Origin of the sequence: Rhizobium sp. 862_C5_N1_2, from assembly GCF_051811205.1 — a bacterium.
GTDB classification, from domain to species: domain Bacteria; phylum Pseudomonadota; class Alphaproteobacteria; order Rhizobiales; family Rhizobiaceae; genus Rhizobium; species Rhizobium leguminosarum.
Genome location: NZ_JBPWPT010000005.1, coordinates 1 through 399228, shown reverse-complemented (window position 1 = coordinate 399228; position 399228 = coordinate 1). Strand labels below are relative to the sequence as shown.

Genomic DNA, 399228 nt, shown 5'->3' with positions numbered 1-399228 from the left:
CTCAAAACCCATTTCCTGCAAGTGGCGGAATTTTTCGCGAAACCGGTAAAGTTCCGCCACTAGCTATTAGAGCCGATTCTGCAATTTCAGCAAGGGCTTTTAGGTTAACGAAAGGTTAACGCGGAGAAGCCCGAAACGTAGAGCAAATGGATATTTCCGTTTAGAGCCTGAAGCTTAGCAAGGCCGCGGCACCGACGGGTTCACGGTATGTTTTACTGTGAATCCTACAAATGTGCCCGCGGCGATTTCGGCGAAAAGCAGAAGACTTCGGCAAAGGCGGTGATCTCCTTGCCGCGACTCACTCACAAAAAACCTTGTAGGATTCGACAACTGACGCCCGATTCCGATTCGTGCTGAGTTCCCGTCGCCTAACAACGACGGAGAAATCCATGCAGGTATTCGCGATCTCGACACCAAAAAATTGCTACGAAGCGCAGCTGGTTCAGGACCATCATAGGCTACGTGCGTCGGTCTTTTCCACTCGCTTGAATTGGGATGTGGAAGTGGTCGACGACTGCGAGGCAGATGGGTTTGACGCTCTCGGCCCGACTTACATCCTGGCTGTCACCGCGGCTGGACGGCTTGCAGGATGTGCGCGCCTTTTGCCTGCGATGGGACCGACCATGCTGGCAGACGTATTTCCATCGCTGCTCCCAAAAGGCCGCCTGAACGCTCATCCCCTGATGGTCGAGAGCTCTCGCTTTTGCGTCGACACCGCCCTCGAAGAGGGGAGGGGAGACGGTTCGGTTCACGAGGCAACGCGGACCATGTTCGCCGGCATCGTAGAATGGTGCCTGGCGGGCGGTCTCACCGAAGTCGTTACGGTAACGGATATCAGGTTCGAGCGAATTCTTGCTCGCGTCGAATGGCCTCTCCAGCGCCTGGGGCAGCCGGAGAAGATCGGTGCCACCACCGCCATCGCAGGCACGCTGCCAGCAAACGCTGAGACCTTCCTGAGGTTACGGCCGCCGAACTACCAATCCAACCTCACCGCCTGCAGTCATCAAGCGTAACGGAGACCACTTTGACCCAGCTTCCTTCTCATCCCCGGCTCGTGCGCAAACTTCAGGAGGCGCTTGGCGATCAACTCTGCATCGCGCTCGAGGACGCGGCGGTCGTCGATATCATGCTCAATCCCGATGGAAAGCTCTTTATCGAACGGCTGGGCCACGGTGTTGCCCCGGCCGGAGAAATGTCCTCGGCGGCCGCGGAAATGGTGATCGGAACCGTCGCTCATGCCCTTCAGTCGGAGGTGGACGACGAGCAACCAATCATCTCGGGCGAATTGCCGATCGGCGGCCACCGTTTTGAAGGGCTGCTGCCTCCAGTGGTGGCCAAGCCCGCCTTCACTATTCGGCGCCGAGCGTCGCGGCTCATCCCGCTCGACGACTACATCCGGTCCGGGGTGATGGGCGAACATCACGCATCGACGATCCGAAGCGCCATCGCCGCAAGGCTCAACATCATCATCTCGGGAGGAACAGGTTCCGGCAAGACGACGCTCGCGAACGCGGTGATCGACGAAATCGTCAAATCCGCGCCGGAAGACCGTCTGGTCATTCTCGAGGACACCGCCGAGATTCAGTGCACGGCTGAAAACGCCGTTCTCCTGCACACCAGTGATACCGTCGACATGGGGCGTCTCTTGAAGAGCACGATGCGGCTTCGGCCTGACCGCATAGTCGTTGGTGAGGTCCGCGATGGCGCTGCGCTCACATTGCTCAAGGCGTGGAACACCGGCCATCCCGGCGGCGTCGCGACAATCCACTCCAACACCGCCATGTCGGCGCTGCGACGACTGGAACAATTAACTGCCGAAGCAAGTCAGCAGCCGATGCAAGAGGTGATCGGCGAGGCGGTCGACCTGATCATCTCGATCGAGCGGACGCCGCGCGGTCGGCGCGTCCGCGACGTGATTCAAGTCGAACGGTTCGCTGGGGGGCAATACGAAACTGAGTCCGGCCAGCTCACCGAAGAAGAGGAGGCGCGCCATGTCGCGTAAAGTTTCCCTCGTCACCATCACGCTCCTTGCGGCCCCGGTCGTGCTTGCTTCATTTGGTCCGGCTCTCGCCAGCTCCTCGGGCGGTGGTCTGCCTTGGGAAGGACCGCTGCAGCAAATCCAGGAGTCGATCACCGGCCCGGTTGCGGGCGCCATTGCGCTCGCGGCAATGGCGATAGCGGGCGGCATGCTGATCTTTGGCGGCGAGCTCAACGATTTTGCGCGACGTCTCGTCTACGTCGTGCTCGTTGCCGGCATCCTTCTCGGTGCGACTCAGATTGTCGGTCTGTTCGGTTCGACCGGTGCGTCAATTGGATTGGCGAAACAACAGCTCAACCCGCCTGCGGGCGGGGAGGCGGCCGATGGCTGAGTCGCTTACCGGATTGCAACGCAATCTCATCCACCGGGCTCTTTCCCGTTCAAATCTTTTGATGGGAGCGGATCGCGAACTGGTGCTGCTCACCGGACTTGCGGCCGTGATCCTAATCTTCGTCGTCCTCACAATCTATTCGGCGATCTTCGGTGTCGCCGTCTGGATCCTGGTCGTCGGGGTTCTCAGGATCATGGCGAAGTCCGACCCACTAATGCGACAGGTCTACATCCGGCACATTTCCTACAGGCCCACCTACAAGGCGACGAGTTCGCCTTGGCGCCGATACTGAGGAGGCGCCCATGGTAGCTCTGAAACGTTTGCGGACCACAGGCCCATCCTTTGCCGATCTCGTTCCTTACGCCGGTCTTGTCGATAACGGCGTTCTGCTTCTGAAGGACGGCAGTCTCATGGCGGGTTGGTACTTTGCCGGCCCCGACTCCGAAAGCGCGACCGCTCTCGAGCGCAACGAGCTGTCGCGGCAGATCAATTCGATCCTCTCTCGGCTCGGAAGCGGCTGGATGATCCAGGTCGAGGCGATCCGCATTCCGACCATGGACTACCCATCCGACGATCGGTGCCATTTCCCCGATCCGGTAACACGGGCGATCGACGCCGAGCGCCGGGCGCATTTTGCGCGCGAACAGGGACATTTTGAGAGCAAGCACGCAATCGTTCTCACCTACCGGCCGCTGGAGTCGAAGAAGACGGCACTGAGCAAATACATCTATTCGGACGAGGAAAGCCGCAAGAAGTCTTATGCGGACACAGTGCTCTTCGAGTTCAAAAACGCCATTCGGGAAATCGAGCAGTATCTGGCGAACAACCTTTCGATCCGTCGGATGGAAACGCGCGTTGTCAGGGAACGAGGCGGGACGCGAAATGCACGGTACGATGAATTGCTGCAGTTCGTTCGCTTCTGCATCACCGGCGAGAGCCACCCGATCCGGCTTCCCGACGTTCCCATGTACCTCGACTGGATCGCGACTGCCGAGCTCGAGCATGGGCTGACGCCGAAGATCGAGAGCCAGTTTCTCGGGATCGTCGCAATCGACGGGTTGCCGGCGGAAAGCTGGCCGGGGATCCTCAACAGCCTGGATCTGATGCCGCTCACCTATCGCTGGTCGTCGCGCTTCATTTTCCTCGATGCCGAGGAGGCACGACAGAAGCTCGAACGCACCCGGAAGAAATGGCAGCAGAAGGTCCGGCCCTTCTTTGATCAATTATTCCAGACGCAAAGCCGGTCCGTTGACCAGGACGCCATGACAATGGTGGCCGAGACCGAGGACGCAATTGCACAGGCTTCGTCGCAGCGGGTCGCCTACGGCTACTACACGCCGGTGATCGTGCTGTTCGATCACGACCGCGAAGCACTCCAGGAGAAGGCGGAGGCGATCCGACGGCTGATCCAGGCCGAGGGCTTCGGAGCGCGGATCGAAACGCTTAACGCCACCGATGCCTATCTTGGTAGCCTGCCGGGCAATTGGTACTGCAATATTCGCGAGCCCTTGATCAACACCAACAATCTGGCCGATCTTATCCCGCTCAATGCGGTCTGGTCAGGTAGCCCGATCGCGCCGTGTCCATTCTATCCGCCAAATTCAGCGCCGCTTATGCAGGTGGCGAGCGGCTCCACACCGTTTCGCCTGAACCTGCATGTCGGCGACGTTGGACATACCCTCGTGTTCGGTCCGACGGGCTCCGGCAAGTCGACCCTTCTGGCGCTGATCGTCGCGCAGTTTCGACGCTACGAGAACGCCCAGGTCTTTGCCTTCGACAAAGGCAACTCACTGCTGCCGTTGACGTTGGCAGGTGGCGGCGACCACTACGAAATTGGCGGAGACACTGAAGGGGAGGGGAAGGCGCTTGCCTTCTGCCCGCTCTCCGAACTCGGAAGTAATGCGGACCGGGCCTGGGCGAGCGAATGGATCGAGATGCTGATCGCGTTGCAAGGCATCACAGTTTCGCCTGATTATCGCAATGCCATCTCCCGGCAGGTCGGCTTAATGGCAAGCGCCCCGGGCCGATCGCTCTCAGATTTTGTGTCTGGGGTCCAGATACGCGAGATCAAGGACGCGCTTCACCATTACACGGTCGACGGTCCGATGGGCCAGTTGCTCGACGCCGAGCAGGATGGCCTTTCGCTTGGCGCGCTGCAAACCTTCGAGATCGATCACCTCATGAATTTGGGAGAGCGCAATCTAGTGCCGGTGCTTACCTACTTGTTCCGGCGCATCGAAAAGCGCCTCGATGGCTCTCCAAGCCTGATCCTGTTGGACGAAGCTTGGCTGATGCTCGGTCACCCCGTTTTTCGCGCAAAGATCCGCGAGTGGCTGAAAGTGCTGCGCAAAGCGAATTGTGCCGTTGTTCTCGCCACACAATCGATCTCGGACGCGGAGCGCTCGGGGATCATCGACGTCTTGAAGGAATCTTGCCCGACGAAAATCTGCCTTCCGAACGGTGCCGCGCGCGAGCCGGGAACGCGGGAATTCTATGAGCGCATCGGCTTTAACGAGCGCCAGATCGATATCGTCGCGGGCGCAGCCCAAAAGCGCGAATATTACGTCGCCACGCCAGAGGGCCGGCGGCTGTTCGATATGACGCTTGGCCCCGTCGCGTTGAGCTTCGTCGGGGCTTCCGGCAAGGACGACCTGAAACGCATCCGGGCGCTGATTGCCGAACACGGCCGTGACTGGCCGATCCATTGGCTGAACACGAGAGGAGTTCACGATGCCGCATCGCAGCTCAATTTCGAGTAGATGGCTGACGGGCTTAAGCGCCCTCGCAATCGGAGTTGCTACCGTGGCGCAGGCCGAAGCTGGCACCGCCACCGGCGCAGCAACCGAGTGGACTCAGGTCCTCAACAACGGCGAACTGGTTTCCCTCGTCGGTCAATCCGGCGAGCAGATTCAGAATCAGCTGACACAGATCAGCCAGCTTGCGCAACAGATCGAGACCCAGCTGAACATCTATCAGAACCTTCTCCAGAACACGGCGACACTGCCGTCTTACATGTGGGGAAAGGTCGAAAGCGACCTCAATCGGCTCCGCAGCATTGTTGACCAGGGGCAAAGCATATCGTTCTCGATGGGGAATGCCGACGATGTCTTGCAGCAGCGCTTCCAGAGCTATGCCAACCTCAAGACCAACCTTCCGAATGCAGCCAGCTTCACATCCACGTATCAAACTTGGTCAGATACCAACCGTGACACGATCGCCAGCACATTGAAGGCGGCAAGTCTCACGGCCGATCAATTCGACAGCGAGGAAAACACGATGTCAACGCTGCGCGCGATGTCCGAGACCGCCGACGGGCAAATGAAGGCGCTCCAGGTCGGTCACGAAATCGCTTCGCAGCAAGTCGCGCAGATGCAGAAAATGCGCGGGCTCGTTTCACAACAGATGACCATGATGGGCACCTGGCTCCAGACCGAGCAGACTGACAAGGATCTCGCACAGGCTCGTCGGGAAAAGTTCTTTGGCGCGACTGCACCATCCACGTCCGGCGGGGAAAGGATGAAAGTCGAATGGTGAGAACCAAGTTGATCCTGACCTCTTTCCTGAACGTGGTCGGCATTCTACGCACGGCTTGGCTCATTTTCGAAAGACAGGCGGCGCATGAGCGCCGCGCCACGGTCTTTGATCCCTCGAGAGATTATCCCACCTCTGGCGGGCATAAAATGAAGGTCGAATGGTGATCATCATGGGCGCCACAACAAGCTTCCGTGTGCTGCGAGCCGCGGTGTTGGTCGCCGCACTTACGGCGGTGGCAGCTCAGCCTGCATTCGCCCAAGAAGGATCGGTGCTGACATCACTTCAAAAACAGATCACGACGGCTGCCAAAGGGTGGGAGACCACCGTCATGGATGCTGGGAAATCGTTGTTCTGGATTCTCGCGACGATCGAGATTGGCATCGCTGCCGTCTGGCTCGCAATCCAGGCCGCGTCACTTGATAGTTGGTTCGCAGAGTTGGTGCGACGGATCATGTTCGTCGGCTTCTTCGCCTTCGTGCTCGCGCAAGGGCCAGCCTTCGCCAAGGCCGTGGTCGACAGCCTATTCCAGATTGGCGCCGGCGGTGGAACTGCTTCACCTGCCGACGTCTTCAATGCCGGCCTCGCCGTCGCAACCAAAATGTCGGAGAAGATCCAGTTCGGCCTCTTCGAGGACAACGCGCTCGCAATCTCGGCAGCTTTCGCCATGGTCGTCGTCGTCATCTCGTTTTCGCTTGTTGCAGCGATTTTCGTGAGCGTGATGGTGGAGATGTATATCGGTCTGCTCGCCGGGATGATCATGCTCGGGCTTGGCGGATCATCCTACACCAAAGATTTCGCGATCCGCTATCTGGTCTACGCCTTCTCGGTGGGAATGAAGCTCATGGCGCTTGTCATGATCTCGCGTATCGGATCGGAGGTCCTGATCGGGCTCGCGAACCAACCTGATATCGGTGACCAGTTTCAGACAGCATTGGCGATAGCCGGTATAGCCGTCGTCGTCTTCATCATCGCGATCTACGTCCCCAGCATCTTGCAAGGCGTGGTGCAGGGGGCATCAGTTTCCGGAGGGATGGAGGCCATTCGCCACGGCGGACAAGCCGCGTCCTTCGCCGCCGGCGCAGGTTTTCTCGGAGCAGGGGCGGCGGGGGCCGGGTTTTCGGCGGGCCAAGCCGCTCGAGCTGCGGGCTCGTCAGTCGTGGGCGCGGCCTTCAAAGGCCTTGGCGCCGGCGTCGGTTCTGCTGGCAACGCTGCGGGATCCGCAACCAAGGAGAAGGCGATCGGCTCGCCCGGCGCCTATGCGGGGTCGATCCTCGGGCTCGCAAACGCCAAGCTTGATGAAAGCCGCAGTGGGCACAGCGCCGCCAAGCGACCACCCGAACTCAACGACTAGCAAGAAACAGAAATGGATGGATCCATGGCAGCAAACAGCGCTCCCGAAAGCCCGTATCTCGCCGCACGCCAGGAATGGTCGGAACGATATGGCTCATACGTCAAAGCCGCAGCCGCCTGGAGACTGGTCGGGATCCTCGGCATGACAATGGCTGTGATCGGCTTCACTTACGCCTTATATCTAAGCGCACAGGTCAAGCTCGTGCCCTACATTGTCGAGGTCGACAAACTTGGGACGTCGGTGATGGCCGGCTTTCCAGCGCAAATTGAATATGCCGACGAACGCGTGGTCCGCGCGACCATCGGCAACTTCGTGAGCAGCTTTCGCTCCATTACACCGGACGCCGTGGTCCAGAAGCAATATATCGACCGGACCTACGCACTCCTGAGGACTTCGGACCCGTCCACGGAGAAGATCAATGCCTGGTTCCGTGGCAACTCGCCATTCGAGAAGGGGAAGACGTCGACGGTCGCGATCGAAGTCAACAACATCGTCGCGCTCTCCAACCAGACATATCAGATCGACTGGACCGAATATGAGCGCGACCGCAAGGGAAAGGAGATGGGCACGCGCCGGTTTCGGGGCATCGCCACGGTCACGCTGACCACGCCTCAGGACGAGGCGACGATCCGGGTCAATCCGATCGGCCTTTACGTCCGTGATTTCGACTGGACGGCACAGCTTTGATGCGGGGAAATTAAATGAACAGAACAGGATTGATCATGGCCGCCGGCTGCATTGCAGGGCTCGCTCTTGCGAGCGGCACATTGGCGCAAGGCATGACCTCGAACGAGGCGAAGGGAACGAGAATTTCCAGGACGTGGCGCGGAACGGCCGGTCTCGTCACGACCGGTCCGGATGGAAAGGTCATCTTCCTGTTCGGCGAAACCCAACCCTCGGTGGTCTGCTCGCCGCTGCAGGTATGCGATATCGAGTTGCAGGGCGGCGAGATCGTCCGCGACGTGCTTGTCGGCGACACGGTGCGATGGAAGGTCGAGCCGGCGACGTCGGGCGCGACCGGGGGGCAGGCCATCCATTTGGTCGTCAAACCATCCGAAGCCGGGCTCCTTACCTCGATGGTGGTTACGACGTCGCGACGCACATACCATATCCAGCTCAAGTCGCATCCGACCCAATACATGGCCCGCATCGGTTTTGAGTATCCCGACGATGTCTCGATGAAGCTCGGCGACATCAATGCGCGGCTGGAAACCGGAGGCATTCAAGGCGCCGCGCCCGATAAGCTTAACTTCTCCTATTCGGTGAGCGGCACCGCCGCCTGGAAACCAAAACAGGTCTATTCCGATGGAGCAAAGACCTACATTCAGTTTTCAAAGGCGATCGCTGGCCAGGACGCTCCGGTCCTCTTCGTCGTCTCGGGCGGTCAGAACCGCATCGTCAATTTTCGCATGAAGAATGACATGATGATCGTCGACTACGTGGTCGACAAGGCGATCCTCCTTTCCGGCGTCGGATGGCGACAACAGAAGATCACGATCAAGCGGGGAGGGTGATCATGCGCAAGCTGCTGTTAGCCTCGATCGCCGTCGCCTTCTCTTCCGGTTGCCAGACGGCCGATGAAGCATTGACCACCGGTGTAACACAGAGGGCTGTCACCGGACCGGCCACAAGCGCCGTTGCCGGTGACATGGCCGGTCGGTTGGCCGAGCAGATCGGCTCTGCCAGAGTGACGACGATCCAGATGAACAACGACCAATCCGAGTTTGCGACCGCGCTTGAGGCGGCCCTCAAAGGATGGGGATACACCGTCGTTACAGACAACAAGATCGGCAAGGACATCAAGCCAGTCGAGCTTGCCTATGTGATCGACAGCATTGAGGGCCAGGTTCTCGCGCGGATGACCACCGCTTCCATCGCGATCAGCCGCGCCTACAAGCCGACAGCGGATGGCGCCACGCCAGCGGGTCCTCTTTCGGTCATGCGGCGCAATTGAAGAGGAGACCATGGTGCAATCGCTTCAACTTGGCGCATCCGGCCAGGCCGACGATCAAAACGGCATGCGTCGCCTCAACCGTCTACCGATCATCGTCACCATCATCTTGGTCGTGCTGTTTTGCGGCATTGTCGTGACCGGCCTGTCGTGGCGAGGACTATCCTTCAACCGCGGCAACGACATCGACAGCGCCTCCAATACCCCGGCGACAAATTTCGGCGAACAGCTCAAGCGTGGAGTTCCAGACGGCATTATCGGCGAGCCGGTTGAACGCGGATCGTTTCAGCCCACGCCCGTCATCGAGCAGAAGGTCGAGACTGAAGAGCCCGTTCCCGAGCGGCGGCCGGTGGACCGGGACCCGCGTTCCGGTATGGAGTCCGAGGAGGAATGGAAGGCGCGTCTGAAACGCGAGCAGGACGAACAATATATTCGGGAAGAGCAGCGCCAGCTGATGGCGAGGCTACAGGCGCGCGCAACTGCATTGGACTCGCCGCTAAAGGTGAATGTGTCTGACGCGGAAGAGGCTGCGGCGAACACCAACGATACTGCTCGACAGACCGACAGTACGACGAACGACGCCTCCGATCTTTATGCGGCTGCGATGAGATCGGGGTTATTGGGACAGAATGTCGATGGGAACGCCCAGGCCTCAAAGGAAGACTTTTTCAACCAGGATATCAAAGACCTCGGTTATCTGCCCAATCAGGTTGTGCCGCAGTTGTCGCCGTATGAGCTCAAGCGGGGGGCGTTCATCCCGGCCACGCTGATCACCGGCCTGAATTCCGACCTACCGGGACGCATTACCGCGCAGATCAGCCAGAATGTCTATGACAGCGCCACGGGACACCGTCTTCTCGTGCCGCAGGGCGCCAAGCTATTCGGCCGCTACGATTCGAAAATCTCCTTCGCTCAGGAGCGGGTTCTGGTCGTCTGGACCGACCTCATATTCCCGAACGGTTCGACGCTGCAGATCGGCGGCATGGCCGGCACCGATGCTGAAGGCTACGGCGGGTTCAAGGACAAGGTCGATCGCCATCTCTGGCGGACTTTTGGTTCAGCCGCTCTAATCGCGCTGATCGGAAGCGGGATCGAAATGTCGGCGCCCCAGAGTTCGACGCTCGCAAGCCAGGAATCCGCCTCTGACGCGGCAAGGAGCAATTTCGCGGAAAGCTTCGGCCGTGTGGCTGAGCAGACGATCTCGAAAAACCTGAACGTCCAACCGACCATCCGCATACGCCCCGGTTACAAGTTCAACGTTCTTGTCGATCAGGACATCGTTTTCCCGTCGGCCTATAGCGGCCCGTAACAGCCAAGACGATAGCTGCAAGCGAAGTCCGCGGCTTGGCGGCGGTAAAATCTTCCATCTTATGGTCTTGTTTTAGATCGACCAGAGCTTGAATACGCGCAGAACGTGAGTAGACATATCGGTGAGCGACTGTGGCATGCGTCCCACGGCTCTCATGAATCCGAGATTGGTTGACCTTGGGCCGGCTCTTCGCCGGCCTTGATGACAAGGGCGGCCAAGTTGCGGCGAGATCAGGGCCCTAGCGGCACGGGAGAAGGCAGGATAAAGGTCAATGGACGAAGACTTTCGCTCACTCATCGACATGGCCGAAGCCGCGCGCGATGAACGTATGATCAAGAAAGCGGTCAAGAGCTTTGCGCATGCATGTGGGTTCGACTATTTTGCGTATCTACAAACCGAAGGCGCTGAAGTGAAAACGTTCAATTCTTACCCTGAAACTTGGGAGGGGATTTACCTTGCCCGTCGCTACGCGCGGATCGACCCTGTGGTGACGGAGGCCAAGCGCCGCATGGACATGTTCGCCTGGACCTCCGACGACTGGCCGGCTCGCGGTTCTTCGGAACTCCGGCAGTTTCGCGACAAGGCAGTCGAGCACGGTATTTGTAGTGGAGTGACCATTCCCGTCGAAGGAAGCTATGGCTCGACAATGTTGCTGACATTGGCGTCATCGGAACGAAAGTCGGAAATACCGAAATTGCGTGATGCTCGAAAGGCAATGCAGGCGGTCATGGCTGTCCATTACAGCCTGAAGATCGTTGGCGCGACGACGCTCGTGGCTCCAAGACAGGCGCTTTCCCCAAGGGAGGGGAGGTGCCTGATGTGGGCGATGAAGGGGAAAAGCGCGCCGGAAACCGCCATGCTGACGGGCATCAACGCGAGGACGGTACAGCACTACTTGGACAGCGCGCGCCGAAAGTTCGAGGCCAAGACCGTTCCCCAACTCGTCGCAATTGCCAAGGACCGTGGCCTGTACTGACCGTCAGCCCTCCTCCTCTGACGAAATAAATGGAATATAGCCGAGGGCGTCGATGATCTCGGAAAGCTCTTCCTGCTGGTCCTGCGCCTTCTTCTGCCTTAAAAGATATTCGTCCTGCAAAGTCTGGAGAACATCGCTCGACACGGTGGGATCGCGGCTGGCGCTGAGCCATTCTTCGTAAACAGCCTCGTCGGCGCCAAGCATACTGCGGTGTTTCAGCAATGCTGAGACGGCCAGCGCCTCCAGTTCAGTTTTCGTGAGTGAACTATAGCGAGAAGCTCCCTCGTTTTCTTCGGGCTCTCCGGACGCATCACACTCGCTCATCCGCTTCTCCTCACACATCGTCCCCACTCTTCAAACGCTACTCACCGCAGTATATCGTTTGGGCCGCCGGTGTACGGCCCTGATCGCCATCATCCAGCTCAATCGACTCAAAGATTAACGCGCGGCGGCCACCAATAGCACGCGCCAGGCGGAATCGGAACTATACTTCCTAGAACAATAGTTCGGATTCAGGTTCCGCTCATGTCATGGATCTCAACGAGGTCATGGCGATGAACTTGCGTCGAATACGCCATGGCAAAAAACTGACGCAGGAAGAACTGGCCTACCGAACTGGTCTGAGCATGCGTCATATTGGTGCCATCGAACGTGCCGAGACGTCCGCAACCCTCACTGTCCTTGGCCAGATCTCTGACGCCCTTGGTGTCGATCCATCGGATTTTTTAGCAAGAACAAGTCCGACCTGCCGTGGCAACGCCCCCATCAGCTCCGGGTGCGCCAACCGGTCGTAAATTTCAGCACATTCCTCATCTCGAAGCTGTTGCACCGTTTCGCGGGCGCGTTCGCGCTACGATTGCTCAGCCAGTGTGAGCGAAAACGGTATCGTTGGAGCCGACCGCATCTCAAGGCCGAGGGTCCTTCGCCGTACAGCCTGTAGGCAACGATAGTGTGCTGACCTGACGCGCTTCCGCAACTGCAGAAATTCGCGCGATGACCAATTCCTGGATGCGCCGACACGCGAATCCTCCTGCGCTCCTTGGACCGTTTTACCTCTGTTCGAAGCAGGCGATCGTCCATTTGACATGATCATGCATTGGACAACAGATATAGCATTGGGGAGGCAGCCGGCGAGTGGACATGGTCCAAAGTGGCCAGCGTTCCGTTGCATGGTGGCGCCGGGACCAAGCGAGGTCGGGACGTTTACGCGATCAATCGAGATACAGAGACTTAGAGGCCTTTTTGACCGCCGATCCTCGACAGATCAATCCGCATTCCGGCTTTGCCGACTTCTTCCAACTCCTGAGGTTCCGCATCGGTCTGGGAGGGGGTGGCTTCGTCCACGAACTCAGTCTCCCCGCCGTCCTTCAGCTCGGTCTGATTAATGATAGCGCCGCCTGGATCATCCGCCTGAAACACCCCTACCCCTTCGAACACGCCGGTTTTCCAGGCGTAGACCGAGTCCTCGAAAATCTGCGGAAAAACATCGTCGCTTTTTGGATTGCCGTACCATTTGGCGACGATCCTGATGATCTTGGCGAACATAGCCGTTCCCTTGCGCAGGTTCTGGCAGGCGTCGATTAAATCTGGTTTGAGATCCGCCAGGTCCTTGACCCCCACACCGGCCGGAAACTGCGTCAGACCGACACGAACGACAGCCTTGCCGGTATATTGACGCACGATGTCCATCGCCTCGTCAGGTGATTTGGCCTTAGGCACCAGGATCAATCGGCCGCCCGATCGGACGGTCACCGCGAGAGGATCGGCAGAGCCCGCGGCAGTGACGAACTGTTCGACGATCGCGGGTGTGAGTGAAGGGTCGGCGCAGTCTTTGATTTGGGCCGCGTCGAGCATGGGACCTCCTCTGCATCAATTGTTGAAAGAGAAAACCAGCGGCTTGGCAAACAGTTTTGCCCAGGCGGCGGTACTGGCGCGCTGGATCGCGACGATGGACGTTCCCTTGGTCCACCAGCCGTTGCCGACAGCAACGATCAAGTCCGGACCTCCGAGCATCGATTGCAACACCGGCCAGACGATCAGTTGCTCGTAGCAGATCAGTACCGCCACCCGGCTGGAGCCGAGTGTCACGACGGGATTTGCGAAGATGTTCGATTTCGCGCCGGCGTTGCCTCCGAAGAGGGGCTGCCAGGGCTGCCACATCGACCCAGGGACAGGCATCCGTTCCAGGTAGAGGATCCGACTGCCACCCGCCGATATTGCGACAATCACATTATCGTATCCGGCCGCGTCGACGACTGCCGCACCCGCGAGAACGGTAGTGTCATGTCCTTCTAGCCCGGGTCTCCATAGCCGCTCTACTGTTGGCGTCCAAAAGCCCAACGCACTTTCCGGGAGGATGAGTCTTCGAGCACGGTCGGACGCTCGGTCAAGCACCGTTGCAATCAGATCACGGTGACGAACCATGCTGGTATCCCGCCCAAGCGAGGCACCCAATTCGAGATCGACGCCCCGCCATTGTTCGGGTAGCTTCGGATCGGTCCAGAAAGCGGCGGACCAGACCCAGAAGGCAGTAAGGCCTATGGCGACAGCTGGCCAGAGGCGGGAAACGAGGCCCGCCAGGCCGGCTGTCGTGACGGCCAGTCCCCACCATCCCCATCCCGGAAACACGACGCCTGCAGCCGTGATGGGATGCGCCCAGCCGGTAATGCCGAAAGGGGCACTGCCACTAGGAGCGCGGCCAGAATATAGCGAGTTGGTCGACGACCAGCATCCTTCGTCCACAGCAGCGCGTGCACTGCCACAAAGCTTGCGGAGGCAGCCAGCCACAGCAGCAGGCCCGGCCAGATATCCGCTGCATAGAAGGTGGCCACGCCTTGCGGCAGGCCGCGTGACGCCGACAGGAAATATGCGGCGGAAACCAATGTTACCGTCGATCTCGTTCTCGACAGCGACCAGAAGACGGGAAAACCGAGCGCCACCGGCAGCAACAGCATGTGGCCACTCCATGCGACCGTTCTGACCCCGAGCGAGGCGATGACAAGCAGTGTTGACCACCCCCAATTATGGCGCATAGGTCAGCACCTCGCGCGCCAGACCGACAATGGCAGATGCCGGCACAGGCCCGAAGTAGCGCGAATCGAACGAGCCGGCGAAGGCGGAATGCAGGAAGACGTCACCGGGCGGCACCACGCCGCCGGAAAACCGTGTCAGCGGCCGACCTTCTCCATCTTTTCCCGAGACCGCGGAAGCACGAACCGAGCGCCCATCGACCCTTACCTCGTTCGCGACCTCGACCCGCTGACCGCCGACCGCAGCCACCGACTTGATCATCGGGGCGAGATGGCCGGGGCAAAGGCCGGAGCGGAGGTAACCCCGAGTTCTCGCTTCGCGCATAGTGGCTGTGTCTGGCGGGCAGATGAACACCAGGTCGCCAACGCGTGGCGAACGGTTGAGGAGGACGATCTGCCAGAGGCCGAGCGGCTCGCTCGGCGTCAGGTTGACGCGATAGCCACCCAGGTAACCACCCAATGACATCAGCGCGGCGGCGCCCGCAGCAACTGACAGAGTGCTGGCGGCTCGCCTTCGCTGGGCAGAGGCTCGTGTGTGTGTTCGAACTTGAAGCGTCATTTAAGCGAGAGCCCCTGGCTCCTCGTTTGCCGCAGCGTCACAGTCTGCTTAAGTGCTTCGGTCGTGCGCTCATGCGCCGAAAGTTGCTGAAGCGTGCGCATAGCGCTCCAGGCCGTTTGCACCTCCGCCTTTTGCCCCGCAGACATGCTTGAGGTCACTGACTGGAAGGTCTGACCGCTCGTGTCCTTGGCCGCAAGCTGCAGGAAGGTGCGTTCCCCGAAACGTTCCGATACGGCTCTCGCAAAGCCTTCGAGTTCGGCCTTCACCAAGTTGTCGGCGAGCGCGTATTCGAGGCCTGCGGGAAGATCGTTGCGATCGATGGCGTCACGGACGCATTCGAGCGTTTGTTTTGCCGCCGGCGACAGCGCTGGAATGTCTAGGGAGACCTTCAGGCGGGCAGCGTGCTCCTCGGCTTCATATTTGTGTTCCGCCTCCGTGCGCTGAAGCAGATAGCGTTCCAGGTTCCGGGCAAGCGCCGGTGCATTGGTGACGGCCATTTCTCGGGCCTGCTTGTCGGCGCGGCCGGCAAGGAGCCCAGTCTTACCTTTCAAGGCACCAAAGCTCTCCGGTTCGGAACCGATCCTGGCAATAGTGGATTTCGCCGCAGCTTCGTCCTTCAGCATCGCCTCGACGTTGACGGCCTTGAACGCTTCTTCCGGCTGAGCGTAGACGAGATGGAAGCGCCCCGAGACTTCCTCCCATTGCTTCTTCAAGCCGGGGTCGGCGGCAAGCCGGTCTTCGACGGCCTGTTCCAGCGATTTTGGGAACGTGGTGATGCCCGATACCATGGGTTTTGCCTTCTTGATGCTGCGCGGTTGAGTAGTCTTGGCCGCGCCGGCGGACAGACCAAGCCTGCCGGCGATCGCCGCCAGACGTGCGCCAAGCTCGGCGAGCTTCGACTTTTGCCGGACGGTCCACGCAAGGCGGTCGCGAACGACAGTGCGTGCGACGTTAACGAGGTGAAGACCACGGGCCTCGGCGAATCGAAGGGCTTGGGCGTAGAAGCGGCCGCTGGCGTAGTCGAGCGTTGTTTCCTTGGCTTGTCTGCGCGACAGGATCGGGCTCAGTCCGCCTGCCTTGGCAAAGGATCGCCGGCCGTAATACAGGCCAAGGTCTTCGCGATGACGCGTCATGGCAACGTAGGTGAGATGGCGGTCAAGCGAGAGGGACGCCAGTACTTTCACGCGATCGACGGTGGCACCTTGGCTCTTGTGGATCGTGGTGGCATAGCCGTGATCGAGATTGGCGTAGAAGCGTTGCTCGACCGTGACCGGGCGGCGGTGCTCGCCTTCTCCGACTTCCGCGACGATGCGCCCGGGCCCTGCCTCAAGAACCTTCGCGAGCATACCGTTCTTGACGCCGAGCGAACCCTCGTTTTTCAGGAACACGATCTGGTCGCCGGCTGCAAATTTCCGGTGTCCGTCGTCGGTTCGGAAGGCAAAACCCTCCGCGACGAGACCGCGCTCGACGAGCGTTGCCCGAGCCATTTCGTTAAGCATGCGCACGTCGCGACGCAGATGGGCGAGGATTATCGCTGTTTTGGCAGGATCGTAGTCGCGGTTCCAATCGGCGATCAGTGCCTGCAGGGCATCAGCCTTCAGCTCGGCTCCGTGGACACGGCCCTGCGCGCGATAGGCTTCCACGGCTCTGCCAATATTTCCGCGGGCCAGATCGAGCGACGCGTCGCGCATCCATTGCAGGCGCTGGCGATAGATGGTTTCGAGCTCGGCATAACCGATGCGATCGACAATGGCGCGGAGGGCAGCTCCGGCTTCGATCGGCTGCAGCTGTTCCGGATCTCCGACAAGCACCAGTTTGGCGCCAGACTGGGTTGCCGCTTCGACGAACAGCGCCATCTGCCGCGACGACACCATGCCCGCTTCATCGAGAACGAATACGGTCTTGTCGTCGAGCTGACTACGGCCCTGGTTCCAGCGCAGTTCCCATGATGACAGCGTGCGGGAGACAATTCCGGCTTCCTTCTCCAAACCCTCGGCGGCCTTGCCCGCAAGCGCCCCACCGACAACGCGATAGCCGGCGGCTTCCCACGCTTCGCGCCCCGCCTTCATCGTCGTCGTCTTGCCGGCACCGGCACGTCCGATCACCGCGGCGATGCGCTCGCCGCCAGTAATATGTGCGATCGCCGTCTTCTGCTCGTCCGAGAGGCGCAAGTGACGCGCGAAGGTGGCTTCGCGCACAGCTTCCGCAATCCCGTGAGAGGAGCGTTGAGCCAACCAGATCGCGCGGTTGGCCATCTCCGCCTCGAGCCGGATGAGATCCCGCGTCGTGTAGCGCGCCGGCTCGCGTCGGCCGCTTGAAAGTTCGATGCGTTCGCGTTCGAGCCGGAGCGTCTCCGGGCTTTGCAGGATCCTTGCCAACAGATTTTGAAAGAGGCCAGCGTCGTCGATATTGCGGTGGAGGATCTTGGCGACGTCGCGTTCGTCGAAGACGCTCTTCTCCCGCGTGATCAAGTCGAGCACGAGCTCGGGGCGGAGCTGGATGCGGCGGGAGTTTTCAGCCCGGCGCTCCTCCAGCAGCTCCAGCCGCTCCAGCGAAATATCCCGCTCGGCTTCTTTCGACTTCCGTTCGATCGCCTTGGCGCCGACACCGAGGTGGACGGTCGGCGCGAGCTCGATCCCCTGCTTCTCGAAGGAGCGGCCGTCGACGCGGAGGTCTAGGCCGGCAAGCGCCAGGTGCCGGTTCTGACAGGCGAACCAGCCGTCGCGAAAGGCGTTGAAATCGTCGAGGCTGCCGGCCCAGACCTCGTAGACGATCTTGCCGGCATCGTTGCGCAGAGGATTGCCGTCAGGGCCGGTCAGTGCGACCTTCTTGGCTCCGAAACTATCTTCGGTCAGCGGCCGGAGCGTCGTCATCAAGTGCACATGCGGATTGCCGGGTGCGTCGTGATAGACCCAGTCGGCCACCATCCCCTTCGATCTGATGTACCGCTCGACGAAATCCCTCACCAGCCCGATGTTCTGCGCGGTCGAGAGTTCCACCGGCAGCGCAATGGTCACGTCCTTGGCGAGTTGGGCATCGACACGTTTCTCGAAGGTTTCGACGCTATTCCAGAAGGCCTCGGAGGCCCCGGAGACGGAGCGATCGGTAATCATCGCCCGCAGCCATTGCGGTGCATCGACCGGGACCACGAACTCTTCATGCAGCAGGCCCTGCTTGCGCGTGTAGTCAATCGCGCGGGCCTCGCGCTCGTATTCCATCTTCGCGCAATGCCGGTAGGCCGCCGACAGCACAGCGCTGCGGCCGGAGCCGCGGGCGACAATGCTGACGGAGAAATGAGGGACGGCCACAGAGGAGTTATCTCCCGATTGCGAGCAAAATCAACTTGTTCGGCAGCGAGATCGGCCCCGCCAGGCGCTATCAAAAGGACGTCGCGTCAGCGACGTATAATTGCGCCCTTCGGATGCCGCCCTTGTCGAGCGGCCGGGATCATCCAGGAAAGCATCGCCCTTGGCGATTGTAGTATTCACAGTAGTGCGTTCCGCACCGACATTCGGAAGATGGGTCCCAAAGACTAGCTTTCGCACCCAAGGAGACATCCGGACATGAAGAAACCTACCTCGAAAATCCGCGACGAAATCGCCAGGCTCCAAGAACAATTGAAGCTCGCCGAGACCCGGGAGGCCGAGCGGATCGGCCGGATCGCGCTGAAAGCCGGGCTCGGCGAAGTCGAGATCGACGAGAGTGAATTGCAGGCAGCGTTCGAGGAACTGGCGAAACGATTTCGCGGAGGCAAGGCCCGTCCGAACGGAGGGAAAGGCGCCTCCAACAATGGGGAGGGGGGCACACTCTCCGCGCAACACCCGCCTGGCGCGGCTGAGGGCAGGACTGGCGAGGCTTGAGCGAATGCGAAGATCCACGACATCCGACGCCCGCAAGAAGGACACACGCGAAAAGATTGAGCTCGGCGGCCTTATCGTCAAGGCGGGGCTGCGAGACGAGAAGCGCGCGCTACTGCTCGGGCTCCTCATTGATGCCGCCGCGCGACTGAAGGAAGACGCACAGGAGCGCTCACGGCTTGCCGTTATCGGTGCTGTGGCGTTTAGAGAGACCCATGAATAGGATCGTGCTGTTCGTTGCACCCTCAAGTTTGATGATGCTGGCGGCCATCGGAACGACAGGGATCGAACACTGGCTCGCCCCTTTCGGCAAGAGCGATGCCGCCCGGCAGATGCTCGGCCGCGCCGGTATCGCTCTGCCCTATGTCGCCGCGTCGGTCGTCGGCATCGTCTTCTTGTTTGCGAGCGCCGGCTCGGTGCGGATCAAGACGGCCGGATGGGGCGTTGTCACCGGCGCGATAGCCGCGCTCCTCATTGCTGTCATGCGCGAGGCATCGCGACTCTCCGCGTTTTTCGAACAAGTCCCGGCCGGCAGATCGATCTTCAACTATCTCGATCCCGCAACGGCGATCGGCACCACCACGGTGCTGATGTCGGCGCTGTTCGGCGTGCGGGTGGCGATTGCCGGTAATGCCGCATTCGCCAAGGCCGAGCCGAAACGCATCGTTGGAAAACGGGCTCTGCACGGCGACGCGGACTGGATGAAACTATTACTAGCCGAAAAATTGTTTCCCGAGACCGGCGGAGTCGTCATCGGCGAGTGCTATCGCGTCGACCGCGACAGCACTGCATCCCAGCCGTTTCGCGCCGGCAGTGCCGAGACCTGGGGAGCAGGTGGCAAGTCGCCGCTGCTTTGCTTCGACGGCTCGTTCGGCTCGTCTCATGGCATCGTTTTCGCCGGATCGGGCGGCTTCAAGACGACGTCAGTCACGATTCCGACGGCGCTGACATGGGGCGCTGCGCTCGTCGTCCTCGATCCGTCGAACGAGGTCGCGCCAATTGTGTCGAAACACCGTGGCAACGCCAACCGCGACGTCTTCGTCCTCGATCCGAAGCAGTCGGAGATCGGTTTCAACGCGCTCGACTGGATCGGCCGCTTCGGCGGAACGAAGGAGGAGGATATTGCCTCCGTCGCATCGTGGATTATAAGCGACAGCGGTGGCGCCCGTGGGGTTCGCGACGACTTCTTCCGCGCCTCGGCCTTGCAATTGCTCACCGCGCTGATTGCCGACGTTTGCCTCTCCGGCCACACGACGGAAAGCGACCAGACGCTCCGGCAAGTACGCAAGAACTTGTCCGAGCCCGAACCCAAACTGCGAAAGCGGTTGCAGGAAATCTACGACGATTCAAGTTCAGATTTCGTGAAGGAAAATGTCGCGGCCTTCGTCAACATGACACCGGAAACCTTCTCGGGCGTCTATGCTAACGCGGTCAAGGAAACCCACTGGCTATCCTACCCGAACTACGCCGCCTTGGTGTCGGGAACGAGTTTTACGACGGGTGATCTTGCAGACGGAAAAACGGACGTGTTCATCAATCTCGATCTCAAGACGTTGGAGACGCATTCGGGCTTGGCGCGGGTCATCATCGGTTCGTTTCTAAACGCGATCTACAACCGCAACGGCGAGATGCGGGGGAGGGCGCTCTTCCTCCTCGATGAGGTGGCGCGCCTCGGCTACATGCGCATCCTGGAGACCGCACGCGACGCCGGCCGCAAATATGGTATCATGCTGACCACGATCTACCAGTCGATCGGCCAGATGCGCGAGACCTACGGCGGTCGCGACGCTGCCAGCAAATGGTTCGAGAGCGCAAGCTGGATATCCTTTGCAGCGATCAACGATTCCGAGACCGCGGACTACATCTCGCGCCGTTGCGGCATGGCGACCGTCGAGATCGACCAGATCAGCCGCAGTGTTCAGTCGAAAGGATCGTCGCGCACGCGATCGAAGCAACTCGCCGCCAGACCCCTGATCCAGCCGCATGAGGTGCTGCGCATGCGGGCCGACGAGCAGATCGTCTTCACCGCTGGCAACCCGCCGCTCAGATGCGGACGCGCGATCTGGTTCCGCCGCGACGATATGAAGGCCTGTGTTGGGACCGAGAAAATTCTACCGGTCAATTGCACTAGAGAGTAAATTGGCGGCAGCCTCAGCTTTATGGTGCGCGAGCAGTCAAAATCTCGAAGCGAATGTGTCTGCGCTCGCTTATCCTTGCCGCGCTTCCGATTCTACAGCACCGTTGCGAAAACTGGGGCCGGGCGAGGGCAGACCGATATTTAAGCTCGATGGGCCGCACGAACTTTGCGCAGACTTTGCGGCTTGCTTGACGCGAGGATCCCCCTGAGCTGAAGAAGGCCGGCTGCAACAGCGCCGAGCATTGGCGCAAATATATAAAGCCACAGTTGAGAGAGTGCCGCCCCTCCTGCGAAAAGTGCTGGGCCGATCGATCGTGCTGGATTCACAGAAGAACCAGAAACCGTGATACCGCCAAGGTGGATCGCAACTAAGGTAAGTCCAATCGCCAATCGTGCGACAGCGCCCCCCTCTGCCGTGCATTTGAGGAATACAGTCACGAACAGGAACGTGGCGATGAACTCAAAAAGGAACGCGGCTCTCCACCCATAGACTATCCAGCCGGTTTGAGCGAAACCTTCTATGGTGATATCGTACCCGCCGACCTTTTCCATAGCGATAAGGTAGAGCGTGCCCGCCGCCGCGATAGCTCCTGCACATTGAGCAGACGCATACCCGACAAAGTCCCACGCTCTCAGTCGGCGCGACACAAGGAAACCCAGGCTGACCGCCGGATTAAGATGCGCACCCGAGACTGGGCCAATCGTGTAGGCCATAGCAACCACGGTCATTCCGAAGGCTAAAGCGACACCCAGCAGGCCCACCTCTAGACGCATATAGAGCAGTGTGCCGCAGCCGAGGAAGACAAGCGTAAAGGTTCCGAAGAATTCGCAAACATACTTTTTCATGTTTCACTCCATTAATTAGACCCCGCGAAATTTTTCGGTGTCATCCTCGTGCCGCCAAGCGTTCCACACGCACCGAACCAATCATCGTATCAGGTTCTGAAACTCCGCTCTTGATTTAAAATCAGTCCTCGTCCGACGAGGCCGGCATCAGAGCCTTTGGTCAAGCGGAGTTACCAAAACCAGCAAATTTCGTACCAAATGAAAATCGCATCACGGCGTCACTCCGATGGCTTCGGTCTTACGTTCGAAACGTGTGATGAACAGGATCTGCAGGCGCATGCCGTTTCCGAGCCGAATGGACCCAAGCTGGGCTACGAACAAAGCGCCAAGCGCCCATTCAGGCTGTCGAACGAACAGCGACGCTTTTCATGGTCTCCAAGCTCGGAAGGTGGCGCAACAGCAGGACTGGGACAAGGTTTGATAAGCGCGCGAGGGATACGTTCGCGAGAAGTCGAGCTGCCCCCGGTCAAGACAGGCACACGATCCTTGGGCCTCGCCGTAGTTCCAATCGGTTCAGCTGTCTCGTGGCCCTCGGCGATGAACCGATTATCCGGTTGCCAAGGCAGATGCCCCGTGATCGGATCGCCACACATCGTGACATTCGTGTCCCATGCCGGTTCCGCGGATGCGGATGCGGCGGTTTCTACCCAGATGACGGCCGGTGTAAAGAAGGCACTGCGCTTGCACGCAATGTCTCGCGCAAGCTGACCGTCAAGGCAAACACCAGTGCGCGGCTGACGGAGGCACTTGCGGCGAGGACCGCAACGTCACTTTCCACCCCGCAGGCTCAATACGATCCAACACAGGACGATCCTGAGCGCGATTGAATTACATGCTCATTCGCTTGTCCCCATCTCAGCTGTCCACATGTCTCGCAAATGTCGGGCACCCGACACCTATTGTCGAATTGTCGAGATTAGAACGTTTGTTCGCCGGTCTCTCCGCCAAATACCGATCAATCCGCCCATCGATAAACAAAAATCATCTTCTTGGAGCATCTGAGCAGTTGGCATGGTGTTTGCTGATCCCTGGTTACAAGCGGCAGAAAGCAGTCTGCATGATGGCGGTTCATGAAACGAACGGAACGGAGGCCACATGACGGTTCGTCATCGAACCGACGTTCTACCAAGCGGCCTGCATAGTCCGCCGGCGGAAGGGGCAATCCCGACGTCACAGCTTGCAACCAACTCAATGAGAAGGAAAACGCTATGACCAAGATTTCCGAAAGATCCTTTGAAACGATCGAAAACCCGGCGTCATCGCCGCTCAAGGTGCCAGATCAGTTCGGCGCATCCGTTGAAAAGGGGAACAAGCAGGTGACAGAGGCTTTTTTGAAATTTGCGTCCGGCGCTGAAGCGACACAGAAAATGCTGCCTCCGATCCTCGAAACGACAAGTCTGTTCGGCAACGAATTGTCGTGGAAGACGATCGCTGCACTGCAGGCCGACGCCGAGGCCAGCTTCTCGCATCTGCAAGCTTTGCTTAGCGCAAATTCGCCGTCGCAGGTCCTCGAACTGCAGTCGACCTTCCTGCGCAAGCGGGTTGAGACAAGTTTGCAGCACGCCAAGGAATTCCGGGTACTCGCAAGCAGGACGGTGGAGGAAATCTCAAAGCCGGTCAAGGATGCTTTTGACAAGGTGCTGACGGACCTCAAGGCGACGTAAAACTGAGGAGACACCTAAATCGCCTGGACGGATCGTGATCGAAGCTTCTTTTGAGGAGTTTAAGACTATCTTTGACGAGTTGGTCATTGGGAGAGGATAGCTCCGCGGCAAAGACACCAATCGCTATGGCAACGATAGCAGCAGCCGCCCTTTTTAGGGCGGCCCACTTTATCAGTCGTCCATTTCAAAGGTGCGGTATTCGCCGCTTTCGTTGTCGTAAACCTCGACCTCGACCGAGCCTCCAGAACGCTGGATGCTTTGGACATCAACGTCACGGTACTCGCCCGCTTCGTAGTCGTAAACCTCGACGGTCTGTCCCGATCTGACTAGATTGCCTTTGCCAATCTCGACCGCACCGCCAGAATCGCTATCTACACCATCCCAGGCGAAGGTGTTCGCCGGAAGCGATAGCGTCAGGACGGCGGCCACCAACAACGATTTCAATGGCAATGGTAATCTCCGGTCTTGTGATTGGTGTGGCAGCCGTTTGAATCCGTTCCGCCACTGTGAGCGGAAGCTGCCGAAACAGACAGCGAGAACGTGGACCATGCGACCAAGATTGCGATTGCGATTTTCATTTCTAACCCCGACGGCAACAGGTGGGTGCGAGTTAGCTCGCCGCGCCTCGCGGAGTTGCCCAGAGAGTTGGATGCCCCACCCAAGAACATCTAATTCAATTTACACTAATGAGTCGAGCACATTAGTACGAGGAACTACAATTTGGAGTATGGTAATTCGGTGACGTTCGATCCAACCTCGTGAACAGCCTGCGACGGAGTAACCTTTCGCAACATTGTGCACACGCCGCGCGCAGCGAGTGTCTGGTCAGGACTGGCATGGTCGCTGCGTTATCGCTTGCACCACGGCCGAGGCTCCGGCGGGAAGCTCATTCTGACAGACAAAGGCCTTGCGGTCAGAATGCCATGAAGGGGTGCGTGGGCACGAGCGCGTTGTCGAAAACAGCAAACCCCGCAGAGAATTCGTTCGATCGAGCCGGTGCGCAGTGCAACGAGCACGGCCGATCAAGGATGATGAAGAGTATCGGAGGTGGCATGAAAGAGGCCGCGCCCACCGAGAACGGATATCTGAGATGGATATGCTCTTTGGAAAGTCACGCCTTGCACCGCCTGGCTTACCTTACCTGGGTTTTCGCGAACTCAATGAAGGAGAGCAAACCATGACTGCCCCTTATCATTATCACATCGGCGTGGACTACCACAAAAGCTACAGCCACCTTGTCGTGCAGGACTCTGCCGGGAAGACATTGCGATCCGGCCGTGTGAAGAACGACCGCCAGTCTCTCGGATCGTTTCTGGAACGGTATCGGGAGAACAGCCATGCAGTGATCGAAGCGACCCGCAACTGGATGGTGATGTATGATTGGCTGGACGACATCTGCGACGATGTCGTTCTGGCGCATCCGTTGAAGGTGAAGGCGATCGCCGACGCCAAAATCAAGACGGACAAGATCGACGCGACGGTGCTGGCGCACTTGTTGCGTGCCGATCTGGTGCCGGAAGCCTGGGCACCAACGGAGAAGGCGCGGGACCTTCGCGTGGCGCTTCGTGAGCGGATGTTCTATGTACGGCTGCGCACGATGGTGAAGAACCGGGTTGTGACAGTGTTCGACCGTTACCCAGAGCAGACGGCGCAGTTGAAGAAGCTGGGCGACCTGTTCAGCAAGACCGGCCTCCAGCAGCTCGCCACGCTCAACGTATCAGCGATCGACCGAATCCAGATCGACCGCGGGCTAGAGTTCATCGGCGACATTGACGGGCGGATCAAGCAGGCCGAAGCCACGATCAAGGCGATGACGAAGACCAACGGCAATGTGAAGCTGTTGAAGACCATCCCTGGCATCGGGGAGTTCTTCGCCCGGCTGATCGATGCGGAGATCGACGACATCGATCGCTTCCGGAATCCGAAGAAGCTGGCTGCCTATGCCGGGCTTGTTCCCTCGACCTACTCGAGCGGTGGCAAGACCTATCATGGGAAGATCATCAAGCAGGGCAACAAGTGGCTGCGCTGGGCCTTCGTCGAGGCTGTTGCACCGGCCGTCGCTGCCGACTCGCAGCTTCGTGCCCAATATGAACATTTGAAGCGCAATTCAACCAACAACAAGGCGCGTGTCGCGATCGCGCGCCAGCTTTTAACGATCGCCTTCCAGATCCTGCGTGACCAGCGCCCTTACGAGCGTCGCGGCGTCGTTGGTGAGGAAGGTGCATCGGCAACGATATCCCGGCTGTCCCGATGATTTCTTAGCGAGCCCGGCAGGTCTGGGCTGAGCTCTTATCGGAGAATGGGAAACCGGGAACCGAACGCCACTATGTGACCGAAGCCGGAAGGAAACGGCATCAGGGGCACGGATTGGAGAATGGTTCAAGACCGGAGGACGGAACACGCCGTCCTTCGAACGGGGAAGATTTTTCCGACCGGCCGAAACGTCGGTCAAAGTAAAGCCAAACCCAGGGAAAGCCACGAAAACAAAGCGTTTTTTTCCTTGTGTTCTTTCATTGGAGAAATCAGCATAGCGGCCGCACGAAAGTGCGGGATTTCGGGAATTCTCGCCGTGCGAGAGCGGGAAACAGCGCAGCCGCAGGAGCCTCAACATAGTGGCCCGCAGGGGAGGCGGGACCGACTGCGCCCCGCGCCTCGCACACCGCATGGAGGCACCTTGTCCGCAAACGCAGATGAAACTGAGTCCAAGATAGGTTGAGGAAAGCAGGAGAGGAGCAGGCAAATGGCGAAATCGAATGTGGTTCCGTTCAGGAGGCCGCGGAAGTCCGGCGGCAAGATCGATCGCCGTAGCCCGCAGGGAAAACCTCGAACGGGACAGAGCGGTTCGCGCAAATCACTGATGGCAGTCATCTCAGCTATCGTCGTTGCTGCGGCAGGCTGGCTTGCCTTCGGCGGCGCCGGCAACCTCCCCGGACTGCCGGCTGTGGCCAAGACACCGGTAGCGGACTCAGCGTCGGCCGCCTTTTCAATCTGCAGCGACGGTCGTCATGTGAATTGCGTCGTCGACGGCGATACATTCTGGTTCCAAGGCGAAAAAATCCGCATTGCGGATATCGATACACCTGAGCTCAGCCCGCCTCGCTGCGAGGCGGAACGGATCAAAGGCGAGGCCGCGAAAGCACGCCTGCTGGCGCTCCTCAATGCCGGCGCGTTTTGGCTTTCGGCCGGCTGGCGCGACGAAGACAAGTATGGCCGCAAGCTCCGGACCGTAATACGATCAGGACACTCGCTCGGAGCCACTCTCGTCAACGAGGGCCTTGCCAGGCGCTGGGACGGTGCAAGACACGGATGGTGCGGCTGAGGACCCGCGAGAGGATCGTTGCCGGATGGCCGAAACCGCCCGGCGGGTTCGGGGAGCGTAAGCGAGTAGAGCCGTGCGCCGAAGGCGTCTCGCCCAAGCCCACCACTCGCGTTTCATAACAGATCTGAATCAATCAATACCGACCGATTCATAAGTGTCGTTGGACGGGATTCCCGAGATCAGCGATTCTAACCTCATGATCTCGCAACCCTACCATCTCTATGTCGAGCGCTCAGACGCGTCCAGGAACATGTCGCGCTACTACGCCATGTCGATCGAACCCAACCTGTTCGGGGACGTCTGTCTCCTGCGTAAATGGGGCCGCATTGGAGCCAAAGGCCAGATGATGGTCCATCATTTCGGACGGGAAGAAGATGCCGTCGAACTGTTTCTCGATCTGCTCCGACAAAAGCGAAAACGCGGTTACCGCCCGCGCGCCTCTGTGGCGAGTTGAGAAAGGCCCGTCGAAGCGGGCCATGTGGGCGCCTCATCGGCGCCGGTCCCAATCGGTCTCGAAGGACACCTCGATCTCGACGAAGAACGGGATCTTGATCGCAAGCTTCAGACCGAGCTTGCCCTTGCGGCAGAAGTGGCTGATCACCTTGCCGAGATTCCGGAGCCGGCGGCCGGTGGCGGCGAGGAATTGGGCGAGTTGTTGCATGGCGTTTCTCCTTTCGAAATGCGGTTATCGCAGGGGATAAGCGGCAGACCGGAAAGGCGGGACGCACCCAAAGGGCCGGAACGGACGTGGAGGACCTGCCGGCGACCGAATTTTGATCCGCGAGGAGCCGCAGCGCGGCGGGGAAAATTCTGGCGGCGGCAGGTTGCGTCGTGACGAACGGGCTGCAACATCCCCGATGACAGATGACGGCAGGTCGAAAGGAAGAGGCTCAACGGGTCGTCCTCGCCATCATTGCGATGGTCTCGTCGGCATCGCAACGAAGGGCCGCTCTCGACGCCCTCCGGCTGGTCGAGCCCGCCGCGGGATTGATTATGATCCTGTGCACCTGATGTAGCTGACACGGGAGGCGCTTACCGCGATACCGGTTTGCCACGTGATATCCTTGATGATCGGCGCAAGTGAGCCAAGTTCGTCATCGGTGAGCGCAATCAGCTCCGGATAGTCGATGTCGACGCCGGTATAGTCCGCCGTCAAAGCGCTGGACCAATCGCCGCCGTTGATGCGGTATTCATGCGTGTCGAAATCGATGTCGAGTTCATCGAGCAGGATGATGGTGAAGCGTCCGAAGATCTCGGTCTCACCTTCCAGCCGGTACGCCGCATATTCGTCGTCGCCGGCAAGAACGCTCCGCTCCAATGCCATGATGGTCCGGATACGACCGGCAGCCGCCTCAAGCCCTTCGAGCAGTCGATCATGGAGCTTTCGCGAGACGTCGGTATCGCAGCCGAAGCGGTTTGCCAGGACGACGAGCCGGAAACCGGAAAGCTTGGTGTAGAGCGCAAGGTTCTGGTCAGATGTCATTGTGTGATCTCCTTCATCTTGATGACGGAGACCGGCCACTCTGTGGCAAAGAGGGGTCAAGGACCGCGGACCGCGGCTTGCAAGCGGGGGAACCAATTTTTTCGGGAAGCGAAGTGCAACGCAGCGGCGTTAAAATTGGGGGAGACCGCGCCGTCCTTGACGCCGGATTTGCTGGAGTAAACTGGGACGTCAGAGAGAGAAGAGACCCGCGGACCCGGAGGGGACGCGACCGTATCCGGTGTGAGCCGGAGGGGAGCGTTGAGGGGTGAATCCCTGACAGCCGGAAGGCCGGTCGATCCGGCCGACCGGCTCATATTCCGGCAGAATGAGAGCCGCCTCAGAAGGGCGGCTCGGCTTCGATAGTGCCGTCCTGTTCGGCAAGCGCCACGGCCAAATCAGCCTGGGCGAGCTGAAGCTCCGCTTCGACCTGGCACCGCTCGACGGCGTCGCAGGCGTTCCTCAACTCGGCACGCAGTTCTTCGATGTGCTGTTCGATGGTCATCGTCTCATCTCCTTGAGTTCGTGAAAGACGAGACGGCGGGGCGGGACGAGATGACGGGGTCAAGGAGCGCGGAAGCGACCGGCGGAGCCGGCGAGTGGGGGTGCCGATTTTGTTGGAGCGAGGAAACCGGAGCGGAGGCAAAATTGGGGGCGACCGCTCGTCCTCGAGGCCGGCATTTCTTCCCGGCACGATAGCATCCACTGAGCAGACATATTCCGGTTCCGTATCGCACCGAAAAAGCAGGCGGCAGGCTCGATGCCTGCCGCCGGCTTGTCTTTGTGACCAGTTGGCCCCGCCTTGGTGGCGGGGCCGTCCGGGCCTCAGTCCCGGTTGGGGCGGGACCAGATCAGCTGGTAGCCGTCCTCGCCCTCGACCTCGGTGAGGGTTGCGTAGATCGGAGCGGGGAAGCTCGGGTCATCGAGCTTGACCGAGAGGTAGTCGCGGTCCTGCTCGGAGCGCTTCTGCCAGGCCGCACCCAGCTCGACATTGCCGGCGTAGATGCGGTAGTGCGGGCCCTTGTCGGAGGGGTTTTCGACGCGGGCGATGCGGGCCTTGACGTTGAGGGCGAGCGTGCGGATCGAGCCGTTGAAGCCGGTTTCGGTGGAGGTGAAGGTGCCGATGGTTGCCATTGTCGTATTCCTTTGCTGTTTCGGGCCGCGCCCATCGCGGCCTCGATGGCTGTCGCAAGGATCGGGGACGATCGGACCGCACCCGGAGGGCCGGAATGAAATGGTGGGCGCCCGGAAAAACTTTGTTGTTCCGCGAGGAATGGGCGCACCGCGCTCAGGGGAAGAAAGTTTTGGAAGGCCGTTGCGGGAGGACGATCGAGGCGAAGCCGGTTTTCGATCAGACATGCCTCATCGAGCCCACGAAGGACGTGGCCTGGCTCAGGGCCAAAGGAATATGGCGATGGCAGCTGCGCCCCGACTGCCTGCCGGGTCCCTGCAACGGTGGGGCTGCCGCCTTGCCACATGTCAAAATCAGGCGTCCGGGAACAGCCGAACAAGGGCGTTGCGTTGGCCGTTCTTCGGGCTATCGTCGTGTTCGCGAATCGTCGCCTGGAGGACCTATGCGTCAGCAGCCAAAGCCGTTTACCGTCGAAATCAAGCCGTCCCGGAAGCTCAAACCGATTGACCGGAAAACCTCGATCTGGGGCAAACTGGACCTCACGGCTGATCCCGACACGCTCTCCGCGTTGAGGCCTGAACAGGTGCCGGCCGCTGGCGAGACCAACGACCGACGCTGATGGCCTTCAGGCCGCGAGCCGCTCGCCAGCGGTTTCGGGCTGCAGGGAGTGCAGGAAACTGACGGCCCGTTGCGCATGCGCCGCCGCCTGGAATATCGCCCGTCTGTCGTCGACCAGGACCTTGAGCCAGGAGTCGAGGTACGAGGCGTGATCGGGGCGGGGCTCGAGCTCGGGAGCAATGCCGAGATCGGCGCACAGGAAGCAGCTGCCGAGTTCGGCGATCAGTTCCTCTCGCGCCCGCTCGGATTTGTCCTTGGCATAGCGGCTGAGGTCGCGGCCGAGGCGATGCGCCGGCGCCGTCCAGTGCGTGACCTCGTGACTCAAGATCGCATAATAGCTGGCCGTATCCTTGAAGCTCTCAAACGGTGGCATCTGGACGATATCGGCGGCCGGCGCAAAGAAGGCCTGGTTGCCGCCGTGGCGGATCACAGCACGGGTGTTGCGGAAGAAGCTGTCGGCACGCTCGAGGCGCTCGACCGGGTCCGGCGCGGGCCCCGGCTGGTGATAATATTGGTCGGGCAGTCCGTCGATCTGTTCGACGTTGAAGACGCTGTAGGCCTTCAGGAAAGGGATCTCCCGCTCGACCTCGCCGCCATTTCCGTCGGTTTCGGACTTGGTGAACCGGCTGGCGAAGACGACCGTCGCCCCGGTCTCGCCCTTGCGGACAGCAGCGCCCAGTTCGAGGGCCTGCTTGAACGTCATCCACGTGGATGACGTATATCCCCGGGCGCTGCCTTCCGACCAGAGAAGCAGCACGTTGACGCCCGAATATGGCTGCCCGTTATGACGCAGCGGCCGGGTAATACGGCCGACCATATTCTTGGCGTTCCATGGCTTCATCCACGGCCGCACGCCCTTCGCCAGATCTTCAACGATTCTGTCCGTGATGCGGGTATAGAGATCCACCCGTTGTCTCTCCGTACTGCTCATCTTCAAGCCTCCGTTTTGAGGCCGCGCCCGTCGCGGCCCGTTGCGGAGGGCAGAAGGCAGGAGCCGATCAGCCGGCCGATGCACCGGAACGGCCGGAACTTAAGTGGAGGACGGCGGAGCCGTTGCATCTGCCGGCAGCTCCTGCAGACCCGACAAGCGGGACGGGCCGCAACGGACGTGCCACCTGCCTGATTTCCGATTCCCTTTTGGCCGCGTCAGCGACACGAAAACAGGCCGGCTCCGTCAGGGAGCCGGCCCTTCTCGCGTTTATCGAAGTGCGGGGCCGAAGCCCCGCCGGCATGGCCTAGTCGAATGCCGAGATCTGGGCTTCGGCGGCCTTGCGGCCCAGCGAGTGACCCGGCTGCTCGACCGGCCGGTCGAATGGCTTCCAGGTCTCGCCGATCACCTGGGCATAGGCGGCAACGGCGCCTTCGGCCGCCATTCTAAGCGAATGGGCCTGTATGCCCATGTCGGCGGCGAACTCGCGCTTGCGCTGGGCGGCGCTGTCATAACCGACAGGGCCGTCGAGGTCCTCGTCGCGGGCATCGTTGGCGGCTTTGGCGGTGGCATCGCGCGCCTCGGTGACAGCGCGGCTGTAGAACTGGCCGGCGCCGTGGGCAGAGCCGACGAAGGCGCCGACGATGCGCTGCAGGTGGATCTGCATGGCCTTGTCGCCCAGGCCATCACCGAGCGCATCGGCGGTGTCGATGACGAGCCGTTCGTGCAGGTCGCGGATGCCGTCGCTGTCGATGACGGCGGTGCCGAAACTCTCGGCGATCTTCAGGGCCTGGCTGGCGTCGGGGCATGTCAGCCGGACCATTTCGATGGTGGCGCCCTTGCGCAGCTGCACGACGCGGGCGGGTTGGCGAGAGGAGGGTGCGGACTTGGCCATGATCGTTTCCTTTCGAGGTCGTCCGATCGGGCTCCGGCCCATGCCGGCTTACCCTTCGGTGCGGTCATTCCGAACCGGCGGAAGACGGGCGTTTCAGGGTCCGGCCCTGCCTGGACGAGCGGAGCCGGTTTGCGTGCGACGGGGGCAAACTGCCCTCGAAAGAGCACGCGAGCCTGCTCCGCGAAGGACGGCGGGGTCCGGCCGCCCCGCGGCGCGACAGCGACCTTGAAGCGCACGGCCGCCGGTTCAGACCGCAGCAAAACCGAAGGCAATCCGGTTTTGTGAGGCAGATGGCGTCCTCGATGAATGACAGGGGCTAACGGGCAAGTAAGCCTGTGCGCCGACGACGCTCGACCGGCTAGGCAACCAATAGTATTGCAGCCAGGCTCGCAAAACATTGCCGCCATCATCGGGCGGCCCACCCAACCAAGCATTGTTCAGGGGCTCTTCATTGAGAACCCTGCTCGTGCACGGAGTGATGAAAATGAGAGCCGAGGGACAACATGGAGTGGAACACCGGATACGGCGAAAATATTGACAATCGCACGTTATGGCATCGCAAGGCCGGCAGCTATGGCGGCGAGCATCTGCCGCTCAGGGGCGGCTTAGGGGTAACGGATAGGGAAGACCCGCGTGTTAGGAGCACCTTTGTAGATCGGGCTTCGGTCCGCTCGGCATTCATGATTGATCGCACTCCATGTCGTCGATATCCTCGGCCAAATCCGCGGCGTGCTCCGACAAAATGGCAGCGACGTTTTCGAGGAGCATAGCTAAATCGGGATCGTTTTCGAAAAACTGTTCCAGTTTGGCCTTTAGCTTTTCGATATAGAAGTTATGAATATGCAACGATCCATTCATCTCTGCGAGGCTTGGCATGTTGTGCTCCGGATATGAGAGGTAGGATTACGTCGCCTTGATACACGCGTGCGCGACCGGGCGCTATCTGTTGCGGTCTTATAGTAATGTGACGCTTGATTTGCATCGACCGCGTCAATCGTCGGCGCCTCGAGCTTTTACTTCGGCAAGTCGAGCTTCAGAGTGCGGTTTCGAGGTGAACCCGGTTGCTTTCGGTGAGAAGTCCCACGCCTGCGCATTTCAGTACTCTCGATTTCTATCTGCTGAACGGCTTCGAGGAGGTCGGCCGCCGGTGACTATTTGGCATCAGGATTGGCTTTGGAGCCACTTGGCGCGTTCTGCGAGGAGTCGGGCATGCCGCCGGCGATCAACCTCCGTTTCAGCTTCGTAGGAAACGCTTCAGTAGAATGGCATTTTCTGTGACGGGCCGTCGTTCCTCGACCTGTAGAACCTGGATCAGCGATCGCTGCTGGGCGAGCTTGTCCTCCCACGCTGCGAGTTTCTCGGGCACGACCTTGCGATCGTTGGCGCGGCGCAATTCGTTGATCTGCCGACGGTTGGTGTAGATCGCGATCCGCCGGCGTGCGCTTGGCGTGCGCGCGCCGCGGCGATCAGCCGGTGCGGTCCTGCCGGCTAGCCTGGGCTTCGATCGGCGCGTCATCTCCAGCAATTATCGAGCGGTTCGGCACCTAAGTCCTTCATGCCCCTTTCCTCCGCCGACATCGCGACCGGCCGGGTCCAGGGCCGGCTTGAACCGGGCGGAGCCTGCCTCGACGCGGCTGGGGCGCAAGCGGCACGCCTCCTTCTCTTTCCCACCCACCCTTTTCCTGTTCTCATTCCTCTGTTTCACGCGAAGCTTCAGAGCCTCGTTCCAATCCTCTCGCGGTGGGCGGAGCCGCATCCAGTCGCAGCCGGCGCCGTCGGCAAGCGCCCGTAATCGCCCAGCAAACATGTCGCCTTGAGGATTGGCGTCTGTCGCAGCGACGAGTTGGACATTGCGACGTGAAGCAAGCGCACCAAGGGCTGCGGCCGTGGTCGGAGACCAGCCGCCGCCGGTGCTGAGATAAAGCGTTCCATCACGCAATCCTTCGATGGCGGCAAGGCTCATGGCGTCAATCGCAGCTTCCGTCACAGCCAGGCGCATTGAAGCGTCCGAGCCAAAGCGGAACAGGACCTTCGCTCCCCCGGTGGCAAAGCCGCGATATTGCGGGCCGCGCGCCTCCCATCCGGTGATGTCGCCGGCATGGTTCGTATGAGCGGCCCAAAGGCTGCCGTTCGGGCCTTCTCGAAGGAGGTCGCGTTCGATCGCCGTGCGGAGCAGATATGTCGGAAGGCAGCGCTCGTTGTGCAGGTATTGCCAGGTCGATGAGCCTTGCCACGGGCGGCGACGTGCCTGCCAACGATCGGAAACGGAAAACTCGGAGTTGGCGACAGGGCTTCGAGATTGCCATCCTGGCGCGGAAATTTTGAATCCCACGAGACTCCCGACCTTTTCGACGGCTTCGAGAAAGCCGGCGCGATCGAGGTGCTCGACGAGCCCAAAGACATCGCCTTTCGCCTCGCTTAGGGGGTCGAACCATCCGCGCCCTTCATGCGTGACTATGACAATCTCACTGCTGCGCCGAAACTTCACTGCCCGACGGGAGCTCTCCTTGGCGTCAACGGCAAAACCGGCCTCTTCCAGCACCGCGGCGCAGGATACGGCCTCGCGAAGGCCCTCTATCTCTCTTCTTTTCATTTTCCTTCCGATCACGAGTGATCGCCTCCTGCTCGTCAGCGTTATCTATTAGCCGCTTCAGCGGCCGCGAAGAGCAAAGGCCGCAACGGCGCGGCTGGCAACCTAGTGAATTATACAAAGTCGGCCGCGGCGAAGCCTCCCTTGCGGCCCCGCCGCTCGCAAGCGGCACGGCCGCAGGCCATGTCGCCGCCCGCTCAATGCCAAGGCGTGTATTCATGGACGATCTCAAGATCGTCGTCTACGTCGATTTCGTCGGACGGCAGGACGCCGTATTCGCGGTCGACGGAAAAGATGGTGGCGGGGGCCATCAGGTCGGAGAGAGCTGGAAAGTGCGTCTTAGCGATCTCGATAGCTCCAGCTAACAAGCTCCCGAAAACAGATCGCGGGCACCCGGCGTGACATATCGGACGCTTTCGACTGGCGAAGAACCCAGCAACTTGGTATCTCACCGCGTAGGCGGCAGGCCGGGCAGGGAAGTTGGTAATGGATTCACGCAGGGACATAGCCGAGCGGGTCATCGCGCGTTGGAATGCACGGGGAATTCGGCTCGATGAAGACCCGGGTTTCATGGAACTGGTCGCTCTTTGGACGGCAGGGAGGATTGCGTCCGATGAAATGCGCCGCCGATATTCTGCGCTTCAGCGCGAGCGGTCGCTGTCCAGGTCAAATCCACTTGGTGTGAATCGCTGCGACGAAGGGGCGGATGTCGATCATCGGTCGATTGCGATTCCAGACGATGGACCGGATGACCGGGGAGGTCTCGGACTGCCGCCGCAAGGATAACTTTCACGAAGGGCTCAACGGAAGAGAAGCTCCTTCGCCGAGTTGCTTCGCGCGGGAATGCCGAGAATAAAATCGAACACCGGTTCCGGATTTCCTGGAATCGCGACCTAAAACAGGCGGCGTTCCCGCGGCTCCTTCCACCGTGCGCTCGAATCCGAATTTTCAAAGCCTCAAGCAGCGCGCCGAAAGATCGCCATCACTTCAAGCTGTCTTTTCGATCATACGAATGGCCGCCTCAATCGAGTCTGCGCCGAGCAGCACCAAAGCATCCTGCAGGCATCGCTCGATATCGACGACGGTTCGGTCCTCGATCCGCGCGATCTCTTCCAACGTTCTGCTCTGTTTCAGCCATCGGAGGGAGGCCAACTGGAGGGGGCAAAGCTTCGACGTATCCATTATCGAACGATCCTCTCTTGCTGGATGAGTTGCCTCGGAGTCGCATAGCGTGCTCATTTCTGGGAAACGTACGGCACGGGCGTGGACTTGCGCGCAGCCGTCGGGCGCTCCACCAGAACGATTGTTCGCGGGAGGTCGGATGCCACGCTCAGCGACTTGAGCTCATCGCCCAGGCGCTTGTCCGCTTCGTTGAGGCGGTGATGAAGGCGATGGTAATCCGTCCAGGTTGGCGTCCGAAAGGTCTCGAGCCATCGCGAAGGCTGCTGAACATCGCGCGTGAGGGTCCAATGGCGTGCGCCGGCTCGGCTTTGAACATGCCGCCGTCTGCGCATGATCTCAAGAAAGACAGCGGCGTTTTCTTCGGCAATCGCATATTCCGTCGTCACCAGAATTGGGCCGCTTCTCGGCTTCAGATCGAGTGCAGGTACTGGCGCATCGAAGGCGCCGGAGGCTTCGAGTTCAGACTCCAAGCGGTTGCTGATCGGCAGCTTGAGCCCAAGTGCGGCGACCAGCAACGAGGCGGCAGCAGAACATGCCAAGGATAAGGAGAGGGAATGGTTTTCGGCGATAATTCCCCAGAGCCAACTGCCAGCGGCGATCCCCCCATAAGTAAAAGCGCTGTAGATGGAAATCGTGCGACCCACCACCCAGCGCGGGCTTGCCAACTGCACGTTGACGCCGAACCCCGACCATCCGGTTACCCAGCCGGCGCCGCCGAAGGCGAGGCAGACTGTTGCGATGATCAGGGAAGACGTCAGCGCAAGTGAGATCGCACATACCGCGCACGCGACACATGCCAGAACAATCAGCAGTTCCTGCGTGACCGCGCGCCTGAGTGGCGGGTTCACGAGCCCCGCGATCAGCGCGCCGGCGCCGAAGCCACCCATGAGAATACCGTAGTCGATTGGGCCGCCCTGCAAGAGTTCTCTTGCGACGAGCGGCAGGAGCGCCAGCATCGAGGTTCCGGTCAGCCCAAACAGCGTACCGCGGACAATAGCTGCCTTGATTTCCGAGGATATCGCCGTGAACCGCAGTCCATCATAGATCGCCGTCATGAGCGCTTCGCGAGGGAGGGGCGACGCTTTCACGGTCCACTTGTTTCGCCACAGAGCGGTGAGGGGCGCGACGAAGCCAAGCGTGGTGAGCGCGAAAGTGACGAGCGGCCCAAAAATCGCAACGATGATGCCGCCAAGCGCGGGACCGACGCTACGGACCGTGTTGAATCCGACATTGAGAAGGGTGACGGCCGACGGCAGATAGCGGCGCTCCAGCATGTCGCCAAGCGAAGCGCGCCACGCGGGATCGCTGAGTGCGATACCGCAGCCGTCAAGGAAACTGAACGCCAGGATCATCCATGGATCGGTGATGCCGAAAGCCATCAGGATCGTCAGCATCGCCGAGGCCGCCATCATCAGGCTTCGGCCGACGATCATGACCATGCGCCGGCTGTAGTTGTCGGCAATCGCGCCAACGAAAATCGCAAGAAAAAAGGCAGGCAGGGTAGACGAGGCCTGGACCAGGGCGACCATCACATCCGAGGTGGAAACGGTGGCCATCAGCCAGCTGAGAGCCACCGTCTGCATCAGCCAACCCAGGCTGGAGAGCTGAGACGCGAAGAAAATCGAACGGAACGTCGAATTCTTCAGTGGCGCCAGTAGGCCTACGGATGCTGTCCCTTCATTTGATGGCATGTCATTCGGTCTCTTTCGGACGGGGCACTTCGGCCGTCTTTGCGGGGCGGCGGCGATGAGGGAGGGCAGTGGGAACTGGGTTGGCCTTACTTCCTCTCTCCGGCCTTGAGCCTGTGAGCAGAGGGTCGCAAGTTCCGCTTCGGCGGGCTGCGGCAAGACCACAATCAAAAACAGAGGAAAAAGCGGCTGTCGTCGACCAGGGATCGACGACAGCCGAGTGAACCTGGATGGCAGGGGTTGATGCCACTCCCAGGCCAGGAGCCGTGTCGGACTTGCGGCTATTCTCCGCAGTCCTAGTGATCGTGAGGTTTTGTTTTTGGTCGGCGCCGCCTTTTAACCGTTGCTGCTCGACGGATGGTCTCATCACTAATCACCTCACGGACGCAAAACGCGCGGGACTGGATGGCTCCGGGTTCGTCGCGCGTCCGTTGTACGTTCAATAACGAGCTCAGTTTCCGCAGGCTTTTCACTCAAATGCAAAGCGGCGAGAAGCTGGGAGACGTCCTGATCCGATAGAGAGAGGCGATGATGCAGACGCCGGAAACTCATCCAGGCCGGCGTGCGAAACGTTTCCGTCCAATGGGAGGGCTTTCGAAGATTTCGCTGGAGCGTCCAGGCGCGCGCGCCTGCGTGAGCTAAGGCGTATCTGCGAGTGCGCATGTGATCGAAGAAGCTGTCCAGGTCGCTTTCGTCTATGGAATACTCTGTCCTCGCTGCAATCGGACCGCTTTGCGGCTTCAGATCAAGCGCCACCGATGGAGCCGGAAAAACCGCGCCCTGCTGGTCTCCCTCCGCCCCCAGATGCACCTGCAAGACCAACCCTGACGCAGCAACAAGAAGCAGGGCGGCCGCGGCCAGCTCGAGAGAAGAAGCGAGCGAATATGACTGGGCAACATGGCCCCAGATCCAGCTGCCGGCTGCCATGCCGCCGGATAGGAACGCATAATAGATCGAGAGCGTGCGGCCGACGACCCAGCGCGGACTTGCCAATTGCACCCAGACGTCAAAGCCGGTCCAGGTGATGATCCAGCCGGCGCCGCCGAAAGCAAGCGCAAGTGTTGCTGAAGGCACAGAGGAGGTGAAGGCAAGTGAGATGCAACACACCGCGCAAGCAATGGAAGCAATTGCCATCAGCCATTCCTGCCTTAAGAGCCGGTTGTTCAATCCGGCCACGCAGGCGCCCGTTCCAAAACCTGCGAAAAGAACGCCGTAGGCGATGGGGTCGTCGGCCAAACGATCGCGGGCGACGAGCGGCAGAAGTGCGAGGATAGCAATAGCGGCCGGGCCGAAGAGGGTTGCGCGCATGATTGTCGCCCGGATATCGGACGAAAGCGCCGTGAACCGGATGCCATCTCGGATTGCGGTCGACATAGGCTCCGCAGGCAGAGGAGACGGGCGCGCGTGCCACTTGTTACGCAATACCGCGGCGAGAGGCGCCAGGTTGCTGCATGCGGAGAAGAGAAAGGCGGCCAATGGTCCGAGAAAGGCGAGAATAACCCCGCCCAGCGCCGGCCCAACGCTTCGCGTCATGTTATATCCAGTAGACATAAGCGTCACCGCGGCCGGGATATCCCCCACGGAGGCGTGCCAGGCGGGGTCATTCAGCGCAAATCCGCAGCCTGCGATAAATCCCAGCGCTAGAATGAGCCAGGGACTGAGGAAGTCGAAGGCGGCGGCACCTGCCAGTGCGACAGACGCTAGCGCGATCAATGACAGTCCTATGATCATCACCGATCGGCGGCTATGAGTATCGGCGATGATGGAGAGTATGAATGCCGGAAGCGTTGTCGACGCCTGTACGAGCGCGACCGTCAGATCGGAAGCGGTGATCGTCACCATCAGCCAACCAATCGCGACGGTCTGCACAAGCCATCTGAGATTTGCGACTTGCGCTGAACTCCAAATCGAACAGAATGCTGCATTGCGCAGCGGAGCAGGGGTGGTTGCCCCGGTCATGGAAACGTCTTCGATCTGCATCTGCATTTAGGTTACTCTGACGCTTCCCATCATCTCGCTGACGAAGGAGCTTATCCGTAACCACGATATGATTTCCGGCGTTATTCAGCTGCTTGGCGCAGGAACACTGCATCGAGCAGGAGAGACACCAGGCACGTAGCGCCGGTGTGAAGGCGGGCCGCCTGATATTCTCCCTCGCGAATCTTTGAACCGGCCGCCGAAATTTGTCCCTTCAGAGTTCACGCACGGCACTGCCGGTTCGGCCAACTGCCAAAGGCTTTCCCAGACCTCATGCGCCTCCCATACTCGCCGGGATTTGGCCCTAGACGGAATCGCGCGAGGCGCAACGGCCCGACATGGTAGCCGTGGCTCGCCAGACGCGCACGGGATGCGGCTGCCGACCCGGAAGTAAGCACAATCCGGAATAAAGTTAGGGTAACGGGCCGCGAATTTTCGCAGCAGCCATGACCATATCATCTATCGCTAAGGACCTCACGAGAGGCTCCCCACAAGGTCAGAAAAAGGGTGCCTAGAAGTGACTAGCGAAAACCTTGATTCACTCCGATGGCTTAAAAATCAGGCCAAACATATTGCGGATGGCACCTCGTCGCCTTAAAGGTTTTTGCAGCGGCAATCTGCTTTGCAATCGTGAAGGATTTGTTCATGGCCACCGGAACAGTTAAGTTTTTCAATGGAGACAAGGGTTTTGGCTTCATTACGCCCGACAATGGAGGCGCTGACGTGTTTGTGCATGTGTCTGCTTTGCAGGGCGCCAGCAATCTGAGCGAAGGGCAAACTGTGAGCTACGATGTCGGTCAGGATCGGAAGACTGGTAAATCGAAGGCAGAAAACGTACGCGTTCTTTGATTTGCGATCGTCTAGTTTGTCCATCGAACTTGGCCTTGCAGGCCGTTCGTTGTTGCGGGCGAAATCCTCAGATTGGAGCTCGAATCCTGTCCTTCGGGCTTCAGGTATTTCGAGGAGTTGATTCCCAAATCCCCTCCGGGAGCTGTGTGTCGGCTTCGAAATACAGCAGTTAGACATTCCTTCACTTGGACTTAAGCTCGACGTCCAGACGAAGAGGGCGCAGCGGGTACGTTGTCCAGAGTAAGCTTCTATTCCCGCATACTAGTGCATACCCGCGGATTTCCGCCGCCGCGTGGCGCGGTTGAAGGTACTGCCTTACGTGACGCAATAAATCTAATTATATGATGTCAAGCGGATCGCGATCTCACAAATGCTGGCAAAGCAGGGGTGTCCCAATATGCAATTTCCCATGTCGAACTTGAGGGAAACATCGAAACAAAAATGATCTACAACCCAGGCAAGTTGACCCTTTGCCGTGACTGAGAGCTTGTGGATCCACTCGGCGTTTGCCCGCGGTCCGCCTACGGCAATAGGCCGGATTTGTCCCTCATCTTTCTGGACTGCGTGGGCAAGGAGACGTGCGGGTGGATCGCCGGCTGGCACGCCGCTACCGAGGGTACGGTTCCACAGCTGACTGACTAGCGTCAGGCTGAATTCGCCAACCGTCTCTCTCTGGGAACCTCCCAGCGTTATGAAGAAACAAATTTCGAGTCCAGCTTTGCCAGAAAGACACGTTCAGTCTCGGGTTGCTTGATCCATACGTGGCAGCGGTAGCCTGATTGTCGGCAATTGCATCAAGCGCGCGGAGCGTGGGCGGCTCGTCCGCATAGATCCTCGTTAATTCAGCCCTCCACGCTGCACAATCGTCCATCGTAGGCCCGCGTGTCTCTTCGACAGATGCGAGCAGATCATAGTAGCGCTTTTGTAGGCGCTCATGGTGATGTGCCTTTCCACTAAAATCAAAGATGAGTTGTACAGCTCCGAGAGTAGCCGAAGCCAAACCTAACACAAACGTTCCTCGTGGGCTGTTGATAAAGACCTGCGCTGCGTAACTCGTTCCACCGAGAATGACTGCCAAATTGAGAAATCGGCTGACGCGTTCCAACCATGCACGTCGCGCAATATGGTAAAGCGCGTTGCGCAGAGTGTTGTGGCGAATGCCGTGCACCTCGTTATAGCAGTCATCCTCTACGTTGGTCATTTCTATCCCTTCCTGGGAGGTGGCGGCGGTGGTTGAGTTCCAACATGCCGTGTTCCACCTTTTTCGATATGAACGGGTGGCCGTGAAGGCGCCGGAGGACGCGGTGGCGGTGGCGAGCGTTTGTCTGACATAGTTTTCTTTCCAACTCGTTTTGGTTTAGAGGATCTATGCCGGAAGCAGCATAGACAGTGACAATTCCATCAGGCAATCAACGGTTCTCTTTCCGATAAACTAGCTATCATGCATTGAAATGAATGAACAATTCGCCGATTATGATCTTGCTACTTCCGCAGAGCGTTCTTAAGCAATGGCAGATATTTCTGGACCTGCTCGCGGTCGCTTTTCTTTTCCGTATCGGAAAGTTGCGAGAACGGCGTAGCAATCTGTCGTTCCCATTTGGCGACAAGATTTGCAGGAATGACGATAGAGCCATCAGGTTGCTTAAGGGATTGGCCGTGCACATATTTCTGCCAGTGGGCCCAACGTTCGTGTTCGATGCTGGCTAATTCGTCCACGAGGCCATCTAGGATGTCGTCAAGGGCCATTGCTTAGATCATCCCCGCTCCAACAAGCTTTCGATAGTGCTCACCTAGCACGGTCAGCTCGCAGCCCTTACTCTGCATTGCAGCGTGCCACATATGAGGTGCGTTTACCGGCCGGACCAAGTTGACCTTCACGTATCTCTGAAGGATCGCAAAAACAGAATTCTTTGCGGGATCTGGCTTTGGGATTGTTGGATCGTTCTTTTGTTCGTCATTGCGTTCGGGCTCGTATTCGGGATCAAGCGGAAATACGTAGTCCTGCGAAGGGAACAAGGTCGCCAATTGCTGCAAATCCGCAAGAGGAATGGGGGCGTCAGCCTTTTTCAAAGACACGAAAGTTTTGACGTTAGTTTTGAACAGCGGCCGTTGACCGGCCCAAGGCCCGAGCGACTGATCAATATGGGCGTAGACGCTCCCCGGCGTGACATCTCCGACAAGATTGGCGGCTGCGCCAGCCAACGCGTCTATCAAGAGGCCCGTGAAAACGCCACCCGGTGTGGGTCCGTTCATTTCAAGTGCATACTGTTCTGCGGTTGACGCGGTGAGTATGGTCATCCCGGTCACGATTTCGAAAACACCCTTCATAGTCGGGTTTTCACCAGCGATTCCGCTGTGGCAACTATCCAGGATGATGACTTTGTTGGTGGCTGGGGAGTTGGCTGCGATGGTCATGACCTCATTCAAGGCAAGACCATCGTCTCCTACCTTGCAATCTCCCGCACATAAATAGCCACCTGTATCCTCGATGTAGCCATGCCCGGCAAAATAGAACAACGCAATCTCGGACCGGTCGGCAAAAAGCGCTCGGACAGCCTCCTTAAGCTCCGCTCGCTCTACAATGTCGCCCCGTCCGGTACCGGTAATTAGCTTGGGCGTCTTGAAGTTGGTTGTACCGTCTGCGTTACGTTCGAGGGCTGCACGGACAGAGTGAGCATCGTTTACGCACCCATTCAGACATGCAATATGCTCATAATGATCGATACCTACAATCAACGCTTTACGCATGAGGCTCCTTACAGGCTATCGATCCAATTGCTGATGTTTGCCCACGTCCATTCCATTGTTTCGACGCCGGCAATTTGAGTGTGATCGTCCTTGTAGGCCCAGATTCCCCGTACAGGCACACCTACTTCATGAGCGCACGCGATTTCCCAATTTTGGCCTGTCGATGATATCGAATTTTTCGTCACGATCACGAGAACCCCAGCCGAGCGCAAGATTCGGGTCTTCACTTTGTTTTTCCAGTCGGATTCGTATGCCTCTTTCACCGACATGTCGATGTATTCGAACGGCGTGCCCGTGTTCAGCGACTGACCTTTTATCATGTCCCGAATACTCTCGTCTTCGATGGCAAAAGCCACGAAGATGACTTTCTTAGTTGCCATGTGATAATCTCCATCGCCGATCCCCGGCACTAAAATGATTTATTTGCATTGATGAGAATCAAATCGCAGCCACAACAATGGTGAAGTCCCGCAAACCGACGACAGCTGCCATGCGCATCCTGGATGCGATCTCTGATCGGCGGCCGGCCGAGCTTCCCATGGCAAAGTCCTTGATCTGCATCAAAGGATGCGAGCCGGTATCGTAGTACTTATACCGCCATATCACTGATATCGATGGTCACGACGTGTCCCCCATTGATGTGTCCTCAGCCGGACACTTTCGTCGGAGCCCTCACAACGGCAAAATACTGCCGCGCCCGAGACAATGTGCAGCGTTTAATAGGGAGTTTCTGCAGGTCCGCGGCGATTTTCGGGCGAGTCCGCAGGAATGCTGCAAGTAAACGCAGAGCGCTCCTTGACGACCCATCGACCGTAGACAGATGTTCGTATTGCCTCATTGGCGAATGCCTCAGCGCCATGCAATCACTGGCTCACGAGACTGCTCCTTTCGCCACCCGCGTAATCGGTCTAAACCCTCGGACTGAATATCTTAGCTGAAGGTTTTGATGCATTTTCTAGCCGGGAAGAAACGGGAGACAATGAAAGGTACAGTAGTTTTCGGTCACGCAGAAAGTGTAGCGTTTTAGCGTCGTATGGAGCGTCCTCAAATATTGAGGTCCAAATTGAGAGCGCCGATGACCTGCCACTGAATTTTCATCCAACGGCGATTAGAGCCCCGGCGGTTTTGAATACGCCAAGTGGCGCGGTGTGAGCAACCGGCGGAAACGCGAAGCTTTCATCTCGCGCAGCGTTGGAGCCGGTTGCGGCAATTGTATCGGCATAGCTTGCCGGGGTCTGGTATCCGAGCGATGAGTGTGGCCGGAAATGGTTGTACAACACGACGACAGAACACCCACGGGACCGAGGTTCGCGAGCTTCTGTATCCGTGGCATCCCTGGTCCGGACGGCTTGTTCACGTGCATGAGGCGGTGTCTAAAGGGACGCATATTTTCCGCTGCAGCCTTTCTGGTTCTTCTTCTGGTCGACTTCTTGAGGTCCCGTCGTGGATGTTCGACCGATCAGTGAGTGGTTGTTGGCGCAGCCTGGCGGTCCCGCACGTCGATCTCGCAAGCCTGCATTCTTTGGCAAGATTGCTGAAGGACGCTGATGCCTCATCGCAATCTTCGGTAATGGGCGCAGCATTGGTCTCTCACGAAACGAGTCGGAGAGATGTTCATGCCTCGCCAGCCCATGACATGCCAGTTCGATCTGTTCTCGGCCCCGCAGCGGGGGAAGACGGCAGGGACGCCGCAATGGCCGGAGTTGCCGGAGGAGACCCGCCAAGCGTTGACGGTGCTCATCGTGCGGCTGTTCGTCGATCACGCAAAGTGCGGACATGCCTGCCAACAGAAGGAGGCCGGTCATGATGCATGAGAAGATCGCGCCGCATCATCTGGAGCGGAAGGCCATCCTCTATGTTCGGCAGTCCTCGGCTCACCAGGTTCTGCACAATCGAGAGAGCAGCGCCCTCCAGTACGCCATGCGCGACCGTCTGGCAGCGCTTGGATGGTCACATATAGAGACGGTGGATGACGACCTTGGTCGTTCGGCCGCCGGCGGCGTGACCCGCGCTGGATTTGATCGGATGGTGGCGGAAGTCTGCCTTGGCAAGGTAGGCGCCGTGGCCGCGCGTGAGGTATCGCGCTTCGCCCGGAACAGCCGCGATTGGCAGCAACTCATCGAGATGTGCCGCGTTGTCGATACCGTCCTGGTCGACCAGGAAGCAGTTTATGCGCCCCGCCAGGGCAACGACCGCCTGCTCTTGGGTTTGAAGGGCAGCCTCAACGAGTATGAACTCGATCTCTTGCGTCAGCGTTCCCTTTCCGCCCGCTATGAGAAGGCTCGCCGCGGTGAACTCGTCGTCACTGTTCCGGCCGGCTTCGTAAAGGCCGGTGACAGGATCGAGAAGGATCCCAATCGGCGCATCCAGGAAGCCATCGCACTCGTCTTCGACAAGGTCACCGAACTCGGGAGTGCCCGGCAGGCCTTGCTATGGTTCCTTGAGCAGGGATTGGACCTGCCCGTCAGGTGCGCCAACGGTGACGTCATCTGGCGCAGGCCAAATTATGCCACCATCCACCGGATGATTGCGAACCCGATCTACGGCGGCGCTTATGCTTATGGTAAGAGTCGTTCCGTACCAGGATACGATGGCCGATCTGGAATTCGCCGCAAGGCGCGTGATGAATGGCTGGCGCTGATCCCGGATGCGCACGAAGGTTACATCAGTTGGGAACGGGCGGAGGAGATCCGCAAGATGGTCAGCGACAATGTACCGGCCAGTCGCCATCATGGAGCGCCGAAGCATGGCGACGCTCTGCTTGCCGGCCTGTTCCGCTGCAAAAGGTGCGGCCGGAAGCTGACGGTTCGTTACACAGGAGCCAACCATAACATCCCGCGCTATTCCTGTTGGCGAGGGTTGCTCGACAACGGCGAACCACGTTGCATCGCCTTCGGCGGTCTGCGGGTCGATGACGCGATCGAAGAGGCACTTCTCGGCGTGGTCGAGCCAGGAGCCATTGCCGCCGCCGTCGAGGCGGAACGCAATATGGCCAACCAACGCGATCAGGTTCAGGATGCCCTGATGCGCGACCTCGAGGCAGCACGCTATGTAGCCGACCGGGCATTCCGGCAATATGACGCGGCCGATCCAGAGAATAGGCTGGTGACGTCGGAGCTGGAAGCACGCTGGAACAAGGCGCTGACTGGCGTCGGTGAGATCGAGGCCAAGATTGCCAAACATCGGACAGTTACGCCGCATCCGTTCCCCATGTCCGCATCACAGGTAACCGCACTTGCGGGAAACCTTCGCGCCGTCTGGACGGCGCCGACAACCGATGCAAGGCTGAAGAAGCGCATCGTGCGCACGCTCATCAATGAAGTGGTCGCCGATCTCGATGATGGAACCTCTGAGATCGTCCTCGTCATTCATTGGGTTGGAGGCGTCCACACCGAACTGCGCCTGCCGAAGCGACACCGTGGCCAAAGAAATGCGACCCCTGACGACATTGTCGACGCTGTGAAACAGCTCGTCTTGATCGCCAATGATGATGTGATTGCCGGTGTCCTCAATCGCAACGGACTGACGACCGGCAATGGCAATCGCTGGACACGGGAGCGGGTCACCGCGCTGAGGTCATATCGCAAGATTCCGGTCTTCCGTCCGCAGATCGACGGGGTTGAGCCATGGCTTAATCTGGGCGGTGCGGCGAAGTTACTCGGGATATCGCCAAAGACGCTGCGTCTGGCGGCCGAGGCTGGCGATATTAAGGGGGCTCATCCGCTACCCGATGGCCCATGGATCTTCAGCCGTTCCAAACTCGCGACCCCGCAAGCACGTCAGATTCTCGATCGTGCCCGGAAGAACCCTCGCCACCCCGCGGGATCGCCTCCAGATCAGGAAAATCTATTCCTTTCAATGACATAGAAAGATGGGTGTTATGAAACAGGATTGTAATCGTCGGCCCATTCAGCAATGGCGCTTCGGGCATGGTCGAGGCCAAAGAACAGGCTTTCGTTGAGCAGTTCGTCGCGCATGCGCCCGTTGAAACTCTCAACATAGCCGTTCTGCATCGGCTTTCCCGGCGCGATGTAGTGCCACTCGACCTTATGATCCTTCGACCAGGCAAGGATGGCATTCGAAGTGAGTTCCGTGCCGTTGTCGGAGACGATCATTTTAGGTTTGCCGCGCCGTTCGATGAGGGTCGTCAGTTCGCGAGCGACGCGACGACCGGAGATCGAGGTGTCCGGGATCGCCGCCAGGCATTCGCGCGTCACGTCATCGACGATGTTGAGCACGCGAAACCTCCTTCCGCAAGCGAACTGGTCGTGCACGAAGTCCAGCGACCAGCGGGCATTGGCCTTCGCTTCGACCAGAATCGGAGCTCGCGTGCCGACAGCACGGCGTCTGGCTTTGCGCTTGCGGACAGAGAGACCCTCCTCGCGATAAAGGCGATAGATGCGATTGACCCCGGACGGTTCTCCCTCCCGCCGAAGCAGGACGAACAGCCGCCGGTAGCCGAAACGCCGCCGCTCATTGGCGAGGTCACGTAGCTTTGCCCGCAGTTCTACCTCCGGCGGTCGACTTGACCGATAACGGATCGTCTTGCGGTCGGCGGATATGATCTGGCAGGCCCGCCGTTCCGAAAGACCCATGACGGTCTTCAGATGCGTGACGGCGTCACGCTTGGCGACAGGCCCTACCATTTTTTTGAAAGAAGCTCGCGGAGTGCTGCTGCGTCCAACATCTGCTCGGCGAGCAGCTTCTTCAGCTTGGCATTCTCATCTTCAAGCGCCTTCAGCCGCTTCGCCTCAGAGATCTCCATGCCGCCGTATTTGGCTTTCCAATTGTAAAACGTGGCTTCCGAAATTCCGTGCTTGCGGCAAAGGTCGGCCGCCTTCGCACCAGCCTCCTGCTCCTTCAGCACCCCAATTATCTGCTCTTCGGTAAATCTCTGCTTCTTCATTCGTCCGTCCTTTGATGGGCCGGACTCTAATCAATTCTGGAGGAAATTCGCAGGGGCAGGTCACCGAAAGACATGACAATTATCATCGAGGCAAGGCCACGGCTGCAACGGTCATCGACGCGGTCAAGGGGTTTCAAGCTGATATCGGCAAGCCTGCTGGTCTTGCCGCGGTGATTGTGGGCAACAATCCGGCAAGCCACGCCAGTTGCTACAGGATCGCGGGAAGGCCGCCGTTAGGGGCAATGGTGACATTGCCACCATTGATGAAAAAATCGGTGAGGCTGCTGCCGCCCCCGATCCGTGGCTCAGAATGTCAGCGGCTTATTGGTTATGGAGACCCCTGTCGAGACCGCACTCGAAATGGTCGAGCGCCACTTGCTGCGCGGTGAAGTGATCATCGAGCAGCAGCGCATGCTTGTCCAGCGCCTCCGAGAGGCAGGCGCGTCGACGGTCCAGGCTGAGCATGTTTTGGACGCGCCAAATAAGATCGACACCTCGTTTGGGCGAAAGGGTTATTCCTTTGCTGCAAAGCCTAGCTCAACGCGGCTTACATCCAAGATCGCCCGAAGGACGTCGATGCCGAATTTGAGGCTTTCTACCTCGACATCCAGCGAGATGCCCTCGGTGACTGTGCCTTTTGCGTTAGCGATTACCACCTCCTCCAGGTCTTCGAACCACTGAGGATTGTTCCCTTTGTGAAGCTTCGATAGTTCCGCAATCGCGACACTAAATGCCGATTGGACCGCGATTAGAGCGGCGCCGAGCTTTCGTTCGTCCACACCCGAGATGCAAACAATGGGGCTGTTTTTCTCATCCATGGGCTGTCCCTCTGCTGGCTCGCCACGAAACCCTATTTCAACTGATAGGCGACAGAGTCCTCGATCGCCGATGAATCCAAAAAGGCCCGTAGGCTGGAGTCTCGGGTAGTTAGATCAACGAATACGCGATGCTGGGATGTGGAAATGGCCGATGCGCTTGAGGACTGTTGGTATCGGGTCCAGCTTGCGAGGTTTCCAACCGGCAGCAAGGCCTCTAGGCCATAAGCATCGCACCTTTCTGATACGCGAGAGCGGGTAATCCTTTCTACAAAGTGGCTCGCATGCAAGTTCGCCCGAAGGACACAAGTGCCGAGCCTGGGCTTCCTTGTTCGGAACTATTGCCACCACCCCCCTGCCTTCTGCCGTACATTGCGACGCTCCTTAGGTCATTGCGTCACTGCTGATGTTATTTCCGTCGCGACCTTTCCTTCCAATACCAAATTCGTATCCCGTTATGCTTCGGGGGCATGGCCAGCGGCCTTCCTCGAGCTGGACAGCGCATGATTCTTATCGCGACGTTGACCAATTCCACCATTGACATGCTGCGCGAACTCGGCCTGACAGGCATGGCCAGCGCCCATCAGAAACTCGAAACGCAAACGGAAGCGAGACACCTTCGAGCATGGCGAAAGGCTTCGACTGCTGCTCGAGGCGGCCACGCTCCGCCAGAAGCGCTTCGAGGCGAGAGGCCGCCCTACAAAGCAGCGCTATGACGCCCAGATCGAGAACGCTGATTTTTGCGCCGCCCGCGCCCTGATGGCAATTTCGTGACGCCGAGTGATAAAGGTATTTCATCCTCATCGATGGGCTATACTCCAGCTTGGTGGAGACATAAACTAGACGCATTTGGAGCCGCTTGCGGCCGATTTCGCGAGGCAACTCCATCAACTGAGGCGCAAGTTCCCGGAACAAACGCTCACGCACCATAACCTTTCCTCATTTTCGGGCAATCTCGCGGTGTCGCGTTGATTCGGTAGGTCAGCTTACGACGCCGAAGCCGTTCCGCTGTTGATCTCTACGCCTGCAGGGCCCTGACGACTTAAAGGCAACGACTGCCGGACAGCCCAGACCCAGAACCAGTTCACCTTGACATCGTGTCACTCGGGCGTCACAGGCGGCAGCCCGAGTGTCGCAATAAGCTTCATTATCGACGGCGTGGGTGGACCCGGTGTCGGCGGCGGCATGGAGACGATGGACCCGAGCCGCGGAGGCGTTGCCATAACGCCAATCATCGTGCCGATAATGGCTATCCCATCGGCGCTGATTTCGATGGCCTGGGGGCCGGTTCTGCCCGATACTACAAGGCGGATCTTGTCGGGTGTTACCTCGACGCGGCTACCCAAGGCCGCTGCGGCAGAGGACGCGGGCGCGGCGACGCCCGAGGTCAGGAGGAAGTGTCTCTTGACGTCGATGCTGTAGATATTCCCGACCTCGACGGTATGATTCTTCTGCGCCTTCAAATAGACCTCCTCACGGCCTTGCTTGTCCTCAAAGCGCAGTTCATTGTACGCATTAGCGGCGCCGCCATCGGTATGCGTCCGGAAAGTCGACCGCGTTTTGTCAGTCGGCAGGGTTTCAGGCGGCAGATTTGAGCCGTTGTATACGACGCCGGTCACCAGGGGCGTGTCGGGATTGCCGTGGATGAAATCAACGACGACCTCATGGCCGATCCGTGGGACGACCAGGTTGCCAAAACCCTTACCAGCGAAGTTTTGGGCCACCCGAATCCAGCAGGAGCTGTTCTCGTTCTTTTCGCCTTCTCGATCCCAGAAGAACTGAACCTTCACACGGCCGTACTTATCCGTCGCGATCGACTCGCCCTCGGGGCCTACGACGACGGCCGTCTGCGGTCCGTGAATCAACCGCGCCGATGTGCGGCGCCTCGGGCGGTACTGGGTGGTCGCGGGGATAATCTCTACGTTGCTGTGATAGAGGAAGCGCTCGCCCTTCCCCCCCACGGTGTCCGCAGTGAGATCGTCCCCCACCTCTCCGATGACAGTGAAGTCCTGTCCGACTGCCAGAAAGCGATCGGTGGGTTTCGGCCGGGAACCGACCTGGCCGTAGTAGAAGGGATTTGCGGCCTTGAATAATGACCCGGTCGTTATCTGGCGCGCAGTGCTTTCGATCCGCGCGCGATAAGCGTTGCAGGCGAGTTCCTCGGCACGGATGGTGGCGTAGAAATCGCCATCGCTTTTTTTTGTATAGTGGCCTGGATACTCGAAGACCTCCCGCATTGCCGTGCAGCCGCTGCTTCCCGACGAGGTCTCGCCCGTTCTGACCGCCACGCTCTCCGGCGGTCGGGTGATGGCGCTTCCCGTGAGCTTGCGGGGCGGAATGCCGCCTGTCCTCACGGGAGGAACGCGCGCGACAGACGTGAGTTCTGCCATCGGCTTCTCATGGTCATAGTCCCTGAGAACGACCTTGTTCGGCTGTAGCGAAACGACCTCGTCCCAATGCAGGATGACGTCTTCTTGGTAAAGACTTCGGGCAGGCCTGAGATTGTGGTGGGTCTCCACGATCTCAGGCGTGCAGGCCATGTGGCTCGCGGCGTTGTCGACCAGCACGAGGTCATGTTGGTCCTCAGCATGTTCAAAATAGTAGTAGATGCCGTCCTGCTCCATGAGGCGGCTGACGAAGGCCAGATCCGTTTCATCGTACTGGACGCAATATGGGCGCTCTGGGAACCGTCGGGCGGTCTGATTCTTGAAATTGCCTTTATGTTCTCGAAAAATCGTGGTGATGATCTCGATGCTGGTCTTGTTCTGAAAGACCCGACTGTTAGAGCGATGCTCGAGCAATGAAATCCACGGGCGCACCTGCGCCACGTAGTTGAGGTGCTCGGTATCGTCGAGGCCGAGATATTGGAAGCGCGTAACAACACCGTTGAAGAAGCGCGTTTGCGAGTCCTTGAGCTTAAGCCCGATTGTCAGGCTTTGACCGGGAATCGTAGCAAAGTTCTGAACTGGATTGCGGCTGGCGAGCTTCACCTCGTAGAGGAAAGGTTCCCCCAGCCGCTCGGTGCCACTGAGCCGTCGGAGAGAGATTTCATTCAACTCGGACGCGGCCGAAGTGACCGCAACAAAACGATTGTGCCTTAAGAGACTCTCGATTCTTGACAGGACCATGGTGGTGTGTGTTCCGCAGATTTGATGAGAAGGCGCGGTTGCGCCCGATAGCGTGAGTAAGATGCCGCCGAAGCCATCGGCGAAGATGCAGAAAGGCGTTTATCTCGTGCATCGAAATCGCAGACCGTTGCTCAGCCAAGATGGCTTGCTGGCCCGCATCGTCAGAGCCAAGCGGGGGGGGCGGGGCGAAGAAAGCGTGTGGGCCTCTTGGAACTCACCCACGCTAACTCCCACCCAAATCTCGCCATGCGGCCTTAGAACATCGATGAGTTGGCGGATTCCGGCGGTGCTAGCGACGACGTATCTCCTGGAATTCTCAGCCAGGCCCAGGGCGCAGCGCCCTAGCGGACAACCACGGTGGTCGAGTTTCGCCGCGATCGTCGCCTCGATCGGCCTCTCCGCTGCTGAAGCCTCAAGGGCGTCAAAATGGCGAGAACATTCCAAAGAGGCGTCACGGCGAATTTTGCAAAGGGCCTTGGCGGTCTCATTGCAGTTTGCGTTGAGCTTACTGAAGATAGTCTGGCTTCCGATGCTTGTCATAACGGGCCTTCCAAGCCGCCGCCCGCCGTGCCGCCGCACTTGGCATCGAGGGCACGTGGGCCATTCATCCGATCCAGATCGATCTCGCCAACGAGATCTTCTCCCCGCCCGAAAAGAAGGTCGAGCGGGCCCGCCGCATCATGGATGTCCGTTTCGGGAGAGTGCCATGCGGCAGCCGGTGGGCCGCGGTCAGTTGGGGTAGTTGTCAAGTCATCGGCGTGCTGGCGCCTTTTCCGCTTGCCCATCCAACTGGACCAACCGAGTCTGCCGCAGCGACCCAACTGCACTTCCGGGACCTGCTCCTGACGAAGAACGAGGTTAATCTCCCAGTCCAGTTCATCTCCAAGGTAGTTGGAGATGATCTGCGCTATCGACTTGAGGCCGGGAGTTGCGGGCAGAAGCGACTCGTAATGAGCCAGGCTGAGGGGACCCACAATGAGTCGGAACCGATGGTGCCACACTTTGATCCTCGCACCTGCAACAGCCGTGCTGTTCAGCGTACCCGTGCCCGGGTCGCGGCCCAGGAGGCAGAGCGATATGCGGGGCAGCTCGACCCATTTTGGGACAAATTCACGGATATCAACCGGCGCCTCGACGAAGCTGGCGAGGATGGCAGCGAGCCCCTCGGCGTTGCGGGTGTGTGAGGCGAGACGGCCGGTGAAGTGGAGTTTGGCCAGATCGGGCATAGCATCCCGCGCGCGCAGGGAGGTCATCCCGAAGCCGGCTAGCGCGCCGAGCTGAAGGGCAAATCGATCTTCTTGTGGCCTGTCATAGCTCACGGTCGGTTCGCCCTCCGCCCATGCGCGGAAGAAGAACGAGGCCATTCGATGATGAAAGGTATCAGCAAATCGGATCAGCGTCTCATCCGCGGCGTTGTGCTGCCGGAGAAGGGCGTACTCCGTCAGATGCAATGGGAGGGGACCGTGGGGTCCAAACAAGCCGAAGGCGTAGGTGGAGATTACGGGATCGTTCTCCTCGTGCGCAGTCACGCCCGCGATCGATCGAGTCGGAAATGCAAGGGAGGGCTGCTGGGCGATCCGCACACGATCCAGGCTGGGACCGCTCGATTCTCCCAGCCGAGGCCGATCTGAGCTGATTGCATCGATCCGCCGCAGAGCCTGGAAGAAGTCGCAGGCATGCGGCTCGGCCCCAAGCGAGCTTAGGAAGTCGCCGAGTGCCCCCGAAATCAAAGGATCGCCCGGCGGCCGGCCATCGTCGGCCATCGCATTACCTCCCCGCGCTGTAGCGTCGAGACGACCATCTCGGTGAAGCTGTTGATGGATACGTATTTTGCGAAGAACTGGTTGAGCACGGAGGCGAGCGGAAAGATGCCAACGCCTTCGAAGGCCGCTTCGTCCAGGATGATACCAACCTCAATCCCACGTGCTACGGCGGCTTGTCCACCGCTGGACAATCGCCTGACCGCAGGCCTGGACCGGATCTCCCGGATCCCGTCGATCTGCCGTGAGGCGAAGGCATTGACTGGATCGACGTAGAGGCGGAGGAGTTCACGCAGCGCTTCTGCGCCCCGGTGGTCGTTCCTATCGGAATTGCTGATCGAGAGGTAGTTCAGTGAGAGATGGCTAATTAATCGCCAGGTGATATCGCCATTGGCGAAAGAGTGGCGCGGTCGGCTCGGGGGCGATACGCACCGGGTGGCGGTAACTGGAGCGCCGATTTCCAGGGTGAAGTCTGTCTCGTCCCGGCCAATCGGCAGCAGCAGCGCCAGGTCCCGGTTCGAGCACAGGCAGTTTACAGACAAATGCCGGAGTTCCGCCGAATAGGGAGCCGCCTGGCGATCAACTAGAGAAACGAACGTCTCGCTGCCGATATAGCCAGTCCGCGCGCCATTTAGACGCTGGTGCTCCGACATGAGGCGCTGCTCCCGCCGGATCGCGTAGTATCTGGAATGCTGCTCCTCCTGACCGTGCGCGCTGATGCTATAGAACGGGTAGAACCTCACGGGAGCCGCTTCGTTTTTCGCCCCGTCTCCGCTCATCTCGAGGATCGAGTGGACCTCAAAGTCGAGCGGCCTCATCCTGTCAACAATCACATGATGTTCGGTGTTCTTGTCGCTCACGTGGACGAGATCTGCCTGGCGTTCGAACAGATTAATCGCGGGCGTTGCGAAGAGAACGATATTTTGGGGTCCGAGCTGTCGTTCCAGCCGTGGCTCGACACGTCCAAGTGCGAAGACGATCTCAAGGGTCTCGGCAGTTGACAGGGCTACTGCGTCTGCCAGCCCGCTAACCTCGACGAACAACGTCCGCTCCGCGAGGGCGAAATACTCCTGTAGGAGACGGTACCCGTCGAAAGAGCGTGGCACCTCGGGCAGGAGAGCACAGCTCGGCTCCAAACCGCGCTGCTGCAGCGCATGAACCGGAATCTTTTCCTGCCAAGGGATGGGCCGGCCGACCGGACGGGCTATGATATTGCATGCGTCACCGAGAAGCTGTTCGGCGAGTGCGGCGCCGATGCCACCGGGGCCTGTTAGGTGCAGTGTGAGAGCGTCTAGTGCGAGTCTATTGAACGGCATGCCATTGGTGGTGCGAAGGCGTAGTCGCAAAGCAGCCTTCGCATCTTGCCGGGCCGGAAGATCCAGTGCGGCGATCTGCCCCGGCGTCGAAAAATAATCGGCAGCGCTTACCACAATTGGCCAGAGATGCACATCATGGGCCGTGCGGAACTCGCAATGTGTGACGGCACCCGGAGCAAGGCGGCCCAAAAGCTTGGTTCCCCGCGGCACGACGTATCCATTCTCAAGTCGTCCGGCCTCCTGGTCGGGCTCGAAGCGCACGATCGTCATCGACGGGAGCGGCGGTAGAAAATGCGGATAGACCATCTCCAGGAGGTGCTGGGTGAATTCCGGAAAGCGAGACTGAAGCTTCAATTGCACCCGCGCCGCCATGAAAGCGAAGCCTTCCAGAAGCCGCTCGACGTAGGGGTCGGCGACCTCCACTGATTCCATCCCGAGCCGGGCGGCGACCTTCGGGAATGCGCGGGCGAACTCGGCCCCCATCTCGCGCATATAAGCAAGTTCATCGTTGTACAGTCGCAGGAGCCGGGGATCCATCAGCTTATCTCTGTACCGAGATGAAGGACGCGGGCGGATGCGAGCTCGGAGTTTACCTCCGTACGCATCACCATTCGCACCGGCAATGGCTGCGCCCACAGATCGGCTTCGATCCTAAAGCGAAAAGTGCCGCAACCCTGACCATCGTCCAGGACCGTCACCTTGAGGGTGTCCGGTAAGAGACGCGGCTCAAAGCGCTGAAGGCTCTCGATTATCGCTTCGCGCAATGCGCTCTTATCCATGCCTTCGCGAATTTGTCCGCTGAGAGGCCAGGCACCATAATTAAGTGCACTGGCCGCTACGTGAGGGTACGCTTGTAGATCTACGGTTGCACCCAATTGGTTGGTGTTCAACAACCAGGAAACATCGCGTAGAATCACCTCTTCCAGTTGGCGAACAGAGAAACTGCGCTTGTCCTGCGCTTCACACGAGCTGCGCGGCTCATCGTCCGTAAGCCGGTCCAGGAGGGATGGTTGCACGAGATCCCGCTTAACATCTCTGCCCATGTTACAATCTCCAGGTGCAATATCGAAGAGGCGATCCGCCGTTTTCGCGCGCGGCCCGGAATATTCCCGTTCCCGATGGCCCCATCAGCCGACGAGCCTATTGAAGTCGGTACTGTTCGCGATTTGGTTCCAGATGCCCTCGCCTGCTTTGGTAAGAGCGCCTTTTTCATCCTGCCTGTAATAGATGACCTTGCAGGCGCCGAACCGGAATGTGATCGTCTCCTCGGGGGCCTCTTCCGCATAGGACCACTCGACCTTCTCGACTACCAGCATATTGAAACTCCAGTGCAAGAACAGGTTCGATTCTGATGTAGCTTGTCCGCTCCCCGTCGCTTTGAAAAGTTTTAGTTCAACGTTATTGAAGTGGGCGCCGCGACCGCAGGCAACGTACAAAGAGGGCGATGACGTATCCACCTGCTTCTTGATAGTGAAGACCTCGAATTCGGCCTTGCCCGCGCCCGCCCCGGCGGTATGAGGCCCAATGTTCAGCTTGTTTTCGAGTGAAAAGCTCCATTCGTCCGCTAGCGTGATACCGTCCTTTAGAATGATAGATTCGCCCTTGGGCAAAATGCCGTCCTTGGACGCCTGCGTGAACTTTATAACCGCGTCGAACGCCATGATGGATTTTCCTTATCTCGTTGATCTGATTGGGCCTGGATTGCATCGGCCAGCCCAGGGCAGCCATTCCCGAGTTTTGGCGCCGAGAACGGAGCACAATCATCTGCGGGTTTTCTCAGCCCTTGCGGGCGGATGGCAGGCGCGAGACCAGTCTCAAAGAGATGGTTAGGCCTTCGAGCTGATAGTGTGGCCGCATGTAAAATCTCGCAACGTAATATCCGGGATTATCTTCGACCTCTTCCACCTTGACCTCGGCCGAGGAGAGCGGCTGCTGTGCCTTACTCTCTTCGCTCCCAAGCTCGGGCGAGGGGTGGACGTAGCCCTGAATCCATTGGTTGAGCCACTCCTCGACCTCGTGGCGCTCCTTGAACGTGCCAATCTTGTCCCGGACCATACACTTCAAATAATGTGCGAAGCGGCAGGTTGCGAAGATGTAGGGTAGCCGGGCACTGAGTTCGGCGTTCGCTGACGCGTCGGGGTCTTCGTATTTGACCGGCTTGTTAATAGTCTGAGCGCCAATAAATACGCCGAGGTCCGTGTTCTTGCGGTGCAACAGCGGTAGAAGACCGTTTTTGGAGAGTTCGGCCTCACGGCGGTCGCTGATCGCGATCTCAGTGGGGCATTTTAGGTCGACGCCACCGTCGTCGCTGCGGAAGGTATGTACCGGCAGGCCCTCGACGAGGCCGCCGGATTCGACGCCACGAATTCTGGAGAGCCAGCCATAGAGCTTGAACGAGCGCGTGATATTTACGCCCATGGCGTAGGCTGCGTTCGTCCAAAGGTATTTCTCGCTGTCGCCGCCGTCTGTGTCCTCCTCGAAGGCGAATTCATCGACCGGGTTGGTTTTGGCCCCGTAGGGCAGCCGGCCAAGGGTGCGTGGTAAGGTCAGGGCCACGTACCGCGAGTTCTCGCTTTCGCGGAACGCTCGCCAAGGAGCATGTTCGGGAGTGAGGAAGATTTTGGTGATGTCACGCGGGTTCGCAAGCTCACGCCAAGAATCCATCTGCAGCAGATGTGGTGAGACGGCAGATATAAGCGGTGAGTGGCTCGCCGCCGCGATCTGCGCGAGTCCCGAAAGCAACTCTACGTCCGGTGGGGTATGGTCGAAATAGTAGTCGGCAATCAGGCAGCCATAGGGTTCACCGCCGATTTGGCCATATTCGTCTTCGTAGATTTTTTTGAATAGCGGACTCTGATCCCAGGTGACACCCTTATATTTCCGCAAAGTTCGGGACATCTCCACCTTTGAAACTGGGAGAACGCGAATCTTTAACGTCTCATCGGTTTCGGTGTTGAGGGCAAGGTGATGCAAGCCCCGCCAAGCTGATTCCACGCGCTGGAAATTTTCGTGATGGAGGATCTCGTTGAGTTGCGCAGAAAGCTTCTGGTCGATCGAAGCAATCATTTTTTGGATAGTCGCGACGACATCGTCGCTGATCAGCGACGTGTTTTGAAGTGCCTGCTCGGCCAGTGTTCGGACGGCACTCTCTACCAAGTCACGGGAGTGGTCCGAGCGGATCCTGAACTCGAATCGAAGCATGCGGGTGAAATCGCCGAGATCAACGGTGGCGACCTGTACATCTGTGGCATCTGCAGGCGTCACGATCAGTTCTCCTCTGTGTCTGGGGATGCCAATGGCGGAGCGGCAACCACTGCATCAGGCTTCTCAGTCTCGATGCCACTGCCGAGGGCGCTTAGCAGTGCCGAATCGGCGAGGAAGTGGGTGAGCAACTCTTCGGCACCGTTCTTCCCGTCCATGTAGGCCAGCAGATTGGAGAGCTCCGTTCGCGCTTCGAGCAGCCTGCTAAGGCTGTCGACCTTGCGCGCCACGGCCGCCGGCGAGAAATCTTCGAGCCGCTCGAAGGTCAAGTCGACAGCGAGTTGGCCTTCTCCGGTCAATAGGTTCGGCACCCGCATCACCACCCTGGGCCTCAGCGATCTGAGCCGATCATCGAAATTGTCGATATCGATCTCCATCATCTTACGCTCCGCGACAGGAGCAAGCGGCTCGGCAGCATTGCCAGCGAGATCGGACATCACGCCGACCACGAAGGGAAGCTGAACCTTCTTCTGAGAGCCATAGGTCTCCACGTCGTATTCGATCTGTACGCGAGGCGGACGAACCCGCGCGATGAACTTTTGACTACTCGCCTTTGTCATGTGTTCCACTCCTGATTAGGAAGATTACGCACGTCACGTGCCCTCATCGACCGCCAGGCCGGCAATCGAGCGGTACTGGGCAACCCCTTCTGGCGCCAACTCTTTGACAAGAGCCATGAAGTCCTTCGAGACAAGTCGCTGCGCGCGCTCCAGAAGGGCTGATAGCGGGCTCGCGGGTTCGTTCACCTGGTACCAGTGGCAAATGCGGCCAAGGATTTCGACAACGTCATCGCGGTTGCGGATCACGTCGGGGTATGGGGCCTTGCTGGAGTCTGGCAATGGAGATGCCGCGGCGGCAGGCTGGGCCCTTTTCCGATGGACGTCGACCAGATCCTTGGCCTGGGTGAGTAGCACTATCAGAGGGTCGAATCGAACGGCCTCGTCACTCGCAACGTGCCGCCGAACACTCGCGTCTAGATCGGTGGCGGCTGCTAGGCTGGCGTCGAGACCAGTGCTGATCTGCTCGAGCTGCAGTGGGTCGGTGTCGGTGAAAGCGAGCTCGATAGTCGAACGATCAACTTCCGCAGACTGCGACCGTAGCGCACCAGCCCAATCGCGGAGCGTAAATGCCCCGAATTGCCTGGAGGCGGTGAGTGGAACTTGGCGTATTTCCGCCAAGATCCCGGAGAGATCGCAGAGGCTTGCCAGAGCGTTGAGGCGAACGGTCTGATCTCCGTCATCTTCTGGATCCGGTCGCGGATGTAGCTCTGACCAGTAGAGCTCGACATAGGCCGCGAGCAGCTCAAGCCCCTGACTTAGACCAGGGAAGCCGAACTGACTGAGGGCGGATCGTGTGAGCAAGATGCCGACTCTTAGATCCTTAGTGCGGGCAGAAAGGTCGAGGCCAAGCCGCCACACCTCTGTCCAATTGGGAGCTTCCTCGGTGGCGATGGAGTCGCCTATCTGCTGGTGCGGCTTGCCATGCGACGCGATCTCGAGCTCCAGGAAGCTCAGATCGTAATCGAGAGCATCCCCGCATGCGTTGCCGTCGCTGATCGGTTTTAATAAATGATCTGCATCGAGCATGACCAAAATCCCAGTTTTCCCGACATTAAAGATCGTCGCGCCTCTGTTTCTCAACGTTTAGCAATGAGCAGACGCGATTGCTCATGCACAATCGACATTCGTATATGTCGTGAATGCTTGGGGCGTGAACGCCGCCGCTTCGGATCTTGATGCAGCTATGTGCTGAGGCGCAAAGGACACCTTGTGAACCACAAGAAGCTCTTCCGGCTCCATCGGGAGGAGAAGCTCACGATGCGCAAGCGCCATGGCCGGAAACGAGCGAAAGGCAAGCGTTGGTGTTGATCCCGCTGGCTGCCAATGATCGTTGGTCGCTGGACTTCGTGTCGGATCAACTCACCGATAGCGCGGGGGGCAGTCGGTGCAAAGGGCAACCTGCGGAATACCGTTGCAAACGTGAGCCGGAAGGCCTCCAACTACGGAGTCTTCGCGCGGCCGCCTCCGCGCCAGCACCAGGGTCCGCACCAAGGCGACGGGCTTGGTGTGATACATGTGAAGCTCAACGCCAGCTGGCCTCGAATTGACCTGATGAGGTATACGAGATTGCCGACGTGCGAGGTCCACGCCACCCGGTCAAACGCTTCAGCTTGCTAGCGCGAGAAAGCCTCGGAGCTGCAACCATTCGGCCGTCTGCCGCTCTGCCTAGTGGAGGATTCGAAGCGCAGAGTGTGCAATGGGTGCTGCATAAGGTGGATGGCGTCGTCGGCGATCGGTCTTGGGGGTGTCGGGGCGCGGCCCCACATCGAACGAGCGGCCAGCCGGCGGGTCCATCGCGCGTGCAGCGACCCGCCGTCAGTGGTAGAACGCCTCGAGCACTTCAACGGCATGTAATCTCCTGCGCTCCGCCGGACCGCCGCACGAGGCTTATAGGGCGACAATCTAGATGAGATCCGTATTGACCGCATGTAACGATGCTCCCCGAGATTCGCACGTTGCCTCATTCATTTCGCTCCCAGTTGGAGCGAAGGAGTGGGGTGCGGAGATGGCGGGGTTTCGCAGCGGCCGGCCTCCTTCGCGAGCGCCATTGCCGTTTTCGACGGAAGTCGAAGTCTAATAACCATCGTCGCGGTATATTCTATTGACAATGGGTGTGATGCGGCTTTGCGTGATCTTCTAAAAGGAATCGAATCCCGCCGCCAATCTCCCGTTCTACCGCGCACCTACCGGACCCCAACGTGACTGTCGACCCTGCTTCCATTAATCGTGCAGGGCAACCACGCGGTCTCTCGTGCAGATCCCTGCGATTTCGAATTGACGGACACCGAACCCGTTAGACGGTCGTGGAGTGCACGCACTTAGTCACCCTAGCCGCCCGGGCACTGCAACCCCGCTGTACCGATCCTTCTACCTCTATGCTAAAGAACGTTTTGGGAAAACTTGCCTCCTCGTCATCGTTCGACGGCGGCCTTGGCGCCAATCTTGCGAGGAGCAGGCCGATGGTCGCAGCGGCATGCGAGCCGACATTCTGCGATCCGCGCCGTCGAAGACGAGGTCGCTCTCGGCGTGTTAGTCAGCCGGAATGCGCCGGCCGTCGTGCCCCTAAATCTCGATCTCGAGCCAGGTATTGGCCTCCAGGCTGAAGAAAAATTCGGCGCTCTCACATGCTCATGCAATCCCGTGGTGGACAACCAACGCACATGATGGTGCAGTTCCTAGGGAATGTGGTGATGAGCCATGAGCCGTCCTATATCACCTTGAACGCTGAATTAGCCCCCGAAAGGTCCGGACATGCTCCACCACTTAGCTAAGTGGGTAGGAGTAATGTTGGTAATATGACTAGCAGCAATTTTAAGATGGAAGTCCTCGGGGGGCCGGAACGTCGGCGGCGCTGGAGCACGGCAGAGAAGCTCGCGATCATCCACGAGACCTATGAGGCGGACGCGACGGTGAGCATCGTCGCGCGTCGGCACGGCATCCAGCCGAACCAGTTGTTCGCCTGGCGCAAACTGGCGTCCCAAGGGGCTCTGACGGCGACGGCCGCCGAAGAGGAGGTTGTTCCGGCTTCCGAATACCGGGCGCTTCAGGCCCAGGTGAAGGAGTTGCAACGCCTGTTGGGCAAGAAGACGATGGAGAGCGAAATCCTGAAGGAAGCTCTCGAAATCGCCGGTGGCCCAAAAAAACATCTGTTGCGCTCGCTCTCTCTTCCGAGGGGGATTTTGGAATGAAGACCGTCTGCGAAACTCTAGGTGTCGCCCGCTCGAATATCGCCGCGCGTGCCGCAAGCTCCCCTTCCAGAGCCAGAGGACGCCCGCCACTCCCGGATCGAGAACTGGTGGAGCACATCAAGGCCATCATCGCCGACATGCCCACCTACGGCTATCGGCGTGTCCATGCCATCCTGCGTCGGAATGCCCGGAAAGATGGGCGTTCGTGGCCCAATGCCAAGCGTGTCTACCGGGTGATGAAGCTGCACAATCTGCTGCTGGTGCGTCATACCGGAGCGGTCGATGATCGCCTTCACGACGGCCAAGTCGCCGTCGAGCGTTCGAACGTCAGATGGTGCTCCGACGGCTTCGAGATCGGCTGTGACAACAAAGAGAAGGTCCGCGTCGCCTTCGCCCTCGACTGCTGCGACCGCGAGGCAATCGCCCATGTCGCCACCACCCAGGGCATCAAAAGCGAAGACGTGCAGGACCTCGTGATCACCGCTGTCGAGAACCGTTTCGGCCGCATCAACGTGCTATCCGAGCCCATCGAATGGCTCACCGACAACGGCTCCTGCTTCATCGCGAAGGACACCGCATCCTTGCTACGCGACATCGGCATGGAGCCGTGCACGACACCGGTGCGAAGCCCACAGTCGAACGGAATGGCGGAGGCGTTCGTCAAAACCTTCAAGCGCGACTACGTCTCGGTCAATCCAACCCCGGATGCTGAAACCGTCATCGCTCAACTGCCATTCTGGTTCGAGCATTACAACAATCTTCATCCACACAGTGCTTTAGGATATCAATCGCCGCGCGAGTTCATCAGCTCGCAATCTCAAACCTGAGCATGTCCGGTCTTTTGGGGGCAACTCCATATCACCTTGAACGCTGCCCTCCTGGCTATCCGTTTCTTTGAGGCACCCACAATTATGGCGGCATCGGCGGCGCTGAGATCGGGATGGGCCGCCTTCAGCGCGTCCGCCCAGGCCGCATTGCTCTGCCCCGGCAGCTGCGGTGTCTGCCTCGCGATTTCGTCCAGCCTCGCCTGGTCCTGCGCCGACACCGTCTGGAACGCCGTCCTCACGGCGATATCGCGCCTTACGGCACCCACGATTATGGCGGCATCGGCAGCGCTGAGATCGGGATGGGCCGCCTTCAGCGCGTCCGCCCACGCCCCCTTGCTCTGCCCCGGCAGCTGCGGTATCGCCGCCTTGATCTCGTCCAGCCTCGCCTGATCCTGGGCCGACACCGTCCGGAACGCCGCCCTCCTGGCGATATCGTCCTTAAAGGTGCCCACAATTATGGCGGCATCGGCGGCGCTGAGATCGGGATGGGTCGCCTTCAGCGCGTCCGCCCAGGCCGCATTGCTCCGCCCCTGCCGCGGTGTCGCCGCCGCGATTTCGTCCAGCCTCGCCTGGTCCTGGGCCGACACCGTCCGGAACGCCGCCCTTTTGGCAATATCCTGCTTTACGGCACCCACGATTATGGCGGCATCGGCAGCGCTGAGATCGGGATGGGCCGCCTTCAGCGCGTCCGCCCAGGCCGCATTGCTCTGCCCCGGCAGCTGCGGTGTCTGCCTCGCGATTTCGTCCAGCCTCGCCTGGTCCTGGGCCGACACCGTCCGGAACGCCGCCCTCCTGGCGATTTCGTCCTTTGCGGCGCCCACGATGGTGGCGGCATCGGCGGCGCTGAGATCGGGATGGGCCGCCTTCAGCGCGTCCGCCCACGCCCCCTTGCTCTGCCTCGACTGCCGCGGTGTCTGCCTGGCGATTTCGTCCAGCCTCGCCTGATCCTGGGCCGACACCGTCCGGAACGCCGCCCTCACGGCGATATCGTCCTTTAAGGCGCCCACAATTATGGCGGCATCGGCGGCGCTGAGATCGGGATGGGCCGCCTTCAGCGCGTCCGCCCACGCCCCCTTGCTCTGCCTCGACTGCCGCGGTGTCTGCCTGGCGATTTCGTCCAGCCTCGCCTGATCCTGGGCCGACACCGTCTGGAACGCCGCCCTTTTAGCAATATTATGCTTTACTGAACCCACGATGGTGGCAGTATCGGCGGCGCTGAGATCGGGATGGGCCGCCTTCAGCGCGTCCGCCCACGCCCCCTTGCTCTGCCCCGGCAGCTGCGGTGTCTGCCTGGTGATTTCGTCCAGCCTCGCCTGATCCTGGGCCGACACCGTCTGGAAAGCCGCCCTCCTGGCGATAGCCCGCTTTACGGCGCCCACGATGGCGGCGGCATCGGCGGCGCTGAGATCGGGATGGACCGCCTTCAGTGCGTCCGCCCAGGCCCCCTTGCTCTGCCTCGACTGCCGCGGTGTCTGCCTGGCGATCTCGTCCAGCCTCGCCTGGTCCTGGGCCGATACCGTTTGGAACGTTGTCCTTTTAGCAATATCCTGCTTCAGGGCACCCACGATGGTTGCGGCATCGGCGGCGCTGAGATCGGGATGGGTCGCCTTCAGCGCGTCCGCCCAGGCCGCATTGCTCCGCCCCTGCCGCGGTGTCGCCGCCGCGATTTCGTCCAGCCTCGCCTGGTCCTGGGCCGACACCGTCCGGAACGCCGCCCTTTTGGCAATATCCTGCTTTACGGCGCCCACGATTATGGCGGCATCGGCGGCGCTGAGATCGGGATGAGCCGCCTTCAGCGCGTCCGCCCACGCCCCCTTGCTCTGCCTCGACTGCCGCGGTGTCTGCCTGGCGATTTCGTCCAGCCTCGCCTGGTCCTGGGCCGACACCGTCCGGAACGCCGTCCTCCTGGCAATATCGTCCTTAAAAGTGCCCACAATTATGGCGGCATCGGCGGCACTGAGATCGGGATGGGCCGCCTTCAGCGCGTCGGCCCACGCCCCCTTGCTCTGCCCCGGCAGCTGCGGTGTCGCCGCCTTGATCTCGTCTAGCCTCGCCCGGTCCTGGGCCGACACCGTCCGGAACGCCGCCCTCCTGGCGATAACCCGCTTTACGACGCCCACGATGGCGGCGGCATCGGCGGCGCTGAGATCGGGATGGGCCGCCTTCAGCGCGTCCGCCCACGCCCCCTTGCTCTGCCTCGACTGCCGCGGTGTCTGCCTGGCGACTTCGTCCAGCCTCGCCTGATCCTGGGCCGACACCGTCTGGAACGCCGCTCGATCGACGAGATCGCCCGTTGAGGCCCCCACGATTATGCTGGCATTCGCGGCGCTGAGATCAGGCGCCAACGCCAGCGGCCTTTGAGCATATAACCTCTGCTTGCGGCTGGGCCTGGGATCTGCGCCCTTCTCAGTAGTCTGCCTCTTGCGCCCGCCACCGGTCGGATCGCCGGGCTCCGCGGGCACCTCGGACATGGCCGAATGCTCCTCTCTTTCACCTGTCACCTCGGTCGGCCTGGCAACCGCCGAAGCTTCAAAATTATAAAACTTTTGCTTGCGGCTGGGCCTGGGATCTGCGCCCTTCTCAGTAGTCTGCCTCTTGCGCCCGCCACCGGTCGGATCGCTGGGCTCCGCGGGCACCTCGGACATGGCCGAATGCTCCTCTCTTTCACCCGGCACCTCGGTCGGCCTGGCAACCGCCGAGGCTTCTAAATTCCCAAGGCCATGCAGCCCCCTGCGCTGAGGGCCAGTCTCCAGCGGCTGTCCCTCGACGAGGTGAATAATGCGATCGGCATTATTGTATTCATCTGTTGTCCTCGTGAGGTTGAACGCGGTCTCTGCCGGGACGACCGGAACTCTCATCAGTTCCGTCATGTCAGCCATCATTTGCGGGGTTAGTTCTTCAGGGCTTTGAAGCTCGGTCGGCGGGCTTGGCTGGTCGACGCTTAACGCAGCCCAAGAGGCCGTTTCAGAAGGCTCCAGCCAGAAGTCCTGCGAATTGAAGCTGCCGGCTGACAGCGGACCGGCTTGATCCGTCGCCTGCCAAAGCTCCTCTTGATCGGCAGACGCCACTGAAGGCTGCGGGCTTTGATCCGTTGGCTGCCGAGGGCTGGCTCCCGCCGCTGTCGCGCTCGCGAGGTTGAACGCGGTCTCTGCCGGGGCGACCGGAACTCTCATCAGTTCCGTCATGTCAGCCATCATTTGCGGGGTTAGTTCTTCAGGGCTTTGAAGCTCGGTCGGCGGGCTTGGCTGGTCGACGCTTAACGCAGCCCAAGAGGCCCACTCAGAAGGCTCCAGCCAGAAGTCCTGTGAATTGAAGCTGGCGGCCGACGGCGGACCGGCTTGATCCACCGCCTGCCAAAGCTCCTCTTGATCGGCAGACGCCACCAAAGGCTGCGTGCTTTGATCCATTGGCTGCCGAGGGCTGGCTCCCGCCGCTGTCGCGCTCGCGAGGTTGAACGCGGTCTCTGCCGGGGCGACGGGTACTCGGGTAAGCCCCGTTAGCCTTTCCACGTAACGCAACATCGGATTCTCTTGCCAGATGTCGTCCGAATTGAAGTTGTCGGCCACGTGATCGACACGCGCCACTGAAGACTGCGCTCTTTGATCCGCTGGGTGCCGGCCCTCCTTCGCGCGCGAAGAGCCCTGCCCTTTAGTCCGAGGGTCCCAGTCAACCATGCTCACCCCCCTGGGATATGGCCTTCAGGAAACAAGGGGTCAGCTGTCGAGCACCGACTGCTGACGGGAGGTCAGAATTTATCAGGGGCTCAAGCGACTTAACCAGATCGCAAGGGACGCGACTGCAACCATCGACCGCTCCAGGTTGCCGAGCCTCGTTCGGACGCCGCTCAATCACCGTGGGTCCCGTTTTCTGCTGTTGTGGCATGGGGCGGCTCTGCGGAATCGAGCTCAGGTGACGGGAGGCCGGCAGATCCCGAAGACATGGCCAGGCCGTTGATAGCTGGTGGCGTGAACGCATCATTGCAGCAGAACCTCGAAAACCACGGAGAAGAGCCCGCGATTCAAACTAGCGCAGTCCCGGTATTGGATTGCATGCACAGGTGATATGCTCGCATCCAGTTAGTGAGCGGCTATGGCGCAGCTCCTGCGTGAACCCGTAACGACAGCGGCGATCCTTCGAGAGATGCAGCGACGACCCGTTCTCCAGACCGGAGGTCCGTGCTTGATGTGGCGATCGGTACGGATTGCTATCAACGCTGACGGCCGCCGGTGCCGCGCAAGCCAGTTACGACGCGAACATCGACATAATCTCTTCTATGGTGGGATTGATTGGCCCACCGATACCAGGGTAGTGGCAACTGTCACCAATTGCGGCGCCAGTGAGGTCGGCCCTTCGTCTTCGAACTCTTTGCTGGCTTCCGCTAAACAACGCGGCCTTATCACAAAAGACTGGGAGATTTAACGATAATCCCGGCATCCGGACTTCTGCGCATTGCCGGCCGGTAATAGCGCGAAAGACTTGCAGCAATCGCAGCGCCGGCGGCACCCGTGACCAGTATCCGCACTGCCTGGCTCGTAACAATGCGCTGTGACCAGCGGAAGCCGATCTCGTGGCAAGACAAGGCATGCTGCGGGCTGATATGATGAAAGACGCCGGCAATGGTGCGGCGGACCCGGGACTTGAAACCTCCCACCGAGTTGACGTGGGCGGCGTCTCGAACGAATTCGCGGCTCGAATGCTTTACGTTCTCATGCGTAGCGAAGCTCTTGCCAATCGCCATGAACGCCTCACCGCCCATCAAGCAGGCATGCGGTTCGATCCCTTTTCGCCGTCGCGCGCCCTGCACGTATCGAAAGGCCTTTTCGGCCCCGTCCAGGCGGTAGACCGTCCGGATTCTTTCTCGGTCGCTCACCGAGATGAAAACGGTCAATCTCCACCGTGCCATCGAGCATGTGCTCGCGCGCCAACATGAGGCGCAGCGCATATCCCATTCGCTAGCTATTGGGCATCACCAAATGTGCAAATGCCTATCTTCGCCGCATGAATGATCCATGCCGCCAGAGCTGCTATCCCGCTAATCGCTAAACTAGTCGTCAAGGTGCTTTAGGGGCGGCGGCGCGTGAAGACGATGTTGGCGGCGGCACATGCCTTCGGCGTATTCACGAACATTTTCGACGAGGCAATGCGCATCACGTGTCACCTTGCCTGTTGCGCTGCACTTTTGGCCCCGTACTTGCGGCGCCGGCTCTCAAGGCTTCCGGGCGGTCATTTGCAAGATTCATCCCGTACGAGCGACAGGACAGGCCGAATTGGCGCGTAGTAGGTCAGTGTGAACATGAACGACCAATACGGCTCTGAGGGCAACGGGCTGCTGAGCGACAGTCTAGATGAGATCCCTTGCGTGTCGCGCTGCAAGGGGGGCTCATGACCAATCCTGATGAGCTTAGGCACTTGCATATCTGAGCTGTCTCGACACGCGATGCTCTTCTACCAGCGCATTGTTGGATATCAGATGTGCATGCAAGGGGGCAGTGAAGCTCTGCTACTTTTTACGGAGAAAGCCGTTCTGTCAGGTGGACGCGAGGCGAGTCTTGAATGTCGTGGAATAATAGGGTCGTCTGGTCGGAGGGCTTATTCCTCCGCCCCCAGCATTTTCAGCAGGCCGATCGTCACGTCGAACAGCTGGTGCGTAGCAGGACGGCGGTTTTGCATGGGTACGGGTGGGGTATCAGCGAGCTGCGGCTCAATCGAGAGCTACTTGGTCTCGGCAAGATCGCCATCGAAGCGGCTCGCGGCGTCTTGGAGGACGGCATGCCCTTCAGTATTCCTGACGAAGCCAACCAGCCAACTCCCTACGACGTTCCGCGGGATTTTCGAGATTCGCTTATTCACTTGGCGGTACCGTTTTATCAACCCGGCGCTCTTGAAACCGACGCGCAAGCGGGAATTGACGTACCTATCCGCTTCGCAGTCTCCACTGAGGATGTTGTCGACACCAACGCTGGCGAGCGGGGCAGCGCCTCCATCGACGTAGCGCGGCTGGATTTTCGACTGCTGCCGGACGCGGCAGACCGGTCTGGCTACACTTGCATCCCAATCGCCCGTATCATAGAGGTCCGGGCCGACCGACAGATCATTCTGGACGAGACGCACGTGCCGCCAACCCCCGACTGCGCCAGCTCCCGGGTCCTCTCGAACTACATCACTGAGATCACCGGCCTGCTTCACCATCGTGGTGAAGCTCTGGCTACTCGGGTCTCCCAGTCGGGCACGAACCGGGTTGCAGAGCTCGCGGACTTCCTTCTGCTGCAGGCGATCAATCGGTACGAGCCGTACTTCTGCCACCTGTCCAAGGCCGCCGTTGTAAATCCGGAATCGCTGTATGTTCTCATGCTCCAGCTGGCGGGTGAACTAGCCACGTTCGCCCGCCTCGATAAACGTGCCCCGACCCTTGGTGTTTACAAGCACGACTCTCTCGCGGAGGCGTTTTTGCCAGTGATCCAGTCGATCCGGGCTTCGCTGGGTGCGGTGATTGAGCAGACTGCGGTCTCCGTACCGCTGCAGCGGCAAAAATACGGTATCCATGTGGCTGAGGTGGCCGACCGCTCTCTCTTTACGACCTCGAGCTTCGTGCTGGCTGCTCGGGCTGATATTGAGGTCGAGCGCCTCCGGCGCGAGTTCCCGTCTCAGATTAAGATCGGCCCGGCGGAGAAAATCACGGAACTCGTCAATGTCGCACTGCCCGGCATTATCATCAATCCCCTACCGGTCGCGCCGCGTCAGATCCCGTTCCATGTTGGATTCAGCTATTTCGAGATCGATCAAAATAGCCGCTTCTGGAAGGATATGCCCCAATCCGCTGGCTTGGCGCTGCACGTTGCTGGCGACTTCCCAAATCTCGAAATGGCTCTTTGGGCCATCCGAGCCGGACAGAACCCAAATTTGAGTTAGCCCACCAATGCCCCTCACGCTACGTGTACACTGCAATAGATGCAGTTTTCCGGAATATCTCGTGCCGGGCGACGCGGCTGGTGGGCTGACTACCAGCCGAGCAGGCAACAGCCTCGTTCTGCCGGATGATCAGCAGATGGTCTCGAAATACCACTGCTCAATCGAATGCATGGCACGGCGATACGGACTGATCGACCGAGGCCGCGGCAACACATGTCTGAGTGACGAGGCTGTGCCGCTTCCGTCAGAGGCGCCGGTCGCCCGGAAAACCAGCGATGTTATTCAGATCGGCGCCTATAGGATCGATGTCGTCGTGTCGCCTTCGATATCCATTGCGGAGAGTGCCGCCGAACCGGAGGGACAACTTGCAGCGACAAGTGAGGAGTTGAGTTTTCTTGGCCCCCTCGAAATGGCCTCGTCGCTCCTGGCGGGCAATTGCACCCGGGGTGAAGAAGCGCTGCTGGACCTGAGGGACGGCGATTTCCCACCATTGCCAGTCTTAGACACTCGGTTTGACGCGCTGGCGGGCATGATGAGAAGTCCGTTGGATATCTACGCAGACAGTGTGCCGGATCGGGCCCCCATCTTGGCGCAACCCAAGGTAGATCAATCATCTCGACAAGAATCATCGGGCGGCCGTCACGGCTTTTCTTGCCGCCTGCGGCTTATCATTGGCAGATGTCCGGAATGCCGGCATCGTAAGCGTGCTGGATCGTGCAGGGAAAATGCTTCTGTATTCCGCCGCGCTGCACAGCATTCTCTCCGAGCGAGAGCTGGCGAACAATCATTCAGAAATAAGAGTCCCGACGAAAAACCCCTGAGGTTCGTTCCGGATGTCAGGGGGTTCCTCCGCGGAGACCTGGCCATTGAGCATGCCTTCGCCGACCGTGGGACGCATGACGTGTTATTCGCGGCTGTGCAGAAGGCTCTGTCCAGCGTCCGTGCACGCTTGTCCCTACCAGGGATCGAGAAGGCGATGGGGCGGACCCGTTCCCTTTTGCACTGCAACCATAAGGCGCGAAACCGGAGTGCGTACGTGCGTGTCTTCAATGACGTCGTATCGAACATCGAAACTGATTTGCTCCGGAGCTTCGGCGCCGACTTCGCGCGCCCAGTGCGAGAGCGTCGCCGACCCGCCCGCCGATCCCACGATGAGAGCGTCCGCTCCGAAGGGAAGTGGGCGGGTTGATGATGGTGATTGAGGAAACGATGCCAAAATCCCAGCCACTCGTCCTCCTCCACGCCGAGGAGCAGTTGGCTGTCCCTTCGCCGTCATCGCCAGTGCCGGACGAACTTACCTGGGAGATGCTTGCGCTCGACCGACTTAATCCACTGGTCGCCGCCGCGGCGGCGCTGCTGGGTCTCAGCGCTCAGCTCAAGAGCAGTGCTAGCCATATCGACGTTGAAGCACTGCGCCTTAGAGTGCTGCAGGAGATCGATGCTTTTGAGCGTCGGATCACGCCGCTCGGATTGCCATCGCGAGCGATCAAGGTCTGCAAATACGCCCTCTGCGCGACCATCGATGACATCGTTCTGAACACAGTCTGGGGCAGCAACAGCGTCTGGACGACGCGCAGCTTGGTGGGATCGCTGTTCAGCGATACCTGGGGCGGCGAGCGTTTCTTCGATCTACTGACGCAATTGAAATATGAACCGGCCATCAATATTGAACTGCTGGAGCTGCTCTACTACTGCATGAGGTTGGGCTTCGAAGGCCGCTACCGCGTCACTGCGGGAGGAGCCGCAGAGCTCAGTGTGCTGTGCGAAGACGTCTACCGCCTGATCCGAGCAGCCCGTGGTGACTTCGAGCGCGAACTATCCCCGCACTGGCGGAGGAACTCTAATAATCCGAAGCCACGCCGCACAATCGTTCCAATCTGGGCTGTCGTAGCGTTTGGGGCAGGGTTACTCCTCTCGATCTATACCGGACTCCTGCATGCATTAAATGCCCGCGCCGATGCTGTCTTCAACGATCTCGCGACATTGCCGCCGAACGGCGCTGTCAGATCGGTGAGAATCGTATTGCCGCCAAAGGTTGTGATGAGCAGCGGCCGACTGCGTAACTTCCTCGAGCCCGAAATCCGCGAAGGGCTTGTCACTGTGTCCGAGGACCCACAGCAGATCGTCGTTACCATTCGCGCCTCCGGGATGTTCGATTCTGCTAGTCCGGAAGTGAAGAAAATGTTCCTGCCGCTTCTTTTACGAATTGGTCGTTCTCTGAACGATGAGTCGGGAGCAATCCTCCTGACCGGGCACACCGACGCCATGCCGGTGCAATCGCTCGCCTTCCCTTCAAACGATTCCCTTTCGCTCGCGCGTGCGAGGACAGCTGCCGAGATTATTAAATCCATCATGGATGACCCAGGCCGCGTGCGAGAAGAGGGCAGAGGGAGCGGTGAACCGGTCGCTTCGAACCATACGCCCGAGGGCCGCGCGCGGAACCGTCGGATTGAAATCATCATCACAAAGACACGATGAAGGCAGGCCATGCAGTCAATCAAAAAAGCGCTTAGGTGGCAATGGCTCCGTGTCGGCGGGGCAGGGATCGTGTGTGCCTTAATCTTCACGCTCGGACCACACATCTCGGTCGGAGGATTTGCGCCGCTTGACAGCCTTCGCAGCCAGATCGCGGCATCGATGCTGATTCCGGTCGGATACACCGTGATCTACTTGATCCAGTCCCAGCTTTACAAGGTTCAGGCCTATTTTGAAGACCTCGTCCAATCACGAGTGTCGGGAGCCCTGGACGAGGTTGGGGCCGAGCAGAAGAAGGGAGACCCAAGGCCTTCCGACCGAAGTGTGGGCCAAGCCAGCACGCTTGCTGAAAGAGAGCTTGAGGCGATTCGTCATCGTTTCCGCGAGGCCCTTACCACACTCAAGGGGCGCCGCTACGCAGGAGGTATCAGCAGGCGGTGGCTCTATCAGCGGCCATGGTATGTGATGATCGGTCCGCCCGACTCGGGGAAGACCACAGCAATAGTCAATTCCGGGCTCAGCTTTCCGCTGGCGGCAAGGTCCGGTCTGAGAGCCGCCGGTGGGGTCGCGGGTACGGAAAACTGCGACTGGTGGATCACCGATGACGCGGTGTTCGTCGACACTGCTGGGCGCTACACGATACAGGAGGGTGATGCAGACCGGGACAAAGCGGTTTGGCGTGGCTTGCTTCGTATGCTCAGACGCTCCCGGCCACGGCAGCCGCTGAACGGGGTCTTAGTCACGATCGGGATCAGCGAGCTGAACTCGACATCCGAGGAAGTGCTCGCCGATCGCGCGCGCTGTATCCGTGAGCGGCTCCTCGAAATTTACAGGGAGCTTCGCCTGCAACTGCCGATTTATGTGCTTTTCACTAAGAGCGATCTGCTGGCGGGATTTGTTGAATTCTTCGACGATCTGGGTCGCGAGGGGCGGGAGGCGGTGTGGGGGTTCACCTTTGCGCAAGAGGCTTCGGAGGACGAAGACGATCCGATGGCGTTTGCCGCAGCATACGATGCGCTGGTTGGCCGCCTAAACGAAAGGCTGCTTGAACGAATGCAGCATGAAAGCAACCTCCAGCGTCGCGCGCTCATGTTCGGCTTCCCACAGCAGGTCGCTAGCCTCAAGCACCTGACGCAACAGTTCTTGAAGGAAGCCTTTGGCGGGAATTCGTTCCAGGAACCGCTTATGCTCCGCGGCGTCTACTTCTTAAGCGGCACGCAAATTGGCATGCCCTTCGATCGAGTTGCGAACGCCAGATCTCAGACCTTCGAGATCGCTCAGCCGCCCTGTACAGCGCTTCGTGGCCCGGGGCGTGGTTATTTCATCAGCCGGCTGCTGCGCGAAGTCGTTTTCGCCGAAGCTGGGCTCGTCGGTGCCAATCACCGCTTCGATCGGCGCCAGCGGCGGATCCGATATAGCGCCTACACGATGATAGCGGCGGTCATCGTTAGCGCCGGCGTCTTGTGGACGTTCAGCTATATTCGGAATGTTGAGCGGATCGAGAGCGTTCGCCTAATGGCTGGCAGCTATGCCAGAGGGGCCGAAAAGCTGAAGCTCGACCGGGTTGAGAGTGGCGATCTTCGACCCATCCTGCCACTGCTTCAGCGGCTGCGTGATTCTAACGGCGACAGCGCGGGCGGCCGCCTATCAAGTTCGGGTCTCGACCAGAGTAAGAAAATCAAGGTTCAAACGCTCGCGGCGTACCGCCGCGCCTTGAACACCGTCCTGCTGCCGCGGCTGATCTTCCGGTTGGAAACCTTACTGGCCGAGCGGCACGACGATGATCAGTTCGTCTACCAGGCGTTAAAGGTTTACCTGATGCTGGGTCAGCAGGGTCCGCTCCAGCGCGCGGTCGTCAAGAACTGGATGGCTGCCGACTGGGGAGTGATGTTTCCGGCCGAAGCCGATGCCGGCCTGCGCCGCGCGCTCGCTGATCATCTGGATGCCCTCATGGAAGGGCCGCTGCCCCATAGTGAGCTTAACGGCGAACTGATAGAGAGGAGCCGCGCGAAGCTCCAGGCCGTCTCGATGGCGCGCCGCGTCCTCGACATCATCGCGACCAGTCCCGAAGCCTCGCGGGCGCCAACCTGGCGTCTGGCCGACCATGCCGGGCCGCTGGCGCAGGGCGTCCTGGCTCGCAAATCGGGACAGCCGCTCAGCGAGGGGGTTCCTGGCATCTACACGAGGGCGGGGTTTTACGGAATTTTTCTGCGATTGCTGCCGCAGGTGGCTGACGCTGTCGCTGCAGAAGGCTGGGTTCTCGACGCACAGGTAGTCGCGCCGACCGCAGCCGATGATGTGAGCCAGAAGCTGCGGCGTTCGGCGGCGGATCTCTACGCTCAGGAGTTCGCGTTGCGCTGGGACCAGCTCATTGGCGATATGTCGATCCACCCGTTTGGGGGCATCGATGACGCGCTGCGCACCTTGAACACGCTGTCCGCGCCGACGTCACCAATGCGCCTGTTCCTTTTCGCGGCGGCGCAGGAGCTAAAGCTCAAGCAACCACCGGCTCCCGAGGACGGCTTGACGAAAGGTGACAGTGTCCCCCAGGGCGAGGTGTTGCCAAGCGAGCTCGAGGCACTGTTCCGCTCTCAACCGGCCGCGGACACGCCTGAAGCTCACGTCCGGCTCTATATGGGCGATCATTTCCAGTGGCTGCACCAGTTGGTCGAAGTGCCGTCGAACAGCCAAGCGGGCGCGCAGGCGCCGATCGACAGTGCTCTCCGCGATCTGGGCGAACTGTATCGCTCCCTCAGCCAGGCGCAGGGGCTGGCGGGTTCGAACATCTTGGAACACAACGGGCAGGCGGGCGTCGCCATCCACCAGATCGAGGCGGGAGCGACCAATCTGCCCGAACCCATCCGGCAATGGATCCTCGGCCTCAGCCGCCACAGCTCGGACCTAACCGTCAGCGGCGTGAGGCGCGAGTTGGCGAGCGGTTGGGCGGGCGGCCCCGGCGATTTGTGCCGGCGGGCTACGGAAGGACGGTATCCCTTCGCGCGCGGATCCCGCCGGGATGTCCCTTTGAGCGATTTCGCCCGACTGTTCGGCCGCAAGGCGGAGATCGACACTTTCTTCGCCGAGAACCTTTCCCCCTTCGTCGACAAATCCACAGGTTCGTGGCAGTTTCGGCCAACGAGCGGTGTCGATTTCCCTATCGGCCGCAATACCTTGGCCCAGTTCCAACGGGCAGCCACAATCCGCGACACCATGTTCGAGGATACCGGCCAGTTGTCAGTTGGATTCCTGCTCACCGTCGCCGAGACCGATCCGTTGACAGACCAGGTGGTGGTGGACATCGACGGCCAGCGCCTCGAACATCGACGAGGAACGGCCGCCGCGGCCATGCATTTCCATTGGCCCACGGCCAGCGGCGTCGGCGGCGCTTCCGTCGCTTTCATCGGTTTTCAAGGCGCCATTCTCTCCAAGAGCGGCCATTGGGCGCTATTTCGCCTCTTAAATGAGGCGGACAAGCGGCCCTTGGGAGGAGGGGACCTTATTCAGGTACGACTGGTGTCGGGTGACCATTGGGCGGTTTTTAACCTCCAGCCTGACAGCGTGATGAGCCCGTTGTCCCGCAATCTGCTGTCAGAATTCCGATGTCCAGATTTCTTATGACCGCCGGGATAGCATCCGACTTGCGCTGGGAAGGCCCTATGGGATCACGAGACGCCCACGCAGGTCCGCGGCGGGAGAGGTCGGCATTTCGGTTGCCGGCCGGATCGGAGGCGGTCACGGCTGCGACTGGCGGCGATCGTTGCTTGATCTCGGCGCGCCGCTTTCCGGCTCGACTAGACCGCTGGAGAGCGCGGTCACCTCCATCAGGCAGATCTTCGGGAAGTTGGGTGATCAGATCCTGTCCCATCCTATCAACCGACGTACACTGATCTAGAACAGGAAACTGGAGAGATATAATGGCCGGAATGAAGCACAATAGGACAAGAGCAAAGAAGTTTATGCAGTTGATCGACCAGACGAGGAACAGTGCGGATTTGGAGTTCTGCTTTGCGGTTGGCACGGTTGGCGATCTGCGGAAGCCTGCTGTCCTGGTGAGTAAGAAAAAGCTCAATGGATTGGCACAAACTTTGAAAAGCATGCCTTTTGAAGATGATGAGGATAGTGGTAAGGAGACCTTTTCGCTTCTGCGGAGAGGCACGGGCAGGATGAACGAAAACGGCGTTATCCTCGTCAAGTTGGCTGATGGTGGAAAGGCCGGGTTCCCGCAGGTCCAAAAGGTGATGAAGAAGTATTTCGTGAACTTCCGCATGAGGCTGCCTGACATGCAGGAAGCAGGAATTTTAACTGAAGAAGACATTCAGCAGTTTGAGATGAACGCCGAGGAGAACTCTCAATTTCTTCCACCCGACGACTCTGAAGAATTAAATCGGCCGATGGCGGCACTCGATAGCGCGGAAGGGAACTCCGCAGGGAGTGTTGAGGAAACTGAAGAGAGAAGCAAGCGTGAAGGCGGGGCTGAGCTCCTGGAGCAGCTTCTCCCGGAAGTGAAGGAGGGCATTGCCGCCGCGGCAGCGACCATTTCCAATCACGCAGTAAGTCTCAGCGCGCAAATTGGCGCGGGACAGACCGCAGAGTTGTCCCATCTGACCACGAAGATCGCGGATTGGCTGCAACGTGTGCTGGCTGCGACGCCTCAGGAAGAGCAGGAGGCAACGCTGCACAACTTCGCCGGCCGGCTTCTGTTGATGCTGGCCTATCCTGAGAATCTGCGAAATCTTCAATATGTGGATGACATGCCCGATGGGGCGGGGCAGGGCGAGACAAACGGCGACCGCCGCGAAGAGGTCGTGGTGAATGGGATCGATCTGAACAGAGTCCCAACGGGTGCTCTCGATCAAGACGAGGTAGTAGAGTCCTTGTTCCGTCTGATCAAGGCAAAGGCTCAGGAGCGACAGCTTTCTTATCCGCTAGAGAACGCGAATTCTGAAAGGATTGCGAAGATAGTGTCGTCGCAATGGCCGAAGGAACTAGGCGATGCAGCCCGTAGGCGCGCGGTTGTGGAGCGTCTGATCGCAGCGGTGGTCCCGCGGCTCGGTAACGATGATCAACTTCTGGTCCTTCTTGGCATCACAGACCAGCCCGAAAGGACCAAGTCCGTCGAAAACTCGGTCGAAAGTATCATAGCTGCATGGCAGGCTCATCTCGACACTGCCTTGACGCTGAGGGATGAGGTAAAGAGCAAGATCAACCAGATGGTCGATGTGGAAGCCCGCGGCGGAACGTGGAGGTATGTCGACGACATCTTCCTGCAGTTCGGTGGAGAGCTTTCGGATCAGCTCTCCGCCATCACCGAACGCAACGGTGACGCAATGTCGAGCGCGACCGAGCGTGTCAGAACCACAGTCCAGAAGAAGCTCGACTATCTCAACGGCAGCGACATTGTAGCCATGCTTGACAATCCTCCAATCGACATCGGTCCGGGCACTATAGGGCAGACGCTGCGGGAAGGGCTCGCCGCCATCACCGATGGACTGAAGCGCATCGAAACCTCGCGCGCCGCGCCCGCCGCGTAGTGATCGCCTGCCTCGATGCCGGTCGGCCCACCGGAAGGCCGGCCGAGCACGCCATCAACGGCTGCATCAGCGACGGAAGGAGTTCCGCCGCTCAGGTGGATCAGCGAAGCGGTGAAGGAGCGGCGCACCAACAGAGGCTTCTTCATCATCGGCTGCCGCTTCAACGACCAGATGCTGCGCACCTACGCCCGACAGATCACGAAGCGATCCAACGCCCCACGTTTGGCGGTGCTGGATGCGGCAGCGCTGACCAACAACGAACGCCGTTTCTTTGTACCCATCCGGCGAAGGCCGTCTGCCGCGATTTGCTGATTGGCTTTAAGTGCATGCCTTATGTCATGCGCTACAATTATTTCCCCCATTGAGGTCTTGTCCGCCGATGATCTTGGTCGCCGGCGGGATTGGTCGGACGAAGAGAAAGTTCGGATCGTCGAGGAAAGCCTGCAAGGTTTTCGTCAGGGGTCAGCGACGGCGCGACGATATGGATTGTCGCGATCTTTGTTGACGGCCTGGCGTCGACAATACCGCAGCGGCCTTCTGAGTGTTTCAGCGTCAACGGGTTTCGTGCCGCTTACGATTTCGCCACCGCCGCCGGCGGCATCTGCGGAGATGACCGCGCCGCTGCGTTCTGAAGACGACATGACGATCGAGATCGGCCTGCCGAACGGCCGACGGCTGACGATCCCGGCCTCACTTGATCCGATCGTCCTCGCCCGGCTGTTGCCGATTCTGGATATGTCATGATCGCATTTCCCGCGGGGGTGAAGGTGTGGATCGCGGGCGGCGTGACAGACATGCGTTGCGGCATGAACAGTCTGGCGCTGAGGGTGCAGGAAGGCCTCGGCCGCGATCCTCATGGCGGTGAGGTCTTCTGCTTCCGGGGTCGCAAGGGTGACCTGATCAAGGTCCTCTGGCATGACGGCGTCGGCATGTCGCTTTACCTGAAGCGGCTGGAAGCTGGAAAATTCATCTGGCCGGTCAGCCAGAATGGCTCCGCCGTGTCTGTATCGTCGGCGCAGCTCGGCTATCTCCTGGAAGGGATCGACTGGCGCAACCCGCGCTGGACGCAGCGGCCTTCGAAGGCAGGCTGATCGCCTGCATTGCTCTGTTTTTGTTGGGCTTTCGACATGCGGCATGGTAGCTTTCGGCCATGGATGATGCTGCTTCGGAGATAGCCAGACTGCGCGCCGCGCTTGCGGCATCGGAAGTGCGTGCCGCCTCTGCCGAGTCCGACCTCGCACAGGTGCGCGCCTTCGTGACGACCTCCGAGGCGATGATCCGGCACCTCAAGCTCGAGATTGCCAAAATGCGCCGCGAGCAATATGGCCAGAGTTCGGAACGGCGCGCCCGGCTGATCGACCAGATGGAACTGCAGCTCGAAGAACTCGAGGCCGATGCCACCGAGGACGAGATCGCCGCGGAACGCGTGGCGGCGAAGATCACAAATGTCTCTGCCTTCGAACGCCGTCGCCCGGCACGCAAGCCGTTCCCGGAACATTTGCCGCGCGAGCGCCTGATCATCGAAGCTCCCTCGATTTGCACCTGCTGCGGCTCGGCGCGGATCGTGAAGATGGGCGAAGACGTCACTGAGACGCTGGAGGCGATCCCGCGCCAGTGGAAGGTGATCCAGACGGTGCGCGAGAAGTTCACCTGCCGGGATTGCGAGAAGATCAGCCAGCCACCGGCCCCTTTCCATGCGACACCGCGGGGATGGGCGGGACCGAACCTGCTGGCGACGATCCTGTTCGAGAAGTTCGGCCAACATCAGCCATTGAACCGCCAGGCCGAGCGCTACGCCAGGGAAGGCGTCGATCTCAGTCTCTCCACGCTGGCCGATCAGGTCGGAGCCTGCACGACGGCGCTGCAGCCGATCCATGATCTAATCCGCGCCCATGTGCTGGCCGCCGAGCGGCTGCATAGTGACGACACCACCGTGCCGCTTCTGGCCAGGGGAGCAACAAGGCAGGCACGGTTATGGACTTATGTGCGCGATGACCGTCCCTTCGCGGGCGGCGCGCCTCCCGCCGCACTCTTCCATTTCTCTCCCGATCGCGAGAAGACCCATCCCAACACGCATCTTGCCGGATGGCATGGCACACTGCAGGCCGATGCCTATGGCGGCTACAACGACCTCTATCGTGCCGATCGCCGCCCCGCGCCGGTCAGGAGCGCGCTCTGCTGGAGCCATGCGCGACGCAAGTTCTTCGAACTCGCTGACATCGCCGGCAACGTGCGCAAGGGCAAACCTGCCCATGAGATATCGCCCGTCGCGCTTGAGGCCGTGGCCCGCATCGACGCGCTCTTCGACATCGAGCGCGGCATAAACGGAATGCCTGCCGAGGATCGGCTCACAACGCGGCAGCAACATGCTCGTCCGCTCGTCGAAGAACTGCACGATTGGCTCATGGCTCAGCGTGGGCAAATGTCGAAGCACAATCCCGTCGCCAAGGCGATCAACTACATGTTCGAGAAGGAGGGTCGCTGGGAAGCCTTCACCCGGTTCCTCGACGACGGCAGACTGTGTCTGTCAAACAATGCCGCTGAACGAGCCCTGCGCGGCGTTGCTCTCGGAAGAAAGGCATGGCTATTCGCCGGTTCCCAGCGCGGAGGCGAGCGTGCTGCCTTCATGTATTCCCTAATCGTCACGGCAAAGATGAACGATATCGATCCGCAGGCCTGGTTGGCGGACGTGCTCGCCCGCATGCCCGGCATTCCCGTATCACGGCTGCCGGAGCTGTTGCCGTGGAACTGGCCCGCCGGAAGCGCCCGGCAGATGGCGGCGTGATGGCGCGCCCGACGCATGTCTACACGATCGACTATGTCGCCATGCTGATCGGCGAGAACCTCGAACTCATCCAGGAAGTCGCCAGCAACTCCGACAACATCGACTATGGTGAGACGATCCATGCCCATGACGGCAGCGAAGAGGGCATCACGACCTTCACCGACCGGGGCATCGAAAGCTTGAAGGAGTTCCTCGCCGATATCCGCACCTGGGAAGGAGGTCTTCGCCAGTTCCTTGTCGACGAGCAATGTGATCCGGAAAAGATCGAACGCATCATGGCAGACGAGCCGAAATCATAAGTGCCGCGGCCTTCGCCGGATGGATACGTTTCTTTGCAGCAAGCCCGATCACGCTTATCGACGTGCAGACTGGCGAAGCTGCGGCTCGGCTTGTCGGCTGAAAACTAGAGTAGAGAAGGAGTATTGCGGATGCGACGATACACGAGGATTTCGTCGGTCGGTCGGTCGACACCGACGTCGGAGGCGGATTTGCCGTAAACGTTGATCATCACGGCCGCCATTTGAAAGGAAGGATGGTAGTGCCGCTCGCCTTCCTATCAATCCACCCATCCCTTTTTTGCACGCATTCCATCCAAACAAACAATTTTACTGGTCAAAACAATTGCCCTTAGAAAAAACGCTGAAGAGCGCTGTGCAGAACGATTGTGTGGAGTTCTAAAAATGGGTCCTCAGGTTCGGTAGAGACTGTGCTGGAAAACGAGTTGGAGCACTCTGTCAGTTGCCTGGCCTCGATTGTTATCACGTTGGACGTGATCGGCCAAATCTTGGCCGTTGCTTCTGCCGTTTCAGTGCTAATGGGCTCTCACAAGAAGCACTGTTGCCTGGTCGACTAAATCTGTGAGTGCATCCCTCACAATGACTAGAAGCCAGAGCAGGCGCGCTCGCAGCCGCAAGGACATGATCTGCGCCTTTTGCAGGAACACCAAACCTCGTGATGTTTTCTTGCGGCTGTCGGGCCGAAATATGAAGGACTGAGTAATGTGGATAGGTTACGTGGCAGTTCTGCTGCAAATGCTTCGGTCAGGGTTTCCGTGCGGCGTCGCAACTATAGCATCAAGAAGGTTGCGCAGCATCGATTGTCGGCAATGTCGCCGAGCCGGTCGCTATTAGTATCGGCTTCGCCTGTGAGCTCTATCTGACACGTCAAACACAAGCTTTGAACTTACGAAAGCCGGCGGTCGGGCCAGAGCGACCTACCTTTCGAAACGGACTGGAGAGCAACATGCTGTGTCTAGGGCTGAGTGGGCGTCTAAGCAGAGTCTACGAAAATTCGTTCGATCTACCGAACAGCTTTATGCACGATGGGGCTGCGGTTCGCGTTCGCGACGGCCGAGTGATAGCGGCTGTCGAAGAGGAACGGCCTAACCGAATCAAGCACTCCAACACGCTACCAATTCGTTCGATTCAATATTGCCTCGCATCTGCAGGTGTTCAGCTCAGCGACATCGACCGCATCGCGTATTATGCAACCGAGGCCTATTGCAACGCTGTGCTCGAGCGCGTGCGCCTCTCTCACCCAAGCACCCCAGTATCGGATGCGAGGCTGTTGCAACGGGCTCAGGGAGGTCGACACGGGCTCTATATTCCTGTGGGACACCCCGATGTTCCATGTGATCGCCATCGTCACACAGATCTGGCCGCCCATTGGACGCGTGATGGCACAATGCCATGGAGGTTGTCACCCACGCTCCACCGCCGAGATGAACTCGAAAACGTTGGACCCGGAATTGATTGTTGAGGAATGAACTTCATGAAACGCAATGTAGAACAAGAGGTGACGGATCAACTCGCTTATAGGCGAAAGATGTTGCAAGATTGGAGAGGAGAGCGCCTCACTGGACACCAGATAAACCTAGCATCAATAGACCTCAACCTCCTGGTGGCGCTCGAGGCTCTGCTCGAATACCGGAACGTGACGCACGCGGGCCAGCACATCGGGCGGAGTCAACCGGCGATGAGCCGCGCACTGGGAAGGCTGCGCGGCTTGTTCAATGATGATCTCCTGGTGCGGTCTTCAACGGGTTTGATCCCAACGCCGCAAGGCGAACATTTGGCTCAAAGGCTGCCGTCGGCACTGCGTACGATCCGAGAGATGGTGACAAGCCGCAGCGTAATCTCAAAAGAAGCGGGGAGGGGGGCAACGCTGGCGATCCCCGATCATCAAGCTTTGGCTGTACTACCGCGCCTCCTGCCGTGGTTACGCGAGCGTGCCCCTCATCTCGACACACTCGCCTGTTTGCCATTTGATCGTGCCGTGCGGGGGCTTGAGCAAGGTGATATTGATTTGGCCGTTGGGCATATCGACGTGCAACTGCCTGGCTATTTTCGGCGGAGTCTTTATACAGACCGCTTCGCGTGTTTGTTGCGCCACGACCATCCAGCGCTGGCGCAGGAATGGACGATCGACAACTTCGCGACCTTGCGTCACGCTGCCATCAGTACGGACTCCCCCGACCACTTCGGCCCGATCTACGACCACTTGCCCAACCTGCGAGCGGATCGTAGTCCCATACTGTTTTCCAGCGTTCTCACGGCAGCGGTGGTAGCTTCGGCAACGGATTTGGTATTGCTCGTCCCGCGCCGCGTTGCGACCCAAGTTTCCGCGATGCTGCCGCTTAGGGTTGTTGATCCACCCCTCGAGCCGGCACCGTATAAGGTCATGCTCATCTGGCACGAGCGGTGCCATCACGACCCGCAGCATAAATGGCTGCGCAAGGAGGTCGCCGCCGCGTTGGAGACGGGAGCGGACTGACACAAGAAGCGGTGATCGGGATGCTCCTGAAGCATCAAAGAGAGCAACCGGGCATTTTGCGCGGGGAGATGACCAAGGCCCCAGCGCTGCTGCGACCGAGAGTGCCAGGCATGTTGGACGAATATCGAGACTTGGCTGCCTATGTGCTCGCGGGGCCTGCTTGTGTCCGGGCTTCTGCTGAGCTGCGGCACGGCCCGGCAGTGGCGCGGATATCTTCGCGCCGACTCTCGGATCGACCATGTTGATGGTGATCGTCAAGTGATCAACATTCATGTCAGCAAGCTCGCCGACACGGTCCGGCAGTGCCAGACCGTTGGTTGAAAGACACAGCTTGATATCGGGGATCTCTGTGGCTCCACGTTCAAATGTCGCCTTTGTCTTCTTCCGGTCATAACAGGCATCGCTTGGTCCGGTGATAAAGAGCACGGAAAGCTGAGGGACTTCATTGGCGACCGCAACGACCTTTCGCAGCGCCTGGTCAGGCGTCAGCTTTTCCGAGACGACCCCAGGCCGGCTTTCGTTGGCGCAGTATTTACGATCGCAGTAGTTGCACTGGATATTGCAGGCTGGTGCGGCTACGACGTGCATGCGCGCGAAATAGTAAGCTTCTTCTGAATAGCAGGAAAGGTCCTTGATTTTCTCCCACACAGCCGGCTCGGCGTGGTGCGGCTTTGCGGACGAACCGCACAATGACGCGGCGCAAGCAGTGGACTTCGCTGTGGCCAGCAGTTGGTTCATGGTTGTCGTGCTGGTCAGGCTCTTGAGCGAAATCATTGGTGGGGACATTGAAGGCTCCGTTGCTGCTTAACATCGCGGTTCAAAAAGCAAGGGCCATGCCAATGAAAATCACTACTTTTTTTCAATATGTTAGCGTTTTTTGTCCGGTTCCCTCCATTTGCGACCCGACATAGGGTTGTCAGGCATTTGACAATAGACAGACACCGGTAAAATGGCGGCTCGCCTCGGGTGCATGAGTTGAGGAGGGCAGGTCGGGCCGTTCGACCACACCAGGCGTAGAACTTTCTTTCACCCCGATTTGAACCCGCGGATGGCATAACCAACCTAAGGTCGGGTGAGGCCGGAGGCGAGCCGCCTGGCCTGAACCCACCCAGATTTCTCCATCGCGTCGATCAGCCGTTCCCGCTCGGTCAGACGCGCACCGATTGCGAGCCAGGCAGGATCGTTCGGATCACAGGCTTTGGAGGAGGCTTCGCCGAGGCAGGCGCCAGCGCGCCCGGCGGCCGCAAACGGGGATCCAGTCGACATTCGGCTCTTTCTGGCGAACTCGTCAATCGCATTGTTGCCGAATGGACCGTTAGCTCCCTTCCACACAAGCGCAGAGAGGCACTGGCTGTTCTTGCAGGCAAAATCCAACGGAGCAATGGTCCTTGATTGCGCGAGAGTTGCTGTCTTACGCACGCGGTTTCAAGTTCACAGACGTTCCCTGGGAAGCGGCTTTGCGAGGCCAGGTCAAGCGCCGACGGCGCGAATGTCCGTTCGCAGATGCACCGAACGCCACTTTCAACTCAAGACTAGACTTGCGACGGGCCATGGACCACGAGAAAATGGTCGAATTGCATGATCGCGAAACGATCCGCGACTGTCTCTATCGGTATTGCCGCGCGATAGACGGGCGGACGAGGCGGCGCTGCGCAGCTCCTTCTGGCTCGCGCAGGACAATCACGGAGCGTATACGGGCTCCGCCGAGGCTTCATTGAGTTCGCGCTTGGTGTCTTCAAGACCGAACCGCCCAACATCCACCAGATCACGAAAGTTCTGATTGAGTTTATCAGCCCGACTGAAGCAGCTGTCAGAGCTACTTCACAGTGCAGCTTGAGGCGGGCCGTCGCAGACAGTCGCAGCAAGATTGCAGTCTCTAATCTTCGCCTGCGTCCTCGTAATAGAGGGGCGTATCAACTCGGCCGGCGGCGCAAAAGGTCATCACGATGACGGCAAACTTTTATCCGCGGTTCAAATTGAGTTGTTCGAAGTACCAAGACGGGTCATCATCGGAAGAATCTGTCTCGACACTGGCTTCACTCGAATGCCCCTCGACACCTGCTTCATCGTCGCTAAGATAGCCCACGGTTTTAGAGAGATAACTCGAAGGTTTGTCTGCGCGCTGCCATCCACCCTTGCTATTCTTTATCCACTTGTCGGGATGTTGCGTAGGGTCGAGCACCCAGCGATTTTCACCCACGTCAACGAAACCCATCTGCTCAAGACGGGTTCCCATCTCTGGCGAAGCGGGACGTGACATGATCAACGGCTGTTCGCCGTCGAGTTGAAGTTGATGTTCGAGCAGAATATCGCCAGCGTTCTCGACAAGCGGATGAGTAACGCGAAGGTCTACAATCGACGTGATTCTTTTTCGACCGGGAAATAGTTCCCGCCACGGCTCGTTTTCGATGCTAAATCCATCCTCTGTTCTTAAAAGCCCAACGCTTCGTTCTCCCAGATCATAGCTGAAATATCGCGCGCTGGGCGTATCATCGTCGGTGCCGCCGTAGAGTCGAGCGATGGTAGCCGCACGCAGGGCTTTAGAGGACACGAAGGGCGAGTACTCTTGTGGATTGACGGAAATGTGCTTGATATCATCACCGTAAAATTCCCTCACTTTTCTGGCAAATGTAGATCTGTCGAGCACCTTAATTGGAGGTTCGGAAGAGAGCGAGTATGGCCGCGTTGGCGACGAAGGCGAACGAGCATTGGGATCTGGCGTTGATCGGGACGGCATGCCCGTAAGTGTTTGTGCCCCGGTCATATTCTCGATCCACCCCGCCATGGCCCCGGTGCGATCATCTTCCTCGGAAATGTTGTAGCGCAGCGATCGTTCTGAGTTATCCATGGCGGTCTCTCCTGAGAGTGAAAGGTGTGATGAAGCGCATCCTGTTCAGTCGCTTCACATGTGGGAACGGTGCGCTCACTGTCCGGCCTATAAAGCGGATACGTGACTGCTAAGCTTCGATGAAGCGGGGGGGTACGCGTTGCATGCGCGGCTCCTGGTCTCGCCTAGAGGGGACTAAACTTCCGCGAACTGGGCGGAAAGACGACCTGCGGGGCCCATATAGCCCGATGCGATCACTGGTTCTGCCAGCGTCGTCCGGACCCGCTCGGGAAGCTGCTCACAGCCGGTTGTCGTCCGCGAGCTTCTGGAGCTCTGGCGGAACAGTGCCGGCGGCTTGGCCAGCCGCAGTGATTGTAGTTGCATTAACATCGCCAGCGTCCATCCACGTTATAGTTCGTCTTACCGCCTCCAGCCGCTCCTCGTCTCCTCCTGATTCCTTTCCTCAGCCCAAGCCCCGAGGATTCGTGAAAGCGTGGTCCCTTCGCCAAACCATCGTCGAAGTCCGTCGGAGGTGTCTGCGCCGCGGCAGGGCTAAGATTAGCTTGAATGTTAGAGGTGTCCTCGGAGGATTTACCGCCCCGCGGGCCTGTTCTGTGTTCACCGCTGTTGGTCTCCAATTGCAGATTACGCATATGCTAGTGCAACCGGACTGGCCGCCACCATGCAAAATCGATATTCCAAAATGCTTTGGAAAAGCGGATCCACGGAGTCCCCTTAGGTGGTGAAGGCTCTGAGGAGTAGGTGGGCATCAGTGGTTTTTCGGCAGGGTCGGGTGGTTCAAGCACAGCCCGATAGAAGGCCACTGATGACCAATGAGATGATGGACCTCCGCTCGGGAATACGTCATGCCAAGCTGATAGCTGCTTGGCGGCGCAAGTCCCATCCGGCCAAAGTCCCATCCGGCCAAGGTCACAGCGGCGAAGCCGGGGCGAGTCTTGCGGGCGTCGCGGTAACGGGGGGCTGAAGTGTAGACAGATACGGGTGCGGGAATGAGCCTCGAAAGTTGAATGATCACGGAAGGCCGAGTGGGTTCTGTAGAGCGACAATCTGGCTGAGTCTCACCTTGTTTGCCGCCGCGCACTGAGGCGGTGAAATCAGAAGGCCGGCGGATGGATTGGTTGGAATTGGAAATTCTGACGGCACCTTCACGCTGCATGTTCCACACATCACCCGAAACTGCTTAAATGAAGGCCAATTTTAGCGGGCTCCGCATGGCAAGCGGCAAGCTGGCGAGCCTCTCAAGCCATGTGCCGGCCTGATGGTCGAGTGCAGACGATTGTCGGCAAGCCGTCGCCATATGGTGTTCGGCCATGCCTTGAGGGCATGATTGGATCTGGCTTTAGCATGCTTGGCGGCGGTCGGCAGGCATTAGGATCGAGGTTCCAAATTTGATTTCCGGAGGACCGGCATCGATGTACCCAAGACGGAACCAGCCGCGCGATGACGATTCTCGCGAAGTAAGTGAGTGGATCGAAGGCGTGACCGGAGCTGTCGCGACGGACGCCTGGATCCGGGACTACTATTCACTGAGACGAGACATGGAACAGGATCTGAGCGACTTGCGCCTCGGGTCGCACGACAGTGACGCCGGCGATCGTGTGCCGCGTCGCAGATCCGTGGGCGGTTCGATGCGAGTGACGCCGCAGTCGCGGGCGCCAGAGAACTCGTTGAGCGGCGCCCGCCACAGCATAGACGTCTCTCGGGCGGGCTCCAGCAGCTTGCGATTCGGCGGCTCGGGGGGCAAGACATCGAGCAATATGGCGGAGGCGGGCGAAGTCGCCGCGGCGCCGCAGGGCAAAAGCCGCGGATTTAAGTCGCGCATGGCGTCAGGGTTCAAGAAGGCGTTCGGATGGAGCAGCAAGACGTCGTCGCGGGGTTCGGGGCAGCAAGACGTCGATGCCGCAACGGAGACTCACGTGGTCTCAACCACGGTTCGCGTCGATTACGCCAAGCGTGGTCGCCCCGCCGACCGGGACATGTATCCCGATGACGAGTCCCGCATCAACCAGTTCGCGGAAGCAGTCCGAGACTACGAAATTCTACCCGACGGTAGCATCGGCCGAGGGGACGGAAGGGTTCCCGAGGGTACCCTCACGAACAATTTAAAGATTCTTAGGAGGTTCGCTCGTTGGCTCAAAGCAGAGAACAGAGATTCGATGGCTTCTCGGCTTTTAAACGATCCAGATTCACTAGCCGTTGATATCGCGGATTATTGGGCAAGCGGTGGGGATGGTCAGGACCGTCTTAAGTCAGCACTGTCTCATTTCAGGAGGCTCGGGCCTGAGGGGCAAGAACTCCAAGCCGTTGGACCTGGGCCGCGCCTGATGGGGCGCCAGATACATGATCCTTATCCCGACGACGCCCTCATCATTGATAGCTTGGCCAAGGAAGAGCTGAGTAAGTTCGGACCGGTCCCGAATTCTCAGAAAAATACCAGTAACCAACGAAGGTTTAGTGCTTGGCTCCAAAGGACGGGCAGGGGGAGCATAGCCAGCCGACTCACGGGTACTGATCAGCAGCAACAGTCGTTGAAGGACGATTTTAGGGCCTTTACCAAGGATGAAGGAAAAAATATTGGCGGCGTGGGTCTCGATCGGCTGCGGCAGTATCTAGGCGCCGAGTCGCAGTTGAAACAGCATCATCCTTATCCCGACGACGCCCTCATGATTGATGGCTTCGCCAAGGAAGAGCTGAGCAAGCTCGGATCGGACTCGACTTCCAAGAGGCAAGTTGCCCGGAATGTGGCCAGCAATCAACGAAAGTTTAGTGCTTGGCTGCAAACCAGGGGTAGGGAGAGCATAGCGAGCCGGCTCAACGGCAGTGATCAGCAGCAATGGTCGTTGAAAATAGATTACCAAGACTTCAGCGAAGCCATGGGAAAAAAACTCACTATGTCTTTCAAGCGGCTTCGGCAGTACCAGCAAGTCGTTGAGGCGAACGCAGCGTCGGGGTTGTCCCCTGAGCAGGCAAGTGGCCGGGAACCGGCCGGTCTGGACGGCCGTTCGGATCCACGTGCCGAGTTCAGATCAACTTCGCCGCTGCAGCAGGTTGATCCATCGATCGAAGGCCGCAGCGGATTGTCGCTCGACCATACCGAATGGCTGGGCGACCAGCATATCCAGACGGATTATGAGCTGCTAATGCAGGACTTGCAGCGAAACGATCCGGATCTCGCAGCCAGGACGCGGCTTATCGATCCCCTGATAGCCCATTATCATCTGCGCCTGGGCGATGAGAGCACCGCGCTGAGCGCTTTCCAGCGCATCGTTAATGATCAGAATGGAAGAGATACAGCCGACTTCCTGTTCCTTCCAGTGAGCGATGCCAGTGCTTCGGATCCTGATCACCGCGGCACCCATTGGTCGCTGCTACTCGTTGACCGTCGCAACCGCGAGGGGCCGGCTGCCTATCACTATGACTCCTTCCGGGGACAGAACGACGAGTTTGCAGCAATGCTCGCACAAAGGTTGGGTACCCGTCTGGAGCCCGTCCGCATGACCCAACAGCGCAACGACTATGATTGCGGAGTCTTCGTGGTTGACGGCACGCGGGCGCTCGTTAGACGTCTGGCGCGAAGAGGCCGGCCAGCCGTGCTGCACCTCGACAACCTCGTCGCCGATCGGGAGCAACTCCAACGACGTCTGAGCCCCGCGCCCAACAGTGCTCGAGCGGGGGCTGCGGCGGCTGAACCGGAGTCCTCCACACAGAGCGCCGATCCCGCAGAGTTTTGGCATGGAGTGGGTCAACCCGGCCAGCTTCCCGATAGCTGGAATACAGCGACCTTCCGGCAGGATTTGCCGTCAGCCGCCTATTCACCGGTGCAAAGCCTCAATCCGCCAGACGCACCATGGGAGCAAAGCTTGGGGGCATCGATCTTCGGCACCCCACAGTACATGCTGCCTGTGGACGACTTGGGAGGAGCTGTCCCTTCGAGCTGGCAACACCGCAATCAACCGGCACCGGCTGGCCTTCGGCTTGCAATGTACTATTATGACTTGCTGCCGAGCGCGGACAAACCCCAGACCAGCATCACTATCCATGGTGTGCCCTACACGGCCACTCTGGGGCCATCAGGCAGGGAGAACGACATTTACCTTTTCCTGCAATATCAATAGGGTGGAGATGGATCGAGCAATAGATGCCAGTCGTTCTTGAAAAAACATCAAACCGTTGAGGGAGAATCCGTTTTTACGCGGTACGTGCAGCGCGCCAACCCAGATGAGACGATCCCCAGTGCCGGGGGCGACATCGAATGTGCACGTCGCCAGTCTTCCTTCAAAACGTTGACGTTTGGCCAGCATCCCAAGAGGCGACGGCTGTCGCATCTCTCTTATGTCGTATGCAACTTCCTTCCGGCTTTGACGACGAAAGCACCGTGTGAAGCTACTGAGCAAACGAGGGAGACAGGGCATTTTGACGACGGCTCCCTTCCCAGACCATCGTCGAAACGGCTGACAGTCCGCCGGAGGTGTCTGCGCCGCGGCCGGGCTAAGATTAGCTTGAATGTTGGAGGTGGCCTTGGAAGATTTACCGCCCGGCGGATGGATTGGTTGGAATCGGAAATCCTGACGGCGCCTTCACGCTGCATGTCCCACACATCACTCGAAACTGCTTAAATTAAGGCCAATTCTGGCGGGCTCCGCATGGCAAGCGGCAAGCTGGCGAGGCTCTGTGACGGCCTGATGGTCGAGTGCAGACGATTGTCGGCAAGCCGTCGCCATATGGTGTTCGGCCATGCCTTGAGGGCATGATCGGATCTGGCTTTTGCATGCTGGGCGGCGGTCGGCAGGCATTAGGATCGAGGTTCCAAATTTGATTTCCGGAGGACCGGCATCGATGTACCCAAGACGGAACCAGCCGCGCGATGACGATTCTCGCGAAGTAAGTGGGTGGATCGAAGGCGTGACCGGAGCTTTCGATACGGACGCCTGGATCGAGGACTACTATCCAGAGAGCCGAGACATGGAGCAGGATCCGACCGACTTGCGCCTCGGTTCGCACGATAGTGACGCCGGCGACCGTGTGCCGCGTCGCAGTTCCGTGGGCGGTTCGATGCGAGTGACGCCGCAGTCGCTGGCGCCGGAGAGGGGTTCGGGGCAGCAAGAGGTTGATGCCGCAACGGAGGTCTCAACCGAGGTTCGCGTCGGCGCCAAGCGTGGTCGCCCCGCCGACCGGGACATGCATCCCGATGACGAGTCCCGCATCAACCAGTTCGCGGAAGCAGTCCGAAACTACGAAATTCTACCCGACGGTAGCATCGGCCGAGGGGACGGAAGGGTTCCCGAGCGTACCGTCGAGAACAATTTAGGTATTCTTAGGGGTTTCGCTCGTTGGCTCCGAGCAGAGAACAGAGATTCGATGACTTCTCGGTTTTTAAACGATCCAGATTCACTAGCCGGTGATATCGCGGATTATTGGGCAAGCGGTGAGGACGATCAGAACCGTCTTAACTCAGCACTGTCTCATTTCAGGAGGCTCGCGTCTGAGGGGCAAGAACTCCAAGCCGTTGGACCTGGGCCGCGCCTGATGGGCCGCCGAATTCATGATCCCTATCCCGATGACGCCCGCGTCATTGATGACTTGGTCAACGAAGAGCTGAGTAAGCTCAGACCGGCCTCGATTTCCCGGAAAAATGCCAGTAGCCAACGAAAGTTTAGCGATTGGCTCAAAAGGGAGGGCAGGGGGAGCATAGTCAGCCGACTCACCGGTAGTGATGAGCAGCAACAGTCGTTGCAGGACGATTTTAGGGCCTTTACCAAGGCTGAAGGAAAAAAAGTGGTCGTGAGTTTCGATCGGCTGCGGCAGTATCTAGGCGCCGAGTCGCAGTTGAAACCGCATGAACCTTATCCCGACGACGCCCGCATCATTGATGACCTAGCCAACGAACATTTGAGCAAGCTCGGACCGGACTCGACTTCGCAGAGGAAAGTTGTCCGGACTATGGCCATAAATCAACGGAGGTTTAGTGGTTGGCTCCAAAAGAATGGTCGGGGGAGCATAGTCAGCCGACTCACCGGTAGTGATCAGCAGCAACAGTCGTTGAAGGACGATTTTAGGGAATTTACTACTAACGTTGAAGTAAAAATAAGCGTTGGTTTCGATCGGCTGCGGCAGTATCTAGGCGCCGAGTCGCAGTTGAAACAGCATCATCCTTATCCCGACGACGCCCTCATGATTGATGCCTTCACCAACGAAGAGCTGAGCAAGCTCGGATCGGACTCGACTTCGCAGAGGAAAGGCGTCTTGAATCTGGCCAGCAATCAACGGAGGTTTAGTAATTGGCTCCATAAGAATGGTCGGGGGAGCATAGGCAGTCGACTCACGGGAACTGATCAGCAGCAACAGTCGTTGAAGGACGATTTTAAGGCCTTTACCAAGGCTGAAGGAAAAAAAATAAACGTGAGTCTCGATCGGTTGCGGCAGTATCTAGGCGCCGAGTCGCAGTTGAAACAGCATGATCCTTATCCCGACGACGCCCGCATGATTGATGGCTTCGCCAATGAAGAGCTGAGCAAGCTCGGATCGGACTCGACTTCCAAGAGAAAAGGCGTCTCGAGGCTGGCCAGCAATCAACGAAAGTTTAGTGCTTGGCTGCAAACCAGGGGTAGGGAGAGCATAGCGAGCCGGCTCAACGGCAGTGATCAGCAGCAATGGTCGTTGAAAAAAGATTACCAAGACTTCACCGAAGCCATGGGAAAAAAACTCACTATGTCTTTCAAGCGGCTTCGGCAGTACCAGCAAGTCGTTGAGGCGAACGCAGCGTCGGGGTTGTCCCCTGAGCAGGCAAGTGGCCGGGAACCGGCCGGTCTGGACGGCCGTTCGGATCCACGTGCCGAGTTCAGATCAACTTCGCCGCTGCAGCAGGTTGATCCACCGATCGAAGGCCGCAGCGGATTGTCGCTCGACCATACCGAATGGCTGGGCGACCAGCATATCCAGACGGATTATGAGCTGCTAATGCAGGACTTGCAGCGAAACGATCCGGATCTCGCAGCCAGGACGCGGCTTATCGATCCCCTGATAGCCCATTATCATCTGCGCCTGGGCGATGAGAGCACCGCGCTGAGCGCTTTCCAGCGCATCGTTAATGATCAGAATGGAAGAGATACAGCCGACTTCCTGTTCCTTCCAGTGAGCGATGCCAGTGCTTCGGATCCTGATCACCGCGGCACCCATTGGTCGCTGCTACTCGTTGACCGTCGCAACCGCGAGGGGCCGGCTGCCTATCACTATGACTCCTTCCGGGGACAGAACGACGAGTTTGCAGCAATGCTCGCACAAAGGTTGGGTACCCGTCTGGAGCCCGTCCGCATGACCCAACAGCGCAACGACTATGATTGCGGAGTCTTCGTGGTTGACGGCACGCGGGCGCTCGTTAGACGTCTGGCGCGAAGAGGCCGGCCAGCCGTGCTGCACCTCGACAACCTCGTCGCCGATCGGGAGCAACTCCAACGACGTCTGAGCCCCGCGCCCAACAGTGCTCGAGCGGGGGCTGCGGCGGCTGAACCGGAGTCCTCCACACAGAGCGCCGATCCCGCAGAGTTTTGGCATGGAGTGGGTCAACCCGGCCAGCTTCCCGATAGCTGGAATACAGCGACCTTCCGGCAGGATTTGCCATCAGCCGCCTATTCACCGGTGCAAAGCGTCAATCCGCCAGACGCACCATGGGAGCAAAGCTTGGGGGCATCGATCTTCGGCACCCCACAGTACACGCTGCCTGTGGAAGACTTGGGAGGATTTGTCCCTCCGAGCTGGCAACACGGCAATCAACCGGTACCAGATGACCTTCTGCCTGCAATGTACTTGTATGACTTGCTGCCGAGCGCGGACAAACCCACCAACTTCAGTATCCATGGTGTGCCCTACACGGCCACTCTGGGGCCATCAGGCATGCAGAGCGACATTTACCTTTTCATGCAATAGGGTGGAGATGGATCGAGCAATAGATGCCAGTCGTTCTTGAAAAGCACCAAACCGTTGAGGGAGAATCCGTTTTTACGCGGCCACGTGCAGCGCGCCAACCAGATAAGACGATCCCCAGTGCCGGGGGCGACATCGAATGTGCACGTCGCCAGTCTTCCTTCAAAACGTTGACGTTTGGCCAGCATCCCAAGAGGCGACGACTGTCGCATCTCTCTTATGTCGTATGCAAGCTCTTTGTCATGCTTTTTCCTTCCGGCTTTGACGACGGAAGCAAAGCGTGAAACTATTGAGCAAACGAGGGAGACAGGGCATTTTGACGACGGCTGACATACTCTTATGCGCGAGCTGGGTCCCGCATTTCCGTATGTTCGTCTGGGGCTGTCTCTATCTAATGTCGCAGGGACCGTTATCGGTCATGACGCGCTCGACGGTAATGCCGAGGTTATTATAGTAGGTCAGTGCCGCCTTGAGAAAGGCGACCGCGCTGTCCTTCTTTTCGTCTGGCAATATCTGCGAGAAGGCAATGCGCGAGGCGTCATCAATGGCGACGTGAACGTACTCCCAGCCGGCGCCCCAGCCTTTGCCCCTGCGCGAACTTTGGCGGGTTCGATCACCCGTGATGCGGTGGCTAACCTGGCTGAAGCGGCCAAGTTTCTTGATGTTGATATGGATCATTTCGCCAGGCCGCTCGCGCTCATAGCGTCACACCGGTTCGGCCGGCTCGATATCCTTCAGCCGGGAAAGACCGGCGCGCTTGAGAACCCGGCTCACCGTTGCCGCCGACACGCCCGTCTGCTTGGCGATGTGCTTGCCCGTCAGCCGCTGTCGGCGCAACACTGCAATCTCGCCGGCAATGTTGGCCGCGGTGCGTCTCGGACTTGTCCTCGGCCGCGACGACCGGTCCGCCATGCCGGCGGCGCCATCCGCCAGAAATCGCGCCTTCCAACGAGCGACCACCTTCGACGGCACTCCGCGCAGCCTCGGCTTTGGGACAAGCGCCCTCAATAACGGCGCGCGCCATCTCCTCTCGACGCCGCGGTGTCAAACGGGCATTCTTGTAAATGTTCATTCGGTCCTCCTGCGTTTTCATCTCGACGGCGGGTGTCGGCATGGCTCCCGACGGGCTCGATTTTCGTCCCGATGCGGCCCGGCTGGGCGATGCTGTGATCATCCCAGACTCCATCTGTGACCACGGTGTCGCCGTGATGTCGAAGCGCGAGAACCTGGAATTCGATAGAGATATCGTCTCCGCAGCGCAACGCTGCACCAGCTCGTAGCCGTGATGGTCGCGGCGGCGGGAGGCATATCCGGTTGATGCGGATCCAACGCGCGGCGGCATCGCCGCTACCCTGAACGAAATCGCCAGCCAGTCGAAAGCCGGCTTTCGCATCGAGGAGGATGCGATCCCCTTTTCGTCAGGCCGAAGGTATCGGATACCACGACATTTTCATGATGCGTCGATGGTACAATATGGAATTCACATATAACCTTCCGGAAGCTGAACGTATCTGCGGGAAGATGATTGACGCATCATCAAATAATCCGCGAGCCCTTAGTGAGTTCTGGAGCAAGCGCGGACAATGCCATTTCGCGAGGGCAACTTCTCTGGCAACGTCAAGTCGCGAAAAGCCTTTTATCTCTTCGGGACTCTATCGTTAATCCTTTCGAAGGATGGTGGATTGCGGCGACAGCTCGAATCGATGCTTGGGAGGGCAGTTGTTGGGCAGAACGTCCTTTGCACCGCCTCGTTTCGTGGATGGGGCAGGATGTTGAGCATATATTTTTGCTGATTGAGGAGTTAGCGTAGAAGCGTCACGATATCACTCCTGGCGCAGCCCAATTACTTATCCGCTATATTAGGCAGGTACCCGCACCGGGAAATGTAAGGAAGAAAATTAAGGGGCTCAGCTCAAGGGTAAGCCAGAGTCTTGTCAAGACGCTACGAGACCTCGAGCGTTACCCAGGCTTTGCAAGTGTTTATGACGAACCGTAGAGATTCAGTCCTTGCTTTAGAAGCAAGTCAGCCCGCGGGGTGCGCGTGCCAATGGGGGCGCCACTATGACACGCGCACAACCCACAGACCTGTCCGCGGCAAAGGAGACGTCCGCTTGTTTAGAAGCGGAATGTTAGTGAGCCGTCCAACCCTATTGCCTTATTTGCACCCATAGGCCGAGATGAAATCTAAGTCACCGTGACAGCCGCCTGTGCGATGCCTTCGGCCGGCTTACTGCGACGAATGCGTCTTCACGGGAACGTGCGTCGCGGGGGAACCCGTGGACCACGCGAGCGAGTGAGGTCGCCTCATCGCGGCCATAAAGCTTGTCGTTGTCCCCACCAAGGAGGGCCGCATCCAGGTTGCGAGGCTTAAAGCGACCCATGTCGCCGTAGAAGTAGTCGTTGCCCTCGTCGCCAAAGACGTGATCATTGCCCATGCTACCGAATACGCGGTCATTATCCTCGCCGACCGAGATGGAGTCTTTTCCGGAGACCACCGTCGATCCTGAGATCTCAACAAGAGTTCTGCCTTGTGCGAGCCTTGTTCCGAATGAACCACTTGAGACGCAATTGCTCATTTCTGCGATACGTAGGGATCTGGCGGGGAATTGCGCGCAACTGGCGGGCGCTCCACCAAAATGGTCGTCCGTGGCAGGTTGCATGCTGCGCTCAACCCCTTCAGCTCATCGTCCAAGCGCTTGTCCGCTGCCGTGAGGCGGTGATTAAGGCGATGAAAATCAACCCGAGTCGGCGTCCGGAAGGTCTCGAGCCATCGCGAAGGCTGCTGAACGTCGCGCGTGAGGGTCCAATGGCGTGCGCCGGCTCGGCTTTGAACATGCCGCCGTCTGCGCATGATCTCAAGAAAGACAGCGGCATTCTCTTCGGCAATCGCATATTCCGTCGTCACCAGGATCGGGCCGCTTCTCGGCTTCAGATCGAGTGCAGGTACTGGCGCATCGAAGGCGCCGGAGGCTTCGAGTTCAGACTCCAAGCGGTTTCTGATCGGCAGCTTGAGCCCAAGTGCGGCGACCAGCAACGAGGCGGCAGCAGAACATGCCAAGGATAGGGAGAGGGAATGGTTTTCGGCGATAATTCCCCAGAGCCAACTGCCAGCGGCGATCCCCCCATAAGTAAAAGCGCTGTAGATGGAAATCGTGCGACCCACCACCCAGCGCGGGCTTGCCAACTGCACGTTGACGCCGAACCCCGACCATCCGGTTACCCAGCCGGCGCCGCCGAAGGCGAGGCAGACTGTTGCGATGATCAGGGAAGACGTCAGCGCAAGTGAGATCGCACATACCGCGCACGCGACACATGCCAGAACAATCAGCAGTTCCTGCGTGACCGCGCGCCTGAGTGGTGGGTTCACGAGCCCCGCGATCAGCGCGCCGGCGCCGAAGCCACCCATGAGAATACCGTAGTCGATTGGGCCGCCCTTCAAGAGGTCTCTTGCGACGAGCGGCAGGAGCGCCAGCATCGAGGTTCCGGTCAGCCCAAACAGCGTACCGCGGACAATAGCTGCCTTGATTTCCGAGGATATCGCCGTGAACCGCAGTCCATCATAGATCGCCGTCATAAGCGCTTCGCGAGGGAGGGGCGACGCTTTCACGGTCCACTTGTTTCGCCACAGAGCGGTGAGGGGCGCGACGAAGCCAAGCGTGGTGAGCGCGAAAGTGACGAGCGGCCCAAAAATCGCAACGATGATGCCGCCAAGCGCGGGACCGACGCTACGGACCGTGTTGAATCCGACATTGAGAAGGGTGACGGCCGACGGCAGATGGCGGCGTTCCAGCATGTCGCCAAGCGAAGCGCGCCACGCGGGATCGCTGAGTGCGATACCGCAGCCGTCAAGGAAACTGAACGCCAGGATCATCCATGGATCGGTGATGCCGAAAGCCATCAGGATCGTCAGCATCGCCGAGGCCGCCATCATCAGGCTTCGGCCGACGATCATGACCATGCGCCGGCTGTAGTTGTCGGCAATCGCGCCAACGAAAATCGCAAGAAAAAAGGCAGGCAGGGTAGACGAGGCCTGGACCAGGGCGACCATCACATCCGAGGTGGAAACGGTGGCCATCAGCCAGCTGAGAGCCACCGTCTGCATCAGCCAACCCAGGCTGGAGAGCTGCGACGCGAAGAAAATCGAACGGAACGTCGAATTCTTCAGTGGCGCTAACAGCGCCGAGGATGCTCGCTCTTCAATGGCGTCCATGTCGATCAGTCTCTTTCGGGCGGGTCGGCTTCGGTGAGACCGAGCGGCGTTTGGTCATGGTGGTGGGCGTCCGTCATGCGCGTTACCGCCAGCGTTGTAGAAGCCGCACGCAAGAAGTCGGCCAACTTCGCGTCGACGCAACGCGGCAAGACCGCGAATCGAAATCAATGACAGCAGGCCGTCGTCGAAGCAGGTTGAACGACAGCCGAATGAACCGAGCATCGAAGTCCGCCATGAACGCCGGCGCATAGGCTTTAGCCCCGTCGATCGTGTCGATGCCGCGCAGCCGCAGTTCCTTGACGATCCTGCCGATCCGGCGAACCGCAGATGCAGACGAGCGGTTCTTAACCACCAGCGGTGCAAGCCGTCGATCTGGATGAGTTCACCGAAACAGTCGCGCCAGTAATTTTTGAATGACTTCGAGGCGATGCAATTCTTTCTGCGACATGGTGATCAAACAGGACATCACGCCTCCGAACGCTCCTGGTCTCCACCAGGCTGAAGTCGGCATCCTTGCTCCCAACGTTGACCTTGACCAGCGCATCGAGAGGCGAGACTGTCGCATCTCTAACTGGCCCAACTGTCGCATTACTAAATCGCCGTGGAGAAGCTAACCCAAGTGCATCATGCCAGTTCTGCAGGATAGGGGATCACCTGTCTTCGTGCAAATGCGCCATAAACACCTCGGTCGGTGTCCTGTATCCGAGGCACTTGCGCGGTTGATCGTTGATATGGCGCGTGAGGTGGAGAAGGTCGCGTTGCGACACAACTGCCAGATCTGTGGTGCCTGGCAGGAAGCGTCGAATGCGCTTGTTGGTGTTCTCGACGGTCCCTTTTTGCCAAGGCGCACTTGGGTCGCAAAACCAACTGCACACACCGATCCCTTCTTCCAAAGCCCTGAACCCGGCGAACTCGGTACCGCGATCAAATGTGAAGCTTTGACGCGCGAAGGCCGGTAAAGGAGAAAACGCTTTGATGATCTTGTCCATGATCGGGCGCGAATGCCGGCTCGTTTTCTTGATGGGAACGGTATAGCGGCTCTTGCGCTCCACGAGGGAAGTGACTTGGCATGGCCGAGTGGACGTTCGAAGATGAGGAGGTCGCCCTCCCAATGCCCAAACTGCGATCTTTCTCCAATAAAATCAGTCCGTTGGGATATGCGGTGAGTGGCTGGAAACGCACCGTCGCGCGGCTTCCTGGAGCGCAGTGGGCGACGTTTGCGGCGCGCTTCGGGCAGATAGCGATAGAGGCCTAGCCCATAGCCTTCCTGCTGTAGATGAAGCGATAGATTGTCTCTTTGCAGACGCGAACAAGACTTAGCCCCTCCGACAGCAGGCGTCCGGCAATCTGTTCTGGAGACCAGCGAGCCTCCAACTGGTTGATGATCTCTGTGCGCAAATTCGGGTGACGCCGCAGCTTTCTCAGCCGGCGCCGCCGCTCCTTGGAAGTATCGTCAGCAACCGTGCTGTAGTAACCGTCGTAGTCCGGCAGTTCACGATCGCGAAACGTATTGCGCTTGATCTCGCGGTAAATGGTCGAGCGATGACGGCCAAGCTGACGTGCCATCTGGTCTATCGGAACTTTTGCCGCCACCAAGTGATGCAGGCGTCGGCGATCGGCGAGGGTGATCTGCGTATAGCATCAAGACACGCCAGAATCTCCAAAGTGAAGTCATTGAAAATACTGGCATGTCGCACTTGGAAATAGAATGTATCGCGTGATGTTATAACATTTCATAAGGGTTATTATGGAACTATCCTGCGCGCGTACGGCTTGTTCGACTTAGCAAACGCCTCACGCGTCAAGCGATCAACAGGAGGATAAGGGCACCGGGAATGGGCATTGCAGTGGTTTAGTGAAGGGCTGGACCACCTTGACAAGAGCGTCCGCACGTCGAACGCCGGGCGAGATTTGTCCCGCTTCAACGCCGGCGCTCGGCCCAGCGGAACCCTCACTGGATCCTGACCCGGAACCACGGCACTAGGTGTACATTCCGCCGCCAGCTGACCCATCTCATGTTCGAACAGATCATGACCAGCAAAATGATCGGGTCGATAGCTTGGACTAAATTCCATTCGCTTCACCCTTTCCTCGTCGGACCAAAAGTAGTCGACTAGCATTGATTTGGAACATTGCGCAGAGGGGTCGGCAAATATCGTCGCAGAACCGTAAGGCGCCCAACTGGCTTCCAGACCTATGGCGGCTCCTTGAATTCGTCGCTCTGGTGTGACCTTGCAGCCAATGTGTGGAACCAATCTAAAGAATCAAGCGACGGCTCTCGGCGCTTGGACCAGTGCAAGTTGGCCGGAAAGAAACAAACAATTGTCTGCAATCATTCAATGGCTTAAGAGCGTGCGCGGTATTATAGAGGACATCGCCGTGTCTCGGCCTCGAGAAACCCGACAGTTCGTTGATTGGCTCTTTCAGAGGAAACAACCGGACCTGACGCTGCTGGGGGAAGTGGATTCCACGCGCTGTTCAGTCGTTTCAGCGTCGTTCGAAGAGAGGCATTCGACATCGCGGTTTCAGAGCCATGGTTGGTGGTTCCCGTTGGCACGGTACATGCATTGACATCCGCTGATACGTCTGCGTCACCTTCAGGAGAAAGAGTCTCATGCTCAAGCTCACAGAGGATATCGTCACATTGGGTTGGGTGGTCCTGGTCCGAGAGACACAACAGCGCGCTGGCAGTCTGCCCCGCGCGGTAGGGCACGCGCAATGCAGGTGACTCTGGAAACCGCGCGACTATATTTGCGCCCGCTAACCACACCATGGGACCTGCTGCGATTTCATGCACTTCATGCCGATCCTTTCGTTGCGAATGCCATATATGACGGCAAGCCTCCGTCCTTTGCAGACACATGTGCCGAGTTCAAGAAGTCCCGTGCCGATTGGGATAGGTATGGAATCGGTCTCTTTGCAGTATTCGAACGCGACAGCGCCAGCCAGGAAGGCCGCTTCCTTGGACAACGCCGCCTAGGTTTTCTGCCGGAAAGCGACGATCTCGAGCTCAGCGCATGCTTTCACCGGGCCGCATCCGGCAATGAATATGCTCCAGAAGCGGGATGTGCCATCCTTGATTTTGCCTTCACGACCCTGGCAGCACCGCGAGTCCTGTGCTTTGTTCGGCCTGAGAACCAGCGTTCCTTGCGTTCAGTTGGAAAGATGGGATTCCGGCAGATCGGTGATAGGTGGTTTGGCGACCAACTGACGCGCTGCTTCGAGGTAAGGCAACAAGACCTGAATGGAATAATCGCAGCAAATCCAAGCTTTGCGCCGGTTCGCTACCTTATTCAAAAGCCGGCGATGACGGATTCTGTAGGCCAGGCGATTAGGCCCGACGCGCAATCGCTTCCGCGACCTCGATGCGCCCGTAGCCAACGTTGAAGCAGTAGAGACCCGCGAAGTCGTCGATCAGCTGGTTGCCGCGGGCGTCCTCGATGCGGATCATCCCCTTACCCGCTCCACGATCGTCGGCTCACCAAGTTGCCCGTTGCGAAATCTTTGAGATGCGTAAAAGGATGAGAGCCATGTTACGGTGCTGCCAGGCAGAGTGCGGGTTTCGCGCGGCTCGCTGTAAAACGGTGGCCGACCGTCATACCTACACACCCGACTGCGTCTTCAATTTGTTCTGTCCTGAAGATTAAGATGTAGCTGGAACCATTTGGCAGCATTGACCGACCCATACATGCCCCTGCAATATCTTGCGCAATGACGCCGCATTTTTCGTGACCGACCCCTGTTGGTACCCAGCTTCGGAATTTCCGCGATCATCCAAACCTCTGCCATCTGCGACAAGAATGCGGCCCTTCGATCCGTGGTGCATGGGCGATGCCGCCCGGTTTCGACAGGAGGGCTTAAGCGCACCTGCGGCGCCAATTATCGAATCGTGATCAGATCCCGATCGCTTCATAGGCATCCGCGATTTGTCGGATTGACGCGACATAGGCAGCGGTTCGATAATTTCCGAGTTCCGGTTGCTGTTCGATGAGATCGGCGATGCGACCCCAAGTGCTGCGCATGACGTCTTCCAGTCCGGAACGAACGAGATCGATTTCTGCGCCACCTTCAAGGAACTCGCCGCGGATGTCGGCTGGAAATTCCTTGCCGGTCATGCGTTCCAGCGCCGCGGCAATCGTTTGGTTACGCCGCTCGCGCCGGCGCCGTTCCATCAGCCCGAAGGGAATATGCGTCAGGTTCTTCACCCACTCGAAGTAGCTGACGACGACGCCGCCGGCATTCACGTAAAGATCGGGTAGAATAATGATCCCGCGGGTGCGCAGTGCTCTGTCGGCCTCGAAAGATACCGGTCCGTTGGCCGCTTCGACCACGAGACGCGCCTTGATGCACTCCGCGTTGCCCGCATGGATCGCATTTTCCATCGCCGCCGGAATGAGGATGTCGCATGGCTGCTCGATGCCCTTGATATCGCAGGGAAATGAGGTGGCGCCCTCGAAACCGAGGATGCTGCCGGTTTTGTTCTGATGTTGCTTCAGCGCCTCGATCGCCAGGCCGTCGGCATTGGCGACATAGCCGTCCCGTTCAGCGACGACGGTTATCCGAGCACCATTCTCTTCGGAGAGGAACCTTGCCGCATGGTAGCCGACATTGCCGAAGCCCTGAACGATGACGGCGGCACCCTTCAGATCACGCTTGCCGCTCAATCCGGCGGTGCGCGGATCCTGGAGATAGCTCTGGATGGCGAATTGGACACCTCGACCGGTTGCTTCGGTGCGACCGGCGATACCTCCCTTCGACAGCGGCTTGCCGGTCACGCAGGCGCGGGCATTGATCACATCAGTTGGATTGGCGCGGCGAAACTCGTCCATCATCCAGGCCATCTCCCGCTCGCCCGTACCAATGTCGGGAGCTGGGACGTTGACGCCGGGGCCGATCAGGCCGCGTTTGTTGAGTTCCTGCGTGAAGCGGCGGGTGATGCGCTCGAGCTCCTGCGGCGTCCATTCGCGCGGATCGATCTTCAGCGCGCCCTTCGAGCCGCCGAACGGCACATCAACCAGCGAGCATTTAAGCGTCATCAGCGCTGCCAGCGCTTCGACCTCTTCAGCGTCGGCGTTCGACGCGTAGCGGATGCCACCCTTCACCGGCTCACAGTGCTCGCTGTGGACCGATCGCCACCCGACGAAGCTGTACATGCGGCCGCGCAGGCGAACGCCGAACCGGACAGTATAGGTCGAGTTGCACTGCATGATCCGCTCCGACAGGCCTTCCGGCAGATCGAGGAAGGTCATCGCATGACGGAAGTTCTGATCAACGCTATCCAGGAAGCCCGCAGAGCTGGTCTCTCCGAGCTGTACATTGCGTTGTGGTATTGCGTTCACTTGGCGTTCCTCCTAGCTGGGAAAGTCTCGGCCGCGGCTGTTTCAACTGCACAAAATTCATCGGTCGGCATTGCGAACGAGCAGGACGTAGATCAGCGTGAACAGGCGTCGGGCGGTGTCGTTGTCGATCTTCAGTTTCGCTGACAGCCGGCTTTTCAGCAATTCCGCGGCCTCATTATGAACGCCTCGCCGGCCCATATCGATTGCCTCAAGGCGCTCAGGCCCAGAGTGGCGAACAGCGTCGTAATAACTCTCACAGATGCGGGTGTAGTCTTTCAGCAAGCGGCGAAAGGGCGTGAGCGACAAGTAGTGACTGACAACATGCTCGCCCTGATCAACAGCAACATGCAATGCCAGGCGCCCATCTACCGCTTCGATCCTGAGGCGATAAGGTCCGCCGTCGTGACCGACTGGAATGAATGTATTGGATTCTAGAAGGTCGATGACCGCGATGGCTTGCTCACGCTCCATGCTCGCGTGCTGGCCAGCGAACGAGCGGTCGATCGATACGTCGCAGAGACGGTACTTGGCGAAGGCCATAGCCTGCTCTCCCCTCACATCGCTTCCACACACATAGCGACACCCATGCCGCCGCCGATGCAAAGCGTCGCCAGGCCCTTCCTGGCGCCGCGGCGCTTCATTTCGAAGAGCAGCGTGTTGAGGACGCGGGCACCGGAAGCCCCGATCGGATGACCGATGGCGATCGCGCCGCCGTTGACGTTGACGATCGACGGATCCCAGCCGAGGTCCTTGTTGACCGCGCAAGCCTGCGCCGCGAAGGCCTCGTTGGCCTCGACCAGTTCGACATCGGCGATTGCCCAGCCGACTTTCGCCAGCGCCTTGCGCGATGCCGGGATCGGGCCGGTGCCCATGACCTGCGGATCGACGCCGGCTGTTGCCCAGGACACGATACGGGCCAACGGCTGGATGCCACGCGTGGATGCCTGTGCTTCGGTCATCAGCAGGGTCGCGGCCGCGCCGTCGTTGAGACCCGAGGCGTTACCGGCGGTGACGGTGCCCTCCTTGTCGAAGGCCGGGCGGAGCTTGGTCATCTGGTCAAGCGTTGCGCCATGGCGGATATATTCGTCCTGGTCGACTGTGACATCGCCCTTGCGGGTCTTGACGATGAACGGAATGATCTCGTCGGCAAAACGCCCTGCTTTCTGTGCCGCCTCGGCCTTGTTCTGGGATGCCAGCGAGAACTCGTCCTGTTCCTCGCGACTGAGCTGCCACTGCCGGGCGACGTTCTCGGCGGTGATGCCCATGTGGTAACCGTAGAAGGCGTCGGTCAGGCCGTCCTTGATCATGGTGTCGATCATCTTGAAGTCGCCCATCTTCACGCCGCCGCGAAGATGCGAGCAATGCGGCGCCATCGACATCGACTCCATGCCGCCGGCAACAATGATATCCGCATCACCGGTTGCAATCTGCTGCATGCCGAGAGCCACGGCGCGAAGGCCCGAGCCACAGAGCTGGTTCATGCCCCAGGCGGTCTTTTCCTGAGGGACACCCGCCTTCATCGCCGCCTGACGCGCCGGGTTCTGGCCCTCGCCTGCCTGCAGCACCTGGCCGAGGATCACCTCGTCGATCTCGCTCGCCTCGACGCCTGCGCGCTCAAGCACGCCCTTGATGACGGCAGCACCCAGTTCGTGCGCCGGCGTATTGGCGAACGCGCCGTTGAAGGATCCGACCGCGGTACGGCCGGCGCTGGCGATGACGATCGATGGGGTGCTCATGCTGGTCTCCTCTATGGTCCTCGCGAAGCCGGCAAAGACGGCTCCAGCATCTCGGCAATAAGCCGCCGGTCGGCCTAGTTGACGATGGTCGCCTCGGTGGCGCTGCGGATCTCGCCGTCGGTGACGCCCTCGGCAAGCTCGACCAGCTTCAGTCCGCCATCAACGACGTCGAGCACACCAAGATTGGTGATGATCCGATCGACGACGCTTTGTCCGGTCAGCGGCAGGGTGCAGGCCTTCAGCACCTTTGATTCGCCGGCCTTGTTGGTGTGGTCCATGACGACCACCACCCGCTTGACCCCAGCAACGAGATCCATTGCCCCGCCCATGCCCTTGACGAGCTTGCCCGGGATCATCCAGTTGGCGAGGTCACCGTTCTCTGACACCTCCATGGCGCCGAGGATCGCCATGGCGATCTTGCCGCCGCGGATCATCGCGAAGCTCTGCGCTGAATCGAAGAACGCGGAATGCGGCAAGGCCGTAACCGTCTGCTTGCCGGCGTTGATGAGATCGGCATCGATCTCACCCTCTGTCGGAAAAGGTCCGATGCCGAGCAAGCCGTTCTCCGACTGCAACGTCACATGGACACCTTCGGGGATGTAATTGGCGACCAGCGTCGGAATGCCGATGCCGAGGTTGACGTAAGTCCCGTCTTCGAGTTCGCGGGCAGCGCGCGCCGCCATCTGGTTTCTGTCCCAGGCCATGTCTCTTCCCTGCCCTTCAAGCCGCCGCACGCGTCGTGCGCTGTTCGATGCGTTTCTCGTGCTGACCCTGGATCAGGCGATGCACATAGATCCCCGGCACGTGGATGTGATCGGGATCAAGGCTGCCGACCGGCACGATCTCCTCGACTTCGGCGACGCAGATCTTGCCGCAGGTGGCCGCCGGCGGGTTGAAGTTGCGGGCCGTCTTGCGGAAGACGAGATTGCCCGTCGTGTCGGCCTTCCAAGCCTTGACGATCGACAGATCGGCGACGATGCCGGTCTCGAGAACGAAGACCTCTCCGTCAAAGACCTTGAGTTCTTTTCCCTTTGCTACCACCGTGCCGACGCCGGTCTTGGTATAGAAGCCGGCAATACCTGCGCCGCCGGCCCGCATCCGTTCGGCAAGCGTGCCCTGCGGATTGAACTCGAGCTCAAGTTCGCCGCTGAGATACTGCCGCATGAACTCGGCGTTCTCGCCGACATAGGACGAGATCATCTTCTTGATCTGCTTTGTCTTCAGCAGCACGCCGAGACCGAAGTCGTCGACCCCGCAATTGTTGGACGCGATCGTCAGGTCCTTGGTGCCGGCCTCGCGAATCGCGTCGATCAGCAGTTTCGGAATGCCACAAAGGCCGAAGCCGCCCGCGGCAATCAACATGCGGTCGAACAGCAAGCCCTCAAGCGCCGACGTCGGATTGTCGAAAATCTTGTTCATACTCCCCCCGTTAGGTTCGTCTGTTGCGGCGCCGAGGCGCCGCCTGAATTCATTCCTTGGTTCCCGAACACCCGCAGCAGTTTCCCAACCGCTGCGGGCGATCTCGTTCACCCGCGATTGATGCAAACGACCTTCGGCTGGGTCATTTCTTCATAGGCAAAGCGCACGCCCTCTCGCCCCATGGAGCCATATTTGGAACCGCCGAACGGCATGGCATCGAAGCGGTAGTCCGAGGAGTCGTTAATCATCACACCGCCAGCCTCGATCCTGCCTGCGGCGTCCAGTGCGACATTGAGGTTGCTGGTGAAGATGCCGGCGTGCAGACTGTATTCCGGTTCATTCGCGAGTTCGATCGCTTCATCGAGCGTCTGAAAAGGGGCAAGCATGACCACAGGCGCGAACACTTCCTCGTGCCACAGGCGGCAGCTGACCGGCGTGCCTTCCAGCACGGTTGGGTGATAGAGCGACCCCTCGCGTTTGTGACCGCAGAGCAGCTTCGCGCCTGCGGCGATGGCGTCATTGACAGCTGCTTCGGTGCGTTCGGCGACTTCCTTCGAGACCATCGGGCCAACATCCGTGTCTTCCTTCAGCGGATCCCCGGCCTTGAGCTTGTTGGTCGCGGCGACAAAGGCGTCGCGAAAGCGCCCATAGAGTTCAGCCTGGACAAGAACACGCTGGGCGCCGATGCAGTTCTGCCCGGCTGCCCAGAAGGCGCCCGAAACGCAGCCTTCAACCGCCTTGTCGAAGTCGCAGTCATTCATAACGATGACCGGCGCATTGCCGCCCAGTTCCATTGCAAGTTTCTTCAGTCCCGCCTTGCGACTGATGGCTTCTCCCGTAGCAAACCCACCGGTAAAGGAGACCATGCGGACGTCCCGTGCAGAGACAAGGGCCGTCACGATCTCCCTGTCGCCGTGAACGAGGGTGATGATCTCGCGCGGCAAGCCTGCTTCGACCAAGGCGTCAACAAGGTTGATAGAGGAAAACGGCGTCAGGTTCGAGGGTTTCAGCAGTACCGCGTTACCACCGGCAATCGCAGGACCAAGCTTGTGCGCGACTAGGTTCAGAGGGTCGTTATAGGGGGTGATCGCGGTGATGATGCCGAGCGGCTCTCGCGTAAACCAGCCCTGGCGCTGTTCCGACCCCACATAGGCATCGAAAGGCACGATCTCGCCGGCATTGCGTTTTGCCTCTTCGGCAGACAGCTTCAGCGTATTGACGCAACGAAGCACTTCCTTGCGCGCCTGGATGATCGTCTTGCCGGCTTCGCGCACGATGGTCTCAGCGAAAGCGTCACGACGGCTCTCGATAATCTGCGCAGCGCCTTTGAGGATGCTCGCACGCTTGTGTCTTGGCAGCTTGCTGGAAAGCTCAGAGCCGCGACGGGCGCGGGCGAGGAGTTCACCGATTTCGCTTGCATCCGTGGCCTCAACCGTCCCCAGCACAGACCCGTCATAGGGGCTATGGACGGTGATCGGCGCCAAGCTGGTGCTGATATGAAGTTCGGCGGCGGTCATAGGCCGGCTTCCTCTTTACTGGTGCGCATTGCTTTGCGACGGGTAAGTTTCTCGGTCCGGGCAAGGAGAGATCCCTGCCCCATTCTCAATTCCATGAATGCGATGGGTTGCGGTCGGAACCTGCCTACGCCTACCGTCAGATCTTCTGACCGTCGCGGACGAGGTCGTCCATGACCGAGCGCACCGCCTTCTCGGCGATCGAGACGATCTCGTCGATCTCCGCCTTGGTGGTGACGAGCGGCGGTGCAAAGCCGAGGATGTCGCCATGCGGCATGGCGCGGGCGATGAGGCCACGATCGCGGGCAGCCTTGGAGACGCGGGCACCGACCTTCAGGGACGGATCGAAGCGCTTCTTGTTCTCACGATCGCCGACAAACTCGATGGCACCCATCAGACCAACGCCACGCACTTCGCCGACGATCGGCAGCTGTGCGAACTTCTCCTTGAGCTGTGCCTGGAAATAGGCGCCAACCTCGCGGGCGTTGCCCGGCAGGTCTTCCTTCTCGACGATGTCAAGGACCGCGTTGGCAGCTGCCGCACCGATCGGGTGGCCGGAATAGGTGTAGCCGTGCGAGAAGGCGCCGACCTTGTCAGCTCCCTCTTCCATGACCTTATAGACCTTCTCACCGACGATCGACGCCGAAAGCGGGAAATAGGCCGAAGTGAGGCCCTTGGCGACGGTGATCAGGTCGGGTTCGATGCAGTAATGCTGCGAGCCGAACATCGAGCCGGTGCGGCCGAAGCCGGTGACGACTTCGTCGGCGATCAAAAGCACGTCGTGCTTCTTGAGCACCGCCTGGATCGCTTCCCAATAGCCTTCCGGCGGCGGCGTGATACCACCGGTGCCAAGCACCGGCTCGGCGATGAAGGCGCCGACATTGTCCGGCCCGAGCGTCTCGATCATCTCGTCGAGCTCGGCAGCACGGCGGGCTGAGAATTCGTGTTCGGTTTCGCCGGGGTTGGCACCCCAGTAGTGGTGCGGAACACCGGTATGGTCGATCTGCGGCAGCGGCAGATCCATGTGGTCGTGATAGAAACTCATGCCGGTCATAGAGCCGGAGACGACGCTGCAGCCGTGATAGCCGCGTTCACGCGATATAATTTTCTTCTTCGTCGGTTTGCCGCGCAGGTTGTTGTAGTACCAGACGAGCTTTGCCTGGGTCTCGTTGGCGTCCGAGCCCGACATGCCGTAGAACACCTTGCTCATTTTGCCGGGCGCCATCTTCACGAGGCGATCGGAAAGGATCGCAAGCTCTTCGGTCGTGTGTGCAGCGTAGGAATGGTAATAGGCCAGGCGGTAAGCCTGACGCGAGATTGCCTCGGCGACCTCGGTGCGACCGTAACCGACATTGACGCAGTAGAGGCCGGCAAAACCATCGATCAGCTGGTTGCCATGGGCATCCTGGACGCGGATTCCCTTACCCGTCTCGACGATCGTCGGCTCGCCAAGCTTTCCGCTGGCAAAATCCTTCAACTGCGTGAAAGGATGCAGGACCGAGTTGCGATCCTTCTCAGCTATGTTTTTGATGTTGACAGTCATTTTAATTCCTTCCACCGCCGCATCTCGGCTGCGAATTTTGTATCTGTGAACAGGGCCAGATCGAGCAGGAGCACACAACCTCAAGTTTAGGACAGCTTCGCTTGGCCGACCCGCTCCGATGATAGTGCCTTCAAGTGCGAGCTAAACCGCACCATTTCGCTCTGGGGTGGCGCAGGGTTCCTGCAAACTTTTCCGCTTAATGCAGTAGTTCGCTATTCGTGCGGGCTTTGCCGATTTGAATCGTGCCGGTGGGCTTGTGAAGCAACCGTGGTTGTCGAGACAGGAGTGAAAAGACAAAGCGGGGATCGGACCACCGAACCCCGCCTGCATTAGGTGAATCGGATTGCTATCTCCGACAACACATCCTCTTACGAGACACGAGATTTCGCAGTTCGTGGTGTCGATGACCAGCAATTTCCGCGGAACGTTGGACAGGAATTCGGCTTGTCGATCGGTGATCAGGATGCTTTCGGTGATTTCGATGCCCCAATCCCCATACCAAAGACCAGACATGAAATGGAACGTCATTCCCGGCTTCAGTTCCGTCTTGTCACCCTCCCGGAAGCTCGCCGAGCTCTCGCCCCACGCAGTCGGATAGCCCATCCCGATCGGGTAACCTGAGCGACTCGTCTTCTCAAAGCCGTATCGCGCCAACGTTCCGGAATAGGCTCTGGCGATATCCTCGCAGAGGTTACCGGCCACGGCCTTTCGAGCCCCGCCTGCATGCCATCGAGAACAGCCTTTTCCGCGTCCAGTATCTGCTGGGTAGGTCGTCCGAGATAATAGGTGCGCGACAAGGGGCAGTGATAGCGCTTGTGTACGCCGGCAAGCTCGAAGAAAACGCTCTCGTCGGCCCGTATAGGCCGGTCCGTCCAGGTCAGATGCGGGGCGGACGCGTCTGCCCCGGCGCCAAGATTCGGGACGCAGGCCGGATAATCTCCCCAGTAGGCATCGACGCCGCGGGTGCCGATATAAGTGAGTTCGGCAATCACGTCGGATTGCTTTATTCCCAGTCGCAGCAATTCGCCGACACGCTGATGCATGGCTTCGACGATCTTACCATCCGCGCATGTACTCGATTTCTCGTGGGGACTTTACCAAGCGCTGCGAGTTGATCAGTCTGTCGGCATTTTTGAATCTTGCATTCGGGAGCGACGCGGACAGCGCTTCAAAAGATCGGGCCGACAGGCAGGCGCTGTCCTTTTCGACACCGATCGTTGCCGAGCCATGACCCTCGTTTGCAATGATCTGCCCCGGGGCCGACATTGCGTGCAAGGTATCGGACTGGACATATTCGTCACCGTACCATTTGATGCGGTCTTCGCCGATATAGGCCGTCCTGCGGCAACCGTTGGCGTCCATGCGCCGGCCGAACCAGAGCGGATCCTTGTCCTTGGACACCACGACGCATTGAGGCACACAATAGGAGCAGCCATCGTAGCCCGTCAGCCAGCCCATGTTTGCAGGATCGGTTACGACCAATAAGTCGATGCCCGTCTGCTCCATTGCCCCGCGCGCCTTTTCGAGGCGAGTTTTGTATTCAGACAAATCGAACCGTAGCGTTTCGCCGTTCACGTCAGATCCTCCAATTGAAGTCGAAAATTCAAGCGCGGCAGGTTGCTGCGGCGATAGTCAGCCTGCAGAGGTCCGTGATGTCGTAGATGGGCAGCCCGGTCTTTGATCGCAGGGCATTTGCGACGGTGGGAAAGCCTGTGCACTCGAAGAGTATCATTGCGATATCGGGATGGTCCGCGCGAAGTTGCGCGATGCGGTCACCAACTTCCCGTTGAATCTGGTCAACGTCGGTACGGACGAACGGGCGAGCCAAAGCATTGCGCACGTAAACGCCACCTTCGATTCCTCCGACGACCACGCTTTTGCGATCCGCGGGATTTTCGATGCCCAGTAGGTCTTCACTGCAATGTCGAGAGTCGGCGGTCAAAACAGCAAGTTTCTTTTGAGGTGCGAGTTGCCGCAGCAGAGCCGGAATGAGGAGCAGGCTGGAAGTCACAACCGGCACATTGACCGCCGCTGAGATCGCTTGCTGGTGACGGATAAAAAAACCGCAGTCTGCGGTAATCACGCCAGCACCGCGGGCGATCAGCCGCTCGGCGGCGGCTATACAGGCACTCTCGAGCGATGCATCGCCAGGAATGATCACTTCCGCCAGAGCGCCCTCAACCATTTCTGTGATCACGGGTCGGTTGAAAGTCGCCGGGTGGAAGAGCGATCCTTCCCGCGGAGCGAAAGTCGGGCTGTCTGCCGTCAGGCCTTCATCGAGCTCAAGAATTCCGAGAGTAAGGTTGGTTTGCGAAGACATAAAATGAAGCTCCATGGTTAAAACGGCTGTTACCGCTTTGAGAAAAATTCGATTAGCAACTGGCCTCGAGAAATGAGGGGAACGACGAGCCCCTCATCCTGCTTTCTGAAACCAGCGCACCTCCCAAGCCATGCCGAATTTTCTTTCAGTTCTAGCGCCATACTGCGCATCCAGAACCTCCGGTTGATCAATCGATTGTGGTTCCGGCTTTCGCAGCAAGCGCCCTGGCAAAGGCGAAATTGGCAATGGCGGTGTTTTGAATTCCCGTCCCGGTCAGATCGGCAATGGTGATCTGGCTATTGCTGGTGCGACCGGCGATCGCACCAACAACAACCTGGCCGAGCTCGGCAAAAGATTGGTCTTCAGCGACTGCGCCGGCCGCGATAGCGTGATGCAGCTCGCCGAGCCGACGCGTTTGACAGAGGCTGTCCGCGACATAGAGATCGGCGCGGGCAATTGCCTGCGGCTCGACCTCATTCTTGTGTTCGGCATCCGAACCCATGGTCGTGATGTGTTGCCCCGGATCGAGCCATTGCGCCTCAAGGTTCGGATGATCGGCCGGTGTTGTGGTAATGATGACTTGCGCACCGGCGACAGCCTCTTTCCCGCTTTTGCAAGCGGTGACGCTGATACCCAATTGGGCGGACAGTTCTCGCGCCGTCTTTCCGGCCCTGGAGCTGCCGCGCGCCCAAATGCGGGCTTCGCGAATTGGCCGAACCAACATGAGCGCCTGCAGCTGTAGACGCGCCTGCATCCCAGCACCAAACACAGCAGCCACCGACGAGTCTTTGCGGGCGAGGCGCATTGCAGCTACCGCGCCCGCGGCGGCCGTGCGGACATCGGTGAGATAGCCGTTATCGAGCAACCATGCCTGAACCAAGCCCGTCTTGCTGGACAGTAGGATTATCAGGCCATTCGTGCTGGGCAGACCAAGTTCCGGATTGCAGAAAAAGCCGGGGCTGATTTTTATGGCGAAGCCATCTAGGCCGGGGACATAGGCGGTTTTGACGTCGACTTCGCCGCGATGCTCGACAATATCCAGACGAAAAATTGGTGGCATCACCACGCTTTTCGTCGCTAGCGTGCGAAACGCCTCTTCGACGCAACGGACGGCCTCCAGATCCAATGACACCAGCTTTCTCAGCTGGTGTTCCGTTAAGATCGTCGTCGACCTCATGAAGCCCATCCTCAGCCATTCCTCGTCATTGCTGACGATACGTTGATGCAATTTCATATCGATATTGCCGCCCGACAGTACGATCACAACCGGTCCCCGCAGATCGTTGATCTTGTTTGCTAGCAAAGCCGCAATGCCGATCGCTCCCGCACCCTCCACGACTTCGCGCACCTGCGCGTACGCATGTCGAATGCCGGCGGCGATTTCGGATTCGCTCAACAATATGACGTCGTCCAACAGGTCCCGGCACATGGCAAATGTCCATTTGTTGGCGAGCCCGATTCCGCCGCCGAGTGAATCAGCGAGACTTTCGAATTCTTCGACCTGGACAGGGCGCCCCGCATCAAGGCTGGCTTTAATCGCGGCGCCGCGATCCATCGTGAGGCCGATGATTCGCGCAGCCGGCCGAAGGCTCTTCACTGCTGCCGCCACGCCCGAAGCCAACCCTCCGCCCGATAGTGGAATAAGAACAGTAGCTACGTGTGGCAGCGCCTCGACGATTTCCAGTCCGAGGGTACCTTGACCGGCAATGACTGCCGGGTGATCAAACGGAGGAATGAGGCATCGTCCCTCGCCTGCTAATCTCTCGGCTTCTTCCTGAGCGTCATCCTGCGATCGACCGACTATCCGAACCCCAGGCCCAAGCTGCCGAATTTCGGAAACCTTGTTCTCAGGCACCAGATTGGACATGCAGATCGTTGCATTCACGCCGCAAGCGTTCGCCGCGAAGGAAAGTGCGCGCCCGTGATTGCCGGTCGAGGCGGCGACAACTCCCCGTCGCCGCTCTTCTTGAGAAAGCTGGAGAACCGCATTGAAGGCACCGCGCAGCTTGAAACTGCCGGTGGTCTGCCGGTGCTCCAGTTTGAGATAAACCGGAACTCTGGAAAAGCTCGATAACGTAGACGATTGCGTGAGCGGGGTGGTTAGTATGTGATCCTTGATGCGCTTTCGGGCATCTTCGATATCGTTGAGATCGATCATTCGGGTCAGCCTCGGCGCGAAACCAGTCATCACGCGTTTTGGAACAGCTCCCAGCAGTAGCGGATAGCCAGTTCCGTTGTCGGGATTAGCGCGTTGTCCGAGACGCCGAAGGTCGGCGTGTGCACGCCGGACTCGTTTCCGGCTTCCTTGCTGCCAAACCAGAAATAAATCGATGGCAGGCAGCTGGCATAGAAGCCGAAGTCGTCGCTGCCCGAGCTCGCCGAGCCTTCGACATACCTGTCCTCGCCGTCAGTATGCACCACGATGTGCTTAAACAGCGCAACCATTGCGCTGTCGTTAACCACAGGAGGTTCGCCGGCATGCGAGCTGAACTCCGCCCGTCCGCGGTGCATGGCAGCGACACCTTCGGCGATTTCGCCAACGCGCTGGACCAACAGCTTTCTTCTCTCGGGGCTGCTTGTCCGGATCGTTCCAGTCATGGTGACCGAGGGACAGATAATGTTCGTCGCTTCCCCACCACGGATCGTTCCAATGGTGACGATTGCGCCATCGTCTACCGGCATTTCGCGCGACACGACTTTCTGCACTTCATTGATGAAGGCGCCCGCGATCGCAATTGCGTCCACGCCGAGATGCGGTTTGGCGCCGTGTGCCATCGTCCCGGTGAATTCGAGCGAGAACTGGTCTGCAGATTTCGTAACAGCGCCCGCGCGAGCGCCGTATGAGCCGACAGGAATGTCCGTGCGGACATGAAATCCGACGGCGGCATCAAATCCTTCGAGCAACTTTTCATCGACAGCGGTCCTGCCGCCGAGCGGCTCCGCTTCCTCGGCCGGCTGAAAGAAGACCCGCAGCCTTCCTGAGAAATTTTCGCGCATGCGATGGAATGCAAGCGCCGTTCCCAAGGCGATTGAGCCGTGCATGTCATGGCCGCATGCGTGCATCACGCCAGGCACTTGTGACCTATAAGGCAGGTCCTCGCGGGCTTCATGTATGGGAAGGGCGTCAATGTCGCCACGCAGTGCGATTGACCGATTTGCGCCTGGGGCCAAGCCCTGGATATCCACATAGACACCGGTCTTGTGGAAGGTCGTCACTTCGGTCAATCCGAAGCCGGCGAGGGTTTCGATGATCCGCTTTTGCGTTTTCCATTCGTTGTTGGAAAGTTCGGGCTCGCGATGCATTGCGTGTCGCATCTCGACAACTGCATTGCGTTCGACTTCGGAGAGTAGGTTGTTCGTGGTATTGTTCATCGTCACGGTCTTTTCAGCGTTGTCTGGTGTCGAGGCTAGCAGCAGCTGAGCGGCAAAACCCGTCGATTTGAATGCACGTCACGCAGTGTTCCTGCAAAACGCGGCGGTGGCGCGCGATCTGGCTCTGCAAAGAAAATATACTGCTGCCATTGCTACGCCTCGATAGGGATCGCGAAGCTTGCCTTGAGACGATCCATCACCACCATCGTTTTGAAGCCTTTGATATCCGCATTTTCATAGAAGAACCGCCGCGTGAAATGTTCGTAGTCCTCCATGTCTTTGGCGGTAACCACGAGCATGAAGTCGGCATCCCCTGTCACGTAGAAGCCCATCATTACCTCGCGGGTATTTCGGATCGACGCCTTGAACCGATCGACGATGTCGGCTCTTTCTCGTTCAAGGGACACCATGACGACCATGGTGATATGTCGTCCGACTGCTTTCGGTGAGACGATCGAAACGTCCCCTTCAATGACACCCTCGTTGCGCAACCGCCTCAAGCGTCGCTGGCATGCCGTTGGAGAGAGGTGAACGACGCCCGCGAGTTCCTCCGATGTCAATCGATTGTTCTTTTGGACCGCCTGGAGAAGCGCGATGTCCGCACGATCGAGTTCGACCACCGCTATGCCTCCCCGAAGAAGCAATTTGGGACGCGCGTGCGGAAGCCTGCGAGGCCTATTGGGTCTCGCAAACTTCTGTCGCATTTCTGTCTCCGGCACAGATAGTCATCCGACCTGGTCACGCCATTTCGAGAGCGAAGGAGACATGTTGGAATCAGACGAGTATGCACCGAATTCAGTCTCTATTTGACGAAGAGGGTGCGCGGGGTCTTCGTCAGGGGTTCATAACCAGTGTCGGAGACCGCAAAGCTTTGTGTGATCGTGATTCCGACATTGTCGAGCCACAGGCCGGGCATCATGTGGAACACCATGCCGGGCTGGAGCACGGTTTCGTCGCCCTTGCGAATGCTCGCCGTGCGTTCGCCCGAGGCCGGAGGGAACCCGATGCCGGTCGGATAACCGATGCGAGACTCTTTCTCGATCCCGTGGCGTGCCAGGGCCTTCCGGAAGTCGCCATCGACCTCCGAGCAGGTTCGCCCGGGTCGAACTGCTTCCAGCCCAGCGTTCAAGGCTTCAACAGCAATTTCCGACAGGTTCAGGAAAGCGGGTAGAGGCTGGCCGACGACGATCGTGCGCGCCAGGTTGACCTGGTAGCGATGCCGGCATCCGTTCAGTTCCAGGTTGACAACGGTGGACTCCGGTAGGGGATCGTCGGTCCAGGCGGCATGTGGCGCGATCGAGCGCTCGCCAATGCAGAGATCCGGAGGGCAGCAAGGATAGTCGCCACCGAATTCGGGCGTGCCCGAAATCTGCTGGTGATAGATCGCAGCCGCGATATCGCACTCACGAACCCCGGCTTGCACCATATCGATGACGCGCGTCATGGCGGCGTCTGCAAGTTGGCCGGCCTGACGCATGATGGCCACTTCGGCCGGGCTCTTCACGAGTCGGATCCATCCAACAAGGAGGTCGGCGTCGACGAACTCGGCATTCGGTAGTGCGCGGGTGAGATCGGCGTGGCCGCGTGCCGGATAGTAATATCCCCCCATCTCGACGCCGATGCGCGCCTTTTCCCCTCCAAGCTCCTTCACGATATCGGCCATGAAAGTATAGGCCGAGAGCGTAGCAGATTGAACATAGGTGTCCGGATAGGCCCGGATGTTGTCCTCGGACAGATAGGTGGTCATGGAGGCTGAAACTCGGTCCATGAAACGGCCAATCCAGATCGGCTCCGCGTGGTCTTGTGCCACAACCACCATTTGAGGAGTGTAGAAGGAATAGGCATTGTAGCCGGTAAGGTAGTTCTGGTTGGGCGGTTCCGAGAGGAGGAGGATATCAATTCCTCGCTTCGCCATTTCCTTTTTGACAGCCGCCAGACGAGTCTGGAACTCGCCTAGTTCGAAGTGCAGTTCCTTTATCACGTGGTTCTCCGTGTAGGACGTTCGCCTATGGCGAAGCTTTGATCAGAGCGCTCCGGCACAATCTGCCGAGGCGCGGAGTTTTCGAAAGTCACTCAGATGCGCCGCGCTAAGCCTATTACGGGCGCAGGTACCGGTCGAGCACGTTGCGGGTTACCTGCTCGACCATGGGATCGTTTCTCAGCAATCCGGCAACCCATTCGCAACTTCCGGCATGAAACACCTCACCCTTATTGCGCTTGAAATTGATGATCATTCCATTGCCACGCTTGAGCTTTTCGATATTTTCTCTTGTTGCCTCGCCGAACAGCAATTCCGCGGTCTGGCGCATCTCGGAGTCGTCGAGCGCCAGGTCTTCACGCGCCAAATCCGCGCTCCATTCCATCTGTGCCGCCATTCCGATCGCGAGGATCTCCGTTCCTTCCGGCGCCCTGCTTGTTGCCGTAGGGTATGGCAGCCCATCGCGAATTTCATAGTCCAGGCCGTCCACCTCGTAGCCAAAGATGTGGCTCTCGGCACCGAGCACGTCACCGTAGAAAAGACCAGTGTCGGCAAAAGCCCAATGCTCAGGTCTATAGATAGGGAAGCCCCGGGCTCCGCGCGGAGCGCAGCCCAACCATCCAGCATAAATGCCCTTGGTGGAGTTGAGGCCGAACGTGTGGGCCTCGGGCCGGCCTACCTCCGGCGTCTCCCATAGGGTCGCCGTGCGACTGGCGTCGCCGGTTTTGTAGACCGGGTCCTCTGCACGGGCCCGCGCTTTGTAGCAAACCTGCCGCCGCCCTTCGTCTTCAAGCCTCGTCTGCCAACAAAAGTTGCCCGCGAAACGCGCCACCCGACCGCCTTGATCGACATAGGCGTCGACGGCGTCGCGCATCTCCCAAGTCCAATATTCGTCATGGCCGACGAAGACTACACACTCATAGTTCAACAATATCTTTGCTGTCCTTGTGGACCACAGCGACGTTCGGCCCCCAAATATATAGTGCCGGGAAATCGAATACTTCCGCTCGCGCCTTGGTCGGTATCATCTGACCCATGGCAACGTCCCAACGCCCCTGCCATTTGCCGCCTGCAATGATGTCCCACCCCGGCGTTACGAACGCAATTCCCGTGCCAAGGTATTTGGCAATGCTCCCCGCCACGTCCACATCGTATCCAATAAGTTCGTGCTTCTCGTCCAGGTGCGAGATCGGGCCCCAGTCGGTTCCAACTGCGACTGTGAGCGTCTTGTTCGAAAGCACGCGATCGAGGACTTCGCCGGCATAGCGGACGCAGAAAATGCGGCGGAGGCCAGAGCCAAGGACATGGCTGCGATATTTGCGAGTGTTTTTTCATGCGATGTTCCCCTGTTCTTTTTGATCATGAGCACGACTACTGGCACCCAAATCCATCTTCGGAACGCTGATACCCGCATTTTTAGGGCGACTTGCGTTCAATTAGTTCATGTACATGAAACTCCCGCGTATTGCAACAACTGTTTTAACACCTATTCAATGATACAAACGTATCGCGCCGATGGCCCGGGCGTTCGAAGGCTTCATGCCCTTGCGCCCGCACGCCTGAAAACTTGGCCGGAATGCGTGCTTTGCCAGCGTCCTAAAGAGGATGCTTTGCCATCTCGTCGGCAACGTCTTGGTCAATCGGTGTATCGAAGGTCATTAATATGTAACCCAGCACCGAATAGAAGCCGACCGTGGCCATAATGTCGAAGACAGCTTGCTGCCCCATGGCAGCAGAAATCCCTCGCTCAAGATGCGAAGGCAGACGCGCTCCGTCAAAAAGCGCGTCAACAGCTCCGGCAATCAATCCATCTTCGCCATCCGGAGTTCCAGCCATACCCCGGATCCGGGCATCGGAAATGCCAAGACCACGAGCGCGGCTTACATGATGGGCCCACTCATAGGCAGAACCCATCCGATGTGCCGCGCGCAGAATCACGAGCTCGGATCGAACTGCCCCCAAAGCGCTGTCCTTGACGATATGCTGCCGTAAGGGGGCCCACGCTCGGAGGAGCGCGGGATGATGAGCCATGGTGCGATAGACATTGAGCGCGGCGGCAAAACCAGTTTTCATATCCGCGATATCTGCGGGCCAGTTTTCGTCAGAGATAGGTGGGCAGGACGGTGTCGTCATTTCGCGAGAACCTCAGTCTGCCACTGCGGCGCGGATTGCATCGCCAAGCCGTTCGACGATAAGGTCAATCTGCTCGGGCTGAATAATATAGGGTGGCGCCAGCAGCACATGGTCGCCCTGCACCCCGTCAATCGTGCCGCCCATGGGGTAACACATAAGGCCTCGGCGCATCGCTTCCTTCTTGATCCGGGAATACATCTTGCGGGCTGGATCGAAAGGTTGCTTGGTGTCTTTGTCCGATACGATCTCCACGCCGCGGAAAAGACCGCGGCCACGGATGTCGCCGACATACGGCGATTGCCCGAGTGCCTCATCGAGGCCGGCCTGCAGGCGATCACCCATCCTGATCACGTTTGTCACCATCTCGGGGCGGCTGATTATCTCAACCACCTTACTGGCTGCCGCCGCTGCGATCGGATGTCCGATGTAGGTATGGCCATGCTGGAAGAGACCCGATCCGTCTGCGAACGCGCGGTAGATCTTCTCGGAAAGCAACACCGCCCCGACCGGCTGAAAGCCACCGCCCAGGCCCTTTGCAATCGTTACAAGATCCGCGACAATCCCCTCCTGTTCCAACGCGAAGATCGTGCCGGTGCGCCCCATTCCGCACATGACTTCATCGAGGATCAGCAAGATGCCATACTTGTCGCACACCTGCCGAACCCGTTTGAAATAGTCGGCAACCGGCCCCACTGCGCCAAGCGTCGCACCGACTACCGGCTCGGCGACGAAAGCAATGACCTTGTCCTCTCCAAGTTGAAGGATCTTGTCTTCCAACTCCGATGCAAGACGCTCGGCATAAGCCTCGGGCGTTTCGCCCACCTGAAGATCGCGGTAGGCATAGCAGGGAGAAACATGATGTGTTTCAGGCAGGATGGGTTTGAACTGGGCACGACGCCAAGCATTGCCGCCTGTGGCCAGAGCTCCGATCGTATTGCCGTGATAGCTCTGCCGACGTGCGATGATGTGGCGCCGCTGCGGTTGCCCGATTTCGACAAAATACTGCCGCGCCATCTTGAGCGCCGCCTCGACAGCTTCTGAACCGCCGGACACCAGGTAGACATAATCAAGGCCATCCGGCGCGAGTTCAATCAGTTGCTCTGCAAGCCGCTCGGCGACATCGGTTGTAAAGAAGGACGTATGGGTGTAGCTGATGCGGCCCATCTGCACCTTCATCGCGTCCAGAACTTCTGGATGATTGTGCCCCAGGCAACTGACCGCGGCGCCGCCCGATCCGTCTAAGTAGCTCCGTCCGTCGCTGTCCACGATGTAGATGCCTTGCCCTGCTACCGCGGTAGGCAGAGTTGTACCGATCGTTCGATGGAGAATTTTGGTCATGGTGATCTCGGGTGCTTATCCGTCCGGCTTTCGAACGTTTCCAACCATTGATTTGCAGGTTTCGCCGAAATATGCAACAAATGTTTTATGCAATAGGTTTTGACGCATTTGTTTTCACCGCCCCAGCCATGTTTCTGGAGCGGCTTTTGTTAAGGATTGGCATTCAATTATTTGACTTTTTTGTTCCCGAGAGAGATGGTCCGGGTGAATTATGACATCGTATGTGAGGCAAATGTTGCAAAAGGGTCCATTGCACGCTCTAATTATTGAGCGGTTCGACGAGATGTCTGAGCAGTTGCAACAAGCAGCTCGACACATCTTGGAGCATCCCCAAGAAGTAGCGCTTGTTTCTATGCGCGAGCTCGCGCGCAATGCTGGTGTGCAGCCGTCGACGATGACTCGGCTGGCGAAGTTTCTTGGCTTTTCAGGATATGAAGACTTTAGAGGACATCACGCTGACGTCATCCGGGTGAGCGCAGACGGCTTTGCCGCCCGCGCACTGCAAAGAGACGAAGGAGCGGCCAACGGCGAGGGCTTGGCGTATCGCATGCTCCAGGGCCTCTCAGGTCAGATCGATCGGCTCTGCGATTCCGATACAATTCTGCGGCTCAACACGATGGCCGATCACCTCGCCAAAGCTCGGCGCATCTATGTGCTCGGGTTGCGCTCCTGCCATTCTGTCGCCTGGCATTTCCATTACGTTATGACGTTGCTTGGCGAGAAAACAGTTCATCTGGATGGTCCGGCCGGCACAAGCGGAGATCCGCTCATTCGCGCCACCCAAGACGACGTGCTTTTAGCTATTTCCATAAATCCCTATTCGCTTCAGACCCTTGAATTGGCCGAGGCGGCCCGGGAAAAAGGGATGCCTATTTTGGCGATTACCGACAGCGAAGTGTCTCCTTTGGTGACGATCGCAGAGCACGTGGTGTTATTCCCGACCGAGAGCCAAACATTCTTTCATACGTTGACGCCAGCGCTAGCCGTTTCCGAGGTCTTGTGCGGCCTTCTTGCGAGCCATGATCGCTTAGCCGCTCTGGAAGAACTGAAGCGTGCCGACCGCCACCTTTCAGCGATGAATACCTATGCCACCTCCATTCCGCGGCGGAAGATCTGAGCGCGCGGATACCAGCACAGTTGTGCGTTGCCCAAATAGCCAGCCCCACAGATTCTCCGGGGCTGCCCTTTCGTTAGAAGCATCCACACTGCTTAGACGCGATATCGTCGGGAAAGCTCAGGTCGCGCCGACCGTTGCCTGCAATTTTCCTCGGCCCCGCCACAAGGTGAAGTAAAGAGCGACCAGCCAGACAACAGGGAGTAGCGTCAAAAACGATCCAACTGCAGCAATCGTTGGGTCGATTTGCTGCTTCAAGTTCTCCAGCATCTTCAAAGGGAGCGTGGGGATCGAATAGCCGCTGACAAACGACGTGATAATGACCTCGTCGAAGGACGCAAGGAACGCGAACAAAGCGCCACCGATGATACCTGAGCGGATCAACGGTAGGGTCACCCGCATGAAGGTCTGCATAGGTCCGGCACGCATGCTCATCGCAGCCTGCTCCAGCCTCCTGTCGAAGCCCGAGAGAGTCGCCAAGACGACCACCACGACATAACCAATGGCGCCGATGGTTTGGCCCAGAATAATTCCTGTGCTGGTTCCCACAAGGCCAAATCTCGCCAGTCCGAGATAGACGGCTACACCGACGACGATGATTGGAAACGTTATTGGCGTCAGGATTGCCATGGTCAGACCCGAACGGAGGCGGGGTGCGCAGCGGCTTAGACCAAAGGCGGCCAATGTACCAACGACCGTGGACACGACGGCGACGACCACACCGAATTGGAAGCTGTTCCACAAAGCTCCGATCCAGGAAGGATCCCCAAAGAACGAATAGTACCACCGCAGGGAAACTGCTCTTGGGGGAAACTCGATAAATTCTCCCGAACTGAACGATATCACGATGACGATCAAGCCCGGCGCCAGCAGATAGATCATAACGGGGGTAAGGAAGACAGCTCCGAGGATCTTCGACCAGGAGGTATCCCGTTGCGCCTTGTAGACCCCCGCAGCCCACCGACGGGCCTGATACGGTATTGCAAGTTCGTGCAGAAAGCGGACGCCCTTGCTGGCAGACGGCAACCGGATCGGGCGTGGCTTTCGCTCCGCTTGTCCTGATTGGTCATGGGCGGCTGCAAGATTGACTCCTGCTGTGGAAAGAAGCAGAAGCGCCACCGCAAGGAGAATGAAAGCCGCAGCTGCCGTCTGACCGATGTTCAAGGAGGTCGTAAGCAGCGAGTTGATGAGGGTAGACAGCATAGTGTCGCCTAGACCGCCAAGAGCCTGCGGCGTGATGTAGAACCCAAGGCACACGACAAAGACCAGGATGCAGCCACTTCGAATGCCCGGGATGCTGAGTGGAAAGAACACACGCAAAAAGGCTGTGAGAGGCTTTGCCCCCATGCTACGAGCAGCCGACATCAAGGACTTATCGATACCCATCATCACGCTGATCAATGGCAAGATCATCATCGGCAGCATAATATGCACCATGCCGACGTATACGGCGAAGCGATTATATATGAGCGATAGTGGCCTTTCGATAAGACCAGCATTGAGCAACAGGGTGTTGATCAGGCCACTGTCGCCCAAAACGACCGTCCAAGCATACGTGCGCACCAGTGCGCTCGTTAGCCAAGGTAGGAAGACCATTACCATCAAGATGGGACGTGCGCGACCGGCGTTGGCGATCAGAAATGCAGTAGGGTAGCCGATGACCAAGCACAGTGCCGTCGCGATGAAGCTGATCTCGAAGGTTTGAAACAGGATCAGGACGAAGGATCGCTGTGCAAAAAATCCTTCATAATTTGCAAGAGAAAACGCTGGCGCGTTCAAGCTCGTCAGGAACAAGAGGATCATCGGTATACCGAAAACCGCAAACAAGAGGCCGCAGGCCGGCACCGTAAGCAGGATCGGCATTGACCGTAGTTTTTGAATCGTCATTTACCTGCCCCCACGTTACGCCGCAACAAAGCGGATATCGGACCGGAGCCAGTCTAAGCGGACCTCATCCCCGGGTTGGAAGACTTCCTGGCCTGAGGCAACATGTTCGCGCGCGATTAGCATGGTGTTCCCGACACGTACCCGGTATTTCCTCAGCGGACCTGCATAGATCATATCTTCAACGGTGCCGGACACAGCCTGTCTTTGATCCGCGTCGGCGCGTCTCGCGGCCGTGCGCCCACCAATGCAAATGCGTTCGGGTCGCAACATTGAAACCATTCCGGAAGACGGCACGGCGTCCGATTCCACTTTGAATTCGGTGTTCTCGAGGATGTTGGCCTCGCCCAGGAAATTGGCGACGAAGCGCGTTTTCGGTCGATCGTAGAGTGCTTCGGGCGTATCGATCTGCTCGATTTGGCCAGCTTGCATCACGACGATGCGGTCGGACAAGGTCAGGGCCTCCTCCTGATCGTGGGTCACGCAAATGGTGGTCTTTCCAAATTCTCTATGCAGTTCTTTGATCTCGACCTGCATTTGTTCGCGCAGGTTTCGATCCAGCGCACCAAGCGGCTCGTCGAGCAGCAATATCGGCGGGTCGGCGATCAGCGCGCGCGCAACGGCGACGCGCTGCTGCTGGCCGCCACTCAGTTGTGACGGCATCCGGCTGCCAAATTCGCCGAGCCGAACGCGCTCCAGCATTCGGCTGACTCGCGTCGCCCTGTCGGCGGCCTTGATCCCACGCATCTCCAGCGGGAACTCCAAGTTGCGATGAACCGTGAGGTGCGGGAAAAGGGCATAACTCTGGAATACGATGCCTTGGTCACGTCTGTAAGACGGAACCTTGGAAACTGATTTTCCGGCAATGAGAATGTCGCCCTTTGTCGGTGCCGTGAAGCCGGCAAGGAGCATCAAAGCGGTCGTCTTTCCCGAACCGCTTGGACCGAGAATAGTCAGAAACTCACCCCGAGATACGGAAAGGGAGATATCCTTAACCGCAGCCACGGCCCCATACATCTTTGTAACATTACGGAATTCAATCTGGGTGGCGGCTGGGTCGTTCTTCAATACTTCGTCCTCGGCAGGAAGATAACTTTTCAGGTTCAGGGTCATCAGGATACTCCAGGAGGAACAGTGCGCCAGTTTGGCGTACCATGCCTAAAACTCAGTCGTCAGATAAGGTGGCACCATCCTCACGGAGCATAGTCCAGCGTCCGCGATTGGATGGCGCCACCGATCGAAGTTCGATGAACGGCTTACTGGAGAATCCACTCATTCCAGCGTTGGACCATCAGCTCTTTATTCGACTTGCCGTCCGCGCTTGTCTCGGCATACCATTTTGCGTTCAGAGCAAAACTGGAGGCCGTGTAATCGGGATACGATGCGAGCTTTCGTCCGATTTTTTCAGCTATCGTTTTGTAAGCGTTCTTGTTCGTTGGGCCCTGCCCGATCAACTCAGCGAACGCAGCTTGCCGATCGGCGCGACCGGTCAATTCGAGGAATTTCTGAGCATTTTCCGCATTTGGGCTGCCCTTTGGAATGCACCAGAAATCCGTGGTCAACTTCGCCTGATTGCGATTGATCTCGATTGGCGCCCCCTCATCGATCAGTGAAAGTGCACGACCATCATAGGACTGCACGACGTCGGCGACGTTATCGCGCATGATCTGCAGAATTTCGGAACCACTTGTCCACCATTTGCGGATGTGCGGCCTGATCTTGTTGAGGCTGGCAAAGACGCGGTCGACATCCAGTGGGTATAGCTTGTCCATAGGCACGCCATCCGCAAGCAGCGCTTCCTCCCACGGCCCGTTTCCATATTCACCGGTGAAGAGCGAGCGCACGCCCGGGAATTTTTCTACGTCCCAGAACTCCGCCCAGGTAGTCGGCCGCGGCTTGTCAGCCGGAAACTTCTTGGTGTTATACACCATGTTGGTGGAATAGACGTACGAAGCGAAGCCATTGGTGTGTTTCGCGAATTCAGATATTGCGTCCAATTCGTCTTTCTTCCACGAAGAGTAATCTACCTGTTCGAGATATCCCTTGGCGGTGAGTGGGTCGACGTTGGTCTGACCAAGATTCACGACGTCAGCCGAGACGTTCTTGGTGTCGACCATCATCGCGATCTGCGTGGATGAAAAGTCTGCGGTAACCGGGATAACCTTAACCCCGGTCTCGACCACGAACGGCTCGACATAAGCCTTCATGACTGCGTTTCCCCAGGTGCCGCCGCTCATGTTGACTTTCAACTCACCAGCGGAAGCGGCCCGTGCGCGACCCGAAACGGAAGACATCGCACCGACGGCGATCACGGAGGATGTGGCCTGCATGAAGTGCCTGCGATTTATCAAAAAGCTCATTTTCGTTCCCTCTGTTATTCCCTTGCTTATCAAGGGGCATTCATTCTGCTCGGTTTGTGGCGAACACAACTCACGGGATCAAACTCATTGCCGCAAGCGGTGTTTGGACCGCGGTGTTCGTCATTGTTGTGACGGACTTCATCCTTCCATTTCACCAACCAACGCGGCGGTTGCCGGCTGACCAGTTTCAAGCAACGGCACGCCCTCACGGACTATACCGGCTGGAGGCAATGCCTAGCGTAATACGGCGCCTATTGCAACAAATGTTTTATGCGTCCGGATATGCGTCAAGCGTATTAGATGCAGTCGGCCCGAGCTGCGATTTTGGCCAACTCGAAGAACGTTGGGGGAATATAGCCTGCGGGATTGACCTGATAAGCGCGCGCTCGCGTTGCATGTGATCGAAGGAAAGCCCTCCGAGCTGGAAATCTATAAGGAAAACGGAAAGCCGATTCTCATCGATCCTTACGAAATCGAGCTGTCCCGACTTCATTTCTACTGAACTGCACGCTCGCTAGACCGCTGGCTCTATTCTTACCTCCGCAAACGGCCGACCCCGGTCTTCCAACGCGCTTAAACTATGCCGAGTTTTCAATCCTGATTACCGGAAATCTCGGGCCTTGGGGAATGGGCTCGGCATCGTGTCCGGCTCGGGATAAGTACTCGATTTGCATATCGACACCCTCAAGGTGAAGGCCAGGAATTTTTACTGATCGGACCTAATGGCAACGGCGATCGTTTGAGTTCAATCGCATCAGGTTCAGGGATCTTTTGGTCTGCAGCCTTCTCGCTGTCCTAGTGGCAGAGTGAAACACTTGACGCATATTTTTGCATTGTGTATCAAATGACGCACGCGGCGCGCTTCGCAGGGTGCGTTTGCCGGGGTTCCGCCGAAAGGAACCTACTGCTGCATAGCCCGCCTAAATAGGACAATGAGTGAAAGGCTGAGGACTCAATGAAAAAAAATCTTATCACGTGCGTGCGCGCCAAGGGCAACGCCTTCGAGATTGGCTGTGCGCTCGGAAAAGCCAATGCCACAAGCTTCCTTGAATATCGGCTTGGCACCGAGCAATTTCGCGCCTTGGATGCTCGCTGGCGCGGATCGGAGTATTTGAAGAATTTGGAAGCCGCAGCCCGCGCGGCCTATCCCCGCTACGTGCGCGAAATCGAGGGGATCGCAGAAGGTGCCGGCAAGGATTTTGAGACCATCTTCCTGTTGAATTGCCAGGCCGACCTGCAAATTTCAGAAGCGGCCGCCACACAAAACTCTGTTGCCGGAATGGGCTGCACGACTGTCCTGATTCCAGCTGAAGGCAACGGCCCGGCAGTTATCGCCCATAATGAGGACGGCGAACCCGACTATCTTGGTGCCAATTTCTGGATAGAAATTGAGCCCGATGATGGGCTCGCGTGGAGCAGCTTTATGACGCCCGGCATGCTCCCAGGTGGGACTTTTGGCCTGAACGAGTCCGGCCTGGTCCAGACGATCAACGAGATCACGCCGAACGACCAAAAACCGGGCGTGCCCCGGCAGGTTCTCTGCCGCGCCATCCTTGATGCAAAAAGCTTGGAGGATGCGGTCGGTATTTTGAAGCGAAACGACCGCTCTTGCGGATTCCATCACACTCTCGGCGATGCGAAGACCCGCAAGGTACTCTCTGTCGAAGCGCCGGCCTCCGGCTGCGTCGCGGTAGAGGTTACTGAGCCACGCGCTCATGCCAACCATCTTCTCTCCGGCGAGTTCAGTGGATTGAAGCAGACCATCGGTGCTTCCTCCCGCGACCGACAAGAAGCGGCAGATCGGATGATCGCCGAAGGCGCGTTGGCGGGTGGAGCAGAAGCTGTGCTGTTCGATGAGACCACTCCGATTTTTAAAGAATGGAAAGACTCCCGGACGCTCGCGACGAGCATTTTCGAGCTTTTCCCAAACCGCATCGAGTGGCGCATACATGCGGCTCGTGACGAGCGAAACGCACTAAGCGGAACCATGCGCGTCGTCTAATGCAGCTCTTTGATCGCCGAGCGTAGCGCTGGCTTCGTCCTGCGATCGGCGGCCCATGGGTGCGTAGACCCGGGCGAGAAAAGTCTGGGCATCTCTTGCCGGCTTGCGACAGCCGGCACCTCGGCATCGATGGGGTTGGCCCCGCTCCACCGTCCAGTCGCTGACACTCACCGCGTATGGATTCCGCCATATAGGCCGTGATGTTCATGCCCAGACCGATCCAGCCCGCGGTGAAGGCCGAAAGGTTTATGCCGATCTGCGGGCCGCCAAAGTAAAGCAGGAAGAGCTGCACGAGAGAGGGCGTGCCGCGAAAGACGCTGACATAGCCCGTACCGATGGACCGTGGGATCTGGCTGCGCGACAGCCGCATTGCGGTCAGCACCGCAGCAAGGACAGAACGAAAGCCAGAAATGATATGACAACCGTCACTCCGGCGGCGTCAAGGAAATAGGGAAAAAAACCCTGGATCAGCGCGATGTCCAATGCCCCCTCCCGTGGAAGGCCGGGCCATCAGGCCCGGCAAATGGCGATCAGCGGATGTCGCGACCGATCCATTTCGTAGCAATGGTCTCGTAAGTGCCGTCGGCCATCATGCCATCAAGCGCTTTCTGCATCGCTGCCTTAAGTTCCGGATTACCCTTGCGGATTGCGATACCAATGCTGACGCTGGCGCCTTCGATGTTCGGAATGTCGAGCACGCGGATTGGGTCGCCGGATTGCTTGATCACGGCAAGCAGCGCGATGTAGTCAACCAAACCGCATCGATACGGCCGGCGTTCAAGCCCATCACCAGTTCGGGAAGCCCCTTGCAGGTTCGGATCGTCCAGCCACCGGTTTTGCGGGTCCACTTTTCATGGGTCTCGCCGAGGGTTACGCCGATGGCCGCCCTTGAGATCATCCAGTCCTTTCGACGTCGAGTCTTTCAGCACGAAGATGCCGCGACCATCACTATAATAAGGTCCAACGAAATCAACGACCTTCTGACGTTCCGCGGTGATGGTCATGGAACCGACGATGGAATCATACCTGTTTGCGACGAGACCCGGAATGATGCCGTCCCACGCCGTGGTCAGAACTTCGCGTTTCACGCCAAGACGGTTGGCGATTTCATTGGCAATATCGACGTCGAAACCGACGAGCCGGTTCTGCCCGTCAGTCATGCTGAAGGGCGGATGCTGGCCCGACATGGCGGCGCTGAACTTGCCCGGCTCCTTGATCGAAGCCAGTTCATCGGCAGTCGCCGGCAAGGCCACGCTGAACGCCAGGCCGAGGACAACCGTGGAGCGCATTGCGACCCGTGAGATGCATTGAAACATGGATGACTCCCCCGCTTATGATTGATATGCATCGGTGCTTTCCGAATTTCGATACTCTCCTCCTGTAAGTCATTCGTCAAATAGTTTGAATAGCGAGTATAGATCTACAGAATGCAACGCCGATGGGCTTGTGCCTGCGAGCCAACCTATGAGGCACAGCATTGATGCCAGGCTGCATTGTCACGCCATGCGATCGCTGATCGGAACCCCATCATCATCAGACCATCGGCTGCGAGCCTCCATCCCCAGACGGAAGCGGCCCTCGGCTGCGCCCGCTCTCGCATCGGCTAGAGCGTATCCGGATTTAGTTGAATCGGAAGGGATTCCGTTTTTGGCTGTTTTGTGATTCAAGATGCTGCTGGAGTGGAGGCCAGCATCGGATGACTCGACCTCTTTCAAATGATCTTCGCAAGCGTGTTGTTGATGCAATCGAAGCCGGCGAGAGCTGCCGGTCGGTGGCGGTGCGGTTCGGTATTGCCGTGTCTTCAGCGGTGAAGTGGTCTCAGCGCTACCGTTCGAGCGGATCTGTCGCGCCTGGGAAGATGGGCGGCCACCGCAAGCGGGTTCTTGAGCCGTACCGAGCGTTTATCGCCGAGCGGATCAACCAGACGCCGCATGTGTCACTGAACAGGTTGAAGGAAGAACTGGCCGCACGAGGGGTGAAGGTATCCCACGACACCGTATGGCAGTTTCTGCGGCGCGAGGGACTACGGTTCAAAAAAAACACTGTTCGCCCTTGAGCAGGCGCGCGCTGACGTCGCACGACGGCGACAGCGCTGGCGATCCTGGCAGGCTGGCCTCGATCCAAGCCGGCTGGTCTTCATCGATGAAACCTGGATCAAGACCAACATGGCGCCGCTTCGAGGCTGGGGGCCGAAGGGCAAACGGCTGCGCAGCTTCGCCCCGCACGGACATTGGCGCACCCTGACTTTCCTCGGCGCGTTGCGCTGCGATCGGCTCACCGCGCCTTGTGTCTTCGATGGACCGATCAACGGTGAGTGCTTTCGCGCTTATGTCGAACAGCAACTCGTACCAGTGCTCAAACCCGGCGATATCGTCGTGATGGATAATCTCGGCTCCCACAAGTCGGTCGCCATCCGTCAGATGATCCGCAACGCTGGTGCTCGGCTCTGGTACCTGCCGCCATACTCCCCCGACCTTAATCCGATCGAACAGGCTTTCGCCAAAATCAAGCACTGGATGCGCCTGGCTCAGAAGCGAACCATCGATGACACCTGGCGCCACATCGGACACCTCGTCACAACCATCGAGCCCAGCGAATGCAGCAACTACTTCGCCAATGCCGGATATGCTTCCGTGAAAACCTGAAACGCTCTAGTCAGCAGAAGGCCCTTGATTAAATCCCTAAAATAGACTTTTGTGATCTCAGAACTATCCATAGTGAGATCTGATCTGTGATGCCCCAGCCCCCTGCCCAACAGAAATCTTCCCTCGACGCCGCTCTCCTCGAAGCGCGGGAACGCTATAACGCGAAGCGCCCCAAGAGTGCGGCGCTGCATCGCGAGGCGATAAACGTCCTCCCCGGCGGCAACACCCGGTCCGTGCTCGCCTATGCGCCTTTTCCGACTGCCATGGCGCGCGGCGAGGGCTGCCGGCTTTGGGACATTGACGGCAACGCCTATCTCGACCTGTGCGGCGAATACACTGCCGGTTTGTTCGGCCATACCGACAGCCGCATCCATGCCGCCCTCCACGACGCGATGGCGAAAGGACTGAGCCTGGCGGCGGTGGGAGAGGCTGAGCAGCGCCTTGCCAAGATCCTCTGCAACCGCTTTCCGTCCATCGACATGATCCGCTTCACCAACAGTGGCACCGAGGCCAACCTTATTGCGCTTAGCGCCGCGCAGGTGGTGACGGAGCGCAAGCGCATCATTGCCTTCCGCGGCGGCTATCACGGCAGCCTTCTGTATTACCCCGTGACCGGCTCGAGCCTGATCACAGCCCCGTTCCCGGTGACGCTATGCGACTACAACGACACCGATGGCACAGTGGCCGCCATCCGGGCCATCGGCGACGACCTTGCTGCCGTAATTGTCGAGCCGATGATGGGCAGCGGGGGCTGCATCGCCGCGGAGCCTGCCTTTCTGGCGGCAGTCGCCGAGGCCACACGCGCTGCCGGTGCGATACTGATCTTCGACGAGGTGATGACCTCGCGCATGTCGGGAGGCGGCCTGCAGGAACGTCTCGGTATCCTGCCCGACATGACCACGCTTGGAAAATATATCGGCGGCGGCATGAGCTTCGGCGCCTTTGGCGGGCGCCACGACCTCATGGAGATCTTCGTCTCTAAGGTGCTTCATGCTGGCACCTTCAACAACAACGTGATGTCCATGGCGGCAGGCGTCACCGCCATGGAAGAGGTGTTTACCGCCGCAGCAGCTGCCGGTCTATTCGCGCTCGGGGAGGGCCTGCGCGAACGACACAACTCAATTTCCAACACGGCCGGCGCGCCGCTGCAGTTCTGTGGCCTTGGCTCGCTCGCCACGGCCCATTTCCGTCGGGGCCGCATTGACCGCCCCTATGCGGTCACCCCCAGGGAGGAGGCGCTGAAAGAGCTGTTCTTCTTCGACATGCTCGACGCCGGCATCTACATCGCCCGCCGCGGCATGACTGCGCTCAGCTTGCCGACGACGGAACGCGACCTTGCGCATTTCACCGCTGCCGTCGGGGATTTCCTCGACGCAAGGGCGGCATTGCTACGATAGGCCGGCACCAAAGGCAGATCGCTACAAGATGGACAGGAGCGACATAACTTCGTCAGCCATGGCCACGGGCGCGCTGGAGGAAGAAGCTTATCGGCTGATCCGCAACTCGCTGATCAATGGCGATTTCACACCGGACAGCAAGCTTTCCATTCGGGGCGTCTGCGCAACATTATCGCTGAGCCCCATGCCGGTTCGCGCAGCCTTACGCCGCCTGGTCAGCGAGCGAGCGCTGGATGCCAAGCCATCGGGAACGGCCGTGGTTCCGCGCATGACCCGGCGCGAGTTTTCCGAACTGACGGCGATGCGCCTGCAATTGGAGCCGCTGGCGCTGACGCTTGCCGCGCCCCATCTGAAGCCCGCACAGTTCGAGCGGCTTGACGCCTTCGTGGCGCAGCATGAAGCCGCCCGGCTCGCCAGCGATCCGACAGGAGTGCGGCAAGCCGATACCGGCTTCCTGTTCGAGCTCTACCGCTCCTCCGGTTCGACCTTGCTGCTCAGCTTCATCGAGAGCCTGTGGCTTCGCCGCAGCCCAATGTTCTGGGAGGCGCGCTGGGCGCTGCTGGGAAGCTCGCTCGGCCGGGCGCCGCACAGGCACAAGGAAATCATGGGCGCCCTGCGCCAGGACCAGCCCGATCTAGCGCGCGACTTCCTCATCGAGGAGATCCGCAATGCGGGCGAATTCTTGCTTGAGGCGATGAGGTTCCGCGAGGCGACGGACTGAGTCGTTACCGATCGGGGCAGCGCGACAACCCAGATGGTCGCCCTACAGATAGGTGCGCTCCTCCAACGAGGTCTTCGCGACCATCTCATGAATCGTCCGTACGAAGGCGGTCTCGGCTGGGTTCATGCTTCGGCGCGGGTTCACCACGAAATGGACCTCGACCGCCGGCAGATGGTCCTTCGGCGGCACCTGCCACAGGAGCCCGGCGTCGACGTCGCGACTGGCGATATGCACTGGCAGCGCTCCAATGCCCGTTCCCGTGATGATCATTCGCCGCACCTCGGGCAGATTGGCAGACAGGCCGTGGGGCTCGGGGTGCAGATTGACGCGCTCACGCAACTGGCGCACCAGATAGAGCGGCCCGTTCTCGAGTTCGGTTTGGAACGACACCGAGCGTTCGCCGGACACATCCTCGATCCCGATGTCCGATCGGCCGAACAGCCTGTGCGGCGGACCGCAGAACAGGCCGAAGAACTCCCGGAACAGGATGCGGCTGTCCAGCATGGGATCATCCTCGCACATTAGGCACAAGCCTACCGACGCCTGGTTCTGCCGCACCCGGCTTAGGACCTCGGCGCTGTCGGTGATCGAGATCGAATAGGTCACCTCGGGATAGGCTGTGTTGAAGCGGGCCATTGCCTCATCGAAATGCGGGCAGACCACATGGCTGGTCATCGCGATGGCCACATGGCCGGTGACAACGGTCTCCGCCGCCGCCATTAGACCCGGCAGTCGTGAGATCGAGCCCAAAAGCATGCAACTTTCGCGAAAAAGCGTCTCACCCGCCGGGGTCAGCGCGAAATGCCCGGGTCGGCGATCAAGCAGCCGCTTCTCTGTGGTCTCTTCCAGGCGTTTCAGCGCACTGCTGATAGTAGGCTGGCTGAGGTTCATAAATTCCGCCGCCCGCGTAATGCCGCCCTGTTCGACGACCACCGTGAAAGTGCGCAGCAGGTTCCAGTCAAGCCTCCAGAGAAAACGCTCTTCGTATGGCCGCACTATTAATCCAATCAATCATCAGGATTATGATGATCTCTTTGCGCTATGAGCGGTGATGAGTCAAGTTGGCCAACAACCTGATTCCAAATGCAAAGTGCTAGTCGAGTTTGAAGTCATCGTCGCATGCAGACGACCATTCGATAGCCGAGAAATCGCTAAGATTGCGCTGGCAACGTCCATTGCAGTGGGACGGACCGTTAAAAGTTTTGAATCGATGTTCCCAAACCTCCCGCCACGCTTGAGGCATAAGATGACAAAGGGAGTTGATCGAATGTCTCTTACCGTTTTCGCCGCCGCTATCGAAGAGGCCGGGGGAAAGTCACGGACCAGGCCTTCGACAACCTGATGGGGATCATCACTCAAGCGCTTAAACGCGAGATGCCAGTGGACGGCGTGATACTGCTAGACGGTGCGATGGTCACCGAGAGCCACGACGACGCCGAGGGCGAGATCCTCCCGGCAAGTACGGGCAATCGTCGGGTGCGAACTGCCCGTTGCCGTCACCCCGGACCTGCACGCAAACGCAACGGAAAACATGGCGTGCCTGGCCGACATCATCACCACCTACCGGACGACGCCGCATACCGAGACGTACGAGACCGCCGAGCGTGCCGCCCGCCTGCTGCAGCGAGCGATGCCGGGTGAGATCAAGCCAAGCGTCACGCTGGCGAATCGTCCAGTCATGAGGGGTGTTCCTCTTGGTCAGGGGGCGAGAATGGAGTAATCGACCAATCTATTAGACCGACCGCGTCCTGAAGTATGGCCTTGGTCTGTGCAAAGCTTGATGAAGCGGCGATCACATGTCCAATGCGGTCTCGGTAGTCACCTTTCCTGACGATCTGCGTCTTAGGTTCGACATAAAGTTTGACCTCTACAACACCCGACACGGTAGCAGCCCGACTGTCGCCACCGATCCAATTGAGAGTGCCATCGCGATCAGGCAATAGGAACCGCACGCCTGCAGTTTGGAGATACCGTCTGCGCAACTCCCAGTCCACGCCCGTGGCAAGTTTAATGTGCTCGGTTACGAGATCGACACCATAAGCCAGCTGAACCCGCCGAGGATAGGTTCCACCCGCGATACGCGGATTGACTTCTATTACGACTGGGCCACGCGTCGTCCACCGCAATTCAATGTTAGTTGGGCCCCACCCCAGACCCAGAGCTCCCAAACAGCTCAGCGCCACGTGGGAGATGCGCTTGTGCTCGTCATTAGTCAGCGAGGCCGGAAAGATGCTCTCGCGAAAGACAAAATGCGGTGGATGATCGAAGTCGGCGGCGCTAATCCCAATGACCTCATTTCCCATGGTTTCAGCTTCATAGAACGGGCCTTGTGCGAATTCTTCGACGAGTATCTTCGGTGAAGACAGCCAGAGGTGTTTCCCGCCTAGCAGATGGTTCGTGTGCTCAGTCAATTCAGCGACGTTGCGGCACAGTCGGACACCGACGCCGCCGGTACCGCCGAGCGCTGGCTTGACTACCACTGGCAGGCCGATGTCCGCGGCAGAGCTTTCAACCTCCGCCGCGTTAGTGGCCAAACGATAAAAGGGTATCGGAACGCCGGCGTCTTCAAGCAGGCGACGCTGAGTGAATTTGTCGCAGCATCGTTCGACGGACGCGGGATTCGGTCCCGGTAAATCTAAATGCTGGCAGAGCTTTCCCACCATCGCATAGACCTTATCCTCGGCGCTTGTAACGCCAGCAATCTCGTAGGTCCCACGTAGCCGAGAGCATTCGTGGATAAGCGCAGAAAGATTGTTCGTATCAACCTGGATTGCGTCAAGGCCTCCCGCTGCGAGATGGTGGTACTGAGCTGGATCGGCCAACAGAGTAATTGGATGAAGGCCAAAACTCTGGGCAGCTTGGACATATTGCTGACCAACACCGTGTGCGCCTTCAAGCAGGATGAGCGCTCTTCTTGCCATTGACTACTGACCTCCGTATCGTTATGTGCGGCGGTCCGGACGTTAACGGCATCAAGCTTGCTAGCCGCGCCCGACCCCGACCTGCAGTGAACGTACCATTCTCACCGAGTTGCGGTCGTAAAGATCTTGTAAATTTTTATTTGACGAATCTGGTGCAATATTTTGATTGGCGGTCGGTAGCATGGAGCATCCTCAAAAAGGTGCACCCTCGGAAGAGATGCTGGCGGTTTTGATGCTGATCAGTCGGCCGTTAAAATCGCGTATAGAACATGATCATCGCGAAGGGAAACCGGTCTTATCCGCTTTCGGACATTGAGAACGGCGGCCCATCAACTTGGTTTGTGCGGTTTGCAAGGGACAGAGCCGACCGTCACACCTGTGGCGACAACTGTCGCGCGCTTAATAATCGTGCTCGATTGCGGACGATTGACATTCTCAGCCCCTTCTCGCTGTTGTGCTTGAACGCTTGAACAACCCAACCCTACCGGAAAAAAGCCGATGACCACCGCTATCGAGCTACACAACTCCCTGGGACACCATCCATACGATTGGAGCTTAGGTCGATGATAATTTGGCACGCGATGATTGAGGATGCGGTAGTTAGACCCAGCATAAAGCCGCTCGGACACAAAACCGATCAACAGCAGGACACTGGGAGAGAGTCTCCTCCACCTGCAAGCAGGGAATTTATGTGATTGGGTGCCGTTTATCGGCAGGGGTCGAGAACGGTACAATAGACCAAGTAATTAGGCCTGTGGCACGCTCGAGTATCGTCTCGGTATGAGTGTGGTGGGATGAGGTAGCGATGACATGTCCGATCGCGTCTCGGTCGTCGCTCTTTCTGACAATTGGCGTCTTGGGTTTAATGTACAATTCGACCTCGGCCACTCCCTTTTCAGCCGCCGCCCTTCGATCACCGTCGACCCACTCGAGAATGCCGTCCCTGTCCGGCACTAGGAACCGTGCGCCGGCGACCTGTGACCGCGTTATGCGCAAAACCGATTCCTCGCCTACCACAAGCTTGATGTGTTCGGCCACGAGATCTACGCCATACGCCAGCTGCACTAGCCGAGGAGTCGCCAAGCCCGGAACGCGGGGATTGATTTCAATGGCGACCGGTCCGCGTTTTGTCCACCGGAATTCAATGTTCGCGGGCCCCCACCCAAGACCCAGAGCTTCCAAACAGCTCATTGCCACATCCGAGATTCGCTCATGCTCGGCGTCAGCCAGCAGGGCCGGAAAGATGTATTCACGAGCAATGAAATAGGGTGGATCGCCGAAATCAGCGGTGCCAATTGCGATAACCTCATTTCCCATAGTGTCGACGGTATAATACGGGCCTTGCGCAAATTCTTCCACCAGCATCTTCGGCGAAGACCGCCAGACGTGTTTCCCGCCTAGCAGCTGGTCCGTGTGCTCAGTCAATTCAGCCAAGTTGCGGCACAATCGAACACCCGTGCTGCCACTGCCAACAACTGGCTTAAGAATTACCGGCAGCCCGATTTCTTTAGCAGCACTTTCAATGCCAGTCGCGTCTGTTGCCAGACGGTAAGCAGGTACTGGAACCCCGGCTTGTGCGAGGACCTCCCGTTGGGCGAATTTGTCATAGCACCGTTCGATTGAAGCCGGATTCGGACCGGGCAAATCGAAGTGGCGGCAAAGCTTGCTTATTATCAAATATTCCGATTCATCGCGACCGGCAAAGCCCGTAATGCCGGCAAGGTCATACGGAGCACTTAGTCGGGAGCACTGGCGGATCATAGCGTCTAGACTATCCGTGTCGGCACGGATTGCCTCACCCCTTTCCAACTCAAGATAGCCGTACTGAGTTGGATCAGCCGCTAATGTAATTGGATAAAGTCCAAGGCGCTCAGCCGCCTTCATATACAGAGGACCATTACCTCTACTACCTTCAATTAGGATGAGCGCTCTTTTTGCCATTGGTGTTAAACTCCGACCGATGCAAGGGCAAGTAACAGGTAGCGTCTTTCTCTCAATGGATACTCGCGGCGAGCGTATCATTGTCGGTGGAATTGCGTTGCAAAGATTGTGTAAAATTTTGAAATCGGCCTCTACGGCGCTCGTTATGCGAGCGAAATTCGCAAGATCGGATGCCGACCGGATCAGGCCGTCACAGAGCTGTGGTCCTGCCATCGCTGAGCCGCAGCTAAGTGAAATGCGGCGTGAGCGACTGTCCCACCAGAATGCTAGTCCTGCGCGTGTACTAAGACTGATGGGTGCGAGCCTGTCGCGCAGGCAGCTCTCACCGCAGAGAGCGTTCGTCCGTCAACTTATATAGCTTAAGTAAGGCCGGCATAGCGGAAAGGTGATGGCCTCTGGTATGCTGCTTGTTACCGCGAGCGCGTTGATTGCATTATAGAAAACCACCTCTTTCGGCATATCCTTGTCCGCCCTCGCTAGCGCATCTAATACGCTCCGTTTTTGTGTGGAAATCGATATTGAAGGAAATTGAGGTGGATAAGCTGCGGACATGGTGGAGTGCTGCCGGCGGCATATACAGGATGTCGCCAGCATTCACCGTAACTGCAGCGGGTGCAGCTCGTTTATACTGAGGGAAGCGTTTGTAGTCCGGTTGCTCTGGGTCGACATCAAACCACCGCCAGCCGCGGCGTCCACAGTAGGCGGCTTGGCTAGGCGGCAGAATGGTGAACTTGTTTTGCACCTTAACCGATGTTGTGCCCCCACATTGCCCGCTGTCGCCTGATCTGTGATCGAGTTTCCATGGACGAGCGACAAGGAGTTTCTCCATGGATACTACACTGGAGGTTCTTACGAAGCGTACGGAGCCGACGGGAGTTTCATCGGCAATGGCCGGACGAAGTCAAGGCGCGGATCGTGTCGGAGAATTTGCGTCCGGGAGTGACGGTGAACGAAGTGGCGGAACGCCACGGGTTGAAGGCCAATCACCTGTCGTCCTGGCGAACACTGGCGCGGCAGGGCAAGCTGGTCTTGCCTGAGCCGGAAGACGCAGTCGAATTCGCGGCCATCGTTGTCGAGACTCCCGCGCCGGAGCCGCCGGCGGCCAAGCAGACCTCCCGCGCCGAGATTGTCGTCGGTTCTGTCACAATCCGTCTTGAGGAAGGGGCGTCTGCTGCCCGGATCGCCGCCATCGACCGTAGATCTGGAAAATAGTTTATGGCTAGGTAGCGTGTCAAAATGAAGGGGGTAACGACTCCCTTCGGCCCCACAAAGAACTGCGAATAGCGCCACCAGTGTTGACGATCATGCCGCAATTTTCGTATTATTGGAACGCTCTCGCTCAATGTGGCCGATCACCTTGTTGTCGCTGTGAAACGGCGAGAAGATGTCGAAGCACTCGGTGGTTGGTGGCGATGTGACGGCATTGCTGGATCGTTTTGCTCAGCTCCAGGAGAAGGTGCGATCTCGTACTGGATTCGACAGCAGTATCTTTTCCGAAACAAGTCCAAAAAAACTGGCACACGTATCCGGAGGGGCACCTTAACAAAGGGCAGAGGGCGCTAGTCGTACAGCCTCAAGAGTGGCGGTTAGTTCCGCTGCGACAAAATCTCTCGAATGCCTCACCATGAAGCCTGTAGCTCGTCTCATCGTTCGCCGGTTCGAATCCATGCCGAAGATAGAAGCGAGCCCCCGCCTGGTTGCCATGATCGACTGTCAGGCGGAGATAGTGGTAACCGTCATTGCTAGCGGATCGGGCTACGTGGCGCAGCAGCTTTTCACCAATCCGGGCGCTGCGAAATTCCTCGTGGACGAAGAGGTCCTGGATGTACAGGCCCGGCTTGCCCATCCAAGAAGAAAACATCGGGAAGTAAAGGCAGATGGCGGCGATCTTGCCGTCGACCTCGGCCAGCATCACGGTAAATTCGCGCCGAGGACCGAATCCGGCGGCTTCAATATTTTCCCTGGTGCTTTTCAAGCGCCCGGGAGTGCCGAGAGACTCAGCCAGCAACCGAAGCGCCAGCAGGATCTCTTCGCAATCCTCGCGCTTGGCCAACCGGAATGATAATCCAGACGTCATCATGATCCTTTCTGCTCCGCTCGCCAGGCGACCTCGAGAGAGGTCGATATTGCTCAGGAAGCGACCTCAAGCAGCGCTGCCGCCCCCATGCCCCAACCCACGCACATGCTCACCACGGCGAAGCGCGCGCCACGCCGGCGTCCCTCCAGCAGCGCGTGGCCGACAAGGCGCGATCCACTCATCCCGTAGGGATGACCGATGGAGATGGCGCCGCCATTGACATTCAACTTATCCGAGTCAAGTCCGAGTAGGTCGCGGCAATAGACCAGTTGCGCGGCGAAGGCTTCGTTGATCTCGAAGAGGTCGATGTCGTCGAGCGAAAGGCCGTGGCGATCGAGCAAGGACGGAATGGCCAGCGCGGGTCCGATCCCCATTTCCTCAGGAGCGCAGCCGACGGTTAGCATGCCGCGGAATACACCGAGCGGGGTGAGGTTTCGTGAGGCCGCCTCCGAGGCCGACATCAGGACGCAAGCCGAGGCGCCGTCGGAAAGCTGGGAGGAATTACCGGCAGTGACGGTCGAATCCTCGCCCATCACGGGCGCGAGCGCCGCCAAGCCTTGCAGGGTGGTGCCGGGACGATTGCATTCGTCGCGCCCCAATGTGACTGACGCAATACTTTCCTCGCCCGTTTCCCGGTTCTTTGGAGGCTGCTCGGCCAAAACCGGAACGATCTCGTCGGCGAAGCGCCCCGCTTCCTGCGCGGCGGCAGTGCGCTCCTGGCTGATCAGCGCATATTCATCCTGCGCCGCGCGGGTGACGCGATATTTGCGCGCGACCAGATCCGCCGTGGCCAGCATGGGCATATAGTATCCCCCGCGGATCGCCGGCACACGATAGTGGGTGCCGTTCCAATCGTCGTTCTGCACCAGCGAGATGCTGTCCATGCCGCCGGCCAGAGCAATATCGCAGTCGCCGGAGCGGATCTGGTTGGCTGCCGTTGCAATTGCCGATAGACCAGACGCGCATTGCCGGTCGATGGTAACGGCTGGCACGCCGTCGGGAAGGCCAGCGGCGAAGACGGTATGGCGGGCGACATTGATGCCGCTGGTGCCCTGAGTCAGGGCGCAGCCCAGCGTGAAATCCTGCACTTCTCCGCCCTCTAGCCCGGCACGAGCCAAGGCGGCGCGCACGGCATAGGCCGCCAGAAGCGGCCCTTGCGTGGCATTGAAGGCGCCGCGATAGGCCTTGCCGATCGGGGTTCGGGCGGTGGAAACAATGACGGCGTCGCGCATGGGTTATACTTCCTCCAGGCCGCACCAGTCGGCGATGAACAGGGCGGTCGATTGTGTCACGCGCCGGACTGAGTCTAGGTCGACGCGCTCGTTGAACCCGTGGATCGCCTCGGCGCGCGGGCCATAGACGAGCGCTGGGGTGTCGGCGTAGAGGCCGAAGAAACGGGCGTCCGTGGTGGCGGTGATCGCCTCGTGTTCAAGGGGCTTGCCAACGACAAGGCTGTGGGCGCGGTCGAGCGCGGCCAGCGCCGCGCGCGCCGCTGCACTTTTGTCATCCTTGAAGGAATAGCCCTCTGCGGCGAAGCCATTATAGACAACTTCGGGACCGTTCTCGGCGAGGAAGGGGTGGTTGCGGGCCGCATCGAAGATGGTCTCTTCGATCATGTGGCGCACTTCGTCGAGTCTCTGGCCAGGGAATACCCCCATGCGCACATCGAAGACGCACCAGGCGGGGACAGAACTTGCCCAGTCGCCGCCCTCGATCTTGCCGATGTTGAGGTTGAGCGCATGGCTGTGGCCGACATAGTCGTGATGGCGGCATTCCGGCGCATTCATCCGCCGCTCCAGCCGGTGCAGCGCCTCGAATAGGGGGATGGCCGCCTCGATGGCGTTGGCGCCCGAACCGGCATAGGCGACATGCGTCGGCAAGCCTTTCAGGCGCACCTGAAACCAGATCACCCCGACCTGCGAGGACACGAGCTTTTCGGCAAACGGTTCGGGAATCAGTGCTGCATCGGCGCGGTAGCCGCGGTGCAAGCAGGCTAGCGCGCCATTGCCGGTGCACTCCTCCTCCACGACAGACTGAAAGAACACGTCGGCGGCGGGACGCAGGCCGAGATGCTTCAACGCATCGATGGCAAAGAGGTTCGAGGTCAACCCGGCCTTCATGTCACCCGCGCCGCGGCCGTACATCCAGTCGCCGTCGATGTGCGGGTCGAAGGGTGCGCGATCCCACATGTCCAGCGGGCCTGTCGGCACCACGTCGATATGGCCGTTAAGGATCAGGCTGCGTCCGCTGCTGGTCCGGCTGCGTAGGCTGCCCACCACGTTCACGGCGTTCTCATAATTGCCGATCACCGGCGAGAAGCCGGGCATGTTCGCGATCTCCTTCACATCGATTTGCCAGCGGTCGACCTCAAAACCGAGTCCAGACAACTCCCTCTCCACGAAATCCTGTGCCGATTGCTCGGCCCCTCGTGTCGACGGCTGGCGCACCAGTTCGGTCAGAAATTCCAGTTCGCGATCGAAGAGTGCATCGACCGCATGAAGGATGGCAGTCCTGTCCATCTAGAACCTCGGCAAATCCTGATCGGGGATACGGAATGGGGCGCCGGTGGCCGCGCGAAGCTCGGTGAGGCCGACGCCTTCGGCGATTTCGCGCAGATGTAGGCCTTCGGCGGTGACGTCGAAGACCGCCATATCGGTATAGATCCGGCTCACACGGCCTTTGGCGGTTAAGGGCAGGGTACATTGTACGAGGATCTTCGGGTTGCCCTTGCGATCCGTGTGCATCATGATAACGCCCACCCGCCGCGCCTTTTGCGCCAGTTCGATCGCGCCGCCAATGCCCGGCGAGAATTTGCCAGGGATCTTCCAGTTCGCCAGATCGCCGTTCGCCGCGACCTCGAAGGCCCCCAACAGGGTCAGATCGAGGCGGCCGGAGCGCACGATCGCGAAGCTGACCGCGCTGTCGAAGAATGCCGTGCCGGGTATGGTGGAGACATAGGCGCCGCCAGCGTCGATCAGGTTGCGGTCGGCCATGTCGGGCGATAGAACAGGTCCGACGCCGGCGATCCCGTTTTCCGAATGCAGGCAGACCGGGATGCCGGAGACCACATATTGCAGCACCTCAGTCGGCAGCCCGATGCCCAGATTGACAGTCATGCCGGGCAGGATATCGGCAGCTGTGCGCTTCAGCATCTTCTCTTTAGCGTTGGACGACACCGTAGACCTCCGGCAATTCAGTCAGTTCAACCACCGTATCGACAAAAGCTCCGGACAAGTGGATACTCTCGGGTAGGAGCGCGCCAAGGGTCACGATCCTCTCAGCCTCAACAATGGTTTGGCGCGCGGCCATGGCCATTAGGGGATTGAAGTTGCGCGCCGAGGCCGAGAAGGAAAGATTGCCGAAAGCATCGGCCTTGTGGGCATGGATCAACGCGAAATCGGCACGCAGTGCGGTCTCGAGAAGACCCGTCCTGCCCTCTATGACAATGCTCTGCTTTCCCTCCTCGACGGGAGTGCCAAGGCCGATATCAGTTACAAAGCCCATCATTCCAGCTCCGGCCACGCGGATGCGCTCGGCCAGAATGCCTTGCGGGACGAATTCCACCTCGATGGCGCCTTCGTTCATCATGCGTATGGCGGTCGGGTTGAGACCGATATGACTGGTTACCAGCTTGGCCACCTGGCCATTTTCTAGCAACCAATCGACGCCCATTCCTGCTTCATTGGCGTCGTTCTTGATGATTATCAGATTGCGGGGGCCCTGCCTAACCAGCTCACGGATCAGGCAGAAGGGCGTTCCGGGCACGCCGAAGCCGCCGAGCATGACCGAGGCGCCGTCCCCAATGGCCGAGATGGCCTCTTCAATCGCGCCGCGCTTGTCAGGCAGTGTCATGCAAGTCATCCCACTTCTTGCCGACTCGCGCATATGCGGCGGGCCAGCGTTCGCGAATAGTTCGAACAGATCGTCTTGCGCCAAAACGTTGGTTTCGCGCTGTCGGCTTTGGAAAACAATGTCCCGGACGGCGGAATGCCGTTCCCGGTGCGGACCTCCCTGCCCAGACAGCACCCATCAAGGTCGCTTTGCGTTTGGAATCTACTTTGTTCGCGAATTTGACCACTCCCGCTACATAACGCAAACAGATAAATATAATCATGATCATTGATTGAATTTATGGCTCTCCCTTACGAGAAAAGTGTCTTCTCTGGGAGCTGGACTGGAACCGCCTGCGCAGGGGCCGTCTATTCCAACATGGGCGCAAGCGAGTCGATCAGAGTATTGCCCATAGGAGGTGGAGGCCGTCCACATAAGGATCGGTAGTGCTTGAATTGAATTATGTTAATCCGAAGGCGGATACGCGTGCCCGCCGCCCTTGAAGTCGCAGACCCTATAGCAACCTGCCTCCTCTTGCTGAATGGCATCCGGTCCGATCACCGCCTTCCCATGCCCACCCGGAATGTCGAGGATGTAGGTCGGCTGGCAAAGCCCCGAGATTCGACCGCGCAGGCCTGCCACGAGGGCGCGGCCTTCCTCAATGGAGAGGCGGAAATGCCTCGTGCCGCGGGCGAGGTCCGGGTGGTGAAGATAATAAGGTTTTACCCTCGTTTCCACGAAAGCGCGCATGAGCGCCGCCAACGTGTCGGGATCGTCGTTGACGCCCTTGAGCAGAACCGATTGGCTGATCATAACGACGCCCGAATCGACGAGACGAGCGCAGGCCTCGCGAGCCGAAGGCGCCAACTCGCGCGGATGATTGGCATGGAGGGCTACATAGGCCGTCTTGCCGCTCGCCTCTATGGCGGTAATCAAAGCCTCGTTGATCCGTTCCGGCTCGACCACGGGAACGCGGGTGTGAAAGCGGACGATCTTCACGTGATCGATGGCATCCAGCCGCTGCATGATTTCCCCGAGGCGGCGGGGTGAGAGCATGAGCGGTTCCCCACCGGTGAGGATCACCTCCCAGATTTCCGGGCGATTGGCGATATAGGCAAACGCCTCGTCCATGGCCTCGGGCGAGAGGGTGCCGAGCCCCTGCGGACCGACCATTTGGCGGCGGAAGCAGAAGCGGCAATAGACCGGGCAGACATGCACGGCCTTGAGCAGGACCCGGTCGGGATAACGATGCACGATCCCTTCGACAGGACTGTGCGTGAGATCGCCAATGGGATCCTCGCGCTCCTCGGGCGCCACATTTAGCTCGGCCGCATCCGGCACGAACTGGCGCGCGATCGGATCCTTCGGATCGTTCCGGTCGATCAGCGCGGCGATGGCGGGGCTGATCCCGACGGCATGGCGCTCGGCCACGGCGTCGATACTACTAGCAAGGTCTTCAGCCGTAACGAAGCCAGATTCGACCAGCTCTGCAGGTGTGCGGATGGGACGAGCGCTTGTCGGCTTAGGTTGATTGTGCTGCCCTGACATGTTGCTTTACTCCCTCGTTTCAGCGATCGCGCTATACTCACGCCATGAATGCCAGACGGCAATTCCTGACCGCGACAAGGGGAGCTTCAAAAGTCATGCCAACTGCGCAGAAAGAGCCTCAGATGATATGTTGGGCAGTGTATTCAATAGCTCCCATGAGACTGCGGCAGGACGCCAGGTCACATAGCATCGTGCCACACACTCGACAAACCCGACAATTGTTGGATCCCAAGCATTCTCCGAGAAATGGCGAACAGGTTCTTTCGCGGGAAAGTGGGGCTCACGCACCATCCAAGCGCGCCCCGCGTTGTCTGATGTCCAACGATGTTGGACAAGCGACATAGCAGCATGAGAGGTATCGTATTGTGTTTTAATGGTATTCTCTTTTGGAACGGTAGATGCATGGTTATCCTAAAGCGCGTCGCAGACCGACGAGGACATCTCATGAACACGCTCATCCAAAATGATGTCACTGCCATGAGGATCGCGCTTTCCCGACCTGCGGAGCAGATGGGAAGGCTTGGCAATCTAATGGCAGGCTGACCAAAAATCGGAAGTCAGACACGTCTGAGAACTGGCTCGATTTACCGTCATGTCGCCGCATCGGACACCACGAAAGGCCAACACAAATGGCAACAAGAGCCCTCATCCTGTTTGAAAGCAATACACCGGGCGATGGTCTGCTCTACGTCCAAGCGGCCTGGCGTCTCGGTTTTCATCCAAGGGCCCTGTCGGCTGATCCAGCTCAGTACACTACATTGCGAGGGACGCCACCGAGGCGATCGGTGTTGATACGCATTGTTGCACCGATGAGCGATTTAGCGGCCGGAGTGGCATGGCATAGGGAACCGCGTCCTCCTGATCTCGGATTTCCGCTATGCCCTTCAAAACTAATGCCGCTCGCCGTCACTGCATTCCGAAGCAGCAATACCGGGTGCGGAATTGGGCGGAGTATGAATCTGCCTTGCAGCAGCGCGGAAGCCTCGCCGTCTGGTTTTCTGACGAGGCGATTGCCGGCTGCCGGGCCGAACCCCGCAGGACACAAGCCGCTGACTGATCATCCCGCCACGATCAACGGCGGTGCCGAGCGATACGGCGGAGACCGCGCCGACTCAGCGCGACCGGTATCTCCAAAACTAAGCGCAGCATGGAGGTAGGGGCTGGCAGAAGCGGTCTCACCAGCCAATCCATGCAACCCGGTCGTGACGAGCCAGACGGTGCGACTGAGTTCCAGCAAGACAAAATCCGGAGCCGAAATCGAGCGAGCATAGAGCATATGGGCAAGAGCGAAGCGAGCACCGAAACCACGGCCGCGGGCGCGCTGGAGGCAGCGGCCTATCGGCTGATCCGCAACTCGCTGATCAATGGCGATTTCACACCGGACAGCAAGCTTTCCATTCGGGGAGTCTGCGCGACATTATCGCTGAGCCCCATGCCGGGGCGTGCAGCCCTACGCCGCCTAGTCAACGAGCGAGCGCTGGATGCCAAGCCATCGGGAACGGCCGTGGTTCCGCGCATGACCCGGCGCGAGTTTTCCGAACTGACGGCGGTGCGCCTGCAATTGGAGCCGCTGGCGCTGACGCTTGCCGCGCCCCATCTGAAGCCCGCACAGTTCGAGCGGCTTGACGCCTTCGTGGCGCAGCATGAAGCCGCCCGGCTCGCCAGCGATCCGACAGGAGTGCGGCAAGCCGATACCGGCTTCCTGTTCGAGCTCTACCGCTCCTCCGGTTCGACCTTGCTGCTCAGCTTCATCGAGAGCCTGTGGCTTCGCCGCAGCCCAATGTTCTGGGAGGCGCGCTGGGCGCTGCTGGGAAGCTCGCTCGGCCGGGCGCCGCACAGGCACAAGGAAATCATGGGCGCCCTGCGCCAGGACCAGCCCGATCTAGCGCGCGACTTCCTCATCGAGGAGATCCGCAATGCGAGCGAATTCTTGCTTGAGGCGATGAGGTTCCGCGAGGCGACGGACTGAGTCGTTACCGATCGGGGCAGCGCGACAACCCAGATGGTCGCCCTACAGATAGGTGCGCTCCTCCAACGAGGTCTTCGCGACCATCTCATGAATCGTCCGTACGAAGGCGGTCTCGGCTGGGTTCATGCTTCGGCGCGGGTTCACCACGAAATGGACCTCGACGTGCCTGCATTGCACGGATCACGACGACGGTCAGCCGTCGAGCCCGTCATCGGCCACATCAAGAACGAGCATCGGATGGATCGCAATTATCTCGCCGGACAACAAGGAGATGCCATCAATGCCGTTCTGGCTGCCGTTGGCTACAACTTCTCGCTCCTGCTTAACTGGTTCAGAGACTGTTTGTGCCTGCTCGCCGCATTGCTCCTGGCGGCTCTGCCGCGATCCCCGCACGTTTCCGCGTCACACGCTTCCTGAAGATCTCAACGTAAAAACTGTGGCGACGGACAATCCTGCCCGCCACAATGAAAACAGCGTTCTTCACGGTCGGCTAAATAGGTTTCTGGCTCTCGGTCAGAACTTCTGCTTTGCCCGCTTCGGCATAAAATGGGTTCCGATATTGACGAGTGCTTCGGCGACTTCAGCAGCATCGTGGCGGGTCGCTTTCCGTTTTGCCTCGCCGAGCTTGCGGATGGGCGCGATGATATCCCCAGTGACGGCATGACCTCGAAGGACGGGCTGCCAAAGCTTGGGCGCGTAACTTGTTTCCTCGCAGAAAGCAGAGATCCAATCGAATGGATCAAAGGTCTGATCATCGATCCTGGTGAACTTGGGCCGGGGGTCTTTCGGTGTTTCAGAAAGGCTCGCAGAGATGCGGTTATATTCCGCAACGATCGTCTGCACGGCCCGATGTTCAGTTGTTTCCATCGGCAGATTCAGGGCATCCGGACTGGTCAATTCCGGGATCCATTGGCGTGGGTCGATAAATCTCGGTCCGATGATGAGAGCAGTGAGATAGCCATCGAGACCGCTCATTGACCAGATTGGCGATGCCGGACGACGTGCCCTGATAAACGCCTCGAACGCCACATCATCAAGCTTCGGTCGTGCGGTCGTCGTCCCCTGGCTGTTGTGCGTCATGCCGCCCGTCGCTCCTGCTCTGTCATCGCCTCGCGCTCAGCCTTCCAGTTCCATATGTTGACGGCCCCCACTTGCAAGTGTTTTTTAACAGAAATTTTTGATCGGATCGCTTGCTTCCATCTGTGCGGCCTTTCTGTGTGGTCGCACATGACCACTTGCCAAGATGGTTTCCGCAACGCGTGCTCCTAACACGGTAACTGCCTTGAATGGCCAGTGGAACTGACGGAGTTTCACGCGTCTTGGATCGATCGATCGCACCATCTGCTTTTCTCTTGCAAGTTCACTGCATCAGCTCAACACGGTAGCATTATCATGCTCACCGTGATGGCCAATCTCCTATACTGCCTGTGTTTGCCCCTCCGTCCGCCGATAATTTTCGCCACTCACCATGAGCTTCCAGGCGATACGGGCGATCTTGTTGGCGTGCCACCGCAACCAGCTTCGATTTCTTCCTTTGCAGGAGTTCGGTGAGCCATCGGGAAGCATGTCTGCTTCGACCTGTTCTGACGTGCTGAAGAAGGGCAGTCGCGCCAACCACTAAAACGCTCCTCAGCATCGCCGGCACGTGTGATCACACCAAGCCTTACCTTGCCTGCGTCGAATGGTCTTTGGATGTAAGCCCTATCCAGGCGGCAAATTCGCGACCCGACTTGAACATTCGGGGATCTGGGGTCTTCATCTTCAAAAGCGATGCGCCGACCGGCCCGACACCCGGAATTTCGGCAAGCCGCCTGCTGCATTCATCGGAGCGATGCAGCGCGGTCAATTTTTCCTCGATGGCTTTCGTCTCGGCAAGCAATTGCCGATATTCAACACCATGCATGGCAAAGAGCTCGCGCGCCAATTCAGGCAGGGATTGATCAGCCGCTATTCGCTCCAATAGCGGTTCGATCCGGCACATGCCCTTGGCCGCGACGATGCCGAACTCCATGGCAAAACCGCGAATGGCATTGGCGAGCTGCGTTCGATTGCGAATGAGTCTCTCCCGCACGCCGACCAGCATCAACGCCGCCTGCTGATTCGCGGTCTTCACCGGCACGAACCTCATGGTGGGTCGGCTCATCGCCTCACACAAGGCTTCCGCGTCCGCCGCGTCGTTCTTGCCGCGTGCGTCTCACCCGCCCCACTCCGCCTGCAACCCGGACCAGCCGGTCAGATCGGTGGCTGACCGACGGTCCTAGTGTCGCGTTTCTAACTGGCTGAAAACGCCGCGCCTCTAGTAAGTTTTGACAACAACAACTCGAGGATGACAATTATCGTGTCAATCGAGTGTTGGAAATTCCCTCCACGACCAGGAGAAAGTGCGCGTGCTCCGGTACGCCCTTCCAGAGGAATAATCGGACAGTGTTAGTGAGCAAAATGGCCGAGACAGAAGCCGCAGATTCAGCGCCCGCCTTCTCGATATGCTGGTCACAGACGACTCGTCACTCTCTGCTGGTGAAACCAATCACGTGCGCGAAAAACGGACGGTAGAATAGCGCGACAAACGATTGACCCGGGTTCGAAACGGAAAATCTTAAACAGGCTACAAGCTTTATAATAAGCAAGCGAAATGTCAGTGGGACTCGGACTGCCGGGTGCAGTCCCGCTCAACACAGGCTTCCTGCGCCAAGGGCCCTCAATAACGGCGGAATTCGTAGCATGGTTGCGGATATCCTGCTACGTCACTGGGGTTCCAAGAAGCTCGAGGCGTCCCGCAGAATGCAGATCAAAGACGTCTCCGTGCGCGGGCCAAGCACCCTCTATCAGCTGCGGAATATCGCATTCCGTTCGATCTGGAGTTCGACGCAAGTCGCAAATCTAGGATGGCTTGTGCAAACTGTCACAATCAGTTGGCTCATGGCGATGATCTCCACTTCGGATCTGATGGTCGCACTTGTGCAGGCTTCGACCACGCTTCCAGCATTCATACTCTCTATCATCGCTGGAGCTATCGCCGATACGTATAGCCGCCGATCGGTCATGATCATCGGGCTGTCATTAATCGCGCTCGCGTCTATCGCACTGGCAGTTGCTGCCGCCTTTGGATTCGTCAGTCCCTGGCTCATTCTCGGGCTGGGATTTATGGCAGGCTGCGGATTTGCGCTGAATGACCCCGCTTGGCATGCCTCGGTGGGTGATAACTCGACAAACGAGATATTCCGGCTGCGGTGACACTCATGTCGGTTGGATACAACGTGACGCGCAGCCTCGGACCGGCTGTGGGCGGAGCCGTTCTCGCGTTCCTTGGCCCTTTGGCGGCCTTTCTTTTTGCCGCGTGCAGCAACCTCGCACCGCTCGGCGCCGTGTTGCGCAACAAGTGGCACGTTCGCTCGTCTCCTCTGCCAGCAGAGCGGATTTCAACAGCAATCCACGACGGCATGCGGTTCACGGCACTTTCCTCCGACATCCGAGCGGCGATTATCCGTGCAACCTCTTCGGTCTTGCCGCCATTGCCATTCTTGCACTTCTGCCGCTCGTCGCACGCGATCGTTTGGCCGGCGGACCTATCATCTACGGCATACTATTTGCCGGTTTTGGAACAGGCGCCTGCATCGCCGGTCTAAACAACCGGCTCTTAAGGAAATTGCTTCCTCCGGAATGGTTGATGGCGATCGCTTCGATCGCTTCCGCGGTGTGTTGCATCTCGCTTGCCTTCACCTCCTATGTACCTATGGCGACACTTGCGCTTGCCATCGGCGGCGCCGGATGGGTCATCACCTGGACCGGGTTCGACGTCTGGGTACAATTGGGCAGTCCGCGCTGGGTCGTCGGCCGTACGCTCTCAATCTACTATGCATTCCTGTCGGGTGGCATGGCAGCGGGGAGCTGGATCTGGGGGACCGTCGCCCAGACCTATTCGCTGGCTTCTTCTCTCGAATTAGCCGCGGCCGCCCTATTCCTCTTTGCGGCTTCAGGGTTCGTCTTGCCGGTGCATCTGGAGGCGGAGGGTGATCAGCAGGGCTCGGTGTATCCGGCGCCCGCTGTGGCGCTTGATCTAAAGCCCCGAAACGGTCCGATTGCAGCGAGGACGGAATATTCCATAGATGAAACCGACCTTGACATCTTCCTCGATCACATGCGCACTCGCAGATACGCCCTAGCTCGCGCAGGTGCGCGCGACTGGACGCTCCAGAGAAATCTTCGAAAGCCCTCCCGGTGGACGGAAACGTTCCGCACGCCGACCTGGATGGATTTCCTGCGTCTGCATCATCGCCTCTCTCCATCGGATCAGCAAGTCGTCCAGCTTCTCGCCGATTTCCATATGAGTGACAAGCCTCCGGAAACTGATCTTGTAATTGAGCGTACAACAGACGCGCGACGGACCCGGAGCCAACCGGCCGCGCGCGTTTCGCGTCCGTGAGGTGATTTTGCGATGAGGCCATCTATCGAGCAGCAGCAACGGTCATAGTGTCGCCGGCCAGAAACGAAGCCTCACGATCATTAGGGGTAGTGTGCGGAAGGTTCTGCAAATTTCGCTGAGAAGGGCGGCCATGGCAGGCTGGTGATGTTCAACGTCACCTGATTCCCTGGAAGGAACGCCACCATGACCAAGATTGAAGATAAGACTGCCGTTGGCGCCGTCAAAGATATTTTGCTTTCAAACCCCGATGGGCTGCACGAGGTGATCCGTGCTGTCATGCAGGAGGTACTTGAAGCCGAGATGGACGAGGCTTTGGGAGCTGCGAAAGGCGAACGCACGCCCGAGCGGCTCGGCTACCGCTCCGGCCACTACGGTCGCACGCTGATGACGCGGGTCGGCAAGTTAGAGCTCCGGGTGCCGCAGGATCGCTCCGGGCACTTCTCCACCGAACTGTTCGAGCGCTACCAGCGCTCGGAGCGGGCGCTGGTGGCGACGCTGGCGGAGATGTATGTGCAGGGAGTGTCGACGCGCAAGGTCAAGGCGATCACCGAGGAACTGTGCGGTCATTCCTTCTCGGCGTCATCGATCTCAGCAATCAACAAGCGCCTGGACGAAAGCCTGAAGGCCTTTGCCTGCCGCCCGCTTCAAGAGCCCTTTCCCTATCTCATTCTCGACGCTCGCTATGAGAAGGTCAGAGAGGCCGGCGTCGTCAGGAGCCAGGCGGTGCTGATCGCCGTCGGCATCGATTGGGATGGCCGGCGGCAGATCCTCTCCGTCGAGATGGCCGGCCGCGAGAGCCGGTCGGCCTGGAAGGACTTCCTGCTGGGGCTGAAAGCCCGCGGCCTCAAGGGTATCGAATTCGTCGTCTCTGACGATCATGCCGGCCTCGTCGCGGCGATCGGCGAAGTCATTCCGGAAGCCGCCTGGCAGCGCTGCTACGTGCACTTCCTGCGCAATGCGCTCGACCACCTGCCGCGCAAGCACGGCGACGATTGCCTGCAGGAACTGCGATGGATCTACGACCGGCGTGACATCGACGAGGCGAAGGCCGATCTTGCCGCCTGGCTGGGCAAATGGTCGGGCAAATATCCGCGCCTCACCGGCTGGGTCGAGGAGGCCATCGAGCAGACGCTCACCTTCTTCCGCCTGCCGCGCACTCACCACAAGCATCTCAAGAGCACCAACATGCTCGAGCGCCTCAACGAGGAGATCAGGCGCAGAACCTATGTCGTGCGCATCTTTCCCAACACCGACAGCTGCTTGCGCCTAGTCCGGGCGCTTGCCGTCGAAACCCACGAAAACTGGATGGAGGCCAACCGCTACATCAATATGGACGACCTCAGAGAGCACAAGAAACTCGCTCTCCGCAATGCCGCATGACCAGTCTCATGACTGCCCATTTTGCTGAACTTGACGCACACAACCTCATTAGGATGCGGAGAATAGCAGCAAACCCAACACAGCTCCTGGCCTGGGTGTGGCATCAACACCTGCCATCCAGGTTCACTCGGCTGGCGTCGATCCCTGCTCACGACAGCCGCCTTTTCCTCGTTTTTCGATTCTGGTCTTGCCGCAGCCCGCCGAAGCGGAACGTATCCCTTCGGCGTGAACCGCCTTGCGAAGTTCCGCGTCTCCCGTGAGTCTGCGCTCGTAAGAGTGGAATTAAGAGTGCATTGAAGCATGAGACATGCAGTTTTGTTGACGGGGCCGGAGCGGCGTCGGCGATGGTCGTGGGAAGATCGTGCGCAGATTGTGGCCAAGGCTTTCGCGCCAGGTCGGTGAGCGTAATCGATGATGATCTCGGCCGCTCCGGTTCAGGCAGCATGGAACGACCTAGATTCGAACGGCTTGTGGAACAGGTTTGCTCCGGCAATGTCGGAGCTGTCAATTGCATTGAAGCGTCACGCCTGGCGCGCAACGGCAGGGACTTGCATCATCTGGTCGACCTTTGCGCGCTTGCGGGTACGCTGGTCATCGATCCGGATGGCGCCTATGATCCGCAGCTCGTCAACGATCGTCTGCTGTTTGGATTGAAAGGCACGATGTCGGAGTATGAGCTTAGCTTGATGCGTCAGCGCGGCATCGCCGCACGTGATTCCAAGGCAGGACGCGGGGAACTGCGGTTCATGCTGCCGCCGGGATTTTGCTGGAGCGAGGCGGGCAAGATCGAGATTGACCCGGACGAACATGTGGCAGAAACGATCAGGCTCGTCTTCGCCAAATTCCGGGAACTGGGAAGTGGACGACAGGTCTTTTTGTGGCTGCGGTGGGCCGATATCAAGATGCCGGTCGTTCTGCGCAATGTCGACGTCTGCAAGCTTGCCTGGAAGGCGCCGGCCTACCACAGCGTCATGCAGATTCTCCACGATCCACTCTACGCGGGCGCCTATGCCTTCGGAAGACGTGCGCAGCGAACGCGGATCGTCGATGGCCGCGCTCGCAAGGTTACCGGGGTGCGCAAGCCGAGGGATGAATGGAGCGTGCTGTTGCGCGACAATCATCAAGGTTACATCAGTTGGCGGGACCAATACCAACATCGACATGCTGCGCGAGCCCAACAGGTCGTCGTTGAGCTCAGAAATTTGCGATAGGTTTGCGCGGTGTCCGCAGGACATAAGTGCCGAATTCTGCGAGATGTCCTTCGTTGGCTGCCAAAGCTTGAAGGGCGCAATTACCGCGTCTGGCGGCGACCAGGCGCAGGAGACATTCCACCGCGGCAAATGCGGGAGTCATTGTGTGGATAAACGAGGGCATTTCGGTCCGAACGCGGATCACAATTTCAGAAATCTTAGCGATCGGAGACAGGTCGCTGTCGGTCAAAGCCACTAGTTTAGCACCGCGCGAGACCGCGAAATCGGCGGCCTGCACAGTGAAGCGAGTATACGGGCTGACTGTAACCGCGACCAATGCGTCTTGTGGACCGACAGCTCGGAGCACATCGGTGGAGGAGCCACCCATTCCGTCAATCAATATCGTGGGAGAGTCGAGCAATGACCCGAGGTAGTGCATCAGATAAGCTACCGGAAAGCTTGAACGGCGGCCGATACAAAAAATTTGCCTTGCCTCCACCATGAGGTCGGCGGCTGCTGTCAGCGTGGCAATCGCTGAGGGCTGTGCAAATTCGCCTAGATGGCCATGCAAAGCTCTAATTGTATCGCCGATGAGGGCCTCATCGCCCTCGATATGCCGTCGCACCAGCAATTCCTCTGCACTCCGGATGAAGCTCTCGGGCCCTTCCCTGATGCTGTCCGCAAATACTTCCTTCAATTTCTCGAAACCATCGAAACCAAGGCGCTTTGCAAGCCGCGTAAGTGTTGCCGGAGGGACTCGTGCTCGACGTGCCTGCTCTCTCATCGAAAGCAGTGCGACCTCCGTCGGATGATCAACTAACCAACGCGCGGCGACCTTCATTTGCCGCGGGAAGCGCTCATAGCTGTCCCTTATGAGGTTTGAGACGGGGAAATCCATTCTGATTTACGTCCTCAGGTCGATCGATCAAGGTTGAGTCCAGCAGAAGCGCAAACGCAGTGCAGCGACGAGGCTCAGCCTAACGGCCACTCGTGCCCCAACTGTGGTCCTTCTTAAACACCCCAAGTAACGAGACATTGACGAGGAGCACGAACAGCACGCCCCTGGCCGCCTTGTAGAGCTGGGTGGGCAACTCGATGCGCCGCTCTTCGGGCTATCAGTCGTGAGCTCTGTCATGGTCCCGGCTAGGGCTCTATCTGTGATCTGCCGAAGCATTTTTTCAAGATGAGGGTAGCGGTTACCAAACGACCAAGCACGCTGAATGTCCTGGGGGCGCGTTCCAGATGGAATCGTTCAAGCCAGTCCTCCGCCACTCCGCACGCCGCAGTGACCAACCCCTTAATGGTGTTCCCGTCGAACACATAGCATCTCCACTCTCGGGCAAGCGAGAAAGTCGCCACCACCGCCTCACGGTGCTGCCATATAAAAAAGGCGGTGCTTCGTGCTCCACTCGCTCTCTACGGCAATCCGCATTTCCGCTTCGATCTCACGCTTCAGGCAAGTCGTCCAACCAGCAGGCGCCATCGAGGTGCGGCCGGGAAAAGACCTTTCCAATCATTTCTGCGGCTTTGTTTTGATGATATCGCATATACAAGCGGCCATCGGCTCCGAGATCCAGGATCTCAATCTTTCCTGTGTAATGCGACATGATGTATTTGAATGTCTTTTGGATGCCGCTGAGACGTTGGTTGATGCCGTGCACAATCTTTAGTCCGCGGAGCAATGAAACCTGAAAATGCGATGCACCTTTCACCGGCCTGCCTTGAAAGAGATAATATGGGCGGATACCTATTTGATGACACTTGGCGAAGGTTGCCGCTAAGATCTCGGCATCATCGTTGACTTTCCCGAGAAGCACGGATTGGTTGAGGAACTGCACGCCACACGCGCGTAACGAGCGAATGTTGCGCTCAGCATCGACCGAGATTTCACCGATGTGGTCGAAATGTGTGACGATCACTGCGGCCTTGCCCGCGTCATGGATCCGTTGGAACAAAGCCGGTAACGCAGGGTCCTCGAACCTTTCGGGCGTGTAGGCGACCATTTTTGTGCCGAATCGAATGGACTCCAAATGTGGGAAGGGCAGCAGATGGTCAAGAATTTCATCAAGTCTGGCGGTGCTGAGCATGAACGGGTCGCCTCCCGAGAGCAGCACGTTCGTCATCTCAGGATGACTTCCGATATATTGCGCAATCTGCGCGAAATCAGCTGCGATTTCATCGGAGTCCTTGCCAACAATGCGTTTGCGAAAGCAGTAGCGGCAGTATGAAGCGCAACGGTCCGTTACCAGCAACAATCCCGTCCGGGCGTATTTGTGCTGAAACCCCGGTACAACTGTGTTATCGTGCTCGCCGCTGGTATCCAAATTGCCGGGGCTCTCGAACTCTTCGAATGAGGGTTCGACGATGTATTTAAGTTGGTTATAATAGCCACTTTTGGTGATCTGTTCACGGTAGAATCTTGTGACATGATAACGCGTGATGCTGTTGGCTTGTAGTTCACCGGGGCTAACGCTGCGCGTCCCCTCAATGAAGGTCATGACTGCGGTATCGATCGGCGGATCCGAGTTGATTGGCGATGTTTGAAACGACCAATCGCGAGGCGCGCCAGAGGTCGTTCGCAGCTCACGATAGCTTGGGCTCTGATCCTTGCAGTCAACCGAACTCTCCCTCGGGTCCTGCTCCGGCTGCGCCCCAAACCGCTCGTGCGTGCGCCGGTCCTGAGGATAGGCCGCTTTCCTCGGGTTCGGCTCTGCCGGAAGACGGTGACGTTCCTCCCCCAACGGAAGTGCCGCCGACCAAACTCGCTGCCCAAGGTCGACCGCCATCTCGCTCAGCGCGTGCTGCAAATAGCTCACAAACGGCTCGACCGTGCTGCGCTCAAACAGCGACGGCGCGTAGATCAGCCTTCCACGAATCGCCTCGCCGACCTCAACAAACTCAAGCGCAAGATCATGTTGCTCCACACGTTCGTCAACGCTGACGTACTCAAGTCCCGGCAGCTCCAGAGGAGCCGCAGAATTATTTTGCCATGCAAGTATAGCCGGGAAGCTCGCGGTGTGAGACTCGTTACGGGGCGGATTGGCGAGCTCGATCACCTGTTCAAACGTCAGGTCCTGGTATGCCTGCGCCCAAAGCGCGGCATTCACCCGCTTCATTAAGTCCCCCAGAGTGGGGTCGCCTGACAGATCAATCCGCAGTGTCGGCGCGTCTACAAAGGGGCCGATCAGCCCCGCAATCTCGGAGCGCGTGCGGTTGGCGTCCGGCGTGGCAATGACTATCTCATCCTGACCCGACAACCGTGCCAACACGAGCGCCCAGCCCGCCAGCAGAGTGACGAACAATGTGGTCCCAAGAAGACTGCTTTGTGCCTTGAGCCGCGTGGCCAGCGGCTCCCGTAACACGAACTCGACGTAACTGTCCCTGCGGTCCTGCCGCGCCGGACGCGGCCGGTCTGTCGGCAGCTTCAGCGTCGTTGGCGCGCCCACCAGTATCCGGCCCCGGTATTCCGAGTGGCGCTCCAACAGCTCGCCCGCCAGCCAACGACGCTGCCAAACAGCATAGTCCGCATACTGCACCGGCAATGGCATCAGCTGATCGGCGCGGCCCTCGCAGGCCGCAGTGTAGCGCTCGTTGAACTCGCGCGCCAGGATCTTTCCTGACTGCTCATCGGAGATCATGCGGTGCATGGTGATCAGTAACACGTGGTCGTTCGCTGCCAAGCGCAAGAGCCGAGCACTGATCAGCGGCCCGGAGTCCAAGTCGAACGTCGCCTGCACTTCGTGGCTCATGAACTCCGCGAGGGTCGCCTCCACATCTGCTGCCGCCGTCAGATCGTCCCGTTTCAGTGGCAGCCGGACGTCCGACGGCCCGATCCGCTGGAACGGCCGGCCGTCGTCAACCCCGAAGGTGGTGCGCAGCATCTCATGACGCGCCACCAGCCCGTCCAAAGAAGACTGAAGGACTGCCTCGTTCAACTCGCCGCGAAGCCGAAGCTCCATCTGAACGTGACGGGCTCGGCTGCCGTCCACCGGACGCGACGAAAACCAACGCTCCTGGGACAACGACAGCGGCACCCGCTGTGGGCGAGGCAAAGCTTCAATTGGCGGAACCGCACCAAACAGTGCAGCATCTATCGCATTGATTGGGAGCGTTCGAGCAAAATTCATGTAGACCTCCTCGGCCGGAGCTTGCAAGACCCCCATGGTCGTAACGGATTATTTCACGCTGTCCCATGCAATCGGCGTGCCATTGAAGAGATTGTGTCAAAAGGCGCAAAACCAAGGGATTTGCATCGCAGCGACGGAAACTTGCGGCTGGCGTGTCAGGTTCCGAACATAAACAGGCTTATCGCAAACTCGGACTTTGGGCGCGAGAATGCCTTAAAAAGCCTGCTTTTTAGCCTGACCCTTGATTCAGAAAAAGCGCGAGCAGCTCGTTCTGCTGGCGGACGGATGGTCAGCGGTCCAATCCTTTGCTCAGGAAAGCATCGCCTCGAACATGGCACCGGCCTTTCTTGCTGAGTCGAACAATTTGCCGATCCTGGTGGTCGCTCTCGATGCGTTGGCAGGTGTTTGTGCAATTCAATGCGCCGGCTGCGCCGTCAGAGGGCGGCTTTAGGGGCTTGTACGCACAGCCTTGTCCAGAATGTCCAGACCACGTTGAAGCGTCTGCCCGTCAATAGTCAACGGAGGAAGAAATTTGACCACTTGGTCCTCCGTGCCGCATCGTTCTATCACAAGTCCGTCTTCGAAGGCCTGGCGGACAATTTTCTCGGACAGTTTGCCCGTACTGCAGTCAAGCCCCATCATCATGCCCCTTCCACGTACGGAAAGGTAAGAATCTCGGTTGCTTTGAGCGATTTGCCGAAGGCGCTCGCTCAGGATGCGTCCTGTTTCGACAACAGCTTAGACAGGTTTTCATTTGTCCAGTATTTTCGCAAAGCGGCAGTGCCCGTCACGAGTGCGAGATTGTTGCCTCTGAAAGTCCCGCTGTGCTCGCCCGGTCGCCACACGTCCAGTCGGGTTTGAACAGCAAAAGGGACAGAGGTAGTCCACAGCCACTGAGGGACTTTGACAAAAGAACGATGTCTGGAGATATATTCGCAAACTCAAAACTGAAAAAATCGCCGGTTCGGCCGCAGCCCGCCTGAATGTCATCAACAATCAGGAGGATGCCGTTCTTTTTGCAAAGCCGATCGAGCGACTGCAGCCAGTCTTTGCTGGCAGGATTTATACCCCCTTCCCTTGGATGGTTTCTAAAATGATGGCTGCCGGCATGTCAATACCACTGCTAGCATCCGCGAGCACCCTTTCCAGATATTCTGAAGTGTCTTTGTCAGCTCCCCAATACCCGTCGTAGGGCATGAACACTGCGCCGCCAGCAGGAAGACCTGCTGCATCTCGGCAGTATCGATTGCCAGTTACTGCGAGCGCGCCTAAGCTCACGCCATGATAGCCGTTGGTGAATGAAATTATACTGTGCCGTCCAGTGGCCTTGCGCGCGAGTTTCAAAGCAGCTTCGACGGCATTGGCGCCCGTAGGACCGGCAAACTGAAATTTGTATGTCAGACGACGCGGGCGCCATTTTATCTCGTCAAAATACTCCATAAACTCTCGTTTCGCTGACGTGGCCATGTCCAAGCGTGGATAATCCGATTTGATTTCAAGTATTCCACGGCATCGTCTGGAGCAAATCCTGTTCAATCCGGATCATATCCAGCAGCCTTGAAGTAATTGGCGCATTCTGCGGGGGTGAAGCGGGGTATCAAGGCGCCGACTGCGTCCCACAGGGCGTCAATCTTACGCTCCGCCCGGCCTCGCAGCATCGCCTTCAGTTTGGAGAAGGCGTTATCGATCGGATTGAAGTCTGGGCTGTAAGGAGGCAGGAACATGAGCGTGGCGCCGACACGTTCGATGGCGTCGCGTACACCGGCTGTCTTGTGAGCCGGTAGGTTGTCCATGACCACCACGTCGCCGATCTCCAGGGTAGGCACCAACACCTGTTCGACGTAAGCCAGGAAGACGTTACCGTTCATGGCGCCATCGTAGACAAACGGCGCGGTCATCCCGGTGAGGCGCAACGCTCCGGTAAAGGTCGTTGTTTTCCAATGGCCATGTGGCACGCCAGCTCGGCAACGCTCACCTCGAAGTGCACGTCCGCGTAGCCGTGCCATCTTGGTCGAAAGGCCGGGGTGAGTAGGCCGGAGGGATTTCACCTGCCGGCCTCTCGCAGAACGGTGCGTGAACCTCTCGATTACACCGCTCCCATCAGGTAAACGTGTTCGTTCCGGACGCCTGCCAGTGTACGAAGAGGTCCCGTCTATCTCGGGCAAGTTGCCGCAGGAACTGCGAAGCCCGAGTTTTGTGGAACCGAAAGCGCTTGTACTTTCGCATGATCCAGGCCTTGAGCTTCCGATTGACATAGTCAGCCAGGAAGAACAGGGCCGAACCACTGAACCGCCCATAATAGGCAATCCATCCCCGGAGGAGCGGATTGATCTGTTTGGCAATTTCAGCCAGCGTCCCGGGCGTTTGCCGCGGAATGTTCAAGCTCTTGATCGTGGCCCGCATCGATTTTAGCGCCGCCGGACTGGCCGCTGGGGTATAGCCACAGAAGAACTCATTCCGCTGTGAAGTCGCCACCTGTCGCGGCCTGAACTGGTATCCAAGGAAGTCAAATTTGAACGTCGGATACATTTCCCGGCGCCGATTATCTTTGCCGTAGACGATATGGGTCTTAGTCGGATGCATCTGAAGTCCGCATTCTGCCAGCCGCGCTTGGAGCTCGACCATGAGGGCCTCTGCTTCCTGCTCGGTCCGGCAGTGCACCAGACCATCGTCTGCATACCGACACCATGGTAGATCCGGATGCGTCCGGGTCATCCAGACGTCAAACGCGTAATGCACGAAGAGGATTCGATAGGATCGGGCTGACCACGCCCCCTTGCGGGTGAACCGCTCCCAAACGTTGGACCACCGGATGCTATAGTTTTCCGGCTTTACTCAGGGAGGCGGGCTGGTTGCGCACCCTGAATTCACCAACGAGATCGGCACCTTGTTGCCGATCGCACCATGAGGTCTTTCCTCATTGTAGTATCTACGCCAATCCTCCATCTTTTCGCGGGCATCCGCAAGGGTCAGGAACCAATGCTGGTTCAGGCATTCTGCACGGAAGCGGCCATTGAACGCTTCGATGAAAGCATTATCAGTTGGCTTGCCGGGGCGTGAGAAGTCCAACGTCACGCCCTTGGAATAGGCCCACAGGTCCAAGTCGCGCGACACGAACTCCGTCCCTTGGTCGACACGGATCGTTTTCGGATAGCCGGCTTTTTGGCACACCCGTTCAAGGGTTTGCACAACGTCTTCGCCTTTATAGCTATGACGTGGATCAAGCACCGGCACGTAGCGCGAGAAGGTGTCGACCACCGTCAGCACGCGCAGTTTCTTACCCGTTGCGAGTTGGTCGTGAACGAAGTCCATCGCCCAGACGTCGTTGGGTCCGACGGCCATGTGCCGATCCTCGCGAAGCTTGGCTTTTACCCTCCGCTTCGGTGTCTTGTTCCGCAACTGTAGCCCCAAGTCCCCGTAAATGCGGTAAGTTCACTTGATGTTGGTGCCCCAACCCTCGCGTTCCAACAGCACATGCACGCGGCGATAGCCGTACCGCACACGGATCTCGCAGATCTCGCGAATACGACGTTCCAAACCGGCCTGATCAGCACGGCGAGAGGTATAGTGGTGAGTTGATCGATCGAAGTTCAACGCTCCACAAGCACGCCGGATCGAGATCGCCCAATCGCGGCACATGCCTTTCACCATCTCCCGCTTCCGAGCAGGCCTCAGAGCTTTCGGCGGATGACATCCTGCAACATCTCGCGGTCCAGCGTTAGATCCGCGACGATCTTCTTCAGGCGCGAATTCTCTTCCTCGAGCTGCTTCAACCATTTCATCTCCGGTGGCAGCATGCCCGCGTATTTTTTCTTCCAGTTGAAATAAGTCGCCTGGCTGATCCCCGCCTTCCTGCAGATTTCAGCAACCGACACGCCTTCATCACCTTGCTTCAGAATGAACGCCTTCTGAGCGTCCGAAAACTGCGATGCTTTCATCGTCTTCTGGTCCTTTCCCAGCCAGGAAAATGCACCGGAAAACTCTAACCAAAATTGGTCCAGTTTGAAGGGTTCAGATCAATCGAAAGCGCAACCGCATGGGCGCAAATCGCTTCAATCAGAATGCTCACAAGGCGCATCGCAAGATATTGGATATACGAATGAACTTTTGAATCGGGCTCTCAGGTTCTTCGAGCAGCTCTACCGGATCGAAAGGCAGACGCGAGGCGAAAAGCCCGACGCCGGTGAAACGACAGGTGACTGCATTCGCCGATTCCGCCAACAGCACAGCTTGCCTGTCCTCAACGCCCTGAAGACGTGGCTCGACAACATCGCGCCAAAGATCGTGCCGGATACCAAGCTCGGCGATGCCGTCTCCTCACCCTGAACCAATGGGATTACCTGACACGCTACATCAGCGATGGCAGGATGCCGATCGACAACAACATTTTGGAGCGCGAGATCAGAGTTTTTGCCACCGGCAGAAAATCGTGGCTGTTCAGTGATACCTCCGACGGTGCCAAGGCCAGCGCCGTGATCTACAGTCTCATGCTGACCTGCCGTGCCTGCGGATCGACCCGCTCGCCTGGCTGCGCCACACTGCTCACAGAGTTGCCGCAACGGGGCAAAGCGGCCGAAATCGACGACCTGCTGCCGTTCAACTTCTCCAAGACTATTAAGGCCGGATAGAACCGGATCTCGCTACCAATGCGCGAACGTCATCGGTCTTGCCGCCGTCAATGCGCATCGAAAATCGCGCTTACGACTATGCCGCTGCAAGCGCTAGGTCGAATATTGACCATATTTCGGATTCGACAAACCCGACAGTAGGTGTCGGTTTCCAGCCGTTTTTGCTATCAATTGCCACGAACTCCCATGCACCGGCGATTGGAGTATCCGGCCAGGAAACGGCACCCAGGACACCTTCGAGCGGAATTCACACGCGCCATACCACCCGCGCCCCGCATTGTAGCATGTCCGGCGACGTCACAAACGCGACAACAGCACTTACGCCATATTGTTTTTAGAACGTCGGGCTACTTTGGCACGGTGCATGCATGATTGTGAGCAAACCGCATTACCGAGCGAGGAGAAGTCGTCCTGTGATAACACCCATCTACAATACTGTCCCGGCCACTCCCAGGTCGCTCATCCCGATCTGGAAGATACGATTGCTGAGCGGAATCTGCAGGTTGATCAATCCACGATCAACCGCTGCATTGTTCCCGTCTCTACTCACCTGCTGGAGCTGTTCAACGGATGCAACGGCCCCACCGGAAACTGGCATATTGACAAGAACTACATCAAAGTCCGGTCCAATCCGATTGATGCTGACTTGAAAGCATGGTGTCGGCGGCAATCAGTGCGTCGCGTAGCACACTGCTCTTCGTGGCCAAAATTCATATTCGCGACAGAACCACAAATGGAGCGGCCGGTCGAAGGCACATCTGAAGGGTCTACGATGTCGAATGACGCTACTAGTCCGGGTTTCCTGCCACCGCCAATGGTACTGATCGCTGCGGCAGACGATAGCTTTCGCACGTTTTTGGAATACACCGTAAAAAGCAATGGCCTTGTGGTTGCAGGCGTGAGCGATGGCGAGGCGCTTGCGAAGCGCCTCCGGACAACGGCGCCGGATCTGCTGCTTCTTGAATCACGTATACCCGGTGTGGAGACGCAGACGCTCTGTGAACGCCTCCGCTTGGACCGCCGGACGCAGTCAATGTCGATTATCGCGCTTGCGGCCGAAGGTCACGAAGCAAGTCGGCAAGAAATGCTTGAGTCCGGTGCCGACCAGTATCTTTGCAGACCATTCTCGCCCGAGATACTCATGACAAGTATTGGCGCGATCTGGCAGGAAGCGAATCGGGATCCCGCCCTCAGCCCAAGAGAACTCTTGACCTTTCTCGATCTCGAACTGGATGCAAGCAGTTATCGCGTGCGGCGAAATGGACGTACGATTCATCTCGCTCCAATGGAGTTTCGACTGTTGCACCATCTCATGAAGGACCCACATAAGGTGTACTCCAGGGATGAACTGCGGGGCGCGGCTTGGCAACGCGCTGTTCATGTTGGCCCCCGCACCATCGATGTCCACATTGGCCGCTTGCGAGCGGCTCTCAATAAGGCGGGCGGACAGGATCTCATACGCACCGTATGGTCCGTCGGATACGCACTTTCCGATTAGGCACGCGAGGTATTTTGGCTACAGGTAGCTTCGTCGACCTGCCTCCCCCCGCGCCCTCAATTGTACCGATGTTGGAGCTGTTCCATACCATCAAATCAGCTGTGATGTGATTACTGTTCAATGCCGGGAAAGGATGACGAGCAAGCTCAATATTTGCTCATTCCTGCTTCTTACGCGTTGCCCCATGCGCCGGGGCTCCAAGTGTCTCGAGCGACGGTCCCATCCGCTTCGGCACCCCTCGACGGCGTCATTGCGTATTTTCCGGCGCATCCGTACCGATGAGCAACGAACTGTGAGCGGAGCGCTGCTTAGCCGCTCTCGGCGCAACTGGTTCGCCGTCCGTTCCGGGATACAATCGTTCATGGATCTCACGCGCCCGGGAAATCGCCAGCTTATGATCGTCTTCCAAATGGACGCGCAACGTTGAAGAATCGAGCTCTGTCACTGCGGTTCTTGAACCAACGGAGACCGAGCGGTTGCCTGTCAGCGCGACAATCCGAAGGGCAAAATCAACGTCGCTTAAAATGCAAATGCCGATCCCGCGGTTGTCCTCCGTACAGATTGCGCTGATGTCCTCCTGATCAAGAATCGCGCGGAGCTTGTTGCGTTCCGCAAGGCTGCCGCACGATAACACGGCTGCACCGCGAGCCAGTGTCACGGAAGGGGCATTCCCATGCTCTGTGACAATCGTGCCATTAACCACTCCGTCGCTGGTGAGCGATTTGCAAGCAATGGTGACCGAGTGCTTTTCGGCATACTCCACTGCCCTGTGGTGCAGTACTTTTGCGCCATATCTCGACATCCGTGCGATTGTCTCGTAGGCAATCTTTGGAATCAATCGCGCTCCCGGCACAAGATAAGGGTCTGCTGTATAGACACCCGGAACATCCGAGTATATTTCACAAAAGCGCTCTCCCAACATGGAGGCAATTACGATAGCTGTCAGATCAGAGCTATTTCTGCCGAGAAACGTTAACCTGCCCGACTGATCAATTGCCTGTCCGCCCGTGGCAATGACAATGTCATTTCCCCGTAACGCTGCAATAATTGAACTAGGATTTACGCTTTCTATCGAAGCGCGGCCGAAGTCTGAATTCGTACATATTCCAAGGGAATAACCGTTTAAAGACATGACGGGAATCCCTTGCCGGCTCACGGCGGCCTCCAACAGGCAGGCACTGAGCATCTCTCCGGTTGCGAGTGCCGCATCGAGGTTCGATGGTTTTACTTGCTTGTTGACGTCGAGCATGACTGATTTGAGGTTGTCGGTCGTTCCCGACATTGCGCTGACCACGGCAACGATTTTGTTTTCACCGGCTGCGAGTCGCTCGGCTAAATGCCGAGCGACTCGACCGAAGTCTTCAGGATGCCGAAAACTAGAGCCTCCGAATTTTAGAACCGTTGCGTACATGGTCCACCAATCACGTTGTTGGCGATTGCAAGCTTTGCGATGGGAAGTGCGTTAAGCGCCGCTCCAACTTGAAGATTATCTGCGACGATCCAGAGCCAGAGCCCGCACGGATTCTCGGGGTTTACTCTCACGCGCCCGACGTGAACAACCGTAGGATCTTCCAGAAAGCGCGGTGTGGGGTATCCTTCGTGGGTTCCGTCTGCATAGAGCCGGACATCGGACTCTATCGCCAGCAACTCATGAACCCGCTCCAGGGGAACGGGCTCGTGTAGCTCGAGATACACCGCCTCCGAATGGCCATTTACTACGGGAACCCGAACGCAGGTGGAGGTTAACCGCAGATGAGGCAGACCCAAGATTTTTCGAGACTCCTGAACGAGCTTACGCTCTTCTAAAGTCACGCCCTCCGAGGCGATCTCACCAACTTGCGGTATTACATTGAACGCAAGGGGAAAAGGGAAATGCTCCGCGGTTGGCGGCGCTCGTCCAACCAGTGCGGCTCTGGCCCCTTCCAATAGCTCGTCGATCCCTTTCAGGCCGCCCCCCGAAGCGGCCTGAAAGGTGGTCAAAATGATCTGATGGACATCGAATTCAGTGACCAATGGTCTAAGAGCGCGGACCAGCTGAATCGTAGAACAGTTTGGGTTTGCCACTATCCCCGAACGCGGGCGAGCCGCGAGCGCATTAGGACTAACTTGTGGTATGAGGAGTGGTACGTCCGGGTTCATTCGAAAGGCGTTCGAGTTGTCGATCACGAGGGCGCCCTGGGCTGCGAACAGAGGTCCATATTTGGCGCTTACCGCGCCCCCTGCGGAGAATAACGCGATATCGGCTTGGGTATCGTCGATTTCGTCGAGTGGCTCCACGATGCAGATTTCATCTCGAAACCTTGTTTGGCGACCGACCGAGGTGCGGGACGCTAGCAACCGCAAACGAGAGACCGGAAGCTGGCTCGAATCCAGCAACTTTATCAGTTCAGCCCCGACGGCCCCCGTGGCTCCAATGATAGAAATATCCAAGGCTCTCATGATACTCGACCTCCAGAGGGCAGTTCCGGGCAGCTCGCTGCCCGCGTGGCTATGTTCACTGCTCCTATGGAGGCTGTGTCAGGTTCCTGATTGGGTATGGTGGACGATCACCGCCCACACTCTATGTGATGATGGAATCATCAAAAACTACCAGGTTCGGTAGGGGCCGTATTGAATGCACCTGCTATGCATCACATGAAAAAACATTCAGCAAACCGTACTTTTTGTTGGAGGTGCCTGTCACTCAGACCGAGGTTGGCTCTAAACTGGAGATTTCCGAGACTCGCAAGAGCATCTTCGTGGAGCAGTACCACCGCATAGCGCGTGCGCTCGCCGCAACATCGCCTGGCGTCAGCCGTTGCGAAAGGCATAGCTGTAACCGTTGATCGCCGGAACGCCCCCCAAATGCGCATAGAGGACCTTCGATCCTTCTGGAAAAAAGCCCTTCTGCACGAGATCAACCATCCCTTGCATTGATTTGCCCTCGTAGACCGGATCGATGATCATGCCCTCCAGCTGCGCGCACAAGCGGATGGCCTCCTTCGTTTCCTCTGACGGAATGCCATAACTAGGATACGCATATCCCTCGAGCAGAAGCACGTCGTCGTCGTCGATTTCCTTGTCGAGGTCAACGAGCGTTGCAGTATGCCGAGCAATTTTTAGCACCTGCGCCTTGGCTTGGGCGGGGCTTGCGGAGGCATCGATCCCGATCACGTTGCGCTGTCGCCCGTCACTGGCGAACCCGACCACCATGCCGGCTTGCGTCGAACCCGTCACCGTGCAAACCACGATATAGTCGAAGGCAAATCCAAGCTGCTTCTCCTGTGCACGGACTTCCTCCGCGAAGCCGACGTAGCCGAGACCACCAAATGTGTGAACGGATGCCCCGGCTGGTATTGCATAGGGTCTACCTCCTCTTGACTTGACCTCGTCGAGTGCCTCTTCCCAACTGCCGCGGATGCCGATGTCAAAGCCCTCATCGACCAGCCGCACCTCTGCTCCCATGATACGGCTCAAGAGAATGTTACCGACTCGGTCGTAAACGGCATCTTCATGTGGTACCCAGCTCTCTTGGACAAGCACGCATTTCATGCCGATCTTGGCGGCGACCGCCGCGACCATCCGCGTGTGGTTGGACTGCACGCCGCCGATGGAGATAAGCGTATCGGCTTTCGACGCGATCGCAGCGGGGATGATGTATTCGAGCTTGCGAAGCTTGTTTCCGCCAAACGCGAGACCGGAGTTGCAGTCCTCGCGTTTGGCGTAGATTTCCATCTTTCCCCCTAGATGCTTGCCGAGGCGGTCGAGCTTCTCGATGGGCGTAAGTCCAAAGGTGAGCGGGTATCGTTCGAACTTTTTCAGCATGTTCTCTCCAGTGACTTACCTTGATCAGACTTCGACTATTCGCCGGCTACCCAGGGTTTTGATCTGACAGGTGGGAACAGTTTCCGCCGACGTTCCAGTTCTCGGATGAAGCCTCAACCGCCGCATCGGACCCGGCGGTAGGTGGAACCAATCATCCTCCGCCCGATAGGCCTCAAGATCGATCTGTACCGATTGTGCAGCCGGTCGCTGCGCAGATCAAGGAACCAGTGATCGTCCTGATGCGCGACGGAAGCGGTGATTTCGGCCTCATGAAAGGCTTTCGTCCTGCCCAAGGGGAAATAGAAAGCTTCCGCGATCAGCGCCTCGGTGTCGGGCGCTATGAGACGCGCTACCGTGACGTCATGCGACGGCGGGCCGAAGCGGAAGGCATAGGTGGTGTCGAAGAAGGCGCCGAGAGATCGGTGCAGGCGATCTTGCACTTGGCGCGGGCTTCGATCGAGAGGCCAAGCTTACCGCTCACCACTTTTTGACGGCCATCGCGCAGGCAGCGGACCTCGGGATCGAGGTCGAGCGTCACATTGCTCTCGTTGGCCACATGCAAATCGAGACCGTTGGTGCCTTCGTCGGTGAAAAGCACTTGCACGGGCCGAAAGGGGCGGCGCAGCGCATACCATGTTGGCTTCGGTTCTCCGGTCGAATCGATACGCCCCAGCCGGGCCAGGCAATAAATCCTACAGCGTCCAGACCAGAGCGCCGTTGCAGCCCGAACCCTGCCGCCGCCACTCGGCATAACACTCTTCCGCGACTTCGCCGGTGACCGCCTGCGACAGAGCAAGATAGAGATCAGGATCCTCCCGGAGCAGCCGATCCGACTCGAAACCATAGAGCTCGCAAGATAATGATCGCGCACATCCTCAAAATCCCAGGAGGCGCCACGATCGCGCGGCACACGCTCCTTCCATAGCGGGCTTTGGACTGGAGGAACCGAGAGATGCCGCGACAGCTCCGGGCCTGTGGTAATGCGCGAAACCCAAGCTTTCCGCCGCAAAGCGGACGTCAGCGCGGCGTGAGTCATCGAGAGGGCGCATATAGGCTCCGACGCCGACGGCATGGCGCCGCCGAAGGGCGAATTGGCGACATAGGGGATATCCGGCCGAAGCGATCGGGCAACCGCCGGTATGATCTCCTCGACGATGGGGCTCGGCCAGAGTCGCTCCGGCAGGCCGAGCATCGCCGCCTGCTGGTTTCGCTGCCGCCGCAAACGACGGCGAGTGATGGCGACAGTCGCGTGGCGGAAAGGAACTGCGCCACTTCCGCCTCGACATGGGCGTTCAAAGCCTTATCGTCTTTCGGATAGTCGAAATTGGCGAACATGAAATCCCGCCAGACCAGCAGGCCGAACTCATCGCAGAGGCGGAAGAACTCCGGCGTCTCCTAGGCCATAGTGCCGCCAATGCGGATCAGGTTCATACTGGCCTCCGCCGCCAGCCGCAGCCACGGTTCGGAATCGGCGCTACCGCCAGGTAGGCGCACGATATCGGCTGTGATCCAGACCGCGCCACGGCAGAAGATGCGTTCGCCGTTTACCATCAGGCCGAAATCCTGCCATCGGGGCCGCGATCGATCGCCAGCCGACGAAAGCCGGCGCGTCCGAGCGGATGCTCGACATCATCGATGATCAGCGTGACCTCATGGAGGTGCGGTCTTCCATGCGTGCGTGGCCACCATGGCGTCACACTAGGGATCTTCAGGATCGTCGTGCAGCGGCCGTGGCTATCCCGCTCGAAGGCCTGCTTGATCTCGCCGCAGCGAAGGGTGACCTCGCTGACATACCCTTCGATCGAAAGCGAGGCATAGAGCAGTCCCTCGCCATCCTCGAGCAGATCAGACCGCAGCGAAAGGTCGCGAACGATGGGCTTATGCGGATGCAGCAGCGATACCGGCCGCCAGGGTCCGACGGCCTGTCTTTCCGGGCACCAGCCAGGCATATGGCCGAGCAGGGTCGTGCGCACCAGCCGCAATCCCTGCGGCGTGATCATTTGCGGCCGCCAGCGGGCGCGCGGGCCGGGTTCGCCAAGGCCCGGCTCCAGCGCACGGAAGCACAATGCCAGTTCGTCGCCGCCATGAAGGTGAACGGCAAGATCATGGGTTTCGAACATGCTCTCGGAGACGAGAATTTTCTGGCCGTTCAGGAAGACTTCGCAGAGCGTTGCCAGACCTTCCAGCCGCAATACGGCATCGCCGGCATTAACATCGACCAACCGGCAGAGATACCAAGCGTCACGGTCGTTCAACGGATGCGGTTGTTCTCGGTCGAAAAGCCCGGCCTTTTCCAGCGCTTCCGCCACAGTGCCCGGCACAGGTGCCGGGATGAGACCAGCCGAAGGCGATAGATCCGAAGACGAAGCGCAGGCGCCCGCATCCGTCAGAACCAGATTCCAGCCATCGCTCTGCAGCGCGTCGCCGCTGATATCAGCCAAACGCCCTTGCATTGGATCCCCCAACTCAAAACATGATCCCGATAAGTGAAAAGCGACTCTTGGAGGAGATCATGTTCAACTACAGCTTTTGTTGAAGCAGGCCCATCATGGAATCCCATGCATCCACGGCCGGCTCAAGCGCCATCTGCAACGGCTCGAATTTCTTGCGCGTCACAGCTCGGGCAAGCTGGAACTGCACCGATTTCGCCACTTCCGAAATCCGCCGTGCCTCACCAGCCGCCTCAGCGAAATCCGCCGACAGCCAATCGAGATGACTGCCCGCCAGCTCGAAATTGGCCCCGAGCTGGCGCAGCGTATTGAAGGCATATTTATGGAAAAAGCCGAAGGACCGCTCGGCCACCGCTTCCGCCTGGGCCGGGAAAACCGCTGCGAAGGCACGTATGGGGTTGGCCGTGGGGCGGCGGCAGAAATGGAAATCCAGGAGCTGCCGCGATGTTTGCCGAATGGCGGATTCTCCCGGCGCCTTTTCCGGGAATTTAGCAAATTCGGTATAGGGCAGGAACGGGGGATCCTCTTCCGTAAGCTGCAACTGCAACAGTCCGTCGAAATCCTCGCCCGAAAGGCTGAAGAAGCCGCCATTGTGAAAATAGTCGAGCGAACGGCCCGCGATATCAAGCCGATTGATCGCCATCGTCGTCTTGCCGTGCTCGCAGCGATAGCCGACGCCCTGCGTATCCGGCATAAAGAAGGGATCCATCTCCACCAGGCAAAGCCGGCCACGACCGATCTGTTCGGCAACGTGATGCTGGACCTCGTTGTAGATCGCCAGCTCCGTGCAGCGGATGCCGTAGATCGCTTCGAGATCTTCGAGCGGCACCTTGAAGAAGGGGAACTGGTCGCCCTCGAAATCCAGGGTCACAGTGAAGCCGAGCATCGCTTCCGGAGGCAGCCTAAGCGTGTTCAGCACTTCGATCCAGAGGTCGATATAGCAGTTGGTTTCCGGCCACATACGCTCGCTGGCGTGCAGCGCGTGTGACTTATGGGTAACGGGATCGAGGTCCCTGAAGACGGAAGCCATGATCAACCCCACAGTGCCTTGCGCACGCTCTCGGGCCATTCCACGGTATCGAGCCCATGATGATGGAGAAGCGCAAGCGCGATGCGCTCCAGCCCGAAGCCGACACAGGCCGTGTGCGCGACGCTGCCGTCTTCGAGGTTGAGACCCCATTTCGTGCCGAAGGCGTCCTGATGATAGTTGAAGCTCATGCAGGCGGTGGGATTGGCGGACGAGGTGATCGGGATCAGCAGTTCGAACTTCAGGTTCTGGTCGCGCTGATTGTTGGCGAGCATCTTGCCGGCGCGGCCGAAGAACGGATCGTTGGCGATGTCGATCGTCACCTCGAGGCCGACGGCTTTCATCATCTCGACGCCGCGATCCATCCAGCGTTGGCGGAAATCGGTGACATGCTCTTCGGTGCCCATGCAGACATATTCGCGCATCCGGAACAGCTGCTGGCGGGCCGGGTCTTTCGACGGCTCGTGGCGGAAGCAATAGGATTGCAGGTCGAAGAGGCCGCCCGTCTTCGGCAGATTGCCGCGCTTGGCGACCGTCGGATAGAGCGGATAGCAGGCAGCCGGCGTCAACACGATATCGGTCGCTTCCTGCCCCTTGGTCCAGTCCTCGCCGACTTCCATGCATTGCAACAGGCTGACATGGTCGAGTTCGCTGCCGCAGAAGCTGTGCACTGTGCCGGCCAGCTGCGGGAAGCTCTTCATGTAGCCGCTCTTTTCGAAAAAGGCGCGGTTCATGCCGGGCGGAAAACGCATGGCCTCCGCACCGTCGCCGCCGCCTCTTCGAACTGGCCGCTGCGGCCATAGAGCCCGTCGATACCCGTATCGATCAGCAGGCCGGATTCGAAAAGCCGGTCGAGAAACGAGGTCTGCATATCCATGACTGTTACCCCAGTAGGCTAGTGTCCTGCTTGTGGACAAGAAGCATGCTCGACGTATTGCCGAGGATGCGGTCGTTCGAAATCATCAGCTGCGCGGAATGGGCGTCGCGCAGATGGCGTCCCAGGCTGAAGGGCGTGCCGTTCTTGTAGCCCATGATGCCGCAGATCAGCATGGCGTGGTTGACGATCTCCAGGATCGTCTCGGATGAGGCGATCTTGACGTTGTTCATCGCCACGGCAAAGCCCATCGACGACAGCCTGTCGGGATCGGCCTTGGCATGTTCATAGGCCTTGAGGCCGGCAACCACGTTGGATTTCACCATCTGGAGCAGGTTCGACACCTCCGCCAGGCGCAGCGCACCCGGCGGCTGGGCATCCGGCGCCTTGCGGGCAGCGGCGCGCACGAAGGCCTGGGCGCGAGCGACGGCGTCGACCGCAATGCCGTACCAGACACCGCTCCAAAGCAGATGCGAGGAGGCGAGCATGGACTGCGCCGCGATTTCGGCAAAAGGCTTCGGCAGGATCTGCTCTGCCGGCGCTTGTCCCTTGAACAGGAAGCCGTCGGAGCAGGTGCCGCGCATGCCGAGCGTGTTCCAGACGTGCGTTTTCTCGAGCGTGTACTGGTCCTTGAGGAAGGCCGTAAGCACCTGATCGGAGGAAGCCGCCTGGGCATGCGCACGCGAGGTGATGAGAATGGCGTCGGCATGCGAGCCGTAGGAAATGACGGTGGCATCCTTTTCGAGGCGGCAGCTATCGCCATCGACCTCAACCGCACAAATACTGTTGCGCAGGTTTCCGCCGATCCCACCCTCGGTGGTGGCGGAGGCGATCAGCAGTTGCTCGGCAGCAATGCGGCGCATGAAATGGCAATGCCATTGGCTGTCGGCGCCGTGTTCGACAAGGCTCGACAGCTTAATGTGGTGCATGGCGAAGACCATGGCGCTCGCCGCGCAAGCCTGGCCGAGCATCGAGCACAATTCGGCGATCTCGGTGATCGAGGCCGATTCACCGCCGAGATGGTGCGGCACCTGAATGCCGAGCAGCCTTTCGGCGCGCATCGCATCTACAGCTTCGCGCGGGAAACGGCCTTCGGCATCGACTGCGTCAGCATATTTGCCGGCGATCGCCGCGACGCGTGCGGCGCGCACCGCCGCCGCGTCTCCGGCCCTGGCTTCAATCAGAGCGCCCGCGACGTTCATCAGACGACCTTTCGGCTATCCAGGATCATGCCAACCGTCTTTTCGATGGCGACGATGCTGGCAAAGGATTTACGGTTCAGCAGATTGTCGGGAAACTCGATATCGAAAGCCTCTTCGATGCGGAGCATGAGTTGCACCGACGCAAAGGAAGACAGCCCCGCCGCATAGAGATCGGCGTCGTCGGCAATCTGATCCATTGTGACGGGGAGCGCATCACACTTGGCCAGCAAATCGCGAATAGTCTCATTCATCCTGGAGTCCCTCTAGGCAATCGCAAACACGGTAACGGCGTCTTATCCTGAGCCGAGAGGTAATAGTGAAAGGCCACCCAAGGGAGCGCCGATACTCGGAGGGTTTGACCCGGTTGGAGCGCGTCGGAGCCTTCATTTGTCGCCCTCATGATACGCTTGCGACTGATAGCGTCCTTCCTGGCAATGATCGACCGCTTAGCCCTTTGGCGACCGCTCTGAGCGCGGCTAGACCGCCAGATGAGAAAGAGCATGCTTGCGAAATAAGCCACTTGAAGAAGGAGCCAAGCACCCATCGTTTTGACCATTACGATGCGGATGGAATGCGAGACGAAGTAGCTCGTTGGGGCGCTGGCGCCGACGACGAGCAGCAGGAGGAGACAAAAGATTCTGAAGGGCAACACTGTTCTCCTGATTTGTTCGCAAGATCACGCAGCAACCTTGTCTGCGGCAACATGAGTCTGGCAGTTCTTCGGGCAGACGCGGCCACAGGCTCCGCAGCCAATGCAACAGCCGGCATGGTCGACGACCATCAATGCGATTGAGCTCGCCATCGAAGTCGTCGTCCTGGCCGTCGCAGATGCCGAGGATTTCACCGGTGTCATCGATTCCGTGAAGGTGCATGACCTCGCGCGAGCAGACCTTAAAGCAGCGGCCGCAACCGATGCAGGTCGTGCCATCGATAGCGGTCAGATATTCCGGCATCCATCTGGAGCCATCGCGGGTAACGAAAATTGGGCCCATCATCGTGAGTTCTCCAATGCGCCGAGCTCTCGTTTCGCAGCCTCCAACTCGGCAAAAACCCCGAACGTCTTCTCGGCGACCGCCTTGATCTCGGTCCAGTTGACCGGGAGGTCCTCGGCTAGGTCGTGCAATTCCATCTTCGCATTGCCCGCCCGCGACTGCAGCTTGCGGACCTTCTTCTGTAGTTTCTCAAGGTCTGACATGATCTCCTTCCTCAAAAACCGGCTCATCACGCCCGCGCCACATTGGGACTGCGATCGCATCGTCGACCAATTTTGTGCCCACCTCGGCGAGTTTCCCAAGCATCTCAAAGCCGAACCGGTGGACATCGCGTAGGGTCTTCGACAGAACGACCAACCGTCCGGTCGTGAGAACCACGCGGCCAAAGCCCTCATGGCCGATCGTCATGATCGGCGATGCCACCAGGCCGCATCGCTCTTCGATAACAAGTCCCACGCAACTGTAAAAATTCTGGAGCCTCCACAGCACGTCCGGATCGGGATCGCCGATGATCGGGATCTCACGGCGCTGCTCCTTGGCGAGGATGAAGTCGGCCAGCAGGTCAGCGTCCGATTTGCCTTCCCACGCCCCATGGGCATCCTGAGCGCGGATGAGCCTTATGAGGCATCTGAGAAAAGGGGTGGCGAGATCCCCATCCTCGTTGATAGCAGGGCCATCCGTACTTCCTGCCAATGTACCCATGTCCTAGTCCTCCTCATCGAAAGGCTTCTTTTCGGTGGCGCCTGCTTCGGCTAGCACCTTGCGCAACCAGGGCGGTGGAGTCGTCCTGAGCATCGCCCTAGTTTGGGACAGTACGTCTTCAATCAATTGAGCATCGGGTACTTTTATCGGGTGGATTTTGGCCGAAACGACCCTTGCTGCCGAAGGCCCGCCAATCGCCAGACAGAACAAGAGGTGACAGCCTTCCAATGCCTTCACCTTGGGGGCAATGCGATCGTCGCCCTCGTTTCGATGCATTCCGCTCTCATCGGAAACGTCTTCGAAACACAGGACTTCCACGAGTTTCCAATCGTCGGGACTGACGTCAAAGACCGCGAAGCGCTTGGCCGATCCGAAATGGGCGTCCAGACATTTCATATCTTGGGTGGCGATTGCTACGCGCAAGGCGCCAGCCTTCCGCTTCGGAGCTGCCGAGTGAGCCCCGTCAGGGACGATGGAGAGGCGACGGGCGGCGGTCATCTAGCCAGTTCTCCTTTGCGGGAGGGATCAAGCGATCCAGGACACGGCGCGCGCTGATTGGCCTGGAAGATGTTGGAAACATCGAAGATCAGGTCGCGCGTTCCCTGATAGAGACTTGTGATCTTATGCTGGCTGCCGAGTCGGTCGAAAATCGGGAAGCCCACCCGCATAAGCGGAATGCCAAGGCGCTCCGCCGCTTGTCGTCCATGCGAATGCGTAACAAGAAGATCAGCGTCGACGGCAAGTTCTTCGAGATCGCCAAGATCACCCACCTGGAGCGATTCGACCGGCATTTCCTGGATTATTTTTGAAGTGCCGGTCGTGGTGACTGCCGCCGTAATCTTGGCGCCCATGCCGGTGAAGAAGGTAGCGAATTGGTAGAGCTGGTCCGGCTCCGCAGCAATTGCGATCTTCTTGCCGCCGAAATAGAAATGCCCGTCGAGCAGGGCGTCCTGCAGCTGTGCTCGGCGACGGCGAATGTTTGCTGGCACCGGCGCACCTGAAATCCTTGAAAGCAACGAGACGAACCGGTCGGCTCTTTTCAATCCTGTCAGCGACTGGAACAGTGCGTAAGGCACTCCCGTCCGGGTCCGCAGTAGCTCTGCGGGGCGGCGCATATGCTCGCCGATCGCGATACATTGTGCCGCCGTGCCAAGCTCTTGGATCTCGTCGACGGGAGTACCGCCATAGGTGGTCGGCACCCAACGATCGTCGGGCACCGTGCCGTCGAGCGAGCCGGAAATGTCCGGCAGGATTACCGGCTTCAGACCGAAGCTTTCGACCGTTTCGCGCAGAAGCTCGATGTCGGCGACTGTCACATGCCATCCTGGTAGGATCGCAATCTTCTTTTGGTCGCGGCTCTGCTCGCCTTGCGTGGTGATGCGCTCGATCATAGAGGTGACAGCCTTAGCCCATCCCTCTTCGATCGCTCCCTCGAAATCCGGTGTGCTCGCCAGCACGATCTCCGTACCCGCAAGCTCATCGGCACGATCCCGCTTGATGTTGGTGAGATCGCCTGCAAAATCTTCGCCGCGGGTTTCCACCAGGGCTGTCGTGCAGATTCCGATCAACTTTGGTTTTGCGCGCCTCTTGAGATTGAGTATCGCCTCTTCCAGATTACCTGCGCCGCCGAGGATCGTCGCCACTGCGTCCAATGCCGTTGTCTGCAAGGGAATGGCTTCCTTGAAGTGCCGGACTAAAAGTACGAGAGCCAGGCTGGTGCAGCCCTGGCTGCCGTGGAACAGCGGCACTGCACGCTCGACGCCAAGAAAGGCGAGCGCGGCGCCGAGCGGCTGTGATGATTTCAGCGGATTGACCGCAGCTGATTTGGTCTGGGGAAAGACTTGAACCATCGGCTTTCCTCAACGCTTGCCGAAGCTGCCGGCGACCGCGCCGACAAAGTTTTGCAAGGCGTACCCAGTCTCGTTCTCGCTCTTGGTATTCGTCAGTTCTTCTTCCACCGCATGCTGGCATTCCCACGGTGCCGGCTCCCGCACCTCAATCCAGATCGGATTGTGAATAGCAAGATCGATCTGGCGAACGAGCTCCACCATGCCGTCATAGCCGGCATAGGGCTGGTGGCGTTCCTGGTTGATATCGAGCCAAGGTGTCTTGGCCTTCAGCGCGATGAATTGCGTGCGCCCGCCAGACAACATGATGTCGGCTTTACCGTCGGCGAGCATGTTATAAAGCTCGCGCGGCGCCATCGACTCGAACAGGTGGTTTTCGTCTTTCAGGAGTTGCTTGATCCGTTCCTTGTCTTCAGGCGTGGATTTCTTAACCGAGGTGCCGACGATCTCGATGCCCACCTCCATCAGCGCATCGACAATCGACCAGGACTTCACGCCGCCGGTGTTGAGCAACACGCGCTTGCCTTCAAGCCTTGGTCGATATGCTGCGAGTTTCTTCCAGGCAATCGCCTCCTCCTCCGCGATCAATGCCTCGGTGCGCTCGAGGATTTCGGGATCCGCCCCCTGCGTCACGAGCAGCTTGGCGATCTGCCTGAGTGCTTCAGAGGTGTCGGTAATGCCGTAGAAGGAGCCTTCGAAGAACGGGATATCCCAGAGCTCCTCCATTTTGCGGGCAAGGTTGATGAGTGCTGTCGAGCACACCAACATGGACGCCTTGGCGCGATGCGCAGAAGCAATGTCAAGATATCGAGCGTCTCCTGGAATGCAGGCCCGCACTCTGATCCCCAGCCGGTCAAGAAGCGGCTTCACCAGCCAAAACTCGCCGGATAGGTTGAACTCACCAATGATATTGATGTCGTAGGCGGTCACGTCGTTCGGCTCTACGCTGCCGATCACATGATCGAGCAACGCTTCACCGGCGAGCTTATTGCCAAGGTTCTTGGAGCCGGCAAAGCCCGGTGCGTTGACTGGCACCACCGGAAGGCCGAATTTTTCCGCGGCCCGCTCGCAGACCGCCTCGATGTCGTCGCCAATCAATGCTGTCACACAGGTCGAATAGACGAAGACCGCCGGTGGAGCATAGGCCTCCTTGATCTCGCGGATTGCTTTAAAAAGCTTCCGCTCGCCGTGTCCCATCACCACTTCGGTTTCAGTGAGGTCGGTCGTGAAGCTCGTGCGCCAGAGCGTTGGACCTGAGGAAGCCGATCCTCGGTTGTCCCAGGAATTGCCCTCACAGCCGAGAGGCCCGTGGATCAGGTGCGCGACGTCGGTGACGGGCTGCAGCACGATCTTGGCGCCATCGAAAGCGCATCCGCCGGCTGCCGCCCCGGGGATCAGCGACTTCGAGCAGCCGTTCTTACGCGCCTTGGAATCCTTGCTGCGGTTCTTCTCGCAGGCAGGCTCGTCGAAGACGTCCTGGACTTTAGCATTGAGCGAGGGCATTGCGGTCTCCAAGTTCAGATGAAGGCGGCCGGCCTCACAAGGCCGACCGCCGCCGCTCCTAGCGGGTCAGGTCGTAAGAATAGTCTGTCACACCCGGCTCGCTCGTCTCGCGATCGAGCTTGTCGAAGATCTTGTCGAGGATCGTCGTCAGGACGCGCAGGCCGCCCTGGTAGCCCATGAGCGGGAAACGGTGGTGATGGTGCCGGTCGAATATCGGAAAGCTCAGCCGGATCAATGGGGTGCCGGTGTCGCGCTCGAGATACTTGCCATAGGAATTGCCGATCATAAGATCTACCGGCTCGGTAAAGAGCAGCGAGCGCAACGCCCAGAGGTCCTTGCCCGCCCAGACCTGGGAATCCTTGCCGAAGGGCGAGGATGCGAGCAACGCCTTCATCTCGGCTTCCCAGGCCGACGTGCCGTTGGTAGCAAGGCAGTGGGTCGGCTCACCGCCGGTTTCCAAGACGAAGCGGGCAACGGCGTAGACGAAGTCAGGATCGCCGTAGATCGCGTATTTCTTCCCGTGCAGCCAGGCCTGGCTATCTGCCATAGCGTCGACGAGACGGCCGCGCTCCAGGCCGAGTGCCGGAGGAATTTCCTTGCCGGTAATCTCCGAGACCTTCATCAGGAATTCATCGGTCGCCTGGACACCCAGCGGATAATGGAACGAGGCCGTAGCCTGACCGACCTCCTTGCAATATTCCAGCGTTTTGCGCGTGTTATAGTGCTGCAGCGACAGGGTCGCTTCGGCGTTCAACGTCGTTTTCACGTCTTCGATCTTCGTGCCGCCGTCATACATGCGGTACGTGCCGTCAGACGGCGTGTCGAACTGGTCGGAGGCATCCTGGATGAAGATGTAGGATACGCCCATCATGTCGAGCAGGCGCTTCAGTTCGCGGTTGTTGCCGACGCAGAAGCCGTCGAAGCCGGGAATGATGTTGATGGCTTGGGCAACCTCCTTCCGCTCGTTGCCTTTCCAGAAGTTCTCCAGAATGCCCTTGATCATGCCGTCATAGCCATCGACGTGGCTGCCGACGAAGGCAGGCGTGTGAGCGAAAGGAACATCGAAGTCGTGCGGGACCGACCCTTCGTTCTTTGCGTTTTCGATGAAGCTGTGGAGATCGTCTCCAATGACTTCGGCCATGCAGGTGGTCGAGACGGCGATCATCTTCGGATCGTAGAGCTTGTATGTATTGGCGAGCCCGTCGATCATGTTCTTCAACCCGCCGAACACCGCCGCGTCCTCCGTCATCGAGGACGAGACCGCCGATGAAGGCTCCTTGAAGTGACGCGACAGATGCGAACGGTAATAGGCGACGCAGCCCTGGCTGCCGTGGACGAAGGACATCGTTTGCTCAAAGCCTGCGGCTGCGAAGACGGCACCGAGCGGCTGGCAGGCTTTGGCCGGGTTCACGACCAGGGCTTTGCGGCCCAGGTTCTTTTCGCGATACTCCCAGGTCTTCGTGAAGTCGTTTTGATCGGCAACGACCTGATCCGGGTGGGGGCATTCGAAATTGGCTTTCTTCTCGGCGAGCATCTGCCTGTATTCCGGCTCGCGGAACAGGGGAGCATGATCGAGAACTTTTTCCGCCGACTGCGGCATAGTAAGCACCTTTCTTTTCATCGCGCCGCACCGGTGGCGGCAATGGGATGTCATCTGTCACGAGTGCGGATCAAGGCCGATGGAAGGGCCTGGCCTGCCCCCTCCCAAGACAGGCCAAGCTCTCATTCGGCCGCAACCGCCTCAGCTGGCGCGGCCTTTTTTTTCCAGGGGACGTCGTAGAGATCCCACACCGGATTATTGATGGCCAGATCCATGTCGCGGGCGAATATGGCAAAGCCGTCATAGCCGTGATACGGGCCCGAATAATCCCAGGAGTGCATCTGGCGGAAGGGGATGCCCATCTTCTGCACCGGATACTTCTCTTTGATGCCGGACCCAACAAGGTCGGGGCGGATGCCTTCGATGAACTTTTCCAGCTCGTAACCGGTCACGTCGTCATAGATCAACGTACCCTTGTTCACATAATGGCCGGTGCGCTGATAGTCGTCGTTGTGGGCGAACTCGTAGCCGGTGCCGACGATCCGCATGCCGAGGTCCTCATAGGCCGTGATGACGTGGCGAGGACGCAGGCCGCCGACATAGAGCATCACCGTCTTGCCTTCGAGGCGCGGCCGGTACTTGTCGACGACAGCATCGACCAGGGGCCGGTACTTGGTGATGACAGCCTCGGTCTTGTCGACGATTTCCGGACCGAAGTGCTTGGCTATTTCGCGCAGGGAGGTTTCGATCTGGGACGGACCAAAGAAATTGTATTCCATCCACGGGATGCCGTACTTTTCCTCCATGTGCCGACAGATGTAGTTCATCGAGCGGTAGCAGTGGATGAGGTTGAGCTTCGCCTTTGGCGCGCGCTCGACCTCAGCGAGCGTGGCATCACCCGACCAGTTGCCGACCACGCGCAGCCCCACCTCCTCCAATAGAATGCGCGTAGCCCACGCGTCGCCACCGATATTGTAGTCGCCGACGACGTTGACGTCATAAGGGCCGGTCTCGAACTCGACGTCGTTCTTGTCGAAAACCCAGTCACGGATGGCGTCGTTGGCGATGTGGTGGCCGAGCGATTGCGAGACGCCGCGGAAGCCCTCGCAGCGCACCGGCACGATCGTCTTTTCGTGCTCCTTGGCCTTCTTGCGCGACACCGCCTCAATGTCGTCGCCAATCAGCCCGATCGGGCATTCCGACTGCACGCTGATGCCGTTGTTGAGGGGGAAAAGCGCCTCGATCTCGTCGATGACCTGTTCAAGCTTCTTGTCGCCGCCGAACACGATGTCCTTTTCCTGGAAGTCTGAGGTGAACTGCAGCGTCACGAACGTGTCGATGCCCGTCAGGCCGACGTAGTAGTTGCGGCGTTGCGACCAGGAATAATGACCGCAACCGACCGGCCCGTGCGAGATGTGGACCATGTCCTTGACCGGCCCCCATACCACGCCTTTGGAGCCGGCATAGGCGCAGCCGCGGATCGTCATCACGCCCGGAATGGACTTGATGTTCGATTTGACGTCGCATTCGGAAAGCGCCTTCGGCTCATCGCCAGGCTCGTCGCCGCTCGTTGCGACGCTGAGGTGCTTCTTGCGGCGCTTCGCCGCCTTGTCTGGATATTGCGCTAACACTTCCGCAATGAGCTTTTCATGCAAAACGCTGTCATTCTCGTAATCAAGGCTCATGGGCCCCTGCCCCTTTCAAGGTTCGGGTTAGGTCGTCGTCGACGAAGCGTCTTTCGTGGAAGGACGCGCTGGCTCAAGGGCCAGCGCGTCCTGTCGACAGCGGCAGTTATTGAGCCGCAGCCACCGCTGACTCCTTGGCCTGTAGTTCGGCCAGCATCTGCTCGTCGCTCTTCATGATGCCGAAGTCGAGCAGCATGTCTTCGAGCTCTTCCATGGTAATCGGGGTCGGAATGGTCCCTTGGCCCGAATTGGCATGGATCTTCTCGGCTAGCGCCCGATATTCCCCGGCCTGCTTGGAGTCCGGCGCGTACTGGATCACCGTCATCTTCCTGAGCTCGGCGTGCTGGACGATGTTGTCACGCGGCACAAAGTGGATGAGCTTGGAATTGAGCCTGGCAGCCAGCGCCTCGGAGAGGTCGAGCTCGCGGTCCGTCTGGCGCTCGTTACAGATCAGGCCGCCGAGCCGCACGCCGCCGGAATGGGCATATTTCAGGATGCCCTTGGCGATGTTGTTGGCGGCATAGAGCGCCATCATCTCGCCGGACATCACGATGTAGATCTCCTGGGCCTTGTTCTCACGGATCGGCATCGCGAAGCCACCGCACACCACATCGCCGAGCACGTCATAGGAGACGTAGTCGACATCGTCATAAGCGCCGTTCTCCTCGAGGAAATTGATCGAGGTGATGACGCCGCGCCCGGCGCAGCCGACGCCCGGTTCCGGACCGCCGGACTCCACACACTTGATGCCCTTGTAGCCGGCCTTGAGCACGTCCTCGAGCTCAAGGTCTTCCACCGAACCTTCCTGGGCTGCCAGATGCAGAACCGTGTCCTGTGCTTTGGCGTTCAGGATCAGCCGGGTGGAGTCGGCTTTCGGGTCGCATCCGACGATCAGGATCTTCTGCCCGAGGTCGACAAGCGCTGCGAGCGTATTTTGGGAGGTGGTGGACTTGCCGATCCCCCCTTTGCCGTAAAATGCGATTTGACGCAAATCTGACATATCGCCTTCCTTCTTTCGTTCCATCCATCGCTGAGTAAAAGGCCGGCAGCTCGCGCCGCCTCCCAGGGCAGTCTTCAAAACCCGTGCCATGTGGGCCGATCGAGCCGAAGCAAAGGTCTTTTTGTTGGGTTTCAGGAAGTTAGCCCGAGCCAGCACAGGAAACTGGCCAACCAACCCTAATGTCGCCGACCGGACAAAGCCGACAGACGGTGTCGTAAGGGCATCACTTGCACCGCTCGGTCGACCGCGCGGCAGGGAGACCGCGACTATCAGCAGGATCAAACGAAGCTCCGAAAACTGGAGACATTCGCACATCCCTGTAGCCAAGAGAGAAATGGTGAAGCTTTCGATCCCGCAAAACGTCGAGGGCGATCAAATCGCGAACAGTATTGAATAGGCCCGTCTTTCGCCCGAGCTTCTTTCTTGAGTGGAAGACGCCTCGCGACTTGATCATCGGGCAGTTTCCGCCCCTTCCAGGTCGCCCACGAACGGTAAGCCCGCCAGGGAACGACAAACCTTCCGCAATATTGCTCGGCCCCAAACCGCTCAGGAATGGCGCGGAAGTGTTGCGCGGCTGCCCAGCCGGCGTGGACAAAAGAAACAAAGCCGGTCGCCCGGGCTACAGGGACTCGATCAACTGACTGCGAACTGCTGAATCTTTTGTTCGCATTGAGGAATCTGCGACACCCACTCTGGCGCTTGCTCGAGTCACCAGCTTGACCGACGACGGCCGCATTCGAGGACGAGTATCATTTCGTCGAACGCTCGTTGCGTGATCGCCCTTGATGAAAAACCCTTTTGCCAGTTCCAACGCCGCGGCCGGACATGGGGCAACCATTGCCCGATTGACCCCATCTCCAACTTAAGTGGCTCAGCTCTCTTCAATGAGCCCACAGCTGGCAAGGGCAGAGACGAAATCGTGAACGTCGCATTTGGTGACGTCATACCGTTCTGATTTAAGCTCGCTCAGTATCCTTGGTAGTGTATGCTCGCCGTCCAGTTTCGAAACCAAACCGGCGACCCAAGGCGGAGGAGATTGGATGATCTTTCTTGATTTCTGGGATTCCTTCCCGATCCAGATACTCCCGTCCTCGGCTACAAACACCTGATGAGAACGCTTTAATAACGGCTTAAAGTAGTGCACGAGGGACCTCACTCGGTACGAGGGGCGACATCGCAACTGAATTTGCAGCCGGGACAGACACACCGTCGCCCTTGTTGCAGTTTGGCGACTTCTTCGCCAATGGCAGAACGCGGTGGACGGTCCGAAACATAATGCCGTTCATGCTCTTTTCCTCCTCTTCGAGCCTTTCATTGGCCCAACCCATCGCTGGCGATTTTCATCCCTTAAGGCGGCTTCGGGAGGCCCATACGGTCGTATGAAGCCCACTTCACCTTACGGTCGACTCCGCGACCAATTGCTGACAAACAAAACTCCAATCCCTCGGCATGTGGGAGATCCAAAAATCGTGCCAGCTGCGAAAAGAGCCTAGGAAAAGTTTTCCTATTTGCTCGGGGCTTAAATGCAACTGCATCAACAGCGCCCGAACAATATCGTCGCGTTTCAACAAATCGGCAGCGCCGCATGCGCGCCAATCAACCGCAGACGAGGGAGAAAACTCCGAGCAGCTCCGGCGGTGTTCTGGTACTTGCGCACCTTCAGGCAGGCCCAAGCAGGACGGGCGGTTCTGGCTCCTCGCTGTTGCAATTGATCTATAACATTGGAGAAATTCACAATGAGCAGCCGCGCATGACGAATGTCGGAAATCGATTAAATGCAGTTTGGTCGGGACCATAGCGCCGGCCGGCCTGCGAATGACACAGTGTTGCAATGTGCGACCGCGGTCCGCCGCCAAACGCGAGCGGAGGTCGGCACTTCCGCATTTCTCGATTCGATTGACGCGATGTCCATCATTTCGTCTTCTCGGCGTGCCGCAACGGGAATAAGCCGAGAACGACCTTTTGGGCCCTGCCGCCATGCACGTAGGCAGCGTTCTTCTATTCATATTCTGTTTTGGCGAATCTCGCCGGAAACGGTGGACGTGTCGACCGCAGCGGGTAATCGAGAAGCCTGCCAGTGACTGCCAAGCGTGTTACGGTTGCAGCGGAAGGCCGGCCCATGAAGACCGACCAGAGGTCTCTTCGATCGGTGGGTGCCCGGGCAAGGGCCCTTGCGGTCGATGTCTTCGGGTCGAAGAGAAGGATCTCAGGGTCATCTGGCCTCGAGCAGGGATCTATTGCGGTTATCACCTTCGTAATTTGATCGCAGATTACAGCGTCCGAAAAGCGGTTATTCTGCCACGTCAGGCCGATGCCCAAGCGATTTGTTCACCTCCGGGATGATCTTGTCTCCCCAGAGCTCGATCTGCCGCAGCATCGTCTTCTGGTCGAAATCTCCCATTTGGGTCTGGATCGCGATCTGGGTTGGTTTCAAGATATCTATCTCTTCCAGTAGCCGATCGATGACGCGATTGACGCTACCAACCGGCAGGTTCTCGCGCATCGTCTCGAAGGAGAGGTCCTGGCGCGTCGGTGTTTCATGCAGCAGATAGCCATCCAGGCTTTGCTGGCGGCGCAGAAGCAATACTTCGGAAAGCCGCCGTTGGAAGCGGGCATTATCGAGATAGCTGTTGATCTCCGCCTCCTCATCGCTGGCATAGCAGCAGCGCAGCAGTGATATCTTCGCGTCCGAAACATTCTTCCCTTTAGAAATTGCGGCTTCTTCGATGCGTTCGCGCAACACGCTCAAACTGTCCAAGCCGTCGTGGAATGCTGTGATCAACAGATTGTGTCCCTCACGATAGGCCCGCCCCATGCTGTTTCCGGACGCCGTAGCGATCCAGATTGGCAGCATTGGCCTCTGGACCGAGCGGACGGAAATCGCTGTCGGGGGTATCTTTTCGAACCGTCCGTCGTGCTCAAAGATCCTCTGATTGAGACCCTTGACAAGAATGTCCAAACATTCCGAAAAAACAGCCGGCGCCTCTTCGACATTGACGCCGAAGCGCTCGAACTCAAACTGCTGGTATCCAGAGCCGACGCCGAGCTCGAGCCGGCCGTTGGAAACGATATCGGCCAATCCAATCTCGGAGAGCAGGCGAAGCGGTTGATAGAGCGGCAACACACAGACGGCGGTGCCGAGGCGAATGATGCTCGTCAGGGCGGCGCAGTGCGCCACCATCATCAAGGGCGACGGAACCAGGCTGTAATTGTTGAAGTGATGCTCGGCAAACCATGCAGTCTGGAAGCCAGCTTGCTCTGAAAGAACTACCTGTTCGATGGAGTTGCGGATGATCTCGTCGGACGATTGATGATAACCGCGCCGCGCGGCCAGGAGGAACGTTGCAAATTCCATGATGATTCCTTTGCGGCAAATTAGCGATCGGGGTTCGCCAACTAGAAGTGGCGTGTCGGTTATCCGCTCCTCACCCCGCTCGCCGACACGGCAAACTCAGAAAGCTCGAACGCGGCCGTCTGTTTTGCTTCTCGATGAATGTAGTGCCTCGATCGGGAGCGCTTTGGGAGCATCGTGCGCCGGAGCTGCTCTCCTACGACATTGTCGGCTCCGATGGAGCCGCAGCCGGCCGTTTGGTGGATAGTCGACGATCATTGTGCAGCCTCCGCTAAATGTTTTGATGAAGTTCGCCGGCAAATGCCGCATCCCCGGCCGAGGTCCACCCGCCGTCAACGTAAAGGGTAGAGCCGGTCACGTACGATGCGTCAGACGATGCAAGGAAGAACGCTGGTCAGCGACGTCTTCCGGCCGTCCCATCCTTCCCATCGGGATGCGCCGCCTGATTGCTTTCGGATCGACGTGGCCGAGCTTTTCCATCTTCGCGACGGCAGGCGTGTGTATGTAGCCAGGCGCGACGGTGGCTGTGCGAATGCCAACCGGACCAAGTTCGGCCGCCATGCGTCGCGTCAGGATTTCCATGCCCGCTCCGAAAGCATCGTAGGCGTGGCGCGGTGCAAAGGGCAGTAATGTGTTGTTTGGTCCCAGATTTAAGATAAGGTTTCCCCGACGCATTACCTTGATCGCCTCGCGCGCGCAGGTGAAGGCGCCGGTGAGTGCGGGCTCGATCTCTGTCGGCATTTGTTCGACCTCTAACACATGATAGTTGGCCGCATTATTGACGAGGACGTCTAGCCGGCCGAAGTGCCTTCGCAATTCCTCGAACAGCGCCACCACGTTTCGACGGCGATGTCCACGGACCTCGCGATATGCTTGCCACCGAGGAAATCGGCAAGCTCTGCCGCTGCAGCGCCATCTTTGTCGGCAATTACAAGCGTCGCCGTTTTCCGCAAAGCGGCGCGCAACGGCAGCGCCTATGCAGTCCGCCCCGCCGATGACAAGCGCAATTCGCGCGGTGGAGTGCTCGGCAGGAGGGAAGAGTTCGGCTCGTGGCGTCCCGGGCACTGGCGGGTGCGCCTCGCCCGGTTGATTAGACGATCTCCAGCCACCGTCGACGGTCAGCACCGACCCGGTGATGTAACTCGCTTGCGCGCTGGCGAGAAAGCGCACCGCCCGGGCAATTTCGTCTGGACGCACCACGCGACCCATTGGCACCCGGCTGCGCACCGCGGCGAGGTCTATCTTGCCCGCGCGTTCAAGTTCCGAAACCATCGGCGTGCGTACGTACCCAGGTGCTACCGCCGCAACGCGGATGCCGCACGATGCAAACTGCCATGACAGCGATTTCGTGAACGAGATCAGGCCTGCCTTCGAGGCAGCGTAGGCGTTGCGTTTGGGATTGCCGAGCACGCCTGCCAGCGAGGCGACATTGACGATGACAGCGCCTGAGCCTATCCGTCCCGCTACTTCGCGGGCCATTGCAATGGGCCCAATCAGATTTACTGCCAAGATGCGTCGGAAGCCGTCGATAGTCGTATCAACGGTCGCAGCCATAGTAGGGCCTATGGCCGCGTTGTTGACGAGCACACCGATATGCCCGAATTGTCGTTCGATCCGATCATAAAGCGCAGGGATATCCTCCTCTCGCGAGACATCGAACTCTAGCCCAAGATGGGCGGGCCCGAGACCACGGGCCAGTTCAAGCACGCCGCTGCCAGGCAGGTCCACGGCGACGACAGTATCCCCGCCTGCGGCAAGAGTGTCCACCAGGGCATGGCCTATCCCGCCTGCAGCGCCTGTGATGATGACGATACGTCCGGCTTGTTTCATGAGATAAAAGTTCCCTGACCAACGTTGACGATCTCGAGGCATGAATCCTAATCGATCAAGCCTCACTTTCATCTTCTTGAAGGAATGCAGTCTTCCTAAATGCGTAGACGGGGTCATCGGGACATGATGCTCCGATCGGCTGCCGGCGGCCGAACTGCTCAGTCTCGGATGCCGCGGCCAAGATCTGCTCCTCGACCAGATCATAGACCACCGTCCGTTCGGCAATTCTCCAATCCCCTCCCTTTTTCAGGAACAGATCGCAATAGCGGCCGCAGATCAGGGCCTGACTTAGCGTCCCGGCCTTGTCCGGTGCGCGTTGCAGTGCGGCGAAGTAACTTTCGACGGCGGCTTTTTCCGGGCTGCTGAACTCAATCAGAATGTTCGTGATTTGATGGATGTTGCGCGGTCCCGTCTTAAAGATACCGAGGGCGAACTCGATGAAGCCCTCGGCCGAACCGGAATAGGCCCCGTGATTGTCACGTGCATCGGGCCAGTAGGAACTGCGCAGCGCCCCTTCATCGGCGCGGTCTATCCCGCGGCAATACCGATAGAGGCAGTCGCGGATCGCCTCGCGGTCGAGCAATTCGGTAATTTTTTTTTTGTGTTTCATCGCTTATCGCACATCTGATATCGGGGGCGCTTACCAATCCGGTGACGCAGCCAGCTTTCAACTGCTCGGCTGACGTAAGGAAAACCCTCTCTCTGCTTGGGCATGCATGTAAACAACTGCCCTAGAAGTAGACACCACTGGGAGAGCTGCGGGTAAGGTGTTTGGACAGCGACGGCGCCGTCATGCACCAGTTACGTTGCGTTTCAACCCCCACAATGTTGGTTGAACAAAAGGCGATCAAGCAACGCATCGGAAGTGCAATCTATCTCCAGCGCACGTTCGGGGCAGGATCGAGCGCCTCGCGATGCGAACAATTCGTCCTTCTCCTCAACATCGATTGCACCGGGGAGTATGTATCCCTCGTCGTCAAGATTGAATATTTCGGGCGCTTGGGCCCAACATCTTGCATGACCTTGGCATTTGGCAGTGTGTACTATGATGCGCATGCGGTACTCCATGTCTTTCCTCCTCTCAATTATCAGGACCAGTCCAGGATCAGATTCTCCATTCCAAACACGTGGCCACCATAGGTGATGGGCGCGGTACCATCCTTGATACGGAAGTCAGGAATGCGGGACAGCCACTCCTCCAGGGCGATGACGATCTCCTGCCGGGCAAGGTGTGATCCAAGACAACGATGGGGACCGTACGCAAAAGCGGTGTGGCGATTGTCTTCTCGTGCCAAATCGATCGTGTTCGGATGCTCGAATTCCGCCGGATCACGATTGGCAATCATTGTGGCGCAGGAAACGAAGTCCCCCTTACGGATCGGCGCGCCTTCGAAATTGATATCTTTCGTTGCCACACGGATCATCTGCACGGTCGAATAGGCGCGAAGCAATTCTTCGGCTGCGAGCACGATTCGATCCGGTTTACTCCGCAGCAATTCCTGTTCTTTGGGATTGCGCGCGAGATAGGCGAGGTCAAAGCCTATCGCCGTTGCGACCGTGTCCAGTCCGGCGACGAATAGGAGCACGCCAATACCATGGATTTCCTCGTCTCTCAACGCGCGGCCATCGACCTTTGCCTGCACGACCAAGGTCATGAAATCGTCGGTCGGTTCTTTGCGGCGCATGGCTGCGAGTTCATCGATGAACGCCAGAATCGTCCGGGCGGCTGCGGTTCGTTTGATGCCGTCGCCGTGAAGCAGGTCCCTCCCCCAGCCCACAAATGTATCGAGGCGCTCATCGGATAAGCCGAGCAAACGGAGGGAGATACTAACCGCAAAAGGAAAGGCGAAGTCGGTCAAGACGTCGCAGCTTGTGCTCGACGCGGAAATCTTGGAAATCAGCGCAATCGCCCGATCACGGACAGCCGGTTCAAGCTCCATTATCCGCTTGGGCGAAAGCAGCGGATTGAGTAGCGAGCGAAACACGCTGTGAGCCGGTGGGTCGAGTTCAAGCGGGATCAACGGCCAGTTTTCGCCAAGGGCCGACGCGAAAAGGCTCCGATGGCTGGAAAAGGTTCCGGTGTCCTGCAGCAATTTGCGTTGGTCCTGGGCGCGCGTAATGACCCAAGTACCTCGTCCATCGCGCGTATTGCAGGGAGAATAAAAGATCCGCGGCCCATTATGGAGGCAAGCGACAGCTGCGTGCGGATCCCCGTTTGGCATGCGCTCCATGCCGGGCGACGTGAACAGGCTGAAGTCCTTCACCATTTCGGGAGGGACATGTTCTGGAACCCGAATGGTAACCACTGCTTTTCTCCTGCCGTCAAAGACCCTTCGCCGAAAACGAATTTTCCTCGCAGAGGAAACGAGAAAAATCGTGGAGCGCCAGACTACCAACTTCCGCAGCGTGACGCGCCGATAACATGCGATGCAGCGATCAGATCGTCGTGCGGCTCGAAACTCACGCTGGGTTTTGGCCGAAGTCGAAATTCTTAGATGTCTCGCCCGGCTTGCCGGTCGACATCCGAATTTCACGAGGTTCCTCTCTTTCGGTGGAATGCGATCTGAGCAAAACATACATTTTGATTTCATTCGCTCCATGGCGGCCACCAAAGAATGAGTACCGGCCGACAGCTCTTGCCGCCCCGCAAGAACTTCCAAGGTTCGTGCCAATTTGATTGATTTGGCCGGCAAAAAGTTTTTTTGATTGCTTTCCCAGCTATTTAGCTTGAGCCAGAACAAAGATTGGCTGCTCAGGCCCGTGTCGCGTATCTAACAAAATCCGACATCAGGTGTCGGATACCATTTATTCAAGCGCGACTAATTTTCCGGCCACCACAGCCGGCAGTCAGAGACCTGCAGCGCGATGCATAACGATGCGCTGATGTACAGCGATGCAGTGGGATAGCTTGAGGGTGTGGTAGCTTTGAATTGCGGCATCGAGCTAAGCGGCCGAATTCCGGGGAACAGCTCGACGCGTGCAACTCCTCTGTCCTAGGATATCAGTTCTACCAGCCCCGACGACGCCACCCTGAGAGGACATCGCGGCGGCAATTTGCCGATTGGGTGTTGCCCAACAGCAATGGAATGGTGGCCTTTGCCGTCAGCCGAAACGGGAGGCGATGCCGCAGAAAGCCCGCCCAGCCGGCGGGGCGAAGATGCCGTCCGAATAAAATGCACAAGCGGCCCTGCCTCGCACGGCAAGAGCGTAGGTATGAAGACTTGATCTGGATCAAATCGCAATCCCAATGAAATTGATAGGCATCAAAGACGCGCTGGAAGAAATCGGGATAGCCGAAGTCGCAACGACCGCGTAGTCGTCTCGGCATGCCCGGCATATGCGGTTTTCGAAGGGATCAGGACATGGACGTCGCACGCAGTGAGGTTCTCGAGATTGGCACTTCCGTCGCTTGCCGTTCCTGCCAGGCGCGGCACGGCGTCGTTTGCGGCGCCTTGTCGGCTGGCCAGCTTAGCGAACTCGGCCGCCACTCGCTGCGCCGCAAGGTCGATGCGGGCTGCGAGATCATCGCACAAGGGTCGGAAAACTCTTTCTATTCGAACATCATGCGCGGCGTGGTGAAGCTCTGCAAGGTGATGCCGGACGGGCGCCAGCAGATCGTTGGCCTGCAATTCGCCCCCGATTTCGTCGGCCGGCCCTTCGTGCGTGAAAGCACGCTGTCGGCCGAGGCCGCGACCGACGCGGAGATCTGCGTGTTCCCCCGCAATTTGCTCGAACGCATGATATTGGAGACCAGGGAATTGCAGCGTAGCCTGCACGCTCAGGCGCTGATCGAGCTGGATGCCGCGCGCGAATGGATGCTGACGCTCGGCCGGCGGACCGCCGAGGAGAAGGTCGCAAGCCTGCTCCACCTCATTGCCGCCCACGCCGAGACGGCGACGGCGACGAGCACCGCCTTCGACCTGTCGCTATCGCGCGCCGAAATCGCCGATTTCCTCGGGCTGACGATCGAAACCGTCAGCCGCCAGCTGACCCGGCTGCGCAAAAGCGGCGTCATCCGCATCGAGAACATCCGGCATATCACCGTGCCCGACATGGATGCGCTCGCAAAGAAAATCAGCGGGTAATTACCACCCGCATATTGGCAGGGCCGGCTTGGCGCCAGTGTAAAGAACTGGGCCGCATTGTCGGGATGCAGACGGACGTGCCGCGCGCCGCCACATCGAGCATTCCGGCACAAAACTTTTAGTCCCGGAGCCGCCGGCTTGCAACTCGGGATAGCCGCCGGGCAGGTAGATGGCATCGCCATCGGCGGCCGGCGTCGCCAGCGAGCGGTGAGAGGAGCAAAATCTCAGCCCCGCGGCGCCGCCAGCCGAGCAACATATGCTCGTAGGCCAAAGACTACATCGCGCGCCACGGCGACCCGGGTGCCGATCGGCATCAGCCGATCGATATTGGCGGCTGCGAGCTCTTCACGCCGCGCCCTGCGATATTGGCCATCGCCGTCTGCGTGACGAAATCATCGGAGCAAGTCGCGTGCCTATGCACCGTTTGCGTTTCACCATTTTCGATGCACGGTCCGAGCCTGGCGACCCCTTTTTGTCGGGCCTCAAACATTCTTGTCCAGTTTCAGACAAGAAAAGGTGCGCGGGTAGACACACGCACGAGCAGAACCTCAAACACCGTGACCCGCGCCGGCTTCGTTTCCCGCCGCGACCGGATCGGCGGGCAGCATGCTAAAGTTCTGGTAGGCGGCAGAGACCCTGATCGAGATGCGGTCGGAAGTAGCCAACACAGCGCCCTGCCGTCAGCGCGGGACAAAGGCTTCACAATTCACCTTGCCCGCATAGGCAAGCGCTCGAATACGGCGACGAAGGCTCTGTGCTGACCGCAAGTCCAGTTCCTTCAGGTCAAATGGCATGACGCTTGCTCCCCCGGCGTGTGGGCCGAGGTCGGATTTGTTAGCCGTGACCGAGAGGCCGCACATAAATCTTCCTAGAGGAGCTTCATTGATGACCATGGAAAAGCAGGTCCCTATTGTCACCTTTCGCACGCGGGTTCGCGACGAGTCTATATCCGGTCCCAACCCCTACCGCTGGGAAGACAAGACAACCGACGACTATTTCAGCGGTAAGCGGGTAATCCTTTTTTCCCTGCCAGGCGCCTTCACCCCCACCTGCTCCACTTTCCAACTGCCCGATTTCGAAAGTCTCTATGTCGAGTTTAAGAAGAAGGGCATTGACGAAATCTACTGTCTCTCCGTCAACGATGCCTTCGTCATGAATGCTTGGGGCAAGGCCCAGGGGCTGAAAAATGTCAAGCTTATCCCGGACGGCTCGGGAGAATTCACTCGCAAAATGGGTATGCTCGTCGCCAAGGACAATCTCGGATTCGGTCTGCGCTCCTGGCGCTACGCTGCCGTGATCAATAATGGCGTCGTGGAGGAGTGGTTCGAGGAGGAAGGCTTTGGCGACAACTGCGCAACCGATCCGTATGGCGTCTCTTCACCGCAAAACATTTTGAAATGCCTCAAGACCCCAGCCTTCGCATGAGCAGAGAAGCCAACGGCCAGCAGCTACCACTTGTCGCGCACACCTGCGCCGAACGATAGGAGTTTGCTCGAACCATGAAGTCCTTTACAAGCCTTCATCAGCGTCAGCAGCAATCGCTGGTTATTACGCCCCAGCTCATCGAGTCTATTCGCATGCTGCAGCTAGCGCACACCGAACTGAATCAATTCGTGGAACAGGAAATCGAGAAGAACCCATTTCTCGACCTAGCGTCGAATGACAGCGGGGCTTCTGGCGACGTATCGCCGACTGTGGCGGATAATCAAAATATCAGCGCGCGCGAAGACCACGTTGATGGGCCGGCCAGGACGGACATGCCTGAGCTGTCGAGTCCCTGGAAATCAATCCGCGACACAGGCAACCTTTCGCCGGGGGAAAGGCCTTCTCTGGATGAGTTCGCCGCCTCGACTGAGACATTGCACGAACATGTCGCCCATCAGATCGCCCTCACCGCCTTCACACCCCAGGAGCGGCTGATTGCTGGCGCGCTTGCCGATCATCTGAATGACACTGGGTATCTGCAAGTGAACCTTCTGGAGCTAGCAGAGAGGCTAAATAGCCCTGAGGCTAGAGTGAAACTGGTTCTTGAGGCTTTGCAGCTATTTGACCCACCGGGCATTTTTGCGCGAAGTCTGAGCGAATGCCTCGAGATTCAGCTGCGCCAGCGAGACCGGTTCGACCCGGCCATGGCAGCTCTGGTCGCAAATCTCGAGTTGCTTGCGCGACGCGATTTTCGAGCACTGAAGCGACGTTGCCGGGTCGATGAAGACGATCTTCTCGATATGTTGAACGAAATCCGTGCCCTTGACCCAAAGCCTGGGAACCAGTTCCAGTCCGCAGGGTCGGAATCCATCATACCCGACGTCTTCGTCCTGCCCTCGCCGGGAGGCGGATGGCAAGTCGAACTTAATCGGGAGGTTCTGCCCAAGGTACTGATCAACCAAACCTATTTTGCGCAAGTTACTCGCCTAACCGCCCAAAGTTCGAAAGATCAGTCGTTCCTCAACGAATGCTTCCAGAACGCGAGCTGGTTGGTTCGGAGTCTCGATCAGCGCGCCACGACAATCCTCAAGGTGGCAACCGAAATCGTGCGCCACCAGGATGTCTTTCTGGAAGATGGCATTGCCCATCTTCGGCCTCTCAATCTTAAGACCATCGCTGACGCGATCGACATGCACGAGTCCACTGTAAGTCGGGTGACGTCGAACAAATATATTCTCACGCCCCGCGGCGTGTTCGAACTCAAATATTTTTTCACAGTTGCGATCCCCTCCTCACAAGGCGGTGACGCGCACTCGGCCGAAGCTGTGCGCCATCAGATTAGGGCAATTATTGCCGCAGAAACGCTCGATAATGTGCTGTCCGACGATGGCATCGTTGCGAGGCTCAAGGAAACTGGCGTCGACATTGCTCGCCGCACAGTCGCCAAATATCGCGAGGCGATGAACATCCCCTCGTCCGCGCAACGCCGGCGGGAGAAACGGTTTGTACTAGCGGCCGCGGAGGGATAACGGCCTTCGTACCATGGGTCACGCCCTTCCCACAATCCGCAAACCTGAGGCACATGTGACATCATGCTCTGGTCCTTCTCCATAGATCGATTTGATATGGGCTGGCGACCGCAGCCTCGTCACGGGGAGCTTCAAAAGTTGTGCCGGCTGCTTAAGAAATTCTAGAAAAGACTAGATGTCTGTTCCATAGCTCAAGCGCTTTGGCGGCTAAGCGGTTAATCACGAAGCTCGTGTCGAATTTTGATGTCGCGCAATCGACAAATCTGAAAGTAGTTGTCGGCTCCCATTCATTTTCCGCCGAACCGCTAAAATTTCGGTGCGGCGGCAACGAGAGCCTCAACCGGAAATGACAAACGGAGAGACGCGGGCAGACGTTCTGGAGTTGACGCGTTTTCGGGATGTCCGATGTTCGACGACGCAGGAATACAACACACGGGCCGGTGGAGCTCTTGGTCTTCCTCACCGCTTGGCACGGTGCATGCACGGTAATCCGAAATGCGCCATCGAACAGAAAGGAATCATCCCATGATCAAGCTCACAGAGAATGCCGCTGCCATCATGAACGTCGCGCTTTCCCGAGCCGAGCAGGCGGAAGGCTTTCGCATCGCGGTCGAGGCAGGTGGGTGCGCCGGCTACAAATACCTGGTGGGGCTGGAGAGCGTCCAGGGCCAGGGCGACGCGGTGATCGAAACAGATGGGGTCAAGGTGTTCGTTGACGCCGGCTCCCAAGCACACATCAAGGGCATGACGATCGACTTTGTGACGGGGCCTGAATCCTCCGGTTTTGTCTTCGACAATCCCAATGCGCAACAAAAGTGCACATGCGGCAAATCTTTCGGCTGATCACCGGGAAAGGGAGAGAGCCCATGTGGAATTATAGCGAAACGGTCATGATTTCCTTGTTCAATCAGAAGAACGACGGCATGCAGGAAAATCCCGTCATTGAGACCGGGGCAGCCGATCGTAGAGGGCCTGAATTGATCATCGGAGTCGACCCAAAGGTGGAAGCGTTTTCGGTGACACCGTCGTCCTTGCGTGGCAACCCAGCGACCGCCTCCTCGTCAGCGCTGGCCGAACTCATAACCCGAAAGCCCGCTGATAGAGCGCCTCGGACCGTCCGTCAGGAGACAGCAGGCTTTTTAGACTGTTTGCTGCCGGAGAAAAACGTCTGCTCATCCACGGATTATCCTGAGGCAGCAAAATTTCGTGGCGGACATCCGGGCAAGGATTACGAAGGTGACGCCCCATCTTCAAACAGTTCCGTGCCGATGAAGGGTGAGCGAAGAAGCGTGCGTGTCAAGAAGCTCGATTTCATGACCAAGTCGCTCACTTCGCTAGGTTTGGCTGTAGCCGGACGACACTCGTCCAAGCCGTCGAAGACGTGTCAGGGGTTTATACTGTACTGGTCGTCGAAAGCCTCGTTCCGGCAGAAGAGGACCATCAGACCGCCACAACAGAAATCTGAGGCCTTGAGAAGTTGGCAGGGTCGAACTCGATGTTGTAGCCGACAATCGCGTCGGGCAGGAGCAAAAAATCGCCGCCGCCTGCAACAGTTCAGTTCTCAGCGACAAGCTAGGCTGACGACCCACCTAGTTAAGCCGCCGCGGCGAATCCAGCCATTGGAAACGGCGCGAGCGCAAAGCGTTCCTCCCTTTCTGCTGATAGCGGCGATGCGACATTATCGACGCCAACGAGATCGCGCGACGCGCCTTCCAGCCCGCGCTGGCTGCCCGAGGCCAGAAAACAACAGCATGTACAAGACGCTGAAGCATTATCACCGCGTCCCCTCAGTCGAGATTGACCCATGAGAGCGATCTATCTCGACAATAATGCAACGACCAGGGTCGATCCTGAAGTGGTTGAAGCCATGCTGCCGTTCTTTGCGGATCAGTTTGGAAACCCTTCGTCGGCACACGCTTTTGGCTCCTCCATCCGCGAGGCGGTGAGGAAGGCGCGCCGGCAATTGCAAGCGCTGATCGGCGCCGAGTTCGATTATGAGATCGTGTTCACCTCGGGGGGGACGGAAAGCGACAATACAGCGATCATTTCGGCGCTGGAGGTGATGCCTGAGCGCACAGAGATCGTGACCTCCGCAGTCGAGCATTCAGCGGTGCTGACACTCTGCGGCCATCTGGAGAAGACGCGCGGCGTGAAGGTACACAGGATCCCAGTGGATCGGCATGGACGTCTCGATCTTGACGCCTACGAGAACGCCCTCACTCATCGCGTAGCGATTGTTTCGATCATGTGGGCGAACAACGAGACGGGAACCATTTTTCCGGTCGCTAAGCTTGCCGACATGGCCAAGAGGATCGGTGCACTTTTCCACACGGACGCGGTCCAGGCGGTCGGTAAGGTTCCAATGAACCTCCAACCTACTGCAATCGACATGCTGTCGTTGTCCGGACACAAATTCCATGGACCAAAAGGAATCGGCGCACTCTATCTTAGACGGGGCGTATCTTTCTCCTCACTGGTCAAGGGAGGTCATCAGGAGCGCGACCGACGCGCAGGGACAGAAAATACGGCCGGGATTGTAGGTTTAGGCAAGGCTGCCGAACTCGCCTTGAAATCAATGGACGACGAGACGACCCGATTAAGGTCGCTCCGAGATCGATTGGAGAACGGCATCGTCCAGCGTGTTCCAGGCGCCTTCGTAACCGGCGATCGGCTTAAGAGGTTGCCAAACACGGCGAACATCGCCTTTCAACGTGTCGAAGGCGACAGTATGCTCCTTCTTCTCAATCGCTATGGCATCGCCTGCTCTTCCGGGTCTGCCTGCTCCTCCGGTTCGCTGGAGCCGAGCCATGTCTTGAGGGCAATGGACATCCCTCATGCCGTGGCGCACGGAACAATCCGCTTCTCGTTCTCGCGCGATAACTGTGAGGAGGATGTCGACCGGGTGCTCGAAGTTTTACCTGGCATCGTTGAGAAGCTGCGGAGCCAATCCCGTTCCGGCCACGTGGCCGACACGAGCAGCCGGGTTCGTTCAGGGGAGTAGTAGCAGGCACGCTCATGAAACGGCAATTCCTTCTCACCGATACGACCTGCATTACGGCGAACCTTCACCGGCATCGTATGAATGATCAGAGAAAAGCTGGGGCTCGTTCAGTCACACAGATCGCCGGTTCACCGCCAATGCGTGTTCATGAGGGCGTCCCGCGCCACATCATCTTATTGGATCTCTCGACACCATCGGTGGATCGATTTCGACCACCAGCCTATGCCGATTCCAGTAGCAACGCGACTGCCTTGCGGGAAACCGCGTCGAACCGCGCATTCCGTATGTTGCAGTTTAAGCTACGGGAGAACGGTCTCGAGATCACCGCTCACGACAAGGGGAAATCTTATGTGCCGTTGCTCCGCTGACAGCAGTCCCATCAATGTCGAGGATATCCTCAATCGGCTGAAATGTCTCTCAGCTGCGGAGGAGTTCTTCGCAGCCCTCGGGGTCCGCTATGACCCGAAGGTTCTCGATGTCTCACGACTCCATATCATGAAGCGTATGGGCCAATACCTCGCGGCAGAGGACTTCTCCCATCTCCCTGACCAGGTAATCGCTGCTCGTGCCCGTGCCATACTGGAAAGGGCCTACTGTGATTTCGCCACCTCCGCGCCGCTCACGCACCGGGTCTTCAAGGTGCTCAGGGACCACAATCCGGACAGACCTGTCACACCCGGCCGCACCATTATCCCGTTGGACTCCTTCCTGAAGCCGTTCGAAAAGGAATGAGCACGGTTGCGACACGACAATGTCGGGAAGCCTACAATTCAGTCATATGCTAGCAACGCCGGAATTAAAGCCGTTTCAAGGGGATAGCGAATGCCAAACGGTTGGCACGAATGATGCACGCAAGCATATGTACTGACAAGCCGGCCACCCATAGAGGGAGGGAGTAAGAAACCGCCATGCACATAGTTATCTGTATCAAACAGGTACCGGACTCCGCACAAATACGAGTGCATCCGGTGACGAACACAATCATGCGTCAGGGGGTGCCAACCATCATCAACCCCTATGATCTGTTCGCCCTTGAGGAGGCACTCCAGTTGCGCGACCGCCATGGAGGCGAGGTGACCGTGCTCACCATGGGGCCGCCCATGGCAGAGGACGCGTTGCGCAAGGCGCTCACTTACGGCGCCGACCGCGCCGTACTCTTGACCGACCGTCATTTTGCCGGCTCCGACACTCTGGCAACCTCGTTTGCTCTTTCGCAAGCCATCGCGAAGATCGGAGAGGCCTTCGGTACGCCCGATATCGTCTTTACGGGCAAACAGACCATCGACGGCGATACCGCCCAGGTTGGGCCTGGCATCGCCAAGCGCCTGGACCTCCTGCAGCTCACCTACGTGGCGAAAATCGTCTCTGTCGACATCAATGGGCGCGAGATTACGGTGGAGCGCCGCTCGGAAGGGGGCACGCAGACGCTGTTGAGCAAGCTCCCTTGCCTGATTACAATGCTCGAAGGCACAAACGAAATCCGCCGCGGCTCGTTCGATGACGCGCTACGGGCCGCGCGCAGCCAGATCGTGAAGTGGAATGCGGCCGACGCTGGCATAGAGGACCTCACCAAGTGCGGCCTGCGTGGCTCGCCAACCGTCGTTAAGAGGGTCTTTGCCCCTCCTGAGCGGCCGGAAAAGGCGGAGCAGATCGATACCGCGGAAAAAACGCCGCGCGATCTCGCGGAGGAGTTGATCGCTGGGATCTTTTTGCGCCAGCCGGCGCTCGAAAGCGAACTCGCCTTTGACGGCGAAGCGTAAAGGCAAGGAGCGACGATGTTGAGCACGAATCGAGAGAGCCCTCCTCCAGCCGTTGGCCGTGCCGCCATGAAAAAAGAGCTGCCCGATCAGTTTAAGGACCATCGGCACGTTTGGGTCTTCATCGAGCTGGAGCGCGACCAGGTCCATCCCGTCTCCTTCGAGCTGCTCGGCGAAGGCCGCAAACTCGCCGACAAGCTGGGCGTCCAGCTTGCCGGCGTCGTTCTCGGACCGCCGGAAGAGGCCACGTGGTTTGCCGTCGCCGAGGCTTTTGCATATGGCGCCGACCTTGCCTACCTCATCGAGGCCCCACTGCTCGCCGACTATCGAAACGAGCCCTTCACCAAAGCATTGACGGATCTGGTTACTAACTACAAACCGGAAATCCTTCTTTTAGGGGCAACGACGCTCGGGCGCGACCTTGCCGGTTCCGTGGCGACGACCTTGTTGACAGGGCTCACGGCGGATTGCACCGAACTTGATGTGGATGCGGACGGCTCGCTTGCGGCGACCCGGCCAACTTTCGGCGGCTCCTTGCTGTGCACGATCTACACGCTCAACTGCCGGCCGCAGATGGCAACGGTTCGTCCGAGGGTCATGGCCATGCCGCCGCGCGGAAATAATAAGATCGGACGCGTCATTCGACACAAAGTGTCGATGATCGAGGAAGAGATCGTCACTAAGGTCCTCGGTTTCTTGTCTGATGGTCAGTCGGAGACGGCGAATCTCGCCTATGCGGATGTCGTGGTTGCTGGAGGCCTCGGTCTCGGCGCGATGGAGAACGTGAAGCTTATGAAGAAACTCGCGCGGACGATCGGGGCCGATTATGGCTGTTCGCGCCCCCTCGTCCAAAAGGGCTGGATGCCTGCTGATCGGCAGATCGGCCAAACTGGCAAAACTATCCGGCCGAAGCTCTACATAGCGGCCGGCATTTCCGGCGCCATCCAGCATCGCGTTGGCGTCGAGGGAGCTGATCTTATTTTAGCCATTAACACCGATCCTAACGCGCCGATTTTTGATTTCGCTCACCTTGGCGTGGTCACCGATGCGATCCGTTTACTGCCGTCATTGACGGAACTATTCACCCATCGACTGTCGCCGCACAGTCGCGATAAGCTTGCAAACTGAGGGCGCCCCATGACCGAGGAAAACTTCGACGCCATAGTTATCGGGGCCGGCATGGCCGGAAACGCAGCTGCTTACACGATGTCGAGCCGCGGCATGAAGGTGCTGCAATTGGAGCGCGGCGAGTATCCGGGCTCCAAGAATGTGCAGGGCGCCATCATGTACGCGGACATGCTGGAGAAAATCCTGCCGGACTTCCGGGATGATGCGCCACTGGAGCGGCACTTGGTCGAGCAGCGCTTCTGGATGATGGACGACTCATCCCACATCGGTATGCAATACCGGTCGGACGACTTCAACGAGTCAAGACCCAATCGCTACACGGTCATTCGCGCCCAATTCGACAAATGGTTTTCACGCAAGGTGCGCGAGGCCGGAGCTACTCTTCTATGCGAGACGACCGTGACGGAACTCGTTCGAGATCCAAAGGGCAGGGTGATTGGCGTTCGCACCGACCGCGCCGGCGACGTGATCCTTGCTGACGTGGTCGTTCTCGCAGAGGGCGTCAATGGACTGCTCGGCACGCGGGCTGGATTGCGTGACACGCCAAAGCCGGAAACTGTCGCGCTCGCCGTCAAGGAAATGCATTTCCTGGCCGAAGAGGTGATTGACCAGCGGTTCGGCCTCAAGGCCAATGAAGGCTGCGTCATCGAGGCAGTTGGCACGATCTCTCGCAACATGGCCGGGCTTGCCTTCCTCTACACCAACAAAGAATCGATCTCGATCGGGATTGGCTGCCTTGTCTCCGAATTCGCGGCAACAATGGAAAGTCCTTATGACCTGCTCGAAAAATTCAAAACCCATCCCTCGGTCAAGCCGCTGATCGCAGGATCGGAAGTCAAGGAATATGCGGCTCATCTCATTCCAGAAGGTGGTTACAAGGCAATTCCGCAGCTTTTTGGTGACGGCTGGGTCGTCGTCGGCGACGCGGCACAGCTTAATAATGCGGTGCACCGCGAGGGGTCCAACCTCGCCATGACGTCGGGGCGCATCGCCGGCGAAGCAATCGTCCAGATCAAGAACCGCAAGAAGCCGATGGTCAAGGAGCACCTCTCCCTTTACAAGTCGATGCTTGAAAATTCATTCGTCATCAAAGACTTGCGGAAGTACAAGGACATGCCTGCCCTGCTGCACACCAATTCCCGCAATTTCTTCACGACTTATCCAAAATTGCTGTCGCAGGCCGCACAGAACTTTGTGCGAGTGGACGGCACCCCGAAGATCGACAAGGAACGGGCGACCACGGCCACCTTCATCAAGGCACGCTCGCGCTGGGGGCTGTTTGGTGATGCGGTCCGCTTGGCGCGCGCGTGGCGATAAAGGAAAGATGAGATGACGGTTGCAGTGACGAACATACGCGTAGAGGACAAGCTTTACCAAAATCGATATGTGGTCGATGCCGGACGTCCGCATATTAGGGTGCGTCCACACGAGTGGCCGAGCGTAAATCTGTATGCCCTGACAGGTGTCTGTCCGGCCAAGTGCTACGAATTGAATGACCAGGGCCAAGTGGAGGTTATCGCCGACGGGTGCATGGAGTGCGGCACGTGCCGCGTACTCTGTGAGGCAAGTGGAGATATCGAGTGGAACTATCCGAGAGGCGGTTTCGGCGTTCTCTTCAAGTTCGGATAAAGGTTTGCAACTCAACGACTCAGAACCAACTGGGTTTGCAGACAGGCGCATCGGAAACTTGCAGAGGTGCGCGTTGCGGATTGGCATTAGAAATTACTATAAATACATGCAAGCAAGGGTTATAAGAAAATTAGACAACCCGAGGCTATATAATGACCCACATGCCCGCGCGATCGGTCGATGGAGTGGAGCCCCTATCTGCGCTACCTGCTGGACCCATGCGCCAAGCGGGCAGCGGAATCTACGAGATATCAAAGGTCCTAACTGCCCCCGCCCGGCTAGAGATCACGCTTGCCAACGTCGTGAACGTCCTCTCTTCCTTTCTGCAGATTCGACAGGGAGCAATCGTTGTTCTGGACGCTGGAGGTCATCCCGAGATTGCCGCAACTGGCGACATCCCCCCACCCTCTCAATCAGCCGCTCGAGGCGTTATACCGAAGGCCGTAATCGACCATATCGTGACAACCGGTATGCCCTTTATTGTAAAGGATGTTGGCAAGTCCGAATTGTTTCAGGCTGATCCGCAACCGCCTTGGAGCAGCGGCACCGTCCCGATTTCTTTTGTTGGCGTTCCGGTAAAAGCCGATAACAAAATAATTGGCACAATATCGGTCGATCGCGTCAGGAACGACGCCGCCCCCTTCCCCGCCGACGAGGACGTTCGCTTTCTGACCATGGTCGCCAATCTGGTCAGCCGGACGATCCGGCTTCATCGCTTCCTGAACCTGGAGAGTCGGCGACTTATCGGCGAACAAGAGAGACCGGAGAAGCCGATCAACACGCAAAGGGGCGCCCCGGGCCGACATCCACCCGTCAAAATCGACGGGATTGTCGGGGATAGCCCGGCTCTCCAGCAGGTGGTTGAAACAGTCTCGGTGGTGGCAAGGACGAATTCCACCGTGCTTCTGCGGGGCGAAAGCGGCACCGGCAAGGAATTTTTTGCTCAGGCGATCCATGAGCTTTCCCCTCGTAGAAACAAGCCGTTCGTCAAATTGAACTGCGCCGCGCTGCCTGAAGGCGTCCTGGAATCGGAGTTGTTTGGGCATGAAAAGGGCGCTTTCACCGGGGCCATCGCGCAGCGTGCCGGACGCTTCGAACTGGCAAATGGCGGAACGCTTCTGCTTGACGAGATTGGCGAGATTTCGCCCGCCTTTCAAGCCAAGCTGCTGCGCGTCCTGCAGGAAGGCGAGCTGGAGCGAGTGGGCGGGACCAAGACGCTTGCGGTCGACGTCCGGCTCATATGCGCCACGAATAAAAACCTCGAAATGGCTGTTGCAAACGCGGAATTCAGGGCCGACCTGTATTACCGCATCAGCGTAGTTCCAATTGTCCTGCCGCCGCTTCGAGAGCGACCCGGCGATATTCCACGCCTTGCGAAAGCTCTTCTTGACCGATTCAACAAGGAGAACGAAAGCGAGCTTACGTTTTCGCCGTCGGCGATCGAGGTGATGTCGCAATGCTATTTCCCAGGCAACGTCCGGGAACTCGAAAACTGCGTGCGAAGGACTGCTACCCTTGCACGTTCAAGCTCGATCGTTTCGTCTGATTTTGCCTGCAAGAACAGTCAGTGCCTTTCGTCGCTCCTCTGGAAAGGAACCGACGGGTCGCCCAGCGGCAATACCATCGATGGGCGTGCCCGGAGCAATGTGATGCCGGCTGCATCGCCGCGCTCGAGCGGGAACGTCGGTGCGTCGGACGAGGTGTCTTCCGTCAAGGCCTGTGATCCGAACGGTTCCGGTTGTCCCGCAATGGACTCGCGCCTCACGCAACGGGACCGGCTGATCGAGGCGATGGAAAAGGCCGGGTGGGTTCAGGCCAAGGCGGCTCGTATCCTCGGCCTTACGCCACGTCAGGTCGGCTATGCTTTACGCCAGCATCGCATCGAGGTGAAAAAGCTTTAAGCGTCCAAGTGACGTTTGGACCTTCTCGCATTTTCAATGCCTGGTTTTATGGCTTCGGCCAACTCCTTTGTCGACTGTCGAAAGCTCGACAAATCTGTGTCAGAACACGGTCGGAATCGAACAACAATAAGCAAATTATTGAAGCGAAATCCAATGCTTGGGATGGCATGGCTTTTGCGTTTTGAAACGCGACGTCAACTAGCAACGGAGCATTCAATGTCCGCACCGATGATTTCGCTTGAGAGTGTGACCAGCACGACATCCTCGGATCAATTGCTGGTGACCGCGAAACCGAGTGGCTGCACATCCTCGTCATGTGGCGTGTCCACAAAGCCGGCCGACATGGACCAGGCTATCTGGGCGAAGATCAAAAACCACCCCTGCTATTCAGAAGAAGCTCACCATTATTTCGCGCGCATGCATGTCGCGGTCGCACCAGCCTGCAATATCCAGTGCAACTATTGCAACCGTAAATATGACTGCGCCAACGAAAGCCGGCCTGGGGTAGTCTCGGAAAAGTTGACGCCAGACCAAGCGCGGCGCAAGGTCATTGCCGTCGCCAACGAAGTGCCGCAGCTTTCCGTGCTGGGTGTCGCCGGACCGGGCGATGCCTGTTACGACTGGAAGAAGACAAAGGAAACGTTCGAACGAGTCGCGGGCGAGATCCACGACATCAAGCTGTGCATCTCCACCAACGGGCTTGCGCTGCCGGATCACGTCGTCGAACTTGTCGACATGAATGTCGATCATGTGACAATCACGATCAACATGGTTGACCCTGAAATCGGCGCAAAGATCTATCCCTGGATCTTTTACCACAACCGTCGTTACACCGGCATCGAAGGCGCCAGAATCCTGCACGAGCGGCAGATGTTGGGCCTGGAGATGCTGACCGCGCGCGGCATCCTCACTAAGGTCAATTCGGTGATGATCCCTGGCGTCAACGACGAACACCTGGTCGAGGTAAACAAATGGGTCAAGGAGCGGGGGGCGTTCCTGCACAACGTCATGCCGCTTATTTCCGATCCGGCCCATGGCACCTACTACGGCTTGACCGGACAGCGCGGCCCGCGGGCGCTCGAATTGAAGGCGCTCCAGGATCGTCTCGAAGGCGGCGCAAAGCTGATGCGCCATTGTCGGCAGTGCAGGGCCGACGCCGTCGGCCTGCTTGGGGATGATCGCGGCCAGGAGTTCGCACTCGACCCGATTCCAGAAGAGATCACCTATGACGCCCATAAGCGCGAGGCCTATCGGGAAGTGGTCGCGCGCGAACGCGGCGATCACGCGACCGCCAAGAGCGAGGCAATCGAGACAGTCAAAGCAGCCGGCGACGGGTCCCTCCACGTCGCGGTCGCGACAAAGGGTGGCGGTCGCATCAACGAGCACTTCGGCCATGCGAAGGAATTCCAAGTATACGAAGCTTCGTCGAGAGGCATCACCTACGTCGGGCATCGCAGGATTGAACAGTATTGCCTCGGAGGCATGGGCGAGGAAGCCACCCTCGACGCCATCATAACTGCGCTGGAGGGCATTGACGTCGTGCTATGCGCCAAGATCGGGGAGTGCCCTAAGAATCGGCTCACGGAGGCCGGGGTTCGGGCAACGGATGCTTATTGCTATGACTACATCGAGACCGCCATCGGCACCCTCTACGCCGCCAAGTTTGGCGTCGAACCACAAGCAGCGACGGCGTGAGCGCTCTTAATCCAACATCTTCAGGAGTTTTAAAATGGCCTTCAGGATCATAGCGTCCCAATGCACCCAGTGCGGTGCCTGCGAGTTCGAATGCCCCTCCGGCGCGATCAGGTTTAAAGGAGAGATCTACGTTATCGACGCGGAAAAATGCACCGAATGCAAGGGCACCTTTGAAACGCAGCAATGCGCGGAGGTTTGTCCCGTGCCGAAGACCTGCGTCGCCGCCGCACCTGCGATTTGACCTTCAGCATGGGTCGGGGCTCCTGCGGAGAAGCCGCCTGCAATGACATCCTGCAGCTCCCAGAAGGAGGAACGCCGATGGGCCTTGGACGTGAACAGGAGGTCGAAATCCACAAGCCTCCACGATTTATACCCGGCGAGCGGGTGAGGGCCAGACTTCACGTAAAGAATGACGGCACCTATGCTGGCAAAAACATCGGCGAAAATTTGGTGCGGAAGGGCGACGAAGGCTATGTGCGCGACATCGGCACCTTTCTCCAGCAGTTTTACATCTATGCCGTCGAATGGGTCGAACATGGCACTATCGTCGGCATGCGTGCGCGTGAACTGACGAGCCTAGACAACGCCGCTGCTTGCGGCGCTGCTGAAATCGCGGGGCCCCCAACGAAGGAATAGCGACATGAAGATAATGATTCGCAGAACGAGCGCCGGCTTGTCGGCTTACGTACCAAAGAAAGATCTCGAAGAGCCGATCGTAGACGTCGAGACTGATGACTTGTGGGGCGGCACGGTCACACTCAGGAACGGCTGGAGGCTCGTCCTGCCCAAGCTATCGCGGGATACGCCTCTGCCGATCACCGTCCAAGCAAGGAAGATTCCTGACGAGGACTGATGCTGCAACGACAGACAAGAGAAACCAGCATGAACACAATCTTGACCTCGGACCGTCTCCTAATCGTTCGCAACGGTGACGCGGAAAAAAGACTTAAGCTGCTTCAGGAAGCGCTCGCTGCGGATCGGATCATTCCCTATCTCGGTCCGGATCTCCTTCGGCTGCAATCCACGGAACCACCTGTACCGGACACCCCGGAAGCCGTCTCCGCGGCACTCAACAAACGCACACTTGCTCCCTCCAGGATACGCAGCAATATGTGGTCAGTCGCGCAGTTCATTGAACAGCGACGGCATCGCCGGACGCTTCAGACCTGGATGGCAGAAATATTTGGAGCACCCGTGGCGCCGACGGCCCTCCACGACTGGCTCGCGACGTTGCCGATCTCCCTTATCGTCGACGGCTGGTACGACGGGACAATGCGTGCGGCTTTCGCGAAGACCGGTCGAACGGATGTCGTCGAGATGCAAGGCGTCACGCGTGCGAACGGCGGCGGCGACATTTGGACAAAAACTTACGATCTCTCCGGGAGAGACGTCGAACGCGTCTCAGCGCCAAAGACGGTCCTCTATGCGCCGCACGGCAGTGTTATGCCAGCCTCGAACTTTCTAGTGTCCGATTCCGATTACGTGGAAGTCCTAACCGAAATTGATATCCAGACGCCAATTCCTGAAATGGTGAAAGAACGGCGTACAGATCGCGGTTTTCTTTTCATTGGCTGCCGCTTCAACGATCAAATGCTCCGGATCTACGCTCGACAGATCATCAAGCGCTCCCACGGCCCCCACTTTGCAGTACTTGATGCGGAAGGCCTTACCAAAAACGAGCGGCGTTTCCTTGCAGCGAGCGCAATCACGGTTGTCGACCTGCCGACCGGCGAAGCCGCGGCTCTGCTTGTCCCATTTGGCATTAAGACGGATGGTGAGGAAGGCCACACGGCTTCCGGTTCGAATTTCCGTAGCGGCTAGGGTGTAGCCGCAAATAGAAAGTGCTCTGTTTCTGCTAAGTTCGAATGTCATACTGCCCAGGTTTGCTGACGTGGTGGCGATGAGCGCGCGTGATCTCTGCAGCGGATCGAGGCTCTGTCGCAGGTGATCGACGGCAAGATCGGGGACGACCGCAGATTTACTGTTCGCTCAATGCCATGCGGAGGACCGATGGTTATCAAAAAAAAACCTAAACAATTCCCACTACGCGGCAGAACCGCGGCCGGAATCGCCAAAGATAAGCCCTCGCATCGGCCACCATAATCAAGTTGTACGCTGATCGGCCGAAACGAGAGACCAAGGTTTGTCTTTAAACGCTCACCCGCACCGACTTCTCCAGGATGTCCAAACCGCGTTGGGCAGTTTGACTGTCGATAGTCAAGGGAGGAAGAAGCTTGATTACCTGGTCTTCCGCGCCGCATCGCTCTACCACCAGTCCTTGTTCGAAGGCTTGGCGGACGATTTTCTCCGCTAGTTTCCCCGTACGGCAGTCGAGCCCCAACATCATGCCTCTTCCCCGCACGGCAAGTTCAGAACGTTGGTTGCTTTGAGCAACTTCCCGAAGGCGCTCCATGAGCTGGCGTCCTGTTTCGATAACGCCCTTAGATAAGTTTTCATTTGTCCAGTATTTTTGCAAAGCAGCACTTGCCGTCACGAGTGCAAGGTTATTGCCTCTGAAAGTCCCAGTGTGTTCACCTGGCTGCCAAACGTCCAATTCGGATTTGAGCAGCAGAAGCGATAGAGGTAACCCATAACCGCTGAGGGATTTGGATAAAAGCACGATGTCTGGGGATATACCCGCAGACTCAAAACTGAAAAATTCGCCAGTTCGGCCGCAGCCAGCCTGAATGTCGTCAACAATCAGTAGGACGTCGTTCTTTCTGCAGAGCCGCTCAACTGACTGCAGCCAGTCTGTGCTTGCAGGGTTGATACCTCCCTCGCCTTGAACAGTTTCCAGAATAATAGCTGCCGGCAAGTCGACTCCGCTACTACTATCAGCAAGCACCTTATCCAAGTAGTCGGACGTATCGTTGTCGGCTCCCCAGTAGCCGTCGTAGGGCATGAAAACTGCGCCGGCAGGGGTAAGACCTGCTGCATTTCGGAAATAGCGATTGCCGGTTACGGCAAGGGCCCCCAAACTCCCTCCGTGATAGCCGTTTGTGAACGAGATTACGTTGTGCCGGCCGGTTGCCTTACGTGCGAGTTTCAAAGCAGCTTCAACAGCGTTGGCACCCGTGGGGCCGGTAAACTGAAATTTGTACGCCAGCCCGCGCGGGCGCAAAATTATATGGTCAAAATTTTTGATAAATTCTCGTTTCGCTGATGTTGCCATGTCTAACGCGTGGACGATCCGATTCGATTGCAGGTATTCCACTGCAGCATTTCGGATGTAGGGGTCGTTGTGACCGTAGTTAAGGGCACTCGCGCCGGAAAGAAAATCAATGAACTCAAAACCATTCTCGTCTTCGAGGATGGCTCCTGCCGCCTTTCTGAACACCACAGGGAAGGATCGTGAATATGACCTCACATTTGACTCGAGGGTTTCAAATTCCAGTAGCGAGTTAGAACTACTCTCTTGAGGCATGATCTTCCTCCATAAGAAACTTGCAGAGTCTCATCTGGTCGTGAACTAGTCGAACCGCTCCCGGTCTGCCTTCACTAACCCTTTACAATTGTAGGCTGGCATCCTAGCCGACAACGGCGACCCATTGCACCTACCTGCAAAGGGAGTATCGTCATAGACCGTTTCTTGGTTACAGGCTCAGCGCGTGCCGGATACACGTTTGGCTGCCGTTACTGCCGGACGGCAGCGTTGTGCCCAGTCCAACATCAGCAGTTGCGATATGACCGAAGACAGGTTCCGATGGCCGCCCCGCAACGGCCGGACGCAGGACCACACCCCGAGTTGGTCCTACAATTCGATAATTCCAAGGCTTGCTGCTTTCAAAGCCGCGACCGTTCGGCTACTGACATCCAACTTCCGCGTTATATTTTTTATGTGAAAATTTACAGTATTCTCAGAAATATCAAGTATCCGCCCTATATCCCATGAAGACTTCCCCCTTGCTACCCAGAGAATACACTCTCTTTCTCTTGGAGTAAGTTCGGGGCATTTTCCCGCAACCCGCTTCGCAAAATCCGCGACACTCAGATGGAAGTGCACAGCCGCAAATTTCAGATATGTAACCATTTTATTCTCGGGCTCGCAGGACGAGGGCCGAGCAAAGCTCATAATCGCAAAACTACCTCCGGGACCGTGCAATGGAACACTGACCCCTGACCTCAAACCGAACGCTGCAGCCTCCTCGAAAAATCGCCGTTCCAGTTCCGTTTTGATCATGTCATTGTGCGCTTCACTCCAACGGAAAGCGTCCGCCTGCTTTCGGCTCTTTTTGATGATGGGATCAATTCTGTCATAGCCCATCTTGGCATAATGATCCTGCCACTCATCAGGATAGCTGACGGCAGGCGGATTGCAGCGGACCATCTTTAGGATTTCATCGCCCGATTGACGATGATAGGCGACCCATGGGAATTCGAGAATCCGAGCAAATGAACACAACAATTCGAAAAGCTTCGGGGATCGAATTAAGCCCTGAGTTTTTTCGAGGAATTGGTAAAATTCAGCTGCATGCGCTTCTTCGATTGATTTAGGGAATTGCATGAGCGGAACCAAAAGAAAGCTGAAAGGATAGGTACCTGTCGGCTCCGCGGCCTCGACAGAATGCATTCACCCAAGTTCTGTAGCTCTGCCGCCGCATCCTTTGCCTCCAAACATCGTCACCGTCGTTACAGAGTTTTCGATGCAGAAACTCCGGCGTTACTGCCGGAAGGGCTACACAACTTGCTCTGACCACGTGTGTTGCTCTTGGACTTGATTCGAGGAGTATCAAGAGCTGTGCCAATTTAGATCCCGGAGCAATTGCCGATGTTAATCAACGATTCGACCGCTTGGGTGCACGGCTGGACATACCAAGTTTTGTCGTAAGTCGATGAAACCCGACAAAAATAGCCATTGAGCGGCCCATCACTAACAACCATGTTTGACCCATCGCCTCTCCAGTCATCCACGCAAGGGGATGGTGGTGGCGTATCCCCACGTGCTCATTTCCGAGTACGCTTACGATTTTGGGATCAGAACCGCGGATGCCATCTTCGATCCTGTAAAGAGCCGCGATACGCAGCAACGCCTCGTCGACGATAGGCGAGCCCTTCTTCGGCTTTGCCTTGATCAGCTTTCTGGCGCCATGAACCCACCAGAAAGCGAGCCTCAGCGGATTACCGCGCATGCGGTCTGGCGTAACCAGGTGAGAGTAGCCCCCGTAGGCATCGACTTGGATCGCGCCGTTGAATCCGTCTTAATTTCTGCAGCATATTCGCCGTTACGCCCAGGCCGAGCACCCCGCCGGACGGCAAAGATCCGTTCCAGCCGCGGTCGCAGCCCCAGAGATAGCTATTTTCGTCCTGCCGCGCCCCATCCAAACAATGGAGCCGTGGTCTTATCTACATAGAGCCGTCCAATTGGCCATGTCGTCTGTGACCGGGTGCTCCACTCGTGCGCTAACAACACGCGTAATCAAGGGAATCGAGACTGCGCATGCCTTACTGTGTTGCGCCTATTTGTGATCTTATTGCCACGTGACAAGCAGTGAGCAATAGTTCGAACCGGCTAGCTCTGCGTCTTCATGCTTCCAGAAATGATGTCCCTGGCAGCTGAAAGGAACGCATCCATTTGGGTTCTGGTGCCGATGCTGACGCGAATATAATTTTCCAATCCGGAATCGGGAAAGACGGCTACAAGTACGTTCTGCCTAGCCAAAGACGCTTGCCACCATTTGCCATCTTGTGCGGGGGGCACCCGAGCAAGCAAAAAGTTTGTGTGGGACGGGATCACAGAAAAGCCCAATTGAGACAAGGCAGTCGTCGTTCTGTGTCTTTCATGTTTAATATATTTGTGGTTCTCGTGGTAGTCGGCGCGGTGCGAAAGGATACTAATGCCCACCGCATGGCCGATTACGTTCATATTGAAGACATTTTGGAGGTTGCGGAGCCTCTCAATAAGCTCAGGATGACCAAAGCCAAAACCAACACGTATTCCAGCGGCTGCAAAGCCTTTCGAAAATGTTCTCAATATCAGAAGGTTTGAATGGCGATCGACGAGGCGCAGGGCATCATCGGGCGCAAAGTCGACATACGCTTCGTCCACCACTATCAATTGGTCAGATTGCGCGACGAGGCGGTCGATTTCGTCCACGGGAACGAATGTTCCGGTCGGATTGTTCGGATTGGCCAGCAGTATGAATTTTGCATCTCTTGCTGGACCAAGAAGCAGCTGCTCGATCGGCAGAGAATAAGACTCGCCCCATTCGATTTCGAGAAGTCGAGCACCCTGCAACATGGCAAGTTTGCGGTTAAAGGAAAAACCTGGCGATATCATCGCCACGCTATCTCCCGGGTCTAGGAATGCTCTGTAGATGAGCCCGAGCAGCTCAGACGAGCCATTCCCGGCGATCACCTGATCCTGGGAGAGGCCATACGCATTGGCGGCTGCGTCGCGCAAACTCAGATTGTCATCTTCGGGATACAGATAATGCCGTTCGAGGGCCGCCAGCGCACTTTGCATCACCATCATCGGCAACGGAAATGGATTCTCATTCGTGTTTAGTTTAACGCAGTTTGCATCTCGCCCCGGTTGATTGGAGGGTAGCGCATTTAGCTGTCTCGCCACCGGCGAAAGAGCCGAAAGCACGCCCTGCAGCTTTGCATCAGACATATCTTTTCTCCGTTTCAGTAAGCCGGCCGTGAGCGCGTGATCGGCTGTCTCATGCTGAAGCCAACAATAGCATCGGACGTTGGCGCGGCCCGCCTGGGGCTGCAACGACCACCGCGTAGTTAATAGCCAAGGACCGCCGCGGCCGCCTCAAGCCGCCAATGCTTAAGCCTCCGCACTCTCACAATCATGCGTCACTTTGCTCCATTCGCCTTTCGAGGAACTGTTCGATCTCAAACGCCAACGCCGCAGGGTCGTGGCCAACCGTTTCGAGATGCAACTCAGGGCTCTCAGGGCTCTCAGGGATCTCGTACGGTGAGGAAACGCCGGTGAAATTGGCTATCTTGCCAGCGAACGCCTTCCGATAAAGCCCCTTCGGATCGCGCCGCGCGCATTCTTCGAGCGGCGTGTCGACGAAGATTTCGATGAACTCCCCCTCCTCCATCAGTTCGCGAGCCATCCGGCGTTCGCCGCGGAACGGCGAGATCAAGGATACGAGCACGATCAGCCCGGCATCGGCCATCAGCTTAGCGACCTCGGCGACGCGGCGGATGTTCTCGACGCGATCAGACTGGTTGAAGCCTAGGTCGCGATTGAGCCCGTGGCGCACGTTGTCGCCGTCGAGGATGTAGGTGTGCTTACCGCGGGCATGCAGCAACCGGTCGAGCGCATTGGCGATTGTGGACTTGCCGGAGCCGGAAAGTCCGGTGAACCACAGGACGGCTGGCCGCTGGCTCTTCATCGCCGCGCGTGCGCCTTTGTCAACGCCCGTCGCCTGCCAATGCACGTTGTCGGCGCGCCTTGCCCAGCTTTGGCTACCGCTGAAAAGCTTTGTATTGAAGACCCCGGTCGGCCCATAAGCTTTGCGAAAGAACTCGGGAGGATCGACATGGTCGATGATGTCCAGCTCGTTTTCCCAGCACAGCTTCCACCGCAGCTCAGAACGCATGCAAAGACCTCCTTTGGTATTTCTTGCTGCTATTTTGAAGCACGCATTGTTTGATTGAAGCAGCGGTCACCCCGCTGCATGTCGGCTCTTCGCGCTATAGCCAGTCCGGACCGTCGAAGGTTTCGCCGTCACTCGCGTCTGAGATCAAGATTCCTAATGCATCATCATGGGAGATTGGTAAAATTAATTGTGTCAATGAAATCATCGATGCTTTGGATGATGAATATACGGGTTTCTTAGGCTTTGACGTGACCTTCCTCCTTGCCGCGTAAGACGACCGCGCAACCCCTTCAGCGGCCGAGAGCAGGGATGAGTTGGACCAGTTGACCCAACATGCGCCTCCCCGTTTACCCACCTATGCCCCGCAGAGCTGTGGCGATAATTGGTCGGCAGCTAGTCCTAACCGCCTGCGCAAAGCTCGCTTCGGCAACCAGCAACGGCGCGAGCGTTTGGTCGCGGCTTCTGATAGAACTTCATCAGGGACGGACGCACGTTCTGTTTCTTGACGCGAGCGATCTACACCTTATTCGCGATCGTCTGCAGTGGCGCTGGTAGACGCGACTTTCACAGCACCATCGCCGCTATCGCTACCGGTCTCGTCTATGCGGCTTAGTAAGCTGTAAATATCTTGCAAAATCTCTTCATCGAAAGTCCGCAACTTCACGATAGTAGCCAACAGCAGAACCGCTTTGGTTTCAGTTTCGCCCCAAAGATAAGGTGCCGCCGGGGCGATAATCTCTTCCGGAGTCGCATCCAAAACCTCACACAGATGAATCAGTCGGCTCACGGTCAAGCGGGATACTCCATTTTCGTACCGGCCGTAGACCTGCTTAGTGATGCCAAGCAAGGGCGCCAGTTTCGAGCGCGGGAGTTTTCGCTTATCGCGGGCTTCGCGAAGGCTGATGCTGATCAAGTTTTCGAGTTCGGCGCTAAGTGCAATCCGTCCGTCAAAAGGTTTTCGATAGACCGGCTTGTCTATGCCTGGATCATCGACTTGTTGCAAACCGAGTTCATTAATCCATTGCTTCAATGATGGTCCTGACATTGCTCCGACTGAGGTAAATGCGCCAGAGCTCTTTACCCGGAAAGTGATGTGCTTGGAACCACCAATGTTTGAATTTCGGTCTCATTTGGCGCAATTTTGTCCACGCGAACCTCACCCGCTTGCTATCGTTCACTCAAATATATCAGTGAGCGCAAGTACATAGATCTAGCCAACACCGAAATCGCTTCACGCAAGGATTATACAATTGCGCCAAATTGGCTATGAACACCTTCCGGGACGTCGTGTGCGGGCATGGTGGTCTTTTGTCCTGCACGTGGAGACTCTCGGCTCACGGCCAACCAATCACGGCTGCGCGTGTTGGCTGCCCTAGGCGATGCCCTCATAGTACCTCTGAAGGGCGGCAGCCATGAACAGCGAGGTTTGTCTAGCTGCGTTTCCCGTCTCGGCGACTCGACCCCTTTTCGCGGAACCTGATCCGTGATGTCGAAAGGCTATTTCCGAGCCGAATGGCACAAAGGGATCGCGCGATGAAACAGAGGCGCGGAGAGGACAGGCTTCGATTTAGTAATTGAAAAAAGCATGCGCGCCGGCAGCTCGAATACCCACATGGCATTGAGCAGGAGAACCCAATGTGGGAGTTAATCACAGACCCTACTGTCGAAGCAAAGGTATCCATCCGGCGGGGTCTCCACCGAATGGATACAAGCAAAGCGCATGCAAATAGACTTGGCGTCGCTCGTCGACGAACCGCTCGAGCATCGAGCAAGATCGACGCCAACCAACGATCGAATATTGCGCAATCGGCACGTATTGTGTTCAGACGGAAATGCGAGTGAAAAGCTAAGTTGTGAGATTGTGGGTGTCTGCACACCGACGACAGCGCGTCGGCTGCGACACCCGGCTATCACCAATACTGCAACTGGTCGGGGGCGTCATAGACAAACCCAGCTCACTTCACGGTCTCCGCTACATCACTGACCCCTGTCGCTATCGTCGTCATCGGGGATCATTCGCTGCAGGAGCCGAATAAGATCGCGCGTCGTGCCGTTCGGAAGTCTCCTGAGAACCCGAGCCAGTGTGAGACAATCCTCGGCCTCCTCCGATGTACGGCCCCAAAGATGTGGCGCAGCTTCAAAGATCATATCGATAGGCATAAAGCCAAGAATCTCACACAGATGGATCATCCGGGTAACAGTCATTTTGGAAAATGCCCGCTCGTAGCGTCCGTATACAGGGATGGACAGACCAAGCATTGGAGCAACGTCCGCACGAGACAGGCCTTGCGCTTCGCGTGTCTTTTTCAGGAACGCGCTGATCAATTCCTCCATGTGTCCCAGGGATGTAATTTTGCCGTCGAAACCTGGCTTTCGACAGATCGGCTTGTCAACCTCCGGATCGGCGGTGCTGACGAGGCCTCTCGAACTTCTGTAGCTTGTTAGATCTTCCGTCACCGCACGTCCCTGTTTTCCTGCCACTCGTTGTAGGCGTGCGCCAACTGAGCGGATTTGAACCACTTGTCATCGCCACACTACAACCGTTTTAAATACCCATTTTGGGCATTTTTTGCGTTATAGCAAATATTTGAGGGTTTAGCCAAATTGCTTCAGGAATGCATGCAAAACAGGCGCTGAGACCGGTCGCCCAGTTCCGTGAAAGATCTGTTGCTATGGCCGCACCCGCCACTGAATCATCTAGGTTAGCGTCGAATTTGAGCGAAAATTCACATTCAATGCTCAACATCTTCTAAGCCGTCATCGTTGAGGACGATAAAAAATAATCTCGAAAACCGATCCATTTCCCCGTCCCAGGATATCCCATTTGGCTAGCTGGGAAAGCTCCGCCGTGCTGGAGATCACCCAGCCAAGAACCCATATCGGTTACCGCTCCCGCAAGCGTGTAGGTTCGAAATTCCGCCTCCTTCAACCAAGCTATCGAAGGAGAGCGCTGCATATCCACCTGCTCCGACCTTTTAGTCCGCTAGCAAAAGGCGGTCGGGGACCGACTTCTCGAAGCGGTTTCCTGCCGGCCGACTAGGGCTACGGCAGCGCCGAAATCCTCGCCAAGCCGGTCGAGTCTAAGGCTTCGGCAACATCGCGCCGAAGAGCAACAGGAAGGGCTCAGTCCTCTTCTCCGCTGGGTCTATCGGCAGCGTAACCTCGTGAAGCGTCAAAAGCATTGGTTCGATCGCAATTGACGCAAAGATAACAGTCGCGTGCGATCGCGCACATTGACAGGTTGGCATGATGCAAGTGCCGACGTGCATTGTGAGCTCGACCCAATTCACTCCCAATGCTGGGTCGGCCTTCGGACGGATCGCTCGCAAGGTTGACGGCGTTCACATACTAGGCGGAGTGGCACAATCTACGACTCCCGACACACGGTGAGCACCGGAAGGCGCCTTCTGCCGCCATTGAACCATTCACTAACAATGCTCTGGTGGCACATCAATTGCTTGTAAGAGCCCAGATCTCTGCCGGCAATGGTTCCGGTCCAAGCTCCAGTGGTTACTATCGACGATGACCAACACTTTTAGATGTAAGGCCCATCTTCGCCCATGTCGTACCCTACGAACGGAGCTCGTCAGCGATCATCACGCGCGGCGGCGTGCAGCCGATCCAAAGAGCTTTGTCACGAGCCACTGCTCAGCGCGGGAGCCTCTTCGGCTTTGGATCAAGACGTCGAGAGCAATGCCATTCTGGCCGACAGCGCCGCCAGAGCCAATGTTTTTCGCACGCGATCGAAATAACCGAATTCGTCCAGATGTCATGTCGCCGCGAATGGGACTGCTTCGAGGGATTCCAGCGGGAGATCGCCTTGCCGAGTTAGGGCTCCCACTGGCACGCGGGTTCATTGGTGACGCCGGTGCCGCATGTTGGCCGCCGCACCCCGCTAAACTTAACGGCGCCCTGGAACCTGAAGAGACACAGCGAAATTGGCCTTTTGTTTGGCACCGGTTGGACTAGGCCCGATGTTCGTTTTCGTCTCAAAAGTGGAGATGCGATATGATTTCGAATCACCAAGCCGACGTCGTTGGCGATAGCGACAAGCTCATCGAGCATGCGCTGCGAGCTGCCATGGATAGTGCTCTAAGTCCGGCTGCGCCGGCTCACCTGCGTGGAGCGCTAGACGCGGCAGTGTTTCCAGGTGGCTCCCGGATGCGCCCCAAGCTCTGCTTGAAAGTCTCCTATGTGTGCGGCGAAAGACATCCTGAGCTGGCGACAAGAGCCGCGGCAGCAATTGAATTGCTACACTGTGCCTCGTTGGTGCATGACGACTTGCCTTGCTTCGATAACGCCGCGCTACGCCGCGGCAGACCGACGGTGCACCGGCTTTTCGGAGAGCCTATCGCCGTTTTGGCTGGCGATGCCTTGATTGTGATGGCTTTCAAATACCTCAGCCTGCAGGCTGCGCTAACACCTGAGTTGGGCGCGCGCATGATCGAGGTGGTTGCGGAGGCGGTCGGCCCCAGTCACGGACTGATCGCCGGACAGTCGATGGAGGCAATGACGCACGTCCCAATCGACCGCTATCACCATTACAAGACCGGCTCCCTCTTTGTCGCAGCGGCCACGTGCGGTGCCCTGGCAAGTGATGTTGATCCGGCCCCATGGTCTAAGGTGGGGGAATTGCTCGGGCATGCGTATCAGATCGCCGACGACATCGCAGATACAGTCGGTCGCGCCGAAGTGCTTGGCAAATTGCCTGCCGTGGACACGCAGCTGAAGCGGCCCAGTATCGTTCGCGGCGAAGGATTGGACAGCGCAGCCGCCAGATTTTACGCGTATCTCGAACAGATAGGTGACACCGTTCCTGCCAGCCCTCACAAACGGTCCTTCGTTAACTGGCTGAATCATGCACTTTGCAAAGGCGTGGCGGGACCGGGAAAAGCCGGGCTAATTCAACAAGCGGCGCTGGATTGCGCACCTTTATGAGCTCCGAATTCCGTTACGCATAACCTAGCTAACCGGCGGCATCATTACCGCTTCATCGTCAACAGCTGCCTCATGAACACTTCGTTCCCTGTATCGAACCCGTGGGCCAGGTGGATTAGAGGTCTAGCTTTAGCGTTAACGGTTTTTGCAACCAGCTAGGCGCCGGCCGACACGAGCGAGCGACGCCGGCATCATCCAGCTGGCGGATGCGCGGAGGGCAACAAGCGCGCCTGGCGCAACGTCGCCAGATTAGGTGAGCCGGTGCAAAAGCAGGCGACGGCCAACTGGCGGATGACGACCTCGAAATGCGCGACGACCGCTTCGGTCGATACCGTAGCCGCTGGCAGCACGCCGGCTGCCTGCCCGGCGATGTCCGCGCCCAGGCGAATGGCCTTGGCCACGTCGACGCCATCGCGGATCCCGCCGGAAGCGATAAGCTTCACCGTTGGCAGCGCCCGACGTACCGCCTGCAAACTGGCCGGTGTCGGGATCCCCCAATCGGCGAACGCCATCGCCACTGCACGGCCGGCGGCATCGCGGGCGCGCTCGCCCTCCACCGCGGCCCAACTGGTGCCGCCGGCTCCGGCGACATCAATCACCGCAACACCCGCCTCGACGAGCGCGCAGGCCACCGAGGCGGACAGGCCCGACCCCACTTCTTTGGCCACGATCGGCACGCCCACGCTACGCGCGGCGCGAGCCATCTGCTCCAGGACGCCGCGCCAGTCGCGGTCGCCATCCGGCTGTAGCGCTTCCTGCAGCGGATTGAGATGGACGATCAGCCCATCAGCCTCCAGCGCATCGACAGCCCGGCGCGCCAGATCAAGGCCGTCGGCCTCACGCAGTTGCGCGGCGCCGATATTGGCCAGCAAGGGAATGTCAGGCGCCAGGCGGCGAAGCGCGCGCGTCAGTCCCTGGGAATTGCGCGATTGCAGGCTCACGCGCTGCGAACCGACGCACATGGCGATCCCCAAGGCTTGCGCCGCCTCGCTCAGATGCCGATTGATGGCCTCGGCGCGTGGCATTCCGCCGGTCATGGAACTGATCAGCAGCGGCGCACGCATGGGCTTGCCTAACAGCGAGGTGCGCAGTCCGATCTGCGTCAGGTCCAGCTCGGGTAGTGCGCAGTGTTCGAACCGGATTTGCTCCCAGCCGGCGGCGACCGTGGCTGGCGCCGTTCGCCGATTAAGCACGAGGTCCAGATGGTCGTCCTTGCGCCGGGTCAGGGCGTCGTCGCACATGCTCGCTCGATCCGCCGTATTGGGCGTTGGCGTTGCGTCGGATCGGACCGAGGGCGCTGCGCGCACGCCGCCGCCTCCCGCGCGTTCACGCCGGCGCACGCTGGCCTCTCCCCGCAGCATCGTTGCCGTAGCGGCTGATCGAGGTCTCGTAGTACTTCGCGCGAATGGCCGCCATGGCCTCGATTAACGGTCCCCATGGCGCAGGAAAGCGTTCCTCCACCATCACTCGGTGCAGCATGCGCTCATGGCCGGCCAGCTCGTCGTTGAGGAAATCCTCCACAGGCATAGCCGGATAACGCTGCAGGAGCAGGATGGCAGCGTTGTCGGCCTCTCCCGCCGACCTATCCTTGGCGCGTCCATGCAGATCGTTCTGCAGGCGCCCTATCGTGGAGATGAGCCGCAGTACCTGGCGAAACGCCGGACGCGCGCGCAGGGTCGCCATGTCCAGCCCCCAAAGCAACGACAGGCAACAGAACACGTTCGCGTAGGCGATCGAATCGATGGAATTGTGCAAGTATTCGGCGTAAGACCAGCGTTGCGCCCCCGCCGCCTGCGCGTGTCCGGCGCGAAGCGCCGCGCAGTAGCACTGGGTATCGTTAAGAAGCTGAGTATAGTCGCGCCTATCGTAGGCGAGCGCGGCCAGGGAAGCGCGCAGCACAGCGCAGCCCTCGAACCCGGGGATCGCGCATGGGCCGCCCTGCCCCAGCGCCTGCTCCACCGCGGCCAGCTGCTCTGGCGCGATCAGGCCAAGGTCGTTGCAATCGTCGAGCCAAAACAGTAGCGCCAACTCGCGATAAAACGCCACGATCAGCTTTTCGTCCTGCGGATCCCGGCCGGTGCGGGCGCTGGTATCGTGCAGGCTCGGTTGGATACGCTGCAGGATGTACTGTCCGCCCCTAACTGCTTCCACGGCATGCTCGTCGGCGAATCCGGTTAGAGAACGCCCCCACTCCAGTACTTGCTGCAGCGCGCTTTCGGTCGGGATCATTGCGCTATTCCTCCTGCTCCCTCGGCCGGGATGCGCCGCCCCCAACGAAGAGCCAGCCACAAGCCGGCGAGTTCGATCACGCGCACGACCCGGGTCGGGCAATACAATTCCTTGCCGATCCACAGCGGCGTCTGCGGCAATTCATGCGCCTCATGGCGAGCGAGCATCCACTCCAACGCGTGCGCGACCGCCAGCGCGATGCGGGCGCGCCCTGTCGGCTCTTCGCGCCCATCCATCACGTGCAAGGCGAACAGCGCATAGGCGGTTTCCTCAAATGTTGACGCGCGACCGGCGCCCCAGCCGCCGTCGTCGCACTGCGCCTGCAACAGCGCCGCCAGCGCGCGCTCGTCGCGCCACTGGGGCACGCCTTGCGCGAGCGCAGCAATTGCATGCGCGGTGGGATACAGCCACGAAACGTGCCATTTTTCATTGTCCCATAGACCGTCCGGGTTGCGATTGGCCTCAAGGTAAGCGCTGGTGCCGGCGGTGGGCTTTCCCAACAGTCTGAACGCATGCAGGGCGTGGATGTTGGTCGACACCGAGGCATTGCGCTCGCCGGGGAAGGTAACGAACAGCCCGCCGATTTCGAAATGGCGCAACGCGTCGGCAGCCGGGTTGCGTCCTGCTAGGCGCAGGATGCACAACGCAACGGCGGTGTCGTCCGCATCGGCCGCGAAGTGCAAGGCCGGACCCAGACCGCGCACGCCCAGACAGGCATCGAGCTGCGCGACGATCACGCCTACCGCCTCGGCGAGCGCGGGATGCGAAAACAACCCGGCCAGATGCAGGGTGTACAGCGACCAGCATGGCTCGAATACGTTGATCGGCCAGACGCTAGGAACGACACCTTCGATGCCGCTACGCGCCGCGCGCGATGCGGCCTGAAGATACCTGTCGGCACGCCCGACCTGTGGCGCGCTCGCCTGTGTGAGGGCGTGCGCACGCCAGGCGGCGGTTGCCGCCGGGCTGATGCCGATGCTGCCGTCGTCGTCCAGGCATGCCGTGGTCGGCGACGTGCCCCAGGCTTCCCAGGAGTGCAACAACGGATGGCCGCTCGGCAGCGGTCCCACCGTCCCCAACTTGGCCAGGCACGCCTGCCGCAACGGCAACAGCGCCGGGTAGCGCGGAAACACCACGTCGTCCACCAAGGATGCGGCCTCGCCGGAGATCTGCGGCAGGATCAGCTCCGCGCCTACCGGCGCGTCTTCCGGCACCGCATCTGCGTAGGGATCCGGCTGGCGCTCGAGGAACCGCGTTGCAGCCTGAACTGCGTCCGCAGCGCCGGGAAGAGGATCGGCACGCTGCAATGCAAGCAACGCCGCCCACGTGGGTGCATGGCGGAACAGTGGGAAGTCAGCACTTCCCCACCCGCCATCAGCCTGTTGCTGCGCCATGAGCCACGCGTATGCGTTCTGCCGACCGGTGACGTTGCCGCGGAAGTGCAAAACGCGCGCCGTGTCGTAAACGGAGGGACTGACGCTGCCGCCATCGCGCGTCTCGTTCAGCAGGTGGCGCAATTCAGAAAGGATCTGTTCGGACAGCGCATTCATGCGGGATGTTCCCTCTGCAGGCAGTTGACGAGAAGCAGGATGGGGCGGACGCCGGGCACCGCCGCGGGCCCGTCGCGGCGAAGCGCACCTATGCTGGCGGCGGTCCGCCGGACAGCGCGGCGGACCGCGGTGGGCAACCGCTGCGATCTGCGCCGTGGAATCGGACACAATGTAGCATCTAGCGCTGCCGCCGGCGGATCGCAGCGGTACGGCGGCGCCTCCGTGCCGACCGGCGCCCATGCGCACGGCGCGTGCTTGAACAGATACCCTTTTGGCCCGCTGCACGGCCTGCGCCAACCGCTCCGCACGCGGCCGCAGTGGGGTGATGGCTTCCTCGGCCTCGGGCCATAGGCCCGGCATTGACTGGCGCGCTGCATGCAGCTCCGTGATCGGCACGCCGGTTGCATTCTTCTCCGCCACATGCTTGCCGGGGGCTTGCCCAGCGTCGTGTCATCCGCTGGCGTGTCATCCTCGACCACCTACGATCCGAAACAGGCGCGATAGCGATCCAGCGCGCGGAACAGCGTAACGCGCGGCATCCTCCGCGACGGCGCATAGCGCGACCATGCGTACGGACGCGCGCACCGGCACTCCGCCGCACGCCTGCGCGCCCAATCCGCCGAACGGGGAAACGCCAGTTCGGTCGTCGTTTAGCATGGAACCCGTCTGCATGTTGTTCATCTCCTTGTACGTGACAGAGAATGCCGCGGCGAGCGGCGAGCCGCGGTGTTGCCGGCGTCGCACCGGGCGCGCGCGCCGAGTGCAGCAATGCCGCCCATCGCCGGCGCCGCTGCCTCCTGACACGGGGCAGACGATCCCAGCTCATGAGAATCCGATGCGGATTGTCATGGACGGATGTGCGGTCGGGTAATAGCGCCGGCCATTTTCGACGCCGCTCATCAACCGCGGCCGCACCCCGGCCTCCTGCATGGTCAATGCCAAGGCGATGCTGAACTGCACCAGCTCCAGCCATACTAGATGATAGCCCATGCAGACGTGTGGGCCGGCACCGAACTGCAGCATGTCCACCGGCCGGATCGGCTCCGTGCGTTGCAGCCATCGTCCCAGACGGAACTGATCAGGCGCTTCGTGCAGCAGCGCCGAGGTCGAGAAATGCAGCAGTGGGATGCACAAATGAGTGCCCGCAGGAATGTGCCGCTGGCCGAGTTGTAATTCCTGCATCGCGCGACGCGGTACGAGCGAGGAAGCCGGATGCATTCGTAGCGTCTCCCGAAACAGTGCCTCTGCGACCGGACATTGCGCCAGGTCCTCGTGCCCGGTCGGCACCGCGCCCACGCGTTGCGCCTCTTCGACCAGGGCGTCCCACAGCTCTGGCTGCTGCGCCAGCTCAATCACCATCCAGGCCATCGTTGAGGCGGAGGTCTCGTGGCCGGCAAGCAGCAGCAAGCGGATATTGGCGACCAGGACGTCATCGGAGAGTGCGCCGTCGCTGCGATCGAAGGCGCTCACCATGTCGTTGATCAACCCGGTGCGCGCGGCGCGCGCGCGCGCGTCCCGGATGAACTGGCGCGACTGCGCGTCGATCCAATCGCGGGCGGCGCGGCCGCGCCGCAATGGCATCCCCGGCAGGTCGATCGGGGGCGCGACCATCAATTGTAGCAGTTGCCGGTACTTGCGATGCCACTCCGACAGGTCTTGGGCGGGGATGCCCATGAGACTGAAGGTGAGTTTAAGCATCAGGTTGCGGGTGTCTGGCAGGATAGCGACTTCACCGCGGTCGCGCCACGCCCTGACCTGAGCCCGAATAATTGGTTCGAACAGCTCGCCAATGCCGGCCTCGGTCAGACCCCTGGGCAGAAACGCCGCATTTATCCCATCGCGCGCCTGCCGGTGCGCGCTACCGTCCAAAGTGACCAACGTTCCGCCAAGGATGTCGGGCGCCATCTCTTCGATCAGTGCCGAGGACACTTCCTTGTGCCGGAGCAATGCGAGCGCATCCGGATCCAGGCATGTCATCAGGTGTCCGGCCGGGCCGAAATCCAGCCAGAAGTGGCTGCCTAGCGTCCTTTCGGCGCGCCGCAGCAGGCGCGGCAGATCGCAGACGATGGCGGGAAGATGCCCGACCAGGGGGAAAGCGCCAGGCATGACCGGGATGTCGTCCCGTAGCCGGTGCCAGCGGTTCAGCGGGTTGAGCAGCATGTCCATCACCAGTGCGACGTTGCGGCTGCTTCGGCGGCGTCACCGGCCGGCAGAGCCGCGCTGTTGCCACCGTCGGCGTAGGTTGGAACATGCGACAACATGCCGCCGTCGATACACAACACCTGGCCGGTGATGAACGCAGCCTCGTCGGAGAGCAGGAATGCGACCAGCGCGGCTACGTCCTCGGGGCGGCCGACGTGCGGCAGGAGCTGGTGCCGGTGTAGATGCCGTTGCATGCACTCGTCCAGCTTGGCGAAGAGGCGTTCCGTCATGATAAGACCTGGCGCAACCGCGTTGCAGCGGATCTTCGCGTGTCCATACTGCGTGGCAAGCGAGGCCGACAGCATGTTCATTGCGGCCTTCGACGCGGCGTAGGACGTCAGTGCGGTGTCGCCGCTGAGCCCTTGGCACGATGACATGTTCACGATCGCGCCACCACCGCGGGTGATCATTTGTGGGATGGCCTGCCGGCAGCAGAGGAGCGTGCCGCGCAAATTGGTCGCCATGGTCTTGTCCCAGACCGCCACGTCCAGGTCGAGGATCGCGCGGTCGTGCGGGGTCAAATGCATGGCGCTCGCATTGTTCACAAGCACGTCTACCCCACCGAAGCGCCGCTTCGCCGTTTGGAAAAGCTCTGCCACCGCCTGCGCATCTGCGATGTCCATGGCCACGGCCAGCGCTTGGCCCGCTTCGGCTGCGATCTGTGCGGTGCAGGCGATGGCAGCGGGGCCATCAATGTCGGCCACCACCACTCTTCCGCCCTCGCGTGCGATGGCGAGGGCGCATGCCTTGCCGATCCCGGCGCCGGCGCCGGTCACCACGGCCACCTTGCCTTTAAATCGTTCCATCATGTTCTCCTGGATTGCGTAGGTCTTCGCTGCATGTCGCTCAGCGTCTGCCTGAGAGGGCGTAGGGCCGGGGTTGGTGCAGTGGTTATCGCCGGCTTCGCTTTCGATCACCCGAATGGCCGCGACCGGGCACTGGCTTTCTGCTTGCCGCACGGCGGCGTGCAGCGCCTGCGGGACCGTCGCCATGCACACTTCGGCCACGCCGTCCGGTTCGCGCTGACGAAAGGCGCCCGGCAGCGTCAACACGCACTGACCAGTGGTTCCGCACAGGTCCTGGTCGACCACGACGCGAACCTCAGCCGCCGCCTGCGCGTGCAGCCGCACCGGCAGCGCGCGGAACGTCCTAAGGAACGCTGAGGGCTCCCGGGTCGGCTGCTCGGCCAAGGCCAACGTGGGGAAGCGCGCCTGGATCTGCGGCAGGCTCTCGGCCAGCTGCACCCTGGCGAGTTGCGCACCTAGGCAGAAGTGGATGCCATGGCCGAAGCTCAGCATAATCTTTCCGTCGTTCGACATGCCAGGCCTGGTGCCGTAGAACCGCACCGGATCGAATCGGTCGGGATCAGCGAAAGCGTCCGGGTCGCGATTGCCGGCCGCGATCAGCACGCGCACGTCCGCGTCCTTCGGGATCACCACGCCACGCAATTCGATGTCGCGCTGGGCGATACGCGGAATGGAGCTGAACATGGCGGGCGCCTCGCAGCGCAGTACTTCTTCCACGAATGCCTCCACCCCTGCGGCGTCTCCCTGCAGCCAGTGCCGCTCCTCGGGGTAGGCCAGCATCGCCAGCACCGCATGGTCGATAGTCGCAGCAGTGGTGGCGAAGCCGCCCAGCAACATGCCCCACAGCATGCTGATCAACTCCGCGTCCGAAAGCGTGTCGGCATCGTCGCTGTGTGCGCCGACCAGTGTCGACACGATGTCGCGGCAGGGATCGGCGCGCTTGCGCAATATGAGGTCGCCGAAATAGGCCTTCACCCTGGCGCTGGCCACGTCCGCCGCGGCGAGCTGTGGATCGCTGGCGTGCGGGCTCAGGCCTTCTAGAATGGCGCTGACGATCGCTGAGAGCTCGAAAATGTCGTCTTGGGGCATGCCGAACAATTCAGCGAAGACAAGCATGGGCAAGGCCAGTGCGAATTCCCGATGCAGGTCCACCGCCTCTCCTCGCTCCAGTGCGGGCGCCATGCCATCCAGGCGGGCTGCGACGATGCGCGCGATGCTCGGCCGCAGGTTGTCGATATGGCCCACGGTGAAATCGCGCGAAATCAGCCGGCGCAGACGCGTATGCGTCGGTGGTTCCTTCATGGCTAGCGTGGACGCCAGCAGATTGAGCGACAGGCTGCTCGCCGCACGCGGGAAATAGCGCGCCAGTTCGGATGGCGCCGGTCCCCGAAACGCATCGCCCGTGGCCTTGAACGCCCAGTAGATGTCGGCGTGGCGGCTCAACAGAAAGATGCCCGACGCCGCGCGGTGCACCGGATCGTGCTCTTGCAACCACCGCATGAACGGGTACGGGTCTTGGATGCATGCTGGCGACGCCAGCTCGGCGAAGGCGTCGTGGCATGCTGCCTTGGTTCCTTGCACGTCCATCTTGGTTACCTGTCGGGTGGCTGATCTGACCGGCGCGCGCCAGGCGCCGTCAAATGAGAAAATTGCGATACCGGGCGGCGTCCGCACCAGATCACCGGCATCTCCTCGAACCCGCCGGTGATGATCTCCTTGCGCAACTTCAGTTCTTCGGGCGCCACGGCCAGGCGCAACGCGGGAAAGCGCTGGAAGATCGAACCGAATACGGCCTTCAGTTCCAGCCTGGCCAGCGCCGCCCCGATGCAATTGTGCTGCCCGTAGGAGAACGCCAGGTGGGGATTTGCGTCGCGTCCGATGTCGAAGACTTCCGGGTCTTTGAAATGGCGCGGATCAAACGAGGTCGCCGGCAGGCCGACCAGTACTTTGCTCTCCGCGGGTATATGCACGCCTGCGATGGTCACGTCGGTCCGGGGATAGCGCATGATGCCGTCCCAGCCCGCACCAGGCGAATACATGCGCAGTATCTCCTCCACCGCCTTGTCCACCAGGGACGGATCGCGGACCAGGCGTTCGCGCTGTTGCGGATGGCGAAACATGGCCAGCAGGCCGAATTCGATCTGCGCAACGGTGCTCTCGTGCCCCGCCACCAGCACGCCCGCCGCGAGGCCGATCGCCTCTTCCTCGGTCGCTTTGCCCTGGTCGACCGCGGCGAGCAGATCCGTCAGCAGGTTATCGCCCGGCTCCTGTCGCTTGCCCCGTATTTTGCCGTGAATGTAGGCGCGGAGCTCTTCCCAGGCCAGGCCCGACGCGCTGCGCGGGCCGCTTTCATGCTGGTGCGTCATCACCTCGTCGGAGAGTCCTGCGAAAAAGGCGTGTTCCTCGAAGGGCACGCCCATCAGCGCGCTGATTACCTTGGCCGGAAGCGGAAAGGAGACATGGCGTCGCAAGTCTGCGGGCTGGGGCTGAACCGCCAGCGTATCGAACAACTGCACAGTGATCGCCTCGACCTGCTGCGTAAGCAGCTTCACCCTGCTGTTGCTGAAGGCCGGCGCCACGATCGTGCGTAACCGAGCATGCTCGTCCCCTTCGTGCGAGACCAGCCATCCCGGCGAACCGAGAATGACCGAATCCGGGGTGAAATCCGTCGGAGGCATTCCCGCGGGCCGGAATGCCGCGTCAGACAGCACCGCCTTGGCCTCGTCATAGCCTGTCACCCACCAGCATTCGTGCCCGGACGGAAGGCGCACGCGGTGGATCGGACCTTTGGCACGTAGCGCCAACATCTCGGGCGAGGGCTCGATGTGATCGACCCGCCACATCGGCAGCGCCGGCAAGGATTGTTCGGACATGGTGACGCTTTACTCTCTGAGCCTGGAAGGGGCGGAAGATGATGGGCAGACTGCGGGCAGCAAATGAGCTAAGACAGCGCGTAGACGACGTCCTCTGCGGCGATTACCAGCGCCAGATCCTCCGACCGCACGAACGGCGGGGGGAAGGCACTTCCCAATTCCGGGCGCGCCAGCGCAGCGCCCAGGCACAGATACAGCCCTTAGCCGAGCGGCAGGTGCGGGTTGTGCAGCCGGTTGAAATCGAACATGTCGGTATCGCCATAGGTCGCCCGACCGTAGGAATTGGCGCAGCAGGTTCGACCGCACCCACCTACCGACCCGTCCGCAAACATAACTTCCAGACCAGTCCCACACCCCCGGCTTCCCTCCTGGCTCAAGGTCTGCCGCTTTGGCTGTACCGCCCGCGACGTGGGCGATCGTTGTGGCTCGCAAATGAAGAACTCTAGATCGCATCCAACACTCCTGAGATTTTCCCGGTCACAACGGAGCCACTATCATTGCCACAGCAAACCATCGGGACCTCACGAGACGCGAACAGCGACGCACCGCCCGAAGACCATCGCGCTGCGATTGGCGACATACCGTGACCAGAGCAAATCGCGTGCCGGGGTGAATTCGTGGGCTCAGCAGGCATTTCGTAGCAGCGCGTAGTGTCAAGCTCCCGCCATTCAGTCTCAATGCCGACAACCGCTGAGTACATGTCTGACAAAAGCCTGCTCTAACGCCGGTCTGCGTCCGATAGTCGGCGACCTGCATTGGGATGTCCCCGCGGCGGGCTTTCGTGCAACAATCCGCGCCATCTTCGACGTCGAAGTTGCCCCGCCAGTTTTCGTCCGATGGGCGGGAACGTCGTCGACTGCGCCGAGGCCGCCGCGTTAAAAGCGCCGGCCCTGGGCAAATCTCACTGGACCCGCCTCGACTCACCGTCCGGAACACTGCAATAAAGTTTGCGGAGCTTATTTCCGCCAAATGCAAGTTGCGAACTTGCAGTCATCTCGTTTTGACGTTGTTCTCAATGTTTCCACCCCCGCGCTTACCGAGACGGTCGAGCTTCTCGATCGGCGTAGGTCCAAAAGGCAAACGGGAAACGCTCAAATTTTCGAGGCATGTTCTCTTCCGGAAACATGTCATCTAATCAGAAGCGGCGGTCGGCAACAGTCGCCTTAGTCGGAGGTGCTTTCTAAACCAGACGATGCCCCCAGAAGCCTCCTGCTTGACGATTTCGATCGTCCAGTCACCATGGCCGCACATTGCTCGCCTCAACTAATCTTCTTGCCTGCATCATAGCCGGATATTCCGCCGCTTTCCGTGGTCTTGACGCTTTGGCTGTCGATAATCCCTGCCGTCGGTTGCGCCTCCCGTCCCTCGATTTCCCGCGCCGCCATCACCAGAAGCTGGTTGATGCTCTGCCACAGTCCGATCGCGCGCCAAGCATAAAAATAACCGCGCACTGTCGAAACCGGCGGAAAATCGCCCGGCAGCATGCGCCATTGGCAGCCGCTCGAGGGGATATAGAGGATCGCCTCCACGACCGGGCGCATATTCGTCGTCCGACGCCGCCCGCCACGACGCGCTGGCGGGATCAGCGGTTTGATCAACGTCCATTCCCGGTCCTTCAAATCACTTGGAAAACGAAGCACGTCTCGGTTATGCCCACGGCGAGCGATAGCAGTCCAGCTCATCGAAACCCCATTTGATTTAGCACCAATAGGGAATCACAACTGCCTGTTATCGCACAACTTCTTTTAAATCGGGCTCTTAGACATGTTCCACCTCGATTTCGGAGAATACTTTCGGTTGAAGCGCTTCCACAATATTTGGATGCGTTATTCTTGTTCCAAGAAGACGCTTGTGCTCGCTAATATCGATCCGGGATGGGCGAAATACGTCGCGCAACGCGGCGATACTCGCGTACGGGTCTAGCGAACCACAAAAAAATACGTCTATCGCGACCATGCGTTCTTCGTGCCAGGTATTTACGCAAATGTGCGATTCAGCGAGAATTGCGAAGCCCGTGACGCCCCCATCTTCGCTATATTTTCTATAACTCGATTCCAGCATCGTGGCGCGGCAGTCATGAACGGCTTGCGCTACCGCCGCCTCAATCGCTTCAGTATCTCCCGTATTTTCTGCATCCCACATATCGATAAAGAGATGGGTTCCGGCGCATACTCGGTCTGAGCTAGGGTAATTTATTCCGCCTTTAGGCGCTCCGTTCAGCATATATATGCTCCGCTTCTTGGTTTTGCATTGGGTGTGCAGGCGGCATAGCCATGATCTCCGTGGTGGCTTGGAGAATATCCTTTACGGAGGCTTCGTCTGGGTTTGTACCGCCGGCAATTGGATAGATCTCAGAGGCTTCGCCAAAATTCCTTAACAACGACAGCATGGGACCGGGCGACACCGCCCAATCCAAATAGGTATATTCATTCCCCTGAACCGTGTTTCTCAAAGGGTGTTGGACGGCCCAGTTCATGCTGATTGTGATCAGAGAGCCCGTTTTCCGCCAGCTTTCTAAGGCCGAAAACAATTGCTGCCTTTCAGCAGCTCCCTCGCCCATGCCAAATAGGAGGGATACCCCAACCTTGATTCCGGCTTCGGACAAGATCTCAACTGCTTTGTCCGCGCGTTCCATCCACGAACCCTTCTTGGTGGCGATGTTCTTGTGAAGACCTCCAACAAGTTCTGGGCGCGGTGTCTCGACCCCGATGAAAAGATACTCCAGGCCCATGCGGCCTAGTCTTCGTGCAAGGGCTGGGTTATTAACGATTTGGTCAATGGTCGCTTGTCCGCCAAGCCGCACAGGATTTTCGAGTGGGTCGAATACCTTTTCAAACTGGGCTACGAGGGCCGAATTCCATCCAAGAAGAGTTGAGTCTTCAATGAACGCCGAGACAGGAAAGTTTTCGCCGTAATCTGCCTTGACTACGCGGTGGGCTGCTGCGAGCTGGCCGCATAACCGGTGGGGGCTTGTCTTGAACTGTCGAGGAGGCCCGACAACGCTGACCCTCTCACTGCAGAAGATACAATCATAGATACATCCACGCCCGATGTCGCTGAAGACGTGCGCGGTAGGCGCGCCACCAAACACGTCAAAGCTAGTTGTAATTCCGAACATTTCGGCTGGGGATGGCATCCCATTATAATCGAGCGGCATGCCCGAAGAGCACACAGTGTGGACCTGATCGTCCATGATTGTGCCGGCGATCCAGTGCCCCGGGGTGGTCGTCAGGTGGCCCAATGAGAATTTCGCCTCCCTTGGCGAAAAACCTCTTGCTTCCAAGGAAGCTACGACGCACCCAATTTCCGCGATAAAGTGTTCACCATCTCCGGAGAGCACGATGTCGAAACAGTTGGAAACTTTTCCGTCAGCAATTAGCCGCAGAGGGGACGCTAGATGATGTCTTACACGATTTTCGTCATCCCGATATATTGTTTCGGTGGCGTGGCGACCGCCAAGAACGATACAAACGTCATCGCCTAGAAACTCTCTGATGTATTTCGCTGTCTCAATCGCACCACGGAAGCATATCGACATCGCTCCTATGAGAACTAAATTGGGCCGGACCCGGACTAATAGCGGCGTTAGCCTTCGCTGCACATCGTCCATGTCAGATAGCAGAAGCGTTGATTGTCGCCTGTCACTCCTGGTGCCGCGCCAATTGCTTTCGCCCCATGCACCTTCCGCCTTGGATGCCAGTGACGCAGCATATCTGCAGGCATTGTAGAGGCTTGCCGGATCGGCGCTTGATAATGCCATTTCGCCCGCCTCGCCGTGAGAAAACTGGGGGGCAGAACACGCGATTACACGTAAGCCCACGGGCTTCCTCCACTATCTATAATATTTTTTGAAATGATTCGGGCGGTTAAGCGATCCTTTCTTCGGTATTAGACTTGGTCGTATCCGATGGCATAAGTATTGATACAGCAAATATGCTAGTATAACCGCGACGTACGCAGAATACACCAAGTGGTAATGCTCGGTATATTTGATAATCTGTCCTCCGCCGAAATTGCCTTAAGGGGTGCGCCGTTTACGCCTTGGGTCAAGCTGGGGGACGTTGGACTGCTCAGTTTCATCGCGATCACGTTTTTGTGGCTGGTCTGCCTGCCAAGTTCCTGAATGTATCGACCTGTCGCTCTCGCGCGTGGGCCGGAAGGACATAAATAGCAGGCTCAAGAAATAGATGACCTGAAGCAAAAACGAAGCCGCTAAGGTTACGGCGAACGCTTTGAAGATGGAAAGCGAGGCAGCGTAAGCCGAAACAGCACTGGTGCACGTGACCAGCAGCAGGATGCAAAAAAAGGTTCTAAAGGGCAAGGTCTTGCTCCCCGTTCGTTCGTCCAATGTTTCAACTGCGTCAACGCCGACGATTTCGCCCGATTCGTCCACCCTATGAACGTGCATGACTTCGCCGTGAGCAGGCGTTGAAACAGCGTCTGCAATCAATGCGGGCTGCGCCGTCGACAGCGATCAAATACTTCGGCATTCAGCTGGTGCCATAGGTTGCCAAAAGCCGGGTAAGCGCGAATACGCCAAAGTGGCGACTTCTTCCTTCGCGGCTTCCAACTCGGCAAATGCAATGAATGTCTTCCGCCCTTCAGTGTTGACCTTGTCCAGTGGAACGGGAGGCCTTCGGCAACGTAGTAAACGCCGCAATTTTGAGGCGTCAGCTTTCCGTTTCTCGTGCCCATGGCGCCACGCTCGCGGACTCTGAGCGAACCGGCGCGATAGAGTTCATTCTCGCGGATCCTATCATTCGTCATTGCGCTCATAGGAGCACCGGGGAGCGGCGATCAATACGCACTTGCAAGCTTTCCAGTGCGCCCGCAACGATGAGGCCCTTGTTCACTACTCGGTCCATCGGAACAAACACAGGATCAAGCACCGGCCGGCAACATTCAAAACGTCGCGCGGCTTCCGTCATCATTATTGACGGCGAACGATAAGGTTTACTACCATCGCCTCCCAAAAGCGCTATTTTCCCGGCAAGAGGGATCGGGTACCCGTCAAAGATCGTAAAGGCGGTTAACCCAGCTCGCAAAGCTTCTTCCCCAACAAATAGCGAGTGCATGTCGTCGAAGCGGATCATCTGAATAAGATCACTGCCAATTAAACCGGAGATCGATGCAATGCTGTTGCGATCAGGGAGCTCAGCGGCGCGAAAGATCGCACTTTCCGACTCCAACAGATACACAAAATTTTCCATATCCTTGCCTTCTAATTTCTTGAAAAGAGCCCGTGCCCAGCTGCTTTTGGCTGGAGCGAAAGCGACTTGTCCATCAACTCGGGATAGCGACAACGCGCGGCAATATGCAGATTTCAGTGTGCTGTGTAAATGGTCCTGCGCCAATTCGGTTCGGCTTAAACCAAGCTTGGCTCCGGACGCGGCGCTCCGATAGCGATCATCATGTTGTATTTGATGTGATATTATGATTGGCATGTTTTTATTCCGGCACGCCCCTATACAGAATTCGCGCCAACAATGTACGCGACGATGTTAAACCATACCGGCGGCCGCGCAGTCGACCAGGGCGGGTTCAGCAATCGAACGTGGCGGCCATCGGCGTCGCCGCTCGTATGGCTCGACATTTGTCCCACTTTTGCGGAACGGAATCCCGACCTTGGGCAGATTATGCAAACGAGTGCGTGTTCCAGATTTGACGAGATCTTTACGTTGTACGAATACCCGGCAGAATTAGAAACCATCTCCCACCGCTGCAGACGCGAGCGCCTGAACTCGAAGCTGACGAGTGGAGCTTCTATCAATGCACTCCTTACGACGTTGAAAGCAGAAAGAAAATCTGCAATCGGCGAGTTCCATCCGAGCATCACGACATTTGGCTAGCGCAACCGGGGCAACAGCCGCGCTCACTGTTGGCTTACTCAAGTGCGCTGAGTGCCGCGGTCGCGAATTCGCCCTCGGTCCCCAGGCGTTTTTGGTGCCGCGTTTTGAGCGTTATTCAAAACGCAAATGATGACATCCAATCAATCTATTTTTCCTGATTGGCGACCTTGGTGCATGACGGAGGTGTCTAACCAAGGAAGCCGATCGCGACCGCAGCGGAGAGCGTACAAAAATGCAATAGATAGGAAGCGGCAGATTTTATTGCGTATCCCGGAGAGATACTGGCGCCGCCTTGTTGCTCGCTATGGCGGCGGCCTTCGGAGCGCGGCGAACAGGCCCGGTCTCCAACTACTCTGAGGACTATAGAAGAGACATATGGATAACTCTATCGGCTAACGCGTCTTTGCGCAGGCGTTGATCTTTGATCTTCGCTCGGATTGCTGCATTCAGACTGCTCGATCGGCGCCGCAGATTGAAAGCCTGCGTTTGTCCGTTTGGCGACCACTGGAGGCGGGATCGCCTCCCCGCTGCACGGGCGATCGAGGCTTCAAGTGTCACTTGCTCAAGCTGGCACAATCTTTGAATGTTCGCCTTGCGAGGGCCAAAGCAGCCAACTGAATTCGATTATTGGAGAAAGTGACGAAGCGCATGCCAAATGTGCATCACATCGGGGTCTCGACGATAGCGGACGCAGCACGTCAAACCAGCATAGCCGTCGACCACTGCGACGATTGCCAAACACTCTATGTCAGCCGACCATGCCAGATGGGTCTTAGGTTATATTTTGATGACTATGTGCTCTTCCGCGTTTTTTCGCGCGCACTTGAAGAAATTGAGATGGGGATTGCCACCGCGACCGAGGCAACCGGCCTTTCACTTAGGGAGCTGCGGGATATTCCAACCCGCAGTTTCCCGGCAAGGCTCATCCGCGCCTTTGCCCTGCAAGAGGCGAGTGATTGCGTGCGTGATGCGGAGGAGCAACTGTTGCGCGATATGCTTCTAGCGTATGTCCGGCCAGGCGACCCTGAGGGCGTGCGTTTCGCTAAGATCATTGCGCGACGTTCCATGCGTGAAGACCACCTCTGGCGGGATCTCGGCTTGCTTGACAAGACCGAACTTGGCAGATTGCTGTTCGCGCATTTTCCGGCGCTGGCGGCAGGCAACACCAACAACATGAGGTGGAAGAAGTATTTTTACCGCAAGATTTGCGAAGCTGAAGGCTTTTCCCTTTGTAGCGCTCCCAGCTGCAAGGAATGCGGCGATTTTAATGAATGCTTTCTGCCTGAGGAAAGCGGAAGTCTTTCTGGAGCGGCAGAGTTCGTCGGGCGCCAGATCTTGAAAACGTGAAGGCCCCAGATGCAACCTAGCGGGCTTGTCCGGCGACGTTGGACCGAGAACGGGGATCCTTGCTCCCGATATTTGCGACTGTGCGGCACGCGCAAATGCCACTTCCTTAAAGATGAGCGGTGATGTCGTCGTCGGATGGTGATCATCGGGCGATTTTGATAGCACCTACTAAAATTGCCATAAGCTCTTCGCCGTATTCGACTACGCGATCCACAATTTGTCGGAGCTGAGCGTGCGCCTGGAAAAAAGCATCTGCGACTAGCGCTTTTACTTGATACCTTGCTCCGATCTTTGCTGTAGCCTTCGAGCATTTCCTCAGAATTGACCCGCTGACGATCGAAACCGGCTCTGTTGTCAATCTCAGCCTATGGCGAAACAATCCGGCCGCAAGACTGCAGCTGCCAAGCTGGCGGCATTCCTCCTATGTGTTCATGGAGACAGCATAACAGCGAGTTTGTTGTAAGCGACAATCTCTACTGTGCCTTCATCTGCGTTCTGCTGATCATCCGGCCTTAATCCGACGCGTGGTGCGAAGCCGATCGGCCATCAAGACGGTATCGATCTGTTTGGCTCTACGACTTGCCACACTACTTCTGTCCCTTCGCTTGGGATGTAGGGATACGGACGACATTTGTTGATCTTTGAGGCTAGCGATTTCGAACCGACAAAACCTCACAGCCGCTTCGTCCAGTTTGGCGGCTTCGGGACAAGAGTTTGTCGAACCCGCCTTCGAAAGTTTGGAATTAAATAGCTGAAGATCAGCAAACCAACTGTTTTATATGCTGCTGCCCACATGGCACGGGTTTTGAAGACTGCCCTGGGAGGCGGCGCGAGCTGCCGGCCTTTTACTCAGCGATGGATGGAACGAAAGAAGGAAGGCGATATGTCAGATTTGCGTCAAATCGCATTTTACGGCAAAGGGGGGATCGGCAAGTCCACCACCTCCCAAAATACGCTCGCAGCGCTTGTCGACCTCGGGCAGAAGATCCTGATCGTCGGATGCGACCCGAAAGCCGACTCCACCCGGCTGATCCTGAACGCCAAAGCACAGGACACGGTTCTGCATCTGGCAGCCCAGGAAGGTTCGGTGGAAGACCTTGAGCTCGAGGACGTGCTCAAGGCCGGCTACAAAGGCATCAAGTGCGTGGAGTCCGGCGGTCCGGAACCGGGCGTCGGCTGCGCCGGGCGCGGCGTCATCACCTCGATCAATTTCCTCGAGGAGAACGGCGCTTATGACGATGTCGACTACGTCTCCTATGACGTGCTTGGCGATGTGGTGTGCGGTGGCTTCGCGATGCCGATCCGTGAGAACAAGGCCCAGGAGATCTACATCGTGATGTCCGGCGAGATGATGGCGCTCTATGCCGCCAACAACATCGCCAAGGGCATCCTGAAATATGCCCATTCCGGCGGCGTGCGGCTCGGCGGCCTGATCTGTAACGAGCGCCAGACGGACCGCGAGCTCGACCTCTCCGAGGCGCTGGCTGCCAGGCTCAATTCCAAGCTCATCCACTTTGTGCCGCGTGACAACATCGTCCAGCACGCCGAGCTCAGGAAGATGACGGTGATCCAGTACGCGCCGGACTCCAAGCAGGCCGGGGAATATCGGGCGCTAGCCGAGAAGATCCATGCCAATTCGGGCCAAGGGACCATTCCGACCCCGATTACCATGGAAGAGCTCGAAGACATGCTGCTCGACTTCGGCATCATGAAGAGCGACGAGCAGATGCTGGCCGAACTACAGGCCAAGGAGTCAGCGGTGGCTGCGGCTCAATAACTGCCGCTGTCGACAGGACGCGCTGGCCCTTGAGCCAGCGCGTCCTTCCACGAAAGACGCTTCGTCGACGACGACCTAACCCGAACCTTGAAAGGGGCAGGGGCCCATGAGCCTTGATTACGAGAATGACAGCGTTTTGCATGAAAAGCTCATTGCGGAAGTGTTAGCGCAATATCCAGACAAGGCGGCAAAGCGCCGCAAGAAGCACCTCAGCGTCGCAACGAGCGGCGACGAGCCTGGCGATGAGCCGAAGGCGCTTTCCGAATGCGACGTCAAATCGAACATCAAGTCCATTCCGGGCGTGGCACGTGCCCAATAGGACCCAGCTTTCGAGGGAAAAAAACGTGTCAAATATTGAATGTGAACGTGACACGGACTGCAGGCGAAAGTCTGTGCGCGCACCGTCGTCGATTTTCGTTCCGAACACAAATAGCGGGGCGCAGTTGCCTTGGTATACTATCTACCCAACAATACAGGAGTTTTCTCCAGAAATCGGCGCCCACACTTATGAGCAATGGCTGAGAAGCCAGGGAACTGATGACGCTGTCTCGCTCTATCTCCACATTCCATTCTGCCGCTCGATGTGCTGGTATTGTGGTTTTCCGACTAGCATCACTCGTCGGGATACTTTGATAACCGATTATCTAGCAATGCTGCGCGAGGAAATCCGCCTGGTCGCCGAGCAAGTGCCGCAGGCACTCTCCGTGGGTGACGTGCACTTTGGCGGCGGATCCCCGACCATTATGCCATCGGCAGACTTCCTGTCGCTAATGGAACTCCTGCGCGGCCGTTTTGCGCTTGAGCGAGGCGCAACCATTGCCATTGAGGTCGACCCGCGCACGTTCACCACCGATATGGCCGAAGCCCTAGAAAGAGCCGGTGTGAATCGCGCAAGCGTCGGTGTGCAGAGCTTCGATCCCGTCGTACAAAAAGCGATCAACCGGATTCAGAGCGAGGCGCAAGTGATGACCGCCGTCGAAAACCTCCGCCTGTATGGGGTCAGGCGTATCAATTTCGATCTGATGTTCGGTTTGCCGAACCAAACCGTCCAGTCCTGTCTAGAGAGCGCAATGTTAGCTATTGCGATGCGTCCCGACCGTCTCGCGGTTTTCGGTTATTCCCACGTTCCATCTTTTCGAAAAAATCAGCGCTTGATTGACACCGCAGCACTGCCCGATATAGCCGCGCGAGCTGAGCAGGCCTCAGCCATGGCCGATACGTTAGTTGCAGCAGGCTATCTGCAAATCGGTCTCGACCATTTTGCTTTGCCGGATGACGAGCTTGCAATAGCACAGAGAGCTGGTCGTCTGCGCCGCAATTCGCTTGGTTACTCTGCCGAAACCTGCCCAACTGTCATCGGTTTGGGCGCGTCCGCCATCGGTCGTTGCGGCGACGGTTACGTTCAAAACGATCTCACGCAAAGCTGTTATAACCGACACATAGCATCCGGCCGCTTGGCGATCTCAAGGGGCTACCGTTTAACTACCGAGGATCGCGTAAGAGCTGCAATCATCGAACAGCTCATGTGCTACTTGGAGGCGGACATATCAGCAATCTGTACGGCCCAGGGATTTGATCAGACCCATCTAGTGAGTTCAGCTAAGCAGCTAGAGATTCTGGCTGAGGACGGGATCGTTCAGTTTGACAACGGTTTAGTCCGTGTACGGCACGAATGTCGCTCTGCCCTTCGCCATGTCGCTGCCGCGTTCGATGCTTATCTTGGCCGCCAGCCCATCTAGACTGGCAAACGGAGGGCCTTAGAGTGATCACATAATCGAGCTCGAGTTCGTCGAGATGTTAGGCAGGAGGCAAGCCCCAATTGCTCGATTTAAATCGATCGCTGAATTCGAAGTCAATGGCATGTGTCGGTCTCGATCGCGTCACAGTTCAGCTCTCGCCACTGGCAAAGAAATCCGCCGTCAGATCGTGCAAGGTCTGGCGCAGAACGGCTTCACCGGCTCGGTTGCGCGCGCCAACTTGAAGCAGGCGACACCTTCGTTCAAAGCGCCGGACCAGACGCCCGGACAGTTCAGCTTGACGTCACCAATGCGGCTTCGATTGCGCAAGCGGCGGAGACGCGCATCAAGAAACCTGCGGCAGGCTCGATGTCCACAGTGGCGATCGAGCGCGGTTAAATGCCTAGAACATGGCCTAAACACGCTTGTCGTCGATGTCGACGAAATGGGACCGTGCTTGGAACCCTAGCCGTACACAGGTGATGCTGCCGCTGGCTCCGCGAAGCACCGGCGGCAAGAACCATCAACATGCCCAGGGCGACAGGTTGCCTGACGCTGAACAATGATCCTTCGACGTGGCCTAGGAGAACGCTTTCAATGCCGTCACTTGCAATAAACCGGGCTCAACGTGTTGCACTGCGACAGGTCACCGTTCAAACCGCTCCAGCATTGTTCTCAACTGCGCGTTTTGCAGCCTTAGCTTTCTGGCTAGCTGCCCCCTGAGCACCCTGATGTCTTCGTCGAGGCTCATCTGGTCCGCAGTGTGAATTGCCGGGGCCGCGTTTGCAATCGCGGCTGATGCCTTCTTACGCGGGGCGACCTCGAGAGTTCGCACGAACTTCGTAGCATCATGCCCAGCGACGATGTCGGTACCAAGCTCGCCGAATGGAGGTGGATCAGCCGCCTCAACGATTTTGGCGTCTTGGCCGTCGACCTGATCGTGGCTGCGACGAGAGATGGCCTCCTCAGTCTCGTTCATGCCGATACCGATTCCGACTTCTTTGGAAACAACAAACTCGGTGGAAATTGCAGGAGAATGGCCGTGACGGGGAAGCCCCTCGCTTGCCGGTCGAACGGCGCTAATCAGGCTCTTCTCGGCAGGCGTTTCGGTCGGACCGGCAATAGCCAACGGGTCCGGCGTAACCTTTTGGTCCGAGCCGTTTTCTCGCTTTTGTTCGCGACCCGGTGAGATCAGTCGGGCAAGAAGTTTCCAGGGAGACGCCATCTATCTGACCTCGCGTTTTATCCCGCAAGCAGGCAGTGAGTTTTAGGTCCGGCAACAGCATTTACCGTTGCCGAATTGTTTGTCTCGATAAGAGTGTAGATACGGCCGGCTAATTGACCGGCTGCTTATATTAATCGAGCTTGAGCCGTTTGCGCAGATCTTCATTTTCAGCGCGAAGTTTTTCAGCAAGAAGCTTGCGCAGTCGCTGATTTTCTTCTTCCAACTGCAAAAGGTCTGCCATCTCATCGATCGCCGTCATCGGGGCGGCCGGCGCTGTCTGCACAGCTTTTGGAGCGCGGCGCATAGGTGCACTTTTGGCGCTCGCCGTGGCTTCGATCGCCTTTGTCTTGCGCCCTCTCCTCTTTACACCACCGGCCCCGGCCAGAGCAGCTGCTGGCTCTGCCGTAGCGTCAGCGGACGCGGTCTCGAGTGCCGCGGCTTTTTTGGCGCGCGGTTTGCGCTGTTTCTTCGGCGCATTAGGCGTTTCGACAACGGTCTGTCCATCGACATTGGTTGTCGTATTAGTCTCGTCGGCCATGCTCATCTCCTGTGTATCTGATGCAGTTGTCGACGGGCCGAGAGGCGCTGTCAACAACTGCTCGGCCTGATCTTGTTCCGGCAAAGACATTTCGCTGTCGGGTTTGCCACTCTGAGAGCTACCTGACAGAGCAGGCAATGCCTCTTCCTCTAGATCGCGCGCGACTGACTTTAGATCCACATTGCCCCAGATCGAGTTCGATCTGGTATCGAGTTTTCGCCTGCCGTTCTTGTACTCGACGGCAAAACTGCGTTGCACTTTTTTCAATATAAGAGGCCTTGGAGAATCCACGGGGTGGCTGATGTTATGCTGGAACGGCACGAATAGCGCCTACCGGACTTCCAGTCCATACCCACGGACTAGCCTGCGGCCAATTTTTTAGCCCCGCGTTATTTTTTTGAAGTTACCGCGCCTCTGCCGATTTATCGTGGCCCCCGGGGAAGCGCTCGCGCATCCGCCACCGCATCAAGGCAAGTATCGCCGCAGAGGCCTCGGAAGTACTTTCCGACGATGAAATCGTCGCTTGGCTGAAGGAAACCGGCATCAGCATTGCGCGCCGCACTGTCACAAAGCATAGGGAGGCAATGGACAGCCAGAGCTGGCTCGGGAAATTTGAACAGCTAGGATAAGTGGAATTTCTGCCTGACTTTGGCTTAGATGCCGGGAACAGGAGATACCATGACAAGACGACCGCGCCGGAACCATAGCCCGGCTTTCAAGGCGAAGGTGGCGCTTGCCGCTATCAGAGGCGAGCAGACACTGGTGGAATTGTCCCAGCAGTTCGACGTGCACGCCAATCAGATCAAGCAATGGAAAGAGCAGCTCCTTGAGGGGGCGACTGGCGTTTTCGGGGATGAAGCCAAGGCGGAACCAGCAGCCCCAACCGTCGATGTCAAAACGCTGCACGCCAAGATCGGCGAGCTGACACTGGAGAACGATTTTTTGTCCGGTGCGCTCGGCAAGGCGGGATTGCTGGGCGGAAAGAAATGATCGACCGCGAGCATAAGCTATCCGTCGTGCGCCAGGCGAAGCTTCTCGGCTTCAGCCGTGGCAGTGTCTGCCCTCCTCCGTGCAACACCGCCGCGATGTAACGTACGGCTTCAATGTCGATCGAAGGAGTGCCCATGCGGGGCCGGTCAGACTTCCTCTGGTCCGAAGCAACTCTTGAACTCGTCGCACTCCATGCAATTCGAGGCGGTACAGTGGGAAAGCCTCATCCGGCGACATCTGGGCGAAAGCGATTTGTTGGGAGGGAAATCGGACTGGGGTCAGCGGCGAAGACCGTCTTCTATATTGCACACGGCAGCGTCAGGCCGGCCGCAAACTTCTTAGTCGCAAATTCGGACTATCGAAGTCCTGACCGATATCGATACTCAGAGCCGATCCCTGAAGTCGTGAAGGAGCGGCGCACCAACCCCCGGGCTTCTCCTTCGGCTCGCGCTTCACCGACCAGATGCTGCGCACTTACGCTCGGGAAATGATGAAGCGCTTGGCCCACGTTTCGCGGCACTCGCTGCGGCAGCGCTCACCAAGACTGAACGCCGTTTCCTTGCAGCAGGCGCGGCTATCACGCTCATCGATGTGCCAAGACGAACACGCGGCTTGGCTTTGTCGGCTGAACAAGAGTAGCGAAGGAGTGTTGCTTATACGACTAGACACGAGGAGTTCGTCGGTCCGAATGTCGCAGGCGGATCTGCCTTGAACACGGCCGCCATTGAGAGAAGGATGGGGGCGCCGCCCGCTTCACCGGGGAGTCACGCCATCTTTTTTTTGGATGCATTCCATCCAAACAATCGATTTTACTGATCGAAACGGTTGCCATTAGAAGACGCTGAAGAAGCGCTTTGTAAAGCGATAATTCGGAGTTCTTAAAATGGGTCCTCGGGTGCCGTGCAGACTGTGCTGGGAAAACGGCCTGGGGCAGTCCGTCTGCTGCCTGGTCTCGATCGTTATCTTGCACTCGAAGTGATCGGCCAGAATCTTGGTCGTTGCTTCTCGACATTTCAGCGGGCTCTCAAGGGACGCACTTTGCCCCGGTCGATGCCGCCTCCTATTCGTCGAGTTTCACCGCGCGCGCTGGTCATCTTTCTACTGCTTCCCCTTAAGGAACACGCGTTTTGCACATTGAGCGCAGATTGGTTCTCACACCGTAGCCTCTGTTCAACGTGATTGATATCAATGGCGGTCTCACCGCATGGGAGCTGAGTTCGGTACTGGCGCACATGCGGTGATAGAGACCGGCGGCAGAACTCTGTTTGCTATGCCTCGGAGCCAACGCAGGCGCACTCGCCGTTGCAAGGACACGGTCTACGACCTTTGCAGCGACGACCAAACGTCGTTGATTTTCCCTTGTGGCTGTGGGGCGGAAAGATGAAGGACTGGGTAATGTGGATACGCAACGCGGCGTTACTGCCGCAAATGCTTCGGTCTGGGTTTCTGATAGCGCCGATTGTCGGCAATCTCACCGATCCGGTCACGATCTGATTTCGGCTTCGGCCCGTGAGCTCTAGCTGCACTGTCAAGCACCACCCTATGAAACTACGAAAGCCGGAGGCCAAGCCAGAGCGACCTACCTTTCGAAACGAACTGGAGAGCAACATGCTGTGTCTAGGGCTCAGTGGCGGTCTAAGCAGAGTCTACGAAAATTCGTTCGATCTACCGAACACCTTTATGCACGATGGGGCTGCGGTTCTCGTTCGCGACGGCCGAGTGATAGCGGCGGTCGAGGAGGAGCGCCTTAACCGGATCAAGCACTCCAACAAGCTACCAACACGTTCGGTTCAATATTGCCTCGCATCTGCAGGTGTTCACCTTAACGACATAGACCGCATCGCGTATTATGCGACCGAGGCCTATTGCAACGCTGTGCTCGAGCGCGTGCGCCTCTCTCACCCAAGCGCCCCAATACCGGATGCGAGGCTGTTGTTGTGTGGATTACTCGGGCAAGAATTTGGTGCCGAAATTGATCCCTCACGTGTCTCCTTCGTGAGCCACCATATGTCGCACGCCGTGAGCTCGTTTTTCATGTCGGGCTTCGAGCGAAGTCTGGTCCTCTCAATTGACGGCGGTGGGGACTTTCTTTCGGGGCTTTTGGCGGTTGGTTCCAGCACGGAGATTGAGCCACTCGTGGCATTCCCGGAGAACGATTCTCTAGGGCTGCTATACTTGGAAACGATCCGCTTCCTAGGTTATGGCGCGTTCGATGAATATAAGGTCATGGGACTCGCACCCTACGGTAATCCCGCGTCATACCGCGCGATCTTCCAACAATTCTACGAACTCCTAGACGACGGTGGTTACCGGGTCTATCTCGACCGAGTTGGTCCCACGTTGCTCAGCAACATCCAAATACGCCAGAAAGGCATGCCGTTCACGCAGCAGCATAAAGATGTGAGTGCTTCACTGCAGGAAGCACTGGAACGGATCGTGTTCCACGTCCTGCGGCATTACACCAAGGTTACCGGCATAGAACGACTGTGTTTGGCCGGAGGAGTGGCTCACAACTGCACTTTGAATGGCAAGCTGCTGTACTCGGGGATGTTTGAAGACATCTTCGTACAACCGGCTGCCCATGACGCTGGCTGCGCACTAGGCGCCGCATTGATGGCGTCTCATGATCTGGGACATCCGGCACCTCGTGAGCGTTTGCAAAACGTCTATTGGGGACCCCACCTGGGGAGCGAAGGAAGCGTGGAGGAGGAACTTGTTGCTTGGGGCCAGCATCTCGACATTGAACGCAGTGATGACGTGACAGGCAAAGCAGCGGAATGGATTGCGGATGGCGCCGTGATCGCCTGGGTGCAGGGACGTTCGGAATTCGGTCCACGGGCGCTGGGCAACCGAAGTATTCTTGCTGACCCGAGGCCGGCCTCAAACAAGGATCGAATTAATATGATGGTCAAGAAGCGGGAAGGCTACCGCCCATTTGCTCCCTCGGTATTGGAGGAGGATGCCGCGAAATTCTTTGATCTGCCAGGTACCTTGCGGGAATTTCCTTTTATGAATTTTGTAGTGTCTGTGCGCGAATCCCAGCGTAGTTCGCTAGGCGCCATAACGCACGTAGATGGTACGGCTCGTTTGCAGACGGTGTCACGCGAGACAAATCCCGCATATTGGGAGCTAATCAATGCTTTCGGGAAGCGAACCGGCGTTCCGATCTTGCTCAACGCAGCAATGGAAATGGCAGCGCTAAGGAATGGGATCTCTCGGGCTCGATACGCCGTCCCAAGAACCACCTTTCTGAGTATGCGTTGGTTCGGTTTGACCGTCCGATTTCCGTTGAGACGAGAAGGCTGGATGACTGGTGCGGCGAAGCTGGCCTAGAGAACATCGATGTCATCTGGATGGATGTGCAAGGAGCCGAGGCCGACGTTATTGCCGGGGGCAATCAGATCCTGAGCAGAACGCGCTACATATATACTGAGTATAGTGATCAGGAGCTCTATGAAGGCCAGCTCCCCTGCGCGCCATTCTTGAGCTCTTACCTTCCTTCCAGATGGTAGTTGAGTATCCCCGAGGAGTGGAGGGTGACGTGTTGCTCAGAAACACGAGCCTATAGCCGTTTCGATCTCCTTTTTTTGCAATTCATTTCCGCCGCCGGTTAGCAAAGTGAACCAATCCTCCTTCGACCTTTGCCGCTGGGCTACATCGTAGAGTCCGATGAGGCGAAATCCAACCGAGTCCTCTGGGATGATAGCGGGCTATCATCACAGTATCAATGGACCGTGTATGACACCGGCAGATCTTTAGGAGATCGATAAGGGATTCCTCGGTGTCACTCCGGTGCATGCGGCGCCCTTTGCCATCCGGGATGAAGGGGGATTGCGGCAACGACATGCGCAAGACCACCGAGGATAGAAGTCGCGATTGGGTGAAAAAGCACCGCCGAAAACAGTGGGTTTGGCGGACACTTGGTGGTTCGGGCTGGCAAGACGTCGTCTCATGCATCAAATGGATGACTCGCATTTAAACAATAGATTTCACCAATTTTCGCGGATGTTCCATAGACGGCCATCTCCACTCCACCGGGTATGATCCGTTGAAAGGCTCTCGACCAATCGAACAACACCCGTAGCCCCGAAGTACCGGCGGCGGGAATGGCATCAATCCTACTTGGTGTCGCCTGGCCTTAGCCAACGAAAGGAAACGTCCCATGAAGGTTATTGGCTACTACCACGTCATCGTCGCCGCGTTGCTCGCATTGACATTGCAGGCCGGGCCGTCGTTTGCAGCAGATGATCGTGACCAAGATTCCGGCCCGGCGATAAGTGACCTCCGCGCAAACCAGACCGGTGCCGACAAAACCCATTCAGCAGAGCACACTCAAGACTGCAATTGCCAAGATGCACCTGCCGAAGAAGGTGAATGCTACGAGTGCGTCTTACCCCCCGAAGTACATATTCAAGACGCCGAAGTCATCGACGTCGCAGACCGCAACCTATATCCGCGGAAATCACTGCTACTCGCCAGAATGATCAGGCGCCACTGAATCTTGTCGGTTGAAGATAGCAGTAAGACCATTGAAGCCACGGCGGCTGGAATGTCGATACTTTCCCAATTTTAGGCGACCCTTTGCTTGCTGATCTCTCTCGGCGCCGCACCGCGAGACCGAGCCTTTTCACCTTTTCTCTCCCCACCTCGCTACGGATGAAGACATGCGGTTCAAGGGCCTTGATCTGAATCTCCTCGTCGCACTCGACGCCCTGATGACCGAGCGTAATCTCACGGCGGCGGCGCGCAGCATCAACCTGAGCCAGCCGGCCATGAGCGCGGCCGTCGGCAGGTTACGCACCTATTTCAATGACGACCTTTTTACCATGGTGGGTCGCGAACTCGTTCCAACCCCGCGTGCGGAGCGGCTCGCGCCTTCGGTCCGCGAGGCTCTGCTTCACATCCAGGTCTCGATCATATCCTGGGATCCGTTTAGCCCGGCTCAATCGGATCGCTGCTTCAGAGTCATCCTTTCCGATTACGCCGCACTCGTTTTTTTTGAAAAGGTCGTGAGGCGTGTCGCCCGAGAAGCGCCCGCCGTCTGCTTCGAGTTGCTGCCTATCGCCGATAACTACGATGATTACCTGCGGCGCGGTGACGCCGATTTTCTCATCTTTCCGGAATTGCTCATGTCGCGCGCACATCCTAAGGTGACGCTATTCGAGGAGACCCTCGTGTGCGTGGGCTGCCGCTCGAACAAGCTACTCTCGGAGCAACTTACAATCGAGAGGTATATGTCGATGGGACACGTTGTGGTGAAGTTTGGGAACGCCCGGACGGCTTCCATCGAGGAATGGTGTTTGCTTGAGCACGGGCTTAAGAGACATGTCGAAGTAGTCGTGCAGGGCTTCAGCATGATTCCGTTCATGCTTTCAGGGACCGAGCGCATAGCGACAATGCCCTTACGCCTGGTCAAGCAGCTCGAAAAGACAATACCCCTGCGGATCGCTGACCTTCCGCTACCGTTGCCCGCGTTCACACAGGCCCTCCAATGGCCCGCCCTTCACAATAGTGATCAGGCAAGCCTCTGGATGCGGGACGTGCTATGTCAGGAAGCATCCCGCATGCCCTCGCCGAATGAGGTAATGAGACGTCTCAGGATTTCCTAGCATTCTTACGTGGTTTTGTCGTTGGGCGTGATTCATGGCGTCGGAATGAGGGCCACTTTGAGACGCCGCCGTTACAGCCTCACGGATGAGCGATCGTGTCGCCGCTGGCCCAACAGCCGCGCTGACTGACTGACGACCAAGCATGGAGGAACTGGACAGATGCTCTCCTACGCCCGCCGTTCAACCGACCAATGAAACAAGCTCCTCGACAGTTTTGTCGACAACGCAAGTCGAAGGTTCACGCAGCTCCAATCGACACTAGCAAGGAGCGGCAAACCAACCCCTAATATGGGACGGGTTCACCACATCCGAGCCGTGGCGCCAGATTGCCCTCCGGTGATACCTCAACGTCTTTATTTTTGCGGCAGAACATTCTCACTGCCCCTTTCCACCTGATCGATCACGAGCAGCTTTACCGGCTCGGTGCCGTTGTTCGCCCCTTTATGCCATATCCCCCAGGACTCGACGACAAAATCCCCTGCCGTGAAAATGCTTTCTTTCCCAGATTCTGTATTGGTGACCGTGATTTCCCCGGAAAGCACATAGCCATAGCGCTGATAGCGATGCTGATGAATTGGTAACGTCGCACCGGGCGCAATCTCATAAATCGAAGCGATGACCTCGACGTCCTTCCGTGGAACGATGATGGGCTGACCGGCAATCGTACGATCGGTCCTTAAGATAAGCGTAGCCGCGACCGCTTTGTTTTCGAACGCGTTCGCGGGACACGCCAGAGCAAAGAGCGCCGTGGCGATTGAGATGACCTTCATTTGCTTTTCTCCTGATGCACGCCGGATCTTCCTGAAGGGTGTTTGCTACCGAGTTCGGCCAGTTGCAGAGCGAAAACCTGCATCGTCTCACCGGCGCCGACACGGGTTCATTTGTTCCCAGACTATGATGACTATCTTCAGAGCTCTGCGGGTCTTTTCCAGACACTGCGTCGCAATACCCCTCCTGGCGTGGTTGCGAGTAGCGTCAAGACATCAGGCGCCGACGCAACAGCGCTGCCGACAGGAAGAACGGCAAAATCGCGTAGATGCAAAGCGCGCCTATATGCAGGCCCATGCTGCTCGCGGGACGCCCAAGCATTGCCGGGCGTATGAGGTCGATCGCATGCGCTAGAGGCAAGAACTGCGCTACCTGCTGAAAGGTCGGGGGCAGTTGCGTGATTGGAAACACCGCGCCGCACAAGAACAGCATTGGTGTGAGGACGAGCGTCTGGTAAAAAATGAAATACTCGTAACTGGGCGCAAGTGCCGTGACTACCATCGCCAGGCTCGCGAATGCAAATCCAGTGAGCATGATAACTGGCAACACATAGAGGACTGACGGCCACGTCGCATAGCCTAGCACGGTGGCGACAATTATGATTCCCGTACCGGCAAGAAATGCCTTGCTCGCTGCCCATGCCAACTCACCCAGGATGATGTCCCCGAGTGTCATTTGTGTGTAGAGCATGGCTTCCCAGGTGCGTTGGGCGTGCATTCGCGTAAAAGCCGCGTAAATCGTCTCGAACGTCGCAGACGTCATCGCGCTTGTCGCCACCATGCCGCCCGCCAAGAACGCAACGTAGGTTGTGCCGTCAACGCGACCCACAATAATTCCGAGACCAAGGCCGAGGCCAAACAGGTAGATCATAGGATCGGCCAGACTTCCAACAATTGACGCAAGTGCTACTTTCTTCCATGCCAGATAGTTGCGTCGCCATATCGCAATCCAGTTAAAAGCGTTGGCGGGCAGAGCCGCGGCACAACCTTCACCCATCGTTCACTTCTCCATCTCGCGCCCGGTCAACCGCAAAAACACATCCTCAAGATTCGGCGGACGCTGCAGAATACGCAAGCCCGCGCGCTCCCGTAACCGCACACGCACCTGCTCCGGGTCGGACACATAGCAAAAAAGGGTCTCGCCGCTAATTTCGATGCGATCGGCATATGGCCCGACCAGCGATTCCAATTCATGCGGATCGCCGCCGTAGATCTCAATGACTTCGCACCCGATCAGTTCATCGATCAGGTCATGCGGACGCCCTTCGGCAATGCTGCGACCTCTTTCGAGTACGCAGAGTCGATCGCATAACCGTTCGGCCTCTTCCATGAAATGGGTGGTCAAGATGATCGTTTTGCCGCGCGTAAGCAGGGAACGCAGGCGCTCCCAGATCAGGTGGCGCGCGTGTGGGTCGAGACCGGTGGTCGGCTCGTCCATGACAAGTAGCTGCGGGTCATTGATCAACGCACGCGCTAGCGTCAGGCGCCGCTTCATGCCGCCTGAAAGTTCAGACACACGCGCATTCACCTTGCTCTCTAGGCGTGCAAACTCAAGGAGCGACGGCATGACCGCTTCAACTCTGCGTGTATTCATGCCGAAGTAGCGGCCGTAGACCAGCAGATTCTCGCGCACAGTGAATTCGGGCTCAAGGTTGTCGAATTGCGGCACCACGCCGATACCCTTGCGCGCCAAACGAGCCTGGGCAGGTACCGGCACGCCGAGCACAGTAATCTTCCCCGCATCAGGGGATGTCATGCCAAGGATCATACGTGCGATCGTGCTCTTGCCCGCGCCGTTCGGTCCAAGCAGCCCGAAGCATTCCCCCGGGGAAACACGGAACGATAGCGCGTTGACCACGGCCTTGTCGCCATATGTCTTGCTTACGTCGGAAAAATCTATTGCGGGCATGAACATGCCCTCATCTGACCGTCGGGCGCCGTTGACTGGCATTTCTTCGGTTGGGTGGGTTCTTCCTGGTCTATCGCACCGTATGTGTTCATTGCGTCCTCATTAAAGGGCTGCAGCAGCATCCGGGAAAACGCCTCGTCCGTGGTAATTGGCAATCGTGTTGCAGAGCAGCCGAATGTCCCTGAGCTTTTTATATTCGACGAGTACCTCGGCGACTTCGTGGAGAGAGTGCCTGGAATGGTCTGCAATCGTGCAGATTCATCGAGATGGACAACAGCCGGAATTCTCTCCTGGCGTCCCATCCGCGTCTGATGCTTAAACAACATATCGCAATCCGGAGTTCGAGGGCTGACTATATAAGGCGCACGGTCCACCAGGCAGATCGGCGCCACGAGGCGGAGCCACGGGCGCGGGGGCCGCGCGGCACGTATCACGAGGATAAGTCTTGTAAGGAAATGCCCTGTCATTGGAACGAGTCCGGAGCCCTCGACGGATTCGAGAGAACTTTCAGCATTGCATCCCAGCCATCGATGATGATTTGATCAATAACGCGTGGATCCGGACCGTGTTGCGCCAAGCGGCGCCAATCGCGTCGAGATTGTCGACAGTTTCATATCGCGGGTTGTTGCCCCGCTTCTCCTGCTCGACGCAGAAGGCGAGCCACCCACCCTCGACAAGCGCGTCCGCTCCGTCACGGGTCAATTTAATACCACAGACGCGCATAGTGTCTCCATGTCTGAACGTCGAGGGTTGGGGCCGCTAGGAGGCCGGATTTCGGAAACAGGCGAGTAAGCAATCTTCGTTGACCGACTCACCCCGACACTCAAGCCGCTCTACCTCGAGCAAAGTTTCGTTCAGCATGCCGAGGACCGTCTCAGCACCAGCAACGTGGCCCCAGCGACGACAATTGGCGTCGCGCGCCGATCCGAAAACCAGATATCCATCTGGCGCAAGCATCCGCACTAAATTCCGAACAGCCCCTCTCATCTCGGCTATTCCTCCGATGTAGTAGAGCACTTCCGCCACAACGATCAGATCAAACCTCTCGTCAGGTGAAAACTGTTGAACATCAGAGACTATCCAGCTGATGTGCGGATAATCCCTCATGCGTCGACGCGATCTTTCTATAGCGTGAGGCACAACATCGATCACGGTGAGCCGTTTGCAGTGGGGGGCTAGCTGCACCGTAAATGCGCCGGCAGCGCATCCCACTTCGAGCGCATTTGAGATGGATCCCTGGGCAAGCGCCAAGCGGAGCATTTGCGTGTGACGCTCACGCTCGAATGGATTGGCGTCGAGTCCCCATGGATCGGGTGCAGCCAGTTCCCGATTCAGCAATTGATAATTGTCGATCTGTGTCAACTCGTTCACCTCGGTAAATAGATCTTACTCGTCGCTGCACATGCAGTCAGACGTCGTTCGCGCGGCAGGATCGCGGGCGGGGTTGAGCCTTCGAGGCGCTGTCGCATGTCCAGAACATTCTGTAGTGCGCGCATCAGTCGCCGGATGTTGATTCGAGTTGCCAGCAGAGCTGCGCGACAGCCAGTCGCTATTGCTCAGCGTGCACAGCGCGTAGGCTTTCAAGGGAAGTAGCAGAAAAATATTGATGAATGCATGCAGAGAGAACCCGAGGAACCGTAGTTGGCGGGCCCGAAGCGCGACAACGCTGCAGTGGATCATCGTCATGGCCACAATCATCAGGGCTGCCAACCAAGGCACGGTGCCCGTCAATGCAAGCTGTGCGAGCCCCGTCAGCACCGATAGTGCCAGAAGCGGCGGTCCGAGGTTCTGTCCGACAACGTCGAGCGTAAGGAAGCGATTGAGGTTGGGCAGCAGGCGCAGCCCAAGCAACGTGTCCCGGTACGTGCTCCGCGCCCAGCGTAGTTGTTGGCGCAGATACGGTCCTAGCTTGTTCGGAACGACTGTCGCTGCGATGGCGCTCGGCACGTACTCCGTTCGAAAGCCTGCCTTCAGCATGAGAATGGTGAGATGCCGATCCTCACCGAAATCGCTTGGCTTTCCCCGAAAATACTGTGATTCGTACTGGTCAAGCAGCGAAGCGAGCGCAGAGCGACGGTAGATAGCACATGGACCGCAGCAGCACATAACGGCTCCGAAGCGAGCTTGTGCCGCACGCTCCTCGTTGCAAGCCAGCCAGTACTCCATATCGATCAAACGGGTCAGCCAACTATCGTTTCGGTTGCGGGCCGTCAACTGTCCCATGGCCGCGCCGACAGCCGGATCTTGCATTTTAGGCACGAGTTTCCTGATGACGTCAGATGCGAGGATCGTGTCGGAGTCGACGTTTAACACCATATCTCCAGCAGAGCGGCGTATCGCGGCGATCTGTGCCTTCCGTTTACCGACATTCTGGGGAAGCAGGAGAATATTGAATCTGGGGTCTCGTGCGAAGGCCTCGTGCACAGGTCGCAAAGCCTCGCGATTTTCGGAACCGTCATCAACTAGGTAAACCTGCAGCCTTCCCCCGTATTCCTGACCCGCAATAGAAGCCAGGCACTCCGAAAGCGTGCGGGGATCCTCGTTGAAGCTTGGCACGATGACATCTACGCTGGGCAGCTCGTCAAAGCCGTCCAAGCCCTGGGACGCCAATGAAACATCGGTCGGCAGAGAATAAACGGCCTGCATGCTTTTATAAGCAGTCGAGAGAAGTGTATAAAGCGAGACGGCGACAGTGCTGGTTGTGTCAAGCATATCCATCGGATCTTCAGAACTCCCGAGTAAGCGAGCGGAATACAAAGCCGCGATCATGTAAAGCTGGAATTATCCTAGATAACGCCATAATAGTCTGGTGGCGCAGACTGCGGTCAGTTCCTTGCTGCATTTCACTGGAGGGACAACCGTCGTGCAAGAGCACGATTGACCCCGGTCGGACAGACTGCAGCACATCATTGACAATGGCGTCGGCCCCGGGAAGAGACCAGTCTCGTGGATCTACCGACCAGTGCACGGCAGTGAGTTCCGCATTCGCCGAAGCCTTGAGCACTTCTTCGGTCCAGATGCCGTAAGGAGCCCGGATGTGCCGCACCACCGCCTGAGGCGCCGCCATTTTTATGGCTCTGTTTGTCTCGAGTATCTGACGTTGCACCTCGTCGGGTTCGCAGTCAGACAGGTCTGGATGCGTCATTGTGTGGTTGGCGACTTCATGCCCCTCTGCAATCATTCGCTGGATCAATTTCGATTGATCGGCCAGGAACTCGCCGATGACGAAGAATGTTGCCGGCACCCGGTGTTCAGCCAGAATATCGAGAATCTCCGGTGTACAAAATGGATGCGGACCGTCGTCGAACGTCAAATAAACGCTGTTACGACCAGTGCCGTCATCGCGCTCACCGTGCACTTCGCACGAGCAATCGAGGTGCGTCATTGTTCTCGTCCTTTCCGGTAAATTATCCTGGTGTGCCATTCGGAGACCGGCCGCCCAAAGGGTAGGATGATGACGCCGCGCGTGGACGCAGGTCGAAACGCGCGCGGGGCAGCGTGTAGCGTACGCCGTTTCCCAAAATAGCGGTCACCAGACCGCCTCGTCTGAATCTGTCAATACCGCGGCTCGTTGCGGACTGCACCGAGTGCGAATGTAAATTCGAGCGATAGATGATCCCTCGACATGCTCGGAGTTGCGATTCCTTTTCCGCAACGGTTCCCAACGCACGTTAAAGCGCATGCAAAGGCCTCATAATTTTTGCCGATTTGCCAAAGCGTCCGATCTTGCGATCAAAGTGACGATTGGTGGTGAATCCCCGAGCTGTCGACGATCGCAAGGTGATGCAATGGGCTGATCGAACGCTTATGTAAGCATCGCATTCCAAAGCCACACATTTGACCCCTCTACACCACTGGCGCGCCATCGACGACTTGATTTCTGTCAAGATGCCCGTCTAATGGATGACGCCATTCAATTCGTAAAATCGATTGTTTGGATGACACCCATCCACGCCATAGATAAAATTCTGCCTCCACGGGTTCCTGCTAACGGACCGAGCCTGTTGTCGTGGCTGGCGCGGGACTTGCGTCGTCGCTCCCTTGAAGAACTTATCATGGCTCGGCATTGGCGGCTTTTTAACCTGCTCTGGGTAAAGCTCTGGAGCAGATTGAAACCTTCCGGAAGCCTGAAAGCGCCGGATAGAATTGCTCGGCTATGGCTGTCAAACGACTCGAGGAACTTGTCTCACTTGCCGAATTGAAGAACTGACCCCATCGGTTTGCGGTTTCGTTAGATCCGAGCGCTGGCCCCAATCTTCCGCAGATGGGCGGAGCGTCGCTTTTGGCTAAGCGATAACTGTCGCCCGGATGGTGACCACCGTCGAGAGGTGAAAGCAGGCGGTCCATGCTGTGACGACCACACGACTACTTGAGGGGATCAGGATCGAGCCGTTGTCGTAGCGCGGGACACCATTTGGAAGACACCCGGGCGCGATTGGCCTCCAAGTGCAGGTAACCGAGCTCGTCTGAATCAACAACCTGGGCCGCGGCACGACATCGACTGCTTGTCCAGCGAGCCGCAGTTGTGAGACTTCGCCAGCATCGCCGCCACGGTGGCAGCTGTGACGATGGCAGTGGTGCCCACAGTTATCCATGAAGCGGATGGCGATTATCCAAACAATCGATTTACGGATTCCCCGGGATGCTCCAGAAGACGCATGAAATGACGAGATCAGGTACCGGGAAGGGACGGGAATTGGCTAGATCGGCGCCATCCTCGATGAATCGGCGAAGCGCGCCAACATGAGCCGTACCGCAACATACGTCATCGCCCATTTGCACGGAAGCTCCGGCCTCTCGCTCCGACCCAAGTGCGATGCCGATGGGTCGGATCGGGTGCGAGATAAAAGACTGAACGATGACGGAGGGATATGCGGCGGCTTGAACGCCCGGACTGAAAAGGCGTATGGCGCCGCAACTTCCAGTCTGGCAGAAAATCGTAAATCTGTGAGACGAAGGGTCATGCATAAAAATTGGCGAGAATCACGATCGCTGATGCAGGTCCGAATTGATATGCAGAATTTCAGCAGATTTTAAGCCGATGCGCTTTTCCAGAACGAGGCAAAGAACATGCTCGCTGAAGAGGGATCGGTATGTTGTTTCTCGACGGCGGACTGGTTTCGGTGATTGTCTGTGGTCGCTGGCGGCAGCTTGGCGCTATGCACAGCGAACGGGGCGGACGCTGGCCATCGATTGGCGTGGCTCCTGCTATCTCAATCAACCCTTCACGAACGCTTTTACGGTGTTCTTCGAGCCGATTCAAGATATTGCTGGCGTACGGGTGATTTGCGATGACCAGATCAACCAGTTCTCATTTCCGGGACCGTTCTTCCCATCATGGTGGAACAAGCCCACAATCGAGAGCGTTTGCCGCCCCGATGAACAAATTTTCCCGGAACGGGACGAACTGACTGAGCTTCTTCAAGCCCAGGACGATACTGATACCAACAGGGTAGTTTCTGATGCCTGTTTAATGTGGCGGTGCGACCAAGCTGCCGAACGCCAGATATTTCAGAGCCTCAACCTTAGACCTGAAATTCAGGCTCGTATTCACACCATCTATCAGGAGCACTTCAAGGGGCGCAGTATCATCGGTGTGCACGTACGGCACGGCAATGACGAAGATATAATGGACCATACGCCCTACTGGGCCGATCCGGAGTTCGCCTTACGCCAAGTGTGCACTGCCATTGAGAAGGCCAAAGCGCTACCGCATCGACGCCCTGGTTTTCTTGTGTACGGACAGCGCGCAGGTACGGGACCATTTACTGGGTGTGTTTCCCGATCTAATCACTATCCCGAAATGCTTCCAGGCGGCACAGGCCGGGCTATTACACAGTGCATCGCTGGGAGCGGACGGCGGTATCTCTGCTCTTACAGAGATGTACCTTCTCGCCCGATGCGATACGGTAATTCGCTTTCCGCGGACCAGCGCCTTCACGCGCTATGCCCGTCTCTTCGTGTCACGTGTTATTGAGTTCGACTTGAAAGATCCGACTCGCTTGATCTTGACTGACGAGTCGTCCGAGCATGAGCTGGCTTTATGAACCGGCACTCCGCTGAACAAATTCTCGGCGCCCTCGCAGGATTGACGAGAGGTCTTCACTGGATCGTAATGTGGGCGCAGCACGCGACGAGACAAGGCGGGGGCGCATCCTCTCCTAGCGTCTCGCGCGCCCAAAGGCTTGCCGGATCATTGTTGTGAGGGTAGCTATTGGGCGCCTTCGGTGAATGGAAACGGCACCGCGCGCTCGACCCGCATCATTGGCATAGCAAGCTCGCACGTCGGCGATTCCGATCGGACGAGGACATTCGCGCGCCGCAGCCTCGTCGGCGCCTTTGCCGCCGCCCTGCCTGATGCGAGGGCCTTCGTCGGGCTTGGTCGACAGATCGCCATCAAGCTGATGTTCGTGCTCTATGCGGTCGTGGGCGTGGCCGGTGCCGTTGTTTATTCCCACATTCCGACACGTCTGGCAAACCGCGCGAAGAAGCCGCCGCCGCGCTAGGTCCTTAGCGCGCATCGTCCTTGCAACTCGCAGCTCAACTCACGACGCATTCGCAGGCGTGATCGGCTGCGAAAGACAGAAGATGCACTGTTGTAGTCTCCGGCTCCCGCCGCTGCTTGCATGACGGCTTGCGCCAGTCGTTGACAAAACTCAATTGGCCAGTCACCATTCCCGTTGCCCGGCCATTTGTAATGATTAAGTTTGAGGTGGTGCCATGCCTCGCATGATCAGGTTCATGCTCACGCGTTTGGCGACGGGGTTCGCAATTAGATCCGCCGTGGGCTTCTTCGTTTGGCAAAATGGATTTGCCGCGGCAGGCACGCTTGAGAATTATCTCGCGCAGGGCCTGTTCATCTACCTCTTCGCAAGCACCATCAGCATGGGTTATCTCGCGACGGCCCTGCTCCTCGAAGAATAACGCCGGACGCTCTCCGTCGCATGTTGGTGCTCGTTGCGCCCGTTCGTCTGCACTTCCCTATTAAGCCCGCCAGTCCGACGGTATCCGCATGTGTCGTCAGCGCCACCGTTGATGCGGACAAGGCCTGAAGCAAGCGATGAAGACAGTCGAGATGGCAAGAACAATCCCGATGAGCATGACGTCCTGGTACATTTGCGCCTGGCCATAACGGAGCAAGCGATTGATCGCCACATTGACGGCGGTCGAATTCCGGCGCGGTTATCGCCCTGCCCCGAGGTCAGCACGCCTTCCGCAGCAGATCGACGCTGTCGACCACGACGACCCTGCCTCTGACTTCGACCCCTGCAGGACCGAGGGCAGCGAAAGCCCGCGAAAGGGCTTCGGGCGCAACACCGAGTTTGCCGGCCAGAATTCTCTTCCGGTAAGGCAGGCGAAAGGTGGCCTGCGATGCTGAGGCCGGGCAGCGGCTGACGAGGTAATTCGCAACACGCTGTGCAGCCGTGTGCAGCCGGTCTCCCGCTATGCAATCCATGGCACCGAGCAGATGCTGGGTTATGATGCGCATCACGTTGCGATGCATGATCGGATAGCGGTCGGCGAGCACCCGCAACTCCACAAGGTCGAACAACGCGACCTCTGCGCCGTCGGCGGACCATGCGCTGTAGGTGTAGGAGCCGCCTCCCGACAGGAGATATTCGCCGAACGTCTCGCCCGGTTCGCAGATGCAGATATCTGCCTGGCGCCCCGCGGATTCCGACTTCGAAAGTCGCACGAAGCCGCGCATCACGCAATAGACGAACGACGCCTGCTGGCCCTCGGCGATGATCCGCTCGTCCGGTGCGAAGATCTGGAACTGAGCCGTGTCGGCCAGTTCTTCTATCCTTGCTTTGTCCAGGCCGTGAAACAGGTCAGATCGCAAAAGTATGGGATGTCTCGATAGCATCGATCTTCCTTTCGTTTCGGCCGTGAGCGGTTCAAGGTCTTTTGCAATCGGTTTCGTCCTCGACGAGGATTCGCCAAGCTGCTCCTTCAAGGTCGTCGTACTGGCGGCTCGTCAGCGACCAGAGGAACGCCAGGAGACCCATTCCCCCCATCAGCAGTGCGATCGGCATCAGATAGATCAGCATGTTCATGTGGTTTCAACTTCCGCACTTCCCCCGGCAAGCGGCTCGCTCCGTAGGCCGGGGCGCCTGCCGAAGGCATTTAATCGCAGCGCATTCGTCACGACGATGATCGACGAAGTCGACATGGCCACCGCCGCTATCAGCGGCGTTGCCAGGCCGGCGATTGCGATCGGTACCGCAAGCACGTTGTAACCGATGGCGAGAGCAAAGTTCTGGCGAATGAGGCTGGCGGATCTTCGCGCAACGGCGATTGCTTCAGGAACGGCATCGAGACGATCGTTGAAGAAGATAAGGTCGGCGGCTTGCCTGCCGACGTCGGATGCGGTTGCGGGCGCCATCGAGACCTGCGCGGCGGCCAGCGCCGGTGCGTCGTTGATCCCGTCGCCGACCATGAGCACGCGATAGCCCTCGGCGCCCAGCCTCTGGAGTTCCTCGACCTTCTGTTTCGGCGCCAGGTCGCCCAGAGCTTTGCCGATACCGAGAGCCCGCGCTGTGTTGTCGACGACGGCCTGCCTGTCGCCGGATACTATCAGCGTTTCGATACCGGCTGCAGCGAGCTGGCGGAAAGCCTCGGCGGCGCCCGGACGAAGCGTGTCGTCAAACAGGAAACGGGCGAGATCAACGCCGTTTTTCGACAGGACCACCTCCGAAAACGGACTATCGCCTGCGGGCGTGAGCCCGGTTCCGCAGGCAAAGGCCCGGTTGCCGAGCCGATAGAAGTCCGCTCCTTTCCAGGCTTCCAGCCCCCCGCCGGCGATTTCCGTGACCCTGTCGAAGGCGAAGGGGTAAGAGATCTCTATGTCCCGCACCAGACCCTGGGAAAGCGGATGCCGGGAATGCGCCGCCATTGCGCAGGCGATGGCGCTATTGCCCCCGTCGATCGCGTCGGCTCGGACGAGGCGGGGCCGGCCCATCGTCAGGGTGCCGGTCTTGTCGAAGGCCACGATGTCCGCGTCGGCCAGTCTTTCGAGCGCCGAACCGTCCTTCACCATGATGCCCCTGCGGAAAAGTTCGCCGGCGGCGACCACCTGGACCACCGGTACAGCAAGGCCCAATGCGCAGGGGCATGTGATGATCAGCACCGCGACCGCGACCAGCATGGCCTGTTTCCAATCGCCGCCAAGCAAGCCCCAGGCGAGAAAGGAGGCCAACGCCAACAGGTGCACGGCGGGAGAATAAAGTGCTGCGGCGCGATCGGCGACCCGGCGATAACGAGCCCTGCCGCCCTCGGCCGCTTCCATCAGGCCGATGATCTCGGAAAGAAGTGAATCCCTTGCCACTTTAGTCGCCCGCAGGACGAGCGAACCGGTCAGGTTCATCGCACCCGAATTCACCGCGCTGCCTGCGGCGACGGCGACCGGGCTGCTTTCGCCGGTGACGATGGAGAGGTCGACGTCGCTCTTGCCGCTGACGATCATGCCGTCGAGGGGGATGCGTTCGCCGGCCGCAATCGAGATCTCGTCTCCAACTGCGATCTCTTCGACCGCAACATAGCGCCGCGACCCGTCCGCCATTATCAGCAGCGCACCGCGCGGCGTTAGTCTGACAAGCCCATTGATTGCAGCGCGCGCCTTTTCCCGCATGACATGATCGAGCGTTCTACCGATCAGCAGGAAGAACAGCAGGGACACCGATGCGTCGAACCAGACATGCTCGCCATGGTGCACGGTTTCCCACAGGGAGACTGCATAGGATAGCGTCACGGCAAGCGAGATCGGAACATCCATGTTGGTGCGCCCGCTTTTTACCGCGTTCCACGCCGATTTGAAGAAGAGGCGTCCCGCATAAACCAGCGCAGGCGCCGCGATCATCGCCGAGATCCAGTGAAACATGTCGCGCGTGGCCGCATCGGCGCCCGACCATACCGACACCGAGAGCATCATGATGTTGGCGGCCGCAAAGCCGGAAACTCCGATCGCCAGCAGTAGCTGGTTCCGGATCCTGTCGGTTTCGAGTGCTGTCGACGTGATGAGATGGGCGCGGTATCCGGCCAAAGTGATCGCGGCGAGGATTTCGGAGGGATCGGTCGCCTTCGCCTCGATCTCCTCCTGATAGACGCAGCTGACACGTCTGGCGGTGAGATTGACCCGGGCTTTCCTGACGAACGCAAGCGCCGACAGTGCTTTTTCGATGGTCAATATGCAGCCGCCACAGTGGACGTCGGGCACGCTGAGGTCGACCTGGCGTAATCCAGCCCCGAGCGGGTGGCTGGCAAGGCGTACCTCCCCGGCGCTGGCAGATGTCGCGCTGAGGGCGAGAACGCTTTCCGCATCCATCGAACAGCAGGTCATTGGCGGAACTCCGCGGTGTCGAAGCGTTTGGCCTCATGCATGACGACCGCCCCATTCATTCTCGATATGGCCTCGACGATCCAGTCGCCGGCGACAACCTGGTGATCAGCTTCGAACCGCCCTTCGCCCGTCTTCCGGAGCGTCAAGCGGAAATCCTCATGATCGCCGACGGGCCGCTTGAAGTTCAGCGTGACATCATCGATCATCGCAGGCGTGCCGGCCTTGTCGTGGATGTCGTAACGGATTTGGCTGCCCTTAACGACGAGCGCGCCCTCGACGCCGGAGGCGGCCATTGCCTTCATCGCTGCCGCCCTGGCGTTGAATTCCTGGCTGGCCACATAGGTGTTTTCCACGACGATGCCACTCCAGCTGGACGCAGCATAGAAGGCCATGGTGGCGTTGACGGCGATCACCACGGCGAAGAATGCCGAGGTGGCAAGCAGCACGTGCAAGCCGGTAAAGCCTCGAGTAGATGTCTTCATTTCACGTCTCCCGGCGCGTTGAACGCCGCGCGATAGCTCGCCCGGTCGGCTTGACCGGCGTCTTGGCCTATATCTTCGATGACGAAGAGGAATTCGTTGATCTCTGCCCCGTCGGGGGCGCGCGTGACGAAGACCTTGAGCGTCGTGGCCGCGTCGGGTTCGACGTGAGCGGTGAAGCTGCGGACATCCTGCCTGCCGAACTCGGGAATGCGCATTGTGCCCCCCTCCAGCCCGACGAGGGTGATGGTCACGTCCCGCGGCTTCGGCACCATGTTGAGGACACGCAGCGTGTAGCCGTTTCGGATGGAGCCGTCGCTTTCCAGAACATATTGAGGGTTCCGGTCGTGGACGACGTTGAGCCCGAGCCGATCGCGGAAGGCGAGATGGACGACCATGGCGATGCCGATCAATGCCCAGACGACACCGTAGAAGACGGTTCTTCGGCGGAAGATGATGCGCCAGTCGAAATGCCGGACGGTCGGGATGAAGCTTCCGTCGTCGTTTCGGACATTGGAGGGCTGGATGGCTGTCCGTCCTCCGTCAGTAGCAAGCGACATATTGCTCGAATATTCCTTGAGCGTCGCATAGGCGATCAGGCCGTGTGGCTTTCCGAGCTTGTCCATGACGCCGCCACAGGCATCGATGCAGAGGGCGCATGTGATGCATTCCATCTGCTGGCCGTCGCGAATGTCGATCCCCATCGGGCAGACGGCGACGCAGGCATTGCAGTCCACGCAATCGCCCACCGGCAGACCCTGAGCCTTCTTGGCATGGCGCGACCGCTGCTCGCCCCGCCAGTCGTTGTAGGTGACAACAAGCGAATTCTCATCCAGCATCGCGCCCTGAATGCGCGGCCACGGACACATATAGGTGCATGTCTGTTCGCGCATGAGGCCGCCAAGCACATAGGTCGTCGCGGTCAGGGTGGCGATCGTGGCATACGCAGCGGCAGGAGCGCTGCCGTCAAACAGTGAAGCCGCCAGGCTCGGCGCGTCGGCAAAATAGGAGATCCACGCTCCGCCCGTGGCGACGGCGATCAGCAGCCAGATCGCGTGCTTGATCACCCGCTTCCTGAGCTTGTCGAAAGTGAAGGGGTCGGCATCGAGCTTCATCCGAGCGTTTCGGTCGCCTTCGACAGCGCGTTCGACGACGAGAAAGAGATCGACCCAGACGGTCTGCGGACAGGCATAGCCACACCAGGCGCGGCCGACAGCGGCGGTGAGGAGGAAGAGGCCGAAGCCCGCCATGACGAGCAGGCCCGCCACATAGTAGAATTCCTGCGGCCAGATCTCGATGAAGAAAAAGAAGAAGCGCCGCGAGGCGAGGTCGACGAGGATTGCCTGATTGGGCGCATAGGGACCGCGATCCCAGCGAATCCATGGCGCGAGGTAATAGGTGCCAAGCGTGAGCAGCATCAAGACCCATTTGAACCGGCGAAATGGCCCTTCGGCGCGTTTCGGAAAGATCTTCTTGCGCGGCGCATAGAGAGGCTGGCGATTGCGCCGGGCGTTGACGGGTTCGACGCAAACGCGGTCAATGTCATTTAGATTGGAGCGGGTATAGAGATTCATAGGACCTGTCCGATTTTCACCACTCTTTTCCCAGCCGTGGCGCATCTGTTCCTTGATGCAGATCAAGAACGACCGTGCAGAAGCGAAAAGGCCACGCCCCAGAGTAAGGGCGTGGCCGGAGGACAGCGGCGGAGAAACCGCTGGGACGTCCTCCACAGGAGCTGAAACTATCGGCTCGTCTGCATGTGGTCTTTGAGGCAGATCAAACTCACCATCGAATTGCCGATCTTTGCCGGGTCGTCCTGCTCCGAAGACGCAGGCATCTGTTGGGCGCGCGCTGAGACACGCGATCGGATAACAGCACGCGGCGTGCCGTAGAGACGGAGGATCGGATTGCGGTCGTGGGCTGTCATGTCTTTTCTCCTTACGTGCCGCCCCCGAGCGCATGAACGAAAATGGTAAGCTCGTTGACCGTTGTGTCCCCCAGGCGCGCTGCCCAGGCAGGCATGACGCCATGTTTGGGAGAGGCAACCTGACGAAGAATGGCGTCTTCACCCCGCGACTTCAGCCAGATTGCATCGGCGAGATCCGGCGCACCCATTTCCGCCTTTCCTTTTGCGTCCTCGCCGTGACATGGGGCGCAATTGTCGAAGAAAACCTGTTTTCCGGCCGCCGCCAGACCGACATCCGAGGGCGTATTGGTCAGCCCCCAGACATAGGCGGCGACCTGCTTCATCTGGATGGGCTCCAGAACACCGGCAAAGGGCGGCATTTCGGAGGAATGGCTATCCGTATCGCCGTCGAAGCGGATGCCATGAGCGATCGTGGTCTGGATGGCATTCAGATCCCCGCCCCACAGCCAGTCGTCGTCGTTGAGATTCGGAAACCCCGGACCGCCGCTCGCTCCCGATCCATGGCAGGGCGCGCAGTTCACCTTGAAAGCGGATGCGCCGCCAGCGATCGCGAATTCACGAAGAGCAGGATCCGCGGCGATCTCCTCCACTGTCTTGGCAGCGATCAGATTATGGAACTTCGTCTGCGATGACTTAGCGAGATTGAGGTCCTGCTGCAGCTCGGCGCGCGTTGAATAACCGAGATAGCCGTTAGTGGCGGAAGTGATCATCGGGATGGCCGGGTAAGCGATGGCGTAGCCGATCGCCCAGAGGATCGTCACGTAGAAGGTCCAGATCCACCAGCGCGGCATGGGATTGTTGAGCTCTTGGATGCCGTCCCATTCATGACCCGTCGTTTCGACGCCGCTCAGTTCATCGATATGCTTTTCCGACATCTCAATCGTCCTTCAAGGGAATATCGGCGGCATCTTTCGCCGTTTGCTTGCTACCTGGGCGAAGGGTGAGCATGACCGCGCCGACGAAGAATGCCGCCATTGCCAGGAGGCCCCAGCTGTCGGAGAAGTGTCTCATTGCAGTGTAAGTTTCCATGGATCACCTCACCGGTAGCCGGTCGCGTCGTCATAGGTCGAGAAATCAACCAGCGTTCCGAGCATCTGCAGGTAGGACACCAGCGCGTCCATCTCGGTCAGCCGGGTTGGATCGCCGTCGAGATCGCCGACATTCGCATTTGGGTAGCGCTTGAGTAGGGCCGCCGCGTCCGCGTTCGGATCGGCCTGGGCTCTCATGTCGGCCTCGGCATTCGCCAGCATGTCGTCGCTGTAAGGCACGCCCACGTCCTCATTGGCCTTGAGGTCCTCTCCGACACTCCTGACCGTCACCTCCTTCTCTTCTAGGAAGGCGTAGCTCGGCATGATTGATTCCGGCACCACGGCCCGCGGATTTGCGAGATGCTGGACGTGCCATTCGTTCGAGTAACGCCCCCCGACGCGGGCCAGATCTGGCCCTGTCCGCTTGGATCCCCATTGGAACGGGTGGTCGTACATCGATTCCGCTGCGAGCGAATAATGGCCGTAACGCTCGACCTCATCACGGAACGGCCGGATCATCTGGCTGTGGCAGAGATAGCAGCCTTCACGGATGTAGATGTTCCGTCCGGCGAGCTCTAGCGGCGTGTAGGGCCGCATCCCTGCCACTTTTTCGATCGTGTTCTGCAGGTAGAACAGCGGGGCGATTTCAACGATGCCGCCAATGCTGACGACCAGCAGCGAGCCGACCAGAAGAAGCGTCGCGTTCTTCTCGAGGGTCTTATGTTTATCAAGTAACGATGCCATGTCTCACCTCACTCGGCAGGCTGTGCCTGGGGCACCAAACTGGTCGGCATTGGGGCTTCGTCGCGCAGGTGGCCTCGGAGCGTCATGAACACATTCCAGGCCATGACGAGGCCACCGGCCAGGTAGAGTGCTCCGCCGACGGCACGCAGCACGTAATAGGGGATCATCGCCGCGACCGTTTCAGCGAAGGAATAGACGAGGAAGCCCTGGGAATTGTATTCTCGCCACATCAGCCCCTGCTGGATGCCCGCGACCCAGAGCACCGCGGCGTAAATCACAATCCCGAGCGTCGCAAGCCAGAAGTGCCAGTTGACCATCCGCAGGCTGTAGAGGCGCTCGCGCCCCCACAGTTTCGGCGTCAGGTAGTATATCGCCCCGAAGGTGATCATACCCACCCAGCCAAGTGCTCCGGAATGCACGTGACCGATCGTCCATTCGGTATAGTGGCTGAGCGAATTGACCGCCTTGATCGACATCATCGGGCCTTCGAAGGTCGACATCCCATAAAATGCGATGGCGACGATCATCATCCGGATGATCGGGTCGGTGCGAATTTTGTCCCAGGCGCCCGAAAGGGTCATTAAACCGTTGATCATGCCGCCCCAGGAGGGCATCCAGAGCATGACGGAGAAGACCATTCCGAGCGTCTGCGCCCAGTCAGGCAGCGCCGTGTAATGCAGATGATGCGGGCCGGCCCAGATATACATGAAGATCAGGGCCCAGAAGTGGATGATCGACAGCCGGTAGGAATAAACCGGGCGGTTGGCCTGCTTCGGCACGAAATAGTACATCATGCCCAGGAAGCCGGCGGTGAGGAAGAAGCCGACGGCGTTGTGGCCGTACCACCATTGGGTGAGTGCATCCTGGACGCCGGAGAAGAGAGAATAACTCTTGGAGCCGAGGAACGAAGCAGGAACAGCGAGGTTGTTGACCACATGCAGCATCGCAATGGTGACTATGAAGCTGAGATAGAACCAGTTTGCCACGTAAATATGCGGCTCTCTGCGCTTCAGGATCGTTCCGAGATAGACGGCCAGATAGGCGACCCAGACGATGGTAAGCCACAGGTCGACGTACCATTCAGGCTCGGCATATTCGCGCGCCTGATTGATGCCGATCACGTAGCCGGTCGCGGCCATCACGATGAACAGCTGGTAGCCCCAGAAGACGAACCAGGCGAGTGTTCCTCCGAAGAGACGCGCGCGACAGGTGCGTTGCACCACATAGAAGGATGTCATGATCAGCGCGTTGCCGCCGAAGGCGAAGATCACCGCCGACGTGTGAACCGGTCGCAATCTTCCGAAATTCAAATAGGGCGCGATGTTGAGGTCGGGAAAGGCGAGCTGCAGCGCGATGATCACGCCGACGAGGAAGCCGACGACGCCCCAGAACACCGTGGCGATCAGGCCGTAGCGGATTACCTCATCGCAATAGCCCGTAAGGTCTGTTTTGCGCTGTTGGCCCGTCGGCGAAAACTCTGCGTTTTTAACAAGCAGCAGCGTTCCCACAACCAGGCAGAGGCAAAGTATACCCATATGGACTGCAAAGAGATGATCGTGCGCGAATGCCGCTGCGAGCAGCGCCAGAAACGCTGCGACCGCGACCACCATCGTTTCTGTCGTGTAATTCATGATGTCGTCCCCAGTGCGCAGACGACCGCCTCGCGGCCGGCTTTCTCGGATTTCGAGGCAGGACTGTCACGAAGACGGGAACGGCTCCTTGATCTACATCAACAAGCGGACTGGAAGCGGTGGACGAACGGACGTTGTTACACTCTGTTACAAACTTTCCCCTTTTGGCACCGCCCGCTATTCCCATGTGACGCAGCTGCTTTCTACCGCACCCACTGCCACAAGGGGGTATGAAGATGCTGTGCAGAACACCACGCGTCCGTCGAGAAGACGTTAAAAGCTCTTCATGCCGGCCAATCCCTCTCGTCGCTTTTCGTAGGCTCGGAGGCGGAAGCCGTCGCGGCCAGTAAGGCGATTTGGTGGGAGGGTGATAAGCCAACCATCTCGTCCAGGTGGAAGAAGGTGTCGTGCGCCTGCTTCGTTTCATCGGCGAAGATCATCGCGTGATAATCGCTCTTCACTTCGCCGACGATCTCAACGGCGCGTCGTTTTCGGAGGATTCCTGTCAAAGGGTCAACTTCCACACACGCGACACCGGGGGATCGACATTAATGCCCTCGCGAACTCCCGACGCGATATGAGCTCAGTCGCGGCAATCCAAAGCTGGTTCAGCAGCGCCGACGTTCGCCGAGCGTGCTTGTCCTCCGGTGATTCCTACATCGCTTGCAGGCTGCCATGTCCCTCGCAAGGGCGCTGGGCAAGCAGGCAAAAATTGGGATCTTCTGCCTTTTATTCCCGAATTTGACGGGCATCAAAGAACCCAAATCCGGCATCTGCTAAAAACATTCATGAGGCTGATTGGGTCTCGCAGAACAGGAGCTTGCAAATGCGGTTAAAATTCAGTCCGATCGCTGCAGCAGCAGCCTTGATTGTCTCGGCAGCGCCGTTGATGGCGGCCGACCATCAGGTTCGGATGCTCAACAAAGGCACGGAAGGCGCGATGGTGTTCGAGCCCGGCTTCCTGAAGATCGCCCCCGGCGACACCGTCACTTTCATCCCCACCGACAAGGGCCACAACGTCGAAACCTTCAAAGGCCTCATTCCGGATGGCGTTGCGGAATATAAGTCAAAGCCGAACGAGCAATATCGGGCGAAGTTCGATGTTCCAGGCGTCTATGTCCTGAAATGCACCCCACATTCCGGCATGGGCATGGTTGCCTTGATCCAGGTGGGCGACAGCCCGGCCAATCTCGAAGCGATCAAGACTGCAAAGGTGCCGAACATGGTGCGTAAGCGGCTCGATGCCGACCTCACACACATCACCCAGTGATAAACGGCAGGTGCGGATGGCCGCGCAGCCCATGAAGATGGCGTTCGCGGGGGCTTTCTGCCTCTCAGGAGCAACTGATGCTCCCGTGAGCATCGAGCAGAGCCAGGCGCGTCAGGCAAGGCGTCCAGGCAGTGGTTAGCGTCGGACACGGTTGTCGGCAAAGCCAATGCCGAAACTTGGCTGGATCATCGAGAACGTCAATGCGGCCTGTGAAAAGAGCTATGATCTGCACGGCAGACCTGCGAAGAAACGCGTGGGCGAGATCACTGGCCCGGCGGCAATCTCGCTGACGACGAATATAACGAGGTCGTTTTTTGCGGGCAGTCGCGAAGGAGATGCCAGCCGAAACCCGCGGTTTCGTTCCGGTCGTCTAGGAATTGCACGGAAGGCGCCGTCGAACGTTTGATCGAAATCCCGCGGCAGGCAAGTCGTGCTACAATTACGAGACCCCTGCCCTCGTCCTTCGACGTGCTCGAACAACCGCTTTCGTGAGCGGGCGAGAGCCGTCGACCATGCGGCGCTCGGTAGCTCACCTCGCGACAAGGCTCCTTCAGGCGCCTGAGCGGCCGCCATAATCGCGATGGGCACATTTCTGCGGACCGGCGCTTGCCGACGCCACCTGAAAGGTTCGACGTCAGTCGCCAACGATATCCTAGACCGCGGCCTGCCGAGATCGAGCTGTGCTTCAATGAGCCGAAAAGCTCGACGGTAACGACCTCGACGTCCAGGCGGTGATACGGGCGCGCGCCCATCTGCTTGCGACAGGGCGCCCGATGACCGTATTTGTGAGTGCGCCCGCCCTGATTCACACGAACTTGCGACGTCGATCCTCGTCGACGTGCGGTTGTCGACGGGACTCCTGGGAAGATAACCGCAGGGTCCTCGATCGAGAAACGGGAACTCGATGTCTTCTCGCGCGGCCTTTGATGCGTTTCGTGTCGCCGGAACCGATGCAAACTTCCGGCGACATGCATTAGGCTGCCTTGCTGTGCGTGTGCCCGTGCGAGCCAAAATAGGCGTCGAATGCTGCCGCGACTGCACGGACCATAAAGCGCGCCTCCTCGCATACGACAATCCGTTCACCGCTGATCGTCACGACGCCGTCGGCCATGAGCTCGCCGAGACGGTCGTTGCCCTCGACAAGGAAGCCGGTGTCGAAACCCGACCCGCTGCTCAAATGGCCGAGATCGGCTTCGAAATCGCACATCAGCCTCTCGATGACCCTCGCCCGAAGCTTGTCCTCCTCGCTGAGAAGATATCCCTTGGCGGTCGGCAGCACCCCGAAGGCAATCCGCTCGGCATAGAGGCCGAGAGGCACGTGGTTCTGCATATAGCCGGCCGGCAGCCGCCCGATCGCAGATGCGCCGAGGCCGATCAGGCTATCGCAATCATCCGTGGTATAGCCCTGGAAGTTTCTCCTCAGCGCTCTGTTGCGCGCGGCGAGTGCCAACTGATCGTCCGGCAGTGCAAAATGATCGAGCCCAATGCGCTGATATCCGGCGTTCTGCAGCTCCTCGGCGATCACTTCCGCCTGCTCGTTCCGCTGTTTTGCGTCCGGCAGCGATGCTTCGTCGATCAGGCGCTGATGTTTCTTGAAAGCGGGTATGTGAGCGTAACCGAAAACGGCGAAACGTTCGGGACGCAGTTCTGCAGCCAGCCGGACCGTTTCGATGCAAGATTGGACGGTCTGTTTCGGAAGGCCATAAATCAGGTCGAAGTTGATGCTGCTGACGCCTGCTGAGCGCAACCCGGCGACCGCCCTTTCCGTCTGCTCAAAGGATTGCAGCCGCTTGATACCGGCCTGCACGATCGGATCGAAGCTCTGGACGCCGAGGCTTGCGCGGTCGATACCGTTTTCGCCGAGCGCGTCGATCATGGGGGCGACCAATGTGCGAGGGTCGATCTCGACTGCGACGCCGGCTTTCGCTTCGAATGTAAAGGCGCTCCTGAGCTTTGCCATTAGAGCCGAAAATTCCTGCGGCTTCATGACCGACGGCGTGCCGCCGCCGAAATGCACGTACTTGACGGGCACGTCGTTTCCGGCCGCAAAGGAGATAAGCTCGATCTCCTCCTTCATCACGTCGAGATAGTCGGCGACTGGAGCGTCTTGCCGGGTGATGGTTGTGTGGCAGCCGCAGTACCAGCATATCGAACGGCAGAACGGGACGTGGAGATAAACCGAAACCGGGCCAGCCGCGGCGATATGGGCGAGGTTGCCGACATATTCATCCGGCCCCACGGCAGCTGAAAAAGCCGCCGCCGTCGGGTAGCTCGTATAACGCGGAACCCGCGCATCGCCGTATTTGGCGATCAGATCATCGGACATTTTCGCATCCCTTCTCAAAACAGGATGCTTTATGACCTCCGGCCGCGCCGGCTTCCTTGTCCCAAATCAATGATGACGTCTCAGGCCAGACTCAGCCCGATCTTTGTCCGCTGTGAAAGTCAGCACTTTCGAACCCGCCTAACATCTCGTTCTGACATGGGTCGAGCCGCGGTCCCGTCTGTTCGAAGAGACGTGGCACAAGGAAACGAGCAAGAATGCCTGATACCGGGTGAAACAACTCAAATTGATGTCCGCGTGGTGTCGCCGGTCGAGCCGCATCCCACCGTCTCGGCACGCTCCATGCGCTGGCCCCCGGCGATATTTTGCTGATCGCCAGTGGAAACTGGTGCCGGCCTAACGGCGGAAATCTCGAACGAAGCCTACCGAAATGCGGAAGTCGTGGTCGTTCCAAGTCCACAGGCCCTCGCCGCGGCCGCCGACGTGATCGTCAAGGTGCGCTCCGACTAATGAGGTCGCCCTGCTGTCGCCTGAAAAGACGCTGATCTCTTTCATCTATCCCGTAGCCAACAACGAGTTGCTCGAGCGGGCTCTGCATTCGGGCGCGAATATAAGCGCCATAGACATCCCGCGCATCAGCCGTGCACAGAAGATGGATGGGAAAGATCGGGAGCTACCGAGCGGTCATCGAAGCGAGTGCGAACTTCAGGTGTTTCTTCACCGGGCAGATCACCGCGCGGTTTTTCCAGGCTCTCCTCAGTTTTACGTCGCCTTGAGGTCCGTCAGCACCTTGTCAAAAGCATCCTTGACCGGCTTTGAGATTTCCTCCACCGTCCTGCTTGCGAGTACCCGGAATTCCTTGGCGTGCTGCAAACTTGTCTCAACCCGCTTGCGCAGGAAGGTCGACTGCAGTTCGAGGACCTGCGACGGCGAATTTGCGCTAAGCAAAGCTTGCAGATGCGAGAAGCCGGCCTCGGCGTCGGCCTGCAGTGCAGCGATCGTCTTCCAAGACAATTCGTTGCCGAACAGGCTTGTCGTTTCGAGGATCGGAGGCAGCATTTTCTGTGTCGCTTCAGCACCGGACGCAAATTTCAAAAAAGCCTCTGTCACCTGCTTGTTCCCCTTTTCAACGGATGCGCCCAACTGATCTGGCACCTTGAGCGGCGATGACGCCGGGTTTTCGATCGTTTCAAAGGATCTTTCGGAAATCTTGGTCATAGCGTTTTCCTTCTCATTGAGTTGGTTGCAAGCTGTGACGTCGGGATTGCCCCTTCCGCCGGCGGACTATGCAGGCCGCTTGGTAGAACGTCGGGCCGATGACGAACCGTCATGTGGCCTCCGTTCCGTTCGTTTCATGAACCGGCATCATGCAGACTGCTTTCTGCCGCTTGTAACCAGGGATCAGCAAACACCATGCCAACTGCTCAGACGCTCCAAGAAGATGATTTTTGTTTATCGATGGGCGGATTGATGGGTATTTGGCGGAGAGACCGGCGAACAAACGTTCTAATCTCGACAATTCGACAATACCGAGGAGACCCGAGAGGGGACGACGGCGGCGGGCGAAGCAGAAGCAACCCCGACGAGCGGGTTGCTTCTAGATAGGTGTCGGGTGCCCGACATTTGCGAGACATGTGGACAGCTGAGATGGGGACAAGCGAATGAGCATGTAATTCAATCGCGCTCAGGATCGTCCTGTGTCGGATCGTATTGAGCCTGCGGGGTGGAAAGTGACGTTGCGGTCCTCGCCGCAAGTGCCTCCGTCAGCCGCGCACTGGTGTTTGCCTTGACGGTCAGCTTGCGCGAGACATTGCGTGCAAGCGCAGTGCCTTCTTTACACCGGCCGTCATCTGGGTAGAAACCGCCGCATCCGCATCCGCGGAACCGGCATGGGACACGAATGTCACGATGTGTGGCGATCCGATCACGGGGCATCAGCCTTGGAAACCGGATAATCGGTTCATCGCCGAGGGCCACGAGACAGCGATCGCCACTTCGCGCTTTTGAAAAAGCTTCACTGAAGAAGCGATGAACTAGCCACCATCGCAACGCTAACTTTGTGGATGGAATGCCACAGGAAGTAACTTCGTTCGTTGGCTTGCGCAGAGTACGAGCAGCAGGAGGCAACAAACGAGATGAAGGCAACAGCGTTCTCCTGATTTGTTCGCAAGATCACGCACTAACCTTATCTGCCGCGACATGGGTCTGACAGTTCTTCGGGCAGACGCGCGCGCAGGCGCCGCAACCAATGCATCGGCCGGCCTGGTCGACAACCATGATCATACGATTGAGCTCGCCATCGAAGTCTTCATCCTCGTCGTCGCAGATGCCGAGGATTCCACCCGCTTCATCGACGCCATAGAGGTGCATGACTTCGCGAGAGCAGACTTTGAAGCATCGGCCACAGCCGATGCAGGTTGCAGCATCGATGCAGGTCAGGTACTCCGGCACCCAGCTGGAGCCGTCGCGCGTGACGAAAGAGCCGGTCATCGTGAATTCTCCAATGCGGCGAGCTCTTCCTTCGCAGCGTTCAACTCGGCGAAGGCGTCGAACGTCTCTCCAGCAATGGTCTTGATCTTAGCCCAATTAATCGGAAGGTCCTCGGCAAGATCGTGCAACGCCATTTTCGCAGTGGCGGCACGTGACTGCAGCTTACGGACCTTCTTCAGCTGCTCCACAATGTTTGGCATGATCTCTTTCCTCGAAAACTGATTTCATGATGCCCGCGCAACGTCGGGATAGGTTTCGATAACTGCAATCGCGTCATCGACCATTTTGTTGCCGACCTCGGCGAGCTTGCCAAGCGTCTCAAAGCCGAACCGGTGGACATCGCGCAGGGTCTTCGACAGAACGACCAACCGTCCAGTCGTGAAAAGCACGCGGCCGAAGCCCTCATGGCCGATCGTCATGATCGGCGATGCCAACAGGCCTGTGCACTCTTCGATCACAAGCCCCACGCAACTGTAAAAATTCTGGAGCCTCCACAGCACATCTGGATCGGGATCGCCTATGATCGGGATCTTACGGCGCTGCTCCTTGGTGAGGATGAAGTCGGCCAGCAGGTCAGCGTCCGATTTGCCCTCCCACGCCCCATGGGCATCCTGAGCGCGGATGAGCCTTATGAGGCATCTGAGAAAAGGGGTGGCGAGATCCCCATCCTCCTTGACAGCAGGGCCATCCGTACTTCCTGTCAATGTACCCATGTCCTAGTCCTCCTCATCGAAAGGCTTCTTTTCGGTGGCGCCTGATTCGGTCAGCACCTTGAAGCTCGTGTGCCAGAGCGTCGGACCTGAGGAAGCCGATCCTCGGTTGTCCCAGGAATTGCCCTCACAGCCGAGAGGCCCGTGGATCAGGTGCGCGACGTCGGTGACGGGCTGCAGCACGATCTTGGCGCCATCGAAAGCGCATCCGCCGGCTGCCGCCCCGGGGATCAGCGGCTTCGAGCAGCCGGTCTTACGCGCCTTGGAATCCTTGCTGCGGTTCTTCTCGCAGGCAGGCTCGTCGAAGACGTCCTGGACTTTAGCATTGAGCGAGGGCATTGCGGTCTCCAAGTTCAGATGAAGGCGGCCGGCCTCACAAGGCCGACCGCCGCCGCTCCTAGCGGGTCAGGTCGTAAGAATAGTCCGTCACACCCGGCTCGCTCGTCTCGCGATCGAGCGTGTCGAAGATCTTGTCGAGGATCGTCGTCAGGACGCGCAGGCCGCCCTGGTAGCCCATGAGCGGGAAACGGTGGTGATGGTGCCGGTCGAATATCGGAAAGCTCAGCCGGATCAATGGGGTGCCGGTGTCGCGCTCGAGATACTTGCCATAGGAATTGCCGATCATAAGATCTACCGGCTCGGTAAAGAGCAGCGAGCGCAACGCCCAGAGGTCCTTGCCCGCCCAGACCTGGGAAGCCTTGCCGAAGGGCGAGGATGCGAGCAACGCCTTCATCTCGGCTTCCCAGGCCGACGTGCCGTTGGTAGCAAGGCAGTGGGTCGGCTCACCGCCGGTTTCCAAGACGAAGCGAGCAACAGCGTAGACGAAGTCAGGATCGCCGTAGATCGCGTATTTCTTCCCGTGCAGCCAGGCCTGGCTATCTGCCATAGCGTCGACGAGACGGCCGCGCTCCAGGCCGAGTGCCGGAGGAATTTCCTTGCCGGTAATCTCCGAGACCTTCATCAGGAATTCATCGGTCGCCTGGACACCCAGCGGATAATGGAACGAGGCCGTAGCCTGACCGACCTCCTTGCAATATTCCAGCGTTTTGCGCGTGTTATAGTGCTGCAGCGACAGGGTCGCTTCGGCGTTCAACGCCGTTTTCACGTCTTCGATCTTCGTGCCGCCGTCATACATGCGGTACGTGCCGTCAGACGGCGTGTCGAACTGGTCGGAGGCATCCTGGATGAAGATGTAGGATACGCCCATCATGTCGAGCAGGCGCTTCAGTTCGCGGTTGTTGCCGACGCAGAAGCCGTCGAAGCCGGGAATGATGTTGATGGCTTGGGCAACCTCCTTCCGCTCGTTGCCTTTCCAGAAGTTCTCCAGAATGCCCTTGATCATGCCGTCATAGCCATCGACGTGGCTGCCGACGAAGGCAGGCGTGTGAGCGAAAGGAACATCGAAGTCGTGCGGGACCGACCCTTCGTTCTTTGCGTTTTCGATGAAGCTGTGGAGATCGTCTCCAATGACTTCGGCCATGCAGGTGGTCGAGACGGCGATCATCTTCGGATCGTAGAGCTTGTATGTATTGGCGAGCCCGTCGATCATGTTCTTCAACCCGCCGAACACCGCCGCGTCCTCCGTCATCGAGGACGAGACCGCCGATGAAGGCTCCTTGAAGTGACGCGACAGATGCGAACGGTAATAGGCGACGCAGCCCTGGCTGCCGTGGACGAAGGACATCGTTTGCTCAAAGCCTGCGGCTGCGAAGACGGCACCGAGCGGCTGGCAGGCTTTGGCCGGGTTCACGACCAGGGCTTTGCGGCCCAGGTTCTTTTCGCGATACTCCCAGGTCTTCGTGAAGTCGTTTTGATCGGCAACGACCTGATCCGGGTGGGGGCATTCGAAATTGGCTTTCTTCTCGGCGAGCATCTGCCTGTATTCCGGCTCGCGGAACAGGGGAGCATGATCGAGAACTTTTTCCGCCGACTGCGGCATAGTAAGCACCTTTCTTTTCATCGCGCCGCACCGGTGGCGGCAATGGGATGTCATCTGTCACGAGTGCGGATCAAGGCCGATGGAAGGGCCTGGCCTGCCCCCTCCCAAGACAGGCCAAGCTCTCATTCGGCCGCAACCGCCTCAGCTGGCGCGGCCTTTTTTTTCCAGGGGACGTCGTAGAGATCCCACACCGGATTATTGATGGCCAGATCCATGTCGCGGGCGAATATGGCAAAGCCGTCATAGCCGTGATACGGGCCCGAATAATCCCAGGAGTGCATCTGGCGGAAGGGGATGCCCATCTTCTGCACCGGATACTTCTCTTTGATGCCGGACCCAACAAGGTCGGGGCGGATGCCTTCGATGAACTTTTCCAGCTCGTAACCGGTCACGTCGTCATAGATCAACGTACCCTTGTTCACATAATGGCCGGTGCGCTGATAGTCGTCGTTGTGGGCGAACTCGTAGCCGGTGCCGACGATCCGCATGCCGAGGTCCTCATAGGCCGTGATGACGTGGCGAGGACGCAGGCCGCCGACATAGAGCATCACCGTCTTGCCTTCGAGGCGCGGCCGGTACTTGTCGACGACAGCATCGACCAGGGGCCGGTACTTGGTGATGACAGCCTCGGTCTTGTCGACGATTTCCGGACCGAAGTGCTTGGCTATTTCGCGCAGGGAGGTTTCGATCTGGGACGGACCAAAGAAATTGTATTCCATCCACGGGATGCCGTACTTTTCCTCCATGTGCCGACAGATGTAGTTCATCGAGCGGTAGCAGTGGATGAGGTTGAGCTTCGCCTTTGGCGCGCGCTCGACCTCAGCGAGCGTGGCATCACCCGACCAGTTGCCGACCACGCGCAGCCCCACCTCCTCCAATAGAATGCGCGTAGCCCACGCGTCGCCACCGATATTGTAGTCGCCGACGACGTTGACGTCATAAGGGCCGGTCTCGAACTCGACGTCGTTCTTGTCGAAAACCCAGTCACGGATGGCGTCGTTGGCGATGTGGTGGCCGAGCGATTGCGAGACGCCGCGGAAGCCCTCGCAGCGCACCGGCACGATCGTCTTTTCGTGCTCCTTGGCCTTCTTGCGCGACACCGCCTCAATGTCGTCGCCAATCAGCCCGATCGGGCATTCCGACTGCACGCTGATGCCGTTGTTGAGGGGGAAAAGCGCCTCGATCTCGTCGATGACCTGTTCAAGCTTCTTGTCGCCGCCGAACACGATGTCCTTTTCCTGGAAGTCTGAGGTGAACTGCAGCGTCACGAACGTGTCGATGCCCGTCAGGCCGACGTAGTAGTTGCGGCGTTGCGACCAGGAATAATGACCGCAACCGACCGGCCCGTGCGAGATGTGGACCATGTCCTTGACCGGCCCCCATACCACGCCTTTGGAGCCGGCATAGGCGCAGCCGCGGATCGTCATCACGCCCGGAATGGACTTGATGTTCGATTTGACGTCGCATTCGGAAAGCGCCTTCGGCTCATCGCCAGGCTCGTCGCCGCTCGTTGCGACGCTGAGGTGCTTCTTGCGGCGCTTCGCCGCCTTGTCTGGATATTGCGCTAACACTTCCGCAATGAGCTTTTCATGCAAAACGCTGTCATTCTCGTAATCAAGGCTCATGGGCCCCTGCCCCTTTCAAGGTTCGGGTTAGGTCGTCGTCGACGAAGCGTCTTTCGTGGAAGGACGCGCTGGCTCAAGGGCCAGCGCGTCCTGTCGACAGCGGCAGTTATTGAGCCGCAGCCACCGCTGACTCCTTGGCCTGTAGTTCGGCCAGCATCTGCTCGTCGCTCTTCATGATGCCGAAGTCGAGCAGCATGTCTTCGAGCTCTTCCATGGTAATCGGGGTCGGAATGGTCCCTTGGCCCGAATTGGCATGGATCTTCTCGGCTAGCGCCCGATATTCCCCGGCCTGCTTGGAGTCCGGCGCGTACTGGATCACCGTCATCTTCCTGAGCTCGGCGTGCTGGACGATGTTGTCACGCGGCACAAAGTGGATGAGCTTGGAATTGAGCCTGGCAGCCAGCGCCTCGGAGAGGTCGAGCTCGCGGTCCGTCTGGCGCTCGTTACAGATCAGGCCGCCGAGCCGCACGCCGCCGGAATGGGCATATTTCAGGATGCCCTTGGCGATGTTGTTGGCGGCATAGAGCGCCATCATCTCGCCGGACATCACGATGTAGATCTCCTGGGCCTTGTTCTCACGGATCGGCATCGCGAAGCCACCGCACACCACATCGCCAAGCACGTCATAGGAGACGTAGTCGACATCGTCATAAGCGCCGTTCTCCTCGAGGAAATTGATCGAGGTGATGACGCCGCGCCCGGCGCAGCCGACGCCCGGTTCCGGACCGCCGGACTCCACGCACTTGATGCCTTTGTAGCCGGCCTTGAGCACGTCCTCGAGCTCAAGGTCTTCCACCGAACCTTCCTGGGCTGCCAGATGCAGAACCGTGTCCTGTGCTTTGGCGTTCAGGATCAGCCGGGTGGAGTCGGCTTTCGGGTCGCATCCGACGATCAGGATCTTCTGCCCGAGGTCGACAAGCGCTGCGAGCGTATTTTGGGAGGTGGTGGACTTGCCGATCCCCCCTTTGCCGTAAAATGCGATTTGACGCAAATCTGACATATCGCCTTCCTTCTTTCGTTCCATCCATCGCTGAGTAAAAGGCCGGCAGCTCGCGCCGCCTCCCAGGGCAGTCTTCAAAACCCGTGCCATGTGGGCCGATCGAGCCGAAGGAAAGATCTTTTTGTTGGGTTTCAGGAAGTTAGCCGGAGCCAGCACAGGAAACTGGCCAACCAACCCTAATGTCGCCGACAAGACAAAGCCGACAGACGGTGTCGTAAGGGCATCACTTGCACCGCTCGGTCGACCGCGCGGCAGGGAGACCGCGACTATCAGCAGGATCAAACGAAGCTCCGAAAACTGGAGACAATCGCACATCCCTGTAGCCAAGAGAGAAATGGCGTATCGCACGGGCGACGATGCGAGCGCCCAGGTGACAGAGCTTCGCCTTGTGGCTGAACAAGCCAACTTCGATCGCGCAGGCCCGCAGCGCCCGACAGCTGGCCAAAAACAGCGTCAGGAGCTGCGACTGGGGCCACGCACGTGAGTATGTCGAGGGCATGTGGCGCATGCTGCAGCAGGACAAGCCGGATGGCCACGTCTTGGCGACCGGCGAGACGACGAGTGTCCGCCAATTTCACGAGCGGGCTTTTGCCGATGTGGACATTGCTTTGGAATGGAAGGCGTCCGGCGTCGACGAAATGGCTACGACTCCGCGTCCGGTGCCTGCCTTGTGGAAGTCGATCCTCGATACCTCCGCCCGACGGAAGTCGATCTTCTGCCGGTGATCCGACCAAGGCCCGCCAGAAGCTGGGCTGGCAACACAAGAACCCGGTTCGGGAGCTCGTCGCCGAGAAGGTGCGCGAGGTGTCAAGCACTGGAAGGCCCTGAACAGCCGGGAAGAGCTCTAAGTGTACGACTTGTCCAACAAGAAGATCTGGGTTGTCGGCCATCGCAGTATGGTCGGCAGTGCGCTTGTACGCAGGCTCCGATGCCGTGCTCTGCGGCAGTGGCGTCAGTTAGCGGGTCGAACGAGGAGCGCGGATCGTGAACCCGCGAGCGCGCAAAAATACGGCATTAGCCGATAATGTTCATACTTCCTCCAGGTGCCCGGATTGCGGTACCGAGGCTTCGGGGCATATGTCCCTGATGGTCCTGCTTGTCTCGAATATCTCAAGCTTGACGTCTAAGCGTTCGCAGATCGAAAGGTGCGGGATGTGTCATCGTGTGAGTCGGTCCGTCATCGAGGGTTAAATAGACGCACCGATCACTGGGCCGCCACCGTCTCTCTTCGGATAACTTCAGCTATGGGACCATGCTCTTTCATAGCTCAGGGCCATTCCGCTCGATCAAGGTCCCCGATGGCCAATCACTCATTGAGCATCCTATTGGGAATACTACCAGAATTACGTTTTCACAGCGCGTCGGCGGGAGGTTGAGATAAACATCGGCAAGGGTGGATCGCACGCGTACCCCTTCCAAAACCGTCGCAAGACCATTTCGGCAGAGCCTGAGAACAAGGTTGCGCAACGCCTGCCGAACACCGCCGAACGCAAACCGAACGCCAAGTTGCTGCAGCACTGGGTAAACAATGCGCATCGAATTAATGCCGTACCCCTCAAGATCTGGACGCACGCCCCACAATCCAAGCTCGCATACGAGTAGATCGACCTCGCCAATCCGAACGAAACGACGCAACAACCCCATGTGAGCGGCCACACCGTGCGCATCATAGCCTATTACGCGAAGCTCGGGCCTAGCTCCTGACCAACTACGAGCACCTTCGAATGGAAGGGCGTTGTAAGCTCCAGTTGGCCCATAGGTCTTCCGAAAGAAATCTGCGAGCTCCGTGTGGTCAGAGAGCTCCAACTCGTTTTCCCAGCATACTTTCCACCGCACCTGAGGGCTCATACCTAAACCTCCACTTAATACTCTGTCCAGGCGTCGACAGAGCAACTACTTGATACGCACTCGTTGGGGCGCTTCTAATGGCACTGGTATAAGCTGGTGAAATCATTTGTTTGGATGGAACTCATCCGTCCAATGGATGCGTTCCAATCAATCGGCCTGCCATCGGCTGCCGACGCCAGATGAAGCGGCCGAGCTCCAACTTCTTCGTGAACATGCCGCCTTGTCCATCATGCTGGATCATCTTGATCAGGCATCCACGACATTGAACTGAAAAGTTGACCATGACTGAGGGGCTCGCTACTCAGGCAGAAGCAAGCCAAAGACGTTTTCGGCGATAATCAGGCAAATTGTCGAGATCACATTAGAACCCTCGGCGGGACCGGGCTGGTCTATCCCGGCGTCGAAAGTCGTCGAACGACCCGACCTGGCGGAGGGGTTTTTTCGGAATGTTCGGTTTGCGCCCGTCTGATTCCACACAAAATGGGACGCGGCGATAGGCAGCAGCATTCTCCTGTTGAATCTGAAAGGGGTTCCCCTTGCAAAACGCCCTGGTTCGCTTTGGCTATCGCAACCCATGGACCGGCACGCTGGGTATCGGCGAAGATTGCCAGAGGACATACTTGCCTGGCGATCCCGACCTCGGGAGAAGATGATGGGTACAGGAATGGATTCGCAGATCAGTGCGTTTCCGGTGCAAGCTTTTAGGACCCCGGACACAGCAAACGCCTCCCAGGACTGGCGAGGCGGCCGCGAGATCGCAATTTTCTCCTAGATAACGGTATGAGGTGATCGTCATACCCTGGTCACCGGATGCCGATCGTCACGCACATGGTCTGATACAGAGCCGGCGGCGCCGATGTGCCCCCGAGGAAATACTTAGTGACTGGCACGATTGTTGCGTCGTCTCACGAAAGACAGCCGTTAACGAGAGGTCACGATGATTGACGTATGCTCGATGGGGATGGTGTTGTGCGGTGGGTACCTTCTTGCTGCATCCGCAGGCAGACTCGGCGGCGCTGAGAATGTCTTATCTGACTCGCCATTGTCCGCGGCTGATGTATCGAGTTTCGAGACTTTCATAGTTCGCAGCCCACCGACATCACTCAATCTGGATCCATTTTATGCCAAATATGCTGACGCAGCGGGCATACCTATTATTTCGTCAAACAAGGTTCCAGACACGGCACTATTGATCTCACGTGACATTGTCCTCTACATGTTGTCAGAACGCCGTGATGTCCGCGATGCTTTAATCCAGGCTGGAGCGCGGGTGGGCGTCATGGCAATTGACGAGACGACGACTGATATTCCCGAGCAGCGGGATTGGAAGAAGCCTCTTCCCGATGATCCACGTCTCACCCCTGACGAGCGGCGGGATTACGCCAACACGATCGGCAAGATGACTGCCCGAGACTACTGGGCACAAAGGGCGCGCGGCATGGGCGGGCTCTACACGACGGGAGCTGTGGAGAATTTGATGGGCGTGCCGGGCACGCGGTATTACGGCGGGAACATTCTTGTTCACGAATTCTCACATAATATTTTCTACGCGCTGCGCACGGTAGATCCTGATCTCGTTGCACGAGTTGAACGTGCCTATTCGCACGCCTACGAGAAAGGCCTCTGGGCGTGTTCCTATATGGAGAACAACGTCGATGAGTATTGGGCCGAGGGCACGCGATTTTGGTTCAATACGAACTTGGCTTACAGCCGAGGCAATCTCACCATTGCCACATCAGAAGATTTCGAGGCTCACGATCCAAGCCTCTATAATATCATGGCCGAAGTCTACCGCCATGACCACCACATTCTGGCGGATGTCTATTACCGGCATTCGGCGAAGTCGCAGTAATGTCCTTTGGTATTGACTGCCGGCCTCATGCTGCAATCCCGCTGGAGACCCGAACTATCGCTGATCGTCCGTAATTTGTCAGAGCCAGCCATAAATTTGAGTTTCCGTTCAATTGAAGCGCCCATGTTGTTCCCACGGGTGCATACCAAGTACTTCGTGACCGCTGGAATTGGCTCCTTGTGCAACATCGAGACCAAAGGCGTAAACTTTGACGTCTGTCCCCTTGCTGGCGACACTCGGCCGCGGCGCAAAGGGCGATATCACCGGCTTGAACATGCCACGCCGAACCCATCCTGGTTTAGCGGTGCTGGAGATGATCAGTGTTGTTAAGCCGTTAAACGTTTCGTGGGCCTATTCTGGCGCATCTTCGAGGAGGCCGTCATAGACTTCCATGAGCGCGTTGTTGATAGCCTGTCCAAGAGCATTGCCTGCTTCCCGGACTGCGTCTTCGGTTCCATCACGTACGGCCTTGGCTAGATCAAAACCCTGTTCGCCGACAATCTGCTTGGCGACCTTGATCGCCCAGTTACCAAAGTCATCCCGATTGTCTATATTGATGCATTCTTCCATTGTTCGTCTCATCTATCTATGCGGAGCGCTTCCCGTGACCTGCCACTGAATTTTCATCCGGCGGCGATTAGAGCCTCGGCGTCAGTGAACCGCTCCCAAACGTTGGACCACCGCATGCTAGAGTTTTCCGGCTTTACTCAGGGAGGCGGGCTGGTTGCGCACCCTGAATTCACCAACGAGATCGGCACCTTGTTGCCGATCGCACCATGAGGTCTTTCCTCATTGTACAACACGACGACAGAACACCCACGGGACCGAGGTTCGCGAGCTTCTGTATCCGTGGCATCCCTGGTCCGGACGGCTTGTTCACGTGCATGAGGCGGTGTCTAAAGGGACGCATATTTTCCGCTGCAGCCTTTCTGGTTCTTCTTCTGGTCGACTTCTTGAGGTCCCGTCGTGGATGTTCGACCGATCAGTGAGTGGTTGTTGGCGCAGCCTGGCGGTCCCGCACGTCGATCTCGCAAGCCTGCATTCTTTGGCAAGATTGCTGAAGGACGCTGATGCCTCATCGCAATCTTCGGTAATGGGCGCAGCATTGGTCTCTCACGAAACGAGTCGGAGAGATGTTCATGCCTCGCCAGCCCATGACATGCCAGTTCGATCTGTTCTCGGCCCCGCAGCGGGGGAAGACGGCAGGGACGCCGCAATGGCCGGAGTTGCCGGAGGAGACCCGCCAAGCGTTGACGGTGCTCATCGTGCGGCTGTTCGTCGATCACGCAAAGTGCGGACATGCCTGCCAACAGAAGGAGGCCGGTCATGATGCATGAGAAGATCGCGCCGCATCATCTGGAGCGGAAGGCCATCCTCTATGTTCGGCAGTCCTCGGCTCACCAGGTTCTGCACAATCGAGAGAGCAGCGCCCTCCAGTACGCCATGCGCGACCGTCTGGCAGCGCTTGGATGGTCACATATAGAGACGGTGGATGACGACCTTGGTCGTTCGGCCGCCGGCGGCGTGACCCGCGCTGGATTTGATCGGATGGTGGCGGAAGTCTGCCTTGGCAAGGTAGGCGCCGTGGCCGCGCGTGAGGTATCGCGCTTCGCCCGGAACAGCCGCGATTGGCAGCAACTCATCGAGATGTGCCGCGTTGTCGATACCGTCCTGGTCGACCAGGAAGCAGTTTATGCGCCCCGCCAGGGCAACGACCGCCTGCTCTTGGGTTTGAAGGGCAGCCTCAACGAGTATGAACTCGATCTCTTGCGTCAGCGTTCCCTTTCCGCCCGCTATGAGAAGGCTCGCCGCGGTGAACTCGTCGTCACTGTTCCGGCCGGCTTCGTAAAGGCCGGTGACAGGATCGAGAAGGATCCCAATCGGCGCATCCAGGAAGCCATCGCACTCGTCTTCGACAAGGTCACCGAACTCGGGAGTGCCCGGCAGGCCTTGCTATGGTTCCTTGAGCAGGGATTGGACCTGCCCGTCAGGTGCGCCAACGGTGACGTCATCTGGCGCAGGCCAAATTATGCCACCATCCACCGGATGATTGCGAACCCGATCTACGGCGGCGCTTATGCTTATGGTAAGAGTCGTTCCGTACCAGGATACGATGGCCGATCTGGAATTCGCCGCAAGGCGCGTGATGAATGGCTGGCGCTGATCCCGGATGCGCACGAAGGTTACATCAGTTGGGAACGGGCGGAGGAGATCCGCAAGATGGTCAGCGACAATGTACCGGCCAGTCGCCATCATGGAGCGCCGAAGCATGGCGACGCTCTGCTTGCCGGCCTGTTCCGCTGCAAAAGGTGCGGCCGGAAGCTGACGGTTCGTTACACAGGAGCCAACCATAACATCCCGCGCTATTCCTGTTGGCGAGGGTTGCTCGACAACGGCGAACCACGTTGCATCGCCTTCGGCGGTCTGCGGGTCGATGACGCGATCGAAGAGGCACTTCTCGGCGTGGTCGAGCCAGGAGCCATTGCCGCCGCCGTCGAGGCGGAACGCAATATGGCCAACCAACGCGATCAGGTTCAGGATGCCCTGATGCGCGACCTCGAGGCAGCACGCTATGTAGCCGACCGGGCATTCCGGCAATATGACGCGGCCGATCCAGAGAATAGGCTGGTGACGTCGGAGCTGGAAGCACGCTGGAACAAGGCGCTGACTGGCGTCGGTGAGATCGAGGCCAAGATTGCCAAACATCGGACAGTTACGCCGCATCCGTTCCCCATGTCCGCATCACAGGTAACCGCACTTGCGGGAAACCTTCGCGCCGTCTGGACGGCGCCGACAACCGATGCAAGGCTGAAGAAGCGCATCGTGCGCACGCTCATCAATGAAGTGGTCGCCGATCTCGATGATGGAACCTCTGAGATCGTCCTCGTCATTCATTGGGTTGGAGGCGTCCACACCGAACTGCGCCTGCCGAAGCGACACCGTGGCCAAAGAAATGCGACCCCTGACGACATTGTCGACGCTGTGAAACAGCTCGTCTTGATCGCCAATGATGATGTGATTGCCGGTGTCCTCAATCGCAACGGACTGACGACCGGCAATGGCAATCGCTGGACACGGGAGCGGGTCACCGCGCTGAGGTCATATCGCAAGATTCCGGTCTTCCGTCCGCAGATCGACGGGGTTGAGCCATGGCTTAATCTGGGCGGTGCGGCGAAGTTACTCGGGATATCGCCAAAGACGCTGCGTCTGGCGGCCGAGGCTGGCGATATTAAGGGGGCTCATCCGCTACCCGATGGCCCATGGATCTTCAGCCGTTCCAAACTCGCGACCCCGCAAGCACGTCAGATTCTCGATCGTGCCCGGAAGAACCCTCGCCACCCCGCGGGATCGCCTCCAGATCAGGAAAATCTATTCCTTTCAATGACATAGAAAGATGGGTGTTATGAAACAGGATTGTAGTATCTACGCCAATCCTCCATCTTTTCGCGGGCATCCGCAAGGGTCAGGAACCAATGCTGGTTCAGGCATTCTGCACGGAAGCGGCCATTGAACGCTTCGATGAAAGCATTATCAGTTGGCTTGCCGGGGCGTGAGAAGTCCAACGTCACGCCCTTGGAATAGGCCCACAAGTCCAAGTCGCGCGACACGAACTCCGTCCCTTGGTCGACACGGATCGTTTTCGGATAGCCGGCTTTTTGGCACACCCGTTCAAGGGTTTGCACAACGTCTTCGCCTCTATAGCTATGACGTGGATCAAGCACCGGCACGTAGCGCGAGAAGGTGTCGACCACCGTCAGCACGCGCAGTTTCTTACCCGTTGCGAGTTGGTCGTGAACGAAGTCCATCGCCCAGACGTCGTTGGGGCCGACGGCCATGTGCCGATCCTCGCGAAGCTTGGCTTTTACCCTCCGCTTCGGTGTTTTGTTCCGCAACTGTAGCCCCAAGTCCCTGTAAATGCTTGTAAGTTCGCTTGATGTTGGTGCCCCAACCCTCGCGTTCCAACAGCACATGCACGCGGCGATAGCCGTACCGCACACGGATCTCGCAGATCTCGCGAATACGACGTTCCAGACCGGCCTGATCAGTACGGCGAGAGGTATAGTGGTGAGTTGATCGATCGAAGTTCAACGCTCCACAAGCACGCCGGATCGAGATCGCCCAATCGCGGCACATGCCTTTCACCATCTCCCGCTTCCGAGCAGGCCTCAGAGCTTTCGGCGGATGACATCCTGCAACATCTCGCGGTCCAGCGTTAGAGGCTGCCCCAAAAAGATTTGAGTGATTTCAGCCAGTTGTGATTCCTTCGGATTTGCGAAGATTCGATGGAGTGCACAATGGCCTGGACTGAAACCACCCGACGGCAATATGTCCGTCGGACGAGCCGATATGCAAGCGATGTTACCGATCGCGAATGGGAATTTATTGCGCCGTTCATGCCCGCGCCACGGCGTCTGGGCCGGCCACGCAAGACCGATCTGCGCGAGGTTTTAAACGCCCTTCTCTATATCGCTTCGACAGGCTGCCAGTGGCGGATGCTGCCGAAGGACTTTCGCCCTGTTCAACGGTGCAGCGGTATTTCTATGAATGGCGGGCAATGGGTCTTTGGCCACGGATCAACCATCACCTCGTCATGGAGGCGCGGGAGCTGGATGGGAAAGAAGCTTCACCGACGGCTGGCGCCATCGACAGCCAAAGCGTCAAGACGACTGAAAGCGGTGGTATTCGGGGCTTTGACGCTGGCAAGAAGATCAAGGGCCGCAAGCGCCACATCATTGTCGATACGCTCGGGCTGATGGTTGGTCTCGTGGTGCACAGCGCTGATATACAGGACCGCGACGGGGCTCCCGATCTTCTGAAGTCCATCCGCAACCGATGGCCGTGGCTCCTTCATGTCTTCGCCGATGGCGGCTATGCGGGCGACAAGCTGAAAAAGCGGCTGCAGAAAATAGGAAAATGGACACTCGAAATCATCAAGCGTACCGACAAGGCCAAGGGTTTCGAAATCCTGCCGCGCCGCTGGGTCGTCGAACGGACGTTTGCGTGGTTGGGTCGATGCCGCAGGCTGGCCAAGGACTTCGAGACATCCATCGCTTCAGCAGAAGCCTGGATAACCATCGCTCACATCCGAATGCTCACCAGGCGGCTGGCAAGATACGGATATCGTTGAAACCTTTTCGAGTCCGACTCTTAGATCCGCGACGATCTTCTTCAGGCGCGAATTCTCGTCCTCGAGCTGTTTCAGCCTCTTCATCTCCGGTGGCAGCATGCCCGCGTATTTTTTCTTCCAGTTGAAATAAGTCGCCTGGCTGATCCCCGCCTTCCTGCAGATTTCAGCAACCGACACGCCTTCATCACCTTGCTTCAGAATGAACGCCTTCTGAGCGTCCGAAAACTGCGATGCTTCCATCGTCTTCTGGTCCTTTCCCAGCCAGGAAAATGCACCGGAAAACTCTAACCAAAATTGGTCCAGTTTGAAGGGTTCAGATCAAATTCTCAGTGGCAGGTCAACGCCACCATATCTTGAACATGCTTCCAAATAGAAGGAGCCCGCCAGTCGATAGCCAGCGTACGGCAAAGCCTCTCCGGTATCGCGATATGATGAACCTACTTCCGCCCATTCCGTTCACTAGCGAATGTTATGTCGCTCGGTGACGCCGCTCCACATCGCCTATTGCTAAGGCGCCTTTCCATACTTAAATTAGACTATCTGCAACTATAACGTCTATCGTAACTATGCACGCTACTTAATAGATCATCGACGAACCTTCATTGGAGCTAGGCTGGAAGGTTCTGTACTGGAAAACTTGATTGTTTGGATATAAAATATCCGTTGTTTGGATGTGACTAAAGATGCGTTTCAAGGGCCTTGATCTAAACCTGCTCGTTGCACTGGACGCGCTCACGACCGAGCGCAACCTAACGGCTGCCGCACGTAGTATCAATCTAAGTCAGCCAGCCATGAGTGCCGCCATTGGCAGGCTGCGGGACTATTTCCGCGACGAATTGTTTACAATGAATGGTCGAGAACTTCGGCTGACGCCACGCGCCGAAGGACTTGCCTCGGCAGTGCGCGAAACTCTCTTGCAAGTACAATGCTCAATCATCTCTTGGGAGCCATTTAACCCGTCGAAGTCTGACAGATGCTTTAGAATAGTTCTGTCCGATTTCATGATGCTGATATACTTCAATAAAATCATTGAGCGCGTTGCTCGAGAAGCGCCCGGAGTCAGCTTCGAGTTGCTGCCTTTAGATAGTGATCCGTACGAAATGCTTAGCCGCGGTGACGTCGATTTCCTCATACTGCCTGAATTTTTTCTCTCGGGCGCACACCCGAGCGCAAAGCTGTTCACAGAGAAATTTGTATGCGTAGCCTGTTCGACAAATGTGGACCTACCTTCAGCGCTGACGATCGAGCAATATGTTTCCATGGGACACGTCGCTGCCGCGTTTGGGCGCTTTTTGAAGCCATCGGTCGAGGGCTGGTTCTTGCTCGAGAATGGGATTCAGAGGCGGGTGGAGGTCGTCGTGCAAGGGTTTAGCTTAATACCATCAGTCCTGCGTGGCACGAAACGCATAGCTAACCTACCGCTTCGCTTAGTCGAGCATTACGAAAGTACTTTTCCTTTGCGGATCATCAACCTTCCGTTACCGCTTCCCGTCTTCACCGAAGCTGTTCAATGGCCAGCGCTACATAATGCCGATCCAGGGAGCATCTGGTTTAGGGAGATATTGGTTGAGGAAGCTTCCCATATGATTTCCTCCAACGCACTTAAAATACATGGCTCGCTGCAATAATCCGGTTCCTGACGGAGGTTCCTGCTTGAGTACGATCTGCCGAATCCGAACAAGTTCAACTAACGCGGAGAATTCGCGGCCGACGCCGAAGTCATGATACTGCACCCACTAAACAGGCGTTTCAGAGCCCAAACGCATGAAAATTCACAGTGGGGCGCTCGCATTGGATCGCTGAGGAAGCCGCGGTTAGAAAGGCTGCTATCATAAACTAGTTTAGAATTCGGCGATCCAATCGCCTGTGAAGCGGTTAAACGCGAACATTGGCCACATTCCCGAGGCCTCCGTCCCTGCTTACGTAGGAGCAGCGTCCGAGCTTAGGAGATGCCACCAAAAACCAAGAACCATCAGAAACGAACAATACCAGCAATTGTGGTCCCCCAGCACCCTTCGCTTTGCCGCCGAAGGTGCTAGACCGCAGGTCGCGCAATCGTCGTAAGCGTCCGGCGAATGCATTTTTTGCGTCAACGAGGCACGGTTTAGGACTTGCGGATTAGCTCATCTGCCATGACGCGCTCGATCACCTCGGGATCGCATTGTTCATCGACGAGGAACTGGCGGATTCCACCATCCCACGTCCGTATGTCGGCCAGGAGATCTCGAAGGTCGTCAATTCCATTTTCGGTCAGGCCTTTTGTGCCATCTTCACTGCCATCGCGGACATATACCAATTCGCCCTCGGCGATATTGTCCGAGTTGGCGGTGACTTCCTCGAGTAGTTCAAGGTTCTCGCCGATCATGACGGCGACTTCTTTGAGCGTGTAGATGAACCTCGAGCGTGCCATCACGCAGCCTCGTATCGGTCTTTCGCCGGCACCCACTGCCACGGCAGCAGTTCCTGGAGCCGATCCTTGGGATGGCTCGGGATCCGGGTCAGGACGTCTGTGAGATAGACCTCCGGATTGTGGCCATGGAGTTTGGCAGTCTCGATGATAGTCAGAATGTTGGCGATGCGCTCACCGCCCTTGTCTGACCCGGCGAAGAGCCAATTTTTTCTTCCGATTCCAAGCGGACGCATGGCTCGCTCAGCTATGTTGTTATCGATTTCGACACGGCCATCGTCGATGTAAACGCTCAACGCTGCCCATCGCGAGAGGGCATATCGCATCGCTTCAGCCAGCTTCTGCTTCTGTGGTACCGCCTGCAGCTTTTCCTCGATCCAGCTCTTGAAGTCTGCCAGAAGGGGCCTGGCGTGTTGCTGGCGCAGTGTACGCCGCTCGTCAGCCGGCATGCCGCGGATACGATCCTCGATATCGTAGAGCGCACCGATGCGCGAGAGCGCTTCGTCAGCGATTGGAGATGGCTTCAGCTTGATCACATCGTGGAACTTGCGGCGCACATGGGCCATGCAGGCGGCCTCGACGATCTGGTTGCCGTAAAGCTTCTTATAGCCACCATAGCCATCCGCGTGCATCACGCCGCTGAAGTTTGCGAGATGGTCGGCTGGATGCGCGCCCTTGCGGTCGGGGCTATAGTAGTAGGCAATGGCTCTTGGAGTGGGATCTTGATAGCCGCTGCCATCGAAGACATAGACCCAGACCCGCCCGGTTTTTGTCTTTCCTCGCCCAGGGTCGAGAACATCGACCGGGGTATCGTCCGTATGTATTCGGTCGACCGCCGCGATATGGGCTCTGATCAGCAAGATGAGAGGAGCCAGCAGAACTGACACGCGGCCGACCCAGTCGGCCATCACGGATCGGGAGATATCTATCCCCAGCCGGTCGTACATCTCGGATAGACGGTAGAGCGGGATGTGATCGTCGAATTTGGCGACCATGATATGGGCCAGCAACCCCGGTCCGGGCTTGCCGCGCTCGATCGGCAGGGTCGGCATTTCGCCTGCCACCGTCGTATCGCAGTCCCTGCAGATCATGCGCTTTTCGACGTGGCGGACAATCTTGATGGACGCCGGCACGTGCTCCATCACCTGGATCACCCTGTCGGCGGCCTTCAGGAACGATGTGCCACCACAAGTCGGACAACTGCAGGGTGCTGCATAGACCAGTTCTTCGGTTGGAAGACCATCGGGCAATGGTTTACGCTTCGGCTTGTCCGGCGCGTCGTCCAACTCCGGCAAAGGAGCTTTCCCGGAGCGCATCTCAGCCTCGGCGCGGGCGGCTTCGATCTCCTCCAGCATCAGTTCGAATTGCTCGATCTTCCGGTCGATCTTTTCCGAAGAAGCGCCATGCTGCCGATGGCGGAGCAAATCCAACTGCGCGCGCAGGAGCCCGATAATGGAGTCTCGCTTGCTGACTTCGGCTTCTTGGCGCTCAAGTTTCGCCGCCTGTTCAGCGACGAGCGCGCGCAAAACAGATAGCTCCTCCTGACTGTCCAGCGGCGTTATTTCCATACCCGCATACGTAGCCGATTTGCGCCGGAAGCGCTAGCATTATGCTCCGGATGTCCTTGCAAAATATAGCTTTTAACCCGTTCGACCGGGAGCGGAAGTCCACGCAGGTCGGCGCCAGTCGATCCCCTCAACAAGCATCGACAACTGAGCTTGCGTCAGATGCGCAACCCCATCTTTCGCTGTCGGCCAGGGAAAGTATCCGCGTTCCAAAATTTTGTAAAACAGGCAGAACCCTTGGCCATCCCACCATAAAAGTTTGATCCGATCAGCGCGTTTTCCGCGGAAGCCGAAGATTGCGCCGGAGCCCGGCACCTCCTTGATAGCCGTCTCGACAAGCGCGGACAGTCCATCAATGCCACGCCGCATGTCGGTCACCCCGCAGGCCAGATAAACCCGCACATTCCCCGAAGGCCCGATCATGCCGCCTCCACACAAGCGACCAGTGACGATAGCACTTCGAGATCCATGTCCGCTGCAATTCTCAGTAAGCGGCCATTCCTCAGGACGATTTCAACGTCTTTGCATCTCGGCCGAGCACTGCTCCTCTTAGAGCCTTCACTCACGCACTCCGACGCTCCGATAAGCGATACCGGGATGAACGATGCGGTCTGGGGAGATTCGGGTGGCAAGAGCTTCTTTCGCCAGGCGTAAATCTGCTGCGGAAGAACGTCGTGCCGGCGCGCCACATCCGAAACGGTGCCATCCGCGCTGAACGCTTCTTGCAATATCGAAAGCTTCAGTTCCGTCGACCATCGACGTTGTCGCTCGGCACCCGTCAGGATCTCAACCTTGGCCATTCATACCCTGTTACGTCACAAATGAATCATCTGTGTCGTAACTTGCGCCAATCCCACACCTAACCAAAATCCGCTCACCGGACGCTCACCACCAATCGTCCGAAGGCCGGCCGACCGGCGACGGACGTGGCGCTCAGCTTCGTCGATAAAATGGCCTGCGGGTCAGTCACAGGTGGTGCCGTCTTCAGCTAATCGGGCACGTCGCGGGTCGATCGATTCCAATGCAACCCAGCTTCCTAGGTTTCAAGATGGTCACGGCAATCGCGCTGCCTCCTGAACCATTATATCTCGCATCCAGATATTTGCCGGATCTTTGTCGTGAAGTACCGGCCATTGGACCGCCTCGGTGAATGTCGGCAGCGTTATCGGGGGCGCAGTCATCCGCAACGGTATCTTGTCCTCAAAAAGCCCAACTAATCGTAACGGAATGGTTGCGATGCGATCAGTGCCCATCAGGGCGGCGGGGATCATGCTAAAGCTTGAAACAACGACTTCGACCCGCCTCTTGAGGCCATGCTCCTGCAAGAAGCAATCTTCTATGGTAGGCTGCTGCGTCCGACCGAACCTAACTACCGCGTGCCCCATTGATGAATACTCCTCTGCAGTAAGGGCTTCCTCAAGTTGTTTGTTATTACTGCAGCCGACGCAAGTCAGTCGTTCCTGAAATAGATCTATCTTAGGATGCGCGCTCGACATGAATAACGGTGGGCTAATAAGGAAGTCTACGTCGCCGCGTCGCAAGAGCTCGTCTGGATTGTCAGTAAGCGGCAGCAAGTCAAAGCTAATGCCGGGTGCCTCCCGCGCAAGACGCTCCAGTATCTTCTGAAAAAGAACAACTGTAACGAAATCGCACAAACTTACTCTGAAATGACGATCTGATTGATCAGGAGTAAATTTGTCCCAGGAAATGATATTGAGACGAATATGCTGTAAAGCCTCACGAATCGCAGGCGCGAGGTCTTCCGCACGCGGCGTTGGAACAAATTCACGACCACGCATCGTAAAAAGTTCATCGCGGAAATAGGAGCGGAGCCGGCGGACGGCTGCACTCATTGCGGGCTGGCTCAGATTAATGCTACGTGCCGCCGCAGTAAGGTTGCGCTCAATCATTAGTGCATCGAGCGCGACAAGGAGATTTAGATCGAGGCCCTTGAATCGCATATCTTTTAACTATCCAATAATGCAGCCCTTCCACAACGGTTGTTCCTACGGCGATGGCTGAATTCGCCTTGGCGCTCCTCAACCGATTTGAGGGCGCGGACACAGAGACTTAATCTCTGTGCTCGGAAAGCAACCTGAGGCCAGTCCAGATTAAGCCATAACTCCAGAGTGAACGCTCGTTGCAGTGTAATAGGAAGCCTCCAATGGCAAATCGCCAAACGCCAGCTGGCAAAGAAGATAATTAGCACCTGCTTCCTCGACATGATCGAGAAGATCTTGCCTAACTGACGCCGCAGTACCAACTACGCACAACTGACAGTCTACTGCTGCATCAAAATCTGGCGGGAGGTTCTGAGGAGTCTGTATCCCGTTTATCTCGTACAGAAACTTAAAGCTCCGAAGCCACCGTTGATAAGCCGGGGCCGCGAGCGAAATGGCATGCTTCGTCGTGCTGCCGGCCACCACCATTCGGACCAACCCAAGGAATGGCGCCCGTTTCCTGCCCCCGGCGGTATGTCTCTCGTGTGCTCGGTAGGCATCAGTGATCTGGCGAACAGTCGAAGCAGGGCCCCCGCAGGCAAGATTTGTATCGTTCTCAGCCGCCCAGCGCGCAACCTCAGGACGACTGGTTGTAATCCATGTCGGAGGCTGAGGACGTTGGTGTGGCCTCAACATCAACGGGACTTTGTCTAGTTCAAAGTGATCGCCTTTGTAGGAAAGAGCTTGAGCTCCTCCCTTCATCGCTTGGATGACGATCTCGCTGGCTTCGAGATAGCGCGATGTCGCCACCTCCTCCTCAATACCGAAAAAGCCCCATTCGATTGGTAAGGAGCCGCGTCCCATGCCCAACTCGAGCCTGCCACCACTCAGATGATCCAGCATGCAAATTTCTTCAAACGCACGTAGCGGATGATAAAGGTTCAACAGCATAACCAACGGACCGAGACGAAGATGCTGCGTGCGCTGAGCTACGCCTGCTAGAAATAGATTCGGCGAAGGTCCCCTACCATGGGGGGTACAGTGGTGCTCTGCGACGTGATATCCAAAAAAGCCAAGGCGATCGCAAACCTCTGCCAATTTCATCCGATCTTCATATTGGCGCGCAATCTCTCTGCCGTCTTCGTCCAAATGGTCGAAAATGCCAACCATCAGCTTTGCGGGAAGAGAGTTTGTCATCTGAATGTCTCCAAGTTTGGCGGCGAGTTTTCGGTGGCCAGAACCGGAGGGTGGCCCCGATGTCTTTCGCCAGGAATTATTCGCCCGTCTTAAGTTTGCACTGAATTATCTAATGGTTACGGCGGCGCCGGAAAATCTATCCGAAGCCCGTTGCGCTAGGTGGTTGGAGGGTCTGGCAGGATTGGAGGCCGCACATCCAGAGCCTATAAATGTTGGGGCTTCGAGTTTATTGAACCTGCTCAGCTTTCACCCCCTAGACTAGGACGCCACCCGCTTCATCTACCGCTGCGAGCATGCGATTGCTGGCGACGGCTCTCGCATCCACAATCGGGTGGCTGCTCCAAGAATGCAGTCTACAGTTTCATCAATGGATTTATCTGCGTAGCCGTACCGATACTCACGCATATGGAATGGCAAAGAGCTTCGTTCGGAAACATTTACCAGTATATATTTCTCCGTTCTAATTCCCTTTGCCAAAACCTTCCATTTTTACCCGCCCGGGCCCTGAAAAGTGCGAAGTTAATTTCGAAAGGGTGATCGAAAGCCCCGCTCCGAAAGCGCCAGGCTCACTACCTCACCCATACTTAACATCCTTGCGGTTCTCTTCGTAAAGCCGTTGGCTCTGAAACCGATGCTGACGCCGATGAGCTGAACATAATGCTCACGCTGAAATGATATTGGATCCTTCATATTCCCTGTATGACTTCGCGGCGAGTAACACCCCATCTCGCATACCCACAGCTCCGTTCACTTTTGAGAACCCAAGGATTGGGAAGTTCGATTAGTGGTTGTTCAGCTTTTGTGGCGACCCGAACGGGTTATGGCTGGTATTCGGTGTAATGCGACGAGGCTCTTGCAGTAGGCGAAGAAAGGACCCAGAGCTATGTCTCCGCACTTGATTGGCAGACGAGAGTGCGTTCTGCATTTCCACGTTGGCCATATTCGTCTCCATTTATCGGCCAGGTCTGTGACCTAGCCCTCGGCTGCTCTCCGGTGGAGCAACATCATGGTATCCCCAATTCATAGTCGAGGTGTTTAATAACATCCCACGGCTTCGTAAAATTAATTGTTTGTATGGCATTGATCCACCAGGTGAATAACCCGGGATCTCCACCTTCAAAGGGTTGCTCAAACGTCAACGCTTCTTGCCACGTCTGACCCAGGGCACAACAGCGCTCGCCCCGATGTTCAGAAGGCGTCTAAGCGTTCGATGCCATTTTGGATGTTCGGCCGAACCGTTGCTTTCCTTCGGTCGATCGAAGTGGCGTAAGGCCGACCCGGGCGAAATCACGGTCCCTTCTGAGGTGGAAGGATCAGGAGCCAGTGCGGTTGTATGTCCCTGCATTTCCAGATCTTAGCTTTATAGGATGAAAGGTGTTACGATTGGGAGATGAGGAGACGCCGCGTAGGGGCTGGCAGATCAGACTCTATAGATCGCTTCATGGACTTGATGCGCGGCCGTTTCTTCAATGTCATCGATCTGGTCAACCGGTTGGAACGACAAGCAAGGCGGATAGTCGACTTACCTCACACGCCTCGACTTCATCACCCTCGATGAGATCGGCTATCTGCCGTTCGCGAAGGACGGAGGCCCGCTCCTGTTCCATCTTATCCGCAGGCTTTACGAGCGCACCTCGATCCTCGTCACCGGCGAACATGGCCTTCGGTGAACGCCCCGTCGGCGTTCGGTGATGCCAAGATGACGACAGCACTGCTTGATTGGTTGACTCACCATTGTAGAAATTGGGAAAGAGTCCTGGCGCTTCGAAAACCGCTTCAAAGCTAAAGTCGGGATCCCTACACCCGCACTTGGCCCATAGCCATTAACTAATTCAGAACCAATTTGAAATGGAGAATGCGCACTGATTCAGCGCCAGTGATACGGGTGGAGAAGCTAGCGGTGGCCAAGTTGGCAAATGTAGTTAGGTACTGTCAGGCGGCGAGAAGAAGCAGTTCACGTCGTTTTCCGTCGGATGAAGGCAGATATGATACCGGCCATCTCCCGAAGGGATTTCGTCCCCATACGGAATGAAGAAAAGGTGCGGCTCTGTCGCGAGGTGGTGGTCGCCCGCATGCAGTAAGACGGAAAAACCGCGGGGCCCTTTACGAATGTTCTGAGTCGGAATGGACTGACAATCTCCACTCAAACCGTGGGCCTTGCAGCACGCCGGAGGATAGGTCCAGCCGCTCTTCGCTTGATGGGCGTCGGTTCGAACGATAGTGCAGACGGAGATCGCCCCAAGTGCGATCAGCAACCCTGTTGATGTGGCGAGTGTCATTGCATACCTCCTTAGAGGCAGCCCCTCGAAAAACGCCGGGAGGTTGCGCACTGATTGCCAAGAACGCGCGTCTTTTCGATACCTCGTCTTTTTTGTCACGGACACTTCCGGGTCAGAAACGCCTGCGCATCTAGGACCATCGCCATGGTACGTAGAGGCACATAGAGGCGAGTGAGCATCGGCGCCATTAGGATACTGCTCCGCTGCCGGGAAGTGAAGCCAATCTTCTGCCGCGCCGACCGCACGAATGGTACCTCCGGGCTGTCAATCAGCACCGAACATTGACCCCTTTTGCTTATCCAATTTTGACCCCCCTGTGCTGTAGATCAGCGCTTGGCCTGCCCGGCGCTGGCCGGGGTTGCAGAGGGTAGGCCAAGTGCGGGTGATGGGGCTCTTCGGCTTTAGCTTTGAGAGCGGTTCTTGAAGCGCCAGGATTCGTTTCCGGTCTCGACGATCTCACAATGGTGCGTCAGGCGGTCGAGAAGTGCCGTCGTCATCTTGGCATCGCCGAACACCGTCGGCCATTCACCGAACGCCAGGTTCGTGGTGACAATGATCGACGTGCGCTCGTAGAGCCTGCTGATCAGATGGAATAGGAGTTGGCCGCCGGCCAGGGCAAATGGCAGGTATCCGAGTTCGTCGAGGATGATGAAGTCGAGACGATTGAGATAGTCGGCCGTCCGCCCTTGCTTGCCGCTGCGCGTTTCCGTTTCCAGCCGATTGACCAGATCGACGACGTTGAAGAAGCGCCCGCGTGTTCCGTTGCGGATCAGTGCACGGGCAATCGCGATGGCGAGATGGCTCTTTCCGGTTCCCGTGCCGCCGACGAGGACGACGTTACGCTGATCGGCGACGAAGGTGCCGGTAGCCAGCTCCCGCACCAGGGATTCATTGACCGGCGTATCGGTGAAGTCGAAATCGTCGATGTCCTTAGCGAGGGGCAGCTTGGCGATGCTGAGTTGGTAGCGAATGGAGCGGGCCTGCTTCTCGGCGATCTCCGACTGCAAGAGATCACCGACAATGCGCGGCGGTTCGTGCTGCCGTTTGATGCCGTTGCCCATGACCTCGTCGTAGGCGCTGCGCATTCCATAGAGCTTCAGCGTGCTCATCAGTTCGAGAACCTGTGTGCGTTCCATCAGCTTGCCCTCCTGAGGCTGTCATAGCGTGCGCAGTCGGCGACCGGTTCATGGGTCAATCGAAGCGCATCCGGGGTTTGCAGGGTTGCGGCCGGAGCCGGGTCACGACTACGAGCCAGAATGTTGATGATCACCGAGGCCGAGCAGACGCCTTGGTCCAGCGCCTCCTGACAGGCCGCATCGACGGCCGTCAGACCATCGGTGGGAACGCATGCAAGGATTGTGACCATTTGCCGATCACCGTCGTGGACGCTCTTCAGGCGCTTGCGGACCTTCTCCATCGCCGCTGGCAACACCCAGTCCCTGAACGGCGCACCATTGCGCAAAGCGCCGGGTTTGCGAGCCAGAACGGGTACATAATGCCAGGGATCGTAGATCGTCTCGCCACGGCCAAAGCAACGCGGATGCTCACCGACGTTCACGCCGTCCTGCCTGATGACGATCTTCTCGGCATAGGCGTGAACCTCAACAGGGCGGCCGACCGCAGTCGAGAGGACGGAGTATTTGTTGTTGTCGAAACGGACCGTGCAGGTCTTCGACACCGAGGCCGGGACGCTGTGGAAACCATCGAACGGCCCGACGTAATGCACGAGGCTGCCGCGTTCCTCCTCGAACACCTGCCAGATCATTCGCTCGGTCTGTTCAGGATGACGGTGTGCCTTGGCGTAAGCGATGCACTTATCGAGCAGCCAGACGTTCAGCTCTTCCAGGCTTTTAACCCGAAGACGTGGTGTGAAGAAGCGTTCTCGAACCAGTCCGACCTGGTTCTCGACCTGTCCCTTCTCCCATCCGGATGCGGGCGTGCAGGCAACGGGATGGACCAGATAGTGGCTACACATCTGCAGGAAGCGGCGATTGTATTGTCGCTCCTTGCCGACGAACACCGCCTCGACCGCAGTCTTCATGTTATCGTAGATGCCGCGCGTACAGGTGCCACGGAAGAAGGCGAAGGCCTTGTCATGGGCATCGAACACCATCTCCTGGCTCTCACGCATATAGGCTCGGGCGAACATCATCCGGCTGTGGCAGAGCCGGACATGCGCGACCTTCACGGTCGTAGTCACCCCGTTGATCAGAATGATCTCGTGGCTCCAGTCGAACTGGTAGGCTTCGCCCGGCGCGTAATAGAGGGGCACATAGGCTTCCGCCGTCACGGCTCCCCGGTTCTTCGCCCAGGTCTTGGCATATCGCCGGATCGCGTCATAACTGCCGTCGTAGCCGAGTGCCCGAACCTCCTCGTAAATCCGGATCAGCGTCAGCCGTTCGCGCGATGCCTTGCCTTCGTTGGCAATGAGGAACCGTTCAATATCACCCTTCCAGGCTCCGATCCTGGGCAACGGTTGATGTTCTCGTTTGTAGACAAAATCAGTCGCATCAGAACGCAGGATTTTGCGAACCGTATTACGCGAAACATTCAGCTCTCTGGTGATCTTCTTCACCGACCAGCCCTGAACATGGAAGGCTCGTCGGACACGGGCAATCGTATCCACTCTCTTCAACTCCCCACCCCATCCACTGGCAAAAGCCGGATGGTCGGATGAAATCCAAGGGGGGTCAAAATTGGATAAGTATCACCCCGCCAGAGGGGTCAACATTCCATGCTTAAACACACTCCGGGCTCCGCCGCGGCGAAGGCATCCTGCTGAGCTCCATAGCACCCGATCGGGGTGAGTAGGAGTGGAGCTTCCGAAAAATTCGCGTTGCAAAGCGACGCTCTGAAGCGGTGGCGAAATGGGCTTCGATCAGTATGTCATCACTTGCGTACTTTCGCGGGCACTGGAGGAGGTCGAGGCCGGCGAGGCGACGGCTACGGAGGTGACCGGATTTCGCAGATTGAACTCCGAGATGCGCTATCCAACCACGCTTACTTTGTCATTTGCCGTTGAAAACGTGCGGGATGCAGAGGTTGGCGTCGAGTAAGGACTGTTGCATGGTCGTCTGTTGCTGAATTACGCCCGGCCGCACGAGCTCATCAGCAGCCTATTTGCCAAAGTTATTGCGCTTCGCGCTTGCGAGATGATCAACTATGGAAGGAGTTCGGCCTTCTCGACCCGGGCGAACGAACCAGATTGGTCGCCAATCATTTCCCCCAGCTCGCTGCTGAGAACACCCACAATATGAGTGGAAGAAAAACCTCTACCACCAAATCTGTCAATCTGCAGGTTTCATTCTGTGCTCCCCTCCGAATTACCAACAATGCGAGGAATTCCAGAGCTGCTTTCGTTCCGACGAGTATGACACGGAACCGACGTAGCTACATAAGGCATAAAAGCCATGCGTCGCGTCCCTCGGTCAAAATCCAATCAGCTATTGATGAAGTTATCTTACCTGACTCACTGCCGGGCATTGATCAGGAGAAACGACATAGAATTGTCTAAGCTGTCGAAGGAAGAGCGGTCAACAATGGAGTCGCACTTGCCGAAAAACCAGCCAGGTGCACGCGGGGTGGATGACCGTCGCGTGATTCGGGCATCATCCACGTTGAGAAGGTTGGTTGCCGCTGGTGTGATTGCCTGGCCGCTTATGACCCACCGACGACGGTCTATAATCGCTCAACCCGTTGATGGTCGCAACGAGGCTCCTGGCTGAAGTCGCTCATGCAGACTGGCGCAGTGACGAAGAGTACGGCGGACTGCGCCAATTGTGCACGACCCGCGGCGGCATTTGGTGGAAAGGGGGCGCAAGAACAAGCCATCGGCCGTTGTCGCGGTGGCCGGACCACCAGAATCTATGCGCTCACCATGTGATTCCCGCCCGCAATTTCACAGCAGGAGACGTCAGACAGTTAATGCGTACGCCAGGCTTGATCGCCCGCGCTGGCCCAATACGTTATCTGTTGGGAGCCAAAAAGTATTACGCTGGGCAAATTGCGCTGCTCGCTGCAAACGAAGAAATGCACACCGGTCATTCCTAGTCGGCGCAACCGAAAAAAGGTTGTCCGCTTTGATCAGCGACGATACCGAGCGCAGCATCTGATCGAGAGCGCGTTTAATGAACGAACTCAGGTTGGAAATGCATGCGCTAGCGCCGAGTCCGGCATGGCGCATGGTTCTACCACTTATGGGGAGCCGATGCGCAGACATAGTCCACTAGATATTCACGTTGAAACAACCAATCAGCGCGAACTCGTACGATCCGCACTTAGAAATTCCATGCGCCGGCGAGTCGATGCTCGAAGGTTTTTTCGCGTGTTCAGCTATCCTCAGGACGGCCCACGTGCCGTTACGTTTGAAGCTTGCGCTCGACTGATTGAGTTTCGGCCTTAGAGCGGGCGGCTCCGGACGGATTTCGTTATAGTGTGGACTGTGAGCCGGTTAACGCGGCATACGTATTGGAACCCTCATTATCTATCAAGACGCCGTTATGTCGACCCGCATTTCCTCTTCCGAAGAAATAACCTAACCTTGGTCACGGCCTCTCTTTGATAGGTGACGGAGTCGTTAGGTTTGGGTGGCCCGTGCACGCGTCTGCAACGGCTGCCCGATCTTCCAAAGCATGCTCGTGTCGATCTCAAGCTCGACTCCAAACTTGCCCGCACCTGTGACTACGGTAGGATAAGCAAAAAGGGCGGTGTCAATCAGTACGGCGATCTTCTGGAGACCGAATGGTGATACGCTTCCTGACGGGTAGCCGAAGAGATCCAGTACCTGTTCTTTCTGAGCCAGTTCGGCTCGTTTCCATCCATACGTGCCAGCAACCGCTTTCATGTCGATCTTTGCAGGTGATGGCAGCAAAACGGCACAAAGGTGGCGTCCAGGATCCAATCGGCGCATCACATCGTCTGCTTGCTGCTCCGCAACAATCATTGTCTTTGCAACGCGTCCGACGGGAAGGCCGATAGCAGAGGCTAAATCTGAAGGGGATGTAATAGGGGTGGCGAAATCACTATATCGCCACAATCGTACCGTCGACGCTCCGATCTGGTGCAGTTCAGCAAGTACGTTCGGATGAACATCCAACATAGTCGTTTCCTTCCGTTTCATATGGCAGGATGATCGAGCATGGCTGATTGCGACTGCGAGTACACCCCGGTTGCGAGTAGGTTTCAGCCGGTTCGCTCCAAAAGTTGCCTAATGCGGCGGCGACCCTCGTCACCAAAAATACTGAAGTAAGCCTCCAGGCACTTATCGCTGCCAAGCATGAAAGGAGCATCATATTTGGTGATATGCCGAATAGCCAAGGCTGGAACCGGCGTGTCGAGCGGTCGAAACATCCTATTGTGCAACCCAGGTTCCGGGCAACCTGGATAAAATTCACCGATCATGAAACCTTCCTGAATGAAGTCGGGCTTCAGCCGTTTCTGCAGTTGACCTATCATGTTGATCTCTCCTTCATCCTGAATTCCAGGAAGGGCAATAATAATCGCCTTATAGATCCAGTCGCCCGTTCGATCGTTGAAGGACATAACGGGTTTCATCTGGCTGAAGACGGCGAGCATACGCGCCATCTCATTTTCGATTTCGTCAACTGCAACAACTTGCGACGCGGCAATCCGTAAGAGTCCCTTCGTCAGAGCTTCGGGAACGAAAGGGCAAACGCTCCCGTCCCGACCCAAACGAGGATGTGGATTGGAGAGGAAGTCCGAGGCATACCGAGCAAATTTCTGAAGAGCTGCGTTTGTATACTCATCGTAGGCATTGTATCCGGCATCAATGTTCTTTTCCAGAATTTCGCCCACTGTCATCAATGGACCGATCGTCCCGAACGGTTGGCTGTAATCTGTCCAGATCTCTTTAGTCATTTCGGATCCCTCGCTCGAAAAGCCACACGTTCAAAACGGAAGGTCGGGCTCTTTCATGCCAGCTCGGGCGGCGGGCGAGCTGGGTCGGGGGCCAACTAAGAGACCGACCTTCCATCGGAAGCGAAGCTCCCGAATTTTTTGATAGCACTGGTAGTTACACTTGTGTAACTGTTTTTTTAAATGGATGTGAAAACAAGAGCGGGGGCTCGTGCACCCTGAAGGTCAGTCGCACGACCGCTAAAAACTCTATATTCGTCGTAGTTATAAAGACATACATATGATAAATGTCGCCGCGATGGGATCCGGTAACAGGCTTTGGGTGAAAACAGAACGACCCATTGCGCAGAGGCGTGGCCGTGGCGAAGACAACACGAAGAGTAATATATACGCCAGAACAGATCGACGTCGGCGTAAAGCATAAGCTTGAGAAAATTGACTCGTTTTTGTCAGATCTCTTTAGCGAAAATTCCGAAGAAAAACTTTTCCTGAGGAACATTCTTGGGTTGCTGCTTAAAGTATATCATATGCATGCTAATAACAGACCCATGACGAAAATGCAGGCGTGTCGCTATCTACCTTTTAAAAACCAGACTGTTTGCCAAAAGTATGTCGAGGCAGCGCATTTGCGTGGGTTCATCGACATCACTCGGGACAAAACGGACAAACGGCGTCTGATTGTTGTTCCAAAAGAGCCGTTGGTTGTCTATGTCAATGAATATATAGCTAACTTCCTTGATGACTGCCGTAGAGCGATTGACAGTGCCGCTCAAGTAGCTACGCTTCCTGAGGAAGGAATGGCAACGGCACGGTCTTCATCTATTAATAAATCGCCAGCGTCTTCTGGAGCACCTGTAAGTTCCTCTCAGAAGACAGCCGATCTAAAAGCCCAGGCAATTTTAGCGAGTTCTATTGTGGGGAAGCAAAAGTAAGAAGCCGTCTCGCGCGCGATTAGCCTTTTATCAATCAAATGTCCCCTCCGTACACAAGCTTCATCGAGCTAACCCACTTCGCCCAGCCGGCCAGGCGGCCGGTGCAGGCGCTGCTACGGGGGAGCGGCTGTATCGTCGTTTCTGCCAGGAAACCGCGCGGGAGGTTCGGCGGCGTCCTCAGGCGCATACCTTGGCATTTACGCTGTCTTTTTCCGCTAACGCGGTCGTCCATCTCTTGGTCGAGACAGTGCATGAGATGGTGGCGAGTGGGAACGCAGGGTCGTCGCCTCGATCGTAACCGGCCCGATTGCTACCGCGGAGATTTTGCTTTGATGCGAGCGACGAGCGGCACGTCGTCAACAAAGCTGTCGAGGAAGTCGTTCCATTCTTGGGATGACCGGCGGGCGTCTTTGAGCATCTGCTCCAATTCGTCCATGCCGTCGTCTGTCAGTGCGGTCACGGATTCGTCGTCGCCAGTGCACACGGAGATAATGCTGCCATAGCTCAGATTATCATCGTTGGAGACGATTGCCTGAAGAAGCTCCGGGTCCTCTTCGAGAATTTCGGCAACAAATTTGATCGTACGGACGTGGGTGACTGTCGCCATCAGGCTGCCTTTGCGTCGATTGTGGTGATCGCCGACCAGTTCCACGGAAGCAATTCGTCTAACCGATTGATCTTGTGATCGTGGATACGATCGAGCACGTCAGCCAGATATGCCTGCGGATCACGACCATTCATCTTTGCCGTCTCGATGATCGTCATGGCGCGTGCCAAGGTCTCCGCTCCCGTATCGGCTCCCGCGAAGAGCCAGTTCCCTCTTCCAACGCCAAAGCCCGTTCATTCTGCCCATGTCGGCGATGAAGTCGAGGTCTATTATCGCTGGCATCCGTATTTCGGCCAGAGGGTTTCCATTTGGCACGACGACGATGCGGTGCGTGACGTGGTGTTGACGATCCATTGGAAGGGCGGTCAGCTTCGGAGCTCAAGGTCCGTAAGCCTCAGACCGGTGAACACGGTTGTGCCACCACTGAGGATGCCCTGGCGGTGATGCGCAGCATGGCTGGTCGCTGCTCCGATGAACATATCGCCGCGTCGCTTAATCGAATGGGCATGCCAACGGGGCAAGGAAAAACCTGGACCGGGCATCGGATCGCTTCTGTAAGGCGGGTGCGTGCGATCCACGCGTACAAATCAGCCTAACTATCGCTGGCATCCATATTTTGGCCAGAGGGTTTCCATTCGACGCGTCGAAGAAAGAGCGACAGGTCGGTTTCTGAAGGTTTTGGGGTCGGCCTGTCAGGGTTATTCTGAACCGTACCCTCTAATGGCATCGCCTTGCGCGGTGGCGGCAAATAATAGGCCGTCGCTCGAAGCCGGAGTGCTCATGGATCGGTAACCCCGCCTGCGCCTCGACCACCCTGGCTAGCGCCGGTCGTAGGCTTCGCCTTCGACATGCCACTGTCGAATACGGATTAACAACCACAAGGTGTGGGTGTCTCTGTGGCATCGGCCATCATGCGCAGGTCAAAGTTAGTCCCTTCCGCGAGGATGACGTTCATCGCAGGGCGCTCCGCAGATGATTGAATGCTTCGCAGAAGCCAGTCGCAGCATCCACGTCGGGACATCGGTGATCCGCGTGGGCGAGATTTGCTTGTAGAGATCGAGTAACACGTCCTCAAAGCCGTCCGGTGCGGCAACTTTGAGCTTCTCTCTAATACAGGACGCCTTCGCAATCGAGCCGCCGGGAATCGTACCAGCCCGAGCGGGCGCGGCCAAGCTCGCGTAACCGGATGTCGAGGTGAGCTTGAGATTTCCAGCTATTCCTCCTGTCGCAACGGCACAGCGAGACGACCGCTGTCGGTCACAGCCTGGGCCGGAACAAGTGCAGGTCTGAGATCGCTATAGCGTCGGGACCCGGCCAGGCATTCCCCAATAGGTGTCTCGTTTCTTGTCGCATCCGGTGGATCTTTTACTTGACGCATGCGGCCATAGCATCTGTTAACAGGGACAAGGCCTGCGGCACCAGAAGCGGCGCATCCGCACCCACTATCGTGCGGAGGGCCACAGTCCGTTAACAATTCACAGGTTTCAGGGTGCATCAGCAACAACAAAAATCGACGGCAAGCTCGATGGGGGGCCACGCGGATTGGGGTGCTCACTGAGCGCCGAGGTTCTAGAGTCTGTCAGGTTTATTTTGAACCATACCCTGCATGTCTGAGGTAGTTAGAGCACTCTTGGGGACTGAACGTCTTCAAGAGTTCTCCAATGCGTCTCCATGTTGTTTCAACGGTTCGTTCGTCTGCCTTTCTGACGAGTGTCTTGAGCTTTGCGAACATCATCTCGATGGGATTGAGGTCGGGGCTGTAGGGCGGCAGGAAGAAGAGATGTGCACCGACATCTCGGATCGCATCGCGGGCCGGCTTTCCTTTGTGGCTTCCGAGATTGTCGAGGATGACGATGTCACCGGCTTTGAGTGTCGGGACCAGACATTGCCGAACCCATGCGGTGAAAGCGATGCCATTGATGGGACCATCGAGGACGAAGGGGGCAACGATGCTATCGCGGCGTAAGCCGGCCAGGAAGGTCAGTGTCTTCCAATGACCATGAGGGACTTTTGCAATGAGGGGCTCTCCCCGCTGACACCAGCCGCAGGTGCGCGTCATGTTGGTCTTGACCCAAGTCTCGTCGATGAAGACGAGACGGTCCGGATCAAGCCGGTGCTGATGGGTCTTCCACCGCATCCGGAACCGGGCCACCTTCGGGCGGTCTTGCTCGCTTGCCACCAGCGTTTTTTTTGAAGGTCTTGCCTTCGCTGCGCAGAAAGCGCCAGACGGTGTCGTGAGACACGTTGATCCCCGCAGCCTTCAGGTCCGCCGACAGTGCGCGCACCGTCCAGTCGGACTTGACTTGTAGCCGCTGACGCACGGCGTCGGCGGCCGCACCCCTCAGTGTCGGTTTGACATAGCCGCCGATCTTCGCCGGCGCCAGGCCTTTACCTGAACGATCGAGCTGTCCGATGCGTACCGCTGTCGCAGCCGATATGCCGAACCGCTCCGCTGCGGCGCGAACCGTCATGCCATCATTCAACGCTGTCGCAATGCGCGTTCGCAAATCCAGAGAAAGAGGTCGCACCATCATCGCTGGCCTCCACACCAGCAATGACCTTGAATCACAAAATCAAAGACAAGGGAATCTCCGCACGATTCCGATTAGCGCTGACAGACTCTAGGCCTCAACTGTACCGCCCCCACCGAACTTCGGAGCTGTCGATCCTGTTCAAGACGTTCATTCAGAACCCTACTCGGTTTGTCGTGCTTGCGACAGCGTGATGTGCGTTTTGGCATGTCTCGGCGCTCTAGGTGTGGAGCCTCAACAGGTTGTCCTTGATCAGGCCGAGTCTACTGACGGGCGGTTTGGATTGTAGGCTGCCGTGCGGGCGATGCCAATTGTAACGGTGGAGCCAGAGCGGCAGGTCGGCGGCGCGCTGCTGCGAGGTTTCGTAGGCCTTGGCATATGCCCATTCGCGCAGTGCGGTCTGGACGAGGCGTTCGGCCTTACCATTTGTCTTCGGCGTATAGGGTTTGGTGCGGATGTGTTTGATGCTGAGCCGCCGCAGCGCCTTGGCGTATCGATGGGAGCGGAAGCTTGTGCCGTTGTCGGTCATGACGCGCTGGACCTTGACGCCATGGGCTTTGAAGAAGCGCAAAGCATTGAAGAGAAAGCGCAGACAGGAGCGTCGCGTCTCGTCGGGTAATATTTCCAAATAGGCCAGGCGTGAGTGGTCGTCGATGGCCAGATGGACGTATTCCCAACCGATGCCGCGGCTGTTGCTCTGCCCCGTGCGATCGCCGGTGATGCGGTGGCCGGTTCGGTTGAATTTGCCGAGTTTCTTGATGTCGATATGGATGAGTTCGCCGGGCTGGTCGCGTTCGTAGCGCCGCACCGGCTCAGCCGGGGCCAAGGCCTTGAGCTTGTTCAGGCCAAGGCGCTTGAGAATGCGGCTGACTGTGGCTGGCGAGACACCCGTCTCCTTGGCGATGTGTTGGCCGGTCATGCGCAGGCGGCGTAACGTCTCGATCCGGGCGGCGGTGGCCTGCGAGGTCGGATGATACAGGCGGTGCGGTCGGGAACTGCGATCATTGAGACCGGCCTCGCCCTCCCGTCGATAGCGTCTTACCCACTTATAGACAGTCTTCACGCAGACGCCGAAAGCCGCAGCGACGGCCATCGGTCGCTGTCCTTCCATCAGCACGCGGTGCGCAATTACCGCTCGACTGAGCGGCGTGAGGCGGGCATTCATATGGATGTCCATTCGGTCCCCCGAGAATCACTGAAGCTTCGACAACCTCAGCTTTCCCGGTCCGGATCGAATGGACAACCTATTGGAAGCTCACATCTAGGGCAGCCATTGTATAACATGCAGAACAGTTTTCTGATGCTTTTCGCTCTTTCTGCATTGGCACGAATCTTGAACCTTTTTGTTGCGCGCCGCTAGGAGCTCCCAACGGGGCCTTGGCATCTTCTCAATCCAGCTCTGAACGGAGACACCAATGATGAACAACATGGCAGCCTATCGTGTAACTGAATTAACCCCTCAAGAAGCAGCTGAAACCTCCGGAGGTTGGTATTTTTGGGTTTACGTGTTTTTGCGACGTTACGGGCACTTGTTTGGTTGATACAAAGCGAGCTGGCTCTCGATGGCTCCTAGTGACTACAGACTAGCAGTTCCCCTTTCTGCTGAAACGGCCAGCTGCACCGCAGAAAGCATACTGTCGCGACGATCAGGACGATCCCTGAGCATTTATAGGGCGATCTTGCTCTTCGTCGTCGCGGCATTTGGCTCACTGCCACTCGTCACCATACCGGTCTCCATGCAGAGTGCCGGTACTATTCGCCCGATCGTGGAGAAGACGCCCCTGATAGCGCCCGTCTCCGGACGCATCTCCCGTGTCCTTGCCTTTGAGAACGATCTCGTTGCTAAGGGGAAGGAAATAATCGCCTTTGACGATCATGTAATCGAGGAAAAGCTCAGCGGCGTTTTAGCCGACATTCATGCCAAGAGCGATCTTGCCCATGACTTCCAAACGCTGATTTCTTCCGGCGCAAGGATCAGCGTCTCGTCCCCCCTACAAACCGAATCCGCGACGGCTGAAAGGGTGCATTTTCTCAACTTGCTGCGCGAGAACCAATATGCGCGCAGTAACGCCGCGGCGGAACTCGACCGCGCAAAGCGACTTGTCTCGGCTGCTGCGGCGCCGGCGAAGGCCGTTGACGAGAAGGCTTTCGCTCTCCAAAATATCGAGGTCCAAGGGGAGATCCTCGTGCGACGCAAAACCGCTGATTGGAACCAGAAGCTCCTTGATGCTAACCTGCGCTTAAAGGAACTCACGGCCACCTTGCATCAGCTCGAGCACGAACGGGACCTGCACCGCATCCGCGCCCCAGTATCGGGTGCTCTCGAGCAGTTCTCCGGCCTCGCGCACGGAAGCTACGTTCAGATCGGGCAAACCGTTGGTTGGATCTCGCCGAACGACGATCTGGTGGCGGAAATCTACGTCTCCCCCAACGACATTGGCTTTGTGCAGGCTGGTCAGCCGGTGCGGCTCCAAGTGGATGCCTTTAACTACAACCAATGGGGTGTCATCAAAGCAAGGGTGCTCGAGGTGGCGCAGGACTTCACTCTGCATGACGGGAACCCGGTCTTCAAGGTCCAGTGCGCGCTCTCTCGCAGCGATCTCGCGCTAAAGAGCGGGGCCATCGGCCACCTGAAGAAAGGAATGACCGTGCGGGCTCGCTTTCTGTTGGCCAATCGCACTCTCCTGCAACTGCTCTACGACGAGGCAGACGATTGGCTCAACCCGATGCTGGCGGGGCGCTAATATTGTCCCAACAGTCAGCGAGCCTCCATGTCGAGTAAGGCCATTAAGTTCAAGCAGCGTGACATCACGGATTGCGGCGCCGCCAGCCTTGCTTCTGTCGCAGCCTTCTACGGCTACAAGTTGCCATTGGCGCGCATCCGCCAGTATGCGTCGACCGACCGCTCCGGTACGAGCGTGCTGGGGCTCACGGAGGCGGCGCAGAAGCTGGGCTTCATCGCGAAAGGCGTCAAAGGTGGCTTCGACAGCTTGTACAAGATCCCTAAGCCCGCTATCGCGCACGTCGTCAAGGAGGGCCTGCACCATTTCGTAGTGGTCCATGCGATCGACGCCAAGTGGGTTATCGTCATGGACCCGGCCTTTGGCGAAATCTGCAAAGTGCCGCATCAGGAATTCATGGAGCAATGGACCGGCGTCCTGGTTCTGCTGGTTCCGGCAGACACATTCAATCGCCGAGACGAGACCACGTCGCCCCTCGCCCGCTTCGCCCGCCTACTCGCGCCACACCGCATGGTGATGGCGCAGGCTCTCGCCGGCGCGCTGGTGACGACCGTCCTCAGTCTCTCGACGGCGATCTACGTTCAGAAGATCGTTGATCACGTGATCCCAGCGGGAAACCGCAACCTGCTCAACTTGATGAGCATCGCAATGCTGCTGATCCTAGTGATACAGATCCTGATCAACCTCCTAAGAGGCCGACTCGTCCTGCAGACGGGGCAGAAGATCGACGTCTGCTTGATCCTCGGCTATTACAATCACATCCTGGCCCTGCCTCAGAAGTTCTTCGACAGCATGCGCATGGGAGAAATCGTGTCGCGCATGAACGACGCTGTGAAAATCAGGAGCTTCCTGAACGACGTTTCGATAAACATGTTTGTTGACGTTTTAATGATACTGTTCTCGTTCGGGATGATGTTCATCTATTCTTGGAATATTGCTTTGATCGTGGCGCTCGCCATTCCAATGTACATCCTGGCATATTGGGCCATTAATCGGATGAACAGAAATCTCCAACGTGTCATCATGGAAAATGACGCCAAACTCGAGGCGCAACTGGTAGAATCACTCGGAGCCGTCTCCACCATTAAGACTTCCGGCGTCGAGAGCTTCGCAAACTTCAAAATGGAGACCCGCTTCGTAAAGATGCTGCATTCCGTTTACAGCTCCGGGCTGATCTCAATCTGCGGCGACAACGCCTCGACGTTCCTGTCGGTCCTGTTCACCATCGTGCTGATGTGGTTTGGAACCACGCTTGCGCTCGAACAGGCCGTCACGCCCGGCGAATTGCTGTCCTGCTATACGTTGCTTGGCTATATCACCCGGCCGGTCACCCGCCTGATCCAGACCAACCGGATCGTTCAAGACGCGTTTATCGCGGCGGATAGACTTTTCGAGATCTTTGAACTGGAGTCGGCAAGCAGCAGCGGCATCGATGCCACGAAGACCGATCTCGGAGATATTCGCCTGGAGAACGTCACGTTCCGCTATGGCGCGCAGGCGGAGGTTTTCAGCGATCTAAGCGTCTCCTTTCGCCAAGGAGAGTTGACGGCCGTCGTGGGTGAGAGCGGCTCGGGCAAAAGCACCCTTGCGGCTCTGCTGCAGAATGTCTACCAGCTTGAGGATGGATGCATTCGGATCGGCCGATATGCCCTCCAGGACCTCTCGAGCGCATCACTGCACAAGGTCATGGCTGCAGTACCGCAATCGATAGACGTCTTCTCTGGTTCCGTGATCGAGAACATCGCCCTGGGCGAGTTCGAACCGGAGTTCGATAAGATCGTACGTATCTGTGATCGAATAGGACTGCGGGAGTGCATCGAGCGCTGGCCCGGGCGGTTCCAGGCCCATCTGGGCGAGAACGGGGTTCGCCTCTCCGGAGGTGAGAAGCAGCGCCTCGCATTGGCTCGGGCCCTGTACCGGGATCCCGACGTTCTAATCCTTGACGAAGCGACCTCCTCCCTGGACTCGGCAGCCGAAGAGTTTGTGCTGCGGGTTGTGGAGGATCTGTCTCGCGCTGGGAAGACCATCATAGTCATCACTCATCGGTTGAGGACCGTTCGTGGGGCGGACAATATTGTGGTCCTGGACAAGGGGCGGGTCATCGAGGAGGGAAAGCACGCTGACCTGCTGAAAACTGATGGTCCTTACGCTCGATTGTGGCGGGCGCAAAGGTCTTGATCCGTGTAGGCCATGTCGGCTCGAAGCTGGGATTTTGTCCAAGTTGAAAAACGGTTGCGAACGTCATGGTTTATCGGCGACTGTTCGTCCTGCTTCGGCGGGAGGGAGAGCCGCCTGGGGTCAACCGCATCTACCCTCTCTATTGCGAAGAAGGACTTTTCGTTCGCAACCGGAAAGCCAGGCGGCATGCTGTCGGCGCGCGCGCCCCGGTCCTGGTCGAAGCGAAAGCCGATGCCCGCTGGTAGCTGGATTTCGTTCACGACCAGTTCGCTTGCGGAAGGCGGTTTCGCGTGCTCAACCATCGTCGACGATGTGACGCGCGAATGCCTGGCGGCGATCCCGGACACCTTGATCTTGCGTCGCCGCGTCGCTCGAGAGCTGACGACCCTCATCGAACGACGCGGCAAACTCGCAATGATCTCTCGGACAAGACCTCGAATGCCACCCTTGCCCGGTCGAAAGATCAAAAGGTCGAGTGGCACGACATCACGCCGGGAAAGCAGATGCAAAACGCTTATGTCGAGAGCTTCAACGGCAGATGCGCGACGAGCTGGTCAACCAAAGCAGCCTGTTCCTCGCCCGCCAAATGCACGAAGCGCCATTGCCGAATGCGCTGAGCAGCCAATACACGTCGCTTGATCAGTGCTTGTAAGATACGCCGGAGCCAAGAGGAGCCGTAACGAGTAGTGAACGCACTGTCATGCGGGCTCCTCCATGTCGCCCCCCCGCGCCAAGAGCTGTAAGGTCCCCTTTGATCGGCTTTGATTGCTGGCCAGATTAGCGAAGAATTCCGCCCTATATGAGCCATTTCAACCGCACTCAAACGCGCGCTACATCTGAATAGGTCTTAATTGTTGTTAAGCCATTATCGACCAGGCCAGTTCCCGCCTCGGCAAGCTTTCGCAGGTTGTCGAAGCCAAATCGATGCACGTCGCGGAGCGTCTTCGACAGTACGACGAGCCGCCCAGCCGTAAGTAATATCCGACCGAATCCCTCATGGTTCACAGTCAACACCGGTGACGCGATCAGTCCGGACTGCTCCTCTATAGCAAGTGCCACAGCGGCATAGAAGATCTCAAGCCGCCACTGCACCTCCAGGTCAGGTCCCCCGATGAGAGGAATCGCCCTACGCTGCTGCCTCGTCACGATGAAATCACAGACCAAATCGGTGTCCGATTTTTCTTGCCACAATTCAAAGGTGTCTTGAGCACGCATCAGTCGCAAGAGACACTTAACGAAAGGCGTGCCGAGAGCGTCTTTCTCATCTAATCGAGCATTGTCGGGGACAGGGGTGACGTTTGACATCAGCTTAAAATCCTCCTGAGTGCTGGATGCGGTTTAACTACGGCCACACCCGCCTCCGATAACACCTTCCTTAAAATGGTGCGACAAATGGGACCTGTGGCGGGACGCAACTTGGCCCGGCGAAAGACATAGCCCCCTCGAAGCCGGGCGGCCGCAACAACACCGGCAAGCGGCTGGCATGCGCCGGCGGGGTTGACGAAAAGCGCTTCACAAGCGAGATTTCCGTCTCGATATTTCAGTGGCGGTATGTTTCTCCGCGAACTCCAGATCCTCAACCGGACCTATTCGCCGCCAGGTCTAACACCGTGTCCTGGGCTTTCGGATTTAGATTAGGCGGGTGGAATCAGCTTCTCGAGGTCGACAAGGGCAGTGGGAGTATTTTGAGAGGCAGTGAACTTGCCGATACCCCCCTTTCCGTAGAGTGCGAATTGACGCAGACCTGCCATGTATTTCCCTTTCAAGATTCAAAAGACTTCGACCGTACGCGACACGTTCCACCAGGGGGATTGCTCGCCGCCTAGTTCTGGGAGTTCAAGACTCATGCCAGTCTCCTCCGGTGAGTTTCGGAACACGGAATCTGTAATTTTTCCAGCCTCTTAGCTAGCCTATGAAGGATTAATCGAGGACAGCATTGTCGTGAACCGGACAAGATGCGGTGGGGATCGTAACGGAGATGTAACATTGAAGAAATGGCATACCGGTGCAGCGGCGGAAGCCCATCTCTCCGGCCACGTCAGCAACCAAATGCCACTTAGGCGCAATGTCCGGGCGCTTGCGAGGTGCAGCCGGCCGATCTTCGCTGCTTGGCGATTAAACGGCGCGTCCCAGTGCTCCCTGGATCCCTGGATCCCGGCTTTAGACATGATCTCCTTCGTGCGTGAGACGATGGGCTCCGAAACCCGCATGCATCACTGGCCGAAGCTCCACTCCTCGATAGTTGGCGCCGTCGTTGGAGGGGAATGCCGCGGGCATATGGAATGCGGCATTGGCCGCCGCGACGCCGACAACAGCTCACCAATGCTATGAATTCCCACAGTGAACGGCGCTTGTTAGACGTAGCCGGCAAAGGAGAAGCTCACGAAGGTCAGACGGCCTTTCTGGGCTGGGCCTGGTCCGATGCCGACCGGATCGACCGGCTGCAAGGTTTGTAAAGACCGTTTCAACAACCAGCCCCTCGGCGCTTCGGCAGCGTGTATCTGAAGCTGCTGGCGTGCATCGGCCGCGTTCACTCTCTATTCGCCAGAACACGGCACCTGGGGAATCATCGCATCCGGCACGACCTAGCTGGCCGGTTCCGCCGGCGCCGGCAAGAGGATGACTATGGCAGGGACCGTCATGGAACAGCGCCCGCTCGGCATGACCGCTGAGGCGATTTTCGCTGTTCCCGGTCATTTGCTTTGCACAGCCCGGAAGAGCGTTTTTGGTACCTTATGCGAACGTTCGCAACTTTATCAGGGACAAGCGGGACCTGGCGGCAAGCGGGACGCCGAACGATATCGACTCCACCATCTTTGACGTTGCCAAAGATACGGTTCACTTCCCGCTTGCTTGCTTGCTTGCTTGCTGATGAAGTTTAGGGTGAGAATTGGACACCGCTAGTTATTCGCAGGATTGCTCGGCAAACGAACCAGACGGGGTGGCGCTCGACGAAACAATCGGCTTTTCTACCTGACCATCCCTCTGGCAAAATTGTCATCTTCGTGCTACATATTGGGCTTATCTGCAGTGCGAAGGTGACAAATGCCTACACCTCATAACCCTCCGGCCGCTGTGCGGCGCGCGCTGCGCAAACTGGGCGCAGACATCCACGACGCACGTCGACGTCGCCGCCTGCCTATGGCGGTAGTAGCCGAACGTGCCTTCACCTCACGCTCAACGCTTCAAAAGATCGAGGCCGGCGACACCAATGTCAGCATCGGCATCTATGCAGGCGTCCTCCAGGCACTCGGCCTGCTAGTTGGGCTGAGCCAAGTCGCCGACATCAGTAACGACAGCGTCGGCCAATCTTTGGCCAGTGCGGAGTTGCCCAAGCACGCTCACCCAAAGCGATCGCCGGGATCGTCACGCGATGGCTGATTTTGAAGTTCATCTCGACCTTCACGGTCACACCCGTCCGATCGGACTGGCGCGAAGCAATCGCGTCCGTGGTGCCGAAACGATCGTGTTTGAGTATGACCGTGCCTGGCTAGAGGACCCCGGCCGCTTCTCGCTGGAGCCCGCTCTAGCTCTGAGCCGGGGAGCGTTCGCCCCACCCGCCGGCCTCGCAAACTTTGGCTCTATTGGTGACTCAGCACCCGATACGTGGGGCCGACGCCTCATGCAACGCTCGGAAAGGCGCATGGCTGAGCGCGATGGCCGGGCCGTTCGTACGCTGGCCGAAAGCGACTATCTGCTTGGGGTCGCCGACGAGACACGGCTCGGCGCCCTCCGGTTCCGCCGGGTTGGCGACGAGGAATTCCAGGCGCCGATCCGTGCCGGCGTTCCCGCCCTCATCGAGCTCGGCCGCCTACTGCAGATCACCGAACGTATTCTGCGCGATGAGGAAACCGACGAAGACGTCCAACTTATCTTCGCGCCTGGCTCCTCGCTTGGTGGAGCGCGTCCGAAGGCTTCTGTTATCGATCAACATGGCCATCTCTCGATCGCCAAGTTTCCTAAGGAAACCGACGACTACAGCATGGAGACATGGGAAGAGGTCGCTCTGCAACTGGCTGAACAAGCCGGCATTGTCACGCCCCTCCACGAGCTCATCGACGTCGCCGGCAAGAAGGTCATGCTCTCGCGTCGCTTCGACCGTGATGGTGCTGTCCGGATCCCCTTCCTGTCCGCGATGGCGATGATGGGCGCAAAGGACGGCGAGCGTGGAAGCTATCCGGAGATCGTAGACGCCTTGGCCGAACACGGCGCGCAGGGAAAGACCGATGCGCACGCGCTTTATCGCCGCGTCGCCTTCAATGTGCTGATTTCCAACGTCGATGACCACCTGAGAAATCACGGCTTTCTGTGGCTCGGCAAAGCCGGCTGGTCGTTGTCCCCTGCCTATGACCTCAATCCAGTGCCTACTGACGTCAGGGCGCGCGTCCTGACGACCAACATAGATCTTGATGAGGGCACCTGCTCCCTTGATCTGCTGGAAGAAACTGCCGGGTTCTTCGCGCTCACGCTCGCCCAGGCTCGCGCGATCATTAAGGAAGTCGCGACCTCCACAGCAAGGTGGCGCGAGACCGCAAAGGCGGTCGGTGCGCAGTCAGCCGAGATCAACCGTATGGCTAGTGCGTTCGAGCACGATGATTTGCAGCGAGCGCTAACTCTATGAAGAGAGCCTTACTCCAAAGTTTCGACCCGCCCTCGGCCAGCCCGATCACTGAACCAAATTGCGGCATCGTTGCGTTGCAAAGATCGGGTGTCCGATAGTAACCTTCCGATGGTGCCTCAGTCAGCGTCTGAACCAGCGAGCGGTGGTCGCGAGCCCCTGACGCATCCGCCTTTTGGTCCTCTTTATTGTTGCCTTTTCATTGTAGAGAGCCCAGGTGCGGCCTCTCAGTCACGGACCGCCAAGGCGCGGTCGCGGCCAGCCACTGTCGTGTGCGGGCTTCGGGATCGGGGTTGCGGGTGATATCGGTGACCACGGCAGCGGTATCGGCGCCGTTTTCCAGTACCAGCGGCGCGCGCTCGGCGGTGATCCCGCCGATGGCAACGAGCGGCATCGGCCCGACACGCCGCCGCCAGTTCGCAATGCGTTCGACGCCTTGTGGCGTCCATCTCATCTCTTTGAGCACCGTGGGCCAGACCGGTCCGAATGCCACGTAATCCGGACGGGCGGCCAGCGCCGTCTCTAGTTCCGCCATGTCGTGCGTGGAAAGGCCGAGCTTCAGGCCGGCGCGGCCGATTGCAGCCAGATCGGCTGCCGCCAGATCCTCCTGCCCGAGATGGATGAAATCGCATCCCTCATCGATCGCGAGCTTCCAGTAATCGTTGACGATCAATCGGCAGTCCGCTGCCGCGCAGGCGGCTTTCGCACGCCGGATCTCCTCGCGAAGCACCGGCTCTGGCTGGTCCTTGATGCGCAGCTGGACGAGTTTGACGCCGAGCGGCACGAGACGCTCGACCCAGTTGGCGCTGTCGACGATGAGATAGAAGGGATCGAGCTTCATGAAAAGACGGCCTTTCCGATGACGGGAGTGGAAGGAACGGCCATGTCGCGCGGCTCCAGCGGCACGGCGCCATGCGCGATGCGGCCGGCATTGATGGCAAACGCGAAGGCCTCGGCCATGGCGGCGGGATCACCCGCGCCGGCAACGGCGGTGTTCAGAAGAACGGCATCATAGCCGTATTCCATGACGGCGGCGGCATGAGATGGGCGGCCGATGCCGGCATCAACGATGAGCGGCACATCCGGAAAATGTGCTCGGAATGCCCGCAGCGCCATCGGGTTCACCGCTCCCATGGCAGAGCCGATCGGCGCGCACCAAGGCATCAGGACGCGGCAGCCGGCGTCCAGCAGCCTTTCGGCGACGACAAGATCGTCGGTCGTATAGGGGAAGACGTGAAAGCCCTCGCCGGTCAGGATGCGTGCCGCCTCGACGAGGCCGAAAACATCGGGCTGCAGCGTATCGTGATGGCCGATCACTTCGAGCTTGATCCAGTCGGTGCGGAAAACATCGCGCGCCATCTTCGCCGTCAGCACAGCCTCCTGCACGCTGTGGCATCCGGCCGTGTTGGGAAGCACGCGCACATCAAGCTCGCGGATCAGCTCAAAGAAGGCGCCGCCCGCCTTGCCGCCGACGGCCTCGCGCCGAAGCGAAACAGTTACAATTTCGGTCTTCGATCGTCTCACTGCTTCCGCAAGCACGGCCGGAGACGGGTAGCGGGCGGTGCCAAGCAGCAGCCGGGAATGGACCTCGACGCTGTAAAGTTTCAGCATCTTAGCCTCCTTGCATCGGTGAGAGAATTTCAATGCGGTCGCGCTCGCCAAGCATGAAATCGACGCGATCCTCGCGGTGTACCAGTTCGCCGTTCACCGCGGTTGCGAGCCACCCGCCTTCGTAGTCCAGAGCGAGAAGCAGATCTGCGAGCGTCGCGGCCGCGACCTGTTGTTCCTCGCCATTGATGATGAAGGTCATGGCGCCCTCCTTTCCGTTTGTTCTGTTAGAAGAAGCCGCGCCACCTCTCCGGCCATGGCCGGCGCCAGCAAAAAGCCATGGCGATAGAGGCCGTTGACATGGAGGGTGTGTTTCTCCTGCGTCACGCGCGGTAGATTATCGGGATAAGCGGGCCGCACGCCTGCGCCTGTTTCCGTGACGCGTGCCTCGCCGAAGGCGGGATGCATCGCATAGGCAGCATTCAGCAACTCCATCAGCGAACGCGCGGTAATCGGCCCCGCATCGTCACTTTCGATCATCGTCGCACCGACCATGAAGCAGTTCTTTTCGCGCGGCACGATATAGATCGGGTGGCGCGGATGCAGCAGGCGGACGGGGCGAGAAAGGCTGACCTCGCGCGTTTCGACGCAGAGCATCTCGCCTCGAACACCACGCAATTCGGGCAGTTGGCCAATCTGGGCGGCACCGGTGCAGTCGATCACCCGGTCATAATGGGCAACGTTCGCATTGCCCGTGACGCCGAACACGAGAAGCACGCGGGCGTTCTCCAGTCCTGCCGCAAGTCCCGAGAGCGCCTGCCGTGGATCGAGGTGCGCTTCCTGCCGGAAGAACAACGCCCTGCGGAAGCGGCCGGCGAGATCAGGCTCCAGAGCTGCGATCGCCGCCTCGTCCAGCCATTCCCATCCGCTTGTGCGGCGGGAAAAGCGGTCCAGCTCGGCGGTATCTCGCCCACCCGCGACCACCAGCGTTCCTCGGCGTTTGACGTGGCCGGGCAATGCTGCCTCCCACCAATCGGCGGCATTACGACCGAGCGTCAGCACCGGTTCCTCCGCACTTTCCCGTTCGCACCACGGGGCGAGCATGCCGCCGGCAAGGCCGGAGGCGCCGCCCCCGACCTTGTCGGCCAGCTCCGTAAGGGTGACGCGGAAGCCTTGGCGATAAAGCTGCCAGGCCACGGTGAGGCCGGCAACGCCGGCCCCCTTGACAAGAACGCGCATGGTCATCCTCCAATCGGTATTTTAGCGGCCTCTACGACCGACATGTAAAGTTCGCCGCCCTGTCGGTATTTCGCCGCCATCGCGTCCAGCCCCTCCTTCTGCGCCTCGGCGCGGATGTTGTGCGATATGCGCATCGAGCAGAAATGCGCCACCTTGTGCGCTTCCTTCGGCAAGGTCTCGTCACGGTAGCTGCGGGCGGTGTCGGGATGGGAGGAATCATAGACGACGAAAGGCGGCTCGCCGGCGGTCGGATGGACGCTGATTCCGCGCATCGGCACGCGGACATGACTGTGGATAACTCCCGGTATGGATCTTCCGCGACACTGGCAGCGGGCCGGTGGTGACGGTTGGGGTGAAGTTTTTTGCGGCAATGTCATAGTTTGAGGCTCCAAATTGAAAGTTGGAGACCCAGTCAGCCGGAATGATGAAAAGACGCCGGCATGGATTCCACGCGTGAATCCGAAGCCTTGGAGCGCTTGCACCGTCCCTACGCCAGTATGAACTGGATCAGGTTCAACGGGTCACTGCGCCACAACAAGCAACACCTTATTGTTCAGCAGTATCTCAGCCCCTTGCCGGGCCCCCCTGGTGAATGCCGCCATGAAAGACCGGAGCTGCCCTTCTGTCAAGCAAGGCCTAATGCATATTTTTCTTGCTCGTCAAGCATGACGGCTTCCCGTCTAAAATCGCCGTTGAAACCGGAAGTCTCCGTGCCTCCGCTAATTGCATTTCACAAGCGCGATATGCGCGCCGCAATAGGAACCTAACTGGCGGATATTCGCCACCTCCACCGAGGCGAGAAATGCCGGGCCCGCCCGTTCCTTAAGACAGGTTCCTTCGGCCCGCGAAGGTGCTTAGCTTTGTCGATTGCGCAGGCTCTCAGTGCGCGAGCGCTTCCGCCACCCGAATCCCACCGGCTGGATCCGAATCGACCCCACAAGCAGCGCGATCACGCCGTCCCCGACGATCCATTATGCGATCTTCGTCCAAAACGTGAGCTCCATAGCAACAAGCCGGAGCGCTGGCCTCGAAATCGCGCCGTGCCACGACGTAGGAACGTCCTGAGCGGAAGCGGATGTCGACTGTCCTCTAGAGCCAATATCGGTTTCTCGGGGGAAGCTTCATGCGGTCGAGGCCTCATTTTTTTGGATATGGTACGCGCGTTGTACTATCGTGGCGGGAAATCCGGAGAGGGGCATGCAATATGGCCAAAGGTTGGTGCTGTGAGCAGCACCTCGGCTGATCATCGGGGCTGCCGCAGTAGGCGCTTCGGGCGGTATAGCCATTGCAGACTTCGAAATTCCTGAACTGCTAATCGCCGCGCTGTTTGAGGGCGTTATCATTGGCATGGCCGTTGAGCAGTTCCTAGCTACGATGAGCAAACAGGCTTGGCGGGAGAAAAACAGATGGCGCTCGGAGGAAACGCGCTGGAATGAGCGTGCCGTACTCGGACCCTGGCTTAAGACACCAGCTGCGGAGCCATTACGGCCGGTCGACGCCGCGGATCAACTCCGTATCGTGATGCGCTCGAAGTTCACCATCCAGCCATTGCTGAACAAGAGGGGAGCCCGGGTAGGTTTCGCATTCGTAACGTGAGCACTAATTTCAAGCTGAGGCTGAACATCAATGATCAAGCGATGACGCGGAACGTTGCATCAGGACAGTGGTTACGCTGGTTCGCTGCCAAGGCGGTTGGTTCATCTGCTGGTTCTTAGCTCTCTACCGGTCGACTTTCTCCGCTGCTTCAAGCGAAAATTCGGCGCGCAATACCGCCTTCTGTGCTCGCGAAAAATCGGCGGCGGCTTGTTCTGCCCGCTCTTGCGCGGCGCACCGGGCGTCTTTGCGCTGCGCAAGCGATCGGCCGGCATCGGCTTCATGGCTGCGCAATACGGATTGTCGCATCAACGCGTCCTGAAGCTTGGCGGCGGAGATAACGCCGCTCTTGCGCAATTCGTCGACGATAGGATTGCCTGCGGCCCGGCTTGCTGCCATGTCGAGCGCTTCGGAGGCTTTCGCTTCCCGCTCCCGCGCGTTTTCGGCGTCCGCCCGCGCCTCGGAGAGGCTGCGGGAAAGATTGTCCGCCCGCAGGCTGCGGATCTCCAGTAACTGCCTGAGAGACTTCAGCGCCTTCATATCAGCCGCTCAGGCACCGTTGTTCGTCGTCAGGATTTCCAGCTGGCCGCCCTTGATGACCTTGATGCTGTCGGCTTCCTGCCGGCTCAGCACGTCTTCGACGGCCTTGGTGAAGACGGAGGGGCCGCGCACCAGCACCAAGCCGCTGGCGGGATCTTCACGCAGTGCATCGTCCGGCAGTAGCGGGAACAGCGCGCGAATGGCGTTTTGCTCGGTCTTCCAGCTGCGGTCGCCGCGATCGAGGACAACGGTGGAGACCTCCTGCTTAGGCGCGATGATGATGCGGCTGCCGTCATAGGCGACGAAGAGATTGCTGGCATCGCCAAGCTTGACGAAGGCCTTGGCTCCGCTTTCTCGGACGGACCAGTGCTCGACCTTGCCGCTCAGCGTCCCGACTGTCGTGACCGGGATGCCAGACATGAAGGACAGCGTCTGGACGACATCGCCAAGCGGCAGGGAGACGACATCCAGGCGCACCTCCCGCTCGCCGGCGCCGGCTGATGGAGGAAAGGAGACCAGCAGTCCGATAGCGGCCATGTAAACAAAACGCGCAAACATCTGAGTTTACCTCACGATCCGGATGCCGCCCGACAACTAATGAACGAAGGAAATCAGGGGGCTGCGAAATCCAGTCTGTTAATAATTATCTGATCTACTGTTGCAGATCATCGGTCCGCTGGGAACAGGACGGATATCCATTTCGCGCAATTGTTGTACATATCGCGAATTAATAACTTTTTAACATAAGCTGTTGAATTCGATCCGGAATTCTGCAAGATTTTGGCCGCCAAAACCATGCAAGGAGTTCAAGACATGGCTACCAGCACTAGTACTTCGACACTCGATGCGGGTATCGGCTCGGCGATTTCCGCCTTCAAGTCGGCCCAGAACGAAGCGACCGCGCAGAGCCTGCAGGTTGCAACTGAAATCACCAAGATCAACGGCGTCGCAAACGCCATCAAGAAGATCGGCCCAGGCTGATTGAAACAATGGCGCGACGGGTTCGCCCGTCTCGCTTCCCCGCTCTCGAAGACAATAAAAGCCGCTCGACGGACGGTTCGGGAACAAGATGGCTATGAATCTAGATCCCTCTTCGCCGACATTCAGAGGTAACGCCGGCAACGCTGCGTCAGGCCGCGGCGGACCGGTCTTGCGTATCACGCGCGCCGGGCGCAGCTCCATTCTGCCGTTGACGGCGGAGCGGCAGGTTGTCGGCGGCAGCGCCGATTGCGACCTGATCATCCTCGGCGCCAAACCGGAACCCGCCTTTGCCATCAGTCTGCAGCGCTCCCGCGGCTCCGACGCGGTGTCGTTTACCGCGCTGCGGGATGACGTGGTGATCGATGGTCATTCCATCCCGCGTGATCGAACGATGAGCCTTACAAAGAGGCAGACCATCTCCTTCGACGGCACGGCCTGCGAACTCGAAGGTCTCGGCGCCGGGCGCGGGCGGTTCGCGCCACGCCGGATTGCGGCTGCCGGCCTTCTCGGGCTGGCGGCGATGCTTTTGCTGGTCGGCCTTTACAACAGCGACGCGCCGGCTCACGAAGGCCCGCCCGTCAGGGTTTCCGCCGCACCCGAACCGGCGCCGTCATCGGCGGCGATCGCTGCCGAAATCCGCCAGGCCATTCGTATGGCTCAGATTCCCCAAGATCTTAGCATCGTCGCCACCGCCGACGAAATTCGCATCGGCGAAGGATCGCGACCTCTCGGCCTGCCTGACAAGACGAAGCTGCGTAGCATCATCGCCTCGATGAGCCGGCGCGGTGGTTCCGTTTCCATCGTCGATCTCACCGCCCTCTCTTCCGGTCTCGACGGCTTCGTCGCCGCCGCCGGCTATACGCCAGTCAGGTTCATCATCGGCTCCGACGGCCGCCGCTACGAGGAAGGCGATGTCGTTGCGAGCGGCTGGCGGATCAAGGAGATCGGCAACGACCAGATGATCGTTTCCCGCGACAGTGAGGACGATACGGTCAATTTCGCCTCCGCCGGCAGTGCCGAGCCGAAGCTCGCCGAAATTTCCAGCAGCGAACAAGAATAGGCGATGGCGTCGGAAGCCGGATCATGAAGGTAAGGTCATCCGCCATCGCCATGCTTGCGCGGCGCACCGATATGCTGCTTGCGGTGTTTTTCGCCTCCGTCGTGACGATGATGGTGCTGCCGCTTCCGACAATCGTTCTGGACGTGCTGATCGCCTTCAATCTCTCCTTCGCTTTCGTGGTGCTGATCACCACGACCTATCTGAAGAGCGTGCTTGAAATCTCGACCTTTCCCGCGGTCATTCTGATCGGCACGCTGTTCCGCCTGGCCTTGACGATTTCCTCGACGCGGCTCGTGCTGGCGGATGCCGATGCCGGCGAGATCATCATGGCCTTCGGCGATTTCGTCGTTGCGGGAAATGTCGTCGTCGGCCTGATCATTTTTCTGATCGTGGCGCTGGTGCAGTTCATCGTGGTGACGAAGGGCGCCGAGCGTATCGCAGAGGTCGGCGCGCGTTTCACGCTCGATGCCATGCCGGGCAAGCAGCTCGCCATCGACAGCGACCTGCGCAACGGCCATATCACCACGGAAGCTGCGCAAAAGCGCCGGTCGCGTCTCGAACAGGAGAGCCAGTTCTTCGGCGCGATGGACGGCGCCATGCGCTTCGTCAAGGGCGATGCGGTCGCAGGATTGGTGATCGTCGCCGTCAATCTCATAGGCGGCCTGGCGATCGGTATCTTCCAGAAGGGGCTGAGCTTCGCCGAGGCTGCCCATCTCTATACGCTGCTGTCGATCGGCGACGGTCTGGTGTCGCAGATTCCGTCGATTCTGATGGCAGTCTCGGCCGGTATCGTCGTGACCCGCGTGTCCGATGACGGCAACGGCAGTCTCGGCAGCGATATCGGCCGCGAACTCTTCCGGGAGCCCCGCGCATTGGCGATTGCGGCGGCGCTGACGATCTGCGCGGGCTTCGTCCCGGGATTTCCGACGAGCGTGCTCGCCGCGATCGGCCTGTGTCTGGCGGGCCTAGCCTTCATGATTCATCGCCGGCGCGCGGGCCCTGCCGCGGCCGGATCGGCGAATGCCGTGGAAAGCGCCAATTCCTATCCGCTCGACAGGGCGAAATATGGCGATCCCGTCATCGCCACCGTCGCGGTGGAAACGCTGGCGCGGCTTGAGGCGATGCGGCTCGGCGAAATGCTGGACGCGCGGATTCGCCTGGCGGCGCGCGCCGTCGGCGTCTCCGTGACGGTGCCGACGTTCAACGCCGATCCCCGCATGGCCGAGGATCTGATCCATCTTCAGGTGGAAAATGTGCCCGCCGGCCTCGTCAACTGCGGTCCTGAACGGACGGCCGAACAGATTGCCGACGACATCGTGCGCATCGTCCGCCGCCATATCGGCGCCCTGTTCAGCGTCGACGACGCGGCACAATGGCTGGGGAGCCTCGAACCGCGTCTCGGCAAACTGGCGATCGACGTCGCCACCCAGGTGCCGCTGATGCTGACGGTCGCGGTCGTCAGGCGCCTGCTGGATTCCGGCGTGACGCTTTCCCAGCCGCGCGGACTGCTGGAAGTGATGCTGCACGCCGGCACCGATCACGCACCGGATGCCGTGGCCGAAATGGCGCGCGCCGCGCTGGTCAAGCAGATCGCCTTCGGGCTTCTCGACCGGCGCGGATTGCTGCCGGCGCTGGTGCTTCCGGCCGAATGGGACCACTTCATCCGGTCCTATGATGCCGCTGGAGCGACCGAGAAGATCGAGATAGCCGAAAGACTGCGCCTGCTGGCCGAAAAAGCCAGGCAGGCTCTCGAGGACACCAACGAGCGGGGTTACGATCCCGTCATCATCGTGCCGGGCGAATGGCGCCTGCTCACCCAGACGCTGATGATCCACCACAACTGCCGCATTCCGGTGCTGGCGGCGGCGGAGATCGACAGGGATATAACGATCGAAACCGTCGGAGAGATCGGGCAAATCCGGAACGCTGCCGGCTCCAAACAGAGGCCAGGCTCATAGAGCAGGTGAAGTAGACGAGACCAACTGGGGTGAATGCAATGTGTGGCGTAGATGGACAAAGGCCCATCGACTTCGACAGAACGTCCCGTTTCGACCTTGAGTCCGGTTGCCTTGGCGGCAGCAATAGGGCCGACACGGATTTCACCGCCATCCGAACCCGCAAGGTTTCGCCCTTCGAAGATTTCTCCGGCAACCCGCCGTTGCTAACTTCCTATGTGCCGAAGTCGCGGGAAACGTCGGAAAACGGCACTGAGTCCGACCCCAAGGATGTGCTGCGCAAGCACATCAACTGGCAGTCAGACTCCAAGAAGGTGGATCCATCCGACGAAAAACAGGCCACGACGGAAAAGCCCGACCTCTCGAAAGAGGGCAGCGTCATCGTGGTCAATGAGCCGATCGTCGTAGATGGAGGCGTGTTCGACGGCAAGGGGGCGACCTATACGGCCTCGTCCAAGCTCGGCAATGGCGGCCAGTCCGAAACCCAATCGCCGCTGTTCATTTTCAAGAACGGCGCGACGCTCAAGAATGTCAATCTCGGCGAGAATGGCACCGACGGCATTCACGTCTATGGCGGCCCGACGCTCGAAAACGTCAATTGGCAGAATGTCGGCGAGGATGCGCTGACGGTAAAAAGCGCCGGCGACGTCACCATCGATGGCGGGGCGTTCTCCAACGGCAGCAACGTCTTCCGCACCGACAGCTCGCTTGCCGGCGCGACGTTCCTGTCCCAGATCACGCTGGACGATGTGAAGAATTGTACGCGTGTGGGTGACAATCAATCGGGCGTTTGAGACGCCCGACGACTGGAACCGCAAATTGAGACCAAGCGGGCGCCTTAGGCTCCCGCTTTTTCATTGCCGGCCAGGCCCTTGCCTGCGCGGCGAGCTGCTACGCATTTCCGCGCCGATCTGCCGGCGCGCCGATTTCAGCTTCGGGTCGCCCTGAGTATCCTTGTATTCGCGCCGCGCCTCCGTCCTGGTCATCCGGTGTTCGTGCCTGAACAGCGCGCGCGAAATGCGAATATCGAAAAACGCCGCCGCTACCATGATGCCGGCGGCAATGACGAGGATCGAGCCGAGGAGATGGGCTGCCGCGGAGAGCGTGCATGCTTCTCTGCAAAGAGGCGACCAGAAGATGCTGTTGAGAAAATAGAGGATCGCACCGCCGCCGGCCGCCGCGAGCAGGACAAACTTGACGAGCCCCTTGACGAACTCAGCGATGCTCGCGAGCGAAAAAAGCCTCTTGATGCCCTCGAACGGATTGAGCCGGTTAAAATCGAAGCTCATATGTTTGAACGATACGAGAAACCCCTGCCCGTCGAGGATCGCGACCAGGATGGTTGCGGCAAGACCCATGGCAAGCGGCAGCCAGATGAGATCGAGCAGCGCCACGCCGGTTTCGCTCAAGCCGACAGTGACGGCGTCGGAGGGGTCGGCCCGCGCGGCGGAGTGTAGGCCGGCATCGAAACTGCGGGTGAAATCCTCGAGGATATCAGGCAAGCCCCAGGTGACGTAGACGGCGATGGCAAGGACGGAGATCGCAACCGGGATTTCCTTCGAGCGGGGAACCTGGCCCTCGCGCCGAAGACGATCGAGCTTCACCCGGCTCGGCGGCAGGGTTTTTTCCTCGGTATCGTCATTTTTGGCCATCGGTCACCTCCAGCATGGCTTTCGCCTCGTTGAATCCATCGATCCAGAGATCGTGGAAATAGCTGGAGATGAAGGCCGTGTAGATCACGAGGATGACCATGACCGCGAAGTTCTTGATGGCCGGCAGGCTGTCGTTCAGCGGGAATTGTTTGGACGAGCGGCCGACGAAGGCGAGCGACAATTCAAACGCGCAGGTGACGATCATGAACGGGGCGGCGAGTAACCCGGCCGCTTTGAACAGCCGGCCGAAAACGCCTGATATCATGTCGAGCGGATCGTCGGGGATAGTGGGCATGAGGTTGAAGAGCGGCCAGAGCTCGAACGACTTATAGAAGATCGTGACCAGATCGATGATGCCGCCGGCACTGACGAAAATCACCAGGGCGATCGACATCATCAGCGAGCCGAGCGGCGCGGTTTCCAGCGCGTTGATCTGGTCGAAGAGATTGGCGGCATTGGCGCCGCGATAGACATCGGTCATATCGCCCGCCGTCTGGGCCGCCCAGAAGGGAATGCCGAGCCCCATGCCGATCAGCGCCCCGAAGCAAAGCTCCTTCATCGAAAGGGCGGCCAGATCGAACCAGGACGTATCTCCGAGAGCCAGCACCGAATAGGCGAAGGCGACGGAGGGCGCCGAAAGGCCGATTGCCAGGCCGAAACGCAGAATGCCGACGATGCTAAACAGCGAGAAGATCGGGAAGATCAGCAGGATCCCGAGCGCACGCGCGGCGCCGAGCATGGCTGCGGCCGGTGCCGCGACCTCAATGCCGACGAGCGGAAGATGATCCGGCCCCATCCGCCTCGCCTCACTGAACCATGGTCGGGAAGTCGTTGAGGATATGAACGGAATGTTCGATCAGCGGCGTTGCCAGCACCCGGCCGAACAGCAGCAGGGTGATGGAGATCACGAAAATCTTGACGATCTGCGCGATGGTCTGCTCCTGGATCTGCGTTGCCGCCTGGAAAATGGCGATGATCAGCCCGAGAAGCGCGGCCAGGCCCAGAATGGGGCCGGCCAAGGCGAAGGTCGCCATGACGGACATGCCGATTTCGGCTGCGACCTGGTCTTCACCCATGACGGCAAGCCTTTCGCGTGGCAGGCACGTGAACCGGGGTTTTCGGGAAGGGGCGATGCTCACTGCGCATAGGACAGCACCAGACCTTCCAGCAATCGCCGCCAGCCATCGATCGAGACGAACAGCAGCAGCTTCAGCGGTGTCGACACCACGGTCGGGGACATCATCTGCATGCCGAGCGCCACCAGAATGGCGGAAACGGCAAAGTCGATCATCAGAAAGGGCAGATAGATCAGAAATCCGATTTCGAAGGCCCGCGTCAGTTCCGAAACGAGGAAGCTCGGCGTCAGCACGGTGATGTCATCGGAGGCAATGGGGGTTGCCGGCGCGTTTGCCCAGATCTTCTGCGACGCCTGCACGAAAAATTCGCGCACCTCGGCGTCGGAAAATTTCAGCATGAAATCCTTCAGCGGTGCCGCCACCTTGATCATGCCGTCCACCATGCCACTGACCGTGCCGAAATCGCCGCTATGGGCGAGCAGCAATTGCCAGCTGTTTTGCAGCACCGGGTTCATCACGAAGGCCGAGAGCACGATGGCAATCGCAAAGACCAGGAGATTCGGCGGCGTCTGTTGGATGCCGATCGCATTACGCACGATCAGCAGGACGACCGAAATCTTGGTGAAGGAGGTCGCGATCACGGCAATAACCGGCAGCATCGAGATCGCCGCCATCGCCACGAGGCTCTGGGCAAGAGGAAAGCTCTGTTCCATCAGTCGTGCAGCGCCGTGACGCGAACGGCGCTCAATCCATCCACGGAGATGATTTCGCCCCGTCCGATAACGCGGCCTTGGGCGATGATATCGACGGCGTCCGACAATGGCCTGTCGAGGTTGAACACATAACCCTCGCCGATCATTTCGAGTGTGCGCAGCGGCAACTCCAGCCGTCCTGCATCGAAGACCAGCTTGATCGGGATGCTGTCGACAGGCGACGGACGCGGCTCGCCCTGCAATTCCTGATCGACGGTTTCATTTGTCATGAAATGCCTCATTGGTCCGGTTGGCGTCGACAGGAGTGGTTCGGTGAGGACCGCGCCTTTGTCCGATCGCATGCAGGTTGCAAGGTAACGTTCACCCGTGATCGCGACCACGGTCTCCGGTGCCCCGCCATCGATGACGATGCCGTCCCCCAACCGCAGGGATTTGATTTCACTGACCGACAGCAGGGCATAACCGCGCCGGATGCTGACCGCCGTCGTCAGGACATTGAGCGTGCGGCGCGGCAGGCGGCTTGCCCAGCCGACCAGGCCGGCAAGGGCGGTTTCATCGAAGCGGCCGCTCAAGGGCAGGCTCATGCCGTTCCAGCCGATGTCGAAGCCGAAATTGCCGCTGACATCCGGCTGCGTCTCGGCGCCGATCTGCAGCAGCGACAGGCTCATGCCGATCCTATTCTCGATTGCCTCGAAAGCCTCGGCGAACAGGTGTTCGACCACGGCCGCCTTTTCAGACGGCGACAGCTTTTCCCATAGGAGCAGCGGTTCCAGTCTTTCCGCCAGCAGCCGCAATGCGCCGGCCGACGCAATCAGCATCTGCTCACGTTTACCGACGTGGCAGAGAATGCCGACCGGATCGGTGGTCCGCGCGGCTGCGATATCGGGGGCCAGCGGGCGAACGGAAAGCGTCTGCTCCCGGACCGGAATTTGCCAGGCGGCGCGCATCATCGTGCCGGAACGGGAAAAGAAGTTCCCGGCCATCGATGCGTGGGGCCATGCGGGCGCGGCGACATTCATCGGACAAGCTCATCGAGGGCTTCGACGATCGCGCCGAACGGCTGCGGCTTGCCCTGGCCGTCAAACAGGAAGCGCTGGATGAGGCCGTGTTTGGCGACGGCCTCGTCGACAGCGGCATCGCGCCCCTGGCGATATTCGCCGACGCGGATAAGCAGTTCCACTTCGTCATAGAGGGCAAGCAGGGCGCGCAGCTTGTCGGCTGCCTGGCGATGGCTCTCGCTCACCACCGCGCTCATCGTCCGGCTTCGGCTGGCCAGAACATCGATCGCCGGAAAATTGCCCGCCCTGGCAATCTTGTCGGAGAGCACGATATGGCCGTCCAGCAGCGACCTGGTTTCTTCGGCAATCGGATCGTCCTGCTCTTCGCCTTCGACGAGGACCGTATAGAAAGCCGTCATCGTGCCGTTTGCGCTGTTGCCGGCGCGCTCGAAGATCTGCGGCAAGACGGCGAATACGGAAGGCGGAAAGCCGCGCCGCACCGGCGGTTCGCCGGCAGCAAGTCCGACTTCGCGCAAGGCGCGGGCCATGCGGGTGACGCTGTCGATGACGAGCAGCACATGTTTTCCCTGCTCGCGAAAATATTCGGCGATCGCCGTTGCTGTCATCACCGCCTTGAACCGCTCCAGCGCCGGGCGATCGGATGTGGCGACAACCAGCGCCACATTCGACGGAACGCCTTCCGGCATGTTGCCGGCAACGAATTCGCCGACCTCGCGTCCGCGTTCGCCCACCAGGGCGCAGACGATCACATCGGCCTTGCTGTTGGCGACGATCTGGGACACCAGCGTCGACTTGCCGGCGCCGGGCGCGCCGAAAATACCGATGCGTTGGCCCTGGCCGCAGGTCAGCAATCCGTCCAGGGCAGCAATTCCCGAGGTAAACGGCTGGCGGATGGGGCGGCGCGACAGAGGATCGACCGGCTGGCCATAGAGCGGCTGCAGGAAGCGCGCGTCCTCGCCGCCGGGATTGGCGGAGGGACGCAGGACATTACCGTGTGCGTCGACGATCGCGCCGATTAGGAAACTGCCGACAGAGACCGTCGGTTCCCGGCCGGTCGGGATGATTTCCGTGCGCTGGGAGATGCCGCGGGTTTCGCCGTGAAGCGAGAGAAGCGCCGTCTCGCCGTCGATGCCGACGACATCGGCAAGGCCGATGCGACCCCTGCCCGGCTCATGCAGTTCACAAAGCTCGCCGATCCTGACCGAGGGGATGAGCGCCCGCACCAGCAGGCCCGACACACTCTTTACGCGGCCGCTCTGCCGCCGCACGTCCGTTTGTTCGAGTGTCCGCTCCATCCGAAGCAACGCGTCAACCATGGACGAGGGCCTCGGTCACGGTGGCGAGCTGGTCTTTCAAGCCGATCTGGCTTCGTCCCGCCGACGTCTCCAGAATAATCTCGCCGGCAGACATCAGCGGATCCGTTTCGATGGTGATGCGGTGATCGATGTCCGCAATTGCCCGGGCGATCATGGCGGCATCGTCGGGGGCGACATGCAGGACGATCTCCTGCGCCTCAGCGGTCTGGGATATGGCGTGGCGGACCAATCGCCTCGTGCGTTCGTCGGCCTCCATCGATCCGAGGATCAGTCCGACCGATTTCAGAACCACCGCCTCGACCCAGCTGTCGAGATTGGCAATTTCCCGTTCGGCTTTTCCGAGCGAGGCGGCAAGCCGTGCGGCGGCATCGCGAACGCCCTGTTCGAATCCGTCGCGATAGCCGTTTTGGGCGGCTTGCTCGCTGGCGGCTGCAAGTGTGGCCTGAGATTGGGCGGCGTCCCGTTGGGCAGCCTCCAGAATTTGCGCCGCCTCTGTGATCTGGCCGAAACTCTCCGCCGGAATGATGCGGTCGTGGCGTGCAAATCCCGAGCTCATCGTCCGGCGCCTTCCTTTAAGGCGGCGACCTCGTCGACGGCTGCCGCCGCCAGGGCGAGCGCCGGGCCCTTTAAGAGGGAAGCCGAGCCGTTTTCAGCCATGTCGCGCCAGCCCGCCGACCGCCAAGCCGCGGAGATCCGGTATTCGTCTGCCAGAAGTGCCAGCATCGACCAGCCATCGGCCTCGACGACCTGCCTTGCCTGCTCGCTCAACAGATCGAGCGGCGGCGTTGCCGCGGAAAGATTGATGTGGCCGAGAGCGAATGCGACCGCTTCCTCGCCGTAGGCGGCCCTGAGCCTCGTAAGGGTCGGGCGATCGACCGCGGGGCAGAAGGCTGCGAGATGATAGGCGAGGCCCGCCCGGAGCGCGGCCGTTGCGCGTCCGTCCGTGGCCATGGAAGTCAGGCGGCGGGCGCCGTCGGCAAACGTGGCGGGATCGCCATGGGCTTCCGCTATCTCAGTGAAAAGCCGCCGATGCAGCCGCGGCGACAGGGTGGATCCGTCGGCAAGGAGCGGCGCGATCCCATCCCATCGGGCGGCCGTCAGCATATCCGCGGAAAGCAGCGCTGCCTTGCGGATCCTCGCCGCATTCGAGATCGCCTCGCCGTCCGCACGCGGCGTGCGCATGCTCAGCGCTCCTTCCGCTGCGGAAACAGCAGCAGCAGGCATGCCCCGATGGCGAGGATGATGGCGCCGATCACGGCAAGATTGGGGCCTTTGAAAGCCGAGAGAGCGCTTTGCACCATCGAGGATGGCGCTGTAGCGGGCGCCGGCGTCACGGTTGCCGCCGGGGCCGGTGCCGCCGCTACCGCCGCCGGCGCGCCGACCTCCGACCAGGGGCTGACCACCACCGAGACATCTTCGTAAGAGAGATCACGGATGCTGTTGACCAGAACGGACCGGCTCTTCATGTCGATCTCGTTGAGATTGGCGCCGGGGCGATATTGCAGCACGGCCGCTGCCCTCGCCTTCTCCTTGATGAGCCCGCGGCCGTTCTCCTCCGGCAGCACCACATGGACGCGCGCCGTCGCCACGCCGTCGAGCCCGGAAAGCGTTTCGGCAAGCTGCTGCTCGATGGCGTAGCTCATCCGGGCTTTCTGTTCGTAAGGTGTCACGAGGAAGCCGTTGCCGGCAAAGAGTTCGGCGACATTTCCAAACGACTGACGCGGCAGACCGGCGCCCGCCAGCAGCTCGATCGCCCGGGCATGATCGGTTGATTCAGCGGTGATCGCATAGGTCCCGCCCTTTTCGCTCTTCATGGTGACGGAAATGCCGGCGCGTTCGAGCAGCACCTGGGCATCCAGCGCATCGCGCTGATCGAGCCCCGTGAGCACGTCCTGGCTGCAGGCGGCGAGGAACAGGCAGAGGGCAAGCATTGCGGCCTTCGGAAGGACTTTGCGCGCGGGCGAAGAGATCGATGATCTCGAAAGGGCCGATGTGATCATGATGTTCACTGGCCCTGCGTCAGCCGTTTGGATGACGACATCACCGACTGGGTGAGCGACGACAGCAGCGTCGTGCCGGTTGCGAATTGCTGTGATTTCTCCAGCCGGTCGATTGATGTCGTGATGTCTTCGATCTTCGGGCCGCTCTGATCCTTGTCCGCGGTAAATCGCACCAGCGGCGTCTCCGGCTGGCCGATTCCGGCCACCGGCATGAAGAAAGCCGACAGCCGGTCGAGAATGCTGGAGGGCGTGGTATTGCCTTCCGGTGAATAGGAGGGCAGGACGGCGTCGGACTCAGGCGCGATCTTGCGGCCCTGGGTATTGGGAATGGAGGTGAGCTCGGTTGGCCGAATGCCAGCGAAATCCGCCGGCTGCAACCCGATCCGCTCCGCCACGATCTCCGAGGTCTTCAGGACATTGCCCGTCGATACGCCATCGAAGGGCGGCGTGAAGGCGCGGCCGGAAAGTACTTCTCCACTCATTGCAATTCCTCAACTCGGTACATGTCAACTGCAAACGATGAACAGGAACGCTACTCGTCGCTGCCTTCGTCGATCGCCTCCTTGGCGAAATTGAAAAGCGAATTGTTCAGCATCAGGGTGTTGGAAATCATGCCCGGCAGAAATGCGTCCACGGCAGCGGAGAGAACCTCGCTCTCGCTGTTCGGATCGACCTTTTTCGTCGTGCTGCCGGTGGTGCCTGTGGAACCCGTCTTATCAGTCGTCAGCTCCACCGAGACAGGGTCTGCAGGCGCCAAGTTCAGGTCGGAATTCACCGCATCTACGGCCATATGAGCACTTCCATCAAGGAATTTATCAAAATGAATGCATGATTTGATATGGATAAAAAAACGGCTGGTCAATTGTTTAAACTTAACCGATGGTTAATTTCCAGAACGTACAGTCGGCTATGATAAATTTAGCGATCTTTATATTAAAATGGAACGTTTTGTCCATAAAACGCAGCAGATATCCAGATTGCGCATGAAGTTTATACTTAAATTTGTTCGAATGTTCACAGGCCCGACCGCCTCTACGCCAACGGGCCTGTGAACACTCAGATATTTGGTGTTGCGAACGCGTCCCGGATCAGCCCACCGCCGTACCGCGGCGCTTCTCGACATCGGCGGTGATCGCGTCCCAGTTCTCAGGCGTAAGCTCGCGCTGTTCCGGGTCGCGGGGCGCGGGGGTGACGCCGCCCTTGGCGCCGACGATCGGGCCGGTCTTGGCGTAGATGCCGACCGTGTCGTTGACCGTGCGCTTGAGCATGTCGTTCATCATGTCGGTCTGCTTGTGGAAGGCCTTTTCCTGCTTGATGCTCTGGTAGATGGTAAAGCCTGACCAGGCCGCCCAGGACACCGCGCAAGCAACGGCAAAACCGAGCGAGAAGGCGCCGGAGACCAGGGCAACCGTTGCACCCGTGCGCCCGAGGAAGGTGGAGTTCACCAGCATGTTGGCAACGCCTGCAATGCCTTCGATCGCGCCGACCGTGTCCGCTACCGTTCCGATACCCATGAAAATGAGATCGACCGGGTCGCCCTTGCCGCTCGTGAGCCCTTGCAGGAACTGGTAATATTCCACCGGCAGCCAGGCGACCCCGGCAACGGCGCCGACCGTCGTCCCGGTATTCTTGAAAAAGGCGGAGAGCACGCTGCGTTGCGCCCGCGCCAGTTCGTCGGAGACGCCGACGAGCGAGCCGATCCCATCCAGCAGCGAAAAATTCGAGGCTTTGATCGCCGAGCCGAGCGCACTGCCCATATGCGCCAGCGCACCAAGGGCGTGCAGAACGACGATGCCGATGCTGTCCCAGGTCGGGCTCGTCATGTTGAGGCCGGCATAGATGGACCGGGAGGCGGTGAGCACCGACATCACGCCGGAAGAGAGCGCCGCCTTGTATTTGACCGGATCGACCCCCGCTGGCACTGCCGTCGCAGTCTTGTCGATCAGCTTGGCAAGGTCGGCCTTGATGGTTTCGACGCTGCCGCCCGGGCGCATCGTCGCCCAAAGCGCGGTGAAGATCGTCGTGAAATTGGTCTTGTATTGCGCCATGGCCTCGGCATTGCCCTTGAACAGTGTTTCCGCCAGCGCATCAAGGCTCGGAGCGATGATCTTCTTGATCGCCTCTTCGGCGGTCTTGCCGTCGACGATGATCGGATCGATCACATCCGTTCCGGGCATCAGCGTCTTCATCAGCCCCGACATGGAAAGTCCCATGTCCTTCAGGCTGGATGTCAGATATTCGCTGTCGATATAGGGCAGATCGAGATTCTGGATGGTCTTGCTCCAGCCGTTATCCTTGGTGGCGAACATGCGCTCGGCGATCCAGGCGTCGCCGCCGCTACCGGCGAAGAAGCGTCCGTCGCCTGAGCCGTTGGCGGCAATGCCCTTGCCGGCCAGCCCGGTGCCGATCATGATCGCCGCCATGACGTCGTTGAACGAATAGCTGGCGAGATTGCTGGAGGGCAGCGGCGAGACGCTCTTGTCCCACTCAGCATTGGCCGACATCTTCGAGACAAGGCTGGCGCCCATGACGAGCCCTTCGAGCGCGGTCTGCACCGCATGGCGGTAGCCCCAGACCTCCTTGCCACCGGGGGCGGCCAGCTGCGAGGTGATGCGCTCCAGATTGCCGGCAAGATCGCCGACTCCGATTTCTCCGGCCCCGATCTTGTCGAGCAGCGGGCCGAGAAGCGCCTTCACATCGGCCTTGAACTGATCGCGCACCTCGGGGCTGTCTCCCCCGTGAAACTGGTTGGCCATCGCCTGGATGGTCGGGTTGAACAGGTGGGTGATGTTGTTGGGCACGGTGCTGCCGAATTCGGAAGCGGCAACCTTCTTCAAACCGTCGAGGTCGATCTTGAGATCGGGGAACAGACTGCCGCCGAGCCCGAGCGACTGGTCGAAATCCACAACCGGCAGGATGGAGCCGAGCCCCTTCAGCTCCCGCTCGGTCTTGTTGCCGGCCAGTCCCATGCGGATCAGGCCATCGAGCGCCGTCGTCGGATCGGAGATCGTCGGCAGCACGTTCTTGTCGAAAAATTCGGCATAGGTCTTGTCGGCAATCGCCGAGCGCTGCTTTACGAAATCGTCGGGAAGCACCATGGAATAGAAGCCGAGGGCGGCATTATATTCCTTGAGAATGGTGGTGACGTCCTTGCCGGATTTCAGGCCGTCATTCAGCAGGCCGCCATTGACGATGTCGCGCTCAAAGGCATCCTCGACCTTCGTACGCAGGTCCTTCATCTTCTCGTCACGGGTGATCGTGTCGTTGATGATCTCGAAAGCGTCCTTGTTGGTATCGGCCGGCGCGACGCGATAACCGGAGAAGATCAGCTTGAGGGCCTTCAGCGCCTTCTCCGTCATCTGTGAGTTGACGTCGGCGTCCGAGCCCAGGATTGCAATCGACTTGTCGAGATCCTTCAGGATCTCCTGGTCGTTGTAGATGCCGCGCTGGTTGTCGCCGAGGCTGTCCTTGTATTTGCCGAAGGTCGCCTTAGTCTGAAGCAGATCGAGATACATGATCAGTTTCTGCTCGGCGGTGTAATTCTGAGGGTTTTTGACGACGTCGATGCTCTCGAAGGACTTGTCCTTGTCCTTCAGCCCTTCCATGAAGCCCTGATTGATCTCGCTCATGAAATCGGAATTGAACAGGAGATCGATGACCGGCTGGATCGGTGCGGTAGGGCTGGAATCGCCATTTGACGTCGCGGCCTGCGCAACGAACTTCGGGCTACTCGTCTGCGCCGATGTGGAGGAGAGAATCGTCAGGCCTGCCGTCGTCGTCCCGTCAGAGCTAAAAGGCGATGCCTTCTTGACCGTGCTCGCGGTCTTGTCCTGGCTTGTCGAATTTTCGGACTTCGGATCGGAATTGGCGTTTAGCCTGAGAAATGAAACCGTATCGATATCCGAAGATGCTGGTGCGATGGATGACATGCGTTCCCTTTGATTTTCTTGTCCGCTTTTCGCGGATGAGGTCGTTTACCTTACGTTAGGCATAAGATCGACCTTTGCGCGATAATTCAAGCCCGATCGCGACATCGCGGTTGCATAAATGCAGCGACCTCGCGCGGGGAGATCAAATCACATTTTTACCGAGGCTCGCAGGGCATTTCCCAGGCTTTTCCGGGGTGGCGGTCATCGTTGCCGCCGACTATGCCTTTACCAGATGAATGACGGATCCGGCCGGAATTCGAGATGCACGGACTCGCCGGTGTAGCGCTCAAGCTTCTCGTTCAGCTGCTTTTCCATCTTGTCGAGCTTCTTCACGCCATTGGCCATATCCCACAGGCCAAGTGCCAGCCCGACGGCCGAGGCAACGAGGCCGGTGACCAGTCCGGCCGCCGCAAGGCCGGCTTTGGCGGCGTTGCTGAAGATGGTCACCACTTCCGGCGCCACCGTTTCGAGTCCGGAAAAGGCGCGGGACATGACATTGGTCAGATAAAGCATCGCTTCGGAGAAACCGATAAGCGCGTTGCCGGTACCGGCAATGCCGCCGATGATTTCGAGCGCGCCCTTGGCGCGGTCGCCGGTCTTCATCGTCCGCGACGCCAGATAGAAGCCGAGGCCGGCCATGGCGAGGCCGCCGGCGGCACCGAGAATCTTGCCCGCCGCTTCCATCGTCTTCGGCGAGAAGCTCATGGAGATCCCCTTGCCCCAGCTGCCCGGCTGATTGCCGAAGGCGCTGAACGGCTTGCCGGCAACGTCGAGGTTCTTGCCGAGACCCTCCATCGTCATGCCAACGATCTGCGTCGCCGAGCCGACCGCAGCGGCGATATCGGCCGGCGTCCACTTGCCGCCCACACCGAGGCCGCGCGCCACCAGCACGCTCGACATGCTGAGCATCTGGACCGCATGGACGAGGCCGGCCTTGTACACTTCGGCATCGATGCCAGCAGGTGTGCGAGTCTGGCGCGGCAGGTCGAGCGAATCCTTGAAGGAGGCGACCGCGGCGTCGAGCTTCATGCCGCCGCGCACCATGCGCAGAACGCCGTCAACGTCGCGTGCTATGTCCTGCGCCAGATTCTGTTTCAGCGTTTCGCCGCCATCTGCCGGGCCGTTTTTGCTGATGAAATCCTCGGCGAAGGTGTTTGCCAACTGGCTGATGGCGTCATTCGTTGCGCCGGGCACAAATGTGTCATCCGGACCCGACAGCAACTGCTCGAGATCGACACCCTGGCCGTCGCCGATATAATGTTCCTTGATGATGTTTGAGAAGGTGACGTTCGCGGCGTCGAGATGCGCGTCGATATAATCCTGGGGCAGGAGATCGACGAGCGTGTTGAGTTCGGAATAATAATCCTTCAGGGCATCTTCGAAGCTCTTGCCGGCGCTCAGCGCCCGGTCGATCGCCTTGCCGCCGCCGATATCGATCAGATAGGCGTCTTCGATGTTGGTGAGCAGATCGGAATTCTCCGGTTGCTGCAGATATTCCTTCATGCCGCTTGCGAAGATATCTGAGAGATGCTGCTGCGTCGCGGGATCAGCCGTCAGCTTTTCGATCCGCGCGTCGAGGTCCTTGCCGACGCGCTCGCCATCGGGCACGCTGTCGCCATACTGGTTCATATAGCCGTTGAACTGCTGTTTGATCTCGATGAGATCGTAGAGCAGCGTTGCCTTCTGTTCCGGCGCCAGCTGGTCGAGGTGGTCCATATTGTGGGGCGCCACGAAATCCCGGTTCACGTCCTTCACGGCGTCGCCGAGAATGCCGTATTTGAGTTCGTCGAGCTTCTTCAGCGTCGGCTCATAGGCGGTCGACGGAGCGTAACCGCGCAGCACCTTGCTTTCCAGGATGTCTTTCTCGTCGATCGGGCGCTCCACGACCGGCTCGATGGCATCCGAACCCGACATGACAAGGTCCATCTTCTTGAGGCTGGATGTCAGATAGTCGCTGTCGATATAAGGCAGATCGAGACTTTGGATGGTCTTGCTCCAGCCATTATCCTTGGTGGCGAACATGCGCTCGGCGATCCAGGCGTCGCCGCCGCTGCCGGCGAAGAAGCGTCCGTCGCCTGAGCCGTTGGCGGCAATGCCCTTGCCGGCCAGCCCGGTGCCGATCATGATCGCCGCCATGACGTCGTTGAACGAATAGCTGGCGAGATTGCTGGAGGGCAGCGGCGAGAAAACCGTCGAGGTCGATCTTGAGATCGGTGCCCGGGTCGGTTTCGGGCGTGCTCACCTTTGCATCGACCAGGATCGCGGCGCCGCCGCGTTTGCTCGGCGTAAACCCGACGAAGCCCCGCGCAGCGGAGATGTCGAGTGCCTGCCCGTTGCCGCTCGGCGCGATCTTGCGTATTTCGCTGGCGTCGATGGTTTTTGCCGATGCAGAACGGCCGGTCACGTCTTTCTGGCCGAGGTCCACGACCAGGGTTTCGACCTCTTTCGATTCGCTGCCAACACGTTCCAACATGATTTCGTCACTCCTGATCGACGGCCGCACCCTGAGCGGAGGCCCGGAAAGCCTCGTTAGGTCAGAAGTTTTTCAGTGATGTGACAAATGGGACTATTCGGAGCGGCATACCCAACTCATCCCTCGCCTTGATGGGAATCGAACCGTTGAACCGTGATTTGGCAAAATGAGATCTTGATAGAACAGCTTGTGTCGAGATTATATGATTCTCTAGTTTCGACATGTGGGGTCGTCATCCAACCTTTGTTTCATCATGTCATAACAGCGGTGGCAATCACCTCAGTGAAAGCCGAAAGCTGGTCAGGGTTTCCCTTAGGTTTCTCGCGAAATGTATGCGTTATCTCGAGCTAATGCCATTCCGCTTTTCCCGCGATTTTAGATATTATTTGGGGCGGTGCCGGCGAGAGATTGGCCAGGCGCCTTTGCTTCGGCTGGAAATCTGGTCTTGATCAATTCGGAAACCCCTCGATCATCATCATCTACCAAATCGCCCAAGCACTTACTGTGAGGTACATCGAGCTCTTTGCTCCAGACGATCAACCCTAAGGGCGATGTCCACAGATTTGACAGGACCAATTGCTTTAGGCTAAGTGTCCTCAGTCCTAGGACAGAGGACACTATTATGAAGAGCCAAGATATCGTCGTCCTGCTGAAGCTGGTAAGCCTGCAAGATCAGGAACTCACCAAGGGCATCGATCGGTTGCGATCGGAATCCGTGGGGGGAGATCCATATTCCGTTCGGAACCTAGAAGCGCAACTCGGGATCAGCAAGACCGAAATAGCGCAGTCGATCAAGCGTAGTGTCGCATCAGGCATCGCGCGAAAAGACAACAGCAGGAACGAGCCTCGGCCAAGCCGAAGGAACCTGTTCGGCTTCATTACCACCGGGCTAAAGTTCGTCTTCCCCGCCCAAGTTGGACCGATGCAGCGCGGCATACCGACTGCCTTCGCCGCACCTATGCTCACGGAACTCCTGATCAGCGGCGGGACGTACAACTACGTTTGGCCCTATGCCAACGGAAGGGAGATGGGGCAGGCGGTGGAGCCGCTCTTCAAGACCGTGCCGGACGCAGTCCTGAAGGACGACGCACTCTACGAGTACCTCGCGTTGGTCGATGCGATCCGGCTCGGGAACCAGCGGGAAGTTGGTCTCGCGACCGACCACCTCAAGTCAAGGATCATGAGCAAATGACAGCGATCCGCGCTCAACTGCTGGAAATGATGAAAGCCGTTGCCTCGGCCCTTGGCGAAGACCCGCTCGCGCCTGGTCTTCGTTGGCGGATGCACGACCGCGCTATTCATCACTGATCCGGTCACGCTCGAGGATGTGCGTGCCACAGATGACATCGACCTGATCGTTGACCTGGCGGGCCTTCCTGCCTGGGCACAGCTCCAGGAAGAGCTTCGACAACTGGGCTTCATGGAGGCCGCTGACGAGGCGGTGATCTGCCGCATGCGTCTCGGCAAGCTCACGGTCGACGTCATGCCGGATGATCCGGCTATCCTCGGATTCGGAAATCGATGGTATGCGAGTGGAATCGAGACGGCACAGCATTACCAGCTCTCGGAAGACCTCACGATCCGGATCCTGACGCCGCCAATGTTTCTTGCGACGAAGCTCGAAGCCTATGCCGGAAGGGGAAACGGCGACTTGATCATGACCCGTGACGCTGAAGACATCCTCCTTATTGTCGACGGCAGGGAGGAGCTCCTTGCCGAGGTCACGGCGGCCGACAACGACGTTCAAAATTTCATCGCCGGACAGTTTCGTGCGCTCCTCGATCAAGCTGACTTCGACGATTTCCTCGATGGCAATATCCGCGGGCCCGCGATGCTCATTGTCTGTCTCCAAGATTTCCCGTTGCCACCCCGAAGGGCAAGCCCCCTCGGGCGAAGCCTCCCCGGTCTTTCCGGGGGAATGGCCTCTGACATTCCCCCGGACAGAAGGGGAGGGCGAAAGCCCGCCCCGCGGTGGCGAACGGGACTGTCAAGCGGCGTGGCGCGGAAGGCGGGAGATCTTCTCGGGTCCGCTCTGCGGACTGGCGCGGAAGATGGACCGGCTTCACGGGCCGCTTGACGGGCCTGGGCGGCGATGTCATGGGGCGAAACAGACGGAAGCGGCCCGGAACGGGCCTCGTCGCCAGGCGCGTCAGCGACCGCTGGACAAGCGATCGTCACCGGGATCGGCGGAGACGGCAGAAAGCCGGCTCCGTGCCATCGGCATAGAGCGCGATCCACTCGATAAGCGGATGGCCCCTTTTCACGTCGCAGCGATTACTCGTTCGGTTTCAACCTGAAGCACACGTTGAGCGCATTGACGTGGATCAAGGCAGACACGAAGCCGCGGGAGGCATTCTTCGCGCGTCGTCGTCTCTGAAGCCTTCCGACGAAGTGCGGCGTCAGGCTCGCCCGCATTGCAACCTTATTGAGGATCAAGGCGTACGGTTCGGTCTCGTCCTCGCGCGGCGTACCAAATTCTTCCCGCGCCGTCGCAAGGAGTCTTATGCAGCATTCCGTCAAGCTGGTATCCGTCGGTACCGCCGTTCCGCCACATGTCATCGACCAGCGTGACGCGGCGCGAGCCTCGCACGCCGCGTTCTCATCGCGATTTGGCGATTTCGAAAAGCTGGCAAGGGTGTTCGAAACCTCGGGAATTCGGCGCCGCTATGCCGTCCGGCCGATCGAGTGGTATCTCGAGACGTCGGGATGGCCCGAACGAAACCTCGCTCACATCGAGGGCGCGAGTGCAATGTTCGTCGCCGCCGCCAGCAAGGCTCTCGCGTCGGCGGGCCTTGCAGCAGGCGATGCCGACACGATCGTAACCGTCTCCTCGACTGGTATTGCGACACCTAGTCTGGAAGCGAGGGTAAGCGGCGAGCTGGGCTTCCGGGACGATGTCGAACGGGTTCCCGTGTTTGGCCTCGGCTGTGCCGGCGGAGTCTCTGCGCTTTCAATCGCGTCACGGCTGGCGGCATCCCGGCCAGGCTCAGTCGTTCTGGTGGTCGCCGCCGAGACCTGCACGTTGGCATATGGACAAGCTTACGAAGGCGAACATCGTGGCGACCGCCCTCTTCGGCGACGGGGCCGCCGCCTGCGTGGTGCGTGCCAGTGAGACCGGTCTGGCCGAGGTCGAACTTGCAGGCCAAGCATACGTGGCCCGACACGCTAGACATCATGGGATGGAGCGTCGATCCGGAGGGTCTGGGCGTGATCTTCGACCGTGCGATACCATCGTTCGCCGAAACTCATGTGCTGAAGGGCGTAACGTCCATACTCGCCCGATCAGATCTTACTCCTGCCGACGTTGACCGGTTTGCGTGCCACCCCGGAGCCTTGGAATCGGCGCTTAAACTAAGCCAGGGAACCCTCGACCAGGAACGTGAGGTGCTCTCGGACTATGGGAACATGTCCTCGCCAACCGCGCTGTTCGTACTCGAGAAGCTTCTTGCGCAAGGACTACCCAGGAGAACTGTCCTGACGGCGATGGGACCGGGCTTCACCCTTAGCTGCCTCTCGTTGACGGCTGCAGCATGATCCGGCGATCATTCTCTACGACGTTTTGGGATCGCATCGTCTGCAGAGCGAAAACGACTCGAAACAGGCTGAAGCTGACGCTGCAAAGGCTGCGCTTGCCGTTGGGACACCCCAAGTCGAGCGAGGTTGCCACCTCGCACTCGAATCCTCTCTCCTGCGTGCCAGCGTGGCTGCGGCAGTATGCGGTGGCAGTCGCTACCCAAATCCGGTCATCGGTGGCGCTAGGAGGAGCGTGCCCAGCGCCAATTCTGGATTTCCGGCATGTCTTCTCCACGCTCCCGCACGAACGCCCGGTGCTCGTCGAGCTTTGCATGCAGGTCTGCCACCACATCTGGCACCTTCTCGGCGAGATCGGGCACTCGCGCGATCGCCTCGAGAGCGAGATGATACCTGTCCAGCTCGTTCAATACGGTCATGTCGAACGGCGTCGTCGTAGTTCCCTCCTCCACGAACCCGCGCACGTGGATGTTGCCGTGATTGGTGCGCCGGTACGTCAACCGGTGGATGAGATAGGGATAGCCGTGGTAGGCGAAGATGACCGGCCTGTCCTGCGTAAAGATACTATCGAACCGTGCATCATCGAGGCCATGAGGATGCACCTTCGGACCTTGCAGCGCGAGTAGATCGACGACGTTGACCGTCCTTATCTTGAGATCTGGTACCGCCGCGTGCAGCAGCATGACGGCCGCGAGGTCTCCATAGTCGGCACGTCGCCCGCACATGCCATCACGACGTCCGGCGCGATTGTATTGTTTTCGAAGCTTGCCCAGTCCCAGACGCCAATGCCCTCTTCACAATGCTTCACCGCCTCGTCGATCGTAAGGTACTGGGACTCCGGCTGCTTGCCGGCAACGATCACGTTGACGCGGTCGTATGTCTTCAGGCAGTGATCGCCGACCCACAGGAGGGTATTGGCGTCCGGCGGTATGCTGCTAATCCTATCTCACTGCGGGCGTCGGTCACTGCTGGGCACAAAATGGATGACGAGTTTTCCCTGCCGTCCCGCCTCCGCCCATGCGCGGGGTGCAAGTTCCCGTTGCGGTGGTCCAAGATCTGATCGCCTGCGCCTCCCACGTGAACCACGGGGGTCATCCGTCAACGCCGAACCACAGCCGTGCAGTTCAGCACTCATCTAGATACATCCGGCATGCCAGCAGTAATTTTCCGATGGCTGCTAGATGCCTGTCCCGTTGCGGCAAATCGAAATGCTCCTGTATCGTCACGGGATAAGCCCAAGGTATATGGACAAACAGGGCCTTCGCGGTCGACGCCACTTCGTCTAAGCGTCTAAGTACGCGGTAATAGATATAGTTACAGACGTAGTAGCCCGCGTTGTTCGACACGCAATAGGGGATACCAGCCACCGCCAGCTGCGCTCCGACACGTTCAAGATTGACAGAGGTCCCGTATGCGCGGGGGCCGCCATCGACAATCGCGACTCCACTGCGAACCTCGCCGCGATTGTCCGCTACGCCACAATCGGCTACGTTGATGGCAAAGCGCTCAAGCTTAAGCCTATCTGTCGACACAGACAGGCCAAGCATTAGGATTAGATCTGCGTCCAGGGCGAGATCGAGGCTTCGCTCGAGCCAGTTGTCGACTCCCGCGTATGAAGTTGGAAGGACCGAAAACTCGATCAGATCGAACAGGTCGTTTGGGGGATGCCGTCTTAGGCTTTTCAAAATCTCTTCGGATGGGTTAAACGGAAGCCCGGCAAACGCGTCGAATCCGGTCACCAGCGCTTTCATTGCGGATCCCTCCGGAAACAATCTCTTCGCTCGACGGCTCGGTTCCCCCAATCCTTCGCCCACGTGGACCGTTGCAGCAGGCGGGCTCGCGCTCCCGCATCAAGGTCGAGTCGGGTGGCCTCGTGTTTCACACGGCTCAATCCGAGCCAGAAATCCCGCCGGAACTTAGGGCAGAGCATCAATGGTCTGACCGACCGGAAATAATCGTTCCAGCTCTTGATCCGCGCAGGTGCATAGATGCCCCTAACCTCCGCACGTGCAAAGGAGTTCCAACATCTCTATCTGCAACTCAGGCGCCTGTATATTAAAGATGGCGTCCTCGATCTCCACAAATCGCACACCGGAGGCTATTCCGTCTACCGCGAGGATATCCAGCCAAGCCTTGACCAAGGTAATTCGAATGCCGCAAAAGTGTTGCACGAAGTCGGCCTGCTCCCCCAAGGCGAGCCAAGCTGCCGCTTTGTCCGCGTTTCCGAGCAGCGCCCTATTCACGGCGATCGCATGCACCATTTCTGCGGTGCATGGCGCCGTCACCGCCCGTCACCATTCGCGGCAGAAGGTACTGGCTCTGGCGTGCCGTTGACCAAGACGGCTTCGTTCTGGACGTTCTCGTGCAAAGCCGCCGAAATGCAAAGGCGGCAAAGCGCCTGATGCGCAAGCTTTTGAAAGACCAGGGACAGCCGCCACGGGTGATGATTACCGACAAGCTTCGATCCTACGCCGCCGCGAAGCGAGATGTCATGCCTGGCATCGAGCACCGCTCGCATAAGGGCCTCAACAATCGGGCGGAGAATTCTCACCAGCCAACCCGGCGACGGGAGCGGACCATGAAACGCTTCAAGTCGCAGCGACAATTACAGCGTTTCGTCTCCATCCATGACCCGGTTGCCAACCTCTTTCATATCCCTCGCCACGACATTCCCTCCAGCCATCATCGCGAACTGCGAGATGCAGCGATGAACTTATGGTCGGAAATGGCTCGCGTCTGAGTGGAAACCCAGGCCATCGTGATAATCCGTCGCCAATCGCGATTAAGTTTACGATGCCGATCAAAGAGATCCGCGATCGCGAAGCGCAATATGTCGAACGCGCTGAAAGAGCCTACGAGCGGAAGGTGGCGGCTTGGAAAGAAAAGCCACTGCATGCAGCGAGAGAGTGAAGATTCACTCTTCTCGACACCATCCGTCGTCATGCAGGTTCTGCCGTCGTCGGCATAGCGGGCAAAGTCAGCCCAGCGCGACAGCATATAGTCGATCGGTCCGGCCACCGGCGATGAGCGCGATAGGCTGGCCCGCTCGGTGCGCAACCATTCCTCCATATCGCCCAGTAGCAGCTTGCTCTTCTCCTGCCGGACCGCAAGCCGCTCGGCCGCGCTCAGGCCGTTTATGTCGCGCTCGAGGGCTACCGGGGAGATCGGCTTGGCACCCTTTACCGCGCCGAGCGTTGCGAGCGACATCGGCCAGCTCGAAGAACTTCCGGCGCGCATGGGCAAAGCAGAACGCGGGCGTAGCCGGCATCTGCTTCCTCGTCCGGTCGAACAGCGGATTAAAGCCGTTGTAGCAATCAGCCTGAAGAATGCCGCTGAAGTCGGCCAGATGCCCTTGCGGGTGCTCGCCGCGCCGATCGCTGGAGGCGTAGGGCCGGCGAACGGCTGATGGTCACGCACGTAAACCCATATTCGCCCGGTGGTGCATTGGCCCTTGGCCAGGATCGGGATCGTCGTGTCGTCACCGTGAAGCCGCTCGGCCTGGAACACATGCGCCTTGATCAGGTCGAAGACCGGCTTGAGGGCGAAGGTGACGTGCCCGACCTGATCGGCCAGGGTCTGGGTCGACAGACCGATGCCTCACATTTGAACCGCGTGCTCTGGCGGTTCAGCGGGATGTGCTGCCCGAACTTGTCGAACACGATCGTCGCCAGCAACTGAGGGCCGATGAAGCCGCGCGGGCGTCGCATGGAACGGTGCGGGAGCCTGACTGATCGCCTCGCAATCGCGGCAGGTAAATTTCTCGCGCACCGTCTCGATCACCTTGAATCGGCGCGGGATCTCCTCCAGCGTTTCCGTCACGTCCTCGCCCAGCTTCGACACCCGCGAGCCGCCACAGCAGGCACATGCCGTCGGCGCTTCGATGACGATGCGTGCGCGCTCGACGTCTTCGGGCCACGGCTTGCGCACTGGACGCTTGCGGGCGAAGGCGCGCACGGACTGCGTTCTTGCCGCGGCCTCTTGGGCGCTCAGTTCGTCCTCGGCGGCCGACGCCACGAGCTCTTCGAGCTGCAATTCCAACTGATCGATCAGCCGCTGCGTGCGCTCGCGGCGCGGCCCGTGCTTCTCGCGCTCCAGCTTGCCGATCAGCAACTGCAAATGCACGTTCAGCGCCTCAATGCTCGACAGCCGCGCCTTCGCGTTGGCCGCTTGCCTCAGCTAGCTTGCAGCCGCGCAGCACGTTCGGCCAGCAGCGCCGCATGAGCGCTGGCAAGGTCCGATGGCAGGGTAAGCGGCGGCAATGTCATAACGACATTGAATTAGATTTCTCAACAATCTCAGTGCAAAAATGCAGTCAGACCCGGCTGGGGCGCCAGGTTTCCTGCGGTGCGCGTGAGTCAATTCCGGACAGCAGATAGGAAAGCTGCGCCGACGAGATTGCCACCGCCCCACCTTCGGCGGAAGGCCAGATAAACCTTCCTCGCTCCAGTTTTTTCGTGAACAGGCAGGCCCCCTGGCCATCGTGCCAAACGACCTTGATCAGATCGCCGCGTTTGCCCCTGAAGCAGAACAGATGACCGCCCAGCGGGTCGTGCTTCAGCACCTCCTGCACCCGTAGCGCCGGGACGGGAACCCACATCGCATATCCGCATTGCCCGTCGCCAACCAAACCCGGACGCCTGTCGGGATCGGGATCATCGCAGTGTCTCCAGCCCGCGCAGGATTCGCAGCAGCGCATCGACGTCGACGTCACGGTCGACAAGGACGCGCCGGCCGTTTGCGCTCCGCACCTCCATGCGACGGCTACCCACTACCGGAGTCGATGGAGCCGACACGGGCGTAGGCACGTCCGGTGTGATCAGCGCGGGCACAAAGCCCTCGATCCGATTGCTGCCAAGATTGCCGGCCTGCGCCAACTGCCGCCAGCGGTACAGTTGTGCGCGGGAAACCCCATGCTTCTGCGCCGTCGCGGAAACCTGGCGACCATCGCCGGAAAAGCCTTCCTCGAGAATTTTGAGCTTGGCCGCGGCGGTAAAGCGCCGCCGACGCCCTGGGTCGATGATTTCAAGCCGGCTCACCGGTGTCCGAAAACTGTCCATATGCCTGTCCATAGCGACAAAACGACAGATTCATCCTACGCGCTCAAGGCGGCGCATCCTCGGATGCTCACTTTTGTCCGGAAAGCTTGCCGTTTTGGCCGCATTGAACTCATCAAATAGGATTTGCGCCGCGCGGACGAGCACGCGGCGCTTTTATTCGGCAGGGAAAGCAGCTTCGTCTAAGCCTTTGGCCATATTCGATGAATTCTTGCTCCACAATCTCCGACGGGCCAGCGCCGGCAGGGCAGAGGAGTTTAGTCCTTCAAGAGGCTTTTGTTCTCAGTCGTCGGCACGTACTGGAAAGTGTCTTGTCCTTGCTCAATGGCCGGTCCGGAGCCGCCTTCGTAAGCGAGGTTCCAGCTCGTAACTATCTCAGTGTTGTTGCCGTTGACCTGTGCGTAGCCGGTCCATCCGGTTGCGGAATTGCAGTTCTCCGTCGAATTGTTCCAGCCGACCGAAAATGCGATGAACGTCCCGTTTACCCTTCCTGTTAGCGGATAGGGCGAGTTCTGGCATCCGGTGCCCTGGGCTCTGTTTACATATTGGCCGGAGACATTTCCGAACGAGTCGACTTGAATGATCATCGTCGAGCCGGACTGGTTCTGCCAACTGCTGGAAGCCGATGCGATGCTTGAAAAATCCTTGAAGTTGCTTGCATCGAAAGCAAGAGCTGAGGTTGCTACAGCAAACACAAGTGCTGCAACTGCAGTAGTACGGATCATGGTTTTTCCTCCTGATGTGCGCCGACCGTCGGCGATCGTACCGAAGGTTGCATATAATCTCGTAATAATCAATCAATCCGAGTAGCAATTTACCGGGTTGAGAAACCCGAAAGACGGGCCGCGCCTTGCGCGGCGCGGCCCGAGAACGAGCATCGGGAGTGAAGACTTACACCATGCAAATTACGAACGGGATAGCGCAACGCTAATATCTTGACCATCATTGAACGGACAAACTGCATGGCCGCAACCCCGAGAGCTACCTCACGGACGTCCTAACCCAGATCAAAGATTCACCGGTAGATAGGCTTGAAGACCTGTTGCCGTGGAATATGCTCCCGACGGTCTCCACTGCGCAAAAGGCCGCCTGATGGCTCGTTCGATGCATATCTGCACGATCGAAGACGTCGCCACCATGACCGGCGAGAACCTCCAACTGCTCAGAGAGATCGTATCCATCCGAGCAGGGCCGCGGGATTTTGGGCGCCGCGCGTGGTAACGTCGGTTCATGGAGATCGATGAGGACAAGATCGACGATGCCGTTCTGGCGCTGTTATGGCTGACGCTGCATAACGAGCGTTGTGCCTGGAAGGGCTTCGACTGGGCAACGACGGATCGGCTTCACAGGAAGAGCTTGATCGGCGACCCGGTCAACAAGTCGAAGGGCATTGTAAACTTAATCGCGATTGGCGACGGATTATCACGATGGCCTGGGTTTTCACTCAGACGCGAGCCATTTCCGACCATAAGTTCATCGCTGCATCTCGCAGTTCGCGATGATGGCTGGAGGGAATGTCGTGGCGAGGGATATGAAAGAGGTTGGCAACCGGGTCATGGATGGAGACGAAACGCTGTAATTGTCGCTGCGACTTGAAGCGTTTCATGGTCCGCTCCCGTCGCCGGGTTGGCTGGTGAGAATTCTCCGCCCGATTGTTGAGGCCCTTATGCGAGCGGTGCTCGATGCCAGGCATGACATCTCGCTTCGCGGCGGCGTAGGATCGAAGCTTGTCGGTAATCATCACCCGTGGCGGCTGTCCCTGGTCTTTCAAAAGCTTGCGCATCAGGCGCTTTGCCGCCTTTGCATTTCGGCGGCTTTGCACGAGAACGTCCAGAACGAAGCCGTCTTGGTCAACGGCACGCCAGAGCCAGTACCTTCTGCCGCGAATGGTGACGACCACCTCGTCCAGGTGCTATTTGTCACCAAGCGCTCCGACCGAACGACGGCGTATGTCGTTGGCGAAGGCTCGGCCGAACTTCTCCGCCCACGGTCGGATCGTTTGATGCGAGACAATGATCCCGCGGGCTGCCAGCATGTCCTCGACCATCCGTAGGCTGAGAGGAAAGCGGAAATACAGCCAAACGGCATGAGCGATCACCTCGGCGGGAAAGCGATGCGACGGTAAAGCGGATCACGGTGTGTGTCATAGCCCGTGATCGGACATCGAAATCCAATTTCCGTTAGTTTACGATGCCATCTCCTCACCTGACGGTTGGGTGTTGCCGCCCTCGAGTGGCGAAATCGCATTGCTTGACATTCCTATCAGGGCGTCTGACGTTCGCGTTGGCATGATGGGCGTTGGTGAAACCCCGCTGCGGCTCGAAGAGATCGAGGACATCATCGAGGGGACGGATGTGTCCGAGCCGGTTCTCGATATGGTGGCGGTTCGCCTAGCGCGAATTCTCACCCCCAACACCGATATCCATGCCTCTGCAGATTATCGTAGACATCTCTCCGGCGTCCTCGCCAAACGAGCCCTTCGCGCCGCCTGGAGCCGTGCGAACCACGAAAGGCTTCAAGCAAGATGAGTGATAAGACGATCACCGTCAGCGTCAACGGAGTGTGTACGACGCGCACGATTGAAGCACGAATGCTGCTGAGCGACTTCCTGCGCCAGGACCTTTGCCTGACCGGAACCCACGTCGGGTGCGAACATGGCGTTTGTGGTGCCTGCACGGTCATTCTCGATGGAAGGAGCGCACGCTCCTGTCTGACGCTTGCAGTGCAGGCGGACGGGAGCGAAATCGAAACCATCGAGGGCCAGGGAAGCGTCGATAAACTCGGGCGAATCCAAGAAGCGTTCCGCCAGCATCATGGCCTGCAATGCGGATTCTGTACGCCCGGTTTCATCATGGCGATCACCGACCTTCTTCGCCACCACCCGCTGGAAACCGATGAGGAGATCAGGGAAGCGCTGTCGGGGAACATCTGTCGCTGTACGGGATATGAAAACATCGTCAATGCCGTCCGCGAACTGGCTAGGGAGAGAGGACCTCTGAGATGAAGATGCATTTTCTTGAAGGCGGCCGGCTCCGTATGCGCCGGTCCATCTACGTCCCCGGGGCACCGAAGGAAGAAGCGATCGAGTTGCCGGTTCACGCCACCCTGGTGCGCCATCCCCAAGGCAACGCGCTGTTCGACAGCGGATGCAGTCCGGAGGCCGCCATCGATCCAGGCGCGCGATGGGGCGGGTTAAGCAAGGTTATGACCCCGATCTTTTCACCTGAGCAGACGGTCGTTCATCAGTTGAAGACTCTTGCTCTCGATCCGGAGGACATAGATGTGGTGATCTGTTCACATCTGCATCCCGATCATTGCGGCTGCAACTCGTACTTTCGGCGCGCGACGATCTTCTGCCACGAAGCGGAGGCGAAGGCAGCAACGGCAAACGGTGCAGAAAATCTAGGCTATCTTCGAGGAGAATGGGACCAGCCCCAGGGTTTCCAGACCTTCAACGCGGAGCATGACGTCTTTGGCGACGGGCGCATCGTCTTACTGCCCATGCCGGGTCATACCCCCGGGATGACCGTCGCCCGTGTCGAGCTGGAAAAGGATGGTTCTTTCATCCTCGCTTCAGATGCTGCGCCGCTCCAGGCGAACGTCGACACCGGTATCGCTCCAAGAAATACTTGGAACATCGAGCTGGCCGCAGAGGCACTCGCTCGCCTGAAAGCTCTTCGGGAGCGGGGAGCTACCATCATTTCCGGCCACGACGACGCGCAGTGGCAAGGGTTGCGAAAGGGTACGGAGTTCTACGAATGAGCCATCAGGACCACTCCGTCGAGCTGCGGCCCAAACTTGTCGGCAAGCGGGTCAAGCGCACCGAAGATCCACGTCTGCTGACGGGTGTTGGTCAGTATGTCGATGACATGGCGCCGGCCGGTATGTTGCATATCGCATTGCGGCGCTCCGACCAGCCACATGCCCGAATCCTGAACATCGATGTCGGCGATGCGTTCTCGATGCCCGGCGTCGTCGCGATCTATGACGCGAGCGACCTGGAAGGAGAGATCAAACCTGCCATACCGACCTCGCGTATGCCTGGTTATTACGCCACCCCCATATGGCCACTTGCACGCGGGAAGGTTCGATATGTAGGCGAGCCGGTCGTCGCCATTGTGGCGGAAAGCCGGTACGCGGCGGAAGGCGCGCTTGAACATATCAGTATCAAGTACGAGCCACTGCCCTTCGCTATCAATGCGGTCAAGGACGATGCACCCCTCCTGCATGAGGAGGCAGGCACCAACACGATCATCCGCCGCGAGTTCAAGCGTGGCGACGTCGACGCGGCGTTCCAAGGATGCAGCGGTCACCGTGAAAGGCAAGTTCCGGATGACGCGGAAGACCGCGGCTGCCATGGAGAACCGGTCCTATCTCGCCGAATGGGAGAGCCGGAAACAATCGCTCACGCTACACGTCCTCCAATATTCCGGGCGTGATCCGCGATGTGCTTTCGGCCTGCCTCGACCTCCCAGGAACACGCATGCGCGTCGTGGCCCCCGATGTGGGAGGCAGCTTCGGCGGCAAGGGGTCGCTCTACGGCGAAGAAATTCTTGTCTGCGCGCTGGCTCGAAAGCTGAAGCGGCCAATCAAGTACATCAGCGATCGGCTGGAAGATCTTTCCGCGACCAGTCAGGCCTTCGACGAACTGATCGAGGCTGAGCTGGCGGTATCGTCCATACCGAAGCAAATCTGCCGAATAATATCGGCGGCTTTCGCGGCATGGGCGAAGGCGGCACGATCGGCGCGCCGGCGGCGATCGCAAACGCCGTCTCGGACGCGCTTTCTCACCTCGGCGTGTCGGTAGAACGCTGCCAGTTACTCCAGAGCGCATTTTCCAGATGCTTCGCCATAAGAGACTGTTCCCCGATGCGCCGGATTGACCCCGAACATCGCGTTTTTGGAAATCCCTATGGGACAAGAGACCCTTCAAAGGTCAAATGGGTACCTCAGGATATAGTCGGTGTCCTTGGAGGAGATGGGCTTCTTGCACTCGGAGCAGACCAAAATGGCGGAAAAATCCTGCCCGCAGCCCTTATGCCGAAGCCGCATCGGTGGCTTGCCATCTGAGAGCCACCTGTCTCCCCAAGCCATCATGACGAGCATGGGCTTGTACAGATCGAGGCCGATTTCCGTAAAGCGATACTCGAAGCGTACGCCCGCATTATAGGGAACTTTGCGCAATACCCTGCCTGTACGAGCCGGGAGAGACGGTCCGCGAGAATGTTGGTCGCAATGCCGAGATTCTCCCGCATTTCCTCGAAGCGGCGAACACCGAACCAGCCTTCTCTCAGAATGAGGAAGCTCCAACGATCGCCAATGATCGCGAGCGTCCGCGCGACGGAGCACGGCCGCACTCTTTCCAAAAGTGTCGAATCTGAGCTTCTGCGAGATGTCGGGCGCGTCTCGACCGGAGCATACCCCGCGCCCGGTCCGTCGCGAGGCGCAACTTCTTTAGCCGTGAAAGGTTCGAGACACTCGCAGCAGACAGTGATGGGATGGCATTCACACCCACAACTTTTATGAATCAACTGTAGCGGGGCTTCGTTGCCCCCTGTCAACCACTTGTCGCCGAACTCCATGAGCGAAAGCATCGTCGGAAAAAGATCTTTACCTCGGAGGGTTAGAAAATACTGTTGCCCCGGCTCGTTGGGCCGCTTGCCGGTGCTGAGGATCTCATTTGCCACAGAGTCGGGACGAAAGCGTTTGCCGTGGAAATCCCAAACGCTCTTGAAATTTGTCGAACCGACGCACACCGAAATAGGCTTCTCGAAGAATCAAGAAGTTCCAGGTCTCGAAAACAATTTCCATGGTTCGACGAACCGATGATTGCCGCTGCATTAACAAGGGTTTTTCAACATCGGGTGAGGACGCAATGTTCATGGGCAGCTTTATAAAATTGTTCATCGGACGAGGCCGAATTGATGATGGTTCACACTATAGATAAGGCATCAGGTCTAATATTGAAAGCTTCGGACCCATAAGAAACGGCGATCCGATCGCAGGCGATAAGCCAGAAAGAAGGTCTGCAGGTACTCACACAATAATCTTGTCATCAGGTGCGGCGTGACCGCATAAACACCCCACGGCAACTGGCACTGACGCTCACGCCTTAGCCTCAAGGCGCCGGTGGGGCTCCGTCTGGGAAGACCTGCAGCACCGCTGGCGCTCGCGCTCTTGGGGAGGAAGGTCAACCAACCTAGACGTTGCATTAATCAGAGCGACGAACTCGCCGGTGACACCAAGTCCGTAGGTGGCGACATACGTGCGATCGGCGCAAGGAACGCTGGTCATGCTGGCCGACATGCCGTGGGTTTCAACAGCTGACATAAACTCGCTTATTGAGGCTTTCTTTGCTCATCGTTGTCGACCGATTATTGTCGCGACCTGCGGGAGCGTTCGCGGGAATCCAGTGATCCTTCCCAGGTCTCTCCTGGGCGAGGTCGCCAATCTTAAGGGCGACCTTGGAGCACGAAATATTATCCGAGGCTCCAATCTGCCGGTCGTAGAAGTCGATATCGGTCCCTCAGCATTGCACGATGTCGACACAATGGAAGCATTGGTCGCAGCTGGCGGTATCGTATCCTGATCCTCAGCAACAGCGAAAGTTGTTTGTCGCCACCCCTTCAGTTGCTTGTGCCGGAACTCACGTATTGAGAACGAGGAGCCGAGGGACATCACAATAGCGGCGACGGCCAGATCTACGGCGCTTTGTCTATGTCAGATCCACGGACAATTGCACATCATAACCGACTTCGGGGGTTGAACATATGGCTCGCCAGCGGACAGTTCCGCATTGCCCAAAGATCTACATCATTTGCTAGAGCATGTCCTGCGATTGATGAATCGATTGTGAGGTGACGGGGCCGGTCGAAGCTGATTCAACATCCACAGCGGAGAGGTGGATGATGGGACAGGCCCTGAGCGATGATCTCCGAATACGGGTTTTTTAGATGAGGCCACAAAAGCTCACAGACAGGGCAACAGGATTCAGTCACATTGTCGGTATATTAATGATTCAAAATCGAGAGCAATCCAATGTCCCGACCTCTTTCGCTTCCGCGCGACCGGATTTCCGTACTTCTGCTTGAAGGCATCAGTCAGAGCGCGGTGGACTATTTTTCGTCATCCGGCTACGTCAATCTCACGCATCTGCCGAAGGCTCTGGATGACAAGGATCTCAAAAGTCATATAGCCGAAGCACATTGTGGGAATTCGCTCACGCACACATCTGACAGAGGAAGTTTTCAGATCGGCTAAGAAGCTCATGGCCGTCGGCTGTTTTTCTGTGGGGACAAATCAGGTCGATCTGGATGCGGCCCGCCGACGTGGGATACCCGTGTTCAACGCACCCTATTCAAATACGCGCTCGGTGGCCGAGCTTGTGATCGGTGAGATCATCATGCTGACCAGGCGGATCTTCCCGCGTTCGGCCTCGGCTCATGAACGCGGATGGGAAAAATCTGCCGTCGGCAGTCGTGAGGTGCGCGGTAAAACGCTGGGAATCGTTGGCTATGGCAATATCGGCTCGCAGCTTGGCGTTCTTGCGGAAAGTATGGGCATGAACGTGCGCTATTTCGATCCCTCGGACAAGCTTCGGCACGGCAATACAGAATCGATGGAAACGCTCGGGGCACTGCTCGAAATCTCAGATTATGTGACGATGCACGTTCCAGAGACCGGTTCAACGCGAAACATGATCACTGAAGCGGAACTGCGCCGAATGAAGAAGGGAGCCGTTTTTATCAACAATTCCCGCGGGACCGTGGTCGATCTTGAGGCGCTTGCGACGGTTTTGAAAGAAGGGCATCTCGCAGGCGCCGCTGTGGACGTGTTCCCGAAAGAGCCGGCATCCAATGAAGAACTTTTCGAGACGCCGCTACAGGGTTTGGACAATGTAATTCTGACGCCACTTATTGGCGGCTCAACCGAAGAAGCCCAGGAGCGCATCGGAGGGGAAGTCTCAAGGAAGCTCGTCGAATATTCGGACGTCGGTTCGACGCTGGGCGCGGTCAATTTTCCCCAGGTTCAACTGCCTCCGCGACCGAACGGCACACGTTTCATCCATGTTCATGAAAATCGCCCTGGGATCTTGAACAGTTTGAATATGATTTTTTCGTCCCGCGGACTGAATATCGTCGGCGAATTCCTGCAGACCTTCGGCGAGATGGGTTATGTGGTGATTGAGGCCGAGAGCATTGGCCAGAGAGCGGATGACATCCTTGATGAAGTTCGCCAGATTCCGGGAACGATACGCGCTCGATTGCTTTACTGACCCGATGCATTGTGCGTCATTTCACTTTGGCCTGAACGTTTGTGAATTCACGCCTTAGAGCCCGATTTAAAAGAAGTTGAGCGAAACAGGCAGTTGTGATTCCCTATTGGTGCTAAATCAAATGGGGTTTCGATGAGCTGGACTGCTATCGCTCGCCGTGGGCATAACCGAGACGTGCTTCGTTTTCCAAGTGATTTGGAGGACCGGGGATGGGCGTTGATCAAACCGCTGATCCCGCCAGCGCGTCGTGGCGGGCGGCGTCGGACGACGAATATGCGCCCGGTCGTGGAGGCGATCCTCTATATCGCCTCGAGCGGCTGCCAATGGCGCATGCTGCCGGGCGATTTTCCGCCGGTTTCGACAGTGCGCGGTTATTTTTATGCTTGGCGCGCGATCGGACTGTGGCAGAGCATCAACCAGCTTCTGGTGATGGCGGCGCGGGAAATCGAGGGACGGGAGGCGCAACCGACGGCAGGGATTATCGACAGCCAAAGCGTCAAGACCACGGAAAGCGGCGGAATATCCGGCTATGATGCAGGCAAGAAGATTAAGGGCCGCAAGCGTCAGATTGTCACCTATACGCTTGGATTTCTGATCTTCGTGTTCATCCATGCTGCCGACATACAGGATCGCGACGGCGCACCCCATGTCCTCAAGGCGATCCGCCGCCGTTTTCCGTGGCTGCGCCACATCTTCGCCGATGGTGGCTACGCCGGAGCCAAGTTGAGGCGAGCAATGTGCGGCCATGGTGACTGGACGATCGAAATCGTCAAGCGTTCGGATCACGCCAAGGGCTTCGTCGTCCTGCCCAAGAGATGGGTGGTGGAAAGGACTTTCGCCTGGCTTGGACGCTGCCGCCGTCTCGCCAAGGATTGGGAGAAATCGATCAGATGGGGCCGATCGTCCGCAATACCGCGGACGGGAAGAAACAACTGGTCCATGCGCGCTGGGGACTGCCCTCCCCGCGCTTCGCGCTCGAGAAGACGGCCAAAGCCACGGACTTGCGGCCAAGGGCAAGCCATTCGATTTCGAAGAGCTGATCCGCATAGAGGCCGACCGCGGCACGACCAATGTGCGCAAGCTCAATTTTCCGCATAGGAAGCGATGGTTCGGCGTCGAAAATAGATGTCTCGTCCCGGTCACCAGTTTCGCGGAACCGGATCCGGCCAGCCAAGCGGAAGGTGGTAAGGTGCCAAATGCCTGGTTCGCCCGCGATGAGCAAAAGTCGCTGATGTTTTTCGCTGGCATCCATGTGCCGCAATGGCAGAGTGTCCGAAAAGTCAGGGATGGCCTGACAACCGACGACCTTTATGGGTTTTTGACCACGGATCCCAACAGACTGGTGGAGCCGATCCATGAGAAGGCCATGCCGGTCCTGCTGCTGACGAAGGAAGAGACCGACACCTGGATGCGGGCGCCTTGGGATGAGGCCAAGAATCTCGCACGGCCTCTACCGGACGACGCGCTAATTATTTCCTCACGCGAGCCGTATGGATCCACGATCGTCTCGACATCCGGAGAGCCGGTGGAACAGGGCGGTTTGCTTTAACGCCGGAACTCAGAGCTTGATTGTATCGGAAAACGAAAAAAGCCTGCCGCGGGAGGAGGTGCGGCAGGCTTTTCGAAAGAATTGAACAACGGCTGGGAGGAGGAGTGCCGCTATTCCGTCAGGCGCCCCTTGGGAGGAGGAATGGGTCGCCTGAAACACGAAGCTTTGCGGGAGGAGGTGCATCGCTTCGATGATCTGAAAATACCAGAGGCTGCCCCGACCGCCAGCGCTCAGATCGCAGTGCAGCCATGCGCATGTTGCAATGCAATATGAAATTCTGTGCGTTTTTCGGCATTGTGGTCGAGACGCAGTGTTCCCGTGCCGGGGTTGAAGCTGACGATATCGGTTCCGCTAAGCTCCTCGCATAGAGCCAGGTCCGTTTCCCCTCCTCCGAGCTTTTCGCAAGCGCGTCTTCGAACGTCGCCAGAATCGGTGGAGGTGTTTTGCCGCCGGCAGTCATGGTGCCAGACATTCGTCGCAGATCCCGCAGCCATAGAAATGAGTTGGGCGAGGGTGCCCAATGGACGCCTTGAAGGGATACGAACTGCCGACCCGCGATTATTGCCCCACCACGCCCCCCGGTACGACCTTTGGGATGAATTCAAGAGGCTGTTGAGTTTGTGCTTGCATAATCAGCAAGCGTCTCTATATTTGCTAGCATGAACAGCAAGCAGAGAAAGACTCTCGCGGCGGTCTTCACGGACCCGGTCTCGGGAACCATTGAATGGGCCGCTATAGAGAATCTGCTTGTGGCTGCCGGAGCCGACGTCATTGAGGGGAACGGTTCCCGCGTTAAGTTTGAAAAAGACGAGATCATTGCGAGCTTCCATCGACCTCATCCGGACAAGGAAGCAAAGCGTTATCAGGTGCGCGATGCTCGCGAGTTCCTGATGCAGATTGGAGTAACGCCATGAACATCATGACCTATAACGGATATCACGCTCGCATCGAATTCGACGCTGAGGACGATGTGTTTTTCGGCAGGATTGCAGGTATCTCCGATGTAATCGGCTTTCACGGTGACAGTGTCACTGAACTCAAGAAAGCCTTCCATGAGGCAGTCGATGACTACCTCGAGACCTGCAGGAAAATCGGCAAAGAGCCTCAGCGACCCTATTCTGGGAAGATGATGTTTCGTGTCGCTCCCGAAGTCCATCGCCGAGCAGCTCTTGCTGCTGAGCTTTCGGGAAAGAGTCTGAACCAGTGGGCAGAAGAGGTGCTGGAAGAGGCCGCCGACCATTATGCCGAGGCGCGCTTGCCGGCGTAGTTCCCTTCACAGTACCGCCCATCGGCGTGTCCGGTGAATTGGTGTTCCCGACGATCCATTATGCGATCCTCTTGGCCCAGACCGTGAACAGCATGGCAACAAGCTCTAGTCTCGAAAGCTCTGGCGGTGCCGGCGATGTGGGAACTAAACACTCAGCCGCTAGAACAAATATCGGTCCCTCGGGGTCAGGAACCGAGCGTCGGGAAGAAGTCTGACGCATGCGAGACCTCATTCTTTTGGATGACTTTCCGCGCATCGTACAGATCTCAGCGGGAAATCCGGAGCGGGGGGCATGCACTATCGCGAAAGGAAGGTGCTGTCGACAGCACCTTGGCTGGTCATCGAAGCTGCCGCAGTCGGTGTTTCGAGCGGTATAACCCGTTGCAGACTTCGAAAAGCTGGAACTGTTAGTCGCCGCACTATTGACCTTTGAACATCAGCGGCCTGTTCGCACCGCCCTGGCGATCCGGGCAGCAGACGCGCCTTGTTCCGTACGGATCGTGACAGAGCCAACAAATCTCGGGACCGCTGGCTTTCTTGATTGGCGACTCCGAAGCGGGCGGATCGACCGAGGCGAACTCCACCGCATCCTCGGGTGCAGGCAGGATCAACCTGCCCTGCCGCGCCATCGTTCGCCAAGTCGACAGTTGGTTCGGCTTCACGCCATGCCGCTGTGCGACCTCATTCACCATCACGTCGGCCGAAGGCTCTTGGAAACGATCTCTGCCTTTGACCTCGTCCCGTCGGTGCCCGTGACCTCACGTCCAGATTTCTTGGTTGTTAGAACCGCCAATGTACTCTTAATGGAGAAACTCCCGTCGCTCGTCCATGGAAGCCAATCACAGATTTGGGCAGTCAGGGCAACGCGGGAGCGGAACACCCGTTACGTGATTTTTCGGTGCACGACGTAATCCGTCTTTGATCACGTTTGGCGAGACTGTTGGAGAGGAACACAAACCGCCCTCTTAGCTCGATTGGCAGTCGTCCCAAACCAAATATTCGCGGGCGACCACGTATGACAAGGTCGAGGCCCACTTTTGCGCCTGCTTGTTCTTCTTACCTTGTCCATGATCGGCAACGCCTTTGATGACGACAGCACCCGGTTTAGGGCCAACTGTCGCATCGACCGCCGCATAGATCGAGTGGGCTTCCATCTCCAAGCCAATTGCTGACGGGAACCGGCTGCGGATTGTTGCAATCTGACGGACGCTATCGACGACACTCGATCCGGACAACATCAGACCGCAGTAGACGGTCGGATTGGCGGCGACCGGTTCGTCACACTTTGCAGCCGTTTTTTTGAAGGGCTTGCTCGCCGACAAGAGCGCACTATCGAGCGCCAATGCGTTCGTTTCAAAGTATGCTTTAAGATGGTTTCTAAAGCTATGTTCGGGCGTGCGAACGACGGACCGATTATAGAAAGGGTCATCGCGAACCAACTCCTCGGAGTATTTCCCTTCGTCCCAACAGGCCGTCTCGTCAGCCACTATGACGTCGCCGAGCATCGATTTGCGTGGCGAGCTCAAGTCGTTGAGACCGCAGCACATTCCGAGCATCAGCAGCGTTTTGGGCCTTAAGAAAGCAATCACGTTACCAACGAGGGCGGCACTCGTTGAAAGCCCCGTCTCTTGAATACAGATGAGGCCAACCCTCCGAGTTGTCGCGCCGTAGCTGACTTTGCCAAACACATTCATCCGTTTGCCGAGCCGCGCATCACTGGTCGGCGGGGCAAGCCACTCAATGGCCTCGTTAATTGGCGCGAATTCGTTTTCGTAGCGAGCCACAACGATCAACACATCAAGATCGTACGTTGAGTTATAGTACCGCATCAAGGCCGTCTTCGCCTTCGAGATATATCGCAGTTCCTCAATAAGGCGGTCGAGCCAACTGTCGTCCATCGCCTTATACTGCTGCACCGTGACCGTCGCGTCGGTTGCCTGCAGATCCGGAAGCTCGCTCTCCTCGAAGGACGTTAAGGCCAGAACCCGGAAAGGTTGGGCTGTCGGATTGCTGCGAAGGTAGTGAAGGAACGCTTTCGAGGCTTCGAAACTGGGCATATTGTCGTTGTCGACGAATGGTATTTTCAGATCAAGAACGATAATATCAAAATGCTTGTTCTCACCGAGTGCCAGCACCGCGCCGGTATGGCTCGCCGCGCGACAGATGGCCGGCTCTGGGAGACTTTCCTGGCGAAAGCGCTCGACGAGTTTCTTGCAAACGTCCTCGTATTTACTGTTCTGATCCTCAACAATGAGAATGCTAAGCTTATCCATTTAGGGGCCTCAAATGACTGATGAGGACTTCCCGCCAGTTGTTCGTTTCCGTCATGAAAACGTAACCGCGATATAGTCCAGGAAAGTTGGTTTTCAGGACGGTGTCCAACGTCTCGATATCCGGGATGACAGGGGTCCCTGGCTGCTGAAAACTGGAATGTTGGGTAACGACGATCGTGGGAGTTTGCAGCCCAGTGCGCCGCATGTACTGCATGACCTGAAGCCCCGCAAGCGCTTGCAGCGTTGCAGTTTGGCTCTTGTTTTCCAGGACCTCGAACGTCATGTCGAGCAGCACCAAATCATGGTGCAGCCGCAGATTGATTAGCGCCGATCGCTGATTCTTAGATCGAGTGACATTCTCGCTAGCAAAACCGCATGAAGTCAATACCTCCAGCAGGCGCCGATATTTGAGGTCGTTGTCCTCCACCACGAGTATCTTCATGACGATCGCTCCGGAACGGCATCGGGCGGCACCAGCTTGGCCGCAACGATCGGTAAATCCGCCTTGACGCAAAACCATCCATCCGACAGCAGATCTTCGCTGACCTCGATATTGAATCCTTTTTCAAAAGTCTCGCGGCATTCGTAAATCACCTTGATGAGCCCTCCTCCACCTTCGATCCGTCGGCTGGCGAGCAACTCGCCGCTGTTCATCAGATTGGCTTTGGTCAAAATCTGTTGCGCATGGGCAATGTTGCGCTTGATACGCGAGAGCTCGGATTTCCGAAAAGTGTTCGTGAAGCTCAGCTGAACCCGTGCAGAGCTGAAAGATACGATGATATTAATGAGAGTGCTGTGCCGCAAACCACTTTTGTCGATCGCGTTTTGTATGGCAATATCGGCCAGTGTCGTTAGGACCCCGACATATTTAGCGGGGATCAACACGTCGAAACCATGCCGGCGTCGGCCGTGAGCGTCACCATCATAAACTTCGAAGGTGATCCCGTTTTCGGGGGGATCATTGACCGCGATGGTACGCGCCTCGAATTCGATGAGCGATCTTAGCTGAACGTCGGATTGATGGTTGAGTTCACGGGAGTTGACACGGATCCAGCGCTCCGTCTCAGTAAACGCCGCGTCGAAATTTGCAAGCAGATGGTCTTGGACGACCGGCCGATCTTTTTCGTCCACTTCGCGCGCGCTGTCGTTACAGAGGACCAGCACATCTTCTTTATAATCAAATTTCCAACGCTGACGAGCGTGCTCAAGCATCGTATGAAGGTGAGCGATCAGATCTGTTGACAGCCGCGAAATTGCATTACCGCGGAGGGCTTCGCGACCATTCGGTAGCTCGCGACGAAACCAATCTGCAGTTGTTTTAGCGATCGCCTCGAAGTATCGGCTACTTTCTGACAGTGTCAGTTCTATCGAATTGAACCGTTTGACCACCGCGTCTACTTGATCGAGCAGATTTGCCCAATCGAGGATCGACGAGCGCACGCTGCTTTTAGCATCGAGCACGGCCCTTTCCAACCGCCGCTCCAACCAACCATGCCTCAAGCGGTTGCTGAGCACATAATCGAATGCAACGCGTGAGTTGAAGCAGATGTATCGGGTGACGAGCTGTGCTAACTGTTGCGATACAATTTCAAGAATAACATCTGCGCTTTCGTTAACGCCGTAGTAAATGCCTAGATATTCGTCGCCGCTGGTCGCAAGGAACCGCAGCAGCTCGTTCTCGACGTCGAGCGGATCAATGCGTATCATGCCGCCACTCTTATGGGTCGAATATTTTAGGAACCGCATGAACTTGCGGATATCTTCGCGACGTTGATGGACGAACTCAGGACTAAGAACGCGATGTGTCTCGACAAAATCCAAGATCGCAAGTTGGGCATGGAGAGACTTAAATTCGTCTGCACCTTCTGACAGGCCCAGACGCTTTGTGATCGGGGTCGTCAGGAGGCTCGCTAGCCGCTCGATGACTGTGGGAGAAAAGAGGTGTTTGAACGTCTTTGCCCTCGCCTTCGGTGGCAGGGTGGCAAGGCTAGTCAGGAAATCACCGAGGCCCGACTCTTTCGAGCGTCCCCGAACAAACATCGCATAGCTTTCTAGGTCCGCCGTCGCTCCACCGACCCAATAGCTATGAAAGAGGAAGGGATAGCGTGCGACAACGCGATCGGATGAAGCCAATGTTGACATGAACACGAGATGCGGCAGGTTGATGCCAGCGGTCTTGTCCAGGAGAGGCCCTAGCGACTGCCAGTTCAAGAAGTCGGGCAGTGCCTCATCTACCTCATAGGCTGCCGCAAGCCTTTTTAGAAAAGCGTGTTCCTCATCAGAGGCAAGCACGTAGACTATCGCTCCGATGAGTCTTGCCAGGGGCTGGGAATAGGATTGCACATCCTCAATGGCGATCGTCGCTCTTCGGCCAGAAAGGGTCTGACGAACCCAGACGATCAGCTTTCGAGGCAGGCGCGCGTCACCGTAGCGCGCTTGGTTCTGAATTAGATAGGCTTGTTCGGCGGCATGGCCGGATAGGGCGCGTACCATCAGCATCTGCGAGAAGAAAATTTCCAGTCCGCAAGCGTGACAGACCCGATGAGTCTCATCGAGTGACGCGAGCGACAGGCTGAGGTCGTGCTTGAACATTGCTCGCAATAAGCGAAAGGCGTCAGCGAAGAAATACGGCCAAACGCTCTGTTGGACCGCGCCGAGGAAGTTGCTGAGCTCCTCGAAATCGAATGGCTTTTTTCCTCTGACTTTGGCCACGCGGAAATTGAGGGTACGTAGATCTTCGATGTCGACAGGCAACGAAATACCCATGCTCGACAGACGTTGAGCGATCATGTTCCGTATGCGCATGGTCTCATTCAATGGCAGATGTGGCGGAGCTACCGCATGAAGATCGATTTCAGACTCGATCTTGAGGCCCAATGTTGCCGCAGCCTCGGTACCACAACAGAAAGCCACAATTTCGGGATAAAAACTCAGGACAGAGAAGCGCGACAGTATGCCGATGATCACATCATCAGGCTCATCATTTTGCAGGGCGATACCGAATCGGACGACGTTGCGGATCGTGATCCTTTCGCTTGTTAGATTTCCGCTGACACCCCGCAAGTACGCGTCAAGAGCCCCAATTGATCGCGTACCGACTACGAGCGAGCGCCGTGGGCGACGGAGCATATTAAATCGCCTGTCGATAGCATCCAGAGCGATAGCGAGCTGTTCACTCCCCACGTGAGCATTTTGATTTTCTTCTTGAAGCATTTCTATAGTGATTCCGAGACAAAGCAGACGACTTATACTTGCACATTTTCTTGCTTACGTTGCAAGGGCAATTTGAGTTGCGCAAAGCGAGGCCGGCATGAAATTTTGTGCCATTCACCGGGGTAATGATTTCGCAAAGTCGCACCGCTCAACCTGTTCGTTTCATTGCATCTGGCGGCGCGAGCGAAACGCCGATGAGGCAGCGGCAGTTCTTGACGGGATGTGAATCTGCGACCTGCCCGCCAGTTGACGCCTAATCGCGACCTCACCGCCTTGGCCGGCGTTTTCGGCCCTCGCTGAAGCCATGCGGTATCGAGGTCCGGTTTGCCACACCGTTAGCGCGCGCGTGCCATGCGAAATCGCTGTGGGAAAATACGGGTCGGCTTGACCGACATCGCCATGCTTGGCATACAAAACATGGCCCTACACGCGGGCCGGTGTGCCCGCCACGCAAAGCTATGTCAGCGTTTCATTCCTGAAGTGTCAATCCGTGCCAACAGGCATGGTCTGGCCATTAGCGGGCACATGGTCGGATCATTTCAGGATATCGATATGACCAAAGCAACAAAACTTAGCCTCAAGCTTCTTGCTAAACGATACGCGCGGGCCAAGAGAATCACGCTACACCAAGCTCTTGACTTGGTTGCGGGGAAACTGGGATTCGCCAACTGGACCAAACTCGCTTCCGCCAGCAAGAATGATTGGATACCCAGTTCCAAACAGATGGCGAGCATAGAAGCCTTCGTGGCACATGCTCTTCCGACGGAAGATTTTCAGACCGGACATCCCGAAGCAATGACCCGGCGGTTCGCAAACCTCGAACAGGCCGAACATGGCATGATTGGAGATCATGCATACCGTCTTCAGGTGATTTTCCACGACGTCGTTATGGCGGGAGCCGGATGGAGTATAAAGGTGCCTGAGAACCCTGGCGCGGCACCGATCATCCAGACATCTATCGAAAATGATGAGCGATGCCCGGTGTTTGACCCGGAATTCCTTCAAAAAGCACTTGATCTGGCGAGAGATCGGGCTGTCCAGGTTCGTGGAGAAATCTCCACCGACTGGCCCCGACGCTCCACAAAGCCTGACCTCGACGGGGTGGTTCGCCACCCACTTTGGGGCGGCGAGTCAGACATGTGGTTCTGCTTGCATTGCGGTAGAAAAATTATCGGTACTCAGATCGCTCAAAACCTCTGGCATTGCCCGGGGTGTGGGGCATCTCCTCTCGACATCTTTGACACGGCGTTCTGGTGTGATGATGGTGGTGAGTCTCTTCCGTCGGTAAGAACGGACGGGGCGGTGGACAGTGACAAGCCCGATTTCCGGGTTGTCGATGACAGACCCAAACTCGACCTGAATGAAGAGAAGATCACTCTTCTCATCCGATGCGCCTTGCTTGATGACGCCACCAACATCAGCGAAAAGCTAGGCGCACTTCAGGCTGAGATCAGTGTCGAAGACGAAAATGACGTCTGGATCGCACTTGAGGAGGATTTGTGGCCGCACGACAAGCGGCCCGTTCAGGCCTTTATTGTAGCGGCACAACTGGGAATCGAGGTTGAACTCGAATCGATGTGCTCCGCGATACCCTTCGCCTGGCCGAGATTGGGCGAGCTAACCTCCAGCACGAGCGAGTATACGCAAATGATGCTGGATGCGTACGCTCAGTATGAGCTGTTGGTTTCCACGCAGAACTGAGCCGGTTAGGCGCATAATTTCCATTGAGAATTGAGCCATGTGAACCTTCCCCCAACGCGGTGAGCGACGGGGGCAACGGAGTGATCCACATGGGACTTTTAAATATCATCCGTCGGATGGCGCTTCGGGAGAAGCAGTCGATCCGCGAGATCAGCCGACGAACCGGATTGTCGCGCAATACGATCGCGAAGTATTTGAGCGCCGGCACGATCGAGCCGAAGTTCACGGTACCGGAACGACCAAGCAAGCTTGATCCGTTCGCCGACAAACTCGCTGGCTGGCTGAAGACCGAGGCCGGGAGGTCACGCAAGCAGCGCCGAACGCTGAAGCAACTTCATGCCGATCTGATGGCTCTGGGCTTTACCGGGTCCTACGGCCGGGTCGCCGCCTTCGCCCGTGAGTGGCGGATTGAGCAGCAGATATCGGGCCGCGGCATATTCGTTCCGCTGTCTTTCCGCGCTGGCGAGGCATTCCAATTTGATTGGAGTGAGGACTATGCCGTGATCGGCGGCGAACGCACGAAGCTTCAGGTCGCCCACATCAAGCTATCGCACAGCCGAGCTTTTCTGATCAGGGCCTACCTGCTGCAAACCCACGAGATGCTCTTTGACGCTCATTGGCACGGCTTCCGCGTGTTCGGCGGTGTGCCTAGTCGCGGCATCTACGATAACATGAAGACTGCAGTCGACCGTGTTGGCCGCGGCAAGGAGCGACAGGTCAATATCCGTTTCCTGGCAATGACGAACCACTACGTCTTTGCGCCTGAGTTCTGCAATCCCGCCGCGGGTTGGGAGAAGGGTCAGGTCGAGAAAAACGTCCAGGATGCCCGACCGCGGCTGTGGCAACAGATGCCGGACTTCCCGGATTTATTGGCGTTGAACGCATGGCTGGAACAGCATTGCCAAGACCTGTGGCGCGAGACCCAGCACGGCACTTTGCCCGGCACGATTGCGGACATCTGGGTCGCCGAGCAGGCTGCTCTGATGGCATTACCTGCCGCTTTCGATGGCTTTGTCGAACAGAGCAAGCGCGTCTCGCCGACTTGCCTGATTACCTTCGAGCGGAACCGCTACAGCGTGCCCGCGTCGTTTGCTAACCGGCCCGTCAGCCTGCGGATTTATCCGGAGCGGCTGGTCGTTGCGGCCGAGGGCAATATCCTATGCGAGCATGCGCGGGTTATTGAGAGGAGTCACGACAAACCGCCGCGAACGATTTACGACTGGCGGCATTACCTTGCGGTCATCCAACGCAAACCTGGTGCCCTGCGCAATGGTGCGCCCTTCCTGGAATTGCCGTTGGCCTTTCGACGGCTGCAGGACCAGATGCTTCGCCGCCCTGGCGGTGATCGTGAGATGGTCGATATCCTTGCTCTCGTTCTTCATCACGACGAACAGGTCGTCGTCAGGGCTGTGGAACTGGCTCTGGATGCGGGCGTAGCGACGAAGACGCATGTGCTGAACCTGCTGCATCGGCTGATCGACGGCAAGACGACCGATGGCCCCGATATCGATACGCCACACGCGTTGACCTTGCTTCACGAACCCAAGGCCAATGTCGAGCGCTACGATGGTCTGCGCGTCCGGATCGGAGGTCGCCATGCGTCATGATCCTGCCAGCGCCGCAGTCGTCATCATGCTGCGTAGCCTGAAGATGTATGGCATGGCCCAGGCTGTCACTGACCTGATCGAGCAAGGAGCCCCGGCTTTCGATGCGGCCGTGCCGATCCTGTCCCAGTTGCTGAAGGCCGAGATGGCCGAGCGCGAGGTCCGTTCCATCGCCTATCACATGAAGGCTGCTCGCTTCCCAGCCTACAAGGACATCTCCGGGTTCGACTTCGCCGCCAGCGAGATCAACGAAGCGACGGTGCGCCAGTTGCACCGATGCGAGTTCATGGACGGAGCGCATAATATTGTGCTTGTCGGCGGACCGGGCACAGGAAAAACACATGTCGCGACCGCCCTCGCAGTCCAGGCGATTGAGCATCATCGCCGAAAAGTTCGCTTCTTCTCGACCATAGAATTGGTCAATGCGCTCGAGCAGGAGAAGGCCAAAGGCAAGGCGGGCCAGATCGCTGAGACGCTGGTTCGCCTCGATCTGCTGATCCTCGATGAACTCGGATACCTTCCGTTCAGTGCCTCAGGCGGAGCGCTGCTCTTCCATCTGCTGAGCAAGCTTTATGAACGCACCAGCGTCATCATTACCACCAACCTCAGCTTCAGCGAGTGGGCCACCGTCTTTGGGGACGCCAAGATGACGACCGCTCTGCTCGACCGCCTGACCCATCGTTGTCATATCCTGGAAACCGGCAACGACAGCTTCCGATTCAAAGCCAGCTCGGCTGCCGCAGCACAGAGGAAAGGAGAAAAAACCAATCCCTTGACCAAACCCTGATCAGAAAACCATACTCAGAGGTGGCTCACTTCTCGGTGGAAAAACCGGCTCAGTTCCGCGTGGAAACCAACAGTCGGCTTCGAGCAGTGGATTGCCACCACTGTAGGGCCGCAATCTCTGAACATCGGCGGGAGTACCAGAATGTGGTTGGAAAAAGAGTGCGTGCAGCGCTTCAAAGCTGGTCGACTTGCCAAACTCGTTGGCAGCGCAAAGGACGTTCACGCCATCGCCAATACCGTCAATGGCAACACCACGACCGGCAAACCGCTTCACATTGAACAAGCGTAGTGCCGAGATCTTCATGGTGTGATCGCCTGTGCGTAAGAATAAAGGCGCACCAGCGCCGCCCGTGCGATCTCACGTTCAGACGATGCGCGACTCTCGTCGTCCCCCTCGGCACGCAACGCATTCGCGGCCTCGCGAAGTGCGCCTCCGCGATCTATGTGGTCAAGGTCTTCGACCTCGTACTCCGTGACAATACCCATGTCATCCAACTCGAGGAATGCGAAATCCGGCAAAAGTCTCTCGGCCGCACCCGCCAACGCTGCTCGTGCCGCCAGACGACTGCGACCTGTCGCCGCCACGCGGGCGAGGGTCATCCTTCGATGCCTGGAATCCGGCAGGAGCGCTTCTAAGGCCGAGACGGGTTCGTCGCCTTCGAGAAGGTGAAGATCCAGCCTGCGCCATGTAAAGCTCTCCATCGGTAGCGGCGTTACCTCGGGCTGGGCGGAGGGGCCGGCAATGCTAACAAGCAACGCGGTGCCTGGACGTTGGTGTTTGAAACGGTCGGGTTCAGGGGTACCGCTGTAATGGGTTCGCTGATCGATCTCGACCGCGCCGTGCCAATCGCCAAGCGCAAGATAGTCAAGTCCGGCTCGCCGTGCCCGGTCCACCGCAATAACATCCGAGGCGATTGCCTCCTCGGAGAAACTCTGAATTGCGCCATGGGCAAGCCCGACGCGAAGCGTCCCCTCTGGCGTTGCTTCGCCATCCATCCATTCAGTCAAATCCCGGCCAGGACGGCGTGTGGTGCAAGGGGCAGGCAATAGAAAAACGTCCCTCGCCAATTCGACCGGCCGAGGCTCGACCGCGAGCACGACATTTTCCGGCACTTCTGCAATCAGCGTCGTCCAAAGCTGCGTTGCCTGTAGCGAATCGTGGTTGCCGGGCAGAATTACCCATCGGATCGGGGCGTGGTTCTGCATCTCCGTGAGAGCCTGTCTTCGCACATCCGGCGCAGGCGTTTCGGTGTCGAATGTGTCGCCCGCGAGCAGGATAGTGGTGGCGCCTTGTTCGCGGGCGTGCTGAGCGAGCCGCGCGATGACTGCGTGTCTTGCCTCGCGCAATCGACTGGGCAAGTCGCCCGAGAAATTGCCGAAGCGCTTGCCAAGATGGAGGTCGCTTGAATGGATAAATCGGAACATGGCTACTCGAATGAATGGGTGGTTGAAATATGCTGCTGCGCTCTCGCAATCGCTTCGTCAAGCCGTGAGCGGGAAACAGCGGCAAGGCGCTCGACACCAAGCAGCCGAGCCAGATCTCGGGCCGGATCTAATTGGTCTAGTAAGTCGGGATTATCGAGTACTACAAAAGCAAGTTCCGCAAGCGGGATATCGGCAATCGATCTGCGCGCATCCTCGCTGGCTGGCTTCCGGTATGCAACAATTTCGGAAACGGTTCCCACCTTCCAGACGAACTCGCCGCTCGATTCCTTGGTCGTTTGGAGACCGCGAAGATGAAGGTCGATCCTCTCTCGGATTCGTCCACCGGTACGCAACCAGCCGTGCGCCCGCGAAATGCGCTGGGCTAGTATGTCTGTGCGTACCGGGCTTTCGGTTTCGATGACCGCTTCGATCATACCTCGCAGGGTATCTCTATAGCCGAATTCGAAGAACTGATCGGGATCAGCTCGGAAGCTGGACAGATCGGTGACACGATATCGCTGTCCATCCGATGCTTCGTCGCCGACCGAAGCGGCAGGTGGTTGTGTTCCCACCGATCCCAACATGCTTGAAGAGGGCGGCGTCTCCGCAGAGACGAGTTCGGTCTCGACGATCGCTGGAGGCAAAATAGCCTGCTCGACAGGAGGGGCAGCTTCGTCGTCATGAATTTCGTCAATCCCCTCCACCTCGTGCCCCATGTTCCAACGGGTCGCGGTGTCCTCCGTTTCCGTAGCACGGCGCGCCCTGCTCTCCTCCAGGAGGGCTTCGAGGCTGGCATGGAGTCGCTCGGCGCAGCCTGCCGCATCGAACCACCAATCGGTCGACCAGACTCGCAATATGTTCCAGCCAAGACCTCTCAACACCTGTTCACGGACCTTGTCGCGGTCTCTGGCGGTGGCCGATCCGTGGTAGGTGGCGCCATCGCACTCCACGCCCGCCAGATAGCTACCAGCCAAATCGGGATGGCGGATACCGAAATCGATCCGAAATCCGGAAATCCCAACCTGCGGCACGACCCGCCAGCCGTGGCGCTCCAATTGCGCAGCGACGGCCTCCTCGAAGGGGGAGTCGAAACCGCCGACAGAACCGATATCCTGGGCCGGCAGGGCGATCGCGCCACGGTCGGCATAGTCGAGGAATGTCTTCAGATGTTGTACGGCGAGTGCCTTTGTGCGGGTCGGGTCGATCTGGTCAGCCGTGAAACCGGAGAAGACGATGAGTTCCTGCCGCGCACGTGTGACAGCAACATTGAGGCGGCGCTCGCCACCGTCCCGGTTGAGCGCGCCGAAATCCATCGTGAGCTTGCCAGCGGCGTCCTTCCAGAACGTGATCGAAAACAGGATGACGTCTCGCTCGTCGCCCTGCACGTTCTCCAGGTTCTTGACGATCGTGGGCTCGACCCGTTCCTCGACAAAGAACCACTCGAGCTCCGGATCGGCTCGGCGCGCGGAATCGAGGAGATCGAGGATCAGCGACTGCTGCTGCGCGTTGAAGGTGATTATCCCAAGCGTCGGGCGATCTTTTTCAGACAATTTCAGCCACGCCTTCATTCGGGAAACGGCTTCTTTTGCGACTGCCTCTGCTTCGATCCGGTTGGTTCTGCTCTTCCCACGGTCGTAAATGCCGTTAGGTACCTTGCGCAGATGTACCGCGCGGTCTTCAACGGCAGGCGACGGAAACGTTACCAGACGGTTCTGGTAGTAGTGATGGTTTGAGAAAGCGATCAGAGACTCGCTTCGACTGCGGTAGTGCCATCGTAAATCGCGGACCGGAATACCAGCGGCCTTCGCCTCGTCAAGAATGCTCTCCAGATCCTTCTCATGATCGGCGACTTCCTCCTCTTCCTCGTTGCGCCCGAAGAAGTTCGTCGGCGGCAACTGCTTCGGATCCCCGACAATAATAGTCTGGCGAGCCCGCGCGATGGCGCCAACAGCGTCCCAGGTTGTTATCTGCGACGCCTCATCGAAGATCACAACGTCAAACAACGCCTGGTTTGGCGGGAGATACTGAGCAATGGAGAGCGGCGACATGAGCATGCAGGGCGCAAGCTTTGAAAAGTTCTGCGGCATCTTGCCGATCATGTCTCGTATCGACTGGCTCGGCCGTTGCAACTCCATCTGGTAGCGCAAGAGGCCGAGTTCCGAATTCCGTGGAACGCTCTGAACGGGCGGCAATCCGTGGGCAATCACACTGACGACACGTGAGGTAGCGTGTGATCGAACGAGATCATCGATTTCACGAAATTCACGGATTGCGTTTTCGTGCTGGAAACGGCGGAAACTTCGCAGAACATGGTCTGCGTCCAGAACCTTCGGAAGCCACCACCTCGCGTAACCGAGGCGAAACGCAGCTCGCGCTTCATCGAGCCGGATCACCCCATTCTCAATCTGTTCGACCAGAGAGGACAGGTTCGCGTGCATTGCGCGGCTTCTGATCCGGCACCAGGCGGACCAATCGCGAAGCAGATGTCGTGCACCGATGAGAGCATCAAGCTTCTCCCTAAGCGTCGCAAGGTCGACCACGTCTTTCTCAACAGAGCGATCCCACCCCGCAATCGTGCTGAAGCGCTGTCGCGCTTCCTTAAAGCCTTCGACTGCGGCAAGAAGCCTGTCTCCCGCTTGCCGGACGCCATCGTTTTCAACCACTGCGTGGAGACATGGCGCGATGATGCGGACCGCCGACCGTATCTCCTCCTGATCACGTCCCGGAAGCGGCATGGTGGCACGAAACTCTCGCGCCAGTTCCAGAGTTTGGGCAACCACTCCGACATCTGTACCCAGGCCGTGTACCGGCAAGGGTTTTCCGTTCAACAGATTCTGGTCGATCGCCGCCAGGCAATCCTTCATGCGGCGCATTAGTGGGAGGTCCCGCTCCGGTTCCGCGGTACCTTTATCGGCATAGCTTTGCAGCAGCTTTTGAATCTTGCGCTTGGCAAGCATCGCGTTTGGCCAAAACGAAGCGTTCGCCTCTCGCCATTGGCGATCCAGCACGTCCGGATCAAGGTCTCGAATGGCGGAGGCTCCATAAGATGCTGCGAGTCCGCGCTCTGCTTCGCGATAGGCCTCGATAGAATTTCGAAGACTTTCCAGCGCCTCGGCACATCGCGCGAAGTCCCGATCGAATACGATCGTGATGTCGCGACCTCGGCATTTCTGCAGTGCTCGCGCTAGACTTTCCAATGCTTGGAGTTCGGCTTGTGACGACCGTTCCCGCGGCTTCAGGCCCATGCTCGCGAGATAGCCGTCGATTGAGCTGGCCAACAGATCGATCGCATTCTGCAGCGATTGTGCGGACGCTAACAACCCATCCTGCCAGGCGGAAGTCCATTCGCCAACCTTAACAAGGTCCAGTGCTGGCTGCCGCTCGACCGATGCGAAGACCAGACCGAGTTCGCCCGCAAGGTCTTCAAGCTCGCGTAACGTCTGCGCATCATGAGCGTCTCGTTCCAACCATGACAAGCCTGGTGCCGGAGCGTCCACAGCCTTGAGAGCGACGCCCAATGCCAGATAAGGCGTCCATCCGTTTGGATAACGATTGTGCAAAGCCTCGACGTAGGCATTGAGCTCGTCGCGGCGCAATCGAAGTCGCTCGTTGATCGCGACCCACTCCGACGCATCTGTCCGACCGCCATGCTCCCAGGCTGCCTTGAGCTGTCCAAGGAAATGTCGGCGATCAGCTTTGTGCGAGTGCAATTCGATGCAGTGGTCTCCGAGGCCGTGCGCGCGTAACCGACGGTAGACAACGTCCAGCGCAGCCGTTTTTTCAGCGACGAACAGGACCGTTTTTCCCACCGCGAGGCAGTTCGCGATCATGTTTGCGATAGTCTGGCTCTTGCCCGTACCGGGAGGACCGACAATGACGAAATCTCGGCCCTCAGCGGCCGCCAGGCTTGCCGCTGTCTGGGATGAATCTGACGGAAGAAGGCAAATGATGTCCGCTGGCGCGTAAGCAAGATCGAGCTCACGCTCGTCCCGGAACGCCGATTGCCCGCCGCCTTCTTGGAAGGCGTCCTCCGGCGTATCGATCAGATGGCGGACCACTCTGTTCTCGCGAAGCGCCTCGGTACGTTCCACGAGATCCTTCCACATGAGGAATTTCGCGAAGGAGAAGGTCGACAATGCTGTCTCGTCCACAACCTCCATACCAGGCACGTCACGGACCGCCTGCCGCATCATCGCCAGAAGACGTGGTACATCCACCCCATTGTCATCGAGCGGCAGATCGCCGCCGAACTGGGGAAGCGTCAGGTCGAAATCCCGCTCCAGGAATTGCAAGAGAGTAGCATTGAAGCGCGGCTCATCCTCATGAAAGCGGATCGTAAAGCGCGAACTGGCACTGCGGCGCTCAAGCTTTACCGGAACCAACAAAAGCGGCGCTCGATAGCTGCGCTCATCCTCCGGTTTCTTCTTCCACCGCAGGAAGCCGACGGCAAGAAAGAGGGTGTTTGCTCCGCCCTCGGCAAAATCATTACGGACCTGCCTGTACAGGTCGATCAACCGAGCATCGAGCTGTTGAGTATCCAGTGGCGACGGAAGTTCGTCTCTCAGCAGAGCTTCGGCAGCAAAATTGCGCTGAAGATCGCGGCCGTGCACGTCACGATAGAGCGCCGCGTCCCGTTCGCCGAGTGGGTTCTGTTCGGGCAATGAAATGATCCGTACTGCAGCGCCATTCGCGAGTCGGTCTTCGAGATAGGCAACGTCAGTACAAAGAAACGGAATCGTCTTCTTCGATTCGGGAAAGTTGAGGAGCCGGTTGCGAAGGGTGAGATCGAGCAGCTTCTTCTGCCATCGGTCGATACGGCCGGCGGCGGTGGGCGGTTTTATCTCAATGATATCAGCCGGTAACTCGCCAAAACTGAGGGCTGAGGGAAGGCGCAGATCCGCGACGGGTGACATTTCGTCATCGAGGACATTGCGCCGGATCGGCTCATGTGAGGCGAGTGGCATGACCCCGCCGCTTCTCGATCGCCTGACATCGATCGCCGCGACGAATGCGTGAGCTTCGCCTTCTCCGAGACGGCTGTCCAGGGCCCGCTGTGCACTTTCCAAGGTCATGGCGGGACGATGCGTCACGCCAGTCGTTTCAAACACTATCAACTCGCGCGATGCAAGGGCCTTTCGGACCTCCATATGATCTGTCTCGATCGCATGGGCGAAGGTTCTCTTAGACAGCCATACACCAACTGCCGCATGCCCATCGAACATCAAGACGACCGGATGCAATCCGGCGGCTTCCAGTCCAGCGGCAAAAAGAAGGGTAGTATCAAGGCAGGTCGCCAGCCGCTCCTCGGCAATTGTGCTGGGACGCCGAATCTTCTGGCCGCGACTTTCAAAACTTGCCGGCGGCTCTGCGTAGTGCAGCCCCATCCCGGCAACGGCTGAATAGATAGCTGCGGCGAGCATGTAGGCTCGCTGGGGATTCTGTGACTGGTAACCGTCCAATCCTCCCGGCTGACCGTGTGCAGCAAGCCTTTCTGCTGCCGTTCGCAGGATTTGGGCAACTCCCGGATCGTTCGGCATGACGAAGGCTGGCAGCAGTTGCACCATATCGGCAACGCCTCCCCATTCGTCTCGCGCAAGCAGTCTGACGGGAAGGCGCCGTTCGTCCAGAATCTCTCCACCCCTGGATAGACGTAGCGTGATCTCACCGCGCTCTGCCTCATTTAGGCCGGAGAGATAGGCGGCGTCGAATTCGACTTTTCGATCGACCAGCGGAAGCCGATCGCCCGGCATCAGGCGATCAACTATCCATGATTTCGGCCTTAGAAACGAAGGCGAAGACGTCAGATCGAGGCGGCAGTTTTCAATGTGCCTATCAGTATTATTCTCAATCAGGATCGAGCGGATGACCGGAATCGCATTTTGGTAAGATGCGTAGGTGAAGCTGGCCGCAACGTCGACAACAACGGCAGGATTGTTGGATCTATCGGCTTCTTTGCTTTCACTACCATAATTCTCAAAATCCTGCATTGCTGTCTCCCCCTTGGCGGAAAAGACTAGCCGTGTTTTTCAACTTTAAGAAGACCAGTCTTGGAGACAAATGAACTTTTGAGACGTTTTCTTTGAAAGCATGGGGCCGAGTTATAGTCCGGCTCATCGACCACGAGACTCGCCTTCAGAAGGCCATGCCCATTTTTGGTCCGGTGCCCCGCTCGACATCAACTTAAAGATGTTGGATTCTCGAAATGTGATTCGAATCGAATTTTGACGCGGAGCCGACAAAATGAACCCGCGGACCATTCCGCCGCTCAGCAAATATACGAGAATGACCGAGGTCGAGACCGAGCTTGCCGGACTTGAAACGCTTGGGTTCGACGAGCTTATTACGCGTTGCGAAATTTCCGACCGCTCGAACCCCGGCTATATACGCTCGGAATCGCTGGTCTACAGGATGCGGGCGACGCGGTCGGACAATAATGACGCAAGGTTCAACCGGTTGTTTGTGCTTTTTCTCCGGCGCATCGCCCGCGCCTTGCCGCGTGCCGAACGCACGGTCGACGGCAAGGTTCTGGTCGATGCGGCCACGAAAGACATCAACGATGCGGCACTCGACCGTATTCGCCTTCTCGTCAGCCTTGACCGCAGTGGCGGCGACCGTCTCGATTTCTACGAGGTCCATTTCGACGAGGCGGTCGCGAAGCTTCGCCTGAGCGCACGCAGGCGTGTCTCCGTTCGCGCCGAACGCGAGACCCCGATCGAAGTCGATGACGACAGCGGGGCTCTCGTCGCGTCGGCCCAGACGACCGGCGCGCATGCAAATGATGCGGATGATGCAATTCTTTCAGATCCTATTTTCCGGCCTCGGCTGTTGGCGGCGATTGATGCTTTGCCACAGGAACAAAAGGAGGTCATCACCATGACGCTTGCAAATATCCCGAGCCAGTCGAGCGATCCCGATATTGCTTCAATCAGCGGCCTCTTGCACTGCGATCCGCGCACCGTGCACAATCGCCGCAAGCGGGCTATTGCGGCATTGCGACAGGCGCTCGGCCTCGGAGAGGACAAATGAGCAAAGATCAGCCGACCCCTGAGACATTGCTGACAAGCTTCGCCGTCGATTTCCGCAAGGATCCCGTCTCGCTCGGCCGCTACTGTCAGCGCTATCCGCAGAATACGCACGACTTCGTCGCGCTCGCCCATGAACTGCTCTTGTTGCAGAGCGTTGAACAGGACACTCCCATCGACGCGGCCACCGATCGATGGATTGCCAACCTCACCCCTACCGGCCCGTCCCGGACCAGTCCCTTTGCGGGCCTTGATCGTTCGGCCTATGCCGCGCTCCGCGAGAGCCTCGGCGTTCCTGGCCCCGTCATCAACGCCTTTCGCGATCGATTGATAACGCTCGGGAGCGTGCCGTTGTCCTTCCTGGAAAAGTTCGCCGCCGGGCTGAATGTCGGCATCCAGGAACTTGCGGACTATCTTTCCGCTCCTCCGAGCCTGTCGCGCGGGGTCCAGTATAAGTCGGACGGCAAGCCTGGGGCGGCAAGCGACAAGCTGAGTTTCAAGGCAGTGCTGGAGGAGGCGAATGTCTCCCCGGAACACGTTGCAGAACTTCTTCTCGACGAGGACTAGGATGGATACGGTCGAACTCGGCCGTCAGGAGGCCGCAAGGATCCACGCCCGTCTGGTTGAACAAGGCATAGATCCCTGGGACCCGCTGGCGCTGGTGGAAGCGGCCGCCGATCGCTGCGGCATCGTCGACATAACCGGTTTGAAGCCGGGCGGCGCGCTTCTGGCCCAAGCACGTGCGAGCTACGACCCGCACAGCCATAGCATTCTGCATGAAGACACCGGCAATGCGTTCATGAACGCCTTCCTGATCGGCCACGAAATCGGCCATGCCACCCTCGGTGACGCGCGATTGCCCGACCAGGCGCGCGACCCAGATCCGGCTCGTTCGGTCGAGGCGGCCCCCGATGGCGAAGAGCGCGTCGCCGATTATAGCCGCAAGTCGCGTCGCGAGGTGCAGATGGACCTCTTTTCGCGCGAGCTGCTGATGCCGCGCGCATTCCTGCGTGAGCAACACCTGGCGGGCATGAGCGCGAACGCCATAGCGGCGAAGCTGGGCGCGCCCTTTGGCGCGGTTGCCCAGCAATTGCTGGACGCGCTACTCTTGCCGTCGGTCGAGCTCAGACAGGACGCCTGCGACACGTTGCCGCTGAACGATCGTCAGGCGCGCGCCGCAGCCCATCGCGGTGGTGCCTTTCTGCTCGAGGCGGGCCCGGGTACGGGCAAGACGAAGACCCTCGTCGGCCGCATCTGCGACCTCATCGACAAGGATGCGGTCGACCCGCGTACCATGGTCGTCCTGACCTATTCCAACAAAGCGGCCGGCGAATTGTCGGAGCGTATTGCAAAGCGTGCGCCGCAAGCGGCAGCGGCCATGTGGATCGGCACCTTCCACGCCTATGGCCTCAATCTGGTGCGCAGCTATCATAGGGAGCTCGGATTTGCTCGCGAACCACGGCTGCTCGATCGCACCGAAGCCATCGATCTTATGCTCGACAGGGTCGCCGGTCTCGATCTTGCCCACTACCGGGATCTCTCCGATCCGACTGACAAGCTGCGCGATCTCCTGTCTGCGATCTCCCGGGCGCAGGATGAGGTCGTGCTTGCGCCAGATTATGCCGCTCTCGTCGACAAGTTGGCCGCTTCGGACGGCGCGTCGGGCGGACGGGCGGACCGGGCCCGCGAAGTCGCGCGCGTCTATGAGAGCTACAGCGACCTGAAGAGGTCGCTCGACTGCGTCGATTTTGGCGATCTCGTCGCCTTGCCGACGCATTTGCTTGAGACGCGCCCCGAGATCGCGCGCGCCGTCGCCGCCGATATCGGCCATATCCTTGTCGACGAATATCAGGATGTGAACCGGGCAAGCGTGAGGCTCCTGCAGCAATTGAGCCCGGGTGGTCGCAACCTGTGGTGCGTCGGCGATGTCCGTCAGTCGATCTATCGCTTCCGGGGCGCATCATCCTTCAACCTTTCCCGTTTCGAGACGCAGGATTTCAAGGGCGGCAGTCGCGATCAGCTGGAGGTGAACTATCGCTCTGTGGGCGAGATCGTCGACAGCTACCAAGCCTTCGCGGCTGGCATGCAGATCGAAGGGGCCACGCCCATGGCACTGAAATCGAACCGCAGGGCCAGCGGCAATCCGGTCGAATTCCGCTCCGTCGACGGCGACACCGAAAGGGAAATCGACGCTCTCGCCGACGGCATCCTGGAAATGCGCAATGCCGGTCATGCCTTCCGCGACCAGGCGCTCTTGTGCAGCGGCAACGACCGGCTCGCCAAGATCGGCGCCGGCCTCGAGGCCAGGGGCATTCCCGTCCTCTATCTTGGCAGTCTGTTTGAGCGGCCGGAGGTGAAGGATCTTTTGGCATGGCTTTCGCTGTTGATCGACCGGCGCGCCATGGCGCTTGCGCGCGCGGTCGCCACACCGGGGCTGACGATACCGCTTGGCGATCTTGGTCGTTTCAATGAAGCGCTCAATAACGACACGGCCAGACCACTCGATTGGATAAAACACCCGCCTGCCGGCCTCAGCGAGCCAGCCGCGGCGGCCGTTGCCGCCTATTCCTCCTTGCTTGCCGGCTTCGACGCCAATTCTCCGCCCTGGGATACCCTCGCGCAATTGTTGCTCGACCGCAGCCGTATGGCGGCACAGATTGCCGGCGCCGGCAACATGCAGGCGCGCGCAAAAGGGATCGCCCTTTGGCAGTTAATGAATTTCGTGCGGACCCAGCCCGCAGGCCGCACCGGAGCCATTTCCGCCCTGCTCGAGAGGATCCGCCGGCTTGTACGCCTCTCCGACGACCGGGACCTGAGACATATTCCGCAGGCGGCAGGCGGCATCGACGCGATGCGGTTGATGACCATGCATGCCAGCAAGGGCCTTGAGTTTCGCGTCGTGCACATCCCCGGCATGGCGAAGGGTACCTTGCCGCGCAACGCCGCCGCGCCAGCCTGTCCGCCGCCCGACGGCATGATCGAAGGATCGGACCTTGACGGCGAACGTTTCAATGATCGCGAGCATATGCAGGAGCAGCAGTGTCTGTTTTATGTCGCCCTGTCGCGGGCGCGCGATCGGCTCCTCGTCTACGCGCCCGGCCGCACGAAAAAGTCCGAGCGGCAGCCCTCACCCTTCATCGCCCGGCTCGGATCCGGCCTGTCTCGGCTCGGCGTTACGCCGTCCAGCTTCGATCTGCCGCCCGACAACCCGTCGATCGCGATAATCTATCGCGGACAGCCCCTCTTCCGGCAGAGCGAGCTTGCCCTCTACGAGCGCTGTGCGCGCCGTTTCTTTTATACCCATATCCTCAAACTCGGCGGCCGGCGTACCACGACCGCCTATGAGGACATGCACGAGATCGTCCGGCAGGCGGTCCGCGAGCTGATCGCCACCGGCACCATCGCGGCGGAGGCGGCCGGTCCGGATGAGATCGTCGAACGTCTCTGGTCGGCCTCGCCTCTTGCTGCATTGCCGGCCGCGCCGGCCTATCGCCGCCTTGCCGGCGAACTCGTCCGGAATTTCGTCGCCATGAACGACGGCAGGCCCGTCGCCCCGCCGGACCGCCTGTCCTTTACGCTCGCCGGGGCAACGATCGAAATCGAGATCGACTATGCGCAGACGGATGCCGCCGGCGTCATGCGGGCATTGCGGCAGGTCCAGACGGGCCACAGGCGCACGACGGCGATGGAAGGCGCTGCCGTCATGGCGACGCTCCTTGCCGTCAACGATCAGGCACCTGGCTGCAGCGCCGAAATCTTGTTTCTTTCCGACGCAGGCCACGAACGGCTCAGCCTGCAGGATGGGCCGCTCGACACGCGGCGGCGCAAGCTCGAGGCCAATATCGCCGCCATACTGTCCGGCCAATTTCCGACCAAGGCATCGCCGCGCACCTGTCCGAAATGCCCGGCGTTTTTTATGTGCGGAACCGTGCCGGGCGGAACATTCGAAAAAAATTTCGCCTGACCTTTCCGGTTATCGTTCCTCGCAGGGATTGATCCAGTGCACGTCACAGCAGACCGCGGTGACAATCATGAGGATCAATTCCGATGCAAGATAACAGTACCAACAAGGGCCATCCCGCCGAACTCGCCGTCGACGGTATCGTCTTCAAGCCGATCGCGCTTTCCGACCCCGTGCCACTGGGCCGCCAGCTTCTGGGCGCCGGCAAGCTTGCGCCGCCCGAGGCCTATAGCCTCTATGCCATTCTTCAAACCGGTGACTTCGAGGATGTCCGTCTCGACGAAACCTTCGACCTGCGCGCCAAGAGCACCGAACGCTTCATCGCCTTTACCGGTGACCGTATCTTCCGCCTCTTTGCCAATAACCGGGAAATCAAATGGGGTCTCGAAACGATCGACGAGGCGGCGCTGCGCCTGTTCAGCGGTGCGTCGGACAATGAGGCGGTTTTTCTCGAGGTTCGCGGCGGCACCGACCGCCTGATCAAGCAAGGCGAAGCCATCGACCTCACGCGCGACGGCGTCGAGCGCTTCATCACCGCGCCGCGTCCGAAGACCTATCACTTCTTCGTCAATGGCCAGAAGTACGAAACCGACCAGCCGCAACTGACCGGTCTGCAGATCAAGGCACGCGTTTCGGGCTGGAACCCCGAACACGATCTTATGCTGGAAGGCCATGGCGACGATCCGGACCGCATCATCGCAGACGACGAGATCGTCGATCTCGATGTGACGCCTGCGCGCCGCTTCTCCTCTGTCCCGAAGGCGAATTTTGGCTGATGAGCACGATCCTCGAACGTCAATTTGACGAACTCCGGGCGCGCTTTTCAGCCGCCGAAAAACGCCTCTTGCCGAGCGGAACGACGCTCGTGAGCGTGCCGGCCGTCCTGCTGCCCGAAGGATGGTCGGCAAGGCAGACCACGATCCGTTTTCTGGTTCCGGTGGCCTACCCTTACGCCGCCCTGGACTGCTTCTGGGGTGACAATAGCCTCAGGCTTTCCTCGGGCAACCTGCCGCAGAATGCGGCCTCGGACAATGCGATCCCGGAAACCAGCGAAAGCGGGCTGTGGTTTTCATGGCATCTGACAACGCCATGGGACGCAAACCGCGACACGCTGTCGGGCTGGATGAACACCATCATCGACCGGCTACGGAGGATCCAATGAGCGGACTACGTACGCTGCAAGGGACCTGCAGGAGCCTGGCCGACGATCTGCTGGCGGCAACCGGCGCCGAGGCCTGCGCAATCGGCTACGCCCATTTCGACCAGATTACCAAAAGCTGGGTGCTTGCCGAAGCCTCGCCGGTCGACCAGTCGGCCTATGTGAGCCGGGGCCCGACCTCGGTCTGCCTCCACCCCGCCGTCCTGGTCGACATTGCCAATCGAGCGCGCATCGAGCGCCTCAGCCCCGTCATGATCCATACGCATCCGCACGCCGCCGGGAGGCCTGTCTTTTCGTCGATCGACGATGCCGGCGAAAAGGAGATGAAGGCCTTTTTCGACCGGCGTGCCCCGCAGGCAAGTCCATTGGCAATGGTGATCGGACCGCAAGGGCTGAGCGCCCGTCGTCTCGGCCTGCGGACGCCCGTTGACGTCTGGGAGGTCGGAACCGGGCTGACGCTGCTGAGCGACGCGGCGGCAGGCTTCCAGGAGGGCGATCTGCGCCACGATCGGCAGATCCGCGCCTTCGGCCGGGACGGCCAGCAGATGATCGCAAGGCTGAAAATCCTGGTTGTCGGCGCCGGCGGCACCGGATCGGCGACGGTGCAGCAGCTCGCCTATCTCGGAGCCGAAAACGTGACGATCGTCGATCCCGACAGCGTCGAGGCGACCAACCTCAATCGGCTGATCGGGGCGACGGCAGCAGATATCGGCACGCCGAAGGTCGATGTCGCCCGCCGGGCCATGCTTGCCGTCAATCCGAAGGCGGCTGTGCAGGGCATTGTCGGCGATATCGTCGACGGCCCGGTCGCAGGCCTGATCGGCGGCTTCGATTTCATCTTCCTGTGCACGGATTCGCATGCCAGCCGCGCCGTCGTCGGCCAGGCCGCCTACCAGTATCTCGTGCCGGCCATCGATGTCGGCGTCAGTGTGACGGTTGCCGACGGTCTGGTCTCGCACATGACCGGCCGGGTACAAATGCTGGCGCCCGGTCTGCCGTGCCTGACCTGCACCGGTGCCTTGAACGGCGAACAGATCCGCCGTGAGATGCTCACCCCGGCCCAACGCGCAGCCGATCCCTATGTGCTCGGCGCACATGTTCCCCAGCCCGCGGTCGTTTCCATCAATTCGACGGTCGCCTCGCTTGCGGTCACGATGTTCCTCGGAGCCGTCACGGCCATGCCCGCGCAAAGCCGCTTCCAATATTATGACGGCGTGCGCGGCACGGTGAGGCCAACGGCTGCCGCCCAGCGCTGCGGCTGCATCGTCTGTTCACCATCCGGCGCGCTCGGCCATGGCCCAAGCTGGCCGCTGCCCGTCCGCCCCGCAGGAGCACACCATGTTTGACGAACGCCGCAACGTGCTGTGGATCGGTGAAGCGCCCGGCGCACTGATGATGCGCGAGTTTGCCAATCGCCGTTGCATCATAGAACGATGTGATCCGACATCGCTGTTCCCGAATGCCGGCTTCGCACGTAGTGTCGTCGTGAACGTCAATGGGCGACAGGAAGACGAGCTCATCAAGGCGGTCGGACGCGACGCCCTGCAGCTTGTGGATCACGGTCTGCGCGTCGATGTGATTGCGCCCGACGATGCCGCGACGGGCCGTATCCAGGATCGTCTGGGAACGCTTGCCGGCCTACCTTCCGTCGGCCTGCATACCGCGCCTCAAGCGCCCGCCATCGCCGAGGTGATTGCCCGATACGATGCGGGCAAGGTGCCGCGCCTGGACCTCGACATCAACACGTCCGATGACCGCGAGCCACTACGCGAAGCCGACAAGATCCTGTTCAAACGGGCCTTTCCTCACTGCAGCAGGATCGCGCTTGTCGAACTGGGTGGCGGGCGCTCTGCGGCTCGCGTCTTTGCCGTCCATATGATCGTCGACCGTTCCAACATCGGTGCGTGGCCGCAACCGGCATTCGCAAAGCTCGACCGACGCGACAAGATCGCACAGGAACACGACAATTATCGGAATTTCGCGGAGCGCTTCATCCCGTTCGGACTGCGTCCCAATATCGATGAACTGATCCACGGCAGCCAGCGCAGTCTTCTCGTCGGCAGTTTCGTTGACCGCTCGGAATCGCTCTGGACGCTTGCCCGGCGCAATGTCGCAGGATCAGCCATCACCGCCCTCTTGGATGAAACGTTGGGTGGCTGGCGCGACCAGGGTTATGCGAGCGATCCGGTCAGAGGCGCTGTCGCGGTTGCCCTCAGGAACATTGGCGTGTGGAACCCGGATCGGATTGATCCCTGTTATGTCGAGCGTGCCGCCGAGGCCGGGATCTTTGAAACACCTGAGACGTTGTGGACCGCTCTTGCATCACTTGAGCAGACCTATCGACGGGCCCCGATTCATGGTGACCTGCATGGCGACAATGTGCGGGTGCGCGGATCTAGTGCCATCCTGATCGATCTGGCTTCGGTAACGCTCGGGCCTTTGACCGCCGATCTTGCCGCACTCGAAGCCTGGCTGGCATTCGAGTTGCCACCCGACGTCGACCAGCACCGTTATGACGATCCGGAATGGACCACGGTGATCGAACGACTTTATGCACCAACGGCCTTTCGCCATCCCCCCGGGCCTGCTCGCCCGGCAACACGCTTTGCCTGGATCGAAGCGGTTGTCCGCCAGATCCGCACGATGGGGATCGCCATTCAGACCTGCCCCGGCGAATACCAGACCGCCGTCGCCGTGCAGCTCCTGCGGCGCTGCCAATGGGCGGATGGTCCCGATGCCGACCGCGGGCGCCGCGCAAGGGGCTACCGGATCGCCGCCCGTCTTGTCGCCGATCTTTGCGGGGGCGCACCATGACGTCGCCAGCACGCAAGATCCGCTGGCGCGGAAGAGGCGAATATCGTGATGATACCGAAGCCTTGCTCGAACTGCCCGGCGATACCGCCGCCGTCATCCGCACCCGCCCCCGTTCGCTGTTGATAAGATGCCCAGACGGGTGCGGTGACACCCTGGTCATCAACCTTGATCCTCGAGCGGGAAAGGCATGGTCTCTGACGGTCCGGGGCGAGCGTTGCTCGCTTTATCCGTCGGTATGGCGCGAGGACGGCTGCCGCAGCCATTTCATCGTCTGGCGTGATCATATCGTATGGTGCGGGCGCTTCGAATACGGCAATGAAGAACCGTCCTACGACGGTCGCCTCGAAGCCAAGGTCATTGCCGCATTGGATGAAGCGACCTATCGCAGCGGCTCTGATATCGCCATCGATATCGATGAGATCCCGTGGGATGTTCTGAGGGTCTTGCGGCGACTAACCTGGGGCGGGACGGTCGAGGAAGGCGATAAGGACCGCCGAGGACATTTTCGGCTTGCGGGCGCTGACAGCAAGGGCAGCAGGTGATTTGACATCTCCAGCCCAGTGGTTTTGCCGCCATAACCATTCCTTTTGGATCAGGTGCCAGGCGCCCATGCACAGTGATCTCCGATGGATCACCTCTCGGAAGGCTGACGGAACCGATCGAGGTGGCGCCTTGGAGGAGATGTGATGTCGAATAGAAGGCCGCTTAACGCCAATAGGTTAGGTGAATATGGCGAGACAACATTCAGCACTCTACGCGCCAGGGCGGGCCTGATTGCAAACAAGCCTATGCGCGAACGTGCGGGGTAGACTTTTCAGATCGAGGTTCCGCACGCTGCTCTGAAGACGTCGTTTCCTGCCGACGAGCGCTCCATTCCCGATCCACTAGTTTTCAGACAGACGTTTGCCCCACGATAGCGGACACGACCGAAATTACAGGATCCGTCGCGCCGCCTGCGGCGTGACGTCGAGCTTGCCCCTTCCGCCCACGCCCGGGCGCCTGAGCCTCGGCAATAGCCGTGTTGGAACGGGCGAGTACCGCGTCGATCGCAGCTAACTCCGCCGCGGGGGGATCGGAAATCTTGGGCCTCTCCCGTCCCCCGGTCGGCCGTGTCGCGCGGCGGCCGGTAGACCGGTAGCGACTCCTGCGCCACCGAGCCCACCCACCTCTGGTGTAATGTCCCCGCCATGACCGCGGAGTATCCGCAGCCCTCTGGGGTCAGCGCCCAGACGGTAACTGGAGCAGATCTGGGCGCAGCCCTCTGGGGTCAGCGCCCAGACGGTAACTGGAGCAGATCTGGTGGCAGAAGGGATTCCTGTTTTTTGTGAATCATGATTCACTTCCTTTATGACGAAGCGCCGCCTCCCCATGGCCGAGCATGCCGACACGCTGTCGCTGAAGGCGCTGCGGGAGTTGGTGACTGGTCTGGTGGAGCGGGCTGATCGGGCAGAAATCCGGATCGAGAAGCTTGAGGCTGACAACCGAAAGCTTCGAGAAGACAACGACCTGCTCAGGGTAGAGAACACGCGGCTGAAGGTCGACAACCAGCTTCTGCGCGACGAGATTGCGCGGCTTAAAAACCTGCCGCCACGCCCACCCTTCAGGCCCTCGGGTATGGACCAGGCAACGAGCGACAAGGCGGTGGCCGGCAGCCGAAAGCCGGCGCGGCGTCGCGGGCCGAAGGGCGACACGGGGAGCGCCACGCGCGAAGAGGTACTGCCTGCCAGAGCCCCACCTGGATCGCGGTTTAAAGGCTACAAGGATTGCGTGGTCCGGGATCTGGTCGTGCGGGCCGAAGTGGTGCGCTATCGCCGCGAATGCTGGGTGACACCGGAAGGACGCACGATCATTGCGCCGCTGCCAGCAGGGATAAGGGGCGGCTACGGCGCCAGTCTGCGTCGCTTCTGCCTGATGCTTCATAGCCATGGGCAGGTCACAACGCAGCGATTGACGACCTTGCTCAACGATGTCGGTGTCGAGATTTCCAAACGCCAGGTCATCCGGTTTTTGACGCAGCGGCTGGACGGCTTTCATGCCGAGGATGCCGCCGTGCTGCATGCGGGCTTGGTCTCGGCTCCCTTTGTCACGGTCGACGACACTGGCGCCCGTCATGCCAACCGCAATTTCCATACGACACAGATCGGAGGCGAACATTTCACCGCCTTCCGCACTACGCCGTCGAAGTCGCGGCTGAACTTTCTGGCCCTGCTGCGCGGCAACTATCAGGACTATGTTCTCAACGATGCCGCCTTCACCTTTCTGGAAGACCGTCAGGTCGACCCCGCCCTTCTGGCGCGGTTGAACACACGCCAACCGCGGCGGTTTGCCAATCAGGTTCCGTTTCTCGAGTATCTGGCCGCCAATGGGGTCGACATCTTCGACAAAGAAATAATCCGCCCGTTTGCCGAGGCCGGCATCTGGGGCGCCATCCGCCATCATGGTCTGGTCGGCAATGCGGTGATTGTGTCCGATGATGCCGGACAGTTCCGCGTCGGCACCCATGCGCTGTGCTCCACGCCGAACGGTTGCTGCACAAACTGATGCCGGCGACACCCGGCCAAGTACGGCATGTCGAAACCCTGCGGGATCTCATCTGGCGCTTTTACAAGGCCCTGAAAGCCTATCAGCGAAGACCTGATCCGCGTGCAGCCCGGAGCCTTCAGGCCCGGTTCGATCGGATTTTCTCGCTGCGCACCGGTTATGGCGACCTCGACAAACTGCTGTTTCGACTGAGACGCCGCAAGGCAGAACTGCTGCGGGTTCTCGAGCGGCCTGAAACCCCGCTCCATACCAATGCGTCGGAAAGAGATCTGCGCGGATTTGTCATCAAGCGAAAGATTTCCGGCGGCACGGTCAGTCGCAACGGTCGGCAGGCGCGAGACAGCATGCTCGGCCTGATGAAGACCTGCCAAAAGCTCGGCCTGTCGTTCTGGCACTATCTCGGCGATCGGCTGGGGATCAATGACGAAGATCATCCTATTGCACCCCTCGCCTCGATGGTTGCAGCACGCGCCTGAACGCTCTCGGCCCTTCGAGCACCCTGCTCTGCGTCAGACATGCTGATTGTATTGGCATGGCCACCAAATCAGCCCCGCTTACCCCCCGCTTACTCAATATTTCGCCGTTTCCGTTTCATTAACCATATGAATTAATGCCGTTCTTTTCTGTCCTGGAAGCCAGGATGGCATTAACTTCCGTCATCGCTTGCGTCGTTTAGAGTTCGCCTCACTTCCGATAAGTAATGCTTATCGGACGTGATTGCTATAACACCGCAAATCGGCGATGTCGGTCGTCCTGGATGACCGGAAAGGCCCGGTTTTCGGCCTTCTAGGGCGATGTCGGCCGGATTAACCGGACTCGCCCAAGCAGAATTCGACCCGCGCCGTCGGGCCAAGTGATCTGGCGCCGATACCGAAACAGACTTCAATACCCCATGAGCGAGGTCTTAGTCGTTCCACTATCTTCGGAACCATTGGTTTTCCGGCATTTCCGTCACAGAAGCCCGCAGGCACGCGTTTGCCTATGTGGACGGCCCGTCGCTCGTCTTGGGCGACGATTTGAGTCTGGCGGCCCGCTATTCAGAGCTTAAAACACGCTTGCAACTGATCATTTTCTCACGCATTCCTTATCTGTACAAAGCACCTGAAATACCCGTGAGAAAACCATGGCAAAACGGCCAGGCGCCAATCCATCGTCAGCACCCAAACGGCTTATCGGCTATGCACGCGTCTCGACTGATGATCAGGTCCATGATGCGCAGATGGACGAGTTGCGCGCCGCCGGCTGTGAGCGGATTTTTCAGGAGCAAGCATCAGGTGCTTCACGGGCACGGCCCGTCCTAACGAGACTGCTCGGCGAGCTCGCCGCCGGCGACGTGCTTGTTGTTGTCCGGCTGGATCGCCTTGCTCGGTCGGTCAGCCATCTGTTGCAGGTGATCGAGGACCTTGAAGAACGCGGCGTCCATTTCCGGTCGATCCGCGATCCGATCGATACGTCCACACCACAGGGCATGTTTTCCCTTCAGGTCCTCGGCGCGGTCGCGCAGCTCGAGCGGGCGCTCATCGCCGAGCGCACCAAAGCCGGCATTAAGGCGGCGAAGGCGCGCGGCAAGCTTCCTGGAAATCCGGGTCTGCGAGAACGACGGCCGGAGGCGATCAAGGCAGTCACGCAAGCACGGCATAAGTTATATCTTGATGAACTTATTGCATCGGCGCAGACGTGGCTGCCAATGGTGCGGCAACTCCGGCCGCAGCACAGTTGGGACAATGTCGTGCGGGTGCTCAATCGCCGTGGCCACGACTGGACCGTCGAACGCCTTCGTCGCGCTGTTCATCGCATGGTCCGCGAAAAGCTGGCGGAGAAGGAACTCCTTGCTCGGTCCCCTCGCCGCGCTCCCGAAGACTACCTGATGAAGCTGGTGGCAGCGATTGCCATTGCCGATCCCAATCTGTCGCTGCGCGACATCGCCGCGCAACTGGACCAGATGGGAGAACGGCCTGTCCGCGGCGGCAAGAAGTGGCAACCGTCCTCGGTGCGGGTCCTGCTGGACGAAGCCCACCGGTTTGGCCTCATTCGCCGCTGAGGGCACGGTTCATCCGGCAACCGATGGCAGGGTGTTTCTTCTTGCCGCTATTCGACGGCATAGCTTGCAGGTCCGGCTTTGGGGATCTGCAGCGCCAGGACCGCTAGTCGCTATCGCTCCACAGTTTCGGCTCAGCGCCTACATCCTCGACCGCGGAGGCGGCTTCTTCCCCCTGCTCGCCCTCCCTCCCTCGGAACATGCTGCGGCTTCAGCCGCGGCGATTACGTTCCGTAGAGGCGCGCGGGCCATGACCCTCGACGGCGCCATTGAAAGCAGAGAACGGCCCCCTCCCCTCGCGGCCAATCCATCTCGGCCGCACGAAGAATTCGGGCGCGAGCTAGGACCCAGTCAGACAGTGTTTGTTTCATTCAAAATCCCATAAGCGTTTCGGCGTTCTTTCGAGGATGGTCGACAATTCGGTTGGGCCTTTGTCCACGCCGGCAGCTATGATTTCTACAAGAATGACTACGGCCAAAATCTGCGAACATATTGTTTCGCGACCAGCAAGTTCCGACTGTCCTCGGAGCCTGGGAGGTCATCGTCCTGAAGCATCTCGCGGAAGCGTTGCAAAGATTACAAGCTAATGTCTGCTTTCAGTCGTGACAAACATTGTCATTGGTCGCTTGATGGGGATAGGGGGAGCCTGTTGCCTCGGCTCCTCCCTCCCAGCCACCCGGCATCCGGATCCGCACCGGGCGGTTGGAGCAGTTGAAGTCGGCAGGATCGCAGTTCTCCCAGCCTGACGCGTGGCGTTGCTTATCCTGGTGCGGCGGATTTCATTTCTCGCTGCCGTGGCCCTTCGAGCTTCACCCTACCTGCCAGATCGGCGAGCTTCGCTGACGCGACCATCAGAGACCGTTCAAATCAGATAACCAGCGGTTCTCCCTTTCGCTCGTTCGGCCCTTCGTCCGCACTTCCGTGCTCACTACTAAGGCCTCTGCTTCTCGCTCAGGCTCGACACCGTCGCCCTTTGGCGTGAGGCGAGATCTCCCCAGGTAAGAGCGCACTCCTTCACTGCCCGACCGCCGGATCTACGCCACCGCCTCTTGGTCAAGAGAGCTTCGCCGTTCTTTGCCCGCTCGCCCTGGTCGGCACCGCCATATCCGATTCTTGTTCATCGGCCCTCAGTTTCGATCCACGCTTCCTCCTCACGGTTGGTCGCCCTTCCTCAGTTGCGCTTCGCTTCGCTCGCCATGACCAACTTACGTGGGGACTTCCACCCACAAGAGTGCGCCCATGCTGGGCGCACAACACGAAGCTGCTCGATCGGGTCCGTGCATCAACTGACCTTACTACACCAGCCGCATAGAAGGCTGGCGGCCATTCTACCCAGTCAACCGTGACCTTAGAATGTCATGAGATCTTTACGGTCATGACGATCAAAATTGCCCATCAAAACCTGCGAACCCATGGCGGCGACAGGACGGTACCTATCTCGATGGCTGACCTTGTGAAAGGTGGCCCCGAGGAGCTGCACCGTTCCAGAAGCGTCTGAAAAGTCGTTTCGTTTCAAAGTGTTGGAGCTGTGGTCAGCTGACCACTGGAAAACTAGCTGTTGGCGGGGCGTCTTACTCCAAAAAACTCCCTGCCAGTTGGCCCACGACAGCAGGTCGGGCGGAAAAACCTTGATCACTGGACCCGCTGGCTGGCGCTCAATCCTCATCCGGCGGCGATTAGACCGTATGTTCGTAGGGTGAAGGTGGCCCGCCCCCGCGGTAAGCTGAATTCGGGGGTTGCTCTGGATAGGCCGGAGCCGAGCCCCACGCTTAGCGAGGGCGAACCATGAAAGAAGATAGCGTAATTTTCGTCGGCTTGGATACGTCGAAATTGAAGATTTCGGTGGCCATTGCCGACGGAACCCGCAACGGCGAGGTGCGGTTTTTCGGCGACATCTCCTCGGAGCCGGCATCAGTGGCATCTATGGTCAACAAGCTTTCCAAGCGCGGAGCTAAGCTTCATTTTTGCTATGAGGCCGGTCCAACGGTTACGGTCTTTACCGGCATATTGTCGAACTGGGGCATGATTGCGTGGTCGTGGCGCCGTCACTGGTGCCCAAGCGTGCGGGCGACCGGGTGAAGACAAACCGCCGGGATGCCATGGGTCTAGCGCGCCTGCACCGGGCGGGCGAGCTGACCGCAGTCTGGGTCCCAGATGAAGGCCATGAGGCGATCCGCGACCTGGTGCGGGCGCGTGAGGCGGCCAGCGACGCGCTGAAACAGGCGCGTCAGCAACTTCAGTCCTTCTTGTTGCGTCATGGCCGGATCTATGCCGGACGCGAACCATGGACGCGTGCCCATACAAGATGGCTGACTGACATGCCAGGCCTTCGATCATCCCGCCCACCAAATCCTGCTGGCGGAATATTGCCAGGCAGTCGCGGATGCCTGCGTGCGCCTGGATCGGCTGACCAAGCTGGTCGTCGAGACCGCGGCATCCTGGTCAATGGCCCCGGTTGTGGCCGCCTACCAGGCGATCCGCGGCGTCGCGTTCATGACGGCGGTCACCTTTGTCGTCGAGATCGGCGACGTCAGGCGCTTCGATAATCCCCGTCAGTTGATGGCGTATCTCGGTCTCGTGCCGTCGGAAAGCTCAACCGGCGAACGGGTCAAGCGTGGTGGGATCACCAAGGCGGGCAATACAAGGGCTCGAAGGGTACTCATTGAAGGGGCTTGGACATATCGCTTCCCGGCTCGCGTGAGCCCGAAGATCCAGGCGCGACTGGACGACCTACCAAGAACGGTTCGCGAGATTGCTTGGAAAGCCCAGGTGAGGCTTTGCGCGCGCTATCGCAAGCTGATGGCGGCAGGCAAGCCGAAGGTCGTCGCGGTCACCGCCATTGCGCGAGAAATGGCAGCGTTCCTGTGGGCCATCGGGCAGGAGGTCGCTCCCATAGCAAAAGGCTAAAGGCGAATAACCAGCTTGAACAGAGACGCTTAACCCGCAAATTGAAATCATCTGCTGTTGGACAAAGATGGAGGCAGGGCTCCGGTGGGGAACCCTCGCAGGCTCTATGTGGCGGACAATTCCAAGCCCGAGATTAGACAGAGGCAGCCCCAGACGAACACACGGAAATGCGGTACCCAACCCGCGCATAAGAGTATGCCAGCCGTCGTCGAAATGCCCTGTCTCCTCCTTTGTTCAACAGCTACACGCATCGGCTTTCGTCCTCAAAACCGGAAAGAAAGACTCATGACTAAAGAGCTTGCAAACGAACATAAGAGAGCCCGGCGGTTTAGAGTAGGCCAAATGGCGCGGTTACGGCGGTTATTTCAGCATCATTTGTCGGGGTCTGGATCCGAGCGATGCGTGCGGCCGGAATTGGTTGTACAACACGACGACAGAACACCCACGGGACCGAGGTTCGCGAGCTTCTGTATCCGTGGCATCCCTGGTCCGGACGGCTTGTTCACGTGCATGAGGCGGTGTCTAAAGGGACGCATATTTTCCGCTGCAGCCTTTCTGGTTCTTCTTCTGGTCGACTTCTTGAGGTCCCGTCGTGGATGTTCGACCGATCAGTGAGTGGTTGTTGGCGCAGCCTGGCGGTCCCGCACGTCGATCTCGCAAGCCTGCATTCTTTGGCAAGATTGCTGAAGGACGCTGATGCCTCATCGCAATCTTCGGTAATGGGCGCAGCATTGGTCTCTCACGAAACGAGTCGGAGAGATGTTCATGCCTCGCCAGCCCATGACATGCCAGTTCGATCTGTTCTCGGCCCCGCAGCGGGGGAAGACGGCAGGGACGCCGCAATGGCCGGAGTTGCCGGAGGAGACCCGCCAAGCGTTGACGGTGCTCATCGTGCGGCTGTTCGTCGATCACGCAAAGTGCGGACATGCCTGCCAACAGAAGGAGGCCGGTCATGATGCATGAGAAGATCGCGCCGCATCATCTGGAGCGGAAGGCCATCCTCTATGTTCGGCAGTCCTCGGCTCACCAGGTTCTGCACAATCGAGAGAGCAGCGCCCTCCAGTACGCCATGCGCGACCGTCTGGCAGCGCTTGGATGGTCACATATAGAGACGGTGGATGACGACCTTGGTCGTTCGGCCGCCGGCGGCGTGACCCGCGCTGGATTTGATCGGATGGTGGCGGAAGTCTGCCTTGGCAAGGTAGGCGCCGTGGCCGCGCGTGAGGTATCGCGCTTCGCCCGGAACAGCCGCGATTGGCAGCAACTCATCGAGATGTGCCGCGTTGTCGATACCGTCCTGGTCGACCAGGAAGCAGTTTATGCGCCCCGCCAGGGCAACGACCGCCTGCTCTTGGGTTTGAAGGGCAGCCTCAACGAGTATGAACTCGATCTCTTGCGTCAGCGTTCCCTTTCCGCCCGCTATGAGAAGGCTCGCCGCGGTGAACTCGTCGTCACTGTTCCGGCCGGCTTCGTAAAGGCCGGTGACAGGATCGAGAAGGATCCCAATCGGCGCATCCAGGAAGCCATCGCACTCGTCTTCGACAAGGTCACCGAACTCGGGAGTGCCCGGCAGGCCTTGCTATGGTTCCTTGAGCAGGGATTGGACCTGCCCGTCAGGTGCGCCAACGGTGACGTCATCTGGCGCAGGCCAAATTATGCCACCATCCACCGGATGATTGCGAACCCGATCTACGGCGGCGCTTATGCTTATGGTAAGAGTCGTTCCGTACCAGGATACGATGGCCGATCTGGAATTCGCCGCAAGGCGCGTGATGAATGGCTGGCGCTGATCCCGGATGCGCACGAAGGTTACATCAGTTGGGAACGGGCGGAGGAGATCCGCAAGATGGTCAGCGACAATGTACCGGCCAGTCGCCATCATGGAGCGCCGAAGCATGGCGACGCTCTGCTTGCCGGCCTGTTCCGCTGCAAAAGGTGCGGCCGGAAGCTGACGGTTCGTTACACAGGAGCCAACCATAACATCCCGCGCTATTCCTGTTGGCGAGGGTTGCTCGACAACGGCGAACCACGTTGCATCGCCTTCGGCGGTCTGCGGGTCGATGACGCGATCGAAGAGGCACTTCTCGGCGTGGTCGAGCCAGGAGCCATTGCCGCCGCCGTCGAGGCGGAACGCAATATGGCCAACCAACGCGATCAGGTTCAGGATGCCCTGATGCGCGACCTCGAGGCAGCACGCTATGTAGCCGACCGGGCATTCCGGCAATATGACGCGGCCGATCCAGAGAATAGGCTGGTGACGTCGGAGCTGGAAGCACGCTGGAACAAGGCGCTGACTGGCGTCGGTGAGATCGAGGCCAAGATTGCCAAACATCGGACAGTTACGCCGCATCCGTTCCCCATGTCCGCATCACAGGTAACCGCACTTGCGGGAAACCTTCGCGCCGTCTGGACGGCGCCGACAACCGATGCAAGGCTGAAGAAGCGCATCGTGCGCACGCTCATCAATGAAGTGGTCGCCGATCTCGATGATGGAACCTCTGAGATCGTCCTCGTCATTCATTGGGTTGGAGGCGTCCACACCGAACTGCGCCTGCCGAAGCGACACCGTGGCCAAAGAAATGCGACCCCTGACGACATTGTCGACGCTGTGAAACAGCTCGTCTTGATCGCCAATGATGATGTGATTGCCGGTGTCCTCAATCGCAACGGACTGACGACCGGCAATGGCAATCGCTGGACACGGGAGCGGGTCACCGCGCTGAGGTCATATCGCAAGATTCCGGTCTTCCGTCCGCAGATCGACGGGGTTGAGCCATGGCTTAATCTGGGCGGTGCGGCGAAGTTACTCGGGATATCGCCAAAGACGCTGCGTCTGGCGGCCGAGGCTGGCGATATTAAGGGGGCTCATCCGCTACCCGATGGCCCATGGATCTTCAGCCGTTCCAAACTCGCGACCCCGCAAGCACGTCAGATTCTCGATCGTGCCCGGAAGAACCCTCGCCACCCCGCGGGATCGCCTCCAGATCAGGAAAATCTATTCCTTTCAATGACATAGAAAGATGGGTGTTATGAAACAGGATTGTAATCGTCGGCCCATTCGGCAATGGCACTTCGGGCATGATCGAGGCCGAAGAAGAGGCTTTCGTTGAGCAGCTCGTCGCGCATGCAGCCGTTGGAGCTCTCGACATAGCCATTCTGCATCTCCTTTCCCGGCGCGATGTAGTGCCGCTCGACCTCATGATCTTTCGACCGGACAAGGATGGCATTTGAGGTGAGTTCGGTGCCTGTCGGAAACGACCATTCCAGGTTTGCCGCGCATAGGATGAGGGTCGTCAGCTCTCGAGCGACGCGACGACGCAAGATCGAGGTGTCCGGGATCGCCGCCAGGCATTCGCGCGTCACATCGTCGACGATGTTGAGCACGCGAAACCGCCTTCCGCAAGTGAACTGGTCGTGAACGAAATCCAGCTACCAGCGGGCATCGGCTTTCGCTTCGACCAGGATCGGGGCCTCTGCGGATAGCAGCAGGTATTTGTTCCTATTGTTTGCGTCCTATTCCTTCGGCGCCATCGCGCATTCGCGATTAGCCGGCGCAGCAGACCACCTTGCGATTTGCTCGCCGCGACGGTTCCAATGAATTACTGAATCGTGCGAAGACTTCGCTCCTGGCTTGTTTGTGCTCGACTTTGGAGCGACTTCGTATTGAGGTCACGGTCTACTGTTCCCCTAAGAGGCGTCATTTGGCTCAGGGCCTGACGGTAACCTACACACAGTCCCTCCAACCAGTCTCCTTCGAAAATCAGCGTCTTCCAAGGGGTTAGCTCTGTGGTCAGCTGACCACAACCGAAATCCTCAGCGGCAGGATAACGATCAGCCGCACCTACCCAGCCCTCAAACCACCTTGTCCGTTGGCCTTCAACAACGCCATTAACATCGGGCCAAGCGAGAATTCACCGCGCTCACTCCGACGCGTTAGATCCCGCAGATAGCCTCCAGGGGAGTTGATAAAATTAGCCCTTTCCAGGATGCACGCAATTGCCGCCGCCGCGTTCTCCGGTCCTAGCGCCTCGCAGGCATCCTGGTAGGCGGAAGGGCTTACCCCCAGCATAGATCGAACCACCACGGCGGCAGACATCAGATCTCGCCAGTTCCCCACGCCGCGTGGCGCATAGTCGCTGATCATCGGGCACGCCTTGAGCACCAATTCCAATGGGAATGCCCTTTGCGATTTATTCTTCGGCTGATGGCTCAAGCCAGCCTTTGCCCCCTGCTCCTTTTCGGAGCGAGGTTCATATTCATTGATGGATTCGGGTTTTGAATTCTGTATGTGCTGCTCAATACGAGCAGCATTGGTGCTAATTTCTTCATTATTCTCAAGGTTTTCCAATCGATTGAGCACTTCCTCACGGAGCATCAACATTTCATCGAGAACGCTAGTGACCCCTTCAAGGGTCGGAACACGCGGAATTCTGCTCACGAGCGCAACGTAGATATCTTCGGTCGTCTGCCAATCGCCGTCTGCGCCCTCGACCATTGCAGCCGTGATAAGTTTGCGAACATCCCGCCGGCAAATGGTAAGGCTCTCTTTGGCCTTCCTGAGAGAGGCTCTCTCGGCCGCCACTCTTTGCGCCAACATCGCCAACTCTTCCGATCGCGCCAGCAGGGGCGACAGGTCGAAGCCGAAAGCGTTCTCGATCCGGCCATCGTCGCCCTTACGGGCGAAGCGCTTGCCATTTGCGCTATCCTTACGGACGATTAACCCCGACTCCACCAGGATAGCTATATGCCGCCGCAACGTTGCGCCCGCCATTGCATGCGCCCGAAGCGCCAGTTGAGCATTCGACGGGAAGACAATCAATTGTGCGTCCTGACGCAACTCATTGTCAGGATAAAAGCTCAAAAGTGCGTCAAGAACGGCCAGGCTGTTCGACTGGATCCCGAGCAGTCCCATCGCGGCGGAAGCGTCTCTCAACACTTTCCACTTATCGGCAATCTTTCCATGCTTGATCTCTATTGCCGCCTGGCGCCGCACGAGCGCAAGCGTCATCGGCCGCCGCCCGAACGGCGTCGTCACATTCCCCGAGTGCATTGTCTCTCACCTTTCACCAGGCAAACGAAATTCGCTCACCAAAACGGCGCCAAAGACTCTTGACGAGGATTCGAGGAAATGCGATTCTGTTCTTGCTACAGAGACAGAAGGGCTTCCACGACGGCGACGTTGAGGGAGCTCTTTTCTTTTGCGGGTTACACTCCCTGTTTCCGTTGATGCGTTGCGCGATGCTCCTGGTAGAGCGCCGGCAAATGCTCGAGTACGAAAGCCGCGAAATCCGGCGTGGCTTTCCTGTCAATGGTAATTTCGACCTTGCTCTTGCTCTGCGTGACCTGCGCAAGCCTGTCGCCATCGGGGGTCGACATGACGTCTGGCAACCCGCGCGCAATCCGACGCGGTTTCAAATGGTCGATCACCGCCTTGAACCGGTCTGACGACGGCAGCGCCTGCACCTCTTCCGAGGCCGCATATTTCGCCGCGCCTCCCGGAGACGATGCTTTCTCAACCAGCTCTGCCAATTGCTGCCAACTTGGGCGTCCAACGCCTGGAGCGGCGCCAATGGCATCGATCAATTCAGAGGGGAGGGCGTCGACAAGCAGGAGCATCTTCGACAAGTTGCTTTTGTCGATTGACATTGCCGCGATGACGATTTCTCGTGGAAACTGCTTGTTTAGCTTGTGTGCGAAACGTGCCTTTTCGATGAAGGTGAGGTCTTCGCGCTCATTGTTTTCCTGACCCTGTGCGATAACCAACTGCTCGTCCGTCAAGTCCCGAACAACCGCCTTGACCGGCAGTCCTAGCTCCGAAACGGCGCGCAGCCGGCGGTGTCCAAAGGCAACCTGGTAGCGCGCGGGTTTAACGGGATGAGGTCTCACAAGGATTGGGACCTGCTGTCCTTGCTCGCGGACGGATGCAAGAAGTCCTTCGATATCACCTTGCATACGATCCTGAACGAAGGACGACTCGATTGACGACGTGTCCAGTTCAACCACGGCCTGACCTTCGGCTAGACGCCGCTCGATCTCGTCGGCACGACCAAGACGATCATTTTGCTCGCGCAACGCGTTACCGATGTTTGCAGTCAGCTTCGTCGCTGGATCTCGTTCTTTTCTGGTCACGCCGAGAAGCGGCATGGAGCGAGTCTTTGCCGCTCTGTGTTCAGCAGCTGATGAGCTGTCGGGGGCGTCCGTGGAGACGTCAAGGAGGTGCTTCCGACTCATGTGGTTCTACCCCATGCTTTTTTGATCAGAGTTTCGATCTCGTCGTTGACGGCGTTCATCGCCTCTAAGGCCCGATCATAGGTTGAGCGCGTGAACTGTCCGCGCTCAACCTCAAAGAGGGTTTGATTTGTCAGACCAGCGTCCGAAACGGCCGTCGTCTTGAGCATCGGAAAATTGAGGACATTTTCGCCGAAGATCGAACGCAGATAGCCCACCATCTGGTTCTGCGGGCCATCGCTCGGTTCAAAACGAGTGACGAGGTAGCGCATCCAATTGAACTTGAACTGGGCGCCTGCATTCTCGATTTCCCGAAGGAGATTCGAGGTCATCGCCAGAAACTGGTTCATCGACATTACATCCAACATCTGCGGATGGACGGTGACGAGGATCGAGGTTGCGGCAGTCAGAGCCGAAAGAGTGAGGTAGCCAAGTTGAGGAGGGCAATCGATAACGACGACATCGTAGTTGTCCGCGATGTCTTCGATGACCTGACTGATCCGACCGTAAAAAAGCGTGTCGCCTTCCTTCCGGTTCATAAGCGCGCGGGGGGTGTCGTGCTCGAACTCCATCAGTTCAAGATTGCCGGGAATTAGATGAAGATCCGGGATGTACGTTCCTCGGACAACCTGCTCGATTGGGACCTGCTCGTCATCATACCGGATGGCGCCATAGAGTGTTTCGTTCGGACCAACGTCAGTTTCTGGCTGACTGCCGAAGAGTGCGGAAAGGCTTGCTTGGGGATCAAGATCAATCGCCAGAATTCGGTAGCCACGCATTGCCAAGTACTGTGCCAGATGCGCGGCCGTCGTCGTCTTGCCCGAGCCGCCTTTGAAATTCATCACCGAGATGACTTGAAGCTGCTCTCCCGTGCGACGATGGGGCAGGTGGCGCCGGTTCCCGCGGCCAATCAGGTCCAGGTGCTTACGGATTGAATGAATATCTTCGATCGTAAACGTGCGTCGACCGCCAGGACTCATGCTAACGTGCAATTCAGGCATTTCCGAAGCAGTTTGCCTAAGATAAGACTCACCGATGCCAAGCAATTTTGAGGCTTCTGACGGTGCAAAGGATCGAATGCCCTTTTCGGACGTCGGCGGGAAGACCTTGAGATGATGGGCTTGAAGTTGGCTGGAGAGAGCGTCGGCATGACGCTCCATCAATGCGGTCAACCCTTCGACGACTGGCGCTGTTTTTGCTGCGGTCTTCGCCAT

The 399228-nt window shown here is 58.6% G+C and carries 311 protein-coding genes, 72 pseudogenes and 1 riboswitch; of the genes and pseudogenes, 153 read left to right on the top strand and 230 right to left on the bottom strand.

Annotation, left to right across the window (positions count from 1 at the left end):
• The first annotated feature begins 389 nt into the window (after positions 1-389).
• From traI to ACD590_RS37245, 13 genes are all read left to right on the top strand, one after another.
• Positions 390-1013, top strand: coding sequence for an acyl-homoserine-lactone synthase TraI (traI, locus tag ACD590_RS37305; protein ID WP_088396720.1), 624 nt, complete (start codon positions 390-392; stop codon positions 1011-1013).
• An 11-nt stretch (positions 1014-1024) separates the two neighbouring features.
• The gene (gene trbB / locus ACD590_RS37300; protein ID WP_096771942.1) at positions 1025-2002 is read left to right on the top strand and encodes a P-type conjugative transfer ATPase TrbB; all 978 of its coding nucleotides are present in this window, start codon (positions 1025-1027) and stop codon (positions 2000-2002) included.
• Positions 1992-2369, top strand: a complete 378-nt coding sequence (locus tag ACD590_RS37295; RefSeq protein ID WP_088396718.1) for a TrbC/VirB2 family protein — start codon at positions 1992-1994, stop codon at positions 2367-2369. Before trbB ends, ACD590_RS37295 begins: the two co-directional genes overlap by 11 nt.
• Entirely contained in the window at positions 2362-2661 is a 300-nt protein-coding gene (locus ACD590_RS37290) for a conjugal transfer protein TrbD (protein ID WP_088396717.1), read from the top strand. Before ACD590_RS37295 ends, ACD590_RS37290 begins: the two co-directional genes overlap by 8 nt.
• 10 nt (positions 2662-2671) lie before the next feature.
• On the top strand, positions 2672-5128 hold the full coding sequence (locus tag ACD590_RS37285; protein WP_096771941.1) for a conjugal transfer protein TrbE: 2457 nt from the start codon (positions 2672-2674) through the stop codon (positions 5126-5128).
• Positions 5100-5903 (top strand): P-type conjugative transfer protein TrbJ, encoded by an 804-nt coding sequence (trbJ, locus tag ACD590_RS37280; RefSeq protein ID WP_096771940.1) that lies wholly within the window; start codon positions 5100-5102, stop codon positions 5901-5903. The genes ACD590_RS37285 and trbJ overlap by 29 nt, the downstream gene beginning before the upstream one ends.
• Positions 5897-6067 (top strand): entry exclusion protein TrbK, encoded by a 171-nt coding sequence (locus ACD590_RS37275; RefSeq protein WP_096771939.1) that lies wholly within the window; start codon positions 5897-5899, stop codon positions 6065-6067. The genes trbJ and ACD590_RS37275 overlap by 7 nt, the downstream gene beginning before the upstream one ends.
• Before the next feature lie 5 nt (positions 6068-6072).
• On the top strand, positions 6073-7254 hold the full coding sequence (trbL, locus tag ACD590_RS37270; RefSeq protein ID WP_097622194.1) for a P-type conjugative transfer protein TrbL: 1182 nt from the start codon (positions 6073-6075) through the stop codon (positions 7252-7254).
• A gap of 24 nt (positions 7255-7278) precedes the next feature.
• On the top strand, positions 7279-7941 hold the full coding sequence (locus ACD590_RS37265; RefSeq protein WP_096771947.1) for a conjugal transfer protein TrbF: 663 nt from the start codon (positions 7279-7281) through the stop codon (positions 7939-7941).
• A 14-nt stretch (positions 7942-7955) separates the two neighbouring features.
• Positions 7956-8768 (top strand): P-type conjugative transfer protein TrbG, encoded by an 813-nt coding sequence (gene trbG, locus ACD590_RS37260; protein ID WP_088396714.1) that lies wholly within the window; start codon positions 7956-7958, stop codon positions 8766-8768.
• Between the two features lie 2 nt (positions 8769-8770).
• Positions 8771-9208, top strand: a complete 438-nt coding sequence (gene trbH, locus ACD590_RS37255) for a conjugal transfer protein TrbH (RefSeq protein WP_096771938.1) — start codon at positions 8771-8773, stop codon at positions 9206-9208.
• 10 nt (positions 9209-9218) lie between these two features.
• A complete protein-coding gene (trbI, locus tag ACD590_RS37250; protein ID WP_096771937.1) occupies positions 9219-10514 on the top strand; it encodes an IncP-type conjugal transfer protein TrbI in 1296 nt (431 codons plus the stop codon).
• A 271-nt stretch (positions 10515-10785) separates the two neighbouring features.
• Entirely contained in the window at positions 10786-11490 is a 705-nt protein-coding gene (locus ACD590_RS37245; protein ID WP_088396711.1) for an autoinducer binding domain-containing protein, read from the top strand.
• Between the two features lie 3 nt (positions 11491-11493).
• Here the strand turns inward: ACD590_RS37245 and ACD590_RS37240 are convergent, their stop codons facing one another.
• Positions 11494-11814 (bottom strand): transcriptional repressor TraM, encoded by a 321-nt coding sequence (locus tag ACD590_RS37240; protein WP_096771936.1) that lies wholly within the window; start codon positions 11812-11814, stop codon positions 11494-11496.
• A gap of 206 nt (positions 11815-12020) precedes the next feature.
• Between ACD590_RS37240 and ACD590_RS37235 the strand changes: the two genes are divergently transcribed.
• Complete coding sequence (locus ACD590_RS37235) at positions 12021-12284, top strand: helix-turn-helix domain-containing protein (RefSeq protein WP_088396709.1); 264 nt, start codon at positions 12021-12023, stop codon at positions 12282-12284.
• 436 nt (positions 12285-12720) lie between these two features.
• Here ACD590_RS37235 and ACD590_RS37230 read toward each other — a convergent pair whose 3' ends face one another.
• The 4 genes and pseudogenes from ACD590_RS37230 to traA all read right to left on the bottom strand — a co-directional run bounded on the left by ACD590_RS37230 (position 12721) and on the right by traA (position 18386).
• Positions 12721-13344 carry a TraH family protein gene (locus tag ACD590_RS37230; protein WP_088396708.1) on the bottom strand — a complete coding sequence of 208 codons (624 nt, stop codon included), beginning with the start codon at positions 13342-13344 and terminating at the stop codon, positions 12721-12723.
• A gap of 15 nt (positions 13345-13359) precedes the next feature.
• A pseudogene (locus tag ACD590_RS37225) lies at positions 13360-14522 on the bottom strand (conjugal transfer protein TraB).
• Complete coding sequence (gene traF, locus ACD590_RS37220) at positions 14512-15078, bottom strand: conjugative transfer signal peptidase TraF (RefSeq protein ID WP_096771935.1); 567 nt, start codon at positions 15076-15078, stop codon at positions 14512-14514. Before traF ends, ACD590_RS37225 begins: the two are co-directional and overlap by 11 nt.
• Positions 15075-18386, bottom strand: coding sequence for a Ti-type conjugative transfer relaxase TraA (traA, locus tag ACD590_RS37215; RefSeq protein WP_096771934.1), 3312 nt, complete (start codon positions 18384-18386; stop codon positions 15075-15077). Before traA ends, traF begins: the two co-directional genes overlap by 4 nt.
• A 255-nt stretch (positions 18387-18641) precedes the next feature.
• Between traA and traC the strand changes: the two genes are divergently transcribed.
• The 3 genes from traC to traG are packed head-to-tail and all read left to right on the top strand — an operon-like array spanning position 18642 to position 21073.
• Positions 18642-18938 carry a conjugal transfer protein TraC gene (gene traC / locus ACD590_RS37210; protein ID WP_088396705.1) on the top strand — a complete coding sequence of 99 codons (297 nt, stop codon included), beginning with the start codon at positions 18642-18644 and terminating at the stop codon, positions 18936-18938.
• Positions 18939-18942: 4 nt separating this feature from the next.
• Entirely contained in the window at positions 18943-19158 is a 216-nt protein-coding gene (traD, locus tag ACD590_RS37205; protein WP_170961519.1) for a type IV conjugative transfer system coupling protein TraD, read from the top strand.
• Positions 19151-21073, top strand: a complete 1923-nt coding sequence (gene traG / locus ACD590_RS37200) for a Ti-type conjugative transfer system protein TraG (RefSeq protein WP_096771933.1) — start codon at positions 19151-19153, stop codon at positions 21071-21073. The genes traD and traG overlap by 8 nt, the downstream gene beginning before the upstream one ends.
• 140 nt (positions 21074-21213) lie before the next feature.
• Here traG and ACD590_RS37195 read toward each other — a convergent pair whose 3' ends face one another.
• The gene (locus tag ACD590_RS37195; protein ID WP_096771932.1) at positions 21214-21918 is read right to left on the bottom strand and encodes an aquaporin; all 705 of its coding nucleotides are present in this window, start codon (positions 21916-21918) and stop codon (positions 21214-21216) included.
• A gap of 1208 nt (positions 21919-23126) precedes the next feature.
• Between ACD590_RS37195 and ACD590_RS37190 the strand changes: the two genes are divergently transcribed.
• The gene (locus tag ACD590_RS37190) at positions 23127-23582 is read left to right on the top strand and encodes a phasin (protein WP_096771931.1); all 456 of its coding nucleotides are present in this window, start codon (positions 23127-23129) and stop codon (positions 23580-23582) included.
• Between the two features lie 171 nt (positions 23583-23753).
• On the opposite strand, the gene ACD590_RS37185 is transcribed toward ACD590_RS37190, so the two are convergent.
• Positions 23754-24032 carry a DUF5334 family protein gene (locus ACD590_RS37185; protein WP_239621089.1) on the bottom strand — a complete coding sequence of 93 codons (279 nt, stop codon included), beginning with the start codon at positions 24030-24032 and terminating at the stop codon, positions 23754-23756.
• Positions 24023-24160: a YHYH domain-containing protein gene (locus ACD590_RS37180; RefSeq protein WP_096771945.1), complete on the bottom strand. Its 138-nt coding sequence runs from the start codon at positions 24158-24160 to the stop codon at positions 24023-24025. The genes ACD590_RS37185 and ACD590_RS37180 overlap by 10 nt, the downstream gene beginning before the upstream one ends.
• Positions 24161-24759: 599 nt before the next feature.
• Between ACD590_RS37180 and ACD590_RS37175 the strand changes: the two genes are divergently transcribed.
• From ACD590_RS37175 to ACD590_RS37165, 3 genes are all read left to right on the top strand, one after another.
• Positions 24760-25836 (top strand): IS110 family transposase, encoded by a 1077-nt coding sequence (locus tag ACD590_RS37175; RefSeq protein WP_096771929.1) that lies wholly within the window; start codon positions 24760-24762, stop codon positions 25834-25836.
• A 603-nt stretch (positions 25837-26439) separates the two neighbouring features.
• A complete protein-coding gene (locus ACD590_RS37170; protein WP_239621087.1) occupies positions 26440-26901 on the top strand; it encodes a thermonuclease family protein in 462 nt (153 codons plus the stop codon).
• Positions 26902-27097: 196 nt separating this feature from the next.
• Positions 27098-27355, top strand: coding sequence for a WGR domain-containing protein (locus ACD590_RS37165; RefSeq protein WP_096771927.1), 258 nt, complete (start codon positions 27098-27100; stop codon positions 27353-27355).
• A 33-nt stretch (positions 27356-27388) separates the two neighbouring features.
• Here ACD590_RS37165 and ACD590_RS37160 read toward each other — a convergent pair whose 3' ends face one another.
• The 4 genes from ACD590_RS37160 to ACD590_RS37145 all read right to left on the bottom strand — a co-directional run bounded on the left by ACD590_RS37160 (position 27389) and on the right by ACD590_RS37145 (position 29515).
• Positions 27389-27562: a hypothetical protein gene (locus ACD590_RS37160; protein WP_170961518.1), complete on the bottom strand. Its 174-nt coding sequence runs from the start codon at positions 27560-27562 to the stop codon at positions 27389-27391.
• Between the two features lie 330 nt (positions 27563-27892).
• Positions 27893-28384, bottom strand: coding sequence for a hypothetical protein (locus tag ACD590_RS37155; protein ID WP_096771926.1), 492 nt, complete (start codon positions 28382-28384; stop codon positions 27893-27895).
• A gap of 337 nt (positions 28385-28721) precedes the next feature.
• Positions 28722-28886, bottom strand: coding sequence for a hypothetical protein (locus tag ACD590_RS37150; RefSeq protein WP_170961517.1), 165 nt, complete (start codon positions 28884-28886; stop codon positions 28722-28724).
• 320 nt (positions 28887-29206) lie between these two features.
• A complete protein-coding gene (locus ACD590_RS37145; protein ID WP_096771924.1) occupies positions 29207-29515 on the bottom strand; it encodes a DUF736 domain-containing protein in 309 nt (102 codons plus the stop codon).
• A gap of 95 nt (positions 29516-29610) precedes the next feature.
• On the opposite strand from ACD590_RS37145, the gene ACD590_RS37140 reads away from it, so the two are divergent.
• The gene (locus ACD590_RS37140; protein ID WP_179874271.1) at positions 29611-30132 is read left to right on the top strand and encodes a hypothetical protein; all 522 of its coding nucleotides are present in this window, start codon (positions 29611-29613) and stop codon (positions 30130-30132) included.
• A gap of 6 nt (positions 30133-30138) precedes the next feature.
• On the opposite strand, the gene ACD590_RS37135 is transcribed toward ACD590_RS37140, so the two are convergent.
• The 5 genes from ACD590_RS37135 to ACD590_RS37115 form a co-directional block, all read right to left on the bottom strand.
• Entirely contained in the window at positions 30139-31062 is a 924-nt protein-coding gene (locus ACD590_RS37135; RefSeq protein WP_096771923.1) for an ArdC family protein, read from the bottom strand.
• Between the two features lie 304 nt (positions 31063-31366).
• Complete coding sequence (locus ACD590_RS37130) at positions 31367-31954, bottom strand: hypothetical protein (protein ID WP_096771922.1); 588 nt, start codon at positions 31952-31954, stop codon at positions 31367-31369.
• A gap of 678 nt (positions 31955-32632) precedes the next feature.
• A complete protein-coding gene (locus ACD590_RS37125) occupies positions 32633-32830 on the bottom strand; it encodes a hypothetical protein (protein WP_141399564.1) in 198 nt (65 codons plus the stop codon).
• Positions 32831-33188: 358 nt separating this feature from the next.
• Complete coding sequence (locus ACD590_RS37120; RefSeq protein WP_239621084.1) at positions 33189-33470, bottom strand: hypothetical protein; 282 nt, start codon at positions 33468-33470, stop codon at positions 33189-33191.
• A 9-nt stretch (positions 33471-33479) separates the two neighbouring features.
• On the bottom strand, positions 33480-34547 hold the full coding sequence (locus tag ACD590_RS37115) for a DUF3991 and toprim domain-containing protein (RefSeq protein WP_141399563.1): 1068 nt from the start codon (positions 34545-34547) through the stop codon (positions 33480-33482).
• Between the two features lie 215 nt (positions 34548-34762).
• On the opposite strand from ACD590_RS37115, the gene ACD590_RS37110 reads away from it, so the two are divergent.
• Positions 34763-34909, top strand: coding sequence for a hypothetical protein (locus tag ACD590_RS37110; RefSeq protein ID WP_170961516.1), 147 nt, complete (start codon positions 34763-34765; stop codon positions 34907-34909).
• Positions 34910-35531: 622 nt separating this feature from the next.
• Here ACD590_RS37110 and ACD590_RS37105 read toward each other — a convergent pair.
• The 3 genes from ACD590_RS37105 to ACD590_RS37095 all read right to left on the bottom strand — a co-directional run bounded on the left by ACD590_RS37105 (position 35532) and on the right by ACD590_RS37095 (position 39394).
• Positions 35532-35726, bottom strand: a complete 195-nt coding sequence (locus tag ACD590_RS37105; RefSeq protein ID WP_170961515.1) for a hypothetical protein — start codon at positions 35724-35726, stop codon at positions 35532-35534.
• A 53-nt stretch (positions 35727-35779) separates the two neighbouring features.
• Positions 35780-37417: an MFS transporter gene (locus ACD590_RS37100; protein ID WP_239621082.1), complete on the bottom strand. Its 1638-nt coding sequence runs from the start codon at positions 37415-37417 to the stop codon at positions 35780-35782.
• A gap of 375 nt (positions 37418-37792) precedes the next feature.
• The gene (locus ACD590_RS37095; RefSeq protein WP_096772332.1) at positions 37793-39394 is read right to left on the bottom strand and encodes an MFS transporter; all 1602 of its coding nucleotides are present in this window, start codon (positions 39392-39394) and stop codon (positions 37793-37795) included.
• A gap of 642 nt (positions 39395-40036) precedes the next feature.
• Between ACD590_RS37095 and ACD590_RS37090 the strand changes: the two genes are divergently transcribed.
• On the top strand, positions 40037-40240 hold the full coding sequence (locus tag ACD590_RS37090) for a cold-shock protein (protein WP_007636633.1): 204 nt from the start codon (positions 40037-40039) through the stop codon (positions 40238-40240).
• Positions 40241-41722: 1482 nt separating this feature from the next.
• On the opposite strand, the gene ACD590_RS37085 is transcribed toward ACD590_RS37090, so the two are convergent.
• The 4 genes and pseudogenes from ACD590_RS37085 to ACD590_RS37070 all read right to left on the bottom strand — a co-directional run.
• Positions 41723-41986: a hypothetical protein gene (locus ACD590_RS37085; RefSeq protein ID WP_088397079.1), complete on the bottom strand. Its 264-nt coding sequence runs from the start codon at positions 41984-41986 to the stop codon at positions 41723-41725.
• Between the two features lie 3 nt (positions 41987-41989).
• Positions 41990-42988, bottom strand: a complete 999-nt coding sequence (locus tag ACD590_RS37080) for a caspase family protein (RefSeq protein ID WP_096772330.1) — start codon at positions 42986-42988, stop codon at positions 41990-41992.
• Between the two features lie 8 nt (positions 42989-42996).
• Complete coding sequence (locus ACD590_RS37075) at positions 42997-43368, bottom strand: hypothetical protein (protein ID WP_096772329.1); 372 nt, start codon at positions 43366-43368, stop codon at positions 42997-42999.
• Positions 43369-44082: 714 nt separating this feature from the next.
• Positions 44083-44262: pseudogene (locus tag ACD590_RS37070) on the bottom strand (IS3 family transposase); the annotation flags it as partial.
• Between the two features lie 342 nt (positions 44263-44604).
• Between ACD590_RS37070 and ACD590_RS37065 the strand changes: the two are divergent.
• Positions 44605-44802, top strand: coding sequence for a hypothetical protein (locus ACD590_RS37065; RefSeq protein ID WP_037145433.1), 198 nt, complete (start codon positions 44605-44607; stop codon positions 44800-44802).
• Complete coding sequence (locus ACD590_RS37060) at positions 44792-46855, top strand: recombinase family protein (RefSeq protein ID WP_097622254.1); 2064 nt, start codon at positions 44792-44794, stop codon at positions 46853-46855. Before ACD590_RS37065 ends, ACD590_RS37060 begins: the two co-directional genes overlap by 11 nt.
• Positions 46856-46878: 23 nt before the next feature.
• Here ACD590_RS37060 and ACD590_RS37055 read toward each other — a convergent pair.
• The 5 genes and pseudogenes from ACD590_RS37055 to ACD590_RS37035 form a co-directional block, all read right to left on the bottom strand.
• Positions 46879-47894: pseudogene (locus ACD590_RS37055) on the bottom strand (IS3 family transposase); the annotation flags it as partial.
• Positions 47895-48215: 321 nt separating this feature from the next.
• Positions 48216-48359, bottom strand: coding sequence for a hypothetical protein (locus ACD590_RS37050; RefSeq protein WP_170961552.1), 144 nt, complete (start codon positions 48357-48359; stop codon positions 48216-48218).
• Between the two features lie 47 nt (positions 48360-48406).
• Positions 48407-48712 carry a hypothetical protein gene (locus ACD590_RS37045; RefSeq protein ID WP_097622224.1) on the bottom strand — a complete coding sequence of 102 codons (306 nt, stop codon included), beginning with the start codon at positions 48710-48712 and terminating at the stop codon, positions 48407-48409.
• A 507-nt stretch (positions 48713-49219) separates the two neighbouring features.
• A complete protein-coding gene (locus tag ACD590_RS37040; protein WP_170961528.1) occupies positions 49220-49639 on the bottom strand; it encodes a hypothetical protein in 420 nt (139 codons plus the stop codon).
• A 170-nt stretch (positions 49640-49809) separates the two neighbouring features.
• Complete coding sequence (locus ACD590_RS37035) at positions 49810-51837, bottom strand: type VI secretion system Vgr family protein (RefSeq protein WP_096772086.1); 2028 nt, start codon at positions 51835-51837, stop codon at positions 49810-49812.
• 548 nt (positions 51838-52385) lie between these two features.
• Here ACD590_RS37035 and ACD590_RS37030 point away from each other — a divergent pair.
• Positions 52386-52523: pseudogene (locus ACD590_RS37030) on the top strand (CoA ester lyase); the annotation flags it as partial.
• A 105-nt stretch (positions 52524-52628) separates the two neighbouring features.
• On the opposite strand, the pseudogene tssG reads toward ACD590_RS37030, so the two are convergent.
• From tssG to tssA, 7 genes and pseudogenes are all read right to left on the bottom strand, one after another.
• Positions 52629-53600, bottom strand: a pseudogene (gene tssG / locus ACD590_RS37025) (type VI secretion system baseplate subunit TssG); the annotation flags it as partial.
• Complete coding sequence (gene tssF, locus ACD590_RS37020) at positions 53564-55450, bottom strand: type VI secretion system baseplate subunit TssF (protein ID WP_096772083.1); 1887 nt, start codon at positions 55448-55450, stop codon at positions 53564-53566. The pseudogene tssG and the gene tssF, both read right to left, overlap by 37 nt.
• Positions 55450-55956: a type VI secretion system baseplate subunit TssE gene (gene tssE / locus ACD590_RS37015; RefSeq protein ID WP_054185915.1), complete on the bottom strand. Its 507-nt coding sequence runs from the start codon at positions 55954-55956 to the stop codon at positions 55450-55452. The genes tssF and tssE overlap by 1 nt, the downstream gene beginning before the upstream one ends.
• Before the next feature lie 84 nt (positions 55957-56040).
• Positions 56041-56574, bottom strand: a complete 534-nt coding sequence (locus tag ACD590_RS37010) for an Hcp family type VI secretion system effector (protein ID WP_007636660.1) — start codon at positions 56572-56574, stop codon at positions 56041-56043.
• 115 nt (positions 56575-56689) lie between these two features.
• Complete coding sequence (gene tssC / locus ACD590_RS37005) at positions 56690-58177, bottom strand: type VI secretion system contractile sheath large subunit (protein WP_007636661.1); 1488 nt, start codon at positions 58175-58177, stop codon at positions 56690-56692.
• A 2-nt stretch (positions 58178-58179) separates the two neighbouring features.
• Positions 58180-58734: a type VI secretion system contractile sheath small subunit gene (gene tssB / locus ACD590_RS37000; RefSeq protein WP_096772082.1), complete on the bottom strand. Its 555-nt coding sequence runs from the start codon at positions 58732-58734 to the stop codon at positions 58180-58182.
• Positions 58735-58767: 33 nt separating this feature from the next.
• The gene (gene tssA, locus ACD590_RS36995; protein WP_007636664.1) at positions 58768-59760 is read right to left on the bottom strand and encodes a type VI secretion system protein TssA; all 993 of its coding nucleotides are present in this window, start codon (positions 59758-59760) and stop codon (positions 58768-58770) included.
• 159 nt (positions 59761-59919) lie between these two features.
• On the opposite strand from tssA, the pseudogene ACD590_RS36990 reads away from it, so the two are divergent.
• Positions 59920-60101: pseudogene (locus ACD590_RS36990) on the top strand (IS3 family transposase); the annotation flags it as partial.
• 1428 nt (positions 60102-61529) lie between these two features.
• A protein-coding gene (locus ACD590_RS36985; RefSeq protein ID WP_096772081.1) for an IS3 family transposase occupies positions 61530-62749 on the top strand; the annotation gives its coding sequence in 2 pieces (ribosomal slippage) (positions 61530-61866 and positions 61866-62749; 1221 coding nt in all).
• Here ACD590_RS36985 and ACD590_RS36980 read toward each other — a convergent pair.
• Complete coding sequence (locus tag ACD590_RS36980) at positions 62740-65220, bottom strand: hypothetical protein (protein ID WP_239621081.1); 2481 nt, start codon at positions 65218-65220, stop codon at positions 62740-62742. The two genes, ACD590_RS36985 and ACD590_RS36980, sit on opposite strands and share 10 nt — an antisense overlap.
• 1925 nt (positions 65221-67145) lie before the next feature.
• A pseudogene (locus ACD590_RS36975) lies at positions 67146-67701 on the bottom strand (transposase); the annotation flags it as partial.
• A 601-nt stretch (positions 67702-68302) separates the two neighbouring features.
• On the opposite strand from ACD590_RS36975, the gene tssK reads away from it, so the two are divergent.
• The 12 genes and pseudogenes from tssK (at position 68303) to ACD590_RS36915 (ending at position 83221) form a co-directional block, all read left to right on the top strand.
• Positions 68303-69658: a type VI secretion system baseplate subunit TssK gene (tssK, locus tag ACD590_RS36970; protein WP_007636670.1), complete on the top strand. Its 1356-nt coding sequence runs from the start codon at positions 68303-68305 to the stop codon at positions 69656-69658.
• Between the two features lie 7 nt (positions 69659-69665).
• Complete coding sequence (locus ACD590_RS36965) at positions 69666-70847, top strand: type VI secretion system-associated FHA domain protein (RefSeq protein ID WP_275593050.1); 1182 nt, start codon at positions 69666-69668, stop codon at positions 70845-70847.
• Positions 70847-72136 carry a type IVB secretion system protein IcmH/DotU gene (gene icmH / locus ACD590_RS36960; RefSeq protein WP_096772079.1) on the top strand — a complete coding sequence of 430 codons (1290 nt, stop codon included), beginning with the start codon at positions 70847-70849 and terminating at the stop codon, positions 72134-72136. Before ACD590_RS36965 ends, icmH begins: the two co-directional genes overlap by 1 nt.
• A 9-nt stretch (positions 72137-72145) precedes the next feature.
• The gene (gene tssM / locus ACD590_RS36955) at positions 72146-75751 is read left to right on the top strand and encodes a type VI secretion system membrane subunit TssM (protein ID WP_096772078.1); all 3606 of its coding nucleotides are present in this window, start codon (positions 72146-72148) and stop codon (positions 75749-75751) included.
• Positions 75752-76047: 296 nt separating this feature from the next.
• The gene (locus tag ACD590_RS36950) at positions 76048-77664 is read left to right on the top strand and encodes a hypothetical protein (RefSeq protein ID WP_096772076.1); all 1617 of its coding nucleotides are present in this window, start codon (positions 76048-76050) and stop codon (positions 77662-77664) included.
• A gap of 99 nt (positions 77665-77763) precedes the next feature.
• Positions 77764-77976, top strand: a pseudogene (locus tag ACD590_RS36945) (SIR2 family protein); the annotation flags it as partial.
• Entirely contained in the window at positions 77977-78408 is a 432-nt protein-coding gene (gene tnpA, locus ACD590_RS36940; protein WP_439007666.1) for an IS66-like element accessory protein TnpA, read from the top strand.
• Positions 78405-78755 (top strand): IS66 family insertion sequence element accessory protein TnpB, encoded by a 351-nt coding sequence (tnpB, locus tag ACD590_RS36935; RefSeq protein WP_096772364.1) that lies wholly within the window; start codon positions 78405-78407, stop codon positions 78753-78755. The genes tnpA (ACD590_RS36940) and tnpB (ACD590_RS36935) overlap by 4 nt, the downstream gene beginning before the upstream one ends.
• A gap of 59 nt (positions 78756-78814) precedes the next feature.
• On the top strand, positions 78815-80449 hold the full coding sequence (gene tnpC, locus ACD590_RS36930; RefSeq protein WP_096772363.1) for an IS66 family transposase: 1635 nt from the start codon (positions 78815-78817) through the stop codon (positions 80447-80449).
• Positions 80449-80748, top strand: a complete 300-nt coding sequence (locus tag ACD590_RS36925) for a hypothetical protein (protein WP_096772366.1) — start codon at positions 80449-80451, stop codon at positions 80746-80748. The genes tnpC (ACD590_RS36930) and ACD590_RS36925 overlap by 1 nt, the downstream gene beginning before the upstream one ends.
• 943 nt (positions 80749-81691) lie before the next feature.
• Positions 81692-82018 (top strand): annotated as a pseudogene (locus ACD590_RS36920) (carbamoyltransferase N-terminal domain-containing protein); the annotation flags it as partial.
• Between the two features lie 192 nt (positions 82019-82210).
• Positions 82211-83221, top strand: a complete 1011-nt coding sequence (locus tag ACD590_RS36915; protein WP_096772327.1) for a LysR substrate-binding domain-containing protein — start codon at positions 82211-82213, stop codon at positions 83219-83221.
• Between the two features lie 210 nt (positions 83222-83431).
• Here the strand turns inward: ACD590_RS36915 and ACD590_RS36910 are convergent.
• Both ACD590_RS36910 and ACD590_RS36905 read right to left on the bottom strand, forming a co-directional pair.
• Positions 83432-84007: pseudogene (locus tag ACD590_RS36910) on the bottom strand (radical SAM protein); the annotation flags it as partial.
• A 276-nt stretch (positions 84008-84283) separates the two neighbouring features.
• The gene (locus ACD590_RS36905) at positions 84284-84487 is read right to left on the bottom strand and encodes a transcriptional regulator (protein WP_096772326.1); all 204 of its coding nucleotides are present in this window, start codon (positions 84485-84487) and stop codon (positions 84284-84286) included.
• Positions 84488-84771: 284 nt separating this feature from the next.
• Between ACD590_RS36905 and ACD590_RS36900 the strand changes: the two are divergent.
• Positions 84772-85039: pseudogene (locus ACD590_RS36900) on the top strand (nuclear transport factor 2 family protein); the annotation flags it as partial.
• Positions 85040-85181: 142 nt separating this feature from the next.
• Here ACD590_RS36900 and ACD590_RS36895 read toward each other — a convergent pair.
• Positions 85182-86069, bottom strand: a complete 888-nt coding sequence (locus ACD590_RS36895) for a host specificity protein (protein ID WP_096772325.1) — start codon at positions 86067-86069, stop codon at positions 85182-85184.
• A gap of 1538 nt (positions 86070-87607) precedes the next feature.
• Between ACD590_RS36895 and ACD590_RS36890 the strand changes: the two genes are divergently transcribed.
• Together ACD590_RS36890 and ACD590_RS36885 are read left to right on the top strand one after the other, a co-directional pair.
• A complete protein-coding gene (locus tag ACD590_RS36890) occupies positions 87608-90184 on the top strand; it encodes a Ulp1 family isopeptidase (RefSeq protein WP_439004419.1) in 2577 nt (858 codons plus the stop codon).
• 721 nt (positions 90185-90905) lie between these two features.
• Complete coding sequence (locus ACD590_RS36885) at positions 90906-93992, top strand: Ulp1 family isopeptidase (protein ID WP_439004418.1); 3087 nt, start codon at positions 90906-90908, stop codon at positions 93990-93992.
• Between the two features lie 396 nt (positions 93993-94388).
• On the opposite strand, the pseudogene ACD590_RS36880 reads toward ACD590_RS36885, so the two are convergent.
• Positions 94389-95061, bottom strand: a pseudogene (locus tag ACD590_RS36880) (helix-turn-helix domain-containing protein); the annotation flags it as partial.
• A gap of 13 nt (positions 95062-95074) precedes the next feature.
• On the opposite strand from ACD590_RS36880, the pseudogene ACD590_RS36875 reads away from it, so the two are divergent.
• Positions 95075-95401 (top strand): annotated as a pseudogene (locus tag ACD590_RS36875) (AIR synthase-related protein); the annotation flags it as partial.
• A gap of 777 nt (positions 95402-96178) precedes the next feature.
• Here ACD590_RS36875 and ACD590_RS36870 read toward each other — a convergent pair.
• The 4 genes and pseudogenes from ACD590_RS36870 to ACD590_RS36855 form a co-directional block, all read right to left on the bottom strand.
• On the bottom strand, positions 96179-96484 hold the full coding sequence (locus ACD590_RS36870) for an autotransporter (protein WP_096772359.1): 306 nt from the start codon (positions 96482-96484) through the stop codon (positions 96179-96181).
• A gap of 77 nt (positions 96485-96561) precedes the next feature.
• Complete coding sequence (locus ACD590_RS36865; protein ID WP_439004417.1) at positions 96562-98199, bottom strand: MFS transporter; 1638 nt, start codon at positions 98197-98199, stop codon at positions 96562-96564.
• A 211-nt stretch (positions 98200-98410) separates the two neighbouring features.
• A pseudogene (locus ACD590_RS36860) lies at positions 98411-98506 on the bottom strand (integrase catalytic subunit); the annotation flags it as partial.
• A 343-nt stretch (positions 98507-98849) separates the two neighbouring features.
• A pseudogene (locus ACD590_RS36855) lies at positions 98850-99828 on the bottom strand (IS30 family transposase).
• Between the two features lie 1089 nt (positions 99829-100917).
• Here ACD590_RS36855 and ACD590_RS36850 point away from each other — a divergent pair.
• Positions 100918-101586, top strand: a complete 669-nt coding sequence (locus tag ACD590_RS36850) for a GNAT family N-acetyltransferase (RefSeq protein WP_245424655.1) — start codon at positions 100918-100920, stop codon at positions 101584-101586.
• Here ACD590_RS36850 and ACD590_RS36845 read toward each other — a convergent pair.
• The 19 genes and pseudogenes from ACD590_RS36845 to ACD590_RS36755 all read right to left on the bottom strand — a co-directional run.
• Positions 101534-101723: pseudogene (locus tag ACD590_RS36845) on the bottom strand (aspartate aminotransferase family protein); the annotation flags it as partial. The gene ACD590_RS36850 and the pseudogene ACD590_RS36845 overlap by 53 nt on opposite strands.
• 369 nt (positions 101724-102092) lie before the next feature.
• Positions 102093-103538 carry a Glu/Leu/Phe/Val family dehydrogenase gene (locus ACD590_RS36840; protein WP_425351035.1) on the bottom strand — a complete coding sequence of 482 codons (1446 nt, stop codon included), beginning with the start codon at positions 103536-103538 and terminating at the stop codon, positions 102093-102095.
• 57 nt (positions 103539-103595) lie between these two features.
• Entirely contained in the window at positions 103596-104078 is a 483-nt protein-coding gene (locus ACD590_RS36835; RefSeq protein ID WP_096772071.1) for a UPF0262 family protein, read from the bottom strand.
• A 14-nt stretch (positions 104079-104092) separates the two neighbouring features.
• Positions 104093-105274, bottom strand: coding sequence for an acetyl-CoA C-acetyltransferase (locus ACD590_RS36830; protein WP_096772070.1), 1182 nt, complete (start codon positions 105272-105274; stop codon positions 104093-104095).
• A gap of 74 nt (positions 105275-105348) precedes the next feature.
• Complete coding sequence (locus tag ACD590_RS36825; RefSeq protein ID WP_096772069.1) at positions 105349-105978, bottom strand: 3-oxoacid CoA-transferase subunit B; 630 nt, start codon at positions 105976-105978, stop codon at positions 105349-105351.
• Between the two features lie 16 nt (positions 105979-105994).
• A complete protein-coding gene (locus ACD590_RS36820; protein WP_096772068.1) occupies positions 105995-106693 on the bottom strand; it encodes a CoA transferase subunit A in 699 nt (232 codons plus the stop codon).
• 107 nt (positions 106694-106800) lie between these two features.
• Positions 106801-108210 (bottom strand): aldehyde dehydrogenase family protein, encoded by a 1410-nt coding sequence (locus tag ACD590_RS36815; protein ID WP_096772067.1) that lies wholly within the window; start codon positions 108208-108210, stop codon positions 106801-106803.
• Between the two features lie 136 nt (positions 108211-108346).
• On the bottom strand, positions 108347-109750 hold the full coding sequence (locus tag ACD590_RS36810) for an aspartate aminotransferase family protein (protein ID WP_096772066.1): 1404 nt from the start codon (positions 109748-109750) through the stop codon (positions 108347-108349).
• 399 nt (positions 109751-110149) lie between these two features.
• Positions 110150-111325, bottom strand: a pseudogene (locus ACD590_RS36805) (M24 family metallopeptidase); the annotation flags it as partial.
• Between the two features lie 28 nt (positions 111326-111353).
• Complete coding sequence (locus tag ACD590_RS36800; protein ID WP_096772065.1) at positions 111354-112070, bottom strand: hypothetical protein; 717 nt, start codon at positions 112068-112070, stop codon at positions 111354-111356.
• A 187-nt stretch (positions 112071-112257) separates the two neighbouring features.
• Complete coding sequence (gene eutC, locus ACD590_RS36795; protein ID WP_096772074.1) at positions 112258-113247, bottom strand: ectoine utilization protein EutC; 990 nt, start codon at positions 113245-113247, stop codon at positions 112258-112260.
• A 27-nt stretch (positions 113248-113274) separates the two neighbouring features.
• A pseudogene (gene eutB, locus ACD590_RS36790) lies at positions 113275-114228 on the bottom strand (hydroxyectoine utilization dehydratase EutB); the annotation flags it as partial.
• 29 nt (positions 114229-114257) lie between these two features.
• Positions 114258-115442: a M20 family metallopeptidase gene (locus tag ACD590_RS36785; RefSeq protein ID WP_096772064.1), complete on the bottom strand. Its 1185-nt coding sequence runs from the start codon at positions 115440-115442 to the stop codon at positions 114258-114260.
• 152 nt (positions 115443-115594) lie between these two features.
• On the bottom strand, positions 115595-116062 hold the full coding sequence (locus ACD590_RS36780; RefSeq protein WP_096772063.1) for an Lrp/AsnC family transcriptional regulator: 468 nt from the start codon (positions 116060-116062) through the stop codon (positions 115595-115597).
• 182 nt (positions 116063-116244) lie between these two features.
• Complete coding sequence (locus ACD590_RS36775; protein WP_096772062.1) at positions 116245-117423, bottom strand: M24 family metallopeptidase; 1179 nt, start codon at positions 117421-117423, stop codon at positions 116245-116247.
• A gap of 115 nt (positions 117424-117538) precedes the next feature.
• The gene (locus tag ACD590_RS36770) at positions 117539-118348 is read right to left on the bottom strand and encodes a N,N-dimethylformamidase beta subunit family domain-containing protein (protein ID WP_342588547.1); all 810 of its coding nucleotides are present in this window, start codon (positions 118346-118348) and stop codon (positions 117539-117541) included.
• Positions 118338-118661 carry a transporter substrate-binding domain-containing protein gene (locus tag ACD590_RS36765; RefSeq protein ID WP_239621066.1) on the bottom strand — a complete coding sequence of 108 codons (324 nt, stop codon included), beginning with the start codon at positions 118659-118661 and terminating at the stop codon, positions 118338-118340. Before ACD590_RS36765 ends, ACD590_RS36770 begins: the two co-directional genes overlap by 11 nt.
• Positions 118662-119016: 355 nt before the next feature.
• Entirely contained in the window at positions 119017-119553 is a 537-nt protein-coding gene (locus ACD590_RS36760) for a carboxymuconolactone decarboxylase family protein (protein ID WP_096772061.1), read from the bottom strand.
• Positions 119554-119565: 12 nt separating this feature from the next.
• Positions 119566-120891 (bottom strand): aspartate aminotransferase family protein, encoded by a 1326-nt coding sequence (locus tag ACD590_RS36755; protein ID WP_096772060.1) that lies wholly within the window; start codon positions 120889-120891, stop codon positions 119566-119568.
• A gap of 232 nt (positions 120892-121123) precedes the next feature.
• On the opposite strand from ACD590_RS36755, the gene ACD590_RS36750 reads away from it, so the two are divergent.
• Positions 121124-122008, top strand: coding sequence for a MurR/RpiR family transcriptional regulator (locus ACD590_RS36750; protein WP_096772073.1), 885 nt, complete (start codon positions 121124-121126; stop codon positions 122006-122008).
• A 117-nt stretch (positions 122009-122125) separates the two neighbouring features.
• Here ACD590_RS36750 and ACD590_RS36745 read toward each other — a convergent pair whose 3' ends face one another.
• The 3 genes from ACD590_RS36745 to ACD590_RS36735 all read right to left on the bottom strand — a co-directional run bounded on the left by ACD590_RS36745 (position 122126) and on the right by ACD590_RS36735 (position 126249).
• Positions 122126-123892 (bottom strand): ABC transporter permease subunit, encoded by a 1767-nt coding sequence (locus ACD590_RS36745; RefSeq protein ID WP_096772059.1) that lies wholly within the window; start codon positions 123890-123892, stop codon positions 122126-122128.
• A gap of 15 nt (positions 123893-123907) precedes the next feature.
• The gene (locus ACD590_RS36740) at positions 123908-125002 is read right to left on the bottom strand and encodes an ABC transporter ATP-binding protein (RefSeq protein ID WP_096772058.1); all 1095 of its coding nucleotides are present in this window, start codon (positions 125000-125002) and stop codon (positions 123908-123910) included.
• Positions 125003-125145: 143 nt separating this feature from the next.
• Complete coding sequence (locus tag ACD590_RS36735) at positions 125146-126249, bottom strand: ABC transporter substrate-binding protein (RefSeq protein WP_096772057.1); 1104 nt, start codon at positions 126247-126249, stop codon at positions 125146-125148.
• 955 nt (positions 126250-127204) lie between these two features.
• On the opposite strand from ACD590_RS36735, the gene ACD590_RS36730 reads away from it, so the two are divergent.
• Positions 127205-128251 carry a C45 family autoproteolytic acyltransferase/hydolase gene (locus tag ACD590_RS36730; RefSeq protein WP_096772056.1) on the top strand — a complete coding sequence of 349 codons (1047 nt, stop codon included), beginning with the start codon at positions 127205-127207 and terminating at the stop codon, positions 128249-128251.
• A 229-nt stretch (positions 128252-128480) separates the two neighbouring features.
• Here the strand turns inward: ACD590_RS36730 and ACD590_RS36725 are convergent.
• Together ACD590_RS36725 and ACD590_RS36720 are read right to left on the bottom strand one after the other, a co-directional pair.
• Positions 128481-128621: pseudogene (locus ACD590_RS36725) on the bottom strand (ABC transporter permease subunit); the annotation flags it as partial.
• A gap of 160 nt (positions 128622-128781) precedes the next feature.
• Positions 128782-129540 (bottom strand): annotated as a pseudogene (locus ACD590_RS36720) (transporter substrate-binding domain-containing protein).
• Between the two features lie 407 nt (positions 129541-129947).
• Between ACD590_RS36720 and ACD590_RS36715 the strand changes: the two are divergent.
• The 3 genes from ACD590_RS36715 (at position 129948) to ACD590_RS36705 (ending at position 133014) form a co-directional block, all read left to right on the top strand.
• Positions 129948-130896, top strand: a protein-coding gene (locus ACD590_RS36715; RefSeq protein WP_097622115.1) for an IS630 family transposase whose coding sequence is annotated in 2 segments (ribosomal slippage) — positions 129948-130283 and positions 130285-130896 — 948 coding nt in all. Because the reading frame shifts where the segments join, the coding sequence is not laid out codon by codon here.
• A gap of 89 nt (positions 130897-130985) precedes the next feature.
• The gene (locus ACD590_RS36710) at positions 130986-132293 is read left to right on the top strand and encodes an aspartate aminotransferase family protein (protein WP_096772375.1); all 1308 of its coding nucleotides are present in this window, start codon (positions 130986-130988) and stop codon (positions 132291-132293) included.
• Positions 132232-133014: a GntR family transcriptional regulator gene (locus ACD590_RS36705; RefSeq protein WP_439004416.1), complete on the top strand. Its 783-nt coding sequence runs from the start codon at positions 132232-132234 to the stop codon at positions 133012-133014. Before ACD590_RS36710 ends, ACD590_RS36705 begins: the two co-directional genes overlap by 62 nt.
• 42 nt (positions 133015-133056) lie before the next feature.
• Here the strand turns inward: ACD590_RS36705 and ACD590_RS36700 are convergent, their stop codons facing one another.
• The gene (locus ACD590_RS36700) at positions 133057-134010 is read right to left on the bottom strand and encodes a LysR family transcriptional regulator (RefSeq protein ID WP_239621063.1); all 954 of its coding nucleotides are present in this window, start codon (positions 134008-134010) and stop codon (positions 133057-133059) included.
• Between the two features lie 345 nt (positions 134011-134355).
• On the opposite strand from ACD590_RS36700, the pseudogene ACD590_RS36695 reads away from it, so the two are divergent.
• Together ACD590_RS36695 and ACD590_RS36690 are read left to right on the top strand one after the other, a co-directional pair.
• Positions 134356-134406: pseudogene (locus tag ACD590_RS36695) on the top strand (hypothetical protein); the annotation flags it as partial.
• A 13-nt stretch (positions 134407-134419) separates the two neighbouring features.
• A complete protein-coding gene (locus tag ACD590_RS36690; RefSeq protein ID WP_275593049.1) occupies positions 134420-134734 on the top strand; it encodes a M81 family metallopeptidase in 315 nt (104 codons plus the stop codon).
• On the opposite strand, the gene ACD590_RS36685 is transcribed toward ACD590_RS36690, so the two are convergent.
• The 3 genes from ACD590_RS36685 to ACD590_RS36675 form a co-directional block, all read right to left on the bottom strand.
• Entirely contained in the window at positions 134691-135935 is a 1245-nt protein-coding gene (locus tag ACD590_RS36685; RefSeq protein WP_096772283.1) for an ATP-grasp domain-containing protein, read from the bottom strand. The two genes, ACD590_RS36690 and ACD590_RS36685, sit on opposite strands and share 44 nt — an antisense overlap.
• A gap of 687 nt (positions 135936-136622) precedes the next feature.
• Positions 136623-137876: an ATP-grasp domain-containing protein gene (locus ACD590_RS36680; protein ID WP_096772284.1), complete on the bottom strand. Its 1254-nt coding sequence runs from the start codon at positions 137874-137876 to the stop codon at positions 136623-136625.
• A gap of 433 nt (positions 137877-138309) precedes the next feature.
• On the bottom strand, positions 138310-138705 hold the full coding sequence (locus ACD590_RS36675) for a cupin-like domain-containing protein (RefSeq protein ID WP_239621062.1): 396 nt from the start codon (positions 138703-138705) through the stop codon (positions 138310-138312).
• Here ACD590_RS36675 and tnpA (ACD590_RS36670) point away from each other — a divergent pair.
• Positions 138627-139088 (top strand): IS66-like element accessory protein TnpA, encoded by a 462-nt coding sequence (gene tnpA, locus ACD590_RS36670; RefSeq protein ID WP_439004415.1) that lies wholly within the window; start codon positions 138627-138629, stop codon positions 139086-139088. The two genes, ACD590_RS36675 and tnpA (ACD590_RS36670), sit on opposite strands and share 79 nt — an antisense overlap.
• A 100-nt stretch (positions 139089-139188) precedes the next feature.
• A pseudogene (locus ACD590_RS36665) lies at positions 139189-139350 on the top strand (IS110 family transposase); the annotation flags it as partial.
• A gap of 99 nt (positions 139351-139449) precedes the next feature.
• Here ACD590_RS36665 and ACD590_RS36660 read toward each other — a convergent pair.
• From ACD590_RS36660 to ACD590_RS36635, 6 genes are all read right to left on the bottom strand, one after another.
• Positions 139450-139953 carry a GNAT family N-acetyltransferase gene (locus tag ACD590_RS36660; protein WP_096772290.1) on the bottom strand — a complete coding sequence of 168 codons (504 nt, stop codon included), beginning with the start codon at positions 139951-139953 and terminating at the stop codon, positions 139450-139452.
• A 53-nt stretch (positions 139954-140006) separates the two neighbouring features.
• Positions 140007-141185 carry a thiolase family protein gene (locus ACD590_RS36655; protein ID WP_096772285.1) on the bottom strand — a complete coding sequence of 393 codons (1179 nt, stop codon included), beginning with the start codon at positions 141183-141185 and terminating at the stop codon, positions 140007-140009.
• A 3-nt stretch (positions 141186-141188) separates the two neighbouring features.
• Complete coding sequence (locus tag ACD590_RS36650; protein ID WP_096772286.1) at positions 141189-142472, bottom strand: ArgE/DapE family deacylase; 1284 nt, start codon at positions 142470-142472, stop codon at positions 141189-141191.
• Positions 142473-143129 (bottom strand): 3-oxoacid CoA-transferase subunit B, encoded by a 657-nt coding sequence (locus ACD590_RS36645; protein WP_245424675.1) that lies wholly within the window; start codon positions 143127-143129, stop codon positions 142473-142475. It abuts the gene before it with no gap.
• Positions 143113-143814, bottom strand: a complete 702-nt coding sequence (locus ACD590_RS36640; RefSeq protein ID WP_096772291.1) for a CoA transferase subunit A — start codon at positions 143812-143814, stop codon at positions 143113-143115. The genes ACD590_RS36645 and ACD590_RS36640 overlap by 17 nt, the downstream gene beginning before the upstream one ends.
• Positions 143815-144249: 435 nt before the next feature.
• The gene (locus ACD590_RS36635) at positions 144250-145332 is read right to left on the bottom strand and encodes a lysine-2,3-aminomutase-like protein (protein ID WP_096772288.1); all 1083 of its coding nucleotides are present in this window, start codon (positions 145330-145332) and stop codon (positions 144250-144252) included.
• A 1276-nt stretch (positions 145333-146608) separates the two neighbouring features.
• Here ACD590_RS36635 and ACD590_RS36630 point away from each other — a divergent pair.
• The gene (locus tag ACD590_RS36630; protein WP_239621056.1) at positions 146609-147301 is read left to right on the top strand and encodes a GntR family transcriptional regulator; all 693 of its coding nucleotides are present in this window, start codon (positions 146609-146611) and stop codon (positions 147299-147301) included.
• Positions 147302-147484: 183 nt separating this feature from the next.
• Positions 147485-147718, top strand: a pseudogene (locus tag ACD590_RS36625) (IS5/IS1182 family transposase); the annotation flags it as partial.
• Positions 147719-147814: 96 nt separating this feature from the next.
• Here the strand turns inward: ACD590_RS36625 and ACD590_RS36620 are convergent.
• Together ACD590_RS36620 and ACD590_RS36615 are read right to left on the bottom strand one after the other, a co-directional pair.
• The gene (locus ACD590_RS36620) at positions 147815-148381 is read right to left on the bottom strand and encodes a UPF0149 family protein (RefSeq protein WP_096772352.1); all 567 of its coding nucleotides are present in this window, start codon (positions 148379-148381) and stop codon (positions 147815-147817) included.
• 336 nt (positions 148382-148717) lie between these two features.
• Positions 148718-149489: pseudogene (locus tag ACD590_RS36615) on the bottom strand (IS110 family transposase); the annotation flags it as partial.
• A gap of 593 nt (positions 149490-150082) precedes the next feature.
• Between ACD590_RS36615 and ACD590_RS36610 the strand changes: the two are divergent.
• The 3 genes and pseudogenes from ACD590_RS36610 (at position 150083) to ACD590_RS36600 (ending at position 154315) form a co-directional block, all read left to right on the top strand.
• Positions 150083-151724 (top strand): annotated as a pseudogene (locus tag ACD590_RS36610) (MFS transporter).
• A 183-nt stretch (positions 151725-151907) separates the two neighbouring features.
• Positions 151908-153104, top strand: coding sequence for an IS256 family transposase (locus ACD590_RS36605; protein ID WP_097622234.1), 1197 nt, complete (start codon positions 151908-151910; stop codon positions 153102-153104).
• Positions 153105-153448: 344 nt separating this feature from the next.
• Positions 153449-154315 (top strand): recombinase family protein, encoded by an 867-nt coding sequence (locus ACD590_RS36600; RefSeq protein ID WP_439004414.1) that lies wholly within the window; start codon positions 153449-153451, stop codon positions 154313-154315.
• Here ACD590_RS36600 and ACD590_RS36595 read toward each other — a convergent pair.
• From ACD590_RS36595 to ACD590_RS36560, 8 genes and pseudogenes are all read right to left on the bottom strand, one after another.
• Positions 154299-155192: a MurR/RpiR family transcriptional regulator gene (locus ACD590_RS36595; RefSeq protein ID WP_096772316.1), complete on the bottom strand. Its 894-nt coding sequence runs from the start codon at positions 155190-155192 to the stop codon at positions 154299-154301. The two genes, ACD590_RS36600 and ACD590_RS36595, sit on opposite strands and share 17 nt — an antisense overlap.
• Positions 155193-155739: 547 nt before the next feature.
• Complete coding sequence (locus tag ACD590_RS36590) at positions 155740-156792, bottom strand: KamA family radical SAM protein (RefSeq protein WP_342588558.1); 1053 nt, start codon at positions 156790-156792, stop codon at positions 155740-155742.
• Between the two features lie 243 nt (positions 156793-157035).
• Positions 157036-158421 (bottom strand): annotated as a pseudogene (locus tag ACD590_RS36585) (condensation domain-containing protein); the annotation flags it as partial.
• Positions 158422-158868: 447 nt separating this feature from the next.
• Positions 158869-159114: an aminotransferase class III-fold pyridoxal phosphate-dependent enzyme gene (locus ACD590_RS36580; protein WP_245424680.1), complete on the bottom strand. Its 246-nt coding sequence runs from the start codon at positions 159112-159114 to the stop codon at positions 158869-158871.
• Between the two features lie 94 nt (positions 159115-159208).
• Positions 159209-159861: pseudogene (locus ACD590_RS36575) on the bottom strand (aminotransferase class III-fold pyridoxal phosphate-dependent enzyme).
• 92 nt (positions 159862-159953) lie between these two features.
• Positions 159954-160442: pseudogene (locus tag ACD590_RS36570) on the bottom strand (IS630 family transposase); the annotation flags it as partial.
• A gap of 79 nt (positions 160443-160521) precedes the next feature.
• A complete protein-coding gene (locus ACD590_RS36565; protein ID WP_170961545.1) occupies positions 160522-161136 on the bottom strand; it encodes a group II intron maturase-specific domain-containing protein in 615 nt (204 codons plus the stop codon).
• 120 nt (positions 161137-161256) lie between these two features.
• Positions 161257-162359 (bottom strand): annotated as a pseudogene (locus ACD590_RS36560) (IS3 family transposase).
• Positions 162360-162434: 75 nt separating this feature from the next.
• On the opposite strand from ACD590_RS36560, the pseudogene ACD590_RS36555 reads away from it, so the two are divergent.
• The 3 genes and pseudogenes from ACD590_RS36555 to ACD590_RS36545 all read left to right on the top strand — a co-directional run.
• Positions 162435-162524: pseudogene (locus tag ACD590_RS36555) on the top strand (IS5/IS1182 family transposase); the annotation flags it as partial.
• 13 nt (positions 162525-162537) lie between these two features.
• Positions 162538-163049, top strand: a pseudogene (locus tag ACD590_RS36550) (IS66 family transposase); the annotation flags it as partial.
• A 364-nt stretch (positions 163050-163413) separates the two neighbouring features.
• Entirely contained in the window at positions 163414-164547 is a 1134-nt protein-coding gene (locus ACD590_RS36545; protein ID WP_239621050.1) for a response regulator transcription factor, read from the top strand.
• A gap of 247 nt (positions 164548-164794) precedes the next feature.
• Here the strand turns inward: ACD590_RS36545 and ACD590_RS36540 are convergent, their stop codons facing one another.
• The 25 genes and pseudogenes from ACD590_RS36540 to ACD590_RS36420 all read right to left on the bottom strand — a co-directional run bounded on the left by ACD590_RS36540 (position 164795) and on the right by ACD590_RS36420 (position 190622).
• Positions 164795-165958, bottom strand: coding sequence for an amino acid kinase family protein (locus ACD590_RS36540; RefSeq protein ID WP_096772143.1), 1164 nt, complete (start codon positions 165956-165958; stop codon positions 164795-164797).
• The gene (locus tag ACD590_RS36535; protein WP_096772144.1) at positions 165940-166986 is read right to left on the bottom strand and encodes an aspartate-semialdehyde dehydrogenase; all 1047 of its coding nucleotides are present in this window, start codon (positions 166984-166986) and stop codon (positions 165940-165942) included. The genes ACD590_RS36540 and ACD590_RS36535 overlap by 19 nt, the downstream gene beginning before the upstream one ends.
• A 351-nt stretch (positions 166987-167337) precedes the next feature.
• Positions 167338-168351 (bottom strand): 1-aminocyclopropane-1-carboxylate deaminase, encoded by a 1014-nt coding sequence (locus tag ACD590_RS36530; protein WP_096772145.1) that lies wholly within the window; start codon positions 168349-168351, stop codon positions 167338-167340.
• A gap of 24 nt (positions 168352-168375) precedes the next feature.
• Positions 168376-170804: pseudogene (locus ACD590_RS36525) on the bottom strand (glycosyl hydrolase 2 galactose-binding domain-containing protein).
• 67 nt (positions 170805-170871) lie between these two features.
• Positions 170872-171831, bottom strand: coding sequence for a DUF1839 family protein (locus ACD590_RS36520; protein ID WP_096772146.1), 960 nt, complete (start codon positions 171829-171831; stop codon positions 170872-170874).
• Positions 171832-171833: 2 nt separating this feature from the next.
• Positions 171834-172705, bottom strand: a pseudogene (locus ACD590_RS36515) (amino acid--[acyl-carrier-protein] ligase).
• Between the two features lie 5 nt (positions 172706-172710).
• The gene (locus ACD590_RS36510; protein WP_096772147.1) at positions 172711-173904 is read right to left on the bottom strand and encodes an acyl-CoA dehydrogenase family protein; all 1194 of its coding nucleotides are present in this window, start codon (positions 173902-173904) and stop codon (positions 172711-172713) included.
• Entirely contained in the window at positions 173904-174155 is a 252-nt protein-coding gene (locus ACD590_RS36505) for an acyl carrier protein (RefSeq protein WP_096772148.1), read from the bottom strand. The genes ACD590_RS36510 and ACD590_RS36505 overlap by 1 nt, the downstream gene beginning before the upstream one ends.
• Complete coding sequence (locus tag ACD590_RS36500; RefSeq protein ID WP_239621163.1) at positions 174152-174448, bottom strand: exopolysaccharide production repressor protein; 297 nt, start codon at positions 174446-174448, stop codon at positions 174152-174154. The genes ACD590_RS36505 and ACD590_RS36500 overlap by 4 nt, the downstream gene beginning before the upstream one ends.
• A gap of 132 nt (positions 174449-174580) precedes the next feature.
• Positions 174581-174899 (bottom strand): annotated as a pseudogene (gene fdxB / locus ACD590_RS36495) (ferredoxin III, nif-specific).
• Positions 174896-175099 (bottom strand): CCE_0567 family metalloprotein, encoded by a 204-nt coding sequence (locus tag ACD590_RS36490; RefSeq protein ID WP_096772150.1) that lies wholly within the window; start codon positions 175097-175099, stop codon positions 174896-174898. Before ACD590_RS36490 ends, fdxB (ACD590_RS36495) begins: the two are co-directional and overlap by 4 nt.
• The gene (locus tag ACD590_RS36485; protein WP_096772151.1) at positions 175086-175598 is read right to left on the bottom strand and encodes a NifX-associated nitrogen fixation protein; all 513 of its coding nucleotides are present in this window, start codon (positions 175596-175598) and stop codon (positions 175086-175088) included. Before ACD590_RS36485 ends, ACD590_RS36490 begins: the two co-directional genes overlap by 14 nt.
• 3 nt (positions 175599-175601) lie before the next feature.
• Positions 175602-176096 carry a nitrogen fixation protein NifX gene (gene nifX / locus ACD590_RS36480; RefSeq protein ID WP_054186335.1) on the bottom strand — a complete coding sequence of 165 codons (495 nt, stop codon included), beginning with the start codon at positions 176094-176096 and terminating at the stop codon, positions 175602-175604.
• The gene (gene nifN, locus ACD590_RS36475) at positions 176093-177448 is read right to left on the bottom strand and encodes a nitrogenase iron-molybdenum cofactor biosynthesis protein NifN (RefSeq protein WP_096772152.1); all 1356 of its coding nucleotides are present in this window, start codon (positions 177446-177448) and stop codon (positions 176093-176095) included. Before nifN ends, nifX begins: the two co-directional genes overlap by 4 nt.
• Before the next feature lie 9 nt (positions 177449-177457).
• Positions 177458-178948, bottom strand: coding sequence for a nitrogenase iron-molybdenum cofactor biosynthesis protein NifE (nifE, locus tag ACD590_RS36470; protein WP_141399572.1), 1491 nt, complete (start codon positions 178946-178948; stop codon positions 177458-177460).
• 58 nt (positions 178949-179006) lie between these two features.
• Entirely contained in the window at positions 179007-180548 is a 1542-nt protein-coding gene (gene nifK, locus ACD590_RS36465; protein ID WP_439007667.1) for a nitrogenase molybdenum-iron protein subunit beta, read from the bottom strand.
• A 122-nt stretch (positions 180549-180670) separates the two neighbouring features.
• Positions 180671-182173, bottom strand: coding sequence for a nitrogenase molybdenum-iron protein alpha chain (nifD, locus tag ACD590_RS36460; RefSeq protein WP_096772154.1), 1503 nt, complete (start codon positions 182171-182173; stop codon positions 180671-180673).
• Positions 182174-182279: 106 nt separating this feature from the next.
• Positions 182280-183173, bottom strand: coding sequence for a nitrogenase iron protein (gene nifH, locus ACD590_RS36455; protein WP_054186393.1), 894 nt, complete (start codon positions 183171-183173; stop codon positions 182280-182282).
• 871 nt (positions 183174-184044) lie between these two features.
• Complete coding sequence (locus tag ACD590_RS36450) at positions 184045-184278, bottom strand: hypothetical protein (protein WP_345774745.1); 234 nt, start codon at positions 184276-184278, stop codon at positions 184045-184047.
• A gap of 1185 nt (positions 184279-185463) precedes the next feature.
• Positions 185464-186528 carry an LLM class flavin-dependent oxidoreductase gene (locus tag ACD590_RS36445; protein ID WP_097622025.1) on the bottom strand — a complete coding sequence of 355 codons (1065 nt, stop codon included), beginning with the start codon at positions 186526-186528 and terminating at the stop codon, positions 185464-185466.
• Between the two features lie 268 nt (positions 186529-186796).
• Positions 186797-186883, bottom strand: a complete 87-nt coding sequence (locus ACD590_RS36440; protein ID WP_275593060.1) for a hypothetical protein — start codon at positions 186881-186883, stop codon at positions 186797-186799.
• Complete coding sequence (locus ACD590_RS36435; RefSeq protein ID WP_245433383.1) at positions 186880-188472, bottom strand: SDR family oxidoreductase; 1593 nt, start codon at positions 188470-188472, stop codon at positions 186880-186882. The genes ACD590_RS36440 and ACD590_RS36435 overlap by 4 nt, the downstream gene beginning before the upstream one ends.
• The gene (locus ACD590_RS36430) at positions 188411-188965 is read right to left on the bottom strand and encodes a nuclear transport factor 2 family protein (protein ID WP_097622026.1); all 555 of its coding nucleotides are present in this window, start codon (positions 188963-188965) and stop codon (positions 188411-188413) included. Before ACD590_RS36430 ends, ACD590_RS36435 begins: the two co-directional genes overlap by 62 nt.
• 203 nt (positions 188966-189168) lie before the next feature.
• A complete protein-coding gene (locus tag ACD590_RS36425; protein WP_007636857.1) occupies positions 189169-189423 on the bottom strand; it encodes a ferredoxin in 255 nt (84 codons plus the stop codon).
• Between the two features lie 20 nt (positions 189424-189443).
• Positions 189444-190622, bottom strand: a complete 1179-nt coding sequence (locus ACD590_RS36420; protein WP_179874258.1) for a cytochrome P450 — start codon at positions 190620-190622, stop codon at positions 189444-189446.
• 1095 nt (positions 190623-191717) lie between these two features.
• On the opposite strand from ACD590_RS36420, the gene ACD590_RS36415 reads away from it, so the two are divergent.
• Positions 191718-192440 carry a Crp/Fnr family transcriptional regulator gene (locus ACD590_RS36415; RefSeq protein WP_097622028.1) on the top strand — a complete coding sequence of 241 codons (723 nt, stop codon included), beginning with the start codon at positions 191718-191720 and terminating at the stop codon, positions 192438-192440.
• Positions 192441-192510: 70 nt separating this feature from the next.
• Here the strand turns inward: ACD590_RS36415 and ACD590_RS36410 are convergent.
• Positions 192511-192778 (bottom strand): annotated as a pseudogene (locus ACD590_RS36410) (cobyrinate a,c-diamide synthase); the annotation flags it as partial.
• A gap of 547 nt (positions 192779-193325) precedes the next feature.
• On the opposite strand from ACD590_RS36410, the gene ACD590_RS36405 reads away from it, so the two are divergent.
• The 15 genes from ACD590_RS36405 to ACD590_RS36335 all read left to right on the top strand — a co-directional run bounded on the left by ACD590_RS36405 (position 193326) and on the right by ACD590_RS36335 (position 208326).
• On the top strand, positions 193326-193865 hold the full coding sequence (locus ACD590_RS36405; RefSeq protein ID WP_037080445.1) for a peroxiredoxin: 540 nt from the start codon (positions 193326-193328) through the stop codon (positions 193863-193865).
• 74 nt (positions 193866-193939) lie between these two features.
• Positions 193940-195394 (top strand): RNA polymerase factor sigma-54, encoded by a 1455-nt coding sequence (gene rpoN, locus ACD590_RS36400; protein WP_097622029.1) that lies wholly within the window; start codon positions 193940-193942, stop codon positions 195392-195394.
• Between the two features lie 525 nt (positions 195395-195919).
• The gene (locus tag ACD590_RS36395; RefSeq protein ID WP_097622030.1) at positions 195920-196237 is read left to right on the top strand and encodes a HesB/IscA family protein; all 318 of its coding nucleotides are present in this window, start codon (positions 195920-195922) and stop codon (positions 196235-196237) included.
• A 961-nt stretch (positions 196238-197198) separates the two neighbouring features.
• A complete protein-coding gene (nifS, locus tag ACD590_RS36390; RefSeq protein ID WP_097622032.1) occupies positions 197199-198395 on the top strand; it encodes a cysteine desulfurase NifS in 1197 nt (398 codons plus the stop codon).
• Positions 198396-198743: 348 nt separating this feature from the next.
• Complete coding sequence (nifW, locus tag ACD590_RS36385; RefSeq protein WP_007636875.1) at positions 198744-199127, top strand: nitrogenase stabilizing/protective protein NifW; 384 nt, start codon at positions 198744-198746, stop codon at positions 199125-199127.
• A gap of 176 nt (positions 199128-199303) precedes the next feature.
• Positions 199304-200155 (top strand): electron transfer flavoprotein subunit beta/FixA family protein, encoded by an 852-nt coding sequence (locus ACD590_RS36380; protein WP_097622033.1) that lies wholly within the window; start codon positions 199304-199306, stop codon positions 200153-200155.
• Between the two features lie 15 nt (positions 200156-200170).
• Positions 200171-201280 (top strand): electron transfer flavoprotein subunit alpha/FixB family protein, encoded by a 1110-nt coding sequence (locus ACD590_RS36375; protein ID WP_097622034.1) that lies wholly within the window; start codon positions 200171-200173, stop codon positions 201278-201280.
• A 9-nt stretch (positions 201281-201289) separates the two neighbouring features.
• Positions 201290-202597: an FAD-binding protein gene (locus ACD590_RS36370; protein WP_097622035.1), complete on the top strand. Its 1308-nt coding sequence runs from the start codon at positions 201290-201292 to the stop codon at positions 202595-202597.
• 12 nt (positions 202598-202609) lie between these two features.
• Positions 202610-202909: a ferredoxin family protein gene (locus tag ACD590_RS36365; RefSeq protein ID WP_007636883.1), complete on the top strand. Its 300-nt coding sequence runs from the start codon at positions 202610-202612 to the stop codon at positions 202907-202909.
• Between the two features lie 218 nt (positions 202910-203127).
• Positions 203128-204810: a nif-specific transcriptional activator NifA gene (nifA, locus tag ACD590_RS36360; protein ID WP_097622036.1), complete on the top strand. Its 1683-nt coding sequence runs from the start codon at positions 203128-203130 to the stop codon at positions 204808-204810.
• 216 nt (positions 204811-205026) lie between these two features.
• Positions 205027-206505 (top strand): nitrogenase cofactor biosynthesis protein NifB, encoded by a 1479-nt coding sequence (nifB, locus tag ACD590_RS36355; protein WP_097622037.1) that lies wholly within the window; start codon positions 205027-205029, stop codon positions 206503-206505.
• 34 nt (positions 206506-206539) lie between these two features.
• Positions 206540-206746, top strand: coding sequence for a 4Fe-4S binding protein (locus ACD590_RS36350; RefSeq protein WP_082366400.1), 207 nt, complete (start codon positions 206540-206542; stop codon positions 206744-206746).
• A gap of 77 nt (positions 206747-206823) precedes the next feature.
• A complete protein-coding gene (locus tag ACD590_RS36345; protein WP_007636887.1) occupies positions 206824-207141 on the top strand; it encodes a nitrogen fixation protein NifZ in 318 nt (105 codons plus the stop codon).
• Between the two features lie 4 nt (positions 207142-207145).
• Entirely contained in the window at positions 207146-207358 is a 213-nt protein-coding gene (nifT, locus tag ACD590_RS36340) for a putative nitrogen fixation protein NifT (protein ID WP_007636888.1), read from the top strand.
• A gap of 29 nt (positions 207359-207387) precedes the next feature.
• On the top strand, positions 207388-208326 hold the full coding sequence (locus tag ACD590_RS36335; RefSeq protein WP_088396960.1) for an SIR2 family NAD-dependent protein deacylase: 939 nt from the start codon (positions 207388-207390) through the stop codon (positions 208324-208326).
• Between the two features lie 328 nt (positions 208327-208654).
• Here the strand turns inward: ACD590_RS36335 and ectB are convergent, their stop codons facing one another.
• The 6 genes and pseudogenes from ectB to ACD590_RS36305 form a co-directional block, all read right to left on the bottom strand.
• Entirely contained in the window at positions 208655-209929 is a 1275-nt protein-coding gene (ectB, locus tag ACD590_RS36330) for a diaminobutyrate--2-oxoglutarate transaminase (protein WP_097622038.1), read from the bottom strand.
• 327 nt (positions 209930-210256) lie between these two features.
• On the bottom strand, positions 210257-211075 hold the full coding sequence (locus ACD590_RS36325; RefSeq protein ID WP_097622039.1) for a LuxR family transcriptional regulator: 819 nt from the start codon (positions 211073-211075) through the stop codon (positions 210257-210259).
• A gap of 400 nt (positions 211076-211475) precedes the next feature.
• Positions 211476-211861: pseudogene (locus tag ACD590_RS36320) on the bottom strand (IS66 family transposase); the annotation flags it as partial.
• 153 nt (positions 211862-212014) lie between these two features.
• Positions 212015-213118 (bottom strand): histidinol-phosphate transaminase, encoded by a 1104-nt coding sequence (gene hisC, locus ACD590_RS36315; protein ID WP_088396963.1) that lies wholly within the window; start codon positions 213116-213118, stop codon positions 212015-212017.
• 184 nt (positions 213119-213302) lie between these two features.
• Positions 213303-213917, bottom strand: a pseudogene (gene cysC, locus ACD590_RS36310) (adenylyl-sulfate kinase); the annotation flags it as partial.
• A gap of 6 nt (positions 213918-213923) precedes the next feature.
• A pseudogene (locus ACD590_RS36305) lies at positions 213924-214064 on the bottom strand (adenylyl-sulfate kinase); the annotation flags it as partial.
• 50 nt (positions 214065-214114) lie between these two features.
• On the opposite strand from ACD590_RS36305, the gene ACD590_RS36300 reads away from it, so the two are divergent.
• Positions 214115-214336, top strand: coding sequence for a hypothetical protein (locus ACD590_RS36300; protein WP_143540776.1), 222 nt, complete (start codon positions 214115-214117; stop codon positions 214334-214336).
• A gap of 251 nt (positions 214337-214587) precedes the next feature.
• Here the strand turns inward: ACD590_RS36300 and ACD590_RS36295 are convergent, their stop codons facing one another.
• Positions 214588-215094, bottom strand: a complete 507-nt coding sequence (locus ACD590_RS36295; RefSeq protein ID WP_063856477.1) for a helix-turn-helix domain-containing protein — start codon at positions 215092-215094, stop codon at positions 214588-214590.
• A gap of 947 nt (positions 215095-216041) precedes the next feature.
• On the bottom strand, positions 216042-216521 hold the full coding sequence (locus tag ACD590_RS36290; RefSeq protein ID WP_097622041.1) for a helix-turn-helix transcriptional regulator: 480 nt from the start codon (positions 216519-216521) through the stop codon (positions 216042-216044).
• 1551 nt (positions 216522-218072) lie between these two features.
• On the opposite strand from ACD590_RS36290, the gene ACD590_RS36285 reads away from it, so the two are divergent.
• Entirely contained in the window at positions 218073-219002 is a 930-nt protein-coding gene (locus ACD590_RS36285) for a polyprenyl synthetase family protein (protein WP_097622043.1), read from the top strand.
• A gap of 191 nt (positions 219003-219193) precedes the next feature.
• Here the strand turns inward: ACD590_RS36285 and fni are convergent, their stop codons facing one another.
• The 14 genes and pseudogenes from fni to ACD590_RS36215 all read right to left on the bottom strand — a co-directional run bounded on the left by fni (position 219194) and on the right by ACD590_RS36215 (position 233872).
• Positions 219194-220243 carry a type 2 isopentenyl-diphosphate Delta-isomerase gene (gene fni / locus ACD590_RS36280; RefSeq protein ID WP_097622044.1) on the bottom strand — a complete coding sequence of 350 codons (1050 nt, stop codon included), beginning with the start codon at positions 220241-220243 and terminating at the stop codon, positions 219194-219196.
• Between the two features lie 85 nt (positions 220244-220328).
• Entirely contained in the window at positions 220329-221231 is a 903-nt protein-coding gene (locus tag ACD590_RS36275) for a terpene synthase family protein (RefSeq protein WP_097622045.1), read from the bottom strand.
• Entirely contained in the window at positions 221228-222781 is a 1554-nt protein-coding gene (locus ACD590_RS36270) for a hypothetical protein (protein WP_054186143.1), read from the bottom strand. Before ACD590_RS36270 ends, ACD590_RS36275 begins: the two co-directional genes overlap by 4 nt.
• A gap of 822 nt (positions 222782-223603) precedes the next feature.
• On the bottom strand, positions 223604-224947 hold the full coding sequence (locus tag ACD590_RS36265) for a cytochrome P450 (RefSeq protein ID WP_097622046.1): 1344 nt from the start codon (positions 224945-224947) through the stop codon (positions 223604-223606).
• Positions 224947-225789 carry an SDR family oxidoreductase gene (locus ACD590_RS36260; RefSeq protein ID WP_054186146.1) on the bottom strand — a complete coding sequence of 281 codons (843 nt, stop codon included), beginning with the start codon at positions 225787-225789 and terminating at the stop codon, positions 224947-224949. Before ACD590_RS36260 ends, ACD590_RS36265 begins: the two co-directional genes overlap by 1 nt.
• Before the next feature lie 168 nt (positions 225790-225957).
• A pseudogene (locus ACD590_RS36255) lies at positions 225958-226035 on the bottom strand (ferredoxin); the annotation flags it as partial.
• Positions 226036-226095: 60 nt separating this feature from the next.
• Positions 226096-227376 (bottom strand): annotated as a pseudogene (locus tag ACD590_RS36250) (cytochrome P450); the annotation flags it as partial.
• Positions 227377-227381: 5 nt separating this feature from the next.
• On the bottom strand, positions 227382-228662 hold the full coding sequence (locus ACD590_RS36245) for a cytochrome P450 (protein ID WP_097622047.1): 1281 nt from the start codon (positions 228660-228662) through the stop codon (positions 227382-227384).
• Between the two features lie 925 nt (positions 228663-229587).
• Positions 229588-229770 (bottom strand): annotated as a pseudogene (locus ACD590_RS36240) (1-aminocyclopropane-1-carboxylate deaminase); the annotation flags it as partial.
• A gap of 157 nt (positions 229771-229927) precedes the next feature.
• A pseudogene (locus tag ACD590_RS36235) lies at positions 229928-230344 on the bottom strand (IS5 family transposase); the annotation flags it as partial.
• A gap of 76 nt (positions 230345-230420) precedes the next feature.
• On the bottom strand, positions 230421-230885 hold the full coding sequence (gene speD, locus ACD590_RS36230; protein ID WP_097622241.1) for an adenosylmethionine decarboxylase: 465 nt from the start codon (positions 230883-230885) through the stop codon (positions 230421-230423).
• Positions 230866-232272, bottom strand: a complete 1407-nt coding sequence (locus ACD590_RS36225) for a radical SAM protein (RefSeq protein ID WP_245433424.1) — start codon at positions 232270-232272, stop codon at positions 230866-230868. The genes speD and ACD590_RS36225 overlap by 20 nt, the downstream gene beginning before the upstream one ends.
• Positions 232273-232680: 408 nt before the next feature.
• Positions 232681-233112, bottom strand: coding sequence for an exopolysaccharide production repressor protein (locus ACD590_RS36220; protein WP_239621156.1), 432 nt, complete (start codon positions 233110-233112; stop codon positions 232681-232683).
• A gap of 322 nt (positions 233113-233434) precedes the next feature.
• A complete protein-coding gene (locus ACD590_RS36215) occupies positions 233435-233872 on the bottom strand; it encodes a DUF3846 domain-containing protein (protein ID WP_007636966.1) in 438 nt (145 codons plus the stop codon).
• A gap of 1287 nt (positions 233873-235159) precedes the next feature.
• Between ACD590_RS36215 and ACD590_RS36210 the strand changes: the two genes are divergently transcribed.
• From ACD590_RS36210 to hemN (ACD590_RS36195), 4 genes and pseudogenes are all read left to right on the top strand, one after another.
• Positions 235160-235858, top strand: a complete 699-nt coding sequence (locus tag ACD590_RS36210; RefSeq protein WP_097622243.1) for a nitrogen fixation protein NifQ — start codon at positions 235160-235162, stop codon at positions 235856-235858.
• Between the two features lie 883 nt (positions 235859-236741).
• On the top strand, positions 236742-237635 hold the full coding sequence (gene nifH / locus ACD590_RS36205) for a nitrogenase iron protein (protein WP_054186393.1): 894 nt from the start codon (positions 236742-236744) through the stop codon (positions 237633-237635).
• A gap of 106 nt (positions 237636-237741) precedes the next feature.
• Positions 237742-237939: pseudogene (locus tag ACD590_RS36200) on the top strand (nitrogenase); the annotation flags it as partial.
• Between the two features lie 88 nt (positions 237940-238027).
• A complete protein-coding gene (hemN, locus tag ACD590_RS36195; RefSeq protein ID WP_439004422.1) occupies positions 238028-239374 on the top strand; it encodes an oxygen-independent coproporphyrinogen III oxidase in 1347 nt (448 codons plus the stop codon).
• A gap of 643 nt (positions 239375-240017) precedes the next feature.
• Here hemN (ACD590_RS36195) and ACD590_RS36190 read toward each other — a convergent pair.
• On the bottom strand, positions 240018-240596 hold the full coding sequence (locus ACD590_RS36190) for a hypothetical protein (protein ID WP_097622126.1): 579 nt from the start codon (positions 240594-240596) through the stop codon (positions 240018-240020).
• 130 nt (positions 240597-240726) lie between these two features.
• Positions 240727-241401 carry a transcriptional regulator gene (locus tag ACD590_RS36185; RefSeq protein ID WP_097622127.1) on the bottom strand — a complete coding sequence of 225 codons (675 nt, stop codon included), beginning with the start codon at positions 241399-241401 and terminating at the stop codon, positions 240727-240729.
• A 185-nt stretch (positions 241402-241586) separates the two neighbouring features.
• On the opposite strand from ACD590_RS36185, the gene ACD590_RS36180 reads away from it, so the two are divergent.
• The 6 genes and pseudogenes from ACD590_RS36180 (at position 241587) to nodD1 (ending at position 247733) form a co-directional block, all read left to right on the top strand.
• Complete coding sequence (locus ACD590_RS36180; RefSeq protein WP_439004421.1) at positions 241587-241763, top strand: hypothetical protein; 177 nt, start codon at positions 241587-241589, stop codon at positions 241761-241763.
• Positions 241764-241812: 49 nt separating this feature from the next.
• Positions 241813-242204, top strand: a pseudogene (locus ACD590_RS36175) (transposase); the annotation flags it as partial.
• 1528 nt (positions 242205-243732) lie between these two features.
• Positions 243733-245457: a carbamoyltransferase family protein gene (locus tag ACD590_RS36170; RefSeq protein WP_275593059.1), complete on the top strand. Its 1725-nt coding sequence runs from the start codon at positions 243733-243735 to the stop codon at positions 245455-245457.
• On the top strand, positions 245385-245636 hold the full coding sequence (locus ACD590_RS36165; RefSeq protein WP_275593057.1) for an FkbM family methyltransferase: 252 nt from the start codon (positions 245385-245387) through the stop codon (positions 245634-245636). Before ACD590_RS36170 ends, ACD590_RS36165 begins: the two co-directional genes overlap by 73 nt.
• Before the next feature lie 650 nt (positions 245637-246286).
• On the top strand, positions 246287-246622 hold the full coding sequence (locus tag ACD590_RS36160; RefSeq protein WP_054185970.1) for a hypothetical protein: 336 nt from the start codon (positions 246287-246289) through the stop codon (positions 246620-246622).
• Between the two features lie 166 nt (positions 246623-246788).
• Positions 246789-247733 carry a transcriptional regulator NodD1 gene (nodD1, locus tag ACD590_RS36155; RefSeq protein WP_097622125.1) on the top strand — a complete coding sequence of 315 codons (945 nt, stop codon included), beginning with the start codon at positions 246789-246791 and terminating at the stop codon, positions 247731-247733.
• Between the two features lie 353 nt (positions 247734-248086).
• On the opposite strand, the gene ACD590_RS36150 is transcribed toward nodD1, so the two are convergent.
• From ACD590_RS36150 to nodB, 8 genes and pseudogenes are all read right to left on the bottom strand, one after another.
• Positions 248087-248503, bottom strand: coding sequence for a cupin domain-containing protein (locus ACD590_RS36150; protein WP_088397132.1), 417 nt, complete (start codon positions 248501-248503; stop codon positions 248087-248089).
• Between the two features lie 205 nt (positions 248504-248708).
• Positions 248709-249497 (bottom strand): ABC transporter permease, encoded by a 789-nt coding sequence (locus ACD590_RS36145; protein WP_097622124.1) that lies wholly within the window; start codon positions 249495-249497, stop codon positions 248709-248711.
• Between the two features lie 3 nt (positions 249498-249500).
• Positions 249501-250451, bottom strand: coding sequence for a nodulation factor ABC transporter ATP-binding protein NodI (gene nodI, locus ACD590_RS36140; protein ID WP_280953262.1), 951 nt, complete (start codon positions 250449-250451; stop codon positions 249501-249503).
• Positions 250452-250517: 66 nt separating this feature from the next.
• Positions 250518-250819, bottom strand: a pseudogene (locus tag ACD590_RS36135) (carbamoyltransferase C-terminal domain-containing protein); the annotation flags it as partial.
• A gap of 97 nt (positions 250820-250916) precedes the next feature.
• Positions 250917-251132 (bottom strand): carbamoyltransferase N-terminal domain-containing protein, encoded by a 216-nt coding sequence (locus ACD590_RS36130; protein ID WP_008536485.1) that lies wholly within the window; start codon positions 251130-251132, stop codon positions 250917-250919.
• A gap of 36 nt (positions 251133-251168) precedes the next feature.
• Positions 251169-251780, bottom strand: a complete 612-nt coding sequence (gene nodS, locus ACD590_RS36125; protein ID WP_097622122.1) for a nodulation methyltransferase NodS — start codon at positions 251778-251780, stop codon at positions 251169-251171.
• 15 nt (positions 251781-251795) lie between these two features.
• Entirely contained in the window at positions 251796-253127 is a 1332-nt protein-coding gene (nodC, locus tag ACD590_RS36120) for a chitooligosaccharide synthase NodC (protein ID WP_097622121.1), read from the bottom strand.
• A 7-nt stretch (positions 253128-253134) separates the two neighbouring features.
• Positions 253135-253794 carry a chitooligosaccharide deacetylase NodB gene (gene nodB, locus ACD590_RS36115; protein WP_088397127.1) on the bottom strand — a complete coding sequence of 220 codons (660 nt, stop codon included), beginning with the start codon at positions 253792-253794 and terminating at the stop codon, positions 253135-253137.
• A gap of 1656 nt (positions 253795-255450) precedes the next feature.
• Here nodB and ACD590_RS36110 point away from each other — a divergent pair.
• From ACD590_RS36110 to ACD590_RS36100, 3 genes and pseudogenes are all read left to right on the top strand, one after another.
• Positions 255451-256456, top strand: a pseudogene (locus tag ACD590_RS36110) (nodulation protein NodZ).
• A 180-nt stretch (positions 256457-256636) separates the two neighbouring features.
• Complete coding sequence (locus ACD590_RS36105; RefSeq protein WP_239621152.1) at positions 256637-256915, top strand: hypothetical protein; 279 nt, start codon at positions 256637-256639, stop codon at positions 256913-256915.
• Positions 256916-257129: 214 nt separating this feature from the next.
• Positions 257130-257333: a hypothetical protein gene (locus tag ACD590_RS36100; protein WP_097622120.1), complete on the top strand. Its 204-nt coding sequence runs from the start codon at positions 257130-257132 to the stop codon at positions 257331-257333.
• 277 nt (positions 257334-257610) lie between these two features.
• On the opposite strand, the gene ACD590_RS36095 is transcribed toward ACD590_RS36100, so the two are convergent.
• The 11 genes from ACD590_RS36095 to ACD590_RS36045 all read right to left on the bottom strand — a co-directional run bounded on the left by ACD590_RS36095 (position 257611) and on the right by ACD590_RS36045 (position 267066).
• Positions 257611-258276, bottom strand: a complete 666-nt coding sequence (locus tag ACD590_RS36095; protein ID WP_054185960.1) for a Crp/Fnr family transcriptional regulator — start codon at positions 258274-258276, stop codon at positions 257611-257613.
• Positions 258277-258307: 31 nt separating this feature from the next.
• Complete coding sequence (gene ccoS, locus ACD590_RS36090) at positions 258308-258466, bottom strand: cbb3-type cytochrome oxidase assembly protein CcoS (RefSeq protein ID WP_004674425.1); 159 nt, start codon at positions 258464-258466, stop codon at positions 258308-258310.
• Complete coding sequence (locus ACD590_RS36085) at positions 258463-260748, bottom strand: cation-translocating P-type ATPase (protein ID WP_097622119.1); 2286 nt, start codon at positions 260746-260748, stop codon at positions 258463-258465. Before ACD590_RS36085 ends, ccoS begins: the two co-directional genes overlap by 4 nt.
• The gene (locus tag ACD590_RS36080; protein ID WP_007637017.1) at positions 260745-261230 is read right to left on the bottom strand and encodes a FixH family protein; all 486 of its coding nucleotides are present in this window, start codon (positions 261228-261230) and stop codon (positions 260745-260747) included. The genes ACD590_RS36085 and ACD590_RS36080 overlap by 4 nt, the downstream gene beginning before the upstream one ends.
• Complete coding sequence (gene ccoG, locus ACD590_RS36075) at positions 261227-262801, bottom strand: cytochrome c oxidase accessory protein CcoG (protein ID WP_097622118.1); 1575 nt, start codon at positions 262799-262801, stop codon at positions 261227-261229. Before ccoG ends, ACD590_RS36080 begins: the two co-directional genes overlap by 4 nt.
• A gap of 167 nt (positions 262802-262968) precedes the next feature.
• Positions 262969-263154, bottom strand: coding sequence for a hypothetical protein (locus ACD590_RS36070; protein WP_054185956.1), 186 nt, complete (start codon positions 263152-263154; stop codon positions 262969-262971).
• Positions 263155-263165: 11 nt separating this feature from the next.
• On the bottom strand, positions 263166-264029 hold the full coding sequence (gene ccoP / locus ACD590_RS36065) for a cytochrome-c oxidase, cbb3-type subunit III (protein ID WP_088397122.1): 864 nt from the start codon (positions 264027-264029) through the stop codon (positions 263166-263168).
• Position 264030: 1 nt separating this feature from the next.
• A complete protein-coding gene (locus ACD590_RS36060) occupies positions 264031-264183 on the bottom strand; it encodes a cbb3-type cytochrome c oxidase subunit 3 (protein WP_004674411.1) in 153 nt (50 codons plus the stop codon).
• Positions 264184-264191: 8 nt separating this feature from the next.
• Positions 264192-264926 carry a cytochrome-c oxidase, cbb3-type subunit II gene (ccoO, locus tag ACD590_RS36055; RefSeq protein WP_007637025.1) on the bottom strand — a complete coding sequence of 245 codons (735 nt, stop codon included), beginning with the start codon at positions 264924-264926 and terminating at the stop codon, positions 264192-264194.
• Positions 264927-264934: 8 nt separating this feature from the next.
• Positions 264935-266557, bottom strand: coding sequence for a cytochrome-c oxidase, cbb3-type subunit I (gene ccoN / locus ACD590_RS36050; RefSeq protein WP_007637026.1), 1623 nt, complete (start codon positions 266555-266557; stop codon positions 264935-264937).
• A 284-nt stretch (positions 266558-266841) separates the two neighbouring features.
• Positions 266842-267066 (bottom strand): hypothetical protein, encoded by a 225-nt coding sequence (locus tag ACD590_RS36045; protein ID WP_179874264.1) that lies wholly within the window; start codon positions 267064-267066, stop codon positions 266842-266844.
• A 317-nt stretch (positions 267067-267383) separates the two neighbouring features.
• Between ACD590_RS36045 and ACD590_RS36040 the strand changes: the two genes are divergently transcribed.
• Both ACD590_RS36040 and ACD590_RS36035 read left to right on the top strand, forming a co-directional pair.
• Complete coding sequence (locus ACD590_RS36040; RefSeq protein ID WP_007637029.1) at positions 267384-267827, top strand: pseudoazurin; 444 nt, start codon at positions 267384-267386, stop codon at positions 267825-267827.
• Between the two features lie 166 nt (positions 267828-267993).
• Complete coding sequence (locus tag ACD590_RS36035) at positions 267994-268233, top strand: hypothetical protein (RefSeq protein ID WP_097622117.1); 240 nt, start codon at positions 267994-267996, stop codon at positions 268231-268233.
• A 567-nt stretch (positions 268234-268800) separates the two neighbouring features.
• Here the strand turns inward: ACD590_RS36035 and hemN (ACD590_RS36030) are convergent.
• A complete protein-coding gene (gene hemN, locus ACD590_RS36030) occupies positions 268801-270153 on the bottom strand; it encodes an oxygen-independent coproporphyrinogen III oxidase (protein WP_097622116.1) in 1353 nt (450 codons plus the stop codon).
• A gap of 336 nt (positions 270154-270489) precedes the next feature.
• On the opposite strand from hemN (ACD590_RS36030), the gene ACD590_RS36025 reads away from it, so the two are divergent.
• Positions 270490-270621: an NAD(P) transhydrogenase subunit alpha gene (locus ACD590_RS36025; protein ID WP_088397119.1), complete on the top strand. Its 132-nt coding sequence runs from the start codon at positions 270490-270492 to the stop codon at positions 270619-270621.
• 252 nt (positions 270622-270873) lie between these two features.
• Here the strand turns inward: ACD590_RS36025 and ACD590_RS36020 are convergent, their stop codons facing one another.
• The 8 genes and pseudogenes from ACD590_RS36020 to nifH (ACD590_RS35985) form a co-directional block, all read right to left on the bottom strand.
• Positions 270874-271329 (bottom strand): phasin, encoded by a 456-nt coding sequence (locus ACD590_RS36020; protein ID WP_007636614.1) that lies wholly within the window; start codon positions 271327-271329, stop codon positions 270874-270876.
• A 954-nt stretch (positions 271330-272283) separates the two neighbouring features.
• Positions 272284-272601: a ferredoxin III, nif-specific gene (gene fdxB, locus ACD590_RS36015; protein ID WP_097622191.1), complete on the bottom strand. Its 318-nt coding sequence runs from the start codon at positions 272599-272601 to the stop codon at positions 272284-272286.
• Complete coding sequence (locus ACD590_RS36010) at positions 272598-272801, bottom strand: CCE_0567 family metalloprotein (RefSeq protein ID WP_097622192.1); 204 nt, start codon at positions 272799-272801, stop codon at positions 272598-272600. Before ACD590_RS36010 ends, fdxB (ACD590_RS36015) begins: the two co-directional genes overlap by 4 nt.
• A gap of 24 nt (positions 272802-272825) precedes the next feature.
• Positions 272826-273314, bottom strand: coding sequence for a NifX-associated nitrogen fixation protein (locus ACD590_RS36005; RefSeq protein WP_088397325.1), 489 nt, complete (start codon positions 273312-273314; stop codon positions 272826-272828).
• 18 nt (positions 273315-273332) lie between these two features.
• Positions 273333-273650, bottom strand: a pseudogene (locus ACD590_RS36000) (nitrogenase component 1); the annotation flags it as partial.
• A 58-nt stretch (positions 273651-273708) separates the two neighbouring features.
• On the bottom strand, positions 273709-275250 hold the full coding sequence (gene nifK, locus ACD590_RS35995; RefSeq protein WP_239621149.1) for a nitrogenase molybdenum-iron protein subunit beta: 1542 nt from the start codon (positions 275248-275250) through the stop codon (positions 273709-273711).
• 122 nt (positions 275251-275372) lie between these two features.
• Positions 275373-276875: a nitrogenase molybdenum-iron protein alpha chain gene (gene nifD, locus ACD590_RS35990; protein ID WP_096772154.1), complete on the bottom strand. Its 1503-nt coding sequence runs from the start codon at positions 276873-276875 to the stop codon at positions 275373-275375.
• 106 nt (positions 276876-276981) lie between these two features.
• Positions 276982-277875, bottom strand: coding sequence for a nitrogenase iron protein (gene nifH / locus ACD590_RS35985; protein ID WP_054186393.1), 894 nt, complete (start codon positions 277873-277875; stop codon positions 276982-276984).
• 464 nt (positions 277876-278339) lie between these two features.
• Here nifH (ACD590_RS35985) and ACD590_RS35980 point away from each other — a divergent pair.
• A pseudogene (locus tag ACD590_RS35980) lies at positions 278340-278723 on the top strand (GDP-mannose 4,6-dehydratase); the annotation flags it as partial.
• A 412-nt stretch (positions 278724-279135) separates the two neighbouring features.
• Here the strand turns inward: ACD590_RS35980 and nodA are convergent.
• Positions 279136-279723 (bottom strand): nodulation N-acyltransferase NodA, encoded by a 588-nt coding sequence (nodA, locus tag ACD590_RS35975; protein ID WP_096772155.1) that lies wholly within the window; start codon positions 279721-279723, stop codon positions 279136-279138.
• A 937-nt stretch (positions 279724-280660) separates the two neighbouring features.
• On the opposite strand from nodA, the gene ACD590_RS35970 reads away from it, so the two are divergent.
• Positions 280661-281575, top strand: a complete 915-nt coding sequence (locus tag ACD590_RS35970) for a hypothetical protein (protein ID WP_040111901.1) — start codon at positions 280661-280663, stop codon at positions 281573-281575.
• 351 nt (positions 281576-281926) lie between these two features.
• On the opposite strand, the gene ACD590_RS35965 is transcribed toward ACD590_RS35970, so the two are convergent.
• Positions 281927-282145 carry a hypothetical protein gene (locus tag ACD590_RS35965; RefSeq protein ID WP_096772157.1) on the bottom strand — a complete coding sequence of 73 codons (219 nt, stop codon included), beginning with the start codon at positions 282143-282145 and terminating at the stop codon, positions 281927-281929.
• Between the two features lie 569 nt (positions 282146-282714).
• On the opposite strand from ACD590_RS35965, the gene ACD590_RS35960 reads away from it, so the two are divergent.
• Positions 282715-282912 (top strand): hypothetical protein, encoded by a 198-nt coding sequence (locus tag ACD590_RS35960; RefSeq protein WP_037145433.1) that lies wholly within the window; start codon positions 282715-282717, stop codon positions 282910-282912.
• The gene (locus ACD590_RS35955) at positions 282902-284965 is read left to right on the top strand and encodes a recombinase family protein (protein WP_097622254.1); all 2064 of its coding nucleotides are present in this window, start codon (positions 282902-282904) and stop codon (positions 284963-284965) included. Before ACD590_RS35960 ends, ACD590_RS35955 begins: the two co-directional genes overlap by 11 nt.
• 23 nt (positions 284966-284988) lie before the next feature.
• On the opposite strand, the pseudogene ACD590_RS35950 reads toward ACD590_RS35955, so the two are convergent.
• A pseudogene (locus tag ACD590_RS35950) lies at positions 284989-285792 on the bottom strand (IS3-like element ISRel21 family transposase); the annotation flags it as partial.
• A gap of 78 nt (positions 285793-285870) precedes the next feature.
• Between ACD590_RS35950 and ACD590_RS35945 the strand changes: the two are divergent.
• Positions 285871-286703 (top strand): IS5 family transposase gene (locus tag ACD590_RS35945; protein ID WP_239621145.1). Its coding sequence is split into 2 segments (ribosomal slippage): positions 285871-286087 and positions 286087-286703, totalling 834 coding nucleotides; the frame shifts between segments, so codons are not numbered across the junction.
• Here the strand turns inward: ACD590_RS35945 and ACD590_RS35940 are convergent.
• Positions 286695-286943, bottom strand: a pseudogene (locus tag ACD590_RS35940) (transposase); the annotation flags it as partial. The gene ACD590_RS35945 and the pseudogene ACD590_RS35940 sit on opposite strands and share 9 nt — an antisense overlap.
• A 443-nt stretch (positions 286944-287386) precedes the next feature.
• On the opposite strand from ACD590_RS35940, the gene nodD2 reads away from it, so the two are divergent.
• Complete coding sequence (gene nodD2, locus ACD590_RS35935) at positions 287387-288331, top strand: transcriptional regulator NodD2 (protein WP_096772353.1); 945 nt, start codon at positions 287387-287389, stop codon at positions 288329-288331.
• A gap of 476 nt (positions 288332-288807) precedes the next feature.
• Here the strand turns inward: nodD2 and ACD590_RS35930 are convergent, their stop codons facing one another.
• From ACD590_RS35930 to ACD590_RS35905, 6 genes are all read right to left on the bottom strand, one after another.
• Positions 288808-289113, bottom strand: a complete 306-nt coding sequence (locus ACD590_RS35930) for a hypothetical protein (protein WP_096772371.1) — start codon at positions 289111-289113, stop codon at positions 288808-288810.
• Positions 289113-290678, bottom strand: a complete 1566-nt coding sequence (gene tnpC / locus ACD590_RS35925) for an IS66 family transposase (RefSeq protein WP_096772372.1) — start codon at positions 290676-290678, stop codon at positions 289113-289115. The genes ACD590_RS35930 and tnpC (ACD590_RS35925) overlap by 1 nt, the downstream gene beginning before the upstream one ends.
• A 72-nt stretch (positions 290679-290750) precedes the next feature.
• Entirely contained in the window at positions 290751-291098 is a 348-nt protein-coding gene (tnpB, locus tag ACD590_RS35920; RefSeq protein WP_003574550.1) for an IS66 family insertion sequence element accessory protein TnpB, read from the bottom strand.
• Entirely contained in the window at positions 291095-291475 is a 381-nt protein-coding gene (tnpA, locus tag ACD590_RS35915) for an IS66-like element accessory protein TnpA (protein ID WP_096772384.1), read from the bottom strand. The genes tnpB (ACD590_RS35920) and tnpA (ACD590_RS35915) overlap by 4 nt, the downstream gene beginning before the upstream one ends.
• 252 nt (positions 291476-291727) lie before the next feature.
• The gene (nodD3, locus tag ACD590_RS35910; protein ID WP_096772347.1) at positions 291728-292636 is read right to left on the bottom strand and encodes a transcriptional regulator NodD3; all 909 of its coding nucleotides are present in this window, start codon (positions 292634-292636) and stop codon (positions 291728-291730) included.
• 150 nt (positions 292637-292786) lie between these two features.
• On the bottom strand, positions 292787-293812 hold the full coding sequence (locus ACD590_RS35905; RefSeq protein WP_096772348.1) for an LLM class flavin-dependent oxidoreductase: 1026 nt from the start codon (positions 293810-293812) through the stop codon (positions 292787-292789).
• 1444 nt (positions 293813-295256) lie between these two features.
• On the opposite strand from ACD590_RS35905, the pseudogene ACD590_RS35900 reads away from it, so the two are divergent.
• Positions 295257-295632, top strand: a pseudogene (locus ACD590_RS35900) (ATP-binding protein); the annotation flags it as partial.
• A 102-nt stretch (positions 295633-295734) separates the two neighbouring features.
• Here the strand turns inward: ACD590_RS35900 and ACD590_RS35895 are convergent.
• From ACD590_RS35895 to istA (ACD590_RS35885), 3 genes and pseudogenes are all read right to left on the bottom strand, one after another.
• The gene (locus ACD590_RS35895) at positions 295735-296091 is read right to left on the bottom strand and encodes a hypothetical protein (protein WP_096772349.1); all 357 of its coding nucleotides are present in this window, start codon (positions 296089-296091) and stop codon (positions 295735-295737) included.
• A gap of 401 nt (positions 296092-296492) precedes the next feature.
• Positions 296493-297227, bottom strand: a complete 735-nt coding sequence (gene istB / locus ACD590_RS35890) for an IS21-like element helper ATPase IstB (RefSeq protein ID WP_017996675.1) — start codon at positions 297225-297227, stop codon at positions 296493-296495.
• A gap of 5 nt (positions 297228-297232) precedes the next feature.
• Positions 297233-298726 (bottom strand): annotated as a pseudogene (gene istA / locus ACD590_RS35885) (IS21 family transposase); the annotation flags it as partial.
• Between the two features lie 232 nt (positions 298727-298958).
• Here istA (ACD590_RS35885) and ACD590_RS35880 point away from each other — a divergent pair.
• The gene (locus ACD590_RS35880) at positions 298959-299147 is read left to right on the top strand and encodes a hypothetical protein (RefSeq protein WP_239621137.1); all 189 of its coding nucleotides are present in this window, start codon (positions 298959-298961) and stop codon (positions 299145-299147) included.
• Between the two features lie 226 nt (positions 299148-299373).
• Complete coding sequence (locus ACD590_RS35875) at positions 299374-299481, top strand: nitrogen fixation protein NifQ (RefSeq protein ID WP_141098812.1); 108 nt, start codon at positions 299374-299376, stop codon at positions 299479-299481.
• 1186 nt (positions 299482-300667) lie between these two features.
• On the opposite strand, the gene ACD590_RS35870 is transcribed toward ACD590_RS35875, so the two are convergent.
• Positions 300668-301189 (bottom strand): aminoacyl-tRNA deacylase, encoded by a 522-nt coding sequence (locus ACD590_RS35870; RefSeq protein ID WP_054185946.1) that lies wholly within the window; start codon positions 301187-301189, stop codon positions 300668-300670.
• A gap of 83 nt (positions 301190-301272) precedes the next feature.
• Positions 301273-301968: a DUF6875 domain-containing protein gene (locus ACD590_RS35865; RefSeq protein ID WP_096772339.1), complete on the bottom strand. Its 696-nt coding sequence runs from the start codon at positions 301966-301968 to the stop codon at positions 301273-301275.
• Positions 301969-302324: 356 nt separating this feature from the next.
• Between ACD590_RS35865 and ACD590_RS35860 the strand changes: the two genes are divergently transcribed.
• Complete coding sequence (locus tag ACD590_RS35860) at positions 302325-302897, top strand: hypothetical protein (protein WP_239621135.1); 573 nt, start codon at positions 302325-302327, stop codon at positions 302895-302897.
• Positions 302898-303207: 310 nt separating this feature from the next.
• Here the strand turns inward: ACD590_RS35860 and ACD590_RS35855 are convergent, their stop codons facing one another.
• Positions 303208-303504: a hypothetical protein gene (locus ACD590_RS35855; protein WP_096772340.1), complete on the bottom strand. Its 297-nt coding sequence runs from the start codon at positions 303502-303504 to the stop codon at positions 303208-303210.
• Positions 303504-303728 (bottom strand): annotated as a pseudogene (locus tag ACD590_RS35850) (transposase domain-containing protein); the annotation flags it as partial. The gene ACD590_RS35855 and the pseudogene ACD590_RS35850, both read right to left, overlap by 1 nt.
• 94 nt (positions 303729-303822) lie before the next feature.
• On the opposite strand from ACD590_RS35850, the pseudogene ACD590_RS35845 reads away from it, so the two are divergent.
• A pseudogene (locus ACD590_RS35845) lies at positions 303823-304097 on the top strand (recombinase family protein); the annotation flags it as partial.
• A gap of 992 nt (positions 304098-305089) precedes the next feature.
• On the opposite strand, the gene ACD590_RS35840 reads toward ACD590_RS35845, so the two are convergent.
• Positions 305090-306035 (bottom strand): IS630 family transposase gene (locus ACD590_RS35840; protein ID WP_170961553.1). Its coding sequence is split into 2 segments (ribosomal slippage): positions 305090-305695 and positions 305697-306035, totalling 945 coding nucleotides; the frame shifts between segments, so codons are not numbered across the junction.
• Positions 306036-306255: 220 nt separating this feature from the next.
• Positions 306256-307212, bottom strand: coding sequence for an IS481 family transposase (locus ACD590_RS35835; RefSeq protein ID WP_096771901.1), 957 nt, complete (start codon positions 307210-307212; stop codon positions 306256-306258).
• Between the two features lie 238 nt (positions 307213-307450).
• On the opposite strand from ACD590_RS35835, the gene ACD590_RS35830 reads away from it, so the two are divergent.
• From ACD590_RS35830 to ACD590_RS35815, 4 genes and pseudogenes are all read left to right on the top strand, one after another.
• Positions 307451-307576 (top strand): hypothetical protein, encoded by a 126-nt coding sequence (locus tag ACD590_RS35830; protein ID WP_275593055.1) that lies wholly within the window; start codon positions 307451-307453, stop codon positions 307574-307576.
• Positions 307577-307693: 117 nt separating this feature from the next.
• A complete protein-coding gene (locus tag ACD590_RS35825; RefSeq protein WP_097622114.1) occupies positions 307694-308779 on the top strand; it encodes an HlyD family secretion protein in 1086 nt (361 codons plus the stop codon).
• Positions 308780-308806: 27 nt separating this feature from the next.
• A complete protein-coding gene (locus ACD590_RS35820) occupies positions 308807-310954 on the top strand; it encodes a peptidase domain-containing ABC transporter (protein WP_096771902.1) in 2148 nt (715 codons plus the stop codon).
• Positions 310955-311025: 71 nt separating this feature from the next.
• Positions 311026-311584: pseudogene (locus tag ACD590_RS35815) on the top strand (integrase core domain-containing protein); the annotation flags it as partial.
• A gap of 189 nt (positions 311585-311773) precedes the next feature.
• Here ACD590_RS35815 and ACD590_RS35810 read toward each other — a convergent pair.
• The 4 genes and pseudogenes from ACD590_RS35810 to ACD590_RS35795 form a co-directional block, all read right to left on the bottom strand.
• Positions 311774-312259, bottom strand: coding sequence for a NifX-associated nitrogen fixation protein (locus ACD590_RS35810; RefSeq protein ID WP_007635973.1), 486 nt, complete (start codon positions 312257-312259; stop codon positions 311774-311776).
• A gap of 66 nt (positions 312260-312325) precedes the next feature.
• Positions 312326-312495 (bottom strand): annotated as a pseudogene (locus ACD590_RS35805) (nitrogenase molybdenum-iron protein subunit beta); the annotation flags it as partial.
• 16 nt (positions 312496-312511) lie between these two features.
• Positions 312512-312705, bottom strand: a pseudogene (nifH, locus tag ACD590_RS35800) (nitrogenase reductase); the annotation flags it as partial.
• 603 nt (positions 312706-313308) lie between these two features.
• Positions 313309-313488, bottom strand: coding sequence for a hypothetical protein (locus ACD590_RS35795; protein WP_096771904.1), 180 nt, complete (start codon positions 313486-313488; stop codon positions 313309-313311).
• A gap of 511 nt (positions 313489-313999) precedes the next feature.
• On the opposite strand from ACD590_RS35795, the gene ACD590_RS35790 reads away from it, so the two are divergent.
• Both ACD590_RS35790 and ACD590_RS35785 read left to right on the top strand, forming a co-directional pair.
• Positions 314000-314335 (top strand): helix-turn-helix domain-containing protein, encoded by a 336-nt coding sequence (locus ACD590_RS35790; RefSeq protein WP_007635986.1) that lies wholly within the window; start codon positions 314000-314002, stop codon positions 314333-314335.
• Positions 314328-315575 (top strand): type II toxin-antitoxin system HipA family toxin, encoded by a 1248-nt coding sequence (locus ACD590_RS35785; protein WP_096771906.1) that lies wholly within the window; start codon positions 314328-314330, stop codon positions 315573-315575. Before ACD590_RS35790 ends, ACD590_RS35785 begins: the two co-directional genes overlap by 8 nt.
• A gap of 196 nt (positions 315576-315771) precedes the next feature.
• On the opposite strand, the gene ACD590_RS35780 is transcribed toward ACD590_RS35785, so the two are convergent.
• From ACD590_RS35780 to ACD590_RS35760, 5 genes and pseudogenes are all read right to left on the bottom strand, one after another.
• Entirely contained in the window at positions 315772-316413 is a 642-nt protein-coding gene (locus ACD590_RS35780) for a thiamine phosphate synthase (protein ID WP_096771907.1), read from the bottom strand.
• Positions 316410-317183 carry a thiazole synthase gene (locus ACD590_RS35775; RefSeq protein WP_096771908.1) on the bottom strand — a complete coding sequence of 258 codons (774 nt, stop codon included), beginning with the start codon at positions 317181-317183 and terminating at the stop codon, positions 316410-316412. Before ACD590_RS35775 ends, ACD590_RS35780 begins: the two co-directional genes overlap by 4 nt.
• A gap of 1 nt (position 317184) precedes the next feature.
• Positions 317185-317382: a sulfur carrier protein ThiS gene (gene thiS / locus ACD590_RS35770; protein WP_007635990.1), complete on the bottom strand. Its 198-nt coding sequence runs from the start codon at positions 317380-317382 to the stop codon at positions 317185-317187.
• Complete coding sequence (gene thiO, locus ACD590_RS35765) at positions 317379-318359, bottom strand: glycine oxidase ThiO (RefSeq protein WP_007635991.1); 981 nt, start codon at positions 318357-318359, stop codon at positions 317379-317381. The genes thiS and thiO overlap by 4 nt, the downstream gene beginning before the upstream one ends.
• Positions 318360-318361: 2 nt before the next feature.
• A pseudogene (locus ACD590_RS35760) lies at positions 318362-318574 on the bottom strand (phosphomethylpyrimidine synthase ThiC); the annotation flags it as partial.
• Between the two features lie 251 nt (positions 318575-318825).
• Positions 318826-318956: riboswitch (TPP riboswitch) on the bottom strand.
• A 642-nt stretch (positions 318957-319598) separates the two neighbouring features.
• On the opposite strand from ACD590_RS35760, the pseudogene ACD590_RS35755 reads away from it, so the two are divergent.
• Positions 319599-319934 (top strand): annotated as a pseudogene (locus ACD590_RS35755) (DUF2726 domain-containing protein); the annotation flags it as partial.
• A gap of 144 nt (positions 319935-320078) precedes the next feature.
• Here ACD590_RS35755 and ACD590_RS35750 read toward each other — a convergent pair.
• Together ACD590_RS35750 and ACD590_RS35745 are read right to left on the bottom strand one after the other, a co-directional pair.
• Positions 320079-320492 carry a hypothetical protein gene (locus ACD590_RS35750; RefSeq protein WP_054186188.1) on the bottom strand — a complete coding sequence of 138 codons (414 nt, stop codon included), beginning with the start codon at positions 320490-320492 and terminating at the stop codon, positions 320079-320081.
• A gap of 9 nt (positions 320493-320501) precedes the next feature.
• On the bottom strand, positions 320502-321050 hold the full coding sequence (locus tag ACD590_RS35745) for a hypothetical protein (RefSeq protein ID WP_054186187.1): 549 nt from the start codon (positions 321048-321050) through the stop codon (positions 320502-320504).
• A gap of 255 nt (positions 321051-321305) precedes the next feature.
• Between ACD590_RS35745 and ACD590_RS35740 the strand changes: the two genes are divergently transcribed.
• From ACD590_RS35740 to ACD590_RS35725, 4 genes are all read left to right on the top strand, one after another.
• Positions 321306-321473, top strand: coding sequence for a hypothetical protein (locus ACD590_RS35740; RefSeq protein ID WP_007636000.1), 168 nt, complete (start codon positions 321306-321308; stop codon positions 321471-321473).
• A gap of 88 nt (positions 321474-321561) precedes the next feature.
• On the top strand, positions 321562-322533 hold the full coding sequence (locus ACD590_RS35735; protein ID WP_096771910.1) for a SctD/MshK family protein: 972 nt from the start codon (positions 321562-321564) through the stop codon (positions 322531-322533).
• 23 nt (positions 322534-322556) lie between these two features.
• A complete protein-coding gene (locus ACD590_RS35730) occupies positions 322557-324491 on the top strand; it encodes a flagellar biosynthesis protein FlhA (protein ID WP_096771911.1) in 1935 nt (644 codons plus the stop codon).
• A 38-nt stretch (positions 324492-324529) separates the two neighbouring features.
• Entirely contained in the window at positions 324530-325282 is a 753-nt protein-coding gene (locus ACD590_RS35725; protein ID WP_096771912.1) for a pectate lyase, read from the top strand.
• Between the two features lie 60 nt (positions 325283-325342).
• Here the strand turns inward: ACD590_RS35725 and ACD590_RS35720 are convergent, their stop codons facing one another.
• From ACD590_RS35720 to ACD590_RS35660, 13 genes are all read right to left on the bottom strand, one after another.
• Complete coding sequence (locus ACD590_RS35720; protein WP_096771913.1) at positions 325343-326140, bottom strand: EscU/YscU/HrcU family type III secretion system export apparatus switch protein; 798 nt, start codon at positions 326138-326140, stop codon at positions 325343-325345.
• Positions 326127-326936 (bottom strand): EscT/YscT/HrcT family type III secretion system export apparatus protein, encoded by an 810-nt coding sequence (locus ACD590_RS35715; RefSeq protein ID WP_096771914.1) that lies wholly within the window; start codon positions 326934-326936, stop codon positions 326127-326129. The genes ACD590_RS35720 and ACD590_RS35715 overlap by 14 nt, the downstream gene beginning before the upstream one ends.
• A 10-nt stretch (positions 326937-326946) precedes the next feature.
• Positions 326947-327216, bottom strand: a complete 270-nt coding sequence (locus ACD590_RS35710) for a flagellar biosynthetic protein FliQ (RefSeq protein ID WP_004672590.1) — start codon at positions 327214-327216, stop codon at positions 326947-326949.
• Between the two features lie 59 nt (positions 327217-327275).
• The gene (gene sctR, locus ACD590_RS35705) at positions 327276-327929 is read right to left on the bottom strand and encodes a type III secretion system export apparatus subunit SctR (RefSeq protein WP_088396743.1); all 654 of its coding nucleotides are present in this window, start codon (positions 327927-327929) and stop codon (positions 327276-327278) included.
• On the bottom strand, positions 327929-328948 hold the full coding sequence (locus ACD590_RS35700; RefSeq protein ID WP_096771915.1) for a FliM/FliN family flagellar motor switch protein: 1020 nt from the start codon (positions 328946-328948) through the stop codon (positions 327929-327931). The genes sctR and ACD590_RS35700 overlap by 1 nt, the downstream gene beginning before the upstream one ends.
• Positions 328945-330264, bottom strand: a complete 1320-nt coding sequence (locus ACD590_RS35695) for a FliI/YscN family ATPase (protein WP_088396741.1) — start codon at positions 330262-330264, stop codon at positions 328945-328947. The genes ACD590_RS35700 and ACD590_RS35695 overlap by 4 nt, the downstream gene beginning before the upstream one ends.
• Positions 330257-330820, bottom strand: coding sequence for a type III secretion system stator protein SctL (sctL, locus tag ACD590_RS35690; RefSeq protein WP_096771916.1), 564 nt, complete (start codon positions 330818-330820; stop codon positions 330257-330259). The genes ACD590_RS35695 and sctL overlap by 8 nt, the downstream gene beginning before the upstream one ends.
• The gene (locus ACD590_RS35685; RefSeq protein ID WP_088396739.1) at positions 330817-331446 is read right to left on the bottom strand and encodes a hypothetical protein; all 630 of its coding nucleotides are present in this window, start codon (positions 331444-331446) and stop codon (positions 330817-330819) included. The genes sctL and ACD590_RS35685 overlap by 4 nt, the downstream gene beginning before the upstream one ends.
• A gap of 2 nt (positions 331447-331448) precedes the next feature.
• A complete protein-coding gene (gene sctJ / locus ACD590_RS35680; protein ID WP_088396738.1) occupies positions 331449-332273 on the bottom strand; it encodes a type III secretion system inner membrane ring lipoprotein SctJ in 825 nt (274 codons plus the stop codon).
• Positions 332270-332746, bottom strand: a complete 477-nt coding sequence (locus ACD590_RS35675) for a hypothetical protein (protein WP_096771917.1) — start codon at positions 332744-332746, stop codon at positions 332270-332272. The genes sctJ and ACD590_RS35675 overlap by 4 nt, the downstream gene beginning before the upstream one ends.
• A 50-nt stretch (positions 332747-332796) precedes the next feature.
• Positions 332797-333054 carry a hypothetical protein gene (locus ACD590_RS35670; RefSeq protein WP_088396736.1) on the bottom strand — a complete coding sequence of 86 codons (258 nt, stop codon included), beginning with the start codon at positions 333052-333054 and terminating at the stop codon, positions 332797-332799.
• 298 nt (positions 333055-333352) lie between these two features.
• Positions 333353-336193, bottom strand: a complete 2841-nt coding sequence (locus tag ACD590_RS35665) for a hypothetical protein (RefSeq protein WP_096771918.1) — start codon at positions 336191-336193, stop codon at positions 333353-333355.
• 225 nt (positions 336194-336418) lie between these two features.
• The gene (locus ACD590_RS35660) at positions 336419-338317 is read right to left on the bottom strand and encodes a hypothetical protein (RefSeq protein ID WP_239621118.1); all 1899 of its coding nucleotides are present in this window, start codon (positions 338315-338317) and stop codon (positions 336419-336421) included.
• A 971-nt stretch (positions 338318-339288) separates the two neighbouring features.
• On the opposite strand from ACD590_RS35660, the gene ACD590_RS35655 reads away from it, so the two are divergent.
• From ACD590_RS35655 to ACD590_RS35645, 3 genes and pseudogenes are all read left to right on the top strand, one after another.
• Positions 339289-339858 carry a hypothetical protein gene (locus ACD590_RS35655; protein WP_096771921.1) on the top strand — a complete coding sequence of 190 codons (570 nt, stop codon included), beginning with the start codon at positions 339289-339291 and terminating at the stop codon, positions 339856-339858.
• A gap of 51 nt (positions 339859-339909) precedes the next feature.
• A complete protein-coding gene (locus ACD590_RS35650) occupies positions 339910-340743 on the top strand; it encodes a hypothetical protein (RefSeq protein WP_342588543.1) in 834 nt (277 codons plus the stop codon).
• 426 nt (positions 340744-341169) lie between these two features.
• Positions 341170-342200, top strand: a pseudogene (locus tag ACD590_RS35645) (type III polyketide synthase).
• A 221-nt stretch (positions 342201-342421) separates the two neighbouring features.
• Here the strand turns inward: ACD590_RS35645 and ACD590_RS35640 are convergent.
• A pseudogene (locus ACD590_RS35640) lies at positions 342422-343005 on the bottom strand (hypothetical protein).
• Between the two features lie 316 nt (positions 343006-343321).
• Positions 343322-343948, bottom strand: a complete 627-nt coding sequence (locus ACD590_RS35635; protein WP_096771919.1) for a pyroglutamyl-peptidase I — start codon at positions 343946-343948, stop codon at positions 343322-343324.
• A gap of 237 nt (positions 343949-344185) precedes the next feature.
• On the opposite strand from ACD590_RS35635, the gene ACD590_RS35630 reads away from it, so the two are divergent.
• Both ACD590_RS35630 and ACD590_RS35625 read left to right on the top strand, forming a co-directional pair.
• Complete coding sequence (locus ACD590_RS35630; protein WP_239621176.1) at positions 344186-344599, top strand: hypothetical protein; 414 nt, start codon at positions 344186-344188, stop codon at positions 344597-344599.
• Positions 344488-344937: pseudogene (locus ACD590_RS35625) on the top strand (IS6 family transposase); the annotation flags it as partial. The gene ACD590_RS35630 and the pseudogene ACD590_RS35625, both read left to right, overlap by 112 nt.
• Positions 344938-345098: 161 nt before the next feature.
• Here the strand turns inward: ACD590_RS35625 and tnpC (ACD590_RS35620) are convergent.
• The 4 genes and pseudogenes from tnpC (ACD590_RS35620) to ACD590_RS35605 form a co-directional block, all read right to left on the bottom strand.
• Positions 345099-346462, bottom strand: a pseudogene (tnpC, locus tag ACD590_RS35620) (IS66 family transposase); the annotation flags it as partial.
• Positions 346463-346509: 47 nt separating this feature from the next.
• Positions 346510-346794, bottom strand: coding sequence for an IS66 family insertion sequence element accessory protein TnpB (tnpB, locus tag ACD590_RS35615; protein ID WP_348627821.1), 285 nt, complete (start codon positions 346792-346794; stop codon positions 346510-346512).
• A gap of 55 nt (positions 346795-346849) precedes the next feature.
• Positions 346850-347254: an IS66-like element accessory protein TnpA gene (gene tnpA, locus ACD590_RS35610; protein WP_037080141.1), complete on the bottom strand. Its 405-nt coding sequence runs from the start codon at positions 347252-347254 to the stop codon at positions 346850-346852.
• Between the two features lie 254 nt (positions 347255-347508).
• Positions 347509-347976 carry an avidin/streptavidin family protein gene (locus tag ACD590_RS35605; protein WP_064842422.1) on the bottom strand — a complete coding sequence of 156 codons (468 nt, stop codon included), beginning with the start codon at positions 347974-347976 and terminating at the stop codon, positions 347509-347511.
• A gap of 195 nt (positions 347977-348171) precedes the next feature.
• Here ACD590_RS35605 and ACD590_RS35600 point away from each other — a divergent pair.
• Positions 348172-348344, top strand: a pseudogene (locus tag ACD590_RS35600) (transposase domain-containing protein); the annotation flags it as partial.
• 137 nt (positions 348345-348481) lie between these two features.
• Positions 348482-348679, top strand: a pseudogene (locus tag ACD590_RS35595) (DUF6429 family protein); the annotation flags it as partial.
• A gap of 16 nt (positions 348680-348695) precedes the next feature.
• On the opposite strand, the pseudogene ACD590_RS35590 reads toward ACD590_RS35595, so the two are convergent.
• Positions 348696-349408: pseudogene (locus ACD590_RS35590) on the bottom strand (IS6 family transposase).
• Between the two features lie 89 nt (positions 349409-349497).
• On the opposite strand from ACD590_RS35590, the gene ACD590_RS35585 reads away from it, so the two are divergent.
• Genes ACD590_RS35585 through ACD590_RS35565 form a run of 5 tightly spaced genes read left to right on the top strand, consistent with a single transcriptional unit; the run spans position 349498 to position 352058 of the window.
• Positions 349498-349779 (top strand): hypothetical protein, encoded by a 282-nt coding sequence (locus tag ACD590_RS35585; RefSeq protein ID WP_239621115.1) that lies wholly within the window; start codon positions 349498-349500, stop codon positions 349777-349779.
• A complete protein-coding gene (locus ACD590_RS35580; protein WP_096771481.1) occupies positions 349776-350255 on the top strand; it encodes a (2Fe-2S)-binding protein in 480 nt (159 codons plus the stop codon). Before ACD590_RS35585 ends, ACD590_RS35580 begins: the two co-directional genes overlap by 4 nt.
• On the top strand, positions 350252-351013 hold the full coding sequence (locus tag ACD590_RS35575) for an N-acyl homoserine lactonase family protein (RefSeq protein ID WP_096771482.1): 762 nt from the start codon (positions 350252-350254) through the stop codon (positions 351011-351013). The genes ACD590_RS35580 and ACD590_RS35575 overlap by 4 nt, the downstream gene beginning before the upstream one ends.
• Positions 351010-351690 carry a dehydrogenase gene (locus ACD590_RS35570; protein ID WP_239621114.1) on the top strand — a complete coding sequence of 227 codons (681 nt, stop codon included), beginning with the start codon at positions 351010-351012 and terminating at the stop codon, positions 351688-351690. Before ACD590_RS35575 ends, ACD590_RS35570 begins: the two co-directional genes overlap by 4 nt.
• On the top strand, positions 351687-352058 hold the full coding sequence (locus ACD590_RS35565; protein ID WP_439004411.1) for a molybdopterin cofactor-binding domain-containing protein: 372 nt from the start codon (positions 351687-351689) through the stop codon (positions 352056-352058). The genes ACD590_RS35570 and ACD590_RS35565 overlap by 4 nt, the downstream gene beginning before the upstream one ends.
• A 122-nt stretch (positions 352059-352180) precedes the next feature.
• Here ACD590_RS35565 and ACD590_RS35560 read toward each other — a convergent pair.
• Positions 352181-352833: pseudogene (locus ACD590_RS35560) on the bottom strand (winged helix-turn-helix transcriptional regulator).
• 671 nt (positions 352834-353504) lie between these two features.
• On the opposite strand from ACD590_RS35560, the gene ACD590_RS35555 reads away from it, so the two are divergent.
• From ACD590_RS35555 to ACD590_RS35530, 6 genes and pseudogenes are all read left to right on the top strand, one after another.
• The gene (locus ACD590_RS35555) at positions 353505-353840 is read left to right on the top strand and encodes a nucleotidyltransferase family protein (RefSeq protein WP_345774744.1); all 336 of its coding nucleotides are present in this window, start codon (positions 353505-353507) and stop codon (positions 353838-353840) included.
• 449 nt (positions 353841-354289) lie between these two features.
• Positions 354290-355526, top strand: a pseudogene (gene serA / locus ACD590_RS35550) (phosphoglycerate dehydrogenase).
• A 132-nt stretch (positions 355527-355658) separates the two neighbouring features.
• Positions 355659-356624, top strand: coding sequence for an IS5 family transposase (locus ACD590_RS35545; protein WP_425351023.1), 966 nt, complete (start codon positions 355659-355661; stop codon positions 356622-356624).
• Complete coding sequence (locus tag ACD590_RS35540; protein WP_425351024.1) at positions 356599-357075, top strand: SOS response-associated peptidase family protein; 477 nt, start codon at positions 356599-356601, stop codon at positions 357073-357075. Before ACD590_RS35545 ends, ACD590_RS35540 begins: the two co-directional genes overlap by 26 nt.
• A 659-nt stretch (positions 357076-357734) precedes the next feature.
• Positions 357735-357989, top strand: a complete 255-nt coding sequence (locus ACD590_RS35535) for a type II toxin-antitoxin system HicA family toxin (protein ID WP_096771483.1) — start codon at positions 357735-357737, stop codon at positions 357987-357989.
• A complete protein-coding gene (locus tag ACD590_RS35530) occupies positions 357986-358342 on the top strand; it encodes a type II toxin-antitoxin system HicB family antitoxin (RefSeq protein WP_096771484.1) in 357 nt (118 codons plus the stop codon). The genes ACD590_RS35535 and ACD590_RS35530 overlap by 4 nt, the downstream gene beginning before the upstream one ends.
• Before the next feature lie 419 nt (positions 358343-358761).
• Here ACD590_RS35530 and ACD590_RS35525 read toward each other — a convergent pair whose 3' ends face one another.
• The 4 genes from ACD590_RS35525 to ACD590_RS35510 all read right to left on the bottom strand — a co-directional run bounded on the left by ACD590_RS35525 (position 358762) and on the right by ACD590_RS35510 (position 363828).
• A complete protein-coding gene (locus ACD590_RS35525) occupies positions 358762-359034 on the bottom strand; it encodes a transposase (RefSeq protein WP_096771485.1) in 273 nt (90 codons plus the stop codon).
• Positions 359035-359307: 273 nt separating this feature from the next.
• A complete protein-coding gene (locus tag ACD590_RS35520) occupies positions 359308-360615 on the bottom strand; it encodes a hypothetical protein (RefSeq protein ID WP_096771486.1) in 1308 nt (435 codons plus the stop codon).
• Positions 360608-361057: a response regulator gene (locus tag ACD590_RS35515; RefSeq protein ID WP_096771487.1), complete on the bottom strand. Its 450-nt coding sequence runs from the start codon at positions 361055-361057 to the stop codon at positions 360608-360610. Before ACD590_RS35515 ends, ACD590_RS35520 begins: the two co-directional genes overlap by 8 nt.
• Positions 361054-363828, bottom strand: coding sequence for a hypothetical protein (locus tag ACD590_RS35510; protein WP_096771488.1), 2775 nt, complete (start codon positions 363826-363828; stop codon positions 361054-361056). Before ACD590_RS35510 ends, ACD590_RS35515 begins: the two co-directional genes overlap by 4 nt.
• Before the next feature lie 384 nt (positions 363829-364212).
• On the opposite strand from ACD590_RS35510, the gene ACD590_RS35505 reads away from it, so the two are divergent.
• From ACD590_RS35505 to istB (ACD590_RS35495), 3 genes are all read left to right on the top strand, one after another.
• Positions 364213-365529: a hypothetical protein gene (locus tag ACD590_RS35505; protein ID WP_245424587.1), complete on the top strand. Its 1317-nt coding sequence runs from the start codon at positions 364213-364215 to the stop codon at positions 365527-365529.
• Positions 365530-365618: 89 nt separating this feature from the next.
• The gene (gene istA / locus ACD590_RS35500; RefSeq protein ID WP_128715576.1) at positions 365619-367136 is read left to right on the top strand and encodes an IS21 family transposase; all 1518 of its coding nucleotides are present in this window, start codon (positions 365619-365621) and stop codon (positions 367134-367136) included.
• Positions 367126-367920, top strand: a complete 795-nt coding sequence (gene istB, locus ACD590_RS35495) for an IS21-like element helper ATPase IstB (RefSeq protein ID WP_054186382.1) — start codon at positions 367126-367128, stop codon at positions 367918-367920. Before istA (ACD590_RS35500) ends, istB (ACD590_RS35495) begins: the two co-directional genes overlap by 11 nt.
• Positions 367921-367974: 54 nt before the next feature.
• Here istB (ACD590_RS35495) and ACD590_RS35490 read toward each other — a convergent pair.
• The 3 genes and pseudogenes from ACD590_RS35490 to ACD590_RS35480 all read right to left on the bottom strand — a co-directional run.
• Positions 367975-368223, bottom strand: a pseudogene (locus tag ACD590_RS35490) (AAA family ATPase); the annotation flags it as partial.
• Positions 368220-369344, bottom strand: coding sequence for a metallophosphoesterase family protein (locus ACD590_RS35485; protein ID WP_096771489.1), 1125 nt, complete (start codon positions 369342-369344; stop codon positions 368220-368222). The gene ACD590_RS35485 and the pseudogene ACD590_RS35490, both read right to left, overlap by 4 nt.
• A 2-nt stretch (positions 369345-369346) precedes the next feature.
• Complete coding sequence (locus ACD590_RS35480; protein ID WP_239621113.1) at positions 369347-375331, bottom strand: DUF3320 domain-containing protein; 5985 nt, start codon at positions 375329-375331, stop codon at positions 369347-369349.
• A 253-nt stretch (positions 375332-375584) separates the two neighbouring features.
• Between ACD590_RS35480 and ACD590_RS35475 the strand changes: the two genes are divergently transcribed.
• The 13 genes and pseudogenes from ACD590_RS35475 to ACD590_RS35415 all read left to right on the top strand — a co-directional run bounded on the left by ACD590_RS35475 (position 375585) and on the right by ACD590_RS35415 (position 394802).
• Positions 375585-376370 (top strand): response regulator receiver protein, encoded by a 786-nt coding sequence (locus tag ACD590_RS35475; RefSeq protein ID WP_096771491.1) that lies wholly within the window; start codon positions 375585-375587, stop codon positions 376368-376370.
• Positions 376367-376933 carry a hypothetical protein gene (locus ACD590_RS35470; protein ID WP_096771492.1) on the top strand — a complete coding sequence of 189 codons (567 nt, stop codon included), beginning with the start codon at positions 376367-376369 and terminating at the stop codon, positions 376931-376933. The genes ACD590_RS35475 and ACD590_RS35470 overlap by 4 nt, the downstream gene beginning before the upstream one ends.
• Before the next feature lies 1 nt (position 376934).
• The gene (locus tag ACD590_RS35465; protein WP_096771493.1) at positions 376935-380330 is read left to right on the top strand and encodes an ATP-dependent helicase; all 3396 of its coding nucleotides are present in this window, start codon (positions 376935-376937) and stop codon (positions 380328-380330) included.
• A gap of 83 nt (positions 380331-380413) precedes the next feature.
• Positions 380414-381103, top strand: coding sequence for a multiubiquitin domain-containing protein (locus ACD590_RS35460; RefSeq protein WP_096771494.1), 690 nt, complete (start codon positions 380414-380416; stop codon positions 381101-381103).
• Positions 381103-381489 (top strand): E2/UBC family protein, encoded by a 387-nt coding sequence (locus tag ACD590_RS35455; RefSeq protein WP_141399549.1) that lies wholly within the window; start codon positions 381103-381105, stop codon positions 381487-381489. The genes ACD590_RS35460 and ACD590_RS35455 overlap by 1 nt, the downstream gene beginning before the upstream one ends.
• Complete coding sequence (locus ACD590_RS35450; protein WP_170961490.1) at positions 381486-382832, top strand: ThiF family adenylyltransferase; 1347 nt, start codon at positions 381486-381488, stop codon at positions 382830-382832. Before ACD590_RS35455 ends, ACD590_RS35450 begins: the two co-directional genes overlap by 4 nt.
• Positions 382825-384300 (top strand): phosphotransferase, encoded by a 1476-nt coding sequence (locus tag ACD590_RS35445; protein ID WP_096771496.1) that lies wholly within the window; start codon positions 382825-382827, stop codon positions 384298-384300. Before ACD590_RS35450 ends, ACD590_RS35445 begins: the two co-directional genes overlap by 8 nt.
• The gene (locus ACD590_RS35440) at positions 384297-384842 is read left to right on the top strand and encodes a DUF6527 family protein (protein ID WP_096771497.1); all 546 of its coding nucleotides are present in this window, start codon (positions 384297-384299) and stop codon (positions 384840-384842) included. Before ACD590_RS35445 ends, ACD590_RS35440 begins: the two co-directional genes overlap by 4 nt.
• Before the next feature lie 805 nt (positions 384843-385647).
• Positions 385648-387317, top strand: a pseudogene (locus tag ACD590_RS35435) (IS66 family transposase).
• Positions 387318-387964: 647 nt separating this feature from the next.
• Positions 387965-388882: a recombinase family protein gene (locus ACD590_RS35430; protein ID WP_096772351.1), complete on the top strand. Its 918-nt coding sequence runs from the start codon at positions 387965-387967 to the stop codon at positions 388880-388882.
• Positions 388883-390664: 1782 nt separating this feature from the next.
• Positions 390665-391786, top strand: a pseudogene (locus tag ACD590_RS35425) (IS110 family transposase).
• Between the two features lie 765 nt (positions 391787-392551).
• The gene (locus ACD590_RS35420; protein ID WP_037145433.1) at positions 392552-392749 is read left to right on the top strand and encodes a hypothetical protein; all 198 of its coding nucleotides are present in this window, start codon (positions 392552-392554) and stop codon (positions 392747-392749) included.
• The gene (locus ACD590_RS35415) at positions 392739-394802 is read left to right on the top strand and encodes a recombinase family protein (RefSeq protein ID WP_097622254.1); all 2064 of its coding nucleotides are present in this window, start codon (positions 392739-392741) and stop codon (positions 394800-394802) included. The genes ACD590_RS35420 and ACD590_RS35415 overlap by 11 nt, the downstream gene beginning before the upstream one ends.
• 23 nt (positions 394803-394825) lie before the next feature.
• On the opposite strand, the pseudogene ACD590_RS35410 reads toward ACD590_RS35415, so the two are convergent.
• From ACD590_RS35410 to repA, 4 genes and pseudogenes are all read right to left on the bottom strand, one after another.
• Positions 394826-395269, bottom strand: a pseudogene (locus ACD590_RS35410) (integrase core domain-containing protein); the annotation flags it as partial.
• A gap of 358 nt (positions 395270-395627) precedes the next feature.
• A complete protein-coding gene (gene repC, locus ACD590_RS35405; RefSeq protein ID WP_096771944.1) occupies positions 395628-396836 on the bottom strand; it encodes a plasmid replication protein RepC in 1209 nt (402 codons plus the stop codon).
• 155 nt (positions 396837-396991) lie between these two features.
• Complete coding sequence (repB, locus tag ACD590_RS35400; protein WP_096771943.1) at positions 396992-398017, bottom strand: plasmid partitioning protein RepB; 1026 nt, start codon at positions 398015-398017, stop codon at positions 396992-396994.
• On the bottom strand, positions 398014-399228 hold a 1215-nt coding region (gene repA, locus ACD590_RS35395; RefSeq protein ID WP_096771948.1), incomplete at its 5' end, for a plasmid partitioning protein RepA. The genes repA and repB, both read right to left, overlap by 4 nt.

What these genes read in the sequence shown, in the direction of transcription:
- traI (WP_088396720.1), top strand. Translation starts at nt 390, where the DNA reads ATGCAGGTATTCGCGATCTCGACACCAAAAAATTGCTACGAAGCGCAG.
- ACD590_RS37295 (WP_088396718.1), top strand. Translation starts at nt 1,992, where the DNA reads ATGTCGCGTAAAGTTTCCCTCGTCACCATCACGCTCCTTGCGGCCCCG.
- ACD590_RS37290 (WP_088396717.1), top strand. Translation starts at nt 2,362, where the DNA reads ATGGCTGAGTCGCTTACCGGATTGCAACGCAATCTCATCCACCGGGCT.
- ACD590_RS37285 (WP_096771941.1), top strand. Translation starts at nt 2,672, where the DNA reads ATGGTAGCTCTGAAACGTTTGCGGACCACAGGCCCATCCTTTGCCGAT.
- trbJ (WP_096771940.1), top strand. Translation starts at nt 5,100, where the DNA reads ATGCCGCATCGCAGCTCAATTTCGAGTAGATGGCTGACGGGCTTAAGC.
- ACD590_RS37275 (WP_096771939.1), top strand. Translation starts at nt 5,897, where the DNA reads ATGGTGAGAACCAAGTTGATCCTGACCTCTTTCCTGAACGTGGTCGGC.
- trbL (WP_097622194.1), top strand. Translation starts at nt 6,073, where the DNA reads ATGGGCGCCACAACAAGCTTCCGTGTGCTGCGAGCCGCGGTGTTGGTC.
- ACD590_RS37265 (WP_096771947.1), top strand. Translation starts at nt 7,279, where the DNA reads ATGGCAGCAAACAGCGCTCCCGAAAGCCCGTATCTCGCCGCACGCCAG.
- trbG (WP_088396714.1), top strand. Translation starts at nt 7,956, where the DNA reads ATGAACAGAACAGGATTGATCATGGCCGCCGGCTGCATTGCAGGGCTC.
- trbH (WP_096771938.1), top strand. Translation starts at nt 8,771, where the DNA reads ATGCGCAAGCTGCTGTTAGCCTCGATCGCCGTCGCCTTCTCTTCCGGT.
- trbI (WP_096771937.1), top strand. Translation starts at nt 9,219, where the DNA reads ATGGTGCAATCGCTTCAACTTGGCGCATCCGGCCAGGCCGACGATCAA.
- ACD590_RS37245 (WP_088396711.1), top strand. Translation starts at nt 10,786, where the DNA reads ATGGACGAAGACTTTCGCTCACTCATCGACATGGCCGAAGCCGCGCGC.
- ACD590_RS37240 (WP_096771936.1), bottom strand. Translation starts at nt 11,814, where the DNA reads ATGAGCGAGTGTGATGCGTCCGGAGAGCCCGAAGAAAACGAGGGAGCT.
- ACD590_RS37235 (WP_088396709.1), top strand. Translation starts at nt 12,021, where the DNA reads ATGGATCTCAACGAGGTCATGGCGATGAACTTGCGTCGAATACGCCAT.
- ACD590_RS37230 (WP_088396708.1), bottom strand. Translation starts at nt 13,344, where the DNA reads ATGCTCGACGCGGCCCAAATCAAAGACTGCGCCGACCCTTCACTCACA.
- traF (WP_096771935.1), bottom strand. Translation starts at nt 15,078, where the DNA reads ATGACGCTTCAAGTTCGAACACACACACGAGCCTCTGCCCAGCGAAGG.
- traC (WP_088396705.1), top strand. Translation starts at nt 18,642, where the DNA reads ATGAAGAAACCTACCTCGAAAATCCGCGACGAAATCGCCAGGCTCCAA.
- traD (WP_170961519.1), top strand. Translation starts at nt 18,943, where the DNA reads ATGCGAAGATCCACGACATCCGACGCCCGCAAGAAGGACACACGCGAA.
- traG (WP_096771933.1), top strand. Translation starts at nt 19,151, where the DNA reads ATGAATAGGATCGTGCTGTTCGTTGCACCCTCAAGTTTGATGATGCTG.
- ACD590_RS37195 (WP_096771932.1), bottom strand. Translation starts at nt 21,918, where the DNA reads ATGAAAAAGTATGTTTGCGAATTCTTCGGAACCTTTACGCTTGTCTTC.
- ACD590_RS37190 (WP_096771931.1), top strand. Translation starts at nt 23,127, where the DNA reads ATGACCAAGATTTCCGAAAGATCCTTTGAAACGATCGAAAACCCGGCG.
- ACD590_RS37180 (WP_096771945.1), bottom strand. Translation starts at nt 24,160, where the DNA reads ATGAAAATCGCAATCGCAATCTTGGTCGCATGGTCCACGTTCTCGCTG.
- ACD590_RS37175 (WP_096771929.1), top strand. Translation starts at nt 24,760, where the DNA reads ATGACTGCCCCTTATCATTATCACATCGGCGTGGACTACCACAAAAGC.
- ACD590_RS37170 (WP_239621087.1), top strand. Translation starts at nt 26,440, where the DNA reads ATGGCAGTCATCTCAGCTATCGTCGTTGCTGCGGCAGGCTGGCTTGCC.
- ACD590_RS37165 (WP_096771927.1), top strand. Translation starts at nt 27,098, where the DNA reads ATGATCTCGCAACCCTACCATCTCTATGTCGAGCGCTCAGACGCGTCC.
- ACD590_RS37160 (WP_170961518.1), bottom strand. Translation starts at nt 27,562, where the DNA reads ATGCAACAACTCGCCCAATTCCTCGCCGCCACCGGCCGCCGGCTCCGG.
- ACD590_RS37155 (WP_096771926.1), bottom strand. Translation starts at nt 28,384, where the DNA reads ATGACATCTGACCAGAACCTTGCGCTCTACACCAAGCTTTCCGGTTTC.
- ACD590_RS37150 (WP_170961517.1), bottom strand. Translation starts at nt 28,886, where the DNA reads ATGACCATCGAACAGCACATCGAAGAACTGCGTGCCGAGTTGAGGAAC.
- ACD590_RS37145 (WP_096771924.1), bottom strand. Translation starts at nt 29,515, where the DNA reads ATGGCAACCATCGGCACCTTCACCTCCACCGAAACCGGCTTCAACGGC.
- ACD590_RS37140 (WP_179874271.1), top strand. Translation starts at nt 29,611, where the DNA reads ATGAAATGGTGGGCGCCCGGAAAAACTTTGTTGTTCCGCGAGGAATGG.
- ACD590_RS37135 (WP_096771923.1), bottom strand. Translation starts at nt 31,062, where the DNA reads ATGAGCAGTACGGAGAGACAACGGGTGGATCTCTATACCCGCATCACG.
- ACD590_RS37130 (WP_096771922.1), bottom strand. Translation starts at nt 31,954, where the DNA reads ATGGCCAAGTCCGCACCCTCCTCTCGCCAACCCGCCCGCGTCGTGCAG.
- ACD590_RS37125 (WP_141399564.1), bottom strand. Translation starts at nt 32,830, where the DNA reads ATGCCAAGCCTCGCAGAGATGAATGGATCGTTGCATATTCATAACTTC.
- ACD590_RS37120 (WP_239621084.1), bottom strand. Translation starts at nt 33,470, where the DNA reads ATGACGCGCCGATCGAAGCCCAGGCTAGCCGGCAGGACCGCACCGGCT.
- ACD590_RS37115 (WP_141399563.1), bottom strand. Translation starts at nt 34,547, where the DNA reads ATGAAAAGAAGAGAGATAGAGGGCCTTCGCGAGGCCGTATCCTGCGCC.
- ACD590_RS37110 (WP_170961516.1), top strand. Translation starts at nt 34,763, where the DNA reads ATGGACGATCTCAAGATCGTCGTCTACGTCGATTTCGTCGGACGGCAG.
- ACD590_RS37105 (WP_170961515.1), bottom strand. Translation starts at nt 35,726, where the DNA reads ATGGATACGTCGAAGCTTTGCCCCCTCCAGTTGGCCTCCCTCCGATGG.
- ACD590_RS37100 (WP_239621082.1), bottom strand. Translation starts at nt 37,417, where the DNA reads ATGCCATCAAATGAAGGGACAGCATCCGTAGGCCTACTGGCGCCACTG.
- ACD590_RS37095 (WP_096772332.1), bottom strand. Translation starts at nt 39,394, where the DNA reads ATGCAGATCGAAGACGTTTCCATGACCGGGGCAACCACCCCTGCTCCG.
- ACD590_RS37090 (WP_007636633.1), top strand. Translation starts at nt 40,037, where the DNA reads ATGGCCACCGGAACAGTTAAGTTTTTCAATGGAGACAAGGGTTTTGGC.
- ACD590_RS37085 (WP_088397079.1), bottom strand. Translation starts at nt 41,986, where the DNA reads ATGGCCCTTGACGACATCCTAGATGGCCTCGTGGACGAATTAGCCAGC.
- ACD590_RS37080 (WP_096772330.1), bottom strand. Translation starts at nt 42,988, where the DNA reads ATGCGTAAAGCGTTGATTGTAGGTATCGATCATTATGAGCATATTGCA.
- ACD590_RS37075 (WP_096772329.1), bottom strand. Translation starts at nt 43,368, where the DNA reads ATGGCAACTAAGAAAGTCATCTTCGTGGCTTTTGCCATCGAAGACGAG.
- ACD590_RS37065 (WP_037145433.1), top strand. Translation starts at nt 44,605, where the DNA reads ATGCCTCGCCAGCCCATGACATGCCAGTTCGATCTGTTCTCGGCCCCG.
- ACD590_RS37060 (WP_097622254.1), top strand. Translation starts at nt 44,792, where the DNA reads ATGATGCATGAGAAGATCGCGCCGCATCATCTGGAGCGGAAGGCCATC.
- ACD590_RS37050 (WP_170961552.1), bottom strand. Translation starts at nt 48,359, where the DNA reads ATGCTCAGCCTGGACCGTCGACGCGCCTGCCTCTCGGAGGCGCTGGAC.
- ACD590_RS37045 (WP_097622224.1), bottom strand. Translation starts at nt 48,712, where the DNA reads ATGGATGAGAAAAACAGCCCCATTGTTTGCATCTCGGGTGTGGACGAA.
- ACD590_RS37040 (WP_170961528.1), bottom strand. Translation starts at nt 49,639, where the DNA reads ATGGTGCGTGAGCGTTTGTTCCGGGAACTTGCGCCTCAGTTGATGGAG.
- ACD590_RS37035 (WP_096772086.1), bottom strand. Translation starts at nt 51,837, where the DNA reads ATGGTCCTGTCAAGAATCGAGAGTCTCTTAAGGCACAATCGTTTTGTT.
- tssF (WP_096772083.1), bottom strand. Translation starts at nt 55,450, where the DNA reads ATGGATCCCCGGCTCCTGCGACTGTACAACGATGAACTTGCTTATATG.
- tssE (WP_054185915.1), bottom strand. Translation starts at nt 55,956, where the DNA reads ATGGGCAGAGATGTTAAGCGGGATCTCGTGCAACCATCCCTCCTGGAC.
- ACD590_RS37010 (WP_007636660.1), bottom strand. Translation starts at nt 56,574, where the DNA reads ATGGCGTTCGACGCGGTTATAAAGTTCACGCAGGCGTCCAAGGACGGC.
- tssB (WP_096772082.1), bottom strand. Translation starts at nt 58,734, where the DNA reads ATGACAAAGGCGAGTAGTCAAAAGTTCATCGCGCGGGTTCGTCCGCCT.
- tssA (WP_007636664.1), bottom strand. Translation starts at nt 59,760, where the DNA reads ATGCTCGATGCAGATCATTTATTAAAACCGATCAGCGACGGCAACGCA.
- ACD590_RS36980 (WP_239621081.1), bottom strand. Translation starts at nt 65,220, where the DNA reads ATGTCCGAGGTGCCCGCGGAGCCCGGCGATCCGACCGGTGGCGGGCGC.
- tssK (WP_007636670.1), top strand. Translation starts at nt 68,303, where the DNA reads ATGTCGTGGAATAATAGGGTCGTCTGGTCGGAGGGCTTATTCCTCCGC.
- ACD590_RS36965 (WP_275593050.1), top strand. Translation starts at nt 69,666, where the DNA reads ATGCCCCTCACGCTACGTGTACACTGCAATAGATGCAGTTTTCCGGAA.
- icmH (WP_096772079.1), top strand. Translation starts at nt 70,847, where the DNA reads ATGATGGTGATTGAGGAAACGATGCCAAAATCCCAGCCACTCGTCCTC.
- tssM (WP_096772078.1), top strand. Translation starts at nt 72,146, where the DNA reads ATGCAGTCAATCAAAAAAGCGCTTAGGTGGCAATGGCTCCGTGTCGGC.
- ACD590_RS36950 (WP_096772076.1), top strand. Translation starts at nt 76,048, where the DNA reads ATGGCCGGAATGAAGCACAATAGGACAAGAGCAAAGAAGTTTATGCAG.
- tnpB (WP_096772364.1), top strand. Translation starts at nt 78,405, where the DNA reads ATGATCGCATTTCCCGCGGGGGTGAAGGTGTGGATCGCGGGCGGCGTG.
- tnpC (WP_096772363.1), top strand. Translation starts at nt 78,815, where the DNA reads ATGGATGATGCTGCTTCGGAGATAGCCAGACTGCGCGCCGCGCTTGCG.
- ACD590_RS36925 (WP_096772366.1), top strand. Translation starts at nt 80,449, where the DNA reads ATGGCGCGCCCGACGCATGTCTACACGATCGACTATGTCGCCATGCTG.
- ACD590_RS36915 (WP_096772327.1), top strand. Translation starts at nt 82,211, where the DNA reads ATGAACTTCATGAAACGCAATGTAGAACAAGAGGTGACGGATCAACTC.
- ACD590_RS36905 (WP_096772326.1), bottom strand. Translation starts at nt 84,487, where the DNA reads ATGTCGACTGGATCCCCGTTTGCGGCCGCCGGGCGCGCTGGCGCCTGC.
- ACD590_RS36895 (WP_096772325.1), bottom strand. Translation starts at nt 86,069, where the DNA reads ATGGATAACTCAGAACGATCGCTGCGCTACAACATTTCCGAGGAAGAT.
- ACD590_RS36890 (WP_439004419.1), top strand. Translation starts at nt 87,608, where the DNA reads ATGGAACAGGATCTGAGCGACTTGCGCCTCGGGTCGCACGACAGTGAC.
- ACD590_RS36885 (WP_439004418.1), top strand. Translation starts at nt 90,906, where the DNA reads ATGTACCCAAGACGGAACCAGCCGCGCGATGACGATTCTCGCGAAGTA.
- ACD590_RS36865 (WP_439004417.1), bottom strand. Translation starts at nt 98,199, where the DNA reads ATGGACGCCATTGAAGAGCGAGCATCCTCGGCGCTGTTAGCGCCACTG.
- ACD590_RS36850 (WP_245424655.1), top strand. Translation starts at nt 100,918, where the DNA reads ATGCAGGTGACTCTGGAAACCGCGCGACTATATTTGCGCCCGCTAACC.
- ACD590_RS36835 (WP_096772071.1), bottom strand. Translation starts at nt 104,078, where the DNA reads ATGGCCTTCGCCAAGTACCGTCTCTGCGACGTATCGATCGACCGCTCG.
- ACD590_RS36830 (WP_096772070.1), bottom strand. Translation starts at nt 105,274, where the DNA reads ATGAGCACCCCATCGATCGTCATCGCCAGCGCCGGCCGTACCGCGGTC.
- ACD590_RS36825 (WP_096772069.1), bottom strand. Translation starts at nt 105,978, where the DNA reads ATGGCCTGGGACAGAAACCAGATGGCGGCGCGCGCTGCCCGCGAACTC.
- ACD590_RS36820 (WP_096772068.1), bottom strand. Translation starts at nt 106,693, where the DNA reads ATGAACAAGATTTTCGACAATCCGACGTCGGCGCTTGAGGGCTTGCTG.
- ACD590_RS36815 (WP_096772067.1), bottom strand. Translation starts at nt 108,210, where the DNA reads ATGACCGCCGCCGAACTTCATATCAGCACCAGCTTGGCGCCGATCACC.
- ACD590_RS36810 (WP_096772066.1), bottom strand. Translation starts at nt 109,750, where the DNA reads ATGACTGTCAACATCAAAAACATAGCTGAGAAGGATCGCAACTCGGTC.
- ACD590_RS36800 (WP_096772065.1), bottom strand. Translation starts at nt 112,070, where the DNA reads ATGTCTTCGCAAACCAACCTTACTCTCGGAATTCTTGAGCTCGATGAA.
- eutC (WP_096772074.1), bottom strand. Translation starts at nt 113,247, where the DNA reads ATGAGGTCGACGACGATCTTAACGGAACACCAGCTGAGAAAGCTGGTG.
- ACD590_RS36785 (WP_096772064.1), bottom strand. Translation starts at nt 115,442, where the DNA reads ATGAACAATACCACGAACAACCTACTCTCCGAAGTCGAACGCAATGCA.
- ACD590_RS36760 (WP_096772061.1), bottom strand. Translation starts at nt 119,553, where the DNA reads ATGACGACACCGTCCTGCCCACCTATCTCTGACGAAAACTGGCCCGCA.
- ACD590_RS36755 (WP_096772060.1), bottom strand. Translation starts at nt 120,891, where the DNA reads ATGACCAAAATTCTCCATCGAACGATCGGTACAACTCTGCCTACCGCG.
- ACD590_RS36750 (WP_096772073.1), top strand. Translation starts at nt 121,124, where the DNA reads ATGTTGCAAAAGGGTCCATTGCACGCTCTAATTATTGAGCGGTTCGAC.
- ACD590_RS36745 (WP_096772059.1), bottom strand. Translation starts at nt 123,892, where the DNA reads ATGACGATTCAAAAACTACGGTCAATGCCGATCCTGCTTACGGTGCCG.
- ACD590_RS36740 (WP_096772058.1), bottom strand. Translation starts at nt 125,002, where the DNA reads ATGACCCTGAACCTGAAAAGTTATCTTCCTGCCGAGGACGAAGTATTG.
- ACD590_RS36735 (WP_096772057.1), bottom strand. Translation starts at nt 126,249, where the DNA reads ATGAGCTTTTTGATAAATCGCAGGCACTTCATGCAGGCCACATCCTCC.
- ACD590_RS36730 (WP_096772056.1), top strand. Translation starts at nt 127,205, where the DNA reads ATGAAAAAAAATCTTATCACGTGCGTGCGCGCCAAGGGCAACGCCTTC.
- ACD590_RS36710 (WP_096772375.1), top strand. Translation starts at nt 130,986, where the DNA reads ATGCCCCAGCCCCCTGCCCAACAGAAATCTTCCCTCGACGCCGCTCTC.
- ACD590_RS36685 (WP_096772283.1), bottom strand. Translation starts at nt 135,935, where the DNA reads ATGGCAAGAAGAGCGCTCATCCTGCTTGAAGGCGCACACGGTGTTGGT.
- ACD590_RS36680 (WP_096772284.1), bottom strand. Translation starts at nt 137,876, where the DNA reads ATGGCAAAAAGAGCGCTCATCCTAATTGAAGGTAGTAGAGGTAATGGT.
- tnpA (WP_439004415.1), top strand. Translation starts at nt 138,627, where the DNA reads ATGTTGTGCCCCCACATTGCCCGCTGTCGCCTGATCTGTGATCGAGTT.
- ACD590_RS36675 (WP_239621062.1), bottom strand. Translation starts at nt 138,705, where the DNA reads ATGGAGAAACTCCTTGTCGCTCGTCCATGGAAACTCGATCACAGATCA.
- ACD590_RS36660 (WP_096772290.1), bottom strand. Translation starts at nt 139,953, where the DNA reads ATGACGTCTGGATTATCATTCCGGTTGGCCAAGCGCGAGGATTGCGAA.
- ACD590_RS36655 (WP_096772285.1), bottom strand. Translation starts at nt 141,185, where the DNA reads ATGCGCGACGCCGTCATTGTTTCCACCGCCCGAACCCCGATCGGCAAG.
- ACD590_RS36650 (WP_096772286.1), bottom strand. Translation starts at nt 142,472, where the DNA reads ATGGACAGGACTGCCATCCTTCATGCGGTCGATGCACTCTTCGATCGC.
- ACD590_RS36640 (WP_096772291.1), bottom strand. Translation starts at nt 143,814, where the DNA reads ATGACTTGCATGACACTGCCTGACAAGCGCGGCGCGATTGAAGAGGCC.
- ACD590_RS36635 (WP_096772288.1), bottom strand. Translation starts at nt 145,332, where the DNA reads ATGTCAGGGCAGCACAATCAACCTAAGCCGACAAGCGCTCGTCCCATC.
- ACD590_RS36630 (WP_239621056.1), top strand. Translation starts at nt 146,609, where the DNA reads ATGGGCAAGAGCGAAGCGAGCACCGAAACCACGGCCGCGGGCGCGCTG.
- ACD590_RS36620 (WP_096772352.1), bottom strand. Translation starts at nt 148,381, where the DNA reads ATGACGCACAACAGCCAGGGGACGACGACCGCACGACCGAAGCTTGAT.
- ACD590_RS36605 (WP_097622234.1), top strand. Translation starts at nt 151,908, where the DNA reads ATGACCAAGATTGAAGATAAGACTGCCGTTGGCGCCGTCAAAGATATT.
- ACD590_RS36600 (WP_439004414.1), top strand. Translation starts at nt 153,449, where the DNA reads ATGGTCGTGGGAAGATCGTGCGCAGATTGTGGCCAAGGCTTTCGCGCC.
- ACD590_RS36595 (WP_096772316.1), bottom strand. Translation starts at nt 155,192, where the DNA reads ATGGATTTCCCCGTCTCAAACCTCATAAGGGACAGCTATGAGCGCTTC.
- ACD590_RS36590 (WP_342588558.1), bottom strand. Translation starts at nt 156,792, where the DNA reads ATGACCTTCATTGAGGGGACGCGCAGCGTTAGCCCCGGTGAACTACAA.
- ACD590_RS36565 (WP_170961545.1), bottom strand. Translation starts at nt 161,136, where the DNA reads ATGACCCGGACGCATCCGGATCTACCATGGTGTCGGTATGCAGACGAT.
- ACD590_RS36545 (WP_239621050.1), top strand. Translation starts at nt 163,414, where the DNA reads ATGCATGATTGTGAGCAAACCGCATTACCGAGCGAGGAGAAGTCGTCC.
- ACD590_RS36540 (WP_096772143.1), bottom strand. Translation starts at nt 165,958, where the DNA reads ATGTACGCAACGGTTCTAAAATTCGGAGGCTCTAGTTTTCGGCATCCT.
- ACD590_RS36535 (WP_096772144.1), bottom strand. Translation starts at nt 166,986, where the DNA reads ATGAGAGCCTTGGATATTTCTATCATTGGAGCCACGGGGGCCGTCGGG.
- ACD590_RS36530 (WP_096772145.1), bottom strand. Translation starts at nt 168,351, where the DNA reads ATGCTGAAAAAGTTCGAACGATACCCGCTCACCTTTGGACTTACGCCC.
- ACD590_RS36520 (WP_096772146.1), bottom strand. Translation starts at nt 171,831, where the DNA reads ATGGCTTCCGTCTTCAGGGACCTCGATCCCGTTACCCATAAGTCACAC.
- ACD590_RS36510 (WP_096772147.1), bottom strand. Translation starts at nt 173,904, where the DNA reads ATGAACGTCGCGGGCGCTCTGATTGAAGCCAGGGCCGGAGACGCGGCG.
- ACD590_RS36505 (WP_096772148.1), bottom strand. Translation starts at nt 174,155, where the DNA reads ATGAATGAGACTATTCGCGATTTGCTGGCCAAGTGTGATGCGCTCCCC.
- ACD590_RS36500 (WP_239621163.1), bottom strand. Translation starts at nt 174,448, where the DNA reads ATGGGTGCTTGGCTCCTTCTTCAAGTGGCTTATTTCGCAAGCATGCTC.
- ACD590_RS36490 (WP_096772150.1), bottom strand. Translation starts at nt 175,099, where the DNA reads ATGTCAGACCTTGAGAAACTACAGAAGAAGGTCCGCAAGCTGCAGTCG.
- ACD590_RS36485 (WP_096772151.1), bottom strand. Translation starts at nt 175,598, where the DNA reads ATGGGTACATTGGCAGGAAGTACGGATGGCCCTGCTATCAACGAGGAT.
- nifX (WP_054186335.1), bottom strand. Translation starts at nt 176,096, where the DNA reads ATGACCGCCGCCCGTCGCCTCTCCATCGTCCCTGACGGGGCTCACTCG.
- nifN (WP_096772152.1), bottom strand. Translation starts at nt 177,448, where the DNA reads ATGGTTCAAGTCTTTCCCCAGACCAAATCAGCTGCGGTCAATCCGCTG.
- nifE (WP_141399572.1), bottom strand. Translation starts at nt 178,948, where the DNA reads ATGCCCTCGCTCAATGCTAAAGTCCAGGACGTCTTCGACGAGCCTGCC.
- nifK (WP_439007667.1), bottom strand. Translation starts at nt 180,548, where the DNA reads ATGCCGCAGTCGGCGGAAAAAGTTCTCGATCATGCTCCCCTGTTCCGC.
- nifD (WP_096772154.1), bottom strand. Translation starts at nt 182,173, where the DNA reads ATGAGCCTTGATTACGAGAATGACAGCGTTTTGCATGAAAAGCTCATT.
- nifH (WP_054186393.1), bottom strand. Translation starts at nt 183,173, where the DNA reads ATGTCAGATTTGCGTCAAATCGCATTTTACGGCAAAGGGGGGATCGGC.
- ACD590_RS36445 (WP_097622025.1), bottom strand. Translation starts at nt 186,528, where the DNA reads ATGGAATTTGCAACGTTCCTCCTGGCCGCGCGGCGCGGTTATCATCAA.
- ACD590_RS36435 (WP_245433383.1), bottom strand. Translation starts at nt 188,472, where the DNA reads ATGACCCCGTCTACGCATTTAGGAAGACTGCATTCCTTCAAGAAGATG.
- ACD590_RS36430 (WP_097622026.1), bottom strand. Translation starts at nt 188,965, where the DNA reads ATGAAACACAAAAAAAAAATTACCGAATTGCTCGACCGCGAGGCGATC.
- ACD590_RS36425 (WP_007636857.1), bottom strand. Translation starts at nt 189,423, where the DNA reads ATGGAGTACCGCATGCGCATCATAGTACACACTGCCAAATGCCAAGGT.
- ACD590_RS36420 (WP_179874258.1), bottom strand. Translation starts at nt 190,622, where the DNA reads ATGGTGAAGGACTTCAGCCTGTTCACGTCGCCCGGCATGGAGCGCATG.
- ACD590_RS36415 (WP_097622028.1), top strand. Translation starts at nt 191,718, where the DNA reads ATGGACGTCGCACGCAGTGAGGTTCTCGAGATTGGCACTTCCGTCGCT.
- ACD590_RS36405 (WP_037080445.1), top strand. Translation starts at nt 193,326, where the DNA reads ATGACCATGGAAAAGCAGGTCCCTATTGTCACCTTTCGCACGCGGGTT.
- rpoN (WP_097622029.1), top strand. Translation starts at nt 193,940, where the DNA reads ATGAAGTCCTTTACAAGCCTTCATCAGCGTCAGCAGCAATCGCTGGTT.
- ACD590_RS36395 (WP_097622030.1), top strand. Translation starts at nt 195,920, where the DNA reads ATGATCAAGCTCACAGAGAATGCCGCTGCCATCATGAACGTCGCGCTT.
- nifS (WP_097622032.1), top strand. Translation starts at nt 197,199, where the DNA reads ATGAGAGCGATCTATCTCGACAATAATGCAACGACCAGGGTCGATCCT.
- nifW (WP_007636875.1), top strand. Translation starts at nt 198,744, where the DNA reads ATGTGCCGTTGCTCCGCTGACAGCAGTCCCATCAATGTCGAGGATATC.
- ACD590_RS36380 (WP_097622033.1), top strand. Translation starts at nt 199,304, where the DNA reads ATGCACATAGTTATCTGTATCAAACAGGTACCGGACTCCGCACAAATA.
- ACD590_RS36375 (WP_097622034.1), top strand. Translation starts at nt 200,171, where the DNA reads ATGTTGAGCACGAATCGAGAGAGCCCTCCTCCAGCCGTTGGCCGTGCC.
- ACD590_RS36370 (WP_097622035.1), top strand. Translation starts at nt 201,290, where the DNA reads ATGACCGAGGAAAACTTCGACGCCATAGTTATCGGGGCCGGCATGGCC.
- ACD590_RS36365 (WP_007636883.1), top strand. Translation starts at nt 202,610, where the DNA reads ATGACGGTTGCAGTGACGAACATACGCGTAGAGGACAAGCTTTACCAA.
- nifA (WP_097622036.1), top strand. Translation starts at nt 203,128, where the DNA reads ATGCGCCAAGCGGGCAGCGGAATCTACGAGATATCAAAGGTCCTAACT.
- nifB (WP_097622037.1), top strand. Translation starts at nt 205,027, where the DNA reads ATGTCCGCACCGATGATTTCGCTTGAGAGTGTGACCAGCACGACATCC.
- ACD590_RS36350 (WP_082366400.1), top strand. Translation starts at nt 206,540, where the DNA reads ATGGCCTTCAGGATCATAGCGTCCCAATGCACCCAGTGCGGTGCCTGC.
- ACD590_RS36345 (WP_007636887.1), top strand. Translation starts at nt 206,824, where the DNA reads ATGGGCCTTGGACGTGAACAGGAGGTCGAAATCCACAAGCCTCCACGA.
- nifT (WP_007636888.1), top strand. Translation starts at nt 207,146, where the DNA reads ATGAAGATAATGATTCGCAGAACGAGCGCCGGCTTGTCGGCTTACGTA.
- ACD590_RS36335 (WP_088396960.1), top strand. Translation starts at nt 207,388, where the DNA reads ATGAACACAATCTTGACCTCGGACCGTCTCCTAATCGTTCGCAACGGT.
- ectB (WP_097622038.1), bottom strand. Translation starts at nt 209,929, where the DNA reads ATGCCTCAAGAGAGTAGTTCTAACTCGCTACTGGAATTTGAAACCCTC.
- ACD590_RS36325 (WP_097622039.1), bottom strand. Translation starts at nt 211,075, where the DNA reads ATGCATTCTGTCGAGGCCGCGGAGCCGACAGGTACCTATCCTTTCAGC.
- hisC (WP_088396963.1), bottom strand. Translation starts at nt 213,118, where the DNA reads ATGTCTGATGCAAAGCTGCAGGGCGTGCTTTCGGCTCTTTCGCCGGTG.
- ACD590_RS36285 (WP_097622043.1), top strand. Translation starts at nt 218,073, where the DNA reads ATGATTTCGAATCACCAAGCCGACGTCGTTGGCGATAGCGACAAGCTC.
- fni (WP_097622044.1), bottom strand. Translation starts at nt 220,243, where the DNA reads ATGTGCGACGACGCCCTGACCCGGCGCAAGGACGACCATCTGGACCTC.
- ACD590_RS36275 (WP_097622045.1), bottom strand. Translation starts at nt 221,231, where the DNA reads ATGATCCCGACCGAAAGCGCGCTGCAGCAAGTACTGGAGTGGGGGCGT.
- ACD590_RS36270 (WP_054186143.1), bottom strand. Translation starts at nt 222,781, where the DNA reads ATGAATGCGCTGTCCGAACAGATCCTTTCTGAATTGCGCCACCTGCTG.
- ACD590_RS36265 (WP_097622046.1), bottom strand. Translation starts at nt 224,947, where the DNA reads ATGGACATGCTGCTCAACCCGCTGAACCGCTGGCACCGGCTACGGGAC.
- ACD590_RS36260 (WP_054186146.1), bottom strand. Translation starts at nt 225,789, where the DNA reads ATGGAACGATTTAAAGGCAAGGTGGCCGTGGTGACCGGCGCCGGCGCC.
- ACD590_RS36245 (WP_097622047.1), bottom strand. Translation starts at nt 228,662, where the DNA reads ATGTCCGAACAATCCTTGCCGGCGCTGCCGATGTGGCGGGTCGATCAC.
- speD (WP_097622241.1), bottom strand. Translation starts at nt 230,885, where the DNA reads ATGCTGAACGGAGCGCCTAAAGGCGGAATAAATTACCCTAGCTCAGAC.
- ACD590_RS36225 (WP_245433424.1), bottom strand. Translation starts at nt 232,272, where the DNA reads ATGGACGATGTGCAGCGAAGGCTAACGCCGCTATTAGTCCGGGTCCGG.
- ACD590_RS36215 (WP_007636966.1), bottom strand. Translation starts at nt 233,872, where the DNA reads ATGGAAAATTTTGTGTATCTGTTGGAGTCGGAAAGTGCGATCTTTCGC.
- ACD590_RS36210 (WP_097622243.1), top strand. Translation starts at nt 235,160, where the DNA reads ATGCCAAATGTGCATCACATCGGGGTCTCGACGATAGCGGACGCAGCA.
- nifH (WP_054186393.1), top strand. Translation starts at nt 236,742, where the DNA reads ATGTCAGATTTGCGTCAAATCGCATTTTACGGCAAAGGGGGGATCGGC.
- ACD590_RS36190 (WP_097622126.1), bottom strand. Translation starts at nt 240,596, where the DNA reads ATGGCGTCTCCCTGGAAACTTCTTGCCCGACTGATCTCACCGGGTCGC.
- ACD590_RS36170 (WP_275593059.1), top strand. Translation starts at nt 243,733, where the DNA reads ATGCTGTGTCTAGGGCTCAGTGGCGGTCTAAGCAGAGTCTACGAAAAT.
- ACD590_RS36160 (WP_054185970.1), top strand. Translation starts at nt 246,287, where the DNA reads ATGAAGGTTATTGGCTACTACCACGTCATCGTCGCCGCGTTGCTCGCA.
- nodD1 (WP_097622125.1), top strand. Translation starts at nt 246,789, where the DNA reads ATGCGGTTCAAGGGCCTTGATCTGAATCTCCTCGTCGCACTCGACGCC.
- ACD590_RS36150 (WP_088397132.1), bottom strand. Translation starts at nt 248,503, where the DNA reads ATGAAGGTCATCTCAATCGCCACGGCGCTCTTTGCTCTGGCGTGTCCC.
- ACD590_RS36145 (WP_097622124.1), bottom strand. Translation starts at nt 249,497, where the DNA reads ATGGGTGAAGGTTGTGCCGCGGCTCTGCCCGCCAACGCTTTTAACTGG.
- nodI (WP_280953262.1), bottom strand. Translation starts at nt 250,451, where the DNA reads ATGCCAGTCAACGGCGCCCGACGGTCAGATGAGGGCATGTTCATGCCC.
- ACD590_RS36130 (WP_008536485.1), bottom strand. Translation starts at nt 251,132, where the DNA reads ATGCGCGTCTGTGGTATTAAATTGACCCGTGACGGAGCGGACGCGCTT.
- nodC (WP_097622121.1), bottom strand. Translation starts at nt 253,127, where the DNA reads ATGGATATGCTTGACACAACCAGCACTGTCGCCGTCTCGCTTTATACA.
- nodB (WP_088397127.1), bottom strand. Translation starts at nt 253,794, where the DNA reads ATGACGCACCTCGATTGCTCGTGCGAAGTGCACGGTGAGCGCGATGAC.
- ACD590_RS36100 (WP_097622120.1), top strand. Translation starts at nt 257,130, where the DNA reads ATGCCTCGCATGATCAGGTTCATGCTCACGCGTTTGGCGACGGGGTTC.
- ACD590_RS36095 (WP_054185960.1), bottom strand. Translation starts at nt 258,276, where the DNA reads ATGCTATCGAGACATCCCATACTTTTGCGATCTGACCTGTTTCACGGC.
- ccoS (WP_004674425.1), bottom strand. Translation starts at nt 258,466, where the DNA reads ATGAACATGCTGATCTATCTGATGCCGATCGCACTGCTGATGGGGGGA.
- ACD590_RS36085 (WP_097622119.1), bottom strand. Translation starts at nt 260,748, where the DNA reads ATGACCTGCTGTTCGATGGATGCGGAAAGCGTTCTCGCCCTCAGCGCG.
- ACD590_RS36080 (WP_007637017.1), bottom strand. Translation starts at nt 261,230, where the DNA reads ATGAAGACATCTACTCGAGGCTTTACCGGCTTGCACGTGCTGCTTGCC.
- ccoG (WP_097622118.1), bottom strand. Translation starts at nt 262,801, where the DNA reads ATGAATCTCTATACCCGCTCCAATCTAAATGACATTGACCGCGTTTGC.
- ACD590_RS36070 (WP_054185956.1), bottom strand. Translation starts at nt 263,154, where the DNA reads ATGACAGCCCACGACCGCAATCCGATCCTCCGTCTCTACGGCACGCCG.
- ccoP (WP_088397122.1), bottom strand. Translation starts at nt 264,029, where the DNA reads ATGTCGGAAAAGCATATCGATGAACTGAGCGGCGTCGAAACGACGGGT.
- ACD590_RS36060 (WP_004674411.1), bottom strand. Translation starts at nt 264,183, where the DNA reads ATGGAAACTTACACTGCAATGAGACACTTCTCCGACAGCTGGGGCCTC.
- ccoO (WP_007637025.1), bottom strand. Translation starts at nt 264,926, where the DNA reads ATGGCATCGTTACTTGATAAACATAAGACCCTCGAGAAGAACGCGACG.
- ccoN (WP_007637026.1), bottom strand. Translation starts at nt 266,557, where the DNA reads ATGAATTACACGACAGAAACGATGGTGGTCGCGGTCGCAGCGTTTCTG.
- ACD590_RS36040 (WP_007637029.1), top strand. Translation starts at nt 267,384, where the DNA reads ATGCGGTTAAAATTCAGTCCGATCGCTGCAGCAGCAGCCTTGATTGTC.
- ACD590_RS36035 (WP_097622117.1), top strand. Translation starts at nt 267,994, where the DNA reads ATGCCGAAACTTGGCTGGATCATCGAGAACGTCAATGCGGCCTGTGAA.
- hemN (WP_097622116.1), bottom strand. Translation starts at nt 270,153, where the DNA reads ATGTCCGATGATCTGATCGCCAAATACGGCGATGCGCGGGTTCCGCGT.
- ACD590_RS36020 (WP_007636614.1), bottom strand. Translation starts at nt 271,329, where the DNA reads ATGACCAAGATTTCCGAAAGATCCTTTGAAACGATCGAAAACCCGGCG.
- fdxB (WP_097622191.1), bottom strand. Translation starts at nt 272,601, where the DNA reads ATGACCGGCTCTTTCGTCACGCGCGACGGCTCCAGCTGGGTGCCGGAG.
- ACD590_RS36010 (WP_097622192.1), bottom strand. Translation starts at nt 272,801, where the DNA reads ATGCCAAACATTGTGGAGCAGCTGAAGAAGGTCCGTAAGCTGCAGTCA.
- ACD590_RS36005 (WP_088397325.1), bottom strand. Translation starts at nt 273,314, where the DNA reads ATGGGTACATTGACAGGAAGTACGGATGGCCCTGCTGTCAAGGAGGAT.
- nifK (WP_239621149.1), bottom strand. Translation starts at nt 275,250, where the DNA reads ATGCCGCAGTCGGCGGAAAAAGTTCTCGATCATGCTCCCCTGTTCCGC.
- nifD (WP_096772154.1), bottom strand. Translation starts at nt 276,875, where the DNA reads ATGAGCCTTGATTACGAGAATGACAGCGTTTTGCATGAAAAGCTCATT.
- nifH (WP_054186393.1), bottom strand. Translation starts at nt 277,875, where the DNA reads ATGTCAGATTTGCGTCAAATCGCATTTTACGGCAAAGGGGGGATCGGC.
- nodA (WP_096772155.1), bottom strand. Translation starts at nt 279,723, where the DNA reads ATGAGCCCTCAGGTGCGGTGGAAAGTATGCTGGGAAAACGAGTTGGAG.
- ACD590_RS35970 (WP_040111901.1), top strand. Translation starts at nt 280,661, where the DNA reads ATGATTGACGTATGCTCGATGGGGATGGTGTTGTGCGGTGGGTACCTT.
- ACD590_RS35965 (WP_096772157.1), bottom strand. Translation starts at nt 282,145, where the DNA reads ATGGAAGAATGCATCAATATAGACAATCGGGATGACTTTGGTAACTGG.
- ACD590_RS35960 (WP_037145433.1), top strand. Translation starts at nt 282,715, where the DNA reads ATGCCTCGCCAGCCCATGACATGCCAGTTCGATCTGTTCTCGGCCCCG.
- ACD590_RS35955 (WP_097622254.1), top strand. Translation starts at nt 282,902, where the DNA reads ATGATGCATGAGAAGATCGCGCCGCATCATCTGGAGCGGAAGGCCATC.
- nodD2 (WP_096772353.1), top strand. Translation starts at nt 287,387, where the DNA reads ATGCGTTTCAAGGGCCTTGATCTAAACCTGCTCGTTGCACTGGACGCG.
- ACD590_RS35930 (WP_096772371.1), bottom strand. Translation starts at nt 289,113, where the DNA reads ATGGCACGCTCGAGGTTCATCTACACGCTCAAAGAAGTCGCCGTCATG.
- tnpC (WP_096772372.1), bottom strand. Translation starts at nt 290,678, where the DNA reads ATGGAAATAACGCCGCTGGACAGTCAGGAGGAGCTATCTGTTTTGCGC.
- tnpB (WP_003574550.1), bottom strand. Translation starts at nt 291,098, where the DNA reads ATGATCGGGCCTTCGGGGAATGTGCGGGTTTATCTGGCCTGCGGGGTG.
- tnpA (WP_096772384.1), bottom strand. Translation starts at nt 291,475, where the DNA reads ATGGCCAAGGTTGAGATCCTGACGGGTGCCGAGCGACAACGTCGATGG.
- nodD3 (WP_096772347.1), bottom strand. Translation starts at nt 292,636, where the DNA reads ATGCGATTCAAGGGCCTCGATCTAAATCTCCTTGTCGCGCTCGATGCA.
- ACD590_RS35905 (WP_096772348.1), bottom strand. Translation starts at nt 293,812, where the DNA reads ATGACAAACTCTCTTCCCGCAAAGCTGATGGTTGGCATTTTCGACCAT.
- ACD590_RS35895 (WP_096772349.1), bottom strand. Translation starts at nt 296,091, where the DNA reads ATGACACTCGCCACATCAACAGGGTTGCTGATCGCACTTGGGGCGATC.
- istB (WP_017996675.1), bottom strand. Translation starts at nt 297,227, where the DNA reads ATGGAACGCACACAGGTTCTCGAACTGATGAGCACGCTGAAGCTCTAT.
- ACD590_RS35880 (WP_239621137.1), top strand. Translation starts at nt 298,959, where the DNA reads ATGGGCTTCGATCAGTATGTCATCACTTGCGTACTTTCGCGGGCACTG.
- ACD590_RS35870 (WP_054185946.1), bottom strand. Translation starts at nt 301,189, where the DNA reads ATGTTGGATGTTCATCCGAACGTACTTGCTGAACTGCACCAGATCGGA.
- ACD590_RS35865 (WP_096772339.1), bottom strand. Translation starts at nt 301,968, where the DNA reads ATGACTAAAGAGATCTGGACAGATTACAGCCAACCGTTCGGGACGATC.
- ACD590_RS35855 (WP_096772340.1), bottom strand. Translation starts at nt 303,504, where the DNA reads ATGGCGACAGTCACCCACGTCCGTACGATCAAATTTGTTGCCGAAATT.
- ACD590_RS35835 (WP_096771901.1), bottom strand. Translation starts at nt 307,212, where the DNA reads ATGGACATCCATATGAATGCCCGCCTCACGCCGCTCAGTCGAGCGGTA.
- ACD590_RS35830 (WP_275593055.1), top strand. Translation starts at nt 307,451, where the DNA reads ATGATGAACAACATGGCAGCCTATCGTGTAACTGAATTAACCCCTCAA.
- ACD590_RS35820 (WP_096771902.1), top strand. Translation starts at nt 308,807, where the DNA reads ATGTCGAGTAAGGCCATTAAGTTCAAGCAGCGTGACATCACGGATTGC.
- ACD590_RS35810 (WP_007635973.1), bottom strand. Translation starts at nt 312,259, where the DNA reads ATGTCAAACGTCACCCCTGTCCCCGACAATGCTCGATTAGATGAGAAA.
- ACD590_RS35790 (WP_007635986.1), top strand. Translation starts at nt 314,000, where the DNA reads ATGCCTACACCTCATAACCCTCCGGCCGCTGTGCGGCGCGCGCTGCGC.
- ACD590_RS35785 (WP_096771906.1), top strand. Translation starts at nt 314,328, where the DNA reads ATGGCTGATTTTGAAGTTCATCTCGACCTTCACGGTCACACCCGTCCG.
- ACD590_RS35780 (WP_096771907.1), bottom strand. Translation starts at nt 316,413, where the DNA reads ATGAAGCTCGATCCCTTCTATCTCATCGTCGACAGCGCCAACTGGGTC.
- ACD590_RS35775 (WP_096771908.1), bottom strand. Translation starts at nt 317,183, where the DNA reads ATGCTGAAACTTTACAGCGTCGAGGTCCATTCCCGGCTGCTGCTTGGC.
- thiS (WP_007635990.1), bottom strand. Translation starts at nt 317,382, where the DNA reads ATGACCTTCATCATCAATGGCGAGGAACAACAGGTCGCGGCCGCGACG.
- thiO (WP_007635991.1), bottom strand. Translation starts at nt 318,359, where the DNA reads ATGCGCGTTCTTGTCAAGGGGGCCGGCGTTGCCGGCCTCACCGTGGCC.
- ACD590_RS35750 (WP_054186188.1), bottom strand. Translation starts at nt 320,492, where the DNA reads ATGAAGGCGCTGAAGTCTCTCAGGCAGTTACTGGAGATCCGCAGCCTG.
- ACD590_RS35745 (WP_054186187.1), bottom strand. Translation starts at nt 321,050, where the DNA reads ATGTTTGCGCGTTTTGTTTACATGGCCGCTATCGGACTGCTGGTCTCC.
- ACD590_RS35740 (WP_007636000.1), top strand. Translation starts at nt 321,306, where the DNA reads ATGGCTACCAGCACTAGTACTTCGACACTCGATGCGGGTATCGGCTCG.
- ACD590_RS35735 (WP_096771910.1), top strand. Translation starts at nt 321,562, where the DNA reads ATGGCTATGAATCTAGATCCCTCTTCGCCGACATTCAGAGGTAACGCC.
- ACD590_RS35730 (WP_096771911.1), top strand. Translation starts at nt 322,557, where the DNA reads ATGAAGGTAAGGTCATCCGCCATCGCCATGCTTGCGCGGCGCACCGAT.
- ACD590_RS35725 (WP_096771912.1), top strand. Translation starts at nt 324,530, where the DNA reads ATGTGTGGCGTAGATGGACAAAGGCCCATCGACTTCGACAGAACGTCC.
- ACD590_RS35720 (WP_096771913.1), bottom strand. Translation starts at nt 326,140, where the DNA reads ATGGCCAAAAATGACGATACCGAGGAAAAAACCCTGCCGCCGAGCCGG.
- ACD590_RS35715 (WP_096771914.1), bottom strand. Translation starts at nt 326,936, where the DNA reads ATGGGGCCGGATCATCTTCCGCTCGTCGGCATTGAGGTCGCGGCACCG.
- ACD590_RS35710 (WP_004672590.1), bottom strand. Translation starts at nt 327,216, where the DNA reads ATGGGTGAAGACCAGGTCGCAGCCGAAATCGGCATGTCCGTCATGGCG.
- sctR (WP_088396743.1), bottom strand. Translation starts at nt 327,929, where the DNA reads ATGGAACAGAGCTTTCCTCTTGCCCAGAGCCTCGTGGCGATGGCGGCG.
- ACD590_RS35700 (WP_096771915.1), bottom strand. Translation starts at nt 328,948, where the DNA reads ATGAATGTCGCCGCGCCCGCATGGCCCCACGCATCGATGGCCGGGAAC.
- ACD590_RS35695 (WP_088396741.1), bottom strand. Translation starts at nt 330,264, where the DNA reads ATGGTTGACGCGTTGCTTCGGATGGAGCGGACACTCGAACAAACGGAC.
- sctL (WP_096771916.1), bottom strand. Translation starts at nt 330,820, where the DNA reads ATGAGCTCGGGATTTGCACGCCACGACCGCATCATTCCGGCGGAGAGT.
- ACD590_RS35685 (WP_088396739.1), bottom strand. Translation starts at nt 331,446, where the DNA reads ATGCGCACGCCGCGTGCGGACGGCGAGGCGATCTCGAATGCGGCGAGG.
- ACD590_RS35675 (WP_096771917.1), bottom strand. Translation starts at nt 332,746, where the DNA reads ATGAGTGGAGAAGTACTTTCCGGCCGCGCCTTCACGCCGCCCTTCGAT.
- ACD590_RS35670 (WP_088396736.1), bottom strand. Translation starts at nt 333,054, where the DNA reads ATGGCCGTAGATGCGGTGAATTCCGACCTGAACTTGGCGCCTGCAGAC.
- ACD590_RS35665 (WP_096771918.1), bottom strand. Translation starts at nt 336,193, where the DNA reads ATGTCATCCATCGCACCAGCATCTTCGGATATCGATACGGTTTCATTT.
- ACD590_RS35660 (WP_239621118.1), bottom strand. Translation starts at nt 338,317, where the DNA reads ATGATCGGCACCGGGCTGGCCGGCAAGGGCATTGCCGCCAACGGCTCA.
- ACD590_RS35655 (WP_096771921.1), top strand. Translation starts at nt 339,289, where the DNA reads ATGAAGAGCCAAGATATCGTCGTCCTGCTGAAGCTGGTAAGCCTGCAA.
- ACD590_RS35635 (WP_096771919.1), bottom strand. Translation starts at nt 343,948, where the DNA reads ATGAAAGCGCTGGTGACCGGATTCGACGCGTTTGCCGGGCTTCCGTTT.
- ACD590_RS35630 (WP_239621176.1), top strand. Translation starts at nt 344,186, where the DNA reads ATGCCCCTAACCTCCGCACGTGCAAAGGAGTTCCAACATCTCTATCTG.
- tnpB (WP_348627821.1), bottom strand. Translation starts at nt 346,794, where the DNA reads ATGTGGGTTCCCGTCCCGGCGCTACGGGTGCAGGAGGTGCTGAAGCAC.
- tnpA (WP_037080141.1), bottom strand. Translation starts at nt 347,254, where the DNA reads ATGGACAGTTTTCGGACACCGGTGAGCCGGCTTGAAATCATCGACCCA.
- ACD590_RS35605 (WP_064842422.1), bottom strand. Translation starts at nt 347,976, where the DNA reads ATGATCCGTACTACTGCAGTTGCAGCACTTGTGTTTGCTGTAGCAACC.
- ACD590_RS35580 (WP_096771481.1), top strand. Translation starts at nt 349,776, where the DNA reads ATGAGTGATAAGACGATCACCGTCAGCGTCAACGGAGTGTGTACGACG.
- ACD590_RS35575 (WP_096771482.1), top strand. Translation starts at nt 350,252, where the DNA reads ATGAAGATGCATTTTCTTGAAGGCGGCCGGCTCCGTATGCGCCGGTCC.
- ACD590_RS35570 (WP_239621114.1), top strand. Translation starts at nt 351,010, where the DNA reads ATGAGCCATCAGGACCACTCCGTCGAGCTGCGGCCCAAACTTGTCGGC.
- ACD590_RS35545 (WP_425351023.1), top strand. Translation starts at nt 355,659, where the DNA reads ATGAGCTGGACTGCTATCGCTCGCCGTGGGCATAACCGAGACGTGCTT.
- ACD590_RS35535 (WP_096771483.1), top strand. Translation starts at nt 357,735, where the DNA reads ATGAACAGCAAGCAGAGAAAGACTCTCGCGGCGGTCTTCACGGACCCG.
- ACD590_RS35530 (WP_096771484.1), top strand. Translation starts at nt 357,986, where the DNA reads ATGAACATCATGACCTATAACGGATATCACGCTCGCATCGAATTCGAC.
- ACD590_RS35525 (WP_096771485.1), bottom strand. Translation starts at nt 359,034, where the DNA reads ATGGTGAATGAGGTCGCACAGCGGCATGGCGTGAAGCCGAACCAACTG.
- ACD590_RS35520 (WP_096771486.1), bottom strand. Translation starts at nt 360,615, where the DNA reads ATGGATAAGCTTAGCATTCTCATTGTTGAGGATCAGAACAGTAAATAC.
- ACD590_RS35515 (WP_096771487.1), bottom strand. Translation starts at nt 361,057, where the DNA reads ATGAAGATACTCGTGGTGGAGGACAACGACCTCAAATATCGGCGCCTG.
- ACD590_RS35510 (WP_096771488.1), bottom strand. Translation starts at nt 363,828, where the DNA reads ATGCTTCAAGAAGAAAATCAAAATGCTCACGTGGGGAGTGAACAGCTC.
- istA (WP_128715576.1), top strand. Translation starts at nt 365,619, where the DNA reads ATGGGACTTTTAAATATCATCCGTCGGATGGCGCTTCGGGAGAAGCAG.
- istB (WP_054186382.1), top strand. Translation starts at nt 367,126, where the DNA reads ATGCGTCATGATCCTGCCAGCGCCGCAGTCGTCATCATGCTGCGTAGC.
- ACD590_RS35485 (WP_096771489.1), bottom strand. Translation starts at nt 369,344, where the DNA reads ATGTTCCGATTTATCCATTCAAGCGACCTCCATCTTGGCAAGCGCTTC.
- ACD590_RS35480 (WP_239621113.1), bottom strand. Translation starts at nt 375,331, where the DNA reads ATGCAGGATTTTGAGAATTATGGTAGTGAAAGCAAAGAAGCCGATAGA.
- ACD590_RS35475 (WP_096771491.1), top strand. Translation starts at nt 375,585, where the DNA reads ATGAACCCGCGGACCATTCCGCCGCTCAGCAAATATACGAGAATGACC.
- ACD590_RS35470 (WP_096771492.1), top strand. Translation starts at nt 376,367, where the DNA reads ATGAGCAAAGATCAGCCGACCCCTGAGACATTGCTGACAAGCTTCGCC.
- ACD590_RS35465 (WP_096771493.1), top strand. Translation starts at nt 376,935, where the DNA reads ATGGATACGGTCGAACTCGGCCGTCAGGAGGCCGCAAGGATCCACGCC.
- ACD590_RS35460 (WP_096771494.1), top strand. Translation starts at nt 380,414, where the DNA reads ATGCAAGATAACAGTACCAACAAGGGCCATCCCGCCGAACTCGCCGTC.
- ACD590_RS35455 (WP_141399549.1), top strand. Translation starts at nt 381,103, where the DNA reads ATGAGCACGATCCTCGAACGTCAATTTGACGAACTCCGGGCGCGCTTT.
- ACD590_RS35450 (WP_170961490.1), top strand. Translation starts at nt 381,486, where the DNA reads ATGAGCGGACTACGTACGCTGCAAGGGACCTGCAGGAGCCTGGCCGAC.
- ACD590_RS35445 (WP_096771496.1), top strand. Translation starts at nt 382,825, where the DNA reads ATGTTTGACGAACGCCGCAACGTGCTGTGGATCGGTGAAGCGCCCGGC.
- ACD590_RS35440 (WP_096771497.1), top strand. Translation starts at nt 384,297, where the DNA reads ATGACGTCGCCAGCACGCAAGATCCGCTGGCGCGGAAGAGGCGAATAT.
- ACD590_RS35430 (WP_096772351.1), top strand. Translation starts at nt 387,965, where the DNA reads ATGGCAAAACGGCCAGGCGCCAATCCATCGTCAGCACCCAAACGGCTT.
- ACD590_RS35420 (WP_037145433.1), top strand. Translation starts at nt 392,552, where the DNA reads ATGCCTCGCCAGCCCATGACATGCCAGTTCGATCTGTTCTCGGCCCCG.
- ACD590_RS35415 (WP_097622254.1), top strand. Translation starts at nt 392,739, where the DNA reads ATGATGCATGAGAAGATCGCGCCGCATCATCTGGAGCGGAAGGCCATC.
- repC (WP_096771944.1), bottom strand. Translation starts at nt 396,836, where the DNA reads ATGCACTCGGGGAATGTGACGACGCCGTTCGGGCGGCGGCCGATGACG.
- repB (WP_096771943.1), bottom strand. Translation starts at nt 398,017, where the DNA reads ATGAGTCGGAAGCACCTCCTTGACGTCTCCACGGACGCCCCCGACAGC.